The organism is Candidatus Curculioniphilus buchneri endosymbiont of Curculio glandium (assembly GCF_964275155.1).
Taxonomy (GTDB): Bacteria; Pseudomonadota; Gammaproteobacteria; order Enterobacterales; family Enterobacteriaceae; genus Curculioniphilus; species Curculioniphilus buchneri.
Genome location: NZ_OZ193413.1, coordinates 288,356 through 749,728, shown reverse-complemented (window position 1 = coordinate 749,728; position 461,373 = coordinate 288,356). Strand labels below are relative to the sequence as shown.

Genomic DNA, 461,373 nt, shown 5'->3' with positions numbered 1-461,373 from the left:
ATATGAAAATGATAGTTTATAACCAATATGTTAAATTGACAATTCTAGAAATAGATTCCCCTAAGGGATCAATCCGTGCTTGCGGCGATGTTGAACTAAATCGAAATTGGCCAATTAACATAGTAATGAATATTACGTTGAATATTGATCCAATAAGAGGTGAAAATGTTAAACTAATTATAGGTGGAAGCTTGTGCGATGAATTATATACACATCTCGATCTATCCGGTTCAATTAACGTTTGTATGAACATGAAAACTTATCTGACACAGGTTAATCCACCTTTAACATTATCTTGTAATAGCCGAATGTTGAAATGGCCCTTGAATAGTTTATCGCAATATCAAGCGAAAAATATTGTCTTACGATTAGATGGTACACCACAAGATTACCGGCTAATATTAACAACTACCATTATTAAAGATAATTTTCTCCTAGCAAATCTCCGATTGGATCTTACAGGCAATACAAAAGGGCTTTCTTTATCACGTCTGAAAATAACAACATTACAGGGTAATGCTGATTTAAAAGCAATAATAAACTGGAAAAATCATGCCATTAGCTGGAAAAGTGAACTTTCTTTAAAGAGTGTTGACACCACCTATCAATGGCCAGATTATCCAGTTCGATTGAGTGGAAAAATTATTTCTTATGGAAAACTATGTAACAATGATTGGCAATTAAAGATATCGAAATTATTTATAAAAGGCAGTTTCAGAGATAATGAGCTCTCTGCAGAAGGATCGCTGAGTATTAATTCTGCAGGACAATGGAAAACACAAAAATTATTATTATCTATTGGAAATAATCAATTTATAGTTCATGGAGAACTAAAAGATAAATTTGCCTTAGATGCTACTATTAAAGCATCTATGCTAAATGACATTTCGCCTGATCTAAGCGGTCAATTACAAGGTAAAATGAAGATACGAGGTGATTTTCACACACCACAGTTATTGACAAATTTCAATATTCATAATTTGCATTGGAAAGAATTCAGCATCCATAATGCAAATTTTAAAAGCAATGTGCTTTTCAGCAATATCATCTATGGTAATATGATATTGCAGCTAGATAAATTTCAGCACGGAACATTATCAATTAATCAAGCAATACTGGCAGTATTGGGCGATGAGAAACAACATAAGTTACACTTAACAGTACTAGATAATCTATTTAATAGCTACCTGAAAATTAGTGGTAAATTTGATCGAAAACAGCAACGCTGGACAGGTTTGCTCAGTCGACCTGGAATTGTATCACTTAAAAAGTGGTTACAGTATAAAAAAATAGGAATAAATAATCAAATTTTAGAAAAACATTTTATTTTTAATGAACTGTACTATTTATACAATTTTGACTTACCTAAAAATATTAATTTATTTAGTTCCGATCAAACCACGTTACGATTAAATTACTTAGATCCAAAAAGACTAAAAAAGAGGATATTAGCTAATTCTTTTCAAATTGAGAATATATTTTCAATCCAAGATTCTATATTTCCTTGGACCATGAATATATGTTTCCCGAAAAATAAAATATTTGATGCGAAACATTCAATTGATCTTAATCAAATTATGGATAAGTCATCTTTTTCTATTTTTTTTGAAATACTAAAACTTAATCTAAAATTAGATAAGAATCTTGCTCAAATAGATTGGTTTATAAAAACTTCTAATCAAAGCCAATGCATTGGCCAAATTAAAGTGATACATCCAAAGAGTTGGCGTAACATTTCTGGTTATATAAATATTAAACATTTCTCACTTTCATCGTTGAAACCATTATTTTTGAGCAGTGAAAATATTGATGGCATATTAAATGCCACATTACATTTATGTGGCACCGTGAATCAACCGCAGATTCACGGCCAGATCTCATTAACCAATTGTATCATTGAAAGTAATGATATACCTTGTATTATTACTGATAGTCAGCTAATTCTTTATTGTTCAGGAACACAGTCTACATTGAAAGGAGTGATCAGTACTGATGATGGTCAAGTTACTATAGCTGGCCATGCAGATTGGAGTTGTATGAATGCATGGAATGCACGTATCTATATAAAAGGTAAACAAGTGCGTGTTAATTGGATACCAATGGTACAGATGTATATGTCACCCGATATTATATTCGAAGCTATGCCGGAATTATTTTCAATAACAGGAAAAATTACTATTCCTTGGGCTCGTATTAAAATAAAAAATTTACCAAAAAATATGGTGGAAGTCTCATCTGATGAGGTAATATTAAATCATAATTTTCAACCAATTTTCAACAATGAAAAAAATACTATAATTCCAATAAATTTTAATTTTTTAGTGCATGTCGGAGATGACGTTAAAATTGATGCTTTTGGATTAAAGGCTAAATTAAATGGAGATCTAAAAGTCGTTCAAAACCAACAAAAAGTGGAATTAAATGGGCATATCGATATTCCTTCTGGTCACTTTCATGCTTATGGACAAAATTTAATTGTTAAAAAAGGACAATTACTATTCTCTGGTCCAGCTGATAAACCATATTTAAATATTGAAGCTATTCGAAATCCAGAATATACGGAAGATGCAATTGTTGCTGGTATCCGCATCATTGGATTACTTGAACAACCGAAAGTTGAAATTTTTTCTGATCCAATAAAATCTCAACAAGAAATACTTTCCTATTTACTGCATGGACAAGGATTAGAAACTACTAGTGCCGATAACAATATAACAACTTCGATGCTGATTGGGATCGGAGTAGCCCAAAGCGGGCAAGTTGTAGGAAAAATTGGAAAAATATTCGGAGTGAAAGAGTTAGCTTTAGCCACTCAAAGCATTGGCGATAGCTCTCAGGTAGTACTGAGTGGATATCTTTCATCTGAGTTACAACTTAAATATAGCGTGGGTCTTTTTGATTCTTTAACAACCTTAACGCTTAGCTATCGATTAATGCCAAAACTCTATTTAAAAGTAGTATCTGGTCTTACTAAGACATTAGATTTCTTATATCAATTTGATTTTTGAATCAAATTATTTATTTGATAAATAATTTTAATAAAAAATATTATTTCAATTAAAAAATAGTAATGTTAATTATATATTAATTTAAATAATTAACTTATATCATATTGATCTTTTATAAATATAAAAATTTCAATAACCTATTAATTTATATTAATTTTCATTAAATTAAGTAATAATGAAAGCGCAATTAATATGTTTACTAAACTAATTAAATTTAATATAAGCAATTATATATTATATTATATAATAATATAAAAATTATAAATAACAGTAATTTTGATAAAATTTGATCTTAAATTAAAATAATCTATTTAGATTGAACTTTTAGTAACTAATAAGAAGCTAATTATAATTAACAGAATTATATTGATTTCATTTATGAAAAACCCCGGTTTTCCCGGGGTTGTGAACTAAGTCAAAAATTTTTAACAAAGCAGTGAAATTACATCATTCCACTCATATTGCCTGCGGCACTACTACCACCTAAGTCAGGTTTGTCCTCTTTTGGTAAATCGGTTATCATACACTCAGTGGTAATCATTAAACCTGCAATAGAAGCTGCATATTGTAATGCAGAACGGGTTACCTTGGTAGGATCTAAGATACCCATATCAATCATATTACCATATTTTTCAGTTGCAGCGTTATAACCTGTATTGCCTGTACTTAATTTTACTTTATTTGCAATAACAGAAGGCTCTTCACCAGCATTAGCAACAATCTGGCGTAGAGGCGCTTCCATTGCTCGACGAGCTACTTTAATACCAACTGTTTGATCTTCATTGTCACCATGCAGATCTTCAATGGAATTGGCTGCACGAATTAATGCTACGCCACCGCCGGCAACCACTCCTTCTTCTACTGCGGCCCGAGTTGCGTGCAAGGCATCTTCCACACGAGCTTTTTTCTCTTTCATGGCAACTTCAGTAGCAGCACCTACTTTAATGACTGCAACTCCACCAGCTAGTTTAGCTATGCGTTCCTGTAGTTTTTCACGATCATAATCGGAAGTTGCTTCATCGCGCTGTTGGTTAATTTGTGTAATACGGCTATTAATATGAGATTTATCTCCGGCACCATCAATTATGGTAGTGGTGTCTTTAGTGATTATAACCCGTTTAGATTGCCCCATATCCTCTAAAGTAGTTTTTTCTAATTCTAAACCAATTTCTTCAGATATAACCGTTCCTGCAGTTAAGACAGCAATATCTTGCAACATAGCTTTACGCCGATCACCAAAACCTGGTGCTTTTACGGCAGTGACTTTAACAATGCCACGCATAGTATTTACTACCAGTGTAGCCAAAGCTTCACCTTCTACATCTTCAGCTATGATTAAGAGTGGTTTACCTGCTTTAGCCACTGCTTCTAACATTGGTAACATTTCACGAATATTGGATATTTTCTTATCCACAAGTAAAATGAACGGATTGTCTAGTTCGACAGTACCTGTTTCTGTTTTGTTAACAAAATAAGGAGAAAGATAACCACGATCGAATTGCATACCTTCAACAACATCTAGTTCATCCTGAAGCCCTGAACCTTCTTCAACAGTAATCACACCTTCTTTGCCTACTTTTTCCATAGCTTCGGCAATTAGAGTACCAACAGTCTCATCAGCGTTAGCAGAAATAGTACCTACCTGAGCAATCGCTTTAGAATCAGAGCAAGGTTCAGATAATTTTTTTAGCTCTTTAACAGCGGCGATTACAGCTTTGTCGATACCTCGTTTTAAATCCATTGGATTCATACCTGCAGCTACAGCTTTGAGGCCTTCGTTAACAATAGATTGAGCTAAAACAGCAGCAGTAGTAGTTCCGTCTCCTGCTGCATCATTTGCTTTTGAAGCTACTTCTTTAACCATCTGAGAACCCATGTTCTCAAATTTATCTTCTAATTCTATTTCACGTGCTACGGTAACGCCATCTTTGGTAATGAGCGGTGCACCGAATGATTTGTCTAAAATTACATTACGACCTTTCGGACCTAAGGTTACCTTCACGGCATCAGCCAGAACATTGACGCCGCGAAGCATTTTTACACGGGCATCATTGCCAAATTTTATCTCTTTAGCTGTCATTATTAAATTCCTTTAAATGCTCTCAGTTCAGGTGATTGTAATCATGCGCGGATTACTTCTCAACGATAGCTAAAATGTCGCTTTCGGACATAATAAGCACTTCATCGTTGTCAATTTTTTCTGTCTTCACGCTATATCCGTCATTGAAAATTACGATGTCGCCAACTTTAACATCTAGCGCTTTTATTTCGCCGTTTTCCAAAATACGACCGTGGCCTACAGCCAAGATCTCACCACGCGTGGACTTACTCGCTGCCGAGCCAGTCAGCACAATACCACCTGCAGACTTGGCTTCAACTTCCTTACGCTTAACGATAACGCGATCATGCAATGGACGAATTTTCATTGATAGCTCTCCTTGAAAAGTCCGTATCAATTATTTTCCAGAAATAACGTCAGGTGTATCATAACATCCCTGACCTCGTAATGCCTATACATGGGGGCATTCTTGAAAGCTTCAAGAGAAAAAAAATTTTTTTTTCATATTGGATAAAAATATGTTTAGCTTATTTGCTTTTAACTTTATTTAATTAATATGTCATAGATTCATGTCTCGACCAAGGATTGTATCCATTGTAATCCTTGCATTCAATGCTTTCATAATTAAAAATAGTAAGAACTAGTTTAATTATGTAAGTACAATCCATACTAATAACAACAAAGAACTATTTTAGGAAAAGACTATATCATTTTAATGTAGATTAATTTAGACACGTTCCTTTAGAAATATAATATATAAAATAATTCAGTATCACATGACTTTTAAAATCAGCTTAATTACAGGAACTCATCTTGGTTAAGATATATGATGATTATTACATTCAAAATTTACGAAGATATATTTAAGCTCACGGTTAAATTAATGAAATTAAATGAAAAATTTGTATAGCGCAGCAGATTTAGCAATATTAAATAACATAATAACATTGTATTTAAGGATATTAATTTAGATTATAGTGTAAATATTATGTACATAGAATTAAAAATGGCACAACTCCTTTTTTATGAAGTAGATTTTATCTTAGTAAAATTAATAAGGAAAAATTGAAAAACAGCAAAATTTATTTAATCATATATCCAAAATATAAAAATTAATTACCGATGGTAAGTGATATATGAAATTATGTTTTCTTCTAAAAGAAATATTACTAGTGGTATTGGCCGATGTCATTAATTTTAATCAATAGAATTTAAGTTCATTAAAATACATCACGGATTAAGCACTTTTTTCATTACTACTATACTTTTAAGGCATTAAAATTACTTGCTTATTATACTGACTTGAGCTAGTGTTTTGTTATTTACTAAATTGATAATAATATGGTGTCTGACAGAAACTGAATGTATATACTAATTACTCTGTTTATTGTCGGTATTATATTCGTATTACTTATCTTCGAAGATTTTAAGATGCAATCTTTATTTCATAAGGTATTTAGTGGTTATGACGACAAGATTATTTTTTAAATTTAAACTGGTTTATTATAAGATATAGCAATAAATTTAGCTAATCTTATTAGTAATGGAAAAGAGAAGCGATGATACATTATCTAAACAATAAGTTGGAGAGCGATGTTCATTTAAAAATTGACGATCAAAGATCGTGTCTCATTTTTTGTACTATGCCTGATAAAATCGCTGCACATAATATCTCTCAAATTTTATTAAATAGCAAACTAGCTGCATGTATTACATTGTTTCCCAATGCTATGTCTATTTACCCTTGGCAAGGTAAGATTGAAACACAATTTGAAATACAACTAATCATTAAAACTCATATTATATTACAACAGTCTGTCTTTAGAACAATTAAAACCTATCATTCGTATCAAATACCGGAGTTATTAACTTTACCCATAATAGGTGGTGATCTAGCTTATTTATCATGGTTAACTAATTGTTTACGATGACATTAATTGGTTAATATGGCTAAGTAGTTATTTATATATGTTCAGTCGATTTTTAACTTAAGATTGATTGTTATAAACCGCTATTACCAGTTTATTTGTATAGTAATCTATTAGTAGAATATTCTACATATTAGTAGAATTTTTAATTTTTTTAATAGTTATTTGCTAAATTTTCTCCGTTATATTGACGGTCATCAATACTATATATTATAAGATATTGCCATTAGTTTTTGTCAAATATGATTCTATTTATATCAATTGATCGGGCATGAATAGCTTTGATATATATTTCTCTAAAAAAGACAAAAAATTAGATTTAATACTTTATCATGCTTACTTAAGCGTTTTATTTGGTATATATAGTATTAGTATAATTTCTATGAAATTTTTTATTAATTTAATAAATTTCAAACATTTTTAATGTTCTATTTTTTTAGAAGCATTATTGTATGGCAATATATGTTTGATCTAAACAGTAAAACTGTATTCGGTTTATGTTGAAATTTTTAAAAGCAAGTAAAATAACTAAATAAGTTTTATAATATATTTATATACTCATCTGAGTAAACGAAATGGAATTGATGTATTACCTATACCACAGTATATTAAGCCATATATTATCTGTGTTTTAAGTAAGAATATAGTTGTATGACATATCTCATTAAATATGAACTAAAATTATCCATTCTAAAATATTTGATCTTGTTAAAAATGGAGTTTTCATTATCTGAGATAATGAAATCTATTAATTTAGCTTATTTCATAAAATAGTTAAAAAAATATTTTTCAATATTAGTTACTTTCCTTTGTCACTAATTTTAACACAATTAACTAAAATGTTACAGATTCGGCTAATTGACTTTCATTGTATTACTGAAGTCCATATAGCATGATGCTTCATATGCCGTATTATTTTCAATTATGCATACAGATCAATATCTTTTTATATAATTAATACAGTGAAACTTTTTGTGAATTCATCAATATGCCATTATATATTTATATTTTACGTAATCTTAATTATTTATTTATACCTGTACGGAAAATCATACTCTTGCTATTTATTATAAAATAAAAAGGACAAGTATTCCTCTTGCTATATTATTTTTCGTTTTGATAAATGTAGAAGAGATTTTTTACTGATGAAGTGATTAAAAGATGGATATTATTATGCAATGGGACAGCTGTTTCAAACATATTATTTTACATAAGCTTCAACAACTGCGCTACTATGCTACTATATTTTATTGTTAGTTGATATGAATCAGCCTATTGACGAAATTAAATAAATAAGATTTAATAATCCCTGTTGCCCGGATAGCTCAGGTGGTAGAGCAGAGGATTGAAGATCCTCGTGTCCTTGGTTCGATTCCGAGTCCGGGCATCATTATTTTTATATTCTAAAATTTTTATTTATTTTTTCATTATGTATAAATATATTCTATAATTATGATGGAATCTAATTGATTCTAATTTTAGAATTATTGCTAATTTTAATGATTATTCTTAACTAATAAAGAATATATTGGAATAACACATATTAATGGATATTGATAATTTAATGAAGAAAACTCTAAATTACTAGAATATTTAATATGAATGTGTATTTAAGCTAAATATGCAACCTGTCGGAACTACCACACACCCATAGTGACTTTAATTTTTTTGGTTTAAAATTGAGTAAAAATAATAAAAATTACATATAGTGAAAAATCATAATATAATTGTATATATTAATTATATTAACAGAATACATCAAAATATATAATCCAATTAAGATGTCATATCAGAAATATGAATAAATATGTATTATATTAATAATAAATGGTTATTTGTCTTGATGATGGCATGTTATTTTATTAGATTAGAAAAATATGATCAAATCTTTAACCAAGATTATGTTAAAACGCTGTGATGTCTTATGGATAAATAACTTTTACAAAATAAAACGTTATCTTTTAATATTAATTAATAAATTATTTCTTCCGTTTTATAGAAATAGAATTTAGAACTTCTATATTTAATATAAATAGCATATTCTATGAATATGCTTAAATATGCTTAAAGGTTAAGTGATCCAATGCTTTAAATAAATTTGATCATTAAACTTAAATACATGTCACATTATATTGTATACTATAAAAAGTTTAATAAACTGTGTGAACAGCATGATTGTAATTCATTGGAGGAATTATATTCCAGAATAATTGATACAATTCTAAAAATTATATTTTAATCATTAAGTAGTGGATCTACCACTGATTTAACAGTATAATGCACATTAAGTATATGAGTCTATTGTATGGAAAATAAAAAAATTTTTTACAGTAGATAATGATTAATAAACTGCACAACTTTTAGTAAAAAAATTCTTTATTTTTCATAGTTCACGAATAATGTTAGTGCACTAGATATTACATTTGTTTGTTAGGTTAATGGATATTTAGAATGGAAGAAAAATAAATAAAATCTTTTCTAGTAAAATTAGCACTAATATTATGTTAAATATTATGGATAATATATCCTTTAATCTATACATTCCGAATAATATTTTATTCCATTAAATTAACATATTTAACTAATATGTACACTCATAGTATTATATAGTAGATCAGATAATGTTTATCTATTTGATAGTGATTAATATATGCTATTTTTGATAATTTAAGTATATTTATTAACATATAAGGCTTTTTTTAAAAAACTATTCTTATAGTTAAATTTTTCATTGTTTTAAAAATTAAATTTTATTTTTTAATCAAGCATACTTTTTATGGAGTATGTCGATTAATGTCACTGGGCACTATTAGTGTAGTGTACTATAGTTTATAGTAACTAATTTACTAAAATAGAAAAGAAGAAAAAGTAATTTTTGATTACTAAACTTTAATTGACAAATAAACATTAAACGAGAATGAATATTGCATATATTTATTGAAGTGTTAATTATACATTGGACACAACAACAAACTTAGTATATTTAAATATATATGAATTCTAATGAATAAACTAATTATTTATAGCATAGTATATTATTATAATTTGATATTATAGACTAATATATGGTATAAATTGATAGTTTAATCATGCATTTTTTATAATTATAGGATGAATATAAAGATTTATGGAATGAATAATATTTCGTATATTATTGTAGAATTAATTAAGTATCACACTGATGTTATTTATTGAATAAATTGAAAATAGTTTTTTTACTATATCATAATAAAACATTAGATCAAATATCTAGTTTTTTTACTGATTGATTTATTCTTTACTTTATCGAGATGAATAAGGGTGCATTTATACGTTTCTTCGTTTTTATAAGTACTTTTCTATAAGTACTAATATCATTTTATATATCTCATTTAACTTTTTTACGTTTTTGAACGTAAAGTTCATTCAATTAACAAAGATGAAATGGGATATTGAAGCATATTAATTTATGTTATGAGAATATTGTTTCATTAAGATTATTCGTTGAATACTAAATATCTATTAATAAACTTGAATTTATTAAATTTTTGCATTGTTGAATATACACCTTCCGTGCGTGCTTCTGTTCATGTTTAATATAATAATACATTACAACATCTACATTCGAACAAATACAATAGTCGAATTGCTTGTCTCTACTTCACATGAATTTATTAATGAATATATTCCTGTCTGTGACTTGTTTTGGCTAACTTCTTATTTTTTTAGTAAATTAAATGTACTAGATTCACTAACAATTAGAACGTTTTACTAATACAATTGCATTATATTTTCATATTCTCTTTTAATAAAAGATACCAACTAAATTAATTTTGTTAACACAAAAATGTTATTATATAATGTGTTAGAAATTTATGCTTTTATGAAGAGTTATTCAATAATTACTGCGTTTCATATACTAGAAATGGATAGAAAACCCAGCACTACGACTTTTTTAATAAAAACTACAAATAATTAAAGTATCATTACATTAGTTATTCACCTTAATATGAGTTACTCAATGTATGAAATAGAATAGCTATTGATTTTATCAAAAAATTTTAAGGAAAAAATTGATAATCTGATATTAACTATTAAGTATATTGCATATAATGTTACTATGAATAAATAATTATTCATTCTACGAATGAAATATTTTAATACATATTATATCAATATAATCTAATTTTTATGCAATAGAACTCACAATAAATAATCGGTGTTATACATTGATTATACCTAAATATGTATCAATTTCTTAATTGTTTAAATTATATTTTCATTTAATTTTATTAAACCGATAATATGTTTAATATAATGTTTTATTATTCTGACTTAATTATGTAAGGTTAAAGACGGTCATATATATTGCAATATGCAATTTAAACTAACTCAAACAAAAGATACTAAAAGTAATGTTAGTTTCGGCATACTGAATTATAAAGACAGTTATGAATATTTAACTAAATTGCTATAGCTATTGATAATGTATTTATAGATAATTGGTAATAAATTTTGCAATAACAATGATAATAATTTATGTATTATAAAATATATCTTTTATAAAATTTAAGACTATTTATACTTGATATTATTTTAAATATCAAGATACGGAGATGTTTAATTTTTTGAAGATATTACAACAAGCTATATAACTATCAATAAATAGATTTTAGAACGAATTAATGTTAACTTTCTGAAAATTTTGATTTTTGGTCAGTACCTTTACTACTAAAAAATTTTATATTAAGTATTTCATATAACAATCTGATTATTAAATTTATAAAAATGTAATAAAGAATATATTGTAGCTATACTAATAATATTAAAATTAATATCCTTCAATCTATTTTTTTCTCAAAAGAGAAAGAAAAGAACAATAAAAATTATTTTTTGCATGACTTTAAAATAAAAACTATGAATACATTCATTAATGTTATCACATTTTAGTGAAATCTTTTTAAGATATTATTTATTTCCATTGTAATAAGTCAATATAGTTAAAAGGAATTGAAAATCCTTTTTATTAAATTTAGTAATAGAAATACGTTGAATAAATTAATAACAATTAAAATTGTATAAATGGCTTAACCATTAGCCAGAATATATTTTAGTTTTAAAATCAATTAACCTTATAGTCCTTATAAAAAATTAATGGATTTTTAAATTAAATTGAATCCTATATATAAACTTACTGAGTGAGATAAGAATTAATTTTTGAAAGTTTTAAATTAATATTATTTTAATATATTAAAAATAAAATAATATTTTCAATGAAATTTAAACAAAATTTAAAAAATTAAATATTTCATATAGTAATTTACTTTTAGTAATTTACTTTTAAATAAAAAAAATTTTTTGTGAAATAAAAAATTTAAAAATATTAGAATATATTAAATATGCATAAATAATACATAGCACATTAGCTATATTTATTTTAAATTACTTACAGTAATTGTTTACGCTACAAAAATTTTAAATTAAAAATTTACTATTAATTTTCTTTCCATTAAATTATATATCTATATTTAGATGCTACTATTAGTATTATAAGTACATTCACTTTACTAAAGTAAAGTACTTAAGAGGAAAACAATGAAATTTATTCAGTGCATAAAATATGCAATGAAAAAACGACAATTTTCAGTCACAAAAATCGTCATGTTTAATTTGATTAGTTTAATAATAATTTGGAATATTTCTATATTTCTTTCTGCATTAATTTCATTAAACTTAAAGAAAAATAAAATAATAAAAAATATTACTTACTTTTCCACATTGCAGGTAACGTTAACCAATCAGCGTCTTAAAAAAATTGAACGAAACATACAATTGCTTGCATATCGCTATAAGCTTTGCCATGCTATTCCAAAAATAGTAAAATTACTAGAAGAAAAAAGAAGAAGCCTTGATCATTCATGTAATATCAATAATGATGTACCGTCTTCTCGAATAGAATACTACTGTAAATTTATTCAAATTTTCTGTAATATAAGACAAAATTATTACTTAAATAATGATTTTTCAGAGTGCTGTCATATAGTATCTTGTTTTGCTCTGTACGACTATGCAACACATTATTTTATGGACGAAAAAGCAAAACTCAATATTGTTTCCCAACAGCCTAATCATGATAATTTTTATTGGAGTCAACCACAATATATATCTAATGATGGTTGGAAAGTATCTGTTTTTACAGATGTATCTAATGAAATTTTTATCGGACTGATAGTTAAATTAGATGATTTAATTTATTTAGATTATTTAATATTAGAGTCTTATATTAATCTTTGGTTAGAAAAAGATAATCGTATTCTTCCTTGTTCCTCTCTCTCAGAGACAATGATTAATCAATTACAACCTATATTACAATCCTTAGACTTACATGACGGTTGGCAACACATCCCGGGATACATGATGTTTTGTGCCCAATTAAAAGGTCCTGGTTGGCAGCAAATCACCTTATTTCCTCAACGAGGAAAGATTCAGAATATCTTTGATATTATTGCTGTTCAATTGCCCTTTTCGATAGTAATACTCTTAGTGTTAATCTCAGCAATTTTTTTAATTCTATATCATTATTTGATCAAACCACTGTGGAATTTCTTTGAAATTTTAACACAAAGAAAACTAGGTTTATCTTCATGTTATTTACTAGAAAATTATCATAATAAATTAGATAATATTGCTCGTGTCTATAATACGATTTTGAACATCCTGCATATTCAATTTAATACCCTGGACAAGAGGTACATTGAAAAAACTCAATTTTTAAGGCAAGTTAAAAAACAGACAGAAAAAGAAAATAATTGTAAAGACGGTAGATATCTGATTACAATTAGCCATGAATTACGCACACCACTTAATGGTATATTTGGTGCATTAGAATTATTACAAAAAACAACTCAATTGACTACTAAACAATGTCAGTTAATAGAAACTACCCAGCAATGTGCTACTTTCTTACTTTCTATGGTGAATAATTTACTGGATTTTTCGAGCATTGAATTTGGACAGTGTTCTTTGCATATTATTGAACAAACACCATTGCTACCACTTTTAGATCAAGCAATGAATATTATTCAAGGACCAAGTCAAAAAAAAGGTTTAGTATTAAAAACTTTTGTGAATAAAAATGTTCCTTTATATTTAGATATTGATGGTATGCGACTTCGTCACATTCTTATTAACTTATTAAGTAATGCAGTAAAATTTACCGAATATGGTACCATTTTTCTCAATGTCAACAAACGTGATCGACATTTAATTTTTACAGTAAGTGATAGCGGAAAAGGAATTTCGCCGGAAAATCAATCAGATGTTTTCATCCCTTTTTTTCGAAGTAAAGACACTACTTCTCAAGGAACTGGACTCGGACTTACTATTGCAACATCTCTTGCAAAGATGATGGGGGGTTCGTTAGAACTCGATAGTATATTAGGTTTTGGCACTTGCATTTCTTTCTTTATGCCACTCAATCATTATCAAGAACCGTCCCTCCTAGACGGAAGATTATCTGCTCCATTAGCGCTTCACCGTCAGTTAAACACTTGGGGAATAACTTGTGACTTATCACCAAAAGGAATAGGTCCTTTTGCCGATCCCGAATTATGTTTTTTGCCGGGTAAACTCTATGAGAGAGTTCTTTGCACCCTTTCGGAAAAAGTCATAGAAATAGCCAAAAATATTAAGGTACAGCCTTGGCAATTGAACATTTTATTAGTAGATGATACTGCAATTAATCGAGAAATTATTGGTTTAATGTTACGCACTTTAGGTCAAAGAATCACATTGGCAACTGATGGTATCAATGCCTTATCTCTTGGTCGTCAACAACGTTTTGATTTAGTATTAATGGATTTTTTAATGCCTGGAATGGACGGGATCACTTGTGCTCAAAAATGGCGTCATGATCCAGACAATCTTGATTGTGCTTGTATGATTACTGCTCTATCAGGAAATACCACTTCGGAAGAATATATGCGCTGTAAGAATGTTGGAATACAACATTATTTAACGAAACCAATTACGTTATCGAAATTGGTTGACAATATCAGCTATGCTGCAGAATTTCAACTTCAACGTAATATTCCATTACAAGAACAGAAAAATTTTTTAACAACTCATTTTATCGATAGAGATAATGAATCTTTGAGACTTAAATTCTATGACTCATTGCATTCTTTGCTCAGAGATATTGAAAAAAATATTAATAATCAAGAAAAAATAACAAGATTTCTTCATACCTTCAAAGGCATATTAGGACAAGCTGGATTAAAAGAGTTACTTAAAAATATAAGTGATATGGAAAATCATATTAAACATGGTTTACCATTATCGCAGGAACATATTGCTACATTACGTTATATATTAGATAACTATTTCGGTAATGATAACACTTCTATAAAACATAATAACACTCCAATAGGTCAACACTATGAATCAATATAACATATTACTAGTGGATGATCATGAATTAATTATTAATGGAATTATTAGTGTACTTGAACCTTATAAACGATTTAAAGTTGTAGCATACACTGATGATGGTTTATCAGCATATAGTATGTGTCGTATAAATGAACCAAATATTTTAGTACTAGATCTTGGTCTACCTGGTATCAATGGTTTGGATTTGATTCCAAAATTTTGTACTCGTTGGCCAGATATGGCTATTTTAGCGTATACTGCTTATACAGAAGAATATATGGCAATACGCACGCTATCTGCAGGCGCCCTTGGTTATGTTTTAAAAAATAGTAGCCAGCAAATTTTTATAGCAGCAATACATACTATTGCCATTAATAAATATTATATAGATCCAGCCTTAAACAGTGAAATAATTCATGCTTCCCTCAATGTAAACACTGAAGATAAAGGTCCATTGACATCGCGTGAACGACAAATTCTTAAATTGATAGCTGATGGCTATACTAATCGATTAATTGCAAAAAAACTATACATCAGTGTAAAGACAGTTGAAACGCATCGCCTAAATATTATGCGTAAGCTTAAGGTACATAAAGTTACAGAATTGTTAAATTGTTCAAGACGACTAGGACTAATAAATTAGTATGCTAACTCTATTAGTATAGAACAAGATCAATTTTTTATTGTTTTTAAAAAAATAATATTTTAAATGTAGCAATAAATTCTAAAAATTATTTATATGATTATAGGATTTACATATATTTTATGTGTCGTTAAAACCTTTGAATATCAATCATGATTAACATGATTTTTTTAAACGGAAAAGATACATTAGATGTTAATCATATGATTTAAATCATTAATTAACTTATAAACTTATATATTATATAATAACGACATCTTTCTACGAAATTAATGTTTAAAAAATATTCATAATTTCTTAATTTGATTTACAATCAATTTACCATAGTTTAAATAAGTTAATGAACGGTATTAGATTAATTAAGTGTTATTATTTTTTTATCAATCAATATTCTACTTTAAACTAGAACATTTTTCCATGCGTACCTTAAGTAACAATGACTAGTCATTTTATATCATTCTAAAATACCTAATTAATAAATACTTAAACTCCAATAGAAAATACTATATATTATGATTAATAATCATTAAATTATAAATGCATATTTACTCATATTATTCTGTAGAAATGTATGCTATTTATTTGTATGATCTAATCTCTCAGTAATATGAATGAATAAATTTAAAATTAAATTAACTATCTATTGTTAATAGAAAAGTTTTTCAAATACTATAGAGATAGTGAAATTTTGAATTCTCAGCCTGAACATTAAGTTCAAAGAAAGAAATATCGATTACATTAAACAATGTATCTTTGTTTCTTAAAAGTTATCATTAAAAATAGTTAATAGCTTCTAACAAAATTATTGTTACGGAATATAATCGAATTATACAATGCATTCGCTAATATAATATAGATACATTATGAACAATAATATTAATACAACAACTTTAATTAAGCAATTAAATGATACTAACAGATCAAGGGTGATTATTTTTGTAATTTATATCAATATAAATAGGTTACACATGAAGCAATCTATTTTTTTTGATAAAAATACAAAAAGTACTAAATAATCCTAATCCATATAAATGGCTAAACCATTAATCGAACATTTAACGTTAATCTTATTCTATTTTTTATAGATTTCATAGTTTATATACAAGTTTGATATATTCAATAAGTATTACGTATTTTTACGATATACATGTTAATACAATGACTAATAAGTAAATTAAAAACGATTTAAAAATTATTCTTAGATAATGTTAAAAATTATATAGAATAGGATTAATACTTTTACTCATTTAATAATATGTTACTAATGTCAAGAAATTAATTTAATTACGCATTAGTCTTATAATAAAATACTTAACAATCGTTGTTATTGCTTGTTTAAATTTATTTAATGTACTTTTACACAACCATTATTAATATATATTGATACAAATATTGATCGTCAAAATCAATAATTTAACTGCCATCAAACGCTATCACAAAATTAAATTTTCCATAATGCGTTGATATATGTAACTTAATATTCGTAAGTCAGTAATGCGAACACATTCATTTATTTTGTGAATACTATTATTAATTAGACCAAGTTCTACGATTTGAGCGCCTAATAAGGCAATAAAACGTCCGTCAGACGTACCACCAGTAGCTTCTAAACTAGGGATAATGTTTTGATAGTGTTGTACTGTTTGTATCACAACCTCTACTAATTTACCACGATGGGTAAAAAAAGGCTGTGCAGAAAGTTCCCAGTCAATATGATAACATAGGTTATAATGATTCATTATTGACTCTACTTTTTGCCGAATCATTTCATCAGTTAAACTAGGACCAAACCTAAGGTTAAATTGCACATATAACTTACCGGGAATAACATTATTTTTATTTGTTCCAGCATGAATATTTGTGATTTGTAGAGTAGTAGGAGGAAATAAACTATCACCTTGATCCCATTTCATTTTTATTAGTTCGTATAGAGCATCCATGGCATGGTGAAAAGGATTATGTGCTAAATGTGGATAAGCGACGTGACCTTGGATACCGTGAATCAATACATTAGCAGTAAGTGATCCTCTTCGACCATTTTTAATGGTATCACCTACTTGATGATTACTAGTAGGTTCACCTATGATGCAAAAATCTAATTTTTCTTGACGATCCATCAATAAATCTACAACCTTAACAGTACCGTTGCGTGCAGAAGATTCTTCATCAGAAGTAATAAGAAAAGCTAATCTTCCTCGATGGTGTGGATTTTGGGTGACAAAACGTTCAGCTGCTACAACACTAGCGGCTAAAGCTCCTTTCATATCTGCTGCGCCTCGTCCGTACAGTATACCATTACGTACAATTGGCTCGAATGGAGGACTGTACCATTTTCGTATATCGCCAGTAGGCACTACATCAGTATGACCAGCAAAGACTAATGTATTTTCCCCTGAGCCATGCCACGCCCAAACATTTTGAGTATCTTCGAATGGCATCAATTCAACTATAAAACCTAATGCTTGAAGACGTTTTATTATTATCTTCTGGCAACCGGCATCGTTAGGACTCAGTGAATGTCTTTCTATTAATTTTTTGGTAAGTTGCAATATAGAACAAGATGTTTTACACATTAATTCAAGGGGATATTTTGCCTCATATAGGTACTTTTACCTCCCATATTCGGTCCAGTAATGATTAACATACGTTGTTTATCAAATAATGATAAAGAATTAGCAATAAATGGTTTTTCATCGAGTACTTGTTCTACTACTGGATGACGTCCACCAATAATATATATTCCCTCCTGTGTACTTATCGTTGGACAAACATAATTTAATGTTTCAGCTCGTTCAGCTAAATTACATAATACATCTAGCTCTGCTAGAGCTGCGGCACTGTGTTGTAATTTAGCTAAATACGGAAGTAATAAATCAAATAATTCATCATATAGCAATTTTTCCTTTGATAATGCTTTATATTTTGCAGTTAATACTGTTTCTTCATATTCCTTTAACTCAGGAATAATATATCGTTCAGCATGTTTTAGTGTCTGACGACGTACATAATGCATTGGTGCTAAATGGCTTTGTCCACGACTAAGTTGGATAAAATATCCATGTATAGCATTAAAACCAACTTTTAATGTATCTAATTTTGTTGTTTTTCGTTCACGTAATTCAAGTTGTTCAAGATAATCAGTTTCACCGTCTGCTAAAGCACGGTATTCATCTAGTTCTATGTTATATCCTGATGCGATAACTCCACCATCTCGAATAAGTAATGGCGGTGATTGAACAATCGCACGTACCAACAAATTATACAATTCCTTAAAATTGCCTATTTTTTTTAAAAGTGTGAATAAATAACAAGAAGACACTTGTTTAGATAGTATTGTTTGGATAATTGGTAATTGTGCAAAAGCATGGCGCATTCGCATTAAATCACGTGGTCGAGCTGAACGTAATGCTAATCGCGCTAAGATACGTTCTAGATCACCAACTTGGTGCAATAAAGGTTGTATTTTCAATGTTATTTCTTGTAGTAATCGAATGCTTTCTTGTCGTTGGATCAACGTACTGACTTCTTTAGTAGGCATATTGATCCAACGTTGTAACATTCGACTGCCCATTGGGGTAGATGTAAAATCCAAGATTCTTAATAAAGTATTTTTATTATCACCATTTATATTTTTAGTCAATTCTAGATTACGTCTAGTGTCTGCATCTAGTAGAACGCTATTATTTTGATGTTCAACAGTAATAGCTTGAATATGTGGAAGGGAAGTACGTTGTGTATCTTTAGCATATTGTAGTAAACAACCGGCAGCACGAAGAGCCAACGGTACATGTTCAACGCCAAAACCAGTCAGATTGTGTGTGCCAAATTGTATGTTAAGTTGTTTATGGGCAGTTTGTAATTCAAATTCCCAAATGGGACGACGCCGTAGATTACGGCAATTTTTAATTATCGTTAAATCTTGCAATGTTTCAGGATACAGTAGCTCCGCTGGATTAGTTCGTTGTAACTCCTCGGACATAGCATTTCGGTTGATTGGTTCTGATACTAAAAATCGGCCAGAAGCAATATCTAAAGTAGCGTATCCAAAACCATCTGAAGATTGCCATAGAGCGGCTAATAGATTATCTTGATATTCATTTAGTAACATTTCATCACTGAGTGTACCTGGAGTAACAATACGTGAAATTTGGCGTTCAACAATCTCCATTTTAGTAGTAGAATCTTTAATTTGTTCACAAATAGCCACTGATTCACCTAGTGCGACTAGCTTAATTAAATAATTATCTATTGCATGATAAGGTATACCGGCCATAGGTATCGGCTGTCCGGCAGAGATACCGCGATTGGTTAAAGTAATATCTATTAGTTGTGATACACGTTTAGCATCATTATAAAATAATTCATAAAAGTCACCTATGCGATAAAATAATAAAATGTCTGGATGACATGCTTTAAGCTTTAAATATTGTTTCATCAAAGGAGTATGTGATTGAATCGTGGTAATGTTTTGTTCATTATTTTTCAATTTATTTATTCTCTGATTGATTTTAATATCGTTACTTTCTATATCATGTTCTTCGATATTGAATATTCTTTCTAATTGTTAATTTAATAACATATTTTATTTTTTATTCAAGAATAATATGTTCCAATAACATTAAGTAATTATTCATGATAAATATATTTATGTCCGTTTTGAAACCTTAATGTTCTGTATTGTAGTTAGTATAGTAAGATGTATTAAATAATTTTTGATATAACTGATTGACTAATATCAATAAAAAATTTTTTACTAAAAAGTAGATTGATTGTATTTTATATATTATATTTAATCTATCATAAGGTAGAGCATAAAAAAGATATTATAAAATTATTGTGATAAGATTAATTATTAAATAATAATTAATCTTTAGTTGTAAATTTATTTAGAATGCGAATCTACATAATAGATAATTCGAGTAAAAATAGTAACAATTAAGTTTTAATATTTTTAAAATTATTAAAATATTAAAAATAAAAAAATAAAGAATATAATTTAATAACATGAATTCACTTTATATTGGATGTTGTAAACTTTTAAAAAAGAAAGGCATGTCTACTTAATCTAATACGTTATTTTAGTTAGATATATTATTGTAAATAACGTACATAAATTAAATTATGGTTTTATTAAAAAATAACAATCTATTTATTATTAATATTTAGTATTATATTTTACTTATACATATATTGTATAAAATTCTTTTGTAATAAAAATCGTTTTTTATCATGTAAATAATAAATACTACTTTATTTTATAATACAATGGAAATATGGAAATGTAGATGCAATCTAAAAATAACTATTTAATTTTTATAATTAGATTTAATTTGTTTCATAAACATAGTTCATCTTGAAAAGATGCTAAAATTTTTGTATATATAAAAGTACTTAAATACTAAATTTTAAACTTTTAAAGCATAATCACGTATTTTATACTATATAAAGTTTATAATAAATTTACAAATTGATATATAATGTATTGTTATCTAGTGTGTTGAGTAGAAAAAAGCAAAAACTCCTGACGAATATTTTTATTTGACTTAAATAATCCTCCCAATGATATTGTTGTGGCAGTACTATTTGCATCTCGGATGCCACGTGCTTTTACACAATAATGCAAAAAATTAATAGATACTGCTACGTTCTTAGTATCGAGTAAAGTTTGCAAAGCTAGAAAAATTTGTTGTGTTAACCTCTCCTGAATTTGTGGACGCTGGGAAAAAAATTGCACAATACGATTTATTTTAGATAAACCGATAATGTGATTATTAGGGATATAGGAAACGGTTGCTTTTCCATCAATAATAATGAAATGATGTTCACAGATACTAGTTAAAGTAATATCACGTATTGTAACCATCTCATCTATTTTCATTTTATTTTCAATAACGTTAACTTTTGGGAAGTTAGCATAATCTAAACCAGAAAACAATTCGTCTACATACATTTTAGCAATACGATGAGGTGTTTTTGCAAGGCTATCATTCGTTAGATCTAAGTTAAGTAAAACCATAATTTCTGTCATATGTTCAGTAATTAGATGTGTACGAATTTTATTATTTGGAATATCCTCTCGAAGAGGTGTTTCCAAACCACAAGCTAATAAAGCGTTACGTACTTGTAATGCCTCTGTAGTTGAATCTTTGACCATTTTAAGCATGTCTCTGCAATATGAAATGATGGTTATATAACAAAATAAAATTTAATTTTAAAATATTTTTATTCCAGTAAGATAACTTGATTTTAACTAGAGCTGAGATACTCTCATAGTCAAAAAATATTTAGTTTTTCCCTGAAAAGAGTTATCTGACGATAAATCAACTTAATAATAATGGCAAATTTTTAAAATATTTAATTCAATAAAATATTGACATGTTTAGTATCATCGTGTTTATGACAATAACTCTAATAAGTTGACTCTATTTTATCTATAACGAATAATGTTTGATTATAACGATAAACATCGTATATTGAACAATATATATTATGAAACGCCAAGTAAAACCACACAAATTTTCCACAAGACAGTTATTTAACTGCTACAAAAAACTAGATGCTTTTTGATCAAAAGTTTATCAGCATGAGAGATTTGAACCTCCGACCTCGACACCCCATGACGATGCACTATCAAGCCGAATAAAGTAATATAAAAACTATTTTATTTTTAACTTATATATAAATAAAAGAGAAATTGCAATTGTTTGTTTTTTTAATTGCGTTTATTAGAAATAAATATTACTACATTAATAAATGTAATATGAACACAATGCACGCATTAATTTTAATTGGTATATTCTTTTATATTATTTATTTATAACATAAAAAAATCTTAATGTAATAAAAATGGATAGCTAATTTAACTACTGCTAGTAATCAGTATTAATTATAGTGATAAATAATATTGAACGAATAATCACCCCTAATATTTTTACTAAATATAAAAAAACCCTATTAAAATAATAGCTGTCATCTTAAAGCGTAATATAACTATCCAACGATAAATACATTGGCATCATATAGTAAAAACTAAATAACACAACTACATGATCATGTCACTTGTCGATTTATACAAAATAAATCAGAATAAAATTCTAGTTCGTAAAATGATCTTTATGATTTATATATCTTATAGTAATTTTGTTAATTGTAAAAGTCATCATTTTTATATCATGCATCCATTAATGAACAATATATTATATATATTGTATTCATACGGCTTATCAAGTTAATACATTATATATCAATTTGTAAATTTATTATAAACTTTATATAGTATAAAATACGTGATTATGCTTTAAAAGTTTAAAATTTAGTATTTAAATACTTTTATATATACAAAAATTTTAGCATCTTTTCAAGATGAATTATGTTTATGAAACAAATTAAATCTAATTATAAAAATTAAATAGTTATTTTTAGATTGCATCTACATTTCCATATTTCCATTGTATTATAAAATAAAGTAGTATTTATTATTTACATGATAAAAAACGATTTTTATTACAAAAGAATTTTATACAATATATGTATAAGTAAAATATAATACTAAATATTAATAATAAATAGATTGTTATTTTTTAATAAAACCATAATTTAATTTATGTACGTTATTTACAATAATATATCTAACTAAAATAACGTATTAGATTAAGTAGACATGCCTTTCTTTTTTAAAAGTTTACAACATCCAATATAAAGTGAATTCATGTTATTAAATTATATTCTTTATTTTTTTATTTTTAATATTTTAATAATTTTAAAAATATTAAAACTTAATTGTTACTATTTTTACTCGAATTATCTATTATGTAGATTCGCATTCTAAATAAATTTACAACTAAAGATTAATTATTATTTAATAATTAATCTTATCACAATAATTTTATAATATCTTTTTTATGCTCTACCTTATGATAGATTAAATATAATATATAAAATACAATCAATCTACTTTTTAGTAAAAAATTTTTTATTGATATTAGTCAATCAGTTATATCAAAAATTATTTAATACATCTTACTATACTAACTACAATACAGAACATTAAGGTTTCAAAACGGACATAAATATATTTATCATGAATAATTACTTAATGTTATTGGAACATATTATTCTTGAATAAAAAATAAAATATGTTATTAAATTAACAATTAGAAAGAATATTCAATATCGAAGAACATGATATAGAAAGTAACGATATTAAAATCAATCAGAGAATAAATAAATTGAAAAATAATGAACAAAACATTACCACGATTCAATCACATACTCCTTTGATGAAACAATATTTAAAGCTTAAAGCATGTCATCCAGACATTTTATTATTTTATCGCATAGGTGACTTTTATGAATTATTTTATAATGATGCTAAACGTGTATCACAACTAATAGATATTACTTTAACCAATCGCGGTATCTCTGCCGGACAGCCGATACCTATGGCCGGTATACCTTATCATGCAATAGATAATTATTTAATTAAGCTAGTCGCACTAGGTGAATCAGTGGCTATTTGTGAACAAATTAAAGATTCTACTACTAAAATGGAGATTGTTGAACGCCAAATTTCACGTATTGTTACTCCAGGTACACTCAGTGATGAAATGTTACTAAATGAATATCAAGATAATCTATTAGCCGCTCTATGGCAATCTTCAGATGGTTTTGGATACGCTACTTTAGATATTGCTTCTGGCCGATTTTTAGTATCAGAACCAATCAACCGAAATGCTATGTCCGAGGAGTTACAACGAACTAATCCAGCGGAGCTACTGTATCCTGAAACATTGCAAGATTTAACGATAATTAAAAATTGCCGTAATCTACGGCGTCGTCCCATTTGGGAATTTGAATTACAAACTGCCCATAAACAACTTAACATACAATTTGGCACATACAATCTGACTGGTTTTGGCGTTGAACATGTACCGTTGGCTCTTCGTGCTGCCGGTTGTTTACTACAATATGCTAAAGATACACAACGTACTTCCCTTCCACATATTCAAGCTATTACTGTTGAACATCAAAATAATAGCGTTCTACTAGATGCAGACACTAGACGTAATCTAGAATTGACTAAAAATATAAATGGTGATAATAAAAATACTTTATTAAGAATCTTGGATTTTACATCTACCCCAATGGGCAGTCGAATGTTACAACGTTGGATCAATATGCCTACTAAAGAAGTCAGTACGTTGATCCAACGACAAGAAAGCATTCGATTACTACAAGAAATAACATTGAAAATACAACCTTTATTGCACCAAGTTGGTGATCTAGAACGTATCTTAGCGCGATTAGCATTACGTTCAGCTCGACCACGTGATTTAATGCGAATGCGCCATGCTTTTGCACAATTACCAATTATCCAAACAATACTATCTAAACAAGTGTCTTCTTGTTATTTATTCACACTTTTAAAAAAAATAGGCAATTTTAAGGAATTGTATAATTTGTTGGTACGTGCGATTGTTCAATCACCGCCATTACTTATTCGAGATGGTGGAGTTATCGCATCAGGATATAACATAGAACTAGATGAATACCGTGCTTTAGCAGACGGTGAAACTGATTATCTTGAACAACTTGAATTACGTGAACGAAAAACAACAAAATTAGATACATTAAAAGTTGGTTTTAATGCTATACATGGATATTTTATCCAACTTAGTCGTGGACAAAGCCATTTAGCACCAATGCATTATGTACGTCGTCAGACACTAAAACATGCTGAACGATATATTATTCCTGAGTTAAAGGAATATGAAGAAACAGTATTAACTGCAAAATATAAAGCATTATCAAAGGAAAAATTGCTATATGATGAATTATTTGATTTATTACTTCCGTATTTAGCTAAATTACAACACAGTGCCGCAGCTCTAGCAGAGCTAGATGTATTATGTAATTTAGCTGAACGAGCTGAAACATTAAATTATGTTTGTCCAACGATAAGTACACAGGAGGGAATATATATTATTGGTGGACGTCATCCAGTAGTAGAACAAGTACTCGATGAAAAACCATTTATTGCTAATTCTTTATCATTATTTGATAAACAACGTATGTTAATCATTACTGGACCGAATATGGGAGGTAAAAGTACCTATATGAGGCAAAATGCCTTAATTGTTTTATTGGCCTATATCGGTAGTTTTGTTCCAGCAGATCAAGCAACGATTGGTCCAGTAGACCGAATTTTTACCCGAATTGGAGCTACGGATGATTTAGCTTCCGGCCGCTCTACATTTATGGTAGAGATGACAGAAACAGCTAATATTTTGAATAACGCTACACGTCAAAGTTTGGTATTAATGGATGAAGTTGGTCGCGGTACTTCAACTTATGATGGCTTATCGTTAGCCTGGGCTTTTGCAGAAGAACTTGCTAAATATATCAAAGCAATGACGCTATTTTCAACACATTATATTGAACTTACAACTTTATCGGAAGAAGTAGAAGAAGTGATTAATGTGCATCTGGATGCAGTAGAACATGGAGCGGAGATTGCTTTTATGTATACTATACAAACTGGCGCTGCCAGTAAAAGTTATGGGTTGTCAGTAGCTACATTAGCAGGTATACCATGTGATGTGATAACGCGTGCATATAAAAAATTACATGAATTAGAAATGTTACCTATTTCCAAAAAAATTGATAATATTCGTGACACGGAATTAATTCTACCATGTCAAGAAGAAAAACTTGAATTGTCCTTGAACCCTGTACTAAAAACTTTAGAGGATATAAATCCGGATAATTTATCACCTCTTCAAGCACTAAAATGGATATACCTTTTAAAAAATATGCTATAAATATTATAGCTTTTATGGATTCGTCTAATAATGAATAAAATAATTTTCAAAAATTTTGAATAGACTAGCATATCTTATGCAATCTAAGATTGCGAGCATGTTTATGTGATTATTATAAAATTTATTATATAAAAAGTGGTGCATTAATATGTTATAAAACATTGTTAACTTTTAATCTTCAGTTAGAAGAATATGATAACACCTATTATAGTAAACTAATAGTTTATTATCAATTTAATAATTAAATTAGATTAGAAACAAATTAAGTTGATATGCACTATTATATTTTAAAGTTGATTTCTTTTTCAAAATCTTAAAAAGTCAATCAAAATATATGATCAAATGGATTATTACCTAATTTCTAACAAAAATTTTTACCTAAAATAGCAATAGGCAACCGTAAGTTGTTATTGCTTTAAGTTACGAATCTAATTGATTAATGTCTTAGCATACAGATATAACAATATTGCTTCATATTTAAGATAATTTTTTCATAAATATATTGATATTTTATACACTAATAGTTATAACTAATTAGTTATTATTTTCTATATACTACATTAGATATTTGATCTATATAAGATATAATAATTAGAGTATATCTCTATATTTTGATTTAAGTGGTAATTAATTAATGTAAATCAAGTCTAATACGATTAATATTCTATATTATTATTTTACTAATATTGAGTTATTTTAAAATATGATCAAGTAGTATTTGAACATAAATATATTTATTCACGATTAAATTAATAAGATTTTAAATAAATTATATATTAAGTCATAAAATAGTATTACATAACATATCGTTAACTCGAATAGATCCGTTATCTGAAAAAGATTAGTTTTGATTTTTTTTATGGAATCTAAAAAATAAGAGAAATTTAATGAAATAAAAATATAATCTATAACTGTTGTTTATTAGTAATAAAATTACTCGACTTTAGCGTGTTACTATGCTTATTTGAAGATTTAAAATAATGTTGATTAAATATAGTGATGCCTGTATATTTTCATTTTTGTTGTAGAAATTTCCTGATAACAATCAGATGATTGTCAACAAAGAACTAACATAAAGTTAATTATTAGGCATAATATCATAAAAAATAAATTATATCTTAATGAAATTCGTCTATAGACGGTTCGTTTTTTCTAGGATAAACAACAAGTAATAATCACCTTAATATATTGATTATTAACTTAACTTTTTCTAAAAAGAATTTAAATTCTACAATAATAAGTTATAGTTAACTTATAGATGTTTTTTAAAAATTATCATATTTCTATGAAAATAATCTATAGAAAAATACTTTAAATGACAATGATTAAATAGTTAATTTTATCGTACATTTTATTAATAAGTTATATTTCCAATATAACTGGACTAATTACAAAACATCATTTAATGATTATTAATTATCATGTTATTAGTATAAATGTTGTTTTATTATAAAAAATTAATAATATAATGCGTCAAAATTATTGTCATTGTAACATGATGCAAGTCGTCAATAGATTGTTAAATTATTTAGCATTAACACTTTGAATCACGTAGGTAATATAACAAAGTTTGTATCAATTTAAAAAAACGAACAAATATATTTTATTAAATACCCGTATTATCTTATCTACTGTATCTACTGATAGTATCAGTAGATTGTTTTGATAATCTTGTCAGATGTATAAAAATTTTATTTAATTCTCAATTTCTATTGATACATAATTCTAATATATCAATAATTTATTTTTTATATATTTGATAGGATGCATTATAAATCATTTATGTAGTTCTGCTTGCATAAAAAATAAAGTCAATTAATATGCAAGTTCCCAGCCAGAATGTTAGATTCTCTCACTAAATGTCCTACTTATTTACGAATTTTTTCGGATAATATTGTTATGTTGGTGGCCGAATGTCTAAAGATTTTCCAATTTTGCTATTATGTGCTACTAAAGGAGGAATTTTATAATCATCAGTTGGATGAGGTAGAATTGTATCGGATGGACTGGAAAGAGAACGCAGAGGTGATACTTTTAAATAGTGGTGACTTCCATTACACTGGTGTTTATAGCTTGTATTGCTTGTGCAAGATAAAAGCAATATAATAAAATAAATGCACAGTATTTTTTTTAAAATTAATTGTATCATTAATTAAATAACCTATTAAATTAAATATTCTAATTCTCAGTTAAAGTAATCCCACATTGATTAATGTTTGTTTAATAACTTGACTGCCTTTTTTAGTCAATGGTGTCATTGGTAGTCGCATGGTGTGCGTTTCTATTAATCCCAAAGCTTTACAGGCCCACTTCACTGGTATAGGATTAGGCTCAATAAATAGATTATGATGTAATGGCATTAGGCGTTGATTTAAATAATGTGCTTCAGTGTACTTTCCTGTTCTTGCTAATGTGCATAGTTGTGCCATTTCTTTTGCAGCAACATTTGCTGTGACTGAAATAACTCCTTGTCCGCCTAGTTGCATAAAATCCAATGCACTAGCATCATCACCACTCAACAGTAAAAACTTTTCATTAATTAATGCTCGGAGTTTACTTACACGATTCAAATTTCCTGTCGCTTCTTTAATACCAATAATATTTTTTATTTCTGATAAACGAGCCACAGTAGATGGCAATATATCACAACCAGTACGCATCGGAACATTATATAATATTTGTAGAAGTTCAGTACTTTCTGCAATTGCCTTAAAATGTTGATAGAGTCCTTCTTGATTAGGACAATTGTAATAAGGTGTAACAGTAAGGCATCCTACTATACCACTGTCGTTGAAACGAGAGGTTAAGGCAATAGCTTCGGCAGTTGAATTTGCACCAGTGCCTGCAATAATAGGAATACGGCCATCGCTAATTTCTAGAGTTTTCATTACTATATCATAATGTTCTCTACAATTTAGAGTAGCTGTTTCACCAGTCGTTCCTACGGAAACGATCGCTGTAGTGCCATTATTAACATGATAATTGATTAATTTTTTTAGGCTATTCCAATCTATCAAACCATTTTTTGTCATTGGAGTAATCAATGCAACTATACTTCCTGTAAAAATCATTCTTCTTTCTATTTCTAGTTTTTTCATAAATTTTTTTATTAATTAGTGATTGATTAAAGTGAATCAATCATTATTCTAGCATGTTCGTATAGAAAATGTATGAGGAATGGATATTGTTATCATAATCAGACTATATAAAAAAGTAACTATATTGCTTTTTTATACAAAATGATCCGACGATAGCAAAATGTATATATAAACGAAATTTACTAGTATCACAATTATTTATTTAACTTTTATATTTAAAATTGCATTATAAAAATATTTTTTTGTTATATTAGATCACTGATAACCTTTTTTAACATAAAACTAACTAATTTGGTTTTGTTGTTTTTATTTAGTTATTGCAATTGTTAAAAAAGATTTTATCTATTATCTATTAATACATTCTATTAATAATATAATAATTATACTATATATTGAATAAAATTTAATGTTCCAGACAATATTAGAAACATGAAACACTCTAATCATATTTAAAAAAATTAGTAAAAACGGAGTTTGGATTACAATGAAATTACTGACAGTCGGTGATATCGCACCAAAATTTATCCTTCCTGATCAAGAAGGCGAGCTGATACAGCTTAGTGATTTTCAAGGACGAAGGGTATTAGTTTATTTTTATCCAAAAGCAATGACACCAGGTTGCACCATACAAGCTTGTAAATTACGCGATCATATGGATGCTTTAAATAAAGCTGGAGTATCAGTTTTAGGAATTAGTATTGATAAACCTGAAAAACTCTTACTTTTTTATGAAAAGGAACTTCTTAATTTCACTTTGCTTTCTGATGAGAATCATCAAATTGCCATTAAATTCGGCGTATGGGGTAAGAAAACATTTATGGGTAAAACTTATGACGGAATTCATCGTATTAGTTTTCTAGTGGGTACAAACGGTATCATTGAAAAAACTTTTGAAAATTTCAAGCCTAGCAATCACCATAACATCGTTTTAGATTATTTAGAAAGTACATAAAGATCATTTAAGTTTTTAATTTTAAATCATATAGTGTTGTATTTATAGCGAAACCATGAACTTTATATAGTGATAAATCTATTCACGAATGTAACAAAGTAGCTCTTGATAGCTAGATCAAAAATGAAGACAAACTATTTCAGTTTATAAGGCAACAATATGAAGAAGCACGTTGTGTATTACAATTCCTATTTTATTTAAAATTTATCTAATACGTGATACGTAGATTTAATCATTAGCATTGATCTTAAGTAATGGACAGCATCTTTTAGTTATTGCTGTTTAGAACACTAGATGCATTAAGACGAATTTAATTTCTTTATTTTTTCTTAATCTAGATACGGCTTGTATTTCTTAGTTCAAGAATACAGCTTCTGTCAAGTTTTAGTAACTTAAGGGCCGTAATATTGATAGGTGAGATTTAACATTAAACAAAGTAAATAAAAGTAAACCTAGACGATTTATAACAGGTACACACTATGACGCATGTATTCATCAACTTGAAAAATTGAAAAGGCACTATTCGCAATATAGAAAATAATTAAGAATTTATTTTTTTAAAATTGACTATTTTAAATATGGTCATTAGTTTTCCAGTCTTTTAGACAAAGATTATAATTTAATTAATTAAATGTAAGAGTATCTAACATAATATTCATATTTTAATTAAAATAAAGAATGAATACTTTATTTAAAGTTAAAATGGTATTTTCTTGACATAGTCATGTACATGCATTTTATATTTTATTGTCAATTGAAATTTAATGGATATATTTTCTTCGTAATTAAAGTACGAGGTAATGTATTAATTACTAAAGCAGAATACTTTCTATTCATATGCAATCTGATACTTCTATTGTCTTGCATACTGGTGTAGAACGTGAAAAAATAACATTTCATAGTTAATTTGAATTAATAGATTTGATGTGACACTCTTTTTACGAAAAAAGATTAAGATGGTTAATATTTAAATACGCAGATTAGAATAAATAATTTTTTTTAAAAAATATAAAAAATAAGCAGTCAATTTATATTGTTGTATAACATGCTTATTTGTCGTATTTAATAACTCTATTAATTACTACTTTAATATTTCAATATTCTATTTGTTAGATCAATAAAATTTATATCTTTGTATTATTGAGTAGAATATAAGATAAGTATGTAATATGTAGCATACAATACTATAAATTAAAATTAGTTAGTTTAATAACTAGAAAAATTAAAATAATCTGTTATATTACGATAATTATATCGTATGTATTATTTAAAATATAATTATATAAGGCAGTTATTTAATTTCTATAGAAAACTAGATGCTATATGAGCATGTCCATACATATGGTATGTAGTATGTTAAGATAATAGTATGTTAGCATAAAAAATATATCAGATACATGAAACTCATGTAATAAGTTTTATCACAATCACTTTTTCTTTAAAAATTATATTATATAAATATACAACTATTCATACAATACTATTTATGACATTCAAAGGACATTTGCTTTTCTCTTTAGCTAATATAATATTAGCTAAAAAAATTCCGCTTTCATTAGCCTTGGCTCAAGGTGATTGGTGGCATGCTGTGATTGGCAGTTTATTAACTTGTCTATTACCGGATATTGACCATCCTAGATCAATATTAGGATATAATTTACGATGGTTATCGTTACTTGTTACTAAAATTTTTGGTCATCGAGGGTTTACCCATAGCTTATTAGCGATAACTATGGGTATTTTTTTTCTTACTTTTCTCAACCTATATAAATCAATAGATATTCCTTTGGATGTATTACACGCTATGATTGTAGGTTATACAAGCCATATCATAGCAGATATGCTAACCCCAGCTGGGGTTCCGCTATTATGGCCATATCGCTATCGATTTCGAATACCAATTCTTAGAGCAAATAAGAATAATCGGTTAGAACGAGTGACATGCGTTGGATTACTAATTTTTTCCCTACAATTTCACGAAACAATTTCAATTTCTTTCCATATGGAAATATTTGATACCATGAAGATAATATGGAAGCAATGCTGCTTAAATTTTTTATCATTTTTTTGAAAAACCTAAAAAGGTTTTTTAGTCAATGTTTGATTTTATTATTAAAAATATATTTAATCAATCGGTAGTTTATTGTGATCATATATTTTTATGTAGAATATTTAATATAGATATTATCTATGTAAATAGAAGCGATAACTTTTTAATCAATCAACAATATATAGTTTTTGAAACATATTGAATAATTCTATTAAGAATAATTTTATACTTTTTTATAAATATTACAATATAACGTAAATAGCATTACTACTGGTTAGTAATAGTATACAAGTAATGACTGTGTGTATTATTTTATGAAAGAATGAATTATTTCTTTTTTAATACTAATATCCATGGTTTTATGCACTATAAGACCAACAAAAATTTTTATTAAATAAGTAAACTTAACCAAGTAAGAACTATAAATAATATTTTATATTGTTTTTGTATAAAAGAAATGACATATTTAGATTGTTATCTATTGATAATCATATATTTTATGGCATTAATCAAATTATTTAGATAGCATATATTTATGTGTATTCTTAAGTTCATTTAAGGAAAAATAACAGATGTTTTGATACATTATTTTACATAATATAATAAGTAATAGAATCCTTTAAATAAAGAATTGATTTATTGTATTATAAAAAAAGAGTAGTTATATATAATCGAATGTATTTGACATTTTACTACGTAAAATGTCCCATAGAAATATTTGTCTTTGACAGCATAAAGTTTTTCACTACAGAACAAATAATTATTTTAATATAATACCAACTATTGTACTTATTAATATTATAATATGCATTATATGAAATCTTTGTTTTTTAGTTAGTGTGTTCTACGTGGCATGTAGGTTATGTTAAATAAAGAATCGATTGGTATATAGATATCAAAACGTTTATTTATAAAAATAAAATTACTGAAAAGTGAGTCAAACTTACAATTGCAAGCTGAATGGCTTTTTATGCTTGCAATCTCTTATTATTTCGTTCAAAAGAGGACAGGATTTCTCTTTGGGCTGCTTTAACATCGTCCCATCCATTAATTTTTGCCCATTTTCCGATTTCTAAATCTTTATAATGTTCAAAGAAGTATGAAATTTTTTCTCGTAATATTTGTGGCAAATCGTTCACATCTTGGATAAGATCAAATTCTTTTGAAAGATTAGTATGCGGTACAGCTACCAATTTAGCATCATCACCAGACTCATCAGTCATTTTTAGAAGTCCCACTGGACGACAACGAATAATAGAACCTATTTGAATTGGATATGACGTTAGTACTAGAACGTCTACTGGATCACCATCTAGTGATAAAGTGTGATTAATATATCCATAGTTACAGGGATAAAACATTGTTGAAGGTATAAAACGATCAACAAATAGCATATTGCTTTCTTTGTCAATTTCATACTTAATAGGATAAGAATTCATTGAAATTTCAATGATTACATAAATATCATTTGGCAATTCTTTTCCTGCCGGTACTTGCGTTAAACTCATATTACGTGCCTTAATGTGATTTGAATAAAAGAAAATTACTATAACTAACATTGTGTTATCATATGTATATGGTGCATAGACACACATAACACTATACTGTAATTGACAATCTATCCTAGGCTTTACTTAAATAATTATAAATCCAGTATATATGTCGCTCATATGGTTTTTACTGTGATTGTTTGTGATCTTTATTAAAGTTAAGTCATACGAAACATTAATATCATTTTTAATATGGAACGTTATACTACATTAATCTGATAATTTCTATTATTACAAGTCGATGAATATCTATACAAATATCTAATCTTTAGATACAATATAAATATGTTAGTTTTCCAGTGAACTCTATCATGATGTTAGTGCGATATAGTACTATAACATTTAAAATTTTTTATTCGACGAATCCGAATATTGATTTGACTTTTACAGGGAAAGTACATGACTACTCGCTTGATGCTATATACCTTCTATAATCCACAAGAAAATGAAATTTTATACTTATACGATCACACCGATGTGTAATATAAACTTTTTGCATAAAATATCTTCTCCTAACTAAGCCCTACAATCTTTTTATCTACATTAAAAGGTATTATTTTATACACATAAATATATTAAAAAATTTAATATTTAGCTCTAATCTAAATTGATCTTAATAAAATTGACATTAAATCTTAACGGTATTCATACTTATCAGTAAAGTATGACTGCTAAAATTGGATTTACTTTATATATTCCTATTAAGTAATTAATATAATATTAAGCGATAAAATTTCTTAGAATCGAATGGATATTATAATATTAAAATATTTTTATATTGAATGATATAAAATTAATATATAAATAGATCTCTATATCCGAGATAGAGATTTTACATGTCTAAATAAATTAATGAATATTAATAAGTTATAAACATTTTTCATATTTTATATATTATGAAAATAATTTCTAGATTATCAAATAATCATTGATCTTTTATAAGATATACTAAATAGTAATTCTCTAATTATTGTTAGCAAAATTTCTAATAATAATATTGGTTTCATTTATGTAAAAACTAATATATAAATTATATTCATCTATAAAGAACTGAGAATCAATGAATCATGGACAAAAATAATAGTAAATAGATTGTTTAATATTTCGACTATTTTAAATAGAATGTGAGTAACATTCATATAGTAAATTTCTTATACAATAAGACTTTAACATTTATTAGATATCATAACGAATATCTATTCAGATAAAATAAACAATTTTGTGAAAATTCCATTTAAAAATGAATGTACATTTAATAATGTGAATGTATCAAATACGATGACTAATATTAATTTTTAAATTTAAAAAAATGCGATATTTGAATTATTATTAAATTATGATAGTAAATGATTTATTATTACTTATATCTCGATATAAATGTTTATAATTTATATTATTAATACTAAGTAACTAAATTTTCATTTTTAATGTTAATTTGAATTACTGAAAAATTATTCAAGAAAATAATAATGAAGTTAGATTTAGTTTACATTGAATTAAATCACTATTATAAATTAAATTAATCAGCATCGTTGTGTAACTAAATTGCGTCTCAAGATTCAAATTTATACCAATTTTTTTGAATTTTAACATGATCATTAGTTCAATCTGATGAAATCAGTTAGTTTAATGATAGAAATATTTATGTTAGTGGCGAATTTCTAAAATCACATGAACAACATGTATTATCAATTATATTATGCCAAATAGAAATAATTGGCCCATTTATGTTTTTGTATGCCATGATTGTGGAATCAATTTCTATTATAGAAACATTATTAATGATTTTATTTTTTTAAGATAGTCTAATTCATCTTAGATGATTCCATTAAATTGAGAAAAAACATATTAACATCGATTGATAGCTGTGTAAATAATATTAATGTTGCTATGTTATATCTTATTCCTTAAAGAAAATAGATTCTATTAACCATGAAGAAAATATCTAATATTTAGTTTGTATTGACATTTTTTCTCATTTCAATATTCTATAATAATTGTATAAATAGAAAAATCGATATTTAAAAATAAGTAAATATTAATTAAACTAACAGAAATACGAATAGAGATAACAGTATACAACGATTTATTTATTGCCAATTTGGTTGTATGATTTTTTGAACACTAGGTAGTTGAAGTTTATAAATAAATATTTTGTTAGTTTTACAAGAGAAATCTGTATTGATTACTCATGCTAGTCAAAATTTAGCATTTTATTTTAACTTATTGGAAAAATATTAGTATATAAATTTTAGAAAAAAGGAAAATTAAAAAAACGATAGTAGTGTTCATTCATATATTTATTTGCATGTATCAGATCAAAATAATAGAACGATCCATTTTTAGTGTTATATATACATATCTTGAGTTAGGTGATGACTGTTATTTTTTAAAATACGACATTATATATGATATATATCATATATAATGAAAAGAACCAGGTAACTTTAAGTTAAAAGTTGTTTATAACATTAGATTACTCAATGTAAATGTAATATTTTATTTTAATATCATAGACAAACATTTTTCTATAGCAAAACGAATTAAAATAATAATAGTTATAGAAATCAATAAAAATAAATAATTATGTTAAATTTAAATTTTTTTAAAAAAATTGAAAACAAAATATTTTAAATTATTAAATTTAATAATCAGATTAATATAAATAATTAGATTATCTTAATCTACATATTGGTGGTAGTAATACAATCATGAATTAGATTAATTGATCAGTTCTTTTCATAATGTTTTCTTAAAAATTACATTAAATTAATTTCTTTAAAACGTTAGACATCATGTCTAGTAATATAAATGTTACATCCTAATAAAATATATGTTTTATTATTTTACATTGTGCCTTATATAAGGGATTTAGTTTATTAAATAATGAAAATTCTTTTATAAAGTTAATTCAATTAACATCTTATTATATTCAGATTGATTGATAATTTAATTTTGTTTTTTTAGGTCAAAATAAATAAACAATTCATTGTAACAGTATTATAATAAGCGTTTTAATTTTTTAAATAACATTAAATATTAAATTTAAAAAAATAATATGTAGCAAAGTATATAATGTTTATAGATATCGCTAATATGTTACATTAATTATAAAACAATTAATCTTGAGATATATTGACAGTTATTTACTTAATTGATGAAACATAGTGTCATATGTGACATTTTCCATATTTATAATCCAATTTCTCGATTACGATCTAATATCGTACAGTATATTTATTGAATAATAGTTCTACATTCCTTGTTTATATTTGATCGATGATTAGTGCACTGTAGCATATCAGTATTCTTTACACTTAAAATATTAATGAAACATATTAACAATAACCAATCAAACTAATATTGATATTATCTTTTAAATATATTAGATAAGAACATTTCTTTAGAAGAGATAACCATTATTATAGTTTTTTAGCCATTACACAACATTAATTTTAAAACTACTCAATTATTAAAAATTAAGGAATATATTTCCTGATTACTTAAGTAGTATTGCTATACTACGTTTTTAGTTAATAATATGATGGAAAGGCTTGTTAATATATTAGCTCAGTCTATTTTCTATAAAACTATTATATACAGAATGGTTTCTGGCACATGTTATAATACATAGTAAAAATTTTTTATTTTGAATTAAACTGGTATAATTTAATTATGTATAAAAACAAAAAGCACAATTAAAATATATAAGCAAACAATAGAGTAGAAATTATCTCATAATTTTATCGAAAAAATTAATCATCATAGTTTTAAATATAGCAAACAGACATATATTAACATATAATATATATTAATTTACATCCTTTAAAAGGATTACATGTTTTTAATATATAAATGTTGATGAAATCAAGTGAATGATAAAGTATAATTTTTAATTTACATATTCAAACTTTTTCATTTTAACTCTATACTATTACTGTAATAGTAAATTATGAATGGTAATTCGTCGCGAGTATGGTACACACTTTATTGTTCTTACATAAGAGTGCAATATGAGTATATTTCCATGAAACTTAATAGGAAAAATGTAATGAATGCAAATATTTAGGTCTTATCAACAGATAATGTCATGTATTATTTTTTTATTTCTGATACACTGATCCAGTGTAATTTTAAATCTGATAGATCGAAAAAATATCAGACTCTATGTTATTAGTCATCCATTTCAAACACATGAGATTATTAAATAATACATAAATCGCATCTTATAAAATCCTTATTAAAAAATAAAATATTTTTAATTTTTGTCCATGTTTCTAACATTATTTCTATTGATAAGGCATAGGATATTTATGAATATATCTAAAAGTAAATGATTTTCCAGGTGTTCTCAATCTATATTATTCATATTAGCAATATGTAATAAATTAATAATTTTTTAGAACGTGAAACAATTAAATTTCACGATTCTTTTATTACTAGAGATTAAATGGTTGTTATTAATGTCATACCTATAGATGTTATGAGATTTTACTACCATGTCTTTTCTTTAGTTTATTGCTATATTTGAATAATTAATTCCATATCAGATGGAATTTCATAATAAACATACAAATAATCTAGTATTTAATATTATTAATATGAATATTGATATTCCTTTTTTTAAAAATTCTGTGTACTTAACAACATAAATTTGTATATAATGATAAGTATTTAATTAATCATTCAATACTGCGATTAAACAGTGTTCATATTATGGAGTATATCGTGAGCGATAACATTATTTATTTAAATGACAACAATTTTGAAAAAGCAATTTTATGTAAGAATAAATTTCTTCTAATTGATTTTTGGGCAGAATGGTGTAACCCTTGTAAAATGATTGCGCCTTTTTTAGTAGATATTGCAAATGAGTTTAATAACAAACTTACCGTGGCTAAGTTCAATATTGATCAAAATTCTGCGCTGATACCTAAGAGGTATAGTATTCGTAGTATTCCAACTCTATTATTGTTCTATGATGGCGAAGTAAAAGATACAAAAACTGGAGCTCTCTCTAAAGCACAGATGAAAGAGTTTCTTGTTAAAAATATGTAAATAATTTTCATGAGGGTATCTCTTATAATGGACACTAGTATCCTTAGCTATTTTCTAACATTACTTGCTAGACGTCCATTAAAAACCATGCTAGATTTATATCTATCCCATTGTAATCTTATCTATAATTTGAATTTAGGCTTGACTTTTAATTAGTAATCCATTGTAAAAATACTAAGCGTAATCCACAAAGGATAAAGAATATCTAGGAAAGCTAGGTTTAAATCAGTCTGCTATTAAGCCTTTTCAAAATCATTCTTCTTGATTATTTATATTCATACATTGCGATTGTTAATCGATGCAGTTTTACTGAAATGAAATATCATAAAGGTAGAAAGGATTATACGCTATCGTATCATTTTTAAAATTAATTCAAGAAAGATATAGCCACGTTTAAGAATCCATCATTATGAACCTTACCGAATTAAAAAATATGCCGGTTTCAGAATTAGTAACTCTTGGCGAAAATATGGGATTAGAAAATCTGGCCCGCATACGCAAACAAGACATCATTTTTGCCATTCTTAAGCAACATGCTAAAAGTGGTGAGGATATTTTTGGCGATGGAGTCTTGGAAATATTGCAAGACGGCTTTGGATTCCTTCGTTCCAGCGATAGTTCATATCTTGCTGGCCCTGACGATATCTACGTCTCTCCTAGTCAAATCCGTCGTTTCAATTTACGCACTGGCGATGCTATTGCTGGTAAGATTCGTCCTCCAAAAGAAGGAGAAAGATATTTTGCATTACTCAAGGTTAATAAAGTTAACTATGACAAACCTGAAAATGCTCGAAATAAAATTTTATTTGAAAATTTAACCCCACTACACGCTAACTCACGTTTACGTATGGAACGTGGAAATGGCTCTACAGAAGACTTGACTGCTCGTGTGCTAGATCTTGCATCTCCTATAGGACGAGGTCAACGTGGCTTAATTGTGGCACCACCTAAAGCCGGTAAAACTATGCTGCTTCAAAATATAGCACAAAGTGTTGCTTACAATCATCCTGATTGTGTTTTGATGGTTTTATTAATTGATGAACGTCCAGAAGAAGTTACTGAAATGCAACGTCTGGTAAAAGGCGAAGTTATTGCATCAACTTTTGATGAACCAGCCTCTCGTCACGTACAAGTTGCTGATATGGTAATTGAAAAAGCTAAACGTTTAGTCGAACACAAAAAAGATGTGATTATACTTTTAGATTCTATTACTCGTTTAGCTCGTGCTTACAATACTGTAGTCCCCGCATCTGGTAAGGTATTAACTGGAGGTGTGGATGCTAATGCACTGCATCGTCCGAAGCGCTTTTTCGGTGCTGCGAGAAATATGGAAGAAGGAGGCAGTCTAACTATTATTGCTACTGCGCTTATAGATACCGGTTCAAAAATGGATGAAGTAATCTATGAAGAATTCAAAGGTACTGGAAATATGGAATTGCACTTATCTCGAAAAATTGCTGAAAAACGAGTTTTTCCAGCTATTGACTATAACCGTTCAGGAACACGTAAAGAAGAATTTCTTACTTCTACTCAAGAGGAATTACAAAAAATGTGGATCTTAAGAAAAATTATCCACCCTATGGGTGAAATAGATGCAATGGAGTTTTTGATGAATAAACTAGCAATGACAAAAACTAACGATGAATTTTTTAGTATGATGAAACGTTCATAAACTATGAAACGAGGCTTCCTTGATTACATTATAGAATTACTAAGGCGATCGTAAAATTTGATATTGTTTTAGCTTTAATAAGATTAAGTTACAGAGATAGTCTTATTATATTGTAAATGTCTTACTTAACATTTGATTAATATACAAACAGACAAAAAAGTAATATTATCTCCATTTTAAGAAAAAGTTTATTTCAAAAAATACATTATGTTAGGTCATGCGAATACATCTAAAATAGACCGAAAAGACAAATAATCTACTTTTTGATAAAATTATTAAAGAGTAGATTGCTTCAATCATGTGATATTTGATTTTTTGTTTTGGTGGTACATTTATATTACTTCGATTAATAATAGATTATTAGATTCCTTATATAACAAGGCTATCATTTAATATATTAAAGAGCATGAGTGATTACTAATGTTTCTTAATATTAAAAGTTTAAGCTTTGATTGATGCTCTATCATCTTGATGATAGAGAATTCATCTAATCATGATTAATGATTTGATGCATATCCCTAAAAAGGCAATATGTATTGCTTAATGATGGTTTTGACTGAATATAAAATATATTGATCAACGTTACAAAACTTGATAAATTACATCAAATTATATTTTTTTGCATATAAAAGAACAATCTATAAATAATAGTAGATTTACTATCTAATTGGACGTGCAAGTCTGAAATACAATGAACATTGTGTCTTTCTTATCTGTTTGAAAAAAGACAATTTTATTCAAGACGAATTAAATATATACTATTTGATGATTATCATCATTTTTCGTTAGCATTATCTTGTTTTTTACTATAAATATATACTTTTTAAGATGAGACTAGGCCTTTTAGCAAATCATAAACTATTCTATCCTTAATATTAATTTATAAAAATTACATGTTATTAATTATTTTAATTAAATTGAAATTCAAAAGCAGATGAACATTTACTTTTAATTAAGATTTATAAAAATCAAGGGTACCAATAACACAATACAGTTAATTAGCCGCTTTTAATTCTATAAAAATAATAGATATTACAGTCAAAGACTGGTATGCTTACTTATTTATCCTAGTAATTTAGCAGAATTTTATAAAATTGAATTAAGATTTAATATATTATTGTAATCTTAATCATATTAAGCGACAATTATATTAAAACTTTACTTTAATCTAATAGTTCACTATCATATGTATGATAGCTGGTCAATGTTTGATTAAAAGTTTTTAAATATTACTAATGTTCAGATGGTTCGATAATGTATACGCATGTCAATTATAAAATTAGTAATTTTATTGATTTAAACACTATATACTTTGATGGATATTAATCCTTAAAGAAATATATTTTTCGTATATTAACATTCTATTACTTCTTAGCGTAATATTTTCGATTAAATATTAGATAATATTTTTAGTATTTATATCTACAAAGCTCAATCTTTTATTAAGAAAAAGAAAAACTAAAAATAACCATCTATTTCAAAATATAATTTACTATTTATTGCACATGTCAATATTGTAACGATTACAGAACCATTGTAGTCACTAACTTAAAGCTAGTCGGATATATTATTTAATTATCAAAAACAATATGATGATATTGTGCATACTTCCATACTAAATTATGAGCTTTTATAACTTATATAGTTCCCTATTGGATAACAGGGATCAATTATATAATTGAATAAAATAGTATGTAAATTAAGTTTCTGTCTTATAGAAGACACTATGCATTGTTCTTATCATGGTCTTAGAAATTTGCCATTGATACTTTCATATACTCTTAATAAAATTTTAACTTTATTGCAACATAGAATAACAGATACGAAAGTATATAAAATTAATAGAATCGGATAATAAGAAAAAATTACTAGTAATTATTTAACTTTAGAATTATCCTACTTATTTCTGGGGGGGAGAAATAATGTTATGAAAGTGTCAATTATAAGTCTATCACTTTAGGTGAGATTACACAGCTATGTCTCATATGATGTACAGCTAGCTTTATCCGTATATTTTAGTCATCTAAGCCAATTCACTAAAATTTTACATCTAAACTATTATTTTTTTATCAATATAATAATCATGTTAGCAAATACTAATAGAACATTAAAAAACGACTATAATCATGAAAAAGCAATATATCAAACGTATTAACTAATTATGCAATCGTGAATACAATTTTTACTTTAAACTAATAAAATTAAATATTTTTGGTAAATCTTATGAATCAGCAGATAAAAACTCTTGTATATCTATTATGAATAAATTAAATTTATAGATAGTCAACAATAATATCAAGCTTTTGAACATACTAGCTAACTGATAGCTAGTAAATTAGTAGTATCTTCACTAACAACATTGTTATGTGCCCGTAGCTCAGATGGATAGAGCACTACCCTCCGAAGGTAGGGATCTCAGGTTCGAGTCCTGTCGGGCACATTATGTGATTGATATAAAATAAAATTATGAAGAATTTTTTCTATGTTCAGCCGTATAAGCAATGGTGATTGTAGCTCAGTTGGTAGAGTCCTGGATTGTGATTCCAGTTGTCGTGGGTTCGAATCCCATCAGTCACCCCACTAATAATATGAGTGTGCGAAGATGGCGAAATCGGCAGACGTGCTAGCTTCAGGTGTTAGTGTCTTAACAGACGTGAGGGTTCAAATCCCTCTCTTCGCATCATGCCATCCATTAAGTTATACAAAAATTTTTAGTTTCATTTTAAGTTTATTTAAAAGGAAACATAACACTTTTATCATCCGTAAAATAGCATATTCGGCGAGTGGCGCAGTTTGGTAGCGTGACTGGTTTGGGACCAGTAGGTCGGAGGTTCAAATCCTCTCTCGCCGATCAGTATTACTTCATAGTAATATACTGTTGTAAGTTACTTGAAGTTAATAGTAACATTATTCTATCAAAGCTCTCTTTTGAGCCTGTCTTTGAATATTAATAATAATTTTGTATTAGATATTTTTCTATTTAATATTATTAAGAATAATGTTTGACTTTCAAGTAAAAATAATTAGAAAAAATTTTATAAAGATAAAGGTTTAATGTACAGAGAAAATTGTACTAATCAAAAAATCTACAATTTCATTTAAATTTATGATCGTTTTTTTACCACTACGACGATTTTGATATTCAATTTGTTCTTTATTTAAATTATTCTGTCCAATTACAAGTATATGTGGTACACCAATTAATTCCATATCAGCAAACATCACGCCTAAACGTTCATCACAATCATGAAGCAATACATCGATATTACACGCTTGAAGTTTTTTATAAAGCATTTCAGCTACTTCCCTTCCTCTAAGGAATTGGCGTACGTTTATTGGTAAAATGGCCACGTTAAACGGTGCTAATACTTCAGGCCATACAATACCACGATCGTCGTGGTTTTGCTCAATTGCCGCTGCGACTACACGAGTAATACCAATACCATAGCAACCCATAATGACATTTTGGCTTAAACCATTTTCTCCTTGTACGATAGTTTTCATTTTTTCTGAATATTTTGTTCCTAGTTGGAAGATATGCCCTACTTCAATGCCGCGTTTAATTTTCAAAGTACCTCTACCATCTGGACTAATATCACCGCTGACAACTTTTCTTAAATCAGCAATTTGTGGTATAGGGAGATCTCGGTTCCAATTGATTCCAAAGAAATGTTTTCCATCACAATTAGCACCAGCAGTGAAATCGCTCATTGCTGCAACGCTATAATCAATTATTAAAGGAATAGATATATTGACTGGACCTAAATAACTGGATCCAGTACCTGTAACCAAGCGAATTTCTTTTTCGCTGGCAAATGTTAACGGCATAGAAATTTGTGGTAATTTCTCAGCTTTGGTTGCATTAAGTTGATGATCACCACGAATCATCAACGCTACTAGCGTACAATCAGCGTCTTTATGAGCTTTAACAACTATAGTCTTGACTATTTTTGTTATTGGTACTGTAAACTGTTTTACGAGATCATATACAGTATGAACATTTAAAGTATCTACTAAATGTATCAATTGGCTTGGTGCCATACATATAGTTGTGTGATCGATCACTTCTACTAATTCAATGTTAGCAGCATAATCAGATTCAGTAGAAAAAACGATTTCATTTTCACCGCTACCAGCTAGAATATGAAATTCGTGAGATATACTACCTCCAATAGAGCCAGTATTTGCCTGTACTGAACGAAAATTTAGCCCCATGCGAGTAAAAATACTTCTGTAAACTTGATTCATAATATTATAAGTAGTCTCTAATGAATCTAAGCTTGTATGGAAGGAATACGCGTCCTTCATTATAAATTCACGTGAACGCATTACTCCAAAACGCGGACGTACTTCATCGCGAAATTTGGTGTTTATTTGATAAATATTCATTGGAAGTTGTTTGTAGGAAATAAGCTCTTTTCGCATCAGATCAGTTATCACTTCTTCATGTGTTGGACCTAGTACAAATGATCGTAATCTTTGGTCTGTAAGTGTCATAAGTTCTTGACCGTATTGTGTCCAGCGTCCACTTTTTTTCCATAAATTTGCAGGTTGCACTATAGGCATAGATACTTCCATTGCGCCAGCATGATTCATTTCTTCACGTACGATCTTAATGATTTTATGCAATACGCGCAATCCAGTAGGCAACCAAGTATAAAGACCGGAAGCTAGTTGGCGAACCATTCCAGCGCGCAACATTAGCTGATGACTAATACTTTCAGCATCGACAGGTATCTCTTTAAGAGTTGAAAGTAGGTATTTGCTAGTACGCATATTTGGTTATTTTCCATAAAATCAGCGTGCAATTATCAATGTCTAAAAATAAATTATAATAAAATACTTCCTTGATTTTACTAAAAATAGTCAACTTAAACGGACCAAAAATCAATTAATTAAAATTCTATTATTTTATTAGAAATAAATTACATTAATAATGGTTAAAAAAAATGTTTTAGATTAAAAATCTAAATTATTTTTTAAAAATTCTTTTTAAATATAACTTAAACTTCACAATTCTAACTGTGATAACAGAACAATGTTCTTTTTTTTAAACATTCTTGTTTAAGAAAAAACTGTGCTACTTCCTTTACTTGTGTTATTTCTGCATTATATCATGAAACATATAACGACTTATACTACTACATAATAGTAGTACTATGTCACATCATACTATTTTAAAATCTAATTAAATTTAATAGTTCATAATTGAATGAGTTTTAATTGATATTACTCTTTAATTTAGTAAAATTATGTTAGAATGCTATGGATCATCTGTAATGTTTGAATCTAGATTACTAAATTTAATTAACCTGCTTTATATTTTTTAATTTTTAATATAATTATTGCTAATGGAATATTAATAATTTTTTTAAAAACATGTTAGAAGGTTGGATAAAATAAAATTTTTAAATGATTGCATATAGAACATTTTAAATATTTTTTATTTTAAGCAACAGAATATTTAGTAGAGTCAATTCTATTTAATATAGATAGCAATAAAAAATAGAATAACCGATATCTATACTATTTATTTTTAATCAGCATAAATATGCTTGCTACTTAAATATGTTATAGAATGGATGCCCGACAAGAAGCTTAGGATAATCTGATCCAGATCAGATTAAGTCAGAAGGTGATGATGATTTTCTTAAAAAAATCGTAGATATACCATATATGATGTAATAATCAATGAAAATTAATGTAGATTAAGTTAAATTAAATATTATTATTCAATAATCTAAATCAAATCACGTACTTTGAGAAAAATGCTTTAACTTGCTATTTGTTTGACATAGTATACTTATATAGATTTTATATAAAATAAGAAAAAGATCACTTTCTATTCTATGATACAGGATGTATCAGTTACCGATATTTAAAATAATGCTTAACTATATATTAATGATATAATAAGTTGAATCTGGATTTTCTATGTTTTAGAAAGGCATTATGTAATCATAATACAAGTAATTAGGCAATTTGAGTTATGATATTGTTCATCTATTCTTCATAAGAAGAAATCAAATGTTATCTATGTACATTAAAAGAATAGAAAATTATATTTATTCACATTTATGTGAAACAATGGATATACATATAGTGTATATGCATGTCATACAGCGAGCATTTAACAAACAGATTACATAATTTGATATATTTAATGATATATAAATATAAACGTAGTTTTATTTATTTTATATTGATGTAAAGTATGCATCTATTGCACAGTTGAAAACTTGCTTTTAATATAATAAAGCATGATTACATATACATTTATCATTAAATTAATTTAGTACTCATTAAATAATAGCTAACTATTTATTATAATTGGAAAAAAAGAAAATTAACGCATGGTTTATCACTATAAACAAGATAGATTTTTTTAACATGCATGCATATCATTGTATGATAGATTATATAATCTAATCTGATTCAGGCCTTCTATTTAATAGAATAGCGTTGGCATGATTCGTTATATATTCTACCTTCTAAAGAAGGTAGGACAAATATATATTACTATAATTTGAGTATATAACTTTATATATATTATTAATAATAATTAATTACATTAAATAAATAAGAAATAACACCTTAAAGATAAAAAAGATAAAACGAAAAACTTGACTTAAGTATTTTGTTAGTAATCTCTTTACAACGTTTTACTTTGAAGTATCATCTATGTATGTATAATTTCTGTCCCCTTCGTCTAGGGGTTTAGGACACTGCCCTTTCACGGCGGCAACAGGGGTTCAAATCCCCTAGGGGACACACCGTATTTTTATAGTATATCTTAGAGGGAGACGAATACAATATATCGCGATGTGTTTGAAACGTTATTATAAAATGCATTGCTAATTAATACACACTAGTGAGAATTTAGGTAGATATATATCAAATTTTTTAAAAAATAAATAGCAATGGACATTGCGGAGGAATTTGTTGTTTTATTTCTACATACTTCTAATTCTAAAGAGATATGTATGCCAATACTGAGATGATAACTGATAAGTAAATTAAGTAAATATTAATGCTTTTACTTCCATACCTTACCTTGCTTTTTTCATATATATAGGGGCGTAGTTCAATTGGTAGAGCACCGGTCTCCAAAACCGGATGTTGTGAGTTCAACTCTCTCCGCCCCTGCCACATCCCACCATAACTTTATTCAAGTTTTTTAAAATATTTTAAATATAGAAAAAATCACAATTAAAATTTGAGATAATTTTGACAAATGCATGTGTCATGAGCATTGTCTTTTTTTGAATGAAGTTGTGAGCATCAACGTCCAATATTTTTTACAAGCATAAATTATATGTTGAAATCAAAATTTGATGTACGATTTTTCATGTTTTAAAAAAATATTTGTTTATAAAATTATAATTGTTCGAGATTTAAAACATGTATCATATTAAACAAGCCATTTTTCTTTTTACTAGATAGCCATACAGCGGCATGTATAGCCCCATTAGCAAAAGCCATTCGACTACAGGCTTTATGAGTAATTTCTAAACGTTCATCGATATTTGCAAATATTACTGTGTGCTCTCCAACAATGCTGCCAGCCCGTATTGTGGAAAAACCAATTGGTTTTGTTACCTTACGCTGATTAATATATTTTTCATGACCATAAATTGCGCAATCAGAAAGCGAATAACCGAGAGTTTTAGAAATAGTTTCACCCATAGTTAGAGCAGTACCTGACGGAGCATCAACTTTATTATGATGGTGCGCTTCAATAATTTCAATATCAGCGTTTTGTCCTACCACTTTAGCTGATTTTTCTAATAGTTTTAGCATCAAATTAATACCAATACTAAAATTAGAAGAGAAAACAATACCTATTTCATGCGCTGCTGCATTTATTTCTAATTTTTGCATTTCGTTAAAACCAGTTGTTCCAATAATGATATTTACATTATGTTTTCGACACCATTTTAAATAAGACAAACTAGCTTCTGGATGAGTAAAATCAATCAAAATATCAAAATCATTTTTTACTATTTCTAGATTTTCTTTTACGATTATTCCTAGAGATCCGATTCCAGCTATCTCTCCAGCGTCCATACCACATATTTTAGAACCTGGATAAGTTAATGCAGCACACAACATGACTTTATCTGATTGTGTTACAACTTTCATGAAAGGACGCCACATCCGACCACCAGCACCGGATATAGCGATACGTATAGGTTGTTTATGAAACATGATCATGTCCTACTTTTCATAACTTTATGTATAATCATTATTAATACCATTTTTAATATTATTAAAATATAAATAATATATAGTCTAAAACGAACAAAATAACAACATAATGACTTAAAAAATATATTTCAAAAATGGAAGTTAACATACATGTTATAAAATTAATATGTATAACTTTCCCTTCCCTATGTTTAATTTTAATCGATGATATCTATTATTCTAGAATAGAACGTATATGGTTTTTTATACAGTTTGATAATGAAAAATTAAAATGCTCATTATTTTAAATAATACTTTATTTTAAATAATACTTTTAAAGTATATATTTATTATGCATATTGATAGTTAAATAGTGTTTGTCTAAAAAAGTAAACATTCTTTAAATTTACACATTTGGAAAGATATAAAACTTTTTATAAAATATTTTTAAAAATTAAACGAATTAAAAAAATGAACTTCTATTATGTATTTAGATATATTAGATATGTTATCCAACATTAAATTACCAATTATTAATATTGAATCCTTACTTTTATCCTTAGTTCTTTTGGTAAATCAAATACAATATTTTCTTTACGACCAACAAGCTCGTCAACACTGTTAGCACCAAGTAGTCGTAACTGTTCAATGACCTGACAGACTAAAATATCTGGTGCAGAAGCACCAGCTGTAATGCCGATGGTATGTATTTCATGAAACCAAGTTTCCTGTATGTCGATAGCACTGTCAATCAAATGACTTGGTTTACCAAGTCGTTGAGCTAATTCGGCTAATCGATTTGAATTAGAGGAATTTTTTGATCCAACTACTAATATTATATCTGCATTAGCCGAAAGATTACGAACTGCCTCCTGTCGATTAGTAGTAGCATAACAAATATCATTTTTACGTGGTCCTACAATTTTAGGAAACCGTTCATGTAATGCACTGATGATATTTGATGTATCATCTATTGATAAAGTAGTTTGTGTCACAAAACATACAGTATCGATATTCTTTACCTTCAGTTGCCAAACATCATTCAGAGATTCAACTAAATATATACCACCATAAGGATTATTATATTGTCCAATTGTACCATCTACTTCTGGATGACCACGATGACCTATCAATATAGTTTCAATACCTTGTCGACTAGCTCGAGAAACTTCCCTATGAACTTTAGTCACTAATGGACAAGTAGCATCAAATAAAATTAAATCGCGCTTCTGTGCTTCAGCACGTACTAATTTAGACACTCCATGAGCAGAAAAAATTAGAACGGAGCCATTTGGAACCTCATTAATATGTTCAATGAACATTACACCAGATTTACGAAGGTTATCCACTACATAGTGATTATGTACTACCTCATGGCGCACATAAATTGGAGCACCATATGTCGCTAAAACACCCTCTACAATACTGATTGCCCTGTCTACTCCAGCACAGAATCCTCGAGGATTAGCTAGTAAAATACGCATTAATTTACTTTGTTTTGTTCTCGGATGTTAATGACTCATATCTTTTTAATATCTAATAATACTAAATAAGTAATCATAAGCTGATACAAACGCTGATAAATCTTTTCGAGTACAGCAACAATATTATTTGTTTACTAATATTTACATTAGCATACCATACAATGGTTTTTTCTATTAGATATCTACGTATAGAGTGAAGTAAATTTAAAAAAGATTAAATGACATTTAACTTCATCGATATACATTTTATTTAGTTTTCTTACTATAAAATAGAATATCAATATAAATTGATCCCTGTTTTAATATCTAATGAGTATAACACGAAATATTACTACTGTTACATATATATTAATACATTCTTTTTATTGATTTCAATCACCTGAATGTCGACAAAAATCTTTCAATATAATTAAAATAGTACCAATACAAATGCTTGAATCTGCTACATTAAAATTTGGGTAATGCCAATTACCGATGTAAAAATCGATAAAATCAATAACTACACCATACATAATTCGATCAAATAAATTTCCTAACGCACCACCGATAATCATTGCATATCCCATATTAAATAATCGTTCTTGATGTTTTAAATTATACATTATAACTAATAAACTCACTGAAATTACAACCGAAATAATACAAAGAAACCATCGTTGCCAACCATCTTTATTCGCGAAAAAACCAAATGCAGCACCGGAATTATGAACATAGGTAAAATTAACAAAAGAAACAATTGATATGGATTCTCCTAGAGAATAATGTTTCATTATTAAATACTTGCTATTAATATCTAATACCAAAATTACCAATATTAGCCAAATCCAGCGCAGCCCGGTAGACATTAACAATTTATTCATTAGATATACTTGCGTTCTTCTCCTAAACCAACGACATTTTTAATACAGCGACTACAAATTTCTGGATAATGGGCATGTTCACCAACATCAGTTTCATAGTGCCAACAACGTGAACATTTTTTTCCAATTGCTTTTTTCAAAATAACCTTTAGTCCCTGTACTCCTTCACATTGGATCGCATCATTGCTGGCTTCAGCGTAATCTAATATGGCTGATGATGAAGTTAATAAGGCAAAATGAAGTTCATCTTCAATGATACATAATTGAGAAGCTAGAGTGGGTTCTGCATATAATGTTACATTAGCTTCCAGTGAACTACGAATTCTTTTATCTATTCTTGCTTGCTCAACAATCTTATTTATTTCATTACGTATTTGTAGAATTATTTGCCAATATGCATCGTTTAGTGGTAATGAAACATCTAAGCCAAATAAGCCATCGTACCATTCTTCAGTAAAAACGAACTGTGTTCGTTTACCGGGTATATAGTTCCAAATTTCATCAGCAGTAAATGACATAATCGGTGTTATCCAACGTACTAATGCTTCAATGATATGATACAATGCAGTTTGGCAACTTCGACGCGGTACGCAATCAGATTTGGTTGTGTATTGACGATCTTTGATAACGTCTAAATAAAAAGCACTCATTTCAACTGAACAAAATTGCATTATTTGTTTTATGACATTATGAAAATCGTAATTTTCATATGAATTTTTTATTGTTGTTTGTGCTATCTGTGCTCGTTCTACTGCCCAACGATCTAGAACCACCATTTGTTCTGGACGGATACTATGTAAAATTGGATCAAAATCACTTAAGTTAGTCAAAAGAAATCGTGCTGTGTTTCGAACACGACGATAAACATCTACCGAATGCTTAAGAATATCATTAGATATTGCCATATCACTAGTATAGTCAGTAGAAGCAACCCATATTCGTAAAATATCTGCACCTAATGTATCTATCACTGTCTGAGGACTAATCACATTACCTGCTGATTTAGACATTTTTCGTCCCTGACTATCTACGGTAAATCCGTGCGTCAATACTTGACAATATGGTGCTTGATTTCTCATAATAATAGAAAGTATTAATGATGACATAAACCAACCGCGATGTTGATCTGAACCTTCCAAATATAAATCTGATTTACATCCTTCAAATTCAGGTCGCGTTTCTATTACAGAAAAATGAGTAGAACCAGAATCAAACCATACATCGAGTGTATCTTGAACTTTGTGATATTGCATTGCATCTTTACCAAGTAAATCTATCGGATTTACATCCCACCAAAATTGAATTCCCTCTTGTTCTATACGTTGAGCAATAATTTCTAATAATTCAATGCTATTTGGATGCAGTGCACCAGTATCATTATGTATAAAAAGGGCTATTGGTACACCCCAAATACGTTGGCGAGAAATACACCAGTTTGGATGTATATCAATCATAGTTTGAATACGTTCTTTACAAAAACTTGGTATCCAATGCACATCTTTAATTATTTTAAGTGCCTTCTTACGAAGTTCGTGTCGGTTGATATTAATAAACCATTGTAAAGTGGTACGAAAAATCGTAGGTGTTTTATGACGCCAGCAATGAGGATAACTATGTTTTATCTTTTCTATATGTAGTAAAGAGCCATTATGACGTAAGAGTTTTATAATTACTTCATTCGCCTTAAAAACTTGTAATCCATTTAATTCCGGAAGTATTCCAGATAACATTAATCCATCTGAACCAACTAAATTAATAATTTCTAAATCATACTTTTGTCCTATAGTATAATCGTCAGGACCATAACCAGGTGCTATATGTACTGCGCCAGTTCCTATTTCTAGTGTGACATGATTACTTAGAACAGTTGGTACATTGAATAACATAAATGCATGATGAAAACTTAATTGTTCTAAATTTTTACCTTTAATACTGCTTAATATTGTCCAATGTAACACACCAATGCGTGTCATAACATTTTTTACAAGTTCAGCTGCTATAATATAGCTTTGATGTTTACTAATTTTAATTAATTGATAGTCAAAATTAGGATGGATAGCAATTGCACGATTAGCTGGTAGCGTCCACGGAGTTGTGCTCCAGATTATCAACGCAATAGAACTAGAAACATTAGAAATCTTAAATTTAGTAGCAATAGCATTAGTGTCAACAGCTGTAAAGGATACATAAATAGATGGTGAAATTCGATCATAATATTCTACTTCTGCTTCTGCCAATGCAGAATGGCAATTAATGCACCAATGTACTGGTTTAACCCCTCTTTGCAAATATCCATTAGTAATGATATTGCTAAGTGAACGTACAGTGTTAGCTTCAGTAGTAAAATCCATCGTCAAATAGGGATTTTTCCAGTCGCCAAGTATACCCATGCGAATAAAATCTTTTTTTTGGTTTTCAACTTGTTCTGCAGCATATTGTCGACAAGCAACACGAAATTCTGTAGAACTGATTTTTTCGCTTGGTTTTCCTAAAATTTGTTCAACTTTTAATTCTATCGGTAATCCATGACAGTCCCAACCTGGTATGAAAGGAGAGTTATAACCCATTAAGCCTTTATATTTGATGATAATGTCTTTGAGAATTTTATTAATCGAGTGGCCAATGTGAATACTACCATTTGCATATGGAGGGCCATCATGGAGAATGAATATTTTTTTTCCTTTCTTAGCACGACGAACTAAGTCATACAAATTTTGTTCATACCAGCGTTTTAATATTATAGGTTCACGTATAACTAAATTTCCACGCATAGGAAATGTTGTTTTTGGTAAATTTAAGGTATTTTTATAATCGGTCATTCAATGTTCTATTCCATATTTAGTAAGAATGCTGATGAATCGTTGTTAGCTTAAAATAATTATTGACATTTTGTACGTCATTTATTATTTGATATTTTAATGCATCGAGCGATGCAAACTGTTGTTCATTTCTTATTTTTTTACATATTACTACCTCTATGTGACGACCATATAAATTTATAACCATATTCAATAAATGCACATCCAGTCGTTGGCACAAACCAGATACTGTAGGTCTAGTACCTATGTTCATTACACCGGGAAATGGTCGATCAGAAATACCATAAACCTCTACTGCATATACTCCATTTATCGGTGTTTTCCTTCCTTGAAAAGATATATTAGCTGTAGGAAAGCCAATAGTACGTCCTACTGCATCTCCATATATAACACGACCAGAAATACGATATGGATGCCCTAATAGCATTTCTGCTTCTAATAATCTATCATTTTTAAGAGCTTCGCGCACAGCAGTACTACTGATGCGTCGTCCACCTTCAGTATAAGTGATAGTTTTTATCACTTCAAAACCAGCTTGTTGACCCATATTAAATAACATGTCAAAATCACCTTGACGACGCGCACCAAAACGAAAATCATCACCTATACCAATAAAATGAACCCCTAACTTTTTTATTAACAAATCGTATACAAATGTATGGGCATTAATTGAAGCAAATTTTTTATTAAAAGCAATACATAATACTACATCCACTCCAGCAGTCTCCAAGTACTTTATTTTATCTCGTAACCTGGTTAATCGTGCTGGTGCATCTTTCCCAAAAAAGTATTCCTGCGGCTGTGGCTCAAAAAGTACTACTATGATTTGAAGACCACGACTATAACTTTGGGCCCGCAACTCTGCTATAATCGCTTGGTGTCCACGATGAAACCCATCAAAATTACCAATAGTTAATATGCATCCGTGATGATGTGGCTGTAAATTATATATGCCTCGAATAAACTCCATAAAAAACTCAAAAGATACCTAAAATAACAGCAATCGATGATTTATAATTCATACCCTAAACGAAATTACACAGCTAATTCCAATCTTTGATTTTATGTGGATAAAATAATCATGTTCATTTTCATTCAAAAAGATATTGTTCATTTCATTATGAAAATTTAACTAAAAGCTGTGCGTTGTTCTTAAAAATGTAAATTTTACATACATGTTATCAGGTGCTGTTGTACGTAAAGATTATATTTGTTGATACAAATTAGTATAATGAATGTGTTGTATATTAGCGTATATTTCATATATAATTGCATCTAATTCATAAAATTATTGAATCAATAGATTTTTAAAAAAATTCTTTAATATTTCCTTGTTTCCTTTTATTTTTAGATTAAAAATGGAGGTTAAGTTTTGTGGCTAATATTAAGTCCGCTAAGAAACGTGCCATGCAGTCTGAAAAACGTCGTCAACACAACGTCAGCCGACGTTCTGTTATACGTACCTTTATAAAAAAGGTTGATTTAGCTATTACAGCTGGCGATAAAAACGCTGCATTAAATGCATTTTTTATCATGCAACCTATTATTGATCGTCATGCTACCAGAGGCTTGATTCATCGAAATAAGGCTGCACGGCATAAATCAAATTTAATTACAAGAATTAATGCGATGCATTAATTACCATTTATTATTTATTTTGTTATTTATTTTTTATATAAGATATAAACACTAATTTAATTTAGTGTTTATATCTAAGATTGCCTATTTTTATACATAAAGTATAAATAGATTTTAAATCTGAAGTTTATGTTTTCTTTTTTAAATTTAAAAGACAAATTTTTTAAAAAAAGTGAACTACATGTGAATCTATATATTCAATTATTCGAATAAATAACTATATTTTTCTACGGCTATGATCATAGGAGCTATCTTATAAATTATAAATAATGATGTATAAATATTTAAAATACATAGCTTGTTATTGCTATTTTATTTTAATTTAAAACCGAATCAGTTTAAGACTGTGAAAATTTATACTTTTATTTTTGTATTATTTTATGGTATGACAAGCATATTTTTTGATTAGAACACACATTATAGGTAATATGTATGCTATTTTATTCTACTTAATGAACAAATAAATTTGGCTGAAATTTATATATCTACGTTATTGTAATAATACTGAGTATCAACTTAAAAATTAAGCTCTATTACGTATATTTATAATATAATTAAAATATAAAAACAATTTATGTTGAGATATTGCGTAAAACTAATATTTTACTTTACTAAAAATAGTAACTTGTTATAAGTGGATTAAAGCGTATCCCTTATTAAAGATCAATTAACAGATTAAATTTAAATTTAAAAGCACAAGATAGTGTAATATGTACATTCATTGTATTGATTTTAAGTTAATCTTTAATATTTTACTGATTAATGTAATTTAATAAGGAACGCGTAGTGTATAACGTATATACAATAATATACATACATAATGACATATACACAGGTTTATTTGACAGCCTAATGTAAATTAGATTATGATGTAATTAATCATAACTTTGATTATACACGATATGCTAATAGTTATAGGATTAGTTAGCATTATCAATAATTCATACGTTGTTTGCATTATATTTAAAATCTATTGGTTCATCTCAATCAAGCCATGCAGGCAGTGTTTATTAATTACATTCACTTTTTTTATAGTAAGAGATAGTATATGCCTATTAATAGATTTAAAAAATAAGTTCATTTTTCAAAAACAAAAACAGTGGATTTAATTAAAATTAGAAATAGTATACTATTATTCAATGTTAATATTTATGTTATTTCACATATTGTGGCGTATTAATAAATAATGTTGTATATCTAATAAATTTTTATGATTATCTATACTTCTATTAAATTAACGATAAATAATAATTTTGCATTTTATTATTAAACCTTAATTTCATTATTTTAATAATATCTATTTAATAAATTGAATGTACTATAAGATATAAAAAAATTTTAGATGATCATCTAATCTGATAATATATGGATAACTTTAATAAAGTAAAAAAATTTTTGTACAATTAATATTGTTCATATTGAAGATAATATTAAATTATACTAATTTCATAGAAGTGATGAAATCATTAGCAATGATTTTCATTACTTTTAAATAAATATAGAAAATTTATTTAAAAATAAAAACTCAGATTTTTTAAGAATGTAAAATAAATAAATGTACTTTTTTAAAGTAAATTTAATAGGTATTAAAAAAAATTTTCTTAAGTATTAAGTTTTTATTCAATAACATAAATAAATTTTACTATCAATAAAATATTTTTGTTCTCTAATATTTTATTTTAGTTATAAACATTATATTAATCAATTTAAATTGATGTATGCTGAAAAGCATTTCAGTAAATTTATATATATTTAAAAAAATATATATTTCGTTATTTTAGTACAATTTTACATTTTAGAAAAAATGCTAAAAAAACATTTTTGGATACGTGAAAAATTAAATTATAAAATCAGATATTTTATTTATTAAACTTTAATTGAAAAAATAAAGATCATATATTATAAATTTTTTTCTAGAAAAAGTATGCTTTATACAGTCAGTTTTCATAAGAAAAGTTAAATATATTTAAATATTTAAAATATTTAGAATAAGTATTGTGTTAAACGCATTGTATGATGATTAAAAAATGAATTTTAGAAATTTTAAAATTCTGTCAATATATTAAACATTAAAATTAAGTTAATGCAATATAATTATTATTTATTATTTTCTAATTTATATAATAAATAAAATGAACATCTACACATTCTTAATAGAATTATATTACCATATATCGCGGATTAATTCTTTTTTTTAAGAAAAAGTCGTGCATTAAATACTTTTTGCAAAGTATGAATAAAAGCTTTATCACCACCAATGGTCTTTCCTGGACTATCTGATATTTTTGCTACTGGTTTTCCGTTGCATTCTACTAATTTAATTACAATATTAAGAGGATTGATCGTTGGAATATCACAAGTTAATCGAGTACCAATACCAAATATCACATTAATTCGCTTCCAAAAATGCTTATAGAGCATCAATATTTTATCAAAATCTAAACTATCAGAAAATACCAATATTTTCTCGAGTGGATTAATACCAAACCGTTTATAATGTGCAATTGCTTTTTCTCCCCATTGCACTGGATCACCAGAATCATGACGCAATCCTTGGTAAGCATGAGTAAATTTAGACCCAAAATCGTGTAAAAATGCTTCCATACTAATACAGTCAGTCAATGCAATACCTAATTGATCTGGATATTCATCCAACCAGGCCTGCAGAGCAGCACACTGGCTATTGGCCAAATCTGGACTAATTTGTTGATGTGCTTGAAACCATTCATGGGCTTGTGTACCTATTGCAGGAAGATTCATCTCATATGCCAGTTGGTAATTGCTGGTACCAACAAAACAAGGGAAAGACTGTTTCAATTCAGCCACCACATTAAATTGTACTTCACGTGAAAATCGACGACGGGTTCCAAAATCTATCATACGGAAAAAAGATGCATCCACCTCTTCAAGAGAATGATAAAAATGCCGTAATTTACGTTGTAATTGCTTTATTGCCTGCGATGGTGACACGTTCGGTGAACGACGACGATGTATCACTTCACTAATCACTGCTAATAAAGGCACTTCCCACAAAATAACTTCTCTCCAAGGACCGGTTATATGAATATTAAGCTTACCATTATGATTACGTACTTGAACGTAAGATGGACTATATCGAAATTGGCGTAGCCAATTCAAATAATCTTTCTGAAAATAAGGTAAATTGAGTAGATAAGTAAATTCATAATCTTCTAATTGAAGATCACTCATCATCTCTATTTGTTCACTAATCTCAAAAGCATATTCTCCTAACAGATCATTTCCTCGATAACAAAATTCAGCTTTCACCATTACCTCATCATAGCGGTGAAAAACAGCCTGTTGCATATGAAGTTTATAGGCGTCAGTATCAAGTATAGACGTTAAAATAGGATCAGTAGCAACATTCATGTCATATTTCAGTATTTTTTAGGATACATTTTATTTAAAATACATAAGATAACATATAAAATAAAATATACTCATACTAAAGTAAGTATAGTGAAAATTACATTAGAAATAATGTAATAACTTTGAATAGGCAACACAACAACTTAATGATTATTTATCTAATAAACTAACATTTATTGAAATATATTAAAATAATGTATAGTAAAATTAGATTATCACACGATAACTCAAAGCTCCGTTATTGTGATTGTTACTAAATGATAGGTTATTTGAAACATTAACCTGAATGCCATGCTAGTACCAACAATATCGATGATTGCACTAATGCCTATATTAGAAGTTTTGCACTATATCTGCTAAAAATAAGATTTACGTCTATTTACATTATATATGAGAATAAAAACAATGCTCTTATTGCCTAAACCGTTTTGCTTAGCGATTAATCAATTATCTACATTGTTTAGTTTATATTATTAGATTACACTCTTAATTTTTTTAAGCACCACAAAATTACATGATCTTATGAAGAATATGACACCTTAAATACGATATTAAATTATATGATTTTTTATTTAAATTCGCTGCATGTTAAAAATACAACATGACTGCCATATCTTCCTATTATTTAAATAATAGGATTATTTATATAATATTATTATATATTCTAAGAATAGAAAATAATTATAATTGATTGTCTAACATTAATCATTAAAACGTCAATGAATGTTTTCTTTCCTATTGTTGTCAAGAGAATTCGGCTAGAGAAAACTTACCTATAAATTTTATCAATTAAAACATTAAGCGTCTCTAAGAGAATGCTCATGAAATGTAATTTCAACGTAAGTAAGGACTAAAAATTATATACTAGAAACAGCACATATTATTCCAAATAAAAACCATAGACAGTAATTAAATGTTTTTATATTAAAAATATGTTTAGAATTAAACAAACTGATATTAAAATTAATTATTTCTCTTATATTAAAATAATGTAAAACGATAAAGATATTATTAAATTGATCATTATATAGTTTTTATCACTAGATTTTAATCAGATAGGCATTAAATTTAATACATAATTATTATTAAGCCTGTTAACTTTAGTTGCTTATATGAGACAGATCACATTAACAATATGTAAGTATCTATTTTAAGCATGATTATTCATTATGCAGTATATCTCATTATTTCTGTAATAAAACTATTTTGAATGAAATATTCATTTTGTTGAAAAATAACATGAGAATAATATAATTGAGGATAACGCATCATGTCGTTTCTTACATGTTAAATCACATAAAAATAAATATATTTTATATATACCATGTTCCTATTATCACCGTGATTATCATTCTATAACTATGTAATTTATTTACATAATATTACTTTTATTCCAACATAAAATAATGCTTACATTGTCATTTTAATTTTATTTTTTTCGTTTTCCTTAGAAATTAAACTTCAGCATACGACTACTTATTTGATTTATCTTTTTTTTATAAAAATCGGAGTTAGACAGTTATTCTTTTCTCAATAAATAAGATTCAAGTTTTTTTAGAATCAATATCTTTGAAAAGATTATGGTCTATTTTATTAATGGAATGTTTGATATAATGTCATGCTATTAATACATTCTAATTTTTACTTTTGTATGAATACGTTATTTAGTAAAATTAAATTATCTTTAATATCAATTAATTAAAGGTTAATTCACTACTAGTTTTGAATTAAAATCGTCATGTGCTATTTATTCCATCTAATCAAATATCATTTATTCTTAAAATAAACTTAACTTAAGTTTGAATATTAACATTAGCAATATAAAAATAAACATATAATTTAATATTGTTAATTTTATATGAAAGCTGAGTTGTATTCAATATACTGTATTGCATGAAATCCTAAAACATAAAAAGATAATTACTTGGGATAATTTGTTATACTTTTTTATTTTTTTATTCAGGCGATATTAAACTTTGTTAGTTTACGTATAATCAAAATTAATGTTTACATTATATTAGAATACATATGGCTTTTTCGTTTAAAAAAATCTTTTTTAAACATACTAAATGTATAGTAAATATTAATAATAATTTTTTATTAAATAAATTAGCCTGTAAATAAAAAAATTTTTTAAAATTCGCTATAGTTTATAGATGTTATATATTTATCATTTTCAATGAATTTATCTAAAAAGATAACATTCAGTTATTTTAATATTTTAAAAGTTGTACATCCGATTTATTGAATGGTAAAACACCTATATTTTCTTTTCCTATAGAAAGCTTTGTGCATTTATTCACTATAATTTCTTTTAAATATCTAAAGCAATTAATTTTAATTAGCTATTATCATATATGTAATAAGCGCTCAGTACGTATTTTTTACAGAAACATTCAAAATTATAAATGATATATTTAAAAAATATTAATGTAGGACTAGCACAATCCATCTAGGATTAAATATGATTCCTATCATTCGTACTAATAAGTAAAATATAAAGTTATAGATAACTTAATTAGAGAATTCAGATTTAATCAAAATTTTTCCTTTTTAATAAAAGGCTTTAGTTGTATTTCTATCAAATTAGAAACTAATTTGGTAATATATTAAACATTATTTTTAATAACAATCCTATAAAGAATTTTCTCATTGTTTGTATTTAATGATAAATAATTCTATTTCTATAGATTACTAAATTAGCACAATTAAAAAAGAAATTTAAAGAAAATATGATATTAATACATTGCAAGTAATTAAGATTAGCATTTCCATATTGTATATGTTCTATAGTTATTTAACTAATGTAATTTTATTTATTCTATTATAGAATATAACATTATAGTAACTTACATATTTTACTTATATATGAATAATTAATCTTTTTGAAATAAATTACTATTTTAGTAGCATACTAAACATTAATAGATATTACTTAATAAGTGAATATCGATGATATAAGTTTGAATAATATAAAATTTGTTATAAATGATAATTTAGACTTGTTAACTCAAAAATATAAATAAGAATATGTGGATGATATTAAATATCGATATTTATGAAGCAATAGCTTATATATCATTCCAAATATAAATCATCTTCAGGTATACAGCTGCAGGATAAGATACAGGATGCTTCTGTAATATTATTTTTGGTTAGTAATAATACTCTTCCAACTAATAATTTTATTTTGCAAGTACCACAAAATCCAGCACGACATGCATACGGAAGATATATTCCCTGAAATTCCAGTTGTTCTAATAAAATATCTTTCCGATTGCCAATCAAATGTAATCCTCGATATGTAATACTAATTTGTTTATCAACTGTTTGTGTCTTAAGTTTTTTGGTTAAAGTTAACATAAGTTTTTTCCAATAACAGTATCTCTAGCTATCAATGATTGAACTAAGGGGTTTATATAATTTTTATCTACATAATGTTTATCTGAATAATGTCGATTGTTAAAAACAATGATATTGTATCTAAAATTTATGTTGCATACATAAAAATACAGAACTGATTATGCAATCAGTGAACAATGTACATAAAATTAGTAGTAAAAGAATATTAGATTAATTTTCGTTGAAAGTAAGATTAATATGTTCGATTACATATACATATTAGTTTGTCTAATGTTTAATATATACCAAAGAGAATACTGGCATATACCTTAGTACTAATATTCCAATCAATACTATTATTAAAAATAGCAGTTCTGGAAAATAGATTATTTAGTTGAATGTAAATATTTTAAATATTTAACCTAATAAACTCTAATTATTAAAATTACTTGTAACATGGTATTTACGATCTTCTATATAGGATAAATAGAACTCAATACTTTGTATTTTTCATTTTTTAGTATGATCCATACCATGGATCACACTTATGTATGAATATTGAAATATTAATTTTTTATTAGAAAATGTAATTGCTTATTATGAAATAATAAAATATATGTGAAATATATAAGATTTTAGATCTTAATCACAATAATAAATTATATTCTTTTGATTTTTAAAATGACGATGATACGTAATATCCAATTGTAATTGGATTAATATCCAAGTATAAAACCACTTTCACATTATCATGTCCTATATAATAAATATTTTTAGCAACAGATAAACTATAGAAAACTATTATTTTTAATGGTTTTGAATTAATTTCATTTTGTTGATATAAACAGTATACAACTCCATTTAAAAATATAAATAAATTAGTGTATTTAAGAATTTTTTAATAAAATAATTATTTTCTTCAATTAATTTTTTAAAATTAGACATTCACTCTATTAATTTAAACTTTAATAAGCCAATTATACAATTAGAAAATCGACAACTACAATACATATTATATCATATATATCGATACTTGATGGCTAAACAAATAACCTGAGTAAAAGTCTAATATAAAAAGATTAACATTAGTCGGTAAACTGTATTGTACTATAGAATAAATGAACATTTAATCTAATATAAAATAATTGTAAATTGTTTTAATAAAACGAAGTTTAGAAAAAAATTTAAATAAAATAATAACTGTATTAGAAGATATTATCTTCAATATAAGAAAATAGTTAAATATAATAATAAAAATATTTTATAACATTTTTCAATATGAACTTTCAAAAATTAAAACGCACTTTATCATTGTAGAATTTATAGGTTCATACAAACTATTTTAATGAGACAATATAAAGGGTACATTATAAAATTGTAATTTTATTTTCTATTATCTTAACCTAAAGTCACATAGACCAATATTTCATTTATTTAAATCTAATACATATAGAATGATCATATATAAAAATAAGTAATGATCGATTATGTTATATGTTTTAAAAAACATAATTTTTTGATCTTGTAACGAAAATATACTTTTAATTTTGATTAAATAGTATATAAATACTGCGTTAAGAGTTATTTATCATTAAACTTATAATATTATATATACTGACTATGTCAATGGCACGATAATTAGATAAATTTTCTTCATTATATATTATCTATTATCACAGATAATTAAAACTAAAATCAATTTTAAGCACAAATAGTACCATTAAAGTTTTAAATATTATTTTTATACGAAAAAATAAAAATTACAATATTGTTATTAACAATAAGACAATTTTATTGAAAATATGAACTCATAAACTATTATAATAATATTTAAAAAGGCAATCAATATAATCTTGACGACTGAAAATATCTACAGATACTTGTCTACACGAAAAGATATGCTATAGAATAACGAATAATATAACCATCTGATTAACAGATACTAAACTTATTTACATTTGAAACTATGCTAGCCAATGTAATTGATTTTTAGTAACTTGTGGACAATCTAATAGATTAGAAGAATTAAATGACTGATAGTAAAAAAACTAAAACCATTTTAAATAAACAATTGTATTTGTAATAAATATGCTATCAATTAATATAATATTAATTATGAATTTACATGATAATTTTAATTTTTTATTAGTTAGATACGAGGTTATTAAAAAATAAGATTGTGAAATTCCATAATTTTATTATTTAATGAATTAATGTCTAATTATTTAGTAAGTAAATACTTAATAAGCCTATGAGGCATGTAGAAATATCTTCCAATGTTTAATTTTAAATTATTTGATATTACACGAATGATATCTCCAATCACGATTATCTTTTCCTTAAAACATATGCTAAGCATGATAATGTCAATAACTTATTGTTGGTATAATTAATAATTTATTGATTTTTAATAAAACTTTTTGAAATGTGTTTTGATAAAAAATATGTAATCACAATACGTAGATTTTTATAAATAACTAAATTCAGGTCTAGATTTATATTTCGATATCCAGAGCAGCGCAATACTGACAAATTCAAATCGCAGTAAGTTACTATGCTAGTAATTAGTTTCACTATGACGTAAGTATGATACTTTCAGTAAGCTAAATCTCCTTTTTTTTGACATTATGTAATTTACTGATGACAAATTTAAATAAATTTAATGTTTAGATCAATTAACAATATTAATGTTTAGATCAATTAACAATATTATTGTGTGTACTGTAGTATTAAAAGCATTATAATTTTTATATTTTAACATGTAATCTCTTAGTGCTATAGACACTCTCATTTCGAATGACAGGATAGTATGTGTTTAATATGTGAATTTGATTCGTTTTTTTATTAAAACAAATCGACCTAATCAGTTATTTTAATAGTTTGCTATGATTAAAACATTCAATAATATTAATAAATTATAAGATTTTAGTAAAATATTGTATTTTGTTATCAATCAGTTAAGATGACATGTAAAGACACTTCTTGTAACAAAGGAGTATTTATTAGGAATAGATGTGTATAAATGAAATATTAAAATTGATTTACTAATATAAAGGATGGTTTAAAGAAAAGGTGATAAATAGAACGCGAATCCTATCTATATTATATAAAATTAAAAAGATAATTCGATAAATTTCTAATGACATTAATTGCGTTATCGATCCTAACATTATTAATATTATAACATGTACCAAACATATACCCTATTTTTAAAAAGTTGATTTACAGTATTAACATCAATATGTTATGACTAAGATAAGTCATTCATGATAGCATATATAGAATTAGTCCAATATAGTGAGTTATCAATAAATCAAATCAAATAACTGTCATTACAAAACATTAAAGAATAGTTATTTAATTTAAAAGATAAATTAATAGTCTATTATCGTAATTATTTATGTACCATTAATATATTATATGATTACATATTAATATTATTAGCATTATATATATAATAACCATAGCTTCCTGTATTAGGAGATGAAGATGAAAATGGTAAAACAACACGAGATTATAGCAATACTAGGTGTCAAACCATCTATTGATCCAGCAACGGAGTTTCGTATTAGCGTAAATTTTATTAAAGACTATTTAAATAAATTTAATTCATTACGTACACTAATTCTAGGTATTAGTGGGGGACAAGATTCCACGTTGACGGGAAAAATTTGCCAACAAGCTATCAAAGAACTACGTTATGAAACCGAAATTACCGATTACCAATTTATTGCCATTCGATTACCATATGGTCATCAACACGATGAGATAGACTGTCAAGATGCTATCGCATTTATCCAAGCTGATGATGTAATAACAGTTAATATCAAAAGTGCAGTACAAGCTAGTGAGCTTGCTTTACGTCACGCTGGTATTTCTATAACTGATTATATTAAAGGTAATATAAAGGCACGGGAACGTATGAATATACTGTATAGTATTGCCGGAATGACCTTGGGATTAGTAGTAGGCAGTAAGCACTCGGCAGAAGAAATAACTGGATATTTTACTAAATATGGCGATGGTAGTACTGATATTAATCCTTTGTTCAGACTGAATAAACGTCAAGGGCGTTCCATATTAAAATATTTAGATTGCCCCGAACATCTTTATCTTAAAACACCAACTGCTGATTTAGAAGACAATAAACCCATGCTGTCAGATGAAATAGCATTAGGCGTCACTTATAACGTAGTAGATGACTATCTAGAGGGGAAGCCTATAGATGCTAATGCAGCACGCATTATTGAAAATTGCTACATTCGTTCTGAGCATAAACGTCATGTCCCAACGACAGTATTTGATAACTTCTGGAAGTAATATTATATTTACAAATATAATTTTTTATTAAAAAATTCCTCTTAACAATATAGAATGGTACTGTGTTACAAATGCACGTTATACTACCCAGTTCATGGTAATTTTAAAACATTATGCGGATCACACATGCCAAATATGTACAGTATGTATGTAGATGTACTATTTTATCTAAATATCGATAAAAAGAAATAGGTGTATCTGATCTAAATTTAATTATCTATAATTATTTACATATACCATATAAATAGTCATTATTTTAATCTGGTAATATACTGGTAATATAAAAATATTATAATATATAATTTTGTTTGTATATTCGATGTTAGTCAAATATATTAGCCGAATAAATATAATCTAATTAGTAGATTATACTTAGTTTGTTAGTTTGTACATAACAAACAATTTTGTATTTATACTACACTTGACAAGCAAGTATGGTGCTATAAAAATAGCATTTTCTATGTAATCTTTTAAATTATAGAAAACTATATTAATACTTTATCTAAAGTAGCTATACCAGCTATATGGTTTCGTTTTTTTATGAAAATATAAGTTTTTATTATGTATAGACAGTATCAATACTATTGAAATTGACGCATATTATTAGCAGTATGCCATTATATATTTTATAATATGTTGATTTAATAATACTTTATCATGTTTAACTTAACATGGAAAAGTTTTAAAAATTTAAAAAAATTAAACAAAAATAATTCCATTAAAATCTATATAATGAAAACTTATACCAGATTGGTTTTTTTTAAAAAATATTGAAATATACAATAAACATCATAAAATAATAAATTTATGAGTTAACTCTTCATGTAAAAATAAAAACTTTTATAGCTATTATTTTTAAGCGATTGCTGCACGGTTTTTAATAATTACATAAAATGTATCCTGTGAAATAAAATTAAATAAATCGTAAAATACGAGATTTTTCCCATATTCAGTGTGAATATATTTATATATAATGCATAGTTTTTTAAACTATATTATTTTGAAAAAGATCATAAGGCATAAAAGAAATACAAATTTAGAATTAAAAAAATTAATATTTTTATTAAAAAATATAACAAATACTTATACATATATAAGTCTAATGTTATAAGGAGGAGGTGAGATTCGAACTCACGGAAGGTTGCCCTTCTTCGGTTTTCAAGACCGATGCCTTTAACCACTCGACCACTCCTCCATGCTAATATAGCATAGTTTTATTATAGTTTAAATAAAAACTAAATAATATCTTTTCTCTCTTTTTTATGTATTATCTACTATAATCAAAATATTATGTAATTCCCTTTTTTCTAACGTTTTAAAAAACTGAAGTAGTCATCAATAAATTAATCCATATATTCAATTCTTCATCTTCATGACATAAATCTATGTATATTTAATAGTAAAAACTAATGTAATATTATGCGCTGCTTGTAATTTACTAATACTTTTTAAATATCAAATAAATTATATAATAACCATGCAATAATGTAATAGAATAGGAATAAATATTGTATTAAGAACTAAATTTAGTTTATCCAAAAATATAAGTATAATAAGATACTTGCAGTAAAATTTTACTATAAAAATAGAAATTTGATATAAGCCTACTGATAGGCAATTCATTTATATTTTAAATGTAACATGCTATCAATGATATGTGTCATAGTCAAGTGATAGAAAATAAAAAATCAACCTATAGTAAAGAAAAATAGTTTACTATCTATCTAGATTGCCTAATTTAATCTCCGTGAGATTTTACTAAAAATAACGTTAACTATGAATGTTAAAATAAATTGTAATTAATTACAGACTCCTATACGTATATACATATCATCAAAATAATAATTTTTAAGAAAAAATCATGATGTCATCATGACGTTTTATTATTCAAAATTTATAACAATAAAAATATTTTATTTTAGACATTAAACTTAATTCTATTAAGTTTTTACTGTTAATGGTAAATAGCATTGATATTTGAATTAATTACTATTTTTATTTAAAAATTATTAATATAATAGATAAAATCTTAATTTTTAGATAAAAGCTGCTGAATTTAGCTTAATTCACTATTGGTTATTCGATTTTTTTATATTGGATATGCTCATTTAATTTATTTAGAAAAATCAGTATAATAATTAGTGTTTATTACTTTTTTAGTTTTTAATAATACAAAATTTTCAACAAAAATAAAGAATAATATCAGCCATAACATGGTGCTGAACTGTACTGTGTCAAAGAGCTTTCTTTTCTAATTGTGTTGTGATTTTATAAAATTACAGTTAATATAATGAGTTCTATAAAATATATCAAATTAAACTAATCTAAAATTCTATATAAATATTAAACTTTACAAGAAAAATATAAAATGTCAGCAACATTGAAGTATACTTAATATTTATTAATACATCACACATAATTTCATTAGTTTTACATACAATGAACTTGAGCGGAAAACGAGGTTCGAACTCGCGACCCCAACCTTGGCAAGGTTGTACTCTACCACTGAGCTATTTCCGCATAAAATATAAAATCAATCTAACATTGTTCATTGATAATGATATACATTTTCGTTTTCCATATTCTACCAATTTAATTAATGAAGTCAATATATATTGAATGCCAATAACTACAATTTTTACTTAAGTACAACATTATATTGTTAATTTTTAAATAAATCATGCCTAGAGACATAAAAATATTGTAACATTGACCAAAATGTCAGAACCGCTGCAATATATAATGCAGCGATCCCAATTCCTGCTACCATGTCATCTGGTCGCCATAATAGCGTTACTACTGCAAACATTTGAAATGTTGTTTTGGTTTTACTAATCCAAGTAACTGCAACTTTGTTATGCTTTCTTATTTTTGCCATCCATTCCCGAAGTGCAGAAATAATGATTTCACGAACAATTATACTAACAACAGGTAGCGTAATCCACCAAGAATGAAAATATTCAGTTACTAGAACTAAAGCTATGGTAATCATGACTTTATCTGCAACAGGATCCAGAAAAGCACCAAACCGCGTAGTTTGTCGCCATCGGCGTGCAAGAAGACCGTCAAACCAATCCGTGAGAGCTGCCAAAATAAAAATTAATGTACAGATAATAGGGGCCCACTTAAACGGTAAATAATAGGTATAAATAAAACATGGCATAATAATGATGCGAAATAGAGTCAACAAAGTTGGTATATTTAATTGCATAATGATTTTATCATTATTTAGATAGATTGGAAATTACAGGTATTTGATTTACTAATAATAAAATTATTAGTAAATTTTAATAGGATACTTAATCTGTCACTGACAATAAAATAAATATTTTTCCAACCCTACAATTAAGAAAACTCAAAATTCTTTTTATTAGGATAAACATCCTGAACGTATAAAATGTTGTTCTTTTAGTATCGTTTGATATCTATTTAAGCAGATTACATGAATATATTTATTTTTGATAAATAATAATTACATATTGATTCTAAACTTCAATAATGCATTGAGGTATGTACCAACATAGTGAATATAATAAATTAAGAATTCCGATTTTTAATTGGATTAGCAGATGATCTTTTTAAAATACCTAAAGTTAGGTATTTTCTCATTTAACCATTAATTTATATCATTATGCTATACTATTCATTATATAGTATATATTATTGTAAATAAAGCATTTTCTAATGGACTTCAATTTTACCCATGTGCAGAATTACATAATTTAAATTTTATTTTTCAATATATCAGTGCACTATTGAACATGTCAGTTTATTATTAAAATGGTGTGCATTCTATAGAGATATGGTTGTCTGTCATTAGACACTAATCTAATATTATAACAATATCATTTCTATATCGAAAGGCTTATTATTTAGATTAAAGTTTGAAAAAAATGGTTTTTTATCGAAAATATGACTATCATCAAAATATTTATTTTTTATTTAAAATTAATATAATTTAAAAAATAAGATTAATGCGATGCATGACTTTATCATTACAGTAAAACTTACTTACAGAAAATAGTAGAATGATTGTACTATGTTTACAAGATTTAATTTAAATAGTAAAGACTACTATCTTGATATATTTAACTCTAAATTTAGAGCTAGATTAGCTTACTTATACAAGTGATAACAATTTTTTTATAAAATCATATACAGTTTAATGATATATTGCTTAGAAAATATATAAATCTTCTGTAAATAAATTTTATTAAAAATTACTATGATATGTCATCATATTAGTGTTAGCTTCAACTTAATCGTTAATAATTAACGTCAATAATTATTGATTAGTATACATATTTATACTATGATAGATAAAATATGGATATAAAAACAGCGATATAAAATATAAAATCGGCATTAATGTTCGAATGAAAGACTTATTTTCAATAAAAATGTATTTATTTAAAATTAAATAGAACAAGACTCTTATATCTTATTGTATAGGAAAATTTATACATACACACATTTTAATATCAGTTCTCATTTCTGATTAACTCAATGATATCACAGCTTTTAAAACAATAGTTTTTATCTATATAAATAACATAAAAAGTTAAATAATTTTAATAATGGTACATTTTTAAATATTATATATGTAACACTAAAATAGTTTAGCATATATAATGCATAAAGATAGAAATAATAATTATTATATTTGAGTTTTTTAAAAAATATCAAATATGTTGAGTTACAAAATAAATTTATTAATAACTAAGATAAGCAAAATAAATTTTCTATCACAAAATGTGATGTACTACAAAATCAATATTTAAAATAAATCAATATAGTTGCATTGGGTTTTATTAAAAATGTTATAATCACGTCAATAAAGATGCAATTTAATTGCTTATTTTTCAAAAAATAGTATATTTATCAAAATAAACATTGCAATGTTAAATTTAAAAAATAAGTTTATATTGCATATAATATACTAGATATGCAAAACAGTAAAAATTTTTTTGAAAAAATTGTTATATTAATGATTTAGAAACGACGTAGGAATAATATATTTTAATAAGGTTACAGGATAAAGTTTTTATTATTTTATGACTACAAATAACTTGAATTATTTCTCTATATTTTTATTGTATTAGATATATTTACATTAACTTAAAATATTTTAAGGATCCAATGTTCCAAAATTCAAACAATGAATATCTATCTTAATATATTTCAAGCAATATAACACATCACATATACTACAATGAATTTAAGATTAATGTGTGATATTTATAATTCATTTATTGTTAACCGAATCTATTGCCTATTTCTATGCCGTAGTTATAATACAAATAATATTATTAGATTTAATTTATTCATCCTTGCATCGGAAAAATAAATAAAAATATCCCATTTTGGAGTTATATTCAATTATATATTAATATTCAATAGTTTAGCATTTCCATATGCAATATATGTTATTAAAGATAAGAATAATGAGATTTTCTCATAGTTCTATAACATACATATACATTAAAAAATCAAACGATTGTTGTTGATATATTATAAAATATGTAACGTATATATTAAGTATATTACATTTTTGTGCTGATCTTAAAATAATAGAAATACAACAGCATTATTTTATAATATACTTTAGACTATGTACTAGATAATAACCATTAAAATATACTAATAATATGAGCATCAATTGCTATATCTATTTTAATTTAGAGTCCATATATGCGTTTTCATTTGTTTAATTGTAACACTAACATATTTAATATCCATTTGATATATGGTCTATGTTCTATCTTAAGGTTATTATTAGGATTAAATTTAATCTATACATTACTACCAATTAAGAATTACTTAAATTATTTAAATAAATTTAACTATTAGATAAGCTTTAAATACAAGGCTGTATTTTCTAAATACAAAAACATATAAGGAAATTTAAATGAATTTTTTTATTTTCGATGCTTTTGCTACAACTGAGACTTCTTCGCAAGGAAGTCCATATTCTTTAATGGTTATTTTTTTAATCTTTGGTTTAATATTTTATTTTATGATCTTACGGCCACAAAAAAAACGCACTCAAATGCATAAAGAACTCATCCGATCTCTTACAAAAGGAGATGAAGTACTTACCACCAGTGGATTCGTGGGACGAGTCATAAAAATCTCGGATACCAATTATATCTCTATTGCACTTAATGATACTAATGAAGTTGTTATTAAGCGAACTTTTGTGGCCGCTCTTTTACCAAAAGGTACGATGAAAGCGCTATAATTATCTCAGTTTATCAAAAAAGTTAACCACTGTGTTAAATCATTATCCTTTGTGGAAATACATAATGCTAATATTGGCATTATGTATCGGTATATTATACTCATTGCCAAACTTATACGGAGAAGATCCAGCGGTACAAATAAGCGGTACACGAGGTAGTGAAGTCAATGAATCAACATTAATTCAAGTCAAAAATATTCTAAATCAACACAATATTACCAGCAAATCTATTGTGCTGGAAAATAGTTCCATTCTTGCTCTATTTTCTAATTTTGATATGCAACTCTATGCCAGTGAAATCTTATCAAATACACTTAATAAAAATTATATTGTAGCATTAAATTTAGCTCCAGCTATGCCATCATGGTTGAAATTAATAGGCGCAAAGCCTATGAAATTAGGACTAGATTTACGCGGTGGAGTACATTTTTTAATAGAAGTTGATATCAACACTGCATTGATCAAATTACAGGAAGATATTCTATATACCCTATGTCGTGATTTATCATCAAATAATATTTTTTATGAAAAAATAAATCAAAAAGACAATTACAGTAGCGAAATTTTTTTTCGTAATACTGCTATTCGTGATCAAGCGATTTCCCGGATTGAATCGTCTAAGAATTGGAACTTCATTATTAAGAGCTTAGATGATCAGAGTTTCTGTATCGCATTAACAGACGATTATTTACGTGCAGCTCGAGAAAATACGTTAAAGAAAAATATTTCTATTCTTCGAAATCGTATCAACCATTTAGGGATTACTGAATCACTTGTTCAGCGACAAGGTACAGATCGCATTATAGTTGAACTTCCAGGCATACAAGATATGGCACAAGCTAAAGATATTTTAGGTGCGACAGCCACACTAGAATTCCGATTGGTTCATGATAATAGTTTACTAAAAAAAAATAATGATCATAAAAATCATATACCAAACAATTTAGACGAAAAAATGACCCGTAATGGCGACTCAATTATGTTACATAAAAAATTGATTATGACCGGTGATCATATTGTAAATGCAACTTGTATCTTTGATGAATTTAATCAACCTCAAGTAAATATTTCTTTAGATAACATTGGTGGTAATATTATGTCCAAGATCACTAAAGATAACATAGGAAAGCTAATGGCAACTTTGTTCGTCGAATATCAGAATCATGGCATGAAAGACACTAATGGGCGATCCATATTGACTAAATATGAAGAAATTATTAATATTGCTACAATTCAATCACAATTTAGTGATAAATTCCGTATCATTGGCTTTTCTAATCCTAGCGAAGCACGTCAATTATCTATTTTGATGAGAGCAGGAACATTAATGGCGCCAATTCAAATTATAGAAGAATGTATAATTGGTCCAACGCTTGGATTACAAAACATTACTCAAGGAGTACGAGCCTGTGGATTTGGATTGATAGTATCCATAATCTTCATGATAATATGGTACCATAAATTTGGTTTAATTGCTATTACAGCGCTTCTTTCTAATTTAATTATGATTATAGGAACAATGTCCATATTACCTGGCATAACGCTGACCATGCCAGGGATTGCTGGTATTGTATTAACGTTAGCAATTGCCGTAGATGCCAATGTTCTAATTAATGAACGTATCAAAGAAGAACTGCGACACGGTCGGACAGTACAGCAAGCCATTCATGAAGGTTATCGTGGAGCTTTATCTAGTATAGTCGATGCCAATATTACGACCCTAATTACTGCTATAATTTTATATACAGTAGGCGCTGGCTCCATTAAAGGCTTTGCTATTACTACAATCATCGGAGTAGTTACCTCTATGTTTACTGCAATAACAGGTACTCGTGCTATTGTTAATTTACTTTATGGCGGTAAATATATCAAAAAACTATCTATTTAGGAGATAGTTTGTGGATCATCGCCAAAGAAATAGTGTTAGATTATTGCAATTTGACAATAAAGTTTATGATTTTATGCGTTGGGCTAATGTAGCATTTGGCTTATCAGGCGTTTTGCTTGTCACTTCTATTATCATTATGAATATGCGAGGATTTCAGCTAGGCATTGACTTTACCGGTGGTACGATTGTTGAAGTCAACTTCGAAAAATCTGTTGATTTAGATCAAATACGCAATGCATTAGCACATGTCAGTATCATTGATCCATTAATTCAACATTATGGTAGTCACCATAATCTCATGATACATATCCCCCCTGTCAAAACCAAATTTAATCAAGAAATCAGTGATCAAATACTCAGTATTATTCGCCAGGTAACAAATCAAAAAGCTATCATAAAGAGGATTGCAAGCATAGGTCCAAGCGTTAGTACGGAATCAGCTCAGTTTGGTAGTATAGCGATACTAGTGGCCTTAATCTGTATTTTAATATATGTTACTTTACGTTTCGAGTGGAGGCTTGCAACAGGAACAGTAATATCACTTGCACATGACATAGTAATTATACTTGGTGTGCTTTCATTATTTCATATTGAAATCGATATGACTATTATCGCTTCGCTCATCTCTGCCATAGGTTATTCATTAAATGATAGCATTGTTGTTTCAGATCGCATTCGTGAGAATTTTCGAAACATTATTAGCCAGCATTTAAACACTTATGAAATATTCAATCTATCACTAACACAAATTTTAAACCGTACTATCATTACCTCAGTAACCACATTAATTGTGGTGCTCATATTATATATTTTCGGTGGTTCAATGTTGCATAACTTTTCAATGACATTGCTGATTGGAATATTTTTTGGTACCATTAGCTCTATTTACGTGGCCTCGGCATTGGCGCTCAAGTTAGGTTTAAAACGCGAACATTTACTACTGCAAACAATAGAAAAAGAAGGTGGAGATATATTTCCTTAAAAACCATGACGATTACCTTAATTAAATATAAGTAACAATCATATTGTGGAAAAACTAGATATTGAATTAACAATGATATATTTAATATTTAAATATTTTAAATATCTTATCTTATTAAGATTAAGATTTAATATGTGCCAAAGGTTTATATAAACAATGATTTTATTTCTAATAATAATACACTCCTTTTCAATTTGTTAATACTAATAACACAGCAGATAAAAAAATGAATGAATCTTGTCATTTGATTTATTTATGTTCTAACATGAAAATAACAGTGATTTCTTTATTCATAATTCATAGAAAAGCAGAAAATAAAATGGATATAAACCATCGTGTTGATTGCTGAAAAGGTTAATATCCATTTTCTCATACATGATTTCACTTTCTATGAAACTAGTAAAAAGGATGTAAAAACATCATAATAAATATTTATTAGCAATGAGTTATAAGAACATTATATATATAAAAATTATCCTATGTTATTACCTTACTGACAATGCCAGCGCCAACAGTACGACCACCTTCACGGATGGCAAAACGCAAACCGTCATCCATGGCGATCGGAGAAATTAAATTAACAAGCATTTTAATGTTGTCACCGGGCATTACCATTTCAGTATCTTTAGGAAGTTCTATAACTCCAGTGACGTCAGTAGTACGAAAGTAAAACTGCGGACGATAACCTTGAAAAAAAGGTGTGTGGCGACCCCCTTCATCTTTGTTCAGAATATACACTTCCGATTCAAATTGAGTATGTGGTTTAATAGAACCTGGCTTAGCTAATACTTGGCCGCGTTCTACGTCATCTCGTTTAATACCACGTAATAACACGCCAATATTTTCACCAGCACGACCCTCATCAAGTAATTTTCGAAACATTTCAACACCAGTACAGATAGTTTTAACAGTATTTTTAATACCAACTATTTCTAATTCATCACCTACTTTGATAATACCATTTTCTACACGACCAGTAACGACTGTACCACGACCAGAAATAGAAAATACATCTTCGATTGGTAATAAAAAAGGTTTATCAATAGTGCGCTTTGGCTCTGGAATGTAAGTATCAAGCGCATGTGCTAATTCTATAATTTTCTGTGTCCAAACTTGATCGCTTTCCAATGCTTTCAGAGCAGAACCTCTGATAATTGGTGTCATATCTCCTGGAAAATCATATTGAGATAGTAACTCACGAACTTCCATTTCAACTAGTTCTAGCAACTCTTCATCGTCAACCATATCACATTTATTCATAAATACGACAATATATGGAACACCTACTTGACGTGCCAATAGAATATGCTCACGGGTTTGCGGCATAGGTCCATCGGTGGCAGCTACCACTAGTATAGCACCATCCATTTGTGCTGCTCCAGTAATCATATTTTTCACATAATCTGCATGTCCTGGACAATCTACATGAGCATAATGGCGATTTGAAGTGTCATATTCAACGTGAGAAGTATTAATAGTAATACCTCGTGCTTTTTCTTCTGGTGCATTGTCAATTTGATCAAATGCACGTGCATTTCCTCCGTAAGTTTGGGCTAAAACGGTCGTAATGGCTGCTGTTAAAGTTGTTTTACCATGGTCAACATGGCCGATAGTACCCACATTAACATGTGGTTTTATACGTTGAAATTTTTCTTTAGACACTGCTATATTCCTTACTATTCTGATACAGAATCATATTCTCATAACTTCGATAAATGTACAAAATCTTGATTGTTGTAAATTGCTAAAAATTTTACTTGGTTTTACGGGCATCTATAATAAGTTGAGCAATATTAATTGGCATTTCATTATACTTCAAAAATTCCATTGAATAAGAAGCACGACCTTGAGTTTGTGAACGAAGATCAGTAGCATAGCCAAACATTTCAGACAGTGGAACTTGTGCATATATAGTTTTACCTGTTGTAGTATCATCCAAACCGTCAATCATACCACGACGACGATTTAACTCTCCGATAACGTCGCCCATATAGTCCTCAGGTGTTTCTATTTCTACTTTCATAATAGGTTCTAGAAGAACTGGTTTTGCTTTCATAAAACCCTCTTTAAATGCTATAGAGCTCGCGATTTTAAATGCAATTTCAGAAGAATCGACTTCGTGATAAGAACCATCAAAAACAGTAACTCGGATGTCTACGATTGGATAACCAGCTAGAACGCCGCTTTTCATTTGCTCTTGAATTCCTTTATCTATCGCAGGAATGTACTCTTTTGGAACTATACCCCCAACAATTTTATTGAGAAATTCATACACTTTTCCACCTGGTTCTATTGGTTCAATACGTAACCATACATGACCAAACTGGCCACGACCACCAGATTGACGAATAAATCTACCTTCCTGTTCAATGGAAGCACGAATTGTTTCTCGATAAGCTACTTGAGGTTTACCAACATTAGCTTCAACGTTAAATTCACGACGCATTCGGTCTATAAGAATCTCAAGATGCAATTCTCCCATGCCAGCAATAATAGTCTGTCCAGATTCGTCGTCAATCCACATTCGAAAAGACGGATCTTCTTGTGCTAAACGACTGAGAGCAAGACCCATCTTGTCTTGATCAATTTTAGTTTTTGGTTCTACAGAAACAGAAATGACAGGTTCCGGAAATGTCATACGTTCAAGGATAATTGGCGCTAATGGATCACACAAAGTATCTCCAGTTGTTACGTCTTTTAATCCAATAGCTGCAGCGATATCACCAGCACGCATTTCCTTGATCTCATCACGTTTATTAGCATGCATTTGTACTATACGGCCAAAACGTTCACGTTTTTGTTTCACTGAATTGAATACAATATCGCCAGAATTAATCACACCAGAATACACACGAAAGAAAGTCAACTTTCCCACAAAAGGATCTGTAGAAATTTTGAAAGCTAGCGCTGAAAATGGTTCTTTATCATTAGATTGGCGTTTAGTATGAGTTTTACCATCGTTTAAAACTCCTGTAATGGCAGGAATGTCCGTTGGTGCTGGTAAGTATTCAATTACCGCATCTAACATCGCCTGTACACCTTTATTTTTGAAAGCTGACCCACAAGTCACCAAGATGATTTCATTTTTAATGACGCGCTGACGTAATCCATACTTAATTTCTTTTTCAGTTAATTTTTCTCCGTTTAAGTATTTATCCATTAATTCGTCAGATGCTTCAGCTGCAGATGCAACTAGATGTTGGTGCCATTCATAAGCTAATTCAGGTAAATCATCTGGAATATCTTCATAAGTAAAAGTAATACCTTGATCTACTTCGTTCCAATTAACTGCTTTCATTTTTACCAAGTCAACGACGCCGGTAAATTTGTCTTCTGCTCCGATAGCTAGCTGAATTGGAACTGGATTAGCAGATAAACGGGTTTTTAACTGTTTAACGACACGCAAATAATTAGCACCTACACGATCCATCTTATTAACAAATGCAATACGTGGTACATTATATTTATTAGCTTGACGCCAAACAGTTTCAGATTGAGGTTGTACACCTCCTACCGCACAATATACCATAATAACGCCGTCAAGAATACGCATAGAGCGCTCTACCTCTATGGTAAAATCAACATGTCCTGGGGTATCAATAATGTTAATACGATGCAAATCAAACTGTTTGGCCATACCGGCCCAAAAGCATGTAGTAGCTGCAGAAGTAATAGTTATACCACGTTCTTGTTCCTGTATCATCCAATCCATGGTAGCTGCGCCATCATGAACTTCACCAAGTTTGTGATTTACACCGGTGTAAAATAGTATCCGTTCAGTTGTAGTTGTTTTACCAGCGTCGATATGAGCACTAATACCAACATTACGGTAGCATGCGAGAGGCGTTATACGAGCCATGTTTATCCTCTATTACAGGAAACTCATTCATTGGTAAGTGATGCAATACATAAAATGTATAAATGATTATAAATTTTGTCAGGAAAATGGTCATATGGTTTTTTACCAGCGATAGTGAGCAAATGCCTTATTAGCATCTGCCATACGGTGAACTTCTTCACGTTTCTTAACAGCATTACCTTTCCCATCTGCTGCATCATAGAGTTCATTAGCAAGACGAAGAGCCATAGATTTATCATTTCGTTTACGAGCGGATTCAATAATCCAACGCATTGCTAATGCGTTTCGTCGAACTGGACGCACCTCCACTGGGACCTGGTAAGTTGATCCTCCAACTCGGCGAGATTTAACTTCAATGGTGGGACGTACGTTTCCTAAGGCTAATTCAAAAGCTTCAAGATAATTTTTATTAGAACGTTGTGACAAAATGTCTAGTGCAGTATAACTGATAGTTTCTGCAATAGATTTTTTACCATCTACCATCAGAATATTAATAAATTTAGCTAATAATTCAGATCCAAATTTTGGATCTGGAAGAATTTTGCGCTGACCAACAATTTGACGACGTGGCATGAAAATAACACTCCGTAATTTTTTCAGGAACCTCTAATTTATTGAGAAATTTCCAAAACCTGACAGTTTTATATATAATCAATAAATTAAAAATTATTAATTCTTTATTTTTTTTGCACCATATTTTGATCGACCTCGCTTACGATCTTTCACGCCAGAACAATCAAGTGCTCCGCGTATAGTATGATATCGCACACCTGGTAAATCTTTAACACGACCTCCTCGAATTAGTATCACAGAGTGCTCTTGTAAATTATGACCTTCACCACCAATATAAGAAGTAACTTCAAAACCATTAGTTAAACGAACACGGCAAACTTTACGTAAAGCAGAATTTGGTTTTTTTGGAGTAGTGGTGTATACGCGAGTGCATACGCCACGCTTTTGTGGACATGCTTCTAAAGCCGGAACGTTGCTTTTTGAAACTTTCATAGAACGCGGTTTTCGTACCAACTGGTTAATTGTTGCCATTCAATAAATCTCCTAAGCTTATTTTTAAAAACTATAATAAACTATTATGATTAAATAATTCGAGTGCAAGAGCACAAAATTTTATGGTTGATATTCATATGTGTCAAGAAATATATAATCATCCTTGTCTAATAAATTAATTATTAAGGTCATTTGTCGTTGATTAAGATCAATATGGCTAATCATTAGACATCATAATAGTAAAAATTACTATTTTGGATCATTAGTTCCAAGTAATACTATTGGTTAGATCATAGGTATGAAAACAATTTATAAGGTATAATACGTAGGAATTTCTCCAAAATTAGAAAAAACGAATGATATAATCCTTGGCATCCATCTTGTTTAAGATAGATGAGATTTCATAAATATAACAAATAGATATTACATAAGTACGACACAATGTCTGCATTGTATCTTATGATAAATTCTAAAATGTATATATTTGATATAATACGACATTTATGGCTTAAAAGACATTTAGCAAATCCAAATGATTTGTATGGATCATTGATTGACTATATATTGAATATTGCCTATAGATAAATAATTTAAATTTAATTATTTTAATTAAAAAATGACTTTAAAATATTTAACATCAATGAGACATTGTGAATGTTAATATTTTAATTAAAATAATCTTCTTACCTTATAAATTGTAATGATCACATCTGATAAAGGATAGTCTTTTAATTTTCACTATTCCTTCAATTGAAGCTTCACATCCATACTAATTAAATCAGGTTCAGTATTGATAATAATCAATCTAAGATGTTAAATTAAAAAGTTCATTCACTGGTTTAATGACTCAATATTTATTAATCAATTATTGAATAATATATAATAGTCTTCAATTACATTAAATCTTCGTTAAAACAAGCTTCGAGATCACCTCATACAACTCTTTTCTCTGAAAGAAATTTGTTAGAACTTAAACTTACATATGTCTAGTAAATTTCTTATCGAATTCTATAGTAAAAGAGAATATAATTCTCTTTTATTTTATCTTACTAAGATATTTAAATTACTATATTTTTCTTAATTTTATTTATTTAGATATTATGATCTGATCACTTTAATTGATAATTAACTCAGTTAGTTTGTTTATTAAGATATCAAATTAAACTTAATAAAGTCTGTAGTATAATGCTATCATAATCTTTTAAGATTAAAGATACTTTTATTGATCTAATAATTTAATAATCATATTAAACATTAGAAAAATTTTATGTATTGTAGGTATAATGTAATTTTATTATTTTTTTAATATTTAATTGATAGATAATCTAAAATGGAAAATATTAACAATCTTTATTAATATTGATATGCTTTTTTCTAAATTTTATAATTAGTATCTTCCAATCTTTTTGTAAGATTACGCATTAATTATTATTTCATTATAATTATTTTAATTGCTGATTACATAAAGATAGCGTAAATATTAGAATAGTTTAAGTCATTCAATATATATTTTATTAATTAGGTTTACATATCAAAATTATAATGAATAAGCTGATATAGCTTGTTATCAGGTTTATCAATTTCGAAGAGCGGTCATCATCAAAATGACTGGCATTAATTGAATTATTAAATAATATTTTAAAGGTATTTTATTGAAATAACTTAAAATTATTGAGTGATTGTTAATATGATATTAGCTGATTATAGAAATAACATTTATGTTTATTGGACGAATAAACAATAGAATTACTCTAAAATTACTTTTAAATATGAGAATTATGAAATTTATTGTGCTACCATTAATATTAATAAGTCTTGAAATAGAATAAATATCGCGAGTAGTTATATAACATATATAGTTTTTTTATATAACTAAAATTGTGTTTTTATCGTAAAGTAAAATACATTTGAAACTTAAATCAATATATTGTTATCAGGAAATGTAAACATAAAAAATTACTACAAGAATTTTTCTTATTCTTAGCTCGTTACATATTGTAAATTTTTAATAGTCTATAAGCATTAGACGCAATAATATTGCATCAAATACACAAAAGATACTATATATCTCTAATATGTAAAATGCAAGTGAATTATGCTTCTTTTAGACAGAAGAATAGTAGTTGAATATTGCTATTCTATTTTCTTTTTTTAAAAAAATTGGAAAAACAGCTAAAATATATGCATATTAAAATAGAAAAGAAATATTTATGAAAATATAAATATTAAAATTTAGCATGTTAAATATAACACAATATTTATTTATAATAAATGTAAATTGATTAATGTTTATAATAAGTATTACTTATTACTATATATTTTACTAAAGATATTATATATTAAAAACTAATGATCCTATAGATACTTAAAAAAATACTTAAATCTTTTATTCGAAAGGAAAATGACATAATTATAATTAAAATTATATTTTTAAAGTTGTACTCTTTCTTTTCGTGAGAAAATTAATGTCCATAAATAGTATTAATAAATATATTTAGAAAAATTCTATGTGTACAATAGAATTGATAATTTTTTTATTTTCTTCATATCGAAGGTATCAAAGATCTAAAATGCACTAAATTTCACTAATAATAGTTAATAATATTAAATTAATCTTTTCTGCATGTACATATATTTATTACAATAATAAAATATAAATTAGTGATTAGCTAACTACTATAATCATAGTACTCTTTAATACTAAACTAATTAATTTTAAATTAAGGATTTTTCTAGAAAACATATTTCTATATTAGAATATATAAAAATATAATGACATATTCTATGATGATATATGTCTAGAGCTAAATCATGTATCAGATTATATTTAGTATCAGATATATAAGACATATATAGACATATATAATTGAATATTATATGTTTTAGTGAATCAAAGGTTTTTCTGATAATCAGAAAATATAAAAAATTTTTTCGCTATTTAACGATATAGAACAAGGTAAGATTTACTTAAATATTGTATTTTTACTTGAAAATAAAGCGCTTTTAATATTTTGAATAACATATAGTTATTCTATTCTGTGATAGAATATCACTTAACTCACTAAAGATCAATCTTAAAGATTATAAAAAATAATAATTAATATTATAATACAGCTATCTTAGGAAGAATTACTATTAACCAAAGGTTAAATGATATTTAAAACATAAAATAATAATTAACAATACTAATTATGAATTTTTTATTTTAAATTTTTTAAAATTTAGTTGCACTTTATTTATTGATCATAGGTTATACATTTTAATATTGATTCTTGATGATGTTGATCATTAATAACATTTAATGTTAATAAATTAAGTATTATGTTGCTAATTACAATATTAATGAATATATATTAAAGTCTCAAAAAAATTTTTTTGAATTTAAAAGATATATTTTATTGTAATTTCATAATACGAAATCGGTAATCTTAATTACCGAGATAAATTTCAAATAAGAAAACAATAATTACAATAAAATTGATTATATAAAATATAGTTATATATACTTCTGGTATATATCTAGTCAATAAATTTTTGACAAATTATCGAAATTTGTTTTTTAACTAAAATTTTAAAATATTTTTACGATAAAAATCGTTTTCTAGATATAGAAGAATGCTTTATTTTTATAAACATAGAATCATCTATCTATACTATGAAAAACTATAAGAATATAGTAAAGTAATTACACAACAAAAAAGTAATTAAAATAATTTTTATCCAAGATTACTTGTTTTCTTTTAAAAAAAGAAGTTGATGAGCTACAGTAGAACTTTAGGAAATTATATAATTGGTTAATAAACAAATTGTGAATGCATATGAAAAAAATTTTTAATATCTTGGTAATACCACTAATAATGAATTTTGCATATCATATTATGATATAACTTTATTTTTTGGCACACCAAATCCATGTATAAGAACTAAATTATTAGAAATATTTAATGATTAATTATAATTGCTGTATATCATATTCAAAATAATAAGATAGCTTTTTTTATCTCTATGTATTATATATGCATTTTTGACGCAACATTCCTGTCATTTATTAATTTACGTTAAGTTTGATTATTAATTTACGTTAAGTTTGATTAGACGTTCTTACATTAGTATATACATAGCTAATAAAAAATTTGTAGTTTAACTACACTAATTAGTCTCTGACTTCCAATCATAAAAATATGATATAATTTTTATACACAATTTTCAATTAAAAATTAAGCATTAAATTATAAAATTTATAATTTATAAACTAATATGAAATTAAATAGTAACAATCATTCATTAATTATAACCTTCTTGAAGGAATAATCCATCATCCATAGTAGAAATTCCAATCCTAAAGGTAACTAGAAATACATGGTATACCATTTCCATTGCAAGATATTAGAAGTATATAACATACACTGATAATTATGAGATTTAAACTGAAATTTAACGATTTATTTTATTTCTTAAAATAGGTTTTTTTGTCTTTTTGGATAGAGTATGTAAATATCATCAATAAATTATTTATCCATCAAATTTAATTATAATATACATTTTGTAACTTTCGGAGAAATCATGGTCATTCCTTGGAAAGAGATCGAACCCACTACGCTACATAATTTGATTGAATCTTTTGTATTGCGTGAAGGTACCGATTATGGTGACAAAGAAAAAGATCTAGCACAAAAAGTAAGGGATGTGTTCTGTCAACTTCAATCTGGCAAAGCAATATTAGTATGGTCTCAATTGCATGAGAGCATCAATATTGTACTACATTATTAATGTATTTCAATCAATACAATAATTTTATATTATGGAACGACTTTATAAAAAATAAAATTTAAACAGCATCATTTAATTTCATATAAAGTAAAATTTATTAAAATGAGTAGTAAAATATCTAGAAATAGAATACCTTATATTTAAGTATTCTACTGCTTGTAAAATACATATAAAATAAATTTAACTACAATTGATACATATTCGTATTCTAAAAATATATTATCGTTCATACATCATACTGTGATGAAACTATATAAAAATAAAAATAGAATATTAGCAGCGTTCTAATATATTAAATATTAATTTTTTAACTTATGAATAAGTAAAAATACGGTTTTCTTGTTCAGAAACACGAATAAAACTAGTTCTTTTAGTTAATTCTTTAAGACGTGGCGCACCAACATAAGTACAAGCGGAACGCAAACCACCGAAGATATCACGGATGGTATTTTCTACTAAACCACGAAGAGGTAATTTAACTGTTTTACCTTCTGCAGCTCGATAATTATGTATACCACCTATATGAATCTTCATAGCAGACTCAGAACTCATACCATAAAATAGCATAAACCGTTCGCCGTTTTCCTCAATAATTGTTCCTTCACATTCTTCATGTCCCGCTAACATACCACCAAGCATTACAAAATCTGCACCACCACCAAACGCCTTAGCAACATCTCCTGGCACAGAACAACCGCCATCACTAATAATATGACCACTTAATCCATGAGCAGCATCAGCACATTCAATTACAGCTGATAATTGCGGATAACCAACTCCAGTTTTTATTCGAGTAGTGCAAACAGATCCAGGTCCTATACCTACTTTTACGATATCTGCACCAGATAGAATCAATTCTTCTACCATTTCACCTGTAACTACATTTCCAGCACAAATGACCTTATTTAAAAATACCTCACGAACTTTTCGAACAAATGTAACAAAATATTCTGAATAACCATTCGCAACATCAATACAAATAAAGTTCAGTAAAGGTGACAATGCGAAAATCTTTTTCATTTTATCAAAATAGGTAGTAGACATACCGGTAGATACCATGACATGATCTAAAACTGATTCCGATACTTGTGATACAAATTCCTGCCATTGATCTATATTATAATGCTTATGCACTGCAGTTAACACGTTAAAAGGTGCTAGTGCTTGTGCCATACGAAAAGTACCAACTGTATCCATATTAGCAGCTATAATTGGGACACCTGACCAATGAGTATTAGGGTGTTTAAAAGTAAAACGTCGCTGCAGTTTAACGTCAGAACGACTTTTCAAAGTTGAGCGTTTCGGCCGTATTAGAACATCTTTAAAACCTAATTTCATATCTTCTTCAATACGCATAAAAACCTCATACCAAAATGAAGAACGGCTAATTAATATAGAATATAAATTTTCTTATCTTAGAATAAGTATCATACATGAAAAAAATTAGCACTAAATTGCAAATTTATCTTTTTATGATAAAATGTCAGTAATTTAACTACAATTAGATAATTCAATTTTTTTAAATCAGATAATAAACATGACACAATATATTGTCGCGTTAACCGGCGGTATTGGAAGTGGTAAAAGCACGATAGCTAATTTTTTTTCTGCATTCGGCATCCCCGTAATAGATGCCGATCTAATTGCTCGTCAAGTGGTCAAACCAAATAGTATTGCCTTACATATTATTATACAAAATTTTGGCCCAGAAATACTTTGTTCCGATGGCTCATTAAATCGTATGATGCTGAAATCACATGTTTTCTTCGACATGAAGCAAATGATTTGGTTGAATAATCTTCTACGTCCTTTAATTCGACAGAAAACTGAACAACAATTATGTTCTATTCATGCACCATATGCGATATGGGTAGTACCGTTACTGATTGAAAATAACTTGCAGCACCGTGCTAATCGAATATTGGTAGTTGATGTAACGCCTGAAATACAGATTACACGTACACTGCAACGGGATACTATCAGTCAAACGCTAATAGAAAAGATTTTAGAAACACAAGCTTCACGTCAACAACATTTAACGTATGCCAATGATATTATTGATAATAATGGATGTCGTGAAAAGATTCAAGATCGTGTTGCCACATTACATAAACACTATCTTTCACTAGCACAATCAGTAAATAGATAGGATGCAATTTTATGCATGGTAATTACCTGATAATAATTCCATTTTGCATATTCGATAAAAAATTCATCCTTAGTGTTCTCTAAAACAATTTTTCCATAAAAGCATAATTGATATTCGCATTTAACTGAAAATAATTGATTTGTCTTTTTTAAGAATTATTTTGATTTTTTAAAATCCTTGGAAATTACAATGTCCCCTCTGAAGATAAATTCATAGAGAATGAAATCCATAAATATGGAAAACGATATAATAAGAAACGATACCAGCTATTGATGATAATTGTGTTAATAATATAGATACGTAATATCAACAAATATAATGCCATTTACTATAATGTCAAAAACTACTTTTTTCTTCGTAGAAATCAATTCATTATTATTGTCATCCGTCAAAGATTATCAATTCCTGGTGATAGTTGTAGTTTGGATATACCAATGCTACATAATATTTTTTTATCTATAACAACAATATGGAAAAGCACAAATTAATCACTGGTTACAAATTTGAATCTTCTTTATTTTTTTTGATTAGAAATATCAATATAAAATGTTATTTAGGAAAATTCAATAATTAAATGAACTTTAATAGTGTTCAATAAAATATTGAAAATGGCGATTTTTTAAAATTACATATTTAAAAAATATATTAGTTCTATTCATAAGTTTCTAGTTGTAAAACATATTATGTTAATAATGTTTTATTATTAGATAATGTTAAAACATTAATAGCTATTTTTATGTAAATTAACTTATTGGCAAGTAATGATATTTTAGTAATGGCGCAGTAGAATATACTAAAAAAGTCTATTTTTATTACTTTTTATCCCAAATATTTTTATTTAATTTAATAATTAGATGAAGAAACTATCAATATAATAACGTAATTAATAATTTTAAAAACTATTATTAGTTGTTCGTATTACAGCATTATTATATTACTTTTATAAAATATGAATATCCAAGCATTAGCATTGTAATCGTTATTTACTATACATTATAATTGTTTTCTGTGACGAAAAATAACTTAACTCTATGAGGTTATAAGTATATATATCAATATATAATTGATTGTTTTATTATGTAAAAAATACTATTTAGATTTTATTATCATTTTATACATAAATTTTTATAATAAAATATTATTAATATAGAACGATATTAAACCTATATCAAAAATTAGAAGAATTATTCTAAGGATATTAAAAATAATAGATTAATTTACATCAAATAATTTACTGTCATATTGAAGATGAACTTCTTATTATTAATGAGATTATTATCAATGTAATAACCATTAATTTACTAACGATTTATAATCAGTAACTATTATCATAATCAAATTAAAGATCTATTGAAAGAATAAAAATAAATTAAAAGTTAGTAGAATATATCTAAATTTTTTTATTTAATAAAGATATTAATCAAATAATAATTTTAAAATTAAAACACGAAAAACGTGTAATAAATAAACATTATTTTTATTCAAAAACTGGTTATTTTAAAAGATAGTTTTTCCTTCTACTATATGTTGAACAAATAATACATTATTATTAAAATAACTATTTTCATAGTTATCCAATCGTTTTGTCTAATTTTACATAACTATGTGACGATTGAAATCGTTATTAATGTTAAAAAACATATATTTAAATATTTCTTAAAAATCTTTAATAATTAACTTCATTAGGTTATACCTTTATTAAATTGTTATTTCTATAATACTATAGAACTAGTATAAAACAATATTTTTATCGAATTTAGTTAAATATTTTAATATATAGTTTAATTAAAACATAGAGTTGTTCATGCAACACATATTTCTATTAATGTTAATGTATTTTTTATATATTGAAAAATAATTTTATTAGAGTTAATTTTACTAGATTTTATCTATAAATTATAACCGTGCGTTTAACATATAAATATGGCATAAAATCTAGAAAAAAATAAAAAAATATTGATAAATTGAAATACGGAGTATTTTATTAAACTTTTTCCTTAATCTTTGTTAAAAAACTTAATAATTTATGATTATATCAATTTAGTAAATAATATAATAAAAAAATAAAAATTTCTTTAAAAAAAGAAATGAAAATTTCAGTATCATACTAAATATTATTTTTTATATATAAAATTTAAAGTTGAATACTGTATAGTACAGTAGATCATTAGTTAATAATATTTAATATGCATTGATTTATGCAGTCATATTGAAAATATATAAAATATTAAGTAATTTTTATTTATTTTATCTATCGTAGTTTACCTTAATAAATTAGATTATCTAGATAAGTAAAATTTTTAAAATTTAATAATAAAGTGTATTTAAAATTATTTTTAATAATATTAATCTAATAGTAATAGACATTAACATAAATATTATGTAATCACCTATATTTAGCTATTATATTAAAATGTAATAATACTTTTCTTTTGAGTTAAAAAATCACGGTTTATTCTATAAAAGTTTTTATTTTTAGAATAAATAATAGTTATTATGTGGATTAACTAATCAAAACATTTTTTATAAAAAACATAGATAGCATCTATGCTCTACGTACTAATAAAATATAGTCGAAGACTAGTTACTTTAATAACATAACTCTAAATGAATATTGTATCCTATTAATATATTATCAGATTAATAACTGATTATTTCATTTTAGATACTTAACTGAATGGTTAAATAAGTATTCATTTTATTTTTAAATTATATTATTAGTATATACAATTATATAAACTAAGTTGTAATTAGTAAATTACGATATATTATCTTGGTTGTCTTATTAAAATACTCTACAATAATAACTATTATAATGATTCAATCATAGTTAAAACCTATTTATCTTAAAATACTCAGCGCTTTATTTTTTTTAAATATTACATTTAGTATAGTGAACTTATTGTTCAAACGAACAATACGTTATAACTAAATATATAATATTTCAATATAACAATAAACGTATTTAGAATATCAATATATTGTACATTGGTTTAATATATATTAGCATATTGATGCTAAAGTGATAATAATTTTCAGCCAATACGCAACAGCAAGATATTAATCAAAATTGAAAAGATTGATATTATTAGCTTATTCAAGTATTTTCCTTTTTAACTATCCATATTATATAATAAAATGGGATTATGTCTGTTTATATAGAAAATATAACTACTGATTAGTAGTCTATTACTTAATATATTATGATAAATCAAGTAACAATTTTTATTATCACTAACTTTGGCTTATTCTAGACTAAGGAGCAGTAAATGATAAGTGAGAGTATTTTTCCACATCAATTACTTAATTATGGCATTACTTGCAGCCAATTAGTATATAATCCTACTTTTGAAAAATTATTTGAAGAAGAAAATAATCCCGCTCTTACTGGATTTGAACAATGTACTCTCACCTACTCAGGTGCAGTAGCAGTAGATACTGGAATTTTTACTGGTCGATCACCCCTCGATAAATATTTAGTACGTGATAAAAAAACCCGAGATATTATATGGTGGTCAGATCAGGGGGAAGGTGATAATGATAATCATCCTTTAAAAGAAGAGACTTGGAATTATCTTAAAAATCTCATTTGTAAACAACTTAGCGGAAAGCGTCTATTTGTCATTGATGTGTTTTGTGGTGCTAATGAAAATAGTCGATTACAAGTACGTTTTATTACTGAAGTAGCTTGGCAGGCACACTTTGTAAAAAACATGTTTATTCAGCCAAATGACCAGGAATTATATAATTTTAAAGCTGATTTTGTGGTACTTAATGGTTCTAAATGCACTAATCCTCAATGGAAAGAACAAGGTCTGAACTCGGAAAATTTCGTCGCTCTTAACTTAACTGAAAATATGCAACTCATTGGTGGTACTTGGTATGGTGGTGAAATGAAAAAAGGCCTTTTTTCAGTTATGAATTACATTCTTCCAATGAAGGGTATTGCTTCAATGCATTGCTCGGCCAATGTAGGCCATAAAAAAGATGTAGCATTATTTTTTGGATTATCTGGTACTGGAAAGACTACATTATCCACTGAGCCAAGCCGCCGTCTTATCGGTGATGATGAACATGGTTGGGATGATGATGGAATATTTAACTTAGAAGGGGGTTGTTACGCCAAAACTATCCGTTTATCACCCGAGGTTGAACCAGATATTTTTCAAGCGATTAAGCGAAATGCATTGTTAGAAAACGTAATGATTTTGTCAAATGGTAATGTTGACTATAATGACATTAGTAAAACAGAAAATGGTCGCGTATCTTATCCTATTGAACATATTAAAAATATTGTTCAACCTATTTCTCGTGCTGGACACGCTACACGCATTATTTTCCTTACAGCTGATGCATTTGGCGTTTTCCCACCTGTTGCTATCTTATCTATGGAACAAACTCAATATTATTTTTTATCTGGATTCACTGCAAAATTAGCAGGAACAGAACGAGGTATAATGGCGCCGTTGCCTACTTTTTCTGCTTGTTATAGCGGAGCATTTTTATCGTTGCATCCGATTATTTACGCTGATGTATTAGTTAAGCGTATGCTTGCTGCTGGATCTCGAGCATTTTTAGTAAATACTGGTTGGAACGGCAGAGGTAATCGGATTAATCTCATAGATACTCGTATGATTATTAAGGCCATTTTGAGTGGAGAAATTGATCGTGCTCCGACAACAATACTACCAGTTTTTAATTTAATGGTACCAGTAGTATTATCGGGAATACATAACATCATACTCGATCCACGTAATACTTACGTAAATTTCGATGAATGGCAGATTAAAACAAAAAAACTGGCAAAACTTTTTATTGAAAATTTTAGTAAATTTAAAGGTACACCTAAATATTTAAACTTAGTTCATGCTGGGCCTCAGTATTAAGCCAATCAACATTTTACTGCTGTAGTTTCCCTTATTATAATATATTATACGGGAGTGATAATAAAAACATTTTATATCAGTGTCAACCTATTGAAGAAATAAACCAATAATATTTATTATGCTGATTGATCATACGCTATCACTGTTACATTTAAATGTAAATTTCCTAATATTATTTTATGATATGCAAAGTGTGTGCGCATAGGGATAAGAAATAAAGAAATAAAATAATCTCCTTGATCCTTTTGAGGATATTTTAACAACTTTAAATTATATGAACATATTATTTTATGAATGGGGGGTGAATTATTTAAATTGCATAAAGTTAAACATTGTTTTATTAGTCATTCGTAATTATATCATGATCATAAATGTTATTACTAAGTAGTAGTATGCAGGTATGATAAGATATGCGTGCTACAATGAGACAATATGTGCCTGATTGCTAATAATTTGATTAACTAATTTAAGAAAATGATTTTCTAAATAATTCAATATTTTCACATAAAGTAACAATAACATTTTCATACAAAGATGCATGGTTTTATTAACTTTAGCGGAATATCGAAAATTAATATATCTAAAAGAAATTTTATAATTTTAATTTAATTTGTTTCCGTTATTATAACTAGAGCAACTCTATGTTTTTAAATTATATTATTTTGTAATATTTAGAATATTTAGTAATATACAATTAAAATATTTACTCCGATCCATTAAGATCGGATAGAAATATAAAAATAGAATAGAGTATAAATTACAAGGTTATGTTTATAATATCGAATGGTAAATAAAGAGTATAATTCAACATATTCATTATATAATATTGAATATCTTTATTACTGTATTAACATTAGTTATAAATTTTCTGTTGTTTTAAAATGGATATTTATATGTAAATTTTTAAAGATCGAAATTAAATCTAATAACGTTTCATACGATGAACTGTTATTTAATGTTTTCTGTATATACTATTATACTATAAGTTCTATGATGTATAGCAATGGTATATATGATTCAAAATCATAGTCATTAAAATTGCTACTACTTTTTTAGATATTCATTGGATAATGTATCCATACAAGACTAAAACATTGCATTGCTATAAAAATAGCAAAATTATTACGTAAAAATAATTTAGCCATTGCACACTTTATTGACAAAAATAAAAAGATTGTTCAAATTAATAATTTTTAGACATGATACATATCATATAGATAATTATAACTATTTATGGAACAATATTCCAATAAATTATTTAATTCGAGAAACATATTCACCAGATCTAGTGTCTATTTTAATTATATCACCAATATGTATGAATAACGGCACCTTAACAATAGCTCCAGTAGTGAGTATAGCTGGTTTATTACATGTTCCAACAGTATCTCCTTTAAGGCCTGGATGAGTATCGGTGACTTGCAATTCTACAAAATTAGGAGGAGTAATAGAAATTGGTTGACTATTCCAGAAGGTTAGTATACATTCTACCTGCTTAACTAACCATTTAGCATTTTTACCAATAATACTAATATCAACGGCCAGCTGTTCAAAAGTTTTATTATTTATAAAATGCCAACATCTACCATCATTATATAAATAAGCTAAATTAATATCTACTACATCTGCTGCATTAACAGAATCTCCGGATTTAAAAATTTTTTCAATCAGTTTTCCAGACAGTAATTGTCGAAGGCGAACTCGATTAAATGCTTGACCTTTCCCTGGTTTGACAAATTCGTTGTCAATAATTATACACGGTTCACCGTCTTGAATAATTTTAAGACCATAATATAATTCATTAGCAGTATAAGATACCATATGTTATTGTCCTTCTTTAAAATATTTAGTAACTCAGTTAAAATGACAAGTTTTACAATTAAAAGTATTTATTCTAAAAAAGACGAATGGCTATTGCAACTTAGTGATGTTATATCGGATCCAATAGTACTGTTAAAACAATTACGACTTGATCATCATTCTGAGTTGTGCAAAGGTGCTCAAGCGCGACGTTTATTTGCTTTTCGTGTTCCACGTGCGTTTGTAGCGAGAATGCGACCAGGTGATCCCGATGATCCTCTATTGCGTCAGGTAATCACTACCAATGAAGAATTTTTACAGGTGCCAAATTTTACTATCGATCCATTGAATGAACAACATAATGTTGCAGTATTAGGTCTTTTACATAAATACAAAAATCGCGTTCTCTTGATAGTTAAAGGAAGCTGTGCAATACATTGTCGATATTGTTTCCGACGTCATTTTCCTTATCAAAATAATCAGGGAAGTAAAAGTAACTGGCTACGTGCTATAGATTATATTCAACAACATACGGAATTAAATGAAGTAATTCTTTCTGGCGGTGATCCTTTGATGGCTAAAGATCATGAATTAGATGAACTTATCAGCTTTTTAGAAACAATTCCACATTTAACTACTTTACGTATTCACACAAGATTACCTGTTGTAATTCCAGCTCGTATTACCGAATATCTATGCCAACGACTAGAGCGCTGCCATTTAAAAGTAGTGCTGGTCACGCACATTAATCATGCTCGAGAAATTGATACTGCTCTAAGTAATAGTATGACTCACCTACGGAATGCAAAAGTAACGTTATTAAATCAAACTGTGTTACTACGCGGGATCAACGATAATGCACAAACATTAGCAAATCTTAGTGAAACTTTATTTTCAGTAGGTATTTTACCTTATTATTTACATCTTTTAGATCGTGTTCAAGGTGCTGCGCATTTTATGGTAGAAGACAAAAAAGCACTGATAATCATGCAGCAATTATGGGAAAAAGTTTCAGGATATCTTGTCCCCTTGCTAACTCGAGAAACTAGTGGAAACAGTAGCAAAACATCGGTAGAATCAGAAATTAAACAACGATAACATAATTTTTTATGAATTAATATTAAATGATATCTTCTTGATTATCAAATTTTTATCTAACTGATATTTTATATGATAAATTTTCACGGACAATATCTGATTCATGATTATTCTAAATAATAGTATTATTTAATTTAGATTTTATCTGTAAAATATAAAATATCTCATATTTCTATAATCTTAGAGCAATTGATATTAAAAATAAAAAGATGACGATAATAAAATAAAAAATAATGTATATCATCAATAATGCAGATATTTTATTATTAATAAATAACATAACATTAATTTATATTAATATCGTTTTAGTTGATGTCTATTACTGTTTTCAGTTTTAAATGTGTTATTAGTAATATGTTTGTTATATATATGCTCTATGTTGTATATGCTCTATGTTGTATATGTACTATGTTAGCAGAATTTTGATTTAAAAGAATAAATAATAATTAATATTATATTGAATATATCTTATAGTATATATGTTGTTGCTATATCAACATGGTCAACCTTTTCGACTTGCATTGAAAATAAATTCAAAAGAAAGACAGTACTTATGATATATTTTAGTGTTTTTAAAAAATTTTTATTAATAAAATATAATAAATTTTATACTCTATTACCATTTTAAAAATAAATATTTTTTACGTACACATAATTCATGCGTTTATCTTAATATTTTATAATGTAAATTATTAAATTACTGTTTTTAGTAGTAAATTTATTAAATAAGAGAAATTTTTTTCATAAAGTACTACATTAAAATTATGTAATATCTTATTAAATTATTTACATGTACTAAATATATTCTTAATTAATTTAATATTTTAAAAGTTTGTGTATTTATGTCAATGGAAAGTTATTGTGAATAGTATTTTTTATAATTACAAATTTAAATTATTTTAAATAAGTTATTTTTTTAACTGTCAAAAAATAAGAAATACTTTCTTATATTTTCAGAATATAATATGAAATATTCAATATGCCTTATACCTTATTTCTAAGAACAAATATATGATTTATTAATTTTTCTTTTTTATAGAATATTGATTATTAAAAATAACCAGGACAACAAATTAAGTACTAATTATAATTAATTGGATCCACAGATAGGATCTATATTTTATTATTTTCAATAAAGTTATTATATAACATAGCTATATTAATCAATATCAATGCTAAAAATAGCATTTTCCATAATTAATATTTTTATTAAGAAAAATCAGATTAATAGTAGCTCCTTTGACTACGTTTAGTATCTAAAAAAAAGTAGTGTATTGAATAAAATAATTTATTTCAATGATTATTGATACAGATCATATCATGAAATAATGAGAATATTATATTTTATAATTTTCTATGATATTCAGACTAATATGGCATGCTTAACTTCAGCACTTCTATTTTTCTACTAGAATTACTTATTTTATGAGTATTTCATAACATATACTATTCTATATATAAATTTTTAAAGAGCCCAACTCATTTGTTGAATGAATTATATTCGTTCTAAATGTTCATAGATATTTTGTTTATTTTATTATTGTTTATAGTTTAAATGAGACATCAAAAATGAAAAACAACGATTTTCCTATTTAGAAGAATTAAATAGTTGATGGGCTAATTTATAATATTTCATGTTATTTAATTAATGTTATTTAAATAACAGCTTTTTTAAAATTATAATTAAACATTTTCAATATTTAAATATTATTTGCATTTATAATCAAATATAAACTAGATGAATAATTAATCAATTATGTGACTTGTATTTAATAACTGATTGATATACTAAATAATATTGTATAAAAAAATTTTTATGATATTTTATCATGAATGTTATATGTGTATTATTAATTTCCAATTACTGCCATTTATATTGAATGTATACATAGGAATTTCAATAACAACATTTATATCAAAATATAGTACTAGCGCAGTATTAACATTATTTTGATTGAAATTGTATATTCAGATTTTAGTTACATTAACAAACTTTTTGCATCATCTACGTAATAAATAGATATAATTCAATATTATTATGAGTAAGGTTATGAATAAGCTTTGCAATGATGAAAAATGGATGCAGCATGCCATAACACTGGCCTATCGTGCCGAAGCGATAGGCGAAGTACCTGTTGGTGCAGTTCTCGTGTTAAACGATCGTATTATTGGTGAAGGTTGGAATTGTTCTATCGAACGACATGATCCTACTGCTCATGCTGAAATTATGGCAGTACGACAAGGAGGAGAAAAAATAGGTAATTATCGATTATTACATTCAACTCTCTATGTAACATTAGAACCATGTGTGATGTGTGCTGGTGCTTTAATTCATGCTCGTATCAGTCGCTTGTTTTATGGTACGAAAGATAAAAAATCTGGTGCAGTGAGTTCACAATTAAATGTATTAAGTTATTCTGGAGTAAATCATCGTGTTATACCAAGTAGTGGTTTGCTAGAACGATCTTGCTCGATTCAACTTAGTCAATTCTTTCAAAATCGTCGTTTATATCATAAACATCAAACAAAACGCTTAAGCACTTAATTAATTGCTTGTAACATTCTAAATCGTACCAAAAAAATAAATAATACTAAATATGAACATGAGTAAGTCGTCGTATTAGATATTGATGATCTGTAACATCTAACAATAGCCATAATTCATCAGACGATGATAACGACGGCTCAATCGTTCTTCTTCATTTAAACTTTCAAGTTCAGAAAGATCTAATAACAGTTGTGCTTTTAATGATACAGCTATTTCTAGTACATCTCGATGAGCACCACCTAACGGTTCAGGAATTATGCTATCAATTAAATTAAGTTCTTTTAAACGTGATGCAATAATACCCATTGCTTCAGCAGCAAGTGGTGCCTTATCCGAATTTTTCCAAAGAATAGAAGCACACCCTTCGGGTGAAATTACGGAATAGGTACTATATTGAAGCATATTAATTTTGTCGCCAACACCGATCGCTAAAGCACCTCCAGATCCACCTTCTCCAATGACAGTACAGATAATTGGAATCCACAAACAGGACATTTCACGCAAATTTTTAGCAATAGCTTCGGACTGACCGCGCTCTTCTGCACCTACACCGGGATAAGCTCCAGGTGTATCAATAAATGTTAATAGAGGCATTTTAAATCGCTCTGCCATTTTCATCAGCCGTAGTGCTTTACGATAGCCTTCTGGAGTTGGCATGCCAAAGTTACGGCGAATCTTTTCTTTGGTTTCTCGTCCTTTTTGATGGCCAATAATCATAACTGGTCGTGAATTCAGACGCGCGGTACCGCCTACAATAGCTTTATCATCTGCATAAGCTCGATCTCCTGCCAGTTCATCAAAATCAGTAAAAATGTGTTGTACATAATCCATGGTATAAGGACGCATTGGATGTCGAGCCAGCTGAACAATTTGCCAAGCACCTAGATTAGAAAAAATTTTACGGGTCAGTTCCATACTTTTTTCACGTAGACGTAATATCTCTTTATTGAAATTGACATCTAACTTTTCATCTTGACGACTAAGCGAAGTCAATAAAGAAATTTTTTCTTCTAATTCTACGATTGGTTGTTCAAAATCAAGATTATTTAAACTCATAACACTCCTACATTAATTAAATGTCAATGCTACTTGTTCATTACTACAAATGTACAAAAATCATTTAATAAAAAGCTATCCGTTAGCTTAACATCTATAATTACATCTAATTTTAGATATGCATCCTATCTTTATTATAAATAATAAATCAAAATTATACCAAATTAATACAGTTTTTATTATAAAGAACAAGTTGTTAAAAAGTGTATATCAATTTTTAGTTTTTCCAATTAATTAGAGATCAAGTCCTCGCACATATTTGTCCCGTGCTTCGTTAATATCCATTAAATTGTGTGCAATCATTTTCAGACTATTATTAAAACTATCAAAATTAATTTTTCCACGAACAACAAGGATCTTATTTTTTTCTAGCAAAGGTTGATACTTATTTAAAATTTCTGGAAATAGAATCATATCTAGTTGGCTAGAATGATCATCTAACGTACATATTCCAATTCGGTTGCCACGTTTTGTTATCACAATCCGCACGGAAAATATTAAGCCTGCTGCGGTAATTATTTTACCACATTCGGTAATATCGATATCTTTGAGTCGTACTCCGCCTGTATAGTACTTTATTTCACGAGAATATTTAGTGATAGGATGATCTGTGAGATAGCATCCAATGCTTTCACGTTCGCCTTCCAGTATTTTTTTTTCCGACCAAGTTGGCACAGTATTATGAAGCAATGTCATTGCTGCAGATTTTTCTGTTAATACACCGAACATATCTACTTGTCCGATAACTTTAGCTTTAGTAAATTGGTTAGCAGCTTTAAGTACATTTTTTAAAATATGCATTAGTTCCGCTCGATGAGATCCAAAGCAATCAAGTGAACCAGATATAATAAGTTTTTCTAATATCCGACGGTTAAGTTTTCGAATATCGATTCGCGTGCATAAATCAAATAATCCACGGAAACAACCATCTTTATTGCGTGCTTCAATAATTGTTTTAATTAAACCTTCACCTATTCCTTTAATGGCTCCAATACCATACATGATTTCATGATTATCATTAACATGAAAGTGATATTGACCATTATTAATATTAGGCGGAAGTACTTTTAGATTCATTCGAAAACATTCATTTACATGACTGGCTATCTTCTCAGTGTTATCCATGTCAGCACTCATCACGGCCGCCATAAATTCTTCGGGATAGTGTGTTTTTAACCATAACGTTTGATAGGATAAAAGTGCATAAGCAGCAGAGTGAGATTTATTAAATCCATAACCTGAAAATTTCTCAACTAAGTCGAATAGTTTCATTGATAATTTACTATCAATACCAATTTTTTTTGCTCCTTCTTTAAATATAGATCGTTGTTTAACCATTTCCTCCGGTTTTTTTTGACTCATCGCACGCCGGAGTATATCTGCTTCACCTAAAGTATAACCAGCTAATATTTGAGCTATTTGCATAACTTGTTCTTGATATAAGATGATACCATAAGTTGACGCTAAAACTAACTGTAACGATTCATGCTGCCACTGTAAATCAGGAAAAGCAATCACTTCTCGACCATGCTTACGATTAATGAAATTATCTACCATGCCAGATTGTAGCGGTCCAGGACGAAACAAAGCTACTAGCGCAATCATATCTTCAAAGCAGTCTGGTTGTAGGCGTTTGATTAATTCTTTCATACCACGTGATTCTAATTGAAATATTGCAGTAGTTTCGGAACGCTGTAAAAGATCAAAACTCTTTTTATCATCTAATGGAATGGTAGCAATATCAATAATATCCAAACCTTGTTGAGTGCGTCGGCCATTAATCATTTTTAATGCCATATCAATAATAGTCAAAGTCCGTAAACCAAGAAAATCAAACTTTACTAAACCAGTACACTCAACATCATTTTTATCAAATTGTGTCACTGGATGATTACCTTCAACATCACAATAGAGCGGCATAAAATCAGTGATTTTTGTTGGTGAAATGACTACACCACCTGCATGCTTACTTGCATTTCGAGTGACGCCTTCAAGTTTACGTGCCATGTCGATGAGCATTTTTACCTCTTCGTCAGTATTGTAAATTTCTTGTAATCTTGGTTCAATAGTCAATGCTTTGTCCAATGTCATACCAGGATCTAGTGGTATAAGCTTAGAAATCTGATCTGCAAAACCATACGGGTGACCTAATACTCGGCTAACGTCACGAATAACCGATTTAGCTGTCATAGTACCAAAGGTAATAATTTGTGATACAGCATCAGTTCCGTAAGTTTCTATGACGTGTTCGATTACTAAATCACGTTTTTCCATGCAAAAATCGATATCAAAATCAGGCATCGATATTCGTTCTGGATTTAAAAACCTTTCAAACAACAAATCAAATTCTAGTGGATCAAGATCAGTAATCTTAAGGGCATAGGCTACTAGTGAGCCAGAACCAGATCCCCGACCTGGTCCTACTGGAATTTTATGATCTTTTGCCCACTGAATAAATTCCATGACAATGAGGAAATAACCTGGAAATCCCATCTGGTTAATAACATGTAATTCGGCTGTTAGCCGTTCTTCATAAGATAACCGTTTTTTATATCTTTCATCGGTATCGGGAAACAGAAAAATAAGCCGATCTTCCAATCCTGTACGTGCACATTTAATCAAATAATTCTCAGTAGAAAGGTTGCCGGTTGGAAATTTTGGTAAAAAATATTTACCAAGTCGAATAGTAACATTACAACGCCTCGCAATTTCTACACTATTAGATAATGCTTCCGGAAAATCAGAAAATAGCTTGCACATTTCTTGTTCGCTGCGCATATATTGTTGAGGAGTATAATGACGTGGTCTTTTAGGATCATTAAGGGTCAATCCATCATGGATGGCGACACGGATTTCATGAGCCTCAAAATCCTCTGGACTAATAAAACGCACATCGTTAGTTGCTACTATTGGTAGTCCTTTTCGCATAGCCAATTCTACTACTGCTTGTAGATAATACTCTTCATTTGGCCTACCAGTACGAATTAATTCTAAATAGTAATGTTCTGGAAAATATTTTTCATAGAATGCTAAGCATTGGTCTAACTTGTATAAATTATTTTTAATCAAGCAATAACCGACATCTCCTTTACGTGCACCAGAAAGTAAGATTAGTCCTTCGTGATACGTTATCAACCAATTACGGTCAATAATTGGTCCACGTGTATGATTATTAATATAGCCGTTTTTATAGGCTGTTGAGATAAGCAGTATTAAATTTTGATATCCAACATTATTAGCAGCTAAAAGAGTTAATTCTACTAATTCTTTGGTACCTAAAATTTCATTTTTTATTAGGAAATCTGCTCCAATAATCGGTTTAATACCGCTATTATGGGCAGCACAATAGAATTTAATCAAACCGAATAAGTTAGTAAAATCCGTGATGGCTAAAGCTGGCATATGCAGTGCCGCAGCTTGTTTAACTAGCGTTACAATTTTTGTTAAACCATCCATTACAGAGTAGTCACTATGTACACGTAGATGAATAAAGCGTGGTTCAGCCATATTTTGACTATCCGATATAGTTAGAAGTTACTAGTAGTGGTGATCTACACTGTAATTAAAATAGTTATAATACTACTTACTATTCGTTATAAATGAATGTAATATACGATCAGGATCGTATATTACGTAGTAAAATAAATTTTAATAAAGTAGTAGACATAATAATCAATAATATTTATTAGACGATGCGACATTGAATACTTCAATATCAAGAAGTTTCTAATGCGATAATTTTATATTGTGCATAGATGATATGGTCTTAAATGATATTAACTTAGATTATTAAGTTTCCCTTTTAAGTTATTTTTTTTACTCTAGGTTACACACTGATAGTGTTTTTTTTCAAAATTAATATAACAATAATTATCTTATTTATTGTATCCTATACCGGATTATATTTATAATAGTTATTTAAAATCCTATTTCAAATAGGATCTGATTGTTTATAACGATTAAAAGTTTTTATTCAAAGAATATTATATTAATGCTAGAACTGCATGAGCTGCTTTCTCATCAGCGTTACATTGTATTTTTTTATGGCAATGATAAAAAGCGGATTGCAATATAAAACGCTGTTTATAATCACTAAGTAATGGTGCAAGAAACATTGCCAATAAGTCTGGTTTGCACATTTCTTGTAATAATTCTTTAACTAATTCACGTCCAGCAAGTAAATTCGGCAATGATATCCAAGGAGTTTTAACCAATCGCTTTGCCAAAGCAAAAGTAAGAGGTTGCATTCGATAACCTACTACCATAGGACACTTTGCTAGCATGCATTCCAGAGTTGCTGTACCAGAAGCTATCAAAGCTGCATCAGCAGCGATCATGGCTTGGCGAGCTTTGTTGTTTAAAAGACGCACAGAAATCTCTGGCATAACTTTTAATTTTATACGTTCAAATTGATTACGTCTGGCTAAATTGACGCATGGTACAATGATCTCAAGGTTCGAAAATTGCTGTTTTAGTAATGCGGCACAGCGAAGAAAATCAGCGCTTAACATTTCAATCTCATTTTGACGACTACCAGGTAAAAGTGCTAGACATAGTGTATCAATGGGAATACCTAATTCTAAACGAGCAGCTGCTTTATCCGGATTAAGGAGCATGGAATCAGCCATAGTATGTCCAATAAATTGGCAAGGTATATCAAATTGATCATAAAATGCTTTTTCAAAAGGTAAAATAACTAGAACGTTATCAGTGGCTTGGCCTATTTTAAATATCCTTTTCTTTCTCCAAGCCCAAATTGAGGGACTAACATAATGAATAGTACGAATTCCGTGTTGTTTAAGATACCTTTCTAACTTGATATTAAAATCAGGTGAATCAATTCCTATAAAAACAGCAGGTTGCAATGCAATAAGACGTCGAATTAAATCACGTCTAATATATAAAAGACGAGGTAATCGTTTAAGTACTTCTACAACACCCATGACTGATAATTCTTCTATATTGTACCAAGATTCCATCCCTTCTGCTTGCATATGTGGACCAGCAATACCGACAAAAAGGACATTAGGAATGTGATTCCGTAACGAACGTATTAAACCAGCACCTAAAATGTCACCTGATGTTTCTCCAGCTACTAGTCCAATAATAATGGATTGTTGTATTTGTGTCATAACATAATAATACTTAACGTATAATACCACGCTGAGAGCGAGATAGAAAATTTAAAAAAGTAGTAATCACTGGATAATTGCTAGCTAATGCTTCTAATTCCGGTTTTGCTTCTTCAAGAGTTTTGCCGCTACGATAAATGATTTTGTAAGCGGTCCGAATTGCATAAAGTGCAGTGCGATCAAAACCATGTCGTTTTAGTCCTTTAATGTTTAAACCGAACGGTGTAGCATGATTTCCTTGAGCAACAATAAAAGGCGGTACATCTTGAGTCACACCAGAACAACCTCCGACTATTGCGTGTACTCCGATGATACAAAATTGGTGTACTGCAGTCATACCTCCAATAATAGCGTAATCATCCACTGTTACATGTCCTCCAAGTGTTGCGTTGTTTGCCATAATGCAGTGATTACCCACAATACAATCATGGGCAATGTGGGCATTAATCATTAATAAGTTATCATTGCCAATCTGAGTAACTTCTCCACCTTGTACTGTTCCACGATGAATGGTAACATTCTCTCTAATTTGATTACGATGTCCAATTTCTACTCGTGTAGGTTCACCGGCATATTTAAGATCTTGATTAACTTCACCCAGTGAAGCAAATGCATAAATTTGATTATATTCACCTATAGTAGTTTTTCCATTTATTACAACGTGAGATTTAAGAACTGTATGCGAACCAATTTCAACTTGAGATCCAATAAAGCAAAATGGGCCTATATGCACATCGGGATGTATAACAGCACCGTCTTCTATAATAGCACTACAATGTACAAAGTTTGATTGATCAATCACGTATTTATGTCTCCCGGCGACGGGCACACATCATCGATGCTTCGCACGCTATTTCTCCAGCTACTTTAGCAATACCTTTAAACCGTGCTACACCACGACGTTCTTTGATAAATTCAACTTCGAGAATCATTTGATCCCCAGGTTGCACAGGACGTTTAAATCGAGCTGAATCAATTGCAGCAAAATAATAGAGTTCTCCAGCTACTAATTTTCCCGCGCTTTTAAATGCTAAAATACCAGTTGCTTGAGCCATGGCTTCTAAAATAAGCACGCCAGGAAAAATCGGCTTTCCTGGAAAGTGACCTTGGAAAAATGGTTCATTGAAAGATACATTCTTTACTGCGCGTAAAAATTTTCCCGTTTCAAAATTTAGTACACGGTCTACCAGCAAAAATGGAAAGCGATGGGGTAAAAGTTCCAATATCTCTTCAATGTGCAGAGTATGAATGTCAGTAGTCAAAATACTCTTCCTGTTTAAGAAAAATTCTTATTAACAAAATGGCTTGGGGAAAAATAAGTAAACCTCAATGTAAAAGCGCTGGTACTATATTAATAGTATCTTAATGTGTATTCTTTCCAAGAAGGAACTAAGGCCGATTATTTTTTTAATAATTTTTGCTCAATCGCTTTTATTCGCTTATGCATATCGCTAATAGTCATAACTAACGCAGCAGTTTTGCGCCATTTTTTATTTGGTTGCAGTGGAATTCCAGAAGAATAAATACCAGATTTAGTAATTGAGCGAATTACCATACTCATACCAGTAACTATCACTTTATCGCAGATTTCTATATGGCCATTAATAACACTTGCTCCGCCTATCATGCAATAACGACCGATAATAACACTTCCAGCCATAATTACACCTCCAGCAATTGCTGTATTGTCGCCAATTAGAACGTTATGAGCAATGTGACATTGATTATCAATAATTACACCATTTCCAATATGGGTATCGTCTAACGTACCGCGATCGATGGTAGTACAGGCACCAATTTCAACTCGATTTTCGATGATTACACAACCTAGTTGGGGTAATTTAACCCAATTATCATTGTCTTTCGTATAGCCAAAGCCATCAGAGCCAATGATAGTACCAGATTGAATAAAGCAATATTTTCCAATGTAAACATCATGATAAAGAGTGACATTTGCCCATAATCGTGTACCAGCACCAATATGAGTATTTTTTCCAACAAAACAACCCGGACCAATGATAACATCATCTTCTAATATTACACCAGATTCGATAACGGTATTGGCTCCGATTGTTAGTCGTTGTCCTAAGTTTGTATCCTTGGAAATTACTGCTTTTGAACTTATATTTTCAAGTTCTTTCGGGATAGCGTTCATCAATTGTACTATTCGTGCATAAGCTAAATAAGGATTTTCAACCACAAGTGCAGAACTTGTACAAAAAGGTAAGTTTTTCTTAGTCAACACGACTGCTGATGCGTGACAGGAAGAGAGTTTATCACGCAAACGGTTATCTGCAAGAAATGTAATATGGCCTTCTTTCGCACTGCTTATAGAAGCAATGCCAGTAATCATGATATTACAATCACCGTGCAATTTTGCATCCAACTGCTGTGCCAAATCAGACAGTCGAATTGAAATCATGATTTATTTTTTAACCTGTTTTAGAACATCATTAGTAATATCTTTAGCGTTGTTAACGTAAGCCACAGCATTAGTATCAATCACAACATCATAATTTTCTTTAGTAGCAATTTGTCTTACTCCATCTTGAATATAATTCAAAATTTTATCACGTTCTTCTGTTTGACGACGTCGACTATCGTGCTCGAAAGTCTGAGCTTTATCAGATAAAATGTCGCGTTGTTCCATAACTACTTTTTCCAAAGCAATTCGTTCACTGGCTTTCATAGTCGATCCATCACGTTGTAAGCGTTTCATTTTAGTCTGTAAATCATTTTCCATGGATTGAATTTCAGTAGCACGTTCATTGAACTCGTTTTCAAGTTGTTTGGCGACCACAGCACGCTGTGGATGTTGCTGAAAAATGCTAGAAACATTAACGACAGCAATTTTATCCGAGGCCTGTATACTTATAGAAGTAGCAAATATGTAACTCAAGCTTGCGATATATAACCACTTTTTCACTGTAAACTCCTTAACCACATACACTATTTTTTATATTTCTTCATTATAAACCAGGTATACAGTTATATATGTTATTTGACACACTAATTTATATTAGAAATAGTCATACTATTCTACTGAGTTTAATAATATTTAATATTATAGATGATATTACCATGTTTTACCGATATTGAACTGAAACTGTTCAGATTTATCACCTTCATATTTTTTTACTGGTTGCGCATAAGAAAACACAAGCGGTCCAAGTGGTGACATCCATCGTAGTGCAATTCCAGTAGAAATACGGATATTACCTGGTAAACTATAGTTGGGAATTCCTGCAGTAATGTTAGTAACTTGCCAATGAGTATCCCAAATACTTCCAGCATCGACAAAAAATGAGGTATGTATTGAATTTTTATATTTATCATTTAAAAAAGGTGTTGGTACAATTAATTCTAAACTAGCAATAATCATTGCATTTCCACCTATAGCATCACTAGACTGATTCACTTTACGAGTGTTATAACGAAAGTTTTTACTACTTTTACATTCATAATACGCTGCTTTTGGTCCAATGCTATTTGAACGAAAACCACGTACAATATTTTCACCTCCTGCATAAAAATTGTCGTAAAATGGCATGTATTGATCACCTAATCCATCAGCATAGCCTATACGTGAGTGACTCATAAAAACCCATTTCCCATTTTTGAAAAGCGGAATGTAATGGCTAGCTTCACAAGTAATTTTATAATAATTATTATCAGAACCAGGTAGTGTGACTTTACCAATGCATTTAGCATATGAACCCATCATTGGAAAATAAAGACGATCTAAGCTATTGTAACTCCAACCTTTTGAAATAAAAAAGTCATCTGAATCGACTTTAGCATTCTTATTGATTATTTCAACATTAGATGTTTGAGGATGATGACGGCCGATACTTTGCAAATAACGCCACATTACTACTTGTGGTTTCATATTAGTGAGATTATTATGCGTATATTCTAAATCAAAGTTTAGTGAATGATATTCATTAATCGGAAAACCCCACATACCACCTAAGCCGTAACTACATAAATCATAGTCCGATAAAGCTGCTTCATTAGCTTTAAAATCATTATAAAAAATTTTTCCACCTAAACTAATATTATTTACAGTGAAGTACGGATTGGTGATTGAGAGTTCAGTATAATTTTGATAATCATTTTTAGCACCACTAAAATTAACAGAATTTCCAGTTCCAAGCCAATTATCTTGTTGAATACCAAATTGAAAGTTTATACCAGTTGACGTACCAAATCCTAGTCCGAAATTAACGTTACCGGTATTTCTTTCCTTTACTTTATAAATAAGATCAATTTGATCTTGTAAAAAAGGTACACGTTGTGTTTTAACATCTACAGTATCAAAATAGCCAAGGCGATTAAGATGTACCTTTCCCTGATTTACAAGATCAGTAGAAAACCAAGAACCTTCCATCTGTCGCATTACACGACGTAATACTGAATCTTTAGTAACATCATTACCTTCAAATTGTAAATAGCGAACATAAAAATGGTGGCCTGATTCAACTTTGATATATAATTTAACTGTTTTATTTACTTCATTAATTTTTTCTGCTATCGATATGAAAGGAAAAGCATAACCATAACGACCTAATAATTGTTTGATAGCATTTTCCATTTTAATGATTTTAGTTCCATTGTATAATTCGCCGAAACGTAATTTCGCTAATTGTTCAATTTCTGTAAAATGTCCAGCCATATGACCGCTGACTACTGTTCCAGATAACTTGTATTGTGGACCTTCAGTAATATTTAGGGTAATGTAAATATGTTTCTTATCTGGCGTTAAACTAATCTGTATAGAATCAATATTAAACCGTACATAACCATGATCAAGATAAAAACTTCTTAAATTTTCTAAATCTCTTATTAATTTTTGTTTTTGATATTTACGATTACTTATTATATTCCACCACGGCACTGAATCACGTAACTGAAATTTTGAAAGTAACTTAGATGTCGTAAATGCATGATTGCCAAGAATATTAATTTGTTGAATTTTAGCTGTAACGCCCTCAATAAATCTTAATTTAAGATTGACGCGATTGTGTGATAGTGGCAACGTTACCACATTAACTGTGGCATTGTATTTACCAGCGCTATAGTAAAAATCTTCGAGACTTTTTTGAATATTGAAAATCATGCTGTGATTAAGGGATTCTCCCACACGGACGCCTTCAATATCTAAATTTTTTTTCAATGTCGCTTCTAGTACTGTTTTATTGCCATAAAAACTAATACTGTCAATTATTGGACATTCTTTAACTTGTATAATTAGTGAAGCTCCGTCACGTAACACTAGAATATTTTCAAAATTGCCAGTAGAAAATAAAGCACGGATTATATTACTTGTATTCTCATTGGTCGCTATATCTCCAGTATGAACCGGTATGCTAAGTAATGCTGCACCAACAGTAACCCTTTGTAGGCCTTCGAAATGTATATCTTTTATTATGAATTCATCTGCACTAGTAGTACTGCAAAAAATTAGCAATGCTATGAGCAGAGACTTTTTCATCACCATTTTAATTATACGTTCTTCCTAATTGAATACAATTTCCATTTATCGTAGTCTGGATAAATCATTAAAAATAGTTATACCTATGAGAAATATCAGTATGATTGAGCCAATTCGATAACTGTAATTTTGCACGCGCTCGGATAATGGTTTCCCTTTCAGTTTTTCTATTATTAAAAAGAAAAGATGACCGCCATCTAAAAGAGGTAATGGGAATAAATTAGTAATGCCTACATTAACACTTATTATTGCTAAAAACATTAGATAATAAATCCAACCATATTCCGCTGATATTCTTGAACTTTGCGCCATAGAAAGTAGTCCACTTAAATGATTTAGTTTAATATCTCCAATTAATAATTGACCTAACATACTAATTGTAAATGATATTAACCGCCATACTTTTTCAATTGCATGACACAATGCTTTAAAAGGAGTAAATTTCTTCACGATTTTATATTGTTCTTGTACAGAAAATATCTTCGGTATCACACCTGCAAAACCTTCTATTTTTTCTCTATGTACTACTTTACTATCAGGTTTCAACCATATGTCCATCAATCTACCTTGGCGATTAATATTAATCTTTAATATTCGATCTGGATTTTCTCTAATCTTTGTTAAAAAAACTTGCCATGTAGATACTGAGTGATTATCAACTTTAATAATTTTATCATCAACTTGCAAACCAGCCTTCATTGCAACTGAGCCAGGCTTGATTTCACCAAGTATTGGTTCGATGTGTACACCAAGCGGTATAATACCTAAAGCAACAATTGGATCGTTTTGATTTACTCGATATTTCCAAGTGCGTAAATCTACTACTTTTTTTTCATAATGAGTAGAACCTAAATATGTAATTCCGACATGTATATTATTACTACCAATTTTATTAATGAGCTGTGAACGAACTGAATCCCAATCCGGTGTTTCAATATCGTCAATCGATTTTATTTCCATACCGGGAGAAAACTTAGCTTGCTCCACAATAGAATATGGAATTATATCTCCGATAATTGGTTTATATATAGGCATACCTATCATAAATATTAACCAATAAGCGAAAATAGAAAATAAAACATTAAAAAGCGGACCACTCACAATAATTAGTGCACGTTTCCAGATAGTTTTTTGATTAAACATTGCATGACGCTGTTCAGGTAAAATAGTATCAACTTGCTCATCAAGCATTTTTACATAACCGCCTAAAGGAATAGCAGAAATGACATATTCAGTACCATCCTTACTGTGCCAGCGCCACATAATACGACCAAAACCAATAGAAAATCGTACTATTTTCACGCCATAATGGCGAGCTACAAAGAAATGTCCGCACTCATGCACTGTAATCAATATACTGATTGCAAAAACAAACGTAGCAATATTCCATAAAAAATACAACATTAAGTGCTCCCAACATAACGTTTAGATAGTATTAAAAATTAATAAAATAAGAAAGGTAAAAACTGGTACTGCAGCGGTTAAACTATCTATACGATCTAAAATACCACCATGGCCAGGGATTAAGTGACTGGTATTTTTTATACCAACTTCTCTCTTAAACATGCTTTCTGTCAAATCACCTAATACAGCAGCTAAAGATGCTACTATAGAGCAGGTCAGTAATGTTACTGGCGAAATATTTAATGGTGCATATTTATTGAATAACCATGCTATTATAGCTGAAGTTACTAGTCCTCCTATAAAACCTTCCCATGTTTTTTTTGGAGAGAGACTAGGTACCATCTTGTGATTTCCTAGTAATTGTCCAAAAAAATAAGCGCCAGAATCTACTGCCCATACTAATGTCATCACATATAATAACCACCAACTACCAGTAAAATAATTAATATTATAATTATGTTGGCGCAATGCTAAAACTCCATAGAAAAAAGGAATAATAGTCAGCATACAGAATGCTATTTGCTGTAGCTTAGACTTATTCCATAATACGGCAGAATGAGGATAAGTACACACCAATAACGTTGCTGTAATCCACCAAAAAAAAGCACTCCATAAAGCACATCTAACTTGCCAAATAGAAATAATCGAATGGCAGTCTAAAATGACTAGTATAATTTGTGCTTGTAAGAAGCCACAGAAGACAGTAAGCCAAATACGTTGTTTAATAGATATTAAGCTGATCAGCTTTCCCCATTCCCAAACGCCTAGTATACATACTAATAAAGTAATTAATGCAAATGTAATAAATGGCAACATAAATAATGTTGAAATTACAATAGGTACCAAGATAAAGGTAGTAATAAGACGATGCTTAAGCAAACATTCTTCTCCTTAAAATAAGTGGAATTTATTAAAAATTTTTAATATATTAAAATTAATATTAACATCATGTAGTTACTTGTTGTACGTTTTGAATATCTTTTATTTGTAATGTATATTGTTTACTCAATATGAAAATGAAGTAAAATCAATGTAATATATTTTAAGATATGTTATTGACATCATGTGATGTCATGCCACCAAAACGGCGATTGCGTCTAGCAAAAGCATTAAGTGCTTTGTTAAACACAGTATCATTAAAATCTGGCCATAATACATCAGTAAAAAATAACTCTGCATACGCTATCTGCCACAGTAAAAAGTTACTGATGCGATATTCACCACCAGTACGAATTACCAAATCTACTGGTGCTAATTCATTCATGCAGATAACTCGACAAAGTACATTTTCATCAATTTGATCTGGACGTAAAATGCCATCTTGTACCTGAATAGCAATTTGCTGAACGCCTTGAATAATATCCCAACGTCCTCCATAATTTGCAGCAATATTTAAAGTTAAACCATTATTATGGTGAGTTAATTCTTCAGAATAACGAATTCGCTCCTGCAATCGTATACCAAAACGAGATATATCTCCAATAATTCTTAAACGAACATTACGTCTATGTAGACTTTTTACTTCGCTATCTAAAGCCTGTACAAATAATTCCATGAGAGCAGAAACTTCATGAATAGGGCGATTCCAATTTTCACTACTAAATGCATAAAGAGTTAATGCATCAAATTGATGGCTTACAGCAAAATTTACTGCACGTCGTACAGATTGTACCCCCGCTTGATGACCAAAATTACGTAATTTTCCATGATTCTTTGCCCAACGTCCATTGCCATCCATTATAATAGCTACGTGCCTTGGTAAGGATGGTTGTAATTCCTTTTTTGCTTTCTGATTTTCAGACGATATCACGCTTATTTATGTCCTTTTTAAAAAGCTACCATCTTAAATTACATAATAGACAATGTGCAAAAGTGCACAGCTAAAACTTATTCTAGATAGTTGACTGATCATGATTGATGTGAAATTAGTGGAGAAAAGGTTATATCATTTTGATTATTAAATGAATAAGTTACTGTTGAAAATCTATATAAATAAAATTAACGTCTATAACGACTAATGCTTAAACGGGCCATATTTCGTGCCTCGTGATCAAGTGACAGTACTTCTTCTATGCTATTAGGTTCATTTAAACAAAGCTTTTCCAACATCCATTGATTGACAATAGCAATATCAGTAAAGCGAATTTCTCCATGTAAAAATGCTTCTACTGCTATTTCATTAGCGGCATTTAGTACCGTAGTAGCTGCTTGTCCAATTTTACATGCATCAATAGCAAGTTGTAGGCAGGGATAACGTTTTCTATCTGGCTGATCAAAGCTTAACGTACCAATGTGTAAAAAATCCAATGGCATAACATTAGTGAATAAGCGCTCTGGATAAGCCATAGCATTAGTTATAGGAATACACATATCTGGTATTCCAAGGTGTGCTAATATACTACCGTCAATATAACGAACCATAGAGTGAATTACAGATTGGGGATGAAGCAAAATCTCTATTTGTTCAGAAGTAGCATTAAATAACCATCGTGCTTCAATATATTCTAATCCTTTATTCATCATAGTAGCAGAATCAACTGAAATTTTATGTCCCATTGACCAATTAGGATGACTGCAAGCTTGAACAGGTGTTATTTCTGATAATTTAGCTAATGATATTTTTCGAAAAGGACCACCAGAACCAGTTAAAATGATGCGAGATATACCGTGTTCAATGAAAGTGGCATGTCCTAAATTACGTTGAAATGATTCAGGTAAAATTTGAAAAATTGCATTGTGCTCACTATCTACTGGAAGTAATTGTGCGCCATTTTGGCGTGCTTCATACATAAAGAATCGACCACAAGTAACTAATGCCTCTTTGTTAGCAAGCAAGACGCGTTTTCCAGCACGTAACGCGCTCAGTGTCGCTGGTAAACCAGCGACACCCACGATGGCAGCCATTACAGTATCGATTTCATCCAATGCAGCCAATTCACAAGCTGCTTGTATACCGGATAATACTTCAGTAGATTGACCTGAAGAGGATAAATTATTTTTAAGAGTTCGTGCCATAACTTCATTTGCCATGCACGCATAGTGAGGTCGAAAAGTTAAACATTGCTCGGTCATTAAAGCTACATTAGCTCCAGCAACCAGTGCATGTACTGTAAACTGATCTGAATGATTTTTCACTACAGTTAGTGTCGTACACCCAATAGACCCAGTGCTACCGAGAATAGTTAAATGCCTCATGAAGTTACTTTAAATGCCGTCTAATTAGATTAATATCTTAATGTAAGACATACGTACTGTGATTTGTTACATTATATTTAAAAAATATACCAAAGACATAATTTTTCTATGAAAAAATATACTATTACGATATAATATGATTTATAAAAGATTAAGTTTTCATTAATTCAAATTCCTTTTTTTCTAAAACAATGTCAAGTTTTTTTATCCAAGCATCAGTTAATTTCTGAATTTCTTGCTGTAATCGATGCTCTTCGTCAATGTTGATAAATTTATTGTTTAAAAGAGATTTAACTTTTTCATTGGCGTCACGACGTATATTTCTTACTGAAATTCGTCTTTGTTCTGCCTCAGAACGAACTATTTTTATCATATCACGACGACGTTGTTCAGACAAAGGAGGACATGGTACATGAATTTTAGCTCCGGAAGAAAATGGATTTAATCCTAGATTGGAAATCATGATAGCTTTTTCGATTGATGGTATCAAAGCATGATCAAATACGGTAATAACTAGGCTACGAGAATTTTCAATGCAAATATGTGACAAAGTGCGAAGAGATACCGATGAACCATAACATTCAATTTGAAGATGATCAAGTAGATTGGGAGAAATCTGATCTGTACGAATTTTTCGGATATAAGTTTTAAATGCTTCAATACATTTTTCCATTTTTATATCAGTCTGTGCACAGATTTTATTAATCACGTTATCAACCTTTTAGATGTGGCTATTTAGTTAGATAAGCTGATGTGTTTTGATTCAGCTATATTTTTTATGCATTATCTTGTAATCAAAGTACCTTCTTGAGCGCCCATCACTAATCGTAGTAAAGCACCTGGCTTATTTATATTAAATACATGTATTGGTAAATTGTGATCCCGTGCTAATGCAAAAGCAGCGAGATCCATAATTTTTAAGTTTCGTTTCAGAACGTCATGATAGCTTAACTGAACATAACGTGTGGCATTAGGATCTTTTATAGGATCGTTTGAAAATACGCCGTCCACTTTTGTTGCTTTCAGTACAGTATCAGCCTTGATTTCAATACCGCGTAGACAAGCAGCTGAATCGGTGGTAAAAAAAGGATTTCCAGTACCGGCAGTGAAAATAACTACGTAATTATTTCGCAAAGAACTCATCGCTTCAATCCAATTATAATGATCACAGATTCCATTAATTGGGATTGCTGACATAAGACGTACATTGACACAGGCACGATATAGAGCATCACGTATGGCTAAACCATTCATCATAGTCGCTAACATTCCCATGTGATCACCCACCACGCGATTCATCCCAGCCTTGGCTAAACCTGCTCCCCGAAATAAATTACCACCACCTATGACTATTCCTATCTGTATTTTTAATTCTACTAATTCTTTGATTTCTTTAGCAATACGATCTAGTGTTTTGGCATTAATGCCAAAACCTTCGCTACCTTGCAGAACTTCGCCACTTAGTTTAAGCAATATGCATTGATAAATGGTTTTTATGCTAGTTGCCATTTATTCTGTTCCTTGATGGCATTTTGATGAGATAATATTTATCTCATCTCTGCTCGAGTAAAAATAAATATGACATAAATTATCTAATTTTAATTTATATTCATTTGAGGATATTGTTTATAGTTTCTATTATACTAATTTATATTACTTAACTATTCATCTTAATGAATTTCGATTACTAAATAAGTTTCAATGTTTTTCACTTTTTATTTTTTCTCCTACTTCAAAACGAATAAATGCATCAATTTTACAATCATGTTCGTCTAATAATTGCTCAATGGTTTTGTTAGGATCCATCACGAAATGTTGACTGATTAAAGAAATTTCTTGAGTGAACTTTTTCATACGGCCATCAACTATTATTTCAGCAATTTTATGTGTTTTTCCAGAGTGCATAGCAAGCTCCATCTGAATTTGATGTTCACGCGCTATAACATCGCTCGGTATTTCATCTGCTTTGAGATATACAGGTTTACTTGCTGCGATATGCATCGCAATTTTTTTTGCCAATTCTTCACTTGCATTAGTAGCAGAAACTATGACACCAATTCGTGTACCATGCAAATAATATCCCAGTATATCGCCTTTTATAGTATCTATACGACGTATAACAATATTTTCATTTATTTTGGATATTAACATCCTTGTTTGATCTTCGAATTTATCTTTTAGCACATGAATATCTTTGATATTCTCCTTAAGCGCGGTAGTAATCACTGTGTCACTAAAATTTCTAAAATCAGCGTTCTTAACAACAAAGTCACTTTCACAGTTTATTTCGATGATGGCACCATACTTTCTAGATTGCTCGATTTTAATTAATATTAAACCTTCATAAGCAGTTCTACTTGCTCTTTTAGATGCTTTTAATTGGCCGGATTTTCGCATATTATCGATCGCTACTTCAATATTTCCTTGCGCTTTAACTAGGAATTCTTTGCATTCCATAATCCCTATGCCAGTACGTTCGCGCAGTTCTTTTACCAAGGCGATAGAAATGTCAACCATAACAAATTCCTTGTTGTTTTTTAAAGAGAGAATTGTAGTATCATAAATACGGAATTAAATTTATTTAAATTTTAATTGATCAAGAAGATATAAATTTTTAATTTATTAAACGATTTCTATGCTATTTTTTTCAGATTTTACTCGAGAACGTCCTTCACAGATAGAAACAGCTACGGTAGTGAGATACAGATTGATAGCACGTATAGCATCGTCATTACCTGGAATAATAAAATCTATGCCATCTGGATCAGCATTAGTATCAACAACAGCAAAAACAGGAATACCTAAATTATTAGCTTCTTTAATAGCAATATGTTCATGTTTTGCATCAATAACAAATAATGCATCCGGTAAACCACTGATATCTTTGATACCACCTAAGCTATTTTCAAGCTTTTCTAGTTCTCGAGAGCGTATTAAAGCTTCTTTCTTAGTTAATTTATTGAAAGTGCCATCTTGAGATTGTATTTCTAGATCTTTTAAACGTTTAATAGACTGACGAACGGTTTTCCAATTTGTTAACATTCCACCCAACCAACGATGATTAGAAAAAAATTGATCGCAACTATTAGCAGCTTCTTTTATTGTTTTGCTTGCAGCACGTTTAGTACCGACAAACAAAATATTACCTTTTCGAGACGCAATGTTTTTCAGTTCAACTAGAGCTTTATTAAACATCGGTACAGTATATTCTAAATTAATAATATGAATTTTGTTGCGGATTCCAAAGATAAATGGTTTCATTTTTGGATTCCAGTAACGGGTTTGGTGGCCAAAATGAACACCGGCTCGAAGCATGTCAAGCATAGAAATAATTGCCATTATAAACCTCTATAAAATATGGATTTCGTACCTTTTATATTTTTTCATATTTCACTCTAATTTCTCAGTGGAGTGCGTCTAGACAATATATTAGTGTATGATAAACTCAAAACTTAGATTGTATTACTTTAATAAAATTAAAGAACAATAATAGATTGTTGTGATTCTTATTTTGTTAATGTACTGTATGTATAGTATAAAGTATGCTTAAGTTTAATTAAACATTGTACTTTGTACTTTTATTAATTTAATTGAAAATTAATAATAATTCATGTTAATAAAATCACTAAAAATATTAAAATTACTAATTTATTTGATTTTTTAAAAAATAAAACTTTATTTAACAATAATTTAAATATCAAAAAGAATATCTATTGCATAAATTTATCTCATTTCATTCTTAAGCGACCATTGATTTCAATAGAGATGATAGGCGTTAATAAACATTAATGATGGATTTATTGTATTAATCATCCTATATTTCACCTTTATGATTTATAATAATCATTTATTTCACCTTTATGATTTATAATAATCATTCTTACTACTAGTAGTTAATAGTACTAGAAAACGGTATAACAAAATAAAAGCTACACTTTTACATACAGACAGAATATTGATATTGTATAGCAAATTAACAATTATGGATGAGATTTAATAAAGTTTTGCCAATATCTTCTAGACTTTGAACAGTTGAGACACCAGCTTCTCTCAGAGCTGCACATTTTTCATCTGCTGTACCTTTTCCGCCAGAGATAATTGCCCCTGCATGCCCCATACGTTTTCCTTTCGGAGCTGTAACACCGGCTATATAACTGACTACCCTTTTAGTGATATGTTTTTTAATATAAACTGCAGCTTCTTCTTCTGCACAACCACCAATTTCACCGATCATCAAGATAATTTTAGTTTGCACATCTTCTTCAAATAACTTAAGAATATCAATAAAGCTGGAGCCAGAAATAGGATCACCACCAATGCCTACACAGCTTGATTGACCTAAACCAATATCGCTAATTTGTTTCACTGCTTCATAAGTTAAAGTTCCAGAACGCGATACAACACCTACACAACCAGGTTGATGAATATGAGCTGGCATAATACCAATTTTACATTCACCTGGTGTAATAACACCAGGACAGTTTGGACCAATCATATGTATGTTACTCTGATCAAGCTTCGCTTTTACTATTAACATATCCAATATTGGGATTCCTTCAGTAATACATATGATTAATTTAATACCAGCATCAATTGCTTCTAATATAGAATCTTTACAAGATGGTGCCGGCACATAAATAACAGACGTTGTAGCGCCAGTTTTGTCGACTGCGTCTCGTACAGTATTGAATACCGGCAAGTTTAAGTGTTTGAAACCACCTTTACCAGGTGTTACACCACCCACTATTTTTGTACCGTAGTTTAATGCCTGTACAGAATGAAAAGTTCCCTGACTTCCAGTGAATCCTTGACAGATGACAGTAGTATTTTTATCTATTAAAATAGACATTATTCATCCTTCGCTACAGCGACAACTTGTTGAGCAGCATCAGATAAAGTTAGCGCAGAGATAATATTTAATCCACTATCAGATAAATGTTTAAGACCCAGATCAGCATTATTTCCTTCTAGTCGTACTATAATAGGGAGATTGACATCTATTTTGGAGATTGCTTTGGAAATTCCGTCGGAAATTAAATCACAGCGAACAATACCACCGAAAATATTAACTAAAATCGCTTTTACTTTTTTATCTGATAAAATCAATTGAAACGCATCAGTAACACGTTCTTCAGTTGTACTACCACCTACATCTAAAAAATTAGCTGGTTCTCCACCATATAACTTTATAAGATCCATAGTTCCCATTGCTAAACCAGCACCATTAACCATACATCCAATATTTCCATCTAACGCTATATAATTAAAACCTAATTTCATAGCATAGATTTCTCGCCAATCTTCTTGATTGTTATCGCGCATTGCACGCAATTTTGATTGTCGGAATAATGCATTTCCATCTGTACTCACTTTTCCGTCTAAACAAATTAGATTACCATCGTTTGTAATAACTAATGGATTGATTTCTACTAACATTAAATCTAGTTCAAGAAAGAGTTTGGATAATCCCATAAATAGTGTTGTAAACTGATCCACTTGATGACCACTCAATCCGAGTGCAAATGCTAATTCACGACCTTGATAGAGCTGAGGACCGATAAGAGGATCTAGTGCAACTTTATACATCATAAAAGAAGTATCTTCTACTCCTTTCTCAATTTCTATACCGCCTTGTTCAGAAGCCATAAAAATTATGCGATTTGTACTACGATCAATAATACCTCCTAAATAAAGTTCTTTAGAAATGTTAGTAACAGTTTCTACTAAAATCTGATTGACTGGCTGCCCTCGAGAATTTGTTTGATAAGTGACTAAATTTTTACCGAGCCACTGTTTCGTAAAAGCTCGTATTTCTTCCTGTGATTTTACTATTTTTACACCGCCTGATTTACTACGTCCGCCTGCATGTACTTGACACTTCATAATCCAAGGTCCTTGTGTTCCAAGTTTTAAGGCAGATTCTTCTACTTCATGTAACGTATTACAAACATATCCTTTTGGGATAGGGAGACCATATAGATCAAAGATTTGTTTTGCTTGATATTCATGTAAATTCATGTTTTTATTCCATCTAAATCTAGTGATATATCAGCGATATCATAATAGTAGCCATGTTGAAACCTAGCACTGAAACTGTCAGATGTCGATTGACCAACATTAGAAGAACTAACTATTATTTTGCATTAAATATCCAACAATAGGCGTATAGGATCTTCTAAGACCTCTTTTACTGCAAGAAGAAAACTTACAGATTCTTTTCCATCAATAATTCGATGATCATAAGACAGAGCAAGATACATCATCGGCATAATAACAATTTGCTCATCCATTGCTATCGGTCGATCTTTAATGGTATGCATACCTAATATGGCACTCTGAGGTGGATTGATAATGGGAGTAGACATCAGAGAACCAAAAATTCCACTATTAGTAATAGTAAAATTACCACTGGTTAGTTCTTCGACTGTTAATTTTCCATCACGACCTTTAGTCGCTAATTCTTTGATTTGTGTTTCAATGTTAGCCATGCTTAACAGATCAACATTTTTTAACACTGGCGTCACTAAGCCACGAGATGTTGATACTGCAATATTAATGTCAAAATAATTATGATAGATTATATTATCTTCACCATCTAAATATGCATTTACTTCTGGGAAATATTTCAGTGCATTAAGTACTGCTTTGACACAAAAAGACATCAATCCAAGTCGTACTCCATGATGAGTTTCAAATGTTGTACCATAATTCTTACGCAAATCCATTATTGACTTCATATTAACTTCATTAAAGGTAGTTAACATAGCAGTATTATTTTTTGCTTCTAAAAGACGTTCAGCTACTCGTTTACGTAATCGTGTCATGGGTACACGTTTTTCACTGCGATTACCAAATGTAGACGTATTTTCTATATCTTGGCTCAACATGTGCTGTTTTAAATCTTTTTGAGTCAAACGTCCACCTATACCACTTCCTTTAATAGCTTCAGGTATTAAATCATTTGCAGAAATAAGGCGTCGGACAGATGGGCTCAAGGAATCGTTTTGTATCGTTTTTACATTAGCAGAAGAATCTTTTTTAGAAGAAATCATCATTTCTTGAGTTTGATGCTTTTTTGTAATTACATTCTTGATGTCATCACTTTGACATAAGCGTCCCAATACTTGACGAGAGGAAACGATAGCGCCTTCATCTTCTAGTACGATTTCTAAAATGCCAGATTTTGGTGCTGGTATTTCTAGCACCACTTTATCAGTTTCAATCTCAACTAATATTTCGTCAAGTTGAACTTGTTCACCAGGTTTTTTATGCCAACTAGTAACAGTAGCATCTACGACTGATTCAGGTAAATCAGGAACTAGAATCTCTATGCTACTCATTATTTTCTAATCCTTAAATAACTAAGTTAATGTTTAGTGCATCATTGATCAACTTTTTTTGTTGGATCTGATGCAAGGATAGACATCCTACTGCAGGCGATGCAGTAGCTGGACGGCCTATATAATGTAAGGGGACATCGGTTGAAATGATTTCACGAAAACGGTGGTAGTTATAATTCCAAGCACCTTGGTTTTTAGGTTCCTCTTGACACCATACAAAATCTCGGACATGCGCATATGGCGCTAATACTGTCTTGATTACTTTTTGAGGAAATGGATAAAGTTGTTCAATGCGTACAATAGATATGTTATACAGCTTGTTCTTTCGCCTTTGATCTAACAGATCATAATAAATTTTTCCAGAACATATAATAACACGTTTAACATCTTTTGGATCCAAATTATCTATTTCGCCAATAGAAGATTGGAAAGTGCCATTGGCAAGCTCTTCAAGTGAAGAAATGGCCATTGGATGACGTAGAAGCGATTTCGGAGAAAAAACAATCAATGGTCGTCGCATCTTTCGAAGTGCTTGCCGCCGTAACATATGATATATTTGTGATGGAGTTGAAGGAATACAAATCTGAATATTTTTTTCAGCACAGAGTTGTAAATAACGCTCTAACCGAGCAGAAGAATGTTCTGGGCCCTGTCCTTCATAACCGTGCGGTAACAACATTACTAAGCCACACATACGTCCCCACTTTTGCTCACCGGAAGTGATAAATTGATCAATTACCACTTGTGCAACATTAGAAAAATCACCAAATTGCGCTTCCCAAATAACCAAAGCATGTGGTTCAGCAGTAGCGTAACCATACTCAAAAGCTAGGACTGCTTCTTCCGACAATATTGAATCCCATACTTTAAAATTACCTTGGTTAATATGTACATGTTCGAGCGGAGTATAAGTAGAGCCATTTTTTTGATTGTGTATTACCGCATGACGATGAAAAAAAGTTCCTCGAGCAGTATCTTCTCCTGAAAGACGGACAGGAATGCCTACATTAACTAATGTAGCATATGCTAGCATTTCAGCGGCGCCCCAATCAAAAGATTTATCACCTTGGGACATTGCGATACGATCATTATAAATCTTTTTTACCTGTGGTTGCATTTCTATCTCGTCCGGAATATTGCTAATTCGGCGAGCAAGATTTTGCAAATCTTTATGATTGATTAAATTTTGATATTCTTCATCCCAATCACCGGATAAATAGTCTTTCCAAATATTAGAACGTGGTAGATTTATTAATCTTCGTTCTGTTACCAGACAGCTTCCATTGTCTAACATATCTCGGAATACAGTAACCATTTTAGTACTTTCTGATGGAGTAATGATATTATTATTTTCTAAATGGTCAGCATAAATTTTACGAATTGTAGGATGTATTTTTATTTTTTGATACATTAACGGTTGAGTAGCACTCGGTTCATCTGCTTCATTATGACCGTGTCGGCGATAGCATATTAAGTCGATTATTACATCACTCTTGAAAGTATGTCGAAAATCCAATGCTACACGAGTAATAAATATTACTGCTTCTGGATCATCAGCATTTACATGAAAAATAGGTGCTCGCACCATTTTAGCTATATCTGTGCAATACCATGATGAACGAGCATCTTGGGAATTAGAGCTTGTAAAACCAATTTGGTTATTGATAACTATACGCACAGTACCGCCCACATCGTAAGCACGTACTTTAGACATATTTAACGTTTCCTGCATGATACCTTGACCACTAATAGCTGCATCGCCATGCAATGTAATTGGTAATACTCGACTACTTTGTTCACCTAATCGGTCAATACGTGCTCGTGCCGAACCCATTACAACGGGATTAATAATTTCTAAATGTGACGGATTAAAAGCAAGAGACAAGTGCACTAATTCTCCATCAATTTCAATGTTAGACGAAAAACCTTGATGATATTTCACGTCACCTGTGCCTAAGTGTTCCTTATACTTACCAGAAAATTCATCAAATAGATCTTGAGAATGTTTTCCAAAAATATTCACCAATACATTTAAACGTCCACGATGTGCCATACCAAGCACAATTTCACGTATACTATGTTTACCAGCATAACGTACTATTTCCTTCAGCATAGGAATTAATACATCAGCACCTTCTAAAGAAAAGCGCTTAGCTCCTGGAAATTTAATTCCCAAATATCGTTCTAATCCTTCTGCTGCAGTGAGCTCATTAAGCAAACGCCTTTTTTCTTTGGATGTAAAATTGAACTGTCCTGCTACGGATTCGATTTGTTTTTGAATCCACATTATTTGTTCAACATTGAAAATATGCATATATTCGATGCCAATCGAACTGCAGTAGGTCCGTGTTAATATTGCATATAAATCAGCTAATTTCATACTTTGATAAGTACTACAAAATGAACCTACGTTAACTATTTTATGAAAATCGATCTCTGTAATATCATGAAATGTTGGATTAAGATTAGGAACCGGTTCTTGTTTCCATAATTTCAGTGGATTTAAATTAGCATTCTGATGTCCATATGCGCGAAAGGCGTCGATAAGATTTAAAATATTTAGTTGTTTACAATAGATATTGTGTATATCTTCTTCTGAAGATACATGAGATTCGTTATCCTTATTCAAGTGATGATAAATAGGTTCCTGTAATTTTTGACGACTTTGATCACAAACAACTCTTATATTTAATAGCTGTTTGAAAATTTCATGCCAGCTAACGTCAACATTTTGAGGATTTTCTAAAAAATCTTCATAGAGCTGTTCCATGTAGGAATGATTTGTATTTGCTAAATAGGAAGAATTTAGCAAGGTTTCCATTACGCCCTTATGCATTTTGAATCCTCAAAATTATTAATTTTTAGTGGTTTCTCTAGTTAACTTCTAATCGAATGTTATAATAAATAATTCATCTGTCACAGCATACTTATAGAATTAACTTTTTGAAAAAACTTTGAAATAATAAGCCAACTTCAATTATTCACTGTACACTAATTTTAATTAAACTATTTACCTGTTTAATGAAACTATCTACCTGAGATAAATTTACTTGATGTAAACTAAATAATATAATGCAACATTCTTTAAGCATCAGATAAATCAAGCACTATAGTGTATTAACATATTTTTAATATGCCCTATTGCTTTCGTAGGATTAAGTCCTTTTGGACATACACTGATACAATTCATGATACTATGGCAGCGAAAAACACTGAAAGCATCATTTAAATTATCTAGTCGTGCTTGCTGATCGGTGTCTCGATTATCGATTAAAAACCGATAAGCGGTTAACAGTCCTGCTGGACCAATAAATTTATCGGGATTCCACCAAAAAGATGGACAGGCAGTAGAACAACACGCACACAGTACACATTCATATAAGCCGTCAAGTTTGGCTCGTTGAGCTGGTGATTGAAGATACTCACGCACTGGTGGATTACGGCTTTTGTTAATTAAAAAAGGTTTAACTTTTTCATATTGCGTATAAAATTGAGTCATGTCCACGACTAAATCTCGAATGATCGGTAGTCCAGGCAATGGACGGATAATAATTTTATTACTATTTTTACACAACATCGATAATGGTGTAATACATGCCAATCCATTTTTTCCATTTATATTTATACCATCGGAACCACATACTCCTTCTCGGCAAGAACGGCGAAAAGATAGACTAGGATCTTGCTCCTTTAACTGAATTAAAGCATCTAGCAACATCATATCGCATCCTTCCTTGATATTTAAGATGTAATCTTGCATATACGGCTTTTTATCGCCATTAGAATTATAACGATAAATTGCAAATTCAATTTGCATAATGCATCCTTTTATTCAATAGGTGCGTATTTTTGGTTGAAATGCCGAACGTAATTTTGGATATATATTAATATTTCGACGTGTTACGCTATTGTTTTCCGGTAAATATAATGTATGACATAACCAATTTTTATCATCACGATTTGGAAAATCTAATCTACTATGAGCACCTCGACTTTCTGTTCGAAAAATAGCTGAGACTGCGGTAGCATAAGCAGTTTCCATTAAATTATCTAACTCTAAGCATTCAAGACGATACGTATTAAATGCTGTTGAATGATCTTTAAGGCAAGCATAATATAATCGTTCACGAATCGTTTTAAGTTCAACAAGACCTTTGTTCATTTCCTTGCCTTCTCGGAATACAGAAAAATTATTATGCATACAAATTTGTAGAGCTTTTCGGATGTCAACTGGATTTTCTCCACTTCGATTATGATTCCACCGATAATATCGGTTCAAAGAAGTATCAATATCTGAGTCGCTGGCTTCACGTAATGGTCCTTGTTCTTTCAGACATTCTTTGATAAAAGTGCCGGCGGCACGTCCGAATACAACTAGGTCCAGAAGAGAATTACCGCCTAGTCGATTAGCTCCATGTACTGATACACACGCAACTTCTCCAACTGCAAACAAACCGGAGATTACGATATCTTTTCCTTGAGAGTCAATAGTAATAACCTGTCCATTTATTTTCGTTGGAATTCCACCCATCATGTAGTGACATGTAGGAATTACTGGAATACATTCTTTAATTGGATCTACATGAGCAAAAGTACGAGATAACTCCAAAACTCCTGGTAATCGAGATTCTATAACTTCTTTATTTAAATGATGTAATTGTAATTTTACATGTGGTCCCCAAGGCCCACTACAACCCCGATCTTCACGAATTTCAATCATAATAGAACGAGCCACCACATCTCGACTAGCTAAGTCTTTAGCATTTGGTGCATAACGTTCCATAAAACGTTCATCGTGTTTATTAAGTAAATATCCTCCCTCGCCACGACAAGCTTCAGTGATTAAAACACCAACACCGGCAATTCCGGTAGGATGAAATTGCCACATTTCCATATCTTGAACAGGTATTCCAGCACGTAAAGCCATTCCGATACCATCTCCGGTATTAATATAGGCATTAGTAGTAGACTGATATATTCGTCCTGCTCCTCCAGTAGCAAGAATTGTGGCACATGCTTTAAAATAAACCAACTCACTAGTTTCGACACATAGCACGATGCAACCTACTACCACATTATCTTGGTTTTTGACCAAGTCTATGGAATACCATTCAGAAAAGATCATAGTATTGTTTTTTAAATTTTGCTGATAGAGAGTATGTAACAGCGCATGACCAGTACGATCTGAAGCAGCAGCAGTTCGAGAAGCTTGTTGAGTGCCATATTGTATTGATTGTCCACCAAATGGACGTTGATAAATACGCCCATCGTTGAAACGAGAAAATGGTAATCCCATATGTTCTAATTCTAGCACTGCTTCGGGACCTGTTTTACACATATATTCTATGGCATCTTGATCTCCAAGATAGTCTGATCCTTTAACTGTATCATACATGTGCCACTGCCAATCATCTTCATGGCTATTACCAAGAGCTACAGTGATACCACCTTGAGCGGATACTGTATGAGAACGAGTAGGAAAAACTTTAGAAATTAATGCACATGAAAGTCCCATTTTGGAAATTTGCAATGCAGCGCGCATGCCTGCACCTCCTGCACCTATTACAATGACATCAAATTCTCTAATTGGTAATTTCATTAACTATGCTCCGAACACGATAAACATCCCGTAAAGAAAATATACTATCAATGTAATAACAATACCTAGCTGTAACTGTAAGCGAAGAGACAAAAGCTTGACATAATCTGTTAATACCTGCCACATTCCGATCCAGGTATGCACTAATACAGCAATTAAAGTTAGGAGAGTAAAAATTTTAGTTATGGATGCCATAAAAAAACTTCGCCATATCTCGTAGTTTAGAGGAGCTTTCAATAAAAAAAAAAGTAAATAAATTATATAAAAAAATATAATGATGGCTGATGCTCGAATTAATAACCACTCATGTACTCCACTCCGTCCTAATGATGAAGCATTATTTACCATACAAGGATTCCTTCTAATATTGACAGTATAATCGTTAATAGAAATGTAATAACGGCACTAATTTTACCTAGTACTAATGTTTTGTCTAAATAGCCAAAATCCATTAGCATATGACGTATACCGCCAAGCGTATGATAGGTCAAAGTGGTTAAAATACTCCAAAAGATAAATTTGACGACAATATAATCCATTATAGCAATAACTTTGATAAAGCCTTCTTGAGAAGAAAGCGAGAGTCCAAGAATCCACAGTAAAACACCAACTGCTAGAAACATTAACACACCAGAGATTCGGTGAAAAATGGATGCTATTGCAGTTATAGGAAACTGGATTGTTCTTAGATCTAAGTTGATAGGATGTTTTTTCACAACTTTTCCCCCACAACATTTTAAAAAATTATTTTTTATGAAAATTATGCAAGTCGAGATAATACAATCAATAAATTATTTTATCATTACATATCTATATTTAAATTCAATCGAAATATATCATAATGCATTTAAATATGATAAAGTAATTTTTTGATTATACAATCGGAATATTAATTAATACCAAGTAATTACAACTGATAATTGCCCTGTATGATACTAATATATTTGAAATGTATCAAAGTTCATAATTAAAAACAAGAGTAATAGTTTAATGGATACATGCGTATTAACCATAATGCAATATTTTGGTTATAAACTATTTCATTTTTTATGCTAAATCGTGCATACAGTTAATATCTAATTTACTAACATGTTCAATGTTTCATGATTAACCTAAATACATTGATAAGTAAAACGAAGAAAGGAATTTTTTAGATAAGGTTTCATACATTTTATTCCGTGCTCAATTATTAAGATAATTATGTATTGTTAAACAGATCGTACAGTAAGCTAAAGACAAGGAACAAACTTTTGGTGGATTTCCAAGAGGGAACCTGTACCATCTTTAATAAATGCAAGTAAGGAGGTCGTATTATGCCTGAAAATAAAGTAACTTTTACTTCTGAGGGGCAATTACCCATTAATATGAACGTATTCATGGGTACCATGGGTGAGAAAGAAATAGATATTCGCAACCTAGGAACTCAAGGATATTTCACCTTTGATCCTGGTTTTGCTTCTACCGCTTCCTGTGAATCTAAAATTACCTATACCAATGGTGATGAAGGTATCTTGCTATACCGAGGTTTTCCTATCGATCAGTTGGCTCTGCATTCAAATTATCTTGAAGTTTGCTATATTTTACTTAATGGTGAAGTGCCTTCTTATAAACAATATAAAAATTTTTGTAATATTATCACACGTCATACCATGCTTCACGAACAGATTACTCGTTTATTTCAGGGATTTCGGCGTGACTCTCATCCAATGGCAGTTATGTGTGGAGTCACAGGAGCATTAGCAGCTTTTTATCATGATGCACTAGACATAAACCTCAAGCATCACAGGGAAAGAGCAGCATTCCACCTACTATCAAAAATGCCGACCGTAGCTGCAATGTGTTACAAATATTCACTTGGACAACCCTTTATTTGTCCACGGAATGATCTTACCTATTCTGGTAATTTCCTAAATATGATGTTTTCGATACCATGTGAGGATTATGAAATTAATCCAATTATTGAGCGTGCGATGGATTGTATTCTTATTCTACATGCAGATCATGAGCAGAATGCTTCCACTTCAACTGTACGCATTGCCGGTTCATCAGGTGCCAACCCGTTTGCATGTATTGCAGCTGGTATTGCTTCTCTTTGGGGCCCCGCTCATGGCGGAGCGAACGAAGCTTGTTTGCAAATGTTAGAGAAAATTAACAAGGTAGAACATATTCCAGCATTTATAAAACGTGCTAAGGATAAAAATGATTCATTTCGTTTAATGGGATTTGGTCATCGTATATATAAAAACTATGATCCACGTGCTACTGTAATGCGTGCAATGTGCCACAAAATATTGAAAGAACTCAACGTGTCACAATCTTTACTAGAAATTGCTCTAGAACTTGAACATATTGCACTACATGACCCATATTTTATTGAACGTAAATTATATCCGAATGTAGACTTTTACTCTGGCATTATATTAAAAGCAATGGGCATACCATCCTCAATGTTTACAGTAATTTTTGCTGTAGCACGCACAATTGGTTGGGTTTCACATTGGAAAGAAATGCATGACAACGGTTTAAAGATTGTTCGCCCTCGCCAATTGTATACCGGCTATACTCATCGAAATTTTCAAAGCCAAATAAAAAAATAATTTTACCCTGCCAATTAATGGCAGGGAATTTCACATAGCTTGAATGGAATCAATATTTCCATATTTCACCTTTATATTCTTAGTAAAATAATTAACTTACTTTACTTGTAAAATGGGGTGTTTCTATTCAGGAACTTTAAAATTAAATTGATATATAAAATATCATTTTTAATAACTGTAGTGATATTAAAGTCATACTCTTTTTTATCAAAAAAGTTTTTCATTATGCTTGTATATTTTAATTTTAAATTGAAAGTATTTTTTTAATTTTTAATTGATGATATACAATCTTACCGTTACTGCAGTGCTTACTATTTAGCTGGGAATGATCCGGAAAAGTAATTTTCGTTTTGAACCGATATTGTTACCCACGTAGGTCCTTTTCCTACCATATAACGATTCATGGATATTGGTTTTCCTGTTTTTGACTCAATATGATACACTCTGATATGATGTGAATTTTGACCAGCAACAATTAAGAAAGTTCCTTGACTATCAATGGCAAAACTACGTGGCTGAATTTCTGTTTTTTGACAACTTGATAAGCTTAATGTGCTACCGTCATCTAAAACATTAAAATGACTGAGGAGACTAGAGGCACGATCACAAGCATAAAGCCAACGACCATCAGGGGTGATATGAATATCAGATGCCCAGCGTCGGCGGTAGATTTTACTAAAATTAATTGGTATAATATCGAGTGCTTGAATAATAGAGGGGACATTACCGATATTAATAGAAATCACATTAATAATACCATTTAATTCATTTAAGACATAGGCATAATTACCATTAGGGTGAAAAACCATATGGCGTGGCCCTGCGCCATTTTTAATTTTTATAGCTTCTGGAGAAGAAGGCGTTAAGTAACCTGCTTGATCAATATGATATAGGCGAATTTTATCTTCGTTAAGACAAGGTACCCACAGCATGCGGTTACGAGATTCGATATTAGCAGAATGACAATTCTGCAATCCTTCTAACATTTGTATTGGTGCACTGATAATCCCTTGTTTGTCAATAATGCTGACACTTAAATAACTTCTTCTGTAAGAAACATAATACAATGTTTCATTCTGATAATCAATAGTTAAATATGTTGGACAACCTATCTGAGTTGATAAATTCTCTTCACTTAGAAGTCCTTGTTTATTAATAAGGTAACTCAATACGCTATATAAAGGACGCATACCAATATAAAGTCGCATTTTTTTTGGATGTATTACTATTGGTTGTCCTTGACCAGGGGTATTTTTTACCTGAAGTAAAGTTAATATGCCATATCGATCCATTTTCCAGACATGTATCTGTTGACTTTCAGGACTAGTAACGTAAACTATATGATCCATATATTAATAATAAGTTGCTATTTGATTAAGATAAATAATTACAATTAGTTAATTCTATTAAAGTAAAAAAATAAAAACATGATAGATTATCACAATATTCAAAAATCATAATTAGAATACTAGAATATAAGTTTAATTTAACTATATCATTAACTATTAGATCAATTAGATCAATATTTTTATGTATTATATCATCATAAAACACAGTTTATATTATATGTGTCACTCCATCGAATTTATATATATATTCCAAATATTTATAACGTCATTATCTATCTAAATTAAAGTATCCACTTGAGTGCGATCAAGTCTTTTTTTACCTTTATGAGAAAACTTGCCCTTCGCATTCTACTATTAGCTAAAACCTAATGACGATATATATATACGTATGACATAGTATATAGTATATAATCATTTTTAATAATTATAATAAAAATTATTAATAAGTTCTTAAAGAGAATATCATATGTTCTAAAATTAATTTTTAACAATTCTAGTTTTTCTAAATAATTAGTATATGGATTTCTTATGTGTAAGAAGCCTTATTTAAAAACAAGGTTTAACTAAAATTAATAAAATTAACTAATCAATTTTTTTAAAAAAAGAACTCATTTTGTTCATATAAAAGAGATGCTTCTGAAAAGCACTGATTGACTAGTAGGAGACTAATTTTATTAATTCTATTTATTGCATATTCATTATTCTATATTCATATTTTTTCATGTTTATACATTATTACTTAATGTAATATAAAGTTTTATTTAGTAAGTAGAGTAAATATTTACTATTAGTAAATCCAGCCTACACATTGTGGGTATGTGTATTTTATACAATTACAACATAACAATATTTAAGTTTTATTGATTAAATTATTTATAAAGATAAAAAATTTTAGAAGGTTATGTAATAATAAGTTTTGAGTAAATATAAATATTTCCGCTATTTATTTAAAGTATACACTTATCAGTTACTGTTGAGTGCTGAATTAGTATTACTTTGTTAATCTGATATTATTATTCATATAAATGAATACTATTTATTTTTTTTATTCTTCTATTCTATTATTTATAATATTTAAAATTATTAATATATTGTTTACATTTTTAACAACAAGATGTTTTATAAAATTCATACAATAATACACGAGGCAAATTATATATTTATCTATTAGATTTTAGCAAATACAAACAGTATCTCATTTGTAATTTAATTACAAGTAATATATATAAATTATTTAATTTTATATTTTTTTAAAATATAAAAAACTAAATTATAAATATGAAAGCTTTTAATAATTTTTTAAAAAATTTTTCTATTTAAAAATTCAAATATTTTATGTCACTCATTCATTTGATGAACTATATAATGAACTATATTACTAGAGTTTAAATATGTTATATATTAATATATATTTCGTATGTATACACATAATAACTTAAACGTCTAATAATAATATTTCCTTTATGAAAGGAAATACTAGTATGAAAGGAAATACTAGATTTTTATGTAAAAATTTGTTATCTAAAAAATAAATTATTTTTTTATCGCCACTTTTTTTACAACACTATGTTTTAAAATAATTTCAATATCAATCAGTATTGATAAAAATTTACACTACTTATCAATATTTACTTCTATACTGTATGCTATTAGAAAGAACTGCCATTAAGCAATAAAAATCTACACTGTCCTTGTATAATTTCATTCCATAAAAATAAATTTATTAATACACTGGAAATAACATTATTTTAATAAAAAATTATTAGCTAATTATATAAAATATCCATCTTTATTTTCAGCACTATTTATTATAACTAATATCATCTTAACTATGATATTTGTCAAAATAAGATACAAATCCTAATATATAAAATATATGCTGATCACCTTTCTAAAGTCAATCATAATCTAAATCTAAAATTAGATATAGATATTGGCACGCATACGAAGTTCTTTTCCGGGTTTAAAATGAGGAATATATTTACCTATTAACTCTACTTTATCACCAGTTTTCGGATTTCGACCAATGCGTGGAGCACGATAGTGAAGAGCAAAACTACCAAATCCACGAATTTCAATTCTATTGCCATTAATAAGTGTTGTTATCATATGTTCAAGAATCCCTTTTACTACATTTTCAATGACTGTTGACCGAATGTGTACATGTTTAGTAGCCAATCTTTTGATAAGTTCGGATTTAGTCATACTTCCTCCAAAATTAACTTTTACCATAAAAAATACAGATATCATATCAATCTATTAAAAGTAAAGTTGATTAACTTCTTTTTTTTATTCATCACCTTTAGTCGCTGCTTTGAAAGCTTCGACCATTGCATTAGAAAAATTATTTTCCTCTTGCTTATTATTCAAAATGCTATTGACATATTTTTTTTCATTAATATCTTCTTTAGTAAGCACAGAAAGGCAGATTATACGGTTTTTACGATCTATACCAATAAATTTTGCTTTTACATCATCACCAACATTTAGCATTGGCATAGTATCTTCGATATGATCATGAGAAGGATCAGAAATTCGCAAATAACCTTCTACAGCATCGATTAATTCAACCTTAACACCTTTAGCATCAACTGATAGAACTTTACCGGTAACAATTGAACCTTTCTTATTTAAAGTAATATAATGATTAAAAGGATCTTCAAGCAGTTGTTTTATTCCCAAAGATATGCGCTCACGCTCTACATCAACCTGTAAAACTACAGCCGAAATTATATCGCCTTTTTTATATTCACGTACAGCATCCTCGCCAGGAACACTCCAAGAAATATCAGAAAGATGAATTAGACCATCAATTGCACCTTCTAGGCCTATAAATATACCAAAATCAGTAATTGACTTAATTTTACCTTCAACACGATCGCCTTTGTTATAGGTTTCAGAAAATTTTTTCCACGGATTATCCTTGCATTGCTTCAATCCTAAAGAGATACGTCGGCGTTCTTCATCTATGTCTAATACCATAACTTTTACTAAATCACCTATGTTAACTACTCTAGATGGATGAATATTTTTATTTGTCCAATCCATTTCCGAAATGTGCACTAAACCCTCAACACCCTCTTCAATTTCCACAAAACAACCATAATCAGTTAAATTAGTAACGCGACCAGTTAAGTAAGTTCCCTCTGGATAACGTTTTGCAATAGCAATCCATGGATCTTCTCCCAACTGCTTTAAACCTAGAGAGACACGAGTACGCTCACGATCGAATTTAAGTATTTTGACAATAAATTCATCTCCGATACTTACAATTTCGCTCGGATGTTTGACACGTTTCCAAGCCATATCAGTAATATGTAACAAACCATCAACACCACCAAGATCGATAAAAGCACCGTAATCAGTTAAATTTTTAACAACACCTTTAACTTCCATACCTTCCTGTAGGTTTTCTAGTAAATAATTGCGTTCCGCACTATTTTCCGATTCAATAACAGCTCGACGAGATACTACGACATTGTTGCGTTTTTGATCTAACTTAATAACTTTAAATTCACACTCTTTTCCTTCAAGATACATAGTATCGCGAACTGGACGAACATCAACTAATGAACCGGGAAGAAATGCACGAATACCCTGTAATTCTACAGTAAAACCGCCCTTTACTTTTCCGTTGATAGTACCAGTTACAGTCACTTTTTCTTCATAAGCTTTTTCTAGCATTAACCAAGATTCATATCGCTTGGCTTTTTCACGGGAAAGTAATGTTTCACCAAAACCATCTTCTAAAGCATCTAACGCAACGTCAACTTGATCACCTACCGCTATTTCTAATTCACCATAGGCGTTGTGAAATTGTTCAACGGGAATGGCAGATTCCGATTTCAATCTGGCATCAACTAACACAACATCTTTTAAAATGGACACCACAGTTCCACGAATAATAGAACCTGGACGAGTTTCTATTTCTTTTAAAGATTCTTCAAAAAGAAGAGCAAAAGATTCAGTCATATTTAATAATCTTCAAGTTTTTAATGAAATTCCATCTAACATAATATTAGATGGGGTGATTTTGATCATATTCTGTAATTTATCTCCAGAACAGAATAATCTTGTATTACCAATTATATTGATAGCGTTAGAATCTGCTTTGCAGGCTTTAATTACTTTAACTACTACTTCATCGATACTTAAATCAGTAGAGTCCAGTACTAATGCATCAGGTGCTGGTACGAGTGGTGCTACTATACGAGTACGATCTCGATCGTCTCGTTCTTTTATCTCAGATAAAAGTCTTCTGAAGCTAACACTAAAGCCTTTTTCTTGCAACTGTCGCATGCGTCTATATGCTCTTTTTTCTAATGAAGCATAGAGAAAAATCTTTATTGTTGCATCTGGAAATACCACAGTTCCCATATCACGACCATCAGCAATAAGTCCTGGTGAAGTACGAAATGTACGCTGTCGTCGTAAAATCGCTTGTCGTACACGTGAAAAAGTAGCTATTTTTGATGCAGCATTACCAATTTTTTCATTTCGAATAATTTGACTGACGTCTTGTCCTTCCAGAAGAACATGCATCCGACCTTGTTTAATTAAAAAAAGTATATCGAGACATATAGAAAGAGCAGCTAAGGCTTCTTCATCATCAGTAATCATTTTTTTACGTAGAGCCTCTAATGCAAGAACTCGATAAATTGCTCCGGAATCCAGTACATTCAAATGAAATATTTCCGCTAATAATTTACAAAGTGTACTCTTTCCAACACCACTTGGTCCATCAACGGTGATAACTGGAACTAAAAATCTCATTGTCTTTTCCTTATATTGTCTTTACCGTGTTTATTATTTCAAAAGAATAGACAGAGCTTAAAAATTGATTATACGCTATTGTACTGTTGATAAATTAAAGATATCATTGTCTATTAATATATACTAGCGAATGAACCGTAATCATATCAAAGTGCTTAATTTTTTAAGCTGATCAAAAAAATTAGGAAAAGTTTTGTGAGTACACTGTGGATTCATAATAACTACGGGCGTGTTGGATAAGGCTACAAGCGAAAAACACATTGCCATACGATGATCATTATAAGTACTTATGCTAGCAGAAGTAAGTTGTCTTGGTGGAGTGATTTTGATAAAATCTCTCCCTTCAGTTACAATGGCCCCCACTTTGCGTAGTTCAGTTGCCATTGCTATTAATCGATCTGTTTCTTTCACACGCCAGTTATAAATATTCCGTAAAGTAGTAGTTCCGCCATTAGTAGCGAATAATGCAGTGGTAGCAAGGGTCATCGCTGCGTCGGGAATATGATTTACATCTATATCAATAGAGTTCAACGTACCTCGTGTACATTCAATAAAATTATCTCCCCAACAAATAGTAGCACCCATTTTTTCTAATGCATCAGCAAAACGAATGTCGCCTTGTAAACTGTGACGACCGATACCATGGACTCGTACAGTACCACCACGAATTGCTGCTGCTGCTAGAAAATAGGACGCACTAGATGCATCTCCTTCAATGAGATAATCGCGCGGTGAGCAATAAGTTCTACCTCCTTGAATGTAAAATGTCTGATAATTATCATGCTCAACCTGAATACCAAAACATTTCATCAGTTCTATGGTGATGTTAATATATGGCTGAGATACTAATGTACCTTTAACACGAATGTAGCTATCCAAAGGAGCAAGCGGTGCCATCATTAATAATGCAGTTAAAAATTGACTAGAGATATCACCATTTATAACAATATTACCTCCTCGATAACCTCCATGCAAGCGTAAAGGTGGATAATTTTTTTGACCAAGATACTCAATTTTTGCGCCGCCTTGACATAACGCATCTACAAGATGTCCAATAGGTCTTTCATTCATACGCGACTCACCAGTCAGTGTGATTTCTTGTGATTGCAAGCTTAATGCTGCTACTAGAGGTCGCATAGCAGTACCAGCATTTCCAAGAAAAATTGGTGGAATATTATTATTAGAACGTAAAGGTCCACCTGAACCATCTACTTCACAACTGCAATGATCTTGTGAAACTCGACAAGTTATGCCTAGCTGGTTGAGAGCTGTCAACATATGAAAAACATCATCGCTTTTTAGTAAGTTAATAAGACGAGTGGTACCAGAGGCTTGTGCAGCTAATAATAAAGCACGATTAGACACGCTTTTAGAACCTGGAAGATTCAGTGTTCCATTTACACATGAAATAGGATGTAAAGTTAATGTTTCTTGCATATATGACATTTTCTCCAGAACATAACAATTGAAAATACATGTTTACAATATATGTAAGTAAAAATTATTTTTGGCCACTACTGTGTTATACATTTTATTAACCGTAATGGGCAGCGAACCATTTCATAAAATCTACTAATGTTGTAACACCTGCAAATGGCATAGCATTATATAATGATGCACGCATACCACCTACAGCTCTGTGACCTTGTAAGGCATATAGTCCGAATTCCCTTGATTTTTCTAAAAAAAGTTTATTTAATTTATTGTTTGCTAATCGAAATGGAATATTCATATGAGAACGATTTTCCGATTTTATTACATTCAAATAAAAATCGCTTTCGTCAATTACACGGTAAAGAAGATTTGCTTTTTCCTGATTTTTCTTACCAATTTCTATTAATCCTCCCTGATTTTTGAGCCATTTAAACACTAATCCTGCAACATACCAAGCAAAAGTAGGTGGAGTGTTGAACATTGAGTTATGTTCAGCTAAAATTTGATAATCTAGAATTGACGGCGGTTTTTTTTTATGAGAAATCTTTAAAAGATCATCACGTATAATGACTAATGTTAATCCAGATAGTCCAACATTTTTTTGTGCACTAGCGTAAAGCATGCTAAAATTATTAATATTAAGAGGACGTGATAGAATTGTAGAGGAACAATCCGCTACGACTACTACACGATTGTCAAAAGTTGGCTGTTCATTAATAGCTAAGCCGTCAATTGTTTCATTCGGACAATAGTGCATATAAGGGCTATTGGTATCTAGAGGCCAATATTTCATTGGTTTAATGGAACGGATGCCATCCATATCTGTAATAACGTTAATAACGTGTGGATCACAATATTTTTTTGCTTCCTGTATCGCATTGTATGACCAGTAACCACTATTGATATAATCGGCAGTGGCACTGATGCCTAATAGATTCATTGGTATTGCAGAAAATTGTGCGCGTGCTCCACCATGGCAAAATAGAACTTTATAATGTTCTGGTATCTTCATTAATTCACGCAAATTTTTTTCAGCCATTTGAGTCATATCAATAAACTCCTGACTACGGTGACTAATTTCCATAATCGATATACCCAAACCATGCCAATCATGTAGTTCTTGTGTTATCTGTTTCAAGACTTCTTCTGGAAGCATTGCTGGACCAGAACTAAAATTAAATATTTGATTCATCTTATTTACCTAAATTTGCTTTATAACTTTTTTATATATCTTGTATCGGTTTTTACTATGGCTAAAAATTAACGGTAACAATAAACGACGGAAAGAATATATAAAGTGAATGTAAACTAACATATATTATTAAAGTTATTACAGACGAGCATAAAACAAGAGCGGGTAAATAATCATTTACAAATAACTTATTTTATAATTTAACTTTTATGTGTAGAATAGTTACAATGCGAGATATAGATAATTTTATTTAATCTCATTATTAATATTTTTCATTAAAGGTCACATCTATAATAAAATGACTAAATATTGTGATGTAGAAATGTTATAGATATACCGTTTAGCCATACTTTGCAATTTAATTACTATTTTGTAGTATATTAATTACTGGAAAAATTTAATATACTTTTAATCAGTATGTATTATTATTTTTTATTCCTTATTAATACAAGAAAATACAAAACTAATATTGATTAGTTACCATCTTTTAATTTCTTATGAACATAATTAAGTACGATTGACTAAACTAGTTGGTGGTATTTTGTACCTTATTAGTTATAAGGTGGACAGTGAGTGCTACAATGAACGATATTGAAGGTGATATTATTAGTGTTGATTTGTTCCTTATAACATATTGAATAATACATGTTATTATGAATAGTTGAAATTTATTCAAAACAAATCTAGTTATCCTGATATTAAAAAATATCTTTTTCTAAAGACTATCAATTTGTCAACTGTACTTAAACAGACATTTAAATTCGATACTTAACTCCTAATAAAAGCTATTATCTTTTCCATTAAGAATCAAACCTCACTATGCTTTATTACCATGAAGCTCTGTACCCAGACAGGTATATCAATGATGATTAATGTAAAATAGAAAACATTTATTAAAATAAATATTATATATAAGATGTTCAATGGTTTTTTATAAATAGAATTATAATGATACTATTTTTAGTATTCTTTTCCTTTTAAATAAACAATTCATTCAATAGAATCATTTTCTTATAGATGATTAATTATTGTCTAATAATAAAATAATATTATTAAGTTATATTGATTGAGCAAGTACTCATATATTAGATTTTATTAAGACCACTAGTCGAAGTAATAATATATGAATAGTCATTCGTATATTTTATATGTATGACTTCATTTGATTGAAGAAATAAAGAAATTGTAAAAATATGGACGTTATGAAAATCACTTCATTTTAAATCGATAAACTACTAGTTTATTATATATATAATACGATGAAAATAGCTATATTTAGACACTAATCATTGTAGTGCAAGTACACAAAAAGCAAGAAAAGACAATAATATTATTATGTTATCAATATATATAAGTTTTTATAATTTTAATTTTTTAAACCGGTTCAATGAATATTGAAATCAGTTATCAACTGATCAAATAATAAAATAAATCTTAATAATTTAAATTAGTGTAGCTCTATTCCAACAATACATTATTGATAATTTTTATAGCTTCTTTCTCTATTTGCTGGCAATGTTTAGGGTTAAGGGAACTTTCACAGTAGATTTTATATGTTTCTTCTGTACCAGAAGATCGAGCTACAAACCAACCATTTTTCGTTATAACTTTTATACCTCCGATAGATACGTCAGATTCAGGTAATGTAGTAAAACAAGAAATAATAGAATCTCCTGCTAACTTACTGATCTTAATCTTTTTAAGTGAAATGTTAGATAAGTTATGCTTTTGTTCACAGGTAGCAGGAGCTTGGAAACACTTATAAGTGAAAGAACCAAATCGTTGTACCAACTCAGTATAATGTTTTGGAAGATTTTTACCAGTAACTGCTGTTATTTCAGCAGCGAGCAGACACATGACAATACCATCTTTATCAGTAGACCAAGGTTGGCCGTCAAAACGCAAAAAAGATGCTCCAGCACTTTCTTCACCGCTAAAACCTAATGTACCATTAAAAATACCATCTACAAACCATTTAAATCCCACAGGTACTTCTGTAAGTCGTCGACCAATATGTTTGACGATACGATCGATCATGATACTAGAGACTAAAGTTTTTCCTACACCAACGTTATGATTCCATTTTAATCGGTGTTGAAACAAGTAATTAATTGCTATTGCTAAATAATGATTGGAATCCATTAGCCCATCAGGCGTAATAATACCATACCGATCGTGATCGGGATCATTAGCAAATACTAAAGTAAATTGATTACAAAACGCTAATAACCCAGTCATTGCAAATTTTGATGAGCAATCAATCCTAATAATACCATCATGATCAAGATGCATAAAACGGAATGTTTGGTCTATCCCTTCATTGATTAATGTCAAATCTAATTGATAGTATTCAGCAATACGTTTCCAATAGATAATTCCGGATCCACCCAATGGATCAACGCCTAATTTTAAATTAGCTGTTTTAATTGCCTTTAAATCCACTACGTGTACTAACCCTTCGACATATGGTCGTACTAAGTCTTGAGGATGAATATAACCGCTTTTCCAAGCCTTATCTATAGTGAAGCGTTTTACACTTCGTAGATGTTCAGCTATCAGCGCATTAGCGCGCTCCTCTATAACTTTAGTTATATAAATATCAGCTGATCCGCCATTAGGCGAATTATATTTAATACCTCCGTCTTCTGGAGGGTTATGAGAGGACGTGATTATGGTGCCATCAGCCTGTACACTATGTTTTTTATTATGAGCTAAAATGGCATTAGAAATCACTGGTGTCGGTGTATATCCATTGTTTGCTTGCACGATTACTTCTACACCATTGGCAGTGAATACTTCTAGGACGGAAATAAATGCTGGTTCAGAAAGTGCATGAGTATCCTTTCCTACATAACAAGGACCAGTGATCCCTCGCTTAGCACGTTCTTCTGCAATGGCTTGGCTAATAGCCAGAACGTGAGTTTCATTAAAATTATAGCGGCTAGCGCTACCTCGATGTCCTGATGTGCCAAACTTGACTGCATGATCGCTATTGCCTGGTTCTGGTTGTAATACGTAATATTGTGACGTTAATTGCGCTACATTAATTAAATCATCTTGTAAAGTACTATGTCCGGCACGAGGATGATTAGTCATCAATATATTTCTCTTATCTTGTTATATTTAAATAAGAAATGTGAGAATGTCGTTCATTATTAATAATTAGTTACATCTCAAGAAAATATAGAATATTAGATCATAGATTAAAGTTTGTAAGATTAAAATATATAACACTTCCAGTATTAGTGAAAAAGTATAAAATACTCTGTACTCAATGCATTGTTGTGTTTGTCATATAAAAAGTATTTATGTAGCACAAAAATTATTTTATTAAAAACTAACAGAGAGGAACTTAATATCCTCATGATAATTTCATTTATGATATATTTTATTATTTAAGTAAACAAGTTTTTTTAATATAAAATTGTAAATTAGTATTATATTAGTACTGATTACCGTTGTAATATATCAGTTTGTATACCTTAACTGTATTATTTACTGTAAGGAATCTTCAAACAGAAGGACAGAGAATCAAATACATCTTGGTTCTATAAGAAATCCTTTTTTTAAAAGGAAACTGTACTAATAAAATTATGCTTTAATTATAATAACCTATCAAAGTTATCTCATATAATCATCAACCTAATGAACATCAAAAACACCAGTTGTTCTACAAGGCTTTCCTTTTAATAAAGATAATTTGCATATCTGCACCTCAAAAAATTACTCGATAAATAATTTACTACAAGCTCAATTTTAAAATTAAAATACGTTTCTATTTGTAGTACGTTGACCAACACCAATATACTATGATATGAATCAATGTAAGGTCTTTATATTATTTAATATATTTTTTATTTTATCCATTATTCTATATAAGCGACACTGTCGAATAGTTGCGACAGTAACTAACGTAATCACGTATGATAATAATAAGGTATTATGCGATTTGATCTAAACATTAAAGTTAAATTTTCAATTTTTCTATTATTAACGTTATTTGATTGTAAAAATACATATTCATTAAGATAAGACTATGCAATCTAAAGATACTATGCATGTAACGCGAAATTAATTTGATGATTATAAGAAAAAATGTAAATTTTTATAATTTTTTTAAAAGAGTATACAAAAGCGCCAATGGTTTTAAACTAAAATTAAACCACTTGTTTAGTATTTTCAATTGGTTGTAATGTTTATAAATAAAATAGTTAATTTTAATAAAAATTATTATGGTACGACCATATCGCATTAATAGTTATTTTTATACATATTGAACTCTATAGTTAAAAGAATCATAGTAGCAAATACTGAACAGTTTTAAGTAATATATTTTATCCTTGTAGGACATGTAGTGTGAAGACATTTAAAATATGTAAAATTCACTGAATCTATTTTTAGATCCTATAATTATAAATAGTTAATATTATAAATAATTAATTTAATCATTATATTTCTAATAGATTATTTAAAATCATTTTACAACACTGATTAAAATTACTCGATGAAAAATTAACTACTGATAAGCTATTCTTAATATTTTCAGACTTTTGTTCAATTTTATTGAACGACTACGACTATATAAAATAAACAGATTTGATCTAGCTAAATAGACCGATAAAAAACAATTTTACAAACTTAGAATGATTAAAATCATTTTCTTGTTCGAGAAATTTCAATCTGAGTTAATATAATTAAATTGGTCGATTCTAAATCAAATTAGGTTACAATAAAAAGGCAAATTAATATATAGACAATATTAATTGTCTATACCAATAACTGATTAGCGACTGATAAATTTAATCAAATTGACGCTATGATTTATATACTAATAAATAATAATTTTCTGTTTAAAGAAATTTAATAAAATTGATGTATTCTTTAAAAGAATACAAGAAATAAACTAAGGACTTACTACAATACTATCTAAAATTTAAATACTTTTAAGAAAAAAATGAAAATGCTGTTCATTGCAATTCACTAAATCAATCCTTTTAGAAATTTAAAATAAAATAAACGTAGTAAAATTAATTTTAGAAGTTAAAACATAAATAACACTCAATATTTATTGACTAGATCTAAAAAAATAAAGATGTTAGCTCTATTACACAATAATCCTTATAAGTAACATTCTTTTATTTTATCGTTAACATTAACTTGTAAGTTAATGTACACTACTTTACTAACTATTAAAGAGGTTTTATATCCATGGCAAAAGTAGGTATTTTTTTCGGCAGTGATACTGGTAATACTGAAAATATTGCTAATATCATCCAGAAACAACTAGGTAAGAACATTGCTGATATATTTGATATTGCTAAAAGCAGTAAGGAAGATGTAGAGCGATATGATCGGTTGCTATTTGGTATTTCTACTTGGTATTATGGGGAAGCCCAGTGCGACTGGGATGATTTTTTTCCTACGTTAGAAGACATTGATTTCACAGGAAATCTAGTAGCATTGTTTGGTTGTGGAGATCAAGAAGATTATGCAGAATATTTTTGCGATGCTATGGGCATCATTCGCGATATCATAGAACCACATGGAGCAATATTAGTAGGTCGTTGGCCTACCTTTGGCTATCATTTTGAAACTTCTAAAAGCTTAGTTAACGACGATCATTTTATTGGTTTAGCTATTGATGAAGATCGACAGTCAGAACTCACTATTGATCGTGTTAACAACTGGATTACACAGATACACAAAGAAATGAAGTTAAATTGATTAAAGTACTGTTTTAAAAAAAATTAACTAATAAAATCTACCAATTGATAAATTATCTTATACAGTGATCATAATTTTATATTTTAATATAATTAATTAGATCACATAGTAATTTTATGTTTTAGACAATTAGTACAATACAGGATATTTTGCCCCGTATCTTTAAAAGATAAAACATCATCGTACATTATTTTTTCATATCTAACATACTATGTATGACGTAATGAGGTACGTATGTCATATTACAATATCCATGATTATTAAAATCATTGATCTGTTTTATAAAATTATTTAAATTTTACAATTTAAATAATTAAATTTTAAATATTTTACATTTCTCATTCAGAGAGAATAAAGCTATGTTTAAAGTTCAAATGACTTATAAGAAAATAGATATATTTTTATTGTATATAATGATAGATTAAGAAATCTAATGATCTATCTCACATAGATCGTGATACGTTTATAATTGAATAATTCATTTTAAACTTACATTAAAACGAAACTACTACACATAAGATTTCCTATTCTGCATCTACTAAATAAAGTTAGATAAGATTAATTAATTCACATTAAAGAAATAATAAATAATATACTTAGAAACAATTAGAAGATGACCGCTCCTATTCAAAAATCACATATATCTGATAAACGTGATTTTACTGTCAATGTAAACTATTTTTTGTAACTATAAAAAATATTGTTTTATAAGATCTCTCCGTATGTAAAATTACAGATTTTTAAAACATTTTATTTTATAAAATATATTTTTCTTTTTCTTGATTAGCTATGAACAATTCATGGGACAAAATGAGCAATTGTAATTAATGTATTATCACTATTCAATTTTACATATATTTTAAATATTATTAATTTAGAGAATTGATTCGTTTATTTATTATGTTAATGTCTTAATTATAACGATTTTGTTAATGCAACGAAATTTTGACAATTTATATGATGAGTATAAACTAGATACAGTAAGATCATCAATACAAACTAAAAATTTTACGAAGATACTCAACATATGGAACACAAATCGTCCGTTTTTCTCGTAGAGATAGAGAAAAAGATAAATAGTATGAAATACTGTTATATATCGACTTTTTTTATGCCTTGAGTATCTCTCAAACTAACGGTTCGATTAAATACTAATCGAGATGAATTATAACAATAATTATCAGCGCAAAAATATCCTTCACGTTCAAATTGAAAAGAAGTATTAGCTTTAGAAGCTAATACTTCGACTACTCCTTCTTCGACAAAACCCTGTTTAATCACTAATGATTGTGGATTAATGGTAGAAAAAAATTTTTCCTCTGCTGTTGGATTAGCCTCTTTAAATAACCTATCATATAGGCGAAATTCTGCTTCCATGTTATGACTAACCGAAACCCAATGAATGACTCCTTTTATCTTACGGCCATCTATTGGATGTTGATTGAGTGTATTCGGATCATGACTGCAAAATATAGTTTTCACATTTCCTATCTCATCTTTTTCTATACTTTCAGCCTTAATAATATATGCATGACGCAAACGCACTTCTTTACCTAGTACCAACCGTTTATACTGACTATGGCCTGCTTCTAAAAAGTCATTGAAATCAATATAAATTTCGCGACTAAACATCACTTGACGCATACCCATTTCTGGTTTATTAGGATGATTGAGCATATCAATTATTTTTTCATAGCCTATAGGCAAGCTTACAATCACTGCTCTTACTGGATTGATTACAGCCATGGCACGCAGTGCATTTTCATTAAGTTCTTCTCGGATACAAGCTTCTAATACAGATATATCAACATTATTGTGTTGTTTAGTTACACCAATACGACTACAAAATTCACGAATCGAAGCAGCGGTATATCCACGGCGACGTAGACCAGAGATGGTTGGCATTCGAGGATCATCCCAACTTTCAACAATACTGTGCTTTACTAGCAAATTTAGCTTACGTTTAGATATGACAGTATATTTTAAATTAAGGCGGGAAAATTCATATTGTTGAGGATGGACGTTAATTGTTATGTTATCAAGAATCCAATCATATAATTGGCGATTATCTTGAAATTCTAGAGTGCATAAAGAGTGAGTAATGCCTTCTAAAGCATCAACGATACAGTGGGCAAAGTCATACATTGGATAAATACACCACTGAGTACCGGTTTGGTGATGCTCAGCAAATTTAATACGATATAACACTGGATCACGCATGACCATAAATGGCGACGCCATGTCTATTTTAGCTCGAAGACAAGCTTGGCCTTCAGAAAATTTTCCATGACGCATTTTAGAGAATAGTGTAACATTATCCTCAATACTACGACTGCGATAAGGGCTATTTTTTCCTGGGCAAGTCAACGTGCCACGATATCTTCGGATTTCATCTGGAGATAATTGATCTACATAAGCTAAGCCCTTATTGATCAGTTCAATTGCATAATCATATAATTGATTGAAATAATCAGAGGAATAGTGAACAACACCGCTCCAGTGAAAACCAAGCCACTGCACGTCATGTTTAATTGAATCAACATATTTTATATTTTCTTTGAGAGGATTAGTATCGTCAATACGCAAATTACATTTTCCATGATACATTTGAGCGATACCAAAATTAAGGCAAATAGACTTTGCATGCCCAATATGTAAGTAGCCATTCGGCTCTGGAGGAAATCTAGTACGTATTGAAACATACTTACCTGAGGTAAGATCATTTTTAATAATTTGGTAAATAAAGTTAGTTGGCGAAGTTCCAATGTTATTCATTATGAATGCTTCCTAATTATTATTAGGATAGAAATAATATAAATTACGCATATATTTTAATTTGACTCATATATAATTTCTTTATTTAATGAAATAATTTAAATTATATCAAAATGGTACGCTTATTATTAACTTACTAATAGTAAATAGATATACCATTGTATTTTCAAGAAATTAACTAACTAAAGTAAACAATTTTAAACATATACTGTATGATATTACCTATGATTAAAATAAAAGAATGAACAGTGTGTCTATGACAGTTATCTTTATGAAAATAACTATATACTTACATTCTAAAATATAAGTAAAATAATAATAATATCATACAGGATTGTAATCCTTTCATATTTATGGAATGTTCGTTAGTTTCTTGTCGAAACAGAGCAATTATATTAAAGTCCATATTTAATTTTGATGTGTACTCCTAACTAAAATCGAGTTTACTGATTCAATTTGATCACTTCGATGTGTTAGATATATAATATTATTACTTTCCTAATTAAGACAATTAATTATAGCTCTCAAATATAGTAAAGTTAAATCTAATTTATATTAGAATAATTTTTTGAAAAATGTGATATAAATTGAAGGCACGAACAAGGTTTGTGCTTTATAAAAATAACTTTATCTACTCACAGTAGATAATATCTGTTTTTATCGAAAACTGATTCTTTTTTGATAAAGAATTTTAATCGAATATCATTCTTTATTTTATTAGAATTTTATTAGAGTTTATCCTAAAGTATATATTTAGTATGCAAGCAGAAGATTTCTTAAACAATGAGATGATACTTACATGTATTCAATGGAGATTTAAAATGCATTATATTTTTGTGAGTTTAATTAAAAATTTTATATTAATGTTATTTTTTTATAATTTTAGATTATATTAGCATTTATCATAGTGATACTTTATAATAATAAAACTGAGAATGAAATTAAGCTAAATACCTGTTTTTGAAAATATTAATTTTATCTTTTTAAATCACAAATAACGAATGGAAATAACACCACCTTTAATAAATATATATAATTATTAATATATATATTATGTTTATACACATTTTTACTAAAATTGCCACTATAGTAGTAATATTGCTCAACTACTTTAGTTAAAACAACTATTATTGATAGGCATACAATAAATAGATACAACTAAATTAGACAAAGATAAAATTGATTACTACTCCCCTAATAAAGTATAAAATTAATCGAGTATGCATTAGTAATGTATACTTAATACACCATCTTGCCATTAAAAATAATATATATTATTAATATTAAAATAATAAGCAAGTATTATCTCTATTTTAGTCAGTTCTTGGTAATAGTGCTAAATGCTGCTTATGAATATACTTATAATAATCATAGATAAATTATCGATTCTCTATTTTCAATAGATTAAAATTTATTAATCCTATATTAATCATTATAGAATTTAGTTTTACTGCTAAACTTAACTTATAAAATTGTAAGATTTATGTCGTTCAATCCTACTGACTTCAACGTCTAATTTAATTCATTTAAATTTCAGTAGCAATTAATACTATGAAAGTAAGTGGACATATAACGCATATGTGACGTAATTAAATACGTTCAATAATATCATACAATTTTCATTGTACCTCATCAAACATCAGGATTAAGCTGTTCTTTTTTTTGATAGTGTCTAATCACTATCACTATAATAATAGACTCATGAATTTAATGATACAATAGACATCTACATACATTATTCAAATGCGGAACCAATGCCGAGTCATAATTATTTTTAAGATACCTATCCTCTTTGAGGCATACAATGCATATAACTTTACACAAGGTATTTTATAGAGTAAGATTGATTATAAGATATTCGATGTGAAAAAAATTATTAATCTTATTGAGATTATAATATGTATTATATTGACATGTGCCAATATACTTAAAAATAGGTTCAAGTAAGTTTTAGCTAATTTCTGACATTCATTTCATTTTTCATTTAAATTATCAAATTACTACTATACTTCTGAATATAAAATCAAGTGACTAATATTCGTTTTTAGTTAAAAATCATTAAAACAATATTTTGTCTAGTTGTAGATATATTAACTAATATGAGCAAATTAGTAGCATTAGTCTGCTTATATTAGAAAACACACATCATGAACAGATGAATACTGAATTGATTTTGAATTTTTATCAAGAATACAAGTCACTATTATTTTGTATTAGAATGCGTTACTTACCATGATAGCAATCAGAAATTCAACAAAATTATATATTTTATATAATATTAATATACTTGGATAAAACAGTATTTCATGTTAGAATTAATATTCTATAATACGTTAAGATATATTATATATATGACTCAGTAGTTTCAATAACATAAATTTAATAAAATGAATAATATACTCTACCAAAATAATTAAATAAAATCAGTAGACTTAATTTGAAAAAGAATAAAATTCTTTATTTTATCAGATAAGATTTATTTTTTATGTTTAAATAACGAATTCAGTGAATTCATACTTTTTAAAATCACTAAAATTATCCAAAAATTTTTTATTTAACATGTAATGAATAGAAATAAAAAAGAAAACTAATCGATATCAATAAACACTATGATATGAGCAAGAATATAGTACCTTAGATGTTAAGATTAAGTGTCATATGCATACCAGATATATATTATCTATTATCGTAACATATCTATATATTTTAAGATATCTTTTAGGCTAAATGATTCTTGGTGAATTAAAAATTAAATTTATTAGTTTACTATTTTTATAGTTCTTGTGATCATTTTAGCAGCATTAATCTGTTGATTTTTATCGGATAGTGTCCGAAGACTTGTTTCTTGTGTAAATACATAATAAAGTGTTGTTAAAATAGCTTTATCAACTAGTAATTTAATATATTTATTAATTATTTTTTCTATAATCTAACAATTAGTACAATGTTATTGTAATACGTATATGAAAATGTATCTATCATACTACTCAAATAGTAATGACAACATAAAAGAATGAACTACGATTAATGTTTTTTTAAAAAACATGAAGATTCTATAAGATATGTCAATTTTAACGTATTAGCTTTAAGTTTCATACTTTAATGGAGGTTAGAACTGTGTTTAGAATACATTAAAACTAAATTGTTATCATATTAATATTATTGTAAAATCAGTAAAATTATATATAAATGATATATTTATGGTAAATACTATAGTTGAATAAAAGAGTTACAGCTGAAAATTTATCATTTTAAATGTACATTGGTTTAAAGCAACAACATTATTTTATTACATCACTTCATTATAAATATGAAGTTATCGACTAATATTGTACTTTCAAAGTGAACATTTCACTTACAGAACAGTATAATTATTAATAGAACATTTTTTTTGATGACATATCATCAGTAAAATATTATTGATAATATCGTTATCGGTTTTACATTCCTTGTCATTATTTATACGTATACTTTGTTAAAATATATTCATAATAATATGACATAAGATACATGATCTTAGATCATTTCGATATAAATTATACACTTAAGTGTAAAATGGGGAATTACCTTTTTAATATTTTTAAACTTTGATGGTGAACAAATCGAAATTAATATCAAATTAATATTGATCAAAACAATATCTAATATCCACTGCTCAATTTAAGAGTAATCATTTATGGTATAACTAATTGCTATAGGACAACATGTTGTTTAACAAAATATCACAAGATTTAAATAAGATTATATTTATTGACTTATTACTATTTAAAAGTGCAAATAACTTTATTACCGATACATATTTAAAATTTAAATAATATTAACAAAATTGACTAGACTATTGATCAGTGACATAAAAATGTTTCTTGCAAAAATCAACCTGATGGACTGATTTAAATATCACTATTAATGCACATGATACTTTGAATATCAGTAAATAACATTAAAGTTATCTTTTAGTAATCAGATATCAATGATATTTGATCAATTAATATTATATCATTATTATCCAATAATGGAGTCTGGTTCAGATTATTGATACTCTGTCTAATAAGACTCTACAAACATAATATCTATTTTATCTCATGATGAACGTTGCAATACTGTGACCATATATTAAGAGTTAAGAGTAATGTTGAAAAACATTTTTATAATTATTTCATTCATTTGATATTTTAAAAAAATTAATTTTTAAAAAATTTTTTAAATCGTTTTAAATCATATTTATTATATTTAGTGAAAGACTCAGACTCAAACAACACAATAGAAGATAGTTTTTTAAGGTTATACTAACAATAGGATAATGTGATTTCCATAGACATCAGAATAAAAAGTACACAATTAATAAGTTATCAACGTTATGACACAATAGGATTTCTTTTTATTTTTAGATGGATACTACAGTCATAGTGCATCTTATTAATAGGAAATATGCCGTCCAATAAGAAAGGATAACAATGACAATTAGAGGATAGTGACGAATGATTCTCAGTAAACCTCAAATAGATTCAACTCTTGAATGGTTTTTGTCTCATTGCCATATTCATAGATATTTATCAAAAAGTACTCTGATTCATCAAGGTGAAAAAGCAGGAATTCTTTACTATATCGTTAAAGGGTCCGTTGTGGTATTCATTAAGGATGACGAAGGAAAAGAAATGATTCTTTCATACCTTAACCAAGGTGATTTCATTGGTGAAGTAGGATTATTTGAAGAGGATCAGGTACGAAGCGCCTGGGTACGTACTAAGACAATCTGCGAAGTAGCTGAAATTTCTTATACAAAATTTCGGCAACTAATTCAAATTAATCCGGATATCTTACTTCGTCTATCGGCGCAACTGGCTAGTAGACTACAAATTACTTCAGAAAAAGTAGGTAATTTAGCTTTTTTAGATGTAACAGGACGAATCGCTCAAACATTATTAAACTTAGCCAAACAGCCAGATGCTATAACCCATCCAGATGGGATGCAAATCAAAATTACTCGACAGGAAATCGGACAGATCGTCGGATGTTCTCGAGAAACAGTTGGTCGAATTTTAAAAATACTTGAAAGTCAAGATCTCATTTCTGCCCATGGTAAAACCATAGTGGTTTATGGTACTCGTTAACTTCCTTTTAATTTATCATGTATCGATACATCGATAGGCTAACATTCTAACTAAAGTTAATAGTATTTATATGAAATAAATTTACTTTCATACATATGATTTTTTAACGATTTAAAAAACCGCGATTTACTTTTTTGTTTTGAAGAAAGTTAGCTGCTTATTTAATGTTTAATGTTCAAAATATATTATATTTCAAACGATGCTGTTGCTTGTTTAGCTTGTTGTATAATGCAATGAATCAAAATGAATCGAAAAGCATTATCACGTCGTAATGACGTAAGACGTAATATGAACTACAAATTTTAATATAATTCAAAAAGTTAAATTTTGCATTATTTAAATAACACTAAAATTAAGAAAAGAACGACACATCACTTATAATTAGCAATGTGAACATAATATGTGGTTGCGGGGATCGGATTCGAACCGACGACCTTCGGGTTATGAGCCCGACGAGCTACCAGACTGCTCCACCCCGCGTCTATTGATGCGCAATATACACCTTAGTAATTTCGATGCAACTTCTTTAAATTTTACTTATCTTGTAATCTTGTAACATGTATTATGTCGCATGTTGTAATACGTTCATATTATAGAAAATCACTAAAAAATTAGTAACTAAATGGTCTCGTATTTTAGCTTATTTAGCTATTGCAATGTTAACTTTTTTCTAAATGACTATAAACAATAAATGTTGTAGTAATAAAACTATGTTTATACCAGTACAGCCAGTACAGCAGGGTAATATGAATGTAACATGTTTATTAAGAACACTAATTGCTTTACTTATCTCTTGAACATCATCTTAACTAAACTAAGCATGCTATCTACATAATACAATCTACATAATACAATAACACATAAATATTTTATACTTGTATTCCATAACACTAAAATATATCACTAAATATTTATAGATTCCACAGCACAATGCAAAATAGAATATTACTGATATAATAGTAATATAAATATAATATTATTTCAACTAATTTTTTTATAGTGATTTTAAAATCAAAATTGACAATTAATCATCTAATAACGAATCTACTATTTTCTAATACAATTAATTATACATATAAAATATACAATATGTATTGTCTTTCTTCTAAAAAATTTTTTAAAATATAGCATTGATTAGAATCAAAGTACGAAATGCAATTTTCTGCTCTAATTTTTAATAGAACCGAATGTCAATATCCATAAGGCGCTATCACCAGTCCTATTTACAATGGTTATGATTACTTTCTGATAATTTGATAACTTTACACTACCTACCAATATTTTTATTTTCAATATGATTGATCTTAGCTGTCATTCATGACATATAGTAACCCACTGTTTATGTATGCTAACAATTTTGTTCCATTTATGCAACTAAATAAATAATACTTATTATTAATGTATTTTCAATGAGCAGTAAAAAATTACAATATATAAGCCTTTTCACTATAAAAAAATGGCTTTTACATTTAAAATGTTTGTATATGGAAGCTATGTGTTTATGTTATAGTGTTCAACTGGCTGTTTTTGTGCCCAATGGCTTGATTTTATTTTTTTATTTATGTTTATATTTCGACTTTGATTTATTAAAAATAATTTGATTAATTAATCAATAGGTCGGGAATGTCTATTCCAAAACAATACGCCTGATTATATATTATATACGATACTTATCTGTTAAAAATCAAGACTTGAGCACAATGATGAATTTAAGAAATTTAAGTTATTTATTAGTACATTAATCAACATCATAAGGACATCATAATATGTTCATTCAATAGGTATACTACTTTTTACTTTTATCTGGTCAGACTATTTTCCTGAATTACTTATTTGTTCTTTGCTATTTAAATTTTATCTAATTATTTCATTTCAAGATATTATTATATTAGATAAGTTTGATCTAACATGTAGTTCTATAATTAACAGCAATTAGCATATTTTTCCTGATGTCTAATCTTTGTATTAAGAGATACATTATTTATGCAAATAATGGAAAATAATACTTAATTAAAAAGTTGTAAGGAAAATTAAAACATGTTAAAAAAAACTGATTCTGATCAAGCTATAGTAGAAATGTATACTATACAAGATATGATCCGCTGGACAGTTAGCCAGTTTAATGCATCTCAAATTCATTACGGTCATGGTGCCGACCATCCTTGGGATGAAACATTAAAATTAATATTACCTACATTATTTCTGCCGTTAGATTTTCCACAAGAAATGTATAACAGTCGTCTGACTGTAAATGAACGCACACGGATAGTTGAATTGGTAATACGAAGAATAAACGACAGGGTTCCTGTATCATATTTAACTAATAAAGCCTGGTTCTGTGGTCTAGAATTTTTTGTTGATGAGCGAGTTTATATTCCTCGTTCACCAATAGGTGAACTAATTACTGATCATTTTAGGGAACTTCTGTCTTATCCTCCGAAACATATTCTTGATATGTGTACTGGCAGTGGATGTATTGCAATTGCTTGTGCCTATCTGTATCCAGATGCGGAAGTAGATGCAATTGACATTTCATCTAACGCGTTAGTTATAGCAGAGCACAATATTAAAAAACATAATTTAGAACATAGGGTATTTCCGATATGTTCTGATTTATTTAATGATTTATCTCCTCTAACTTATGACATCATAGTAACTAATCCACCCTATGTAGATCAAGAAGATATGGATAATCGACCAAAGGAATTTCACACTGAACCAGTTTTGAGTCTAGATGCTGGATATAATGGTCTTAAGTCAGTACGACGAATTTTAGCTTGTGCGTCTGACTATTTAGCTGAAGATGGTATTCTAATCTGTGAGGTAGGAAATAGCATGGTACATCTAATCAATTGCTATCCCAAAGTACCCTTTCGTTGGTTGGAATTGTCTCATGGTGGACATGGAGTGTTTATGCTTACGCAAAAACAGTTACTAAAACATAACGATTTATTTAAGCTCTATTGTAATTAAAATATGTATGTATCTAGACCAGCCTGAAACGACTGGAATATATTTATCATTTAGGAATTTAATAAGGAATCCCAATGGCAGGAAATAGTATTGGGCAATTTTTTCGAGTTACTACCTTTGGTGAATCTCATGGTGTAGCTATAGGTGGAATCGTAGACGGCGTGCCACCGGGACTACATCTTTGTGAAGAAGATTTACAGTTTGATCTGAATCGCCGACGTCCTGGTACATCACGTTATACTACACAACGACGTGAGTTAGATCGCATAAAAATTTTATCTGGAGTGTTTGAAGGAATTACTACAGGAACAAGTATAGGATTGTTAATTGAAAATACTGATCAACGTTCTCAAGATTACAGCACGATTAAAGATCTCTATCGTCCAGGTCATGCTGATTATAGTTATGAACAGAAATATGGACGGCGTGATTACCGTGGTGGTGGACGTTCATCAGCAAGAGAAACTGCCATGCGTGTAGCAGCTGGTGCTATTGCAAAAAAATATTTATCGCAACAATTTGGGGGACGGATACGCGGTTTTTTGGCACAAATTGGTGATATTCAGTGTAAACTAAAAGATTGGGAACAAGTAGAAAAAAATCCATTTTTCTGTCCTGATAGATCACAACTTGCAGCTTTGGATACATTGATGCGTAATTTAAAAAAATCAGGTGATTCTATCGGTGCTAAAATAACAGTAATAGCAAATAAATTTCCAGCTGGTTTAGGTGAGCCAGTATTTGATCGATTGGATGCTGATTTAGCTCATGCATTGATGAGCATTAATGCAGTAAAAGGAGTAGAAATAGGCGATGGTTTTTCAGTGATCAGTAAATACGGTAGCGAAAATCGCGATGAACTCACACCGACCGGTTTTCAAAGCAATCACTCTGGTGGTATACTTGGAGGTATTAGTAGCGGTCAACCAATAATAGTTCACCTTGCCCTAAAGCCCACATCAAGCATTACAGTTCCTGGTCGAACTATAAATCGTAATGGTGAAGCGGTAGATTTGATTACACGAGGCCGTCATGACCCGTGCGTTGGTATACGTGCTGTTCCAATAGCAGAGGCAATGATGGCTATAGTTATAATGGATCATTTTTTAAGGAATCGTGCACAGTGTGCAGATGTTGTTCCACCTATATCAATAAACTAGAACATAAGATTAAAATTTTAAACTTGTATTTTTGACTAAAATTGTTACCAATATAACAATTGGGATTACTTAATTTTAAATGTTGTTATAACGTGGTTTTATCATCTTTATTAGTAATTAATAGATTGTTAGATCATTTAATAAATTAATCACATTATTATTACTTATATCTTGTTTGTAATTTTAAACATTAAATAAAGTTATATTGCACTACTAGACGTAGTATGATCTATACGGAATGATCGATTACTTTTCTAATATTTATTAGATCATTCTAATTTATAAATGCGATCAAATGATTGTTTCTGCACAATTTAATAAAATATGCCATATCATGGCCTTATTTAAAAAATATCCTATTTTATAGGAGACATGATAACTCATAAATTATAATGTCACATCAATCTCTCTTACTAGAGACTGAGATTACTTAAGAGTAATGTTATAAAAAACTATCCTTAAATAAATTTAATTATCTTCAATATTGAGGATAAGAAAATAAAATTTTTATTACATAAAAAGTAAATTAAAAAAACAAACAATACTAATAAATATTAGATATATTTTCACGTAATAATTTAAAGCATCAATAAAATTATTAATTAATGATGTTTAGTATGACTATAAATTAAATTATCGTCATATAATAAATGATACTAGTGTTTTGAAATTATAAAACATGATTGTTAAAGACTTTTTCCAAAACGAAACAACTTCTCATGCAATTTATTGCATGTAAGATATAAAATTTATAATTTTGTATGCAATGTATCTTGGCTATCGAAACATAATACAAAATGTTTGTAGTATTACAATATATAATTATATTGCGCATAGATAGCAAAAATATTTAAATATCAACTAAATATACTTTTTAATCTAGATATTGAACTGATCTAGCAATCAAACCTGTTCAGATAGAAACTGCAAATTTAACTAATTTTGCATATTTATTCAAAGAGGTATTACATGAAACGTGCTGTGATTACCGGTTTGGGAATCGTATCAAGTATAGGTAATAACCAACAAGAAGTGTTAAATTCTTTACAAAATGGCCGTTCTGGAATTACTTTTTCTCAAGAATTAAAAAATTCAGGTATGCGTAGTCATATATGGGGTAATATTAAGCTTGATACTACCAAGATTATTCATCGAAAAATAGCACGTTTTATGAGCGATGCCTCCATCTATGCTTATCTATCTATGGAACAGGCTATCATTGACTCAAAGCTGACTTCTGAAATGATCTCTAATAATCGAACAGGTCTTATTGTAGGATCTGGAGGTGGTTCACCACATAATCAAGTTGCTGGATCCAATGGTATGCGCACACGTGGTCTACGTGGTGTAGGCCCTTATATGGTAACAAAAGCAATGGCTTCTGGTATATCAGCATGTTTAGCAACACCGTTTAGAATTCGCGGTGTTAATTATTCTATTAGCTCCGCTTGTTCTACTTCCACACATTGTATCGGTAATGCAGTAGAATTGATCCAATTTGGTAAACAAGATGTGATTTTTGCTGGCGGCGGAGAAGAACTTTGTTGGGAAATGGCTTGCGAATTTGATGCTATGGGCGCATTATCTACCTGCTATAATGAAACACCTGAAAAAGCTTCTCGTACCTATGATGTTAATCGAGACGGATTTGTAATTTCTGGAGGAGGCGGCATCGTCGTGATAGAAGAGTTAGAACATGCACTATCTCGTCATGCATATATTTATGCTGAAATTATCGGTTATGGTGCAACTTCTGACGGCACTGATATGGTGGTTCCTTCAGGTGAAGGTGCGATCCGTTGTATGAAAATGGCATTACAAGATGTACACACTCCAGTGGAGTATCTTAATGTGCATGGTACTTCTACTCCAATTGGAGATATCAAAGAAATTTGGGCTATACGTAAAACGTTTGGTAGCCAACATCCAGCTTTTTCTTCTACAAAATCTATGACTGGTCATTCCCTTGGCGCAGCTGGAGTTCATGAACTAATTTTTACCTTGCTAATGTTAGAACATGGTTTTATTGCCCCGAGCATCAATATTGAAACTTTAGACCCTCAGGTCAAAGATATGAACTTAATTACAAAATCAACCAAATGTAAATTAACTACTGCAATGAGCAATAGTTTTGGATTTGGTGGAACTAATGCAACATTAGTGATGCGTAAATATTATTAGCAGAATATTTTCTATATTATTACTATTAATGAATTATTAATTTTTGATATAAGAATGATAGAAATATAGACAATCTACTTGGTTGTATACTTTAAAAAACCAAATAACTATAAAAAATTTATTTTTAAATCTTAGTGGTCAGTAAATATTCAGTAGTATTTTTTAATGTTTAGTCTGTTTTTTACTGCTTTATATGTTTAACTATACAATGATCTTACTTTAGATAAAGTGTTTATTATAAGATAAATTATCGCGAAATTTTTATTATGTGATGGGATATCGTTTACTATTTTTATATTTTCAATAACTATTGAGTTGTACTCATGGCTTATTATTAATTTGTAGATGCAAGATAGCACGGAAGAAATTTTACGTGAAACTGCGATAAAACTTTAGAATGGTCATATAATAATGTTTTTCAGCTACTGTAAAAATTAATAATAGAATATTAATTCTAGTAAAGCATACTTAATATTTAAAAAATATTTTTATAAAAACTTTATATATAGTTAAAATACTAATTTAATTAGTAAGTTAAAATATAGAGTGTTAAAAGTTGAAAACTTTTTAAATTTACTGACAAAATATTTTCTCTTTAAAATTTACATAAATAGTATTCTAATGGAGATAAATGTGAAAATTTTAGTAGATGAAAGTATACTTTATGCCAAGAGATTATTCAGTTATTTAGGATGCGTAGAAACGATAACAAGTAAAGCCATTTCTACCTCATCGATAATGCTAGCGGATGCATTAATAGTAAATTCAGTGACTCGTGTTGATAATGCATTACTTAATGGTAGCCGAATACAATTTGTAGGAACTGTGACCTCTGGAACTGATCATATTGATATAGATTGGTTGGTAGAAGAAGGTATCGAATTTTCTGCAGCAGAAGGTTGCAATGCTATTGCTGTAGTAGAATATGTCTTTTCTGCGCTTTTATGGTTAGCTCAGCGTGATAATTTTAGTCTTAGTGAAAAAACCATAGGAATTGTTGGTGTCGGTAATATTGGAAGTTGTTTACATCATAGATTAAGCGCATTTGGAGTACGAACTTTGCTATGTGATCCTCTACTGGCTGAAAAAGGAGAACCAGGTAACTGGTATTCTTTAGAAACATTAATTAATCAGGTAGACGTATTGAGTTTACATACGCCTTTAACTCGTACAGGTCGATATGCCACATGGCATTTAATAGATGAACAGATTCTAGCTGCCTTACCAGATCACTGCATTTTAATAAATACTTGCCGTGGTGAAGTAATAGATAATACTGCACTTTTTCGAATACTCGAAAAAGGTAAATCGTTTCGAGTGATTTTAGATGTCTGGGAATTGATTCCATCGTTGCCTTTTTTATTATCTTATATTGATATTGGCACAGCTCATATTGCAGGTTATACATTAGAAGGAAAAGCAAGAGGTACTGCTCAAATATTTAATGCATATAGCAAGTTTCTCGGCAATACAATGCGAATTAATTCAAAATCATTATTGCCATTTCCATTGTTAGAGCGTATTCGTATGCACGGCAAGCTTAATGAAGAGGTACTACGTTTATTAGTGCATTCAATATATAATATATGTCATGATGATATCCGATTACGACGATTTAGCGGTCTATCTAGTGAATTTGACTACTTACGAAAAAATTATTATCATCGCCGCGAATGGTCGTCACTTTTTGTAGAAACCAGTGATAGAACTAGCGCAGACAAACTTATGCAGTTAGGCTTTAGCTCTCGTTTGTATACTTTGTAATGCATTAAATTACCTTATTTTAATTAAAATTAATGTTAACTATGAATTATATAAAGCAATATAAAAATTATATGTTAATTTATAGTTGTCTTGATGTTCTATTTTTTAAAATACATACTTTTTATTAAATATATTTATTTTTAGGATACAATATGAAGGCAATAATTAATATTGCATATTGACTTTGTCAGGCAATTTACATGCATAGCAATGTAATTAGTTAATAATCTCACATGTTTTAGTAATATATTAAAAAATCATTAATTGATTTGGCCGTTTTCCATCGAAATCAATTATATTGATATCTTTGATCTTAATATGATGGTCTTCTTTTAAAAAAAGATTAAAAACTATAATATTGCTCTATCTAATCGGATAATCAGTACATATAAAGGTACTAATTATCAATGAATACTCATACTGTAAATTATTGATAATTTTGATTACCAATATGTACATCTATTTTAGATGAGTTGCATTATCTATTTTATAATTAATACCTAAGGTAAATGTAATTTAAATAATATTTAAAGAAGTGAATCTTAATCACCAATCCAAAACGACTCATTTTAATAATTTTTTCATTTTAAAAAAGCAAAGCATTATATTCTTTTTTGTAACAAAAATCATCACCTCCTTCGATTTTATGTTTTTAATTAGCAATTAATATCCTAAATTTTTAATAAATAATATAAAAACTACTAATTAAGTGAAATCATGTGGTTTAAAAAGGTCTCCTAACGAGGTTTATAGTGAAATTTGCGCTCGGTATTGAATATGATGGTAGATTTTATCATGGTTGGCAGAAACAAAAAGAAGTTCCTAGCATACAATCATCTCTTGAATATGCTTTATCCACCATTGCTAATGAACCAATTACGGTATGTTGTGCAGGACGAACTGATGCTGGCGTTCATGCTATCGGACAAGTAGCACATTTTGAAACCAACGTACAAAGATCAGCCGATGCTTGGCTTTTTGGTATCAACACTAAACTTCCAGAGGATATTGCTGTGCATTGGGTGGTTCCTGTAATGAACGATTTCCATGCACGTTTCAGTGCTATCTCTCGTAGTTACCGCTATATTATTTATAATAATCACATACGACCAGCATTGTTAAAGAACAACATTACTTATTTTTCTCGTCCCTTGGATGACAAAAAAATGGAGCGTGCTGGACAATGTTTATTAGGAGAAAATGATTTTACTTCTTTTCAAACGTCGCAATGTCAGTCACATAGTCCTCGTCGTAACATGACTTATTTACGAATTATTCGTCATGGACGATATTTGGTAACCGATATTAAAGCGAATGCTTTTGTATATCGTATGGTTCGTAATATTATAGGTAGCTTAATGGAAGTGGGATGTGGCAATAAACCGGAATATTGGATACGTGATTTACTAATGCTTCGTCAACGTATTCTGGCTGGTCCTACTGCGCCAGCAGAGGGGCTCTATTTAACAGAAGTAAAATATCCATCTCATTTTTCTTTACCAAGATCATCCATAGAATTATTATTTATGATATAATAATATAACAATATGTCATCTTGTGTATTTTTGTTGAATTAAAAATTATCATACATAACCAGTTATTATATTTATGTGGATATGTAAGTTATGAACTCTATGTTACTAAATCAAATAATTCTATTAATTAAACTAAAAAATAATTTTTCCGTGTATCACTCAAATAATTATAAATTTAAGATGATTAATCTGATTTACATATAAACATTTAATTTATGGTTTAAAATGGCTGTTATTGAAAAGTAATCTGATAGTTATTATATTAGATATTCAAAAAAACAACTTTTTAAGTATCCATACTGCGTACTGTTTCATTGAGTCGTTTATCAATAAATATGTTTAAAACATGACTTTATAAATTTTATTATTTTTTAAAATATTTAATTTTTACACATGTCATTCTTTTCTATTGAACTTTAAATAAAACATCTGTATACTTAACGGGCGGTGTATGAACAAAATAAAAAGCTCAATTTATCTATATAAATAGAGATGGTTTAGCAATATAATGATAAAAAATACAGTTTATCATTACCATAATAGTGGTGTATCAATTTACATGTCACTACAATACCACAAATTTACGATATTGGGTATTATATGTAATGGATACATAAGGTTCATTTTAGTTTGTTAGGCAGTGTGAATAAAACACAATTTTTTAACAAATTGCGAACCATCTAATGGGATGATCAACAAGTTCTATAACTTAAACACAATACAAGGTCATTAATGAATTGGCTTGAACGAATTCTAAATAAGAATACTGTCTCTCCAGTGCGTAGGGCCAATATTCCCGAAGGTGTATGGACTAAATGTGATAGTTGTAAACAAGTATTATACCGTGCAGAGCTAGAGCGCAATTTAGAAGTGTGTCCTAAATGTGATCACCATATGAGAATGAGAGCGCGCGCACGTCTTTATGCTTTTTTAGATAAAAATAGTTCTTCTGAACTTGGTAGTGAATTAGAGCCAAGAGATATTTTAAAGTTTAAAGATTTAAAAAAATATAAAGATCGCCTGACAGCAGCTCAAAAAATCACTAATGAAAAAGATGCATTAGTGGTGATGAAAGGTACATTGTACGGCATGCCTGTAATAACTGCATCCTTTGAGTTTGCTTTTATAGGTGGATCCATGTCTTCAGTAGTTGGCGCTAGATTTGTTCGTGCAGTGGAAGAAGCACAAAAAGATAACTGTCCTCTAATATGCTTTTCTTCTAGTGGGGGTGCACGTATGCAAGAAGCATTACTATCATTAATGCAAATGGCTAAAACAAGCGCTGCATTGGCACAGTTGCATAAGCGTTGTTTACCTTATATTTCAGTATTAGTTGATCCTACAATGGGTGGTGTTTCTGCTAGCCTAGCAATGTTAGGAGATGTAAATATCGCTGAACCAAAGGCAATGATTGGCTTTGCAGGTCTACGAGTAATAGAACAAACCGTGCGTGAGAAACTACCAATTGGCTTTCAGAGAAGTGAGTTTCTTTTAGAAAAAGGTGCTATTGATCTTATCGTACGTAGGCCAGAAATGCGCTGGCGCCTTGCTAGTTTGTTAGCAAAAATGACTCATTATCCTGCACCAAAAGATCAATTGCAATCTAATATAGATCTCTGATTAAACTAATATGAAATAATATAATTTAGTATAAAAAGTTTTTCATCGTAATACTTAAAGTTCTATATTAAGGCTATATTGTCTTAATATAATTTAAGCATGAAATTGGATATTTTTATGGGAAAATTAGCGATTCCCCAAGCCACATCACCGTTGGATGCTTGGCTATATTATATTGCACATCTTCACTATAAATCCATTGATTTGAGCCTAGATCGTATACGTTATATTGCTACTATACTAGGTTTAATGCATCCAGCGTCACAAGTTATTATTGTGGGAGGTACAAATGGAAAAGGTACTACATGCCATCTTATTGAAGTAATTTTATTAACTATAGGCTTGCGAGTGGGAGTGTATAGTTCTCCTCACCTATTAAAGTATACTGAACGTATACGAATTCAAGGTAAAGAATTATCAGAATCTATACATAGTATTGCATTTTCTAAAATTGAAGCTAGTCGAGGAAAAACACCATTAAGTATTTTTGAATTTGGAACTTTAGCAGCATTACAGATTTTTCAGGAATCAAAATTAGATGTTGTTATTTTAGAGGTTGGCTTAGGTGGCCGACTAGATGCAACTAACATCATTTCTGCTGATGTTGCTGTAATTACTAGTATTGCACTCGATCATACTGAATATTTGGGAACCAATCGTGAAAGTATCGCACAGGAAAAAGCAGGAATTGTATGTCGGAATAAGCCAATAGTAGTAGGAGAGCCTGACCGACCTACCACCTTTGATGCTGTTGTATTAGATAATGGTGCTATATTGTATGCTTATAACCGTGACTGGTGGTGGTTTTTAAAAAAAAATGGATGGGATTGGTGGGATAAAGAACGACGAATTTTACTAAATTTGCCTTTACCAAATATTCCGTTGAACAACGCTGCTACGGCAATAGCTACAATTCAATGTTTACCTTTTATAGTACCAGAAATTGTTATTCATGCAGGGCTACGTAATACTTTTCTACCAGGAAGATTTCAATGTATCAGTCGGTCACCGTTAATAATATTAGATGTAGCACATAATCCACATGCTGCTCATTATCTCTCAATACGGTTAAAAGAATTATTATCTCCCACTATTGGTATAGTACACGCAATAGTAGGAATGTTAGCAGATAAAGATATTGCTGGAACATTAGACTGTCTACGCGATCAAGTCAAAGTTTGGTATTGTGTATCGCTTGATGATCCGAGAGCTGCAAGTGCCTCGCTATTAGCTACTTATTTTGATGATGGTGAACATATCAAACAATTTGAAAAAACGGAACATGCTTGGCATCAAGCAATGTTGGATTCCACACCTGAAGATTGTATAATAGTATTCGGTTCCTTTCGGATTGTAGCATCAGTTATGTCCTATGTAAAAGGGAAACAATGCCATGACAACAAATAATAAGTTTCAAAATCGACTAGTCGGAACTGTTGTACTGATTTTTTTGAATATTGCCATACTACCTAATCTTTTAAATGGTAGAAAAAAGTGTTGCCACGATAGTTTTTATTCTATTCCATTAGTTCCATTATTCTCTGGTAGTCATCAAAGATTTTTAACTAACAATCAGCAATTGGTTCATCGAACAATGGATGTAGAATTGAGCGAAGATCAATGTTTTAATTTAGGTAGTTACCCAAAAAATTTTATGTTTTTCGACAAACAATCTAAACAACTTACATCAGCACAAAGAGAAAAAAAAATTCAAAAATTAAATAAAGAACTGTTAAAATTAGAAATATTTAAGAATAAAATAAATCTGAATATGTTTTTTCAACCCAAAAAAAGATGTTGATTCACAATCAGGATAGTACAGTTGGGTGCATTAAAAAATGCAAATAAAGTCAAAGAGATCGTGACAAACTGAAGATTATCTGTGGTTATCGCGTCTATACCCTACCATCAGAGCTAGTAATAGGAAAAATTAACTGAATTTTTATTGGGGCCAGATGGTTCTAAAAAAATTTAAAAATATACTTATTGAATTAAACCAGTTAAGTGGTCTTAATGGTCGACTATGTCCTTATCTTTCATACTACATTATCAATAAATAAGCATTTTTTTGTAAAAAATGAATCATAATAAATGAATCATAATAATAGTAATTTAATTGTACTGTTAGATTTAATGAACTTTGATGGTTTTAAGTGGATGAAGGACACTAATATAATGTTCCCATCAGTACGTATTTATCAGTACGTATTTAAAATTATTAGCTAATTGAACATACAACTCAAAAGGATACAGATGATCTGGCTTGATTATGTAATAATTGCTGTTATTTTTTTGTCTACTTTCATAAGTTTTATTCGTGGTCTTGTCCGAGAGGTATTATCCTTAGTAAATTGGGCTAGTGCGATTTTTATTACAAGTCATTATTATCATTATGCCGCGCATTGGGTTTTTTCACATTTTTTTGAACAGGTAATTATACAAAATGCGACTGCAATAATCCTAGTTTTTTTAATTACTCTTATTATAGGAGGATATATTAATCATATAATTTATTTAATGATCAAGCAGACTGATTTATCTCATGTTGATCGGGTATTAGGTATATGTTTCGGTATTCTACGTGGAATCTTAATCGGATCAGCAATGCTTTACTTAGTCGATAGATTCACAAATTGGTCTCACAGCAAAGATTGGAATAATACATATTTAATACAACAAGCTAATGATTTAATAAGAATATTTTTTAATTATCTAATTAAAAAATATTCTATTTTAATCCTGTTCATTAATTCATTAATTAAGTATTAAAAATATCTCATGTGGAACAATATTAGAATTTAGGAAACTTGTTTTTTGCCAAAAAGTCATCAAAACTCAAGATATCTGTTTCTTCTAACGCACGTTGTCGACACCAGGATTGCAATTGTTCTTTGTTAAATTCAGCTGTACTCATTACCTGTAATGGCTCCTTGAGCAGAGTTTGTCGGTAATCATTAGCTAAAATGAGTCCTAATTTACCCATACCATGTTGAATTAATTTATTTAGAAATCTAGAGGATAAAGTAAGGTTAGGACAATCCAGTGCTTTAACAAGTTTGTCGCAGACTTTCTGGTAACTCATATTACCACTATCATTTTGATCTAAAATTTTAGCCAAGCGACGTAAATCTTTGAATAATAGCTTACCAATACTAGCTAGTGACTGTTGATCACCATAATGGTTAATGAAAAGCATTAAACCAGGTTTAAGACCTTCCAAGATTACACGATTCCAATTTATCCGAGTTAATAATAACTCTTTTGAATTCATTATAGGCGCTTTAGCTAATGTACACCAAACTAAAAAAAGATCTAAAAAACGTACTTGCTCTTCATCAATTCCTATTGATGAAAAGGGGTTAATATCTAATGAACGTACTTCAATATATTGAATTCCCCCGCGCACCAGCGCATCCAATGTTGATTCATTTCCCTGCGTGACCCGTTTAGGACGTATGGGCGTATATAGTTCATTTTCAGTCTGTAACATATTAGTATTGAGTTGTAGATATCGACCATCTTTCTGCAGTCCTATTTTTTGGTAATCAATAGATGGTCTTTCCATTGCCTGTTTCAGGCTAAAAATATATTCATCTAAATCATTAAAAGTAATATCAAGCTGATTTTGAAGATGGTTCATATATCCTATATCACCTAAACGTAATGATGTGGAATATGGCAAATACATAAGATCAGACGGCCCTTTTTTAAAGCGTAAATTTGTAGTACGACCACGTAAAAATGATCTGGTCACACCTTGTGAAGCTCCGAAAAAATAAGGAATAATCCAGCCAAATCGATAATAATTTCGAATTAATTGTAAGTATCCATTAGAAATTATTTTTTGACCACTTAACTCATCAGTTACGCCAGAATAGGTTTTCCAAAAAGTTAGTGGTAATGAAAAATTATAGTGTATGCCAGAAATCATCTGCATTAGTGCACTATAACGATTTTTGAGCCCGTGTCGATATAGCGTTTTCATACGTCCTATGTTAGAACAGCCATATTGAGCCAACACAATAGGCTGATGGTGATTATTAACAAAAAATGGCATACTCATCGGCCATAATCGTTCTTCTCCTAAATGGCGAATTACATAACGATGAATATCCCGTAATATCGTTAGCGTACGATCTATATCATCGTTCACTGGCGTGACAAATTCTAATAATGCTTCAGCAAAATCAGTAGTAATATATTTATGGGTCAATGCCGAACCCAGCGCTTTAGGATGGAAGGTTGTTGCTAAACTTCCATCTACATTAATACGTAGCGCTTCACGCTCTATGCCTCGACGAATGCCCTTTAGGGCTTGGGGATTATATTCTAGCCAGGCAAGCGCATTTGATACATTTGGGATCAAATTAATCACCCGTATAGATAATAATTTTAAAATTAATTTAAGAAATCCAATACTGATACAGTCTTCTTACTAAGAATGTTTATAGTCTGAAATTCGAACATCGACATACGCCATATTGGCAGCTTGTGCGGCCATGATACCAAAATCAGCATCTTCAAATACTATACAACATTCTGGGGGAACACCAATTAATTCTGCGCAGCGTAAAAATGTTTGTGGATTAGGTTTGTGATGGGTTACATCATCAGCTCCAACAATAACATCAAAATAGTGTAAAAGATCAAGATGACGCAATAAAGCTTCTGCCATCGAATGTTCGCTACCGGTACCAATTGCCATTGGACGTTTACCATAATAGTTCTTGACTATATCGATGATGGGTAATATGGAAACATCATCAAATAAAATAGCATTTAATGCTTTGGTCTTTTCACGAGCTAATTGATAAGGATCAATATTTACTTGATGACTTTCAATAATCATTTTTGCAATACGCCAGGTTGGCGATCCATTGAACGGAACTACTTTTGCTTCGTCGAAATGCATGCCATGTGGTTCTAATACTTGCTTCCATGCTTTTCTATGCGTAGCTTCCGTATAGATTAATGTACCATCCATATCAAAAATTAATCCTTGGTACTTATCATAGATCATTTCTCATCCAATACCGTAAAATAAGTGTTCATTTAAGCGCAGTTTGATAACATCATTATTGATTCCAATAGCAAGAATATTTCTCTTTTCGCATAGTTTTTAGTTATAAACTGTCTGATCATAGGCGATCTTCCGTCTATTAGCACCTATATCTACAGATAGCATAGAAATACTGAGCAAATAACAAGAAGACAATGTTTTAATGTATTAAAAAATATTAAGAATGATACATCCGGGAGGATTTGAACCTCCGACCGCTCGGTTCGTAGCCGAGTACTCTATCCAGCTGAGCTACGGATGCATAACAATGGCAGTGAGGGAGGGATTCGAACCCTCGATACAGTTCGTTAACTATATACTCCCTTAGCAGGGGAGCGCCTTTAGCCTCTCGGCCACCTCACTTATGGGCGCTTGAAGCACTATAACATATATATATTGTATATACTACTTTTTAAACTTAATAAGTCAAATTCTTTTTACTTTTAAAAAAACCATTATGTTACTCGTAACATACTTCACATACATTGTATTATTAAAATTTAAATTTTAATAAGAAATTAGTTATAATGTTAGATATAATACATGTATTTATTTTTTAATATATATATTCTTCTTTTAGAAGAATTCGTTTATATTGCAGCATAAAATGAGTTCTTTTCCCATATTGATATATATTATAGTCAATATAATTATATTGATTTTGGTGATGATTAATTAGGATTGTTTCAATAAAAATTTGATTTTTTATCATGTATTGACTAGTAATTATATCAAACACTGTATTAAAGTCATTAGTAATCCATTGACATCGTTATTTCCTATTTATATTAGGTTCAACTACCATTGTCTAAGATTCTATACAAAAGCGTCGGTAATTATCATATTAACTTCAATATAATCAGTTCTATCTCTTAATAAAATAATCAAAACATTTTATTTTTCGATAGAAAAATAAAAGTAAAATTTCTAATTATTAATTAGTTTTTTTAGACCATTCACCATGGTATGTAATATTTTAGATTTGATATTTTCTAGCTATTCTAATAAGTAGAATACTTATTCTTTTAATGTTTCATATATTACATTTAGTCTGTCTCTTGCTCAGTTTACTAATTTTATTGCTAATAATTAATTTGTTTCATGTAATGTAAATTATTCTGCATTATATTTAATATTTCTACTAAAATAGTAGTAGAAATTTTTCTTATCTGTAAGCTCTACTATTTATATAATTGCGTAAAACAAATTTTTTTATTGATATATTTTTAGATGATTCAATCAGGATGTATTGGTTAACTGTTCCCTTAACTTGACGACTTATGATTTGATTGCATAATCATTATTATGCAAAACGATTAAACCTTATAGTAATCGGAAGCGATTAATCAATCTGTCTAGGTTACATATTAAGTATTTGATACAAATAGGCGTATAAAAGATAGGTAGAAGAAAGGTTTAAAACCGATACAACTTCAATATCATATTAGATCTATCAAGCCACTGTATATGTATTTTGTTAATGTTTCGCAACTATGTGTATTAAAATGATAAATAATTGTGTTATGTTTTTTATTACCTATTACTTCAGATATAATCTTGATCATTTTAGGTAATAGAAATTACCTCACTAACCTCAATGTTTTAGATATTGACATTCAAAAGAATTATACTCCAGTCGGTATATAATACATCATCAAAATTCTGTATGATTGTTCAGTTTGATAGATTTTTGACGAGCACGGTGGCGCTGCAACTCCATGGCATGATTAAATCCTCGCTCATCAACATAAAGATTATGTTCACGACATATGTCGGCAGTCATATCCAGAGGAAAACCATAGGTATCGTATAATCGAAAAGCGATATCACCATCAAGAATATTTCCACTAAGTTTAGACAACTCTTTATCTAAAAGAGCTAGACCTCGTTTTAAAGTACGGAAAAATTGTTCTTCCTCCGATTGTAATACTTGCTCTATTATTAACTGCTGTCGTTTTAAATAATCTTCAGTACAACCCATTACTGAAATTAATGGAGAAACTAACTTATAAAAAAAGGTATGTTTAGCACCTAACATGCTACCATGACGAACTGCACGTCGAATTATTCGACGTAATACATATCCTCTTCCTTCATTTGAAGGAAGAATACCATCACTAATTAAAAAAGCACAAGATCGAATATGATCTGCAATAACGCACAGAGATTTGCTATTTAAATCTTCGGCCCCTGTTATTTCTGCTGCAGCAGCAATAAGATATTTAAATATGTCGATATCATAGTTAGAATGGACATTTTGCAATACTCCTGCAATACGCTCTAATCCCATTCCTGTATCTACTGAAGGTTTTGGTAAAGGTAATAGTGTGCCATCAGCTTGTCGATCAAATTGCATAAATACCAAATTCCAAATTTCAGTATAACGATCTCCTTCTTCTTCGTTGAGGCTACCAGGAAGACTACCTGAAATATGTTTGCCATGATCATAGAAAATTTCCGAAGATGGTCCACAAGGACCAGTATCACTCATTTGCCAAAAATTGTCTGATTCATATATTTTACCCCTGTTATCACCAATACTGATAATGCGATCGCTCGATAATCCTATCTCATTAGACCAAATTTGATAAGTTTCACTATCAGTGAAATATACTGTGACCCAAAGCTTTTCTTTTGGTAAATTAAACCATTTTGAACTTGTTAACAATTCCCAAGCCCACTGAATAGTGTTACGTTTAAAATAGCTACCGAAGCTAAAATTACCTAACATTTCGAAAAATGTGAGATGACGGGCGGTATAACCGACTTTGTCTAAATCGTTGTGTTTTCCACCTGCCCGAACACAGCGTTGTGACGTTGTAACACATCGATAAAAAGGATGTTTTAAACCTAAAAAAACATCTTTGAATTGGTTCATACCGGCATTGGTAAACAGCAATGTTTTATCTTTATCAGGCACTAGAGAACTGCTTTTTACTATTTGGTGATTTTTGCTATGGAAAAATTCTAAAAATGTTTGACGGATTTCAGTAGTACTCTTGCTCATAGTGTTCTCAAAATTATGTGAATAAAATTCAATATTGAATATTAAATAATAAATGCTATTGTTAGATATCTTTAGATAAGAAATAACACTATACTTCAACTTCGGCGAAATATATCATTAGTTAATGACGAATCAACTTTGTGATTTATATCACCACGTTACACTCTATATACAAAACTTTTTTTTGAAAAAAGTATATTATGGTATGTTTATGTCGCCTATCTTTTTGATTTGTACATAAAGATTAATTTTAATTATTTTATTTATAAATTAATTATCTCAAGTATAACGCACATCATTATTAGCCCGCCTCTCTAACTTTCTGTATGCAATGCCTGAAATATGTTCCTAAAATCATAGAAATTGTTATTGGCGATCTGTAGTCTCTATCGTTGTTTAGGGAACCACATCTAACACTATTCATTTTGTTTACTAATTTCTATATTTTCTACAGCTGTAGAATGATTAACTAAGCTGTTATAATTAACGTTATGTAATAACATTGATCTTAATGTTGTATTTAAATTAGTAAAGATTTCTTTATGTTCTTTTAAAAAATTACATGCGTTCATTTTTCCCTGGCCAATTTTTTCTCCACGGTAACTATACCATGCACCTGCTTTTTCAATAAGTTTATATTTAACTCCAAGTTCGAGTAATTCATCAAAAATATTAATGCCTTCTCCATACATAATTTGAAATTCAGCTTGTTTAAACGGTGCAGCTACTTTATTTTTTACTACTTTAACACGGGTTTCACTACCTACTATTATATCTCCTGTTTTTACTGATCCGATACGGCGAATATCTAGACGAACGGAGGCATAAAATTTAAGTGCATTACCACCAGTCGTAGTTTCTGGATTACCAAATAGAACACCAATCTTCATACGAATCTGATTAATAAAAATCAACAAAGTATTAGCATTTTTTAAATTTCCTGCTAATTTACGCATTGCTTGACTCATCATGCGGGCTGCAAGACCCATGTGAGAATCACCAATTTCACCTTCAATTTCCGCTTTCGGAGTCAATGCAGCTACAGAATCCACAATAATCACATCGACAGCACCGGACCGAGTTAGCGCACCGCATATCTCTAATGCTTGTTCACCAGTATCTGGCTGAGAACAAAGAAGATTATCGATATCCACGCCTAATTTTTTAGCATAAATAGGATCTAGAGCATGTTCAGCGTCGATAAAGGCACAAGTTTTTCTTTCTTTTTGTGCTGTAGCAATAACTTGTAATGTCAGAGTAGTTTTACCTGACGCTTCAGGTCCATAAATTTCAACAATACGACCCATGGGCAATCCCCCAGTACCCAACGCAATATCTAAAGATAGAGAACCCGTGGAAATGGTTTCAACGTCCATGGAACGATCTTCACCTAGACGCATAATGGAACCTTTTCCAAACTGTTTTTCAATTTGGTCTAATACTGCCGCTAGCGCCTTTTTTTTTTTCTCGTCAATAGCCATTGTAACTCCTAATTAAGCAGCAAGAGAGATCGCACCTTGTTCATTTTTTTAAAAATTAAGAATATATCGGAGGATATCTAGTATATTATGTTATTATACAGTATCAAATGAATATATTATAGACTATATTAGAAATAACGTAATACACGTGAAATGCACATTTGTTCATGTACATTTTTTGATTTTCACTTAAAAGTTTATACTCAAGTTAGGTAAAAAACGTTTACTTGGTTTTATCCCTGAATTACATTACACAATCGAGTGTCAGATTCTGATTATATCAGAAGTAACGATATTATCTTTTTTTGATTGCATATTGATTGTTAAATATAATAGAATTATTAAAGATGCTAATCTATTAATTGTTTACTATGTCTATACCTATTTTGTATAACGCTAATGCATTATCTATTAAATAGATTAACTTTTATCTAATATATTTAAAGGATATAGTTGCATACAAAATGAGCTAATTGAGAAAACATGTTTTCTATCATTTACTTTTCCTATATATACCTTGATAAAAGAATCAATTGATTGATTACATGAAGCATTATTACACGTGTAATATTTAATTAATATTTTCTCAAAAAATGGAATATATATATTTTGTTTGATATATGGTTACTATTATCTATTATCTATCATTATTTATGATGATTTATATATTATATTTTATAATGATAAATAGTATATCATGCTCTAAGCTATAGAACATATATCTATATTGCTATGATTAATTTCTAACATTATATTTTAATAGTTTAAGTTTAATGAATTATATAATAGATTATATACTATATATACTATTCTTAGTATAGTTATTTTATAATGAGCAGACAAAGCTTAATGAAATAGCTATTTACTTTTACAATGCTATAGATTTTATGTATTATAAATATGTATTATATATGTATTATAAAAGAGTCATATGTATTATCGTAGATAACATTATCACATAAGATGTGATATTAAGACGTTATAGATAAAATATTTTTAAAAAGATTATATTAGCCTCTATCAAACATTATTTATTAATTAATTAGCAATTTATACTATAGATCCTTCTAACTAATATTGATTCTATAATTAATATGAATTACATCATTATTAGTCTATCATGATCATAATTGGCACTATTCAACAGTAATTTGAATTTAGTTGTTTTCGACGATAGTCAATCTAGATACCCTATTAGGTAAAATATTCAATAACATTGAATTCATACAATCCTTATAAACTATAAGGGGGGGATAATTTTATGGTCAATTGTGATTGGAATTACTATATGATATATATACTAGATGTAAATAGTATATATACTATATTTTCTTGAAAAAGAATTAAATTCTTATATGTCCATATAATTAAAATAATGTTTTTAAAAAAATCATGTGTCCTACAGATCAAGGAGAAATCTTTTTGGAAAAAAGATGAATTTTAATCGTGTTAAATATTTAAATTTAAAAGATTGACAATTATTTATTGTAAATTTTTTGCAATGGAAAATACCTTTTTAATTATTAAAAATAATAAAAATTAAAAAATATATAAAACCTCTATTCATAATAGAGAATAGTCATTCTATTCATTAATAAATATTTAATTAATTTATAATATATCATTAATAATAATTTTTTATATATTAATAATATTCTATATAGTCTACTACACTATAAATGCATCAATATGCTGACGCTATTCTATGTATATAAATATTTGATCTTTATAATCATAAAGATATTTTAACATAGTCAATCACTCTAATAATTTTATTAAATTTAGCAGAATTATCATTAATAATATTAGATAAAATTTTTTTGATTAACCTATATTATAACTTTGATAGTTTTCAAATAATATTGAAGTATTGATCAGAATTCTTAAACTAAGATATAATCTTAAAATGTATATATTCCATATAAAATATAATGAATCAATGACTTCTACTAGAAGTAGATATTAATATTAAGTAGTAATCTATTACTAGATATTTTAGTTAGTTTGTAATTTTCTAGCAATATTTTATTTTGCATTATAACTATTTACATATAAATTAAATTATCGAAGTTATTTAAACAAAATTGTTAATTTATAAATCATAGATGTAGATTAACATTAAATTCAAATAATTTTTCAATTTTATATTTATCTTAAGAAGATAATGTAATTTACTATATACATAGAATGTAATTTTATGGAATAAATTTAAAAAAATGTAAATAGAATGCTTATAAAATACTTATCAAATGACAATGAACAAGACAATTTATGTCCTAAATCATAGGATTTAACATTTAAATAGTAATATTAGAATAGAGTATTTTTTATGTGAAATCAATATTTATTAAAATTTAAAATGAATTAAAAATTCAATGATGAGATGTCAATCTCTTTTTTATAAAGAGTATGATACTTATTATTTAATAATAAATATCATCAGAATTTCATTCTATAGTTATTTTTTTATACAGTATAAAAGTTTAATTATCTTTACCTCATTATCTATTATGAAATTTATTTTTGTAACAAATACATCAATCACTATTATAAAATAGATAATAAGAAATAAAATTTATTATAAAAAAAGAATTATAACTAAAATAATTTAGTTAGATAGTAATAATTATCATTAAATGATAGTTATTGTGTTAACTAAAATGCACATAATCATAAATTAGTGAATATTAGTTATCCATCCAATATCGGACTTAAATTTAAATAGTAGATAATAATTTGAAGTTTATTTTTTTATAAGGTTAAATACTAACCTAATTAATTAAGATTAATCTTAATATTATTAAGCCATGTTATCTACATTAATAAATATTTGTAGTTATAGCCAATTTTTACGTTTAAAATAAATATAAGGTACTAAACCCACTAAAATCATTGAAAGGATGGCACCAGGGTAACCAAAAGACCATTTGAGTTCTGGCATGAATTCAAAGTTCATCCCATAGCTAGACGCAATCAACGTTGGTGGTAAGAAAATAACCGATACAACCGAAAAAATTTTGATAATACGATTTTGTTCTATATTGATGAAACCCATTGCTGCCTGCATTAAAAAATTTACTTTCTGAAATAACGATTCATTATGAGGCAATAAAGATTCAATATCGCGTAAAATTTCCCGTGCTTGTTCTAATTGTCCCGATGGTAGACGTGTTTTTCGGACTAAAAAGTTCAGTGCACGCTGTGTATCCATTAGGCATAATCTAACCTTCCATCCTACGTCTTCTAACTCAGCAAGTGTGGAAAGTGCTTTATCATATTCATCATCTTGATGTCCTTCCATAATGACTAAACTGAGTGCTTCTAAATCACTGTAAATATTTTCAATTTCATCTGCTAACTGCTCAATTTTTGTTTCAAATAAATCCAATAATAATTCATAAGCATTTCCATCAATCAATGTCTGACTACGAGTGCGCATTCGATACAATCGAAATGCTGGCAATTCACGTTCACGTAAAGTATAAAGTCGACCATTGCGAACAGTAAATGCTACAGTAGTGTTTCCGGCATGATCATCAGAATCGGCATAAAAGAAAAAAGAGTGAATATGTAAACCATCTTCGTCTTCAAAAAACCGAGCCGATGCCTCAATATCCTCTAATTCAAGGCATGTTTCTAAACTCTGACCCAATTCATGTTGGATCCGATTTCGTTCCTCATCTCCAGGTTCTATCAAATCTATCCAAACTGATTTAAATAAAGTTCCTGGTTTGTCAGCGTCAAGACGTGACAACCGATAGTTATCTAATTGAAATGCATGAAGCATACGCCTTAATTATCCTATGAGATAAGGAATGGAAAACGCATCAGTATATAGTAATATAAGGTAACATAACAGTACCATTGAATATCAAAGTATCAAAGATTTGACTCTATGCGACACTAAACTATAAGTCGCTGATAATAACCAATGACAGTGTCAGCCGTATAAGATAACTTAGCGTGATTATGTAATAGACAGATTAATGAGCCAGTATCTACTACCAGGGATATTCAAGGCGTAACCTTTCCTGAGATAAAAAAATCTGTTAATAATGTGAAACACCATTTAATCAGTTTATATAAAATATAATAGTGTACAAAGTGTACCTTATTTTCCAGCATTATATTTTTTTTAAAAAAGGATAAGTTGCTATTAACCATTTAGTGCCTTTATGTCGAAAATCAATTTGAAATCGACTATGTTTACCACTTCCTTTGAAATTAATTATTCTACCTTCACCAAATTGTGGATGGAGAACTCGCTGGCCAAATTTAAAATTGCTGAAATTTTCTTCCTTAGTTAGCACATTTATGCACGGATTGTCAGCTAAATGGGTGACATAATTGCATAGCTGCACTTCTTTAATGCATGCAGTTGGCATTTCATCAATAAAACGAGAAGGTTGATGGTTTATGTCTTTTCCATATAATCTTCGATTCTTAGCATAAGTAATTATCAGCTTTTTCATTGCGCGAGTAATTCCTACATATACCAAACGACGCTCTTCTTCTATACGTTCACTTTGATCTAACGACATCATGTTTGGTAGCATGCCTTCTTCCATACCAACAATAAATACTTGAGAAAACTCTAATCCTTTAGAAGAATGTAACGTCATTAATTTCACTGCATTTTGATGGATATTTTCCTGGCCTACTCCTTCATCTAGAAGAGTATGTGACAAGAATAAAGATAATAAATCTTTATCTTTATTATTGTTAACACTAAATTGGCGAGTAGCAGTCACTAATTCTGCAAGATTATCAATACGAGTTTGACTGTTATCTCCTTGTATACATTCATACATCTTCCAAAGACCAGAATTTTTAATCACTACATCGGTTTGTACATGCAATGGTAATTCTATTGTCTCTGATTCTAACATGTCTAGTAAATTAAGAAATTTTTGCAATGCAGATGCAGTTCTGCCTGATAACATTTTTTCTTGTAGCAGTACTTGACTAGCTTTCCACAACGTAATTTGTCGATTTTGAGCAATGTGTCTTATTAAATTTAATGTACGGTCACCAAGACCACGTGTTGGCCTATTAACGATTCGTTCATATGCGGCGTCATCATGACGATTGACGATAAGTCGCAAATAGGCAAGTACATCTTTTATTTCTTGACGTTCAAAAAACCGTACACTTCCATAAATGTGATATGGTAATCCTATTTGAAGCAATGCTTCTTCTAACACGCGTGATTGCGCGTTACTGCGATAAAGAATAGCACAATCTTTAAGTACTAGTCCTTTTTTTTGATCAGCTTTAATACAGTTAACAACAAAATTCGCTTCATCTAATTCGTTAAATGCACAATAAAGCACAATAGGCTCACCTATATCACTCGCTGTCCATAAACTTTTGGCTAATCTATTGCCATTATGGGCAATCAGGGTATTTGCTATTTTTAAAATATTGCTGGTAGAACGGTAGTTCTGTTCCAAAACAATAGTTCGAACATTTGGAAATTCATGAAGAAAACGATGAATGTTTGCAACCTGTGCTCCACGCCAACCATAAATTGATTGATCATCGTCACCAACACTCATGACACTATTGTCATAGCCTGCTAACATACGAATCCAAGAATACTGAATTTGGTTAGTATCCTGAAATTCATCTATAAGAATATTAGAAAAACGCTTTTGATAATGATATAAAATGTGTGGTTTATGCAGCCATAATTCATAAGCACGTAGTAGCAATTCAGAAAAATCTACTATGCCAGCACGATCACACATATCTTGATAAGTTCGGTAGATTTTTTGGTAAGTGTTGTCTATTAAATTTTCTGAGAATTTAATATGATGTGGACGTAATCCTTTCTCCTTTTTAGTATCAATATACCACATTATCTGACGTGGTAACCATGTTTTTTCATTTAGGTTCATAGTTCGTATCAATCGTTTGATTAACTGTAATTGATCTTCCTTGTCAATAATTTGAAAGTTTTGCGGTAGATTAGTGTCTATATAATGGTAACGTAACAAGCGATGGGCAATACTATGAAAAGTACCAATCCACATATTATTTTGTTTGCTTTTCAGTAGAAATTCAATGCGATTACGCATTTCTCCTACTGCCTTAGTAGTAAATGTTACTGCTATAATAGAAGCAGGAGAACATTTTTCAACTAATAGAAGCCAAGCAACTCGGTATACCAGTACTCGAGTTTTACCACTTCCAGCTCCGGCTAGTACTAACATATTATTACGCGATGAAACTACAGCTTTCCGTTGATTATCATTTAAATTTTTGAATAAATTAGAAACATTCATGAATAATTTTCAACATAAAAAATAATTAAGTTACTTGTAAAAATTACTAGAAATATTTACTATAAAACTATAGATATAAAACTGTGCATCAATGATAATGAAATTTATTTTCGAATATTTCCTAATAGTGCTAAAATCATAGTAAAATGTCTTGTCTAATTTTATCATATTTTGATAAAAATATCTAGATTTTATATTTGTTATTTAATGTAATCTTTTTTAATGTTGTATACAATGTTGATACAACATGCGATGTATTTCAAATAACGCTAATAATTCTAATAAAATGTAGAAAAATAAAAATTGATTTTAGAATATTTTAAGTATATATAGATTGTATATCTGTGTAAAGCTGGCATTGATTTCAAATAAATTTGACAAAGCAATACTTTTTCATTAAATGAATCTGTTTAATTATAGTATTAAATCAATATGTAGATGCTTGAAATTTATTTATAGTCCATCTATAATATAGGATAACAACATCCTTAAAATTATATAAATATTTGATTGATAAAAATAATTATTAAATATTAAAAATATTTCATTGAAATCAAAGAGAAAATGAACATGATGTTCAAAAAAACAATAAACATACATTTTCTATTACCTAATCATAATAGTTTTATATTTTAATTTAAACATTATTATTTTCGTTATCAGCATAATATTTAATATTACATTGGTGTTTTATGTTTTTTATTTAAATATCTTTATTTAAAAATCTTTTTTTAAATGTAATTCTTATAACGAAATACATGAAAATTCAACAGTAATATTATGTTCTTTTATACCTATGTGTAGGTAGTGCATAAATTTGTATTAAAAATCACGATATATGAAAGTAACACTTAATTTTAACTATATGCATTTAGTGAGTCAAAAAATATAAAAAAATATTTTAAAATAAAAACATTCAATCAAAATAAATTCTTTAGTAATAAAATTATTCGTGATTTATGATAAGTTTTTTTGAGTGTTCAAATTATTGAATATTATTTCATTATTTAAATAATGTCGTTGTTTTTAATGTAACAATAAAATACAAATTACGTTTAACAAATTTATTATCTAATAGATAGATATTATTGATGAATAATAGGGAATATATTAACATTATCTTGAAGTTCTATATTGATAGAATATGCATATTTCTTTTTCTATTTATTTTATAGATGGATAAACCCGTCATAAATGTGAGCAGCTGGTCCAGTCATAAACAATGGATGACCGGGGCCGCGCCAATTAATTGCAAGCTGTCCTCCTGGAAGATCAACTCGTACTTGTTCTGCTAGATGTCCTTGTGTAATCCCTACTGCAGCAGCAGCACAAGCACCGCTACCACAAGCCTGTGTTTCTCCAGCACCTCGTTCATACACTCTTAATCGAATGTGACCACGATTGATGACTTGCATAAATCCAACATTAACCCATTCAGCGAAACGTTCGTGATTTTCTAGTACTGGACCAAGTGTTGAAACTTGCGCTGTTTCTACATTGTCTACGACAATCACACAATGCGGATTACCTATAGAAACTACACCACATAATATAGTTTGTTCTGCGGCACGAAAAATATAAATTTTTTCGGCTCGTTCTGTACAAAATGGTATTTGTTGGGGATTAAAATTAGGTTCTCCCATATTGACACATATTAAATTATCTTCAGTAATGGTTAAAACCATACGTCCACTTTGAGTACTAACATGAATTTCAAGTTTATTTATTAACTTCTTCATACGTACAAAATGAGCAAAACAACGGGCACCATTGCCACATTGTGCGACTTCATTACCATCTGCATTAAAAATACGGTAGTGAAAATCTAAATCTGGATCATATGGTGGTTCTACTAACAACAATTGATCAAATCCAACACCATAATGTCTATCTGAGAGACGACGAATTATTTCAGATGAAAAACAAAGATTTTGCGTTATAGCATCTACAACCATGAAATCATTACCTAAACCATGCATTTTAGAAAATCGCATAATATCCTCATATTTTCTATCTGAATAACGTAACACAATACATTCTATTATTAGCATGAATATAGTTATATGACGATACTAATATCAATAACTTATATTCAAAGCTAACGTTACATTTTTATTAACATTTTTATTAACATTATAATATCGAGCTAAACTAAGTTTATTAACTTAAAATATTTATATATTAGTATAAGTTACTATTTTTGTATAGTAGATTATTAATAATAATATACTGTATTATACAATAAATTATTTTAATTATAGTATGCTTTATGTACTTAATATTCATTTCTATATATCAATAAAAAAATAATAGATATTATGATTGTAATGAAATATCGTTACTAGTTAATAACTAAATCTTAACAATCGTGTAATGCACGTATTTTTACGTATAAAAATTATTTATGGCTTTTATTAAAATAAACAATACTTGTAAGAATTAAGACTAATTTTCTTATTTTTTTGAATTAAATAATTTAATATACTATTCTTGATAGCCAACATTAAACGAAATCAGGTTATTTGTATATTGATACTATAATCAATTTTTGATTATTGAAGATAATTATTAATTTATAATATTAATTAATAATTATATATAAAATGTATAGATTTAATACATTAAATTCAATAATATTTACAGTACAAATATTACATTGATTATATTGAAATTAATATTGCTTAAATATCTTTAATATTTTACCAAATTTCATTTGATATAGAGAATGTAATTCTTAAAAAATTTTTTTAACTTTCAAAATTATCAATTAGTTCAATACTGACAATTCAATACTCATATTGTAAATATATTACTATAATTTAATTGTTAATGATAAAATCCATTAATAATGGAGATAATTAATCATATTACTATAATTAATATGTTGAAGGTTATTGTTTATTAAGAACATGACAAAATTTAGATTAGTTCTAATAAGTTTTATCCTTAAATTTAATAATTTGAGCTTAAAATAATTATCGAAATAATTATTAGGATTTATAAATCAACGCGCCAATATTTTTAGGATAGCTTGTATACTTAAATTGTTTCGATGAGCGAATTGAATCAAATTATTATAGCTATTCATCATGATGTCTAAAATCTCGTTATGAGTTTGACGTATTTTGCCAACTTTCAAATTAGCAAGATTATCAAGCATAATTAATCTTTCTTCATTCCATCCCCAATTTTTTACTAATTGTATTAGAATCTCTCGTCTCCAAAGTATATTGTTTACAGATTGTGATAACGTTTCACGGATTTTTAAATAAAAGCAGCATCGGACTATATCTAACCGCGTCGTATCATTAATTTGTATTAAATAATAAGTGATCCGTTCTAACATCATACAGTAGGGATCAAGACCAAAGGATACTATCTCACCGTCATGTAAATGTTGTTTAATATTTATTGATAAAAATTTAGTATGGGGATACTCCCAAGAGTATGCTTCTAATAATAATGTTTTTAAAACAGCTTTATAAGGTGAAATAGTACTTTGATATAGATGATATAGGCTAGACTCAAAATATTCTTCTATAGATAATGTGCCACCAAGGCCTCCTAGATTAAGCCATTCATTAGGTATTAATGCACCGCAAGTATACAATGATAAAACATATTCATCATAATTAGCTTCTTCTTTTCCAGGTACTATATTCCATAGAATACGTTTTCCACCCAAACGTACTGCAGTACGATAAAACTCATCTAGTAAAAGCATATGATGTGTTGAACCGTAAAATTCATCTTTCAACATGTTTTTGTTGTGATGTCGAAAATAATGCTCATTAATTAAAAAAAAATTAACATCTACACCTTGGCAAATAGCCCATTGTTCAAGCAAATGACATTTATGTTGTAATTGAGTACGTTCTTCAGTATCTAGCCAAGATTGATAGCATACCCAAATATCAAGATCAGAATGGATATTCTGCCCAATAGAAGAAGTACTTCCCATAGAATAAACGCCAGTGATTGGTTGTTCTTCATGATTTGATATGGAAAATGACATACTCATTTTCCGACTTATATTATTTATCCAAGAGCGCTGAGTCTCATCAGGGACATAAGAACAAATACCATAAGGTACATTACCATCTAGGTATCCTGGAAGCATTGGATGATGGAAGTGCAATAAAGTTGGTAACAAATTATAGACATGTTGAAATATCGGCCCCATAGCAGATAAGGCGCGATTTATCCGAAGCTGATTAATTGCGTCCAGTCTTTGTTTCAAAGTTTCAATATAAAAGTCAAGACGTTTCGTCTGATCGTCCTCATGCTCAGAATATAACTTTTTACCTTATTGACTATAAAAGTACCCACACAGTGAGCTAACAAACATTATAAACACAATTAATTTAACATCTTACTGATTAATCGTAAAGAACGATTCAAATATAATTGAATATGAATTGTTCGTAATAATTCAAAATGATTTTATCTACTTTCTTACAGTTAAAAACTAATAATTTCTTGTTATCAATGTTCAAAGAGCTAATAAATGATAAACAGATTAGACATGTGTCAAATAACTAAATGAGAATACTATCTCATAATATTATTTACTTCTCTGAAAAATTGATACTGTATGAAAAATTTTTACATAACTAAAGATAAAAACAATATTTCATATTAGCTTACTAGTATACTATTCAAAAACATCAATCAAAATAATGCATTAACAACAATATTGTTGAATTGACTAATGATTATAGAAAATTAGACAAATATTTTTAATCAAAAAGACATGATGCTATACACATAGATTTCATTTTTAAAAAGAGAAAGTAATGTTATATAATAAGATTACTTTCCTGAAGTTTCTCAATTAATTGATAATACTATGTAAGTACTATTAACATATTATTTCAGACATATTTTGCTAACTATTAGTTGTGCATTACTAACATGAATTATATATCTATCACTCGATTGAATAACAGACCATCCTAATTATAAAATTAGCCATTTGTACCTTAATTTAAAAATAACCACAATTTTATTATGCTCATTGTAGCGGCATGCAATTTCCAATAACCGGACATGATTGACCATGTCCGTATGAAGATCAGTCTAAAACATGTTTTTCATTTAAAAAAGATCATAAAACCAATTAATTTTAATGATTCATCACTCAGTATCTATACGTAATTGAAATAAAAAATATGATAATGCACACTAGTAAAAAATCGAATTAGTCTTATTTTTATGTGAAAATAAAAGACTTAATTTAAATAGGAATATTTTATTATAATTGATAATTAATTTTTTGAAAAAACAAAATTTCATTTTACATAATTTATTAAAACTATGTTTTTAAAAAACATCATTCTTATTTATCCATGGATTTTAAATGACAGAGAAAACATAGTTTACATATATACAAAAAATTATTTGTCTTACCATGGACCTATTAATCTATTTGTTCTATAACTAATTTAATCGCTTCATTAAACTAAGTTTAGTAATTTAACATTGAAAAAACCAATTTTTGCACAATTTATGTTATTATAAAATCTATTGTATATTACATAATGTAGATATGATTATCTTAACAACATTGAAGATATTGTATCGATACATACTGCTTTATCAATTCTGTCATCAAAACAATATAATTGGAAAACTCATAAAAATAATCTATATTGGTATATTTCATATCTAATTAGTGTGACAGTTTCCTCCTCCCGATAGTTATATTATGTTAATATGGCACCATATAAGTGATTTAGTACAACAAGTTTAATTATTTTGAAAATATGACAAGGATGAATTTAACATAAGCTATGGCTATAAATATAGCAGAAGAAATAACTATTACTAGTATAACTAAGGTGATGTTATGTATTAAGAAATAAAAAATTAACCTAATGTTTATATACACAATTCGTATATTATCAATATCAAAAATAAGGTATTAAAATCTTAATTAACATGATGAATTGAATTCACTACAGATATACGTTAATTAATTGGATTATAACAATATATAACTGTATTTCACATTAGTTTTTTAGGAAATCACTTAATTAAACAGTTTATTTATGATAAAGTCAGTATTTTAAAAAATATAAAGGATATACTATTGTATAAATAAAAACATTATATTTTATATTGTTTTGAAAATATATAAGTCAAATATACTATAATTTCAATATTACGTTCTTTTCCTTCAAAAAATTCACACAATCCGAGGACAATCACGTCACTATCATACTAGTAAATTCGATAATTTTAAGTTAAGACTGATAGTAAATACAATCGTGTTAAGATATTAAACATATAGAATAACTAATGCACTTATATTCCATATAATAACAAATACAATTAGGATTGTATTAAGATAATAACGATAGGGTTTGCATAATTCTTATATAAGAGAATGTTCGAACATAAATATTGTTAATTGATCAAAAATCATATCTAATATATGGTTTGATAGAAATAAAAACGATGTATGCTCATACTTAATCTATAAAACAATATATACAATTTTAATATTTAAAATTAAATGTTACTTCCTTAAGTAGTAATACTTTTTATATTAAATTTAATATCTATAAACTAGTTGAAATTGAATCAAAATTCAGTATTTACTGGATCAAAGTTTAAAGCACCTTAAACAATATTAATAAAATAATAGTAAAAAGTAACCATAAATAATCGTAAAAAATTTTATAATGATAAAATATAAAACTAATTGCATTTTAATAAAATAGATGGAATATATAGTAATATATGAAAATAACCACATTTAAATGTAAAAATTTTTATTTTAAAAAGTTCATTTATTTTAGAGTGTTACTTCTAACTTTTAAGAGTTTATAATTTTAATTATTAATTCAATGTGTCAATTAAATTATTTAAAACTGATTTTTATACAAAAATAATGGCATCTAACGATTATAGATTATTTTTCTAATATAGAAATTATTAATATAATTCAACCATATGTTATATTAACCTAACCAGTATAAGATTAGTAGTTTAACATTATACAATATATATTGTGTGTCGCAATACGAACAATATTCAAGTGATTTATTAGATCACCTAATCGTAAACAAATACGTAAATACATAAATATAAGATAAATATCTTAATGATTCAATCAAATTAATAAAACACATACTAAGTTTTAACTTACATAATATAAATACATCTACTTAAATATTTTAAATATCAAATATTACTTTTATATTAATTACAATAATCTTATATAACTTTATAATCTATAGACTCATGTTTTTATTCAGATATAATTAATATTATAATTACATAATGCACAAATCTAGGGGATTTTTATGACAATTGAACGTACTTTATCAATTATTAAGCCAGATGCTGTTGCCAAAAATATTATTGGTACGATCATTAATCGCTTTGAAAATATTGGTTTGACCGTGATTGGCGCTAAAATGTTGCGCTTACATCGTGAACAGGCAGAAGGATTTTATGCTGAGCATAAAAATAAATCATTCTTTAATGATTTGGTAGTTTTTATGATCTCTGGCCCTATTTTCGTGCAAGTTTTAGAAGGAAAAAATGCTGTTCGACAAAATCGTAAAATCATAGGTGCTACAGATCCTATGAATGCATTAGTCGGAACTCTACGTGCTGATTACGCTAATAGCGTAATCGAAAACACGGTACATGGCTCAGATTCTTTCCACTCTGCTACACGAGAAATTGCTTATTTCTTTACTGACGAAGAATATTTTTCACGTATACGAACTAATTACTCATAAAAATAAAACAACAGATGCCATTAATGTGTAACCCGTAAACTGTCAGGCATTAAAATTAAAATCTATGCTTTTACACGTTCGACTAAAATAATATAATCGACATTCGATCGAAATATTATATATATAACGTATATAAAAGTATAACCAGGCTTATAAAATGATATCCAATTACAATTATTTACAAAAGACTCTCATTAAAACACATTCTATCATAGCTGCTAATACATGCACAGATAATCCAAAACAAAATTTACTTGATATGAATCAACAGCAGCTGCGTGATTTTTTTATAACATTGAAAGAAAAACCATTTCGTGCTGATCAAGTAATGAAATGGATATATCACTATTGCTGTGATAACTTTGATCAAATGACTGATATTCAACAATCACTCCGTGAAAAGTTAAAAGTACAAGCGATAATTCATGCACCAGAGATCATTAGAGAACAACGTTCATCTGACGGTACTATTAAATGGGCTATGAAAATTGATCATCAACAGATCGTTGAGACAGTATATATTCCAGAAGATAACCGTGCGACCTTATGCATTTCATCTCAAGTAGGCTGTGCGCTACAATGTACTTTTTGTTCAACTGCTCAACAGGGATTCAACCGAAATTTACGTGTATTTGAAATTATTGGTCAGGTTTGGCGTGCAATTAAAATCATAAAAATAGATAAAATCAACAGTTATCGCCCCATTTCTAACATAGTGATGATGGGGATGGGAGAACCATTACTAAATTTAAATAATGTGGTATCAGCAATTAAAATTATGTTACATGATTTTGGTTTTGGATTATCAAAACATAAAGTGACATTATCAACTGCTGGTGTAGCTCCTGCTCTCGAGAAACTCGGCAACATGATAGACGTATCATTGGCGATCTCGCTTCACGCACCTAATGATATGATTCGTGATCAAATTATGCCTATTAATCGAAAGTATAATATTGAAACTTGCTTGTCAGCAGTGCATTGCTATCTTAATAAATCGAAAGCTAATCAGAGTCGTGTGACAGTAGAATATGTGATGCTTGATCATATTAACGACGACATCACACATGCGCATCAATTGGCTCAATGTTTAAAAAATACGCCATGTAAAATTAACCTTATTCCTTGGAATATATTTCCAAATGCACCTTATCAGTGTAGTCCTAAAACTCAAGTGGATCGTTTTGCACAAATCTTGAAAAATCATGGATTTATCACTATAGTTCGTAAGATTCGAGGAAATGACATTAATGCCGCTTGTGGCCAACTTGTAGGTAAAATTATAAATCGTACTAGATATAGTACGCATCATCAGATCAATGATACAAGCACTTAGTCACAAAATATAATGGCCAGTGATACACTGAGATATTTATCTAGCGTTATACAAACTTTGCTTATTTCTAGTAGTTAAAGTAATTAATTTAAAAAAATAAAAAATAGGATACGTTTCACTAAATTTATATTTCGTTAGAAAGCTAACAGATATTATACCTAAATATTTCAAATTATTATTAATATAATAAACGAAAATTATTATTGAAATATTTGTAATTACATATTACAGCAATTAAAATAACATATAAAATAACATGCAAAATCTAACGTAACGAAATTCTATCTGTATGGATAGTGATATTACATATCATTGATGATATCAACTAAGAAATCGAATTTTTAATAGTAACAATTTACTGTTTTAATTTCGTGTAAAAGTATATGTTCTATATATGACAAGGATAAGGCATTGTTACATATTGTAAAAAATAATGCTTTACTAAAGATTTAATTAATGTGTGTAAATTTCTATTTTTACATAAATGTAAAAGAAAGGTATTTATTTTATTGATGTTTTCGTTTATATAATTTAGCATAAGTAATATTATACCTATATAAAATATGAAATATAGGGGAACACATAACAATATGTATATCGTCGGATAGAAATATAATTTATTAATTATAGGTTAATTTGATTATGTCAGTTAGCTTAATTAACGATTTATGTCGTTATGGTAGAAGGCTTACAACCAATGATTTATAATCTAACAATACCAGTCATTTCCTAACCAATGAATATTGAATCCCTCCAATATCAAACAGAACTAAGTACCACAGGTGGACGTTTACGCCAAGCTAGAAAAAAAATGGGATTAAGCCAACAAGCTGTAGCTGAACGTTTATGCTTAAAAGTTTCCACTATACAGGACATCGAACAAGGTTATTCCAACCCTAATCTTGCTGCAACATTTTTACACGGCTATATTCGTTCGTATGCAAAATTGGTCCACCTTTCTGAAGCAGAACTTGTGCCAATAACTCATATACAAGCTCCGATTAAAGATTCAACGATAGAATCAACACAAAATTTTTCAATGAAAAAAATTAGTCAAAAATATGGCAGTTGGTTAATGATACTAGCCTGGTTAATTCTATTTGTAATAATTGGGCTAGTACTTACTTGCTGGAAACAAAATAATCAATCCCAAACATCAATTCTTACTCGTGTGACCGAGCAATATTCCTCTGAATTATTAGCATGGGAAGAGATAATTTTAACTTCACAAAGTGATGAAACTCAGAGTCAAAAACTAAAGATAGATCTTTTAATTAATAATCGTAATAATACTAAATTAATATCATCAGTTAATATTTCCCATCTATTTAAAATAAAAACTGTGTATACCAATAAGTACTCTCTAATCACGCACTCTACCAACAACGTCTGGCTAGCTGTTAATGCTGATTATAAAAAACTCTTTAGTAATGCTATACGGCATATATACGGCATTATAGAAATAAATTTAATTTAAACGATTACGCACCATAGAAGCTAATGCTTGGTAATAGTCCCAAGTACAACACGTTCGATATTAAAGTAAATTTAAGCCGATTTGTTAAATGAAAGCAGGTTGCTTAACTAACTTTAGATACGCAGTAAAATAGAATTTTTCAATCGAAAAATTGGAGAAAATCATGCATAATTCCGCACCTATTATCCGTCGAAAATCAAAACGTATTTACGTTGGAAAAGTACCAATAGGTGATGGTGCCCCTATTTCAGTACAATCAATGACCAATACTTATACGACAGACGTTGAAGCAACAGTACAACAAATTAAATCGTTAGAACGTCTTGGTGTTGATATAGTACGTATATCTATACCGACTATGGATGCTGCTGAAGCTTTTAAATTTATTAAAAATAGGGTTAATGTACCACTTATATCCGACATCCATTTTGATTATCGCATAGCGCTAAAAGTTGCACAATATGGTGTAGATTGCCTACGAATTAATCCTGGTAATATCGGTAATAAGGCTCGCATTTGCTCTGTCATAGATTGTGCAAAAGATAAAAATATACCGATTCGAATTGGTATTAATGCCGGTTCATTGGAGCGACACTTGCAAGAGAAATATCGTGAACCAACACCAGAAGCTCTTTTAGAATCTGCCATGCGACATGTGGATATTCTTGAAAAGCTTAACTTTAATCAGTTCAAGGTGAGTGTCAAAGCCTCAGATGTCTTTCTGGCAGTACAGGCTTATCGACTTTTGGCAGATCGTATTGAACAACCGCTGCATCTAGGTATCACTGAAGCTGGCGGAACCCGAAGTGGGACAGTAAAATCAGCAATTGGATTAGGTTTATTATTAAGTGAAGGGATTGGAGATACAATACGTATTTCTCTCGCAGCAGATCCAAAAGAAGAAGTAAGAGTTGGATTTGATATCTTAAAAGCCTTACGTATTCGTTCACGTGGAATCAACTTTATTGCTTGTCCAACATGTGCACGACAAGAATTTGATGTAATCGGTACTGTAAATACCTTAGAGCAGAATCTAGAAGATATTGTTACTCCAATGGATGTGTCTATTATTGGTTGTATTGTAAACGGACCCGGTGAAGCTATGCATTCTACGCTTGGAATAACTGGTGGTCGAAACAAAAGTAGTTTATATGAAGATGGCATGCATCAACATGAACGTTTCAATAATGAAACGATAACAGAGCAATTAGAAGCCCGTATCCGCGCAAAAGCAACCATTTTAGACAAGAAAAACCGTATATCCTATCATTTTAAAGAAAAATAAAGTAGGTACGATACAAGTATGAGTAATAATATCGGAGCGATTCGCGGTATGAAAGACTATTTACCAGAAGAAATAGCTTCTTGGAATCGCATAGAAATGGCAGTACAAAAGGTACTGAAAAGTTATGGTTATAGTGAAATCCGACTACCGATTATTGAACAAACTCTATTATTTACACGGGCTATTGATAAAAAAACAGATATAATAGAAAAAGAAATGTATACTTTTTTTGATCGAAAAGGAAATAGCTTAACCCTTCGTCCGGAAGGAACGGCTGGTTGTGTGCGTGCAGGAATTGAACATGGCTTATTATATAACCAAGAGCAACGTTTTTGGTACATTGGGCCAATGTTTCGCTATGAACGGCCACAACAAGGTCGCTATCGACAATTCCATCAAATAGGTGTCGAAGTTTTTGGACAAAAAGGACCAGACGTTGATGCTGAATTGATACTGCTTACAGCTCGTTGGTGGAATATATTAGGTATCAATGAACATGTACGTTTAGAAATTAACTCTATTGGTTCATTAGAAGAACGTGTACAATATCGTAAAGCATTAGTAACATTTTTAATGCGTAACGAAGCATATCTTGATGATGATTCCCGTCGACGGATACATACCAATCCGATGCGAATTTTAGATAGCAAAAATCCAAAGATACAGATATTGCTTAATGATGCACCAATGCTTACTACTGATTATTTAGAACATGATTCTCGAATCCATTTCTTTAAATTATGTCAGCTATTAGACTTAGCTGGTATTCCTTATACGATCAATCCGCGTTTAGTACGCGGACTAACTTACTATAATCGAACGGTTTTTGAATGGATCACAACTGATCTTGGAGCGCAAGGCACAATATGCGGAGGTGGCCGTTACGATAGTTTAGTAGAATACTTAGGTAGTTATCCTACTCCTGCTATTGGATGCGCAATGGGTTTGGAACGATTAGTATCGTTAGTGAAAATAGCTAATCCAAGTTGCATTTCTCTTCCTCGTGTAGATGCCTACTTAATAGCTGTAGGCGATAACGTCGAAGGTATAGCACTGAAGTTAGCTGAACGATTACGTAATACATTTCCCGCTTTGAGATTGATGACTAATCATGGTGGAGGAAGTTTTAAAAATCAACTTAGTCGTGCTGATAAATATGGTGCACGTATAGCATTGGTAGTAGAGGAAAAAAGAATATCAGAACAGCAGGTGATGCTGAAGGATTTGACTACAGGAAATCAAGAAGTACTAAACCAAAGTGATATAGCTATTCGCTTAGCGTCTATATTTAATCAACGACATGATTAATTTCTATTGCCTTAATTTAAAACAATATAACCAAACATGATCACTGTATCTTATTGTTGTAATTTACTTATCCATGTTCCTATAGATATTTATTACGTCAACCAATGACGACACAAATCAATATCAAATCAAATATAATAGGATATTATTATCTACTCTGTAGAAATACAATAATATCTATAATAAATAACACAATATACATAGCATAAAAAAGTTAAAGATACATTGTTATTAATTTGGAATATTTATTCAAACTCATGGGGTTAATTGATTCTAGTCGATACTAGAATTAACTACTAGAATTAACTAATTAGATAATGTTATGAAGGAGTATTGCACTAGGAAAGTTATTATTGATATATTGATTTTACTAATATTTTAAAAGTAAGGGCCTATAATACATAGTTATTTTTAACGTAACATATTGGCTTCTCTAAACTTAAAAAATATGATTTGATATATGTTATATTTTGTTCATCTATAATAATAGAAAAAATCTATCTAAATGAAAGAGATGCTATGAACTTACATAATACTATATTTATGTTATTTTTATTGTTTTACTTATTCGGTGGATGTATCTTCACTGGAAGTGACTACAATGTAGTTATTGCGTCACAATTATCCAAATTAGATAATCAATTTAAAGTAGTAAAAGCATGGCACTGTTCAGTAGGACAAGGGAGTAATAATTTCTATTCTAATCTTCAACTTGCTTGGCAGGATACATATATTTTTGCTGCTGATAGAAATGGCTTAGTAAAAGCTCTGGATATAAATACCGGTAAAGAAATTTGGTCATTAGATTTATCTATCCATACCAACTCTTTTTGGAAAAGACATCCAGCAAAACTTGCTGGTGGTATAACAGTAGCACGACATCATGTGTACATAGGTAGTGAATTGGCTAAAGTTTATGCATTACATGTGCACGATGGTAGTATTTCTTGGATGACAACAGTGGCTGGTGAAGCTGTATCAAAACCAGTAGTCAGTGATGATGGTGTGGTACTCATACATACTGGTAATGGCATGTTGCAGGCACTTAATGAATCTGATGGAAGACTTCAGTGGACCGTCAACTTAAATATTTCGCCATTGAAATTATATGGTGAATCTTCCCCGGCTATAGCTTTTGGTGCCGCTATTGTAGGTGGAAGTGACGGTAATGTAAGCGCAATATCAATGGATCAAGGTCAACTCATTTGGAAACAAAAAATCTCTAAACAAAATGCCGACGATAATGAAATTGCTCAGCTTCATGATGTAAAAATTACACCAGTGATAATAAATGAAATTGTGTATGCGATAGCTTACAATGGAAACTTAGTAGCACTAGATCTTCGTTCTGGACAAATTATATGGTCACGTAATATAGGGTCTATTAATAACCTGTTAGTAAATCATGGTTATATTTATTTAATCAATCAAGATAACCAAGTAATTGCAGTCGATATCCAAAATGGAGATGTTATATGGAGGCAAAATGCACTACAACATCATAATTTAATTTCTCCAGTATTATATAACAATTACATTGTAACAGGAGACTCAAAGGGGTATTTGCATTGGCTTAGTACTGATGATGGTCGAATTTTAGCTCATAAGAAAGTCGATAACTCAGGGATTTTAAATTCACCTATTATTGCTCGTAACAAACTTATTGTACAGACGAGAAATGGGAAAGTTTATGCTTTTATTTACCATGAATCCACCTAATTATTATTCAGTGATAATATGTTATTGTTATATATTAAATAAAATTATGTACAATAGATCATTACTTTAATTAATATCATTCAAATTTAACCGATATTAAACTAAGTTATAATTGTAAAAATAATTTTTAATTTACTAATTAATTAATAAAAATTAATTTTTATGGATAAAGTAAATATTATCATATATGATAATAATATATTCACTTAATTAAGTTGTGAATAAATATACATATAATATATTGTAATAATGGTTAATAGATAAAATTTCAATATTTTATAGTTACAATTTTAAAAAAGTAAAGATAATAATAAAATTATTTTTTTCTTTTAAATTTGGTTTAATACTGAATTACTATGTAGTTATTAAATATTGTCTGTAATATATTGGATTTTATTATTTTAAAACTAATAATAACATTATTATACTTAAAGTTCAATATTAACTATTATGCAATAAAATAAAATCATTGTTTAATAGTTTAAAACTATATGTAAAATTAAGAAATAATCATAATTTACCACAGAGATAAATCATTAATATCAAAATTATTAGGTGATATCTTTGATGGCTAAATGTACTTGTATAATTTACCATAAATAATTAACTTAAATTATCAATAGTTAATTAAAGAAACAATCGAGCGATCCTTAACTTAATAAGGTTTAAAATAAGTTCTAATTTATTTCTTTTTATCGATTAGATCGAATTGGATTATTCATGAAAAAACACGATACTAAATATCAATTTAAAAGATATGTTTTCTTCTTTATCAAATGATATTCCTACTAGTCTGTTTGATGTGTAAAAAATACATAGATCAATAAATATATTTCATAAAAACTTAATGTATAAATAAATTTGAAACTCCTTGACACATTTAAAATGATTTTATTCAATTTAATTTGAATAGTATTCATTGTTTTATTTCTGATTCCTTAAAGAAGAGGTTTATAATTATGATGCCTGTTATAGCATTAGTCGGGCGATCAAACGTAGGAAAATCTACTTTATTTAATCGACTAACACGTACTCATGATGCGCTGGTAACAAATTTTCCTGGACTAACTCGAGATCGTAAATATGGTCGTATAAAATGGGAAAATAATGAATGTATTATTATTGATACAGGTGGCATTGACATTATAACAGAAGAATTGGAAAAATATATAATCAGGCAATCTTTTATTGCTATCGAAGAAGCTGATATCGTACTATTTATAGTAGATGGTCACACTGGATTAATGGCTTCTGATCATAATATTGCTGATTATTTAAGAAAAAAACAAAAAACTACGATAATTGTTGTTAATAAAATTGATGGCATCTATTTTAATAGTGTTGCAGAAGATTTTTATAAATTAGGAATTAATTGCATTGCTTCTATTTCTGCTTCTTATGGACATGGCATTAGAAAATTACTTGAACAAATCCTACTACTTTTAACAAAAGAAAATAACTTGCTAGTACGTTCTGATTATAAACAAGATTGTTGTAATTTTTTATTAGAAGATGTTGATACATATTATAAAAAGAAAAAAAAAATGTTCAATTTACAAACGCCATATGTAAAATTAGCTATCGTTGGTCGTCCTAACGTAGGCAAATCAACATTAATTAATTATATTTTAGATGAAGAACGACTATTAGTTTACAACCAACCTGGTACTACACGTGATAGTATTTATATACCTGTGGTATATGATGGAAAGAAATATATCTTAATTGATACTGCAGGTGTACGAAAACGTAGTAATATTACGGAAGTAATAGAAAAATTTTCAATCATCAAAGCATTTCGGGCTATTGATGATGCAAACGTAGTAATATTGTTAATAGATGCTCATGCAGGTATTACTAATCAAGATTTATCTTTACTAAACTATATTATTAACAGCGGTAGATCCATGGTGATTGCAATCAATAAGTGGGACGGTGTATCTATCGAAGTAAAAAATAATTTTAAGTATATGCTTAATTTTCGACTAAACTTTATCGATTTTTCTCGGTTCCATTTCATTTCAGCGTTGCAAGGAAACGGCGTTAATAATTTATTCAAATCAGTAAATGAAGCTTATCAATGTGCGACTAAACGAATAAGTACAGCATTATTAACTCGCGTCATGCATATGGCAATAGATGAATATCCACCACCGTTGATTCATGGACGGAGCATAAAACCAAAATACGCCCATGTAGGAGGTTATAATCCACCTGTTATAGTGATTCATGGTGTACAGGTCAAACGTTTGTCAGACTCCTATAAACGTTATTTAATGGGATATTTCCGTCGTTCATTGAATTTAATGGGGACTCCAATTCGTATTCAAACTAATGAAGCTAATAATCCGTTTATTACTCAGCGTAATACGTTAATTTCTACACAATATTATAAACAAAAAAATAATAAAAAACACAATGCATTGAAAAAAAGTAAATAAAATAAGTTCACGAATAGATAATTCTGTGTTCAATAGTTTAACATCTATATAAAATATCTATACATCATTACTACATAATATTTATATGGATAGCATTATATTTTATACTTTATATAAATATGTCTATCATTTGGTACTGAAAATAATTTCATATAATATGAATGATTTTGATCAATCAAATATTTCATATTCAACAAAATATATGATAATTACATATCCATAATATTTTAAATATTTTAAAATAATAGGTTGTTGGGAACCATTTTATATAATCTTCATAATATTTTGTTAATAAAAAGAAAAAATTAATAAGAATCTAAAAATTAATCCAATGCACTAAGTATAATTTAAGTGCTTTTGATTTAAACATTATCGTACGTTTTATTAAAAAATCAAATCATATCAGTGTTAATCATAACAGTCACAATTGTTATAACTATGATGCATAATAATCATTATATTGTTAAGTAATAAAGATAAAAAAGATAACGGTTTTTTAATCTATCCAAATTAGTGAGATCAATCGAATCTGTTATAGTTAAAAATGAACAGTTTTTACATACTATTGCAAATGCGTGAATTTAATTCAATTAACTGTATTTTTATAATAGAAATTATTTAAAGATAAAGCACTGTATTGTATTATATCAATACAGTATTAATTGAAAACAAAATATTTTACTTGAAGTACTCATAATTTATAAAATAAGATTATTAATCTAAGATATGTTAAGTAACATATCTTACGGAAACATTTCTAGTATCATTCAACAATCTATAAATGTAAGACTGTAATAGTAATTATTTGCTGTTAAGCAATCATCAGCTATTCAATATTTTCATTAATAAACTTTGTACGAGTCGAATATTTCGAATAAACTACTATAGTATTAAATAATAGGTTTTTCTTTCTGTTTTCTTTGTCAATTAATAAAAATTATAGTGATTATTGTAATTGGTTTATTATAAAACTTTTTAACTTCTAATACTGCATTAATTTAAATAAAACAAAGTTATTTAACTTAATAAAGGCACTTTTAATATACTATTAATTCTTTATGTATGTAGTAATTTACAATGACAATCTGAGTTATTAAAAATTTTATAATAGTTTTATTATATTAAAGTTATCTATACTATTTATATTATTTATACGTTTTAAGCTTATTGAGGCTAGTGCATAATTTTATGGCCATTCATAGAATCTTCTTGAGAATTTTATTTTGAAAAAATCATAACAATAGATTATATTTATAGTTTATTATAATTTAGTTAATGTTAGAATAAATAGATGGAAGAGTACGCAATAAACATCATAATATAATGTATGATCAATTCTAATAAAAAACTATATTCTCGATAAGAATATAGTTTTCTCTTGCATTCTAATGTACGAATAATACCATTCTAATATAATATAATGACGCTCAATACTTATTATCATATCATTCATGATGCGTGAAATATAAAAAACATTTTTTTAGCGGAAAACTATAATGAGTAAAAATAATATAATGATGTCAGTCAATCAAATTGATAATCAGCGAACGAAGTTGGAAACTGCATGTCTTCATGCGCTGAACTTAGCGCATTCTAATTCAAATGCAGTGGAAGTATCAATAAATAAAGTTACCGGTATTGAAATTAGTACCCGTTATGGTGAAATAGATAAAATTAAGTTTAAAAATGATGGTGCACTATATATTACCGTGTACAATAAGCATTGTAAAGGTAGTGCTTCCTCTACAGACCTTAGACCTGAAGCGATTGCTCGTACCGTGGAGGCTGCACGAGAGATAGCTCAGTATACGTCACCTGATCCGGCGTCAGGACCTGCAGAAAAATCTTTACTAGCCTTAGAGGCTCTACCAGACTTGAATATCTTTCATCCTACAAATCTGAATCTTGAATATGTTGTTACACTAGCAGCTGAAAGTGAACAAGCGGCACTTAATAATGACAAACGTATCCTTCATACAGAAGGAGGTAATTTCAATAGTTATTTTAGTACCCGTGTATTCGGAAATAGCTATGGTATGTTAAAAAGCTACAATAGTACTCATTATTCTCTCTCCTGTAGTGTAATAGCAGTAAGTGAAGGACAAATGGAACGTGATTACGCCTACACTCTTGGACGTGCCATCGATGATCTACGTTCACCATGTACAGTGGGAGAAGAATGTGCTCATCGTACTATAGCACGTATTAATTCACGAAAATTGCCAACAATGGAAGAAGTTCCGGTTTTATTTTCTTCAGAAGTAGCTGCTGGGCTTTTTGAACATCTAGCATCTGCAATCAGCGGTCGTAACGTATACCGAAAATCTACTTTTTTACTTAATGATTTAGGTAAAATGATTCTACCAAAGTGGTTTTCTATTAATGAACGTCCTCATATGCCTAAAGGTTTATCATCTTCACCATTCGATAATGAAGGCGTGAAAACATGTGATCGTATTATTATAAAAGACGGAATATTAAATACTTGGCTTCTTGATAGCTATGCAGCGCGAAAACTAGACTTAAAAAGTACCGGGCATGCCGGTGGCATCTGTAATTGGATTGTCTCTTCGCATCAAAATATGAATTTTTCTGAGTTACTTAAAATAATGAAGCGCGGTTTGGTTGTGACTGAATTGATGGGACAAGGCGTGAATATTATCACAGGTGACTATTCTCGTGGTGCTGCTGGTTTTTGGGTTGAAAATGGTGAAATAGCTTATCCAGTCAGCGAAATTACTATTGCTGGAAATTTGAAAAAAATGTTAAGCAATATAGTCGGTATTGGTAAGGATATAGATACTCGAAGCAGCATTCATTGTGGATCCATACTTCTATCAGAAATGTGTATTTCTGGTCAAGAAAAAGCTATGATGTAAAAAAATCAAGTTCATTAATTTAAAATTTTAATTAAAAAGTCTTTTTATAAGTTTAGTTTTCTTATGTTTAAAGGCAATGTAGTTATGTTTTATCATCAGTTAAATTTTGTTCTATTGCACATATAATAAAACTAATGCTCAAAATCAAAATAAATTCCATGTTCTATCAATGCATAATGAGCTAACACTTTGTGTGTTTTATTATTTCAATGAAATTATTGCAATCTTTCACTTTAAATTTTAAATTAGTTTAAACGTATGTGTTATATATTCAGATCTTTATATCCTCATATTCATTCATTTCTTTTTTAAGATAACAAAATTTTATTTTAATTAAGAATTAGTTTTTAAAACTGTAGAAAATTCCATTCTACAGTATGCTAACAAGCAGGAATAGCCAACCATCTATTTTTATAGATATACTGGATAACGAGCACAAATATTTAAAACTTTATTTTTAATATGTTGAATACATTCTTCATCGTTAATATTATCTAGAATGTCACATATCCAGCTTGCTAGTGCAAGTACATCGGTTTCTATAAAACCACGTCTGGTGACTGCAGGTGTTCCAATTCGTATTCCTGAAGTAACGAGTGGACTTTTCAAATCGTTTGGTATACAATTTTTATTGACAGTAATATTGGCTCGGCTGAGTATTTCGTCTGCTTTTTGACCAGTGATATTTTTATCCACTAAATCCAATAAAAATAGATGATTATCAGTTCCACCTGATATAATGTGAAAATTTCTAGACAAAAATACCGTTACCATTGCTTTAGCATTTTTAATTACTTGTTTCTGATAGACTTTGAACTCGGGTTGCATAGCCTCTTTCAACGCAACTGCTTTTGCAGCAATAGCATGCATGAATGGTCCTCCCTGAGCTCCAGGAAAAACGGAAGCATTTAGTTTTTTGTATAGTGCTAAGCTACCGTTCTTTGCTAAAATCATACCGCCACGAGGTCCAGCAAGCGTTTTGTGGGTAGTTGTAGTTACTACATGAGCATGAGGAAGTGGATTTGGATAAATATTAGCAGCAACCAATCCCGCTATATGCGCCATATCTACAACAAAATAAGCGCCGATAGTGTCAGCGATTTCACGCATTTTAGCCCAATTAACTATGCGAGAGTAAGCAGAAAATCCACCAATAATCATCTTTGGTTGATGTTGTTTGGTTAATTTAGCTAATTGTTCATAGTCTATTTGACAATATTCATTAACACCATAGGATATAGTCTTATATAATGCACCAGAAAAATTGATTGAAGATCCATGTGTTAAATGACCTCCGTGTGTTAAATGCATACCTAATATAGTATCACCTGGTTTTAGCAAAGCTGTGTAAACAGAAAAATTGGCTTGCGAGCCTGAATGAGGTTGCACGTTGGCATAATCTGCTCCAAATAATGTCTTAGCACGGTCAATAGCCAATTGCTCCACTATATCAATATATTGACATCCGCCATAGTAACGTTTATCCGGATAACCTTCAGCATATTTATTTGTCAATTGAGAACCCTGTGCTTCCATAACACGCTTACTAGTATAGTTTTCAGATGCAATTAACTCAATATGTTCTTCTTGGCGTACCATTTCCTGAGCCATAGCTTTCCATAATTCAATATCATATTGTTCAATATTCATATCATATCTTGACATTAATTATTCGCTCCGTTAAACTTATACATGAAATCATTTGAAATGAGTAGAAGGTAGAATAGTAAGTTTTAAATAAAATGTGTTTTATTTTTTAATTTTTTAAGTTGCTTAATTGATTGAAAAAATTATAGATTATATGTCTATTATGTCTATAATGGTTAATTGACACATTTTGTATATTATAAATTAACAATATAATAATTATATTATATATAATAATATATGAATATTAATGTGTTGTAAATAATTTTATTATTTATACTATAAAAAGCTAAATTCCAATATGATTGAAAGAGTTAATTTCAGATCTCATATTAATTATCTTAGTGATCTTTATACGTATTATAGAAAATTTTTATTTTTACTAGTTTATATATGATAGTATCGTCAATTTAAATTAATACTATTGTATATCTATTATATATTCATGACTAATCATACTAACATTGAAGCATATAAAGATTAGCTTGAAAAAATAATTTTTTAAATTTAAATAAATGCTTTCTTAAGATATATTTTACAATATATTGTATTAACAAAATTTTTTTAAAATCACTTTAAATTTAATAAAACCGTTATATTGGAAATAATTTCCACTATTTTTATGATGTGATGGATATCATTATTAACTATATCGGTATATATCGCTTTTTAATTGAAATTATTAATTTTTCTAAAATTAATAATTTACTATATTATATGATATTTATTTAAATTAATATCTTCACTGATTAAATTATATAATATTTTATATTTTAATCAATAACTAACTTTAATACTATTTATTATTAATATAATATTACTGTTTTATGTTATACTGACGGGTAGTATTTTATTTTTTAGTAAAATATGATTTCTTCTAAAATATATAAAATTAATATCTTATTTATTTAATAAATAAACCATTCTAATAAATAGGGATCCATAGGAATACAATACATTATATATGATCGGATATGACAAATTATATTACTAATATATACCAAGTTCCTTTAAAATTGCTTTTTTAACATTATTATTGATTTTATCTTTATTTTTTAAAACTATTTATTAATAACTATAACTATTATTCTAATAACTAAGAATATCTTAGTTAGCAGGACTCTATCTCTTATAATTGAAATTTTCAAGTAAATGATATTATTTATATGGAAAAAAGAAAAATGTTTAATTTGAATATATATTCAAATTAAATACATTATTTCTAATACAATAATTTTATGAAGATAATAAAATTAAATAATATATTTTATATAATATATCTACTTGATTCATCCAAATTTACTAATGTAAATTTATTGTAGTATAAAAATTATAAAATATATTTTTTATATATCTAAAATAATATATAAGTATAGTATTTTATTTTGTAAAACTACTTCTATTCCAGTCATATAGATTGACAACTATATTTTTTGAATTTTTAAAAAAATTAAATTATATAATTTAATTATGTAAATAATATATCATTTATTTAAAATAAAATAAATAGATAATTTTTATGAATTAATTAAATTAACAAATTCATAATATGTTTAGTGTGATACAGAAAAATTAATGATTTTTTATCTTTATTTTAAATAAATTAATAGAATTATTTATTAACGTATCATATCAAATAGCAACAATTTTTATTGTTTTCAACAGTAATTTTTATAAAAATTATATCTGTTTTACCTAAGTAATTTTCCATTAAAAATTTTGATCAAATAAAACGATAAAAATAGGGTATACTAAATATTAGTAGTGCTAAAACTTCATTAGTCTATTCAACAACTCATAATAAATTTTATACAAGGCAAAAAATGAACAGAACAAATGAAATCATTCATACACATCTACTAGTCGGCTGGGATATTAGTACAGTAGACGATTATGATGCTATGATGATTCGACTACATTATATTAATTCTCCGGGTCAAACTGCTACTGATATAAAAGTTGATCGAACATTATGGCTTACGACTGACATTGCCAAACAGCTTATTTCTATCCTAGAAGCTGGAATAGCTAAAATAGAATCATCAGAACATAGAACTTATTGCAAACATTAGTTCTTTGATACTGGTTTCATAAACAAAATTTGCTATCTCTATATACAATCTTTTTAAAATGTTAAAGTAATAAAATATGAACATAAGCATACATAGCATAATGATGCATTTAAATAGAGATATGTATCAATTAATAACGATACTATGAGTTTAATACAATTAAAAAATAGTACATATATAGATAGTTATATTAAACTAATTGAGTTAATTATATTTATATGCCTTATCCTGTTATATCTGTACTAATAATTATTTTATATTAATAAAAATTAACCATAGAAATTTAATAATATGAAAAGTATAATAGTACTGTAAGTAACATTTTAATTTACAAGATATACTAATCAGTATCCGTTAATGACTTCTATCTGAAAAAAATTATAGAGTAAAAAAAGATTACATAGTTGATTGTTCCTATTCTTCTCCATGTCAACAATAAAAGAACTAAATTTATAGTATTTCAGTTGTCGAAGAAGATCAAGAATCTTTATAATTACTTACTCAAGGTAGTATAAGCATGCATTATTTTATTCTTGTCTATATCTTATCTACATGATACACCAATGGTATTTTCATACTTACTTGTATCTAAAAATAGATGCATATAGAACATGCGGATACTGCCTATTGGAAGTAGTAAAAATAATATGGATTATTATAATGCTACTATTATATCCATGATATGGATATTGTCAATGACAGGTTTTATAGCAATATATTAGAAGATAATCGATCGATTATTACCGTAAATAATAAAAATTATTAGCAGATTAAACTTCGGAATATTCTAGGATAGTGCTCTATATATCCATGGTATAAGTTAGCCTCATAAGAAATATGAAGTTAACTAGACTCATCAATGATAAGCAAAAAAATATTTTAACAAGCGTACATAAATGGTCTTTCGTAGTATTGAAATACTATAGAAAGCTTTGCTATATATGGTTATATTTATACCATAGAGCTATTGAAATCAAAGTAAGTGAAGAAAAAACAATCGTACAAATCTAATAAAAAATACTGTAGATGATCTTTATTGTTATCTATCAAACATAGAAATATTTACAAATAAATTTTAAATAAACCACAAGTTATCTCAACTCAATAATTAAAATATTTTAGTTTCTTGTAAACATTGGCTACTTAGAAAGTAAACATTTTAAAAAGTAAAAAATTATCAGCTTTTTCTAGGAAAAACATCATATAGCCTATAAAATTTATATAAACAGAGCTCTACTTTTTATGATTACATATTGAATATAATTTTTATTAATATAAATGGTCGCAGCACATTTATAAAAAATCTAAATAGATTAATTATTTTATAACTACTTTTTCTACGGGCGATGTTGTTTTCGTGCGATCTATAAACTCAATATATGCCATTATTGCATTATCGCCTGTACGAAATCCACTCTTTAAAATACGAGTATAACCACCATTACAATTAATAAAACGAACACGTAATTCATTAAATAACTTTGCTACTACCTCGTTATTACGAGTACGAGCAAAGACTAAACGACGATTCGCAACGCTATCAACATTAGCAACTTTAATTAACGACTCAACGGTTCGCCGCAACTCTTTTGCTTTCGGTAGAGTCGTCTTAATTATTTCATGCCGCATTAAGGATACGGCCATATTTCGTAACATTGCTTGACGATGACTACTGTTACGATTTAGTCGACGACCACTTTTACGATGGCGCATAAATTTTACCCTTTCAAGCAATATATTAAATTATAATAAAAATCATTCATTAGTAATAATCATTGGAGGCCAATTTTCTAACCGCATACCAAGAGATAATCCTCGAGAAGCTAGTATATCTTTAATTTCAGTAAGAGATTTTTTACCAAGGTTAGGTGTTTTGAGTAATTCAACTTCAGTGCACTGTACTAAATCACCAATGTAATGGATAGATTCTGCTTTAAGACAATTAGCAGATCGAACTGTTAATTCTAAATCATCGACAGGACGCAATAAAATCGGGTCAAACTCTGGTTCTTCTACTTTAACTTCTGGGATACGTACATCACGTAAGTCAACAAACGATTCTAATTGTTCAGCTAAAATCGTAGCTGCACGTCGAATTGCTTCTTCAGGATCAATTGTTCCATTAGTTTCCATATCAATAACTAATTTATCTAAATCTGTACGTTGTTCAACGCGAGCTGCTTCCACGTTATAAACGATACGTTCAATCGGACTATAACATGCATCTACTAATAAACGACCTATTAATCGTTCATCTGCATCTAACAAATGCATTCTAGCAGATGCTGGAATATAACCACGTCCACGTTGAACCTTAATGCGCATATTAATAGATGCATTATTATCTGTTAGATGACATATAAGATGCTGTGGCTTAACAATTTCTACATTTCCATCATGTTTAATATCAGCTGCAATGACAGGACCAATACCAGATTTACTTAGAGTTAAAATAACTTCATTTTTATCTTGAATTTTTATTGAAAGTTCTTTCAAATTTAACAGAACTTCTAAAATATCTTCCTGTACACCCTCTTTGGTACTGTATTCGTGTAGTACTCCATCAATTTCAACTTCAGTTACTGCACATCCTGGCATAGATGAAAGAAGAACACGACGCAACGCATTGCCCAATGTATGACCAAAGCCACGCTCCAAAGGTTCAAGCGTTACCTTAGTATGCGTAGAACTAATTTGCTCGATATCTACTAAGCGCGGTTTTAAAAAATCTGTCACAGAACCCTGCATGATCTCCTCTCTTTACTACTTAAGCTTTACTTAGAATATAATTCAACAATTAGGTGTTCATTAATGTCTGCTGACAGATCAGCACGTTCTGGAATATGTTTAAATATTCCTTCCATCTTAGTAGCATCAATTTCAAGCCAAGTTGGCTTTTCACGTTGCTCAGCCAACTCTAATGAAGCACGAATGCGAGATTGCTGTTTTGCTTTTTCACAAATTTTAATCACATCGTTAGTAACAACTTGATAAGAAGCAATATTAATAATATGTTTATTTACCATAATTGCTTTATGGCTAATCAATTGTCGTGATTCTGCGCGAGTAGTGCCGAACCCTATACGATAAACAACATTATCTAGACGAGATTCCAATAACTGTAATAAATTTTCACCAGTATTACCTTTTAACCGTGCTGCTTTTTTATAGTAGTTTCGAAATGGACGTTCTAATATACCATAAATACGTCGAACTTTTTGTTTTTCACGTAATTGTAATCCATAATCTGAAAGACGTGGCTTGCGTATACTCTGCTGACCAGGTAATTGCCCAATTTTACATTTAGAATCAATTGAACGAACGCCGGATTTTAGAAAAAGATCGGTACCTTGACGACGACTGAGTTTTAGTTTAGGACCTAAATATCTTGCCATTTTATTTTTTCCAACTAAACCTAAAAGTAATATCATACACGGCGCTTTTTAGGTGGCCGACAACCGTTATGGGGAATTGGAGTAACATCAGTGATATTAGTAATACGAAATCCGGCCGCATTTAATGCGCGAATAGTGGATTCGCGACCTGGGCCCGGTCCGTTAATCATAACTTCTAAATTTTTAATTCCATATTCTTTTACAGCCTCAGCACAACGCTCCGCGGCGACTTGTGCGGCAAAAGGAGTAGATTTACGAGAACCACGGAAACCAGAATCACCGGAAGTTGCCCAACCCAAGGCATTTCCTTGTCGATCAGTAATAGTAACAATAGTATTATTAAAAGAAGCATAGACATGAGCTATACCATCCAAGATTTGCTTTTTAATGCGTTTATGTATACGAACAGGAGCTTTAGCCATTAATTGATTTATCCTGATTATTTCTTAATTATTTTTCGCGGACCTTTACGAGTACGTGCATTCGTTTTGGTACGTTGTCCATGGACTGGAAGACTACGACGATGACGTAAACCACGATAAGTGCCAAGATCCATCAAGCGCTTTATATTCAAGCTGACTTCACGACGTAAATCACCCTCTACAACAAATTTGGATACTGCATCACGCAATGCATCAAGTTGTGTCTCAGATAGCTCACTAATTTTAGTATTTCCAGTAATTTCCACAGTTGTACAAATATTTTGTGAGCGAGTTTTACCAATACCATAGATTGACATTAATGCAATAACAGTATGTTTATGATCAGGAATATTTATACCTGCTACACGGGCCACTTTTACTCCTATTATTTTCGTGTTTAAAAACAATACTATAAAAAGCATTGTCCTTTAAAAATTTAAACAATATTATAAATTATGGTAACTAGAATTAGCTAACTGGTCAATTTAGCTAAATTACTATAATTTTTCAAGAAAATGTTAACAAGATTAGCCTTGTCGTTGTTTATGCTTAAAGTCGGCATTGCAAGTCACATAAACTATTCGATTACGTTTAACAATTTTGCAGCTGCGACATAACTTTTTAACAGAAGTACGTACTTTCATTGTACTCTCCGTATTTTTTAAAATTACCAACTAATTCGTGCTTTTAAAAATATCAACTAAATTAGTTAATTTATCGATGGTTATACCCCTTTAAATTTGCTTTTTTCAAAATAGATTCATACTGATTCGACATCATTACAGTCTGTATCTGAGATATAAAATCCATAATTACTACAACCACGATTAATAGCGATGTACCTCCAAAATAAAAAGGCACCTGCATTGCGTCACGCATAAATTCTGGTATTAGACAAATAAAAGTAACGTACATAGCACCAAATAGAGTTAAACGAGTCATCACTTTATCAATATATTTAGCCGTTTGCTCACCAGGACGAATGCCTGGTATAAAAGCGCCTGACTTCTTTAAATTGTCTGCTGTTTCACGTGGATTAAAAACTAACGTTGTATAAAAAAAACAGAAAAATATAATAGTACTTACATATAATAATACATACAGTGGTTGTCCAGGTTGTAAATAAAGTGAAATAACAGTCAACCATTTCCAACCTGTGCTACCCCCAAACCAAGATGTGAGAGTAGCCGGAAAAAGAAGAATACTAGAAGCAAAAATTGCTGGAATAACGCCGGCCATATTTACTTTTAGTGGTAAATGTGTGTTTTGGGCTGCATACACACGACGTCCGTGCTGTCTATGAGGATAATTAACAACAATGCGACGTTGACCCCGTTCAATAAATACGACAAAAGAAGTTACCATTAAGATAAGTATAACAATAAACAATAATAATAAAAAATGTAAATCACCTCGTCTAGCTTCTTCTATTGTATGGCCAATGGCAGGAGGTAATCCTGCTACGATACCTGAAAAAATAATAATTGAGATTCCATTTCCGATACCTCGTTCAGTAATCTGTTCACCTAACCACATTAAGAATATTGTTCCACATACTAAACTTATAATTGCAACAAAATAAAACGTAAAACCTGTATTAATAACTAAACCTTGCATTCCAGGTATATGTGGTAAACAAGTAACAATACCAACTGATTGAAATATAGCTAATAGTAATGTACTATATCGAGTGTATTGATCAATTTTTCGTCTTCCAGTTTCACCTTCTTTTTTTATCTCTGATAATGTTGGATGTAATGCCGTTAATAATTGAATTATAATAGATGCTGAAATATAAGGCATAATTCCTAAGGCAAAAATTGAAGCACGGTTAAGAGCGCCACCAGAGAACATATTGAACATTTCAATGATAGTACCTCGTTGTTGTTCCAGTAAATTTGAAAGTATTGTAGAATCAATACCAGGAATTGGAATAAAGGAACCTATACGAAAAACAATCAGAGATCCAATAACAAACAATAATTTATGTTTTAACCCTCTAAGTTTATCATGAGTGTTTTTAAAAAAAGCCCCTGATTGTTTAACCATTCGCTATTTATTCCTCAATTTTACCACCAACGGCTTCGATTGCAGCACGGGCACCTTTAGTGACACGTAATCCACGTATAATCACAACCTGTTTAATTTCACCAGATAAAATAATTTTAACGAAACGAACGTGGCTTCGCACAATATTAGTAACTTTTAGTGTATCTAGATCAATTATTTTTCTTCCAATGCCAATTTGTGTTAAATCGGATAAACGAATCTCTGTAGTAATCATAGACCTACGCGAAGTGAACCCGAACTTTGGAAGACGACGATATAGAGGCGTCTGGCCTCCTTCAAAACCTCGACGTATACGGCTACCTGAACGAGATTTTTGTCCCTTGTGACCACGACCAGCAGTTTTTCCTAAACCAGATCCCACACCACGTCCCGGACGCTTAGAGTAGTGTTTGGAATCTTTAGCCGGAGATAGAGTATTTAAATACATCTCTTACTCCTTGATTTTAACCATATAGGAAATTGATTTAATCATACCACGCACTGCAGGGGTATCTTCACGTTCAACAACTTGACCTATACGGCGCAATCCTAAACCAATTAGAGTTGCTTTGTGTTTAGGTAGTCGCCCGATAGAACTACAAGTTTGAATGATCTTAATAATTTTTTGCATGATTAACCTAAAATTTCTTTAACAGATTTACCACGTTTAGCTGCAATTATTTTGGGAGATTGCATCATGCTAAGAGCATGAACAGTTGCACGTACTATATTGATTGCATTAGTTGAACCATAAGCTTTTGCTAATACATTATGAACTCCTGCAACTTCTAAAACAGCGCGCATAGCACCACCTGCAATAATACCGGTGCCTTCAGAAGCCGGCTGCATAAATACGTGAGATCCTGTATGTATACCTTTTACTGCATGTTGCAAAGTGCCATTTTTTAGTGTAATATTTAGCATGTTACGACGGGCTTTTTCCATTGCTTTTTGTATTGCTGCTGGAACTTCTCTTGCTTTACCATATCCAAAACCAAGACGACCATTACCATTACCAACAACTGTCAGTGCTGTAAAACTAAAAATACGACCGCCTTTTACGGTTTTAGATACACGATTTACTGCAATTAATTTTTCTTGTAATTCAGCAAATTGTTTTTCAATATGTATCATTATTTATACCACTGATTTAGAACCGTAGTCCAGCTTCACGAGCGGCGTTTGCCAGTGCATGAATTCGACCATGGTATTGAAAACCGGAACGGTCAAAGGCTACATTATGAATACCTTTTTGTAATGCGCGCTCTGCGATTATTTTACCTACAACAATAGCAGCATCTTTGTTTCCGGTACCTTTTAATGTTTTCGAAATATCCTTTTCTATAGTAGAAGCGGCGATTAGAACTTCAGAACCATTCGGTGCAATAATTTGTGCATAAATATGACGTGAAGTACGGTGTACCACTAGGCGTATAGCACCTAATTCTTGAATTTTTCGTCGCGTGCGAACTGCACGACGGATACGAGCTGCTCGCTTATCCATTAATATTTCTTACCTTCATCATGATTATTTTAAATAATCTTATTTCTTTTTGGCTTCTTTAGTATGTACAACTTCATTGGCATAACGAATGCCTTTACCTTTATAAGGTTCCGGACGGCGAAAAGACCGCAAATCCGCAGCTACTTGACCAATAACTTGTTTGTTTATACCTTTTAGTATAATTTCAGTTTGACTTGGACATTCTGCAATAACATCATTTGGTAAAATATAATTAATATGATGAGAAAACCCTAAAAATAAACTCAAGACTTTATTTTTGATAATAGCACGATAACCTACGCCTATCAGCTGTATTTTTTTAGTAAATCCTTCAGTTACACCAATGATCATACTATTCAGTAATGCACGTGTAGTACCTGCTAATATCCAACCATTGATATGGCGACGACCTTCTTCATCACATGGAATAAAGGTCAACTGACCATCAATTTTATGAATACGAACAATTTCATGGACAGTATAAATTAATTCTCCATTTGGACCTTTAACTAAAACGTTCTGCTCGTTAATTGTTATCTCAACATTTGGAGGAATAACGATAGGTACTTTAGCAACACGAGACATGTTTTCCTCATAATTAAACTACGTAGCAGATGATTTCTCCGCCAAGACCGACTTGACGAGCTGTACGATCAGTCATGATACCTTTAGAAGTAGAAACAACTACGACACCCATACCCGCCATTACTTTCGGTAATGCATTTTTTTTCTTATAGATGCGTAAACCAGGTCGACTGACACGCTTTATATATTCTATTACAGGTTTACTTTGGTAATATTTAAGTTCTAATTTAAGGTTAGGTTTAATATCACCTTCAATTTTATAATCTCTAATAAAACCTTCTTTTTTCAATAAATTAACGATTTCAATTTTAAGTTTAGAAGCAGGAATAGAAATCACAGATTTATTTGCTGACTGACCATTACGGATACGAGTTAACATATCTGCAACTGGATCTTGCATACTCATATATTTTATCCTCGTAAATTCATAGATCAATTACCAACTAGCCTTTCTTAAGCCCGGAATTTCACCACGCATAGCAGCTTCACGGACCTTAATACGGCTTAATCCAAATTTTCTAAGAAAGGCATGTGGTCGACCAGTTTGACGACAACGATTGCGCTGACGAGATGGACTAGAATCGCGTGGTAAAGTTTGTAGCTTAAGCATTGCGTTCCAACGCTCTTCATTAGAAATATGAACATTAGAAATGACAGTTTTAAGTATTATACGCTTTTTAAATAGCTTACATGCTAATTTCATTCGTTTAACTTCACGTACTTTCATACATTGTTTAGCCATGATGTGTAACAACCCTACTTTCTTTTCGGAAAGGAAAATTAAAAGCAGTTAACAGTGCACGGCCTTCATCATCAAATCTTGCAGTAGTAGTAATAGTAATATCCAAACCACGAATACTATCTATTTTATCATAATGAACTTCCGGGAAAATTATTTGTTCACGTATACCCATGCTATAATTACCTCGACCATCAAATGATTTTTCAGAAAAACCACGAAAATCACGAATACGTGGTATAGCAACAAAGATTAATCGTTCAAAAAATTCCCACATGCGTTTACTACGCATGGTTACCTTGCAACCTATCGGATAGCCCTGTCGGATTTTGAATCCAGATATAGACTTTTTTGCTTTTGTAACAATTGGTTTTTGACCAGAAATTACAGTTAAATCAGTTATGGCGCTATCTAAAAATTTCTTATCCGTAACGGCGTTACCTACACCTGTATTTAATGTGATCTTTTCGATTCGCGGAACTTGCATGATAGAATGATAGTCAAACTGTTCCATCAGTTGATATATTATTTTATTTTTGTAAAAATCGTACAATTTTACCATTTTATCACTCCATATTACTCAATCAATTGACCGTTAGATTTTAAAAATCTCATTTTTTTTCCATTGTTGATTCTAAAACCAATGCGTTCAGCTTTATTGGTAACGGTGTTAAAAACTGCAAGATTTGAAAGATCAATTACTGATTCTATTTCAACAATACCACCCAGCCGATTCATAGCTGGAAGTGGTTTTTGATGTTTTTTTACAAGATGAATACCTTCTACAACAGCTTTTCCTGTGGAAAGAACATGTATTACTTTACCACGTTTTCCTTTATCTCTACCATTGAGTACAATAACTTCATCACCACAACGAATTTTTGCTGCCATAATTCTATTCCTCAAAGCACCTCAGGGGCTAACGAAATAATTTTCATGAATTTTTCAATACGTAACTCACGAGTTATCGGTCCAAAAATGCGTGTGCCTATGGGCTGTTCATTATTATTTAATAAGACACAAGCATTTTCATCAAATCGAACAACAGAACCATCAGAACGGCGCACACCTTTTTTTGTGCGTACTATAACAGCTTTCAGAACATCGCCTTTTTTTACTTTTCCACGAGGAATCGCTTCTTTAATAGTAATTTTTATTACATCGCAAATACCTGCATATCTACGTCGTGAACCACCTAGTACTTTAATGCACATTACGCGTCGTGCACCAGAGTTATCTGCTACTGTTAACATCGTTTGTTCTTGAATCATGATAGTAATCCATTGATGTCAAACTTTATATTAATAACATAAATCTATCTAAAAGATAAATTTGTTTGATGTAAGTATAATAAAAATTATAATGAAATACGGCAACATAACACCCATTTCTACAATTTATATAAGTAGAAAAAATTCTTTAATATAAGAATAAATGTTTGTTAAAGTTAAATCAAAAATCATTCAACTTTATATAATCGATTTTTCTACAATACGAATCAATTTCCAAAATTTAGTTTTAGAAATTGGACGGGATTCTCTAATTTCAACGATATCTCCGATTTTACTATCATTATTTTCATCATGCACATGAAGATTAGTAGTACGTTTTATGAATTTTCCATAAATTGGATGTTTTATAAAACGTTCAAGAGTAACAGTAATAGACTTTTCCATCTTATCATTAATGACTCTACCTTGTAGTGTACGCATTTTACTGTTCATTATTTTTCTGTTTTTCAGTTAATAACATGTTGATACGTGCAATATTACGACGTACCTGTCTTAACAAATGAGTTTGTTTTGTCTGACTACTCGTAATTTGCATACGTAAGTTAAATTGTTCTCGTAATAGGCTAATTAATGTCATTTTAAGCGCACTAACGTTTTTTTCACGTAGCTTCTGTATTTTCATCATTACAATATCATCATTTTGCTTATAAATGCAGTTTTAATTGGTAGTTTTGCAGCTGCAAGTTTGAAAGCTTCGCGAGCTAGTTCTTCTGTAATCCCATCCATTTCGTAAAGAATTCTACCTGGCTTAATCAAAGAGACCCAATATTCCACATTACCTTTACCTTTACCCATACGCACTTCAAGCGGTTTTTTCGTAATCGGTTTATCTGGAAAAATCCGGATCCATATTTTCCCTTGACGCTTAATTGCCCGTGTCATCGCACGACGTGCTGATTCAATTTGACAAGCAGTTAAACGACCGCGGTCGATGGCCTTAAGACCAAACATACCGAAGTTGATATCCATACCAATTGACAAACCACGGTTACGACCCTTTTGCATTTTTCGGAATTTTGTATGTTTTGGTTGTAACATTACAACTCTCCTTACTTGCGATTTTTACGAGGTTGTTTTTTCAGTGGAGATAGTTGTTCTGGTGGGTCAATAGCAACCATACCACCAAGAATCTCACCTTTAAAAATCCATACTTTTACACCAATAACACCATAAGTTGTATATGCTTCAGCAATACTATAATCGATATCTGCACGCAAAGTATGTAAAGGAACACGACCTTCTCGATACCATTCAGTACGGGCAATTTCCGTACCTCCAAGACGACCACTAATTTCAACTTTGATTCCTTTGGCGCCTAGTCGCATAGCATTTTGTACTGCGCGCTTCATTGCGCGTCGGAACATAATTCGGCGTTCTAACTGTGAGGCAATACTCTTGGCAACTAACTTCGCATCTAACTCTGGTTTACGAATTTCAGTGATATTAATTTGTGCTGGAACACCAGTAAGTTCTGCTATTATCTTTCTCAATTTTTCAACGTCTTCACCTTTCTTGCCGATCACAATGCCTGGACGAGCAGTATAAATTGTAACGCGAATGCTTTTAGCTGGACGTTCAATTAACACTCTAGAAATTGCAGCACTTGATAATTCTGTATTCAAAAACTGTCGAACTTTAAAATCACTTTCTAGATTATTAGCAAACTCTTTGGTATTTGCATACCAAGTAGAATTCCAAGATTTAACAATACCTAATCGTAGACCATTTGGATGTACTTTTTGACCCATCTTCTAATCTCCAGATTATTAATGATCGGATACAATTATAGTAATATGACTAGTGCGTTTTAAAATACGGTCTGCGCGACCTTTAGCACGAGGCATAACGCGCTTTATACTTGGGCCTGTATCGACGAAAATTTTTTTAATTTTTAAGTCGTTGACATCTGCACCATCATTATGTTCAGCATTAGAAATAGCAGATTCCAATACTTTTTTGATTAAACCAGCTGCTTTTTTATTAGTATAAGTTAGAATTTCTAAAGCTCGTGACACTTTCTTTCCGCGTATTAAGTCAGCTACTAGCCGAACTTTTTGTGCAGAAGAACGAGCTCGACGATGCTGAGCGACAGTTTCCATGTAATCTATTATTTCCTATATTATCGTTTCTTAGCTTTTTTATCAGCTGCATGGCCACGATAAGTACGTGTCGGAGCAAATTCACCTAATTTGTGACCAATCATTTCATCGGCAATAAAAATCGGTACATGTTGCCGTCCATTATGAACAGCAATAGTTAACCCAATCATTTTAGGAAAAATTGTTGAACGACGAGACCAAGTACGAATGGGTCTTTTATCACTGCTTTCCACTGCTTTCTCTACTTTTTTTAGCAAATGTAGGTCGATAAATGGACCTTTTTTGAGAGAACGTGGCATTATTATTTATCCTCTAATATTATTTAATGCGTCGACGCATGATAAATTTGTCAGTGCGTTTATTATTGCGTGTTTTCTTACCTTTAGTCTGAACACCCCAGGGAGACACTGGATGCTTTCCGAAATTTCGACCCTCACCACCACCGTGTGGGTGATCAACCGGATTCATTGCTGTACCACGAACAGTTGGACGAATATTTCGCCATCGACTAGCACCAGCTTTACCCAATACACGTAGCATATTTTCAGCATTACCGACTTCTCCTATGGTTGCACGGCATACTGACTGAAGTCTTCTTATTTCACCAGAACGTAAACGTAATGACACATATGCAGTGTCTCGAGCCACTATTTGAGCATAAGCACCGGCAGAACGTGCCAGTTGACCACCTTTACCTGGTTTCATTTCTATATTATGTATTATTGAACCAAGAGGAATATTTTGCATCGGCAAAGTATTACCTATTTTGATTGTCGCACCAGCGCCAGAGTGAATTTGATCGTTAATTGTTAGTCCTTTTGGCGCTAAGATATAGCGGCGTTCACCATCTTTATATAAAATCAGCGCAATGTTAGCGGAACGATTTGGATCGTATTCTAAACGTTCTACAATAGCAGGAATATTATCTTTATTACGCTTAAAATCAATTAAACGATAGTATCGCTTATGTCCACCACCGATATGACGTGTAGTGATACGTCCATTATTATTACGACCACCAGATTTGCTAATAGTTTCTAACAAGGGTATATGGGGCTTGCCTTTATGAAGTTCAGAATGAACTATTTTAATCACATGACGACGACCTGGCGATGTCGGTTTACAATGAATAATTGCCACCGTTCTTAATTTCCTTTAAATGATTCAGCATTGCTAATGAAATCTATATTTTGGCCTTGTTTAAGAGTAACATAAGCTTTTTTCCAGTTGATGCGGCGACCAATACGTTGTCCATGACGTTTTCGTTTACCTTTAATAATGAGAGTATGCACGTTATTAACTTCAACCTCAAATAATGTATGTACAGCAGCTTTAATTTCTGACTTATTCGCATCTTTAGCAACTTTGAAAACAATAGTATGAAACTTCTCCATCCTAGATGATGCCTTTTCAGATAGGTGAGATGCACGTAATACTTTTAAATAACGCTCTTCATTAATCATACTAGAATATCCTCAATGTGTCTAATAGCATTAGTTGTCATAACAACTGTACCACAAGAAATCAAATTTATAGGATTGATACTTGAAGTGTCATGTACATGTACTTTATGAAGGTTACGCGCAGCCAAAAATAATGTTTTATCTAACGTAGATGTAATAATTAATATGTTCTGTACTAAGTTTATGTCTTTCAATTTTTCTACTAGTGTTTTAGTTTTTGGCACTTCGATAGAAAATTGTTTAAACACAAACAAACGCTCCTGGCGTATAAGTTCTGATAAAATGCTTCTTAATGCCCCACGATACATTTTTTTATTTACTTTTTGGGTATAATCTCGTGTTTTTGCAGCAAAAGTTACACCACCAGAGCGCCAAATTGGACTTTTTAAACTACCAGAACGTGCGCGTCCACTTCCTTTCTGACGCCAGGGTTTTTTATTGGAACCAGTGACTTCAGAACGATTTTTTTGAGCACAAGTTCCTTGACGTGCACTTGCCATATAGGCTTCCACGACTTGGTGAACCAATGGTTCATTGAAATGGCATCCGAACACAGTTTCAGAAACAGTCAGCGTAGTTTTTACATCTTCTAATACCAATTCCACTGTCTATCTCCTTAAAGTTACATTTTAATAGCTGGTTTAACGATCAGATCACCACCAGTTGATCCTGGTACAGCACCTTTAACCAATATGAAATTATTGTGTATATCAACACGAATTATATCTAAGTTTTGAACGGTAACACGTTCATTACCTAATTGACCTGCCATTTTTTTGCCTTTAAATACTTTTCCTGGAGTTTGGTTTTGACCAATAGAACCTGGAACTCGGTGGGACAATGAATTACCGTGACTTGCATCTTGAGTTCGAAAATTCCAGCGTTTTACGCTACCAGAAAATCCTTTACCTTTTGAGACGCCAGTAACATCAACTTTTTTAATATTAAGAAAATATTCAACCGCGATGCTTTGACCAGCAACAACAATCGTTTTTTCTATATCTTTAATGCGAAACTCCCATAATCCTCGGCCAGCTCTAACACCTGATTTTAAAAAATGACCTGCTTCTGATTTTTTTACTTTATTGTTCTTTTTATCACCAGTTGTAAGCTGAATTGCATGGTATCCATCGCTTTTTAGATCTTTGATTTGAGTTATGCGGTTAGCTTGAATTTCAATAATAGTAACTGGAATAGAAACACCATTTTCAGTAAAAATTCGAGTCATACCTATTTTGCGTCCGATTAAACCGTGCATTATTTTAACCTCATAATACTTAATATTCTAATTAGCCTAAGCTAATTTGCACATCTACACCAGCTGCTAAATCTAAACGCATTAAAGCATCAACAGTTTTTTCAGTAGGTTCAACAATGTCAACCAAGCGCTTGTGCGTACGAATTTCATACTGATCTCGTGCATCTTTATTTACATGTGGTGAAATCAAAACAGTAAATCGTTCTTTATGAGTAGGCAATGGTATCGGACCACGTACTTGAGCACCAGTACGTTTAGCAGTTTCGACAATTTCCATAGTTGATTGATCAATTAAACGATGATCAAAGGCTTTTAAACGGATGCGGATCCTTTGGTTCTGCATGAGCCGGAGTTCCAATTATGTATAAGCGTAAGGAAACATTCATACCCATCATAACTAATGGGTATACAATTATTAGTACTCGTCTTTTATGTTGAGTGACTTCTGATTATAGTATAAGAAGTTCGAAATAACTTAACTATCAGTTGATGATTACTTCAATTGATATTTAGAATCACAGCGAACTATTGTATTTAATTTCATTTCAAAAAGCAAGCATAAGGAAAATTCATTGCTTACGTAATAAACTTTACGTACCATTACATTATCGATGTAATGCATACTTCTCACTTCAGTTAAGATCACACCTATGAATGTTAAAATTTTAATGTAAAAAAGCAGTGATAAATTCATATTATCATAATGTTGTATATGTCTCAAGTGAAATCATAATGCAGCATATAGATGTATGATAAAAAATTAAAAATAACAATCCCTATAAAAACTAACGTATAAAATTATAGGCACATAAAGAATAACATCAAATTAATTAATGAATGAACAAAAACTTTTGTAACAGCAGCTTCTAAGCATCATAATCAGAGAAATGTACGTACATTTGTTTACGTGCTACGTACATACGCACATTTGAAGTAGTACATTAGTTTAATTAACTACAATGTTGTAAATATTATGGAACTAGTCAACAGAATAGCTCAATAAAAAAATATAATATAATTTTACCTTAATCTATTTCATGATTTTTTATATTCAAAGTAACGTTTACTACTAGGTAATGTCTATTAATATAACTTTTAGACACCATGATTTTGGCAGTTAGAAGACCTAATTTTATCACATAGAGAAAAAATCTGGATATTCAATTACATAGTGTCTGAGAACATATTATAATTTTGATTCAACTGTCTTTGAGACATATTTCCTTAAATTTTAACATCAGAGATCTTAATCTTTTCATATTAATATAATTCTATTAACAATACAAGTAAAGTGAACATAAATTTCAAAATTAAAATTTGGATCATTTCATAAATAAAATTGAAGATTTATAGTCTAATGACATATTACACATAATTAGATATCCAATTCTATAATTATGTGATCTTTACGGTGATATTTAATTTAAATGATATTCTATAAATCAGAAAACCGAATAATTAAAACTCTATTTGTTTTGTTTTCGATAAATCATTTTTATTATAACATCCATCCATGAGAAATGGAGATAAGAAGATATGTTATTTATTTGAAAACTATGATATGATCATACATATCGGTATATGGTATTTCGCAATCGATATTCAATCTATAATCAGGATGAATATTGATTTTAAGATATTAATTGGTAATTAAATGATACACTTATAGATATTGTATTTGGCACAGATATTTAGTTTTTTTATAAGTGGGAATTCAATAGTTCATTAAGTACATTTGTACATTTATTAACAGGATACAACCAGAACACCATGAAATTAGACTTAGTTATAACAATATTAAAATAATTTTTTCTATTAATTTTTTTACACACACTTTTACGAAAGGGAAATCTTATATGGAAAATAAACCAACTGCTCGCCAACTTGCTTTTGAATATCTTCGTAGACTATCAGAAGAATTGAGTCCTGCCGACTATTTGACGCGATTTGAACAACTAGAATCAGAATTTAGTGCATTATTATGCACTACAAACACACATAGTAAACCATCAGGTTTATGTGAATTTTTATCACGTTTATGTTCCAAACACAGATGAGAAAATTATAGTTTAAGGATCTTAAAATTATTTTTTACTTTGGAGAAGGTAAATGTATATATGGACATTACATAAAAGTTGGAATCAAAATGCTTGTAAGCTATTCTTGATATAACAAGAATAGTCCTGACATGTTAAAAAAACGGTCTTAATTACTTAACTAAAAGTGAACGTACATTGTTTATAGTATATTTGTCATGTTTATTTTTGATAGTAAGTGGGGGTTCATTCGTTGATTTTGTTGGTAGAAAACTTTAATCTTTAAAACTGTGTACTTAGCTGTTTTTTGCATAGTAATAGATTATTTTGTGATGCATTAATATTGGACAAAATTCTATAAAGTTAACCAATGATAAAAGAAAGGTACTTATACCATATTTTTTCGGCTTTCAGATAAGTTTTAAATCTGGCAATAAATTCTATTAAATCTATCTAATAAACCTCATTTAAATTTTAAACTATTTTATTTTTTAAATAAAAAACTATTTTTTCTAAACGATGAAGATATTCAAATAATTAAATTTATTTCATTGCACTTAAAGTTCAGTTAACAGCGCTGCAAATAGATCACAGTCAATGGTTTCGATTTTTTTACAATTATCATACAAGATATTAGTAATATAATCACATCATAGATTATAAATTTTTGTAAGTTTAATTGTCTCGATATTTAGAGTTATCTAAAAATAATGTTTTCAACCAACATTATATTAATATAAAATAAATTTGTAGGAATTTTACTTCTAACATTCTTATTTATAATATCTCTTGTAAGAATGAAATTATGACCATTACTTCTAATAAAAGTGTATGTGTATTAGTGGTTTCTATTACTAATAAAACAATAAGTATGATTAATCTATAAGTAGGTGAATATTACGATGAACAACTGTTAGAAATTTTAGTTGGACGTAAGAATATTATTTGATGTTATTACAATTAATTAATTATTATTTTGAAGTAAGAATTAACTAATTATGATAAGAAGCTATTATTAAATATTTGTACTAACATATATTCAGCGATACTATAATTATCCATCTAACTATATCAATATAATGCAGATACACTTAAATTTAAGCAAGTATTCGCCGAATTTACATTCTTTTATATTTAACTTGAGTTAAATATTTTTGATCTAATATAGAGCTAATTTAATTAACTAATGGGATTATTAATACTTATGTGGATAAAAATCATCAGTTATGATTTCACATTAGTAATAAACTGTTAATGTATAGGATATACGCAGTAGTCTCCATTAAGATAATAGCATATACTCAACTCAGTCCCTTGACTAATAGGATTTATGGACTAATAGGACTTATGAATGTTTTGAATGTCTTCTTGTCTCATTGAATGTCATAATATTCTCTTTTATAAAATTCATAATTACTTAATCATGACTTTAATGTTTATTAAAAAAATAGTTTTTATCTTATAGAATTAAGATGTTTATATATATTTATATTTATATAATTTTAATATACCAATAGCATTGATATGTTTTTAATTTATGCTTATTGTATTAATACAATTAAAGTTAATAAGCAGAGAACCACTATAATAATATATCAATATGATAGCAAAAAATAATTCAAAAAAAGGATGTTATCCTGAAGTACTAGATTAGTGAAAAATATAAAAAATGTGACAATCTGTTGTATTTATTTGATAGTCATCCTCACACTTAATATTTAGTAACTATGATTGTTATATACAAATCAAAAAAATACAATTTTTATCAAATTTCATTGAAAAAATAATTTTTTACATCTAAGTAATAGAATTTGAATGAGCATTTTTATTTCGAACTAATCAAATTCCAATATCATAAAAAATGAAATTTCTAATCTCATCCAATACTTAAAATAAATTAACCCATAATTAAAATATTAATGTTTATCGTTTATCATTCTAATCAGCTGGATATTCTTAATACTTTAACAGCTGAGTTAATAAAAAGAAAATTAATTCAAAATCCATTTCAACCTGAAATAATTTTGATAAAAAATCACAACATAGCACAATGGATACAAATATCTTTAGCATCACAATTTGGCATTGCTGCTAACATTAAATATTTTTTGCCAGCAGATTTTATTTGGGAAAAATTAACCCGTATATTGCCAAATGTTCCAAATGAAGATGTTTTTTCAAAAACAGCGATAACTTGGCAGTTAATGACATTGCTGCCACGTTTATATGAAGAGCCAGATTTCTCAGTAATTAAAGCTTATTTGAATAATGGTACTGATAGTCGAAAATGCTTTCAGTTCGCCAGTCAAATTGCAGATTTATTTAACAAATATTTAGTATTTCGTCCAGATTGGTTAGAAAGCTGGAGTAATGGAAAATATGTCTCTGGATTAGGTAGAGAACAACGTTGGCAAGCCACACTGTGGCGGGCATTGATGGAAAAAACAAAAAAGAATGATAGATTTTTTCAGCATACAACTGATATATATCAACATATAATCCGTATCTTAACAGAGTGTCAAACACGGCCCATAGAATTGCCAGATCGAATTTTTATCTGTGGAATTTCTATATTACCTCCAATCTATCTACAAATATTGCAAGCATTAAGTCGTCATATTGATATTCATTTTTTATGTTTTAATCCTTCTCGTCATTATTGGGAAAATATTCCAATACAATCTATTTTAAAAATGAATAGAGCATTCTATGATCAGCCTAATTTGCTTGATGCATGCCTTAAACTCAGTCATCCCCTACTTATCTCATGGGGAAAACAAGGATATGATAATCTTGATTTGCTGTCACAGATGAATGATGTTCAAAATATAGATGCATTTGTTGAGCCAACGAAAAACTTTCTCTTAGGTCAAATACAACATGATATTTTAGAATTAGAAGATCACACAATAATTAACTTAAAACAAAAGACCTTAGAAGATAATAGCTATAAACAATTATTACGTCCAGATGATGTCTCTATAAGCATACACGTATGCCACAGTCCGCAAAGAGAAGTTGAAGTTTTACATGATAATTTATTGGCAATGATCGTTCAAGATCCCACACTATGTCCAAAGGACATTATTGTGATAATATCCGACATCGATCTTTACATCCCAGCCATACAAGCAGTATTTAATAACGGTACTGAACAACTTTCATTACCTTTTATGATTTCTGATAAAAAAGCAAGAGATATTCATCCAATACTAACAACGTTTCTTAATTTATTGGATTTACCTTGTAGTCGGTTCACTGCAGAACAAGTATTAGGATTTTTAGAGGTACCTCAAATAGCAGCTCGTTTTTCAATTAACGAGCAGGAACTTCAATTATTATATCGATGGATAGTAAACTCAGGCATTCGTTGGGGACTTGATGACGACTCATTACATGAGTTAATGTTACCTACTACTGGACAACACACTTGGAAATTTGGCCTAGAACGCATGTTGCTAGGTTATGCTATGGATAGTAATTGCGGAACTTGGCGAGGAATATTACCTTATGATGAAACTAATGGTTTATTAGCTAATCTAGTGGGACTCTTAGCAGAATTTATAGCACAATTACAACACTGGCGCAATATACTTACCCAGCATCATCCTTTAGATAAATGGCTGATATGCTTAAGAAAAATGATAAATGATTTTTTTATTCTTGATACTACAGCTCAAACAGCGCTATCTATTTTGGAAACTCATTGGGAGCATGTCCTACAAAGTGGTTTAGAAATAGGATATAATCAACCGATACCAATAATACTGTTACGTGATGAATTAGATGTTTGGCTCAATCAGGAACGAATTAATCAAAGCTTTTCAGGTGATTCAATCAGTTTCTGTACATTTATGCCAATGAGTTTTATTCCATTTCGCGTTATCTGTCTATTGGGTATGAATGACGGTATGTATCCGCGTGCATTTTCATCAACAGGATTTGATTTAATGATAAAGCATCCTCGACAAGGTGATTTAAATCAGAATGACGAAGATCGTTATCTTTTTTTAGAAGCTTTATTATCAGCACAACAGCGATTATATATCAGCTTTATTGGCTGTTCCATACGAAATAACACATTACGTTATCCATCCGTGTTAGTCAGTGACCTCTGTGATTACATTGAACAAAATTTTTACTGTCCTAATGATGAACATGTGGATTCTATCGTCAACTCTGATCATGTACAAAAATATTTATGGCATAGACATACTCGAATGCCTTTTGCACCAGGAAATTTTTTTCCTGGCCGAAAATTCCAAAGTTTTGCTAACGAATGGCTTCCTGCCACTAATCATAAACAAATATCTTATTCAAATTTTAGTAGTAATCCATTAACAAAAATATCTTATAAAATTATATCATTTGATGATCTCTATTTTTTTTACAGCCATCCAATACGTGCTTGGTTTCAGAAAAGATTGGAAATTTCATTTAGTGAAACTACTCCAGAGCTTATTTCGGATGAACCTTTTATTATCAATAAAATAACTCGCTATCAGCTAAATAATCAATTGTTGAATGCTCTTGTTGAAGGAAAGAATACTGACCTACTGTTTCATCAAGCTAAAACTGCTGGTCTACTTCCTTTTGGGGTATTCGGAGAACTATATTGGATAAAACAATGCCAACAAATGACCCGGTTAGCAAAGCAGATACGAATACATTATCAACCATTGCATCAGGATATGAATATTTATTTAACATTGAATAATGTCACGCTTTTTGGTCGACTATTTCGAGTACAAGAAAATGGTTTACTGCGTTGGAGTCCAAGACATCTTTCATTAAAAGATGGTCTTCTACTTTGGCTAGAACATCTAATATATTGTGCTATGGGAGGAAAAGGTGAAAGCCGATTTTTTGGTTCTATTGGCGAATGGCATTATCCACACTTCTCTTCTGAGAAAGCACAAATATTTTTGGCTTCTCTTATCTCGGTATATCATCAAGGGATGATGTCTCCATTATTATTGTTCAATCCTGGTTGTGAAATTTGGTTGAATCACTGTTTCAATCAAAAAACAAAATGTATTGATTGGAGAGATATTCGACAACAACAAGCACGAGATAAAATTTTTCAAACGTGGCGACAAAATAATTTTGCATTCAGAGAGAATAATGATCCTTATGTGAACAGAATTATACGAAATCTAGATGATCAACATATTAATGAAATGATTGAAACAGCAAAAAATGTCTTACTGCCACTGTTTTGTTCTAATATGGCAACGAAAGGCTTTAAAATATAATATATAGATCTAATTTAAATATCATAATTTCCTATCAAACAATTAATGTGTTCATTATATATGAAAAGTTGCTTTATGAATTATAAAAGTGTAGGCTTACTATTTAAAAATTAATACCAACTAAAATAATAGTTGATAGTTAATTGTTTTTTATTTTGGTGAAATATGTATATAAATTTTATTTTTAATAAAAACATACTATATTGGCAATTTTTATAAATTTAAATCCTTTATACACATATTGCTCACTATATGTAGATACATTACGTCTAACAAATATTAATAAATCGTTTTTAAAACATACACTAAATTTTGGTTTTTATATTAGAAAAGTTATTTAAAAAGTTAAAGCAATGATGCCTTAAAATAAATATCCATGCATAGTCAAATTTTGTATTGTTATTTTATAAGTATAAAGTACATTAATAAGTCATTACATATAATATAATATGTTAATAATAACAATACTGACCTGAGATGTTGATCAACATTATTAATTTTTTATAGTTAATTTATTAGTATTATAATATGTATATATCTAATTAATTTTATGTTTTATCACATAGTGTACATAAATTACATCAAATAATTTATTAGTATATATTTTAATTAATGCTTTAAATTGAATTAATGAGAAATACTCTTCTCTATGAGAGAAGCACTTTTTTTTAAGATAATATTTAATTGATATTAATTTAATGATTTTAATTATATTATAATAAGCATTCATAAAATATGAATACTAACCTTTTTCAATTGTAATGAACATTATATCAGAAATGCCGTGTATAAATATCTTTGATTTAACAAGTATTCCACACTAACTAATTCACATTATTGATAACTTGAGCATTAAAATATAATGCTGAAAAATAAGTATTGATTAGATATCATGCTGTGTAAAGTAAAATAAATAGGTTTTAATTACCTTGATAAAATTACTATTAGTATAGTACAATGTATTAGAATTGTCCTAAGTGAATAAAATTAGATAAAGGTACATAATGTACAATAGGTAAAAAGTATTTATACTAATCTTCAATTAAACATAATTATTTGATTATATAAGCGACTATATAACACAAATGAACTAAATTGTAATATTACGTTTTCATTGTATTACTCAATCATTATTAAAATTTTTAGTCATTATCTTAATTGTCAAATGAGCTCTCATTGCTCTTTTATAACAAAGTTTAATTTAGCATTTCACATTTTCATTGTTTAACATAATTAGTTTTTGAAAAGTCAAATTCTGTTGTTCTCATAGTTTTTTATTTTTACTAATACTCTAAATATAACTATATATTTTCATATAAAACTATCTATCTTATATAAATCAAATTCAAGAAATATATGATTGTTATCATGAAAATGTTCGAGTAACATTATTAATGTCTTATGCATCCCACAAATATGACAGGACTTAACTATAATTTTAATCACAAATAACTATTTAATTTATTACTGGATTTAATTCCTTAATAAGATACTATTGAAAGAGATTATATCTGTAAAAAAGGATAATTTATTATTTGACTAATCCTCAATATGTTAACTTATTAACATTACCAATCAAAGGTATTCATTTAATTGAAGCTTCAGCAGGAACTGGAAAAACACATACGTTAGTTATGCTTTATTTACAGTTACTTTTAGGTTTAGATAACCAAAGTGCTGAGGAACATCCACTAGGCGTCGAAGAAATTCTGGTAGTGACATTCACTGAAGCAGCTACTGAAGAATTACGTTGTCGTATACGAGAAAATATACATCGTATTCGTCTAGCATGTATTAATGGACTTCGAGACGATCCAATATTGTCACAAATAAAAAATCATAAAATGGCAGCTTTGCACTTGCTAATTGCGGAGAAACAGATAGATAAAGCAGCAATTTATACCATTCATAGTTTTTGCCAACGTATACTCAATCAATGTTCTTTAGAATGTGGATTATTATTCCGACATACCCTGCTAGACGATGAAAGATGCTTAAAACAACAAATCATTCAAGATTTCTGGCGACGTCATTGCTATACACTTCCCGTAGAAATTGCAAATATAGTACTACAATACTGGGACAGTCCGGACAAACTATTATCAGATCTAAATCCATATCTACAAGGCGAATGGCCACTACTAAAAAATTCAAATGATACTTATACATCAATTGTACAGTGCCATGCACGTATCATTAAAGATATTAGTGATTTAAAAGCACAGTGGTGTATGGAAGTAGATAGAATCAGGACAATTATTAAATACCATAATCTTAATCATCGATTGTACAGCATCAAACATATATCATCTTGGTTTTTAAAAATTAATCAGTGGTCAGAACAACCCACTATTAATTATTACATACCAAACGAATTAAGATACTTCAAATATTCAATATTGAAAGAGAACACTCTATCTGGAGAACCACCTCAACACTTTTTATTTCAACTAATAGAATTATTTTATCAGACAAAGCATTCTTTACGTGAGTTAGTATTTGCACTAGCACTTAAAGAAATACGACAACAACTTGAACATGAAAAAAAACAACGTGCAGAAATAGGATTTGATGATTTACTTAATTACTTAGATCAAGTATTGACTAGTGATGTTCACAAGGAATTGGCTACATCAATACGTAATCGCTATCCAATAGCCATGATTGATGAATTTCAAGATACTGATCCTCGTCAATATCGTATTTTTCGTCAGATTTACAATAGCCATTCTAATGGCGGCTTATTGCTAATAGGTGATCCAAAGCAAGCCATTTATGCATTTCGTGGAGCAGATATTTTTACTTATATAAAAGTTCGAAATGAAGCTAAAACTCATTATACGTTAGATGTTAACTGGCGTTCCAGTCCTGGTATGATTCATGCTATCAATCAACTATTTCAACTGTTACCTATTCCATTTATTTTTGATGCCATTCCTTTTTCTCCAGTAATGGCAGCAGAGCGAAATATTAAATTACGTTTAATGTTACAAAAGCAATCACCACCAGCACTGCATATTTGGCTACAGCCGGGAACGAGCATAGGATTTGACGAATATAAAAAATATATGTCTCGACAATGTGCTGCCACTATTAATAATTGGCTTAATATTTCAAAAAAGGGTGAAGCATGGCTTGAAAACCATATGGGTAAAAGATCGTTACAAGCATCAGATATTGTAGTACTCGTTCGCAATCATAATGAGGCAGAAATAATTCATGATGCACTTAAAGCATTGATGATACCAGCAGTCTATCTCTCTAAACGAAAAAGTGTTTTTGAAAAGATAGAAGCACAAGAATTGCTATGGATTTTACAAGGCGTGTTAATGCCGGAAAAGCATAACATGTTGCGTCGGGCATTAGCTACTAGTTTACTGGGATTTGATGCTGTCACTATTGATTCTCTGAATAAAAATGAGAAATATTGGGAACAATATACTAACAAATTTATCGGTTATAACCTGTATTGGAAAAGATATGGTATCTTTCCAATGTTACGTCAGATAATCAAAGATTTTAACATTGTTCACAGATTGCTTGCTATTGACGATGGAGAACGTAGGCTAACCGACGTACTACATTTAAGTGAACTGATACAAGAAGCATCTATTCGGATAGAAAGTAAATTTGCTATATTACGTTGGTTAACATTACAAATTAGATCTCCAAATTCTGAGGCGGAAAATCAACAGTTACGACTGGAACATGATCGCCACGTAGTACAAATAATCAGCATACATAAATCTAAAGGACTCGAATTTCCAATAGTATTTTTTCCATTTCCCGCTTGTTTTCGTCCACAAAAAAAGCCACTATTTCATGATCGTCAGTCTTATCAAATTTTGTTAGATCTAAAAGCAACGCCTGATAGTCTTCGCTTGGCAGAAGAAGAGCGTCTAGCCGAAGATCTTCGGTTACTATATGTAGCAATAACACGTTCTACCTATCATTGTAGTCTTGGTATTGCGCCATTATTTCGTAGTAATCGAAGAAAAAATGGCTGTAGCGATTTACATTTAAGCGCATTAGGTTATTTAATTCAACAAGCGCAATCAGGCAACGCTGATTATTTACGAACACAGCTAGTAACATTAGCAAAAAATTCCAATGGAAATATCACTTTCAATGAAGATATTGTTGTTTTATCCAAGAAAATTCTAAAATCGGCCAAGATGTTACAGTTACCGCTCTGTGCCCAAGATTGGCCTAAAAAATTGAATAGATCGTGGAATGTAATAAGTTATACCAATCTTCGACAACATACTACTTCGGCAGTAGCATATTTTTCATCCCAACTTCATATGAAAACAGTAGAGGCAGAGGAATCACTGAACAAACAACAACTGACACCACATACTTTTCCTCGTGGTGCATTGTTCGGAACATTTTTACATAGTGTGTTAGAAAAACTGGATTTTACTCAACCAGTTAACTCTCAGGGATTATACCATTATTTTATTCAACATGGCATCGATACAATTTGGATACCAACAATTACTAATTGGATAACAAACGTCATTTCAATACCATTGAATGGAGACTTACCATCTCTTTCATGCCTCTCTAATAATAATAGACAAAGTGAATTACAATTTCATCTATCTATAGAGTCTGAAGTTAATTCACGTGATTTAGATCAATTATGTAAGAATTATGATCCTCTATCAACACGATGTCCTTCACTAACATTTCCACAGATTAAAGGAATGCTACAAGGATGTATTGATCTCATTTTTCGTTGGAAAGATCTTTATTATTTACTAGATTTTAAATCTAATTGGTTAGGAAAGGACAGTACTTCTTATACTCAATTAAAAATGGAACAAGCTATGATCATTAATCGATATGAACTTCAATATCAGATTTATACTTTAGCGTTGGATCGTTTTTTGCGTCACCGTTTGATAAAATATAATTATCAATCCAACTTTGGAGGAGTATTTTATTTATTTTTGCGTGGCATTGATGATATAGCATCTCCAAGTAATGGTATATATTACTGTCGACCAAAAGAAAATTTAATTAATAAGATTGATAATCTTTTTACCGGTACAGTATAGTAACAACAGAAAATTTAGAAATGAAAGATATTCTTATTACCGCTAAACAATTACGTCTATGTCGATCATTGGATATCCATTTTGCTTACATGATAGCCAAACCTTTTGAACCAGCATTAATGCTTGCAAGCGCTTGTTTGAGTGTGTATGTTGGTAATGGTTATGCATACCTACCTCTAGAATGTCTCACTCCAATTTATTTATTTGATAATCAGTGCCCTATATTAGCAGAAAAGGCATGGAACAAAGCCGGTAGTCCATCATCACCTAAGCAATGGCAGAAATTACTGTTAGCGGCATCATCGACAGTTAGCGACGGCACTCGTCCTACGCCATTAGTTTTAGATAATCAGCGTCTTTATTTACAACGTATGTGGCATGATGAATACATAGTGGCACAATTTTTTCACCAAATAAAACCTTATCCCGTAAACACTTCAAAAAATAAAATTGCTGTGATATTAGATGAATATTTCCCTAGTAATAGTTCTGATATTAATTGGCAGAAAATTGCTGTAGCGATTTCTATTACACGTTCAGTGTCTCTAATTTCCGGTGGGCCTGGTACTGGTAAAACTTTTATTATAGCAAAATTACTAGCAGTACTGGCTGCACTAAATGATGATAAAATTCAATTACGTGTAATACTGGCCGCTCCTACCAGCAGAGCAGCAGCACGTTTAAATGAATTTTTAGACATAGAGTTACAACAACTTAAACTGCCGGAAAAAAAGAAACAACAGTTATTATATGAAACGATAACTTTCCGTCATTTATTTGGAAAACAATCCAATAATAATCAGTATATGCAATTTCGGCATGGGTATCTAACTAATTTAGATGTATTGATTATTAATCAGGCATCGATGATTGATTTATCAATGATGGCACGTTTAATCATGAAATTATCGTGTCAAACTCGGCTGATTTTGATAGGTGATTGTTGCCAATTATCCTCAATCAACATAGGTTCTATGTTGGGTGATATTTGTCAATTTTCTAAAACAGGTTATAGCACAGAAAAACGAGAAGAATTGCAGTTGATGACTGGGTTTACATTACCTGCTGGTAGAAATGATGGTAATTATAGTATTGCTGACAGTATATGTTTATTACGTAAAAACTATCGTTTTAAGCAATGTTCTGATATCTATCGATTAGCTAATATGATCAAAATTGGTAATATTACCGATAGTCTGGCATTATTAAAATCAAGTGAAGTAGTAAAGATAAAGAATATATTGGATAATGAAATATTAGAATATCAGACAATGATACAAGATTGCGTTAATGGTTATCGGGACTACTTACTAAAAGTGCGCCATAATGCTGCGCCAATCAATATCTTAAATACTTTTAATCGCTTTAGATTACTATGTGCTTTATACGACGGTCCCTTTGGAGTTACAGAACTTAATTGTTGTATAGAGCAAGCTCTAAGAGAGGCTAACTTACTTACTACTGCCAATGGGGTACATTCTAATTATTATGCTGGCCGACCGATTATTATTCTTGATAGTATGCCGTCTTTAGGAATTTATAATGGAGATATCGGTCTGTTTCTTTTATCAGAAGAAATCAAAAAAACCCAGTATGTATATTTTTTACTACCAAGTGGAAATATTAAGATACTCCAACGAAATTATTTACCAAAACATGAAACGGCATTTGCGATCACAGTGCATAATTCACAGAATTTAGAATTCGATCACACGATGCTTGCATTACCTAATCAGTTCTTACCAATTTTAACACGTGAATTAATATATACTGCGGTAATACGAGCACGTACCTGTTTATCAATTTACTCTAGCGATAAGATTTTACAACATGCTATAATCACTACAACCCAACAACGCAACGGTCTTATCGACCGAATGATGGCCAGTGCTGTGTTTCAATCATAATGTAATGTTATGATTGTATTGTTATTAAAGCAATAACATTAGGTAATTATCTCCTACTAATGGTAGGACCAATAGTAGATATGTATTGTCTTTGTGGATATGATTAAATCGTAAATTATTTTTTCATCTAATTATAAATATATAATCGATTATTTCGTTATATGATCCTTAATCAAAGATGTCAATATATTTAAAACATATTAATAGCGAATAAACATTTTCAATTTGCGTTGATTAATTAATAAATATTAAATATATAAAATATCAATATCTTGATATTTATTAGACATCAATATTACTAATTAATTATAAGGGGGTTTTAAAAGAGCCATTTTACACATATCATATATTATATGTTATCATATATTATATGTATATATTAAAATACAATATATTATTGATGGCTATTAACTATAATTTTATACACACTATTTATTTATTACAGTATTATAAACACTATATTTTATTAAGTGAATTTTTGCTTAATTAGTATTATAATTACAGTAAATTATTGTATTGACAGTCTATATTTTGGAATTTTTTATCCGTTTTATATAACAAAGTTACTTTTTAAGTAATAAGTCAATCATCAATTAAGATATTTAAAAATCATATATATTTTAAATTAATTTATTAATGTAAGAATAAATCTTAACTAATAATTTGGCGTTTAGTTATAGATAAGATAACTCGAAATTTGAGTATCATTTCATCAAATGGCATCACATGGATCGCTTATTATTTTATTAGGCTAGGTTAAGATTTCATTAACATTAACAATGAATCACTATGATTGTAATATGTCAGATAAATATTTTTGTTATATACACATTAAGCATATTTAATAATACAAATAACAAGTTTCTAACTTATTAAAAATATTTTCTCAAGCAACGAATATTTTAAAATCCAAAATCTAAGTTATATCATAATACATACTAACTAAATTGTGGTAAGTAATTTATATAATATCTACAACATTATTCCAGCTATAATTAATGCATCGTTATAACAGATTTTATTTAAAATATCTTAGTCAAACAAAGACATACTAAAATTAACATAAATAATCTATTAAAATTAATGAAATATAAACGTCACAATTCCAGCATAACATACCAATCAAAAGAAGAATATACCTTCTAGAAATTATAAATAAAATATTTTAAAATATCAATTAACAAGCCAATGTAGTTATTGATGATAGTATTGCATAAATTTACCAAATTTCATGATAGCAATTTCTAATTCATCGGTGTGAGGTAAGATTACTATACGTAAGTGATCAGGCCATGGCCAATTAAAAGCAGTGCCTTGCACTAGAAGTACTTTTTCCTGTAATAGTAAGTGTTGTACTAATTGTTTATCGTCAACAATATTAAAGTGTTTAACATCACAACGTGGAAACATATACAATGCACCTTTTGGCTTAACGCACGATATGCCGGGAATATTATTAAGAAGCTCCCAAGCTCGGCTACGTTGCGTATAGAGCCGTCCTCCGGGTCGGACAAGTACTTTGATGCTTTGATCTTTTAAAGCAGCCTGAATGGCATATTGCATTGGCACGTTAGCACACAGACGCATTGATGCTAATGTTTCTAATCCTTCAATGTAACTTTTAGCATGCTTTTTTGGTCCGTTAAGCACCATCCAACCTTGACGGAATCCTGCAACTCTATAGGTCTTTGAAAGACCATTGAAGGTAACAGTAAATAAATCCGGTGCTAATTCGGCAATAGAGTAATGATGAGCATCATCATATAAGATTTTATCATAAATCTCGTCTGAGAAAATAATTAAATTATTTTGTCGCGCAATCTCAATTAACGACAATAATATTTCTTTACTATAAACTGCCCCTGTTGGATTATTTGGATTTATTATTATAAGTCCTCGAGTACGGATCGTAATTTTTTGACGGATATCGTCTAGATCCGGAAACCAATTTGCTTCTTCATCACACAGATAATGCACAGCATTTCCACCAGCGAGAGAGACAGCTGCTGTCCATAATGGATAATCTGGTGCAGGTACTAATATTTCATCATCATTATTTATGAACGCTTGCATGGATTGCATGATAAGATCAGACACACCATTTCCTATGTAGACATCTTCTACAGTAAAGTCACGGACATCCTTCATCCGATAGTACTGCATTATGGCATTACGTGCAGCATATAGTCCTTTAGAATCGCTATATCCATGAGATATAGGCAAATTCTGAATGACTGCCATTAGTATGTCCTCTGGAACTTGAAAACCAAATGATGCTGGATTTCCGATATTTAATTTAAGAACCTTATGCCCCTGTTCTTCTAGGCGCTTGACTTCTTTCAGGAGTGGGCCACGAATATCATAAGAGACATTATTGAGTTTGCTAGATTTGTTGACGGATGCAACCAATATATCAATCCTTTTTCCAGATGAGCATATTCTCATTGTGGATATGTAACAATTGAATAATATACTCTTATTTCAATATTTTTGAAGAAAAAACTACATGCACGAAGATCTTTTTTTAAAATATATGGACTAATTATCTCAAAATGTTTACTCAATATTATATTGAATACTATTCAAATGTTCGTTTTATTATTCATTTTTTATAAAATATAATCTAATAGAATTAATTATGTTAAATTCATTTTCTTCAATTAAGGTATACAACAAATAAATTAGGATGTATAGTGATAATATAAAATATGTTAGCTGTAGCGTTACATTCCAACTAATGAGGGCTATCATATGTAGATGTACATTATTAATGTGAAAGAATTTTTCAAGATATAATAGATATTGCATAATAATTTTTATACGTGATTTCACTTTTGATTGTTTTAAGTAAATATGATTGGATATTCACAATGAAGTTATTATTTGTACATCGATTTTCACTACATAAGAACTAAACCATGATATTAGTTTACATCAGTTAAGGCGCAGATAAACTAAAATATTATTAGAAATAAAATTGATCATAGCATCATAATAGTGCTTATGAACTTTTAACTAATTATTACAGACATTTAATGATAATATTTTCAAAACGATTTTAAATTTTTAGAAATAAATGCAATAAAATTACTTAAGAAATGAAAGTAAATATGACTTTTACACAAAATATCGAAGACAACATTGTATGCGGTTAATTAATAGTAAAATAATTCTGAATTATATAATGATAAATAAAGTAAACGCAGATATTCCTATATAAAAAAGTACTGCTATATATAATATAAAATAATGATCAAGGTAAAATGATCAAGGTAAGTTGTAACCAGTATACATTAGTTCATTTTTACTGTTGGTCTGTTAGGAGTATTTTGCCTCTAATTGTATGCCTATTTCGTACCATACGCTTCAGCATTTGACATAAATGTCACATAAACAAATAGATATAATAAATAAAATTGATCATATAATTAAAATTAGTTACAAACAAATATTTTTATTAATTAAAATCGAAGTTAGCTTTTAAAAGACACTTAATTGTTTGAATTATTTAAATTTGGCATTTCATCGTTATCAAGACGATTAAATTTTGATTGTATTTAACGATATTGTAGATTGAAAACTACAGCTTCAAAACAAAACAGATAACTCACGTTATCTTTTTCTTAATAATATCTGACTGCAAAATTACTATTTGAATATAAAGTACAACACCGTAGTAAATAAAATATTTAGCGTGAAAGCTAACTGGAATAGATTAATTCATTGTTTACTTCAAAATATACAGTATACTTCAATAATTTATTAACGATGTTACGTATATTACCGGTATATAGTGGAATAAATAAATTCATTTTTTTAGATCATATCGATATAGATATTTGATGATGTTGGATAAAAAAGTAAGTGATTTACTTAATGGTAAATGGTATATAATTAACATTTGAAAATGGATTATTTTTGATCTGTTACTTTTCTCATATAAGATATAATCTCTAGATTTAGTCTAGAGACTATGTGGTACCACTACTAATCTCAGTACAACATTGAAATAACGGTTGAAATCAAGATTTCATGAAATTCAATACGAGTTGATAGTAATCAAAATATTATTGAAATTTGCTATATCATCATATATACCATTACTAAAATCACTCATAATCATTACCCTAAATACTATTATATTTCATATAATATGACACAATTTTATAAAACATATTTTGATTAGTTTTCCAAGAATATAAAGATTTATATCTATCATAACTGAATAAATGAAACCTTATATTTCACACAAGTATATTTACTAATAAGATCTATTTAGTGATGCATGCTAATTTACACCAATTTTTGGTATATTTGGATCAGTTAAAAAGCTAGTGTAATTTATAATCAAATGTTAATACCACTATTTACTGTAATATCTATAAATAAAAAGTTATTGAATAAGCAATGTATTTCATAACTTAATGATTTTAAAATTATTATTGAAAATATCATATTTATCAAATTAAGTAAATTATTTATTATAATCTTCGATTTCTCTAACTAATTGTAAGAACCTATTTTTTTGTTTTCTGTAATGATGATAAATGAACATCATAGATGTATGGGCTATGAGTTGACAGATATTCCTATAAAGGAATATAATGATAAATTATAGAGATGTATGTTTTTAACAATTATATAGTTTGTATTTTCTATAAATCGACACAATACACAAATTTACTCATTTTTACAAAAATCTATGAATTTCCATTAATAAAACGAGTAATCTTAATGACTATTGAACACACTTCGCATTGTTGGGGATTTGCCGCATTTTGTTTCGGCGCTTTTTCGTTATGCACCTTTATGCTAATTAGTGGTTTTTTATTAGGTGGTCGATCTTGGGCAAGATCTAAAAATATTCCTTTTGAATCTGGAGTTAATGCAGTTGGAACGGCGAAATTACGATTTTCAGCTAAATTTTATCTAGTTGCAATGTGTTTTGTCATATTTGATATTGAGGCTCTTTATCTTTATGCCTGGTCCATCGTTATACGAGAAGCAGGATGGTTAGGATTAGTTGAAATGAGCATTTTCATATTTATTCTATTAATAAGTTTAATGTATCTTGTACGTAGTGGTGCTCTTCTTTGGACACCAAAGCGGTTAAATCGATTGAATAGAGTTGACTCAATAGTCAAAAAATCCCATTATAGATAAAAAAAGTGAGGTATAAATTGGACTATACCCTAACACAAGCAGAACCAGATAGTGGACATGAAATTTATCCTCTAAAAAAAAAGAAAGTTGTAAGTGATCCGCTAGATCAATACATACAACGTCACTTCTATCTTGGTAAACTTAAACATGCATTACACAATGCAGTAAATTGGGGTCGCGGAAATTCTCTTTGGCCTTACAACTTTGGACTATCATGTTGTTATGTCGAGATGACTACTGCTTTTACCGCCGTTCACGATGTTGCACGTTTTGGATCCGAGGTCATCCGTGCTTCTCCTCGACAAGCAGATTTTATAGTCATCGCTGGTACACCATTTATTAAAATGGCTCCAGTAATACAACGTTTATACGATCAAATGTTAGAACCGAAATGGGTGATTTCTATGGGGGCATGTGCCAACTCCGGAGGAATGTATGATATTTATTCTGTGGTACAGGGGGTAGATAAGTTTTTGCCGGTCGATATATATATTCCTGGTTGTCCCCCACGTCCTGAAGCCTATATTCAAGCGTTATTATTATTAAAAGAATCCATTAAAAGGGAGCGTCGCCCATTATCTTGGATAGTAGGGGATCAAGGTGTTTATCGTGCTAATATGCAATCAGAGCGTCAACGTAAACACAATGAACGTATTGCCGCTACCTATTTACGTACTCCAGAAGAAATTTAGTATTTAAATACAGATTATCTTTGTGAATCCATGAAACTATTTTACATTAATCAATGGAAGATATTCAGTGCACTCAAAATGTAGTAGGTATAACTATGGTGGAGATAACAAAAAATATTTCCCAGCCAATTTGGCAAACACGAGATCATGCAGATGATCCTATAATCAATGAGTTATGTAATCATTTTACATCGGATTCTTTTACACTGCAGTCAACTCGACTCGGTATTCCTGTATTATGGTTAAAACGTGACTTACTTCTAGACGTTCTGTCCTTTTTAAAAACGCTCTTTAGACCTTACTCCATGCTGTATGACCTACACGGTATTGACGAACGTATGCGTATTCACCGTCAAGGATTGCCATTAGCTGATTTTACTGTATTTTATCATCTGATTTCCATCGATCGCAATCATGATATCATGCTAAAAATAGCATTGTGGAAAAATGATTTATTAATACCAACAGCGACTAAAATTTTTCCCAATGCTAATTGGTATGAACGAGAAACTTGGGAGATGTTTGGAATTACTTTCGATGGTCATCCACATCTTACGCGAATTTTAATGCCAAAAAATTGGGAAGGTCATCCACTACGTAAGGATTATCCAGCTCGTGCGACTGAATTTAAGCCATTTCTACTTACTAAAACAAAAGAAGATTTAGAAATGGAAGGGTTAACTTTTAAACCAGAAGAATGGGGAATGACACGAGGTACTACACAAGAAGATTTTATGTTTCTTAACATGGGACCAAATCATCCTTCCGTACATGGCGCTTTTCGAATTATTCTACAACTAGATGGTGAGGAAATTATCGATTGTGTACCTGACATAGGATACCATCACCGTGGTGCTGAAAAGATGGGTGAACGCCAATCTTGGCATAGTTATATTCCTTATACTGACCGAATTGAATATCTTGGTGGCTGTGTTAACGAAATGCCTTATATATTGGCAGTCGAAAAACTAGCGGGTATAAAGGTACCCGAGAAGGTCAATGTGATTCGTGTAATGTTATCTGAACTATTCCGAATTAATAGCCATCTATTATACATCAGTACCTATATACAGGATATAGGTGGAATGACGCCAGTTTTTTTGGCTTTTAGTGACCGTCAAAAAATATATGACGTTATCGAAGCTGTCACTGGTTTTCGTATGCATCCGGCTTGGTTTCGTATCGGTGGTGTAGCGCATGATCTTCCACATGGTTGGGAAAATTTATTAGGTGAATTACTTGATTGGTTACCCAAGCGGTTAGACTTTTACGTGAAAACAGCATTAAGAAATAGCATACTTCGGGGACGAGCTGAAGGTATCGCAACCTATGGTATTAAAGAAGCATTAGAGTGGGGTGTTACTGGTGCTGCATTACGTGCAACCGGCGTTAGTTTTGATGTACGAAAATGGAGACCATATTCTGGATATGAGAACTTTGACTTTGAGATCCCAACAGGTAATGGCATTAGTGATTGCTATAGCAGGATAATGCTGAAGGTTGAAGAGATACGGCAAAGTATGTTTATTTTAAAGCAATGTTTAAAACACATGCCATCAGGTCCTTTTAAAGCTGATCATCCATTGACTACACCACCACCAAAAGAACGAACAATGCGGCATATTGAAACACTTATTACGCATTTTCTACAAGTATCTTGGGGACCGATAATGCCAGCTAATGAGTCGTTTCAAATGATTGAAGCTACTAAAGGTATAAACAGTTATTATTTAATTAGCGATGGTAGTACAATGAGCTATAGAACACGTATCCGTACGCCTAGTTTTCCTCATTTACAACAAATTCCTTCTGTTATTCGTGGAAGCTTGGTGTCAGATTTAATTGTATATTTGGGCAGTATTGATTTTGTTATGTCAGATGTGGATCGCTAAACTATGCAACGAGATTGTCTAAACTTAGTGGAAGAAAATGTCCACACTAATCAAACGTTTAACCTTAGTCCCCAGATAAGAGAAACTATTAAACATGAAATGCACTATTATGAAGATGCTCGCAGTATTTCCATTGAAGCATTAAAAATAGTTCAAAGACAATATGGTTGGGTGCCAGACGACGCCATTGAAGCTATTGCACAAATACTTGGTATTTCTAATAGTGATGTTGAAGGCGTAGCTACGTTCTATAGTCAAATATTTCGTACTCCAGTTGGGCGCCATATTATTCGATTCTGCGACAGCATTGTTTGCTACATCACTGGTTATCAAAACATTCAAGCTACACTTGAAAAATTGTTAAGCATCAAACCAGGGCAAACTACACCAGATAACCGATTTACTTTACTACCTGTTTGCTGTTTAGGTAACTGTGATAAAAGTCCAACTATGATGATAGATGAAGACACTTACTCATATTTAACATCAGAATGCATTGCTCCGTTACTGGAAAAATATAGATGATTAAACCTATTATTCGTACTGAAGATACACATCCTTTAACCTGGTTTTTACGCGATGACCATCAGACAGTATGGCTAAAAGAATATCAGAATAAAAACGGTTACTCTGGTGCCCGAAAAGCTTTAGGTAAAATAGCGCAAGATGACATCATTACTATGGTAATGAATTCAGGATTAAGAGGACGTGGTGGTGCTGGGTTTTTCACTGGACTAAAGTGGAGTCTTATGCCAAAGGATCCCACAATAAATATTCGTTATCTATTATGTAATGCTGACGAAATGGAACCAGGAACTTATAAAGACCGTCTTCTTATGGAACAAATTCCTCATCTTTTATTAGAAGGCATGTTAATTTCCGCCTATGCTTTAAGAGCATATCGTGGTTATATTTTTATACGTGGAGAATATATTGAAGCAGCGTCGCGATTACGACATGCTATTGCTGAGGCTAATGAAGCTGGTCTATTAGGTCATAATATTTTAAACAGCGGATTTAGTTTAGAACTAATTGTACATACAGGAGCTGGTCGTTATATTTGCGGAGAGGAAACCGCACTCATTAATTCTTTAGAGGGACGACGTGCTAATCCACGTTTTAAACCGCCATTCCCCGCTAATATTGGAGTGTGGGGAAAACCTACCTGCATTAATAATGTTGAAACTTTATGCAACATTCCAGCTATTTTAACACATGGCGTAAAATGGTATAAAGATCTTTCTGGCACAAGCAAAGATACTGGAACTAAATTGATGGGATTTTCCGGTCGAGTGAAAAATCCGGGTGTTTGGGAATTACCGTTCGGTGTTACTGCACGTGAAATTTTAGAGGAATATGCCGACGGTATGGATCATGGTTTAACATTGAAAGCTTGGCAGCCTGGTGGCGCTAGTACTGATTTTTTAACTCAAATCCATTTGGATCTACCGATGGACTTTGAACATATCGGAAAAGCAGGGAGCCGACTTGGTACTGCTTTAGCAATAGCAGTAGACAATAAAATTAATATGGTGTCGTTAACACGTAATTTAGAAGAATTTTTTGCTCGCGAATCCTGTGGTTTATGTACACCTTGTCGCGATGGTCTACCGTGGAGCGTTAAACTTTTATGCGCATTGGAACAACATCAAGGTCAACCAGGAGACATAGAAATTCTAGAAAAACTATGTCGGCTTTTAGGCCCTGGAAAAACATTTTGTGCTCATGCTCCAGGAGCAGTTGAACCATTACAAAGTGCAATTAAATATTTTCGTTTTGAATTTGAAGCCGGAATAGACAACACTCATGTAAATACTACTGGCACTATTGTTGGCATACAACCTAACTTATTAAAAAAGAAGTATTAATATCATATAATCTTAACATATTGTGTAATATTAAAAGAGTAGGCACATCTCGTCCATCTATCACCTCGATACATTTTTTAATTAATTCTCTGTTTTGGAGGCCTCATTTGAACATGTTAAATATGGCTATAATTTACGTAGATGGCAAAAAATATGAGGTAAAAAGTTCAGACAATTTGTTGTCAGCCTGTTTGTCTATAAATCTTGATATTCCTTACTTTTGCTGGCATCCTGCATTAGGAAGTGTTGGGGTATGCCGACAATGTATAGTCAAAAAATATAAAAATATTGAAGATACCCAAGGTCAGTTAGTTATATCCTGTATGACACCAGTTACTGATGGTACATATATTTCTATCATTGATAATGAAGCAAAACAATTTCGACAAAGTATAATAGAGCTTTTAATGATTAATCATCCGCATGATTGTCCAGTCTGCGAAGAAGGTGGCAATTGTCATCTGCAAGACATGACGGTTATGACTGGTCAACATTGTCGTCGTTATCGGTTTGCAAAGCGTACTCATCGAAATCAAGATCTTGGTCCCTTTATTTTGCATGAAATGAATCGTTGTATCACCTGCTATCGATGCGTTCGTTATTATAGAGATTATGCTGATGGCACCGACCTTGGTACATATGGATGCCACGATAATATTTATTTTGGCCGTTCTCAATCAGGAATATTAGAAAATGAATTCTCTGGAAATTTAGTGGAAATTTGTCCCACTGGTGTATTTACTGATAAAACACATTCTGAACGTTACAACCGAAAATGGGATATGCAGTTTTCTCCTAGTATTTGTCAACAATGCAGTGTTGGTTGTAACATCAGTCCCGGCGAGCGATACGGCACAATACGTCGCATTGAGAATCGCTATAACGGCAGTGTCAATCACTATTTTTTATGCGATCGAGGTCGTTTTGGCTACGGTTACGTTAATCTTAAAAATCGTCCATATCAACCTATAAAGCGCCATGATAGCAAATGGACTGTCTTAAATCAAGAACAGGCCGTCAAGGAAGTAGTGAATGTACTTCGTCAAACATGTAAAACCATCGGAATTGGCTCACCACGAGCGAGTCTTGAAAGTAATTTTGCCCTACGAACATTGGTGGGACCAGATAATTTTTACACTGGCATGTCTAGCAGTGAACAAAACCAACTAGAGTTAATACTTAAGATTTTGCGTACGAGTGGTATCCATACGCCATCTCTACGAGAAATAGAAAGCTACGATGCAATATTAATTTTGGGAGAAGATGTTACTCAAACTGGCGCACGCATAGCACTTGCAGTTCGTCAAGCTATTAAAGGAAAGGCGCGTGAAATGGCAACAGCGCAAAAAATAGCAGATTGGCAGATTTCTGCAATCTTAAATGTTGGTCAAAATACTAAATATCCATTATTTATTACCAGTATCGATCGTACCCGTTTAGATGATATCGCTTCGTGGAGTTACTTTGCACCAATGAGTGAACAAGCACGGCTTGGTTTCGCGATCGCCCATATGCTAGATAAGACAGCACCTGCAGTCAACGACATTGACATTTCATTACAAGTAAAAATAGATGTAGTCGTGCAGAAATTAGCTAATGCAAAAAAACCACTAATCATCTCTGGAAGCAATACTGGTAGTGAAGAAATCATTTCTGCTGCCGCTAATATCGCTTGCGCTTTAAATAAACGAGGTAGTAAAGTGGGCATTACTTTTATCCTTTCTGAAGTGAATAGCATGGGTTTAGCCATGATGGGTGGGGGTAATTTAAATAATGCTTTAATGGAATTGACACAAGGTGTAGTAGACAATGTTATTGTACTAGAAAATGATCTGTACCGACGAGCTCCAGCTACGCAAATCAATTCTGCTCTATCTGGCTTAAAAAACTTAATTGTATTAGATCATCAACGTACTGCGCTGCATGATAAGGCAGATCTTATTTTCTCAGTAACAAATTTTACAGAATGTTCTGGTACGTTAATTAATCAGGAAGGGCGAGCTCAGCGTTTTTTTCAAGTATATAGTCCCGCCTATTATAATAATAACATAATGATACTAGAAAGTTGGCGTTGGTTACATTTACTACATGCGACTTATTTAAATTCTAAAATATATTGGACACAGTTAGATCATATCATTGATGCAATGGCACAAGAATTACCGCAACTATCAGGAATAAGAAAAGCCGCACCAGATGCAACTTTTCGTGTTCACGGAAAAAAATTAGCACGAGAGCCACATTGTTATAGTGGCAGAACAGCAATGCTTGCTAATACAAGTGTTCATGAACCTGGTGTGCTGCAAGATAAAGACACTATGTTTACGTTTTCTATGGAGGGGCATAATACATTACAAATGCCAAATCAGCAAGTTGCATTTGCTTGGTCACCAGGTTGGAATTCACCTCAGGCTTGGAATAAATTTCAAGATGAAATAGGTGGTCATTTGCGCTATGGAGATCCCGGTATCCGATTGCTGGAAGCTGGTGAAAATACTTTAAATTATTTCAATAATATTCCAAAAAGCTTTTCATCGTCACCAGGACAATGGTGTATTGCACCTTATTGGCACCTGTTTGGTAGCGAAGAAACTTCTCAATTATCTTCTGTAATTCAGAAACGTATGCCAAAACCATATGTCATGCTGAGTAGAGTTGATTCCTTGCGACTAGGCATTACCAATAATACGATGCTTGCTTTTACTTGTAATGGAATGGAGTTTTGTCTACCGGTTCAATGTAGCGATAATTTATATATTGGTCAAATTGGATTGCCATTGGGTTTTCCAAATATTCCTCCAATACTATCAGGATTAAGTGTTCATAATCTCGAGAAAGTAGTTCAATGATTTGTTTCATTCTAACACCAGAGATGTTCACTATTTTTTTATCGGTAATAAAAGCACTCATCATTCTATTGTCAGTTGTCACATGTGGAGCCTACATGAGCTTTGCTGAAAGACGTCTACTAGGATTATTTCAAAATCGCTATGGACCTAATCGCGTTGGTTGGGGTGGGTCGCTGCAATTGATAGCTGATGTCATAAAAATGATATTTAAAGAAGATTGGATTCCTCCATTCGCTGATAAAATTATTTTCATTTTAGCACCAATTATTGCGTTTATGTCTCTTTTAATTGCCTTTTCCATAGTGCCCATAACTCCAACTTGGATTGTAGCCGACTTGGAAATTGGTATGCTTTTCTTTTTGATGATGGCTGGACTAATGGTTTATGCAGTACTTTTCGCTGGTTGGGCCAGTAACAATAAATATTCGCTATTAGGCGCAATACGTGCATCAGCTCAAACATTAAGCTACGAGGTTTTTTTAGGGCTATCATTCATGGGAGTTGTAGCGCAAGCTGGATCATTTAATCTCGGTGATATTGTTGATTCGCAAACACATTTGTGGAATGTTATTCCTCAATTCTTGGGTTTTATTACTTTTTTTATGGCAGGAATAGCCGTTTGCCATCGTCATCCTTTCGATCAGCCGGAAGCGGAACAAGAACTAGCCGATGGTTATCGTATCGAGTATTCAGGAATGAAGTTCATTCTATTTTTTATGGGAGAATATATTGGTATCATAACTATCTCAGCTTTAACAGTAACGCTATTTTTTGGAGGTTGGAGAGGACCTTGGTTACCACCTGTTATATGGTTTTGTATGAAAACTGCTTTTTTTATGATTTTATTCGTTTTAATTCGAGCAGCTTTACCTCGTCCACGTTATGACCAAGTAATGAAACTAGGATGGAATATCTGCTTGCCACTTACTCTACTGAATCTATTAGCGACTGCAACAACAATATTATATAATATGTATTGAAGGAGAATATAATCAATCATGGGTTTTAAAAATTTTGCCATTAGCTGTGGAACCATATTACGTAGCATATGGATGATAGCGATTCAAGCATTTAGCAACCGAGAAACTCGATTGTATCCTGATGTACCTGTAAATCCATCTCCCCGTTTTCGGGGTCGCATCATTTTGACACGTGATCCTGATGGTAACGAACGTTGTGTAGCTTGTAATTTATGTGCTGTTGTGTGCCCAGTAGATTGTATTTCACTGCAAAAAGCAGAAACTAAAGATGGCCGTTGGTATCCAGAGTATTTTCGTATTAATTTTTCTCGTTGTATTTTTTGCGGTTTATGTGAAGAAGCTTGTCCAACTGCTGCCATTCAGCTTACTCCAGATTTTGAAATGGGTGAATATAATAGGAAAGATTTAGTATATGAAAAAAAAGACTTACTTATTTCTGGACCGGGTAAATATCCAGAATACGATTTCTATCGCATGTCTGGAGTAACAATTTCAGGTAAAGAAACAGGGGTAGGAGAAAATGAAGCTAAACCCATTAATGTAAAAAGTTTACTTCCTTAAAGAGAAGAAATAAACATGGAAATAACATTTTATTTTTCTAGTTTTGTATCGATATTATCAACACTTTGCGTTTTTTTTCAGAAAAAACCAATATATGCTCTGATTTATTTGATTATTTCATTACTTGCTATTGCCTGTGTTTTTTTTTCATTAGGAGCCTACTTTAGCGGAGCGTTAGAAATAATTATTTATGCCGGTGCCATCATGGTGCTATTTGTTTTCTCAGTTATGATATTAAATACAGATATAGATATTGATTGTGGTACACAGGTATTTGATCAACCAAAAGCATGGGTTTGGATCATGTCATCATCACTCATGGCCCTCATGCTGTTAATGATGTTATTATATACTTTTTATAGTATTTCTGAATACATTATTTCCAAACATTCTATTTCGATAAAGACCGTTGGTATCGCATTATTTGGACCTTATATTTTAATAGTAGAACTGGCTTCAATGCTATTATTAGTAGGATTGATAGTTGCGGTTCGTCTAGGACGTCATCACCATGATGACATTAAGAAAATCGGAAAATAAAAAACATGATTCCGTTGTCACATGGTTTTGCCTTAGCTGCTATTTTGTTCATATTAGGTTTAACTGGAATAGTAATCCGCCGTAATTTGTTATTCATACTATTAGGCATAGAAATTATGATTAATGCTTCAGCATTGGCCTTAGTTATTGCTGGAAGCTATTGGGAGCAAGCAGACGGGCAAATAATGTACATCTTAGCAATTACTGTCGCTGCTGTTGAAGCTAGCATAAATTTAGGATTACTATTACGATTATATCGTCATTATCATACTCTTAATGTCGATATAATTAGCGAGATGCATGGATGAATCTACTTTATTTAACAATTTTATTTCCTTTGTTTGGTTTTTTACTTTTAGCTTTTTCACAAGGTTCTTGGTCTAAGAATATCACTGCTTTAGTTGGAAGCGGTAGTGTTGGATTGGCAGCATTAACTACGGTGTGGTTAATATTTAATTTTTTCAGCATGCATAACAGTAAAACATTTATATTTACTCAAACTTTATGGCATTGGATAAAGACAGATAATTTTCAAATTCCAGTTACGCTTAGTCTTGATGGTCTTTCTTTAACTATGTTGTCAATAATTACTGGAATTGGTTTTCTTGTTCATCTCTACGCTACTTGGTATATGCATGATGCCAAAGAGGGTTATGCACGCTTTTTTGCTTATACTAACTTATTTATTGCCAACATGATTTTATTAGTATTAGCAGATAATTTACTTACAATATATTTTGCCTGGGAAGGGGTAGGACTTTGTAGCTATTTGTTAATAGGATTTTATTTTACTGATTTAAAACATAACATTGCTGCAATAAAAGCTTTTATCATGACTCGTTTAGGAGATATCTTTTTATTATTTGCGCTATTTATCCTTTATAATCAGTTTAATACTCTTAATTTCCATCAACTTACAGTACTAGTATCTCAAAAACTCATGGTAGGTGATCCTATAATAACCTGGATAACCTTGATGCTCCTTATTGGCTCAATTGGTAAATCAGCTCAATTTCCCTTGCAAACTTGGCTATCTGATGCAATGGTTGGTCCCACTCCAGTATCGGCACTTATTCATTCTGCTACTATGGTGACTGCTGGTGTATACTTAATTACTCGAACACATGGTTTATTCCTAATGGCGCCGGATGTATTATATTTAGTAGGAATTATTGGTGTCATTACATTATTACTAGGAAGTTGTGCAGCGTTAGTGCAGACTGATATAAAAAAAATTTTAGCTTATTCTACTATGAGCCAAATAGGATACATGTTTCTTTCTTTGGGTATTCAAAATTGGAATGCCGCTATTTTTCACTTGATGACTCATGCATGTTTCAAAGCACTTTTATTTTTATCGTCCGGCTCAATAATCTTTGCGTGCCATCACGAACAGAATATTTTTAAAATGGGTGGTTTACGACAATCAATTCCATTTATATATACTTGTTTTCTGGTAGGTGGTGCATCATTGTCAGCATTACCTTTGATTACTGCTGGTTTTTACTCCAAAGATGAAATTTTATGGAGCGCGCTGGTCAATGGACATAACATACTATTGTGTGCTGGATTAATTGGAACACTTCTTACATCAATCTATACTTTTCGAATGATATTTATCATCTTTCATGGTAATTTAAAAATTAAAGTTCATTTATATCATCGTAGTACTAATCACTACCTACCTCTCATATGTTTGTTAATTTTATCTACTTGTATTGGTAGTATAATTACACCGCCTCTATCTGGCGTATTGCCAAATAATATAAGTCATGATGGTCGGATTATGTTAGAGCTAACATCCGGCATTCTCACTATGTTTGGTATCATGATAGCCACGGTTTTATGGTTTTTTAAACATCCTATACTTAATGACATAACAGCCAGTGCACCAGGCCGATTTTTTTCTATCTGGTGGTTGAACGCCTGGGGTTTTGATTGGCTATATAAACAAATTTTTATCAAACCTTATTTAGCTATTGCGAGATTTCTAGAAAAAGATCCACTCAATGCACTAATAAGCATTCCTGTAGTAAAATTAGTAAACTTAGTTAGTTACGTATTAACGTTAAGCATAAACGGACAGTTACGTTGGTATGTAGCATCTATGTTTCTTGGTGCAGTTATCATAATAACATCTTTAATATTACTTTAAGTTTTAGAGTTTCATTTTATACAATTAATCTGATATTCATTAGAAGCTGATGAGTGCTAATTTATTTAGGAAATTAATCTATTACTTTTAGAGTATACAATCAATCAATATATAAAAGGATATAAAATGTCATGCTGCTACCTTGGCTGATTTTAATACCCTTAATCGGGGCTTTTCTATGTTGGCAATGCGAACGGTTTGACATATTCCAGCCTTGCTGGATTGCTTTGATTACTATATTGCTGACTGTAATTTTATCTTTACTCTTATGGTATCAAGGGACATATTCATTAGTAGTAGCCCATGGATTACCGCAATGGCAAATGGAATATCTATTCCCCTGGATTCCCCGTTTCGGAATAAGTATTCATTTAGCTTTGGATGGACTATCACTTTTAATGGTAGTAATGACGGGATTGCTTGGTACAATGGCTATATTGTGCTCTTGGTGTGAAATTAAACATTATCAAGGTTTATTTTACCTTCATCTTTTATGGATTATTGGTAGTGCAATAGGTATATTTCTTGCTATTGATACATTTCTCTTTTTTTTCTTTTGGGAAATGATGCTAGTACCGATGTATTTTTTAATTTCATTCTGGGGACGTGGTGACTCCAATAGTACAATACGTATTAATGCCGCTACTAAATTCTTTATTTATACTCAAGCCAGCGGTCTTGTAATGTTAGTATCGATTCTTGGTCTAACAATAGTGCATTATAACTTTACCGGTATCTGGACTTTTAATTATGAAAATCTTTTACATACACCAATACCAAAACAGCTGGAATATCTGCTTATGCTGGGTTTCTTTGTAGCTTTTGGTGTTAAATTACCAGTAATACCTTTGCATGGATGGTTGCCAGATGCTCATAGCCAATCACCTACCGCAGGTTCAGTAGATTTAGCGGGAATTTTAGTTAAAACAGCTGCCTACGGGCTCTTGCGTTTTAACTTACCATTATTCCCTCAGGCATCACATCACTTTGCACCTATTGCTATGTGGTTTGGTATAATAGGAATTTTCTACGGAGCTTGGATGGCATATTCTCAAGTTGATATCAAGCGTCTCGTTGCATATGCAAGTATATCACATATGGGATTTATATTAATTGCTATTTATAGTGGTGTTGAATTAGCTTATCAGGGTGTGGTAGTACAGATGATTGCTCATGGATTTTCAGCTGCTGGTATGTTTATTATTTGTGGTCAATTGTATGAACGTCTTCATACACAAGATATGCGAAAAATGGGTGGCTTGTGGACAAAATTAAATGTACTTCCAGCATTGTCTCTGTTTTTTGCATGTTCCATGCTTGGAATACCAGGAACCGGAAATTTTGTTGGAGAAATTACAATTTTGCTTGGTAGTTTTTCAGTAGCACCCATTATTACAATAATTGCTACATTTGGTTTAGTTTTTTCATCTCTTTATTCTCTCATTATGATGCAACGTGCTTATTATGGTCTAGCTAAGTCTAATAAACCTTTAAAAAATATAACGCTGCGTGAACAGTCAATTATTTTTTTTCTTGTTATTCTATTAATACTTCTTGGATTCTTTCCAACATTGATTATGGATACTGCAGCGCCTGCTATATGCAATATTCAAAATTGGTTTGTCGTTAATTATAACGCTACTCATTTAAAATGAAGACATAATTTTCCATGACAATAACTTTTCAACAATTAGTAGCATTATTGCCATTATTAATTATAGGATTAACGGCAATAATTGTGATGATATGTATCATATGGCGACGTAATCACCTTGTTAGTGCTATCCTAACATATATAGGATTGAGTCTAGCTCTAGCATCATTGTTATTAGTGATGCAACATGGATCTACTGACGTTACTACACTGATACGTGTTGATAATTTTTCTATATTTTATATTGGACTAATACTTTTCTCCAGTTTATCTACTGGAATATTATCTTATATTTGGTTGACACATTATCCGGGAAACTGTGATGAATTTTATTTGATGCTATTGATTGCTACCATTGGAGGAATGTTATTAACTAGCTCTAATCATTTAGCAACATTATTTCTTGGAATAGAATTAATGTCACTACCAATTTTTGGTATGATAGGTTATATCAGCCATAATAATTACTACTTAGAATCCAGTATTAAATATTCACTACTATCAGCTATTGCAACATCATTTCTTTTATTTGGTATAGCTCTGATATATGCAAATACTGGTCAATTGTCTTTCATCGCCATAAGTCAGGCATCTAATAACATATTTCCTACATTACTGTTATTATTAACAGGCTTTGGTATGCTAATTATTGCTTTTGGTTTTAAATTATCTTTGGTACCATTCCATTTGTGGACACCAGATGTATATCAAGGCGCACCAGTGGCTGCAGTTGCCTTTTTAGCAACTGTTGGAAAAATTTCTATTTTTTCAACAGTTGTACGTTTATTTCTTTATTTTCCCATAATTAACACAGAAGCAATACAGCTAATTCTAACAATGATGTCCTTGTCTTCTATGCTGTTAGGAAACCTTATGGCGCTTAATCAAAACAATATTAAACGAATTTTAGGTTATTCTTCCATTTCTCATTTTGGTTATCTCCTTATAGGAATCATTGCATTACAAATGCATACCTTAGCTCTAGAAACTATTGGCGTTTATTTAACGGGTTATTTAGTTTCTAACTTAGGTATATTTAGTATAATTAGTTTAATGTCTCAATGCCACAGCGAAATAGATGTAAATTGTTTTCGGTTTTACCGTGGTTTATTTTGGCGAAAGCCACTGCTTTCAGTAATACTAACTGTTATGATTTTTTCATTAGCTGGTATTCCAATGACAATTGGTTTTATTGGTAAATTTTATATAATAATGCTTGGTGTTAAAAGTCACCTAATTTTGTTAACTAGTACAGTGATTATTAGTAGTGCTATTGGCCTATTTTATTACTTACGTATCATAGTGAACTTATATCTATTACCCTCAGAATCTTGGCAATGTAATATTCCTTCTAATTGGGCAGTAACTACTGGAGGTATAATAGTAATTATTTCTTTATTATTAGTGTTATTTTTAGGGGTATATCCACAACCATTAATTACTTTGATTCAGTTATCAAAGCCAACATTGTGGTAATTTATTATCTTTTTTATAGACAATCTACTGTTCTTTAAGAGAGACAAATTACGTTGACTACTAAGGTTGCGTTGTTGCTGTCCAATTTAATATTTTATTATATGTTGGAATGGGCAATGTTACTTTTAATTGTATTAAATTAATTTATTATTAATCCGATACTTATTTTAAAAATCAAAGCAAAAAATTAAATACTAAATTCTTTCATTTAATTTATAAAAATTAAGTTATTAATAATATAGATTTTAATCTGAGATAATTAGAATTATTTTCAGATTTTAAAGAAATACTATAAGTCTGTACACACAAAATATACCTATGCTACTGCATAAAAATAATTTAAAAATATCTAACCAGTCTTAAATACTTAGTAACACTATATAGCATTACTATTAGAATCCTAATGTTTTTATAACGTTTTATATCCTATCAGGATAATTTTATTTTAAAAGCAGTACATATATGAGTAAATTTCATTTATGATCAATAAATTACACAGTATTGTTCTTGATATTTTCTAATAGTGCATTCATAATAATATAAATATAATGAAGATATAAAAACCTTAATATATAAGAAATATATTAAGCTTTTTTTAACTATAAAATTGTAATGTATTGAAAATATTACCGTAATAATATATTAATATATAGTGATAATATGAAATAAATAAATCGATAAAAAGTTATGAAATATTTTTCAAATCTTTTCAATATAAATTATTATTTACACTGTATATCCGATAAGATCAAATCTTGATTATTAATTATATCAGTCAAATAAGGTATTATAACTTATACTATATAAGTTCACAAAGTTATAATAATCAAATTTCCATATTTAATGATTCAATACTTATGTATGTTAGTCTTTGAACATTACTCAATCTTTAAACTTTAGATATTTTATTTATATAGTGATTTATACAATCTATTAATGTATGCATGTAAGTATGATAGCTATATAAAATGGCCATCTTATATTTTTTAAAAAACTTTATCGCCATGTATTAAAATAATTCAATAGAGAACAAATCTTTTTCCTAAAAATATACTAACTGTCCATAAAAGGATTACTGTTAAAATTCAATCGTCTTTTTAAAAGATGCTGCATGCATACATAAGTATATATCATAGAAAATAAATATACTATTAAGTACATATAAATGCAGAAACTGTGGTACATTTCTATCAATGACACAGCTATATATAATTGATTATCACCGATCATTTGACACTTACAATATATCAAGAAGATCGATTTACATACAAAAAAATCAATAAATTAAAATAATCTAGTTATTATTAAACGGTAATGTCTTATCAAGTAAACAATATTGTAAACTATATCCTTATTATATTTTATAAATTATTCAAATACATTCAATGATATTAAGTATATCACCATTGTACCTTAATGTATAAACTGTGAACTTACTTAGTCACATATATTTAATAAAATAATTGCTTCTTTTTAATGCCTATGTATACATACATCGCAACAAATGTTGCGTAAAAATTTTTGCTACTATGAAAAATCTATATGCCATAATTAACTGGTTATTTCTGGTTAGTTATTGGTTATTAATAGCCGGAATTACACTGCGAATAATGATTAAACGTCGCTCAGCACCTTCTGCCATGGCTTGGCTTTTAATAATCTATATTATACCCTTAATTGGAATTGTTGCCTACTTGTTATTTGGTGAATTAAATCTTGGTAAGAACCGTGCTGAACGTAATAAAGCGTTATGGCTTTCCACTGTCCGTTGGATTGAAGAATTTAAAGAATGCTCATATCTTTTTGCTAGCGAACATAGCGAAGTAGCTCGATCATTATTTCAATTGTGCAAATATCGACAAGGCATAGGTGGTTTAAAAGGCAATCAAACGAAACTAATAACTAATACCGATGATGTAATGCTGTCGTTAATACATGATATCGGATTAGCAAAAAAAAATATTGAGATGGTTTTTTATACTTGGCAAATAGGTGGACTAGTCGATCAAGTAGCGGAAGAGTTGATGGCAGCTTCTCGTCGCGGTGTATGCTGTCGATTAATGTTAGATTCTGTGGGTAGTATAGAATTTTTTCGTAGTCCATATCCCGTTATACTGCGTACTGCTGGAATTTATGTAGTAGAAGCACTGCATGTCAATCTTTTACGCGTTTTTTTTCATCGTGCAGATTTGCGACAACATAGAAAAATAATATTAATTGACAACTATGTTGCTTATACCGGTAGTATGAATATGGTAGATCCACGGTTTTTCAAACAACATGCTGGTATTGGTCAATGGATTGATATTATGGTACGTATAGAAGGACCAGTTGCTACTTCTATAGGTAGCATCTTTTCCTGCGATTGGGAAGTTGAAACGGGAGAACGTATTTTATCTTCACCACCTAATATTAACATAACAAAATTTGAAAAGGAAGCTAGCCATGCTATTCAAGTTATTGCTTCAGGACCCGGCTTTCCTGAAGGAGTAATTCATCAAGCTTTGTTAATGTCAATTTATGCAGCGCAAAAACGCCTTGTTATGACTACACCATATTTGGTACCAAGTGACGATTTACTATATGCAATTTGCACAGCTGCACAGCGAGGAGTATCAGTACACATCATTGTACCACGTTATAATGATTCAATGCTAGTAAGTTGGGCTAGCCGCGCATTTTTTGCTGAATTACTCGAATCAGGAGTACTGATACATCAATTTGAAGACGGTTTATTACACACTAAAAGTGTTTTAGTGGACGGTCAATTAAGTTTAGTAGGCACTGTTAATTTAGATATGCGCAGCTTGTGGCTAAATTTTGAAATTACTTTAGTTATAGACAATAATGATTTTGGAAAAGATCTAGAACGAGCACAGGAAGATTATATTTCTCGTTCGAGAATAATTGAAGCAACAGCATGGGCGAAACGCCCTTATTGGCAACGAATCGTTGAACGATTATTTTATTTTTTTAGTCCATTATTATAATTTTTGTTAATTTACGTTTATTAATATTATTAATAGAATTAAGATAAAAACAAATAATATATCTTATATAGTCAATTTCTAAAAGAATAGATAGAATGATTAAAGTTATTTTTATCAATTTTAATTGACATAAGATAATATTATTATAAATTCTGATATATTAAAAAATATAAAATCTATTGAGATTTTTTGTGCAATATTGCATAAATTTTACATAGTTATTTAACTGAATAAATATTCAATCAAATAATGATGAATAATATTTCTTGTATATAACATCTATTACTGTAAATTCAATACTATCTGATAGATTTTAAGATTAGTTTTATGCAAGAGAGAATATTATGACAATAATTTTATTAAAATATCAAAAGAAAATTAGTAAATATAAATTAAAAAATTAGTTGACATAAATCATCAGTATTACTTAAAGTTTACTATCTATTAGACGATTTTTATTTTAGATCTTCTATATATATAAATATATAGTTACGTTAATAAAATTAGACTAATAATTTTAGCTTGATATCTAATATATAAATAATTTATTTTATTTCTTGCCATAATCAAATTATATAAATATCATAGAAAATCTGATGATTATGTCTATTTAGATTTAATTTAAATTTAAACATGGAATAATGTTATTCTATTTACATTACTAAGTATTAATAATTAAATTTAAAAATATCATTTATACGACATAAGTATTAAACACACAATATGCTAATTTGTTAGCATAGTTATGCGGAATATGATATTTCTAATTATCTTATGTCTTTTAATTTAACGTTTCTTACATCATGTAATATATGACTTATTGATATGGTTTGACACAATGAAAATTGTTTCTTTTAATATTAATGGATTACGGGCTCATTTGCATCAAATTGAAGCCATTATTATTAAGCTTCAACCTGACATCATTGGATTGCAAGAAACTAAAGTCCATGATGACATGTTTCCTGTTGAAAAAATGTCTCATTATGGCTATTACCTTTACTATTATGGCCACAAAGGCTATGCTGGAGTAGCATTACTAAGCCGAAAAAAGCCATTGTCCGTTCACCGAGGATTTAGTACTGATGGAGAAAATGAAACTCAACGTCGTATTATCATAGCCGACTTTGATACATCTTATGGACTATTGACAATAATAAACGGATATTCCCCCCAGGGTGAAGGACGAAACCACCCTATTAAATTTCCAGCTAAAAAAAAATTTTTTCATAATTTACAAGATCACATCGAACAACATCATAACAGTAATTCACTTTTACTCATAATTGGTGATATGAATATCAGTCCAACTGATTTAGACATTGGTATTGGCGAAAAAAATCGTAAACGCTGGCTTCAAATTGGTAAATGTTCATTTTTACCAGAAGAAAGAAAATGGATAGATCAGTTATTAGCATGGGGTTTAATTGACATCTATCGTCAAAAAAATCCTACTGTATCTAATCATTACTCCTGGTTTGATTACCGATCACATAGTTTCAACGAAAATTGTGGACTACGAATTGACTTATTGCTAGCTTCACAGCGCATGTTTTCATTCATACGCTCTACTGGTATTTCTTATGAAATCCGTGCGATGATAAAACCATCTGATCATGCACCTATATGGGCAGATTTCGATCTTTAAAAATTATTAATGAGTGTATAATACGTTGTAATTATAGAACTTTATGTGCTAAAAATAAGCTATTTTATTAAATATTTATTATTTTCTATAATTTCAATTATATTTTAATGTCTAATTTATACAATTATTTGTTACTTATTTGGTCATGTTTAAAAAAATAATATCAATATAATTCTTAATAGCTAACTCTAATCGCGTTTTGATTGAATGATTTATATATTACTATTTTAGTACTTTAAATCAATGAGAATATATATCAATTATATAATTCAGTAATGAGAAAATAAGTACACTTATCGTGTTATTCTTGAATAAGAAAATATATTAATTAATAATATAATAATGATTATATCAAATTAAATCTTTTTAGCATTCTTAGTTTTTGATTGATAGACAATCAGAAAATTATGTTATTGACAAGTTTGTATTTGAATCTATATTATTTTCTTATGTCAAATGGATCAAGAGAAAATTTTTTATTTAAATTAAAGTTAATCTATTTACTTGTTAATCGATTTACTTTTATCATTCAAATATGATATATTTGTATACTTTACGTAACAAATTAATTAAAAGTATTATAAAAATAATATATATTATTTATTAAATTACGGTTTAATCAAAAACCATTATTTTAGTTTATTTGATTTAAAAATTAGTTAACAAAATTTTTATTCATACTTTTATTTCAATAAAAATTTTTTATAATTTATGAACTGTTATTATCAATTTTAAAAAGCTTAATGTCATTTAATGTTGCGAAATTAACGCATGATCATTAGTCACTTACTCATGTAGCCAAGTAAACTACATATATGCTTATGTCATAATATTTACTATAGTAGTACTACTTATTCAAGTAGGTATAATGAATTAATAAATACAAATTTTGTCATCTACATTATTTGGATTCAATAGTCATGAATAAATCTTGTTGTCTGTGAAAATAATCTAGTTAAAGAGAAGGATATGTAAGATGTTTACATATATAAGTATATATTCATATCTTCTAACTGCTTTTACTTATGTGTTAGGCTGTTATACTAAACAAATGATATAATTATTTATCTTCTTCAATCAGAAGAATAGATAATTTACGTAATAATTTACTATTTATTTATAAAAATTATTATATGTTGAGTTTACAAAGATATATCTTATACTATTTAAAATGGAAGTTGTATTGACAGTAGATTAATATTTTTAAAATGTCTATTATAGTATAAGTGTAACACGTTAAAAAGCAGCTAATAAAGCATAACAATTATAGATATTAATAATACCCTACTACTATGATGAAAATCATGCACGTAAAATAAGTAGAGACTACTAATTTAATTATTGTTTTATAAAATTATATAAATTCAAATCACCTACACAAATACTAACTAAATGAACTATGTTATTTAGCTTATTAAAAGAATAATATAATAATAAATCGAGAAAAAAGCAGTATAAAGAAGGTATATTTAGATTAAAGAAAATACATGAGCCCATTCTGAAATATAGAGAAATAACATTATAAAAAAATTTTAAAAATGATGCCTTATCATTAAAAATAGAAAAACATTTTTTGCATAAGAATAACTTTTAGAGTATCTTCAATTAAAGTCAACTGAAAGTTAAGTTAATGTTTTACATAGAACATAAATGGAAATTATCATCCGTCAATATATAGACTAGTCAGTATTTTATCCATTTAATGCCTCATTAGTTAATAGTAAGGATATTAAATAGAAATATTTAGAGACTTTTAAAAAAATAAAAATGTCACCTATATATTTATAGCGTAAAATCAAATATTAATTTCACTTATTATATATTATATTTTTTTGGAGCTTGTATGCGAACGTTTTGGCTAATTTTTACTGGTTTCTTTAAGTGTGGATGGAATATATTAAGCTTTATTCGTAAACTTACTCTGAATATATTCTTCATTTTTTTTATTGTTATTGCAATTGATATTTATTTAAAGCTTTATCGTTCTCAATCAACATTAACAAAAAGCGCACTAATTGTAGATTTAATTGGTACGGTCGTAGATAAGCCAACAGTTAACAATAAAGTTCGCCAATTCCTCGGCACATCCAAGGCTCGACTTCAAGAACATTCGTTGTTTGACATTGTCAATAAGTTACGTCAAGCCAAGAATGATAATAAAATTACTGGCTTAGTTTTATCGCTTAAAAATTTTTCCGGTACTGATCTTTCTTCATTACATTATATTGGTAAAGGATTAAAAGAATTCCGCGACAGTGGAAAACCCATCTATGCCATAGGAGATAGTTATAGTCAATCACAATATTTTCTTGCTAGTTATGCTAATAAAATATATTTAACCCCTCAAGGTGCAGTTGATTTACATGGAATGTCAATCAATCATTTTTATTATAAAAGTTTACTCGATAAACTAAAAGTTAACAGCCATATTTTTCGAGTAGGCACTTATAAGTCTGCTGTTGAACCTTTCTTAAGAAATAACATGTCAGATGCTGCACGTAAAAACAATAACCGATTAATAAATCAGCTTTGGAAGCATTATTTAACTATCGTAGCCAACAATAGGCAAATTGAACAAAATAAATTTTTTCCAAAAACTGAAGACATGTTGGAAGAACTACGTATTATCAATGGCGATACTGCACAATTTGCACTTAATCACGCTTGGATAGATCAGATCATACCATTCTCTACAATGGAAAAAGAACTGATCAAAACATTTGGATGGAATAAAAGTGACCATACATTTAATGGCATTAGTATTTATGATTATCAACAATCACAACCACCAAAAGGACAGATTGCAGTAATTTTTATTAACGGTACCATTATTGATACCCTGGCAATACCAGGCGCAATAGGCAGTGAGACTATTACTAACCAAATTCGACACGCTCGATTAAATCCAAAAATTAAAGCAATTGTACTTCGAATTAATAGCCCTGGAGGCAGTGTCACTACATCAGAAATTATTCGTTCAGAACTTGTTACTACACGTAAAGCAGGTAAACCAGTAGTAGTTTCTATGGGAAGTATCGCAGCATCTGGAGGCTATTGGATATCAACTGCTGCTAATTATATTGTAGCTAGCCATAGTACATTGACCGGTTCGATAGGTGTATTTGGAATAATTAATACATTTGAAGATTCACTCGATAGCATTGGAATACATAGTGATGGTGTTACAACTTCACCTGTAGCAGATATATCTATAACAAAAACGTTGTCAGAAGAATACTCACAAATGATGAAGCTCAGCGTTGAGAATAGTTACCATAATTTTATTACTCTAGTTGCGCAATCTAGGAATAAAACACTAGAAGAAATTGATGAGATAGGTCAAGGACGTGTGTGGATCGGTAGTGATGCTATGGTAAATGGATTAATAGATCAATTAGGAGATTTTGATGATGCAGTTATAAAGGCCGCAGAATTAGCAAAATTGAAGAAGTATACATTAAATTGGTATCTACTAGATGAACCAGGATTAATAGAGTTATTGTTCACAAAGATGTGTATGTCAATATATACTCAGATGCCAAACATTTTTCAATCTTTTCTATCAGTTAATCAATTTAAAATAAACGGATTAGATGTCCTGAATAATGATCCAAAAAATCGATATGCTTTATGTGTTGTTTATGGACAAATAACATAACTTTCATGAGTGAAGAAACAAATGATTAAAAGATATATGTCATGCTATTTACATCAATAGATTAAGCCAACTACATTGGTTTTGATTTGAAAACAAAATTATTTAAATATGTTATATATACCTTGTATTATGTAAATAAATCATATATTAAATATGACACATTGTACTTTTTTTTACAAAATTGTCTATGATAGTTTATAAAAATAAGCATTCCTTGAATTTTATATTTTTATGTAAATATAGATTTAAATTAATTTCTGATATTTATACATATTTACGTCCTATAAATCATATTTTTTAATATGATCATAGGATCAACTGATCGACATGTTGTTAAGTATAGTTCACTGATTTTTATTTAAATCATACTATAGATAAAATGTTAGTTTAATTAAAAAATATATTTTAAATATGTTCTATCGATTGATCAGTGTTCATAATTCTGAAATAAGGATAAATAATATTGAAAATAAAAATCGAGCAGTAAACGACAAAATATTATTTATAACTTGGTCAATACTGAATTTTTCAAGTAAAATATTTACTAGTTTATCATATCTAATAAAACTGTTTACTTGCATAAAGTAATATATAACTGTGTTAAAAGGTAGTATCATCTTCAATATATTCGATAATATTTTTAATATTACTTTATAATCAATGGTCAGCATTAAAAAGTGAGCAATGTATACCTACTAAATTATATGGACGAATAATTACATATTGAAAAATTTTTCAATTATTCTTATGTCAAGGCTCGCTTTCATTTTATATCAATTAACTACAATTCTATTTATGACATAGTGAATCTATACCGAGTGTGAAAACTCATTAATAACTTTATATTTAACTGGTGAAATATATGACTATTAAAGTAGGTATTAATGGCTTTGGCCGTATCGGCCGTATTATTTTTCGTGCCGCACAAAAACGAAACGATATAGAAATCGTTGCAATCAATGATCTATTAGATTCTAATTATATGGCTTATATGTTGAAATATGATTCAACCCACGGGCGGTTCAATCAACCAATTTTTTCAAAAAAAGGTTATCTTATAACTAATGGTAAAACTATTCGTTGTACTTCTGAAAAAGATCCAACATGCTTAAAATGGGGAGAAGTTGGTGTTGATGTAGTTATAGAAGCCACTGGAATGTTTTTAACAGATGAAACTTCGCGTAAGCATATTATCGCCAATGCCAAAAAAGTTGTGATGACTGGTCCGGCTAAAGATAATACTCCAATGTTTGTGATGGGAGTGAATCATTCTTCTTATAACGGACAGGATATTGTGTCAAATGCATCCTGTACTACCAACTGTTTAGCCCCATTGGTAAAAGTTATCAACGATCACTTCGGTATTGTTGAAGCTTTAATGACAACAGTACATGCTACGACGGCTACTCAAAAAACAGTTGACAGTGTATCTTATAAAGATTGGCGCGGTGGCCGCGGTGCTCTTCAAAATATTATACCATCGTCTACCGGAGCGGCGATAGCTGTATGTAAAGTTATTCCTGAATTAAAAGGAAAAATTACTGGAATGTCTTTTCGTATTCCAACGTCTAACGTTTCAGTTATTGATTTAACTGCACGTTTATACAAATCAGCATCTTATAATGATATTTGTTCTGCTATTAAAATAGCATCTGAAGATAAATTAAAAGGTATTATAGGATATACTGATGAAGATGTGGTATCTACTGATTTTAACGGAGAAATACTAACATCAGTATTCGATGCTAAGGCTAGTGTGGTATTAAACGACAAATTTGTCAAATTAATAGCATGGTATGATAATGAAACTGGATATTCTAATAAAGTACTAGATTTGATATCACACATTACTCATAGGTAATATTTAACAATAATATAGCTATGTTTTATTATGTCTAAATCATTGGTTTTCCGTATTGGTTGTTATTATAATAACATGAGCTAGTAATTGAAAACTACTATTAGTTATTCTAGCAATAATAACCTAGCAGCACTTATTGTTTAAGATTTATATCTTAAGTTTTGGTGGATATAATCGTAAAAAATCATGTTTTTATAAAATAAATAAAATATTTTTTAAGAAATGAAATGTTCTACCATATTTTTGACCTTTAAATATTTTACGTATGTTTTATTATTTTTTCGTATGTAATTTATATCAATTTTTCTAATTGATCTGTCAAATAATATGATGGTCCACGTTTAACTAAATTGCTAGTTCATCATGATTTTTAACTTTTTATTTATGTAAAAAAATATATGTTGTTAGACTTATAGTTATAAAGGATTAATAACTAATATCTTTAATATATTATTGTATTAGTAAAGAAATATTGTTATTGTTTTACATGATTTCGTGGATTCGTTGAAATAAATGAAAATATATTATTTGAGATAAACATCTATTTCATAGATACTGGTTTTTAATTAGATTCTATGTCAACAGAAGGAACAGATATAATATTTATATTTTAACAATTAAAATTATTCTTATTAAGATAAGTAACTGAGTCTTCAATTAGAATAAAAATAATATATGTAATAAAACGCATATATGTTGGTGTATACCATTTGTTAAAACATTGCAGTTTTTAAAACTATTCGATATATTGAAATTAATTACCTTTAAAAATAAAAAATGATAAATTATAAATTATTCTTAATACCATTAAATTTTTATTTAAACATTAGCATACTAATTAGTTTTATGAATTCAATAATTATCATTAAATCTAATACAATATTTTAAGTTATATATTTCTATATAAACAATAAAAAATACATAGTACTATTATATCGATTAGATAATGATAGTATAAAAAATACTTAATTAAATTACATGGTGGTTTAAATACCCCTGTTTCCAATAGAATTGTATTAACAATATATTGAAATATATGCCAAATTTAAATAAAATAAAAAACGGTATTAATGTCTAGATATATAACATATTAATACTTTTTAGACATGAATGCTTGTTCATTAATCAGATTAATGCGTACTACAGGAGTATCTATATTTAACATATCACATGTCTTATACATACATATAAAAATATAAGTAGTTAATGACTGTATATTGATTTATTTTTTATTAAAAAAGAGAATAGTGTTTATTAAAAAAATAAAATAGAATTTTAAAAAATTCCTAATATAATATTAAAATATTACATATTTTAAGATTTTTTATCTAAAAATCTTAAAAAATAAAATAAACCTTCATGAGGTTAATACTAATTAATTCGAATAAATATATATAATATTGAAATAACAATCTTTTATAAGCAAGAACTTTAATTACTTTCAGTTTGGGTCTAGTAGAAAAAACGAGCACTCTATTATTAGAGAAATGCGTCCACTTAAAATATTTGAGATTAAGTTAATGAGCGATGTACTTAAAATTCTTAACAATATTCGTACCCTTCGAGCACAAGCCAGAGAATGTACTCTAGAAACTTTGGAAGAAATGCTAGAAAAATTAGAAGTCGTTGTCGGCGAGCGACGTGAAGAAGAAAGCCAAGTTAAAGCAGAAATTGAAGAACATATCCGTAAATTACAACAATATCGTGATATGTTGATTTCAGATGGAATTGATCCAAATGAATTACTCCATTCGATGAATTCATCTAAATCTACCGAAAAAATTAAGCGTGCTGTTCGTCCAGCTAAATATAAATACATTGATGAAGATGGTGATATTAGAACTTGGACTGGCCAAGGTCGTACTCCAGCGATAATCAAAAGAGCAGTTGATGAAGAAGGAAAAACATTAGACGATTTTTTAGTTTAATTTTTAGCGTATTTTAAAGAATTGATTCTAGCGTTAGTTAATAGATTATATCTATATATGTATCTGAATAATATAAGAATTCTTTAATTTGAATTATATGTTTATAAAAACATGAAATTTATGTGAAATATTATTTCATATTGTTGATATGATCTAATTAAAAATTAATGCGACACTTTTTAATAAAACAATTTAAAAACGACTGTGCATCATTACACTAATATATCTTTTAATATACATAGCATAATGCATTATATCCATATAATATCTTTTATTACTTTTATAAACTTATTAATATTCATAAACTATTTCATAGCGTTTAATGATTAATAGGTAGTGAATTAATAATTTTAAATTTATATTTAGAATATGTTACAATTAGATAAATTGTATTATTAACTTAACATAATTGTTTAACATTTTATATATTGTTACGCAGTAAGCTAATATCGACAAGATGTATAATCAGCAATTGTATACTATTTATGGTTTAAATTATTCTAAATTTTTACTTTATAGCTTATAATATATAAATTTAAAATATCTTGATATGCAACGTGCTACTATCAAACAGTATTCGTCCAAAATTTTATTATCTACAATAAAAGATCTTCTTATTTAAATGTAAGGACTCCTTAATTACCAATTAGTCATAAAGATTTATTAATCTAAATTAAATAGTTTTTTTATATTTTAATATTTAATTATCCAATATAGAAGTTCTACTGTAATAGAAGAATATACTTTAACGTATATTGATTGATTGTGATTCATATTTGAATCACTTAACATGGAAATGTTGTATTACATTGCATATAACGTTTTAATGTATATAAATGTAATTTTTATAAACGTCGGGCTAATGACATGTAAAATTTACTAGCTAAATTTATCCTTCATAATCTAATGTTTCTTTTCTAAAAAATAGATTAATTAAAATATTAGCTTAAAATATAGGGTATTGTATCGCTTTTTCTAAATATTTTTTAAATTTTTTATAAAACATTAATAAATTTGATAAAATATAATTAAATGACTAACTTAAAAATGGATGAATATTCAACTTCTTTACATAAGAGACTATAATAATTGACTTTACCTTATCATCTCATACTTTTTAAAAAAATTGATTAATTTATTTATCATATTGAAAAATTTTATAGATATATTAATTAATATATTTTGAGTAAAATTAATCATTTGATTAAAGAAAATTTTCCATGAAAATAATGTTGTTATGTTCAAAATCTATACTGTTAATATACAAATATAAAAATTAATAAATGATTTTTAATCATGATCTAATATCTTATCAAGTAAGATCTAAACATTGAAAGAAAATTATACATTGTATACATTTATTGTTTAGTTTTAGATATTTTAATAAATTTATTATAAAATGATATTGCAATAATCAGTACTAGCCATTCTATTTCATAGTTTGGCATCATACCTATCGATTAGATATACATATTACTTAATTTATTGTAGCATCTAAAAAAGTATATACAAAACGAAGTGCTGAAAATAGACATATCAGTCTATTCCAAAGATGCACAAATTTAAAATTTTTTAATTAGTCTTTATTAAAAGCATTCAATAAAATAAAATTACTTAATTTAATTAAAATTAAGTTTTTTATAGTTTAGTTTTAAAATTTTTTAGTGAAAATATTATTTCAATAATGATTAATTATATAACTCTTTTACTAAAACTAATTTAAAAATGACTAATTAATGATTTGTAATTATTATTGGATATACGTATTTCAGATTGAAAGACATGGTGCATAGTAGTTTAACCCTTAATTAAAAAATATTATTACTGTCAATAATATTGTAATGTTATTACGATGTTCATCATGAGTGTACATGTGTCGTAATAAGTTTTTATGTTTAGCATCATGCTAACGCATCACGCATGAACTATGCATTTAACAAAACATTTTAGTTAAGTATATAAATATTTATCTGATGCATAAAAATAAATTATTAATTACGTGGTGCTATTACATAGTTTATTAATCACATATAAAATGTGTACATAGTGTATCTAATTTAGAATATGTATATAAAATAGCGAATTTATATATCAATTTAATATGTTCTACCATATAAAGACAAGCCGTACTTTAATTCATTTTCAACAGTATATGCTGAATATTGATTTTTATTATTACTTTTTAAAATGATCTAACGATCATTAATATAATGAATCTAAAAGATAGAGACGAATTATAAATAATATAATACGTAGACAGTTGTCAAACCACTTAAAAATAACTTTGATTTACTGGATATTGTTGATTGTTTTATACAATGAAATAAATGTTCATATCTCCAATTAATTACTGATTCTCCTAACTTATTTTATATTAAGACTCACGATGAATATATGTTATGTGATGATCCGTTATATATATCATGATGTCTATAAGCCTATATTAATATATGATAAAAATCTGATGTATATCAATCTCTCTGTTAGTGAATACTTTTATACTACTCATTAATAATAAAAAATACATAAATCAATATGCATACATAATGCATCAACTAATCAGGAAAGAATAATGAAAGTTGTACTACTCGGCGCAGCAGGCGGTATTGGCCAAGCTCTGGCATTAATGTTAACAACTCGATTACCTAAAAATTGTACACTTTCTCTTTATGATATTGCACCAATGATAGAAGGAATTGCTTTAGACCTTAATCACATACCTGTTTCAACCAAGATTTGTGGATCTTATATTCAAGATATGACACATGTATTGCATGGAGCAAGTATTGTACTAATTGTTGCAGGTGTATCTCGAAAACCCGGTATGGATAGAGCAGATTTATTTAATGTTAACGCTGGAATTGTGCGTCAATTAGTTAATCACGTGGCAATACACGCACCGCAGGCTTTGATTAATATTATTACTAATCCGATCAATAGTATGGTTCCTATTGCTGCTGGTACGCTGACACACGCAGGAATTTATCAACCTAATAAATTGTTTGGCATTACCACGCTGGATGTAATCCGAGCAAATCGATTTGTAGCGGATATGAAAGGATTATCACCTGATCACATTGAAGTACCAATAGTTGGAGGTCATTCTGGCGTCACGATTTTGCCCTTACTTTCTCAAGTGCCAGATATCACGTTTAGTACAGAAGAGATATGTATTTTGACCCAACGTATTCGTAACGCTGGCACTGAGGTAGTAATCGCCAAAGCAGGTATGGGATCAGCTACATTGTCCATGGGATATGCTGCGGCTCGCTTTACTATGTCCTTAATTTGGGCCTTGCAAGGACGACAAGGAATTGTTGAATGTGCATATATAGAGAACAATACGTCATTTTCTCGTTTTTTTGCCCAACCTGTTTTGTTAGGGCCACAGGGTATTAGTGCGCGACGACCATTGGGAATACTTAGCAGTTTTGAGCAACAGGAACTCCAAAACATGCGAGATAAACTAAATAATGATATTACATTGGGTGAACAATTTATTCAGAAATATCCAATGTCATCTTGCAATACTTTATAATTCTCGTAGTCTACTCATTACTTTATAATTCTAGTAGTCTACTCATTCGAATAATACACACACTAATCTATTGCAAACAATGGCTATAAACGTGCTCAATTATTTTGAGCCTACATACTCTTATATATTAGATAGTAGATGAAAATTTAAGTGTTTTGAATTTTTTAAAATTATTTTAAATTATATAAATGGACAAGATAAAATGTATAAGTATTTATTTTATATAAAATTAAAATGGAATAAAAATATATTTTTTATCCATTAAGTTAAAATGGAATAGTATCATTCTTATTTTTCATCAGACATGAAATTAGTTAAATCAAAGGGTAATATTAGAAAGACATAAGATAACAAAAAACATATACATTCTATTATTATAGAATAATGTATATAGTACAGTGTAGTTTATTTTACTAAATATAATAATAACTTCTTTCTTTAAGAAATGAATAAAAGAAATTTATCAAATAAAAACATTTTCTTTACTTACATAAAATCTTATACAGTTTAACAAAACTGATTACATTTTCTGAAATAAGAATACGATGCAATATGATAAATCATGCATCAATGCAATTATAATCAGTATCATGACGCTATTGCTTTTCAATTTAATTTCGACTTTTGATATACCATTAGAATAATGAACAATATATTTCGTGTTTAAAAACATTTTTCATGTATTTCAAAATAGTAAGATAGCTACAAGTTCCAAAAAATAGATAAAATAAATTGTTAAATCACCATCGTTAAAGTAAATAGTAAAATATAATAATATTAATATTAAAAAATAATAGATATTATATAGAAATACATAACTATGTACGAAAGCTTATTTCACTATAAAAATATAAATAATGTCGAAGAATTTGGTTGATTAGATCATATGTGGGAATGTTTGTTCAAAATACTAAATTAGTTGAATGAACATTATCTACATGGTTCCAAATAACTGGAAAAAATAGATCTAAATAATGATATAAATCAAATAGTAATAATACTATAATACTTGTATAAGTATAAAAATACAATATACTAAATCAATTAGTAATTGAAGGTATAGTGTGTATTATTTATATAATAATACATAATAAAATATTATATATTGACAATATTGATAAATAAAATGTTATTAATATTAAATTAATTATATTTCTTTACATTCAAAATGTACGTTGCACTGTTACGTTAGCTAAACTTTCTAATGCATCACGATACGGAGAAGGTAAGAGACAATGTAAACAGGCAATAGCTTTGTCTGCTTCTTCTTCTGCGCGCTGGCGCGTATATCCTAATGAATCACATTGACGCATTGTTTCTAAAACAGTTTGCAGCAAATGGCGTCCATCACCTTGTTCTATAGCTTTTCGAATTAATGCTTCTTGTTCTGGTGTACCATTATGCATTGCATGCAGCAGAGGTAGTGTTGGTTTACCTTCATTTAAGTCGTCGCCAGTATTTTTACCTAATGCTTTTCCATCAGCACTATAATCTAATAGATCATCAATTAATTGAAAAGCTGTTCCCAGATAACGACCATAATCGCGCAGAGCTTCTTCCTGATAAATATTAGCACCGGATAGAATAGCAGAAGATTGCAAAGCTACTTCAAATAAACGTGCAGTCTTACTGTGAATAATTTTCATGTAATTTTCAATGGTTGTATTTGGATCATTACAATTCATTAATTGAAGTACTTCTCCTTCAGCAATAATATTAACCGCTTCAGACATTAATTGTAAAACTTGCAACGATTTAAGATCAATCATCATTTGAAAGGCACGAGTATAAATAAAATCACCAACTAAAACGCTAGCAGCATTTCCAAAAGTTATATTAGCAGTTGCTTTTCCACGTCGCATTTCTGATTCATCTACCACATCATCATGCAATAAAGTAGCAGTATGGATAAATTCAATTAACGCAGCAACAGCGATATGTTGATTACCTTTATAATCTAAGGCTCGCGCTGCCAGTACTATCATCATCGGCCGAATGCGTTTACCTCCACTACTGATAATATAATGGCCAAGTTGATTAATTAAAGTTACTTTGGAATTCAATTGTTCACACATTGCTTTGTTAACAGCTGCCATATCCTGCGAGATCAGTTCAGTGATGTTTTTAAAGTTCATTTTTATATTGTATTAGATGTATACATATTGACCGTTTTTAGCATCTTGCTGTATCTAGAATCTAAATGGAGGAATATAGTGCAGTGAAATTATACATTGAAAATGTAATAGGTAACTGCTGATAAAAACTAGTATCTTTTCTACTGATGTTTACCACTTGTTTTAGTAAGATACTTAAGTATAATCTATTTAGTTAAGATATATGGTTTTTGCTTTTAAACAGTTATATGTTTAGTATATTGAACACGGAGTTTTTATGTATGCGATTTTTAAAAGTGGTGGTAAACAATACCGAGTGAAACAAGGTCAAACTATTCGCCTTGAAAAATTGGATATTGACACAGGCAATTCTATTGAATTTAAAAAAATAATGATGATTGCTCGCGGTGAAACTATCAAAATAGGTGATCCTTTTATTAAAAATAGTAAGATTACGGCAAAAATTATTTCCCATGGTCGTAGTAATAAGATAACGATTTTAAAATTTCATCGTCGTAAACATTTCCGTAAGCATCGCGGTCATCGTCAATGGTTTACAGATGTTCAAATAGTCGGAATTCAAATTTAGGATAATAATTTTATGGCACATAAAAAAGCTGGTGGATCTACTCGTAATAATCGTGATTCGAAAAGTAAACGTTTAGGAGTTAAACATTTTTCTGGTGAAACTGTCAACGCTGGTAGTATTATTGTACGTCAACGTGGTACTAAATTTCATCCAGGGATAAACGTAGGTTGTGGTAAAGATCACACTCTATTTGCCTTGAGCGCAGGTAAAGTTAAATTTATAACAAAAGGGTCTAAAAATCGTAAATTTATTACTATAATTTCTGAATAGATTATTATCTAAACTAACTCACCATAATCAAAATAATTACTTTCTATCTCTTACATCTCATGCATGAGATGCAAGGGTTTGTTTATATTGATTCTTTAGAATATCATATTGCTACGCAGTAACTATATTTAGAGTAGTCATCTTTTTTGAAATGTTACATATAATATCTTATTACAGAAAATCTGTATTATGTATCGCATGAATATGATTAATTTTGTGCTAATTTTTTATTAGATTAATACACTCATTAATTAATTACATTTAAATAGGATATAAATCCTATAGTTAATCTTTATTGTTCTATATTATCTAATATATTTTTTATATAAAAAAATAGCAAGGTTATTCAGTAATTGCTTTTCGGCATATAATTATGCAGAAAGTATTTTGTTTTATAATATTAAAAAATTTATGGCTTAATAAAATTTATATAAATTATCTTTTTGTCAATAAAAAATATAAATACAGTTGTTGTTGAATGGTATCAATTATAGAAAAAATATGATATAGATCACAATTAGACATTCTTGTAATCAAAATTAGAAAACACTGCTATTAAGCAGTATCATTTAATTTAATTATTCAACTAATTATAAAATTAATTAGAGAGTTTATATGAAATTTGTTGATGAAGCTATTATTCAAGTAGCGGCAGGTAATGGCGGTAATGGTTGCGTTAGTTTTCGACAAGAAAAAAATATTCCTCGTGGTGGTCCAGATGGAGGTAACGGCGGAGATGGTGGTAATATATGGCTTACGATAGATGAAAATTTAAATAGCCTCATTAATCATCGTATTAAAAAAATCTTCCATGCTGAATGCGGTCAAAATGGAAGAAATAAAAACCGTACTGGAAAATGCGGAAGAGATACCATCATTCGAGTCCCTTTAGGCACTCGAATACTAGAACTTAGCACTAATGAAGTAATCGGCGACATGATCCGCCATAAAGAACGTGTGCTGATAGCTAAAGGAGGTTTACGTGGATTAGGTAATACCTATTTTAAATCGTCAATAAATCGAACACCATATCAAAAAACTAACGGTACAAAAGGTGAAATTAGAGAAATTAAATTAGAAATGATGCTGTTAGCTGATGTTGGTATGCTTGGTTTACCAAATGCTGGTAAATCTACATTTATCCGTACAGTATCTGCAGCTACACCTAGAGTAGCTGATTATCCCTTTACTACATTGACACCAAGTCTTGGTGTAGTACGTCTAGATGATAAACAAAATTTTATAATGGCAGACATTCCTGGTATTATTCAGGGTGCAGCTAAAGGAGCTGGACTAGGTATACGTTTTCTAAAACATTTAGAACGCTGTAAGATATTATTACATTTTATTGATCTTGCACCAATAGATCAATCTGACCCTATAGAAAATGCTCGAGTGATCATTAAAGAATTAGAACAATATGGGAATATTCTAACTAAAAAACCACGTTGGTTAGTATTTAATAAAATAGATCTTCTTGAAATTCATCAAGCAACAGTACGAGCTAAAATTATTGCTAAAGCCTTGAATTGGAACACACACTACTATTTAATTTCTTCATTTAAGCACTATGGTGTGAATAAACTATGCTGGGATATAATGACATTTATTAATACTCATTTGAGTAAATCAGATATTTCTAGAAAAAATGATTTAGAGTATAATAGAGATAATCATTTAGAATGATTATCAAAATTTAATGACTGATAATTAAACGCTATAGCCATATTAAAATAATAAATGTGCAGATTTTTTTTATTTATATAAAATAGAAATAAAGATTAGATATATTACAAATCATGACATGTTCGTACTTGTATCATACGCAAAATCATATATATTTTTAGTATTTATTTTTATCCAAAAACAACTTTTGAATAAAAAAGATCTATGTGTTTTTTAACGTATTAAAAGTATTAAATGAATATATAATAGATTTGAAAATTATAATTTAATCTAGACTAACCATAGTTAAAGATTATGTCTTTAATTGAAGTAATATAAATATATTGTTTTTATTTTTATCAATTAATTTAGTTATAGATTATATATCTCGAAATATCTTTGTTAAGAGGAATTTCCAATTATTTTAATTGAAATTAAAATAATCAATTAAAAGATTATTAAAATAATGTATATCTTTAAAAGATTTATGTTAATTTTAGTAATTAATTAATTTAAAATATTGAATAATTAAAAATTATTTACATAATTATACTAGAATACATTAGAATTAACTAAAATTGGTTCTATATGCTATATTTTAGCATTTCTTTGTTTCTAATTATATTATCATAAATATCTTTTACAAAACGTATGTTTTTCTTATAGCAAATCATTGTAATTTACATTACAAGCTAAAAAAATATGTTTTACACTATATTTTATGAACACGATTAACTATTTATTTATTAATACATAGATTTGTTAGAACGGATAAATTGTTTAAAATTTTTTATTACTGAAGCAATGTAGTAGCATTAAATTATCCAATTTTAATTGGAACATAATTTATTATTTATTGCATAGAATATAATTCTGTTTATTGTAAAAGAGTTTCAATCTATTGCATGTCTTATTAGATTAATGTAATTAATAACTTTTTTAATACTGTTAACAAAATTTAGATGATTTATAATCAAGATATCAACGATATGATCATCATATATCTTTGCATCCGTTATCTTTTCATCCGTTTTTATATCCGTTCAATCTATAATAATAGATTAGCCTTACTAATTTTTTTATAATTGTTTATGTATTAAACTGGAACGGTGTTTAAATATATTCTTTTCTCTGAATTGAAAAACATCGCTAATGCTATTGTTAATAGAAATATGAAAATTTTAGAATCATATTCTTTATCTTTTTATCGAAATTATTTATATTAGTACTACTCCTACCATAATTTATATGAGTAGGACTAACTTCAATTTCTTATATTTAAGAAGCTTATTATAAATCTAGGATGGTTGATAATTTATCTTTAATAAACCTAATAGTCGCATTAAACGTTCCTTTCTAATGCAGAAACAAAAAGATTTTACTGAAAATTGTGTTGAGTGATATATTATATATCATATATAGATGATCTACATTCTTTATTTGCACTAATTAAAGTTTAGTGAATGTCAAGTACTAACAATACTAATACTAGTGTTAAAACCTACACTTTGCTGATTAAATGATATTATCATTACAGTAGAGATCTTATCGTTCTTAATTTAAGTCAAAAAATTTTAAAAAATAATATATAGATGATCAGTATATTTATATAGGATGTATTACCCTATCCATCATATATTAAATACCAGTATATCTCAATTTAAAAAATAGAACAATTTATTTAAATGACACTAAGTTCTACTACAACATAATAATCCATATATAATTACATAACAAAATAATGACAAATAAAAAATTTTTTTAAAAAGTAAATGCCATATTTTCATATGAATTATATTAGTTTCTATTACACGGTATAAATTATACCATTAATTTATATTCTAACGATTTAACAAGTTTAACATTATGACTAATAAATAATATGGTGTATGTAGTAAATTTATTAAAATTATGTTTTTTTATAAAAAGTATATTATTTTTAATACGATTTATCGTCTCAAATTTAAGCCACCTATTTACTCTAAAAATTTTTAGAGCATTTTTTACTATAAGAATTATAAAAAAGATCTAAATATTTTGGATTATTCTATAATAAATAGATCAGATCAATCTGATGTACCACCTAAAATAGATTGAAAATAATTTCATTATGAATTCTTGAAAAAAATTTAAATATTATTTCCAATGATGCATTAAACATAATCATAAGTTATTAAATAATGATATTTTTATAAAAAAATGAATAATGTAAAATGATTTCATCATAGAAAAAAGAAGAAACTATCACTAAATATAGTCTATATCAATCAATTCTATTTTTAAGAATAGTTTCATGTAGTGCGACATTCTTTTAACATTGCTGCTACAATTGATGTATTAGCTAAAAATAAATTAGTAATACTACTGATATTTTTATATCATATAAACACTCACTACACTTAGTAAAAATATTTTTATATAATTTAATATTATTGAATTTACTTACTGGTTTCGATTACGGAGAATTAATGAGATTTAAGCATTTTTTACCCTGTGCTAATTGTTGAATATTCTGTAGAGTCGTTTGATAAATATCAGTCAATGCTTCTTCAGTTAAGAATGCTTGATGTCCTGTAAATAACACATTATGATAAGCTGATAGCTGATGGAAAATATCATCTTGAATTACATCATTTGATTTATCTTCAAAAAATAAATCACGTTCGTTTTCATAAACATCCATTCCCAAAGCACCAATCTTTTTGAGATTAAGAAATTTTATCGCAGCCTGGGAGTCAATAAGCTTTCCGCGGCTCGTATTAATAATCATCACACCATTTTTCATTTGTGTAAAAGCTGTACTATTGAGTAAATGATAGTTATCTTGTGTCAAAGGACAATGTAATGAGATAATATCTGAGGAAGAATATAATGTATTTAAATCTACATATTCAACGTTTAATTTATACGCTTGAACATTTGGATAAGGATCAAATGCTAATATACGCATGCCAAAACCCTTTAGTATCCGAATAATAGCCATACCGATTCTACCTGTACCAATAATACCGGCAGTACGCTGATACATATTGAAGCCTATCAGGCCTTCAAGAGAAAAATTAGCGTCTCGAGTACGTTGGTAAGCCCGGTGAATATGGCGATTAAGACACATCATCATACCCACTGCATGTTCTGCTACAGATTCAGGTGAATAATTAGGTACCCGTACTATCTTAATATTTAAATTATGTGCAGCGTTAAGATCAACATTATTAAATCCTACGCAACGTAAGGCTAAAACTTTGATATCCAAATGGGCTAATTTCTCTAATACCTCCCGGCTTCCATCATCATTGACAAAAATACATACAGCATTGCAACCTGCTGCTGTTTTCGCTGTACGTGATGTCAAAAGAAAATCAAAATATTCAATGTCAAATCCAAATGATTTATTTATTTTAGATAAATATTTAAAATCATAATTTTTACTGCTATAAACGGCAACTTTCATAAGTTTCTTTTCCATTTATTTCATTAATACATTAATGCATAAAATTAATATCTAATATTTAAATAACATTAAATACGCTGAATATTACCTATAACTATAATATTTGATATATCTAAACATTATGTTAATGATAACATCATTAATATTATACTGATATAGTTATATATTTTAACTTATTTTAAATAATGGAATTATATTTCCATTCTGGTATAATTTTTGAACAGATATAATCTATCTAACTAATGTAGCTGTAAATTCTATAATTAATTAATAATCATTATATTTAAGATACAGTATGATATACTGTATCTTTATTAAATAAATTTTCATCAGATCTCATGAGCGGCGTATTCATTTTTACTTTTTTTCTGTAGTTATTTGACTATTAAGATAATATTATTAATATTAACTTTTTTAAGTTTTAAACTACACTACAAAAGTGTAATGTTATAATGAAATTTTAATTCCTAAATTTATTTTTAATTTTTGAATACAGACATTTACTAAAATATCATTTAGCTTGCATAAAACATAGACTTCAAAAAACAACATAATTTATAATACATTTCAGAACTAAACAATATTATTGTAGTAGTATAATAATGAGCTGTTTAATCCATAATATTATTAATTCCATATGATTTATATTAGTAATAATCGACATGTACTAAATGTTAATTTTATTAATTGGTATTCATTTATATTTAGATGCACGTATTTTCTAATAGAAATATTTTAATGATTGTAAATCAAATGAAATTTGATTAGGTTAGTAAGTTAAAAATCATACACATACTAAAATCTTCATTTAAATTATGTAACTTTAGAGATCACATTATGTAAAGAATAGTTCTCCTAATCAAAATATTATTGTTAATATAATAGTTTGCACTGATACTCTATCAAATATCATATATTACTACTTTTCAAAAATTATTAAACATCACTATTATTATATTTATGAATTGGAAATTATGCTATTAATGCATAATAATTAAGTTCAAGTATTGTTAAATCTAACATTGTTACTTTTTCAATGTTGTTATAAAAAAAGCTATTAATAACTTAAAATACGTCAGATAGTGTTAACTATATATAATAGTATCGGCTTAATGCATTACATTTATATATTAACTAATTCTATTAAATACAGAAGTTAATACATATTGCACGAATAATTTTTACTTATGCAGTAGCACTGCGTGCTTTTATCGCCGATACATTATAATAATAAAATTACAATAATCATTGTTAGTATTGATTATATCAAATATAAAACTGATATATTAATATTCAACTATTATTGAAAATATTGCTATTAATTAAATAATCTTGTGCATAGTATATCATGGGACCTAACTTTAATTAAATATTAGACGTTATCATTAATAATGATAAAATATCATCTAACTCTAGATAATATATTTAAAAAATGTTATGTATTATTGAGTAGTTATTCAGACTGTGTCTCAAATAATTTTATTATGATAAAAGTCAAAAGAATATGAAACATTCTTCTATTAAAGTTATTTAAATCTGCATTACATTATAACAAATTATAAACACGGGATAAAAGACCAGTATCGCTAATGGCAGTGGGTGATTTGTTTTCTGTGATAAATATTGATTCACCTGAATATAATATCAGTTCATAACTATTACAACTAACAAGTAGCTTGACCACTTACAAAAGGTAAGATAGCAATGCTGTTTTGATCTAATACAAAACGGACAATGTGTTAGCGATGCAGAAAAAATCACAATCATCTAGTTAGGTTAAAAAATTAAATGCTGTTAAAGCATATAGGTTGGCTCAGAACTCTATTTGCAATTTGAGACATAAATATTACATTAGCTATACATTCAGATATATCAATGCATTTACAACTAAAACCAGCACAGTACATGATCAGAATTTTCTAATAACTTCCATTGTTATTCCTATAAGATAGGAATTAGGTGTTCGTGGCAATAAATATAGTCTGTCCACCAGGTTGTAAAGTTATGACATTCATCAACAATAGTAAAAATAGACCATTATCTTCAGAACATACAAAAAGAAATCATACGAATACTTTCCCCCCCCCAAGGTTCGACATGATGATGAGACACAGTAGATTTGAGAGTCTGAAAAGCGAACAATTTATGTTCAACAGGCATTTCTAGTAGATTATGAAATAATTTTGATAAATTTTTTTATTTTGGATAAGTTAGAAAAATGGGAATAGTTGGATGAATACTAGTTATTAATCGTAATAATGGAATAATTGATGTGAATTCTAAAAAACCGCTGATCATTTTAAAATCTGTAATAGAAAAAATTAATTCTGGTTTGTAATTAGAATCTTTAAAATTTCGATTAAAAGTATTGAATGCTATATTAGCCTTCTTTTCTTTAAAAAAATCTATTTTGAGCGGAATACATATTAGAATGAACCTACACAGATAGCGGTGTATCAACATACAATACTTTAAATAAAATAGGTAAGTTACTACTAAATCGTTTAGCTACTTCCTTTATCCAATATAGTTACTGGATTTCGGAATTATGAAATTGTTTAGTGGCATTAAATGCCTTTTAAATTAATTACATAAGAACCACCTTGTAGTGGAGTTCCCATTCATAATCCTGAAATCGGTGATGGTCAGAATTAGTAATTCCGTAAAGTTTAGTTAGTGCATTTTTACTACCTAATGGTAGTATTTAATAACATTCAACATTTTTCCATTATTATTTCCATGAAAATATATTAATATGGACCATAACGCGGAATATATTTACCTCGAAACATTATATTTTTAAGAAAACATATGGTTAGTATTTAAAATCAAAATTACGCTGTTCAGGAAAAGATAAAGGCCTTATAGTGAGAACAACATATCGAATTGAACAAGATTCAATGGGATCAATTAACGTCCCAGAAAATCATCTTTGGGGAGCGCAAACACAACGATCGCTAGAGCATTTTCGAATTTCAAAAGAAAAAATGCCAATTGAAGTGATCAAAGCTTTAGCACAGATTAAACGTGTAGTAGCACAAGTAAACAAAGAATTATACCTGCTTGATGATAATAAGGCTAATGCCATTATTTGCGCAGCAAATGAAGTAATTGCTGGTCAATACCCCGATGAATTTCCATTAGTTATTTGGCAAACTGGATCAGGTACTCAAAGTAATATGAACATGAATGAAGTACTAGCCAATCTTGCGAGCAAAATTTTAGGTGGTGAATATGGTAAAAGACGGTTAATACATCCTAATGATGATGTAAATAAAAGTCAAAGTTCTAATGACGTTTTCTCCACTGCTATGAATATAGCTGCGGTAGTTACTTTATGCGAAAAGCTCTTGCCACAAATTATATCTTTAAAAAATACCTTGCATGCCAAATCTATTGTTTTTAATGATATTATTAAAATTGGCCGTACCCATCTTCAGGATGCAACGCCATTAACATTAGGTCAAGAAATTTCTGGTTGGGTAGCAATGTTAGCACACAATGAACAACATATTGAAACAAGTATTCCACATCTTTGTGAGCTTGCACTAGGAGGTACTGCTGTAGGTACTGGCCTCAATACCCATCCGAAATATGACATTCGTGTAGCACACGTATTAGCTGAACTTATCAATCAACCCTTTATTACCGCACCAAATAAATTTGAATCTTTAGCTACTTGCGATGCTCTAGTCCATTGTCATGGAGCGCTCAAAGGATTAGCGGCATCCATGATGAAAATTGCTAACGACATCCGATGGCTAGCGTCTGGTCCACGCTGTGGTATCGGTGAATTGAAAATTCCAGAAAACGAACCAGGTAGTTCAATTATGCCAGGTAAAGTAAATCCGACTCAATGTGAATCGATGACAATGTTATGTTGTCAAGTTATGGGAAATGATGTAGCAATTAATATTGGTGGAGCATCTGGTAATTTTGAATTGAATGTTTATCGTCCGATGATAATTTATAATTTCTTACAATCGGTTAATTTGCTGTCAGACGGTATTAATAGATTCAATAAATACTGTGCGGTTGGAATTCAACCTGATCGAAAACGTATCGATCAGTTACTGAATGAATCACTCATGCTTGTAACAGCATTAAACACATATATCGGATACGATAAGGCAGCAGACATCGCAAGGAGAGCTTATCACGGAGGACTAAATCTAAAGTCCGCAGCACTGGAGTTAGGGTATGTAACAGAAGAACAATTCGATGCTTGGATCCGACCAGAAGCTATGGTTGGTAATATCAAGGATTGATACATTTTATTAATAATATATGCTAAAAGCAAAACTACTAAGAAAAATAGAAATGAATAATTATATATTTATCATCCATACTACTACGATTCTCAATCATAAAATAAATTATAATATTTAAAAAATAGACGTGAGGCGAATCATCATCTATGATGAAATTGATTAATTCCTGAATGTAATAAATTGATTTATAAGGGGACTATGAATAATACATCTGATACGGAAACAGTGTTGTACTGTTTATTTAACTAGATATAAAAAACTGAAATATGTTTGTATTTATTTATGTTTAAATCAGCGTTGCATACTAGACAATGCTGGTTATATATATTTTTTATAGCTCTTATCTTGATTTGATATAATTCGCACACAATCAATATATGACAGACTCTGATAAAGCACACATGATAAAAAATTTAAGAAATAATGATAATGCTAAAGTTTTATTTTAGTTTAGTAGTACAGATAACAAATCAATATGCTGATAGCTTAAAGAGTTATCAGCATCATCATTCATAATGGTTTATTATTCATCATCGATTCTTTGCACTTAGATTATATTCACGTAGCTTGTTGGCAATTGCAGTATGGGAAACTCCCAATCTTTTTGCTAATTTACGAGTGCTAGGATGAGTTCTGTATAATCGAACTAAGACTGATCGCTCAAACCGTTTGCTAATTTCAGATAATGATCCATTGAGTAAATCATCTGATATCGAACAGATGGGATTAAAATCGGGTAGTTCAATGCCATTATCGTGTATCATAAGGCCATCTTGTCGTGCTATTGCACTATAGAGAATATTCTTTAACTGCCGCACATTTCCTGGCCAGGTATAGCAGCTAAGTTTATCAATTAAATCTGGTGCTAATTTAGGTTGTTTGACTCCATTTTCATTACAAAATTGATCAATAAACATTGATGCTAACGGTATTATATCCTCTGGATGCTCACGTAATGGCGGAATTGTTAAACTTAGTACATTCAAACGATAATAGAGATCTTCTCGAAAATGACCACTTCGTACTAAATTAAGTAAATTTTTTTTCGCTGTACAGATTATCCGTACGTCTACATGTATCTCTTGATCTTCACCTACGTGATATAAGGTACTACAATTAAGAAAATGAAGCAGCTTATTTTGCATAATAGGAGACATTTCTGAGATTTCATCGAGTAATATAGAACCACCATTTGCCCGCTCAAAAAAACCTTTTTTACTTTTTCGTAACAGCGGATCAACATCTGTTGCATAACCAAACAACTCAATTTCTGCCCTTTCATCGGATAAAGTGGCACAGTTAAATACTAAAAAAGGATGATGACTTCGAACACTATATAAGTGGCATGCATGGGCTAGTAATTTTTTACCAGTGCCAATTTCTCCAAAAATTAATAGTGGCGCATCTAAAATCGCTAATTTTTTAGTAATGTCTAATAATTGGTGCATGGATTTACTATTTACCAGGAGTCTATTAAAAGCATTTTTATTATGTATTGATTGATCTTTTAACTGTCTATTCAAATGCATTATTGATTTTAACATTACTATTCCACCAGCCATATTAGATTGGCCATTATCACTAGATAGTAAAATTGGTGAGATGTCCAATAAAAAATATTGACCTTGAATCATAACCCATTTACTTGTCGGCAGAGGTAAGGCATCTCGTAACCAATGATTAAAATCAAAATCACTAATTACCGTAGATATCATCTGGCCGATCAAATTCTTTTTTTTCTGATCACATAGTAATGCTGCTGCTGGATTAAATAATTCAATTTGGCCTGTGATATCAATGGAAAATACAGGTTCTGGCATAGGAGCTAAAATAGCTTTCATTACATGAAACCCATATTCAGTAGATATATAGGTAACGACAGTGTGCACATCTGTGACTCCTTCTATGCTACGAATTTTTGATATTATTGTTTTAAAAATATTGCATTCTAACTGCGCAAAGTTCAAATAAACTCGTCCGATAGATGTGAATTCAACGCTACGTAAATCTATAGCGTATGAAGTTAATAAATTTAGTAATTCTTGCGATAAATTCACATGATTTTGACAATATACTTCCAAACGCATAGGTTGCCTCGTTTTAGCAGTTATAATTGCAGGAAGTATAATACTGACATTGTATTGCAGTTGAAGTTATCTATCAAAAAAGTTAACAATGTAGACAATTAACTGCATATTTGTTATTCAACGCAAAGTTTTTTATGTAATTAGTGTAACTTTAAGAGATATAAATTATTTTTTTAACAGATTCTAAAGTATTTTTTATTGAATTATTAATAGTAGTTTTATGTAATAGTTTGAATTAGGCTAATAAAGATTAGCGAACTACAACTATTTTCATATCCAATATGAAGTGTGTTCTGTTGTTTATTAGCATTTGATCGAATTAAAAAAATTATCTAACTTGTTATGTCCATTCGTTAATGTTTACAAAAAAATTCTAACAAAATTCATGAGTACAAAAATATTTTTCATATTCTATCAGAATAAAAGATAGCTTAATCATTAAAGTATTCAGACGTAGGTTAGACTAGATATGATAAATTTTTTGTTTCAAAATAGAACACACAATATAGAACACACAATCTAATTAATTCTAATTAAATTGAATTTTGGATTAACCAAGTTGTTAATTTATTAACTATATGAGGATTTTGAATGAGTTTTAAAATTAACATATAGCATTGCTATTATCTAATTTTTATCAAATAACATGGAATGTACATTAAAAAATTGTATAATTATTTATTGTACAAGTGAGCTGCTAAATATAGCAATTTAATTAATGAATTAATAATTTGATAGAAGATATAATATGATTACAATTTGAATCTAGTACCAATCAAATATTTAATTTTGAACATTTAATATTTACTTAGTAAGTAGGCATTAAATTAATTTCTTAGATACTGGATATATACAATCTTAACTGCTATTGTTAACTAGAATTAGTTATAAAAATGTTACATGTGTTTTTTCTAAAAGAAAAATAGCATATTTTATCTTAATATCCAATTGATAAAGTACTTGAAAATATATATGTCTCAATATGCATTGGTGTAACAAACAAAATCATTTTTTGTAAATTAATTAGTTAGATATACATCTAACTTATTGATCTTAAAATTAAAATATACTATTGTACGCTTATTTAAAAGGTGACAAATTGATCGTGCAATGTTGTACTAAGGATAATAAGTATTATTTTTTAGAACATTATCTAATTATTCATTGTTAGTATATTGAATAATATATTCAGCCTTTTTGAATTAAATTTCAATTTAATTAACACAATAAAACGATTATATCCAAAAAAATTAGATATATGAAATTATCATGATAACTACAATACATCTCTATAAGAATGCCGGTAAAAATGTAGTATAACGTTATTCTTTCTGTTTATTGCTCCTTCCTAATTAAATCCAGAAAAATATTAAGTTATATAGAAAGTTATCTTAACTTTATAAGGGATGGAATATCCTATTTATTTGACTATTATTTTTCATAGTAAAAATTAATATTTTACTAAAGTAGTTCACTACAAAATAAAAAAATTTGTTGAATAACTATTCAGATAAAACTATATTTCTTTTTATTGACTAAATTGGATACTCTCCTAAAAGAAAACAGAACAACGAAGTTTTATAAAAAACCTAGCTATATTAATGAATGTCGCACATTATAATGTTATAATTCGATTCTCTTCTTAAAAGAGAAGTTATGGTACATTGAAATAGGTTATAAATAACCGACTCAATATTTTACTAAGTTAGATTAGCATGCTATAAATCCATCTGTAAAAGATACTAGTTGAAATTTATTAAGATGCTATGTTTCTAAATTTTAGAATAGAAGATAATGAAAATAAAATTATATATCATCTATATTCTTACTTGTATCTTGAGGTTAGTACATTTAAGGTTACAGTAAGTAATAAGAAATGCTAACCAATTGATATTACTATTATAATAGATTTTATTAAATAGATAAGTTAAAACTTAATTTTTAAGTTAGCAAGTTTCTCCTACATGTACAAATAACACTCAATAAACATAGTTCTATACTAGATTTATTCGATGAAGCAGTAAGATGCAGTTATCAACTTATACTATCACACTATAACGTTTCAGTTTTCCTGTACGCCTTATAATAAAACGTTTGTAATAAGCAATTAAAACTCCCTATTAATAAACATAAACAGAGTCATTGTCCAATGAATAAAAGAAAACGCTATGATATCCTGTATCGTTTACGTGAACAAAATCCCTATCCAACTACTGAATTGATTTTTCATTCACCATTTGAACTATTAATTGCTGCGCTACTATCAGCAAAATCTACAGATCATAGCGTTAATAACGCTACTAGACAACTGTTTCAAGTAGCAAATACAGCACAAGATATGCTTTTTTTAGGCATAGAAGGCATTAAAAGCTATATCAAATCAATTGGTCTCTTTAATCGTAAAGCAGAAAATATCATAAAAACCTGTAGAATGTTAATCAAACATCATCAAAGTCAAATACCTGAAGATCGAACTGCGCTAGAAGCTTTACCAGGAGTTGGTCATAAAACTGCTAATCTAATACTTAATATTGCTTTTGATTGGCCGACAATTTCAGTGGACACACATGTTTTTCGTGTTAGCAATAGGACTCGTTTTGCAATAGGGAAGGATGTAAAAACTGTCGAAAAAAAGCTGCTCACCGTTGTGCCAAAGATGTTTAAACTACACTGTCACCATTGGTTAGTTTTACACGGCCGATATACTTGTATCGCTCGTTCACCACGTTGCACTAGTTGTTTGATTGAAGATCTTTGTGAGTATAATCATAAATCTCATCTATGATAGAAATATACTTTTAGCTTTTTAGACGCAGTTTCTTAATTTTATAGATTATATTAAGAACATCACGAGTAATTTTGTCAAACTGACTGAATAAAACTGTGAAGTTCATTTCAAATGAAGTACATAATAGAATATAACATTAAGATATACTGATATAATTCATACTGGTAACAGTATTAAATAAGATGAAATATCTTTTTTCAGTCATATTACTTATATTAAATGATATAATTCTATACATAATAACGTTTTGTATGTACAAAACGGATTGTGTTAGAGACATATTATATTCTGTATGTCTTATGCCTTAGGTGGATGTGTATAAATATTATCCTGTTAAAAATATAAAGAAACATAAGTATATTTTCAATACATCATTTTAGATGAATATGTATATGATAGTGGAATGTTTAGTATCAATCCAATAGTTTTGGCACCTTTGGGCACCAATAATTAAAATAATCGACGAGGTCTTTAGTGTCAACTACAAATCAACAAGTATCTACACAACATATAACTTTAAATGCTTTCAAACAACCAAAATCATTTTATCTAATTTTTTCTATTGAATTATGGGAACGATTTGGATATTACGGTTTACAAGGTATTTTGGCTGTTTATTTAGTAAAAATACTTGGCTTATCAGAAGCTGCATCCATCACACTATTTTCATCTTTTAGTGCATTGGTATACGGCTTTGTTGCTATTGGTGGCTGGTTAGGTGATAAAGTACTTGGCACTAAACGTGTTATTATTCTTGGAATATTAATTCTTACTGCCGGTTATAGCATGGTCGCTTTATCTAGTTATAAGGTAATTTTAGTTTATTTTGGTATGGCTACCATCGCCGTTGGAAGTGGACTCTTTAAAGCGAATCCTTCTTCGTTGTTAGCCACCTGTTATAAAAAAGATGATCCTCGCTTAGACGGTGCTTTTACCATGTATTACATGGCTATTAATATCGGATCATTTTTATCAATGCTTTCCACTCCATGGCTAGCTGCACATTACGGTTGGAATGTTGCATTTTCGTTAAGCGTTTTCGGAATGTTAATCACATTAGTTAATTTTATTTTCTACCGGGGTTATGTTAATAATCATGGTTCTGCACCAGATTTTGTTAAATTAAAATGGTCACGTTTATTTGCAGTGTTAGCTGGAATTTCGCTCTTAATTCCCTTATCCACTTGGTTATTACATCATCAAAATATTGCACGTATGGTTCTTGGAGCAATAACACTCAGCATTCTTTTTATATTTGCATATGAAACTTTTCAACTCCAACAAGCAGAACGACGTCGTATGCTTGTGGCATTGATTATGATGCTAGAAGCAGTAGTGTTTTTTATACTCTATAGCCAAATGCCAACTTCATTAAATTTCTTTGCTATTCATAATGTAGAAACTGTATTACTTGGATTACATTTTGAGCCTGAGCAATGTCAAGCACTGAATCCCTTTTGGATCATGCTGACTAGCCCGCTTTTAGCGGCATGTTACAACCGTTTAGGCGATCGCTTAGCGATGCCATTTAAATTTGCTATAGGCATGATTCTATGTTCACTCGCATTTTTAATTTTACCACTCGGTGCATATTTTGCTAATGAGGCTGGCATAGTATCGATTTATTGGTTGATCCTAAGCTATGCATTACAAAGTGTTGGTGAATTGATGATTTCTGGTTTAGGTTTAGCTATGGTAGCACAACTGGTGCCGCAACGTTTAATGGGATTTGTAATGGGATCCTGGTTTTTAACTACTGCTGCAGCAGCAATTATAGCTGGATTTGTTGCTAATCTTTCAGCAGTGCCATCTGATGTTAGCGATCCACATCTTTCTTTAAAAATTTATAGCCATGTTTTTATGCAAATTGGAATATGTACAGGTATCATCGCTATATTAATGATGGCTTGCGCATCTAAACTCAAATCTATTGCAACAGACGGAAATAATAAAATATAAAATAATTAGAAAACTAATCTGTTAATTAATTATCTAAAATTGTAATGTTAAACACATAAAAAATTAATCATTTTTTATGTGTTTATTTTATAAATTTAACAGTTTTTAACGGTATTTATGGAAAATAAAAGAAAAAGAAAATTTCTTTTTAACTAATTTTGATAAATTTCAGTACATAATTTATGATAAACTATGATAAATTGTCTTATAGTATTTAGTATTTATTCGTATTATTATTAATCAATATTAACTTTTTAAGAATTAGGATTATTCAAAATAATCTTATTTTTAGTTACATTATATGTAATCGGTGTTACTTGTCTTTAAAGTAATTTAATCTTTATTAAAAAAATTAACTACGCCAGTACAGAAGACAGTAATTTTTTTTACCCCGGCATAATAAGGTATAGCGGTTATATAACCGATCGATATCATTAAATACATATTCTACTGATGTCTTTTTTTCACCATTAATCGAAATTGCATGAGCAGTAATCATAGTACGAGCTTGTCCTAAAGATGGTGCCAGACCCGATGCTACTAGCGCTTGTTGTAAATTATTCATTTTATCTTCAAGCATAATCATTGGCATCCCATCTATAGAGAGTTGAATAAAATCGTCTTGAGTTAAATTGATAATTTTTCCGCTAAATAAACTAGTAGTAATACGTTTAGCAGCAGCTAAACCTTTCTCGCCATGCACCATTCTAGTGACTTCTTCCGCTAAAATATATTGGGCTTTAAAAATGTTCTTATTTTTAAACTCTTCTTCTAGTGCCATGATGTCAGACATATCTATAAAAGTAAAACATTTAAGAAATCGGTATACATCGTTATCATTAATGTTAATCCAAAATTGGTAAAATTGATAAGGGCTTGTTTTTTTTGGATCTAACCAAATCACGCCACTTTCAGTTTTTCCAAATTTAATACCATCTGATTTTGTAATAAGCGGTACTGTCAATCCGAAAACTGTGTTTCGATGTAACCGACGGATTAGATTAATACCAGATATAATATTCCCCCATTGATCCGATCCTCCTATTTGTAATGTTACACCATATTTTTCATTGAGAAATAAAAAATCATAACTCTGAAGAAGATTATAGGAAAATTCGGTAAAGGATAGTCCTTTTTTTTCATAATTTAGTCTTTGTTTGATGGCTTCTTTGCTAATCATCTGTTTTATGTAAAAATATTTACCTATATCATGAAGAAAATTTAATATCTTCATTGAATGAAACCAATCATAGTTATTAACAGCAATAGCGCTATTTTTACTACAATCAAAATCGACAAAAAGAGCTATTTGACGTTTAATTTGTTCTACCCATTTTTGAATCGTTTCTACAGTATGAGCCTTTCGTTCGACTACTTTAAAGCTAGGGTCGCCAATAAAACCAGTAGCACCACCTATCAAAATAATTGGACGATGTCCAAATAATTGAAAGCGTTTTAAGCAGAGCAGCACTACTAAATGTCCTAAATGTAGGCTATCAGCAGTAGGATCGAAACCACAATAGAGCACGATAGGTCCTGATGATAAATGTTTAGATAGCGCTATTTCATCTGTAGTCTGTGCGACTAAACCTCGTTCCTGTAATTGCTTTATTAGGTTACTTTTTGCCATTAACTACTCCTTTTACAAAAAGAAAATACATTTCTTAATTAACATTGACATGCTCTACTTTTATAATGCCTAATGTCTTCTTAAGTATCAATGTATTTTCTTATATGCCAATATAATTATGGAGATAGTCTATTTATGCGCCAACCATTTGCATTTCGTTGATAGATAAATCGATCATGTAGACGATGCTCACCACCCTGCCAGAATTCTATTGCTTCAATGTGTACTCGATAACCTCCCCAAAAATGTGGAAAAGGTATTTTGCAATACTTAAACTTATTTTTAAATTCATGAAATTTATTTATTAGAATTTTACGAGAAGCGATCTTGCTAGATTGTTTAGAGATCCAGGTTCCTATTTGGCTATCTCGAGGACGAGTATAAAAATATTGCATGACATCAATTGTTGATAGCCTCTTTGCCTGTCCTAAGACCAATACTTGTCGTTCTAATTCATGCCAAGAAAAATGTAAGCTAATATGAGGGTTATAATTTAAATGGATAGCTTTTCGACTTCTCAAATTTGTGTAAAATACCATGCTTTTTTCATCGAAATATTTAAGCAAAACAATACGTTGATAAGGTTGATTATTCTTATCTACTGTACTTACATTCATGGCTGTAGCTTCAAAAAGTTTCGCATCACAAGCTTGTTTTAACCAGCGTTCAAACAAGACCATGGGCTCTTTTGTTAAATCGGTATAACGTAATGTACCCAAAGTATATTCTCTCCGTAGAGCAGAAATATTCAATTTTTCTATCATTGCTTTTTAGGAAATAATTAAAAAGTAAAAACTATTTTTATATCATAATGTTAAATAGTCTAAATCATATCTATTATGTTCATATTTTTAAAAAAACTAAAAAATGTATACTAAAAATATTTCCATAAAATCATTAGATATATAAATTACCATTTATACATTTTGTATAGCTAGGAGTCACGAATTTTTCGTAGTGAAATGTTTATAAACGTGATTAATCGAGTTTTGATTTAGTATTACAGTGATAGCTTTTCTATTTTAAAAATATCTGACCCTAGTTGGTTGAAATAATTTGACCTATTCTCTACAGAATACAATTTAATTGCTAATTATAGTAGCACTATTTATTATATTAGTTTTGTGTGCCATACAATGTAGATTAGTCCAGCAATGATATTGATGTACATTCTTTTAATTAGTGAAGAAAGGGCACTGCATTGTTACAGTATATTGCTTGAAATACTTTTAATCTATTGATTAAAAAATAAAAAATGATATCATGTATAGATGGTACATACTAATTAATTATCATACTTAATATATTATAGAAAACAACTTTATATTTCAGAAAAGAATAATGATATTCTGATATATAATGGAATGTATAGATATAACTTTATAATACAATATATTTCACATAAGGATTATATTTTAAAATATAAAATGATTACTTTTAGTTGAGCTTATATCGCTAGTAATATTATTTATATTTTTGAGTATCGTGCGAGTTCTTAAATATCCAGATTTTTTAAATATTGAAGATATTATAGTTTATATATGTATTGCTGTTGATTTATATTTCATTAAAAAAATTTTCTAAAAAATTAAATAACATTTATACAATGAAACATTGTATATATAATTTATATTTATTTTAAAATCGCTACAATCAGTAATTATCTTCTTATTATTTAAATAATATATATAATAAATTAATCAAAAAAATTAAAATTTACTAAATTTCTTAGCATATATTAATATATAGATTTAAGAATAGTATATAATTATAAAGTTATTTTATGTAAGTATTTTTATACTATTTAAATATTATGTAAAATGTATTGCATTTGTGTTGAATACTTTTATGTGCTAAAAAAAGAACACACGCTTATATGTGTGATGCACTCGTTACGTAACAAGTAATTTTAAATCAGTATAAAGAGATTATTTTAAATAATCTATTGATCTAAATGTAACGATGTGATGATATGTATCATCCATAGTCAATGAAAAGCATAAATAGTGAATCCAACATTTAATATTATTAATAGTATTTTAAATTAATTAAGTGTTATTTATACGATATCTACAGTAATTACTGTAGATCTATTAAAAAGTAAAACTTATAGAAATTTTATCACATGATAAGGAAATATGTTTAGTAACATAGCATTATGCATAGATAAGATTAATCTAATATAATATGGTTAATAACCATTAATGACCAATAGATTAATCCATTGGATGAATAAGTTTCTTAATTATTTCGAAACAACTATGTCTACATTAGTAATGTATAAAATTTAAATTTTAAAGAGTATTCCTAATAAATTGTATGAGCCATTATACATGATGAATTTATTCTCTATTTTATTAAGCAACTTCTATGATATACATAAATAATATTTAAAAATCTGATAATTATCATGCAAGTATTCTTCTAATATTTTTATTAGAATAAAAGTTATATGTTGAAATAGAACATTATGTAGTAAATAAGCTATAACATCATTACGAATAAAATTGCCGATCAATCAAAGATAATTTACAAAATTCTATTCTATCCAATAGAATGACTGTATGATTGTTAAATAACCAATATATTTAAGTTTTTAACATAATGAATGCTAAAGTAGAAAAATGAATAAATCTAATATAATTATATACATAATAATTACTATTATTACATTATATACATAATACAATGTAGTTGAAGACTTGACTTCTAAGTCACACGCCACGTGTTATTATACGTGTATTCCTTACTACAAATTTATTGTGAATATTTCTGACCGTTTTATGCTAAAAAAAGATTTTTTACCTATTAAATACATTTAAATAACCGCTTTTATGCGACTAGATTATTAGCTTTTTGAATATGGTTTATATATTATTACATGTTACTATTGGTATAATATAATCATAATTGAAACAATCTAAACTCCAGTGCATAGTAAAACTATTATTTATTTTGAAATAAACAGTAGTTTTTTTAAATGTAAATAATTAGACAACATTAAAATAAAAAAATAATAACATAAATATGTCTAAGTTTTTATCAAATTTATTCTTAATTAATTGTTATTATGATGATGGCCCCTGCTGGATTTGAACCAGCGGCCAAGCGATTATGAGTCGCTTGCTCTTACCACTGAGCTAAGGGGCCTGAGAATGGAAAAACAGCACATTCTACATGATAACACTAAATTAATCTATATTTTTTATTAAGCATATAATCATTTTTACTTGGTCTTAAAAATAAAAAACATTACGCTCGCTGGTATTAATACATATAATTAACTAATATTCGATTAATAATATAATATAGTTTCAATATAGATTGCAGAGTAGCAGACTACTAACTAGTAATATTAGAGTAATGATAAATCTGTCTATTATTTATGGAAATAGATTATGTTCGGCTTTTTAAAAGCTAATAACTACAAACAACATCTTCAATGTAAAATACCTTAAGTAAGAAATTATGTTAAATTTTTAAAATCGTTACTAAAAAGAGAAAATATCGTCAATTCATTACCTCTATTTTAACGTAAAAATGAATTTTAGTAATAAAATAATCAAAAAAAATAGGATTAATAGTTGATACTGTACTATCATACATCTCCAGGTGTGGAGACAAAATCTATGAACAATATAATATAAATATAAATTTATATCTAATAAATAAAATTTAAAAAATAGTAAAACTAGATCACCATCTATAGATATCACACCGATATGCATTAATTAAGTTAATGCATCCTAGTTATGTTTATAGTATATAGTACTAATGCAAGTTTTAATCAATACTTAGAATAAAATTTATAATTTAAATGGATTATCAAATATTAGATATCAACACATAAAAAAATAAATGTATGTTAAAATTTAAATATATTTCTTAATGAATAAAACTAATAGTGTCTTTTTATATAGCTATAAAATAAAAAGTCCTATTTAAAATAAAAATTCAATATTATTTTATTTAGTCAATATTGTTTATTTAATACTAATAATATTAAATATAATAAGGTAAATACAATTAGATTCTTAAAATTTAATACTTAAATTATTATAACATAGATTATGTAATCCATTCTTATAATTATTGTTTATTAAACGAAGTAATAAAACGATGTAATATACGTTTACTGAGCGTAAGCAAATAAAATAATAATATGAATAGTACTATATAAAAAATTATTTAAGATAATATTCAAATAATCGGAATAATTAACTGTGAGGAAATTACATTTTATGAAACGTATAGTTCTCTTTGTACTGACCAATTTAGCAGTGATGGTAGTATTTGGTATTATGCTGAATTTCATGGGGATTCAATTTTCTAATATTACCAGGTTAATCATTACGGCTGGAATATTTGGCTTTGGAGGAGCAATTGTTTCTTTACTGATGTCAAAATACATGGCATTGCGCTTGGTTGGCGGAAAAATTATCAGCCAACCTCGAGATGACATTGAGCGATGGTTGTTAAATATAGTGAATCAGCAAGCACAACAAGTCAATATTACCATGCCGCAGGTAGCTATTTATCCTGCACCTGATATTAATGCCTTCGCCACTGGCCCTCGACGTAATGCATCTCTAATAGCTGTTAGTACTAGCCTATTGCAAAATATGAGTCATGCTGAAGTTGAAGCAGTGATCGCGCATGAAATTACTCATATCGCTAATGGCGATATGGTTACAATGACCTTAATACAAGGCGTAATGAATACCTTTGTGATCTTTATATCGCGTCTACTAGCGCAGATGATATCAGGATTTTTTTCATCAAATCGAGATGAGTCTGATAATAGTAATGGTAATCAACTTGTATATTTTATTACTTCTATGGTATTAGAGTTGATGTTTGGTATTCTTGCAAGCGTAATCACTTTATGGTTTTCTCGTTATCGTGAATTTTATGCTGATGCTGGTGCAGCTAAACTTACAAGTCGAGAAAAAATGATTGCAGCTTTGGAACGTCTAAAAACCAGCTATGAACCACAAGAAGAAAGCAGTATGATAGCTTTTTGCATTCATGGTCGGAAGAAGTCATTTTTTAGCAAACTATTTATGTCGCATCCATCCTTAGAAAAACGTATTGAAGCATTAATTACTAATGCTTATATGATGCGATGAAACCAAATTTCAACTTTGTTTTATTTTTTTAACTTCACATAAAAAGAGTATAAATAAAAATATTATTTTCATGAATTGAACAAAAATATTATCTATTTTTTAGAATAGTAAGATAATTGATCATTAAAAATATTTCATATGTTTTTTTCAAAACTTCTACTGGAAATTGATGTTGTTAAATCAACCTATGGGATAGAATTATATCATCACAGATATACAATCAATATATTTTCATTAACAATAAATTATATGAATTTCTGCTAAAATTAGCAGGTAATTATTAAATGGTAAATTTTATGACAACCGAGTTGTATAAGAATTTTTAATGTATCTGTCCATTGAGTTAATGGCGCATCCCATCGTTCTGCTAATATAGCACAGGTGATCTTCTGGTCATAGTAACTGGAAGAAGTAGTAGTATTGCTGAAATTAAGTAAATTGAGAGCTACTAGTAACGGTTGTAAGCTAGGGTTAAAAGCAGCGTTTTCCGCATAACGTCCCGAAAATAAAAGATTATTTTGAGTTTGTAATACAATAGCGCTATGACTTTGACTATAAGGTGCATAACTTTGTCTGGAGTTATGAATTACTTCTGTAACTAATGGATCATCAAAAGTTGGAAAACATAACCTCTGCTGATCATCAAGTTGATATTCATGGTCTACCCATCCTATAGGTGTAAATTGATAGTCAATATCATCAAATAGAAGATGTTGAACGTTAAGATCGTGAGGTCCAAATCCGTTAGGAAAATAATCTGATAGCATAGCCGAAGGATGTTTGAATATACATAGTTTTAGATCAGTACTGCTGTTTAATTCATTTAAAAATTGTCGACAATAACCACATGGTACATAACTTACTGTCAATGTTTGTATACGTTTTTCTCCTCGTAACCAAGCATGTATTATCGCACTTTGCTCTGCATGCAGAGTATTTTGCATCGATCCGCCAAGGCATTCTATGTTTGCTCCAAAATAAAGATTACCACTAATGCCGCATGCAATAGCACCTACATTGAAATGAGAAAACGGAGTAATTGCATAAGCAGCTGCTAAAGGCAGAAGAGCGAGACATAGAGCATCTTTATTTAAATTACTAATCTGCATAATTTGATTTATTTGTTCGGCACTGAACCAACCAGAAAAGTTCTGTTGACTTAAAAAGGGTACAATGATCTTTTGTAAAAAAGGATCGATGGTGGATAGTACCGACATCAAACGATGATTAATCACTTAAGATACCTCCCTCCTATTAATATAAATAGTCACTTTGCATTTTATTGAATATAGATAATATAATACATTAAAACTAAGTATTTCATGAGATTGAATTATATTCACTCAGTGAAAAAATAAAATTGCTTCCAGAAGCATAACGTAATATTGTGGTTCACTACTATATGAGTATAAATTATAAGTAATAAATCTTTTGCAAAACGACATTACTCATTTTCCGAAATCATTTCGATTAGCTAAATCATTATCATTCAAGATATGTAATAAATTTGAATAGAGCACTGTGTTAAATTGTGCTTGATTTACTTAAAAAGTATTATAAGTCTATTATATTACTAGAATGATTGAAAAGAATATAACAATATATTAAAATTAACATATCTTCTTTCTTTTTATTATTTACAACATAAATATTCAATTTATTAACATTAAATAATCTTATTGTATAATATTGAATTATATTTATTTGTATCATCGTAACTAATTAAAGTCGGCTTGATAACGATCAAGCCATGACTCCAATTTACCTCGTTATCTATTTTGAATCGATTCTATTCGAAATAGATTTGAAATTTTTGTGTTGACAATATGTAAAATAGAAACTAACGAAGATAATATTCTTTTATGAAAAAATTTATTAACTAATTAATAATTATATAATTTTAATATTTTAAATAATACTATCTAAAATCAAAATTTTATTTATATAAAAATTTTTATAAATTTAAACTGATATTTAAGTTATAAATAACTTACTTAAATGATCATGCAATTTCAATTTGTCAATAACTTGTACATTTACTTCTTACAATGCTATATAAATAAACATAAATTCATCTCTATATAAATCATTTCAAATCATTTAAAACATTATGCGTTTTTACAGTTGTAAAAATAAAAAAATAAAAAATAATAATTACTGACATACAGCATTGATACGTTGATATAAATCGACAGAAATCACACTGGTTGGCAATGTCAAACGACATTGACATAATGTTTTACCAACATGTTGAACTTCTAATAGCATATTTGGAACAGCATTCGGGATAAACGCTCTACCCTGTTGATCAATTACAGTAATAAATTGTCCTTGAACATCGAAAATACCAGCTCCATACGGTAAAGGCTGTCCATAAATATCGACAATATTCATTAAAACTTGCCGATTATGAATTACATCAAAATTAATTTTTTCAACAGCCCCACGCGCTACTTTAACTTCCTGAAAAGCATTTCCAACATCAATATTTCTATTTAAACTACGAGTATTTACTTGCACATTAGAATGGGAATAACTATTCAATGAAGGTAAAACAGCATAACCACGCCAATCTGTTCTAACAGAACCTGAAGGTGTGTTTATTTTCACACCTGCTTGATCGTCTACGTGAGCTATTCCAAAAGTATCTGAAATACGATAAGGTGATAAAGTAATTCCATTAGAATGGACCACCACCCCTCCACTAGCCCATAATGAACTGTAAACACGATGATGATATTTAGAATATTTTTTAAAACAAGCAGTTGTATTAATTTGACTAATACAAGTGATATAATCAATACTACCAGCTACTGTATTCAAGTTGTGAGAAAAATTCTGTTCAGCAAAAACACTCAATACTCTATTTTGGTTCATTCGATTTTTGTAACAAAAATTAACTTTACTATTACGTTGAGAACTACTTAGATAACCATCTAAATTACGACCATACCCTAATGGTATATTCAACGAAATATATAATCGATTATAAGACATACTTGCTTTTTGCTTAATATGTTCTAGACTAATATTAATAAAAGTCTGATACATTTGATGGGTCCACCCTCCACGCCAACAATTTTCTACATTTTCAATTGAAAATGCTGGAGTGTATGTCCATGAAAAGAATAAATTACCTAGTTTATTTAAAAAATGCAGGCCTGCATTAAATTGATTACGGCTTCGCTTACAAATTGATTGGACATCTTTTTTATAAAAATCATACAATTCATAATATCCTGCTGTTTTATAAGTTGCACTAAAGTTAGCAGTTAACCGCTTAGCCAAATTGTTATTCAGAACGGTAGATAACATCATACCCTTGTGGCGAAGATTAAAATTTTGTGCTAATTTTCCATGAAATTTCAATGAATTTTTATTAAAAGGACGAACATGGATACTAAAAGCTCCAGCACGATAAGAAGATGCACTCAACATACCGGCATTTAAAATAAAATGAGGGGAAAAGGTCCAACTTACAGCCATACTTCCGAGTAAAGAAAAAGTGTCGTTTTGTATCTTCGGCAGGCCTATTCCAAAATAGTAATTAGATATAACCTCATTATTTCCTGATGATAGGAACTGAGAAGCTGGGACGGTAAATTGGCGATGTTTTCCAATATTATCAATAATGGTAATTATTAAATCAGTATGCCTATTCAATAAAAACAATCCCTTCAGTTTAAATTGGCCTCCCGGGACAACGCCCCTATAGATTAAAACACCTAATTGCCTGACTTCTAAAATAGAAAAAGAATCAACGATTCCTTCAACAAACCCAGCGCCACTTCGATAAGTTTTAAGTGTACTTTCAGGAAATATTTGTAATCCTAGAATCTGTTCGCTACCAAAAAGCAAATTAGACAAATGAATTTGCCCCACTTGCAATATTGTTTTAGCATTAGTAATGCTACGTTGAACATAGGCAGCTTGATGTGATATTTTACTTTGCTTATTAAGTTGTATCAGCGCTTGTCGGCTACGAAAAATCCACCCATGAATATTAAATCCCACTTCAGAGCTAAAATGTGTGAACTGTTGTTCTGCCGCTCTACCTAATGAATGCATATATTGCATATCATAATTTAATATTCCCGCACTACCACCATGTTTCCAATAATTTTCGTTTATAGTTTTTTCAGAAATTTCTTGAAAAGGCAAGATTAAATCAATGCTTCCCATACTAGGATTAAGTAATATTTTTGTTTTTGACCAAGTATGTTTTAAATCGGAAGACGAATTTTTTTTAGAAAATTTATTAGGATAAACTGAAGCGAAAAAAGTCCGAAAATTTTCGTCAAAACATAATTGTCCTTCTTCATCAAATCGAACTTTTACTCGGCCATATGTTTTTCCGTTCACAGATAGAATAACAGTTGTTTCACCCGGGAAAAATTGAGATTTATGGCGAAAAAAATTTCCTACTTTTGGATCAATACCTCGTTCAGACATTAATGCAACATCAAATGTTACATCACAATTTTCATTAATAGATGCCGCTAAGCTTAAATTAAGCCAATCAACTACAATGAATAAAATAATAATCCACATCTAACAATTTTTACTAAGTTTTTATATTCAAAACATTCTTTATGACACTAAAGAAACATCATAATTTTCCACAGAAAATCCCCAAGTAGTAGTTGGAAAAAAACGTATTTGGTTAACCACTATCTTAGATAAGATTTTATCTTCTTTATAAATCAATACCAATGTTTGTTCAGGTAAAATATATGATTGAGGTAATACCCAATAAATTTGATCTGGAAATGTAACGACATCTTGCCCTAGTCTTACAACATAAGGTGACGGATTGTTAACGGTAAGTATTTGTCCATTAAAACTCCAAATTAAATGTTTCCATGGAGCTTCATCTGTTATTAACCCACTGGGTCGAATAATTACTGGCACATTTTGCCGCAATACCATATGAACAGTGCTTTGGTATCTTTTCTGTGGTGGAATGCTCTCGAATATAACTCTTTCCATATGTTCAGTTTTAAGAGGATCTTTATTAGTTAGTATAAAACGTACTCGTTGAATTTTTCCGGGTTCAATACGAGCAACAGGTGGAGCAATAGACAACATTGTCTCAATATCCCTATTTTTATTTATTGCATTTTGTAATGTCGTTAATAATAACACGGGATAATTATCAGTATTCCGAATATTAATTGCTCCTTCACCATCTTTTTCTTCTACGATTACCACTGGTACTTCAGGTACTGCCCCTGCGGCACAAACATAAGTTATAACAGATAAAAAACAGCATATCACATAAGTAATGTGAAATATAAAACAATGCATATTTTAATCTTCCACGTTAAATTTGAGAAACCGTTCGTCCAAGAAAATACGGAATAATATTAATAACCATTTATAATCACAAATAGATTAATTCTAGTATAGTTAAACCATCCAAATTAATAGGCTTCGTTAGATTGAATTCTGAAATTTGATTAATATAAGCTTGAATATTAAAAGTTCCTGACAAGACAGTAAAAGCCATAGGATTAATGCTACTATTTTTGGTCCAAGACATTAAAAAAGGATACTTTTTAAAAAGAGAAGTATTTCCGTCTTCTTTTTTAATCCAAAAACTTTCTGAATCTTTTTTTTCTATAAATTCTATTGAATTACCATCTACCATGAGATTTTTTATTGACAAACTATAACCGCCAATTTTTTTATTTCCATCTAATCCTAATCCTACAACATAATGCCCATTCTCTCGGTTAATTCCTTCAGGAGCTATAGTGCCATAACTTCCGATTTCAGTAGATCCCGCTGCTGTGTTAGGCCGACCATTCATAGCTCTGATTGCTACTCTTGTTGGTGCATCACAAGTAATAGCAAAATCTAATTGTTTATCGGGTAATTGAGTTAATGTATCTTTATTTAAAGATGTAGGAGAAATCACTCCATAATCAACAATACCACCATTAGTTAATGTAATTTTACAAGAAGATGGGGTAATAGTACCAATTACTTTAACATCAACATTATGGGCTAAAGTAATATTAGGTATTATATTTATAATAATTAGCGTAAGAACGATTTTTTTTACTAATTTAAAGTTCATTACATATTTCCTTTTATATTTTAGTCTAATTTAACTATGATGTTACTTAAGATTAATTTACTTATTTTCATGGAAAATAAATAACATATATTTGAAATATTTTTTCAAACCTTTACATAAATAAAACTTAGTAATGTAAGATCTACTTAATTGTCAGTATAATCTAAAACCGTAATTTATAGTAATTATTTTAAATCGTCATTTAAATATAACTATTAAAATATTGATTTTTTTAAAATATGAACTTTTTAAAAATTCATTTTTTTGTGTATCAAAATTTATTAATTTTAAATTTTCTTTCGTCTTCATAAATGTGTATCAATTACATATTAAAATATAATATTATCAAAATAACTAAATAATATACATTACATATGGCAACTAATTTTAATTTTATTCAACAAAACGTATTATTAAATAATGTAAGAATAAAAATGTTTTTAGTAAAAAATAAAATATTTAAATTTTTTAAAAACACATACTTTTATTATTAATAATAAAAGTATGTTTTTGTTAGTATAGTAATTTATTAAATGTCTTTTTTCTCTAAAGACTTCTGATAAAATGAAAAACAAAAAATATTTAAAATACAACAGTAAATGTATTACTTATTAATAAATAATACATTATAATTGATATATTGTATTCTAACATATCAGTTATTATATATATTTTATATGGTTACTATCATTGTTAAAATATGTTAATATTATCACAGCAGATCTAATGATTAAAAGCTAAAAAAATGTTAATAATTTTAAGATTATCTAGTATGGATGATAAGTTCTTATAAAACTAATATACATTAAAATATAACTATATTAGTGCATCATTATGATCAAAAATTAATGTTTCTATTAAAATAAAAAAGGCCTTTAAAACCGCAGTCGAAGATTACTTAAAATCAAAACAATAGTAATTAAATAAAAATAGCTTGTACCCCTTTTGTTTGTTATAGTGCATATGAAACATTGAGATAATGCATCATGGAATTCTCATTCCACCATAATGACTATTTTATTACTTAAAATAAGATATCAATATTGACAACATGTATAACATGCATGAAAAAAATCAAAATATTTATTTTTTGAATACAATGTGACCGGTTCTTTTAAAAAAGATTGAGGTTAACAATATTGTTCTGTTTAATCAATTTTCGTTGAAAGAATTTATTCAACTTTTTCCTTAACAGAACAATCTAAAGTTATTTTTAGTAAAAAAATTTTATTAGCTTATTGTCAAGATATTAAGTATAAAATTTAAATAACACTCTCCGATAAAAAGATAAAATAATTTTATAAAAATAGAGTTATTATACTTAAATTTAAAGTAAATATATCATTCAAGTAATATGAATTAGTCATTTCAATGTCAAGGATAAATTATGTGTAATACAGCATGATGATATCAATATTTAGAATAGAATTCTAGTTAATATGTACTGCTAATATTATGTTGAGTTTATAATTTAAAATTATCTTTATATCAGAACCATATTTATTTAAAATATTAGGCAACATTATAGCGATAATCTATTAATGAATAGATATTTTCTATTGAGGCAATGATTTTAATCATCAAATATTATTTCTTAATTTTCTAAATATTTTATGAGCTATATTTATTGATTATAAAGATAGACACATTACATAGACAGCTAGAGTCACAATGTTAATACTGTCCATATATTAGTATCTTTTTTCTATTAAAATAAGAAAATTTTCGTATAATATGTTGTTATGCGCACTAATATTATATTAGTTCATTACATGAATTTCTTTTTTTAAAAAAGTGAACTACGTTATCATCATTTAAACATAAAAATCATGATAATTCGTGTCAGTTTTCTTTTTGTATTGTCTACAATCCTGTGATTGTAAGTTTTTCGACTGTGTTTGTTAGGAATTAGCATAAATCGATATATCAATTTATGAAGAAATTGAACTTTTATATGTAATAAAGACATATTTATGTTGTAGTCAAACTAATTATGTTGGAATTACAGTTAAAGACAGTATGATCCTATCGCTAAATTAAATTTATTTTTTAATTTTAGTAATTTTTAATCTAATATTATTAATAATATTATCGAATTCATTAAAAATGAAAGTAAGAGTTCCGTGTATGATTGTACTTCTTATTATTTATTAATAATTAAAAAATTACTCTAAGTTAGAAACATAAATTTCCATTAATAAATGGCTAGGGTGTTATTACTTATTACTTTCATAAGGAAATTATGTTTCCTTGTATAATCTTAGATATTTCTATAAACTGATTTTTCTAAATTTGAAAATTATAAAAGTAATTATTAGATTACAGATATAGATTTTTATCTAAAAACAATCTTATTAAATAGTACTAGACTAAAATGTTAAAATATATCAAAATTATAAATAAAATTATTATTAAATTTTATGAAAAATTTAATTAATTTAGGTATAAATGTGTCTTGTGTACATATTCTTAAGCTTATTTAAAATAACTATTTTTAATTTAAAAATTCAAATTAATTACTCAGTTTTTTTGAATATGTAAGAAAGTAGTGATATAAATGCTTTGATTTTCAGATTTAATGAAAATTTGTCATTGTTACGATATCAATCGCATAATACTATTTATAGTGGTAATGCTAAATACGAATGCTAAACTATTTTAGTTAATATTAAGCTTACATAAACTTAAGTCAGTTCAATTAAACTATTTGAATATAGAAGATTCATGAAAATTATTGTTTTAATTTTAAAATTCACAGTAATAATAAAAATTATTTTTGTTTCGATGGTGTCATAATTTTATATAAAATAAAATTATTTTACTTAGAATAAAGACAATGATGATTGTATTCAATTACTTACTTTATTGACAATTTTCGAAAAAAATAGAAACTATGATTTAATATCAGCATCCAATTTTAGATTAGTTTATTTATTGACACTAACAATATATCAGTATTATTAATGCTATATAATTGATATAAAATATATCCTTATAATTACAGGATTATTTTATTCATTTTTAATATATTAATGGCAGTGATAATATATAGCTTATATAATTTTCTAAAGAAAATTGTACTAATACTATTCATGTTAAGATAAATACTATATTTAATAACTATTGGTTATATACTGTTTATATTTTAAAAATTAATAACATAATTTTTATTGTGTCTAATCCAATATTCTATTGTTGTGTATGATATAATTTTAGTGCAATTTATAATAATCAGCTAACTGATCCATCTTTATCAATTCGACTAGCTATTACTCCTTTTTGATTGTAGTATTTAGCATTTTTACGCCGATTGTAAGGCCGAGATACTGGACTGCTTAGGAGTTCAAAACTTAATGCTCCTATCAGCATGCCAGGACGTAATGCCAACGGTAATTTTCCTGAATTTAAGCACTCCAAAACAATCCACCCCTGCCAACCGGGATCAATGCGATGTGCAGTAGCATGGACCATTAAACCAAGACGTGCTAACGAGGAACGACCATCTAACCAGCCAACTAAGTTGTTGGGCAAACTTATTGATTCTAATGTTGTTGCTAACACTAATTCTCCCGGTTGTAGAAAAAAAGGTTCATCTTTCGTCAACTGGATTTCATCGCTCATAATACAATTCATGATTTTAGAAATTTCATCCTTGGGCCCACTTAAATCTATATAAGCAGCAGTATGATCGAGAAATACACGGAACTGATTACCTAATCGAACGTCAACTGTAACTCCATTAATCCATTCTACTGATGGACGTGGTAAAATAGTTAAATAACCTTTATCAAGGTACAGTTCAATATCATGATCGCATAGTCTCATTTTATTTTCTCTATAAAGTCATACGACAGGGTTATATACCACTATGTTGCTACATAATTATATATTCATAAATACCGTATAAGATTTTTTAATATGAAAAATTTCAATTTTTATTACATTCAAGTATGATCTAATTTCGTTTATCATATTACCCTACCATACGATAATGACAATTTACTTTAAAGTATCAGATATACTAGTTAATACGATATTTTCTACGTCACTTCCAACTATCGCATGAAAATATATAATTAAACAATACATAAATATAAAATAATTTTTTAATTAGCATAAGTAGTCACTGATAATTGTTTGTTATTTGACATAGCTTTATTACTTTAAGTTCAAAGAACTTTAAATATTATTTAAATGTATTGTAAGATATATTTTACAATCTATATTTTTTTATAAAAAGAATATCATGTTACTTATGATTCACAGGCGTATTTAACCTGACTTCTTTGATAAATGTATAATTTATTACCTATAATTTTTGTTATCATCTTTTATTAAGCACGATCGTTATTAATATACATACGATTCATTCAATTATTAATTATGGTTAGCGAACTATTTGAATAATTTAAGATAAGTTTAAAAAAATAAAATGCTTGACATATCATGTTAATAGAAGCTATACACTATGAACCTTAAAATTTAAAAAATTAAAGGATTTTAAAGATTGACAAACAAATAACATTAAGAGATTATACGGTATGTATTAGTTAATAGCAGAATTATTTAAATTCAGAACGATGGCCATCAATTTTTACTCTTTGAGTAATTTGTTACATTACAAATTTAAAATTCATCTATCATATTTGATAGATGAATACTACATAAGTATATTTATCTATCTATTATAAATGATAGTTGATTTCTAGCTTAAATTTATTAAACATTAGCAATATATTCAATTATTTGTTTGTTAAAAACCTCATATTTTACTATGAACATATTCAATAAAGTATATATAATTGGAATTTTATGTTTTGAGTCAAATGTATTAGTTAAATGATAATAGATTCATTCTATGTCATATCTTTATTAAGATGGCTCAGTGATATTGAATTTTGTACAACTTTAAAAATTATATGATTAATTAACATATTACCATCAATATATTGTTGAATATGGAAGGTATTATATCCAATTTAAATTAAAAACATATTTTATAAAAATATTCATAAAATACATTTATTATAAAATATGCGAATCGACAAAAAGTAGATAATATTATCCGAACATTTTTTACATAGTTTAATAGTTTAATAGTGTTATTAAACACTTATATTGCATTAATGGAAAAGTTTATTGCTATATTTATATTACTAATCATATATGGTAATTATATTAAACGACATTTTTCTACAATAAAATGACTTACTGATATGTAAGATATTAATTTTTAAAAGGATTGGCATCCTACTCATTTAGCTTTAAATAATAATATTAACTTAATATTATAATTTTGATATGTTAAGTTATCTATAATAGCAATAATTTGACTGAAAATTAAAAGATAACAAACTGTCCATGTAAATATACTTGCATTACTAGTAAAATTATACTGTTTAATGGTGTTTAAAATTTTATAAAATATTATATGACTTTGAAAGAACATATTAAGAATATAAAAGATATTGTATATCTCTAATAACAATAGTTACCTTGATCTCAATCATTTCATTAAATCAATGTTTAATAATAACATTGATTTAATGTGTCATATATAGACATACTAAATTTAGTATGCTTTTCCATAGATTTAATGCAGTGTTTTATGCCATTGTTAGTAAGTTACACGGTATATACTATAGTAATATAATATACTGTTTTAACACGCATAATATTTATGTTACAAATTATAAAATTTTGTATTAACGTAAACTAAATACGATTTTATACTAAACATGCTACATTCTATAATTTAATTATGAATATGTTTATAATGTTGTAATAAACATTATTAATATTTCTAATTATCTAATCTAAATTAGCCTGCAATCTGATCATCCATGAATATGTAATCGATAAAATTCGTGATTAGATCATGAACATAATCATGAGTACATATGATTATTATATGAAACAATCTATATAAATTTTATTATCGTATCATGTCCCGTAAACATTGATATATACATATAAGTTGTTCATTCTTGATTCTATCAGTGTAAATGCCGCATGATAACTAAACTAAAATATTTAGTAGTATTCTTTGTTTGTAGCACCATTCGTAATCAAGTTAATTTTCCTATTCAATAAAAAGAAATATTGAAATTACTTTAAAATAAATATAGTATACTCTTACTAAGTTAGTAAAAGTAAAATGAGTGTAAATAGTATATTTGTTAAAATTGTATCTTTTAAATGAAAAAATAAACTTTCATTATTTTATGTTTCTGTCAATTGATGCATTGCATAAAGAATAAAATAATATTTTTCAAAAATGCAGAATATAATCATAATTAATAGATATTGTATATTTATCTAATGTTGTAAACTATTTTACTATCAAATATTTAAGTATTTACAAGATATAAATTTAATCCAAGATAGATTGGTTTTGATAGAAAGATTGTATCAATATAAAGTTTTTAGTATACGTTAATTTTGTATATTTCATATTACTTAATGATTCAAAGTATTTTGAATAAATGGCATTAAGTATCCATTATTAATATAGACAATACACTGGTTTTATGGGTTCAATTGCAAATAAAATGTTAGTAACATGCGCTTTACCTTATGCTAATGGTTCCATTCATCTTGGCCACATGCTTGAACATATTCAGGCAGACATTTGGGTTCGTTATCAAAGAATGAGAGGTAAGCAGATTTATTTTATTTGTGCAGATGATGCACACGGTGCTCCTGTTATGTTAAAAGCACAACAGTTAGGGATTTCACCAGAAACATTAATACGTAAAATGAATCTAGAACATCAAAAAGATTTTTCTGGATTCTACATCAGCTATGATAATTATCATTCAACTCATAGCAAAGAAAACCGAGCATTGTTAATGCTAGTTTATAATCGGCTAAAAAAAAATGGTTTTATTAAATCACGCACCATTTATCAACTCTATGATCCTGAAATAAATATGTTTTTGCCCGATCGATTTATTACAGGAATTTGTCCAACATGTCATGCATCTAATCAGTACGGTGATAATTGTGAGATTTGCAGTGCTACTTATAATTCAACTGATCTGATTAATCCAAAGTCGGCGGTTTCTGGTGCAATTCCAATAATAAGAAAAACAAAGCATTTTTTCTTTGACTTGCCCGTTTTTAGCGATATGCTCCATCAATGGATACATTCTGGTACATTGCAAGATCCAGTAGCTAATAAAATGAAAGAGTGGTTTGATGCTGGATTGAAGCAATGGGACATTTCACGCGATGCACCTTATTTTGGATTCGAAATACCCGATGAACTAGAAAAATATTTTTATGTTTGGTTAGATGCACCAATTGGTTATATGAGTTCATTTAAAAATCTTTGCCAAAAAAAAGGCAATATTTGCTTTGAAGAATTTTGGAATGTAGATTCCAAAGTCGATCTTTATCATTTTATTGGCAAAGATATCGTTTATTTTCATGGTCTATTTTGGCCCGCTATTCTAGAAGGAAGCCAGTTCCGTAAACCGACTAACTTATTAGTCCACGGTTATGTAACCGTCAATGGCGCTAAGATGTCAAAATCTCGCGGTACTTTCATAAAGGCTAGTGCTTATTTAGCACATTTAGATGCAGATTACTTACGGTATTATTATGCTGCAAAACTTTCATCTAGAATCGATGATATCGATCTTAATTTAGAAGATTTTGTACAACGAGTTAATGCTGATCTTATCAATAAAGTAGTTAATCTAGCGTCGCGTAGTGCCAGCTTCATCAATAAACGCTTTGATGGACATTTATCGGCTATTACCAACTTAACATTGTATCAAAAATTTATTCACACCTCAGCTTCAATTAGTGTAGCATTTGAAAATCGAGATACTAACCGTGCCATTCGTGAAATTATGATGCTAACAGATCTAGCAAATCGTTATATGGACGAACAAGCACCTTGGGTATTAGCAAAACAAAAAAATTGCGATCAAGATGTGCAAAATATTTGTTCAATGGGTATTCAATTTTTCCGAATATTAATGATTTATTTAAAACCAGTACTTCCTTCTCTTGCAATCCGAGCAGAATCTTTTTTAAATATGCCACTTAGTTGGGATTCCATAAATCAACCGTTAGTAGAAGCACATCAAATTAGTCCATTTAAAGTATTGCTGAATCGTATTGAGATGACACAAGTACAGGCTATAATCAACGATTCGCAACAAGTATAAAAATCTCTCCTCATCATCAATACAGTCGAGTTGATTTTTTATCAAATTCAACAAGATCACTAAATTATAAAATCTAAATTAAAATAGATGAAATTCTTAACTATGTTTTTAGGTCAAATAGGCATGAGAATTATTCATTCATATGTGAAGTAGCATGATTAAATTAAATGTCATATTAACTAATATATTACTAACGAAATAAGTTAGTTATCGTAATTTAGTGCGAATTAGCTAGTTTGTTTAACTTTTTTAACTATAACTTTAAAATTAAATGGCAACAACTTTAAATCAATACTATTACTTGACATGGTCATTTATTGTATCAGTAATATTACATGTTTTTTTTAGTATAGGATTTCTGTATCGCACAATTTCTCCGTGTCAGCCTATGACAATTATACAACAACCTATGGTTGTTATATTTCCAGTGACCCATTTTCACAAGAATACTATTGAGCAAGTTTCCACACTAGATTGTAATAAATATAAGCATCAATATAAACATAAACATCAAAATTCGACAACATTAAATTTAAAATCTAATCAGTACCATGAAAATAAACCACAATTTATAAAAAATAAAATAAAATCTCCTATATTTTCTGATATTAATACATCCACCAATCGATCATCAACTAGCACATCTACTACTCATGCTCACACTTGTACCAGTGATAATATAACAAAAAAAATTAATCTAATGCCAAAGATCATTAGTCGTATCAATCCTATCTATCCATCTTGGGCAAAAGCTCTCGGATTGGAAGGATTAGTCAAAATTATGTTTGATATTAATGCTGAAGGTAGAATTGAAAACATAAGGATATTATCTTCGCAACCAAAAAATACTTTTGAGAAAAACATTCGTTTAGCTATGCGTACTTGGAAATATGAACCCGGTAAAATTACAAAAAATTTAACAATCAACTTTAAATTTTATCTTAAGAATTTTAATAATACGGAATAAAAATAATAAAAATTTTAGTTAACATTTTAAAAGAAATAACTCGTTCCTCATAGCATTCTACTAAATCCATCTAGTCAAAAAAATACTACTTTAATAAATTAACTTACTGACCATTTTATTATACGATAACAATAAAAGCTGCGATATATAAGATTACTGATTTTCTAACAAGCTATACTTTTACGAAAATTTAGTATTATATTAATGGACAATCATGACAATATTGAGTAAATTCTTTCCTTAATTCTAATTTCTTTTTGACCCAAACGATTTTTACAACAGTATGTTACTACTTTGTTTAATATTCCATTCGTTCTAAAAAATGATACCTAATATTAACTTGTATAATGTACATTTTTATCTATTGTTATCATGATAATAATCAACATCAATTACAACACTACAAGAAAATAAATAAAAATGTTAGTTTTGTATAGTAAAAATCTTTAAAATCCCATATGTTTTAGAAATGAAAAAAGTTTATTTAAATATGGGACTATGTCAACAATATAAAAAATTATATCAAGTGATATTTGAAGTATTTTTATACTTTATTTGAAATAAATAATATTTTTATTTACAAAACATCGAATGAGTGGACTGACTAAAAAATTAATTTATTAGAAGAGTTATAGAGGATATTATATATAATAAGCAATTTCTATTTTATAAGTTTTTCATTTTAAAAATATAACATTAGCAAATTTAACAGTTTTTCTAAGATAGAAAATGATTAATAAAATTCCTCTACTATTCGATGATGCAGAATAAATTTGTAAAATCAAAAATCATTAGTTTAACGATAGTGTAATGAGTACTATTAGTTTAATCAAAAAATAAAAATTTCTATAAATTTAACGAAGTAACATGTAAAGACGATAGAGATAAATAAGCAACAAAGAAGATATTAAATTACTTAAATAATTTAATAATATTGATGCTAATGCAGTTGAAACAAAAAAATATTGATTTTCTAAAAGAAATATTACCGTTTTAGCTAATATCCAAAATGATACAGCTGGAGCTAGTAACCAAATGTTTTTAAATGCTAAGATACCGCTTATGGTCATTGACCTAATCACGCCTACATTATTATTGCTCGTAACAATGACTGGTGCTAGACTAAAAGAAATCGAAAAAAAAATTCCTGGCAGAATAAGAAATAAAAAACCAATCTGAATTAATAAAGTCGTTAGAAAAACTAAAAGTAACATTCGCGGGAAAGAAGATATTGACAAAGTTAGTATACGCAATATATTTACAGGTTGTAAAGTAGATATAAGATGAATCATAGTTAGTAGACTACCAATTAATAGAACGTTACCAACTAAATTGGAAATAGTACTGGCAGCAGAAGCTTTTAACAAAATGTTTTGTTGTTCTTTGGATAAATTTTTAATAAATTGATGTAAGTTAATTTTAGAAGTATGCTGTACATTACTATTGTCTCTGAGCTCAAATAATTGTTCTCTGCTTGGTGACAATATATGTCCAAGAAAGGTGCTTATTATCACTACTATCATTGATAGTAAAAGTATACTAACACATTGATTACGAAAAAAGTTTAGCATATCTCGACATAAAGTGCTTACCATAATTGGCATAGAAAAGGATCCTTAAAATTATCATCATTAAATATTAACCTGCTATTATTGTACCGTTTTGAATATATATACGTCTATTACCTAATATGCCATATTGTCGAATTATGCTCAGAAGAAATTATTATTTTATCAATATACTAATAATAAAAATGATATTAATAAGATTATGACATTGAATTTCTGATGAACATTATATGAATACTGCCATCTACTTGTTAAATATAATAAATGTTTAACAAAAATATAAAATAACCTATCATAAAGTTTAGTTATAAACTATAACATCATGATTTTAAAGTCATATTCCATGAATATGCTACTTTTTAAAATTTGAAAAATTTGATTTTTAAGTTATTACAATTATTTAATATACATACAAGCAATAAGTAACTTCTATTTTTAAATAGGTTGTCATAGTTTAAACAAAATAAACTATTTATTTAAACAGTATAAATTATACTAAATTACTCATAAGTAATATATGACAAATATTTTTTACATTATAGTGTTTTATTTTCTTTTCAGTTTCATACTTTAATAAAAATAAACTTTTTATGACTAGTACTTTCATATTGTAACAAAAGGAGATAAAAAATAGCATTTTCTTATCATCGAATAAAAATTATAACATTTTCATTAACTCCTGTATTTACATCAAAGCATTTTGACAATCTATATTGTCAGAAATTAAGTCTTAGAGTTTTAAACTAGATATGTAGTATTTGAGTGCTCAAGATATTTTCAATACTAATAATCATATTATACTAAATGAAAAATCGATGACTTTAATATAAAGAATTTTAATAAAATAAAGTTTTTTAAATACTTTTAGTCATTGCTATTAATGTTATAATTAAAAAACCATAGAAAAATAAAATAATTTTTATTAAATTGAATTTTATAGTATATATTACAAATGTTTAAAACCACTAGTTAATTTACATGATACCAACATTGACATAAGATATGTCAGTAGACTATTGAATGTTACAATAGAACATAAATGTAAATTAATATATGTAGTAAAAGAATATTAAGTACAGTAAATAACTATTTATAATCAAGCTATGATAGAAACATTCTCTATGTCTATTAGAATATTTTCAAAATAAAAAGAAAATTATTTTGTGTAAACAAAACATAGTTAATGTTGTCCAAAAAAAATTTATCAAATTAATAATAGATTAAATACGTTTTTTGATTGCCAGTCTATTTAAATGGTTCATTTTTTTATTAATTAATACAATAATATTTATTAGAGCACTGCATAACAATGTGTCAAGAGCAATATCAAAAAATATAAAATGAATTTAACACTGAATCAGTGCTAGTTAAATAATATTATTTTAATTAAGAAATACCTTCGTGATAACAGTGATGTCTAAATATACATAGTAATGACATTCATGCATGTATCTTTAAATACATTGCATGGGAAAAATTTTTTCAAAAAAAGCGTAACCTAAATAACATTATTATGAATTTTTATATTATTGCATATTATTCAAGCAACTAAAATACATAGCATTAATATGCTAATCAAATATATTAAATTTATTTGTATTTTTAAATAAAATATTTATTTTAATTGTTAATTTCTATTAATTGATTTAGCTTTAAATAATTTTAAAAATCAGAACTTTATATTTGTACTGTTTTAGATTTAAAAAATAAACACACTATATTCTAATAGATAAAATTATTTTATGAACCCTGTATAAAAAACCATAATATAACTGAATATTATTTTTCAAATCAAATTAATTCCTATATTATTAAGCTCTTTTGACATCTTATGATGTTGTAATATCTTATTTAAGATAAATGTTAAGACATAATTAGTACAACCATTATAGTATACATTTGTCAATGACAAGCTGGTTGTTTTTTTATCATCCTAGTTTTTTATTAATACTATTAGTTTTTTAGTATATATATTTCTATATATAGAACATTGTATAATATACTTCATAGTAATTATTAATTAAATTGAAAATAATTTTCGGATTAATAGAAATGTATGCTTAGATGAGCATCTAGCAGATGTGGCACAAGAAAAACGTGATCATTATGCCATCACAGTTGTAATAAATATCTAAAAAGATTTATATATATAATATCGCGCTTTCATCTTACAAACTTAGTATTAATGAATATTAATAAACTTATATAGAGATAACCAACGTAATACTAATTTTTTAATTATAACATGGTTCATTAATCAACTTTGTTTTCTGTAATATGATAATAAAATATTTAGTACAATCTATCTATGTCAAACAGTGTTGATGGATATATTTATACATCAAATATTAAATAAAAATCTAATTACATCTCCGTCTTGAATTATATAATCTTTTCCTTCTAATCGCATTTTTCCTGCCTGTTTAGCACCTTTAGTGCCTTTATAGATAATAAAATCAGAAAATGAAACTGTTTGGGATCGAATAAAACCTTGTCTAAAATCAGTATGAATTTTCCCTGCTGCTTCTAATGCAGTAGTACCTATAGATATAGTCCAAGCACGAACTTCTTTTATTCCTACTGTAAAGTAAGTACGTAAATTTAAAAGATTATAACTTTTCCAAATAATGTGATTTACTCCAAATTCTTTTAATCCTAACTCTACAATTAATTTAAACCGTTCTTTTTCATCTAGTACAGCAAGTTCTGATTCTATTTTTGCACACACAACCAGTACTGCTGAGTTTTCAGCAGCAGCAATAATTTGGATTTTATCTAGATAAGAGTTGTAATTCTGATTATTCTCATTAATATTTGCAATGTATATAACAGGTTTTATTGTCAGAAAATTGAGATAACGAATGGAATTTTTTTCCATGCTGTTTAATTTTAAAGTCCGTAGTGCGAACGCATTGCTTAAATGGTTCAAACATTTTTCAAGAACTAACAGCTCTAAACGAGTATTATTATCGTTATCTTTGACATTTTTTATTACTCTTAATCTGGCACGTTCACATATTTCTAAATCAGCTAGTAGTAATTCCGTATTAATAATATTAATATCTTCTATTGGATCGATATGATCAGATATGTGAATGATATTGTCATTTTTAAAACAGCGTACAAGGTGGCAGATTACCTCAACGTCGCGAATATTCATTAAAAATTGATTACCTAAACCTGCCCCTTTTGATGCACCTTTAACTAAACCTGCTATATCTACAAATTCTATGATGGCAGGAACAATATTCTGTGGTTTAATAATTTTTACTAATTGATCGATTCGTGAATCTGGTACTGGTACGATACCAATATTAGGTGTGATAGTACAGAATGGAAAGTTTTTTGTTGCTACATTTGCTTTAGTTAAGGCATTAAAAAAGGTAGATTTACCTACATTAGGCAACCCAATAATACCACATTTAAATCCCTCCATTATATCTCCTTAGATATGCTTCTACCATAATATCGAAGTGCATTACTTTTTTACAATAAATTTAAATATTTATTTGATATAACTTACTATTATCATTTAAAATATTTTATTTTATTTAGCTCTGTAAGTATGTAAGTCATTCATAGCTTGTAAGGCATTTTTTGAAAAAAAAATATATGTGCAGCGTATAGCTTCTTCTATTGAAGAATTAATAAGCTTTTGTTCTATAGCTGTTGGTTTACCCAATACAAATTCAATAACTTTATTTTTATCGCCTGGATGTCCAATACCTATTCTTAGACGATAAAAACAAGAATTATTGCCTAAACATTTAATAATATCTTTCAGCCCGTTATGTCCATTAGAACTGCCACCCTGTTTAAATCGAGCTGTACCCAGTAATAAATTTAATTCATCATGCACTACTAAAATTTCTTTTGGCGAAATGTTATAAACATTTGCCATAGTTGTCACCGATTTTCCACTTAAATTCATAAAAATTTTAGGTATTAAAAGAAAGACATTATTACCGCTAAGTTTTATTTGACTAGTATAGCCGAAAACTTTACTTTCTTCCTTTAATACCTGTTGATTATATTTTGCTAATAAATTAACGTATAAGGAACCAACATTATGCCGTGTAGCGACATATTTAGCGCCAGGATTTGCTAAACCTACAATTAATTTTATTGTCATATTTTTTATCAATCAGTAGATTATCTTTCTTGGAAAAGGACATGTATTGAATACATATAATGAATAATAATGTATATATCATTCATTTGATATAAAATGATAAAGTAGGTGATAAATATCAAAACCTAAAAGTGACAAATAAGTAATCTACTTATTAGATATTAACTAATATAATGAGTAAGTTTATAGTGAATTCTATAATAGAAAACACTGGATGATGTGTAATACGTGATACATATTAATGTTAACTTTATGTAATGATATTTCAAAAATTAAAGTTATACTCGATTTTGTAATCCATTATTGCTCATTATATCAATAATAATATTAGATTAGTGAACTAATATAAATCAACATGTTTTATTGATAAGATAGAAAATAAAATAATTATTTTCTATCGGTTCTTATTGCTGATTAAAAGAGCAATTTAACTTCTCGTCAGCACGGCGACGAAATACAATATACTTCACATTTTTTAATAAAATAATTGCGTAAAAATACCATATATACAATGTAGCAATGACAGTGCAAGATTATATATCGTCAAAAATATAGCATCATGAAATTGTCCATGCTATTAATGCTCAAACATTGCTGAGATTGATTCTTCATTACTGATACGACGAATTGCTTCAGCTAGCATTCCCGACAATGTTAAAATACGTACATTAGGAAGCGACTGAATAGCTGAATTAAGCGGAATGGTATCGCATACAATTACTGAATCTATTACAGAATTTTTAATATTTTCATAGGCATTACCCGAAAAAATTGGATGAGTTGCATATGCAAATACTCGTTTAGCACCGCCATCTTTCAATGCCTTAGCAGCTTGACATAACGTTCCACCGGTATCTATCATATCATCTATTAGAATAGTATCTCGATCTACTACATCGCCTATAATATGCATTACTTGCAACATATTTGCCCGTGGACGACGCTTATCGATGATCGCCATGTCGGTATCATTGAGTAGTTTTGCAACAGCACGAGCACGAACGACACCACCTATATCAGGTGAAACAACAATTGGATTTTCTAAATTTTGTTGTAACATATCTTCTAGTAAGATTGGACTACCAAATACATTATCTACTGGTACATCGAAAAAACCTTGGATCTGTTCAGCGTGTAAATCCACCGTCAATACACGATCAACCCCTACACTTGATAGGAAATCAGCTACTACTTTAGCAGTAATCGGTACACGAGTAGAACGGACTCGGCGATCTTGACGCGCGTAGCCAAAATAGGGAATTACCGCAGTAATTCGACCAGCAGATGCTCTACGCAAAGCATCAACCATGACTACGAGTTCCATTAAGTTATCATTTGTTGGTGCACATGTAGATTGAATGATAAAAATATCACCACCGCGTACATTTTCATTTATTTGTACACTAACCTCACCATCACTAAAACGACTAACAGCCGCTTGACCTAAAATCGTATATAAATGATTAGCAATACGTTTTGCTAATTCTAACGTTGCATTACCAGCAAAAAATTTCATACTAGACACGTGAAAATACCTCAGTCTTATGTTTAAGAATATCAAAGTTTGACAGCAATAAAGATGTCTTTTGGAGAAATATACTTATGAAATATTCATTGAACTATTTTAGATTAGCTTAAGTATCCCCTAATTAATAATGTGCGATGTAATGGAGACACATTAACACCTTGAGCTACAAAACCTTTTATCCATGTTGGAGCTTTTGATAAAACATAACGTGCAGCAACCTCGGTGTCAAATTCAGCAAATATACAAGCGCCGGTGCCTGTTAATCGTGCTGGGCCATATTCCAACAACCATGAAAGATGCTGTTCAACTATAGGAAAAATTTTTCTTACGATTGGTTCACAGTCATTGTAAAAAGGAATGTTATATAGTTTATTGAATAAACGTGGTGATGAATTCCTCCTTAACAGAGGATGGGTAAAAATCATTGACGTAGAAATGCTGATTGGTGGTACAACAACTAAATACCATTTTTCATCTGGTTCAGCTGGGGTCAATTTATCGCCGATACCTTCCGCAAAGGCTGCGTTTCCGTATATAAATATCGGAATATCAGTTCCAATTGTTAGACCGAGCTGAGCCAAAGCAGTGAAGTTTAGTGCACAATTCCATTCCATATTGAGGACTATTAGTACGGTGGCAGCATTAGAAGATGCTCCTCCTAAACCTCCACCTATAGGTAATATTTTTTGTAACCATATATCAGCTCCAGGCTTATTAGTATTATGTTCTGTCCAACAATGACGTTGCAAAAGTTTCGCAGCACGTATGATGAGATTCTGCTCTTGATTGATTCCATGAAGATTAGTGAATAAGCGAATTTGACCGTTATGAGTAGGAGTTATAATTAGAGTATCGCCATAGTTTATAAACTGAATCAATGTTTGCAACAAATGATAACCATCTTGGCGACGACCAATAATTGATAAAAATAGATTAAGTTTTGCCGGTGCTGGCCAGTAATGTGTGATCATAATTTTGCATTGGTTGGCACAATTAGAATTGCATTCTAATGGTATTTATCAATTGGTTACAGTCTAATATTAATCTTCATTGGTATGGTTTAGTATACGTAAATAAGTTAGAACATTGATGAAGAATTCATCGAATCATCGGGTAATTTTCATATTCATTGCTAGAAGTTATACTGTGAAAATAATCATCCTAATTAATTATCAAATCATTTTTGTAATATGATTATTAATAATATACCATATTCCTTGAATATTAATTAATTTAGTAAAATGCAACTATGATTGAGACTCTATTCAATGTCGCCAAGTAGATTTTCAAAAATAACTTGATTGCATTCAAAATTACTTTGATTTTAGTTGTAATAGATATTAATCTTTTTCTTGTTAACAGCTAAATAAAATCGCCATTTTCTTGATAAAACTTAAATTATTACACTGACTGTCAATGCATGCATTATTCAAATAATATTATATTTATAGTCAGACAATATAATATAGGGAATTAATATTCCAATGAATTAACAATAAAATAGTAAAATAAGATAACAATAATATAAATGTCTTTCATCAAGACATACATTCCTTTTTTTAATTTACAACATTTTTAATAAAAATATTATTAATATTAATAGTTTATATAACATGTGAATAAAATACTCTACTCTTTACAAGAGTAGTATAATTATATTTATTATACCTTTACTTTAGGTAAAGTATATGAAAAAAATTATGCCATGAATTCGAATGATATTCATTATAGTGAAACATGTAAGTATCTATAAATTTATAAGATAGTATCATTCGTCTAAAGAAAATAGACAATTTCATCTTGTTAAGATGTTTAAAAGTTTTCTAAAAAAATGAGTTAACATGAATGGTTTATCTAAAATAATGATAGTTTTCATTTATCTCAAACTATATTGAACAGTACATCTAAATAATGTAATAACACTGATATGTCAGTGTCAATATGACTTGTACGCTAAAATTAGTAGTATACTTTAAGCATTCAGTTAAAATAATAGTACTATTGATGCATACGATTTAAATAAATAATAAAATTTATTGACTCCCTTCATCTGAATTAAAAATTAAAACGGTTAGTTAAATTATTAACATATTTAAGAATGAATATAGCAATTACTTAACAAAGTAACCATTGCGTCATTAGATTAACAAAGATTAATAGTACATTAATTTCTAATATATTACCGATATTTATACCAATGACACTGGAGATCGAATTATTAAACTAAGTTGTTTATGAAGAATATTATATAATTATAATCTTCATAGTATTGTGAATAATAATAAACTGATATATATTATGCATACCTATTTAAACAAAATAGATTATTTATAGAATATTATTCAATAATAATCTATTGTAAAATAATAAGAACATTATATCTTTAACTTATTTTATTTTTTTACATAAAATATTATATTTAAATTTTTTATAAAAATAATAAATAATAAAAATACGATTTTATTAAAGATTGCAAACTAGTGTTGTGGCCTATAAATAAATTTGAATTTGTTAACAGCAAGGATATATTACACACACAAATTTTAAAATAAAAAATATTAAAAAATGTATTCAAAAATTAATTAACTTATTAATGTTCTAATTTACAATACTAAATAGATTATTTTAAAATGAAGGTGCATGACTGATTCTTTCTCGTCGTAGTCGTATGAGTTTCAACATACTAATAATACATTAGGATAAACTATTAAATATGAAATCTTACATACTCGCTAAATTAGAAGCATTGCAAGAACGCCAAGCTGAAGTTGAAATCTTACTTAACAACTCTAAACTCACTTCAAATCAAGAGCGTTTTTACACTTTGCCAAAAGAGTATACGCAACTAAACAACATTATACGTCGTTTTGAAAGTTGGCGCCAGATTCAAAAAAATATTGACACTACTATGCAGTTGTTAGAAGATTTGGAAATGAGAGAAATTGCACTGGAAGAATTAAAAGTATTCCAAGCTAAACAAATAGAGCTTGAAAAGGAATTACAAACCTTATTACTACCAAAAGATCCTGACGATGGGCATGGATGCTTTATAGAAATACGTGCTGGAACTGGTGGTAATGAAGCTGCTTTATTCGCAGGTGATCTATTTCGTATGTACAGCCGATTTGCTGAAACTCGTCATTGGAAAGCCAAGATTATCAGTACAAGTGACGGTGAACATGGTGGATATAAAGAAATTATTGCCAAGATATCCCATGAAGGTGCTTATAGTCAATTGAAGTTCGAATCAGGAGGACATCGTGTACAGCGTATACCGGAAACAGAATCTCAAGGTCGAATTCATACTTCTACTTGTACTGTAGCAGTCATTCCTACAATTCCAGAAAACGAACTTCCAGGAATCAATATTAGTGATTTACGTATTGACACATTCCGTTCATCCGGTGCTGGTGGACAACATGTAAATACTACTGATTCAGCCATTCGAATCACTCATTTACCTAGTGGATTGGTAGTAGAATGTCAAGATGATCGTTCTCAACATAAAAATAAGGCTAAAGCTATGGCTGTACTGGGAGCCCGGTTACGTAATATTGAAACAAAAAAAAGACAAACAAAAGAATCTTCCATCCGACGAAACTTATTAGGTACTGGTGATCGTCCCGATCGCATTCGCACCTATCATTTTCCGCAAGGGCGTGTAACAGACCATCGTATCGGATTGACACTGTATCAGCTTGAAGACATCATTCAAGGAAAACTTGATGAGCTTATTCAAGCTATCATACAGGAATACCAATTTGATCAGCTGACTATACTATCTAGTACCACTTAAATGACTTGGAAACAATGGTTAACCAAAGCAACAGGTAGATTGCAAGCACCAGATAATTTAAGAGCACAGCGTGATGCTGAAATTTTGCTTGGTCAAGTAACTGGTGAACCTCGAACCCGATTGTTAGCTTTTGGAGAAACGGTATTAACAGTTGCACAATATACTCAATTAGAAGCGTTGTTGCAGCGACGTGAATTAGGCGAACCGATTGCCTATTTAATTGGTGAATGTGAATTTTGGTCCATGCGACTGAAGGTATCTACCGATACACTAATTCCTCGTCCAGAAACCGAGTGTGTAGTCCAACGGGTACTCGATCTCTTACCGGTGGTTACTCCGGTCGATATATTAGATTTGGGTACTGGAACTGGTGCCATTGCATTAGCATTAGCTTCAGAAAGACCAACATGGCGGATAACTGGAATTGATTGCCAATGCGGTGCACTAGTTCTTGCTAAGGAAAATGCAATACAGTTGGGATTGAAAAATATTCAGTTTTTTAAGAGTGATTGGTTTCAATTACTGCAAGGCAATTGCTACAATCTCATTGTAAGTAATCCGCCCTATATTAAATCTAACGATATCCATCTATTTCAAGGTGACGTACGCTTTGAACCACATAGTGCTTTAGTTTCAGGAAAAAATGGATTATCAGATCTGATGATGATTTGTCATCAAGCAGGAGAACATTTACAACCTGGTGGTTGGTTAGTACTTGAACATGGTTGGAAACAAGGAAAAATAGTACGAGATTTACTCTCTGAAGCTGGTTTTATTTGTATTACTACCGTGTGTGATTATAATCACAATGAACGTGTAAGTCAAGGACAATGGTTTCCTAATTTTGGCAATTAAAAGAAAAAGGAAAAAATAGATAGAAAAGAAAACACTTTTTTTCGAGCATACAAAGAGTATGGTAATTTATAGGATATCTGTGCAGCTTATATTTATTATCTCTATCAAAAAGTAATAATTTGCAGTCGAAGAACATAAACTGCTTGAATTAATAGCTTTCAAATATAGACAAGCATCCCTTCATTCATTGAAGAATATTTTCATATATGTATTATTTCTTGCATAATATTATATGTTTTAAAGTTTTGGAACATTTTATTTTAAATGATGTAAAAATTTTAATGTTTAATTAAAAGAAAATATTCTAGTAACTATTTTGAAAATGATTTCCTTATTTTAAAATAATCATTTCTAAAAATTAGTAGAAAAATTTTTTTAATTGAGAATATATATTCTATATATCGTCACAGTTATTTATTGTCTATATTTTTATATATGACAATACTTAATATTTTAAAAAAAATTGTCTCCGCATGATTAATTTTTGTACTAATCAATCCAATTTAATTTATCGTTAAACAAATAATTAACATTATTTGATTTAATATAGAAAATTAATAATAAAGTTGTAGATTAAATATTACTTATTAATTTAATTAATAGTTTTTTATCATCTAAAATGTCAATTTTATTGGAAAAATAATCTACTATGTGTTTTTATAAGCATATTCTAATTAAATTCTGTCACAAAGTACATTAATAGACATTACAAGATTATTGCGCAATAATTCTTAATTCAAAAAGACACCGCTCAGGTATAGATCAATGGGTAAAGCTCTCGTTATTGTCGAATCGCCAGCTAAAGCCAAAACAATTAATAAATATTTAGGAAATAAATATTTAGTTAAATCTAGTATTGGTCATATTAGGGATTTACCAATTAATAAATCAATTAATCAAGAGTATATTAAGACCAGTAAGATAAAAAAAGTTAAAACAAATCCAAAAAATATACTAATTTCTCGTATAGGTCTTGATCCCTTTCACGGTTGGAAAGCACAATATGAAATTATTCCTAATAAAGAAAAAATAGTACGCGAGTTAAAAGAACTTGCTGAAAAAGCTGATCATATTTATCTTGCTACTGATCTCGATCGTGAAGGAGAAGCTATGGCTTGGCATTTACGAGAGGTTATTGGTGGTGATAACAAACGTTTTAGCCGAGTAATTTTTAACGAAATAACTCATCATGCTATTGAACATGCATTTAAACATCCATGTCAATTAAATATTGATAAAGTTAATTCACAGCAGACACGACGATTTATGGACCGTATTGTAGGATACATGCTCTCTCCTCTTCTATGGAAAAAAATAGCGCGTGGTCTATCTGCTGGCCGAGTTCAATCAGTGGCTGTGCGGCTAATAGTAGAACGTGAAAGGGCAATAAAAGCTTTTAGTCCTGTAGAATATTGGCAATTACATGCTGATCTAACTTCTACTCAACAGATTTCATCTTTAGTAATGCAAGTGACTCATCAAAAAGATGAATTATTTAAACCAATAAATCAACAGCAAATCCAATTTGCTATAACAAAATTGGAAAAAGCGAATTATATTGTCAGTGACTGTGAAAGAAAAACAATTAGTAGTAGTCCAAACGGACCATTTACTACTGTAACATTACAGCAAGCAGCCAGTAGTTATTTGGGTTATAGTGTACAGAAAACTATGCTGTTAGCACAGCAACTGTATGAAGCGGGATATATTACATATATGCGTACTGATTCGATTAATATAAGTCAAAATGCAATTAATATGGCTCGAAATTATATCATCGATAATTTTGGTAAACAATATCTACCGCAGTATCCTAATAAATACATTAACAAAGATAATGTTCAAGATTCTCATGAAGCCATTCGCCCATGTGATGTTAATATTTTTTTAGAAATGCAATTAAATAGTGTAGAAGTAAATGCAAAGAAATTATACCAATTAATTTGGTGTCAATTGATTTCTAGCCAAATGACATCAGCACAATATGATTGTGCAACGTTCACTGTTACTGCAAATGAATTCAAATTACGCATGAGTGATCGCATATTATGCTTTGATGGATGGACTAAAGTAATGATGATGTTACAAAAGAATAATAATGTAAATAATAAGATATTATCAACAATAAAAATTGGTCAATCTCTCAGGCTAAAAAAATTATTACCTAGTAAACATTTTACCAAACCACCTGCCCGATATAATGAAGTATCTTTAATAAAAGAATTAGAAAGCAGATATATTGGCCGGCCTTCAACCTATGTACCGATTATTTCCACGATACAAAATCGAGGTTATGTATATATTAAAAGTCATCGTTTTTATGCAGAAAAAATTGGAGAAATTGTCACTGATTGTCTAAAGGAAAATTTCTGCGATTTAATAAATTATGATTTCACATCAAAAATGGAAATTACTTTAGATCAAATAGCCACTAGACAGAAAGAATGGAAGAGTGTATTAGATACATTTTTTTACACATTTAGTCAACAGTTAAAAAATGCTGAAAAAGATCCGAAAGATGGGGGTATGAAACCAAATAAAATGGTGATAACTAAGATTAGTTGTTTAATCTGTGGAAAAAAAATGGGGATTCGTACTGCTAGTACCGGTGTTTTTTTAGGCTGTTTGGGTTATAATACATTAAAGACGAAGGAACGTTGTAAAAATACGATTAATTTGATTCGGATTCCAGAAGAACTGAATGTTTTTAAAGATGATTATGCTGAAACAAACGCATTGATTTTTCGTCATCGCTGTAGTAAATGTCATACTGCTATGGACAGCTATCTTATCGATATGCAACACAAGCTTCACATTTGTGGTCATAATCCGACATGTGATGGGTATGAAATAGAAAAAGGTACATTTTTTGTTAAAGATCATGATTATTTATCGGTTAAATGTGAACAATGTGGCGCTGATATGAATCTAAAATTGGGACGTTTTGGAAAATACATGGCTTGTACAAATGATGCTTGTAATAATACTCGAAAAATTTTAAGAAATGGAAAATTAGCTCAGCCGAAAGATGAGCCAGTACCTCTCCCTGAATTACTATGTAAAAAAACAAATTCCTATTTTGTACTTCGTAACGGCGCTGGAGGAATTTTTTTAGCCTCAAATGTATTTCCAAAATCTCGTGAAACTCGTGCGCCATTAGTAGAGGAGCTAGTTCGTTTTCATGATCATCTTCCAGAGAAATTTCGCTATTTAACTGCTGCCCCAATTAAAGACTGCGAAGGTAATAAAACAGTAGTGCGCTTTAGCCGAAAAACTAAACAACAGTATATTACATCAGAAAAAAATGGAAAAAGTACTGGCTGGACAGCATTTTATATTGACGAAAAGTGGAAAGTGAATAAAAAATAATCTTAATTTTTTATTAATAGAAAATTAAACTTTTTTAATATTGACTTTTAAAGTAATAAAGTTTTTCATTGGTCTAATATGAACCTCACAGATTATCAATCTAATGATAGTAAATATAAAAACTAAAAAAATACGTTAATGTATAGTATCTTTTCAATAACTTAATTTCTATTATACAAAAATATGGTGCATTATGTACTTATATAATAAGTTTTGCATGTAAAGAATATTTACATTACAAAAAATTGCTATCGATCAAATCAGTATAAGCTGCTTGTCGATTTCTATTCATATTCAAATGAATATTTTTCATAATCAAGAAAATAATTACTAAAAATACTTATAACTTGCATTCAGTTAATGAATGTAAGTACGAATACGAATTCAAAAAATATTTTTTTAATGTTTATTAAAAAATAAAAACAATCAGGGTAGGGATGATTAGTAAAATACTTTACAAGTAGTACTACTATCTAATAATATGTTATTGAGAATCTTATTTATTTTTACTAACTAATTGGAATCAATCACTTTTTAGTGATGAATACTAAGCCCGTACTTCCTACAGTTAAATAATATAAGTAATAGATTATTAATATCTACTGAATGTAGATTTGGTTTATTATTTAAGACAATATCAATATTTATAGATTAAATGTGCTTTAAACAAGCACTCATATAAAATATATATACTCATTGACGAATAAATTTTTATTATTTTATGTTTATAAATTGATTGATATATTTTTTTAAAGATAAAAATTTCATGATCTTGAATCATGCTCGTAAAGCATATTATTTATTCATAATAAATATTATTACAACGTATACTTAAAATATTCCTTAAATCAAAAAACAAAATTTTTTCAGCCATTATGATGAATATCATAGAAAATTAAGTTTATTTACAAATAAATCGAGTATTATGACATTAAGTAATAATACGGTGCAGTAGCTCTATTTATTATAAATAAAGAATACACCACTTACTTATAAAATTACCTTGTATTTAAAAATTTAAAATTTCTGCTCACCATCTTGGTGATTATAGTAAAATTTAATCAATAACCAAATGCATATATTATCGATAATGTTATTATATAATAATTTATTATTTCAATAATTTATATTAAATTAATTGATAATTATATCAATTAGTTAAAATTTTTTAAAATTAAAATATCAATTTTTACCAATTTATTTCGTATAAGAAATCAATATTGATTTATGTTATAAAATAATTCGTTATAAGGCCATTAGTATCTTAATACTATTGTATAGTAATCGAACATACTGGTTTTAATGAAAAAAATTATTTTAAATTTTCTATTTACTTGCTTTGTAATTATAGATAGTCATTCGTAATGAATGTTTTTGCATTCACCTATAAATTTAGATGTATACATTTATTTTATATGCTATTTCAATTAATATTGTTATCTATTAAATTACAATATCATATTAATGCTTATCCATTTATAATAAAATATTAGTTGAGATAGAATGTAACAATATGATTATATAAAACAATATTAGTAAGTAATTTACTCAATAAAAACATTAAATTAATCAGCCAACGTAATATAAGAATATATATCATTTTAGCATTAAATATTATAACTATAACAAGCTACTGACAAAAATAAAGTGCTCAATTCTATTTTAGAATAAACTTGAATCATCTGTTTATTTCAGAATAATTAAATATTATTTATATAGGTATTTCATACATTTTTATGTAAATTTGGATCAATTGTTTAATTGTTTACATAAAGCATGACATGAATTAATTTAATTCACTTTTTAACGTAAATAACAGGAATATATTCAATTAATATTTCAGATTAGATTAGATCTCTTAATTGAGATGAAGATTATAACAAGTGAGTTATGACAATTTCATGAAAAATTTGACTTGATTATATTTTATATAATAACAATTACAGTTGTATCGCTATACATTATAATAGCATTATAATATGGATTAAGAAATTAGTTTTTTAGATGAACGATTGAGTAAATGACCCATTTTAGAGGCTTTTGTCTTGAGATAACGAACATTTTTTGGATTGTGACCTGCGATAATGGGTACTCGTTTACTAATATTGATCCCTGATTTGATCAACATATCTACTTTTTTAGGATTATTTGTTAATAAATGAATCACATCTACACCAAGTAATTTAAACATATCAGCACATAATGTAAAATTTCGTTCATCAGCTGAAAATCCCAATTGATGATTGGCTTCAACTGTATCGGCGCCTTTATCTTGTAGTGCATAAGCCCGAATTTTATTTAATAAACCAATGTTTCGGCCTTCTTGACGATGATAAAGTAAAACTCCACGTTTTTCTTTAGCAATACGTGCCAAAGCAGCTTTTAGTTGAAAACCGCAATCGCAGCGTAGACTAAATAAAGCGTCGCCTGTTAAGCATTCAGAATGTACTCGTGCTAAAACAGGCGTTGAACCTGTAATATTTCCATAGATCAAAGCTAGGTGATCTTGTTCCGTAGCTATTTCTTTGAAACCTACCATCAAAAAATCTCCCCAGTACGTTGGCAATGTAGCTTCTGCTACACGTTTCAACAGCATATTGCTCTCCTGAACTAAATATTAATGTCGATCAAAATATCTATTTTATGTTAATCTAATAGCTTATTAATTGTAAAGTTGAAAAAATATAAACAAATATCAAATATCGATTTGACATAAACATTATGTATTTATCACATAAATAATGTACAGTTTTTATCTGCACTAATTATAGTGGGATAATAACTAATATCTATAAAATTATTACTATTATTTTAACCTTTAAAATATATCAAATAACATATATTAAAAACTATAGTTTATATATGTCAGATTAATAATCTCTGATTATATAAAAATAAAATTATTTAATTTGAGATAGATAAGATTTAAATCAATGTTGACATTAATAAAATTATATAGTTCATTAGTATATTGCTTTGTATTTAAAATATCCATGCTCAAAGTTATTGACATAATATAAATCTTAAAAAAAGGAAGATAACATCGACCTGTGAGTAATAGTTTACTTTAACTTATATCCACTATTCAGCTATTCAGCAGTAGTCTGATATCTTACGATATCTCAGTACTCACATTAAAGGGTACTGAAAGTTGGTATATATATAGTTAACAATTTAAAAAAATTTTTTTAGATTATATCTTATATTAAAAACCACCAAAATTATCCGTGTTTTATTATTGAAACGATAAAAAATTATATTTTTCTAAAAAATATTGAGCATTAAATTTAAATGAACTAAAACACATATAAACAAGTTGAAATGCTTGCTCACTACACAAATCAAAATTAAAAGTTCTTCATTAAGAATGAGTTCAATAAATTCTGAAAAGAATTGAATATTCCTTTTATTTATTATTGTAAAAATTACTTGTACTATTTTATTACTAACCGTCAGATATCTAACAAATTACATGTGATCAGAATCATTTTTCTAATCATATTATTCTTAATCTAAAACTTACGTTAATTTTTCCAGTATACTTATAGACCATTCTATTACAAATAATTTTATATAAATGACATAGAAATCTACACATTATTTATATTTTTTAATACTGCTTTTACTAAAACGTTGGTAAAGTGATACATATTGTTATTTAATAACGCTTGCGATGTAAGTTCATTGTCAAAATTGGATCATTTAAATCGCATGATAATTATAAGTTAAATTTACTACATTAATCAATGTATAGCTATCTGTTGGCTAGTTTAAATTTTTGTAATAAAATTTTCAAACATTAATGCAAAAAATGTTTTGTGTTTACTGATCAATACAATATCTTATCAATATGATGATTGTAAATTCCACCTTCTATTTGAACATAATAAATCATTATATGATTAACAATCCTTATTTAAATGAAATAGCTAAAGTATTACTCATCAACGTTTAATTAATTAATTTAATATCTTATGTGAAATTATTATATAGCTTAATGATATTGACTCACTAGATAATACTGACTTTTTTTAAAAAAACATCATTATCAAATTTATCAATATATAATCAACTGTTTGTAACCTCTAACCAAGATTTTTTTGATTTAGAACAATTGACATCACACTATCTGATAGTTTAATAAACTAAATAAAATATTTTATTCAAAATAAAAGGGATAAGTTTCAATTTAATTTAATGGAAAGGATATTTCTTAAAATAAGAAAGTATATTAACTGCAATATACATATCATAACATAAACTCGTCAACGAGTTATCAGTAAACAGTATTATTGAATTATACAGATCAGTTTACAGTAGAGAGATGCAATCTATCATCAGATATGATGATACAATCTTCATTCAATCAATGATTGTACATAATATTAAAATGTCTATCATGATGATATCATATTACAGTACCGTATTGTATTAATATTAGAAGTATTAATGTCCAACTTTGTTGGTTTTTCAATTGAGAAGAAAAATTTTAAGATAGGATAGTAATCCTATTCAATTTTATGAATGTAAAACATATCAATTCATAGATTAAATAAATAACATTTTGTATTTAAAATAATTTCTAAAAACAGAATTTTAACATTATACATCTACTGGATATTAAAAATATTAGCAATTTTATGAAGTTACAAAAATATATACAATGACAACATAGTAAGGAATCGCTGGAATTTTTTTAATTCATTAAATTTACATTATCGTCTAAAAGATATTTTAACACTGTAACATAACTATGTTAATACATTTAAGTAACTTTGACTCTTCCCATATTAAAGATTAGAGTAGAGAAATATATATCACTGTATTTAAGATGGTATAGATTTTATACCTGGTAATTAAACAGAGGAATTAAATTCAAAATCATTGATTCTTATACGGCTTATCATTAAGGCGACAATGTGTAAAAGATATCAATGCTGAAAGCATTTTATATACTAATAACTACCACGTTTTTACATTAATATGAAACGTATAGCTTGATCAAATGTCGGTAATTTTAAAATTACTGTGAGAATCTCACATTATAACAAAGATAATATAGTTGTCTCCTAAACAACCGTATCTAACACTTTAGCAACGTAAATAATAAAGAGAATAACGGAAAATGAACACTTTATCAAGCATTGATAACAATGTAATAAAATTTACGACAAGTTAACCCACTCACTTCCTCGGGATACAGGAAAAATTATATTTTATATATCTAAATTTAATTACAAAACACCAGTTCTCACCGTTATACTATTCAGTAGTACTGTTATTATGGCAATAACCGACCACTACTAAATTAGTAATAATAGGTAAAGATGTAAAAAAATAACTGAAAGTCTTAACGATCCTTACAATAATATAGAAATAGATTCGTACAGATTATATTAACACTTAAAGTTATTAAATACTTTGTTTAACGATATGAACTGCCTTTTTATACTAAAAAAATAAAATACAATAGTAACTTGAAAAGTTATTACGTAGGTAGCTGTACAGTTGCAGTCATTTAAAATAAAATTGACTAATGATACGTAGCAACAATATACATGACTCATCAATATACAAATTACCATAATATCACTTGTGAAACATTTAAAATAAATACATATTATCTTCACTATTTTTGAAAAATTAATATTTTAATATTTTTTAAAATCAAAATTATCAATAATATGAAACGATTTTATTTATTAACTTAAATACATATTCCTTAAAACGTTTTGTTGGATAGATTAATTTTCAATATTACATACATATATGTAGCAATTTATTCAACAAGAAACACAAATAGTCTAATTTGTTATCTCTAAAAATAAATTAGAAGAAAATAATGATCAATTAATAATAATTGATACGCATGTTTACCATGAATACTGTATCTTACATAAGTTCACTAATTTTACGTAAAGATTATATCTCGTTAAGGATAAAATATTTTTATAATAAAAATATTGATTTCATATCAAAATTTGATAACCACAATAACATATAAGCATCTATAATCTGCCAAGTAGTTGCACTACAATAGTAAAAAACGTTATAATTAATTGAATTTAATATAGATAATCTATAATGATATTCAATGTTAAATGTAATATCATAACCATATATGATATAGTGTGTTATGCTGTTGACACTGGTAATCTTGTAATTTGATAATTAAGGTTGAAGATAAATAGATTTCAAGGAACTTTGATTAAAAAATTTGGATTACACAGTGTCTTGATTTTTTCAACTCATTTAATATAACGTTCGTTTAGTAAAAAAGATTAATGTTATTATATTAATATATTATTGATAATATTGATAATTTATAAATTTGACAATCTTTCATATATTATCAATATTATGTTGATTTAAAGAATCAGGAATATTATGCAATAATCATTGAAGCTATCCGTTTTATTAGACGCCATGTAATAGAATTGAATTAGAACTATGCAAAATGCATTTTAATTAAAGAATAGACATTAGATTGATGAAATCACTTTTCTTCTTATGGCATATATTAGAAAGTGTCTAAAATGTTCGTTAATTATATATAATGAAGCTTCCGAATTTAAATTCAGCACAAATATGGTGTACATTCATATGTATCAATCTAATAATATTTTATGTGTTGGAATACTCTCCAACTAATTAAATTTAAAATTATAATAGTAAAGAGTTTTTATAAATTTATTATGTGCTAAATGGAATATCCAAAACGATAAAAAATAGTTTTATAACAAAATGTTATTATTTATTTAAAAGCAATAGGATTTTTAAGATAGTATAGTAACTTGTTTCGATAGAAATCATAGATAATGTATAAAAAGGGATAAAACATATCAAATGCAAGACTAATTGTTAGTTTTTATTATATAATGTATAATATTGCAATATATAATTAAAAGAATTAATGCACTAGAAGTCAATTTCTATATAAAATAAAAAAATAATTAGCAAAAAATTTAATTTCATGACATGTTATATACGTTTATGATATATTATGACTATTGATAAAATTATCGTCAATGTGTGGCGTATTTTAGTGAGTAATAGATACTCTATTATTATTTATAAAATGAATATCAATTAAATAATTCCATTAATATGTTGAATTAATTTAAGTTAAAAAATTAAAAATTGATTTATTTCATGTAGAAATAGATAAATTATTTATGTTGAATAACAATCATCTTTCTGATTAGAAAAATATAAAACATAGTATAGTAATATATATTTATAATCACTTATTCTTTTGAGAACTTGGATATGCCTGTTCATATTTTAGCCTTAGATACTGTAACAGAGGCCTGTTCTGCTGCATTGTTGCTCGACAATAACAATATTATTGAGCGTTATGCTGTTATTCCTCGAAAACATATACAGCAGATTTTACCCATGGTAGATAGTTTGTTAACTGAAGCTAGAATTACTCTAAATGATTTAGATGCACTTGCTTTTAGTCGAGGACCGGGAAGTTTTATTGGAATTCGAATTTGTACTGGTATTGCACAAGGATTGGCGTTAGGAATAGGATTACCACTCATTAGTATTTCGACTCTAGCATTATTAGCCGAAGGAGCCTGGCGCCGAACGGGTATTGATCAAGTGTTAACTGCTATTGATGCTAGTATGGGAGAAATATATTGGGCTAAATATCAACGTAAGACAGAAGGTGTATGGCTATGTCAAAATAATGAGGTAATATTAACTCCTGATATACTAGCTAAGCAACTCATGCAATTAAGAGGTCGTTGGGCTATTGCTGGGACTGGCTGGAAGACTTATCCTACACTGCTTGATATAAAGCAAAGCAAAGTCCAGATAGTATCTGGACACACTTTACCAAACGCATATGACATGTTACCACTAGCACTCCATGATTATAATCATGGGGATGTTCAACCGGTTCAATGTGCAAAACCGATTTATTTACGTAATAAAGTAACATAAAAATTAATCAATAAGTAATCAATCACCTGCCGATAGGCAGTAAAGTACATTTACTACAATTTCACATGATGTATATAATCATCATTACGTTTATCATCAATGGAATAATAGATGCAGATATGATAAGTTTATTGAAAGCTTGTAAAATAAGTAGTAAATTTATTTTTTTAAGAATAGATATAATCAAAATTATCATGTTAGTTAATTGATAACTTAATAAGTGTTATAATCATGTTTTATATAAAAATATATATATGCATATTTTAATTTCTACCAATCAAACTTTGTATCACTTTTGGTTAACTTTGTTTAGGTATGTGATATGTATCCAATAATCTTAAATTATTAAAGTATTTTATATTTTCAATACAGCGTTGTTGTATAACAATTGACATGAAGCAAAAAATAAGAAATTGAATATGTATATTTGTATATTAATTCCATACTAAAAATATAGTAATATATTACCATGCTAATCACATTAACTTCATATATCAAAAATAAATATTCCAATTTAGTATTTTTTACTGAGTGTGTTAAGTTTTTACATATTGTTTGTAGTGGATATACATCTAAATATAACATAAGACAGTTAATCTAGCTTAAACTCAAGAAAATATTGATAATTAATTATATTAATAAATATCAATTAGTAAGTTTATATAACCAATGTATTCTTTATGTGAAAAAATTAGAAATATTATTTTTAGAGTAGCTTATTTACACTGAAATAAAATAAATTACTTTCAAGATTGAAAAGGATTAATGTTTACACACGTAAAATCTACACTCAATAATCATTGTACAATATGAACTGATACTAAATTGCATTAACGTTTTTAAATGTTAATAAATATAAAATATTACCAAAATAGTTAATTGTTTATTAAGATGAACACTAGGGATATACCTTTTTAAATTGCGCATTAGATAATATACTGGTTTAGTTATTAAATGGGGTATTGAACATGAGTTTGTCTTATTTCTAAACTAAATTTTAATAAAAAAAGAAATATATAATCGTAAAATAAAAACCTTTTTAGAAACTAAAAATACAAGCCATCTGAAAAGTCAATAAGAATAGTGTCTACGACTATTTTATTTATTGCTTTTTGATTCCGGAAATATTATATTTAGCTCAAGGATAGATATTTCTCCATCTTTTTTTTCTAATTGAACTGAAAGCATTTCAGGATCGATATGTATATATTTATTAACAACTTCTAATAAATCACATTTGAGTTGTGGTAAATAGTGTGGTGTATTATTATTTTTTCGGCGTTCTGCTACAATTATTTGTAGCCGTTCTTTAGCGATATTGGCTGTTGTTTTTTTAGAAGATAGAAAAAAATCAAGTAATGCCATATAAATTATCCACCAAATAGACGTTTTAGGAATCCTTTCTTTTCTTCTTCAATAAAGCGAAAAGGAAGATCTTTTCCTAAAAGACGATCAACTGTATCTTGATAAGCTTGACCGGCATTAGATTCTATATCTAGAATAACTGGTTCACCTTGATTAGAAGCACGTAATACTGATCTATCTTCAGGAATTACTCCTATTAGAGAAATTCTAAGAATCTCAATAACGTCTTCCATGCTAAGCATGTCACCAGAACTGACATGTCTTGGATTATAACGAGTTAATAGTAAATGTTCTTTAATTGGATCCAGATTATTTTCAGCACGATAAGATTTAGAGGATAAAATGCCTAAAAGACGGTCAGAATCACGCACTGATGACACTTCTGGATTAGTGACAATAATAGCTTCATCAGCAAAATATAGTGCCATTAATGCACCTGTTTCAATGCCAGCTGGTGAATCACAGATCACAAAATCGAAACGCATCAATTTTAAATCATGTAAAATTTTTTGTACACCGGTGCGTTTTAACGCATCTTTATCTCGTGTCTGTGATGCTGGAAGGATATATAAATTTTCTGTATGTTTATCTTTCATTAATGCTTGATTAAGTATGGCATCGCCCTGAATAACATTGATAAAATCATATACCACTCTGCGCTCACAACCCATAATTAAATCAAGGTTTCGTAAGCCAATATCGAAATCTATTACCACAGTCTTTTTTCCCTTAAGGGCCAATCCAGTAGAAATAGCTGCACTCGATGTGGTTTTTCCAACACCTCCTTTACCTGACGTTATAACTATAATGCGTGTCATACATGGATTCCTAGTTAAAGGCTTAAATTAAGGGATGAATAGTAATTGTTCCGTTCTGAAGACAGAGTCGTATAGATTTATATAAATATTCTGTTGGAATTTGATCATTCAAACAATATTGACCAGCAATAGATATAAGTTCTGGAAAAAAAGAAGTGCAAAAAATTTGACTATCTGTATTACCTGATGCACCAGCTAAAGCACGTCCCCGCATCGTGCCGTAGATATGTATATTACCATCAGCAATGAGCTCAGCACCAGCATTTACGCTGCCAATAACAATTAAATCAGAATTTTGGGCATAAATTTGTTGTCCAGAACGAACGGGCATATGAATGCACCGTGTTTCTTTAATTATAGATGACGCTGTATCATTATGTTTTAGTATTTTACCTTCAGTAAGAAGCGGTAGTCCACTGTTAATAATGGCTTGTTTTAATTTAACGTCACTACAACCGCTTATGCCAACTACATGTAAACCAGTAGATAGTATCGTTTTCGAAAATTCCTTCCAGCAAATATTCTGTTCGATATTAGATACATTAATAACTACAGGTGCATCTTTTAAGAATTCAGGTGCTTGTGCAACTTTTTTTTCAATTGCTTGACGAATTGCGTCCGGTTTCACGTCATGCACGTGAATTACTGATAAAGTAAAAATACTACCTTTAAATTCGATAGGTGTTTTCGACATTGATCTTAACTCAGCTTTAGCAAGTGCATATTCTTATGTCTTATGAAACGTTAGTGTATCGTATGAATATTATAGTAACTTTTGTATATTAAAGATTTGATTATGGTAAAAGGATAAAAAATCAAATAAATTTTGACAACTACAAATTTTACAGCATAAAATTTTTTATATGTAAAAGATATTGTTTTGATTCTAATTGACTTATTATTTAACAATAATAAATAATAATTTCAAGTAATTTTACTTTTATAAAAATAAATAACTGCTTTATTTGTGATATGAAAAGTAAAAAAACATTAATAAAACAACGATGTTATCTTGTAGATCAATAACATTAAAAAAATTTATTGATATTGTGTTATTAACTCGTGGTATCTATGTGCTGTTAAATTATTTTAATGCTTTATAATACTTATTAGTCCTTAATTGATATATACTTTTAACTTTACAAGCGTAACATTAATAGCAGTGAAATCACTATCTAAAAAATCTAGTTTATGCTGTCATTATCTTCAGATACTATCTATCCAATCTTATTTATCATATAAATCTTTATTTTTATGTAAAAGTAAATTGGTTGAAAAATAAAATACAGCCTATTAAATTTTAATTTTGTATTTAAACATAAAGTACTATCAATTTATAAATAGCTAATCAATTTGACTTCAAATATTGAATGAAATAATAATATATTTTATATACGTTTTTTAGTAATAACAATTACATCTTATTAAAGATAAAATTCTAGAATATAGCAATTATAAATAAATTAAATAAATGTGAATTAAATAATTATTTAAATAATGTTATGATTGTTATGAATAACATATATCCAATTTATTTTTATTAAATGATTGAGAATGATATTGATCATATCATGCATAATCGTTACTTAATTAGTAATTTTGGTTGACACATAGTGTATTGATATAAAAATACTGTATAATTAATGTACTAAATTTCCTAGTAGGAAAATCCTAATTGCCTAATATTATTGGCTTATAAAAATATCAATAGATATTTTAGTAAGTACTTTAAATTAATACTCATAATATGCAAAATATGAATTTTCTGTTATGATCAACTAAATGTTTCATAACGATCAATATTAAAAATAACATTATTTATAATTTAATATATAAAAATAATAACCATTATTAGAAAATAATGATAATGCCCGTAGGAGAAACAGTAGGGACGATGTTGATATGCATTGCCCTCATATAACACAATAACTTCATTAACACAACTAAAAACCATATTTTATATATAACTCATCTTAGAATAATTGACACTAAATAAAAATATAATTCATAGAACTGAATTTCATCTTTACAGATGACCAAAAACAAAGACTTATATATTTATATAATGTTTCGTAATGAATTAAATTATTAAATATAATTTTACAATTAACCATCTGGTGACTTTCTTTTGATTATAAATTAAAATTTTATTTTTATCAAAAACAATCAAAGAACAAATTGGAATAACATAAAGTTCGTTAAATTTTAAAAAGTCTTTCTTTTTAAGAAAGATAGCTATTGTACTTTATAAGTAATATATATTTATTTTGTACTAATTCATTACTTTGTAATATACGATAACGTAATTTTTTAAATTATTACAGAAAGTATAGATAATATACTATTTATATGTGCATAAGTTAATTTGAATAAAATTCATAAAATATTAATTATATTAACTTCATAAAATTAAATTAACTTAATGTTGTTAATGTAAGCTTTTTCGTAAATATAAAAAAATCATTGTCCTATTATTTTTAATTTTAAAAGAACATAAAAATGTTGAAGTTTATTAAAAGATTTAAGCTGCTTAAAAAGCAAAAAGACGTTTTAAACATTGTAAAATTTGGATGATGAATAAAATAACAGCAACTGCTAAATAAGTACTAAATATAATAATCATCCATTGTGACATTTCTAGAGAAAGAAAAATTCAATTGGCGAATAGTGAAATCGCTACTAGCTCTAAATAATGATGGTATCCATTTTTCTAAAGGACGCCACACAGGAAACTTAACAAAAAAGTAACATTGTAGCGAAAGGAGAGGGATGAAGTTGAATATTAGTATGTTTTATCGCCAATAGAAGACCTTTAAAAGCACTGTACAACCAAATTATACTCAAAACGAAGAGGTTTTGGGAGGTAAAAAAGTGCCGATTAGCTCGGCTAACAAGATACCAAATAAAGCACAACATTGATAAATGCATAAAACACATGGTTAAATTAACATACTATACTGAAAGTAGAGCACAGTAAATACTACTAAAAGAGTAATTAGTACTAAAATTATCTACATTTTTCGGGTTTTATAACAGCATATTAATAATCGTGTCATTAGAAAAATATCCAGATATGATATAAATTGAATGGTCTAAAATATACCATATACTGTTGTTGAAAAGTATTTTTGAATTTATAATAGTACGTGCTATAAATCGTATATGTAAAATACGTATGTATCTGTAAAACGAGATTTTATGATAGTTAATCATAATATTTGGAATAAAAACTACGCTGATTGATTAATCATATGAATTAATCCTATGATTAGGAACATATATAGAATATATATTTATATGATATTTACCATAATGATTACTGATCATTATGAGACACATTATATTATAGTCATAATACTTATGAAAATACCGTTATTATTGTGGTATAATATAAAGACTGATCTAGTCTGTGATCAAAAGATTAAATAGAAGATCAAGTGACATTTAAGACACTTAATCTTTAGCAGTAAATTAAGTTATTAATATTCATAATACTAAAAAAATGACATTTAAAAATTACTAACATGGATATTAATAAGAAAAATTAAGATGTTTTATTTTTAAAATAGTACAATATGAAAAGCTAATAACGTTTATTACAAATATTTTATTTATACTAATTAAGCTTGAGATTTTTTATATATGGTTTTTATGTAAAATTATTAGCTGTTTTTATATTTTACAAATAAAATATTAAGTAATAGTTTAATATTATTTCTATCTTTATTTTGAAATAATTATTTTATTTTTATAGATAAATTTTATTTTCTCAGAAGCATATTCACTATTCTAATAGTCTTTCTTTTCATATTATATATTTATATAAAATTTATGTTTTTAACATAAATTAAATAAGTAAATATTTACTATAGAATACTATATTATAAATGTACGTAAAAGATTAATAATATTACCTATATAGATTTCTTATATTTTATAATTTTATACTCTTAGTTATTACGAAAATAGTCATCATTAATCTATTATTAATTCAGATATCTTCTATTTTTACTACTTAACTTAATAAATTATTTAAAATAGATTTTTATAAAAATATCGCTTAGCCTTAATCGAAATAAAACTTACGCGTAATTTAATTAACTTATTGGATAATTATTATACTATTGGCATAGTTAACACTTACATTTATCGATATTAATAGATGTGCTACCTCATTATAAAAAGTTATAGTGTTTGAAAGAACATAGGTATAATGTATTATTTTATGAGAAATAAATATAAATAATCCATATAAATCCAAATGAAATTAATTCATTTTTTTAAAAAATTCAATGGCATCCATGTCCATTGGAACATATTGAAAAAAGTTATTTAAATATTAAATAACAATTTTTTTCGCTATAACCGATTTATCCAAAAAAGGTTATATGAATATATAACTACTATATCCAAGTAATTTGGACACATAATTTATGATTACTTTAATAATCATTCTTATTGAATACTATGTATTAGCAAGTTTAATACCTATTTTACTAACTTGATGTTCATCTTTTTCTGCGATAGTCCATAGCACTCCTTTTTCCACTACATTATCTCCAATTACCGGTTCTCCTCCACCTAGCAAAGTCATCACAAATTGGGCAAGCGTTAATTTTCTATCCACTTCTTCATCAAATTCTAATCCGTAAATCTCTGAAACATCACATAATCGTGTATTGGCATCTAAGATAAAATCTCCAAAGAATCGTTGATCTAGCATAATCGGTTGAATTTGGCTAAACAGCTTTCCTAAAGCTGGCAAATCTTTTTCTCGCCCAATAATACATAATATGTCATTCTCATGTAGATACGTATTAGCAGTAGGATTGAGTAACATATTATCGCGAAACAGAGCCGCGATTCTCGTATGTCGAGGCATGTTTAAATCTCGCAACGCTGTCCCGATGCACCAATTTCCACTAGTAAGTTGGTAAATAAATTGTTCCCAAGGGTTTTCTGGATGAATGTCTAGTCCAATTCGTGAAATAGGGGATGCAGTAGGTGGTACTACAACCTTGGCTAAACGGGCAGCAAATCCAAGCGAAGTACCCTGTAATAATAAAGAGATTAACACGATAAAAAATGCTACGTTAAAATATAAGCGCGCATTATTTAAGCCAGCCATCATTGGAAATACGGCTAAAATAATCGGTACTGCACCACGTAATCCAACCCATGCGAGAAAGATACGTTCTCGGGTAGTATAGTGTCGAAATGGCAATAGACCAACGAAAATTGATAATGGACGTGCTACTAATATTAGCCATAAAGCCAAGATCAGAGCAGGAATAGCAATAATCCATAAATCGCTAGGAGTTACTAATAATCCTAAGACTAGGAACATACAAATTTGACTTAGCCAAGCCATGCCGTCAAAAGTTTGTAAAATACCGTAACGATTACGAATTGGCTGATTTCCTAATACGAAACCACATAAATAAACAGCTAGGATACCGCTACCTTCTAATGCGGTAGTTAGCGCAAAGATCATGATTCCACCACTCACTGCCAATAAAGGGTACAAACCGTTTGCTAGTGAAATACGATTTATGATTTGCTGCAGTATCCAACCGCCGCCTAAACCCATTACTATACCTAAACCGAATTCGCGAATTACATGTACTAAAAAAGTCCAGTGAAGATAAGTTTGACCATCTTGGATCATAGCGATGAGTGTAATAGTTAAAAATACTGCCATCGGATCGTTGCTTCCTGATTCAATTTCAAGTGTCGAAGTTACGCGTTCATTTAATCCCTTATCACCTAGTAACGAAAAAACTGCTGCAGCGTCGGTAGAACCAACGATAGCCCCAAGCAACATACCTTCTATCATATCGAAATTAAACAGCCAAACTGCTACTATGCCGGTTAATCCAGCAGTAATAATAACGCCTATGGTTGCTAAGGATAGTGATGGCCATAAGGCCACACGAAAAGCGTCGGCACGCGTACGCATTCCACCATCTAATAAAATTACAGCTAATGCTAGATTACTAATGAGATATGCTACTGGATAATTATCAAATGCAATTCCACCTAGACCATCAATGCCTGCTAGCATGCCAATGGCTAGAAAAATTACTAAGATAGGTATTCCTAGACGAGAGGAAAATGAACTTAGTAAGATACTTCCACCCACCAAAATAGAGCCAATAATAAATAAACTTACAATACTACTGCTGTCCAAAAGCGATCTCCTTTTCGACTGTTTTTACCCACTCATCTCTTCTATCTTATAAAGATATTATGACTAAAATAATATCATGACTACTTAATTAAAAGTATTGCTTTATAAATAAGCTTACACTCACAAAAAGTTTGTTATAAACAGTTGTAACATAATCATCTATTAATGTTTACAATCGAAATAAAAAACTACAAAATCTACGATACCATGTAATATCTAAGAGTCGTTAACCAAAATCCAGTAAATTATTTTTTATATATAACAAATAGGTTGTTTTATTTTATTTTGCATTAATATACTTAGAGGTTTTATTACATAATTTTAAACTGTTTATCTAATTCGTACATACAATTTCTGTACTATTTAGATTGTATTTTTACATTCCACAATTTTTTTAGTGTATCAAAATATATAAAGCGTATATGTAAAGCAACGTTTGTATATGCAATGATACAACATCATATTATAGATTGATAATTGATTTTCAATGCTTAAATTTAATTTAATGAAAATTATTTAGTAATATATCTTTTAATAAGATGTGTGTGATTTCTACATTGAGTTTTATTGTACATTTAAGTAACAAAATTACTTTTGATGACAATATATATTAATATATGAAATATTACGCTATATTATAAACAACAATCACTATAAATTATATATAAATAGCGCCAATAAAATTAATATTTAATTTATTTTTTAAAAGTTTTAGAAAATTATATGAAATATTATTAAGATGAATGAAGATTAGTGAATAAAACTAAATTAGTGTAATAAGTATGAATATAAGTACAGTATTTCAAATAGTATTCATTGAAATTTATCATGAGATTAGATTAATATACTTTAACTTATGTTTGCGCTGTAAACGTTCTATTAATAAAATGACATTATACAATATAAAATGACTTAACAATTACGACAGTATATTCATACTGATATATATTCTTTATTGTTACTAGTACACAACATAAATATTCGGTAGAATATTATGCTGAATTTTTTAAGTTTGAATTTTATTTATAATATATTTTTCATATAAATATTATCAGGTAATATAATTTATTATATAACATGCATATCATTGTTAAAAACAATTTAATTTTTAAGAATTATTCTGTATATATTAATGAAACAAGCTTTCGTCATTTTTACACAAGTAATTTTACTGTAACAGATTTTAGCTAGTTGGAATAATTAATTATTAGTCATTGATTAAATCAGAAAATCAAATCTTGACGTGACTTAAGTACTATCATTCAAGTACTGCTTAATTTATAAGTTTAAATTTATATATTAAGACTCATATATTTCGATGCAATGCTAGTCATCTAAAATAAATGTATAAACTGTAATTATAATTTAGTTTTAATTTTTCTAAAATATAATATTATAATTACAAAAATTAAAATTTTACAATATCATTAGTGCTAAAACCAATGATATTAATATAATTGATATTATCTTATTTTTTAATATCTATATGTGATATATGACTAATATTTTTAGATTATTGATTGATTCATCCTATGAATGAATTTTTATTATTTTACCATGCATATCATGATATGGTATGTTAACATACGGTTAATTTATTGAATATTGAATATATGATTTATATTTAAGAGAAAGATTATATATATTGCTTTTAAAAAAAGATAAATTATGTCTATCAACATAATACTAATTCATTAATTACCTGAATAAATTCATATATGCATTTATTATTTTAAAATATACCATGTACTTATAGTAAAATTTATTAATATTTATTTGAAAGCTATAATAATGTTTAGATTAAACCTTTTATAGTAGATTATAAAGTATCAATGATGTATTCATCGCCTACATCAATGTCATTATTTAATTTCGATATATATGATGATTAAATAATACATTAAAAATATGTATGATTTCAAGTCCTATAAATTATTTAATTACTAATTAATTGTTTTAAAAGCGATATTGATATTCTAGAATACGGTCTAAAAAGACTTTCAATAACACAAGAATTTACATTCTATTTTATTAAAATTTAAATATTTTTTAAAATATTTAAATCTTATTAAAAATAATTATTTTCATGTAAAACATGAAGATTTATAAATCTTATACTATGAATATAGTAAAATTAACCAAATTTTAATAATATAATAAAATTAGTATATTTAAATCTAAAAGATATACAATTAAAAACAAGATACACTTAATAAGATTCAAGAATTACTTTTCAATATAAGAAAATATATTATTTAATCAACATTAAAAATAGAGTAATTCATTTTTAAAAGACCTAACTAAATTTAATGTTATATTTTTTAAATATAATTATATTATCATATATTTTATATAGTTAATTTAACTGAATATTAATTCAAATTTTCTATAATAGTCTGTATTAAATATTTATTCCTTGAAAATTAATAGAGTATTCACTATTTATAAAATAAAATTAAACTTTTTTCTTAAAAAAGAATTTTTATAATTACGATTGATTAATAGAAATCGTTTTATCATATCCATAATATCATATATATTTTATATAATAGTTTATTAATCTCAAAATATATAATAGTATATCGTTATCCGATCATATTTTACATGACATACTTTGAATAAATCACTATGAAAATAATTTTTTATTATAAATATTGCTATTTTAAAAATTAAAAAATTAATTTATCTATTATTTTATCATATACACCAATATGATTAAATTTAATTTAAATACTGTTATTATTTATATTTTTAGTATTTTTTAAAAAACTAATTAATCATAAATATCAATTATTCAATAAGTAGCCTTACCAAAATCAATAAATAGATGAATACTATTAATGCAGAGAAGAAAAATTTTTCTTTATTAGTGTAAAATACCATAAATTTTGTATTTATTTTTTAAAAAATAAATTTTAACCTATTGAACAATAGATGTTAATAATACTTATAAACCAGCATATAATATTATATGCAGACATTACCTTGCTGTAGCATCACTAAAGGTCACACATGTCTAGTTTTGTTATCAAAGTAAAAAAAGCAATTATTCCGGTAGCAGGATTAGGCACAAGAATGTTACCAGCCACCAAAGCAGTTCCTAAGGAAATGTTACCACTAGTAGATAAACCGCTGATTCAGTATGTAGTTAATGAATGTATCGCTGCAGGTATTAACGAAATTATATTAATCACTCATTCTTCAAAAAATTCAATTTTAAATCATTTTGATACTAGTTTTGAATTAGAAACTATGTTAGAAAAACGTATAAATCGCCAACCTTTAGTAGACATTAAAGCGATTTGTCCTCCATATGTTACGATTATGCATATTCGTCAAGGATTGGCCAAAGGGTTAGGTCATGCAGTATTATGTGCTCATCCCCTAATAAAGAATGAACCTGTGGCGATAGTGTTACCTGATGTTATTATTGATGAATATACGTCGAATCTGAAAACCGATAATCTAGCTGCAATGCTTAAGCATTTTGAAAAAACAGGCTTCAGTCAAATTCTTGTTGGACCAACGGATAATGTAAGTAATTATGGAATCGTAAATTGCCAAAATAACAATTTTCAGCCAGGAGAACATATTGAAATAGTAGATGTAGTCGAACATCCAACAGAAGAAGAAGCACCATCTAATTTATCTCTTATCGGTCGTTATGTACTTTCTGCTGAGATTTGGGAATTTTTAAAAAAAACTCCTTCTGGATTTAATAATGAAATTCAACTTACAGATGCCATTGCAATGCTGATGACAAAAAATAGAGTAGAAGCATATCATTTGCAAGGATGCAGCTATGACTGCGGAAACAAATTAGGCTATATGCAAGCCTTTTTTACATATAGTCTTCGACATAAAAGTTTAGGTAAAAAGTTTAAAAATTGGCTACAAACTTCTTTCATAGAACAGTAATATTTTCATTATCTTTATTATACACTCAAATAAACCAAGATATATTAAAATATAAAACATGTGATATAGTTTATATGGGATTACTAAAATCAACGACATTACCTAAAATAGGTAATAAAGTATTATACAGTAATGTCATAATTACAGGATTGAAATTATTAGTACAAAAACTTTTCAGAATTAAAATAGTTCATCAGACATACAATGTCTGCTCTATTAATTGGTTTTATTATGTATGATTCGTTAAATATTTGAAAAGTTTCTTAAATTTTGATGTATGGTTCAATACTGGAGAGTATTTCAGACAGTGTTATAATGACAGTACAGTACACGTATAAACCGTATTATTAATTATATTCATAATAATGAAATAAGTGAATTACTAGACAAGTTATATGAACCATTTAGTGGTTATGATTAATCAAATAATTTTATGAATGCATAGAGTGCTGAACTGATGAAATATGTAGTAAGATTATATATTGGAATAAGAAATGAGTGTTATGAATGAAAACATAGAATTTAGATATAGAAAAATTTCATTGAAATATGGGATCAAATTTTCATATCGACCATAGTGTTATCTATTCTGTATTTTAAATCAATAGTTCTGCTTTGTTAAAACATTCATCAATATACTCATTTTAGTATAGTTGAATCAAATATCAACTTAATTTATCAAAGTTATATGAAGTTAACATTCAACATTTTGATTCAAAGATTCATGAAATATAACGTATTTACAGGTATTATAATGATCTAAACATCATGAGATTTTAAATAAAGACAATGTTTTTGCATTAGTATTTTATGTAATTATCGATTTACATCGAGTAAAAAATTAAATATGCTAAATGTTAATCTAATTTAATTATCATTAAAACAATTAATTATATTGGATGGTTATAATCTTTACGGTCCTGGTACTTAGTCATTATAATATGATTAATTACAGTGTGTTTTACAGAAATAACTTTTGTTTTTACATCAAAAGAAACCTTGATGTAATTTTTATTACTAATAGCGCTAACTTTATCGGTATCGCGTAAGCAATTAATCCTTTGTGAAAGGATGTTAAGTTATTAACATCTATATTAATTTATATAATCATTATCATATCTTTTAAAATGTATTTGATTTGATCGTTTTTATGATTACTTAAATTTAAGTTTTAAAGTAAATCTTATAAATCATATAGTAGAATTCAATATCGCTATGTGGAGTACAATTTTAACGACAAAGCAATAATATACTTAATACTATTACTGTATTAAATAAGTAATAATAATAATTATCCATGATTGTGTTTATTTGATGTAACTTTTTTAAAAAGTTAAAAACTAAATTAAAAATGGGATAAATTTATTCTTATCTTATTAAAAGTCTTATATTTTAATTAAATGCAATTATGCTAATAATATTACAAATTATTTTTATGTATACTCTCTCTTTCTATCAATAAAAATTGAATGTTATTTCATATTAATGTTATATATATCGATAATAATTAAAATTTTTAAAATTAATATAATTATTTTAAAAATCGTAATTTATATGCATTACGCCATTAAAAAATTATTTCTATGAATATCATAATCTTCATAACTTTATTTTTTATACCTTATCTTTTATATATAGCTATTTTATATTACTAAGAATTTTGATTACTAAAAATAATAATATCACGAATTATATTATCATATTATATACAGCGATAAAAAATTATAAAAGAAACTTTCTCTTAAGAATTAAAGAATGATTTTAATAAATTTTTAGAGAAAATTTATTTTAAATTATTTATTGTAGTTTTTTTACTAAAACATATTTACTAATTCTAAAATATTTTGAATATAATATAACTTAATGAATTCATATTAAAATATGAAAATAATATTAATTCAAAAATTAATTTTTATCCAATTTCGTTTTCTATTTTATCTATTTATTAGTTTTATTCTAGAAAAAATTTAGTAAAATTAAGGTTAGATTGCAATCTGATAACATAAATATAACCATAGGCGACAAAGCTATTAATTGAAGTTAATAACTTTAGCTATTTATCATTATAATAACTTTTATAGATTACACTATAAGATTATATTAAAATATGTTTATTATTTCTAATAAATTGAATTAATAATATAAAATAGACTAGAATTAGAAACTTAGTCAAAGTTCAAATATTATTTTGAGATATATACATCCATAAGACCAATAAAAAATTATTAATTATAGAATTCAATAATGTAATACACCATTATAAACTGAACAAAAAAATTGAGCATTAGTAAATATTAATGATTAAATATGTTTTAATGTACATTAAATATTACTTAAATATATAACAGTACTACAATTATCGATTTTATCACATCATTTGATCAAACCATAATATTAAATTATGACAATTAACAGAGTGTGTTACAAATTATACATTCAAATAAAGATGATTATTTATCATACTCAAATAGTATGCATACATTATCGAACTTTGAAAGTTTAATAATCGCATATTTTGTGGTTACTATTTTAAAATAGTGTTGTGAAGTAATGGCTTTTCATATTTTTTCAAAGCTTGATATACATTAAAGCAGCTTTTTATAAAAAAATTGTATGCTTATCAAAAATCGTATTTAGTAAAATTTGAATATGCACAGAAATGCCATTACAATGTGTAAAGTACCTCCGACACGTGGATATTGGTAGCACCTAGAACCAATCTTTTTGCTACCTTATTGGTATGTACACCATAGTGATACGGTGGATTTGACCATGATCAAATCATATTGATCGCTAACAGAAGAATAAACATCACTCGTCAGTCCTTCCCTAATATAATACACATTATCTGATAATATAGCTTGACTTAATACTAACGTTGATATATGAACATAATTAAGAGTTCACTTCATTCCATTCTTATCTTTTTTTGCTAATATTGCTGCTAGTATAGTATGCCAGCACCATAACCAACATCAGCAATTCGTCCATATATGGTGGTTTGATTTGATGTTGCAAGTAAAAGTTGGCTACTAACATCAAGTGCTTTATAGCTAAATATACCTAGTAAAGTTTTAATCATCAAATTATTAATTTGATAAATATACCAATAGCCATCTAAATTAGATGGTGTTTGTATAACTAGTTTTCCACTATATATTGAGCAATGCTTGGCACTATCATTTTTTTAACGGACACCATGTTTCTAATATTCTTTCATCGCTGCGTACTCCAATATAGTTTTCACCTATTACAAAAACATCACAATCAATTTTTAAAATAGATAGTAAATTTGTTAACTGAAAAAATACTTCTGGTTTATTCTTTCACCGAAAGTAAATTAAGGTTTCACAATTCTACACCATAGTAGATTCAGCTACGTAACTGAATATTTCGAGAAGGTAACAGAGTAGATAGTAAATGTTGAATATTGCCTTCTATTATTACTTGTTTGTTAAAAAATAACTTTTGATGATGCAGTAGTATTTCAATAACAAGATGCAATATATGCATGGGCTAAATGTCTTCACATACTGAATTAATTGAAAAAATTATCGTATACTATCGCTTCAGGTTTAGCAATCTGATTAGTTTAACGGTGGTTATGTATTCTCTATCTAATCAATGAATAATAATGAAATGATAAGGCGAAATTTGATATTAAAACAATTAGGCATTATACAATGGACACTTCGTCAACCAGAAGTATCAAGGGAAGGTATTACAGTCAAAATACCGGATAATATCCGATTACTTCTTACATCAGACTCTTTTCCATTATTAGAGAGTCATCCTATGTAGCTGATGTTGCTCGTATTTTAGCGTTAAAAACAGCACAAACCTAAGATTAACTTCCGACAAGCAATGCTGTTTCTACCAGCTAATTTTAGCTGTCACTGTTGGTGGATCGCACAACCGGTCAAACGTAATTTTCATAAAATTACTTTAACAACGGTCATCATTTTCCATTCTAAGAGATAGTATAAGTGCTAAACGTGCATTATGGAACCAAATAAGCAATAATCAACATTATCTAAAAATTATAAATAACATTCAATGTTGCTACATATCTTAGTATAAATTCATGAAAACGGATTATGTCTCTTTTTTTTAGAGTGCTATGGTTTCTAAAAAAATTAGGTAATTAAGCTTTAATTTTTAAATTGTATTGTTTATACCATGATTACAATATTTATATACGTATCAAAAGATACGTATCAGCAATACATGATATATAGTGTTATATTATAATCTGAATGATACAGCAATGCAGTATATTGTTATGATTTATTAGCTACCGGATCATTCTTTATATAAGATGCATAATGAGCATCATGCTTAATTATTATGCTTCTAAAATTCAAACATAGTAATTTTACCATATGTACATTTCGATATTAATATAACGTACCTAATTGGATCTTGATGATTGAAAATTTCATCCTACGATCGATGTGACTAGAGGAAGAGACAATCAAATTTAAAGATTTATAGTAATCATGAAATGTACAATATATTAATAATAATTTTAACTAAAAGTCTCTATATTTGCAATTCAATGGATTTTTAGATAAAATGAAGAGAGAGATATGTATTTTACAATTACTAGTCGCTTAATCTATCAGATATAGACTCATCGTTAAAAAGTATTGATTATTTAGTTAAATAAAAACGCGCTTTTATAAAAAATAATGTAGCATTGTCTATCCTATTAATGATGTCAAAGATTGACATCCGTATGCGTTAGAATTATTTTTTGAAGAAATGTTAAACTTGACCAGATATTAATATCTTGGACTTTTATGAACAGAGTATGACTTTATGCTAGATATTATTGCCAATAGATTAATTTAGATTAATTGTTATAATAGATAATTCTCTTCACATAAAGGAAATCTATATCAATAATATTTTGATGTTTACAGTATAGTCTAATTTAGAAGATGCGTTGGATAAACAATTTTATTATATCAAAACACTAAATTTAAATTAGAATTATTTCGTCGAACGCAACAAGATATTTTCATCCACTGAGCGATGATTCTATTTTGATGTCTTATGAATCAAATAAATTATCTGTGATAGTTACAGTAGATATCTATACTTTAGTATAAGTAAATTACTTTACTTCAAATATAATTCCTGATAAAAAAATTCAGAAAAATTTCAATGTGAAATATACTAAACTTAACTTTAGTAATGCTAATTAGTTTCTTTATATTGCACAAACGTATCTAATATAAATTAGATTTATAAGAATACCTAGCAATTCTATTACATAATACTGCGACTACTAGTAAAGTTATACATCCATCTTACATAAATTACATTGATTATTTACTATTTTTTCTTGCATGCAATGATGATTTATTTGAGCTGATATAGCTGATATAGTAGTTTTACATTATATTATAAGGCAATAATATTGTTATATTAGTACATAGTATTTCAATTTTAATTTTTTAAAATTCCTATACATACTACGCATATAGTATGTATCTACATTCTATTTATATCATTCATATCAATATACGTTTGATAATCTATCATTAAGTTTTAACTTGGATAATACTCTGAATTAATATTTTTATATTTTATGAAATTTACTCAAAGGTTTTAAGATAAAAATAAAAATATTTTATGGTCTTGAATAGATATTTATCCAATATTAATCTTAAATTGTTATGGAATATGTCTATCATTATATAATAATATTAATTATAGCATGGTTCACAACAATCAATTAGTGATCGTTTTGAATATATTGCTTAAATAACGGCGAAAAACAAAAATAGTGTGCTGTGATGAAGAATTTTAAGATTACTGTTTACTTGGCATAAGTGTCACAATAATCATTGTTAACTTATAACGTTACAATCAATAATTAATGACATTACGGTTAAAATAATTAAGATTAGTATCTAAGTATATATAAGGTACTGGAAAAAAAGCAATTGTACTATATCGAAGTAATGGTAATTTAAAATAATTTTATTCAACCAATACATGGTTTTTTTTGAATCAACTAATATAATAACAATATTATATTTTTTTTGGGTACTGAACAATTTTTAGAAAAACTTTTTATTTTATTATGTTTTTAATGCAGACAATGAGATTTAATAAAATATAAATATGATAATATTAAGAATATTCAATATATATCTGCACTGGTTGTTTTAACATAGAAAAGATAATTTTCTTAGTCAAAGTCTTTTACATAATAAGTAATAAATTATGTAGGAATTAACCGTAAAATATTTACATATTTCTAATGAAATCATTAGGTTAATGAAGACAATACATAGCATTGAAAATAATCTAGTTTAAATTTCATCGTTTTTATATCGTGTCCATAGATAAGTAAATAATGTCCTATGATCGTTAAAAAATTATTTTTATTGTTTTCAATTATAAATTTATTTTATATTTAAAAAAATTAGAAAAAAGATAATTTTAAAAAAATTTTTTTTTGACTGTTTTAAAGTCTTAGTAAATTAGATTAATTTATTATTGTGGCAGGAATATATATATCATATAATATGAATGATATTTTAAATTCAGTTATTTTAAGCGGTTTAAAAATAATGTAGTTCAATAGAACTTTTCTTATCAAACTTCTTTATGGTATGTTCTATAACTCATTAAGCTATGCGTCAATTTTTTTAAAGGTTATCATTCGTTGTAATTTCTATATTTTCTATTTATAGACAGTAAAGTGAAAACTTCATATTTAAAATACTTTCATAAAAGTAAATTATTATTAGTTAATTTTATTAATTGCATACAGACTAATTATTTCAATAAAAACACTACTATTATTATATATTGGATCGTAATCCTTACTAAAAATTAATATACCATCTATCTTCTATTTTAAGTTAATTTTAAAATATGAATAATCCTTTAAAATAGTTATCCAATTCTTATTATATATGGTTATTTAACTAAATAAGTGACAAACATACTTTGATGTATACAGGACGCACTTTAATTTGTACTATTTATTATAAATAAAGTGAATATCATAAAACTATATTATTTGTATATATTGTGCTATAAGATATAATCTTCGATTATAAACGGCGAATGAGTTATCATAAGTTAAATATCAATGCGTCACATTAAAAATATTCTATGTTGTAAAAACAATATTCTGCTACTACTGATAAATATGTTAAAAAAATAGAAAAGTTAATCTCGTAGTTCAGATTTAAAAAAATATTCCTTTTCATTGCTTTCCTGTATTATGCATAATCATTGATAACTATCAATGTTAAATTTTAATATGTTAACCATATCTTAATATAATATGGAAAATTTGAAAAATTATGAATAACCTTACTTTTACAGCACAACGTGTGCTTAGATTTCTAGATTTAACTAGATTAAATGATAATGATAACGAACAAGAGATCATTTCTCTTTGTAGAAAAGCTCAAAATATTGCCGGAAATACTGCAGCAATATGTATCTATCCATATTTTATTCCAATAGCCCGAAAAATCCTAGATCTGCAAAATAACACATCTATTCGCATAGCCACCGTGACAAATTTTCCCCATGGAAGACACAAATTAACCATCGCTATACAAGAAATTTGCTCTGCTATTGCATACGGAGCAAATGAAATTGATATGGTTTTTCCTTATCAGTCTCTTATTGCCGGTAATGAAAATATTGGTTTTACAATGGTAAAAGAGGCCAGTGAACTTTGTCAAAACAAACACGTCCTGTTAAAAGTAATTATTGAATGTGGCGAACTACAACACGCGAATCTTATTCGTTGTGCAACAAATATTGTCATTGCAGGTGGTGCAAATTTTATTAAAACATCTACCGGAAAAACCCCAATTAATGCTACATTGACAAATGCCGAGATAATTCTCAAGACTATCATTGAACAAAATGCTGAAAAACGAGTAGGTCTTAAAGTTTCTGGAGGTATCCGTACTGTTCAAGAGGCAACTGCTTATTTAGATCTTACTGATAAAATCATGGGAGTAAATTGGATTAATTTACAAAATTTTCGTATTGGTGCTTCAAGCTTATTGGATGATATTCTTAGAATTATAAACCAGGATTCTCATCAAAAGCCACAAAATTTAAAACACATAAATTAAAGATATTCTTGTATTGTTAACACAATGAAGTTTATAGTTCACCATGATGTCGAGGTGATTGCCATAAATCAGAAGATTTATTTACTAATTTATTAAGTTATTAATATTATTAACTATCGATTGAATATAATATAAAAATTTACATCAAACTACATAACTGCAATTATATTGAGCACTATCATAATCAATGTAAGAAAACAATCATAATCTATACATAAATTTATGTTATCAATCTTTAACTATAGTATTTTAATAGACTGAGCGAATTCAAAACAACTTTAAATTGTATCGTGTATAGCAACAAAGACTATACTTTTCAGAAGTAATAGGTAATGATTATTGGTTTATATAATTTTATTTCTATTAATAATTAGATAATTATATATATAATGTATGAATTAATTAACCTTCAGTAATGCTTAATAATACAAGAGCACCATTAATTGATATTTTATCATATTAACTAAAATTAGATTTAGATATAATCCATATAATAAAAAGAACCATCTTAGCAATAATTACTTTAGAAATTAAAATTGTGCTGTTATTACAAATTGCTTGCATTTACATTGCATAGTTATATTTAGTTTCACATCAGATGCCATAATTATTATGAGTATAATGCGACATATTACATTTTAACTTGATTTGCAAAAGTCATTGATGACTTAAAAAATCATGTAATATTTTAAAGTACAGGAGAATATTTATTATGCGGCGTGCATTTATTATGGTGCTTGATTCATTTGGTATCGGTGCTGCAGAAGATGCTGATAAATTCGGAGACCTCGGATCAGATACCCTAGGTCATATTGCTAATATATGTGCACTACAAGGTGCTAATCATGGACGATATGGGATATTGAAATTACCCAACTTGACATTACTAGGACTAGCCAAAGCTTCTGAACAATCTACTGGCTATTGTCCAGCAGGATTGGAAAAAAATATAAATGTTATCGGTGCATATGCTTATGCTAGCGAAATTTCTTCTGGTAAGGACACGCCGTCAGGACATTGGGAAATCGCAGGAGTACCAGTTTTATTCGATTGGGGATATTTTCGGAATGTAAAAAATAGTTTTCCATCAGAATTATTAACTAAATTAATGAAACGTGCATGTTTGTCGGGATTCCTTGGTAATTGTCATGCTTCAGGCACAATCATTCTTAAGCAATTAGGAGAAGAGCACCTACGTACTGGCAAACCTATTGTTTACACATCTTCGGATTCAGTATTTCAAATAGCTTGCCATGAAGAAAGTTTTGGCCTACATCATCTGTATGATTTATGTAAAATTGCTCGAGAAATTTTGATAGAAGATGACTATAACATTGGTCGTGTTATCGCTCGACCTTTTGTTGGTTTGACATCTAACCAATTTCGTCGTACCGAAAATAGACGTGATCTTTCATTAAAGCCTCCAGAAGCTACAATTTTACAAAAATTAATCGAAGAAAAAAATGGTACTGTAGTATCTGTAGGTAAAATTGCTGACATTTACGCACAAGTAGGAATTAGTAAAAAAGTTAAAGCCACTGATTTACAGTCCCTGTTTGATGCAACGATGCTAGAAATGGATATAGCAGGTAATAATACTATCGTATTTACTAATTTTGTTGACTTTGATTCAATATATGGACATCGTCGTGATGTAGCTGGTTATGCAGCAGCACTAGAATATTTTGACAGTCGTCTTCCGGAAATGATATCACGGGTCTATGAGGATGATATATTAATCCTCACCGCTGATCACGGCTGTGATCCAACGTGGCACGGAACTGATCATACACGGGAACATATCCCCATATTAATTTATGGTCCTAAAGTACAGCCTGGTTTTTATGGCCATCGTAGTACTTTTGCTGATATAGGACAAACGGTAGCACGTTACTTTAATCTTTCACCGATGAACTATGGAATACACATTTTTTAATGATTACAAAAATTAAATTATAATATATTAATAATCATCTACTGACGCCCAAGTAACATACTTTATATTATTTTTATAAAATAAGGAGAAGTACAGTGACACCACACATTAACGCTGAATTAGGTGCTTTTGCTGAGGTTATATTAATGCCAGGGGACCCACTTAGAGCACAATACATTGCTAATGTTTTTTTAGATAACGCCAAACAAGTTAATAGCATACGTGGTATGCTGGGTTATACTGGATCCTATAAAGGACAAGCAATATCGGTGATGGGACATGGTATGGGTATACCATCTTGTTCTATTTATGCTAAAGAGCTTATTACCGATTTCGGCGTCAAAAAAATTATTCGAGTTGGTTCATGCGGAGCCATTAAAGATAATATAAACATACATGATATCATTATTGGTATGGGTGCTAGTACTGATTCTAAAGTAAATCGAATACGCTTTAAAAATCATGATTTCGCTGCGATTGCTGATTTCAATATGGTAAAAAATGCAGTAGACGCTGCTAAAACTGCTGGCATTCCAGTGCATATAGGAAATCTTTTTTCCACCGATTTATTTTATTCTCCAGATACACAACTATTCGATCTTTTAGAAAAATATGGAATCCTAGGCATAGACATGGAAGCTGCAGGAATCTATGGAATTGCAGCTGAATTCAATATTCGTGCATTAGTAATTTGTACCGTATCGAATCATATTCGACGTAAAGAATCTTTGAATGCAACTGATCGTCAGACTACATTTAATGATATGATTAAATTATCTCTAGAGTCAGTCTTATTAAGTGAAATCTAATAATTGAACAAATATTCAATTCAAAACAAAATAATAAATGTAATTTATATTTAAGGCTATCGAGGAGGGATAGCATATCTGTATATTTTCTACAATATCTTAGTTTCTAATTATTTTAGATCTGTTCTATTTTTTCATAAACACAGAGCATGATGTAATACTTATTAATGTAAGTTTTATTAAATAAAGATCGAATCAATGAACCATTGATTCGATCTAATTGTAACATTCTTAACATGAATCAAAAAGATTAATATTAATGCAAGAAAATTTGAGATCGTCAATAATATACTATTAATACTAGTGAATTATTAAAATTAGAAACGAAGCATTTTATTACGCATTGATTATTATGCCGTTTTTAGCCACGTAGACTACAAGACATATGTAAACTGATTAATGAAAAACAAACTTTTTAACAAAAAAGATAAAGACAAAACAATAAATTAGTTCACTTACTAATAAGAACATTTTTTATTTTTCTAGTATGCTAACAAATAGTATACATTAGATTTATATGTGAATGCAGTATGAGTGATGTTTTCTCTTTGGAGAAACTCACACAATAAATAGCTTATCGCCTATCTCGTTTGATAGGAGCAATTCATCTTTATGGAGATATACATAATATGTATAAAAAAGCAATTTTACTATCTACCAATAGTCAATTAAGGTTAAGCCAAACAGTTCATGTTAATATTAATTAATATGTATACTATAAAAAAATAATAAAATCTATCAACATAAAACTAATGTACCTATGTACATTAATCACACACAGTAATTTTAAATGTATTGAATATATTATATATACTGTTTTTTAATAAAAATTAAATTTAATTAAAAAAGTAAACATGTATGGTATACATGAAAATATTTTTTACTGGTAGTAATACTTTTAATTCATTATTTTCAATTTCATTCCGTATTTAACGGTCATTTATTAACTCTAATAATTAATGAATAATATTTGTTTATTTATTCATAGATTGACAATTATATTGATAATGGTCATTTTAATCAAACTATAATCTTTATAAAATTAATATCAAAAGATTATCTTATTTTTTATAGAGCCTTAAAAAAACCAAAGCACGCTTTTAGAAGATTTACATATTTAGCAAAGTTATCTAAGTCACTAGTGATAATTAAATTAATATAAAATATATATTACTATTTTGATTTAATTATTCCATAATAAAATATTATATTTTATTAGCTTAGTATCTATTAGTAGGAATTGATAATTAATATTGTTAAAGATGCTAAGTGCATAAGTTTATTATATTGTATACACTTAATGTTTACAAAACGTTTTCTATTCTCTTTCAATTAATATACGAAATCAATAATCATCAATTCCATAAAAGTAATGTACATTATATTAATTAATATTATTAGCCATCAGATCATAGATAGATATCTAGATATTACTTTCACTGTCCATCTAATATAATTAGATAGACCTTTATTTATAAAAAAATTTTATATATCAAAAGGGCAATTTAAAGTAGTTATTTATCTCATATAAAAGATATTTAAATTTCGATAGAAATAAATATAATAGATATTATTTTAGTATAAATATTAATAATATTAAATTATTAAATACAATCTTTCAATATGCACAGGAGAATATATGAATCTTGATTATCTAATAATTATTTCTTCTAACTTTGATTTAAAAAATTTAATTTATAAGAATTAACTTAATAATTTTTTAAAAAACTATTAACATTATTTCATTTTACAACATACATGGTAATGTTTTTAATCTATAAAATTTATAACTAGATAATTTTATTACCTAAATATTGGACATAAAAGATTTTCATTCTTTTTATCAAATTTATATAATTTAATATCTAAAGTTATAAAAATTAGCCTATTAGTGTTATATAATCCTTTTTAAGGATAAATTATGAATTTAATTTCATATCAAATATTTTTATATTGACATCATGTAAGTTAATGAATTTCAATCAAAATATTTGGTTTTAAATTAATACAAAAATACATTGCTATTATGTATAGTGTATTAGAATATGTAGTGAATAGAAAAAATTTCTTTGACTAACGACAATGATATTATACTAAAAATATAGTGTTACAATGAGGATATTTATTAGGTGGATAGTAATATTATGTATCACCTATTTTTTAAGGATAAACTATGATAATAGTTACAGGCGGAGCTGGATTTATTGGCAGTAATCTTATTACTGCGTTGAATCAGATCGGATACAATGATATTTTGGTTGTAGATAATTTAAAAAATGGTGCTAAACATGTGAATTTAGTAGACCTGAACATTAGCGATTATATGGATAAAAAAGATTTCATGGACTGTATTGTATCTGGTGATAATTTTGGTAATAATATTAATGCAGTATTTCATGAAGGTGCCTGTTCATCCACTACTGAGCAAGATGGCAATTATATAATGTATAACAACTATAAATATTCTAAAATATTGGTACATTACTGTATAAAATTAATGATACCTTTTTTATATGCATCTTCAGCAAGCATATATGGCAATCGGATAGAAAATTTCATTGAAAATCGAAAGTATGAACATCCATTGAATATTTATGGATATTCTAAATTTTTATTTGATCAGTATGTACGCATATTACTACCGAAAACTTCATCGCAAATTTGTGGTTTACGTTATTTTAACGTATATGGTCCTCACGAAGGACATAAAGGTAATATGGCAAGTATGATATTCCATTTAAATAATCAAGTCCAAACTGGACAAAATCCAAAATTATTTAAAGGAAGTAAAAAATTTAAACGTGATTTTATTCATGTTAAAGATGTGGCTTCGACTAATATCTGGTTTTGGAAAAAAAAAATATCTGGTATATTTAATTGTGGTACTGGCCAGGCAGAAACATTTCAAACTATCGCAAATGCTGTACTAGACTATCATAAAAAAGAAACAATTGAATATATTTCATTTCCTAAAAACCTCAAAGGAGTTTATCAAACTTATACTCAAGCAAATTTAAATAAACTACGTTCTTCAGGGTATAATCGATCCTTTACAACCATTAATACGGGAATTGTTGAATATTTAAACTGGTTAAATAATTCTCCTTAATATGTTCTATCAATAATAGAAGCAGTACTTGATGAAAATATTAGTGATTGGACCATCTTGGATTGGCGATATGATGATGTCTCAAAGTTTATATCGTTTACTAAAACGACATTATCCTGATGTAAAAATTGATGTAATGGCACCACTTTGGTGTAGCGCTTTACTAAATTATATGCCAGAAGTTAATCAGAATTTAGTGATGCCGATTGATCATAAGATTCTAAAATTAGGTCAACGTTATCAATTAGGACGTGCTTTACGTAAGCATAACTATCGGCTAGCTTTGGTTTTACCTAATTCTTTCAAATCAGCACTTGTACCTTTTTTTTCTGACATTCCTCGACGTATTGGTTGGCGTGGAGAAATGCGTTACGGTTTATTAAACGACATTCGTATATTAAATGAACAAGCGTTTCCATTGATGGTACAGCGTTACGCTGCTCTAGCTTATGATAGTCACATGATACGTAGTGCTGAAGATCTACCGAAACCACTACCCTATCCTAGGATAAGAGTTGACGTTCAGGAGATTAGAAAAATTTTGGGTTCTTTTATTCCTTCAAGTACGCGTTCACTTATTGGATTGTGTCTCGGTGCAGCATGTGGATTGATCAAATGTTGGCCACACTACCATTTCGCTACCCTTGCCAAAGAACTGATTTATCGTAATTATCAAATCGTACTATTTGGTTCATTGAAAGATTTTAAGTCTAGCGAATCAATTAATAATACTTTACCAAAAACTTTACGTCGATATTGCCATAATTTAGTTGGACAAACCACTTTAGAACAAGCAGTGAAGCTTATTGCTGCTTGTCAAGGAATTATCAGTAACGATTCAGGACTAATGCATATAGCTAGTGCGTTAGATCGTCCGTTGGTAGCGTTATATGGGCCTAGTAGTCCAGAATTTACTCCACCTCTTTCTAGTCAAGCGCGGGTTATTCGTTTAACCACAGGACGTTATAAAATCCGACAAAGTATTAATCAACAACAATATCATCAAAGTTTAATAGCTATTAAACCTGCTCGAGTTCTTAGCGAGTTAGAAACAATACTGCTCTTACCTAAAAACACAACATGAATGTTCTAATTATTAAAATATCTTCAATGGGTGACATATTGCATACTCTTCCTGCATTGACTGATGCCATGAACATGCTAGTAAACATCCGTTTTGATTGGGTAATAGAAGAAAATTTTGCTCAAATTCCTACTTGGCATCCTGCAGTATGCCAAGTATTTCCGGTAGCGCTTCGTCGATGGAGATACAATTGGTTTAATACAGAGACAATACAAGAACTATTTAATTTTACATTTCAATTGCAGAAAAAAAAATATGAAATTATCATTGATGCTCAAGGATTAATTAAAAGTGCTGCCTTGGTAGCTTTTGTTCATGGTGAAAAACATGGTTTGGATTATAAGAGTGCGCGTGAACCTTTAGCGAGTTTTTTTTATAATCAGCGTCATACAGTAGCTAAACAGCAGCATGCTATTAAACGCATACGTCAGCTTTTTTCCAACAGTTTAAGCTATATACTTTCCGACAATCTTATCGACTATGCTATTACACATTATTTTAAGTCCAAACTAATAAGTAAAAATCCTTATCTAATTTTTTTACATTCTACAACCCATATACGAAAACATTGGCCAGAATCTCATTGGCGTCTATTGATAGCATTTACTAATGAATCTGGATATCGAATTAAATTACCTTGGGGATCAAACGATGAATATCAGCGTTCTTATAGATTAGCCCAAGGATATAGCCATGTTGAAATTTTACTATCGCATTCACTGATGCAAATTGCAGAACAATTGATCGGTGCCACGGCAATAGTATCAGTAGATACTGGAATTAGTCACTTAGCAGCTGCTTTAAATTGCCCGAATTTGACGCTCTATGGTCCAACTGATCCTAATTTGATTGGTGTTCACGGACGGTATCAAAAGATTTTACGTGCAAAAGATGGAAATATGAAAAATTTAACCGCAGTTAGCGTATGGCAAGCTTTACAAACAATTTTAACATCAAAATAAAAATAATATTCTTTTGATAATTGATGTAGTTTATTTATATTACTTCAGTCTTACTAATTAATATTATATCCACTACTGAACTAAATTTCATTGACGTTAAGAATAGTAATTTACTCGCTATATTATATATAGCTTATTATATTTAGATAATTGAAGTAGGTTCAGACGATAAAATATTGTATTTTTTCAGAGATTTTATAAAAAATAAAATTAAATTAACGGAATAATCAGGTATTCAAGCAACGTATTTTTTTTAAATGATTTAGATAACTAAATCTAGTTATAATCATTTAATTAAAAAATAATGATACACATGTAAATTTAAAATTTAAAGTTTACATATTTAATCTAATATAAGATATATTATTCTTCATATTAATAACATGAAATATTATAGTTTGTATAGGAAGTTATATGATTAATTAATTTTGATTATTTAAACTTATTGAATAGCAAATTAAATATATAAGTTGATATGATTATGATATATTATATAAATAAGCATATTATTATATATCAATATATATGCTTAGTATAAAAAAATTCTAATTTTTACTGAATTATTTATGGATCCATAAAAACATATATATTTTCTATCATACAGATACAAAAATAAAATAACACTTTTAATAGCATTAGCCAAGATAATCTAAACTCTTTTAGAGGAAATCTTTGTATAATCACCAAATTTACTATCTACTTACAAATAAAAATTTCATTACATTCCAAACATAAGATATTAGATATAAATCTAGCTTTAAAGATCAATTGTATTGGAATCACATGTTATATAACCTTTTTATATAATCGTATAAGATCTTTTCGCATTATTAATTATTTTAATGGCTGTATGCTCTCAGCTATAACTACGTAAAAAGAATGTGATCAAATTTATTAATTTGAGGTATCTAAGATAATGTAAAAAGTACTTAACTAAAGTTTCTATATAAAATGTAATTTTTTACATCTAGCATGGATATAAAAATTTAAATTTTATTTAAAATAAGTATCTAAGCAATTTGATTTGACTAAAAATTTTTTGTTTTTTTTCTAAATGAATAATCATATCAGTAAATTTTATTTTCTTTCAATATTTTTTTTTGAAACAACCTACATTGTAGGTACAACTTTTCAGCATCCTGTCTATACTTTTTTTAAAGTTAAAAGATAATTTCACCTTATACGATCATCAATTATCTTCCAAATTAGAAGTTTAAGATTGAACTGCAATGAATCGTTAGCCATTTTAGCTTATGTTACGTATAATATAGTCATTTTAATAATCCAATTTTTGGAATTATTTATTTTTTCTAATATTGTGTATTTATCTTTTATCGTTCATATATATCAGTTCGTTGCTTATCTAGCGTTTTTATGAAACACATAATGTTATTAATCTAGCGGATTATTTTAACATCAAATAACTTAACGTAGTTAATGAAAGAATTGTACATGATACTAGATCAATGTTGAATTTATTATCTAATGGTTATATTTAAACTTGTTATTTTCTTTTTTAAACAGCAGTATTCACTACTATGATTATCTGCACTCATAATATTGATTTATTTTGCATACTTAAAAAGTAGGATACTAATGAATAAAATTCATGTTCTTTTTAACAAAATTAACACTTTTTTTAGTTGTATTTTCTATAGCATATAAAATGACTATAATAAACAGTATCTATTGTGGCCCATTAAATTATCATTTTTCAATGGAAGTAAAAATCTATTTTTAATTACAGTTTAATAAAAAACTATTATTGATTCATAAGTTTAAAGATATCATTAAAACTACACAGAGTCTTTATTTTATTTTTTCTTCAGAATATTAGAAAGTACTATTACTAAAAATTAATTATAGTTTATAGATTCTATCTAGAAAAATATCCTCTTCTATAATTAAGTAATCCTTAATTTCTTAATATATTATATTAGATTAATATCTAAAATTATTAATTTAAATTTTTTCTAGAAAATGTTATCATTTTCATCGGTTGCAATATTCAAATTAATAATATCAACTTTTTGAAATATTACATTTGAAAAATTATATTAGATAATTATTGATAATATTGGTGCTAATATCATGTTAATTATTTTTATGTAACCAGCTAATACTTTTTAATTTTAATACAGTTGTAGTATATTTGTAAAATATATAGACTATTTATATTTATTGTAATAAATAGAGTATAAACTTACTATAATTACTACCTGTTCGTGAACATTTTTCTTACAATTTTATTTTTTATTAAAAACTATAATCAAAGTGTCATTCAAATCAAAAAGGATTCTGTTATTTTATCGAGTCAATAATAAATTTGAGTACATATATTCATTCATCATTTATGTGTATCAGTAAAGTTATAAAATTATTCCTAATAGGAAGATTAGTGATAATAAAAGATACATTTTTCAGATTAATATAATCAATTACAAGAAATATTAAAATAATTATTACACTTTCATCTTTTACATATTATTAACTCACATTCATTAATTCATAAAGCTATTGAATTAATCTACCGGATATTCTAGATCAAGTGAATATAGCACGATGAGCCTTATAGGGAGATAAGATATGTTATGTAGGAAAAAAATTTCTCAAACATGATTAGATCAAAATAGCGTTGTATGATATATGCTTATTATTTTAATTTAACTTATATTAGTCGATAATATTATTATATAATATCAAAAAAAAGAAAATTTCGACGGTTAGAAATGATATAATATGATTATATAGAATAAAAGAAAATAAATAATTTTTGATTTATAATGCATTGATAGGATCTTTTTTCTTATGAAAAAGAGCAGGACTGTATAGCAATTAATTGTGTTATTACTTCCGATGCAAACTTGGATTTAACGTTTTATTTCACCTATAATTACGATTAGCATTGAAGTATTTTTTTATTTCAATTACTTTCTTAGTGTCATTAGAAATAATAAAAATCTTTGTTTACTATCAAATAGCGGTGAAATTTTTCATTTTTGTCTTAAATATATTAATGTATGGCAAACTATGTTAGCATATTATACTATATTGCTAACATACTCATCTTACTTTTGTTTTATCCGTTTTCCTATTTTTATCCATACTAGAAATTATGGCCTGTGGATTATAAGTTATTATAATAATTTACCATTACAGATATCATGAAAAATTCATGGAATGAATTGGTAATATCTCGATCTATTAAATGCTAACAGTCTGAATACCATACATCGCAGTCATTTCATGCAATGAGTAAACGCTATAATGAGCTTATATCATAAATATTTTTTATTAACTTAGGCCGTTGACAGAAATTTTTATAAGCTTGCTATCACATTCTGATGTTATTATATAGTCATTATGCAGCCGATATTAAAATGTATCAGACAAATGATACATTATTAAACAATACTATCATTCGTATAAGAATATTAGATTACCAATTTAGAGCATGGTACATTTGAATTTTAAAATCATGCAGTACATAATTTATTGTGAGTCACAATAGGTAATGATTATTATTTATAATATCATCATATATTTGATACAACCTTTTGTATGGATAAAATTATTATGGCGCAGTAGAAAAATACCTGCCTATAGACAGCGCTGGAAGGAACGTTATGGATTTTGTCAAGGAAAAGTAAAACCAGGTGGCATTGTGCTACATTCAGTTTCTGTTGGAGAAACGTTGGCATCCATACCATTAGTGCGTATTTTATGCCACCGTTATCCAATATTACCGATTACTATAACTACTACAACGCCTACCGCTTCTGCAAGAGTACTATCGGAATTTGAAAAGGATGATGTCCATCATGTCTATATGCCCTATGATCTTCCTGATGCTATAAGACGTTTTCTTGACTATGTAAAACCTAAGCTTGTGATTATTATGGAGACAGAACTATGGCCTAATTTAATTAAAGAATTACATCGTCGTCACGTTCTATTGATCATTGCCAATGCTCGCCTATCTTCTCGCTCTGCTGCTGGTTATAAAATATTTAATAGTTTCATCGCTGACATTATGCGTTGTATCACAGTTATTGTTGCTCAAAATAAAGACGATGGCGTCCGTTTTTTAGAATTAGGACTTCAGAAAAACCAGCTAGTAGTAACAAGTAATCTGAAATTTGACATCTCTATAACACCTAACTTAGCCATGCAAGCTACTATACTGCGCTACCAATGGGCATCTCATCGTCGTGTTTGGATTGCTAGTAGTACCCATAAAGGAGAAGAAATATTATTATTACAAGCACATCGTCAGCTTTTAATAACTTTTCCTGATTTACTTCTTATTTTAGTACCACGCCATCCTGAACGTTTTTCAGTAGCAAAGGAAATGACAATAGAAGCTGGTTTTAGTTACATTATGCGAAGTAGTGGTCATATTCCATCTAGACAAACCCAAGTTGTTGTAGGAGATACAATGGGTGAATTGATGTTACTGTATGGTATCTCCGATCTTGCCTTTATCGGAGGAAGTCTAGTGAAATATGGTGGTCATAATCCTTTAGAAGCAGCAGCACATGCTATTCCAATTTTAATGGGGCCACATATTATAAATTTTCTCGATATTTGTAAAAAATTAGAAGAAACTAATGGATTAATTACCGTAACTAATGTGACATCGTTGGTAAGTACTATTTCTATTCTGTTAAGTGACGAAAATTATCGTTTGTATTATGGCCGTCATGCAGTAGATGTTTTACATAAGAATAAAGGTGCGCTCCAACGCCTACTAAACTTAATAGAATTTTATTTGCCACGGAGTTAATGAAAATGTCAAAGAGAAAAACTCTATCGGTTGTGCTAATTACGCTTAACGAAGCAGCATTGCTATCAGATTGCTTAATGTCAGTAAATTGGGCTGATGAGATTATAGTACTAGATTCTGGAAGTCATGATGAGACATGTCATATCGCTAAACGAATGGGTGCACAAGTTTTTCAAATTACTGACTGGCAAGGTTTTGGTATACAACGTCAACGTGCTCAATCACTTGCTTGTAGTGATTATATCCTGATGATTGATGCTGATGAGCGTGTCACACCGCTATTACGTAATTCTATTCAACAAGTACTTCAACAGCCGATTATAGATGGAGTAGTGTATAGCTGTCTAAGATGCAATTATTTTCTGGGCCGTTTTATTCGCTATGGTGGATGGTATCCTGATCGAGTAATTCGGCTGTATGAACGAAAACATTATCACTATAATGTTCAACAAGTGCATGAATCATTAAGTACTGTGGATCATCCCAATATTGTCACTTTACAGGGTGATTTACAACATTTTACTGGTTATGATTTTATAACATTTCAGAAAAAACAACTGAAATATGCAAAATGCTGGGCACAAGAGCACGATCAAGTAGGATTTACATGTAGCCTATTTGCCGTTATTTGTCGTACTTATGGTGCATTTATTAACACTTGGATACTGCGTGCTGGTTTTCTAGAGGGTTCACATGGTTGGTTGCTTGCAATGATAAATGCTCAATATACTTTTAATAAGTATGCTACTCTATGGTCTTTAAATTATACTAGGAAAAGAAAAAATATATGATAAAAACAGCAATTTATCCTGGCACATTTGATCCAATGACAAATGGTCATTTGGATTTAGTGACTCGCGCTGCAAAGCTTTTCGATCAAGTAATATTAGCAATTTCTGATAGTACTAGAAAATGTCCTCTATTTGATTTATCTGAACGTGTAGCATTATCGACTCAAGTTATTGCACATTTAGCTAATGTCACAGTAATTGGATTTAACGAATTGCTTGTTAATTTCGCTCGTCGACAAAAAGCAACGATTTTAATCCGCGGATTGCGTATTGCATCGGATTTTGAATATGAAATGCAACTAACAAAAATGAATCGTTATTTGATGCCAGAGTTAGAAAGCATATTCATGATGCCAAGTGAATGTTGGTCCTTTCTTTCTTCTACGCTAGTTAAAGATATGGCACTTCATGGCGGAGATCTCAATTGTTTTTTACCTTTACCTTTTGCTAAAGAAGTTAGAATACGGCTATGTCCTTAAACAGGAAAATGATCATCCTGAAACTTGCAGTCATTCTATTTTTAGATGAATTCATTTTATTTAAACATATCATTTGATATCACTAAACGTTAATCCAGATTACTAGATTATTCGAATAAAATTTCGTTTTAAATGACGTGAAAAACTATGTTCATAACTTTTCTTTTAAAATACATATTGTATTAACTTATTTTATTAACTTATAGATTAGATAATGTGCGTTTGTTACTTCTTTTTTTTATAATATTTAAAATAATATATTAATTTATTCAAAGAATAGTTTTAAATAATATAAATTTATTTTCACTTTTAATAATACCTAACACTGTCTACTAAAGAGTAAGAAACAATCACCTTTTTTAAAGGTATAAATTTTAATATGGATTTTTTATAGGTTTTTATTTATTTTATTTAATTTTATTTTCTTTATAAATTACATGCTTTCGTTTGATTGGATCAAATTTTTTTAGTGAAATTTTTTCAGATTGATTACGTTTATTCTTCGTACAAGTATAGAAGTGGCCAGTACCCGAAGAAGAAATTAACTTAATTTTTTCTCGTACACCCTTAGCCATATTGTGTATCCTTAATGTTAATCGCTATTCAAATGAAGAGTAGATAAAATTATCTCTATCCCTTTTTTATCGATTATACGCATACCTTTTGCAGATAATCGTAGTGTAATGAAACATTTTTTACTTTCAATCCAAAAACGATGAGAATGTAAATTAGGTAGAAAACGACGTTTCGTTGCATTCATCGCATGAGATCGTTTATTTCCGTTCATCGGATGTTTGCCTGTAACCTGGCAGATTCTAGACATCTTTGATCTCCTCCAATTAATTAAATTATTTAAATGAGCTATAAAGTTAGTCAAATAATAATAAGCATTCTACTTTATTTTATAACATTTATAAAAAGATCACCTAATATAACACTATATAAAACGAACTATTTACAAAATAATTGGTCTTTTTTTCATAAGTATATCATACTTAATTCATGATTGCCTCAAATAACTAACAATCGAAAATTATACATCTTAATATATGTATGTTCAAATTTTGTTATGTATCGATAAATACCATGGTGACAACGACATTATCAAAAAAATATTTTTCTTTTATTAATTAACATTAGAATGATGATAATCGTAGATTTAATTACGATTGAGATCGTAGTGCTGCAAATTCTCCTAATCAAAAATGATTTACTTTAGCAAAGCTATTTATTTACAAAACATTATTTTTTTATTTTTATTATTTATAGTAATAGAACATTTTTACAGATTTATTTTTTTAAAAAACTCATTATCATTAATAATATGATGTTAAAAAATATAATTAACTACATATACATCATCAATATGATAATGTGTATGTAATAGTACATTATAGAATATATTAACGTCAAAACTAAGGTATACGTACATATTTGATATTACATATGAAATATGTACAACATGTTTCTAACTTAACTAATAGTAGCCGTCACTTTATTAAAACTTTCTGTTATTATCGTATACAATTGGATTACAATTGTATATTATTATATATTAACTATATATTAATGTATTTCATTAATTTTTTTGATACAATTGAAACTATAGACTATATGACTTTTAATAAGTAAGTACTTTGTGTTAGTGAACACAATGAATACTTGTAGTATGTTTTGATTCATTTTATTGACTGTTTATAAAATAAATGTTAATAGTTTTATGTTAAACACTTTTTATTTTATATAAAAGATGATGTTAGAATGATTACTTATCTAATTACGTTAGATCAGCATATCAGAATATGATTCATTCTGTGAATGATTATATTTATTTAATAAACTACATCTATATATATGTGATATATATCAAATTGCAATATTGGATTGTATATTAAATTTAATTGCTGTATTAACTTTTTAAATTACTATACATCAGCTCGATCTATGTAGTTTTTCAATCATTAAAAATTTGCTACGTTATAAGAAAAACCATGATAAAATAGTAAAAATCAATTTTATTTTATAATAAACAAATAAATCATACAAAATTAATGATATATTTCATGTTTTGTGTCATATTAAATTCTTTAATATACAAGTCTTAGATAATATCTGTAGATGCAATCAGTTTATTTCAAATATTTTGACTTATTTATATATAAATAAATATGGAAATCGGGAAATGGATATAGAGAATTTTAACTATCAAATATTAAAAATATGAAATATCTGATACTTAGATAACTAAAACAGTTGCTTTTAAACATCTAGGATTTTTTAATTTACTTCAAAACGCATTTTATTAATCTATCAGACTAAACTAACGATATTACATTATTCAACTCTGTAAACTAAAAATGCCATTTTCTTATTGAAAAAATAATTTATCTTATTTATGAAGTGTTATATGCATATTGTAGATACATTATCTATTTTGTTTAGTGTTGTTTATGAAGTAATTATGGTGCGTATTTATTAATATATTTGATCAATACATAGTATAGCGAAGTTATATAGCATGATTAAAAATCTCATAGACGATAAGCAATTGTCATTACTCTTGCGCTTTGCTAAATTTAGATATTGTAAAATTATAATATAACAATGATGCTAATTACATACTTAAAATTTAATAATATAATTATTTTTAAATATCTTATTTATTAAACTTGATACATAGTTACACTGACACAGTGATATAAGTTCAGATAAACACTATAACAATAAGCACAATTACAATTGTCAATTATAAAATAACATAATTGTCTTATTTAGATTTTTTCTAGAAATTAATAGAATAAAATATGAGAAAGAAGAATTATATTAGTATTAATTCTACTACATACATCGCATATATAATACTATTGTTTGATTTTTTAGTAAATAAACATTTTCTTATAATGTGGTTATGGTCTTTTTTTAATAAAATATGACATAAATTATTATTTATAAATACACTAGGATTTGATTCATTAATTAATTAAAACGTCAAGGCTACTGCTTTTCGACATAAGCAACTTTCTTCAATGAAAGGATATAAAATGATTAAGCTTGGAATTGTAATGGATCCTATTGCATCCATCAATATCAATAAAGACAGTAGTTTTGCTATGTTGTTAGAAGCACAACGTCGAGGCTATGAAATTCATTACATGGAAATAAGTTTTTTATATTTACGTGGTAACGACGCAAGAGCTTTTACTCGACTCTTATCAGTCAAAAAGGATGGTAATCCTTGGTATAATTTTTATAGCGATCAAGACATTAAATTAAACGAGTTAGACATAATATTAATGCGTAAAGACCCTCCTGTTAATACCGAATTTATATATGTTACTTATATATTAGAGCATGCAGAAGACAAAGGTGTATTAGTTGTTAATAAGCCACAAAATTTACGAAATTGTAATGAAAAAATATTTACATCTTGGTTTCCAAGATATATGCCAGACACTTTACTTAGTCAACGTTATGATCATATTTACGAATTTTGGAAAGAACACGGAGAAATTATATTAAAACCGCTTAATAGTATGGGAGGAAATTCAATATTCCACATTAAAGAAAACGATCCTAATTTCTCCGTTATTGTCGAAACATTGACCTGCTATGGTTGTTGTTTTTGCATGGCACAAGAATATTTGCCGGCTATAAAAGAAGGAGATAAACGAGTACTGATTATAGATGGTCAACCAGTGCCTTACTGTCTAGCACGTATTCCTAAACAAGGTGAAACTCGTGGTAATTTATCCGCTGGTGGATATGGAGAAGCTCGTTTTTTATCTAAGAGCGATCAGAAGATCGCTCATAATATAGCAAAAATATTGAAGAAAAAGGGATTGATTTTTGTAGGATTAGATATTATCGGAGATCGTCTTACCGAAATTAATATAACTAGTCCCACTTGTCTACGTGAAATTGAAGCAGCCTTTCCTATTTCAATTACTGGAATGTTAATGGAATCAATTGAAAAAAAATTGGCATTGAAACGATGATTAATTAAAATAAATATTGCCGTAATCTGATTACGCTTTCGGATAATCATGAATGTTCATTCTTTCTACATACTGAACATCTTTTTTTAAATCGACTTCACATTTTATAATTCAAATATGAATTTACAACACCATTTTCTTATAGCTATGCCTTCATTACAAGATCCATTGTTTAAACGATCAGTAATATATATCTGCGAGCATAATAGTAGCGGTGCGATGGGTATTGTAATCAACAAACCTGTTGAACACTTTACTATCGAAAATATATTACATAAACTCAAAATCATGCCTGAAGATCGTAATTTGGCTAATCAATTGAATCAACCAGTATTCGCTGGAGGACCATTAGCAGATGACCGTGGTTTTATCTTACATACGCCACGTGAAGGATTTGGATCAAGTATTGGTATTTCACCGCAAACCATGATCACTACATCTAAAGATGTTTTAGAAACGCTTGGTACTGCTGACCAACCTAATGATATATTAGTTGCATTAGGTTATTCTGGTTGGGGACAAGGCCATCTAGAGCGTGAATTACTTAATAATGCTTGGCTAACTATTCCTGCTGATAGCAAAATTATGTTTCATACACCTATTGCATTTCGTTGGTTTCAAGCTGCGCAAATGCTTGGTATCAATATTCATAATATTACAAATCAGGTAGGACATGCCTAATGAAGTACAGCGATATTATTATGGCGTGCGATTTTGGTCTAAAAAGCATAGGAGTAGCCATTGGTCAACATATAACTTGTACTGCCCAACCTCTGACAATATTTAAGGCTCGGAACGGCATGCCCAATTGGATATATGTAAAAAAAACCATTAATGAATGGCAGCCAAAAATAATAATAGTAGGACTACCATTAAACATGAATGGTAGTCAGCAATTTCTGACGATACGAGCACGAAACTTTGCCAATCAAATACACACTCAGTTCAGAATACAAACAATACTATATGATGAACGGCTTAGCACAGTAGAAGCCCGATCTAAACTTTTTGAACAAGGTGGCTATCGTGCTTTAAAAAAAAGTCAGGTAGATGCAACATCAGCGGCTATTATATTAGAAAGTTGGTTAAGGTAATTTATATTAGCATAATGAGTTTATGATATGAAATATAAAACATACCGATCTGATAATAACCTTGTTAAACCTTATGAATATGCTAAAATAGTATTTTTTATAAAAAAATGAAACAAGTTATATCAATACATCATACCATTTTATCATCGAGTTACAACATATACATAATATAATATACTCTATATGTATAATATAAAAACCACAGCGTGAACATTTCATCTTTTAATAATATTATTAAGTTAATTATATCAAATAATTATAATCTTTAAACTCTCGATATAATTCAATATAAGTAATAAAAATCATTAATTATTAAGACATACTATTATTATTCAATAATAATTTTTAATTAGCACTTTAAGTGATAGTAATGAAATATCTTTTTATTTTAAAACATTGTCCGTATAATGTATTTGTTATTAGATTATTAATATCCGTATAGAAATGTTAAAAGTTTTTCTGATTGGACATGCTACATACAAATACTGTTAAAAATATCATAGACATAAGAATCTTATAATAATATATCTCATTTATTCGATATTATTTATATAATATTATTGATCTTAAAGTATAAAATACTTTAATTTTATAATTATATACCTTATTATAATTAATAAGAAATATTTAGATCAAAATTAAATATATAATTATCTTTTTAAAGAACAGTGTGTATCTTTCAATATTAAATACTCTGAAAAATCTCTACTAGAAATTATTAAAGAATCTATTCTATCTAGGTTAAATAACTCATGAATAGTTGTTTCAATAGTACTATACTATTTATATGGTATATTTATTATTAAAAATTAAATTTTTGATTTAAAAATGGACTAAAATTAATATAGTCAATATAATTTTAAGATATTACAATATACACATAATACATATGTGCATTGTAATTACAAATAATAATTTAGTAGATATAATCTATTATCTATGTTATTAAATTATAAATCATACAATCCAGTTAATTATTAGCTAATATACTATCACTATGAATAATGAAAAAATAATTTGTATATTAAGTATTATAAAAAATAAATAGCTATTATCTATCTGTATTTTAGTTTTTTTATTTAAAATCCATTTATTTATTGATCAATGATATTGCAGTACTTAAAATAAGATAAGCATTAATTTAGCACTTTATATATTTAAATTATTTTAAATATAATTTAAAATATTTTAAGAAAAAAATGTAGTATTCTATACTAGAATACATAATTACATCATTATGTAAATGATTCTTATAATTTTATAATTTAAGGAAATCAATTGTACTTTTATACATATCATGTATTACATATTTAATTAAAATTTATTACTAATAATGTTTTTATAAATATCATTATATCTGAGCATTTAATGATGATGCTATCAATAGATAATGTTTTATACATTAACATACCAATTTAGACATACCCTTTAATAGATATTTTTGAAATATTCTTTAATCAAAGATTTTAATGCTAATTTATATTTAAAAGGATTAAAAAATTATATATTAAAATTAGGATAAGGATCTATTTTGTAATATGCTAAATTTAGCTTAGTATATTTAATAATATTCATTATATTATATCTAATTCTAGATAAAAGTTCATAATATGAGTAAACATTGTTATATGATCATCCTTTTAAATCAAAATTTAATATTTCTATTATATCAATGACCATACTCAATCTCTTTTTTTTAATGGAATATTTATATTAATAAATATATTAGATCTATAAGAAAATATAAGAATAAGATGTATTCATTGTATTTATAAAAATTATAAATAATTTTTATAAATTACCTGTTATAAACCTTTTTGAGGTTTCTCAATTATATACTTTGTATAGTAATTTTAATTATTGAGATAAAATTCAAAAAAATATGTTATGTCTTCCTTATAAAGAAGAATTTTTCTCTTTGTCAAAAAAGAACAAACACCATGTTTCGAACATACTAAAATTTACTTATATTTTATTATTGTTAATAGATACATCTATATTTTCCTATTTGTTTTCTATTTTCTTTTTGAATTGATATTTCAGGTATTTCACTGTAGTACAGACTTAAAATTCTACCTACATTTCAAAATGAATTTATATTATCAATTGAGTGTAATTCAGTAATTGACTTTCTTAATAGCATATACATATTCTATATGGTATATAATGCCATTATTCTAGTATAATATAAAATAATTAACAAATTTGATAAACAAATAATCTATTTGGATTAATTAATAGTTAATTATAAATAAAAATATTATATATTCTAATATTTATACATTATAAAATATATATATTGTATATATCTAACTATTTTAGTTACATGATAAATAATATATTTACTGTGTTTAAAATAAATTTTTAAATTTAAAATATACATATATTAGTTAAAAACTATCTTATTTTCAGACTTAAATAAATCTGTTAAAAGATCAGACCTATTATCAATTTATCATTTTTATATTTTAAAAATTTAAATATTATTTAGTATGTTTTATTTAAATAATTTATTATTTAACCATTTAAATTTAGCCATGTTATATTAATAACATAGTTATTAGAAATTAGTGATTATAATTATAATCATGAGATAAATATAAGTATAATAATGTTATATATATGACATTATTTAATAATTTTTTATTGAAAAATATTAAAGATAACTACTATTTTTGAATAAATTTAGATGAAAAACATTAGTTTGACTTTATAAAGTGAAGTAATTTAAATAAAAATAATGAAAGAATGAATATGTCTAATTTAATGAATTATGATGTCAATCATATTATTGAATATATGTAATAAAAGGTTTAATTCCAGTAAATTATCATGATTAATCAATCATTACTTTAAAAAATTTGTATATTTTATATAACAACAAAACCATTATTTTATCATTTGGCGATATACTATCGATAAAAGTAATGCATAGAAAATATTCTAATGTTTAATTGAACGGTTAGCTTTCTTTTGATTAACATGCTCCTTATATGTTATTATAGATGATTATAATTATCTATAATTCGAAATTCGAGTTTCTCTTAAACATTCGTAAAATGATATTATTTTTTTGGAAAATCTTTGATATATCAAAGATTGATAGTTATCAATAACAAGTTAATAGACAACACAATGTAACATTAATAACATTATTCCGTACTATACTGATAGTGAATAAATAATCATCTATAAGATCGAAACATTATTAATGTGATCGTAATCTAGCTTTATAAAAAAATGATCTACAATAAATTATTATTTTCAGTTATTAGCTTAATAAAATGTGATTATGATCATCGCATTAATACAAGAATTAAAAAATTGAAAAACCTTAAAGATTTTTAAATATGAATGTTATACTCTAAAGTCATGAATGAACTTTTAATTAAATCGTATTTTACTGTGGTAAATTTTATTCCTACATTTTTAACAAAAAAGCGTTCAATGTGAGGTTTTACTATGTTTTATCCGGATAATTTTGATGTCATAGTGATTGGTGGCGGTCACGCCGGTACGGAAGCAGCGATGGCATCAGCCCGTATGGGACGTCAAACCTTACTACTAACGCATAGAATAGATACAATTGGGCAAATGTCTTGTAATCCAGCAATTGGAGGTATTGGAAAAGGACATTTAGTAAAGGAAATTGATAGCATGGGAGGTCTTATGGCTCAAGCTATTGACCAAGCTGGAATACAGTTTAGAATACTAAATAAAAGTAAGGGACCGGCTGTTAGAGCTACTCGTGCGCAAGCCGATCGAGTTCTATATAAGCAAGCAGTGCGCTGTGCTTTGGAAAACCAATCTAATTTGCTGATCTTTGAGCAAGCTGTGGATGATTTGATCATCGAAGATAATCGAGTAATCGGCTCTATAACCCAAATGGGTGTAAAATTCCGCGCTCGCGCTGTCGTGCTGACTGTAGGTACTTTCTTAAGTGGTAAGATTCATATTGGTATGAATAATTATAGTGGTGGTCGAATAGGAGATCTTCCTTCTCTTTCGCTTTCGTATCGTTTGCGAGACTTACCATTTAGAATAAGTCGTTTAAAAACTGGTACTCCACCGCGTATTGACGTACGAAGTATTGATTTCTCTCAGCTCACTACTCAATATGGGGATACGCCGCTACCAGTATTTTCATTTCTCGGATCTATAGAACAACATCCAAAACAAGTGCCTTGTTACATTACTTTTACTAATAATAAGACACATGACATTATTCGAAAAAATTTAAATCGTAGTCCAATGTATGTTGGACTCATAAAGAGTGCTGGCCCACGATATTGTCCATCCATTGAAGATAAGGTTATACGATTTGCTGATCGTGATACTCATCAAATTTTTTTAGAACCAGAAGGGCTTAGCAGCAACGAAATTTATCCAAACGGAATTTCAACTAGTTTACCGTTCGATACACAGGTCGAATTTATTCACTCTATTCAAGGTCTAGAAAACGCACGTATCATACGGCCAGGTTATGCGATTGAATATGATTTCTTCGATCCACGAGATTTAAAATTAACATTAGAAAGTAAATTGATTGCAGGACTATTTTTTGCGGGTCAGATTAATGGTACCACTGGTTATGAAGAAGCTGCCGCTCAAGGTATGCTAGCTGGTTTAAATGCTGCTCTCTTATCTTCAGACAAGGAAGGTTGGTCTCCGCGGCGTGATCAAGCTTATTTAGGTGTATTAATCGATGATCTATGCACTCGTGGTACCAAAGAGCCTTATCGTATGTTTACTTCTCGTGTAGAATATCGTTTATTACTAAGAGAAGATAATGCTGACATTCGTTTAACAGAAATTGGCCGACGTTTAGGTATGGTAAGTGATATCCGTTGGGCACGTTTATGTACTAAATTAGATAATATTGAATATGAGCACCAGCGTCTTCGTGACATTTGGATACATCCTAATACTCAAGAAATAAAAAAGCTCAATAAAATACTTAAAAGTCCCTTAACACGCGAAGTTAATGGTGAAGAATTGCTACGCCGTCCAGAGATGCATTATTCACAATTAGTTAGTTTGGATCATTTCAGTCCAGCATTGACTGACAGTCAAGCTGCTCAACAAATTGAAATAAACATCAAATATCAAGGCTATATCTTTCGTCAAAAAGAGGACATTATCCGTCAGGTACGTAATGAACATACTCCATTACCAATGGATATGGATTTTAGTATTATATCGGGACTATCTAATGAAGTAATTGCTAAATTAAATGATTATAAGCCAAATTCTATCGGCCAAGCATCTCGTATTTCTGGTATCACACCAGCAGCAATTTCCATTTTATTAATTTGGTTGAAAAAAAATGGCATGTTACATCAACACACTGAATAAAAACAAGATTGCTAATAATATTAGCTAAATGAAATCTTGAAATCGTGATGATTATCATATAGTTAATAGTTAATAGAAATTGGAATAAAAAATTAGCAGTGTTTTTCAAACATAAATAACGTCACATTGTGAATTGTATTAACATGAAATAATCATGTGTATGTAAAACAAATATTTTGATTAAATGTATTTTTTATGGTTATACAATATAATTACTATATAAATATCTTGTGGTCATTATTTATCAGCATATAAAAACGTATTTTATTTTTAATTTAAAATTAATTAGATATCAAAAAATATAAAAATTGTATCAGTTTACCATAATAATCAATTATATTCATAAATCAATATTTAATGTAGTTAAATAACTATATTTAAAATTACTTAAAATTAAGAATGGTATTATTTTTTACATCATTATGTTAGATTCTATGTATTTTAAATAATAGTAATATAGAAATTTAACGTGAAATTTATAATAGTAGAGGTTTCTCTATCCATGTTATGTATTCATTAATATTAAGCACTACTATATATTTGAAATAAGTAAGAATTTTTCTATATTTGAAATAAGTAAGAATTTTTCTTTTAAGCCACTAGTAAATTAAAACAATTTAGTAAATTTCTTGAATATTCAATCAAACAAAATAAAAAGTATGCATTACTTTTTATAAGTAGTCACTATATTCTATAATTTGATATTTCATATCAATGAAATAGATCGAGTATGATTTTCGTTTTCTTGGATACCATAATGGCGAAGCATAGCTTTAATATGTGGTTTACGGCCGCGAAAACGTATAAAGAGTTCCATTGGATCTTCAGATCCACCACGTGAAAGAATATTATTAAGGAATGATTCGCCAGTTGCTCGATTGAAAATTCCTTCTTCCTCGAATCGAGACCAAGCATCTTCCGCTAATAGATCAGCCCATAAATAACTATAATATCCTGCTTCATATCCTCCAGAGAAGATATGACTAAAAGTATGTGGTAATCTCTCCCATTCCATATTTGAAAGCACAGATACTTGTTTTTTTACTTTTATTAGCGTTTCCAGAACGCGTGGTCCTTGTGTTGGTCGATATTGATAATATATGTATAAGTCAAATAAACTCAATTCAATTTGGCGAAGGATGAATAAAGCTGCTTGAAAGTTTCTTGATTTTAATAAATTACTTAGAATTTGTTTAGGTAGAGGTTCTTTAGTTTGATAATGACCAGAAATAAATGTTAAAGCATCGGATTGCCAGCAGTAATTTTCCATAAATTGACTTGGTAGCTCTACTGCATCCCATGGGATTCCATCCATGCCAGAAACTCCTGGAGTATCAATACGGGTTAATATATGATGTAAGCCATGTCCGAATTCATGGAATAATATTATAACTTCGTTATGAGTTAATAATGTTGCTTTTCCGTCTATCGGATGATTACAATTACAAGTGAGATATGCCACTGCTGTTTGAAGTGTACCATCTGCTTTACGCATCGTTCCTATACACGAATCCATCCAAGCACCACTACGTTTATTATCACGAGCGTACAAATCTAAGTAAAAACTACCACGCAGTTCACCCGATTCATCAAAAAGATCGAAAAAACGGACATCAGGATGCCATACTTCAACTGCACGTTCCTTAGCTGTAATTCCATAAATACAATTTATTATTTTAAATAAACCACTAATTACTTGATTTTCTGGAAAAAATAATTTGACTGTTTCATCATTAATACAAAATAAATGCTGTTTTTGTTTTTCACTGTAATAGACTAAATCCCATGGTTCTAACACTTTACAATGAAAGTGTTGTTTTGCGAAAGCATGTAGCTGTTCTATTTCATTTTTGCCTTTTGGATATGCTCGTTTTAAAAGATCCATAAGAAAACTAATCACTTGATCAGGACTATTAGCCATTTTTTTAACTAGAGATTTATCAGCATAACTGTCAAAACCTAGTAATTGTGCTAATTCATAGCGTAAAATTAACATCTCATTTATAATTGGACCGTTATCCCATTGACCAGCATGTGGTCCTTGATCAGATGCACGAGTATTATACGCGTAATACAACTCTTTTCTTAAGGTAATATTATCGCAATAAGTAAGTACTGCTAAATAACTAGGAATATCTAACGTTAATAACCATCCTTCCATGTTGTAAGTTTTTGCCCGTATCCGAGCAAGATTTTTATTGTTTTCCGGCATACCAATTAATAGTTGTTCATCAGTTATCAGTTTATTCCATCCTTTAGTTGCATCTAGTATATTATTATTATAGGTTGAGCTTAACTTAGAAAGTTGTGCAACAATTTTCCCGTATCGCTGTTGTTTTTCAACAGGTAATGTGATCCCAGACAATTCAAAATCACGTAATGTATTATCAACTGCTTTTTTTTGTGCTACGCTTAATTGCATATAATGTTGTCCAGAATGTAGATTCTGGTAAGCTTGATATAGACCCTTGTGTTGTCCTACCCATGTACTGTATTCAGATAATATCAACAAACTTTGTTCATACACTTTACGCAGTTCTAAACTATTTTGAACAGCGTTTAAGTGCTCTATTGGAGCCCAAATACGACTAAGGTGGTCATTGACTTCTGCTAGTGGTTGACATAAGTTATCCCATGTAACCGGACCAAGCTGTTCTACAATATGTTCAATCTTATTATAACAGTGCTTGAGTGTGTCTTGTATTGCAGGTAAAACATGTTCAGGACGGATAGAAGAAAAAGGAGGTAATGAATACATAGTGAGTAATGGATTAGTCATAGCTAAAATAGCCTTAGTTACCTTGAGAAAATAATAGTATAAGAATGTACACGAAGTTAATGATGGTTAAAACCAATATAAACTATAGCATTGATTTGAATATGATAAGGCAATTTAATGAGAACTGATTTCTATCATAATTTAGATATCCAAAAATTGTTGAGTATAGCATGTTTTATAAATTTACTTAGTTTAATAATAGAGCATTAATTTGACCAAGTTATTCAATTAATTAGTTACTCGCTAATTTATATTGAATCAATTAGCATTGATATATTATTCCATGTCAAAATAATACGTTATATTATAAATATTACCACTGTTAGATAAGTATAGATATTATTTTTAATAATATAGTCATATTAAAAGATATCTTCCAGAAAAAAGATACAGTATAGAATGTATAAAAATAAAATTTCTAGAAATATGTAGAATATATTCTTTATATATTCATTAACAATTAAGTGATTTTGCGGATATTCATGACATTGATAATGTTTAAAAAAATCATTATCAATTCTAGTAGTTATAATTTTTTATTAAAAATATTCCAAATTTAGCTATCATTTTCAATGATTAAACTAAAGTTATATCAGCTATCTGCCAAGGATAAATTAATTCAACAACCCAAGTATCGAAAAAGATAAGATATTATATATTTTTGCGATTTATAAAAATATCTATTCCTTTTAGTCTGAGATCTCCAACAATCCTTTCATCTGACAGAATGGGACAGAACCACATTAGTCAATGCATTGATATAGTTTACTGTGTTATATAAAACATATATACACACCATATATAGTATTAATATTTTTGATATTCACTTTTTTTACTTTATGAATGTATTAATCTTAATTATATGATTACCGTCTCGTTCAAATGAAAATATTAGAAAAATTAGAATATACAAAACGATTTGAAAACATCGAGCTAATTAATAACGTATGAAGTAAATTTATTTATACATTTTTTGAAAAAGACTCAATAATGAAAGCATAGGATATATTATTACTGTGTGAATTGTTCATATAACACTTTTAATTATTATTAATTTTCTATTACCATAGTTAATAGTGCGCACTACCAATATTGTATTATCTAATTAATATTGCATGAAAAACATAAGAAATCGTACTGATCCTAAATAAAAGTAATACTAATAAATTACGAAAAAATCACTACCAAATTATAGAATTAAATCGATCTCATGAAAGCTAAAAAAATCATCAATAATAATTTTATTATTAGTAACGATTTCGTATACTACGGTATCATCATGAACTCATTTTAGACATCTATACTTTATAGCAAAACACTGAAAAATTTTAATCTAAGTAATCAACTTTGACAAAGTATTCTATACAATAAAAATATTGTATAGTAAGATCAAAATCTTTAATATAAAATGTTATTTTCAATAATATTGATACGTAAACAGGACAATCTACTTTTTTTTATGTATTTCATATTTTATTTTATAAAAATAAATAACTTACTTTTTAAGTATTAAATCATATTAAAATACATAGATTATATCCATATCTGATATATGCATAATCATTAAAAAAATAAATCATAGATGTTAATCTAAGTAAATTATCGATAAAATTATTAAGAACTATAAGTTCTTATTTATTTCATAGAAAATTTAATAATATATACGAAATTCCTCATACATAATTTATACAACTTAATTTATATATTAAGATTAATTTTTATTTTATTTATTTATTTTTTCAATTAGATATTGAAGAACATTGTTCTTGCTCAGAACATTTCCATGAGATTATATCTCTCTTTTTAAAATTCGTTTTTCAAAGAATTTACATATCATGTAATATGATAGATCTAAATTAAAAACTACCAAATATTTATTATATAGTGATATAGTTATATTATCTCCATAATCAGGTTAATATCAAAAATATTTTGATTTCTTTCAAATTGAATTTAATTAATTTGTAAATTCTTATTTATTAAATTAGTTATCATACATGGTGTATGATATTAAAAGTAAAAATATAGAAACAACTGAAATGTTGTCATCAATTTCCTTTTAGTACAATCTGTGAACTAATGATGGTATTGTTCTAATTATCATAATATATTAAAATTCATATCGTACTGTCAATACTACAAGAGCATTGTAGAAATTATTAATCATATTATTTTATCCTACTGATAATAAATAGGTGATCATAGTATACTGGTTTTCTTATTGTTATACAGTACTGTATGAGCGACACACAGCCAGCTTAGCTACAATAATTAATTGTTTTACTACATCTTTCTATATAAACCCTAAATACATTCTTCTGTAAATTAACTTAAAATCTAAAATACAAACATACTATGATATTAAGTATTAATTATATCCTATATTACAACTCAATGAGTTGTTGTATTTGATTAAGTTTCGCACTGGATTGATAATATTGTTCAGAGTTAGACGACATTGCTTTTTTTATGATAATATAAAATATTACCTAATTTTTTTATTTTCTAATTTCTCATTAGAAGATACTGGATAATTTATCCATACTTTTCCTGAAGCTATTTCCGGTGATTCGACTGCACTAGTAAGCGGGACCGGAGATTTTAATAGATAACATTCATCATGATATCGGCGTCGACGCTGACCACTGACACGTAAATGACGAGGAGAACGGCGTGAACGACGAGGAACACTTGATTTATTTTTAAAATGACCATCACTAATTGTAGTGCCATCTGACATGGCATCACAATTATGATATATATCATGTATATTCTCCTTTTGATTATCTATAGCAACGTTAAATACATTAGTGGCATGTTCTGTCATTTTATTAGAAAATGAGGATGAAGATACAGTATCTGAATCTAGATGAAAATTTTCATTTAACATAACATATTGATGTTTCGACTGATCTTGAATTAATTCACCTTCATTATTTCTACTAGAAATGCTAAGTTCTGTTTTAATATCACCAGATGATACTGATCTTATAGTTTTTTTATCCGGCATTTTACAATCCTGGCGCAATAATATTTTGTCTTTTTGTACTATATTTACAATTTTATCTTCTGTTATTGTCATTTTAATTGGTGCTGGAGGATATTTATAATTCAAATGTTCTTTAATTCCTTGAGATTCATATGGCAAGGAAGAATATTCTTGTTTGATATGATGTTGTGCAGAATCATTCTGATTAGAATGTTTGTTTTTTTGGTGTTGGTCATAATAAGATTCATGGGATAATATCGACGAATTTTCTGATGTATCTACAATTATTTTTTTAGATATATTAATATTTTTCGGATTTAATAACACATTAATAAATGATTTTAATCTAGCTAATAACCGATTAAACAAACTACAAGTTATATAAGTTTTTTTAACAATGATAGCGTTATCCATAGAAGTTTTATCGTTGATTAGTGAATCTGGCAGTATGTCAAAAGATTCTAATGCTGCTGGTTTCGTAGATCGTTTATGTTCTGTCTTCAAAATATCCTCAGAAATATGAGTTATTGCAGATTCATGAAATTGTGGTAACCTATAACTCAAAGTGGACGATTCCTCTCCTTTGCGTATACGTAATACTGAATAATGCGGTGTCTGCATTTGATCATTTGGTACAATAATTGCTCGGATTGATCGTACCGCACCTTGGCGTTTCTCAATTTCATTAATAGCATCACGTTTTTCATTAAGAAGATAGGATGCGATAGGCACTGGTACAATAGCATGCACTGCATAAGTATTTTCTTTTAATGCTTCTTCTTCAATTAACCGTAAAATTGAGAGAGAAAGCGATTCATTATCACGGATTGTGCCAGTACCGTTACAACGAGGACATATATGATGACTTGATTCACCTAACGATGGGCTCAGACGTTGACGAGAAAGTTCAAGTAATCCAAAACGAGATATTCGGCCGATCTGAATTCGAGCACGGTCCTGCAGTACTGCTTCACGTAAATAATTTTCTACTTCGCGCTGGTGACGTATAGGTGTCATATCAATAAAATCAATCACAATTAAACCACCTAAGTCTCGAAGACGTAGCTGACGTGAAATTTCATTGGCTGCTTCCAAATTAGTATTTAAGGCAGTTTCTTCAATATCACCACCACGGGTTGAACGAGCAGAATTGATATCAATAGCGGTTAAAGCTTCGGTAGTATCGATCATAATCGAACCACCAGAAGGCAATCGTACCTCATGCTGAAAAGCTGATTCAATTTGAGATTCTATTTGATAATAGCTGAATAGGGGAATTTCACCGTTATATAATTTAATCTTACTGGTAAAGTCTGGACGACCTAAAGAAGCGATATGCTCCTTTGCTAAATCTGTGATTTTTGGATTATCGATTAAAATTTCTTCTATATCAGGACGTAAATAATCGCGAAACGTACGGATAACAACATTGCTTTCTTGATGAATTAAAAACGGTGCAGGACGTGCTTCAGCAGCTTTTTTGATAGCCTGCCAATGTTTAAGACGAAAGTCTAAATCCCATTGCAATGCTTCAGAAGATTTTCCAACACCAGCTGTACGAATAATTAAGCTCATGCCATCTGGAAGTTCCAGCGAAGATAAAACTTCTTTTAACTTAGTACGGTCATTTCCTTCGATACGGCGCGAAATTCCACCTGAACGAGGATTGTTTGGCATCAAAACAAGATAACTGCCAGCAAGACTAATGAATGTTGTAAGTGCAGCTCCTTTATTACCTCGTTCTTCTTTGTCGATCTGCACAATAATTTCTTGACCTTCCCGAATCACATTTTTAATATTAAATCGACTGTGGGTAGTAATTGGTAAAAGGAAATATTCGCAAGAGATTTCTTTTAAAGGTAGAAACCCATGGCGTTCTTCGCCATAATCTACGAATGCTGCTTCTAAACTAGGTTCGATACGGGTAATTTTACCCTTGTAAATACTACCTTTTTTCTGCTCATGACCTAAACTTTCAATATCTAAGTCATATAGTTTCTGACCATCCACAAGAGCTACACGAAACTCTTCTTGTTGAGTGGCATTAATTAACATTCTTTTCATTGGAACTTACTCATATTACACATTGGCATTAGAACTAACTGTAAGAGAAAACTTCATATTTATATAATTACCGAATATTACATTTAGAATAAACACGTCCAGTCCAATCATTATTGCTTACTGTAATTATATTATTTTAGTACTCTTCTTTTTTTAAAAGCAATATTATTCGCCATTAAAGCATTATAATGAATAATAATTCAGCACAGATTCCTTTTACCGATTAAGCTGAAACAGCTATAATTATCTGATAAACCATCAGCAGTTTGTTTACATGCTAAAGTTAAATCCAGTCAATTCATAGTTCTTCGATTACATGTCTGTATATAAAGACGTAAAAAACAAATATATTATTTCATTGCTACCTTACATATAAAAAGACGACTTTCATTATCGATGATATATTCCTAGATAATATAATGATGACTTTCTACGTTAAAGTAAAATAGGATAACTAATTTAGATTTAGATAAAGTGTTGTGCTTATAAAAATATAGTTAGTTATTATGACAAAAAAACAACACTATTCTATAGATTTAAAGGTATATTTGGAATTTTTTCAATGAAAAGTAATGAATCGAATGTATATTTTATCACCATATCTGAAAATGAATCTGATCAACGAATTGACAATTTTTTACATAAACATTTAAAAGGAGTTCCAAAAAGCATGGTGTATAGAATCATGCGTGAAGGTGAAGTACGCGTCAATAAAAAAAGAATACAACCTAAATATAAATTGCAATATGGTGATGAAGTGCGTATTCCACCATTACGTCAATCAAAAGAATTATTGCCTATTCCTATTAATTTGACGAGCATCACAGCTTTGAATAAGGCCATTCTTTACGAAGATAATTTTTTACTTGTTTTAAATAAACCTTCTGGTATAGCTGTACATGGTGGAAGCGGATTAAATTTCGGTATTATCGAATGTTTACGTGTGCTACATCGTCATACAAAATTTTTAGAATTAGTGCATCGTCTGGATCGAGATACGTCGGGAGTGCTTTTATTAGCCAAGAAGCGTTCAGTTTTATGTTCATTACACGAACAATTATGCAATAATCGAATAAAAAAAGATTATTTGGCATTAGTACGTGGTCATTGGAAAGATCATGTAAAAACAGTTAACGCTCCATTATTGAAACAAACTCTTTCCTATGGTAAGAGAATAGTGCAGGTTAATAGAAATGGTAAACCTTCAGAAACCCATTTTAAAGTAAGTGAACGATTTACTTTGGCTACACTACTTAAAGTAAATCCAATCACAGGACGCACTCATCAAATTCGAGTGCATAGCAAACATGTTGGTCATCCTGTTGCGTTTGATAATCGTTATGGCGATAAAATTTTTGATCAGCAGTTAACTGGATGTGGTTTGAATCGATTATTTCTACACGCAACCGCACTACAATTCAGACACCCGAACAGTGGAAAAATGATATATATTGAAGCACCTTTAGATGCATCATTACATCGTTGTCTGCAATATCTTCGTCAACATTTTCAATAAAATTGCAATTATTTTATTTCAAGATTATAGATAGCAATCTATTAAAATCATTTCAATAGTACAAATATATGCTGAGTGCCTTACTGATGTTATATGTGACATCAAGCAATTAAATATATTCTCGATACTGAATTTCTGATCAATAAAATTGACTGTTCTAATCCTAAACTTAGGAAAGTTAAATATTTTAACATCAAAAAATCATTTATATAGCTTAAGCTTAATGAGCTGTGATATATATACGCCACTAATGCTATGTTTTCGAATAAAATATTCGGTATACATGATTCATCAATGGTTGGTGTTAATATCAATTAAAATTTAGTGATATACACTACTACCTGATATCTATTCAGATTAAAATATTCAATATTTTACATCAAAAATCTGGATAATATATCTAAATACGTTATAATATGAAAATTTCATTAATCAAAATACAAAAATATCAATTTCACTATAACAGTAAAAATATATCTGCTTTATTATTATAATGGCTAAATAAATTAATTATTTATAAAATCATTTAAAATTACTTATCTGTTGCAGAATCATATTAAAACATAGTAATTTAACTTATGCTTATTTCATGAGCATAAGCGGTAAAAAAATAATTAGATATTTTATTCATTGCATGTTATGCATAACATGCATATGAGTTATGTAAAAAATAAAAGTATCTTAAATTTTGATTAAGTTATATCGTTTTATATGTTTTTGAATTACATAAATACTTTCATCTTAAGATGTAAAATTGATTTTGAAAAATATAGAATTCTAATATTTTATAAAGGTATCATGGCGTGAAACCTATACTATATAGTTAAAACAGTGTATGTAATACATTATTGTTAATATGACATATCCGTGCGGTATTAAATGTAAACTTTTAATTTGTTATTTATAACAAAATAAAAAGTAATATCAAGCATATATGATTGTTTAATTTTAGTTAAAATCATAAGCAATAATAATGAAATCTTTCATGTTGGAAAAAATCTGTATTTAAGACATTGTCAAAAAAATCTTGAAATAAAAAGTATGAAAAACGTTCGATTGTTCTTACGTGATCTATCGTAACGTTGCAATATCTAAGATATTAAACAATCTCTTAGAAAAATAGAATTCGATATATTCTATTCGAATAGGTAAAATTTTTCTAATTAGAACATTGAAAATTTGCATCACTAAGGAATAAGTTCATGGCTGTGCAAAAAAATAAATCTACTCGTTCAAAACGAGGGATGCGTCGTGCTCACGATGCTTTAAATACCGCACTATTAACTTTAGATAAAATGTCTGGCGAACAGCATTTACGTCATCATATTACCGTTACTGGTTTCTATCGCGGTCGTAAAGTTATTGTAAAGTGATTTTCAAGATAATGTTTTTAAAACCTCTAATCTAAGTAATAATGTTTACATTAAATCTTTAAGTAGTAATTATAAATACCATAGAAATTATTCTGTCAATATGGATATAAAATGGATATAAAGAAGAGTCTTGTTATTCATACTGAATGTTTCTAGTTTTTTTAAACTATCTAAAAATCGATTCATTAATACAAAAATTTATTCTATTCTTTTTAAATAAAGAAAGGACGATTATTTGTTTGTAATATTGCTATCTAATTGCGTTAATATGTACAATACGTAAATACATGTTAAGCATAACGACACATACATACTACATAAAGTGATTCATTAGTTTGAAAACTATCCATCAGTATGTGCACTCAAGCATCGATAGATAAATTATTAAAATTTAAAAAAACTTTAACAGTCTCTTATAAACTCTTAATATCGAACTATATCGAATATATTATATAATTTTACATAAAATGTAGTAGTTATCATTGATAAGTTATATATTATAGCTTATCAAAGAATAAGGGTTTATATTCCATTGTTAAAAAATTTGCAGTAAGTAAGAGATAATAATGATTTCAATCAATAAGTCAAAAACTGGACAATCTATTTTTTGATTTATTAAATCACACTTGATTAATCCATATTGAAAAATAGTTGCACCTTACTTAATAAAGTCACTTCATAACATAGTTATAAACGAACCAGCGCGTATTTCTAATACTATGAAATAAGAAATACAAGCGATGAAGAAGGATAAAGAGATTAATCTCTGATTCTAATTGCTTCTCGTCAACTATGATACACTCGAGGGGTGATTCAGCGTAAATGTTTACTAAAATTATTGGGACCGGTAGTTATCTTCCGGAAAAAATTAGGTCTAATTTTGACTTAGAAAAAATGGTAGATACTTCAGATGAATGGATTATTACCCGGACTGGCATTCGTGAACGCCGCATTGCTAATGCTGACGAGACAGTGTCAGTGATGGGCCATTATGCGGCTGAACAAGCACTTAATATGGCTGGGATAGATGCAGAAAAAATTGGAATGATCATTGTTGCTACTACTTCATCAAGTCATGCTTTCCCTAGTTCTGCCTGTCAGATTCAACATGATCTTGGAATTAATGACAGTGTTGCCTTTGATTTAGCAGCAGCCTGTGCTGGTTTTGCTTATGCGCTGAGTGTAGCAGATAATTATATTAAAAATAGCACGATTGAATATGCACTAGTTATCGGTTCTGATAAACTGAGTCATGCTTTAGATCCCAAAGATCGCAGTACAATCATTTTGTTTGGTGATGGAGCAGGTGCAGTAGTTCTGAGTCGATCAAACATGCCTGGTATTATTTCAACACATTTACACGCCGATGGTCGGTATGGAAATCTATTGACATTATCTTATTATAATCGTATCAATCCAACAGATTATAATTATTTAACGATGTCAGGAAATGAAGTGTTTAAAATAGCAGTAATTGAATTAGCACGCATTGTTGATGAGACACTTAGTGCTAATGCTATGGATCATAGAGAATTAGATTGGTTGGTTCCTCACCAAGCTAATTTACGCATTATAACTGCTACTGCTAAACGCCTAGGCATGAGTATGGATAAAGTTGTAATAACCCTTGATAGACATGGTAATACTTCGGCTGCTTCAATACCTTTAGCATTAGACGAAGCAATACGTGATGGTCGTATTCAATCTGGACATTTAGTGATGTTAGAAGCATTTGGTGGCGGGTTTACATGGGGTTCAGCGCTATTACGGTTTTAAATTTGATAGGAAGAATAAATAATCATGGTTGTTTTTGCGATGGTATTCCCAGGGCAAGGTTCCCAAACAGTCGGTATGTTAACTAAACTTTCTAAAATTTACATGAAAGTTAAGGAAACGTTTTCAGAGGCATCTGATGTGTTAGGTTATGATCTGTGGCAGCTGGTTCAACGAGGACCAACTGAAAAATTAAATCAAACTGAACAGACCCAACCGGCATTATTGGCAACATCAGTAGCAATTTGGCGTATTTGGCAAGAACAAAATGGTAATATTCCAGCATTTATGGCTGGTCATAGTTTAGGTGAATATTCAGCTTTAGTTTGTTCTGGTAGCTTGGATTTCATCACAGGTATTAAGATAGTAGCTTTACGCGGAACACTAATGCAAAATGCAGCACCAGTTGGCACTGGTGCAATGGCTGCAATTATCGGCTTAGATAATGATATTGTTACACTAATTTGTAAACAATCAGAACTTGGGCGAATTGTATCACCGGTAAATTTTAATTATCCAGGACAAGTGGTGATTGCCGGTCATAAAGACGCAGTTGAGCGTGCCAGTATATCCTGTAAAAAAGCTGGTGCTAAGCGTGTATTATCGCTGTCAGTTAGCGTTCCATCGCATTGTGCATTAATGAAACCTGCTGAAGAAAAATTGGCGCAAGCTTTAAACGCTATAACATTTGATATACCGAAGATACCAGTGATTAATAACGTTAATGCACGTATAGAAAATAATCCAACTGCTATTCGTCAGGCACTTATATATCAACTTTGTAATCCGGTACGTTGGACTGAAACCATAGAGCATTTCAATGCGTTAGGTGTTAAAAGAGTTCTAGAATTAGGTCCTGGTAATATATTGACCAAATTAAATAAGCGTATTATTAGCACACTTATAAGCATAGCAGTAAATGATCCGACTTCACTAGCTACAGCAATTTCGAAACAAAATTAGGATTAGAAATGAATTTTAAAAACAAAATTGTATTAGTAACTGGTGCTAGTCGTGGTATCGGGCGTGCAATAGTAGAAAAATTCGCAGCGTATGGTGCTACAGTGATTGGTACAGCTACTAGTCATACTGGAGCTAAAGCGATTAGCGCTTATTTAGGAAGCAGTGGTAAAGGTATGGAATTAGATGTTTCCAAGAATGTTTCCATTGAAAATTTTTTGGAGCAGATACGTATAGAATTTGGTGCAGCCGATATATTAGTAAATAATGCAGGTATCACACACGATAATCTTCTCATACGTATGAAAGATCATGAATGGCAATCTGTTCTTGAAATTAATTTAACGTCTGTATTCCGTATATCGAAAGCGATTATTCGTTCTATGATAAAACAACGTTATGGTAGAATTGTTACGATTGGTTCTGCTGTAGGATTCATGGGTAATATTGGACAAGCAAATTACGCTGCAACTAAAGCAGGATTAATTGGTTTTAGTAAATCACTAGCTCGTGAAGTTGCATCTCGGGGTATTACGGTAAATGTGGTAGCACCAGGTTTCATTATTACTGATATGACTGAGTCATTGACCAATGAAGATCGTGCATGCGTTTTGTCCCGAATTCCAGCAAATCGTCTCGGTGATCCCAAAGAAATTGCTAACGCTGTACTTTTTCTTGCCTCTGATGAGGCGTCATATATCACTGGTGAAACAATGCATATTAATGGTGGCATGTATATGCCTTAAAAAGCATGCAAATCATTTTCGTCACTTATGAGTAAAATTGCAGAATTAGATTAAATTGTGGTTTAATTGACCGGGATTGGACTACATTTTTTCAACTCACTATACTTAAGAAAACCATCGCATAAGCGAGTTTTAATAGGAAATTTAAGAGTATGAGCACTATCGAAGATAGCGTTAAAGCAATTATCGCTGAACAGTTAGGTGTTAAGAAAGAAGAAGTTGTAAACAATGCTTCTTTCGTTGATGATCTTGGCGCTGATTCTCTTGACACCGTTGAATTGGTAATGGCACTAGAAGAAGAATTCGATACCGAAATTCCGGATGATGAAGCTGAAAAAATTACTACTGTTCAGGCAGCAATCGATTTTATTCAGATAAATAAGAAGTAGATATGTACGTTTCTAAATAATACTTAATTATCTAAGTTATACCTTACAGTTAGGATGTAGCTAGCTACTGGGTAGAACTATTATATTAAGTATCTATGATAAAACTTAGCATGTCACGATGTCATTATCATCAATAAAATATGTACATTTCATTCTTTGAATGATAAAATGTGCGTGCGATTAAATTATCGAAAAAAGGACGGATATTTATGTTTTAAATCATCTAATTAGGTTATATTTCTAGAATCTCTAGTTTGTTTCCTACGTATATACATATTATTATAAGAACATAAGGCATATTAGCGACAACATCCGTTTATGGATTATTAAAAGTTAATATCTTACGTTTTTTATTTTTGAAAAATTAAATCGTGCGCTGATTAGTGATCGTATGAGCTGTATGAATTGTTTCTTAAATAGTAGTGTTAATGATCATTTTTAATCTTCTTAATATAAAGGTCGAATATTTACTTACATATGATAGTATCACATCTATTTTTTAGCTAATATTTGACATGTGAATAAAACTAATTTTTAGTTTATTAAATATTATCTTATTTTGTTTCGTTAAAAAATATTAAATGTTGAAGAAAGTATAACTCAATTTTTCTGGCAAGAAAAATTGACTGAATAATTACATCCTTGTCTTGAATTCTAATAATTTTTAAGCGAAAAATAACTATAAGATTTTAGTATATTTATATGATTCTCAGTGTGTCTATATTTTGTGTTCAGTTGCTGATTTAAAAAATGAAAAATAAATTTTATAATATTATTGCACTGTAATTCATAAAACTAAAATTATCTATTATAGATGGTTTTATCGTTTCATATTTTAATTAATATTCCATCAGAAGTTTAAGGTATATATTATAATGATATAGAAATTAATATTATTAATATAAATTTTATTCGATAAAAATTATACCAAGGTATAGACTGCATGGATTGTTGTGTTGTTTAAATAACATTTATTTTTCTAATATAATTAGAATATTAGCATTAAATATTTTTCCATATCTTTTTATTAGATAATGTTTATTATGTTATATAAATATTTTTATTTTGATTGATGTAGAAGTTTCTTCTATGATTCATTAAAATGAATGACACCTAATGGTATAGGAATAAATATATTAATATTAATTACTATATACGTCTTACGTATTATGTAATTAATATTATTACATGCATATAAAAAATGACGTAACATTTTTAATGTTATTATATTTTTTATAATATAGTATAATTTAAAGTAAATTTTTTAATTTATTATATTGGTTAAATTCAATAGATTTAAAATCTGTACATAATATTATAAAAATTAATTAGAAATTATATTTTTTTATTATGCATTAATTAATTAAAACCAATATCTATATTTTAAGTATAGTCAATTCTGTTGTGATAATAAATGATTCATGTATATCATTTATTTTTAAAAAAGATTATTTCAAATCACTTCAACTCAATATAGCAACATAAAATGTTGCTCAGCTTCTAAAGTTGAAGTGGTATATATATAAAAAATAATAGAAATATTTTTGCTTATATTGTATGATACAAAAAAATAAAAAATAAAAATTTATTAATTATGATATATATTAACATTTATTTTAACCTTAAATGTTAATTTAACATGTATATCATCAGCACTTTAAAATTATTAATTATAACCCAATTCACAGTTAGCAATAATATATATAAATAGAATAGTGCAATATCCATCCATAGAATGCTCTATTTTATTTAGAAAATAGTTTAATATTTTAAAATAAATGATAATATTCTAATTACTCACAGTATTAATAACATTGATATTGATCAATAATTATTTTTGATGTAATTGTTAATTTTGACATTAATTTATAGGTCTCTATACATGGGTATTGTTATCAAAACATTTGACGATATTTCAAAAATGCGTGTTGCTGGTCATTTAGCTGCTGAAGTTTTAGAAATGATTGAACCTTATATTCAGCCCGGAGTTAGCAGTGGTACATTGGATTTTATATGCCATCAGTATATTACAAAAAAACAACATGCTATTTCTGCTGCGCTTGGTTATCGTAACTTTCCTAAATCAGTATGTATCTCAATTAATGAAGTTGTCTGTCATGGCATTCCTAATGATTTAACAAAACTTAAAGATGGTGACATTTTAAACATAGACGTAAGTGTAATTAAAGATGGCTATTATGGTGATACATCAAAGATGTTTATCGTGGGTCAACCAACTATTCTTGGCAAGCGTTTATGTAAAATTGCTAAAGAAAGCCTTTATCTAGCTATTCAAATGGTTCGACCTGGTATTCGACTACGCGCTCTCGGTAAAGCAATTCAACAATTTGTTGAAGCCAAGCATTTTTCAGTAGTACGAGAGTATTGCGGGCATGGAATTGGAAAAAATTTTCATGAAGCTCCGCAAGTATTACATTATGATGCCGATGATGGTGGTATAATACTTCAACCGAAAATGGCATTTACTATCGAACCTATGGTAAATGCTGGCGACTATCGTATTGAAATGATGCAGGATGGTTGGACAGTAAAAACTAAGGATCATAGCCTATCAGCACAATATGAGCATACTGTTGTAGTTACTAAAGACGGTTGTGAGATTATGACATTACGAGACGATGATACATTACCTACAGTCATTCATCACGATGCTTAACTTTTTTATATATTGATCATTTTACATTATAAAGATAATGGCATACTACTATCGCTATATGTTGTTTTATATTGATAAATATGAATTTAAATACTATCCATTTTATTACAAATAAAGTATAAGAAGATATATTTACTTCTATACAATCCAACAGTGATCTGTAACAAAAGAAGCTTTTTCGAAAAATGATATCTATTGACTAGATAGATTCGGAGATGGCTATTAAGTTGTTATTGTTTTAATCGTAATACATTATCAATATAATAAATTTTATTTATTGAATGAGTCGTGTACTATTCTATTGCATACTATTATTCATTTTTAATAGAAACATTATTCTTGTTTTCCGTAAAAATAACATCGTTGATAGATAAATTATTAATTGTTGAATTCTAATGTAATTTTTGTGAATCTAATTAAATAATATTGTTATTTATAACTTATCGTTCTGATAATAACTAGGATTGGTAATCTAATTTAAAAGGGATGATTTTCTTATTCGAGGATATATACATAATTTATTTATTATCATTGTTATCTTCGATCATCCAGAACACAATGAATCTTTACTTATAAGTAAGGAGTTTTGTTTTTTATCTTTTCAATGAATACTGCTTTATTAAGTCGGTTTTAATGTTAATTTAAATATACATCAATAATAATTTTTTTAAACTAATAGAATAGATAGGAAAAACAGGATGCGGCAATTACAACAAGTGATTGAAACTGCTTTTGAACAATGTTCCTCCATTACTCCGGATAATGTCGATACAGTAACCTATGACGCAGTCAATCGAGTAATTACTGCTTTAGATACCGGTTTATTGCGTACAGCAGAAAAAATAAATGGAAAGTGGCTCACATATCAATGGATAAAAAAAGCAATATTGCTTTCATTTAGAATTTCTAATAGTAAATTAATAGAAGGTAATGAAACATGTTTCTTTGATAAAGTTCCAATGAAATTTGCTAATTGGAAAAATGAGCATTTTAAAAATAAAGGATTCCGTATAGTACCTCCTGCTAGTGTACGTCGTGGCGCATATATTGCGCGTAATACTGTGTTAATGCCTTCTTACATTAATATTGGTGCTTTTGTAGATGAAGGTACTATGATAGATACTTGGTCCACTGTTGGTTCTTGTGCACAAATTGGTAAAAATGTTCATTTATCCGGTGGTGTGGGTATTGGCGGCGTACTGGAACCGTTGCAAAACAATCCAACAATTATTGAAGATAATTGTTTTATTGGGTCTCGTTCTGAAATTGCCGAAGGAGTTATCGTTGAGGAAGGTGCAGTAATTTCTATGGGTGTTTTTATAGGACAAAGTACAAAAATATATGATCGTAATACTGAAGAAATACATTATGGTCTTGTACCTAAAGGATCAGTAGTAGTGTCTGGTAGCTTACCATCTTCTCGATACAGCCTTTATTGTGCTGTTATCGTAAAAAAAGTTGATTCTAAAACTCGTAGTAAAGTAAGTATCAACGAATTATTACGTACTATTGATTATTGATCGATGAAATTTATGTTGTATTGTACTTTTTCAAAAAATTAATTTTTAATCATAGTTTACGATATCTAAAAATATTAGAAAGCTAGAATATGTATATAATTATAGAAACAATGAGATTCGATATTTTAAAAGTTACTATTAAGTATATTAGTAATATAAATCTTATGATTTGGCTTTTATTAAAAAATTAATAAATATAATCATCAATATTTCGCCACCATGTCATTCATTATAGATAAGTTTTATTTTAATAGAACTAATCTTTTATTAGGTTTTATTAGTGTTTGAAAAAATATAAATTTATTTGTATGGACCTAATTAAGTTTAGGTAGTTTCGTGAAAAATATATTAAATGTAATATAAATATAATGATAATACTACATATATTATTATCCATGCTATTAAATATAGTATTCTATTTATAATTTTATAATTCGATCATTTGATATATTCAAAATTAGTTACGTCATATGTTATATGATTGTAAATTATGGTATTTTTAAAAATAATTTTTAAAAAAATAACTTAGTTTTTAACAGAAAATGATAAGATAAAAAACAAATTATATTAGATGGTAATCTTTAAAAAAGATGCTTATTTCTAATTAGCATGGAGGTTAAAACAGAATTTAGAATAGTATGAGTAATTGAATAATAATTATGGCGTGTAGTCAATAAGTCTATATTATATAAAAAAAATAACTGCAATAAAATTATAAATGAATAATGATAGCAAAAAATTTAAAATTTTTCTATGACTCGCTATAATCAGTTACCTAAACGCAATAGAAATACGCATAACCATTAAAATGGTGTGAACTATGTTCATTATAAAATAATTTTTATTTTTTATATTAATCAATTTAAAATATGCAATGATTCATTTCGTATCAATATAATACGTAGAGTTTTTTTTTAAAATTCTATTTTTTTAACTGTAGTGTACTGGAAAAAGTCATATACATTATGATCAGTTACAAAGGATAAAGGATAGAGAAATAATCAGTGAAGTTATCTCTTTATCTATTGAATAACATTCACCTTCAAAGTGAAGTCATACTATATGAAAAATTAAATTTTTTCCATTCAATTTTAATAAATAGACAATTTAATAATGTAATAAAATATTTATTTTTTAAATACAGTATATTTAAAACATAGGGTAGGGTGTTTTTTTTGATAAAAAGATCAATTTTCTATTCATCTGTTACAGTGAATGATATTTTATTATATGCTAATTTTCCAGTCGATTTTAGTTTTTAAAACAATTAATTTATATTCATAAAATAATCTCTGTTTACAATAAACAATATTCGTAATCTAATTGAATAAATGATTACTTGCAATAATATAATGTAATTTAACTACATCAGTTATGATAATTTATATAACATAGCGTATTTGCTATGCAATTATTTAATTGCTAAACATGATTTTTATAATTTATAGTGCTCTCTATAGTTTCGAGTACAATGCTCAAGTTTTCTCTAAACTTTAATGAATTATTGTCTATGTTTCTTCTTTAATAACTTTAAATATAGCATTTCCATTATCGTAATGCAGGTTTTGCTATGGATGATAATAAGTAAGAATATCTTCTTAAATTTTAAGAAGATTAATTAGTTAAAAAAACTAATTGAATTGACTATGACTTAAGTGATGTTAAATCTTTATTAAGATACCACATCTTAAATTTACATTTAATCAATTAATTTACTTATGTTCATTTTTAGGTAAATATATCGGTATTTTATTTTAAGTATGCTATATTTTAATCTATTAAGATGGAAAAAGTATTTCCAAAAAGTGCTAAAAATTAGAATTGCATAGTGTTTAGATTAAGAATATAATTTCATATATCAATTGTTTAATACGGTAAGATGATACCATATACTTATGCTATAATGAATGCTACCTAAAATATTTTTTATCGCTTAAATTAAGTAATACCCAATTATCTTAGAAAGAATGTATCATTAATACATAAGTTAATTAAAATTAATACTCATTAATATTAATATTTGAAAAGTAAATTGTAAAAAATTAAAATATAAAATATAAACATATCTGGATTTAAAAGTTTTAAAGAAGAATTTATTTTTGACGAAAAATTTTTGATTTTGTTAGTAAATTAACTATTAGTATACATTAGATAGATATTGTATAATTGGTTGTTATGATTACTATTTATATTTAGTAGTCTAATGTGTTTTGGAATATATGGACTATAGTATAGGATATCATAATAGATGAAAGCTTACCTTATATCATTATAACGTATAATTTTCAAAATAATAAAAATATCTTTCATTACAATCATCGGACAGTAATGCGGTACTAACATTAATGATTATATGATAAATGTGTTTTAGTTGACTTTTCTGAACTTATATTTGTAGACTATTAAAAATAGTATGTGCTGCTGATTTAATAAACTAATATCTATCTATATAATAGATAAATCTAAATTTTTGATAGATAAATCTAAATTTTTGAAAGTCTGATATACGTTAATATCAAATAATCTTTTTTTACTAAAAATATTTTGGGATGAGGTCCTATTTATAAAAATATAAATATATATTATAATGAATATTTAATTTAAATGGAATTTAAATGTAGAATCTAAAACTTTTAAAAAGTTATAGAGATAGAGTATGTTCTCTATGAGGAAGACCAATGGATAACTAATAATTATTAGTGCTTACAATTGAAATCTAACATTTACTTTCTGTAATATATCATGATTAATGATCAATGCAGGCAGATTGTGTCTTTACCATCATCATGTAGCTTTGCTTCGAAGCTATGGATCTAAGTAATAAGATTTTCTTGTCTAATTATATTTCATGTAATTCTGAATTGATTAATATTCAAACCATGCTTAATCTAAAAATTAGAAATAAAAAATACATTGTAAATATATAACCTTACTTATGAAAAGATTTCAATAAATTAAAAATCTTAAATGTTACCTATACAACGTTTTTATTAAGAAAAATTCATTTTTTAACTAGATCATATATTATAAAGTATACGATTTATAAAATATGTAAATAAAATTAAAACGATTACTGTGCGTTATTGAATATTATTATATTAGAATACGATAGCTATTAAATCACTGATAAAAGATATAGCTTAAGATCTTCTTACGTTTGTTATAGAATAAAAAGAATTTAGTGATTAAGCTCAGTATCTGGATGATATTACGGTCTTTTTTTATAAAAAATTATATTAACATTAACTCAAAAACAGATGGTAAAAAGAATAACTATTATATTTTAATATGTTTTCTATGATGAAATAACTAAAATTAAAACATTTATTATTACTAATAGAGTCTCTGAGAGAAAATATATGGTAAAAACGCGCGTTGGAGTGCTCTTTGGAGGTCGTTCAGTAGAACATGAAATTTCTCTTCAATCTTCTAAAAATATAATTCATGCTATAAATAAAGAAAAATTCGATATAATATTATTAGGAATCGATAAACAGGGTGTATGGCATATTTTTAATAAAAATAGTTATTTACTTAACAGCGATCATCTAACCTTAGTTTCTTTAAAGAAGAGCATGAAAGATCTTGCTATCCTTCCAGGTTTTTTTAACAATTCTCTAGTACAACTTAATTGCCCTGATACAATTCCATTGCCTATTGATATCATTTTTCCTATAGTTCATGGCCCATTCGGAGAAGATGGTTCTCTTCAGGGGTTATTACGTATGACTAATATACCGTATGTAGGTTCCAGTGTCTTGGGATCAGCAATTAGCATGGATAAAGATATAACCAAACGTTTATTGCGTGATGCTGGTTTGGCAGTGACACCCTCTTTCACACTAACGCGCTCTCAATACAATAATAGTGGTATGTGTTTTGATAAAATCACTTCGGCTCTAGGATTACCATTATTTATTAAACCAGCAAATCAGGGATCTTCAGTAGGAGTATCAAAGATTATCAATCGTGATAGCTTTGAGCAAGGTTTAGCATTAGCATTCAACTTTGATCATAAAGTATTAGTGGAGGCTGCGATCATTGGTCGAGAGTTAGAATGTGCCGTATTAGGCAGCGATGAACTCCAAACAAGCGTGTGCGGTGAAATTATTTTAAATAATAACTTTTATTCTTATCAAAACAAATATATTAATACACATGATACACACATTGTGATTCCAGCTAACATCAGCAGAACTGTCAGCGAGAACATTCGTTCTGTTGCTCGTCGTGCATTTCGAGCATTACACTGTTCCTGTATGGCACGAGTAGACGTGTTCTTGACAGTAGATGAAAAAATTTTAGTTAATGAAATTAATACACTACCAGGTTTTACTAATGTCAGTATGTATCCAAGATTATGGCAAGCTAGTGGATTAAGTTGTACAGATCTCATAACACGCCTAATTGAATTAGCCCTAACATGTCATCGTCAAGATCAATACTTGACCAATTCACTAACTTTATAGGATTATCTATTTTAGATTTAGATGTAACTATTCAATTCTCAATAACTATTTTTTTCTATAGAAATGTTTTTACAGAAATAAAAATACAATGATTTTTGACTGTCGGTTTCAAGCATTATAAATATAAGAACTATCAATCTTGATATAATTCAAATTACATATTTGTATATATAGAGGCAATTTCTTTATTTTAAACATAAATTAATATTTAATTAATGACATATTCTTTATCAAAACCACCATTAATTTAAATGGTGGCTAGAAAAAAACATTTACATTGACGAAATACATAGAAACAATTAAATTGTACTAAAAAATTAAAGAACAAAAAAGGTATCAATTCTCAAACGTTGAGACAGATTGAATCTATATTCACATGCAATGTTTACTAGTGAATATAGTATTTTAACAGCATTTTAAAAGATCATCGTATAAAATTTTTCTATTTAAAAAATCTGAATTCATTAATAATTAACGTAAAAACTAATACGAACTTGAAGTTTTTAATTGACTCATTAAATAACATTGTTATGCATAAAATATATATAACTAGAAGGAATACCCTCTTTATTATAAAGATACAATAGTCTATAATCAATATATTAATTAACATTAATTACATAAGCATATTAATAAATAATGCAAAAAAATAAATATTTAATTGTAAACTATATTATTAATATTCCCTTATTCCCTTTTCATTAAAAGATCATTGTACTGCTGCAATAGCTCTTGCTACTTTTTCCACATTTTTAGTATTTAAACCAGCTAAACAAATTCTACCACTATCAATTAAATAAATAGCAAAAGTTTCTCGCAAATCAGCCACTTGTTTAGTACTGAGACCAGTATAACTAAACATACCATGTTGATTAAGTAAAAATCCAAAATTATGAGAGGGTAATACGGTTTTTAAGGCTTTTATCAAACTCTGACGCATTTCTAGGATACGTAACCGCATTGAAGCTAATTCTGTGCGCCATAATTCATTTAACTCAGGATCGGTTAATACTTGCATAACAATTTGAGCTCCAAAATTAGGAGGACTTGAATAATTTCGACGTACAGTGGCTTGAAGTTGTCCCAATACACAGTCAGCGACATTTACGCTATTACATACTACTGAAAGAGCTCCTACACGTTCCCTATAAAGAGAAAAAATTTTAGAAAAAGAATGGCTCACTAAACATGGAAGACTAAGACGTGCCATTTCACGTACTACATATGCGTCTTGTTCTATGTTTGTTCCAAAACCTTGATAAGCAATATCTAAAAAAGGAATGAGTTGTCTTTCTTTGATTATTTCAATAATTTGTTGCCATTCACTATTTGTCAAATCAAACCCAGTAGGATTATGACAGCATGGATGTAACAAAACGATACTTTTTTTTGGTAATAACTTAAAACAAGCTAACATGGCGTCAAAATTGATGCCAAATTTTTCTATATCAAAATAAGGATAACGATTAACTTGAAAGCCAGCTCCAGAAAAAATAGCGACGTGATTTTCCCACGTTGGATCACTAACCCACACATTAGAATCTGGAAAATAGCATTTAAGAAAATCAGCACCAATTTTTAGTGCACCAGAACCGCCTAAAGTTTGAATAGTAACAATTCTATGTGCATTTCGCATTGGATGATTATCACCGAATAATAAAACCTGAACAGCATTGCGATAAGATCGCAACCCTTCCATAGGTAAATAAGAAGATGAACATCTTTGCTGTGATGAAGATATAAATAGCGTAGCTTGTGCTTTTTCTACTGCTTGTAATTGAGGAATAATTGACTGTTCATTATAATATAGTCCAATGCTAAGATTAATTTTATTAGGCCTTGGATCTTGTTTATAAATTTCCATTAAAGATAAAATAGAATCTCCCATATATGGATCAACATGTTGGAACACAATATCACTCTCCTAAATAAACGAATGTTACTCAATGTAATAGATATCTCTTTTTATTATATCTATAAAGTATATTTTAAAAAAAACGAAACAGATAAACTACTAAATTAGTAACAAATTTTTTAATATAACTCAACATTTTATCAAATTTTAATAATTATTTGTCAAAATATTGCGTACCTGCGTAATTATCAAACCGTGACCATCGTCCATTGAATGTCAAGCGGACAATTCCGATAGGGCCATTACGTTGTTTACCGAGAATAATTTCAGCAATGCCTTTTACATCACTATTTTCATGATATACTTCATCGCGGTAAATAAACATGATGAGATCAGCATCTTGTTCAATTGAACCAGACTCACGAAGATCAGAGTTTACAGGACGCTTATCAGAACGTTGTTCTAAACTACGATTTAGCTGTGATAATGCTATTACTGGCACCTGCAATTCTTTGGCCAATGCTTTTAATGAGCGAGATATTTCTGCAATTTCCAATGTACGGTTATCAGATAATGATGGCACACGCATCAGTTGTAAATAATCTATCATGATTAAACTTAATCCATTATGTTCGCGAAATAATCTACGTGCACGTGAACGGACTTCATTCGGTGTTAAGCAAGATGAATCGTCGATATACATATTCTTTTTTTTATCCAGCAAAATTCCCATAGTACTAGACAGTCTTGCCCAATCTTCATCATTCAGTTGACCGGTACGAATTTTAGCCTGATCAACACGTGATAATGAAGCAAGTATACGCATCATAATTTGTTCTCCTGGCATTTCTAAACTAAAGATAAGCACTGGCTTAGCTTCAGTCATAGCAGCATGTTCACACAAATTTATAGCGAAAGTAGTTTTTCCCATAGAAGGGCGGGCAGCAATGATGATTAAATCAGATTTTTGTAAACCGGCAGTTTTTTTATCCAAATCTTGATATCCACTAGATATTCCAATGACACCATTATTTGGCTTATGATATAATTTTTCGATACGAGATATTGTATTTTCAAGAATATGTTCAATACTTTTCGGACCTGCATCTTTATTAGATCTATCTTCAGCAATTTGAAATACTCGAGATTCGGCTAAATCTAGTAAATCTTCACTTTTTCGACCTTGCGGATTATAACAGATATCAGCGATTTCATGAGCGATAGCAATTATTTCACGCAATATGGCTCGTTCCCGTACAATATCGGCATAAGCAACAATATTAGCCACACTGGGGATATTTTTTGATAATTCTGCTAAATAGGCAAATCCGCCTACCGTATCTAATTTACCCTTTTGTTCAAGGGATTCTGATATAGTAATAAGATCAATAGGTTTACCCATTTCAAAAAGATTTTTCATTTCTCTGAAAATTAGACGATGTGGATGGCTATAAAAATCATTATCAGTTAATTTTTCAACAACATTATCCCAACGATCATTATCCAGCATTAATCCGCCTAAAACAGACTGCTCTGCTTCTAACGAATGAGGAGGTATTTTCAGTCTGTCAACTTGGCGATCTTGAGAAAAATTTACCTTGTTGAACACCTTATTTTCTAACATAAAACACTTTATTCCTAATAATAAAGGACTTAAATTTATTGCATTACTTATACAAGTAAGCTTGTCTACTTTTTTATAATATAACAGTATATTTGAGAACCATATAATTTAATTGTATTAAAAAATTTTTTAAAAATCAGTATTCCTAATACATATTCAATGTTTATAGTTAAATTCAGATAAATTTCGTTATATTTAGATATATTACACTATAGATGAAATAATTTAAAACAATTACTAATTGTGTGTCATGTATAGGACGTCCTTTAAAAAATTTTAAAAAAACTCTATATATATTGGAATATGCTAAAAACTTATAGTTATTGAAAATAATGTGCTTCAAAAGTAGGTTTATAGCTAAACGTGTATAGATTATTACTAATAATATTGCCTTCAAGAATTAAGTTAAATTGAATACATCTCTATTCATGCTACGTACAAATATTTTTTGTCAGAAAGATGTATTGATTTATCATTGTTTTTCTCATATAAAGACGATATTGATTTAATATATATATTATTAGAACATACCTTTCTTAACGCTAAAATATGAATATTATATCTAATGATATTATAAGCATGCAATCTTATATATTATAAGCTTTTATTCTATTATGTAAATACAATATGTTATATATTAAAATAACATATTAGAATTATTCATTCGATTTGATAAGCATTTTCTGTATTGGAGAAAAAGAATTTAAATAAAACTCTTTATTTTTTTAATGATTCATGCTCATTATGTTTTAAAATATAAAATATTAGTATATATATTATAATTAACAATATAATGTCGATATTGAATTCTAGATCGATAATACTTGTAGTTCTATGACTATATTTGCATATAATATTATACTATTCTACAATAGTTTCTTTTTTCCTTCTTTTTTCAATGTCACTATATGCTAGTCCTATTAGATAATAATTACAGGCATTCACTTGCTATAATATATAAGATATTCATTGGTAAAATTAATCTTAATACAAAATATCTTCATTAGAATCTAATTCTAAAATTAAGTAATACATTATAAATATTAATTTCAAATAATATTTAAACTACATTTACATGTTGTGTGTAAAAATAATTTATTTAATAAATAATAGAACATTATGCTTTACATATATAAATATATACGTGTTATAATATTTAATAATATGTTAAAATTTTAAGACAAATATAATAACGATATTTATTTAACATTAATAGTAACTAAGTCTTGACATATAAGACATGTAATAATCATAACTATATTATTGCCATTTAATATAAAATAAAATTAAATAAAAATTTTTATAAGGAATATATTTCCTAATTCAATAATCGATCAAGATTACGAATTAATAAGTAACTATAATATAATAATATTTATAATAATTAAATTTTGACAAGATAAATAAATTTAAATAATGTATAAATGATATTTAATTTTCACTTTAGTTTGAAAAAGTAAATAGCCATATCTAATGATAGATATCTAAATATTATATTAGAGATTAGTTTTATTTTGTTATTTTATTTATAGATACACCATCATAAAAACGACTTCATAGAATGAATGTAATAATATCCAAGTTTTTTTAGATTAATATTGAAAATAATATAAATATTTAAAGAACACAGTATCATACTATTTCTTTTATGCTTTGATTAAATATAATTATGACAAATATACTTTTTAAAAAAGTGTTTGAATATACTAAATAAAACTACTTTTATATTTTTTAAATTTCCATATAAACAACGTAATGCCGAAACATACTTATTAGTGATCATTACTAATGATTCAATTTTTTTTAAATAGAAAAGCCTTTTGGTACAATGTTTTTAACATTAGTTCAAATATTAATTTAATCAAAAAGTAATCATTAGATTGTATTAGTTATGTATATCAAAATCTAAATACTATTAAAAATAATTCAATATTGTTGAAAAAATCTATTAAACATAAATAATATATATTAAAAAACACTAGAAATATACTAGATCAATTTACATTGATATACTAAATAATAAAGTAAATAATTGATAAAAATTTAGTCATAATACCATAATTTAAATTATTTCAAAATGGATCCTATTATTGTAGACAGTACAAATATCTTTCCAATAATCCTTTTTAAAATATTTTAATAATAATTGATATTATAGAATAATAGGATACCTATTAAAATTCATATTCATTTTTATCTAAAATATATACATAAATTAAAATCTAGTTTACATACTTTGAGGTATAATACGATATATCAGTAATATATGAATATAAAAGTGAAGTTGACTTTTAAGCCGGGTTCTGTCGTGGACAGCCATTCATCTAGGTCAATATTCACATATTGACTCAAGCAGCCTACCCGGGTTAACGTACGGGCCATACTTTTGAAACCCCTATTTGGCCTTGCTTCGAGTGGAGTTTACCATGCCGCGAACTGTTGCCAGACGCGCGGTGCGCTTTTACCACACCTTTTCACCCTTACCTGATTGAGTACAAATAACGCGAATCATCGGCGGTTTGCTTTCTGTGGCACTAGTCGTAGATTCACACCTCCCAGGTATTACCTGGCACCCTGCCCTATGTAGCCCGGACTTTCCTCTCCAACATTGTCATCGAAGATGGATAACAATGAAGCAGCGACTGTCTAGTCAACTTCAATAATAAAGTATAAAGTTTATTTTGATGTTTGTCATCTATCATATTTATCTTTATTAAGGTGATTGTATCATTTTTTTATTTTTCTTTTGATCAATTAAATAGCGATAAAGCATTTTTTTTTTACTTCGTAAATTTTTCCTGTTAACGCCGCAGCTTGTTTTAGTGGTAATTCTGTTAGTAAAATAGAGAAAGTACGTAAAATCTTTGGTAGTAGAGTATGAGCCTCTTTTATTTTATAATATCCTTCAACAATCAGAGACATCTCACCCTTTTGGCGAGTTATGTCTGCTTGAAGCCAAAGGAGTAGTTCGTTGACCGGTGCTCCATAAATAGTTTCCCATATTTTAGTTAATTCCCTTGCTAATACGACATAGCGTTGAGGTCCCCAAGTATCCGATATATCTTTTAAGGTTTCCAATAATCTGTGGGTTGATTCATAAAAAATTAATGTGCGTGGCTCATGTTTGTGTGCTTGAAGATAATCAAGACGTGCTTTTCGCTTCACCGGTAAAAAACCTTCATAACAAAATCGATTAGAAGGCAATCCAGAAGCAGATAATGCAGTAATAGCTGCGCAAGGACCTGGTAACGGTACTATTCGAATACCGAGTTCGCGACAACGATGCACTAAACGATAGCCAGGATCATTAATAAGAGGTGTTCCAGCATTAGACACAAGTGCTATACTGTATCCATCACTCAGCTTATTTAGTAATATGCTTGTTTTTCTTTGTTCGTTATGATCATGAAAAGAAAATAACCGTGTTTTTATTAAATAATGTTGCAATAATAAATTAGTATGATAGATATTTTCTGCTGCAATGAGGTTAACATTATCTAAGATAAACAATGCTCTTTTAGTGATGTCGTTTAGATTGCCAATAGGAGTTGGCACCACATATAACGTTGATACAGAAATATCTTCTTGTTGATGTTCATGCATTTTATTATTCAAAATTATTCTTCTTTTCAATTATTTTTCAAAGAGTTACTAGATTTATGTATTTGATGAAAAACATGAAATTTTAGAATTGGTCATAATCATCTACTATGCAATATACGATCAATACTAATTCTTTCTATATATTTAGAAGTCTATAAATAATTAATTAATATACATATAAATGTATAAATTTTTTATTTTTTATCCAAACCTAACTACACTAACTTAAAATATTAATAATATCTACAATGTTACTAAGCGATAATTAACATTAGTTAAATTTATTCTGTAATAGATTTAATTAATATATATATTTATATTATACAAAAATAATATAAAGTATATACCAATAGCATATTGGTAATAATAGATTAGAATAATTGGTTTATTTTATCTGCATTAGAATTTGTAGCTAATAAATTAAAAAACTTTACTCGTAAAAGTAAGTTACATAATAAACCAATATTGTAAAATTCATTCCAATTTTGGAACACATTTCCCTTATTGTAATAATAAAGATAAAATTAAAAATTAAGTTACATACTAATGTAACTACATTATTGTGCAATAGCGATTAAATATTCTCTATTATTTTATCCATCATTATTATAGTAAAGTTTGCGTGCTTCACTTGAAGCATAGTATGGTATATCATAATATAGTTTTATTGTCTAGTAACAATATGAAGATATCAATATTATTGCTGTTATTGTAAAATGTAGAATTAATTTTAGTTTAACTAATTATTGTTTATAATACCCGTTAACGTACTGACTTAATTTATTATATTATATAATTTATTGCATTATATATAATGCGTCTTAATATTGCGCTCATTTATTTTAAATAAATATACCATTGATAATAAATAAATTAAAATATAGTAATATTGTGTTATTCATTCATATAACTTAACTTAAGTTTTATTAAAAAATAAATGTTTATGTTATTAAAATTGTTCATTTTGATATGTTTATCACATCATAAATTTAATTTTTTACTCGATAATATATCATACTAATTTCTAAATGCACTGTTTAATTTTAATTTTCAATAAAAAAAATATTTTTAGTATAAAATAATTGAGGTCAAGTGATTGATTAATAGATAATGTTTATAATTTTAATAATATATTTAAAATAAAAATAGTACTTTACTTACAAATATTATGAGTTAATATACATATATTTATTGTTGATGTAATCATGCGTACAATCTCAACGTTAATAGTATAACTATTTAAGAACATTACTCTTTATATTATGTAAAATAAAATATTTAGTTATATTAAACTTTTTTAACATATTTTTGTATTAAAATTGAGATAAAATTGATAAAACTACATTCTAGTCTATATATACTAGATATATATCTCGTTCTATGAGCTCCTTTCAACTCAATCTAGTTATCTAACGCATCTAAAAAATAAAACTATTTTATTGAAAATTTTGAGTATGCATTGTAATTATGGCAGAGAGAAAACGGTTATTCAGTAGCCTTGAAAACAATGTTTATCATACTAACTATAATGATAAGCAATGATAAGCAATGTCAGTAATATATATATCATATAATAATGATATTTCCGTTATCATTCTTGTTAGAATATCAACAACCGATTTAAAACTTGGTCTTGAAATTTATTGATACTTTCTATAGTGAAATGAAATGTCTCATTCACCATTATATCTGGGATACGTTAGATTGGATCACTGTGTATTAGTGATGTAACTTTTGATTGATCAGTAAAATTGATATATTCTTTTATCGAAGATGTTCATTAGTAGTTCAAAATGAAAAGTTTTGTACTTATTAAGTATAATAATATAGATGAACTATGAAATTAATAAAATCTTAAAAAATTTTTCTTATTCTATTTCATTAAAATTCTTTAATTAAAAATTTTATATTTATGTCATGGGCTATTTATATTATTTCATGAATAATACTCTATTTTATTAGCAGAAAATTAAAGGAATGTATGAATGAATGTTCATAAAACATTACTGCTATTGTGTAGTATCCCAATTCTACAAGGATGTTTAGGTGCAATGGTGATTGGTGGGGCTACAGCTATTTCGATTAAAACCGCTATCGATCCTCGTACGATCGGAACTCAAATTGATGATAGTGTTCTCGAAAAACGTATTGCAAATGCTCTATCGAAAGATGAAATATTAAAGCGAGGTGTACGGTTGGTAAATACAGTTTACCAATGTAAAGTATTATTAACTGGTCAAGTATCAAATTTTATTTTTGCGGAAAGAGCGCAAAAAATTGTAATGAATATCAATGGAGTAGTAGAAATTTATAACGAAATTCGTAAAGGACAACCAATATCACTAAGTTCCATGTGTATGGATGCTTGGATTACTTCAAAAATTCGTTGGAAGTTATTGAAGAGTAATTTGGTAAAATCTTCCAATGTAAAAATTGTTACAGAAAATAATGAGGTGTTTCTTTTAGGTGTTGTTACAGAGGCTGAAGGCAAATCAGTGGCAGAGATTGCAAGTAAAACAAACGGTGTTAAACACGTCACTACTGCTTTTACTTACTTATGATAACATCGATACGCCATCGAATATCTATTTTTAAGTTACGTTGCAATAATCTTCTGCATTGCATATTGTATTAATATGCACTGAGGACATTACTAGGACTTTTTAAAAGTAAACATTCTACTTATCCATAGATAAGTTAGCATAATAACTCCAATATAAGTGGATTTAAGATAAGCGGTCATATTAGCAACTCTGCTATATAATAATATATATTTATTAAATATAATGACTATGTATAAGTATTTCTTTGGCATGTTATACGTGCTACATCTATAGGGATGTAACGTAATAAAAAATTAGAAATAATTCCTCCTCGTTTATAGTTAAACTATATATCACTCCATTATGTTATGTATATTACAGTACTGTATGTTTATTTAAAAGACTATAATCTTTTCATAAAAATATTAATTAAATACAATAAATACATATAATTATATGTATTCATATCAATAAAAACTCTAATTGTAAAATTAATAACATTAATGTTCTATATATGTAACTTGAAAAAAATAAAATATTTAAAGTTCGTTAACTTATCTAATCTCTTTGCATTCCAGAGATATAGATTAAAGTTACTTTTAATTATCAATTAAGATGACTAACTTATTGACATATAATAGTGTTATAGATTATTTTTATTAAAATTCACACAATGATACTATCATAGTTATTCCTTGTATCTTTTTAAGAAAAATTTTGACAATTAATCATCATGACCTTTTTAACTTATTAAAACTAACTCATGTAAATTTATTTACTTTTAGAGGAAATTTTTAGTTTCCATAAGCATCTTCCACCTTGTTTCTGTATTAGATCTAAACATTGTTCATGAGCTATAATTTCTTCTTTTTTAGCATAAATAATCTTTAACGAAGATCGAACATTCTTCATATGTTGAACATATCTAGTTTTTTCAACTTGAAATTGTTCCTGTTCTTGTTCCATTATAAAGTACATGGAAGTTTGGCCACCAGTCATACATAGAAATACCTTTGCTAATATTTCAGCATCGACTAAGGCACTGTGCAATATGCGCTTGCTTTTATCAATCAAATAGCGATCACATAAAGCATCTAGATTATTTCGCTTACCCGGAAACGTTTTTTTCGCCAAACATAAACTATCAATTACATTGCAAAATGTTTCAATTTTATTAATGTTAACATTTAACATATCGAGTTCATAGTCCATAAAACCAATATCAAAAGGAGCATTATGAATAATCAATTCACTATCGTGGATAAAATTTATGAGTTCATTTGCTATTTCAGAAAAACTTGGTTTATCTGCCAAAAATTCATTACTGATGCCATGTATTTTAAAAGCTTCGGGATCAATAGACCGATCTGGCTTCAGATAAACATGGTAATAGCGACCGGTCAGACGACGATTAATCATCTCTACTGCACCAATTTCAACAATGCGGTGTCCTTCATAATGGACCCCTAACTTATTCATACCAGTGGTTTCGATATCTAAGAAAACTTGCCGCATAATATTAGTATTATTAATGTTCATTTATGTCAAACTTGATTTTTTTTATCATAAAATTAGTTTACTAAAATGTTCAAACAAATTTCAATTTTTATTGATGGTTCGTGTTTGGGAAATCCTGGACCTGGCGGATATGCTGCTATATTACAATACAAGCAACACACAAAAGTACTAAGTGCTGGTTATCGACTGACTACCAACAATCGTATGGAATTGATGGCTGCTATTGTTGCACTAAAAGAGTTGAAAGACTCCTGTAATGTAATGCTTTACACTGATAGTATTTATTTATGTAAAGGTATTACTCAGTGGATCCATAATTGGAAAAAATGTGGTTGGCAAAGTAAAGTCAATAATCCATTAAAAAATATAGATTTATGGAAGATTCTAGATATGGTTATTAAACCACATATTGTACATTGGAATTGGATCAAAGGTCATGCAGGCTATCCAGAAAATGAATACTGTGATACTTTAGCCAGGATTGCTGCTAATCATCCAACCTTAGCTGATACCGGTTATCAGTTCGAAAATTAAATGAATGAATAAATACAATAGATAGATTTTTATTAAATACATAACCTATACAGCATTAACCATACGCTGTAATCTTGCAAGGGGATTACTTTTTAATGGCATCAGATCAATAGGAAAGGTACGTTTACGGGCAATAATTATACTTAAGCAACCAATTATTGGAAAGTAATGACTAATAAATTCTTCTCGTGGTAGTTTCCATGGTAGAGATTTCAAATAACTACAATGTAATACTTCAAAGTTTAACATTCCTAGCCAATATAAAAGCTGCATTTGAGTATACATTCGACTTCGAAATGGTTGACGACGAAATAAAATGGGACATAATTTACCTAATCCTAGCATACTAACTGGATTGAAGGTGGTCATAATAATCCAACCGTCGTCAATTAATACTCGCTCCACTTCACTCAGTAGACGATGTGGATCGCCACTATATGATAAAGTATGAGCTAGCAAACAAGAATCAGCTGATTTATTGGCAAATGGTAAATGATAAGGATCAGCCATTACCTGTAAATCTTTACCCTCTAATCCTACACTAATTTGGTGAGAAATTGAACAATCTCCAGTATCGAGGTCTGCACTCAACGCACCAATTTTTAACAAATGAAATCCAAATAATTTTGGCCACCATACCTTTAGCATCTTCTCCAATGCCTGTCGATAATCGACACCACAAGGAATATCATTCCAGGATATAGGTGATATAATGTTTGCATTATTTTTCACATATTTCATATTTCTCTATCTTCTTATAAAAATAATTGAAAGAAATTATTAAATTAGCAATGCAACTTATTAGTATTCCTGCGCTGTCAGATAATTATATTTGGCTTTTATATAATGCTCAACGAGAATGTTTAGCAGTAGACCCTGGAATCAGTGGACCAGTTATTCAGACACTTATTGAATATCAATTAAATCTTGTTGCTATTTTTCTTACTCATCATCATCATGATCATGTAGGGGGTATTGTCGATCTGTTACGATATTTTCCAGTTCCAATATATGGTCCAGCAGAAACATATGTAAAGGGTAGTACTCAAATAGTAGCCGAAAATGATAAAATAAAAGTTTTAGATCAGATCTTTACAATTCTGGCCTTCCCAGGCCATACATTTGGACATATTGGTTTTTATAGTGCCCCTTGGCTTTTTTGCGGTGATACAATGTTTTCTGCTGGTTGCGGCCGAATTTTTGAAGAAACACCAAAGAAAATGTATGAATCTTTTCAAAAGATCAATAATCTTCCACAAGAAACGTTAATTTGTTCTGGACACGAATATACCTTAAGTAACCTTTACTTTGCTTCGACTCTTTTGCCAAAAGATAAGATTATTCTTGATAACTTGCGGAATGTTAAACAGTTACGCTTAAAAAAACAACCAAGCTTACCTACAACATTGCAGTTAGAACGCCAAATAAATGTTTTTTTACGTTGCAATGATATTGCAATAAAAAATTCATTAAATTATTATCCTTCTTCCGGTGAAGAATGGCGTATTTTTGCGATGTTACGTGAAAAAAAGGATTGTTTCTAATGTTCTTTGATGTTATGCATATCGACGATAATGACTATGGAACGATGTGATCGTTTTTCTATTTTATTTTAAAATATTGCAATCATTTAGATAAAAGATATTATATTGATAAGTGTCATATTTTAATATATTTTCTAAATAGGTATTTAAGTCAAAAAAATATGTTAATAACTATTATAGTGAGCAGTGGAAGTAATTAAAATTATGATAGACATGTATTTAAATAATGGTCATATAAATTTTAGAAAATAAATTAGCTAATTGTTAAAATATAACTAAAATAGATATCTAAGAAAAACTATTCATTATATCTAGAGAACTATTAGATATTTTCAAATCTTGTATTTTTCTTGTTTTTTAGAAAAACGCATTAATATTAATACAAATAAATAGATCTAGATTTGTATTTTCTTTTATAATTATCTCGAACATATATTATTATCCCAAATACAGTGTTTTCAAGATAAATATCACGATTCAAAATCATGATTTATGTTCTCTATAGAACATAGACTATTTTCATAGTTGATTGTCATGACCCCTAGTAAATAACTATGGTTCTTATTACTATAAGTACACTAAGTACACTATAATAGCTCAATGAACCAAAAAATTACTTATTTTGTCAGATAAGAAACGTTATAGCATTTTTATAAAAATCACTATTCATAGCTTTTTGATAATGCATGCTTACTGTACTTATTTATAATAAAATTGATTAGTATTCTTTATACTATATACTATATGAAGACAAAATTAATAAACGTTAATGTTGTTCATAAGCCACTCACGTTTTTATCTGATATTCTGCGAATTTATAGCTCAGTTCTGAGCAAATAAATAATGTTTAATTTTAATTAATGACTTACCATAAAATTTACAATTATGATTGTAATCATATGTTGAATTAAATAATTTTAGCTTTTTTAAATAAAATTTTTGCACTAGATAATTTTTTAATTTTTGAAAAACAAATAACCTTATACTAATCCATATATTTATTAAATATAAATTATTAGATCAATTAATTACATAACTTTTTTTGTTAATTCAATCACTCGAAGTTTTTCTAGCGCTTTAGCTAATTTTACCGATGCTTGAGCATAATCAATATTTCCATAAGAATTTTTAATATGCTCTTCTGCTTTTCGTTTAGAATCCATTGCACGTACTTCATCAATATCTTCTCCGCGAATAGCTGTATCGGCTAAAATAGTAACCATGGTGGGTTGTACTTCAAGTATACCACCAGAGAGGTAAATAAATTCCTCTTTTCCACACTGTTTCACAAGATGAATCATACCAGGCTTAATAGAAGTAAGTAATGGAGTATGACCCGGATGAATTCCCAATTCACCTTCACTACCTGTGACTTGAATTTTTTTAACTAATCCAAAAAATATTTTTTTTTCAGCACTGACTAGATCTAAACAAAAAGTATTTAAAACCATATTTTTTCTCGAGTCATAATCTTTTTCCTTTTTCTATCGCTTCATTAATGGAGCCAACCATATAAAACGCTTGTTCTGGAAGATTGTCATATTCCCCATTTATAATACCCTTAAAACCACGGATAGTATCTTTCATTGCTACATATTTACCAGATAAGTTAGTAAATATTTCTGCTACAAAAAATGGCTGAGATAAAAACCGTTGAATTTTACGCGCTCGAGAAACAGTCAATTTATCATTTTCAGACAATTCGTCCATTCCAAGAATTGCGATAATATCTTTGAGTTCTTGATAACGCTGCAAAATGGATTGCACACTACAAGTGACATCATAATGTTCTTGGCCTACTAGCATTGGATCTAATTGACGGCTTGTAGAATCCAAAGGATCTACTGCTGGATAAATTCCTAGTGCAGCAATTTGACGGCTTAAAACTATTGTCGCATCAAGATGCGCAAAAATGGTAGCCGGCGATGGATCAGTCAAATCATCTGCAGGGACATATACCGCTTGTATAGAAGTAATTGACCCAGTTTTAGTAGAAGTAATACGCTCTTGTAACATGCCCATTTCTTCTGCTAGCATTGGCTGATAACCTACTGCGGATGGCATTCGACCTAGTAATGCGGAGACTTCGGTCCCTGCTAAAGTGTAACGATAAATATTGTCGATAAATAACAAAACGTCACGACCTTCATCACGAAATTTTTCTGCTATAGTTAAACCAGTAAGAGCGACGCGCAAGCGATTACCAGGAGGTTCATTCATTTGACCGTATACTAAAGATACTTTATCAATAACATTAGATTCAATCATTTCATGATAAAAATCATTACCTTCACGAGTGCGTTCTCCTACACCAGCGAAAACAGAATAACCAGAATGTTCAATAGCTATGTTACGAATAAGTTCCATCATATTAACAGTTTTACCAACACCAGCACCACCAAATAAACCTACTTTACCTCCCTTAGAAAATGGACATATCAAGTCAATCACTTTAATACCTGTTTCTAATAAATCTTGAGAAGTAGCTAATTCTTCATAGCTTGGTGCCGGGCGGTGAATAGGCCAACGTTCTTTTTCGTATATTTGACCCTTCATATCAATGGGTTCGCCTAGTACGTTCATAATTCGACCCAAAGTAACTTCGCCTACTGGTACTTCAATTGCGCGTTTAAGGTCAATAACTTCCAGACCACGACGAAGGCCATCAGAAGATCCCATCGCAATACAACGTACTATACCACCACCTAGCTGTTGTTCCACTTCTAATATTAATATCGCATCACCATTTTTAACTTCAAGGGCATTATATATTCTAGGTACAGCATCTTGTGGAAATTCAACGTCAATAACTGCAGAAATAATCTGAATAACTTTTCCAGTAGCCATTTAGTCCTCAATGTAATTCATAATTTATACAGCGGATGCTGCAGAAACAATCTCAGTAAGCTCTTGGGTAATGGTAGTTTGTCGAGCCTTATTATAAACTAATTGTAATTCTTTCATTAAGTTATGCCCGTTTTCTGTTGCAGCTTTCATTGCTATCATACGTGCAGCCTGTTCACTGGCTAAATTTTCAACAACACCTTGATAAACCTGTGATTCTATATAACGACACAATAAGGTATCTAATAATGTTTTTGGATTAGGCTCATATAGATAATCCCAGGATCTAATTTTCAAATCCGTTTCTTCTGAAGGTAAAAGTGGAAGGAGCTGAAAAATTTGTGGCATCTGGGATAAACTATTAATAAATTTATTGCTGGCTATATAAATTTTATCTAGTTTATTAGTATCGTATGCTTTCAACATCACTGTAATAGGTCCAATTAGTTCAGATAGCATAGGATTTTCTCCCATATTTGTTACTTGAGCAACTACTTTAACTCCAATTGAATTAAAAAAAGAAACTGCTTTAGAACCAATTAAAGCTACTTCAGTTTTTACAGCATTTTCGTTCCATTTTTTCATGTCTGATAGAATCTTTTTAAATAAATTAACATTTAAACCACCTACCAGACCACGATCAGTTGAAACTATAAGATAACCCACATGTTTGATGTCACGTTCATCTAAATAAGGGTGCTTGTATTCTAAATTTCCTAATGCAATGTGACCAATCATTTTACGCATTGTGGTTGCATAAGGACGGCTGGCTGCCATACGTTCCTGAGTTTTACGCATTTTAGAGGCAGAAATCATCTCCATTACTTTAGTAATTTTTTGTGTATGATTAATACTGATTATTTTTCTACGGATTTCTTTTTCATTTACCATTTCGCCGTTCCTTATTATCATTTTTATATAATTTCCAGTCAGCTTACGGTATCGACTATCTTATTACCAAGATTGAGTTGTTTTAAATGTATCAAGAATATATTTCATTTGGTTTTTAATATAGTCGTTATAAATATCAGCCTGGTTTATTTTGTTCATAATGTCAATTTGTTCATTATCTACATAAGTCATTAGTGCGGCTTCAAAGTCACTAATTTTTTTGATTTCAACATCCTCTAAATAACCATGTTCTACAGCAAAAAACAACAGTTCTTGTTTAGTAATTGATATCGGTGAATACTGCTTTTGTTTGAGTAATTCAGTGACTTTTTGTCCATAAACTAATTGCTGACGAGTAGCTTCATCCAGCTCAGAAGAAAATTGAGAAAATGCAGCTAGTTCACGATATTGCGCTAATGCAGTACGAATTCCACCAGATAATTTTTTCATGATTTTAGTTTGTGCTGCACTACCAACTCGAGATACTGAAATTCCTGGATTAATAGCAGGACGTATGCCGGCATTAAACAAATGAGATTCTAAAAAAATTTGACCGTCGGTAATAGAAATTACGTTAGTTGGAACAAATGCAGATACATCACCAGCTTGAGTTTCAATTATAGGCAGTGCGGTTAAGGAACCGGTTTGTCTTTTTACTATACCTTTAGTAAAATGTTCAACATATTGTGCATTAACGCGAGCTGCACGTTCTAGCAATCGAGAATGTAGATAAAATACATCACCGGGATATGCTTCCCGACCTGGAGGTCGACGGAGTAATAAAGAAATTTGACGATAAGCTATAGCCTGTTTAGATAGATCATCATAAATGATCAGCGCATCTTCGCCACGATCACGGAAATACTCACCCATCGAACAACCAGCATACGGTGCTATATATTGTAGTGCAGCAGATTCTGACGCTGTTGCAGTTACTACAATAGTATTCTTCAGTGCCTCATATTCTTCTAATTTTCGAACTACGTTAATAACAGTTGAAGTTTTTTGGCCAATAGCAACATAAATACATTTAATACCGCTATTACGCTGGTTGATGATAGTATCAATAGCTAATGCTGATTTTCCAGTTTGTCGATCTCCAATAATTAGTTCACGTTGACCTCTACCAATAGGAATCATACTATCAATGGCTTTATAACCAGTCTGTATAGGTTGATCAATTGATTGACGATCAATTACACCTGGCGCAATTGCTTCAATAGCAGAAAAACCATCATGTTTCAGTGGACCTTTACCATCAATTGGTGTACCTAATGCATTAACTATTCGGCCTAGCAACCCATGGCCTACTGGCACATCTAAGATACGATGAGTACATTTTACTTTCATTCCTTCAGCTAAGTTTGTATATGAACCCATAACGATGGCACCGACAGAATCGCGTGATAGGTTCAAGGCAATAGCAAAAGAGTTGCCAGGCAATGTAATCATTTCACCCTGCATCACTGCAGATAAGCCATGAATATAGATAATTCCATCACTAACAGAAATGATTGTACCTTCATTGTGAACTTCATTAATTATATTGAACTGAGCAATGCGTTGCTTAATTAATTGGCTAATTTCAGTGGATTTTAATTGCTGCATATTCAATTTCCTTAAGACAGTAAGATTTTGGCAAAACGTTCCTGACGACCACGTACGCTACCATCTATCACGGTATCTCCTATATAAATGACAATGCCAGCAACTACAGATTGATCAATTTTAAAATTTAGATTAACTCTGCATGAAAATCGTCGTTCCATTGCAAAAGTAATTCTTTTTAGTTGTTCTTTTGTTAATTGTGCAGCAGCCATGATGTTTATATTTACAGTTTGTTCTTGTAACAAACGAAGATAGATAAAATACTCTAATATATTAGGTAATATAGTCAATCGGTTATTTTTTGCGATAACACGGATAAGATTTCGTCCATAGACATCAAGCTGATTACCACAAATTGATATAAAAAAATTTGCTTTTTTTTCAGACGAAGCAGGACTTGAACATACAGTAGATATCAGTTCATTACGCATTATTTTATCAAGAAACATTAACATAGATTGCCATTGATCTACATTCTGTTGTTCCACAGCCAAGCTGAAAATTGCTTCAGCATAGGGACGAGCTAAAGTAATTAGTTGAGACATTGTTTATTTTTCTTAAAGATCGGAAATAATTTTATCAATGATTTTGGCGTCAGACACTTCATCTATAGAACGTTCAATAATCTTTTCAACGCCTGTTATAACTAACATAGCAAGTTGTTTACGTAACTCTACGCGTACACGTCTATATTCTGCATCAATATCTGCTTGTGTTTGAGAAAGAATTTTATTTCGTTCCTCGTGTGCTATAGTTTTGGCTTCATCGATTATTTGTGCTTTGCGCTTGTTGGTACGCTCAATAATTTTTTGGGCAGTTTCTCTTGCTTGTTTTAAATGTTTTTCAGCTTCAATTTTCGAAATTTCTAAACTGTTTTTTGCACACTCAGAAGCAGCCAAACCATCGATAATATCTTTCTGGCGCTTTTCAATAGCAGCTATCAAAGGTGGCCATATGCATTTTATACAAAAGAACACAAATAAGATAAATGCTATAGTTTGACCGAGAATTGTTGCGTTAAGGCTCATAGCATCACGCTCTCAATTAAAATTAGCTTTAGTATCAATATCTATTAATTAGTTTAAAATTTATAATATTACTTTATAGAAAACATCATATAAAGACCTAATCCTACAGCAATCATAGGAATAGCATCAACAAGACCCATGACAATAAAAAATTGTGTTCGCAGCAGAGGAATTAGATCAGGTTGACGTGCAGCGCCTTCCAAAAATTTTCCACCTAAGATACCAATGCCAATTGCAGCACCAATTGCGGCTAAACCCATCATTATAGCTGCAGCCATATATAATAAATCTATATTCAAATTTTCCATCGAAATCTCCATTGTTTAAATTTAGTTCAATATTAAATTAAAATGAATAATCATTAGTTTTCTTCAGATGCTATTGAAAGATAAATAATCGTCAAGATCATAAAAATAAAAGATTGAAGAGTGATAATTAGAATGTGAAAAATAGCCCAAGGCACATTTAGAATCCATTGCAACCACCACGGCAATAAACCAGAAATCAAAATGAAAATTAATTCACCTGAATACATATTACCAAATAATCGAAGACCTAGTGATACTGGTTTTGAAAGTAGGCTGATTCCTTCAAGAATAAGATTAATGGGGATAAACACAGGATGATTGAATGGCTGAAAAGTGATTTCTTTAATGAAGCCACTAATCCCTTTTGTTGTTATATTGAAATATATAATTAGTATAAAAATACCTAATGCCATTGATAAAGTAATGTTGATATCGGCGGATGGTACTACGCGCAATGTAGGCAAATCTAGAACATATTTTCCAATATAAGGCAATAAATCAATCGGCAACAGATCCATTAAGTTCATTAGAAAAATCCAAATAAACACGGTGAGTGCTAAAGGAGCGATTAGTTTACTTTTTCCATGGTATATTTCCCGTACGCTAATATCAATGAATTCAACTATTAATTCAATAAAGATTTGTAATTTTCCGGGTGCCTTACTACTATTGACTCCTCTGGAGATTTTCATGAAAATAATTAAAAAAATCAACCCTAGTAGTAAGGAAAAAAACATTGAATCAACATTCAATATCCAGAAAGATTTTATTGAATGTGAATTTACTAACTCAAATGTACGTAGGTCTAGCTGAAGATGATTCAGATGGTGGCCTATGTAGTTTTGTGGAGAAGAGATTTCTTGTGAAGTAGACATGATGACTCTTACTCTTTCATTAAAAAAACTAGCATATTAATTAAAAAACAATGATTTAGCATACTAAATAAATAAACTTAACTGCTATGATATTGAAAAGCACTTTATTGATCTTTCATAAAAGAAATATGATAATTTTCCATTATATTTGTATAGTTTAGATAGGAAAAATTAAATGATTCATAATTAATTACGTTTATAATTTATGCAGATCAGATATCAAAACATAACTACTCCAGAATGATTATGAAAGCTATATAATAAAAGTCATCCTTTAGTAAAGGAGATTGTTCATAAATCTTATTCTTATAAAATAAAATATTATAAATTTGATTTATTCTATGTATTTTATATTACATACATGATGTACTAGTGTATTTGACTATGATTCACTAATCAATAAAATAACATGAGTTATTTCATATCAAATTCATTGGTAAATAATGTAGGTAACTTATTATTTAGTAATACAGTTTCATCATATTACCAAATAAAAGATAATATATCTTACAATTATCTTAGTATCTAAAATAAATTAGAATATAAATTTACGAGATGTAACATATATGCCAAAGTAACATCATATTACATTTTAATTAATTAATATAATACTTGTATGTATATCATAGAATAAGTGAAATGTATTTCAATATTATTATATCTAAATATCTAATTTTGATAAAATTAACCTAATCAATAGTAGTCTATATTATTAGTAGTGTAGTGCAGCCGTATACATGGACCTAATGCATTCTTTACATTACTTTCAGTACTGTTTCTACAGTAATTATTATGGAATATCCTTTCATCTTGAATGCATAAACTTAACATAAAAAAATTATTTTAATATGTATTTTATCAAGTGAAATTTAATAATGACTAATTATTATTTTATAATATTCTAATAAAAATTAGAGTACCAGGGAGTCATTTATTTTAGAATAAATAAATGTAATTTTTGAGTTATATCATCACCACTGGGTAATCTTTTATTAAAACTAGACTGTAGTATTTCATACTACTTAAAAAGTAGATGAATTGAACCATATAACGATCTAATATACAACATATTTTCATGTTTTATGGATTGAATAATCACAGCTCATATAAAAATCATTTATTAAATTAATTATTTCTAGTATGGATAGAAATCGCATTAATTTAAGAAAGATAGCAATCTTGGCATATGTTATACGCCTGTGTAACGATAGAAACTAATCTTTTTTCTATAAAAAGAATTTTTTTCTTTAGTTTTTTAAAAAAAGAATAATGTTTCTTATGTTCAATTATTAAAATTGTATACGTATTATTTGAAATTAATTGAATGGTAATTGAGTGTTAAACTTTAACAGAATACTAACAATGTTTACCTAAATAAATAAACTTTACAGCGTACTACGAAAGTAATATGGTTATACTAGATCTTTAGTAGACTATCATGAGATATAATTATTTTATTTATATTTTTTCATAGGACAAAAAATTTTTTAATGGCTTATTTTAATCTTATATTTTCTTGTAAGAATCTAATATAACAAGAAAATCTATCATACATCATGTATTTTATATAAATATATATTTATTTATGTATTAATAAATTACATATTATTAACCGTAAATATGAGAGTGTATTACTGATAAGACGAAAAATTACAAATATCACGTTAAATTCTCGTATGAATGCGTATTATCATATATAATCATATTATAATATACATATAACTAAAATTTTTCTTAAATAGCAATTTAAACGCACATCATGTTATCACTTCTTATTATAAAATTATAAAAATAATTATTATACATTGATCTTATTTGAAGTCTCATTCAATGCATCTTCAATTAGATTATCTATGCATTTTAATGTGTGCAAAATACAAAGTGTATAAGTGGTAAAAACCGTACGATCGTTTATGTAATAATCATTAATTAGTCTAATATTTTTCTAATTTATAAATAAAATGTAGCTTTATCTCATTTATCTTAATGCTCTAAGCATATTTTTTAACTCTAATTTTTTTGGAAAAACATAGTATATCCTTTATTAAATATTAAATTATTATCTAAATAATACCATAGCTCGGATGCTGTCATTAGTTATTGAAATACGATGTATTAGATTGATTGAGATACATTAATAATGTACAGACTTTGAATCATTAAATCTCTGACTACGTGCTATTGTTAATCAATATTATTTAGAATACTAAAGATGTCAGCACAAATGTCAAGACTATCAGCATACTAGCCAACCTAATGTCAAAATCATTTAAATACTCAATGCCTAAATAGGAAAGACCAGGAAACAATGAGTATGACATTGAGTGTCACATTATGAATCACCGCTAATACATACATCAAGAGTGAGATGGTATATTATACTTATATCACTATGCTGAAAAATGTTAAAAATATATTTATTAATATATTTAAAAATAATAAAATTAGAAAATAATATGAATATATTAATGAAGTCTTAATAAATAAGAATTTTCACTCCTGGGTGCAAGAAGAATCAACTAACCAAATAGTATAATACATTAACGTAGAAAAAGTTATATATGCATCATACTAAACAATATTTTTAATGGCACAGAGACAATATATAACACTTAAATAAGATCAAAGATGAGTATGTAAGTTGGTATTAATTATTGTAACTTTTTGAAATAACGTATAATATTACGACTGTTTAAAACAATACTTCTCTATATGATACAAAAATGTAATTTAAAATATTAAAAATATACTAGTATTTAGTACAGTTTTAATTCCGGTAAAAATTTTTACAGTTAACTAAATAAATTATTATAAAAAATAGAAATTTTAAGATAATTAGCATGTTTTATAATTATCATTCATTTACTCATGGTGGAAATTAATTTAAAAATTTAGAAAACTAATTTTAATTAGTTGATTGAACGATCAACATATTTTAATGAAAGGGTTCCTTTATGCCTAATTGTTTCATAACAGCCATTATTTATTAAAGTAAACTAAAGAACTGAAGCACTCATTGTATTTTTTATATCGTGAATTGGAATCGTTGGCAAGCATATTATGTTTTGATGCGAATTAATAAACCAATAGGTTTATTACTATTACTATGGCCAACACTATGGGCACTATGGTTAGCGAGCCAAGGTATACCAACGATAAAAACATTAACGATATTTGTTTTGGGAGTATGGTTAATGCGTACGGCCGGTTGTGTAATAAATGATTATACTGATCGTAAAATTGACGGTTACGTCAAACGTACTTGTAATCGTCCATTGCCTAGCGGTGTAATTAAGTCTCATGAAGCCATATTATTATTTATTGTGTTAATAAGTTTGTCTTTCATACTAGTACTAATGTTACATACTACAACTATAGTACTGTCAATCATAGCATTAGTGTTAATGTGGATATATCCGTTTATGAAACAATATATATATTTACCACAGCTAATACTAGGAATAGCATTTAGTTGGTCAATTCCTATGGTGTTTATGGAAATAAACAAGTGTTTAACAGTAAACTGTTGGTTACTTTTTTTAACGAACGTCATTTGGACAATATCATATGACACTCAATATGCAATGATAGATCGAGATGATGATTTACGTATCGGTATCAAGTCGACCGCCATTCTTTTCGGTCGAAAAGATGCATTTATTATTGGATTATTGCAATTAATTACATTAGTTTTACTAACTATCATTGGTTATCGCATGGAGCTTAGTAGAGTTTTTTATCTCACTTTACTTGGAGTAGCAGGATTATTTTTTTGGCAAAAAAAATTAATTATTAGACGCAAACGACAGGCTTATTACCAAGCATTTCTAAATAATAATTTTATCGGTATGCTAGTGTTTATTGGTATTGCATTAAGTTTTTTATAAATTAAAATGCACGTTCATCCATGTCGTTTTCTAAAATTAGTTATTTATAATAAATATTACTTTGCTGAACGAATAATCTCTCATACATATTATTAGTTTTTGTATTTATATTATAAAGTTGTGTTAAGTTTGTTTATTTAAATAATGATGTTCTTATCAGTATTAACTTTTATTAATAAAGTAGCTCTTTGAATGATGTAAAAAACGTCAGGATAAATTAATGCGCTTAAAATATCTAATATTTCTTTTATTTTGTCATTATTAATATTTCCAATATCGTTAGTGTACTGTTCTGATCGCAATGTCGCTACTAAGGAAGAAAATATTTTTTTGTCAAAAAATTCAGGTACATTTCTGTCATGTAGAATAGATAATTGTTGAGTTATCATACGGCTTTTTTGCTCTAATATCTCCCGATGAAAAAGACATGATGAAGTTTGTAATAATGAAAAAACGATGGCATAACGCTGTAGTATGCCCCGTATACTATCAGCAAGAAGTGTTAGAGTATTCGATTTTGATTGAACTGCATACAACTGAGTACCCTGTAATATTAACAGTCCCTGACATTCTAGTTCAATAACAAAATTATCAATTACTGATGGTAATTCTTCTGTGCTGAAACGCATGAATAATTCTGATTTTAAAAACGGATGCAATAGCTTGATTTTTTGGTATAGTTGTTCACGTTGTATACCAAAATGATTAACAATTATACACGCTATTAAAGCTGGTATAATCAGCAAATGGTAGATATTATTACGATAATAAGTCATAAGTACGGCTTGATCACAAGACAATAAAATAATCTCTCCGAGAGGATGTTGTTTTATTGTAAACTTTTTCATGATCAATGCATGTTCTAGTAATGCTTCAGGTGTCATGTTAGGAACTGTAACTTCCGGTGCATATGGTACATTACGTAATAATTTAAGATAACAAATTAGTTGGGATAATACTTCTTGACGAAGTAACGCATGCGATCGAGAAGCCAGTAAGATATTAGCGCAAAGATTAATCGCATTAGCAGCAGCTGCATTATTAATGCGAATCATCATGGTAGTAGCAATTTTATTTACTGCCGGTACTAACCAGCTGGGACGTTGAGATTCGCTTTGGTCGATAGAGTTACGCCATTGTGGTATTCGTTGAGATAACCAAGGAACTAAAGGTAATGGATCTCCAAAATTAATATATCCTTGGCCTAAATTACATAACTTGCACAAACTACGCACAGTTTTCCACAGGCCGTCTTTTTCCTTTTTCGCACCATGTAACTCTTTAGTGTAGCTTGCTACTTCTAGAACATGTTCATAACCGATATAAACTGGCACTAATGTAATTGGTCGTCGATTACTACTACGTAGCATTGCCTGTATAGTCATAGTCAAAATACCTGTCTTTGGTTCTAAAAGAAGTCCTGTACGAGAACGGCTACCTTCAATAAAATATTCTACTGAAGATCCCAGAGTAAATAATTCAACAAGATATTCTCTAAAAATAGTAGAATAAAGTTTATTACCTTTAAATGTACGACGTATAAAAAATGCACCTAACCGACGAAAAAATGAACCAACAGGCCAAAAACTAAGATTAATGCCAGCAGCAATATGTGGTGGAACTAATCCCTGGTGATAAAGCACATAAGAAAGAATTAAATAATCCATATGACTACGATGACAAGGTACATAAACAATCTCATATCCTCTTTCTGCCAATTTATGAACTCGATCAATATTGCATACGTATACGCCTTGATAAAGCCAGTGCCATATCCATCCTAACACCCGATCAGATAAACGTATTACTTCATAAGAAAAATTTGCAGCAATTTCTTCTATAATTTCAATAGCGTTTTTTTGTGCTTTTTCTAACGATATTTTTTTACTGCGTGCTTCATCTTTTACTGCATGTTCAATAGTTTTAGAAACCAGTAATGTCTTTAATAAATCTTGGTGTATTGGAAGACGAGGGCCTGCTATAACTAGTTTTTGACGAAAAAAATGAATACGTGTCAAACGAATAAGTTTTTGTACAATAGCTTTGTTGATGCCATGTTCGGTAGCTATATGTCGCATAGAACAAGGTGTTGAAAAATGGATAAAATTATCTCGACCGAACCAAAGTAATTCGATGAATTTTTTAATGCCATTTAATCTATGAAAATGTGGTTTATCTTGATTGAATCTTAGTCCTTTACCAGGCGAACGACCAAACATAACCAAGACGGGAACCATTTGTACATCTAATTCTGGATGAGAAATATGCAGATTAAGATAATGGTGTAATAATTCTACAAGATCTGATTTTTGTTCATATTTCTTTAAAAAATGTGCTCTTTCATGAATAAAGATATAACGTTTCAAAATAATACCATCTATATTAATAGGTATTAACGGATCAGATAATCCATGTTTCGAGCACTGTTGACGCAAAGTTAACAAATCTATTTGAGAATCATAAGGCAGTACATAAACTATGGGTTTATGGGAATCTATATCAATTTTATCAAAAAAATCAGTTGGGATTATTTTACTTCTTACCAAGAAGTTTATGTAAAAGTTTAAAAGTATGTAATAATATTTACGCCAACTTAGCATGTTTTTAAGAACCTCTTAATTATTAATTTAATGAAAAATAAAATATTATTCTTAAAATAAAGAATAGCATTTATTCACAACTAATAAAATTCCCAAGGTAGTAACGTTTTTGCTACATCATGCATACCGATTACGATACTCAAATTAAAACATTTTCATACTGAATATTTTTTATTTAATTTAGATATAAAAACTAGAAAAAATACTAATAGTGTACCATTTTTAGTGGTAAAAAAAGAATCATATTACGATTTTAATAGCAATATTTCTCTTATGTAATCTAGATGGTTTTCAAGCTCTATTTGCATATATTTTTGATTTTAGCTATCTAAAATGGATTGATGTTCATAATGAAAACTTTATAGAAATTAGGGATAATGAAGGAGTCTTGTCAGAATAAAAACTAGTTTTGAATTTTGAATCGTATGTATCATACAAACTTAATATGCTATTTATGCAAGGAAGCTAACCATATTGGATTTACTAATACAACAATTAAATGCTATTGTTCCTTCATAAAGGACATAATGCAACTTGTTGTAAACATATTACAACCTAGCTTGAAGATCAAAAGATAATACAGGCTAATTTCAGTTAATTATATAACGATCGAAAGGTGATTATTGATAGCATATAATGCTGAGCATTAATATCAATAAATGAATCAATGGATACTTAATGCTTATGTCAATCATTCGTGATACTTCAACGACGTAATTTTTATTTAGTGTATAAAATTTCATATACCTATAATAAATATCTCATCGTCGTCATCCAATCATGACCATGCTACTATTTACGAAATTTAATGCATACACTTCTTATAGATATGTAAGAACATACGGTATCTTAGGAAAAATAAAATACTAAATTTAATTAGTTTAATGAAATGCAGATGCTATCTGGCAAAACAGGATATTATGTTTTGTCAGAAAAATACATTTAACTTTATTAAAATTGTAAAGAGCATCAGTAGTGATGGAGCTGGCGGGATTTGAACCCGCGTCCGGAAGTTGCTATATCTACGGTACTACATGCATAGTCCATTTTTTTTATTTGTCAGCTGCGAATGGACACGCTGCCCACAAACTAGCCTAATTAGGTTTAACGTTTCAATTCTAGGCAAAACATCCACGCGATCTTCTTTTCATTTGACCTCTCTTTCTTATATCTGTCCTACTCAAAGAGAAAAAGCTAGACAAGAGAGGGAGTCTTCAGTATTTAAGCTGATTAAGCCGCTAAAGCGACAGACTCATATTGCGAATCATTTGCAATTATTTTTTTGAGGTTTATTTACGAGGCCAACCTCACCTCGGCACGCACCTTAGATTTCGTAAAATCCGTCGAATCCAAAATCAGCCCCAATTTCGTGTTTTATTATAGCAAATTTTTTTGAATACTGCAAGACTATGGTTTAGTATACTTCATGACTCGAGCTCTATCAATTTTCCATTGTCGTTCTTTAATTTTCATGCGAAGATCATACTCTTTTTTACCTTGAACCAGACCGATAGTTGCTTTTACCCAAGCTTGTTTCCAGTAAAGTGATAGCATGATAACCGTGTAACCTTTTTTGTTAACATAACCGTATAATGAAATTAATTCGCGTTTTTTTAAAAGTAATTTGCGGATACGTATAGGATCATACAGTACATGGGAAGAAGATGTGATAAGTGGTTGAAACATTGCAGATAAAAGGTAAGCTTCGCCATGTTTCAAAAGCACATAGCTATCACTAATGCTAACTTTATTAGCACGTAATGATTTGACTTCCCATCCTTTCAACACAAGTCCTGCTTCAATCTTTTGTTTCACATGATATTTATGAGAAATTTTTTTATTATTCAAGATAATAGTTACATCGGTATTATTGACTTTCTTTGTAATCATGGAAATTGTTTTCTATAATTAATTTATGAAAATATCCAGATTATCTCCAGATACTTTATTTGATGAAAATAGAAAAAAATGCACGTTTTAAACTCTCGTCTCCGATTAAATAATGTTTTTTATTATTAAAAAAACTTAATAAAGCTGAAAAAAACTATGTCATATTTTATTTTTATATGTATATTTTATATATTCATTTATGTATATAATTAATCCTCATTTGAATCTTTTGGATTAATTTAATTCATATGAGTTGCTGTATATATTGTCGTTACATGATCAATCATCACAATAATGAACTATTAAAAATTACTTTAAAAATAGAAAAAGATTATTGTAATCTGTAATATTTTTATTAATTATCAATTAATGATTTAATAAATTTACCGTTCAATTATTGATATGATTTTAAATATTGATGATTAACAGTATGGTGGTTGAATTCATTTATTAAAAAAATATTTTCAGATTAAAAAAAAGTATTTAAGTCGTCTTTTAGTAAAAATATTAATATGCTTTATGCTTAGCAAAGCAACAAGTAGTGCTATATGAGTAATATGATCTTTTAAAAGAAAGGATTAAACCCACAAAGTTTAATATTACGTAAGTAAATTCGTTTTAAAGTTTGAAATATTGATTATATTGGAAATTAGCTAAATTTAGCAAGAAGATGTAAATTTTTTACATACACGAATACCAATATTATTATCAATGAACGATAGTTAATAAACTGTTATTTTAGTATGTTAACTAATATTAGTTGTTTTTTTCATTGGTTTAAACTCAATATGAGTAAGTATGTCAACATTATTAAACGTTAAGATTAGCGTTTGTTGAAATATAGATTTAATGCCATGATCGCGACGAAAAATATAATATAAAATATTTGAACCAAAAGGATCTTTTAGCATTGGCGTCCCAAGGATATAAACTATTTGTTTCTTGGTCATACCAATGTGTATTTTAGCGATATCAGCCGTCGTTAAATAATTACCTTGATTAATTTCAGGATGATAAATTACTCTCTCGAATACAGAGCAGCCAGTAATAATCATCAATACTAAAAAAATCATGATCAACGTCTTATAGTTCATAACCATTATATACCTTAAAAGTAATACTTATGTCAATACATCTTTAAAATTAGAAACTATTAATAACAACGCATTCTAATTACAAGACATACAAACTCTAATATTGATAGTAATGATTAAGTGATTGGCATATTGTTTGCATAACGTATTTGCATCATCTAATGTTTACTTATACCCTTTTGAAGGTATAATTGTGTCACAATAACAGCATTATCATTTTTATAATATATCTATTACAATCGCTACTGTAATATGGCTCAATCAAATTATTTTAGACTTAGATTAGATTAGATATGTATCTAACATTAGATATGGAGCTTCTTAATTTATTAAGATATTTATGACAGATACATATTTTCTGATATCAATTGCGATTGATAATTGACTGAAAAGCTCAATTAAATTAGATTGATGGATATTGTAACCAAATTGTATATAATACGAAGAATATAGTATATTTTGTTTCTAGAAATGTCAAAAAAAGTGAATAATGTCCATATATTCACTATATAGACAATTATTTACAATTAATCAGAGATGTTAAAATGTTATGCATGTATACCTAAATAGGCAGTTTAAAGGACAGGAAAACTATACATGTTGCTACTACAGACGTGTGATTATCTTTTTAAGTCAAAGAATTAATAGATTAATTTCTTACGAAAAATTTGATAAAATGTATTTTATTTTTTACATACTATAGATTAGTAATCTGTCTAATATGATCATTATCAACAATGCATTATACCATCAGTATGGATGCACTGGATTGTTGTATCTTATTATTGTATTGAATAATTAATGATATGAGCATTCTAAAAAAATTCAATTTTATTAATTAATAACTTTAACTTTTTATATGCATTACACAATGAACTGATTTTCAAACTTTTTCATATATGTTTTAATTGACATGAAGACATTATCTGTTTAACATCTGACCTGATTATTGTAATGATCATTTGCTATATCTTTTTATTAAATAATTTTATTGAAATGGGATGCCTATGATTTATTATGGTATTTTTAGCAACATAGACGTTAACATCATAGCATAAAAAAAATATAGTTACATTGTATAATGTGTACTAATAGGATCTTTTAATCACGAATATAAATAATATTCTACTATTTTCTAGTGTATGAAAGATACACATATGGATAATTATAACATAAATGAAAATCAATGTTGATATAACATTATACATAGTTGATATAACATTATACATAATGGATAAAATTTAAAATAATCTTTTGGACCAACCTAACTTTTTGCCTAGTGTATTGAAATAATTATAATCATTTGGATGAATTAAATCTAAATAGTAGTCGCTACAACGAATAAAAATTTCTTCTTCATTTTGAAATGCTAGTGTGATTTGATTATCACAGTTAATTTCCAAATTTGATGTTTGTTGAAAAAATTTAAGCCGTATCGTACTTCTATTGTTAATGACCAATGGACGTGAAGATAGAGTATGTGGGAACATTGGTACTAGCGCTATAGCATCGACTAATGGAGTAAGGATTGGACCTCCAGCGGATAAGGAATACGCTGTAGAACCGGTTGGTGTCGCAATAATCAAACCATCAGAACGTTGAAAGAATGCAAATTTATCATCAATATAAACTTCAAATTCAATCATACGAGCAACATGTCCTGAATGCAGCACTATTTCATTAATCGCATTACTTAGTCGAGTACATATATTTTTACGAATAATTTGCACTTCTAGCAAAAATCTTTTCTCACTAAAATAATGGCCAGCCAATACATCAGATAATTGTGCAAATGCAGAACTAGGATCAAGGTCGGTCAAAAATCCAAGATTTCCACGATTAATACCAATGATTTTAATATCATATTGTGCTAGAACTCGTGCTGCGCCTAACATATTGCCATCTCCACCAACCACGATAGCAAGATCTGCTTGTTGTCCAATATCAGTTAAATTACCAATCGCTCCTTGTGCCAATGCCAAATTTCCAGCAACTTGACGTTCTATAATTACATTATATCCTTTGTTTTTCAACCAATGGTAAAGTTTTTCATGCGTAGTAAGAGCATGTTGATGTCGCGGATGTCCAACTATACCAATAGTGTGAAAGCCAGTAGTCATTTGACTGTATCTCTAGCGTTTTTTTGTCAATCTCATTATGCTTCATCTCTTGAATATACGTTATTCATCCCCATAATAACCGAACTAACAAAAATAAAGTCACACTGTGGAGAAAACTTATGACAATGAGTAATGAACAGAATAACCCTGATGAGCAAAATTTACAACATACTGAAATAAAACAAGAAGAAGAGAAAACAACGAAATCTGAAGGGGAAAAAATTCTAGATCCTAAAGATCAGGAAATTTATGAACTTAAAATTGCTATAAATGAAGCTCAGCAACGTGAGCGAGAAAATTTTCTACGTACCCAAGCAGAATTAGAAAACACACGTCGCCGTATTGAGCAAGATGTTAAAAAAGCACACAAATTTGCTTTAGAACATTTTATAGGAGAATTATTGCCAGTGATTGATAATCTTGAACGTGCTCTAGAAATGTCCGACAAGACTAATAGTCAATTAAGTTCTACGATTGAAGGAATTGAGCTGACATTGAAATCTTTGATGGATGTTGTGAGGAAATTTGGTGTCGATATAATAGAAAATGCCCAGGTGCCATTCAATCCAGAAATTCATCAAGCAGTAACTATGTTAGACTCAGAAGAACATATTCCAAATCAGGTAATAATGATTATGCAAAAAGGCTATATCCTTAATGGCCGTTTGATTCGTCCTGCAATGGTTACGGTATCAAAAGAAAAAATTTTTTGATATTGTCTACGTACACTGCTAAAGGCAGTGTGCAGGAGTTTTAATATTTACATATCCTATCTTTTGATGTTTCCTTCCTATACTTAAAAATATAAAGATCATGATCTTAAAACATCATATCTATTTAATTTTTTATCTAAAAGTTTCAACTTATTCATTTTTTATCACGTTTATAGGCAACGTTAATGCTGTCCAGTCGATAGGTTTTTTCCCTTGTTTCTCCAACAATGTATTAGCTTTTGAAAAATGATGGCAACCGAAGAAGCCATGGTGGACAGACAGCGGGGAAGGATGAGGAGCTTGTAATATGTAATGACGTTTTTGATCGATAATAATTTTCTTTTTCTGGGCTTGAGCCCCCCACAATAAAAATACTACTCCTGTACGATAAGTATTAATAATTTGCAAAACCTTATCAGTAAATTTTTCCCAGCCTAAATGGGCATGAGAATGAGCTTGCCCTTCCTTTACTGTTAGTATACAATTAAGTAGCATTACGCCTTGTTCCGCCCAGCTTTTCAAATAGCCATGTTCTGGTATTATGAAATTTTCGATATCGTTTGATAGTTCTGTGTAAATATTGACTAGCGAAGGAGGAATAGGAATATTTGGCTTAACAGAAAAAGATAGACCATGAGCTTGATTGTAACCATGATAAGGATCTTGACCTAGTATGACCACTTTTACTGCACTTAATTCAGTAAATCTAAAAGCATTAAATACATCTTTTTTTTCTGGATATATAGAAATACAGGAAGCACGCTCTTTGGCCACCAAAGTAAGAATATTACGAAAGTAAGGTTGTACTTTTTCCTGAGCAAGAGTAGACTGCCAAGTAATTATTTGTTGTATCATGAAATATTTTAAAAAATAGTAGAAAATACAAATTACAATTAACATTGTTAAATTACATATATATATCCTTTAGATATATAAATAAAACTCAACAATATTATTGAAGATTCACTACAAACTCGGTATATTATGATTGATTTTATGATTGATTTTTGGTAAGTCAAGTCTTATCAAAACGCAACATAATTTATTACATTAGTTTTTATTAGCTATAATTATTGATTAGCTATTACTTTACAGGACATTTTTAAAATGTAAGGTATCAAATCGTTTTATCCAGCACGCTTAATTTTAGTATTATATAATTTCAAAAAATAAATTCACATATCCACTTTCCAACCATAAATTTTCGATTATTAAAAAATACATTTATTATACATTTTATTCTTAAGATATAAAATCATATTATCTTCCCTATTTGTATATATGATAAGTATGTTTTAAATATAATTAGATAATATTACAGATTCTTTCTTATCTACTTATTGTTGTCATACATAATATTTTAGTCGAGTATGAACATACAAAATAAACAACCTTATGTTAACGCTGATGAACGAATCAATTATAATAAAAAAACACCATATAATATAATCTTTATGTAGTGTATTTTAATTAATAGAGTTTAATCCATTATTCAATAATATTACTTACTTAAGTGGCACAAATTTTTTTATTGTTTTAAATTAAATATGATGTCAATCAGATTTTTTATTCATTTTTTTCGTTACTGATACTGCTCATAGACATTTTTCATTAGCATATTTATTTTCTTATTTATCTTCTAATGAAATTTGGTTGCAATGGTATTTATATCAGTATTTTTTGTGACAAAGTATGTCAACATGAATTAATATTTAATTAAAGTCAACAAAAATTATTTTTTTCCATTTACAATTATATTGTAGTTTTCTTTATGAATATCCTATATTATGCCATATTTTTGAAGTTTATTAAAGTACATCTTTTGATATATATGATTGTTCAAATAGAAATTTTAGATAGCATTAGTAATTCATTTTTAATACGGTTCACATGAACAATCGACACAATGACAATAAATGTTAAATTATTTTTATAACTTATTTTCTTGTGTTGACATTCTAAACTAAGCCAGCAAGACAATGCACAGATTTTATCAACTTTTCTTGTCAAAGCTACTTTTTCAAAACCTGTACTGGTATAATATATAAGATATGTCTAACATCAAGTATTATTTAAATGAATACAATACGTAATTTCTCCATCATTGCCCATATTGATCATGGTAAATCGACATTATCTGATCGATTGATTCAGATCTGTGGTGGATTAAGTGAACGAGAAATGGAAGTACAAGTTTTAGATTCAATGGATCTCGAGCGTGAACGTGGTATTACTATCAAGTCACAAAGCGTTACGTTGAACTACAAAGCGCTTGACAATCACATTTATCAACTAAACTTCATTGATACTCCTGGACACATTGATTTTTTTTATGAAGTATCACGTTCTCTTGCAGCGAGTGAAGGAGCATTACTACTTATAGATGCTAAACAAGGAGTAGAAGCTCAAACTGTATCTCATTATTATACTGCTATAGAAATGAACTTAAAAATAGTGCCAGTTCTCAATAAAATTGACTTACCTTTTTCCAATCCAGATCGTGTATCCCAGGAAATAGCAAATATTCTTGGTATGAATGTTGTTGATGCAGTACGTTGTTCAGCTAAAACTGGAAATGGAATCCGCACTCTTCTAGAGCGTATAGTGAAAGATATTCCTCCACCTCAGGGTAATCCCAACGCGCCGTTACAAGCACTGATTATAGATTCTTGGTTTGATAAGTATTTAGGCGTAGTATCTCTGATATGCATTAAAAATGGTACATTACATAAAGGTGACAAAGTGCAGGTGATGCGTACTAAACATATTTATCATGTAGAACAGATGGGAATATTCACACCAAAACGTATCAATCGTGATATTTTAAAGTGCGGTGAAGTTGGTTGGTTAGTGTGTGCTATTAAAAATATTTATGGTACATTAGTAGGTGATACTTTGACGCATGCACGATATCCAGCTGCAAAAGAATTACCTGGATTTAAGAAGGCTACATCACAAGTGTATGCCTGCTTAATCCCAATAAATTCAGAGGATTATGAAACTTTTCGTGATGCACTTGGTAAACTTAGTTTAAATGATTCTGCTTTATTTTATGAAGCTGAAAGTTCTACCACATTAGGTGGCGGATTTCGTTGTGGTTTTTTAGGTCTATTACATATGGAAATTGTTCAGGAAAGACTCAAACGCGAATATGATCTTAATTTGATCATTACTTCGCCAACAGTTGTCTATGAAATTTTAATGATCGATAATAGAATAATATATGTGAACAACCCATCTAAATTACCTATTTTGAATCGAATCAGTGAAATTCGTGAACCCATTGCTGAATGTCATATGTTACTGCCACAAGTGTATTTAGGAAATGTCATTGCATTGTGCATTAAAAATCGTGGAATACAGATTGGAATAGTGTATCACAGCCATCATGTAGCATTAACTTACGAGATCCCTATGGCTGAAGTAGTGATAAATTTTTTTGATAAACTAAAGTCTATTTCACACGGTTATGCATCTCTTGAATATCACTTTAAGTGCTTTCGTCGTTCTGATATGGTACGACTGGACATTCTAGTCAACAAAGAACAAATAGATCTTTTTTCATTAATTATTCATCGAGATAATGCAAATTATCGTGGTCGTTTTTTTATTGATAAACTTCAAAAATTAATTCCACGTCAACAGTTCGACATTTCTATTCAAGCAGCTATCAATAATCATATTATTGCCCGATCCAGCGTAAAACAACTTCGTAAAAATGTGTTGGCCAAATGTCATGGTGGCGATATTAGTCGTAAGAAAAAATTGCTTAAAAAACAGAAAGAGGGTAAAAAATACATGAAAAAAATAGGAAATATTGAACTTTCCCAAGAAGCATTTTTGAAAATGCTGCAGATTAATAATACTAAAGATTAGTTTAAGGAATTTCTATGGCTCATATATTCTCTCTAATTCTGGCAATTGCTACGCTTATTACTGGATTGTGCTGGTGTGTGAAGCGTATTAAGTTAATGCGTATTTACTACCACCGTTATTTTATGAAACATAATTATCAAGTAGAAAATAAAAAAATAAATACTGGAACTGATATTTTTATACAATCTAATAGTTATCCAAAATGGTTTGAATCCTTTAATTCTATTTTTCCTATATTATTACTCGTATTTATTGTACGTTCATTTATTTTTGAACCATTTCAAATTCCTTCTGGATCTATGATGCCGACGTTATTAGTTGGCGACTTTATTTTAGTAAAGAAATTTGTTTATGGTATTAAAAACCCAATTACTCAAACAACATTAATTGAAACCGGACATCCAAAACGTGGTGATGTAGTAGTATTTAGATATCCTCCTAATCCAAATTTAAACTATATTAAACGAGTAGTAGGTCTTCCAAACGACCGAATACGTTATGATTTTGTGAATAAACGGATAACCATTCAACCAAATTTTAATAACCAGCAATATTGTCCTATGGAACTACCTATTACTTATTTTGATATTACTCCAAAAGACGCTATAAATATCTTCGAATCGACAAAAACAAAAGAGATTCATTATTATTCTGTAATACAACCTTTACATTATCAAGCAAAGCATAACAGCACCCAAATAATACAACGTATAGAATCTTTGGATAAAGAACAACATAGTATTTTAATTTCACCAAATCACCACGATCGATTGGATCTTTACTTTAATCAACCAGGAATATTATTGTCGGAATGGATCGTACCAAAAGGAGAATACTTTATGATGGGTGATAACCGTGATAATAGTGATGATAGTCGTTATTGGGGTTTTGTACCAGAAACTAACCTTGTAGGCCAGGCGACAGCGATTTGGATGAGTTTTGATAAAAAAGAAGGTCAGTGGCCTATTGGTATGCGGTTACATCGTATTGGTGGTATTCATTAGTTTATTAGTCAAAAAATTTTTATTTACTGTGTTGAAACATACAGCATTTAGTATACAGCATTTAGTATGTGTAGTACTAGATTAGTATAAGTAGTAAAATTATATTTTTGATGAAATATATACTATCCTCAATGAGTCTGTGATCTCTAAATTTATAGTGGTGTTGTGTACAAATTACTGGATTATTTGACAGCGCATGAATCCTATTATGGTTAATAGTTTACAAAATAAATTAGGCTACATTTTTAAGAAGCACGAACTTTTATTACAGGCATTGACACATCGTAGTAGTAGAAGTAAGCATAATGAACGGCTTGAATTTTTAGGCGATGCAATATTGAATTATGTCATTTCTCGCGCACTTTATCAACAGTTTCCCCAAATTAATGAAGGCGATATGAGCAGAATGCGTGCTACGTTGGTTCGAGGTAAAACTCTTGCAGAAATGGCAATAAATTTTAAATTAGGAGATTATTTACGATTAGGTCCCGGAGAGTTAAAAAGTGGTGGATATCATCGAGAATCAATTTTAGCTGATGCAATGGAAGCTTTGATCGGTAGTATATTATTAGATAGTAATATTCAAGTCATAGAAACTTTAATTATCAATTGGTACCATACACGCCTCAACGAAATTAGGCCTGGCGAAAAACAAAAAGATCCGAAAACTCGGTTACAGGAATATCTACAAGGATGCCGTTATCCTTTACCTACTTATGTGGTAATACAAGTACACGGCGAAGAACACAAGAAAGAATTTATAATACACTGCCAAGTGAGTGGATTAATCCATCCAATTGTCGGTAATGGTTCAAATCGTCGAAACGCAGAACAAGCAGCAGCACAACAAGCACTGACATTATTAAAATTAAATGAATGTTGAAATACAACAATATTGTGGATTTATAACAATTATAGGTCGACCAAATGTTGGTAAATCTACTCTTTTAAATTGCTTATTACAACAAAAAATCTCCATTACTTCAAGTAAGGGTCAGACTACTCGAGAATGTATTATGGGAATTCATACTGAAGGATCTCATCAAGCGATTTATATAGATACACCTGGATTTCAATATACAGAAAAAAAGGCAAAGAATATTCTGGAAAATTCTATTATTAGTCATTGTATGGATAGTGCAAACTTAATAATTTTTGTAGTAGAAGGAATTAAATGGTTTTTGGCCGATGAAATAATGATAAAGAAACTATATAAATTAACATGTCCGATTGTATTGACAATTAACAAAATTGATACTATTACTAACAAAAGAAAATTGCTCCCACATATTCGCTTGCTCACACAGAAGATACAGTTCCAAGACATTGTACCTATCTGTGCTGAAAAAGGCACCAATGTAGATATTGTAGCTGATATTGTACGTAAAGTGTTGCCTATTTCGACACACCATTTTCCAAAAAATTATATTACCAATTGTTCACAACATTTTATAGCCTCAGAAATCGTTCGAGAAAAATTAATGCGTTTTTTGGGAGATGAATTACCATATTCAATTATGGTAAACATTAAATTTTTTATGATTGATGATCAAAATCATTGTAATATTCAAGGATTAATTTTAGTAGAACGAAATAGTCAAAAAAAAATAGTAATAGGAAAAAAAGGAAATAAATTAAAAATAATAGGCATCGCTTCTCGACAGGATATGGAAATGGCATTTAAGAAACGAGTAAATCTGAAATTATGGGTAAAAGTAAAATCAAATTAAGCTAATAATGGATGGACATTGGATACTTATACTAACAATTTCAAAAAATATTAATGAAAATAATAAGCGACACACTTTTATTTTATAATGGAATGCACGTATATTAAAATTAATTTATATCCAGATTTTAAATCAAAATCTTCTAAATATCGTATACTGTGTAAAAAATATAACTAATTCTATTATATCTAGTTTAATGAAAATGATATTTTCTTAAATATGATAGGAAAATAAAATACAAATACTGATCAATTAACATTGATTATTGATGTTTGTATTAGTGCACTTCTATATTTTAAAATGATCCATTTTTACCTTATTTATTTTTATCGAATATATTTTTAAACTTAATTAATATTTTTATATATTGGACATATATTTGCAGATATTAGATCAATTTTATTAATTATAATCTAACACAAGTTAGAGTACATGATGATTGAAGCTCTATTCTTTAAAATTAAAATGGCCACTGGCCGTGGTTTTGAATATATGTAAGTTTTTATGATAGATATCGATATCTAAATATTTATTTAAATGTTATAACTAAAATTTGTTAAGTTATTGTTATAATTTTGTACTTCTTAAGAAAGAAATAAATATTTTTTTAAAATTTAGATAAAATATTTAAAACATTTTTAGCATTATTCTATACACTATTAATAATAAAATACTTAAATTATATTGTATTACTAATTAAAAAAAATTGAGCTTAATAAGCTAAGCTATAATCAAAAAATAGTATATACTGTTATATATACATCAAGAACTAAACAGGTGGACATGTATGTCTAATGAATTGTTGTTAGGTGTGAACATTGACCATATTGCTACCATACGTAATGCACGTGGTACTATGTGGCCCGATCCTGTACAAGCAGCTTTTATTGCGGAACAAGCAGGAGCAGATAGCATCACTGTGCATTTACGTGAAGATCGTCGTCATATTACTGATCGTGATATTCTGTTACTTCGACAAACTATTCAAACCGAAATGAATTTAGAAATGGCAGTGACAGAAGAAATGCTTTCTATCGCTTGTAAGTTAATACCACATTATTGTTGTTTAGTGCCAGAAAAACGTCAAGAACTGACAACAGAAGGCGGATTGGATGTGATTAATAAAAAGGATAAGTTGCATCGAGCAATATCTCGTTTACACGACGCTGGCATACAAGTTACATTATTTATTGATGCAGATGACCATCAAATTACAGCAGCAGCAGATATAGGAGTTACCTGTATTGAAATTCATACCGGTGCCTATGCTGACACATTAAATCAGGTCAGCAGACATGCTGAATTGGTTCGTATCACAAAAAGTGTGAATCATGCTAATATGTTAGGTTTAAATGTTCATGCTGGACATGGTCTGAATTATCATAATATTAAGTCAATTGCTTCATTAGCATACATCCAAAGAGTAAATATTGGCCATGCAATCATTAGTCGTTCTGTTATCAGTGGTTTAGCGAATGCAGTTCGAGAGATGAAGTACCTTATTAAAGGAAATTGTGATTGATGACAATTATTGGCATTGGTACGGATATTGTTGAAATAAAACGTATTGAATTAATCCTATTTAGAATAGGTAATCGTTTTGTAAAACGCATTTTTAGTCCCATTGAATTAATGTTATATCAAAAAAATAATCGGCCAGAGCGCTTTGTTGCAAAACGTTTTGCAGTAAAAGAAGCAGCTTCCAAGGCATTCGGTACTGGTATATGTAATGGGTTATCTTTTTCACACTTTGAAGTTATTAATGATGCTCAAGGAAAACCTGTACTCCGATTATCTGGCCAAGCAGAAAAATTAGCTAAAAAGTTAGGTATCAATACAATGCATATTACGCTAACTGACGAACGAGCCTACGCTTTTGCAACTGTAATATTTGAACGATAATAATGCATGTAATTGATCTTTGATCAAAAAAATAGCATAATATTATTATGTGATAAATTTTCATTTACATGAATCAATGATATAAATTAACTTACAATATCCAATTTTTTATTGATATTTTGATTAGTTAAATAATGTTTATAATGTATTTGAAGTGAATTAAAATGAGTTGTAAATATCCAACATTAGCAAAATTCGTGTATTTAATTTTAATAATTTTAATATTTGTTGTACATTTTTTAAATGACACTGCTTATTTTAAATTTTAAGTTAAATATTTTTAATGATATTAAATTAGGTGTATTTTATACTTGAATTCAATAATGTTCTCTTCATACTTATTTAACATAACACTGATTTAACATATTAAGCAAATTATGTTAAAAGCAGTATTAATTTGTTTTATTTAAAAATAAAGACAGTATCCATTCTTTATTAAAGAAATCATATAGATAAATTAGAAAATATGTTAATTCATTAATCGTCTCAAAAAAACATAATGAGACTCTAATTGCAATTAGATTATTAGATTAACTATCTATTTCTGCCATAATTTCTTCTGATGATAAACTAATTCGAAAAACAGTAAACTTACTTTTTTCAATTATTTTTGATAGTTATATTCATTTATCTAAGTTATCCTAAGTTATCTTAGTAGAGTCACATGAATCTATGTTCAGTACGTTTATCAAAAAAGTAGATGCTAACTTGAACCTATACGAAATAATATTTCTATAAAAGTTATAAAATATATTAAAAGTATATGAAGATATTTATCTTTTTAAAAAAAACTCAGTTTTTACTGTATAGTTATGATAATAGTCTATGAAATTAACTTATTTTACTGTTTATAAAATAAGATGTTAATAAACTTAAATATTTTTAACTAAAAACTAAATATAGTCATTTAATAATTATTTATAAGATAATAAGATAATACGATTTTATATAAAATAAGTACATTACTTTGGATGAAGTAATCATATTTAAACACACTAAAAATTAATAAATAAAATTAAATAAGATTAAGATCAAGTATATGTGGCCCTTTTTGATATAAATATTAATTTTACCCGGGATGAGATTTGAACTCATATAGCATAAAGCCGAGGGATTTTAAGTCCCTTGTGTCTACCAATTTCACCACCCGGGCATTGGAAATAAATAACAAGAGAGAGACGCGTCCCGGAATTGAACCGGGATAGACGGATTTGCAGTCCGTTACATCACCACTCTGCCAACGCGCCTGATTTTATTGCTTTTTCATTAAATTATTGCTGTACAAATAGTATTTTATTATTTACGTAAATTAACTGATTATGAATCATTATAAGGATAGCAAATTTTATTTAAAAAAGCGAGAAATATAATAAATATATCTCCTCAAAATATCATTATAAGCTATACCGATGGCTATTTTTAATAATATTCAAAAAAAATAGATTGATTCTATTGAATACAAAATTATTTAATGTGTTGATGATAAGTTGAACTAATATTTACTAATAAAATTCATAACATTTTACTCTAGAACTATCAGTTTATTGTATGGATACCAGTGTATTATTATACATACCTTAAAAAATGAATCATGTATCTAAATTTAGTACAGTACGTTAATATTTGTTTTAAATATATGAAAATAGCTTTTCATTCAATAATTAATTTTATTACCATATAATCCATATTATATTTCGTATAATATGTAAAAAAATATTTTAAGTACAGCATACATACCAATATATGTAGTTTAAAAAACTTGTGTTATCATTTAACTTGATAATTAAGATTTTATGCATACTCGCTATTTTTTATAAATTATCTGAAAATATAGTAAGATATATATCAATATATTAACTATCTATAATTTCTTATTCCCTAAGAGATTAAGGAACATTTCTATTCTAGAAATAGCACTCTTTTCTTAATAATTTATGTCATAGGTTAATATGACATAAATAAATCGTTTTACACTACCAATTACCAATATTTCATTTTATAAGTTTTTATAATATTAATTGGTAGATTATTTTTTAATTTATAAATTTTTTATATTATCTTAGTAAACCAGCTAACAGAAATAATCAAAAGTAATAGAATATTTTTCTAAAAATCTATTGTATTATACTCATAAACCAGATGTGATCAAAGTACTTAAATCATCAATTTCAGTTATTATTAAACTTTACTGTAATAGATGTTAATACATTTAATAATAAACTATAAAAATGTTTATTAAGTAATAAATTATACTAAATTAGAAAGATTAATGAATTAAATTCAAGAAATATCTAAGTAATGTTGCTAATTATATAATTTATCTAATAAAAAGTGCATTTTTATATATTCTCATCTGAATACTAATATTAATATCAATGTAATATTATAGTTAATTTAGAATATCTATATTTATACCAGCGTTGACATTATTTATATAATACATAAACAATTATTAGTATAACTATTTGATAAAACATATAATTGTATGCAGTTTATAACAATTTTATTCAATTATAATTTTTCCAGATCTAGACAAAGATTAATCGATAAATATTAATTAATATGTTATATTAAAAACCTTATTTTAAGAATATTCAATTCTTATCTAGGCATCATATTTTATGATTAGATAATTATTCAATTATCTTCAATATATTTACTTAAGTTAGTTTTATGCTATTAAACTATACAAAAATAAATAAATTTCATTTCTAATGATTATAATAACGCGTACTATACCATATTTATAATGGTTAAAATATATGATCTCAATGACGAAAAATATTCATAAATATCGTATCTTAATTTTGGATTTTGGTTCTCAATATTCTCACTTAATAGCCCGAAGAATTCGCGAAATAGGTGTCTATTGTGAAGTATGCACATGGAGCATAACTGGAGTAAAAATTCATGAATTTAATCCCAATGGAATTATTCTGTCAGGTGGACCAGAAAGTACTACACAACAAAATAGTCCTCGTGCACCAAAAGACGTATTTCAAATAGGCGTGCCAGTACTCGGTATTTGTTATGGAATGCAAACTATGGTAATGCAACTCGGGGGAAAAGTACAAAATTCGTATTATCGAGAATTCGGTTACGCACAAGTAGAAGTACTAACAAATAACATCTTAGTGCAAGATCTGCAAGATAGTATTAACACTCATGGTACAGCTTTACTTGACGTATGGATGAGTCATGATGATAAAATCACTTCACTTCCTATAGGTTTCATAGCTATTGCTAAGACTGAATCATGTCCATTTGCAATCATAGCTAATGAAGAAAAAAAATTTTATGGAGTTCAATTTCATCCGGAAGTAACTCATACTCGTCAAGGCCAGCGTATGTTACAACGATTCGTCATTGATATTTGCCAATGTGAACATCTATGGATACCAGCTTCAATTGTCGAAGACATTATTACGAATATTTGTAAACAGGTTGGTAATGATCATGTTATTTTAGGACTGTCTGGTGGTGTAGATTCATTAGTTACTGCGATGCTTCTTCATCGTGCCATTCATGATCGTTTGACTTGTATTTTTATTGATAATGGACTGCTACGTCTTAATGAAGCTCAGCAAGTAATGGAAAGGTTTGGTAATCGTTATGGTTTTAAAATTATCTATGTGTCGGCTGAAAATCGTTTTCTTTCTGCATTAGTTGGAATTGAAGATCCGGAAATTAAACGAAAAACGATTGGTAGAATTTTTATAGAAATATTTAATGAACAAGCTGTGAATCTTTCTGAAATTAAATGGTTAGCGCAAGGTACTATTTATTCTGATGTCATTGAATCTTCATGTTCTGTTACGAATAAAAAAGTAATTATCAAATCACACCATAATGTTGGTGGTCTTCCAAACGAAATGACAATGAAATTAATTGAACCTCTGAAAACCTTATTCAAGGATGAAGTGCAAAAACTAGGCCTAGAGCTAGGCTTACCTTATGATGTATTGTACCGTCACCCATTTCCAGGACCAGGACTAGCAATCCGTATATTAGGTGAAATAAAAAAAACTTATTGTGATTTACTGCGTCGAGCTGATAGCATTTTTATTGATGAGCTTCATAAGGCTGATCTTTATAATAAAGTTAGTCAAGCTTTCGTTGTATTTCTTCCAATACGTTCTGTTGGTGTTATGGGAGATTGTCGTACATACGAATGGGTGTTATCTCTACGTGCTGTAAAAACAGTTGATTTTATGACAGCTCATTGGGCACCATTACCATATGAATTTTTGAGTCGAGTATCTAATCGTATAATCAATGAAATAAATGGTATTTCACGCGTAGTATATGATATTTCCGGTAAACCTCCTGCTACAATAGAGTGGGAATAATAAATAAGAATTGATAACTTATTTAATCTATTTGAAATTTTATTATAATGGAACTAATTATATTAAATTTTTGATTTTTTATCATATTATATTAAATAATACTATTTAATATTGAAATATAATCAATGAACTACTTAAAACACGAAATCATGTTATGATATAATGTTTTTAAAACATAACAAACATTCACATCAAGATTTTATATCTTTTTTTTAAAAAAGAAACTGTCACAATTAAGAAATTAGTGGTTTATAGGAAATGCATAACTAACTGAATGGTCATTTCAATCTATTAGAAGCTAACATATTTTATGTGTGATTTAAATCACCTATTATTTATCTATTGATCCACTACATATGTTTTATGAATATTCAACAATGATTCTCACAAAAATTAATAAGCATTACAGTTTACGATGGCTGCATATCTTAAAAAGACATATTATTATGATTCTAATAAGAAAATTACATTATAACCTAACAAAAATTACAGTAAATTTATTCATTGTTCAATAAGCTATTGATATCTATGAAATTAAATATATTTAAGTTTAAAAGAAGTTATTTATGTAATTCAGTCTGTAATTTATTAAATGAGAGGATTGTTCTGTATGCGTTACATGCATCTTAATTATTTACAATTAATCGTCAGTATTCATGCTAAAATAATGATACCAAAATTAATAATAGCATAATATTGGTTGATTAGTGTATTAAATTAATTTACTCAGGTAAGTAAGTCAATTGATTCATTAATAAATTGTCATTCAAGCCTCTAAATGATAGATAGGCGATAATAAAAATTAGAAGAGATGCCGGAGAGGTTAAACGGGACGGTCTCGAAAACCGTTAAGGAACAATCATTCCTTCCAGGGTTCAAATCCCTGTCTCTTCGCTAATTAAGTGAAATTAATTTATATTAAGCACATATTAATAATAATTTTTTAATTTGTTACTAAAAAATAAACAATTACTATAAACTATATCAGTTTTCTTGTATAAAGCAATAATTTATTATGTACATGCTGGCGAAAAAATATATAAACACACAAGAGTACTGTTTAATATTTTTGATATTTTCTCGCATCATAATATATGTATTAATTTAATTTTATTTTTTTAAAAACGAGTTAAAATAAGACATATCAATTTATAAAATATAATTGTATAATTATCAATTTTAATCATCTCTTATAGAGTAATGTTTATTTTCAAAAAAATCATAGCAATATTAATCAAATGATATCTATCATAAACAAACGTTTCATTGAAACTCACAATACAATCAATATTGTATCTAAAAGATATCTTAGACACGATGTTATCATGTTAAATTTATTTGATAAATAATTTATACATATATCCAGATTAAAAAATTTTATTAATATAGAAATACAAATAATGTATCTAACAATTTAGAAAAAAATATATTAGTAATATATACTAAAAAGATAAATACTATTTTAGTTTTAGTAATGGCTAGACGTGCTAGATATTTAAAAAATAATATTTTTGTATAAGTTAATTGCAAATAATATAGAAGAAGATTAAGCAATATTCAACCTTACAAAGATCAATAAGTTATAAATTCTATATGTAATTCACTAATATTATGTTACTTTTAAAAAATAATGTATTTTAGTAAAGCTAAGTAATCATGTTAGATTAACATAATACTTAATAAGTATGCTTAGCATAAAAACCACATACTAATAACTATAATTATTATATAATGATGTTAGAAAATGAATTATAAATTCGGAAAACTTAATCTGTTTACTAATATGCTTTCTAAGAAATCTTATAATCAGTTTTTTCTATAACGCTTCGTATTATTTATATTATCCATTTAATTATTTATTAATATTTAGAATGAGCATGATGCGATCACTTTTATCGTGACTTTTAACTATAATATTATATTGTTAATATTTTTTAAAACAGCACGTATAATCTTATAAATGATCATTGTAAATTTTACAATAAAAGTTTATTAATATATAAGTAACCAATATAGTATATTGTAATTCAATGAAATTGTTAACAAAATTAATATTAATTACAGTGTAATATACTTTACATTCTGAATGTTCAACGATTAACAATCAGCTAAATTCGCTAATTAATGCATTTAAAAGGCATTTTTAAACATTTTAGTATGATATGTAATATTTTAGTCGAATTTAATAAAAAATAATTAATAAAATCTCAATAGCATTGACTACTATATTTATTTGTTCTAAAAATCAAACAAATCGTATATCCAGTATATGTGTGGATAATATAATATTCACTGAATAAAATTAAAATTTTTACAATTCTTAGTTTTTAACTACATAGATTTTAAAAAATTCATATACAATTTATATTAAAATATTAATATTGGTATATGTACCTACATTCTTTTAAAGATTTAATAATGTATATTATTTGTACTAGTTAAAAATAATAATTTTTTCATTTTTAATCTAGCCTATTATGTTAAATTCTTTTAATAACGATATACTTGTTCGTGCGTAAGTCGTTTTGACTCTGAGAATAAAATAATAGAATTATTTTTTAATTTTTTTACTATATGACTCATATTACTTTTAGTGCAAGAAACAACCTTTATGTATAAAGATTTGATCTATAATGAATTTAGTGAATCAGTCAATGTTCTACAAAAATTTATTAGCAGTGCACGTCATCTACAGTCAATTGAAGATGCAGCTCAGTTAATTTCTTATACTTTTAAATCAGGAGGTAAATTATTTTCTTGTGGTAACGGCGGTTCGCACTGTGATGCAATGCATTTGGCTGAAGAACTAACTGGTCTTTATCGAGAGAAGCGTCCAAGTTATCCAGCTATCTCCATTTCTGATCCTAGCCATATTTCTTGTGTCAGCAACGATTTCGGTTATGAAAAAGTATTTTCGCGCTATATCGAAGCAATCGGTCAACAAGGTGATGTTTTAGTGGGTTTATCTACATCTGGTAATTCATTAAATATTATAGAAGCTGTTGATGCTGCACATACCAAAGGTATGAAAACGATTGTGTTAACTGGTCGAGGAGGTGGAAAAGTAGCTGATAGAACAGATATTGAGATCCGAATACCTCATTTTGGTTATGCTGACCGTATTCAAGAAATGCATATAAAGATAATCCACGTTCTGATTTTGATCATTGAAAAAGAAATGTTAAAAACAACAACAGAAATAAAATGAAGTAATAAAATAGGTACATACGATTAGTATGCACAAAATTCAACTAGCATAATTATCAATTGATAAAGAATATAAATTTACTTCAGTGTATCATATTACATATTAGCAGTAATCAACTATGTTGAAATATTGTACAGCAATTAATTAATTAACTACTCAATTCCTATTCATATAAAACAACTATATTGGTTGATGTCAATTAGTTGATTTTTACTACTGACAGTAAATATAGAATTAATTGCATACAGTGGTATCTTATATCAATTAAAAAATAAAGTATAAATACACTGTTGTACATGAATAATTTATTCATTGAATCATATATTTTTAATATGTCTGTAAATATAATACTCATCTGATAATTTATAGAAATTAATTTTAATTTCTTCTTCGCACAACAATTCATTTATTCCATTGAATAAGCATAAGCATATATATTGTGTTATCTATATAATATTTATATGTATTACTAATTGTGTATTAACAGAGCGATTTTAAAGATCATTTAAATTAAAATAAAATATTCTGATTCTTAAATCATCACAATCTTTTCTATATAAATTATAGGATAGTATTAAGTCTAATTTAAATTCATATGATGAACTTTCAATTTTTCTGGAGGCAATCGATGGGTAAACTTACATTATTATTGTTAGCAGTACTTATTTGGTTGCAATATTCACTTTGGTTTGGTAAAAATAATATGCATGATTTAATACGTATTTCAAATGATATCAAAAAGCAAAAAAACAATAACGCAAAACTTAAAATAAGAAACAAGCAGCTATGTTATGAAATAAATGAATTAAAAAATGGAAACGAAGCTATTGAAGAACGCTCACGTCGTGAATTAGGAATGATAAAATCAGGTGAGACATTTTATCGTCTTGTACCACGACAGTCAAAATAATAGCCCACTATGACTTATAATATAACATTATTATTAATATGACCTCATTAGTCAATCAATTTCCCGATGTAATTGCTATTTTACCAGCAGCTGGTATTGGTCGACGTATGCAGACTGCTTTTCCAAAACAGTATCTCACGATAAACGAAAAAACTCTTTTAGAGTATACTATCGACATCCTTTTATATCAACCATGTGTCATTAAAGTAATAGTAGCTATTAACCCTAATGATAAGTGGTTTCATACCTTATCAGTTGCTACTAATCAACGTGTTCAGGTTGTTATTGGTGGGAAGATACGAACTGATTCAGTAATGGCTGCATTGCGCTATGCTCAAGGAGCATCGTGGATACTAATTCACGATGCTGTACGCCCTTGTTTACATAAAGATGATCTTTATCGACTATTAGCAAAAATTACTACATGTTCAGACATTGGAGGAATATTGGCAACTCCTGTTCGTGATACTATGAAACGTTCCAGTATGGGTACACAGATAATTGATCATACTGTAGAGCGTGATAATTTATGGCATGCTTTAACCCCGCAGCTATTTTCTTTTAAACTTTTGATCGCTTGTTTAGAAAAAGTTTTGTCAGAAGGAGCCGTTATTACAGATGAAGCATCTGCATTGGAGTACTGTGGTTATACACCATTGATAGTTCAAGGTCGTTCAGATAATATTAAAGTAACTTATCCAGAAGATCTAGAACTAGCAAAATTCTATCTGTCTCAAATAACTCATAATAGTCATCAAGAGAGAATATAAATGCGTATTGGACATGGTTTTGATGTACATAGATTTAGTGACAAACACCCTCTTATTATAGGGGGTGTCAACATTCCCTATTCGAAGGGATTAGTCTCCTATTCTGATGGAGACGTCGTTCTACATGCAATTATTGATGCTCTTTTAGGAGCCTCAGCTTGTGGCGATATTGGAACAGTATTTCCGGATACTGATCCGACTTATAAAAATGCAAATAGTCGAAAATTGCTATCAAGAACCTGGCAAAAAATAGAAGATCAAGGATATCATATAGGTAATTTAGATGTCACTATTATTGTTCAAGCTCCTAAAATGGCATTATATATTCCTCAGATGCGTATACATATTGCTAATAGTCTTAGCTGTAATATAGATTTAATTAATGTAAAAGCTACCAGTACTGAATACCTAGGTTTTACAGGCCGTGGTGAAGGAATAGCATGTACAGCAATAGTTCTTTTAACTTAAAATTAAGGCCACTAGTAAAGTTAACCTTTACAGAGTCATCATAATTTTAAAATAAAATGTCATTCACTATTACTAATGATTAAATCAAATCCTTTTCCTTGAAAAGGAGAAGAAGGCTCACAATTATAATAAGTAATATACTTATAACATAAGTTATAGATATGTATTGTTTAAATGCAGCGAATAATTTTTATTTAACAATCTGTCTATCTTTTTTTTAAAAAAATATTTATTACAAGAAAATTTGTTAAATTGGCGATATAAAAATTAATTTTTATAATATTAAATTAATTTAATGACGATATTAACATAAATTACATTATAAAATAACTATTTATTTTTAATAAAGAGCAAAGCATAAATGCTATTTTTATGTTCATAAATAAAAGGTGGTGATTGCCTCTTATATTGAACTATTTAATTATTAGATAGTTATGATTATGTTTTACATAATTTAAATAATCTATTAAAATTGTACATTATTATATATTTAGATATGTTCATAATAAATATACTTCACTAATTATATATAGAGTTTTAATGATAATATCGACATTACTTGATTAATTAATTTTTTATCTTAACATGATGATTTCAATGAGTATTTTATATTAAAAGTAATATTATCGGAATGTAAGAAACCCTAATATTTGTAGTCTTGAATATCAAAGGACTTAAATATGAATTTAATTTTTTTAATTATAAGACACATACATATAAACACAGACTCATTATAGTAGCATAATGTATATCTTTATATTTAATAATTATTATTTGCCTCATATAATTTATATGATTATACAGTACTTCACTAAATCACAATCAAATAGGCATGTTTTAAATTTATTAAATTTATATCTTCTAATACATATTGTAGCATATTTTGACGGAAATATAACTACTTTGTCTGATTGTCAGTGTTATCAACTATGTTTATGTTAGGACATAATCCGTTTAAAATATACTGCATTTTTATGTTATTTTTTATACGTATATGTAAAATTCAATTTTTATCGATAAAACGAACGGATTGTTAAGTTTAACCAACCTAAATTCATGATATTAACTAAGCACTCATTCACGTATCTAATGTCCTGCTATTTTAGCAGATTTATCAAAATAGTTAATGCCAGTAAAAATTTAGATAATTATGATAGTAGAAGTTAATTCAATATATGGGAAAAAGATAATGTAAATGAACAAACATTATCGAATGCTATTCGTGTAATATCTTCAATAATCAATGTTAATTCTTTATTAATAAAAACTTGAATTTTATTTAAAAATTGCATCACACAATTAATTAATTTTATAAAAATTAGAAAACTTTTCATGAATTAATCTTTTTGTTAATCTGAGTATTAATTTGAATTCTATTTTATAAAATACGATACATGAAAAAGTATCTAGTATTTTAGATTGATGATTAATTTAGTATTTTTGCCATAAAGGAGCAACGAGCATGGTAGGCCTGAAGTACTTTCGGCATCATGTTACAATAATCTGTGGCATAGCTAGTTTATGTTTAGGATGTATTCATAACACGTCATCCAGCGTGTCAATAAGCAACGTAGATAATTACATACCTAAAACAATTCAGACGCACGATAAGATTAAACTTAAAACTGGAAACATTAAAAATAAAATTATTGTATTGCCAACGAACAATACAATTAATAATAGACATTATGATAAAATTCGTAAAGGTTATTATTCTAGCGCTACTTATCAGGTCAAACCAGGAGATACACTATTTTATATAGCTTGGATTACCGGCAATGATTATAAACATCTAGCCAAAAAAAATCAGATTGTACAGCCTTATCGATTAAATGTAGGTCAAACTTTACAAGTACTAAATAATCCCACATTGATGACCAATAAAGCAATAATGAAACGTTCTAAGCTATCTAATACTAACAAAACTAATTTTGAATCAGCGACCGTCATTGTTTCTTCTATACAAAAAAAATGTAACCAATCAAATATTTCTCTAAATAATAAAAATAATCATTGTCCTAATAGTATCACCAAGCAGTATATCAAAAACACACTTCCTTTGAAGAGAAAAAAAGCAGTAAAGACAGCTCCTATGGTTATATCTAATACAAACATTATCAATTGGAATTGGCCAACAACTGGAAAAATTATTGATCAATTTTCTATGGCAGAAGGCGGAAATAAAGGAATTGATATTTCAGGTTCACGAGGACAACCTATTTTAGCCACCACTCATGGTCGAGTAGTCTATGCTGGTAATGCTTTAAGAGGATATGGCAATTTGATTATCATTAAACACAGTAATGACTACTTAAGTGCATATGCTCATAATCATAAAATATTAGTTCGTGAACAACAAAAAGTAAAATCAGGGCAAAAAATTGCCACTATGGGCAATAGTGGCAGTAATTCAATAAGATTACACTTTGAAATTCGTCATAAGGGACAGTCCGTAAATCCGTTAAGTTATCTTCCACGACAATAAATTAACAATCTCTCCTAGAGACCATTTGATATTTTATAGATTGAGATTGTATTGTGTAGATACTACAAAAATAAAGCCTATATTTGCATGCTATTTGCATCAAAAATATTGTGAATATTTTTGTTAACTACAAAAATTACTACTTATTTCTCAAATTTTTATGACCAAAACACCAGTTTAATGCAATTAAAAAATCGCGATATATTACAGGTATAATTATTAAATTAAAGATAAATCTTATTGGTTAGCTATGGAAGTATTTTAAAATATTTTATACGTCTTAATGCCAACTATTATATGATCATTGTATGTAATCCATATATCATATATAATGAGTAGTAATATATCTATTGTATAATATTGTATATGATACTTCTGAATTATCACTTTTCATATTTTATTTTTTTTGAAAAAATATTTATGATTTTATGAACGTGCTAATTTTATTTTCTATAATAATATATTCAATGTATATTATATTAATAAATATGATAATTATACCATAATTTTTTGTATGTACCTTCACTATTCAAGTTAAACATTTAAATATTCAATAAATTTTAGGACTAACAATATATTAAGAATAATAATTAGGCACACAGTGATTAATATTTGATAGATGAATATATTTTCTGAACAAATCTATAATTATTAATATAACATTATTACATAAATATATTAATTGTTACAGTTTATGTTTCATAACTGAAACATCATGTCATGATTAAAAAAGATATTATATGTCTCCATCCTAAAAATATAATATAATTTCTATTATTGAAAATTATATATAGAAAAGCAAAAAATTATATACTAAATTTAAACATAAAATAACATAAAACAATAATCTAACACTGCCGTAATTTATAATTAGTGATATATTAGATACAATATTGATTGACAATGTTTCTGACGCAATTTATGTGTACACTGATTAAAAATCAAAACACTGATCCAATTTTCTACGAATATCAGATTAATTTTGATAATACCTTTCATTGACATGAATATAATTCATTACATACGTTTTTTATCTGGAATGATTTTCCATGCAATTTTATATATTGTAGCTAATTTTATAGATAATCTCATAAACATAAAAGATATTTTTTTGCTACATAATTAATGATATATTATATACATTGTTACCTATAGTGAATTCTGTATGATTATCAATCATAATTTAGTTTATAAAAATTCACTAAAAATTTACTATATATTATGTTTCATTGTAATCCGCTACTTATCAAATTAAAAAAACAACTGAACGGTAAAAAACTACGTGTCAAAGGTGTCGTAAAATCCACAAAAAAAGGATTTGGATTCTTAGAAGTAAATTCAAATAAAAACTATTTAATCCCACAATGCTTTATGAACAAAGTAATGCATGGTGATAAAATCACTGCTGTAGTGCGAATAGAAAATAGCCGAGAAATTGTAGAACCAGAAACGCTTCTTGAGCCATTTTTAATGCGCTTTGTTGGTCAAGTACAGATAAAAAATGATTTTATTTCATTAATACCAGAGTGTTCATTAATTAACAAAACTATTCCGGCTTATTCACATAACGTCAAAGCATCATTTCATTGTGGCGATTGGGTGGTAGCAGAAATGCGTCATCATCCTTTAAAAGGCGATCAGCAATTTTATGCAGAAATTACTGAATGGATCAGTACTAAAAATGATTGTTTGGCTCCTTGGTGGATCATCCTTGCTCGTCATGGGCTGGAACGCACTGCCCCAGAAATGCCAGAAGAACTTATTCAACCTGACGATTTTCATCGTAAAGATCTTACCGCGCTGGATTTTATTACCATTGATAGTGACAGAACTGAAGATATAGATGATGCTATTTATATATCAGATGCTCCAAATGGAGCATGGACTCTAACTGTAGCAATTGCAGATCCTACAGCTTGGATACCAGAAGCTAGTAAATTAGATCTCATTGCTTGCAAGCGTGCTTTCACCAATTACTTGCCTGGATTCAAAATTTCTATGCTTCCACAGAAGTTATCTGATGATCTATGTTCTTTTCATCCTTATAAACGTCGCTTAGCTTTAGTGTGTCGTATAATAATTCATAAAGATGGTATCCTTTCTGAGGATATACAATTTTTCACCGCTTGGATACAATCCAAAGCTAAATTGGCCTATAATCACGTTTCTGATTGGCTAGAAGACATCGGAGAATGGCAACCAGAAAATGATGTAATTATTAGGCAAATTCGGTTACTACATGCCATTTTCAAGAGTCGTAGTGCTTGGCGTAGTCACAATGCATTGATTTTTAAAGATCAGATAAATTATCGCTTTATTTTTGACGAACCAGGTAAAGTAAGAGATATTGTTATTGAACCTCGCCGTATCGCTAACCGAATGATTGAAGAAGTTATGATCGCTGCTAACATTTGTGCAGCGCGTGTTCTACGTGACAAGTGTGGTTATGGTGTATATAATATTCACAAAGGTTTTGATCCAAAATTAATTGATAAAGCTATTTTGATCTTACGTAACAATAACATTGATGCTAAGGCAGAAGAATTATTAACAATGAATGGATTTTGTGCTTTGCGCCGACAATTGAATACTCTGCCTACAACCTATATAGATAGCCGAATTCGTCGTTTTCAATCGTTTGTCAAGATTAGTACTGAGCCAGGCCCGCATTTTGGACTGGGCGTGGATGTATATATTACTTGGACCTCACCTATAAGAAAATATGGTGATATGCTTAATCATCGCTTTCTTAAGAAATTAATTAAAACTAACGTAACCGAACGCTTGGATGAAAAAATAATATTAATATTAGATGAACGTCGTCGGAAAAATCGAATAGCAGAACGAGATATAAAAAATTGGTTATATGCTACATTTCTTCAACATCAAGCTGGTAATAACAATCTTTTTATATCGAAAATTATTGATGTACGTCGCCGTGGTATGCGAGTACAGTTATTAGATAATGGTGCTATGGCCTTCGTTCCTATTTCATTTATTCATAATATAGAAAACGAGATTATCTGCAATCAAGAGACAGGTATTATATACGTGAAAGGTAAGGAACGTTTTCGTCAAGCAGACACTATCAAAATTACCATTACTGATGTATGTATAAAAACTCATACAATTATTGCTCGTCCAATTTAAAATTTAAATAATACATATGTCTATATTTATTATATATATACATAATATGTGTGTGATGTAAGTTCATTGTAAACATACAGGATTAATATTGAATTAAACAATTTTTAAAAATATCAGAATCCTATAAGCTTTGTTTTATTACTATTATTTTTTGTTAAGATAAATAAGATACTACAATCCATGGCTATTATAAAATAATCTTTATTAATAGACTATATGAAATATTTTTACTTAATTAGTAATTATATGTTTAGCAAAGAAAATAAGATTATTATGTTAATTCTATTGCTCAAATATATATAAATTTTTTATAGAAATTGATTAATAAATATTAAGTATATTTTGTATTTTTTATTGAAATTCATGAATTGAGATGCAAAAAAATTTGCATCTTCATGTAATAAATCGATTGTTACCTATGTAAATCTATATTTAAATTTTTTAAAAAGTTAATTTTGTTTCTTAAAAAATATAAAATATTAAAAAATTATGTACTAAATATTATTTCAAAATTTTTTATACAAACTATGAAAAATTTTTTTAATTCAGGAAGACACAACAATATACATTAATTAATGAAATTTATTTAATTTTACTTTTTAATATATTTATATTTAAACATATAAACTTTTTAATAAAAATTATCTTAAACATCTGTAAAACAGTTTTTTAAACAAAATGATGAATATATGACACAACATAAAATAATTTTCTTAGAAAATAAATATCTAATAAGACTACTATTTACCTTTATAGATTCATATAATGTCATGATACTAAAATGATAAGATACTATGCAGATAGTAGAATCAATAATGATTGATAGCATGTTTTAATACTTTATTAAAATAATTTTTATTAGAATAATTAGATAGTACTAAAATTAATTTGGAAAATTCCACAATAAAATTTATGAATTAATTAAAGTTATTAACATATATAGTATATGTTAATGAGGTCTGATCTAGTATCAGACAGTTTAATTTTTAAAATAAAATATTTCAAATAATTCTATGGAAGATTTTTAATAAAGAATATACGTCATTTAATGAGTTTAATAATATTAATATAAATACAATATTCCGTCCACAATATCAAAGATATTTTGATATATTAAAATATTTAATTGAATCGTATTAAAGTGAACGCTTTATTTAAGTCCACTGTGGCTATATACGAGGATATAGATAGTGTTTTATCTAAAACTATTATAATAGTGATTTAACTTTGTATAAGGATTAGGTATCTTCATCACATTGTACGACATCATTATCTACCGATAATGTTTATTATTACACTTCAAAATATCAAATTGGTATGTGACTTAATTAAGTGTAATACCTTGTTGATTAATTACCTTGAAAACCAAAATAATTGATTTATTCAATAAACATGCATTAACATAAGTTAGTTTTACTATAGAGATTACATAAAAAACTGCCAAAGTTATCTAAATCGTCCTAGGTATAACAATATACAAGGTAAAAAATATATTTAATGATGCTCTTAGCTAAATAATGTACTCCTGAATATATCTAAGATGCTTAGGTCTTATGTTATTAACATAATTTATCTAAAGAATAAGTCAATTTTTTTATTTAAAAAACATTAGATACAGTTTACTGTATATAAAAATATACGTCGTTTACCATTACCGCTAATTTAAACTAACATTTTTTACTGATTAAAATAAGGTACACGATCTACTAATTTTGGTTTTATACTTATTGCAACTCCGAGAACAAGACATATAACACCGCTAAATGTTAAGATCGAAGGCCACATTTCACGTAACAAGAAAGTATAAGCCAAACCAGATAATGTTTCAAATGTAACCAGTGGTCCCACAAGTATTGTAGGCAGTCTTTGACTTGCTTCATTCCAACAAAATGCACCTAGCCATGAGCATAATAGACCAATGGTTATCATTAATAAAATAAAAAAAAGTGGTCGTGGACCAAATGGTACTGAAAATTCCTGTTGAGTTATACTTAATCCTAAACAGATAAGACCATAAGCTATGGTAGCTAATGGTAAAGTAACTAATCCTTGTGCTGTAGCCCAGGTGATAGGTTTGTGGCAATGGCATTGTAGCCACCTTGCATTACGAAGGGGATACCAAGTCCAACATACAACAGCTATCAGTGCTAAAATGATACCACTTAAATAACGCCGAAGATTGAACAATTCTGCACTACTTCTTAATTCAGAAGTATTGATACAAATCAAGCCAATGGCGATAAGAAATAAAGCAGGTACTAAACGTTTCCATGGTAATTTATTTGGGTTATGTTTTCTATCCATAATATTAGCAGTTACAACTAAGATCATTGGTAGTATACCTACAATCATGGTGGAAATAGGTGCTCCTATGCGTTGAATAGCGCTACTTAGACAAGTATAATAAATCAAATTACCAACTAAAGAAAGCTTGAACGCTTCGAACCAATCTTTTCGATGAAGATTCCGCAAACGATGACGTTGACACCACGATAACGGTAAAGTAATTAGACCAAAAGCAGTATAACGTCCTGCTGACTGAATCATACCAGGATAATCTGGAAGTAATAAAGGTCCGATAAAAATTAATCCCCATAATAAACCTGCACAGAGTGCGAAAAATATCCCTTTAGTCATAATGTTCCTGTTTTTTTAAAACCTTTAAAATTTATTAGGCTCTACAAAAAATACTATATGAAATTGAAAATGAATTTATAATTCAACTTATTTTAAGGTAATAAAATTACGACATAATATAATATGAATAAGCAAATGATATATGTTTAATTGAATCTGTTTTATTCTTAGCCATTTTAGTTACCTTTGTTTTTTCAGATTCAATTAAGTGATCATTACTTAATGCACTATCTATAAATATAACAGTATAAACATGCGCGTATAAACATAAAATTCAATATAGTAAATAACACGTTAGCAATGTATCAAAATAATAAGTCTTTCAATATATATTGAAGTCTTATAAGAGCATCTTATTACTTATATTACTACTCAGTAATAAAATAAGAAGACTTTTCGAATATATAACAATAAGGAAAATATAATATTTTAATTTGAATGAGACAAAGATTTTTAATCAAATAGTCAGATGACACCATACATTTTCTTAATTTTTAAGATAATAAAAAGCACCTGATTACATAATCGTTATTTCTCTAAAAAATTCCATTTTTTTGAATATAAATATTGTTATGTTAGTTAGAGTATCTGTAAACATTATTAACCTATCAGAGGTTACATTAAAAAACTTATACATCTAAAAATACTCAGGAATAAAATATTTTGTTAATTCAAATTATTCAAAATTTACTATCTACAAATTGTTAATTCATAAAAAAATAATATTGAATATGTTCAGAATGAATTCTATTCATATAATAGTGTTTGAGAGTTTATTTTAAAAACACTATATATTTCACTTTATCTTTAAAAATTTTCTATAACCTCCATTTTTTTGCAATGCTATTAGAGTTGAACATAGAGGTTTAAAAGATAAGAAGTAATCAAAATAGATTTTTTTTAAAACATTTTATAAATGGAGTATTTTCTTTAGTATTAAATAAGCCTCTCTAAAAGATTGAATATAAAACAACGAAATATCATTCGGATTTTTACATTTTTACATCATGAATGAGCACTATAAAAATTAATTCAATTAAAGAATTATGTATTCTTCATATTAAATCTTTTACTTGATATATCCATATTAATAATGTATTTTTCCTCTTCAATACTAGGTTATAAAAATCGTCAATTAATTAAATTGACCAGACAATTTG

General features: G+C 28.6%; 251 protein-coding genes, 16 tRNA genes, 2 other RNA genes and 10 pseudogenes (1 of these 279 running past the window's edge). 126 read left to right on the top strand and 153 right to left on the bottom strand.

Translation table 11 applies throughout. From position 1 onward, the window contains the following. Positions 1-3,008 carry the 3' portion of a translocation/assembly module TamB domain-containing protein gene (locus ACICP0_RS02235; RefSeq protein ID WP_395479680.1) on the top strand. It extends 832 nt beyond the left edge of the window, so only the last 3,008 of its 3,840 coding nucleotides appear in the window; the start codon falls outside the window, past its left edge; the stop codon is at positions 3,006-3,008. Positions 3,009-3,450: 442 nt separating this feature from the next. On the opposite strand, the gene groL is transcribed toward ACICP0_RS02235, so the two are convergent. After that, positions 3,451-5,088: a chaperonin GroEL gene (gene groL, locus ACICP0_RS02230; protein WP_395479678.1), complete on the bottom strand. Its 1,638-nt coding sequence runs from the start codon at positions 5,086-5,088 to the stop codon at positions 3,451-3,453. Positions 5,089-5,140: 52 nt separating this feature from the next. Continuing rightward, on the bottom strand, positions 5,141-5,434 hold the full coding sequence (locus tag ACICP0_RS02225; protein ID WP_395479677.1) for a co-chaperone GroES: 294 nt from the start codon (positions 5,432-5,434) through the stop codon (positions 5,141-5,143). A 1,192-nt stretch (positions 5,435-6,626) separates the two neighbouring features. Between ACICP0_RS02225 and cutA the strand changes: the two genes are divergently transcribed. The 4 genes from cutA to ACICP0_RS02205 all read left to right on the top strand — a co-directional run bounded on the left by cutA (position 6,627) and on the right by ACICP0_RS02205 (position 16,047). Further along, a complete protein-coding gene (cutA, locus tag ACICP0_RS02220) occupies positions 6,627-6,998 on the top strand; it encodes a divalent cation tolerance protein CutA (protein WP_395479676.1) in 372 nt (123 codons plus the stop codon). A gap of 1,311 nt (positions 6,999-8,309) precedes the next feature. Next, positions 8,310-8,382 (top strand) — tRNA-Phe (locus tag ACICP0_RS02215). A gap of 4,187 nt (positions 8,383-12,569) precedes the next feature. Then, positions 12,570-15,425 (top strand): two component system sensor kinase, encoded by a 2,856-nt coding sequence (locus tag ACICP0_RS02210; protein WP_395479675.1) that lies wholly within the window; start codon positions 12,570-12,572, stop codon positions 15,423-15,425. Continuing rightward, the gene (locus ACICP0_RS02205) at positions 15,412-16,047 is read left to right on the top strand and encodes a two component system response regulator (RefSeq protein ID WP_395479674.1); all 636 of its coding nucleotides are present in this window, start codon (positions 15,412-15,414) and stop codon (positions 16,045-16,047) included. The genes ACICP0_RS02210 and ACICP0_RS02205 overlap by 14 nt, the downstream gene beginning before the upstream one ends. Positions 16,048-17,480: 1,433 nt before the next feature. Here the strand turns inward: ACICP0_RS02205 and dapE are convergent. The 3 genes and pseudogenes from dapE to folE all read right to left on the bottom strand — a co-directional run bounded on the left by dapE (position 17,481) and on the right by folE (position 22,201). Then, a complete protein-coding gene (dapE, locus tag ACICP0_RS02200; protein WP_395479672.1) occupies positions 17,481-18,620 on the bottom strand; it encodes a succinyl-diaminopimelate desuccinylase in 1,140 nt (379 codons plus the stop codon). 17 nt (positions 18,621-18,637) lie between these two features. Beyond that, positions 18,638-20,482: pseudogene (gene mutS / locus ACICP0_RS02195) on the bottom strand (DNA mismatch repair protein MutS); the annotation flags it as partial. Positions 20,483-21,532: 1,050 nt separating this feature from the next. Then, positions 21,533-22,201, bottom strand: coding sequence for a GTP cyclohydrolase I FolE (gene folE / locus ACICP0_RS02190; RefSeq protein WP_395480249.1), 669 nt, complete (start codon positions 22,199-22,201; stop codon positions 21,533-21,535). Positions 22,202-24,326: 2,125 nt separating this feature from the next. Between folE and mutS (ACICP0_RS02185) the strand changes: the two genes are divergently transcribed. Continuing rightward, positions 24,327-26,867: a DNA mismatch repair protein MutS gene (mutS, locus tag ACICP0_RS02185; RefSeq protein ID WP_395480248.1), complete on the top strand. Its 2,541-nt coding sequence runs from the start codon at positions 24,327-24,329 to the stop codon at positions 26,865-26,867. 1,897 nt (positions 26,868-28,764) lie between these two features. Here mutS (ACICP0_RS02185) and bamC read toward each other — a convergent pair. Further along, complete coding sequence (gene bamC / locus ACICP0_RS02180) at positions 28,765-29,016, bottom strand: outer membrane protein assembly factor BamC (protein ID WP_395479671.1); 252 nt, start codon at positions 29,014-29,016, stop codon at positions 28,765-28,767. A gap of 40 nt (positions 29,017-29,056) precedes the next feature. Next, the gene (dapA, locus tag ACICP0_RS02175; protein WP_395480247.1) at positions 29,057-29,935 is read right to left on the bottom strand and encodes a 4-hydroxy-tetrahydrodipicolinate synthase; all 879 of its coding nucleotides are present in this window, start codon (positions 29,933-29,935) and stop codon (positions 29,057-29,059) included. 514 nt (positions 29,936-30,449) lie between these two features. Between dapA and bcp the strand changes: the two genes are divergently transcribed. Both bcp and ACICP0_RS02165 read left to right on the top strand, forming a co-directional pair. Beyond that, positions 30,450-30,917 (top strand): thioredoxin-dependent thiol peroxidase, encoded by a 468-nt coding sequence (bcp, locus tag ACICP0_RS02170; protein ID WP_395479670.1) that lies wholly within the window; start codon positions 30,450-30,452, stop codon positions 30,915-30,917. 1,486 nt (positions 30,918-32,403) lie between these two features. Beyond that, positions 32,404-32,988 (top strand): metal-dependent hydrolase, encoded by a 585-nt coding sequence (locus ACICP0_RS02165; RefSeq protein WP_395479669.1) that lies wholly within the window; start codon positions 32,404-32,406, stop codon positions 32,986-32,988. Positions 32,989-33,935: 947 nt separating this feature from the next. On the opposite strand, the gene ppa is transcribed toward ACICP0_RS02165, so the two are convergent. Beyond that, on the bottom strand, positions 33,936-34,475 hold the full coding sequence (ppa, locus tag ACICP0_RS02160) for an inorganic diphosphatase (protein WP_395479668.1): 540 nt from the start codon (positions 34,473-34,475) through the stop codon (positions 33,936-33,938). 4,770 nt (positions 34,476-39,245) lie between these two features. Here ppa and trxA point away from each other — a divergent pair. From trxA to ACICP0_RS02130, 6 genes are all read left to right on the top strand, one after another. Continuing rightward, the gene (gene trxA / locus ACICP0_RS02155; RefSeq protein WP_395479667.1) at positions 39,246-39,575 is read left to right on the top strand and encodes a thioredoxin TrxA; all 330 of its coding nucleotides are present in this window, start codon (positions 39,246-39,248) and stop codon (positions 39,573-39,575) included. Between the two features lie 409 nt (positions 39,576-39,984). Next, positions 39,985-41,247, top strand: coding sequence for a transcription termination factor Rho (gene rho / locus ACICP0_RS02150; protein WP_395479665.1), 1,263 nt, complete (start codon positions 39,985-39,987; stop codon positions 41,245-41,247). Positions 41,248-43,613: 2,366 nt separating this feature from the next. Further along, a tRNA-Arg gene (locus ACICP0_RS02145) sits at positions 43,614-43,687 on the top strand. A 64-nt stretch (positions 43,688-43,751) separates the two neighbouring features. After that, positions 43,752-43,827: transfer RNA gene (locus ACICP0_RS02140), tRNA-His, on the top strand. Positions 43,828-43,843: 16 nt separating this feature from the next. After that, a tRNA-Leu gene (locus ACICP0_RS02135) sits at positions 43,844-43,927 on the top strand. A 97-nt stretch (positions 43,928-44,024) separates the two neighbouring features. Continuing rightward, positions 44,025-44,098 (top strand) — tRNA-Pro (locus tag ACICP0_RS02130). A 200-nt stretch (positions 44,099-44,298) separates the two neighbouring features. Here ACICP0_RS02130 and ACICP0_RS02125 read toward each other — a convergent pair. Beyond that, entirely contained in the window at positions 44,299-46,023 is a 1,725-nt protein-coding gene (locus tag ACICP0_RS02125; RefSeq protein ID WP_395479664.1) for a proline--tRNA ligase, read from the bottom strand. A 1,922-nt stretch (positions 46,024-47,945) separates the two neighbouring features. On the opposite strand from ACICP0_RS02125, the gene ACICP0_RS02120 reads away from it, so the two are divergent. Beyond that, a tRNA-Glu gene (locus ACICP0_RS02120) sits at positions 47,946-48,018 on the top strand. A gap of 302 nt (positions 48,019-48,320) precedes the next feature. Next, a tRNA-Trp gene (locus ACICP0_RS02115) sits at positions 48,321-48,396 on the top strand. A 228-nt stretch (positions 48,397-48,624) separates the two neighbouring features. Here ACICP0_RS02115 and dapB read toward each other — a convergent pair. From dapB to ribF, 5 genes are all read right to left on the bottom strand, one after another. After that, the gene (gene dapB, locus ACICP0_RS02110) at positions 48,625-49,455 is read right to left on the bottom strand and encodes a 4-hydroxy-tetrahydrodipicolinate reductase (RefSeq protein ID WP_395479663.1); all 831 of its coding nucleotides are present in this window, start codon (positions 49,453-49,455) and stop codon (positions 48,625-48,627) included. A 512-nt stretch (positions 49,456-49,967) separates the two neighbouring features. Further along, on the bottom strand, positions 49,968-50,918 hold the full coding sequence (gene ispH, locus ACICP0_RS02105; protein ID WP_395479662.1) for a 4-hydroxy-3-methylbut-2-enyl diphosphate reductase: 951 nt from the start codon (positions 50,916-50,918) through the stop codon (positions 49,968-49,970). 371 nt (positions 50,919-51,289) lie between these two features. Beyond that, positions 51,290-51,778 carry a signal peptidase II gene (gene lspA / locus ACICP0_RS02100; RefSeq protein ID WP_395479660.1) on the bottom strand — a complete coding sequence of 163 codons (489 nt, stop codon included), beginning with the start codon at positions 51,776-51,778 and terminating at the stop codon, positions 51,290-51,292. Then, entirely contained in the window at positions 51,778-54,597 is a 2,820-nt protein-coding gene (gene ileS, locus ACICP0_RS02095) for an isoleucine--tRNA ligase (protein WP_395479659.1), read from the bottom strand. The genes lspA and ileS overlap by 1 nt, the downstream gene beginning before the upstream one ends. Before the next feature lie 19 nt (positions 54,598-54,616). Next, complete coding sequence (gene ribF / locus ACICP0_RS02090) at positions 54,617-55,567, bottom strand: bifunctional riboflavin kinase/FAD synthetase (RefSeq protein WP_395479658.1); 951 nt, start codon at positions 55,565-55,567, stop codon at positions 54,617-54,619. 404 nt (positions 55,568-55,971) lie between these two features. Between ribF and rpsT the strand changes: the two genes are divergently transcribed. Next, complete coding sequence (rpsT, locus tag ACICP0_RS02085; RefSeq protein ID WP_395479657.1) at positions 55,972-56,235, top strand: 30S ribosomal protein S20; 264 nt, start codon at positions 55,972-55,974, stop codon at positions 56,233-56,235. Positions 56,236-58,416: 2,181 nt separating this feature from the next. Here the strand turns inward: rpsT and pncB are convergent. Continuing rightward, the gene (gene pncB, locus ACICP0_RS02080) at positions 58,417-59,625 is read right to left on the bottom strand and encodes a nicotinate phosphoribosyltransferase (protein WP_395479656.1); all 1,209 of its coding nucleotides are present in this window, start codon (positions 59,623-59,625) and stop codon (positions 58,417-58,419) included. 3,078 nt (positions 59,626-62,703) lie between these two features. Beyond that, positions 62,704-62,988, bottom strand: coding sequence for a 2Fe-2S iron-sulfur cluster-binding protein (locus ACICP0_RS02075; protein WP_395479655.1), 285 nt, complete (start codon positions 62,986-62,988; stop codon positions 62,704-62,706). A 3,474-nt stretch (positions 62,989-66,462) separates the two neighbouring features. Between ACICP0_RS02075 and nadE the strand changes: the two genes are divergently transcribed. Next, entirely contained in the window at positions 66,463-67,287 is an 825-nt protein-coding gene (nadE, locus tag ACICP0_RS02070; RefSeq protein ID WP_395479654.1) for an ammonia-dependent NAD(+) synthetase, read from the top strand. A gap of 1,110 nt (positions 67,288-68,397) precedes the next feature. Here nadE and ACICP0_RS02065 read toward each other — a convergent pair. The 3 genes from ACICP0_RS02065 to pgsA all read right to left on the bottom strand — a co-directional run bounded on the left by ACICP0_RS02065 (position 68,398) and on the right by pgsA (position 70,498). Then, positions 68,398-68,482 (bottom strand) — tRNA-Ser (locus ACICP0_RS02065). Positions 68,483-69,735: 1,253 nt separating this feature from the next. Continuing rightward, positions 69,736-69,807, bottom strand: a tRNA-Gly gene (locus ACICP0_RS02060). 142 nt (positions 69,808-69,949) lie between these two features. Beyond that, complete coding sequence (gene pgsA / locus ACICP0_RS02055) at positions 69,950-70,498, bottom strand: CDP-diacylglycerol--glycerol-3-phosphate 3-phosphatidyltransferase (protein ID WP_395479653.1); 549 nt, start codon at positions 70,496-70,498, stop codon at positions 69,950-69,952. Between the two features lie 2,697 nt (positions 70,499-73,195). On the opposite strand from pgsA, the gene yajC reads away from it, so the two are divergent. The 3 genes from yajC (at position 73,196) to secF (ending at position 76,398) form a co-directional block, all read left to right on the top strand. Further along, entirely contained in the window at positions 73,196-73,528 is a 333-nt protein-coding gene (gene yajC, locus ACICP0_RS02050; RefSeq protein ID WP_395479652.1) for a preprotein translocase subunit YajC, read from the top strand. 31 nt (positions 73,529-73,559) lie between these two features. Beyond that, positions 73,560-75,416: a protein translocase subunit SecD gene (secD, locus tag ACICP0_RS02045; protein WP_395479651.1), complete on the top strand. Its 1,857-nt coding sequence runs from the start codon at positions 73,560-73,562 to the stop codon at positions 75,414-75,416. 73 nt (positions 75,417-75,489) lie between these two features. After that, positions 75,490-76,398, top strand: coding sequence for a protein translocase subunit SecF (gene secF, locus ACICP0_RS02040; protein WP_395480246.1), 909 nt, complete (start codon positions 75,490-75,492; stop codon positions 76,396-76,398). A 477-nt stretch (positions 76,399-76,875) separates the two neighbouring features. On the opposite strand, the gene tuf is transcribed toward secF, so the two are convergent. From tuf to rpsL, 4 genes are all read right to left on the bottom strand, one after another. Further along, on the bottom strand, positions 76,876-78,060 hold the full coding sequence (tuf, locus tag ACICP0_RS02035; RefSeq protein ID WP_395479650.1) for an elongation factor Tu: 1,185 nt from the start codon (positions 78,058-78,060) through the stop codon (positions 76,876-76,878). Between the two features lie 91 nt (positions 78,061-78,151). Beyond that, positions 78,152-80,257: an elongation factor G gene (gene fusA / locus ACICP0_RS02030; protein ID WP_395479649.1), complete on the bottom strand. Its 2,106-nt coding sequence runs from the start codon at positions 80,255-80,257 to the stop codon at positions 78,152-78,154. 102 nt (positions 80,258-80,359) lie between these two features. After that, positions 80,360-80,830: a 30S ribosomal protein S7 gene (gene rpsG, locus ACICP0_RS02025; RefSeq protein WP_395479648.1), complete on the bottom strand. Its 471-nt coding sequence runs from the start codon at positions 80,828-80,830 to the stop codon at positions 80,360-80,362. 96 nt (positions 80,831-80,926) lie between these two features. After that, on the bottom strand, positions 80,927-81,301 hold the full coding sequence (gene rpsL / locus ACICP0_RS02020; RefSeq protein ID WP_395479647.1) for a 30S ribosomal protein S12: 375 nt from the start codon (positions 81,299-81,301) through the stop codon (positions 80,927-80,929). A 4,524-nt stretch (positions 81,302-85,825) separates the two neighbouring features. Here rpsL and ACICP0_RS02015 point away from each other — a divergent pair. After that, the gene (locus ACICP0_RS02015; protein ID WP_395479646.1) at positions 85,826-86,032 is read left to right on the top strand and encodes a YheU family protein; all 207 of its coding nucleotides are present in this window, start codon (positions 85,826-85,828) and stop codon (positions 86,030-86,032) included. A 312-nt stretch (positions 86,033-86,344) separates the two neighbouring features. On the opposite strand, the gene ACICP0_RS02010 is transcribed toward ACICP0_RS02015, so the two are convergent. After that, complete coding sequence (locus ACICP0_RS02010) at positions 86,345-87,388, bottom strand: GMP reductase (RefSeq protein WP_395479645.1); 1,044 nt, start codon at positions 87,386-87,388, stop codon at positions 86,345-86,347. A 181-nt stretch (positions 87,389-87,569) separates the two neighbouring features. Here ACICP0_RS02010 and coaE point away from each other — a divergent pair, with 181 nt between their 5' ends. Beyond that, positions 87,570-88,181, top strand: a complete 612-nt coding sequence (coaE, locus tag ACICP0_RS02005) for a dephospho-CoA kinase (RefSeq protein ID WP_395479644.1) — start codon at positions 87,570-87,572, stop codon at positions 88,179-88,181. Positions 88,182-91,450: 3,269 nt separating this feature from the next. Continuing rightward, entirely contained in the window at positions 91,451-93,067 is a 1,617-nt protein-coding gene (gene pckA / locus ACICP0_RS02000; protein ID WP_395479643.1) for a phosphoenolpyruvate carboxykinase (ATP), read from the top strand. Positions 93,068-94,321: 1,254 nt separating this feature from the next. Here pckA and efp read toward each other — a convergent pair. Further along, a complete protein-coding gene (gene efp, locus ACICP0_RS01995) occupies positions 94,322-94,888 on the bottom strand; it encodes an elongation factor P (protein ID WP_395479642.1) in 567 nt (188 codons plus the stop codon). 42 nt (positions 94,889-94,930) lie between these two features. Between efp and epmB the strand changes: the two genes are divergently transcribed. Then, positions 94,931-95,965 carry an EF-P beta-lysylation protein EpmB gene (gene epmB, locus ACICP0_RS01990; protein WP_395479641.1) on the top strand — a complete coding sequence of 345 codons (1,035 nt, stop codon included), beginning with the start codon at positions 94,931-94,933 and terminating at the stop codon, positions 95,963-95,965. Between the two features lie 2,050 nt (positions 95,966-98,015). Then, positions 98,016-98,510: a tRNA adenosine(34) deaminase TadA gene (gene tadA / locus ACICP0_RS01985; protein ID WP_395479640.1), complete on the top strand. Its 495-nt coding sequence runs from the start codon at positions 98,016-98,018 to the stop codon at positions 98,508-98,510. A 99-nt stretch (positions 98,511-98,609) separates the two neighbouring features. On the opposite strand, the gene accA is transcribed toward tadA, so the two are convergent. From accA to sdhC, 24 genes and pseudogenes are all read right to left on the bottom strand, one after another. After that, positions 98,610-99,569: an acetyl-CoA carboxylase carboxyl transferase subunit alpha gene (gene accA / locus ACICP0_RS01980; RefSeq protein WP_395479639.1), complete on the bottom strand. Its 960-nt coding sequence runs from the start codon at positions 99,567-99,569 to the stop codon at positions 98,610-98,612. Between the two features lie 243 nt (positions 99,570-99,812). Then, a pseudogene (gene dnaE / locus ACICP0_RS01975) lies at positions 99,813-103,076 on the bottom strand (DNA polymerase III subunit alpha); the annotation flags it as partial. A gap of 476 nt (positions 103,077-103,552) precedes the next feature. After that, positions 103,553-104,701, bottom strand: coding sequence for a lipid-A-disaccharide synthase (gene lpxB, locus ACICP0_RS01970; protein WP_395479638.1), 1,149 nt, complete (start codon positions 104,699-104,701; stop codon positions 103,553-103,555). Between the two features lie 13 nt (positions 104,702-104,714). Next, positions 104,715-105,503, bottom strand: a complete 789-nt coding sequence (gene lpxA, locus ACICP0_RS01965) for an acyl-ACP--UDP-N-acetylglucosamine O-acyltransferase (protein ID WP_395479637.1) — start codon at positions 105,501-105,503, stop codon at positions 104,715-104,717. A gap of 4 nt (positions 105,504-105,507) precedes the next feature. Then, the gene (fabZ, locus tag ACICP0_RS01960) at positions 105,508-105,963 is read right to left on the bottom strand and encodes a 3-hydroxyacyl-ACP dehydratase FabZ (RefSeq protein ID WP_395479636.1); all 456 of its coding nucleotides are present in this window, start codon (positions 105,961-105,963) and stop codon (positions 105,508-105,510) included. Positions 105,964-106,100: 137 nt separating this feature from the next. After that, the gene (lpxD, locus tag ACICP0_RS01955) at positions 106,101-107,123 is read right to left on the bottom strand and encodes a UDP-3-O-(3-hydroxymyristoyl)glucosamine N-acyltransferase (protein ID WP_395479635.1); all 1,023 of its coding nucleotides are present in this window, start codon (positions 107,121-107,123) and stop codon (positions 106,101-106,103) included. 3 nt (positions 107,124-107,126) lie between these two features. Beyond that, positions 107,127-107,627: a molecular chaperone Skp gene (gene skp / locus ACICP0_RS01950; RefSeq protein WP_395479634.1), complete on the bottom strand. Its 501-nt coding sequence runs from the start codon at positions 107,625-107,627 to the stop codon at positions 107,127-107,129. Between the two features lie 150 nt (positions 107,628-107,777). After that, positions 107,778-110,201, bottom strand: a complete 2,424-nt coding sequence (gene bamA, locus ACICP0_RS01945; RefSeq protein ID WP_395479633.1) for an outer membrane protein assembly factor BamA — start codon at positions 110,199-110,201, stop codon at positions 107,778-107,780. A 39-nt stretch (positions 110,202-110,240) separates the two neighbouring features. After that, on the bottom strand, positions 110,241-111,599 hold the full coding sequence (rseP, locus tag ACICP0_RS01940; protein ID WP_395479632.1) for a sigma E protease regulator RseP: 1,359 nt from the start codon (positions 111,597-111,599) through the stop codon (positions 110,241-110,243). A 21-nt stretch (positions 111,600-111,620) separates the two neighbouring features. Then, complete coding sequence (cdsA, locus tag ACICP0_RS01935) at positions 111,621-112,478, bottom strand: phosphatidate cytidylyltransferase (protein ID WP_395479631.1); 858 nt, start codon at positions 112,476-112,478, stop codon at positions 111,621-111,623. 163 nt (positions 112,479-112,641) lie between these two features. Beyond that, positions 112,642-113,406: a (2E,6E)-farnesyl-diphosphate-specific ditrans,polycis-undecaprenyl-diphosphate synthase gene (gene ispU / locus ACICP0_RS01930; RefSeq protein WP_395480245.1), complete on the bottom strand. Its 765-nt coding sequence runs from the start codon at positions 113,404-113,406 to the stop codon at positions 112,642-112,644. Between the two features lie 191 nt (positions 113,407-113,597). Then, entirely contained in the window at positions 113,598-114,794 is a 1,197-nt protein-coding gene (ispC, locus tag ACICP0_RS01925; protein WP_395479630.1) for a 1-deoxy-D-xylulose-5-phosphate reductoisomerase, read from the bottom strand. A 151-nt stretch (positions 114,795-114,945) separates the two neighbouring features. Beyond that, entirely contained in the window at positions 114,946-115,503 is a 558-nt protein-coding gene (gene frr, locus ACICP0_RS01920; protein ID WP_395479629.1) for a ribosome recycling factor, read from the bottom strand. 74 nt (positions 115,504-115,577) lie between these two features. Further along, complete coding sequence (gene pyrH, locus ACICP0_RS01915) at positions 115,578-116,303, bottom strand: UMP kinase (RefSeq protein ID WP_395479628.1); 726 nt, start codon at positions 116,301-116,303, stop codon at positions 115,578-115,580. Positions 116,304-116,492: 189 nt separating this feature from the next. Next, entirely contained in the window at positions 116,493-117,311 is an 819-nt protein-coding gene (tsf, locus tag ACICP0_RS01910) for a translation elongation factor Ts (protein WP_395479627.1), read from the bottom strand. A 105-nt stretch (positions 117,312-117,416) separates the two neighbouring features. Then, a complete protein-coding gene (gene rpsB / locus ACICP0_RS01905) occupies positions 117,417-118,133 on the bottom strand; it encodes a 30S ribosomal protein S2 (protein WP_395479626.1) in 717 nt (238 codons plus the stop codon). A gap of 634 nt (positions 118,134-118,767) precedes the next feature. Continuing rightward, positions 118,768-119,643: a succinate--CoA ligase subunit alpha gene (gene sucD, locus ACICP0_RS01900; protein WP_395479625.1), complete on the bottom strand. Its 876-nt coding sequence runs from the start codon at positions 119,641-119,643 to the stop codon at positions 118,768-118,770. Continuing rightward, positions 119,643-120,812 carry an ADP-forming succinate--CoA ligase subunit beta gene (sucC, locus tag ACICP0_RS01895; RefSeq protein WP_395479624.1) on the bottom strand — a complete coding sequence of 390 codons (1,170 nt, stop codon included), beginning with the start codon at positions 120,810-120,812 and terminating at the stop codon, positions 119,643-119,645. The genes sucD and sucC overlap by 1 nt, the downstream gene beginning before the upstream one ends. 125 nt (positions 120,813-120,937) lie before the next feature. Beyond that, complete coding sequence (gene odhB, locus ACICP0_RS01890) at positions 120,938-122,134, bottom strand: 2-oxoglutarate dehydrogenase complex dihydrolipoyllysine-residue succinyltransferase (RefSeq protein WP_395479623.1); 1,197 nt, start codon at positions 122,132-122,134, stop codon at positions 120,938-120,940. 13 nt (positions 122,135-122,147) lie between these two features. Then, the gene (gene sucA / locus ACICP0_RS01885; RefSeq protein WP_395479622.1) at positions 122,148-124,970 is read right to left on the bottom strand and encodes a 2-oxoglutarate dehydrogenase E1 component; all 2,823 of its coding nucleotides are present in this window, start codon (positions 124,968-124,970) and stop codon (positions 122,148-122,150) included. Between the two features lie 264 nt (positions 124,971-125,234). Then, the gene (locus ACICP0_RS01880; protein ID WP_395479621.1) at positions 125,235-125,951 is read right to left on the bottom strand and encodes a succinate dehydrogenase iron-sulfur subunit; all 717 of its coding nucleotides are present in this window, start codon (positions 125,949-125,951) and stop codon (positions 125,235-125,237) included. Positions 125,952-125,966: 15 nt separating this feature from the next. Next, complete coding sequence (sdhA, locus tag ACICP0_RS01875; protein WP_395479620.1) at positions 125,967-127,733, bottom strand: succinate dehydrogenase flavoprotein subunit; 1,767 nt, start codon at positions 127,731-127,733, stop codon at positions 125,967-125,969. Between the two features lie 3 nt (positions 127,734-127,736). Further along, positions 127,737-128,081: a succinate dehydrogenase, hydrophobic membrane anchor protein gene (sdhD, locus tag ACICP0_RS01870; RefSeq protein WP_395479619.1), complete on the bottom strand. Its 345-nt coding sequence runs from the start codon at positions 128,079-128,081 to the stop codon at positions 127,737-127,739. Next, on the bottom strand, positions 128,075-128,488 hold the full coding sequence (gene sdhC / locus ACICP0_RS01865) for a succinate dehydrogenase cytochrome b556 subunit (protein ID WP_395480244.1): 414 nt from the start codon (positions 128,486-128,488) through the stop codon (positions 128,075-128,077). The genes sdhD and sdhC overlap by 7 nt, the downstream gene beginning before the upstream one ends. A gap of 558 nt (positions 128,489-129,046) precedes the next feature. Between sdhC and ACICP0_RS01860 the strand changes: the two genes are divergently transcribed. Then, positions 129,047-130,330 carry a citrate synthase gene (locus ACICP0_RS01860; protein ID WP_395479618.1) on the top strand — a complete coding sequence of 428 codons (1,284 nt, stop codon included), beginning with the start codon at positions 129,047-129,049 and terminating at the stop codon, positions 130,328-130,330. A gap of 311 nt (positions 130,331-130,641) precedes the next feature. Here the strand turns inward: ACICP0_RS01860 and pgl are convergent, their stop codons facing one another. The 7 genes and pseudogenes from pgl to pgm all read right to left on the bottom strand — a co-directional run bounded on the left by pgl (position 130,642) and on the right by pgm (position 142,174). Next, positions 130,642-131,679: a 6-phosphogluconolactonase gene (pgl, locus tag ACICP0_RS01855; RefSeq protein ID WP_395479617.1), complete on the bottom strand. Its 1,038-nt coding sequence runs from the start codon at positions 131,677-131,679 to the stop codon at positions 130,642-130,644. Positions 131,680-133,599: 1,920 nt separating this feature from the next. Further along, entirely contained in the window at positions 133,600-133,884 is a 285-nt protein-coding gene (gene ihfB, locus ACICP0_RS01850; protein ID WP_395479616.1) for an integration host factor subunit beta, read from the bottom strand. Positions 133,885-133,968: 84 nt separating this feature from the next. Next, a complete protein-coding gene (gene rpsA / locus ACICP0_RS01845; protein WP_395479615.1) occupies positions 133,969-135,651 on the bottom strand; it encodes a 30S ribosomal protein S1 in 1,683 nt (560 codons plus the stop codon). Positions 135,652-135,801: 150 nt separating this feature from the next. Then, positions 135,802-136,452 (bottom strand): annotated as a pseudogene (cmk, locus tag ACICP0_RS01840) ((d)CMP kinase); the annotation flags it as partial. 141 nt (positions 136,453-136,593) lie between these two features. Beyond that, on the bottom strand, positions 136,594-137,889 hold the full coding sequence (aroA, locus tag ACICP0_RS01835) for a 3-phosphoshikimate 1-carboxyvinyltransferase (protein WP_395479614.1): 1,296 nt from the start codon (positions 137,887-137,889) through the stop codon (positions 136,594-136,596). Positions 137,890-137,986: 97 nt separating this feature from the next. Next, positions 137,987-139,078 (bottom strand): 3-phosphoserine/phosphohydroxythreonine transaminase, encoded by a 1,092-nt coding sequence (gene serC, locus ACICP0_RS01830; protein WP_395479613.1) that lies wholly within the window; start codon positions 139,076-139,078, stop codon positions 137,987-137,989. A gap of 1,458 nt (positions 139,079-140,536) precedes the next feature. Further along, positions 140,537-142,174 (bottom strand): phosphoglucomutase (alpha-D-glucose-1,6-bisphosphate-dependent), encoded by a 1,638-nt coding sequence (gene pgm, locus ACICP0_RS01825; RefSeq protein WP_395479612.1) that lies wholly within the window; start codon positions 142,172-142,174, stop codon positions 140,537-140,539. A gap of 2,112 nt (positions 142,175-144,286) precedes the next feature. Between pgm and fldA the strand changes: the two genes are divergently transcribed. Further along, a complete protein-coding gene (fldA, locus tag ACICP0_RS01820; RefSeq protein ID WP_395479611.1) occupies positions 144,287-144,802 on the top strand; it encodes a flavodoxin FldA in 516 nt (171 codons plus the stop codon). A 1,092-nt stretch (positions 144,803-145,894) separates the two neighbouring features. On the opposite strand, the gene glnS is transcribed toward fldA, so the two are convergent. Then, positions 145,895-147,577: a glutamine--tRNA ligase gene (glnS, locus tag ACICP0_RS01815; RefSeq protein WP_395479610.1), complete on the bottom strand. Its 1,683-nt coding sequence runs from the start codon at positions 147,575-147,577 to the stop codon at positions 145,895-145,897. A gap of 4,478 nt (positions 147,578-152,055) precedes the next feature. Between glnS and crp the strand changes: the two genes are divergently transcribed. Continuing rightward, complete coding sequence (gene crp, locus ACICP0_RS01810) at positions 152,056-152,688, top strand: cAMP-activated global transcriptional regulator CRP (protein WP_395479609.1); 633 nt, start codon at positions 152,056-152,058, stop codon at positions 152,686-152,688. A gap of 403 nt (positions 152,689-153,091) precedes the next feature. On the opposite strand, the gene ACICP0_RS01805 is transcribed toward crp, so the two are convergent. Further along, positions 153,092-153,168, bottom strand: a tRNA-Met gene (locus ACICP0_RS01805). A gap of 1,557 nt (positions 153,169-154,725) precedes the next feature. On the opposite strand from ACICP0_RS01805, the gene prmB reads away from it, so the two are divergent. The 9 genes from prmB to ACICP0_RS01760 all read left to right on the top strand — a co-directional run bounded on the left by prmB (position 154,726) and on the right by ACICP0_RS01760 (position 166,690). Then, complete coding sequence (prmB, locus tag ACICP0_RS01800; protein ID WP_395479608.1) at positions 154,726-155,661, top strand: 50S ribosomal protein L3 N(5)-glutamine methyltransferase; 936 nt, start codon at positions 154,726-154,728, stop codon at positions 155,659-155,661. Positions 155,662-155,735: 74 nt separating this feature from the next. Continuing rightward, on the top strand, positions 155,736-156,821 hold the full coding sequence (gene aroC / locus ACICP0_RS01795) for a chorismate synthase (protein ID WP_395479607.1): 1,086 nt from the start codon (positions 155,736-155,738) through the stop codon (positions 156,819-156,821). A gap of 969 nt (positions 156,822-157,790) precedes the next feature. Next, a complete protein-coding gene (gene fabB, locus ACICP0_RS01790) occupies positions 157,791-159,002 on the top strand; it encodes a beta-ketoacyl-ACP synthase I (protein ID WP_395479606.1) in 1,212 nt (403 codons plus the stop codon). 633 nt (positions 159,003-159,635) lie between these two features. Continuing rightward, a complete protein-coding gene (locus ACICP0_RS01785; protein WP_395479605.1) occupies positions 159,636-160,766 on the top strand; it encodes a 4-phosphoerythronate dehydrogenase in 1,131 nt (376 codons plus the stop codon). Between the two features lie 749 nt (positions 160,767-161,515). Beyond that, on the top strand, positions 161,516-162,301 hold the full coding sequence (gene truA, locus ACICP0_RS01780) for a tRNA pseudouridine(38-40) synthase TruA (protein ID WP_395480243.1): 786 nt from the start codon (positions 161,516-161,518) through the stop codon (positions 162,299-162,301). A gap of 732 nt (positions 162,302-163,033) precedes the next feature. Then, positions 163,034-163,921 carry an acetyl-CoA carboxylase, carboxyltransferase subunit beta gene (gene accD, locus ACICP0_RS01775; RefSeq protein ID WP_395479604.1) on the top strand — a complete coding sequence of 296 codons (888 nt, stop codon included), beginning with the start codon at positions 163,034-163,036 and terminating at the stop codon, positions 163,919-163,921. Between the two features lie 117 nt (positions 163,922-164,038). Beyond that, on the top strand, positions 164,039-165,328 hold the full coding sequence (folC, locus tag ACICP0_RS01770) for a bifunctional tetrahydrofolate synthase/dihydrofolate synthase (RefSeq protein WP_395479603.1): 1,290 nt from the start codon (positions 164,039-164,041) through the stop codon (positions 165,326-165,328). Next, positions 165,315-165,722: a hypothetical protein gene (locus ACICP0_RS01765; protein ID WP_395479602.1), complete on the top strand. Its 408-nt coding sequence runs from the start codon at positions 165,315-165,317 to the stop codon at positions 165,720-165,722. The genes folC and ACICP0_RS01765 overlap by 14 nt, the downstream gene beginning before the upstream one ends. 452 nt (positions 165,723-166,174) lie before the next feature. Continuing rightward, positions 166,175-166,690, top strand: coding sequence for a CvpA family protein (locus tag ACICP0_RS01760; protein WP_395479601.1), 516 nt, complete (start codon positions 166,175-166,177; stop codon positions 166,688-166,690). A gap of 22 nt (positions 166,691-166,712) precedes the next feature. Here ACICP0_RS01760 and gshA read toward each other — a convergent pair whose 3' ends face one another. From gshA to ACICP0_RS01710, 10 genes and pseudogenes are all read right to left on the bottom strand, one after another. After that, a complete protein-coding gene (gshA, locus tag ACICP0_RS01755; protein ID WP_395479600.1) occupies positions 166,713-168,287 on the bottom strand; it encodes a glutamate--cysteine ligase in 1,575 nt (524 codons plus the stop codon). A gap of 69 nt (positions 168,288-168,356) precedes the next feature. Beyond that, the gene (gene yqaB / locus ACICP0_RS01750; protein WP_395480242.1) at positions 168,357-168,938 is read right to left on the bottom strand and encodes a fructose-1-phosphate/6-phosphogluconate phosphatase; all 582 of its coding nucleotides are present in this window, start codon (positions 168,936-168,938) and stop codon (positions 168,357-168,359) included. Between the two features lie 230 nt (positions 168,939-169,168). Then, a tRNA-Arg gene (locus ACICP0_RS01745) sits at positions 169,169-169,242 on the bottom strand. A gap of 7 nt (positions 169,243-169,249) precedes the next feature. Continuing rightward, positions 169,250-169,343, bottom strand: a tRNA-Ser gene (locus ACICP0_RS01740). Positions 169,344-170,664: 1,321 nt separating this feature from the next. After that, positions 170,665-171,987: pseudogene (gene alaS, locus ACICP0_RS01735) on the bottom strand (alanine--tRNA ligase); the annotation flags it as partial. A gap of 416 nt (positions 171,988-172,403) precedes the next feature. After that, positions 172,404-173,468: a recombinase RecA gene (recA, locus tag ACICP0_RS01730; RefSeq protein WP_395479599.1), complete on the bottom strand. Its 1,065-nt coding sequence runs from the start codon at positions 173,466-173,468 to the stop codon at positions 172,404-172,406. 2,836 nt (positions 173,469-176,304) lie between these two features. Then, complete coding sequence (gene corA / locus ACICP0_RS01725) at positions 176,305-177,255, bottom strand: magnesium/cobalt transporter CorA (RefSeq protein ID WP_395480219.1); 951 nt, start codon at positions 177,253-177,255, stop codon at positions 176,305-176,307. Positions 177,256-177,592: 337 nt separating this feature from the next. Beyond that, entirely contained in the window at positions 177,593-179,755 is a 2,163-nt protein-coding gene (gene uvrD / locus ACICP0_RS01720) for a DNA helicase II (protein WP_395480218.1), read from the bottom strand. A gap of 1,169 nt (positions 179,756-180,924) precedes the next feature. After that, positions 180,925-181,749 carry a diaminopimelate epimerase gene (gene dapF, locus ACICP0_RS01715; RefSeq protein ID WP_395480217.1) on the bottom strand — a complete coding sequence of 275 codons (825 nt, stop codon included), beginning with the start codon at positions 181,747-181,749 and terminating at the stop codon, positions 180,925-180,927. 1,002 nt (positions 181,750-182,751) lie between these two features. Next, positions 182,752-184,039 (bottom strand): annotated as a pseudogene (locus ACICP0_RS01710) (class I adenylate cyclase); the annotation flags it as partial. A gap of 3,026 nt (positions 184,040-187,065) precedes the next feature. Here ACICP0_RS01710 and ndk point away from each other — a divergent pair. The 8 genes from ndk to pmbA all read left to right on the top strand — a co-directional run bounded on the left by ndk (position 187,066) and on the right by pmbA (position 199,954). Next, positions 187,066-187,509: a nucleoside-diphosphate kinase gene (gene ndk / locus ACICP0_RS01705; RefSeq protein ID WP_395480216.1), complete on the top strand. Its 444-nt coding sequence runs from the start codon at positions 187,066-187,068 to the stop codon at positions 187,507-187,509. Between the two features lie 193 nt (positions 187,510-187,702). Then, positions 187,703-188,845 carry a bifunctional tRNA (adenosine(37)-C2)-methyltransferase TrmG/ribosomal RNA large subunit methyltransferase RlmN gene (locus ACICP0_RS01700; RefSeq protein ID WP_395480241.1) on the top strand — a complete coding sequence of 381 codons (1,143 nt, stop codon included), beginning with the start codon at positions 187,703-187,705 and terminating at the stop codon, positions 188,843-188,845. Between the two features lie 736 nt (positions 188,846-189,581). Next, a complete protein-coding gene (locus ACICP0_RS01695; RefSeq protein ID WP_395480215.1) occupies positions 189,582-190,322 on the top strand; it encodes a helix-turn-helix domain-containing protein in 741 nt (246 codons plus the stop codon). Positions 190,323-190,485: 163 nt separating this feature from the next. Further along, positions 190,486-191,607: a flavodoxin-dependent (E)-4-hydroxy-3-methylbut-2-enyl-diphosphate synthase gene (ispG, locus tag ACICP0_RS01690; protein ID WP_395480214.1), complete on the top strand. Its 1,122-nt coding sequence runs from the start codon at positions 190,486-190,488 to the stop codon at positions 191,605-191,607. A gap of 18 nt (positions 191,608-191,625) precedes the next feature. Continuing rightward, complete coding sequence (hisS, locus tag ACICP0_RS01685) at positions 191,626-192,915, top strand: histidine--tRNA ligase (protein ID WP_395480213.1); 1,290 nt, start codon at positions 191,626-191,628, stop codon at positions 192,913-192,915. 519 nt (positions 192,916-193,434) lie between these two features. After that, entirely contained in the window at positions 193,435-194,634 is a 1,200-nt protein-coding gene (gene bamB / locus ACICP0_RS01680; RefSeq protein WP_395480212.1) for an outer membrane protein assembly factor BamB, read from the top strand. Between the two features lie 959 nt (positions 194,635-195,593). Then, entirely contained in the window at positions 195,594-197,075 is a 1,482-nt protein-coding gene (gene der, locus ACICP0_RS01675) for a ribosome biogenesis GTPase Der (RefSeq protein ID WP_395480211.1), read from the top strand. A 1,514-nt stretch (positions 197,076-198,589) separates the two neighbouring features. Then, positions 198,590-199,954: a metalloprotease PmbA gene (gene pmbA, locus ACICP0_RS01670; protein WP_395480240.1), complete on the top strand. Its 1,365-nt coding sequence runs from the start codon at positions 198,590-198,592 to the stop codon at positions 199,952-199,954. A 411-nt stretch (positions 199,955-200,365) separates the two neighbouring features. On the opposite strand, the gene glyA is transcribed toward pmbA, so the two are convergent. Beyond that, complete coding sequence (glyA, locus tag ACICP0_RS01665; protein ID WP_395480210.1) at positions 200,366-201,619, bottom strand: serine hydroxymethyltransferase; 1,254 nt, start codon at positions 201,617-201,619, stop codon at positions 200,366-200,368. A gap of 1,805 nt (positions 201,620-203,424) precedes the next feature. Between glyA and bssS the strand changes: the two genes are divergently transcribed. Continuing rightward, complete coding sequence (bssS, locus tag ACICP0_RS01660) at positions 203,425-203,673, top strand: biofilm formation regulator BssS (RefSeq protein ID WP_395480209.1); 249 nt, start codon at positions 203,425-203,427, stop codon at positions 203,671-203,673. Positions 203,674-204,990: 1,317 nt separating this feature from the next. On the opposite strand, the gene rplQ is transcribed toward bssS, so the two are convergent. From rplQ to rpsJ, 28 genes are all read right to left on the bottom strand, one after another. Then, positions 204,991-205,386, bottom strand: coding sequence for a 50S ribosomal protein L17 (gene rplQ, locus ACICP0_RS01655; RefSeq protein WP_395480208.1), 396 nt, complete (start codon positions 205,384-205,386; stop codon positions 204,991-204,993). 42 nt (positions 205,387-205,428) lie between these two features. Beyond that, positions 205,429-206,421 (bottom strand): DNA-directed RNA polymerase subunit alpha, encoded by a 993-nt coding sequence (locus tag ACICP0_RS01650; protein ID WP_395480207.1) that lies wholly within the window; start codon positions 206,419-206,421, stop codon positions 205,429-205,431. Positions 206,422-206,447: 26 nt separating this feature from the next. Further along, positions 206,448-207,068: a 30S ribosomal protein S4 gene (gene rpsD / locus ACICP0_RS01645; RefSeq protein ID WP_395480239.1), complete on the bottom strand. Its 621-nt coding sequence runs from the start codon at positions 207,066-207,068 to the stop codon at positions 206,448-206,450. 32 nt (positions 207,069-207,100) lie between these two features. After that, positions 207,101-207,490 carry a 30S ribosomal protein S11 gene (rpsK, locus tag ACICP0_RS01640; protein WP_395480206.1) on the bottom strand — a complete coding sequence of 130 codons (390 nt, stop codon included), beginning with the start codon at positions 207,488-207,490 and terminating at the stop codon, positions 207,101-207,103. Positions 207,491-207,507: 17 nt separating this feature from the next. After that, positions 207,508-207,864, bottom strand: a complete 357-nt coding sequence (gene rpsM, locus ACICP0_RS01635) for a 30S ribosomal protein S13 (RefSeq protein ID WP_395480205.1) — start codon at positions 207,862-207,864, stop codon at positions 207,508-207,510. A gap of 153 nt (positions 207,865-208,017) precedes the next feature. Then, a complete protein-coding gene (gene rpmJ / locus ACICP0_RS01630) occupies positions 208,018-208,134 on the bottom strand; it encodes a 50S ribosomal protein L36 (protein WP_395480204.1) in 117 nt (38 codons plus the stop codon). Positions 208,135-208,204: 70 nt separating this feature from the next. Continuing rightward, a complete protein-coding gene (secY, locus tag ACICP0_RS01625; RefSeq protein ID WP_395480203.1) occupies positions 208,205-209,539 on the bottom strand; it encodes a preprotein translocase subunit SecY in 1,335 nt (444 codons plus the stop codon). Between the two features lie 7 nt (positions 209,540-209,546). After that, complete coding sequence (rplO, locus tag ACICP0_RS01620) at positions 209,547-209,987, bottom strand: 50S ribosomal protein L15 (protein ID WP_395480202.1); 441 nt, start codon at positions 209,985-209,987, stop codon at positions 209,547-209,549. A gap of 3 nt (positions 209,988-209,990) precedes the next feature. Next, complete coding sequence (rpmD, locus tag ACICP0_RS01615; RefSeq protein WP_395480201.1) at positions 209,991-210,170, bottom strand: 50S ribosomal protein L30; 180 nt, start codon at positions 210,168-210,170, stop codon at positions 209,991-209,993. 2 nt (positions 210,171-210,172) lie between these two features. After that, on the bottom strand, positions 210,173-210,673 hold the full coding sequence (rpsE, locus tag ACICP0_RS01610) for a 30S ribosomal protein S5 (RefSeq protein WP_395480200.1): 501 nt from the start codon (positions 210,671-210,673) through the stop codon (positions 210,173-210,175). Positions 210,674-210,689: 16 nt separating this feature from the next. Then, the gene (rplR, locus tag ACICP0_RS01605) at positions 210,690-211,043 is read right to left on the bottom strand and encodes a 50S ribosomal protein L18 (RefSeq protein WP_395480199.1); all 354 of its coding nucleotides are present in this window, start codon (positions 211,041-211,043) and stop codon (positions 210,690-210,692) included. Between the two features lie 39 nt (positions 211,044-211,082). After that, positions 211,083-211,628, bottom strand: coding sequence for a 50S ribosomal protein L6 (gene rplF, locus ACICP0_RS01600; protein WP_395480198.1), 546 nt, complete (start codon positions 211,626-211,628; stop codon positions 211,083-211,085). A gap of 13 nt (positions 211,629-211,641) precedes the next feature. Further along, positions 211,642-212,034 carry a 30S ribosomal protein S8 gene (rpsH, locus tag ACICP0_RS01595; RefSeq protein WP_395480197.1) on the bottom strand — a complete coding sequence of 131 codons (393 nt, stop codon included), beginning with the start codon at positions 212,032-212,034 and terminating at the stop codon, positions 211,642-211,644. Between the two features lie 30 nt (positions 212,035-212,064). Then, entirely contained in the window at positions 212,065-212,370 is a 306-nt protein-coding gene (gene rpsN, locus ACICP0_RS01590) for a 30S ribosomal protein S14 (RefSeq protein WP_395480196.1), read from the bottom strand. Beyond that, complete coding sequence (gene rplE / locus ACICP0_RS01585; protein ID WP_395480195.1) at positions 212,363-212,929, bottom strand: 50S ribosomal protein L5; 567 nt, start codon at positions 212,927-212,929, stop codon at positions 212,363-212,365. Before rplE ends, rpsN begins: the two co-directional genes overlap by 8 nt. Positions 212,930-212,943: 14 nt before the next feature. Further along, positions 212,944-213,258 (bottom strand): 50S ribosomal protein L24, encoded by a 315-nt coding sequence (rplX, locus tag ACICP0_RS01580; RefSeq protein ID WP_395480194.1) that lies wholly within the window; start codon positions 213,256-213,258, stop codon positions 212,944-212,946. A gap of 11 nt (positions 213,259-213,269) precedes the next feature. Beyond that, positions 213,270-213,638 (bottom strand): 50S ribosomal protein L14, encoded by a 369-nt coding sequence (rplN, locus tag ACICP0_RS01575; protein WP_395480193.1) that lies wholly within the window; start codon positions 213,636-213,638, stop codon positions 213,270-213,272. A 198-nt stretch (positions 213,639-213,836) separates the two neighbouring features. After that, positions 213,837-214,091, bottom strand: coding sequence for a 30S ribosomal protein S17 (rpsQ, locus tag ACICP0_RS01570; protein ID WP_395480192.1), 255 nt, complete (start codon positions 214,089-214,091; stop codon positions 213,837-213,839). Continuing rightward, complete coding sequence (rpmC, locus tag ACICP0_RS01565) at positions 214,081-214,281, bottom strand: 50S ribosomal protein L29 (protein WP_395480191.1); 201 nt, start codon at positions 214,279-214,281, stop codon at positions 214,081-214,083. Before rpmC ends, rpsQ begins: the two co-directional genes overlap by 11 nt. Positions 214,282-214,283: 2 nt before the next feature. Further along, a complete protein-coding gene (rplP, locus tag ACICP0_RS01560; RefSeq protein WP_395480190.1) occupies positions 214,284-214,697 on the bottom strand; it encodes a 50S ribosomal protein L16 in 414 nt (137 codons plus the stop codon). An 11-nt stretch (positions 214,698-214,708) separates the two neighbouring features. Then, on the bottom strand, positions 214,709-215,407 hold the full coding sequence (gene rpsC, locus ACICP0_RS01555) for a 30S ribosomal protein S3 (RefSeq protein WP_395480189.1): 699 nt from the start codon (positions 215,405-215,407) through the stop codon (positions 214,709-214,711). 18 nt (positions 215,408-215,425) lie between these two features. Beyond that, on the bottom strand, positions 215,426-215,758 hold the full coding sequence (rplV, locus tag ACICP0_RS01550) for a 50S ribosomal protein L22 (RefSeq protein WP_395480188.1): 333 nt from the start codon (positions 215,756-215,758) through the stop codon (positions 215,426-215,428). 20 nt (positions 215,759-215,778) lie between these two features. Beyond that, positions 215,779-216,057 carry a 30S ribosomal protein S19 gene (rpsS, locus tag ACICP0_RS01545; protein WP_395480187.1) on the bottom strand — a complete coding sequence of 93 codons (279 nt, stop codon included), beginning with the start codon at positions 216,055-216,057 and terminating at the stop codon, positions 215,779-215,781. A 19-nt stretch (positions 216,058-216,076) separates the two neighbouring features. Further along, positions 216,077-216,898, bottom strand: coding sequence for a 50S ribosomal protein L2 (gene rplB, locus ACICP0_RS01540; RefSeq protein WP_395480186.1), 822 nt, complete (start codon positions 216,896-216,898; stop codon positions 216,077-216,079). 5 nt (positions 216,899-216,903) lie between these two features. Further along, a complete protein-coding gene (gene rplW / locus ACICP0_RS01535; RefSeq protein WP_395480185.1) occupies positions 216,904-217,221 on the bottom strand; it encodes a 50S ribosomal protein L23 in 318 nt (105 codons plus the stop codon). Next, positions 217,218-217,826, bottom strand: coding sequence for a 50S ribosomal protein L4 (rplD, locus tag ACICP0_RS01530; protein ID WP_395480184.1), 609 nt, complete (start codon positions 217,824-217,826; stop codon positions 217,218-217,220). The genes rplW and rplD overlap by 4 nt, the downstream gene beginning before the upstream one ends. Positions 217,827-217,843: 17 nt before the next feature. Next, a complete protein-coding gene (rplC, locus tag ACICP0_RS01525) occupies positions 217,844-218,479 on the bottom strand; it encodes a 50S ribosomal protein L3 (RefSeq protein WP_395480183.1) in 636 nt (211 codons plus the stop codon). 31 nt (positions 218,480-218,510) lie between these two features. Then, positions 218,511-218,822, bottom strand: coding sequence for a 30S ribosomal protein S10 (gene rpsJ / locus ACICP0_RS01520; protein ID WP_395480182.1), 312 nt, complete (start codon positions 218,820-218,822; stop codon positions 218,511-218,513). A 1,513-nt stretch (positions 218,823-220,335) separates the two neighbouring features. Between rpsJ and ACICP0_RS01515 the strand changes: the two genes are divergently transcribed. The 4 genes from ACICP0_RS01515 to recD all read left to right on the top strand — a co-directional run bounded on the left by ACICP0_RS01515 (position 220,336) and on the right by recD (position 232,740). Then, positions 220,336-220,536: a YdiH family protein gene (locus ACICP0_RS01515; protein ID WP_395480181.1), complete on the top strand. Its 201-nt coding sequence runs from the start codon at positions 220,336-220,338 to the stop codon at positions 220,534-220,536. Positions 220,537-222,434: 1,898 nt separating this feature from the next. Continuing rightward, positions 222,435-225,770 (top strand): exodeoxyribonuclease V subunit gamma, encoded by a 3,336-nt coding sequence (gene recC, locus ACICP0_RS01510; RefSeq protein WP_395480180.1) that lies wholly within the window; start codon positions 222,435-222,437, stop codon positions 225,768-225,770. 1,535 nt (positions 225,771-227,305) lie between these two features. Further along, positions 227,306-230,833, top strand: coding sequence for an exodeoxyribonuclease V subunit beta (gene recB, locus ACICP0_RS01505; protein WP_395480179.1), 3,528 nt, complete (start codon positions 227,306-227,308; stop codon positions 230,831-230,833). Positions 230,834-230,853: 20 nt separating this feature from the next. Continuing rightward, a complete protein-coding gene (gene recD, locus ACICP0_RS01500; protein WP_395480178.1) occupies positions 230,854-232,740 on the top strand; it encodes an exodeoxyribonuclease V subunit alpha in 1,887 nt (628 codons plus the stop codon). Positions 232,741-233,934: 1,194 nt separating this feature from the next. Here recD and ACICP0_RS01495 read toward each other — a convergent pair. Then, positions 233,935-235,185 (bottom strand): pyridoxal phosphate-dependent aminotransferase, encoded by a 1,251-nt coding sequence (locus ACICP0_RS01495; RefSeq protein WP_395480177.1) that lies wholly within the window; start codon positions 235,183-235,185, stop codon positions 233,935-233,937. 2,289 nt (positions 235,186-237,474) lie between these two features. Between ACICP0_RS01495 and ndhC the strand changes: the two genes are divergently transcribed. From ndhC to mdh, 19 genes are all read left to right on the top strand, one after another. Then, on the top strand, positions 237,475-237,903 hold the full coding sequence (gene ndhC, locus ACICP0_RS01490; RefSeq protein WP_395480176.1) for an NADH-quinone oxidoreductase subunit A: 429 nt from the start codon (positions 237,475-237,477) through the stop codon (positions 237,901-237,903). 17 nt (positions 237,904-237,920) lie between these two features. Then, on the top strand, positions 237,921-238,595 hold the full coding sequence (locus ACICP0_RS01485; RefSeq protein ID WP_395480175.1) for a NuoB/complex I 20 kDa subunit family protein: 675 nt from the start codon (positions 237,921-237,923) through the stop codon (positions 238,593-238,595). A gap of 95 nt (positions 238,596-238,690) precedes the next feature. Beyond that, a complete protein-coding gene (gene nuoC, locus ACICP0_RS01480) occupies positions 238,691-240,487 on the top strand; it encodes an NADH-quinone oxidoreductase subunit C/D (RefSeq protein WP_395480238.1) in 1,797 nt (598 codons plus the stop codon). Positions 240,488-240,490: 3 nt separating this feature from the next. Further along, a complete protein-coding gene (gene nuoE, locus ACICP0_RS01475) occupies positions 240,491-241,012 on the top strand; it encodes an NADH-quinone oxidoreductase subunit NuoE (protein ID WP_395480174.1) in 522 nt (173 codons plus the stop codon). Then, on the top strand, positions 241,012-242,355 hold the full coding sequence (gene nuoF / locus ACICP0_RS01470; RefSeq protein ID WP_395480237.1) for an NADH-quinone oxidoreductase subunit NuoF: 1,344 nt from the start codon (positions 241,012-241,014) through the stop codon (positions 242,353-242,355). The genes nuoE and nuoF overlap by 1 nt, the downstream gene beginning before the upstream one ends. Before the next feature lie 122 nt (positions 242,356-242,477). Next, complete coding sequence (gene nuoG, locus ACICP0_RS01465; RefSeq protein ID WP_395480236.1) at positions 242,478-245,204, top strand: NADH-quinone oxidoreductase subunit NuoG; 2,727 nt, start codon at positions 242,478-242,480, stop codon at positions 245,202-245,204. Positions 245,205-245,227: 23 nt separating this feature from the next. After that, positions 245,228-246,184: an NADH-quinone oxidoreductase subunit NuoH gene (gene nuoH / locus ACICP0_RS01460; protein WP_395480235.1), complete on the top strand. Its 957-nt coding sequence runs from the start codon at positions 245,228-245,230 to the stop codon at positions 246,182-246,184. 18 nt (positions 246,185-246,202) lie between these two features. Further along, positions 246,203-246,745 carry an NADH-quinone oxidoreductase subunit NuoI gene (nuoI, locus tag ACICP0_RS01455; protein WP_395480173.1) on the top strand — a complete coding sequence of 181 codons (543 nt, stop codon included), beginning with the start codon at positions 246,203-246,205 and terminating at the stop codon, positions 246,743-246,745. A gap of 15 nt (positions 246,746-246,760) precedes the next feature. Next, entirely contained in the window at positions 246,761-247,285 is a 525-nt protein-coding gene (gene nuoJ / locus ACICP0_RS01450; RefSeq protein WP_395480172.1) for an NADH-quinone oxidoreductase subunit J, read from the top strand. Positions 247,286-247,290: 5 nt separating this feature from the next. Next, the gene (gene nuoK, locus ACICP0_RS01445; protein WP_395480171.1) at positions 247,291-247,593 is read left to right on the top strand and encodes an NADH-quinone oxidoreductase subunit NuoK; all 303 of its coding nucleotides are present in this window, start codon (positions 247,291-247,293) and stop codon (positions 247,591-247,593) included. Then, positions 247,590-249,440, top strand: coding sequence for an NADH-quinone oxidoreductase subunit L (nuoL, locus tag ACICP0_RS01440; protein WP_395480170.1), 1,851 nt, complete (start codon positions 247,590-247,592; stop codon positions 249,438-249,440). The genes nuoK and nuoL overlap by 4 nt, the downstream gene beginning before the upstream one ends. 131 nt (positions 249,441-249,571) lie before the next feature. After that, a complete protein-coding gene (nuoM, locus tag ACICP0_RS01435; protein ID WP_395480169.1) occupies positions 249,572-251,095 on the top strand; it encodes an NADH-quinone oxidoreductase subunit M in 1,524 nt (507 codons plus the stop codon). A gap of 14 nt (positions 251,096-251,109) precedes the next feature. Then, positions 251,110-252,570 (top strand): NADH-quinone oxidoreductase subunit NuoN, encoded by a 1,461-nt coding sequence (nuoN, locus tag ACICP0_RS01430; RefSeq protein ID WP_395480168.1) that lies wholly within the window; start codon positions 251,110-251,112, stop codon positions 252,568-252,570. Positions 252,571-254,099: 1,529 nt separating this feature from the next. Continuing rightward, on the top strand, positions 254,100-255,560 hold the full coding sequence (gene cls, locus ACICP0_RS01425) for a cardiolipin synthase (RefSeq protein ID WP_395480167.1): 1,461 nt from the start codon (positions 254,100-254,102) through the stop codon (positions 255,558-255,560). An 838-nt stretch (positions 255,561-256,398) separates the two neighbouring features. Then, on the top strand, positions 256,399-257,208 hold the full coding sequence (gene xthA, locus ACICP0_RS01420; protein ID WP_395480166.1) for an exodeoxyribonuclease III: 810 nt from the start codon (positions 256,399-256,401) through the stop codon (positions 257,206-257,208). A 1,843-nt stretch (positions 257,209-259,051) separates the two neighbouring features. Continuing rightward, a complete protein-coding gene (sppA, locus tag ACICP0_RS01415; protein WP_395480165.1) occupies positions 259,052-260,866 on the top strand; it encodes a signal peptide peptidase SppA in 1,815 nt (604 codons plus the stop codon). Between the two features lie 862 nt (positions 260,867-261,728). After that, complete coding sequence (gene gap / locus ACICP0_RS01410; protein WP_395480164.1) at positions 261,729-262,727, top strand: type I glyceraldehyde-3-phosphate dehydrogenase; 999 nt, start codon at positions 261,729-261,731, stop codon at positions 262,725-262,727. Positions 262,728-264,247: 1,520 nt separating this feature from the next. Then, entirely contained in the window at positions 264,248-264,655 is a 408-nt protein-coding gene (gene hns, locus ACICP0_RS01405; RefSeq protein WP_395480163.1) for a histone-like nucleoid-structuring protein H-NS, read from the top strand. A 2,572-nt stretch (positions 264,656-267,227) separates the two neighbouring features. Further along, complete coding sequence (gene mdh, locus ACICP0_RS01400; protein ID WP_395480162.1) at positions 267,228-268,193, top strand: malate dehydrogenase; 966 nt, start codon at positions 267,228-267,230, stop codon at positions 268,191-268,193. Positions 268,194-269,356: 1,163 nt separating this feature from the next. On the opposite strand, the gene ispB is transcribed toward mdh, so the two are convergent. After that, positions 269,357-270,328 carry an octaprenyl diphosphate synthase gene (ispB, locus tag ACICP0_RS01395; RefSeq protein ID WP_395480161.1) on the bottom strand — a complete coding sequence of 324 codons (972 nt, stop codon included), beginning with the start codon at positions 270,326-270,328 and terminating at the stop codon, positions 269,357-269,359. A gap of 256 nt (positions 270,329-270,584) precedes the next feature. Here ispB and rplU point away from each other — a divergent pair, with 256 nt between their 5' ends. From rplU to cgtA, 3 genes and pseudogenes are all read left to right on the top strand, one after another. After that, a complete protein-coding gene (gene rplU, locus ACICP0_RS01390; RefSeq protein WP_395480160.1) occupies positions 270,585-270,896 on the top strand; it encodes a 50S ribosomal protein L21 in 312 nt (103 codons plus the stop codon). 12 nt (positions 270,897-270,908) lie between these two features. Next, positions 270,909-271,166 (top strand): 50S ribosomal protein L27, encoded by a 258-nt coding sequence (gene rpmA / locus ACICP0_RS01385; RefSeq protein ID WP_395480159.1) that lies wholly within the window; start codon positions 270,909-270,911, stop codon positions 271,164-271,166. Between the two features lie 615 nt (positions 271,167-271,781). Next, positions 271,782-272,781 (top strand): annotated as a pseudogene (gene cgtA / locus ACICP0_RS01380) (Obg family GTPase CgtA); the annotation flags it as partial. Positions 272,782-275,286: 2,505 nt separating this feature from the next. Here the strand turns inward: cgtA and ACICP0_RS01375 are convergent. From ACICP0_RS01375 to ACICP0_RS01365, 3 genes are all read right to left on the bottom strand, one after another. Then, a complete protein-coding gene (locus ACICP0_RS01375; protein WP_395480158.1) occupies positions 275,287-276,282 on the bottom strand; it encodes a 2-hydroxyacid dehydrogenase in 996 nt (331 codons plus the stop codon). Positions 276,283-278,478: 2,196 nt separating this feature from the next. Continuing rightward, a complete protein-coding gene (locus ACICP0_RS01370) occupies positions 278,479-278,745 on the bottom strand; it encodes a type I phosphomannose isomerase catalytic subunit (RefSeq protein WP_395480157.1) in 267 nt (88 codons plus the stop codon). Further along, complete coding sequence (locus ACICP0_RS01365) at positions 278,720-278,803, bottom strand: type I phosphomannose isomerase catalytic subunit (RefSeq protein ID WP_395480234.1); 84 nt, start codon at positions 278,801-278,803, stop codon at positions 278,720-278,722. Before ACICP0_RS01365 ends, ACICP0_RS01370 begins: the two co-directional genes overlap by 26 nt. A gap of 379 nt (positions 278,804-279,182) precedes the next feature. On the opposite strand from ACICP0_RS01365, the gene fumC reads away from it, so the two are divergent. Beyond that, positions 279,183-280,550, top strand: a complete 1,368-nt coding sequence (gene fumC, locus ACICP0_RS01360) for a class II fumarate hydratase (RefSeq protein WP_395480233.1) — start codon at positions 279,183-279,185, stop codon at positions 280,548-280,550. Between the two features lie 533 nt (positions 280,551-281,083). On the opposite strand, the gene tyrR is transcribed toward fumC, so the two are convergent. Beyond that, the gene (gene tyrR, locus ACICP0_RS01355) at positions 281,084-282,640 is read right to left on the bottom strand and encodes a transcriptional regulator TyrR (RefSeq protein ID WP_395480156.1); all 1,557 of its coding nucleotides are present in this window, start codon (positions 282,638-282,640) and stop codon (positions 281,084-281,086) included. Positions 282,641-284,789: 2,149 nt separating this feature from the next. On the opposite strand from tyrR, the gene nth reads away from it, so the two are divergent. Both nth and dtpA read left to right on the top strand, forming a co-directional pair. After that, positions 284,790-285,425: an endonuclease III gene (nth, locus tag ACICP0_RS01350; protein ID WP_395480155.1), complete on the top strand. Its 636-nt coding sequence runs from the start codon at positions 284,790-284,792 to the stop codon at positions 285,423-285,425. 477 nt (positions 285,426-285,902) lie between these two features. Then, positions 285,903-287,387, top strand: a complete 1,485-nt coding sequence (gene dtpA / locus ACICP0_RS01345; protein WP_395480154.1) for a dipeptide/tripeptide permease DtpA — start codon at positions 285,903-285,905, stop codon at positions 287,385-287,387. A gap of 352 nt (positions 287,388-287,739) precedes the next feature. Here the strand turns inward: dtpA and tyrS are convergent, their stop codons facing one another. The 3 genes from tyrS to ACICP0_RS01330 form a co-directional block, all read right to left on the bottom strand. Then, a complete protein-coding gene (tyrS, locus tag ACICP0_RS01340) occupies positions 287,740-289,017 on the bottom strand; it encodes a tyrosine--tRNA ligase (protein ID WP_395480153.1) in 1,278 nt (425 codons plus the stop codon). 116 nt (positions 289,018-289,133) lie between these two features. Beyond that, positions 289,134-289,781 (bottom strand): pyridoxamine 5'-phosphate oxidase, encoded by a 648-nt coding sequence (pdxH, locus tag ACICP0_RS01335; protein ID WP_395480152.1) that lies wholly within the window; start codon positions 289,779-289,781, stop codon positions 289,134-289,136. 2,313 nt (positions 289,782-292,094) lie between these two features. Next, a tRNA-Ile gene (locus ACICP0_RS01330) sits at positions 292,095-292,167 on the bottom strand. 1,091 nt (positions 292,168-293,258) lie between these two features. Between ACICP0_RS01330 and htpX the strand changes: the two genes are divergently transcribed. Beyond that, complete coding sequence (gene htpX / locus ACICP0_RS01325; protein WP_395480151.1) at positions 293,259-294,146, top strand: protease HtpX; 888 nt, start codon at positions 293,259-293,261, stop codon at positions 294,144-294,146. A 266-nt stretch (positions 294,147-294,412) separates the two neighbouring features. Here the strand turns inward: htpX and cdd are convergent, their stop codons facing one another. The 5 genes from cdd to dcd form a co-directional block, all read right to left on the bottom strand. Further along, entirely contained in the window at positions 294,413-295,378 is a 966-nt protein-coding gene (gene cdd, locus ACICP0_RS01320; RefSeq protein ID WP_395480232.1) for a cytidine deaminase, read from the bottom strand. 922 nt (positions 295,379-296,300) lie between these two features. Continuing rightward, positions 296,301-298,697 carry a fimbria/pilus outer membrane usher protein gene (locus tag ACICP0_RS01315; protein ID WP_395480150.1) on the bottom strand — a complete coding sequence of 799 codons (2,397 nt, stop codon included), beginning with the start codon at positions 298,695-298,697 and terminating at the stop codon, positions 296,301-296,303. 39 nt (positions 298,698-298,736) lie between these two features. Continuing rightward, complete coding sequence (locus ACICP0_RS01310) at positions 298,737-299,453, bottom strand: fimbria/pilus chaperone family protein (RefSeq protein ID WP_395480149.1); 717 nt, start codon at positions 299,451-299,453, stop codon at positions 298,737-298,739. 76 nt (positions 299,454-299,529) lie between these two features. Then, positions 299,530-300,228: a DUF1120 domain-containing protein gene (locus tag ACICP0_RS01305; protein WP_395480148.1), complete on the bottom strand. Its 699-nt coding sequence runs from the start codon at positions 300,226-300,228 to the stop codon at positions 299,530-299,532. A 3,231-nt stretch (positions 300,229-303,459) separates the two neighbouring features. Then, positions 303,460-304,053 (bottom strand): dCTP deaminase, encoded by a 594-nt coding sequence (gene dcd, locus ACICP0_RS01300; protein ID WP_395480147.1) that lies wholly within the window; start codon positions 304,051-304,053, stop codon positions 303,460-303,462. A 2,705-nt stretch (positions 304,054-306,758) separates the two neighbouring features. Between dcd and metG the strand changes: the two are divergent. After that, positions 306,759-308,402 (top strand): annotated as a pseudogene (gene metG / locus ACICP0_RS01295) (methionine--tRNA ligase); the annotation flags it as partial. 394 nt (positions 308,403-308,796) lie between these two features. Next, on the top strand, positions 308,797-309,375 hold the full coding sequence (locus ACICP0_RS01290; RefSeq protein WP_395480146.1) for a TonB family protein: 579 nt from the start codon (positions 308,797-308,799) through the stop codon (positions 309,373-309,375). Positions 309,376-310,229: 854 nt separating this feature from the next. Here the strand turns inward: ACICP0_RS01290 and ACICP0_RS01285 are convergent. From ACICP0_RS01285 to ispE, 5 genes are all read right to left on the bottom strand, one after another. After that, a complete protein-coding gene (locus ACICP0_RS01285) occupies positions 310,230-310,979 on the bottom strand; it encodes a YciC family protein (protein ID WP_395480145.1) in 750 nt (249 codons plus the stop codon). Positions 310,980-313,284: 2,305 nt separating this feature from the next. Continuing rightward, positions 313,285-314,379 carry a redox-regulated ATPase YchF gene (gene ychF, locus ACICP0_RS01280; RefSeq protein WP_395480144.1) on the bottom strand — a complete coding sequence of 365 codons (1,095 nt, stop codon included), beginning with the start codon at positions 314,377-314,379 and terminating at the stop codon, positions 313,285-313,287. Positions 314,380-314,490: 111 nt separating this feature from the next. Then, positions 314,491-315,075 (bottom strand): aminoacyl-tRNA hydrolase, encoded by a 585-nt coding sequence (pth, locus tag ACICP0_RS01275; RefSeq protein WP_395480143.1) that lies wholly within the window; start codon positions 315,073-315,075, stop codon positions 314,491-314,493. A gap of 577 nt (positions 315,076-315,652) precedes the next feature. Beyond that, positions 315,653-316,600 carry a ribose-phosphate pyrophosphokinase gene (locus tag ACICP0_RS01270; RefSeq protein ID WP_395480142.1) on the bottom strand — a complete coding sequence of 316 codons (948 nt, stop codon included), beginning with the start codon at positions 316,598-316,600 and terminating at the stop codon, positions 315,653-315,655. 104 nt (positions 316,601-316,704) lie between these two features. After that, entirely contained in the window at positions 316,705-317,574 is an 870-nt protein-coding gene (ispE, locus tag ACICP0_RS01265) for a 4-(cytidine 5'-diphospho)-2-C-methyl-D-erythritol kinase (RefSeq protein ID WP_395480141.1), read from the bottom strand. Between the two features lie 1,742 nt (positions 317,575-319,316). Here ispE and prfA point away from each other — a divergent pair. The 3 genes from prfA (at position 319,317) to topA (ending at position 324,623) form a co-directional block, all read left to right on the top strand. Then, on the top strand, positions 319,317-320,399 hold the full coding sequence (gene prfA, locus ACICP0_RS01260; protein ID WP_395480140.1) for a peptide chain release factor 1: 1,083 nt from the start codon (positions 319,317-319,319) through the stop codon (positions 320,397-320,399). Next, a complete protein-coding gene (prmC, locus tag ACICP0_RS01255; protein WP_395480139.1) occupies positions 320,400-321,254 on the top strand; it encodes a peptide chain release factor N(5)-glutamine methyltransferase in 855 nt (284 codons plus the stop codon). A 765-nt stretch (positions 321,255-322,019) separates the two neighbouring features. Next, on the top strand, positions 322,020-324,623 hold the full coding sequence (gene topA, locus ACICP0_RS01250) for a type I DNA topoisomerase (protein ID WP_395480138.1): 2,604 nt from the start codon (positions 322,020-322,022) through the stop codon (positions 324,621-324,623). Positions 324,624-326,607: 1,984 nt separating this feature from the next. On the opposite strand, the gene ribA is transcribed toward topA, so the two are convergent. Then, positions 326,608-327,219, bottom strand: a complete 612-nt coding sequence (gene ribA, locus ACICP0_RS01245; RefSeq protein WP_395480137.1) for a GTP cyclohydrolase II — start codon at positions 327,217-327,219, stop codon at positions 326,608-326,610. 4,673 nt (positions 327,220-331,892) lie between these two features. On the opposite strand from ribA, the gene tsaB reads away from it, so the two are divergent. Beyond that, the gene (gene tsaB, locus ACICP0_RS01240; RefSeq protein ID WP_395480136.1) at positions 331,893-332,576 is read left to right on the top strand and encodes a tRNA (adenosine(37)-N6)-threonylcarbamoyltransferase complex dimerization subunit type 1 TsaB; all 684 of its coding nucleotides are present in this window, start codon (positions 331,893-331,895) and stop codon (positions 332,574-332,576) included. Between the two features lie 1,098 nt (positions 332,577-333,674). Here the strand turns inward: tsaB and minE are convergent. From minE to ACICP0_RS01215, 5 genes and pseudogenes are all read right to left on the bottom strand, one after another. Continuing rightward, the gene (gene minE, locus ACICP0_RS01235) at positions 333,675-333,941 is read right to left on the bottom strand and encodes a cell division topological specificity factor MinE (RefSeq protein WP_395480135.1); all 267 of its coding nucleotides are present in this window, start codon (positions 333,939-333,941) and stop codon (positions 333,675-333,677) included. Positions 333,942-333,946: 5 nt separating this feature from the next. Next, positions 333,947-334,759 carry a septum site-determining protein MinD gene (gene minD, locus ACICP0_RS01230; protein ID WP_395480134.1) on the bottom strand — a complete coding sequence of 271 codons (813 nt, stop codon included), beginning with the start codon at positions 334,757-334,759 and terminating at the stop codon, positions 333,947-333,949. A 22-nt stretch (positions 334,760-334,781) separates the two neighbouring features. Next, positions 334,782-335,453 carry a septum site-determining protein MinC gene (gene minC / locus ACICP0_RS01225; protein WP_395480133.1) on the bottom strand — a complete coding sequence of 224 codons (672 nt, stop codon included), beginning with the start codon at positions 335,451-335,453 and terminating at the stop codon, positions 334,782-334,784. A 1,836-nt stretch (positions 335,454-337,289) separates the two neighbouring features. Beyond that, positions 337,290-337,770 (bottom strand): annotated as a pseudogene (dsbB, locus tag ACICP0_RS01220) (disulfide bond formation protein DsbB). A gap of 1,454 nt (positions 337,771-339,224) precedes the next feature. Beyond that, on the bottom strand, positions 339,225-340,949 hold the full coding sequence (locus ACICP0_RS01215; protein ID WP_395480132.1) for a potassium/proton antiporter: 1,725 nt from the start codon (positions 340,947-340,949) through the stop codon (positions 339,225-339,227). Between the two features lie 3,012 nt (positions 340,950-343,961). On the opposite strand from ACICP0_RS01215, the gene galU reads away from it, so the two are divergent. Further along, positions 343,962-344,867 (top strand): UTP--glucose-1-phosphate uridylyltransferase GalU, encoded by a 906-nt coding sequence (galU, locus tag ACICP0_RS01210; RefSeq protein WP_395480131.1) that lies wholly within the window; start codon positions 343,962-343,964, stop codon positions 344,865-344,867. Positions 344,868-347,811: 2,944 nt separating this feature from the next. Here the strand turns inward: galU and ACICP0_RS01205 are convergent. From ACICP0_RS01205 to ACICP0_RS01195, 3 genes are all read right to left on the bottom strand, one after another. Then, the gene (locus ACICP0_RS01205; RefSeq protein ID WP_395480130.1) at positions 347,812-347,949 is read right to left on the bottom strand and encodes a methyltransferase; all 138 of its coding nucleotides are present in this window, start codon (positions 347,947-347,949) and stop codon (positions 347,812-347,814) included. A gap of 97 nt (positions 347,950-348,046) precedes the next feature. After that, the gene (locus ACICP0_RS01200) at positions 348,047-348,139 is read right to left on the bottom strand and encodes a hypothetical protein (RefSeq protein ID WP_395480231.1); all 93 of its coding nucleotides are present in this window, start codon (positions 348,137-348,139) and stop codon (positions 348,047-348,049) included. A 100-nt stretch (positions 348,140-348,239) separates the two neighbouring features. After that, positions 348,240-348,371: a hypothetical protein gene (locus ACICP0_RS01195; protein WP_395480129.1), complete on the bottom strand. Its 132-nt coding sequence runs from the start codon at positions 348,369-348,371 to the stop codon at positions 348,240-348,242. Positions 348,372-348,521: 150 nt separating this feature from the next. Here ACICP0_RS01195 and ACICP0_RS01190 point away from each other — a divergent pair, with 150 nt between their 5' ends. The 10 genes from ACICP0_RS01190 to coaD all read left to right on the top strand — a co-directional run bounded on the left by ACICP0_RS01190 (position 348,522) and on the right by coaD (position 366,946). Next, entirely contained in the window at positions 348,522-348,668 is a 147-nt protein-coding gene (locus ACICP0_RS01190) for a DNA polymerase III subunit psi (protein WP_395480128.1), read from the top strand. Positions 348,669-352,198: 3,530 nt separating this feature from the next. Next, positions 352,199-352,990, top strand: coding sequence for a deoxyribose-phosphate aldolase (gene deoC, locus ACICP0_RS01185; protein ID WP_395480127.1), 792 nt, complete (start codon positions 352,199-352,201; stop codon positions 352,988-352,990). Between the two features lie 712 nt (positions 352,991-353,702). Further along, positions 353,703-354,926, top strand: a complete 1,224-nt coding sequence (locus ACICP0_RS01180; RefSeq protein WP_395480126.1) for a phosphopentomutase — start codon at positions 353,703-353,705, stop codon at positions 354,924-354,926. Between the two features lie 146 nt (positions 354,927-355,072). After that, entirely contained in the window at positions 355,073-355,735 is a 663-nt protein-coding gene (gene deoD, locus ACICP0_RS01175) for a purine-nucleoside phosphorylase (protein WP_395480230.1), read from the top strand. A gap of 2,173 nt (positions 355,736-357,908) precedes the next feature. Next, complete coding sequence (gene rfaD, locus ACICP0_RS01170; protein WP_395480125.1) at positions 357,909-358,844, top strand: ADP-glyceromanno-heptose 6-epimerase; 936 nt, start codon at positions 357,909-357,911, stop codon at positions 358,842-358,844. Positions 358,845-358,875: 31 nt separating this feature from the next. Beyond that, positions 358,876-359,928, top strand: coding sequence for a lipopolysaccharide heptosyltransferase II (gene waaF / locus ACICP0_RS01165; protein ID WP_395480124.1), 1,053 nt, complete (start codon positions 358,876-358,878; stop codon positions 359,926-359,928). Then, positions 359,925-360,890 (top strand): lipopolysaccharide heptosyltransferase RfaC, encoded by a 966-nt coding sequence (gene rfaC, locus ACICP0_RS01160; protein WP_395480123.1) that lies wholly within the window; start codon positions 359,925-359,927, stop codon positions 360,888-360,890. Before waaF ends, rfaC begins: the two co-directional genes overlap by 4 nt. Before the next feature lie 3,514 nt (positions 360,891-364,404). Next, entirely contained in the window at positions 364,405-365,676 is a 1,272-nt protein-coding gene (gene waaA, locus ACICP0_RS01155) for a lipid IV(A) 3-deoxy-D-manno-octulosonic acid transferase (protein ID WP_395480122.1), read from the top strand. 5 nt (positions 365,677-365,681) lie between these two features. Then, complete coding sequence (locus ACICP0_RS01150) at positions 365,682-366,467, top strand: glycosyltransferase family 2 protein (protein WP_395480121.1); 786 nt, start codon at positions 365,682-365,684, stop codon at positions 366,465-366,467. Next, positions 366,464-366,946 (top strand): pantetheine-phosphate adenylyltransferase, encoded by a 483-nt coding sequence (gene coaD / locus ACICP0_RS01145; protein WP_395480120.1) that lies wholly within the window; start codon positions 366,464-366,466, stop codon positions 366,944-366,946. The genes ACICP0_RS01150 and coaD overlap by 4 nt, the downstream gene beginning before the upstream one ends. A gap of 407 nt (positions 366,947-367,353) precedes the next feature. On the opposite strand, the gene rpmG is transcribed toward coaD, so the two are convergent. Continuing rightward, positions 367,354-367,521, bottom strand: a complete 168-nt coding sequence (gene rpmG / locus ACICP0_RS01140) for a 50S ribosomal protein L33 (protein ID WP_395480119.1) — start codon at positions 367,519-367,521, stop codon at positions 367,354-367,356. Positions 367,522-367,538: 17 nt separating this feature from the next. Next, positions 367,539-367,769, bottom strand: a complete 231-nt coding sequence (rpmB, locus tag ACICP0_RS01135) for a 50S ribosomal protein L28 (protein WP_395480118.1) — start codon at positions 367,767-367,769, stop codon at positions 367,539-367,541. Between the two features lie 2,218 nt (positions 367,770-369,987). On the opposite strand from rpmB, the gene gshB reads away from it, so the two are divergent. From gshB to mnmG, 4 genes are all read left to right on the top strand, one after another. Further along, positions 369,988-370,941, top strand: a complete 954-nt coding sequence (gshB, locus tag ACICP0_RS01130) for a glutathione synthase (protein WP_395480117.1) — start codon at positions 369,988-369,990, stop codon at positions 370,939-370,941. Positions 370,942-371,058: 117 nt separating this feature from the next. Then, entirely contained in the window at positions 371,059-371,622 is a 564-nt protein-coding gene (locus tag ACICP0_RS01125) for a YqgE/AlgH family protein (RefSeq protein ID WP_395480116.1), read from the top strand. Then, entirely contained in the window at positions 371,622-372,035 is a 414-nt protein-coding gene (gene ruvX, locus ACICP0_RS01120) for a Holliday junction resolvase RuvX (protein WP_395480115.1), read from the top strand. Before ACICP0_RS01125 ends, ruvX begins: the two co-directional genes overlap by 1 nt. 3,462 nt (positions 372,036-375,497) lie before the next feature. Further along, positions 375,498-377,390, top strand: coding sequence for a tRNA uridine-5-carboxymethylaminomethyl(34) synthesis enzyme MnmG (mnmG, locus tag ACICP0_RS01115; protein WP_395480114.1), 1,893 nt, complete (start codon positions 375,498-375,500; stop codon positions 377,388-377,390). A 706-nt stretch (positions 377,391-378,096) separates the two neighbouring features. Here the strand turns inward: mnmG and prlC are convergent. Then, positions 378,097-380,169: an oligopeptidase A gene (prlC, locus tag ACICP0_RS01110; protein ID WP_395480113.1), complete on the bottom strand. Its 2,073-nt coding sequence runs from the start codon at positions 380,167-380,169 to the stop codon at positions 378,097-378,099. 2,521 nt (positions 380,170-382,690) lie between these two features. Further along, a pseudogene (gene rne / locus ACICP0_RS01105) lies at positions 382,691-385,222 on the bottom strand (ribonuclease E); the annotation flags it as partial. 562 nt (positions 385,223-385,784) lie between these two features. Between rne and rluC the strand changes: the two are divergent. From rluC to ddlA, 9 genes are all read left to right on the top strand, one after another. Beyond that, positions 385,785-386,738 carry a 23S rRNA pseudouridine(955/2504/2580) synthase RluC gene (gene rluC, locus ACICP0_RS01100; RefSeq protein WP_395480112.1) on the top strand — a complete coding sequence of 318 codons (954 nt, stop codon included), beginning with the start codon at positions 385,785-385,787 and terminating at the stop codon, positions 386,736-386,738. Positions 386,739-387,940: 1,202 nt separating this feature from the next. Next, on the top strand, positions 387,941-388,111 hold the full coding sequence (gene rpmF / locus ACICP0_RS01095) for a 50S ribosomal protein L32 (protein WP_395480111.1): 171 nt from the start codon (positions 387,941-387,943) through the stop codon (positions 388,109-388,111). Between the two features lie 822 nt (positions 388,112-388,933). Then, positions 388,934-389,887, top strand: coding sequence for a beta-ketoacyl-ACP synthase III (locus tag ACICP0_RS01090; protein WP_395480110.1), 954 nt, complete (start codon positions 388,934-388,936; stop codon positions 389,885-389,887). A gap of 24 nt (positions 389,888-389,911) precedes the next feature. Further along, positions 389,912-390,847, top strand: a complete 936-nt coding sequence (gene fabD / locus ACICP0_RS01085; protein ID WP_395480109.1) for an ACP S-malonyltransferase — start codon at positions 389,912-389,914, stop codon at positions 390,845-390,847. A gap of 8 nt (positions 390,848-390,855) precedes the next feature. Next, entirely contained in the window at positions 390,856-391,590 is a 735-nt protein-coding gene (gene fabG, locus ACICP0_RS01080) for a 3-oxoacyl-ACP reductase FabG (protein WP_395480108.1), read from the top strand. Positions 391,591-391,742: 152 nt separating this feature from the next. Next, a complete protein-coding gene (gene acpP, locus ACICP0_RS01075; RefSeq protein ID WP_395480107.1) occupies positions 391,743-391,979 on the top strand; it encodes an acyl carrier protein in 237 nt (78 codons plus the stop codon). 1,882 nt (positions 391,980-393,861) lie between these two features. Then, the gene (gene map, locus ACICP0_RS01070; protein ID WP_395480106.1) at positions 393,862-394,656 is read left to right on the top strand and encodes a type I methionyl aminopeptidase; all 795 of its coding nucleotides are present in this window, start codon (positions 393,862-393,864) and stop codon (positions 394,654-394,656) included. 698 nt (positions 394,657-395,354) lie between these two features. Further along, positions 395,355-396,176: a 2,3,4,5-tetrahydropyridine-2,6-dicarboxylate N-succinyltransferase gene (gene dapD / locus ACICP0_RS01065; RefSeq protein WP_395480105.1), complete on the top strand. Its 822-nt coding sequence runs from the start codon at positions 395,355-395,357 to the stop codon at positions 396,174-396,176. Between the two features lie 3,359 nt (positions 396,177-399,535). Next, on the top strand, positions 399,536-400,645 hold the full coding sequence (ddlA, locus tag ACICP0_RS01060) for a D-alanine--D-alanine ligase (protein ID WP_395480104.1): 1,110 nt from the start codon (positions 399,536-399,538) through the stop codon (positions 400,643-400,645). A gap of 709 nt (positions 400,646-401,354) precedes the next feature. Here ddlA and ACICP0_RS01055 read toward each other — a convergent pair. From ACICP0_RS01055 to rsmI, 4 genes and pseudogenes are all read right to left on the bottom strand, one after another. After that, positions 401,355-402,557: an aromatic amino acid transaminase gene (locus ACICP0_RS01055; RefSeq protein ID WP_395480103.1), complete on the bottom strand. Its 1,203-nt coding sequence runs from the start codon at positions 402,555-402,557 to the stop codon at positions 401,355-401,357. Positions 402,558-402,714: 157 nt separating this feature from the next. Then, complete coding sequence (dnaB, locus tag ACICP0_RS01050) at positions 402,715-404,124, bottom strand: replicative DNA helicase (protein ID WP_395480102.1); 1,410 nt, start codon at positions 404,122-404,124, stop codon at positions 402,715-402,717. A gap of 2,276 nt (positions 404,125-406,400) precedes the next feature. After that, positions 406,401-406,782, bottom strand: an RNA gene (rnpB, locus tag ACICP0_RS01045) — RNase P RNA component class A. Between the two features lie 55 nt (positions 406,783-406,837). After that, positions 406,838-407,727: pseudogene (gene rsmI / locus ACICP0_RS01040) on the bottom strand (16S rRNA (cytidine(1402)-2'-O)-methyltransferase). 1,985 nt (positions 407,728-409,712) lie between these two features. On the opposite strand from rsmI, the gene dolP reads away from it, so the two are divergent. Continuing rightward, positions 409,713-410,288 carry a division/outer membrane stress-associated lipid-binding lipoprotein gene (gene dolP / locus ACICP0_RS01035; protein ID WP_395480101.1) on the top strand — a complete coding sequence of 192 codons (576 nt, stop codon included), beginning with the start codon at positions 409,713-409,715 and terminating at the stop codon, positions 410,286-410,288. A 753-nt stretch (positions 410,289-411,041) separates the two neighbouring features. Here dolP and dnaQ read toward each other — a convergent pair. Further along, the gene (dnaQ, locus tag ACICP0_RS01030) at positions 411,042-411,809 is read right to left on the bottom strand and encodes a DNA polymerase III subunit epsilon (protein WP_395480100.1); all 768 of its coding nucleotides are present in this window, start codon (positions 411,807-411,809) and stop codon (positions 411,042-411,044) included. 45 nt (positions 411,810-411,854) lie between these two features. Here dnaQ and rnhA point away from each other — a divergent pair, with 45 nt between their 5' ends. After that, positions 411,855-412,322 carry a ribonuclease HI gene (rnhA, locus tag ACICP0_RS01025; RefSeq protein ID WP_395480099.1) on the top strand — a complete coding sequence of 156 codons (468 nt, stop codon included), beginning with the start codon at positions 411,855-411,857 and terminating at the stop codon, positions 412,320-412,322. Positions 412,323-412,367: 45 nt separating this feature from the next. On the opposite strand, the gene ACICP0_RS01020 is transcribed toward rnhA, so the two are convergent. Further along, entirely contained in the window at positions 412,368-413,063 is a 696-nt protein-coding gene (locus ACICP0_RS01020) for a class I SAM-dependent methyltransferase (RefSeq protein ID WP_395480098.1), read from the bottom strand. Positions 413,064-413,113: 50 nt separating this feature from the next. Here ACICP0_RS01020 and gloB point away from each other — a divergent pair, with 50 nt between their 5' ends. Then, positions 413,114-413,866 (top strand): hydroxyacylglutathione hydrolase, encoded by a 753-nt coding sequence (gene gloB / locus ACICP0_RS01015; RefSeq protein WP_395480229.1) that lies wholly within the window; start codon positions 413,114-413,116, stop codon positions 413,864-413,866. 1,028 nt (positions 413,867-414,894) lie between these two features. Here the strand turns inward: gloB and ACICP0_RS01010 are convergent. The 8 genes from ACICP0_RS01010 to atpB form a co-directional block, all read right to left on the bottom strand. Beyond that, positions 414,895-415,317, bottom strand: a complete 423-nt coding sequence (locus tag ACICP0_RS01010) for a F0F1 ATP synthase subunit epsilon (RefSeq protein WP_395480097.1) — start codon at positions 415,315-415,317, stop codon at positions 414,895-414,897. A 13-nt stretch (positions 415,318-415,330) separates the two neighbouring features. Continuing rightward, positions 415,331-416,713, bottom strand: a complete 1,383-nt coding sequence (atpD, locus tag ACICP0_RS01005) for a F0F1 ATP synthase subunit beta (protein ID WP_395480096.1) — start codon at positions 416,711-416,713, stop codon at positions 415,331-415,333. Positions 416,714-416,737: 24 nt separating this feature from the next. After that, on the bottom strand, positions 416,738-417,601 hold the full coding sequence (atpG, locus tag ACICP0_RS01000) for a F0F1 ATP synthase subunit gamma (RefSeq protein WP_395480095.1): 864 nt from the start codon (positions 417,599-417,601) through the stop codon (positions 416,738-416,740). A gap of 63 nt (positions 417,602-417,664) precedes the next feature. Further along, on the bottom strand, positions 417,665-419,209 hold the full coding sequence (atpA, locus tag ACICP0_RS00995) for a F0F1 ATP synthase subunit alpha (RefSeq protein WP_395480094.1): 1,545 nt from the start codon (positions 419,207-419,209) through the stop codon (positions 417,665-417,667). A gap of 11 nt (positions 419,210-419,220) precedes the next feature. Beyond that, positions 419,221-419,754: a F0F1 ATP synthase subunit delta gene (locus tag ACICP0_RS00990; RefSeq protein WP_395480093.1), complete on the bottom strand. Its 534-nt coding sequence runs from the start codon at positions 419,752-419,754 to the stop codon at positions 419,221-419,223. 12 nt (positions 419,755-419,766) lie between these two features. Then, entirely contained in the window at positions 419,767-420,237 is a 471-nt protein-coding gene (atpF, locus tag ACICP0_RS00985) for a F0F1 ATP synthase subunit B (protein ID WP_395480092.1), read from the bottom strand. A gap of 68 nt (positions 420,238-420,305) precedes the next feature. Continuing rightward, positions 420,306-420,545, bottom strand: a complete 240-nt coding sequence (gene atpE, locus ACICP0_RS00980; protein WP_395480091.1) for a F0F1 ATP synthase subunit C — start codon at positions 420,543-420,545, stop codon at positions 420,306-420,308. A gap of 53 nt (positions 420,546-420,598) precedes the next feature. Then, positions 420,599-421,420 (bottom strand): F0F1 ATP synthase subunit A, encoded by an 822-nt coding sequence (gene atpB / locus ACICP0_RS00975; protein WP_395480090.1) that lies wholly within the window; start codon positions 421,418-421,420, stop codon positions 420,599-420,601. 3,032 nt (positions 421,421-424,452) lie between these two features. Between atpB and ubiA the strand changes: the two genes are divergently transcribed. After that, the gene (gene ubiA / locus ACICP0_RS00970) at positions 424,453-425,307 is read left to right on the top strand and encodes a 4-hydroxybenzoate octaprenyltransferase (RefSeq protein ID WP_395480089.1); all 855 of its coding nucleotides are present in this window, start codon (positions 424,453-424,455) and stop codon (positions 425,305-425,307) included. Positions 425,308-425,444: 137 nt separating this feature from the next. Here ubiA and plsB read toward each other — a convergent pair whose 3' ends face one another. The 5 genes from plsB to nadK form a co-directional block, all read right to left on the bottom strand. Next, a complete protein-coding gene (gene plsB / locus ACICP0_RS00965; RefSeq protein WP_395480088.1) occupies positions 425,445-427,907 on the bottom strand; it encodes a glycerol-3-phosphate 1-O-acyltransferase PlsB in 2,463 nt (820 codons plus the stop codon). A 976-nt stretch (positions 427,908-428,883) separates the two neighbouring features. Further along, positions 428,884-429,270, bottom strand: a transfer-messenger RNA (tmRNA) gene (ssrA, locus tag ACICP0_RS00960). A 44-nt stretch (positions 429,271-429,314) separates the two neighbouring features. Beyond that, on the bottom strand, positions 429,315-429,797 hold the full coding sequence (gene smpB, locus ACICP0_RS00955) for an SsrA-binding protein SmpB (RefSeq protein ID WP_395480087.1): 483 nt from the start codon (positions 429,795-429,797) through the stop codon (positions 429,315-429,317). A gap of 746 nt (positions 429,798-430,543) precedes the next feature. Beyond that, a complete protein-coding gene (gene bamE / locus ACICP0_RS00950) occupies positions 430,544-430,891 on the bottom strand; it encodes an outer membrane protein assembly factor BamE (protein WP_395480086.1) in 348 nt (115 codons plus the stop codon). A 1,241-nt stretch (positions 430,892-432,132) separates the two neighbouring features. Then, positions 432,133-433,011, bottom strand: a complete 879-nt coding sequence (gene nadK / locus ACICP0_RS00945; RefSeq protein WP_395480085.1) for an NAD(+) kinase — start codon at positions 433,009-433,011, stop codon at positions 432,133-432,135. 119 nt (positions 433,012-433,130) lie between these two features. On the opposite strand from nadK, the gene grpE reads away from it, so the two are divergent. Then, positions 433,131-433,724: a nucleotide exchange factor GrpE gene (gene grpE / locus ACICP0_RS00940; protein ID WP_395480084.1), complete on the top strand. Its 594-nt coding sequence runs from the start codon at positions 433,131-433,133 to the stop codon at positions 433,722-433,724. 150 nt (positions 433,725-433,874) lie between these two features. On the opposite strand, the gene ung is transcribed toward grpE, so the two are convergent. Beyond that, positions 433,875-434,579: a uracil-DNA glycosylase gene (gene ung, locus ACICP0_RS00935; protein WP_395480083.1), complete on the bottom strand. Its 705-nt coding sequence runs from the start codon at positions 434,577-434,579 to the stop codon at positions 433,875-433,877. A 984-nt stretch (positions 434,580-435,563) separates the two neighbouring features. Then, on the bottom strand, positions 435,564-435,734 hold the full coding sequence (locus ACICP0_RS00930) for a hypothetical protein (RefSeq protein WP_395480082.1): 171 nt from the start codon (positions 435,732-435,734) through the stop codon (positions 435,564-435,566). 66 nt (positions 435,735-435,800) lie between these two features. Between ACICP0_RS00930 and lepA the strand changes: the two genes are divergently transcribed. The 6 genes from lepA to acpS all read left to right on the top strand — a co-directional run bounded on the left by lepA (position 435,801) and on the right by acpS (position 442,236). Further along, positions 435,801-437,600: a translation elongation factor 4 gene (gene lepA, locus ACICP0_RS00925; protein ID WP_395480081.1), complete on the top strand. Its 1,800-nt coding sequence runs from the start codon at positions 435,801-435,803 to the stop codon at positions 437,598-437,600. A 14-nt stretch (positions 437,601-437,614) separates the two neighbouring features. Then, complete coding sequence (gene lepB, locus ACICP0_RS00920) at positions 437,615-438,604, top strand: signal peptidase I (RefSeq protein WP_395480080.1); 990 nt, start codon at positions 437,615-437,617, stop codon at positions 438,602-438,604. Between the two features lie 196 nt (positions 438,605-438,800). Next, positions 438,801-439,487, top strand: coding sequence for a ribonuclease III (gene rnc / locus ACICP0_RS00915; protein WP_395480079.1), 687 nt, complete (start codon positions 438,801-438,803; stop codon positions 439,485-439,487). After that, entirely contained in the window at positions 439,477-440,334 is an 858-nt protein-coding gene (era, locus tag ACICP0_RS00910) for a GTPase Era (RefSeq protein WP_395480078.1), read from the top strand. The genes rnc and era overlap by 11 nt, the downstream gene beginning before the upstream one ends. 787 nt (positions 440,335-441,121) lie before the next feature. Further along, positions 441,122-441,856, top strand: a complete 735-nt coding sequence (gene pdxJ / locus ACICP0_RS00905; RefSeq protein ID WP_395480077.1) for a pyridoxine 5'-phosphate synthase — start codon at positions 441,122-441,124, stop codon at positions 441,854-441,856. Further along, positions 441,856-442,236 (top strand): holo-ACP synthase, encoded by a 381-nt coding sequence (gene acpS / locus ACICP0_RS00900; RefSeq protein ID WP_395480076.1) that lies wholly within the window; start codon positions 441,856-441,858, stop codon positions 442,234-442,236. Before pdxJ ends, acpS begins: the two co-directional genes overlap by 1 nt. Before the next feature lie 1,070 nt (positions 442,237-443,306). Here the strand turns inward: acpS and ACICP0_RS00895 are convergent. Beyond that, positions 443,307-443,389 (bottom strand) — tRNA-Leu (locus tag ACICP0_RS00895). A gap of 23 nt (positions 443,390-443,412) precedes the next feature. Further along, positions 443,413-443,483, bottom strand: a tRNA-Cys gene (locus tag ACICP0_RS00890). Positions 443,484-445,007: 1,524 nt separating this feature from the next. Here ACICP0_RS00890 and guaA point away from each other — a divergent pair. The 8 genes from guaA to ACICP0_RS00850 all read left to right on the top strand — a co-directional run bounded on the left by guaA (position 445,008) and on the right by ACICP0_RS00850 (position 457,576). Continuing rightward, the gene (gene guaA, locus ACICP0_RS00885) at positions 445,008-446,585 is read left to right on the top strand and encodes a glutamine-hydrolyzing GMP synthase (RefSeq protein WP_395480075.1); all 1,578 of its coding nucleotides are present in this window, start codon (positions 445,008-445,010) and stop codon (positions 446,583-446,585) included. Between the two features lie 805 nt (positions 446,586-447,390). Further along, a tRNA-Ser gene (locus ACICP0_RS00880) sits at positions 447,391-447,479 on the top strand. 1,717 nt (positions 447,480-449,196) lie between these two features. Next, positions 449,197-449,793: a D-sedoheptulose 7-phosphate isomerase gene (lpcA, locus tag ACICP0_RS00875; protein ID WP_395480074.1), complete on the top strand. Its 597-nt coding sequence runs from the start codon at positions 449,197-449,199 to the stop codon at positions 449,791-449,793. 628 nt (positions 449,794-450,421) lie between these two features. Then, complete coding sequence (ftsB, locus tag ACICP0_RS00870; protein ID WP_395480073.1) at positions 450,422-450,703, top strand: cell division protein FtsB; 282 nt, start codon at positions 450,422-450,424, stop codon at positions 450,701-450,703. A gap of 38 nt (positions 450,704-450,741) precedes the next feature. Next, on the top strand, positions 450,742-451,473 hold the full coding sequence (gene ispD / locus ACICP0_RS00865) for a 2-C-methyl-D-erythritol 4-phosphate cytidylyltransferase (protein ID WP_395480072.1): 732 nt from the start codon (positions 450,742-450,744) through the stop codon (positions 451,471-451,473). Beyond that, on the top strand, positions 451,474-451,941 hold the full coding sequence (gene ispF / locus ACICP0_RS00860) for a 2-C-methyl-D-erythritol 2,4-cyclodiphosphate synthase (protein WP_395480071.1): 468 nt from the start codon (positions 451,474-451,476) through the stop codon (positions 451,939-451,941). Positions 451,942-453,403: 1,462 nt separating this feature from the next. Further along, entirely contained in the window at positions 453,404-454,426 is a 1,023-nt protein-coding gene (nlpD, locus tag ACICP0_RS00855; RefSeq protein ID WP_395480070.1) for a murein hydrolase activator NlpD, read from the top strand. Positions 454,427-455,647: 1,221 nt separating this feature from the next. Next, on the top strand, positions 455,648-457,576 hold the full coding sequence (locus tag ACICP0_RS00850) for an exoribonuclease II (RefSeq protein ID WP_395480069.1): 1,929 nt from the start codon (positions 455,648-455,650) through the stop codon (positions 457,574-457,576). 1,677 nt (positions 457,577-459,253) lie between these two features. Here ACICP0_RS00850 and ACICP0_RS00845 read toward each other — a convergent pair. Further along, positions 459,254-460,213: a DMT family transporter gene (locus ACICP0_RS00845; protein WP_395480068.1), complete on the bottom strand. Its 960-nt coding sequence runs from the start codon at positions 460,211-460,213 to the stop codon at positions 459,254-459,256. Between the last annotated feature and the right edge of the window lie 1,160 nt (positions 460,214-461,373).

What these genes read in the sequence shown, in the direction of transcription:
- groL (WP_395479678.1), bottom strand. Translation starts at nt 5,088, where the DNA reads ATGACAGCTAAAGAGATAAAATTTGGCAATGATGCCCGTGTAAAAATG.
- ACICP0_RS02225 (WP_395479677.1), bottom strand. Translation starts at nt 5,434, where the DNA reads ATGAAAATTCGTCCATTGCATGATCGCGTTATCGTTAAGCGTAAGGAA.
- cutA (WP_395479676.1), top strand. Translation starts at nt 6,627, where the DNA reads ATGATACATTATCTAAACAATAAGTTGGAGAGCGATGTTCATTTAAAA.
- ACICP0_RS02210 (WP_395479675.1), top strand. Translation starts at nt 12,570, where the DNA reads ATGAAATTTATTCAGTGCATAAAATATGCAATGAAAAAACGACAATTT.
- ACICP0_RS02205 (WP_395479674.1), top strand. Translation starts at nt 15,412, where the DNA reads ATGAATCAATATAACATATTACTAGTGGATGATCATGAATTAATTATT.
- dapE (WP_395479672.1), bottom strand. Translation starts at nt 18,620, where the DNA reads ATGTGTAAAACATCTTGTTCTATATTGCAACTTACCAAAAAATTAATA.
- folE (WP_395480249.1), bottom strand. Translation starts at nt 22,201, where the DNA reads ATGGTCAAAGATTCAACTACAGAGGCATTACAAGTACGTAACGCTTTA.
- mutS (WP_395480248.1), top strand. Translation starts at nt 24,327, where the DNA reads ATGAAACAATATTTAAAGCTTAAAGCATGTCATCCAGACATTTTATTA.
- bamC (WP_395479671.1), bottom strand. Translation starts at nt 29,016, where the DNA reads ATGATACAATTAATTTTAAAAAAAATACTGTGCATTTATTTTATTATA.
- bcp (WP_395479670.1), top strand. Translation starts at nt 30,450, where the DNA reads ATGAAATTACTGACAGTCGGTGATATCGCACCAAAATTTATCCTTCCT.
- ACICP0_RS02165 (WP_395479669.1), top strand. Translation starts at nt 32,404, where the DNA reads ATGACATTCAAAGGACATTTGCTTTTCTCTTTAGCTAATATAATATTA.
- ppa (WP_395479668.1), bottom strand. Translation starts at nt 34,475, where the DNA reads ATGAGTTTAACGCAAGTACCGGCAGGAAAAGAATTGCCAAATGATATT.
- rho (WP_395479665.1), top strand. Translation starts at nt 39,985, where the DNA reads ATGAACCTTACCGAATTAAAAAATATGCCGGTTTCAGAATTAGTAACT.
- ACICP0_RS02125 (WP_395479664.1), bottom strand. Translation starts at nt 46,023, where the DNA reads ATGCGTACTAGCAAATACCTACTTTCAACTCTTAAAGAGATACCTGTC.
- dapB (WP_395479663.1), bottom strand. Translation starts at nt 49,455, where the DNA reads ATGTTTCATAAACAACCTATACGTATCGCTATATCCGGTGCTGGTGGT.
- ispH (WP_395479662.1), bottom strand. Translation starts at nt 50,918, where the DNA reads ATGCGTATTTTACTAGCTAATCCTCGAGGATTCTGTGCTGGAGTAGAC.
- lspA (WP_395479660.1), bottom strand. Translation starts at nt 51,778, where the DNA reads ATGAATAAATTGTTAATGTCTACCGGGCTGCGCTGGATTTGGCTAATA.
- ileS (WP_395479659.1), bottom strand. Translation starts at nt 54,597, where the DNA reads ATGACCGATTATAAAAATACCTTAAATTTACCAAAAACAACATTTCCT.
- ribF (WP_395479658.1), bottom strand. Translation starts at nt 55,567, where the DNA reads ATGGAGTTTATTCGAGGCATATATAATTTACAGCCACATCATCACGGA.
- pncB (WP_395479656.1), bottom strand. Translation starts at nt 59,625, where the DNA reads ATGAATGTTGCTACTGATCCTATTTTAACGTCTATACTTGATACTGAC.
- ACICP0_RS02075 (WP_395479655.1), bottom strand. Translation starts at nt 62,988, where the DNA reads ATGTTAACTTTAACCAAAAAACTTAAGACACAAACAGTTGATAAACAA.
- nadE (WP_395479654.1), top strand. Translation starts at nt 66,463, where the DNA reads ATGGTAAAACAACACGAGATTATAGCAATACTAGGTGTCAAACCATCT.
- pgsA (WP_395479653.1), bottom strand. Translation starts at nt 70,498, where the DNA reads ATGCAATTAAATATACCAACTTTGTTGACTCTATTTCGCATCATTATT.
- yajC (WP_395479652.1), top strand. Translation starts at nt 73,196, where the DNA reads ATGAATTTTTTTATTTTCGATGCTTTTGCTACAACTGAGACTTCTTCG.
- secF (WP_395480246.1), top strand. Translation starts at nt 75,490, where the DNA reads ATGCGTTGGGCTAATGTAGCATTTGGCTTATCAGGCGTTTTGCTTGTC.
- fusA (WP_395479649.1), bottom strand. Translation starts at nt 80,257, where the DNA reads ATGGCTCGTATAACGCCTCTCGCATGCTACCGTAATGTTGGTATTAGT.
- rpsG (WP_395479648.1), bottom strand. Translation starts at nt 80,830, where the DNA reads ATGCCACGTCGTCAAATTGTTGGTCAGCGCAAAATTCTTCCAGATCCA.
- rpsL (WP_395479647.1), bottom strand. Translation starts at nt 81,301, where the DNA reads ATGGCAACAATTAACCAGTTGGTACGAAAACCGCGTTCTATGAAAGTT.
- ACICP0_RS02015 (WP_395479646.1), top strand. Translation starts at nt 85,826, where the DNA reads ATGGTCATTCCTTGGAAAGAGATCGAACCCACTACGCTACATAATTTG.
- ACICP0_RS02010 (WP_395479645.1), bottom strand. Translation starts at nt 87,388, where the DNA reads ATGCGTATTGAAGAAGATATGAAATTAGGTTTTAAAGATGTTCTAATA.
- coaE (WP_395479644.1), top strand. Translation starts at nt 87,570, where the DNA reads ATGACACAATATATTGTCGCGTTAACCGGCGGTATTGGAAGTGGTAAA.
- pckA (WP_395479643.1), top strand. Translation starts at nt 91,451, where the DNA reads ATGATAAGTGAGAGTATTTTTCCACATCAATTACTTAATTATGGCATT.
- efp (WP_395479642.1), bottom strand. Translation starts at nt 94,888, where the DNA reads ATGGTATCTTATACTGCTAATGAATTATATTATGGTCTTAAAATTATT.
- epmB (WP_395479641.1), top strand. Translation starts at nt 94,931, where the DNA reads ATGACAAGTTTTACAATTAAAAGTATTTATTCTAAAAAAGACGAATGG.
- tadA (WP_395479640.1), top strand. Translation starts at nt 98,016, where the DNA reads ATGAATAAGCTTTGCAATGATGAAAAATGGATGCAGCATGCCATAACA.
- accA (WP_395479639.1), bottom strand. Translation starts at nt 99,569, where the DNA reads ATGAGTTTAAATAATCTTGATTTTGAACAACCAATCGTAGAATTAGAA.
- lpxB (WP_395479638.1), bottom strand. Translation starts at nt 104,701, where the DNA reads ATGACACAAATACAACAATCCATTATTATTGGACTAGTAGCTGGAGAA.
- lpxD (WP_395479635.1), bottom strand. Translation starts at nt 107,123, where the DNA reads ATGATTTCAATTCGACTGTCTGATTTGGCACAGCAGTTGGATGCAAAA.
- bamA (WP_395479633.1), bottom strand. Translation starts at nt 110,201, where the DNA reads ATGGTGATGAAAAAGTCTCTGCTCATAGCATTGCTAATTTTTTGCAGT.
- rseP (WP_395479632.1), bottom strand. Translation starts at nt 111,599, where the DNA reads ATGTTGTATTTTTTATGGAATATTGCTACGTTTGTTTTTGCAATCAGT.
- ispC (WP_395479630.1), bottom strand. Translation starts at nt 114,794, where the DNA reads ATGAGGCATTTAACTATTCTCGGTAGCACTGGGTCTATTGGGTGTACG.
- pyrH (WP_395479628.1), bottom strand. Translation starts at nt 116,303, where the DNA reads ATGGCAACTAGCATAAAAACCATTTATCAATGCATATTGCTTAAACTA.
- tsf (WP_395479627.1), bottom strand. Translation starts at nt 117,311, where the DNA reads ATGGTTGACATTTCTATCGCCTTGGTAAAAGAACTGCGCGAACGTACT.
- rpsB (WP_395479626.1), bottom strand. Translation starts at nt 118,133, where the DNA reads ATGGCAATTATTTCTATGCTTGACATGCTTCGAGCCGGTGTTCATTTT.
- sucD (WP_395479625.1), bottom strand. Translation starts at nt 119,643, where the DNA reads ATGTCTATTTTAATAGATAAAAATACTACTGTCATCTGTCAAGGATTC.
- sucC (WP_395479624.1), bottom strand. Translation starts at nt 120,812, where the DNA reads ATGAATTTACATGAATATCAAGCAAAACAAATCTTTGATCTATATGGT.
- odhB (WP_395479623.1), bottom strand. Translation starts at nt 122,134, where the DNA reads ATGAGTAGCATAGAGATTCTAGTTCCTGATTTACCTGAATCAGTCGTA.
- sucA (WP_395479622.1), bottom strand. Translation starts at nt 124,970, where the DNA reads ATGCATAAGGGCGTAATGGAAACCTTGCTAAATTCTTCCTATTTAGCA.
- ACICP0_RS01880 (WP_395479621.1), bottom strand. Translation starts at nt 125,951, where the DNA reads ATGCAAATTGAATTTGCAATTTATCGTTATAATTCTAATGGCGATAAA.
- sdhA (WP_395479620.1), bottom strand. Translation starts at nt 127,733, where the DNA reads ATGAAATTACCAATTAGAGAATTTGATGTCATTGTAATAGGTGCAGGA.
- sdhD (WP_395479619.1), bottom strand. Translation starts at nt 128,081, where the DNA reads ATGGTAAATAATGCTTCATCATTAGGACGGAGTGGAGTACATGAGTGG.
- ACICP0_RS01860 (WP_395479618.1), top strand. Translation starts at nt 129,047, where the DNA reads ATGCCTGAAAATAAAGTAACTTTTACTTCTGAGGGGCAATTACCCATT.
- pgl (WP_395479617.1), bottom strand. Translation starts at nt 131,679, where the DNA reads ATGGATCATATAGTTTACGTTACTAGTCCTGAAAGTCAACAGATACAT.
- ihfB (WP_395479616.1), bottom strand. Translation starts at nt 133,884, where the DNA reads ATGACTAAATCCGAACTTATCAAAAGATTGGCTACTAAACATGTACAC.
- rpsA (WP_395479615.1), bottom strand. Translation starts at nt 135,651, where the DNA reads ATGACTGAATCTTTTGCTCTTCTTTTTGAAGAATCTTTAAAAGAAATA.
- aroA (WP_395479614.1), bottom strand. Translation starts at nt 137,889, where the DNA reads ATGCAAGAAACATTAACTTTACATCCTATTTCATGTGTAAATGGAACA.
- serC (WP_395479613.1), bottom strand. Translation starts at nt 139,078, where the DNA reads ATGAATCAAATATTTAATTTTAGTTCTGGTCCAGCAATGCTTCCAGAA.
- pgm (WP_395479612.1), bottom strand. Translation starts at nt 142,174, where the DNA reads ATGACTAATCATCCTCGTGCCGGACATAGTACTTTACAAGATGATTTA.
- fldA (WP_395479611.1), top strand. Translation starts at nt 144,287, where the DNA reads ATGGCAAAAGTAGGTATTTTTTTCGGCAGTGATACTGGTAATACTGAA.
- glnS (WP_395479610.1), bottom strand. Translation starts at nt 147,577, where the DNA reads ATGAATAACATTGGAACTTCGCCAACTAACTTTATTTACCAAATTATT.
- crp (WP_395479609.1), top strand. Translation starts at nt 152,056, where the DNA reads ATGATTCTCAGTAAACCTCAAATAGATTCAACTCTTGAATGGTTTTTG.
- prmB (WP_395479608.1), top strand. Translation starts at nt 154,726, where the DNA reads ATGTTAAAAAAAACTGATTCTGATCAAGCTATAGTAGAAATGTATACT.
- aroC (WP_395479607.1), top strand. Translation starts at nt 155,736, where the DNA reads ATGGCAGGAAATAGTATTGGGCAATTTTTTCGAGTTACTACCTTTGGT.
- fabB (WP_395479606.1), top strand. Translation starts at nt 157,791, where the DNA reads ATGAAACGTGCTGTGATTACCGGTTTGGGAATCGTATCAAGTATAGGT.
- accD (WP_395479604.1), top strand. Translation starts at nt 163,034, where the DNA reads ATGAATTGGCTTGAACGAATTCTAAATAAGAATACTGTCTCTCCAGTG.
- folC (WP_395479603.1), top strand. Translation starts at nt 164,039, where the DNA reads ATGGGAAAATTAGCGATTCCCCAAGCCACATCACCGTTGGATGCTTGG.
- ACICP0_RS01765 (WP_395479602.1), top strand. Translation starts at nt 165,315, where the DNA reads ATGACAACAAATAATAAGTTTCAAAATCGACTAGTCGGAACTGTTGTA.
- ACICP0_RS01760 (WP_395479601.1), top strand. Translation starts at nt 166,175, where the DNA reads ATGATCTGGCTTGATTATGTAATAATTGCTGTTATTTTTTTGTCTACT.
- recA (WP_395479599.1), bottom strand. Translation starts at nt 173,468, where the DNA reads ATGGCTATTGACGAGAAAAAAAAAAAGGCGCTAGCGGCAGTATTAGAC.
- corA (WP_395480219.1), bottom strand. Translation starts at nt 177,255, where the DNA reads ATGCTTCATGCATTTCAATTAGATAACTATCGGTTGTCACGTCTTGAC.
- uvrD (WP_395480218.1), bottom strand. Translation starts at nt 179,755, where the DNA reads ATGAATGTTTCTAATTTATTCAAAAATTTAAATGATAATCAACGGAAA.
- dapF (WP_395480217.1), bottom strand. Translation starts at nt 181,749, where the DNA reads ATGCGATTTTCTAAAATGCATGGTTTAGGTAATGATTTCATGGTTGTA.
- ndk (WP_395480216.1), top strand. Translation starts at nt 187,066, where the DNA reads ATGACAATTGAACGTACTTTATCAATTATTAAGCCAGATGCTGTTGCC.
- ACICP0_RS01695 (WP_395480215.1), top strand. Translation starts at nt 189,582, where the DNA reads ATGAATATTGAATCCCTCCAATATCAAACAGAACTAAGTACCACAGGT.
- ispG (WP_395480214.1), top strand. Translation starts at nt 190,486, where the DNA reads ATGCATAATTCCGCACCTATTATCCGTCGAAAATCAAAACGTATTTAC.
- hisS (WP_395480213.1), top strand. Translation starts at nt 191,626, where the DNA reads ATGAGTAATAATATCGGAGCGATTCGCGGTATGAAAGACTATTTACCA.
- bamB (WP_395480212.1), top strand. Translation starts at nt 193,435, where the DNA reads ATGAACTTACATAATACTATATTTATGTTATTTTTATTGTTTTACTTA.
- der (WP_395480211.1), top strand. Translation starts at nt 195,594, where the DNA reads ATGATGCCTGTTATAGCATTAGTCGGGCGATCAAACGTAGGAAAATCT.
- pmbA (WP_395480240.1), top strand. Translation starts at nt 198,590, where the DNA reads ATGATGTCAGTCAATCAAATTGATAATCAGCGAACGAAGTTGGAAACT.
- glyA (WP_395480210.1), bottom strand. Translation starts at nt 201,619, where the DNA reads ATGTCAAGATATGATATGAATATTGAACAATATGATATTGAATTATGG.
- bssS (WP_395480209.1), top strand. Translation starts at nt 203,425, where the DNA reads ATGAACAGAACAAATGAAATCATTCATACACATCTACTAGTCGGCTGG.
- rplQ (WP_395480208.1), bottom strand. Translation starts at nt 205,386, where the DNA reads ATGCGCCATCGTAAAAGTGGTCGTCGACTAAATCGTAACAGTAGTCAT.
- ACICP0_RS01650 (WP_395480207.1), bottom strand. Translation starts at nt 206,421, where the DNA reads ATGCAGGGTTCTGTGACAGATTTTTTAAAACCGCGCTTAGTAGATATC.
- rpsD (WP_395480239.1), bottom strand. Translation starts at nt 207,068, where the DNA reads ATGGCAAGATATTTAGGTCCTAAACTAAAACTCAGTCGTCGTCAAGGT.
- rpsK (WP_395480206.1), bottom strand. Translation starts at nt 207,490, where the DNA reads ATGGCTAAAGCTCCTGTTCGTATACATAAACGCATTAAAAAGCAAATC.
- rpmJ (WP_395480204.1), bottom strand. Translation starts at nt 208,134, where the DNA reads ATGAAAGTACGTACTTCTGTTAAAAAGTTATGTCGCAGCTGCAAAATT.
- secY (WP_395480203.1), bottom strand. Translation starts at nt 209,539, where the DNA reads ATGGTTAAACAATCAGGGGCTTTTTTTAAAAACACTCATGATAAACTT.
- rplO (WP_395480202.1), bottom strand. Translation starts at nt 209,987, where the DNA reads ATGTATTTAAATACTCTATCTCCGGCTAAAGATTCCAAACACTACTCT.
- rpmD (WP_395480201.1), bottom strand. Translation starts at nt 210,170, where the DNA reads ATGCAAAAAATTATTAAGATCATTCAAACTTGTAGTTCTATCGGGCGA.
- rpsE (WP_395480200.1), bottom strand. Translation starts at nt 210,673, where the DNA reads ATGATACATATTGAAAAACAATTTGCTGAATTACAAGAAAAATTAATT.
- rplR (WP_395480199.1), bottom strand. Translation starts at nt 211,043, where the DNA reads ATGGATAAGCGAGCAGCTCGTATCCGTCGTGCAGTTCGCACGCGACGA.
- rplF (WP_395480198.1), bottom strand. Translation starts at nt 211,628, where the DNA reads ATGTCTCGTGTTGCTAAAGTACCTATCGTTATTCCTCCAAATGTTGAG.
- rpsH (WP_395480197.1), bottom strand. Translation starts at nt 212,034, where the DNA reads ATGAGTATGCAAGATCCAGTTGCAGATATGTTAACTCGTATCCGTAAT.
- rpsN (WP_395480196.1), bottom strand. Translation starts at nt 212,370, where the DNA reads ATGGCTAAACAATGTATGAAAGTACGTGAAGTTAAACGAATGAAATTA.
- rplE (WP_395480195.1), bottom strand. Translation starts at nt 212,929, where the DNA reads ATGGTAAAATTGTACGATTTTTACAAAAATAAAATAATATATCAACTG.
- rplX (WP_395480194.1), bottom strand. Translation starts at nt 213,258, where the DNA reads ATGGCAGCAAAAATTCGTTGTGGTGATGAAGTTATTGTACTCAATGGT.
- rplN (WP_395480193.1), bottom strand. Translation starts at nt 213,638, where the DNA reads ATGATTCAAGAACAAACGATGTTAACAGTAGCAGATAACTCTGGTGCA.
- rpsQ (WP_395480192.1), bottom strand. Translation starts at nt 214,091, where the DNA reads ATGAACAGTAAAATGCGTACACTACAAGGTAGAGTCATTAATGATAAG.
- rpmC (WP_395480191.1), bottom strand. Translation starts at nt 214,281, where the DNA reads ATGAAAATACAGAAGCTACGTGAAAAAAACGTTAGTGCGCTTAAAATG.
- rplP (WP_395480190.1), bottom strand. Translation starts at nt 214,697, where the DNA reads ATGTTACAACCAAAACATACAAAATTCCGAAAAATGCAAAAGGGTCGT.
- rpsC (WP_395480189.1), bottom strand. Translation starts at nt 215,407, where the DNA reads ATGGGTCAAAAAGTACATCCAAATGGTCTACGATTAGGTATTGTTAAA.
- rplV (WP_395480188.1), bottom strand. Translation starts at nt 215,758, where the DNA reads ATGGAAACTGTCGCTCAGCATCGTCGAGCTCGTTCTTCTGCACAAAAA.
- rpsS (WP_395480187.1), bottom strand. Translation starts at nt 216,057, where the DNA reads ATGCCACGTTCTCTCAAAAAAGGTCCATTTATCGACCTACATTTGCTA.
- rplW (WP_395480185.1), bottom strand. Translation starts at nt 217,221, where the DNA reads ATGATTAATGAAGAGCGTTATTTAAAAGTATTACGTGCATCTCACCTA.
- rplC (WP_395480183.1), bottom strand. Translation starts at nt 218,479, where the DNA reads ATGCACGGTTTAATCGGACGCAAAATAGGTATGACTCGAATTTTTACT.
- rpsJ (WP_395480182.1), bottom strand. Translation starts at nt 218,822, where the DNA reads ATGCAGAACCAAAGGATCCGCATCCGTTTAAAAGCCTTTGATCATCGT.
- ACICP0_RS01515 (WP_395480181.1), top strand. Translation starts at nt 220,336, where the DNA reads ATGGAAAATAAACCAACTGCTCGCCAACTTGCTTTTGAATATCTTCGT.
- recC (WP_395480180.1), top strand. Translation starts at nt 222,435, where the DNA reads ATGTTTATCGTTTATCATTCTAATCAGCTGGATATTCTTAATACTTTA.
- recD (WP_395480178.1), top strand. Translation starts at nt 230,854, where the DNA reads ATGAAAGATATTCTTATTACCGCTAAACAATTACGTCTATGTCGATCA.
- ACICP0_RS01495 (WP_395480177.1), bottom strand. Translation starts at nt 235,185, where the DNA reads ATGAGAATATGCTCATCTGGAAAAAGGATTGATATATTGGTTGCATCC.
- ndhC (WP_395480176.1), top strand. Translation starts at nt 237,475, where the DNA reads ATGACTATTGAACACACTTCGCATTGTTGGGGATTTGCCGCATTTTGT.
- nuoC (WP_395480238.1), top strand. Translation starts at nt 238,691, where the DNA reads ATGGTGGAGATAACAAAAAATATTTCCCAGCCAATTTGGCAAACACGA.
- nuoE (WP_395480174.1), top strand. Translation starts at nt 240,491, where the DNA reads ATGCAACGAGATTGTCTAAACTTAGTGGAAGAAAATGTCCACACTAAT.
- nuoG (WP_395480236.1), top strand. Translation starts at nt 242,478, where the DNA reads ATGGCTATAATTTACGTAGATGGCAAAAAATATGAGGTAAAAAGTTCA.
- nuoH (WP_395480235.1), top strand. Translation starts at nt 245,228, where the DNA reads ATGTTCACTATTTTTTTATCGGTAATAAAAGCACTCATCATTCTATTG.
- nuoI (WP_395480173.1), top strand. Translation starts at nt 246,203, where the DNA reads ATGGGTTTTAAAAATTTTGCCATTAGCTGTGGAACCATATTACGTAGC.
- nuoJ (WP_395480172.1), top strand. Translation starts at nt 246,761, where the DNA reads ATGGAAATAACATTTTATTTTTCTAGTTTTGTATCGATATTATCAACA.
- nuoK (WP_395480171.1), top strand. Translation starts at nt 247,291, where the DNA reads ATGATTCCGTTGTCACATGGTTTTGCCTTAGCTGCTATTTTGTTCATA.
- nuoL (WP_395480170.1), top strand. Translation starts at nt 247,590, where the DNA reads ATGAATCTACTTTATTTAACAATTTTATTTCCTTTGTTTGGTTTTTTA.
- nuoM (WP_395480169.1), top strand. Translation starts at nt 249,572, where the DNA reads ATGCTGCTACCTTGGCTGATTTTAATACCCTTAATCGGGGCTTTTCTA.
- nuoN (WP_395480168.1), top strand. Translation starts at nt 251,110, where the DNA reads ATGACAATAACTTTTCAACAATTAGTAGCATTATTGCCATTATTAATT.
- cls (WP_395480167.1), top strand. Translation starts at nt 254,100, where the DNA reads ATGAAAAATCTATATGCCATAATTAACTGGTTATTTCTGGTTAGTTAT.
- xthA (WP_395480166.1), top strand. Translation starts at nt 256,399, where the DNA reads ATGAAAATTGTTTCTTTTAATATTAATGGATTACGGGCTCATTTGCAT.
- sppA (WP_395480165.1), top strand. Translation starts at nt 259,052, where the DNA reads ATGCGAACGTTTTGGCTAATTTTTACTGGTTTCTTTAAGTGTGGATGG.
- gap (WP_395480164.1), top strand. Translation starts at nt 261,729, where the DNA reads ATGACTATTAAAGTAGGTATTAATGGCTTTGGCCGTATCGGCCGTATT.
- hns (WP_395480163.1), top strand. Translation starts at nt 264,248, where the DNA reads ATGAGCGATGTACTTAAAATTCTTAACAATATTCGTACCCTTCGAGCA.
- mdh (WP_395480162.1), top strand. Translation starts at nt 267,228, where the DNA reads ATGAAAGTTGTACTACTCGGCGCAGCAGGCGGTATTGGCCAAGCTCTG.
- ispB (WP_395480161.1), bottom strand. Translation starts at nt 270,328, where the DNA reads ATGAACTTTAAAAACATCACTGAACTGATCTCGCAGGATATGGCAGCT.
- rplU (WP_395480160.1), top strand. Translation starts at nt 270,585, where the DNA reads ATGTATGCGATTTTTAAAAGTGGTGGTAAACAATACCGAGTGAAACAA.
- rpmA (WP_395480159.1), top strand. Translation starts at nt 270,909, where the DNA reads ATGGCACATAAAAAAGCTGGTGGATCTACTCGTAATAATCGTGATTCG.
- ACICP0_RS01375 (WP_395480158.1), bottom strand. Translation starts at nt 276,282, where the DNA reads ATGAAAGTTGCCGTTTATAGCAGTAAAAATTATGATTTTAAATATTTA.
- ACICP0_RS01370 (WP_395480157.1), bottom strand. Translation starts at nt 278,745, where the DNA reads ATGTTGATACACCGCTATCTGTGTAGGTTCATTCTAATATGTATTCCG.
- fumC (WP_395480233.1), top strand. Translation starts at nt 279,183, where the DNA reads ATGGGATCAATTAACGTCCCAGAAAATCATCTTTGGGGAGCGCAAACA.
- tyrR (WP_395480156.1), bottom strand. Translation starts at nt 282,640, where the DNA reads ATGCGTTTGGAAGTATATTGTCAAAATCATGTGAATTTATCGCAAGAA.
- nth (WP_395480155.1), top strand. Translation starts at nt 284,790, where the DNA reads ATGAATAAAAGAAAACGCTATGATATCCTGTATCGTTTACGTGAACAA.
- tyrS (WP_395480153.1), bottom strand. Translation starts at nt 289,017, where the DNA reads ATGGCAAAAAGTAACCTAATAAAGCAATTACAGGAACGAGGTTTAGTC.
- pdxH (WP_395480152.1), bottom strand. Translation starts at nt 289,781, where the DNA reads ATGATAGAAAAATTGAATATTTCTGCTCTACGGAGAGAATATACTTTG.
- htpX (WP_395480151.1), top strand. Translation starts at nt 293,259, where the DNA reads ATGAAACGTATAGTTCTCTTTGTACTGACCAATTTAGCAGTGATGGTA.
- ACICP0_RS01315 (WP_395480150.1), bottom strand. Translation starts at nt 298,697, where the DNA reads ATGTGGATTATTATTTTATTCATTGTAGTTGATTGGCTTAATTTAAGC.
- ACICP0_RS01310 (WP_395480149.1), bottom strand. Translation starts at nt 299,453, where the DNA reads ATGCATTGTTTTATATTTCACATTACTTATGTGATATGCTGTTTTTTA.
- ACICP0_RS01305 (WP_395480148.1), bottom strand. Translation starts at nt 300,228, where the DNA reads ATGAACTTTAAATTAGTAAAAAAAATCGTTCTTACGCTAATTATTATA.
- dcd (WP_395480147.1), bottom strand. Translation starts at nt 304,053, where the DNA reads ATGAGACTATGCGATCATGATATTGAACTGTACCTTGATAAAGGTTAT.
- ACICP0_RS01290 (WP_395480146.1), top strand. Translation starts at nt 308,797, where the DNA reads ATGACAATTATACAACAACCTATGGTTGTTATATTTCCAGTGACCCAT.
- ACICP0_RS01285 (WP_395480145.1), bottom strand. Translation starts at nt 310,979, where the DNA reads ATGCCAATTATGGTAAGCACTTTATGTCGAGATATGCTAAACTTTTTT.
- ychF (WP_395480144.1), bottom strand. Translation starts at nt 314,379, where the DNA reads ATGGAGGGATTTAAATGTGGTATTATTGGGTTGCCTAATGTAGGTAAA.
- pth (WP_395480143.1), bottom strand. Translation starts at nt 315,075, where the DNA reads ATGACAATAAAATTAATTGTAGGTTTAGCAAATCCTGGCGCTAAATAT.
- ispE (WP_395480141.1), bottom strand. Translation starts at nt 317,574, where the DNA reads ATGATCACACATTACTGGCCAGCACCGGCAAAACTTAATCTATTTTTA.
- prfA (WP_395480140.1), top strand. Translation starts at nt 319,317, where the DNA reads ATGAAATCTTACATACTCGCTAAATTAGAAGCATTGCAAGAACGCCAA.
- prmC (WP_395480139.1), top strand. Translation starts at nt 320,400, where the DNA reads ATGACTTGGAAACAATGGTTAACCAAAGCAACAGGTAGATTGCAAGCA.
- topA (WP_395480138.1), top strand. Translation starts at nt 322,020, where the DNA reads ATGGGTAAAGCTCTCGTTATTGTCGAATCGCCAGCTAAAGCCAAAACA.
- ribA (WP_395480137.1), bottom strand. Translation starts at nt 327,219, where the DNA reads ATGCTGTTGAAACGTGTAGCAGAAGCTACATTGCCAACGTACTGGGGA.
- tsaB (WP_395480136.1), top strand. Translation starts at nt 331,893, where the DNA reads ATGCCTGTTCATATTTTAGCCTTAGATACTGTAACAGAGGCCTGTTCT.
- minE (WP_395480135.1), bottom strand. Translation starts at nt 333,941, where the DNA reads ATGGCATTACTTGATTTTTTTCTATCTTCTAAAAAAACAACAGCCAAT.
- minD (WP_395480134.1), bottom strand. Translation starts at nt 334,759, where the DNA reads ATGACACGCATTATAGTTATAACGTCAGGTAAAGGAGGTGTTGGAAAA.
- minC (WP_395480133.1), bottom strand. Translation starts at nt 335,453, where the DNA reads ATGTCGAAAACACCTATCGAATTTAAAGGTAGTATTTTTACTTTATCA.
- galU (WP_395480131.1), top strand. Translation starts at nt 343,962, where the DNA reads ATGTCTAGTTTTGTTATCAAAGTAAAAAAAGCAATTATTCCGGTAGCA.
- ACICP0_RS01205 (WP_395480130.1), bottom strand. Translation starts at nt 347,949, where the DNA reads ATGATTAAAACTTTACTAGGTATATTTAGCTATAAAGCACTTGATGTT.
- deoC (WP_395480127.1), top strand. Translation starts at nt 352,199, where the DNA reads ATGAATAACCTTACTTTTACAGCACAACGTGTGCTTAGATTTCTAGAT.
- ACICP0_RS01180 (WP_395480126.1), top strand. Translation starts at nt 353,703, where the DNA reads ATGCGGCGTGCATTTATTATGGTGCTTGATTCATTTGGTATCGGTGCT.
- deoD (WP_395480230.1), top strand. Translation starts at nt 355,073, where the DNA reads ATGCCAGGGGACCCACTTAGAGCACAATACATTGCTAATGTTTTTTTA.
- rfaD (WP_395480125.1), top strand. Translation starts at nt 357,909, where the DNA reads ATGATAATAGTTACAGGCGGAGCTGGATTTATTGGCAGTAATCTTATT.
- waaF (WP_395480124.1), top strand. Translation starts at nt 358,876, where the DNA reads ATGAAAATATTAGTGATTGGACCATCTTGGATTGGCGATATGATGATG.
- rfaC (WP_395480123.1), top strand. Translation starts at nt 359,925, where the DNA reads ATGAATGTTCTAATTATTAAAATATCTTCAATGGGTGACATATTGCAT.
- waaA (WP_395480122.1), top strand. Translation starts at nt 364,405, where the DNA reads ATGATTATTATTTATAATATCATCATATATTTGATACAACCTTTTGTA.
- ACICP0_RS01150 (WP_395480121.1), top strand. Translation starts at nt 365,682, where the DNA reads ATGTCAAAGAGAAAAACTCTATCGGTTGTGCTAATTACGCTTAACGAA.
- coaD (WP_395480120.1), top strand. Translation starts at nt 366,464, where the DNA reads ATGATAAAAACAGCAATTTATCCTGGCACATTTGATCCAATGACAAAT.
- rpmG (WP_395480119.1), bottom strand. Translation starts at nt 367,521, where the DNA reads ATGGCTAAGGGTGTACGAGAAAAAATTAAGTTAATTTCTTCTTCGGGT.
- rpmB (WP_395480118.1), bottom strand. Translation starts at nt 367,769, where the DNA reads ATGTCTAGAATCTGCCAGGTTACAGGCAAACATCCGATGAACGGAAAT.
- gshB (WP_395480117.1), top strand. Translation starts at nt 369,988, where the DNA reads ATGATTAAGCTTGGAATTGTAATGGATCCTATTGCATCCATCAATATC.
- ACICP0_RS01125 (WP_395480116.1), top strand. Translation starts at nt 371,059, where the DNA reads ATGAATTTACAACACCATTTTCTTATAGCTATGCCTTCATTACAAGAT.
- ruvX (WP_395480115.1), top strand. Translation starts at nt 371,622, where the DNA reads ATGAAGTACAGCGATATTATTATGGCGTGCGATTTTGGTCTAAAAAGC.
- mnmG (WP_395480114.1), top strand. Translation starts at nt 375,498, where the DNA reads ATGTTTTATCCGGATAATTTTGATGTCATAGTGATTGGTGGCGGTCAC.
- prlC (WP_395480113.1), bottom strand. Translation starts at nt 380,169, where the DNA reads ATGACTAATCCATTACTCACTATGTATTCATTACCTCCTTTTTCTTCT.
- rluC (WP_395480112.1), top strand. Translation starts at nt 385,785, where the DNA reads ATGAAAAGTAATGAATCGAATGTATATTTTATCACCATATCTGAAAAT.
- rpmF (WP_395480111.1), top strand. Translation starts at nt 387,941, where the DNA reads ATGGCTGTGCAAAAAAATAAATCTACTCGTTCAAAACGAGGGATGCGT.
- ACICP0_RS01090 (WP_395480110.1), top strand. Translation starts at nt 388,934, where the DNA reads ATGTTTACTAAAATTATTGGGACCGGTAGTTATCTTCCGGAAAAAATT.
- fabD (WP_395480109.1), top strand. Translation starts at nt 389,912, where the DNA reads ATGGTTGTTTTTGCGATGGTATTCCCAGGGCAAGGTTCCCAAACAGTC.
- fabG (WP_395480108.1), top strand. Translation starts at nt 390,856, where the DNA reads ATGAATTTTAAAAACAAAATTGTATTAGTAACTGGTGCTAGTCGTGGT.
- acpP (WP_395480107.1), top strand. Translation starts at nt 391,743, where the DNA reads ATGAGCACTATCGAAGATAGCGTTAAAGCAATTATCGCTGAACAGTTA.
- map (WP_395480106.1), top strand. Translation starts at nt 393,862, where the DNA reads ATGGGTATTGTTATCAAAACATTTGACGATATTTCAAAAATGCGTGTT.
- dapD (WP_395480105.1), top strand. Translation starts at nt 395,355, where the DNA reads ATGCGGCAATTACAACAAGTGATTGAAACTGCTTTTGAACAATGTTCC.
- ddlA (WP_395480104.1), top strand. Translation starts at nt 399,536, where the DNA reads ATGGTAAAAACGCGCGTTGGAGTGCTCTTTGGAGGTCGTTCAGTAGAA.
- dnaB (WP_395480102.1), bottom strand. Translation starts at nt 404,124, where the DNA reads ATGTTAGAAAATAAGGTGTTCAACAAGGTAAATTTTTCTCAAGATCGC.
- dolP (WP_395480101.1), top strand. Translation starts at nt 409,713, where the DNA reads ATGAATGTTCATAAAACATTACTGCTATTGTGTAGTATCCCAATTCTA.
- dnaQ (WP_395480100.1), bottom strand. Translation starts at nt 411,809, where the DNA reads ATGAACATTAATAATACTAATATTATGCGGCAAGTTTTCTTAGATATC.
- rnhA (WP_395480099.1), top strand. Translation starts at nt 411,855, where the DNA reads ATGTTCAAACAAATTTCAATTTTTATTGATGGTTCGTGTTTGGGAAAT.
- ACICP0_RS01020 (WP_395480098.1), bottom strand. Translation starts at nt 413,063, where the DNA reads ATGAAATATGTGAAAAATAATGCAAACATTATATCACCTATATCCTGG.
- gloB (WP_395480229.1), top strand. Translation starts at nt 413,114, where the DNA reads ATGCAACTTATTAGTATTCCTGCGCTGTCAGATAATTATATTTGGCTT.
- ACICP0_RS01010 (WP_395480097.1), bottom strand. Translation starts at nt 415,317, where the DNA reads ATGGTTTTAAATACTTTTTGTTTAGATCTAGTCAGTGCTGAAAAAAAA.
- atpD (WP_395480096.1), bottom strand. Translation starts at nt 416,713, where the DNA reads ATGGCTACTGGAAAAGTTATTCAGATTATTTCTGCAGTTATTGACGTT.
- atpG (WP_395480095.1), bottom strand. Translation starts at nt 417,601, where the DNA reads ATGGTAAATGAAAAAGAAATCCGTAGAAAAATAATCAGTATTAATCAT.
- atpA (WP_395480094.1), bottom strand. Translation starts at nt 419,209, where the DNA reads ATGCAGCAATTAAAATCCACTGAAATTAGCCAATTAATTAAGCAACGC.
- ACICP0_RS00990 (WP_395480093.1), bottom strand. Translation starts at nt 419,754, where the DNA reads ATGTCTCAACTAATTACTTTAGCTCGTCCCTATGCTGAAGCAATTTTC.
- atpF (WP_395480092.1), bottom strand. Translation starts at nt 420,237, where the DNA reads ATGAGCCTTAACGCAACAATTCTCGGTCAAACTATAGCATTTATCTTA.
- atpE (WP_395480091.1), bottom strand. Translation starts at nt 420,545, where the DNA reads ATGGAAAATTTGAATATAGATTTATTATATATGGCTGCAGCTATAATG.
- atpB (WP_395480090.1), bottom strand. Translation starts at nt 421,420, where the DNA reads ATGTCTACTTCACAAGAAATCTCTTCTCCACAAAACTACATAGGCCAC.
- plsB (WP_395480088.1), bottom strand. Translation starts at nt 427,907, where the DNA reads ATGCTAAGTTGGCGTAAATATTATTACATACTTTTAAACTTTTACATA.
- smpB (WP_395480087.1), bottom strand. Translation starts at nt 429,797, where the DNA reads ATGATTACAAAGAAAGTCAATAATACCGATGTAACTATTATCTTGAAT.
- bamE (WP_395480086.1), bottom strand. Translation starts at nt 430,891, where the DNA reads ATGAACTATAAGACGTTGATCATGATTTTTTTAGTATTGATGATTATT.
- nadK (WP_395480085.1), bottom strand. Translation starts at nt 433,011, where the DNA reads ATGACTACTGGCTTTCACACTATTGGTATAGTTGGACATCCGCGACAT.
- grpE (WP_395480084.1), top strand. Translation starts at nt 433,131, where the DNA reads ATGACAATGAGTAATGAACAGAATAACCCTGATGAGCAAAATTTACAA.
- ung (WP_395480083.1), bottom strand. Translation starts at nt 434,579, where the DNA reads ATGATACAACAAATAATTACTTGGCAGTCTACTCTTGCTCAGGAAAAA.
- lepA (WP_395480081.1), top strand. Translation starts at nt 435,801, where the DNA reads ATGAATACAATACGTAATTTCTCCATCATTGCCCATATTGATCATGGT.
- lepB (WP_395480080.1), top strand. Translation starts at nt 437,615, where the DNA reads ATGGCTCATATATTCTCTCTAATTCTGGCAATTGCTACGCTTATTACT.
- rnc (WP_395480079.1), top strand. Translation starts at nt 438,801, where the DNA reads ATGAATCCTATTATGGTTAATAGTTTACAAAATAAATTAGGCTACATT.
- era (WP_395480078.1), top strand. Translation starts at nt 439,477, where the DNA reads ATGAATGTTGAAATACAACAATATTGTGGATTTATAACAATTATAGGT.
- pdxJ (WP_395480077.1), top strand. Translation starts at nt 441,122, where the DNA reads ATGTCTAATGAATTGTTGTTAGGTGTGAACATTGACCATATTGCTACC.
- acpS (WP_395480076.1), top strand. Translation starts at nt 441,856, where the DNA reads ATGACAATTATTGGCATTGGTACGGATATTGTTGAAATAAAACGTATT.
- guaA (WP_395480075.1), top strand. Translation starts at nt 445,008, where the DNA reads ATGACGAAAAATATTCATAAATATCGTATCTTAATTTTGGATTTTGGT.
- lpcA (WP_395480074.1), top strand. Translation starts at nt 449,197, where the DNA reads ATGTATAAAGATTTGATCTATAATGAATTTAGTGAATCAGTCAATGTT.
- ftsB (WP_395480073.1), top strand. Translation starts at nt 450,422, where the DNA reads ATGGGTAAACTTACATTATTATTGTTAGCAGTACTTATTTGGTTGCAA.
- ispD (WP_395480072.1), top strand. Translation starts at nt 450,742, where the DNA reads ATGACCTCATTAGTCAATCAATTTCCCGATGTAATTGCTATTTTACCA.
- ispF (WP_395480071.1), top strand. Translation starts at nt 451,474, where the DNA reads ATGCGTATTGGACATGGTTTTGATGTACATAGATTTAGTGACAAACAC.
- nlpD (WP_395480070.1), top strand. Translation starts at nt 453,404, where the DNA reads ATGGTAGGCCTGAAGTACTTTCGGCATCATGTTACAATAATCTGTGGC.
- ACICP0_RS00850 (WP_395480069.1), top strand. Translation starts at nt 455,648, where the DNA reads ATGTTTCATTGTAATCCGCTACTTATCAAATTAAAAAAACAACTGAAC.
- ACICP0_RS00845 (WP_395480068.1), bottom strand. Translation starts at nt 460,213, where the DNA reads ATGACTAAAGGGATATTTTTCGCACTCTGTGCAGGTTTATTATGGGGA.